At 64.1% G+C, this 454,635-nt stretch carries 422 protein-coding genes, 7 tRNA genes and 3 pseudogenes (2 of these 432 running past the window's edge); 203 read left to right on the top strand and 229 right to left on the bottom strand.

All coding sequences use genetic code 11. From position 1 onward, the window contains the following. The 4 genes from KUF59_RS21760 to KUF59_RS21775 form a co-directional block, all read right to left on the bottom strand. Nucleotides 1–864: the 5' portion of an aspartate-semialdehyde dehydrogenase gene (locus KUF59_RS21760; RefSeq protein ID WP_212459594.1), read on the bottom strand. It extends 162 nt beyond the left edge of the window; 864 of the gene's 1,026 nt are visible here — the first part of the coding sequence; the start codon lies at nt 862–864; its stop codon lies off the left edge, out of view. Nucleotides 865–1,091: 227 nt separating this feature from the next. Beyond that, nucleotides 1,092–1,700 (bottom strand): PepSY domain-containing protein, encoded by a 609-nt coding sequence (locus KUF59_RS21765; RefSeq protein WP_212459648.1) that lies wholly within the window; start codon nt 1,698–1,700, stop codon nt 1,092–1,094. A 282-nt stretch (nt 1,701–1,982) separates the two neighbouring features. Beyond that, the gene (locus KUF59_RS21770) at nt 1,983–2,726 is read right to left on the bottom strand and encodes a TetR/AcrR family transcriptional regulator (protein WP_212459595.1); all 744 of its coding nucleotides are present in this window, start codon (nt 2,724–2,726) and stop codon (nt 1,983–1,985) included. Nucleotides 2,727–2,854: 128 nt separating this feature from the next. Next, nucleotides 2,855–3,985: a patatin-like phospholipase family protein gene (locus tag KUF59_RS21775; RefSeq protein ID WP_249140442.1), complete on the bottom strand. Its 1,131-nt coding sequence runs from the start codon at nt 3,983–3,985 to the stop codon at nt 2,855–2,857. Between the two features lie 267 nt (nt 3,986–4,252). Here KUF59_RS21775 and tgt point away from each other — a divergent pair, with 267 nt between their 5' ends. Next, complete coding sequence (tgt, locus tag KUF59_RS21780) at nt 4,253–5,389, top strand: tRNA guanosine(34) transglycosylase Tgt (RefSeq protein ID WP_212459597.1); 1,137 nt, start codon at nt 4,253–4,255, stop codon at nt 5,387–5,389. 2 nt (nt 5,390–5,391) lie between these two features. Here tgt and KUF59_RS21785 read toward each other — a convergent pair whose 3' ends face one another. Further along, nucleotides 5,392–5,607 (bottom strand): hypothetical protein, encoded by a 216-nt coding sequence (locus KUF59_RS21785; RefSeq protein ID WP_212459598.1) that lies wholly within the window; start codon nt 5,605–5,607, stop codon nt 5,392–5,394. A 225-nt stretch (nt 5,608–5,832) separates the two neighbouring features. Between KUF59_RS21785 and cysK the strand changes: the two genes are divergently transcribed. Beyond that, nucleotides 5,833–6,810, top strand: coding sequence for a cysteine synthase A (gene cysK, locus KUF59_RS21790; RefSeq protein WP_212459599.1), 978 nt, complete (start codon nt 5,833–5,835; stop codon nt 6,808–6,810). 3 nt (nt 6,811–6,813) lie between these two features. Continuing rightward, nucleotides 6,814–7,053 carry a BrnA antitoxin family protein gene (locus KUF59_RS21795; RefSeq protein ID WP_212404061.1) on the top strand — a complete coding sequence of 80 codons (240 nt, stop codon included), beginning with the start codon at nt 6,814–6,816 and terminating at the stop codon, nt 7,051–7,053. Between the two features lie 72 nt (nt 7,054–7,125). Here KUF59_RS21795 and KUF59_RS21800 read toward each other — a convergent pair whose 3' ends face one another. Both KUF59_RS21800 and KUF59_RS21805 read right to left on the bottom strand, forming a co-directional pair. Then, nucleotides 7,126–8,553: a caspase family protein gene (locus KUF59_RS21800; protein ID WP_212459600.1), complete on the bottom strand. Its 1,428-nt coding sequence runs from the start codon at nt 8,551–8,553 to the stop codon at nt 7,126–7,128. A gap of 193 nt (nt 8,554–8,746) precedes the next feature. After that, nucleotides 8,747–9,622: a DMT family transporter gene (locus KUF59_RS21805; protein WP_212459601.1), complete on the bottom strand. Its 876-nt coding sequence runs from the start codon at nt 9,620–9,622 to the stop codon at nt 8,747–8,749. A 255-nt stretch (nt 9,623–9,877) separates the two neighbouring features. Here KUF59_RS21805 and KUF59_RS21810 point away from each other — a divergent pair, with 255 nt between their 5' ends. Next, nucleotides 9,878–10,276, top strand: coding sequence for a RidA family protein (locus KUF59_RS21810; RefSeq protein ID WP_212459602.1), 399 nt, complete (start codon nt 9,878–9,880; stop codon nt 10,274–10,276). A 34-nt stretch (nt 10,277–10,310) separates the two neighbouring features. Here KUF59_RS21810 and KUF59_RS44370 read toward each other — a convergent pair whose 3' ends face one another. The 3 genes from KUF59_RS44370 to KUF59_RS21825 form a co-directional block, all read right to left on the bottom strand. Further along, complete coding sequence (locus KUF59_RS44370) at nt 10,311–10,661, bottom strand: DUF6276 family protein (RefSeq protein WP_408918120.1); 351 nt, start codon at nt 10,659–10,661, stop codon at nt 10,311–10,313. Between the two features lie 159 nt (nt 10,662–10,820). Then, nucleotides 10,821–11,171 (bottom strand): hypothetical protein, encoded by a 351-nt coding sequence (locus tag KUF59_RS21820; protein ID WP_212459604.1) that lies wholly within the window; start codon nt 11,169–11,171, stop codon nt 10,821–10,823. A 168-nt stretch (nt 11,172–11,339) separates the two neighbouring features. Further along, entirely contained in the window at nt 11,340–11,933 is a 594-nt protein-coding gene (locus KUF59_RS21825; RefSeq protein ID WP_212459605.1) for a formyltransferase family protein, read from the bottom strand. Between the two features lie 168 nt (nt 11,934–12,101). Between KUF59_RS21825 and KUF59_RS21830 the strand changes: the two genes are divergently transcribed. After that, nucleotides 12,102–12,281, top strand: a complete 180-nt coding sequence (locus KUF59_RS21830; protein ID WP_212459606.1) for a hypothetical protein — start codon at nt 12,102–12,104, stop codon at nt 12,279–12,281. 284 nt (nt 12,282–12,565) lie between these two features. Continuing rightward, nucleotides 12,566–12,784: a hypothetical protein gene (locus tag KUF59_RS21835; protein WP_212459607.1), complete on the top strand. Its 219-nt coding sequence runs from the start codon at nt 12,566–12,568 to the stop codon at nt 12,782–12,784. Nucleotides 12,785–12,802: 18 nt separating this feature from the next. Here KUF59_RS21835 and KUF59_RS21840 read toward each other — a convergent pair whose 3' ends face one another. The 4 genes and pseudogenes from KUF59_RS21840 to KUF59_RS44075 all read right to left on the bottom strand — a co-directional run bounded on the left by KUF59_RS21840 (nt 12,803) and on the right by KUF59_RS44075 (nt 14,617). After that, nucleotides 12,803–13,267: a hypothetical protein gene (locus tag KUF59_RS21840; RefSeq protein WP_212459608.1), complete on the bottom strand. Its 465-nt coding sequence runs from the start codon at nt 13,265–13,267 to the stop codon at nt 12,803–12,805. Between the two features lie 208 nt (nt 13,268–13,475). Next, nucleotides 13,476–13,694 (bottom strand): hypothetical protein, encoded by a 219-nt coding sequence (locus KUF59_RS21845; protein WP_212459609.1) that lies wholly within the window; start codon nt 13,692–13,694, stop codon nt 13,476–13,478. Nucleotides 13,695–13,866: 172 nt separating this feature from the next. Further along, entirely contained in the window at nt 13,867–14,184 is a 318-nt protein-coding gene (locus KUF59_RS21850) for a hypothetical protein (RefSeq protein WP_212459610.1), read from the bottom strand. A 131-nt stretch (nt 14,185–14,315) separates the two neighbouring features. Beyond that, nucleotides 14,316–14,617 (bottom strand): annotated as a pseudogene (locus KUF59_RS44075) (hypothetical protein). Between the two features lie 185 nt (nt 14,618–14,802). Between KUF59_RS44075 and KUF59_RS21860 the strand changes: the two are divergent. Continuing rightward, nucleotides 14,803–15,192, top strand: a complete 390-nt coding sequence (locus tag KUF59_RS21860; RefSeq protein WP_212459611.1) for a hypothetical protein — start codon at nt 14,803–14,805, stop codon at nt 15,190–15,192. Between the two features lie 175 nt (nt 15,193–15,367). Here KUF59_RS21860 and KUF59_RS21865 read toward each other — a convergent pair whose 3' ends face one another. The 3 genes from KUF59_RS21865 to KUF59_RS21875 form a co-directional block, all read right to left on the bottom strand. Next, nucleotides 15,368–15,607 (bottom strand): hypothetical protein, encoded by a 240-nt coding sequence (locus KUF59_RS21865; protein ID WP_212459612.1) that lies wholly within the window; start codon nt 15,605–15,607, stop codon nt 15,368–15,370. Between the two features lie 293 nt (nt 15,608–15,900). After that, nucleotides 15,901–16,155 carry a hypothetical protein gene (locus KUF59_RS21870; protein ID WP_212459613.1) on the bottom strand — a complete coding sequence of 85 codons (255 nt, stop codon included), beginning with the start codon at nt 16,153–16,155 and terminating at the stop codon, nt 15,901–15,903. A gap of 181 nt (nt 16,156–16,336) precedes the next feature. Beyond that, nucleotides 16,337–16,600, bottom strand: coding sequence for a hypothetical protein (locus KUF59_RS21875; protein WP_212459614.1), 264 nt, complete (start codon nt 16,598–16,600; stop codon nt 16,337–16,339). Between the two features lie 255 nt (nt 16,601–16,855). On the opposite strand from KUF59_RS21875, the gene KUF59_RS21880 reads away from it, so the two are divergent. After that, complete coding sequence (locus KUF59_RS21880) at nt 16,856–17,545, top strand: hypothetical protein (protein ID WP_212459615.1); 690 nt, start codon at nt 16,856–16,858, stop codon at nt 17,543–17,545. A gap of 103 nt (nt 17,546–17,648) precedes the next feature. Here the strand turns inward: KUF59_RS21880 and KUF59_RS21885 are convergent, their stop codons facing one another. Further along, a complete protein-coding gene (locus KUF59_RS21885) occupies nt 17,649–17,924 on the bottom strand; it encodes a DUF3551 domain-containing protein (protein ID WP_212459616.1) in 276 nt (91 codons plus the stop codon). 345 nt (nt 17,925–18,269) lie between these two features. Between KUF59_RS21885 and KUF59_RS21890 the strand changes: the two genes are divergently transcribed. The 5 genes from KUF59_RS21890 (at nt 18,270) to KUF59_RS21910 (ending at nt 27,785) form a co-directional block, all read left to right on the top strand. Beyond that, complete coding sequence (locus KUF59_RS21890) at nt 18,270–20,123, top strand: caspase family protein (protein WP_212459617.1); 1,854 nt, start codon at nt 18,270–18,272, stop codon at nt 20,121–20,123. Nucleotides 20,124–20,144: 21 nt separating this feature from the next. Then, nucleotides 20,145–21,989, top strand: coding sequence for a caspase family protein (locus tag KUF59_RS21895; RefSeq protein ID WP_212459618.1), 1,845 nt, complete (start codon nt 20,145–20,147; stop codon nt 21,987–21,989). Between the two features lie 199 nt (nt 21,990–22,188). Next, nucleotides 22,189–24,033 (top strand): caspase family protein, encoded by a 1,845-nt coding sequence (locus KUF59_RS21900; RefSeq protein WP_212459619.1) that lies wholly within the window; start codon nt 22,189–22,191, stop codon nt 24,031–24,033. A gap of 13 nt (nt 24,034–24,046) precedes the next feature. Then, nucleotides 24,047–25,897 (top strand): caspase family protein, encoded by a 1,851-nt coding sequence (locus KUF59_RS21905; protein WP_212459620.1) that lies wholly within the window; start codon nt 24,047–24,049, stop codon nt 25,895–25,897. A 97-nt stretch (nt 25,898–25,994) separates the two neighbouring features. Further along, on the top strand, nt 25,995–27,785 hold the full coding sequence (locus tag KUF59_RS21910) for a caspase family protein (protein ID WP_258767167.1): 1,791 nt from the start codon (nt 25,995–25,997) through the stop codon (nt 27,783–27,785). A 378-nt stretch (nt 27,786–28,163) separates the two neighbouring features. Here the strand turns inward: KUF59_RS21910 and KUF59_RS21915 are convergent, their stop codons facing one another. The 5 genes from KUF59_RS21915 to KUF59_RS21930 all read right to left on the bottom strand — a co-directional run bounded on the left by KUF59_RS21915 (nt 28,164) and on the right by KUF59_RS21930 (nt 30,506). Next, nucleotides 28,164–28,367: a hypothetical protein gene (locus KUF59_RS21915; RefSeq protein ID WP_258767168.1), complete on the bottom strand. Its 204-nt coding sequence runs from the start codon at nt 28,365–28,367 to the stop codon at nt 28,164–28,166. A 296-nt stretch (nt 28,368–28,663) separates the two neighbouring features. Further along, entirely contained in the window at nt 28,664–28,981 is a 318-nt protein-coding gene (locus tag KUF59_RS44375) for a DUF6894 family protein (protein ID WP_408918026.1), read from the bottom strand. 103 nt (nt 28,982–29,084) lie between these two features. Further along, entirely contained in the window at nt 29,085–29,243 is a 159-nt protein-coding gene (locus KUF59_RS21920) for a hypothetical protein (protein ID WP_249140643.1), read from the bottom strand. Nucleotides 29,244–29,381: 138 nt separating this feature from the next. After that, entirely contained in the window at nt 29,382–29,540 is a 159-nt protein-coding gene (locus tag KUF59_RS21925) for a hypothetical protein (RefSeq protein WP_212461029.1), read from the bottom strand. A 753-nt stretch (nt 29,541–30,293) separates the two neighbouring features. Next, nucleotides 30,294–30,506, bottom strand: a complete 213-nt coding sequence (locus tag KUF59_RS21930) for a hypothetical protein (protein ID WP_212461030.1) — start codon at nt 30,504–30,506, stop codon at nt 30,294–30,296. Between the two features lie 1,503 nt (nt 30,507–32,009). On the opposite strand from KUF59_RS21930, the gene KUF59_RS21935 reads away from it, so the two are divergent. Next, nucleotides 32,010–32,249, top strand: a complete 240-nt coding sequence (locus KUF59_RS21935) for a hypothetical protein (RefSeq protein ID WP_212461031.1) — start codon at nt 32,010–32,012, stop codon at nt 32,247–32,249. Nucleotides 32,250–32,317: 68 nt separating this feature from the next. Here KUF59_RS21935 and KUF59_RS21940 read toward each other — a convergent pair whose 3' ends face one another. From KUF59_RS21940 to KUF59_RS21955, 4 genes are all read right to left on the bottom strand, one after another. Then, entirely contained in the window at nt 32,318–32,542 is a 225-nt protein-coding gene (locus tag KUF59_RS21940; RefSeq protein ID WP_212461032.1) for a PRC-barrel domain containing protein, read from the bottom strand. 756 nt (nt 32,543–33,298) lie between these two features. Continuing rightward, nucleotides 33,299–33,374: transfer RNA gene (locus KUF59_RS21945), tRNA-Lys, on the bottom strand. A gap of 363 nt (nt 33,375–33,737) precedes the next feature. Continuing rightward, nucleotides 33,738–36,413, bottom strand: coding sequence for a glycosyltransferase (locus KUF59_RS21950; protein ID WP_212461033.1), 2,676 nt, complete (start codon nt 36,411–36,413; stop codon nt 33,738–33,740). Nucleotides 36,414–36,655: 242 nt separating this feature from the next. Then, nucleotides 36,656–37,249 carry a beta-1-3, beta-1-6-glucan biosynthesis protein gene (locus KUF59_RS21955; protein ID WP_212461034.1) on the bottom strand — a complete coding sequence of 198 codons (594 nt, stop codon included), beginning with the start codon at nt 37,247–37,249 and terminating at the stop codon, nt 36,656–36,658. 307 nt (nt 37,250–37,556) lie between these two features. On the opposite strand from KUF59_RS21955, the gene KUF59_RS21960 reads away from it, so the two are divergent. Then, nucleotides 37,557–39,140 carry a glycoside hydrolase family 17 protein gene (locus KUF59_RS21960; RefSeq protein WP_249140622.1) on the top strand — a complete coding sequence of 528 codons (1,584 nt, stop codon included), beginning with the start codon at nt 37,557–37,559 and terminating at the stop codon, nt 39,138–39,140. Here KUF59_RS21960 and KUF59_RS21965 read toward each other — a convergent pair. Together KUF59_RS21965 and KUF59_RS21970 are read right to left on the bottom strand one after the other, a co-directional pair. Continuing rightward, on the bottom strand, nt 39,100–39,480 hold the full coding sequence (locus tag KUF59_RS21965; protein ID WP_212461035.1) for a hypothetical protein: 381 nt from the start codon (nt 39,478–39,480) through the stop codon (nt 39,100–39,102). The two genes, KUF59_RS21960 and KUF59_RS21965, sit on opposite strands and share 41 nt — an antisense overlap. Nucleotides 39,481–39,594: 114 nt before the next feature. Next, the gene (locus tag KUF59_RS21970) at nt 39,595–40,890 is read right to left on the bottom strand and encodes a hypothetical protein (RefSeq protein ID WP_212461036.1); all 1,296 of its coding nucleotides are present in this window, start codon (nt 40,888–40,890) and stop codon (nt 39,595–39,597) included. A gap of 194 nt (nt 40,891–41,084) precedes the next feature. Here KUF59_RS21970 and glmU point away from each other — a divergent pair, with 194 nt between their 5' ends. Further along, complete coding sequence (glmU, locus tag KUF59_RS21975) at nt 41,085–42,452, top strand: bifunctional UDP-N-acetylglucosamine diphosphorylase/glucosamine-1-phosphate N-acetyltransferase GlmU (RefSeq protein WP_212461037.1); 1,368 nt, start codon at nt 41,085–41,087, stop codon at nt 42,450–42,452. A gap of 6 nt (nt 42,453–42,458) precedes the next feature. On the opposite strand, the gene KUF59_RS21980 is transcribed toward glmU, so the two are convergent. Beyond that, complete coding sequence (locus KUF59_RS21980; protein WP_212461038.1) at nt 42,459–42,677, bottom strand: hypothetical protein; 219 nt, start codon at nt 42,675–42,677, stop codon at nt 42,459–42,461. Nucleotides 42,678–42,899: 222 nt separating this feature from the next. On the opposite strand from KUF59_RS21980, the gene glmS reads away from it, so the two are divergent. From glmS to KUF59_RS22005, 5 genes are all read left to right on the top strand, one after another. After that, on the top strand, nt 42,900–44,726 hold the full coding sequence (glmS, locus tag KUF59_RS21985; protein WP_212461039.1) for a glutamine--fructose-6-phosphate transaminase (isomerizing): 1,827 nt from the start codon (nt 42,900–42,902) through the stop codon (nt 44,724–44,726). Between the two features lie 89 nt (nt 44,727–44,815). Further along, a complete protein-coding gene (locus KUF59_RS21990; RefSeq protein WP_212461040.1) occupies nt 44,816–45,595 on the top strand; it encodes a DUF502 domain-containing protein in 780 nt (259 codons plus the stop codon). A gap of 104 nt (nt 45,596–45,699) precedes the next feature. Further along, nucleotides 45,700–46,554, top strand: a complete 855-nt coding sequence (locus KUF59_RS21995) for an NAD(P)-dependent oxidoreductase (RefSeq protein WP_212461041.1) — start codon at nt 45,700–45,702, stop codon at nt 46,552–46,554. Nucleotides 46,555–46,686: 132 nt separating this feature from the next. Continuing rightward, a complete protein-coding gene (locus KUF59_RS22000) occupies nt 46,687–46,950 on the top strand; it encodes a hypothetical protein (protein WP_212461042.1) in 264 nt (87 codons plus the stop codon). Nucleotides 46,951–47,055: 105 nt separating this feature from the next. Continuing rightward, nucleotides 47,056–47,226, top strand: a complete 171-nt coding sequence (locus KUF59_RS22005) for a hypothetical protein (RefSeq protein WP_212461043.1) — start codon at nt 47,056–47,058, stop codon at nt 47,224–47,226. Here KUF59_RS22005 and recG read toward each other — a convergent pair. After that, on the bottom strand, nt 47,223–49,331 hold the full coding sequence (recG, locus tag KUF59_RS22010; protein ID WP_212461044.1) for an ATP-dependent DNA helicase RecG: 2,109 nt from the start codon (nt 49,329–49,331) through the stop codon (nt 47,223–47,225). The genes KUF59_RS22005 and recG overlap by 4 nt on opposite strands. A gap of 204 nt (nt 49,332–49,535) precedes the next feature. On the opposite strand from recG, the gene KUF59_RS22015 reads away from it, so the two are divergent. The 3 genes from KUF59_RS22015 to KUF59_RS22025 all read left to right on the top strand — a co-directional run bounded on the left by KUF59_RS22015 (nt 49,536) and on the right by KUF59_RS22025 (nt 54,207). Then, nucleotides 49,536–49,826 (top strand): succinate dehydrogenase assembly factor 2, encoded by a 291-nt coding sequence (locus KUF59_RS22015; RefSeq protein WP_212461045.1) that lies wholly within the window; start codon nt 49,536–49,538, stop codon nt 49,824–49,826. Further along, nucleotides 49,823–53,341 carry a transcription-repair coupling factor gene (gene mfd / locus KUF59_RS22020; protein WP_212461046.1) on the top strand — a complete coding sequence of 1,173 codons (3,519 nt, stop codon included), beginning with the start codon at nt 49,823–49,825 and terminating at the stop codon, nt 53,339–53,341. Before KUF59_RS22015 ends, mfd begins: the two co-directional genes overlap by 4 nt. 359 nt (nt 53,342–53,700) lie before the next feature. Next, nucleotides 53,701–54,207 carry a hypothetical protein gene (locus tag KUF59_RS22025; RefSeq protein ID WP_212461047.1) on the top strand — a complete coding sequence of 169 codons (507 nt, stop codon included), beginning with the start codon at nt 53,701–53,703 and terminating at the stop codon, nt 54,205–54,207. Nucleotides 54,208–54,813: 606 nt separating this feature from the next. Here KUF59_RS22025 and KUF59_RS22030 read toward each other — a convergent pair. The 3 genes from KUF59_RS22030 to KUF59_RS22040 all read right to left on the bottom strand — a co-directional run bounded on the left by KUF59_RS22030 (nt 54,814) and on the right by KUF59_RS22040 (nt 59,426). Beyond that, nucleotides 54,814–56,043, bottom strand: a complete 1,230-nt coding sequence (locus KUF59_RS22030) for a GGDEF domain-containing protein (RefSeq protein ID WP_212461048.1) — start codon at nt 56,041–56,043, stop codon at nt 54,814–54,816. Between the two features lie 85 nt (nt 56,044–56,128). Next, a complete protein-coding gene (locus KUF59_RS22035; protein WP_212461049.1) occupies nt 56,129–57,628 on the bottom strand; it encodes a class I adenylate-forming enzyme family protein in 1,500 nt (499 codons plus the stop codon). Between the two features lie 4 nt (nt 57,629–57,632). Beyond that, nucleotides 57,633–59,426, bottom strand: a complete 1,794-nt coding sequence (locus tag KUF59_RS22040) for an extracellular solute-binding protein (RefSeq protein WP_249140635.1) — start codon at nt 59,424–59,426, stop codon at nt 57,633–57,635. A 308-nt stretch (nt 59,427–59,734) separates the two neighbouring features. On the opposite strand from KUF59_RS22040, the gene KUF59_RS22045 reads away from it, so the two are divergent. Then, nucleotides 59,735–60,574 (top strand): invasion associated locus B family protein, encoded by an 840-nt coding sequence (locus tag KUF59_RS22045; protein WP_212461050.1) that lies wholly within the window; start codon nt 59,735–59,737, stop codon nt 60,572–60,574. Between the two features lie 72 nt (nt 60,575–60,646). Here the strand turns inward: KUF59_RS22045 and hspQ are convergent, their stop codons facing one another. Then, nucleotides 60,647–60,979, bottom strand: a complete 333-nt coding sequence (gene hspQ, locus KUF59_RS22050; RefSeq protein WP_212400601.1) for a heat shock protein HspQ — start codon at nt 60,977–60,979, stop codon at nt 60,647–60,649. 106 nt (nt 60,980–61,085) lie between these two features. On the opposite strand from hspQ, the gene KUF59_RS22055 reads away from it, so the two are divergent. Next, the gene (locus tag KUF59_RS22055; protein WP_212461051.1) at nt 61,086–62,039 is read left to right on the top strand and encodes an AEC family transporter; all 954 of its coding nucleotides are present in this window, start codon (nt 61,086–61,088) and stop codon (nt 62,037–62,039) included. Between the two features lie 22 nt (nt 62,040–62,061). Here the strand turns inward: KUF59_RS22055 and KUF59_RS22060 are convergent, their stop codons facing one another. Next, on the bottom strand, nt 62,062–63,246 hold the full coding sequence (locus KUF59_RS22060; RefSeq protein WP_212461052.1) for a UbiH/UbiF family hydroxylase: 1,185 nt from the start codon (nt 63,244–63,246) through the stop codon (nt 62,062–62,064). Nucleotides 63,247–63,296: 50 nt separating this feature from the next. On the opposite strand from KUF59_RS22060, the pseudogene pcsA reads away from it, so the two are divergent. The 3 genes and pseudogenes from pcsA to KUF59_RS22075 all read left to right on the top strand — a co-directional run bounded on the left by pcsA (nt 63,297) and on the right by KUF59_RS22075 (nt 65,907). Then, nucleotides 63,297–64,105: pseudogene (pcsA, locus tag KUF59_RS22065) on the top strand (phosphatidylcholine synthase). After that, nucleotides 64,102–64,827: a TerC family protein gene (locus tag KUF59_RS22070; RefSeq protein ID WP_212461054.1), complete on the top strand. Its 726-nt coding sequence runs from the start codon at nt 64,102–64,104 to the stop codon at nt 64,825–64,827. The pseudogene pcsA and the gene KUF59_RS22070 overlap by 4 nt, the downstream one beginning before the upstream one ends. A gap of 105 nt (nt 64,828–64,932) precedes the next feature. Next, on the top strand, nt 64,933–65,907 hold the full coding sequence (locus tag KUF59_RS22075) for a quinone oxidoreductase family protein (RefSeq protein WP_212461055.1): 975 nt from the start codon (nt 64,933–64,935) through the stop codon (nt 65,905–65,907). 120 nt (nt 65,908–66,027) lie between these two features. Here the strand turns inward: KUF59_RS22075 and KUF59_RS22080 are convergent, their stop codons facing one another. Both KUF59_RS22080 and KUF59_RS22085 read right to left on the bottom strand, forming a co-directional pair. Continuing rightward, the gene (locus KUF59_RS22080) at nt 66,028–67,224 is read right to left on the bottom strand and encodes an acetylornithine transaminase (protein WP_212461056.1); all 1,197 of its coding nucleotides are present in this window, start codon (nt 67,222–67,224) and stop codon (nt 66,028–66,030) included. A 246-nt stretch (nt 67,225–67,470) separates the two neighbouring features. Beyond that, nucleotides 67,471–68,634: a tetratricopeptide repeat protein gene (locus KUF59_RS22085; RefSeq protein WP_212461057.1), complete on the bottom strand. Its 1,164-nt coding sequence runs from the start codon at nt 68,632–68,634 to the stop codon at nt 67,471–67,473. 127 nt (nt 68,635–68,761) lie between these two features. Here KUF59_RS22085 and KUF59_RS22090 point away from each other — a divergent pair, with 127 nt between their 5' ends. Further along, nucleotides 68,762–69,721: a hypothetical protein gene (locus KUF59_RS22090; protein ID WP_212461058.1), complete on the top strand. Its 960-nt coding sequence runs from the start codon at nt 68,762–68,764 to the stop codon at nt 69,719–69,721. A gap of 4 nt (nt 69,722–69,725) precedes the next feature. Here the strand turns inward: KUF59_RS22090 and rimO are convergent, their stop codons facing one another. Next, complete coding sequence (gene rimO, locus KUF59_RS22095) at nt 69,726–71,045, bottom strand: 30S ribosomal protein S12 methylthiotransferase RimO (RefSeq protein ID WP_212461059.1); 1,320 nt, start codon at nt 71,043–71,045, stop codon at nt 69,726–69,728. A gap of 277 nt (nt 71,046–71,322) precedes the next feature. Here rimO and KUF59_RS22100 point away from each other — a divergent pair, with 277 nt between their 5' ends. From KUF59_RS22100 to KUF59_RS22125, 6 genes are all read left to right on the top strand, one after another. Next, on the top strand, nt 71,323–71,886 hold the full coding sequence (locus tag KUF59_RS22100; protein ID WP_212461060.1) for a hypothetical protein: 564 nt from the start codon (nt 71,323–71,325) through the stop codon (nt 71,884–71,886). A 236-nt stretch (nt 71,887–72,122) separates the two neighbouring features. Beyond that, nucleotides 72,123–72,713, top strand: coding sequence for an ANTAR domain-containing response regulator (locus KUF59_RS22105; RefSeq protein ID WP_212461061.1), 591 nt, complete (start codon nt 72,123–72,125; stop codon nt 72,711–72,713). Continuing rightward, the gene (locus tag KUF59_RS22110; RefSeq protein ID WP_212461062.1) at nt 72,710–73,882 is read left to right on the top strand and encodes a CmpA/NrtA family ABC transporter substrate-binding protein; all 1,173 of its coding nucleotides are present in this window, start codon (nt 72,710–72,712) and stop codon (nt 73,880–73,882) included. The genes KUF59_RS22105 and KUF59_RS22110 overlap by 4 nt, the downstream gene beginning before the upstream one ends. A gap of 442 nt (nt 73,883–74,324) precedes the next feature. Next, nucleotides 74,325–76,115, top strand: coding sequence for a NirA family protein (locus KUF59_RS22115; protein WP_212461063.1), 1,791 nt, complete (start codon nt 74,325–74,327; stop codon nt 76,113–76,115). Next, nucleotides 76,112–77,722, top strand: coding sequence for a sulfite reductase subunit alpha (locus KUF59_RS22120; RefSeq protein WP_212461064.1), 1,611 nt, complete (start codon nt 76,112–76,114; stop codon nt 77,720–77,722). Before KUF59_RS22115 ends, KUF59_RS22120 begins: the two co-directional genes overlap by 4 nt. A 186-nt stretch (nt 77,723–77,908) precedes the next feature. Continuing rightward, nucleotides 77,909–78,061, top strand: coding sequence for a hypothetical protein (locus tag KUF59_RS22125; protein ID WP_212461065.1), 153 nt, complete (start codon nt 77,909–77,911; stop codon nt 78,059–78,061). A 99-nt stretch (nt 78,062–78,160) separates the two neighbouring features. Here the strand turns inward: KUF59_RS22125 and KUF59_RS22130 are convergent, their stop codons facing one another. Together KUF59_RS22130 and KUF59_RS22135 are read right to left on the bottom strand one after the other, a co-directional pair. After that, nucleotides 78,161–79,000 carry a class III extradiol dioxygenase family protein gene (locus KUF59_RS22130; RefSeq protein ID WP_212461066.1) on the bottom strand — a complete coding sequence of 280 codons (840 nt, stop codon included), beginning with the start codon at nt 78,998–79,000 and terminating at the stop codon, nt 78,161–78,163. Between the two features lie 2 nt (nt 79,001–79,002). Further along, on the bottom strand, nt 79,003–79,356 hold the full coding sequence (locus KUF59_RS22135; RefSeq protein ID WP_212461067.1) for a protocatechuate 4,5-dioxygenase subunit alpha: 354 nt from the start codon (nt 79,354–79,356) through the stop codon (nt 79,003–79,005). Nucleotides 79,357–79,477: 121 nt separating this feature from the next. Between KUF59_RS22135 and KUF59_RS22140 the strand changes: the two genes are divergently transcribed. Beyond that, entirely contained in the window at nt 79,478–80,446 is a 969-nt protein-coding gene (locus KUF59_RS22140) for a LysR family transcriptional regulator (protein WP_212461068.1), read from the top strand. Between the two features lie 2 nt (nt 80,447–80,448). Here the strand turns inward: KUF59_RS22140 and KUF59_RS22145 are convergent, their stop codons facing one another. The 12 genes from KUF59_RS22145 to pxpB all read right to left on the bottom strand — a co-directional run bounded on the left by KUF59_RS22145 (nt 80,449) and on the right by pxpB (nt 90,282). Next, entirely contained in the window at nt 80,449–81,408 is a 960-nt protein-coding gene (locus tag KUF59_RS22145; RefSeq protein ID WP_258767170.1) for a Gfo/Idh/MocA family oxidoreductase, read from the bottom strand. 1 nt (nt 81,409) lies between these two features. Next, complete coding sequence (locus KUF59_RS22150; protein ID WP_212461070.1) at nt 81,410–82,252, bottom strand: class III extradiol dioxygenase subunit beta; 843 nt, start codon at nt 82,250–82,252, stop codon at nt 81,410–81,412. After that, entirely contained in the window at nt 82,252–82,641 is a 390-nt protein-coding gene (gene ligA, locus KUF59_RS22155) for a protocatechuate 4,5-dioxygenase subunit alpha (RefSeq protein WP_212461071.1), read from the bottom strand. The genes KUF59_RS22150 and ligA overlap by 1 nt, the downstream gene beginning before the upstream one ends. A 16-nt stretch (nt 82,642–82,657) precedes the next feature. After that, nucleotides 82,658–83,590 (bottom strand): amidohydrolase family protein, encoded by a 933-nt coding sequence (locus KUF59_RS22160; protein ID WP_212461072.1) that lies wholly within the window; start codon nt 83,588–83,590, stop codon nt 82,658–82,660. A gap of 40 nt (nt 83,591–83,630) precedes the next feature. Next, nucleotides 83,631–84,320, bottom strand: coding sequence for a substrate-binding domain-containing protein (locus tag KUF59_RS22165; protein ID WP_212461073.1), 690 nt, complete (start codon nt 84,318–84,320; stop codon nt 83,631–83,633). 9 nt (nt 84,321–84,329) lie between these two features. Continuing rightward, on the bottom strand, nt 84,330–85,025 hold the full coding sequence (gene ligK / locus KUF59_RS22170) for a 4-carboxy-4-hydroxy-2-oxoadipate aldolase/oxaloacetate decarboxylase (protein ID WP_212461074.1): 696 nt from the start codon (nt 85,023–85,025) through the stop codon (nt 84,330–84,332). Nucleotides 85,026–85,039: 14 nt separating this feature from the next. Continuing rightward, nucleotides 85,040–86,068 (bottom strand): amidohydrolase family protein, encoded by a 1,029-nt coding sequence (locus tag KUF59_RS22175; protein WP_212461075.1) that lies wholly within the window; start codon nt 86,066–86,068, stop codon nt 85,040–85,042. 38 nt (nt 86,069–86,106) lie between these two features. Beyond that, nucleotides 86,107–86,841 (bottom strand): TetR/AcrR family transcriptional regulator, encoded by a 735-nt coding sequence (locus KUF59_RS22180; protein WP_212461076.1) that lies wholly within the window; start codon nt 86,839–86,841, stop codon nt 86,107–86,109. Between the two features lie 160 nt (nt 86,842–87,001). Further along, the gene (locus KUF59_RS22185) at nt 87,002–87,637 is read right to left on the bottom strand and encodes an HAD family hydrolase (protein ID WP_212461077.1); all 636 of its coding nucleotides are present in this window, start codon (nt 87,635–87,637) and stop codon (nt 87,002–87,004) included. Nucleotides 87,638–87,660: 23 nt separating this feature from the next. Continuing rightward, nucleotides 87,661–88,431: a LamB/YcsF family protein gene (locus KUF59_RS22190; protein ID WP_212461078.1), complete on the bottom strand. Its 771-nt coding sequence runs from the start codon at nt 88,429–88,431 to the stop codon at nt 87,661–87,663. An 85-nt stretch (nt 88,432–88,516) separates the two neighbouring features. After that, on the bottom strand, nt 88,517–89,554 hold the full coding sequence (locus KUF59_RS22195) for a 5-oxoprolinase subunit C family protein (protein ID WP_212461079.1): 1,038 nt from the start codon (nt 89,552–89,554) through the stop codon (nt 88,517–88,519). Then, the gene (gene pxpB, locus KUF59_RS22200) at nt 89,551–90,282 is read right to left on the bottom strand and encodes a 5-oxoprolinase subunit PxpB (protein WP_212461080.1); all 732 of its coding nucleotides are present in this window, start codon (nt 90,280–90,282) and stop codon (nt 89,551–89,553) included. Before pxpB ends, KUF59_RS22195 begins: the two co-directional genes overlap by 4 nt. A 240-nt stretch (nt 90,283–90,522) precedes the next feature. Here pxpB and KUF59_RS22205 point away from each other — a divergent pair, with 240 nt between their 5' ends. Both KUF59_RS22205 and KUF59_RS22210 read left to right on the top strand, forming a co-directional pair. Further along, the gene (locus KUF59_RS22205) at nt 90,523–91,221 is read left to right on the top strand and encodes a ribonuclease activity regulator RraA (protein WP_140982525.1); all 699 of its coding nucleotides are present in this window, start codon (nt 90,523–90,525) and stop codon (nt 91,219–91,221) included. Between the two features lie 18 nt (nt 91,222–91,239). After that, nucleotides 91,240–91,644 (top strand): (R)-mandelonitrile lyase, encoded by a 405-nt coding sequence (locus tag KUF59_RS22210; protein ID WP_212461081.1) that lies wholly within the window; start codon nt 91,240–91,242, stop codon nt 91,642–91,644. A 98-nt stretch (nt 91,645–91,742) separates the two neighbouring features. On the opposite strand, the gene KUF59_RS22215 is transcribed toward KUF59_RS22210, so the two are convergent. The 3 genes from KUF59_RS22215 to KUF59_RS22225 all read right to left on the bottom strand — a co-directional run bounded on the left by KUF59_RS22215 (nt 91,743) and on the right by KUF59_RS22225 (nt 94,067). Next, nucleotides 91,743–92,288, bottom strand: coding sequence for a hypothetical protein (locus KUF59_RS22215; protein WP_212461082.1), 546 nt, complete (start codon nt 92,286–92,288; stop codon nt 91,743–91,745). A 21-nt stretch (nt 92,289–92,309) separates the two neighbouring features. Then, the gene (locus tag KUF59_RS22220) at nt 92,310–93,470 is read right to left on the bottom strand and encodes a TAXI family TRAP transporter solute-binding subunit (protein ID WP_249140623.1); all 1,161 of its coding nucleotides are present in this window, start codon (nt 93,468–93,470) and stop codon (nt 92,310–92,312) included. A 240-nt stretch (nt 93,471–93,710) separates the two neighbouring features. Beyond that, nucleotides 93,711–94,067, bottom strand: coding sequence for a hypothetical protein (locus tag KUF59_RS22225; protein ID WP_212461083.1), 357 nt, complete (start codon nt 94,065–94,067; stop codon nt 93,711–93,713). Nucleotides 94,068–94,261: 194 nt separating this feature from the next. On the opposite strand from KUF59_RS22225, the gene KUF59_RS22230 reads away from it, so the two are divergent. Next, nucleotides 94,262–95,074, top strand: a complete 813-nt coding sequence (locus KUF59_RS22230) for a class I SAM-dependent methyltransferase (protein ID WP_212461084.1) — start codon at nt 94,262–94,264, stop codon at nt 95,072–95,074. Here KUF59_RS22230 and KUF59_RS22235 read toward each other — a convergent pair. Then, complete coding sequence (locus KUF59_RS22235) at nt 95,071–95,451, bottom strand: winged helix-turn-helix transcriptional regulator (RefSeq protein ID WP_212461085.1); 381 nt, start codon at nt 95,449–95,451, stop codon at nt 95,071–95,073. The genes KUF59_RS22230 and KUF59_RS22235 overlap by 4 nt on opposite strands. Nucleotides 95,452–95,646: 195 nt before the next feature. On the opposite strand from KUF59_RS22235, the gene KUF59_RS22240 reads away from it, so the two are divergent. Beyond that, entirely contained in the window at nt 95,647–96,768 is a 1,122-nt protein-coding gene (locus KUF59_RS22240; protein WP_212461086.1) for an L-dopachrome tautomerase-related protein, read from the top strand. Between the two features lie 111 nt (nt 96,769–96,879). Here the strand turns inward: KUF59_RS22240 and KUF59_RS22245 are convergent, their stop codons facing one another. Then, nucleotides 96,880–97,755: a DUF2147 domain-containing protein gene (locus tag KUF59_RS22245; protein WP_212461087.1), complete on the bottom strand. Its 876-nt coding sequence runs from the start codon at nt 97,753–97,755 to the stop codon at nt 96,880–96,882. Nucleotides 97,756–98,030: 275 nt separating this feature from the next. After that, nucleotides 98,031–98,816, bottom strand: a complete 786-nt coding sequence (locus KUF59_RS22250; RefSeq protein WP_212461088.1) for a transporter substrate-binding domain-containing protein — start codon at nt 98,814–98,816, stop codon at nt 98,031–98,033. Between the two features lie 101 nt (nt 98,817–98,917). Here KUF59_RS22250 and KUF59_RS22255 point away from each other — a divergent pair, with 101 nt between their 5' ends. Next, complete coding sequence (locus KUF59_RS22255; RefSeq protein ID WP_212461232.1) at nt 98,918–99,415, top strand: DUF1993 domain-containing protein; 498 nt, start codon at nt 98,918–98,920, stop codon at nt 99,413–99,415. On the opposite strand, the gene KUF59_RS22260 is transcribed toward KUF59_RS22255, so the two are convergent. The 6 genes from KUF59_RS22260 to KUF59_RS22285 all read right to left on the bottom strand — a co-directional run bounded on the left by KUF59_RS22260 (nt 99,412) and on the right by KUF59_RS22285 (nt 105,555). Further along, the gene (locus KUF59_RS22260) at nt 99,412–99,921 is read right to left on the bottom strand and encodes a hypothetical protein (RefSeq protein WP_212461089.1); all 510 of its coding nucleotides are present in this window, start codon (nt 99,919–99,921) and stop codon (nt 99,412–99,414) included. The two genes, KUF59_RS22255 and KUF59_RS22260, sit on opposite strands and share 4 nt — an antisense overlap. Before the next feature lie 179 nt (nt 99,922–100,100). Next, a complete protein-coding gene (locus KUF59_RS22265; RefSeq protein ID WP_212461090.1) occupies nt 100,101–101,090 on the bottom strand; it encodes a hydroxyacid dehydrogenase in 990 nt (329 codons plus the stop codon). Nucleotides 101,091–101,127: 37 nt separating this feature from the next. Then, entirely contained in the window at nt 101,128–102,228 is a 1,101-nt protein-coding gene (locus tag KUF59_RS22270; RefSeq protein ID WP_212461091.1) for an ABC transporter ATP-binding protein, read from the bottom strand. Between the two features lie 4 nt (nt 102,229–102,232). Next, nucleotides 102,233–103,144: a carbohydrate ABC transporter permease gene (locus KUF59_RS22275; protein ID WP_212461092.1), complete on the bottom strand. Its 912-nt coding sequence runs from the start codon at nt 103,142–103,144 to the stop codon at nt 102,233–102,235. Beyond that, entirely contained in the window at nt 103,144–104,082 is a 939-nt protein-coding gene (locus KUF59_RS22280) for a carbohydrate ABC transporter permease (RefSeq protein ID WP_212461093.1), read from the bottom strand. The genes KUF59_RS22275 and KUF59_RS22280 overlap by 1 nt, the downstream gene beginning before the upstream one ends. Nucleotides 104,083–104,214: 132 nt before the next feature. Then, nucleotides 104,215–105,555 (bottom strand): ABC transporter substrate-binding protein, encoded by a 1,341-nt coding sequence (locus KUF59_RS22285; protein WP_212461094.1) that lies wholly within the window; start codon nt 105,553–105,555, stop codon nt 104,215–104,217. Between the two features lie 487 nt (nt 105,556–106,042). Between KUF59_RS22285 and KUF59_RS22290 the strand changes: the two genes are divergently transcribed. The 5 genes from KUF59_RS22290 (at nt 106,043) to KUF59_RS22310 (ending at nt 112,341) form a co-directional block, all read left to right on the top strand. After that, entirely contained in the window at nt 106,043–106,849 is an 807-nt protein-coding gene (locus KUF59_RS22290) for a Spy/CpxP family protein refolding chaperone (protein WP_212461095.1), read from the top strand. Between the two features lie 110 nt (nt 106,850–106,959). After that, entirely contained in the window at nt 106,960–107,328 is a 369-nt protein-coding gene (locus KUF59_RS22295) for a response regulator (protein WP_212461096.1), read from the top strand. A 435-nt stretch (nt 107,329–107,763) separates the two neighbouring features. Beyond that, nucleotides 107,764–111,141 carry an autotransporter outer membrane beta-barrel domain-containing protein gene (locus KUF59_RS22300; RefSeq protein ID WP_212461097.1) on the top strand — a complete coding sequence of 1,126 codons (3,378 nt, stop codon included), beginning with the start codon at nt 107,764–107,766 and terminating at the stop codon, nt 111,139–111,141. Between the two features lie 122 nt (nt 111,142–111,263). Beyond that, entirely contained in the window at nt 111,264–111,509 is a 246-nt protein-coding gene (locus KUF59_RS22305) for a PilZ domain-containing protein (protein ID WP_212461098.1), read from the top strand. Nucleotides 111,510–111,609: 100 nt separating this feature from the next. Next, complete coding sequence (locus KUF59_RS22310) at nt 111,610–112,341, top strand: adenylate/guanylate cyclase domain-containing protein (RefSeq protein ID WP_249140625.1); 732 nt, start codon at nt 111,610–111,612, stop codon at nt 112,339–112,341. 161 nt (nt 112,342–112,502) lie between these two features. On the opposite strand, the gene KUF59_RS22315 is transcribed toward KUF59_RS22310, so the two are convergent. The 3 genes from KUF59_RS22315 to glk all read right to left on the bottom strand — a co-directional run bounded on the left by KUF59_RS22315 (nt 112,503) and on the right by glk (nt 114,138). Next, a complete protein-coding gene (locus tag KUF59_RS22315; protein ID WP_212461099.1) occupies nt 112,503–112,658 on the bottom strand; it encodes a hypothetical protein in 156 nt (51 codons plus the stop codon). A gap of 158 nt (nt 112,659–112,816) precedes the next feature. After that, nucleotides 112,817–113,020: a hypothetical protein gene (locus KUF59_RS22320; RefSeq protein ID WP_212461100.1), complete on the bottom strand. Its 204-nt coding sequence runs from the start codon at nt 113,018–113,020 to the stop codon at nt 112,817–112,819. Between the two features lie 143 nt (nt 113,021–113,163). Then, nucleotides 113,164–114,138, bottom strand: a complete 975-nt coding sequence (glk, locus tag KUF59_RS22325) for a glucokinase (RefSeq protein WP_212461101.1) — start codon at nt 114,136–114,138, stop codon at nt 113,164–113,166. A 321-nt stretch (nt 114,139–114,459) separates the two neighbouring features. Here glk and pncA point away from each other — a divergent pair, with 321 nt between their 5' ends. The 10 genes from pncA (at nt 114,460) to KUF59_RS22375 (ending at nt 125,544) form a co-directional block, all read left to right on the top strand. Beyond that, entirely contained in the window at nt 114,460–115,086 is a 627-nt protein-coding gene (gene pncA / locus KUF59_RS22330) for a bifunctional nicotinamidase/pyrazinamidase (protein ID WP_212461102.1), read from the top strand. Nucleotides 115,087–115,196: 110 nt separating this feature from the next. Next, on the top strand, nt 115,197–116,222 hold the full coding sequence (locus tag KUF59_RS22335; protein WP_212461234.1) for an alpha/beta fold hydrolase: 1,026 nt from the start codon (nt 115,197–115,199) through the stop codon (nt 116,220–116,222). A 196-nt stretch (nt 116,223–116,418) separates the two neighbouring features. After that, nucleotides 116,419–118,452: an NAD(+) synthase gene (locus tag KUF59_RS22340; RefSeq protein WP_212461103.1), complete on the top strand. Its 2,034-nt coding sequence runs from the start codon at nt 116,419–116,421 to the stop codon at nt 118,450–118,452. A 30-nt stretch (nt 118,453–118,482) separates the two neighbouring features. Next, complete coding sequence (locus KUF59_RS22345) at nt 118,483–118,866, top strand: GrlR family regulatory protein (protein WP_212461104.1); 384 nt, start codon at nt 118,483–118,485, stop codon at nt 118,864–118,866. A 430-nt stretch (nt 118,867–119,296) separates the two neighbouring features. Then, nucleotides 119,297–120,118, top strand: a complete 822-nt coding sequence (locus tag KUF59_RS22350) for a sugar phosphate isomerase/epimerase family protein (protein WP_212461105.1) — start codon at nt 119,297–119,299, stop codon at nt 120,116–120,118. Between the two features lie 31 nt (nt 120,119–120,149). Then, nucleotides 120,150–121,787 carry an ABC transporter substrate-binding protein gene (locus KUF59_RS22355; protein WP_212461106.1) on the top strand — a complete coding sequence of 546 codons (1,638 nt, stop codon included), beginning with the start codon at nt 120,150–120,152 and terminating at the stop codon, nt 121,785–121,787. Between the two features lie 4 nt (nt 121,788–121,791). Next, the gene (locus KUF59_RS22360; protein WP_212461107.1) at nt 121,792–122,775 is read left to right on the top strand and encodes an ABC transporter ATP-binding protein; all 984 of its coding nucleotides are present in this window, start codon (nt 121,792–121,794) and stop codon (nt 122,773–122,775) included. Then, nucleotides 122,772–123,761: an ABC transporter ATP-binding protein gene (locus tag KUF59_RS22365; protein ID WP_212461108.1), complete on the top strand. Its 990-nt coding sequence runs from the start codon at nt 122,772–122,774 to the stop codon at nt 123,759–123,761. Before KUF59_RS22360 ends, KUF59_RS22365 begins: the two co-directional genes overlap by 4 nt. Beyond that, the gene (locus KUF59_RS22370) at nt 123,761–124,690 is read left to right on the top strand and encodes an ABC transporter permease (protein ID WP_212461109.1); all 930 of its coding nucleotides are present in this window, start codon (nt 123,761–123,763) and stop codon (nt 124,688–124,690) included. Before KUF59_RS22365 ends, KUF59_RS22370 begins: the two co-directional genes overlap by 1 nt. Then, nucleotides 124,687–125,544 carry an ABC transporter permease gene (locus tag KUF59_RS22375; RefSeq protein WP_212461110.1) on the top strand — a complete coding sequence of 286 codons (858 nt, stop codon included), beginning with the start codon at nt 124,687–124,689 and terminating at the stop codon, nt 125,542–125,544. Before KUF59_RS22370 ends, KUF59_RS22375 begins: the two co-directional genes overlap by 4 nt. 20 nt (nt 125,545–125,564) lie before the next feature. On the opposite strand, the gene KUF59_RS22380 is transcribed toward KUF59_RS22375, so the two are convergent. Beyond that, entirely contained in the window at nt 125,565–126,986 is a 1,422-nt protein-coding gene (locus KUF59_RS22380) for a SagB/ThcOx family dehydrogenase (protein ID WP_212461235.1), read from the bottom strand. Nucleotides 126,987–127,034: 48 nt separating this feature from the next. Next, entirely contained in the window at nt 127,035–129,281 is a 2,247-nt protein-coding gene (locus tag KUF59_RS22385) for a TOMM precursor leader peptide-binding protein (protein WP_212461111.1), read from the bottom strand. A 749-nt stretch (nt 129,282–130,030) separates the two neighbouring features. Here KUF59_RS22385 and KUF59_RS22390 point away from each other — a divergent pair. From KUF59_RS22390 to KUF59_RS22405, 4 genes are all read left to right on the top strand, one after another. Next, a complete protein-coding gene (locus tag KUF59_RS22390; RefSeq protein ID WP_212461112.1) occupies nt 130,031–130,918 on the top strand; it encodes a VOC family protein in 888 nt (295 codons plus the stop codon). A 168-nt stretch (nt 130,919–131,086) separates the two neighbouring features. Beyond that, nucleotides 131,087–132,937 (top strand): dihydroxy-acid dehydratase, encoded by a 1,851-nt coding sequence (ilvD, locus tag KUF59_RS22395; RefSeq protein WP_212461113.1) that lies wholly within the window; start codon nt 131,087–131,089, stop codon nt 132,935–132,937. A gap of 425 nt (nt 132,938–133,362) precedes the next feature. Further along, entirely contained in the window at nt 133,363–133,683 is a 321-nt protein-coding gene (locus KUF59_RS22400; RefSeq protein WP_212400791.1) for a hypothetical protein, read from the top strand. A 293-nt stretch (nt 133,684–133,976) separates the two neighbouring features. Further along, nucleotides 133,977–134,066: transfer RNA gene (locus KUF59_RS22405), tRNA-Ser, on the top strand. A gap of 513 nt (nt 134,067–134,579) precedes the next feature. Here the strand turns inward: KUF59_RS22405 and KUF59_RS22410 are convergent. Both KUF59_RS22410 and KUF59_RS22415 read right to left on the bottom strand, forming a co-directional pair. Then, on the bottom strand, nt 134,580–134,873 hold the full coding sequence (locus KUF59_RS22410) for a hypothetical protein (protein ID WP_212461114.1): 294 nt from the start codon (nt 134,871–134,873) through the stop codon (nt 134,580–134,582). 125 nt (nt 134,874–134,998) lie between these two features. Next, nucleotides 134,999–136,828 (bottom strand): hypothetical protein, encoded by a 1,830-nt coding sequence (locus tag KUF59_RS22415; RefSeq protein ID WP_212461115.1) that lies wholly within the window; start codon nt 136,826–136,828, stop codon nt 134,999–135,001. A 577-nt stretch (nt 136,829–137,405) separates the two neighbouring features. Between KUF59_RS22415 and KUF59_RS22420 the strand changes: the two genes are divergently transcribed. The 9 genes from KUF59_RS22420 to KUF59_RS22460 all read left to right on the top strand — a co-directional run bounded on the left by KUF59_RS22420 (nt 137,406) and on the right by KUF59_RS22460 (nt 151,912). Beyond that, nucleotides 137,406–140,528 (top strand): efflux RND transporter permease subunit, encoded by a 3,123-nt coding sequence (locus KUF59_RS22420; protein ID WP_212461116.1) that lies wholly within the window; start codon nt 137,406–137,408, stop codon nt 140,526–140,528. Next, a complete protein-coding gene (locus KUF59_RS22425; protein WP_212461117.1) occupies nt 140,525–141,004 on the top strand; it encodes an efflux RND transporter periplasmic adaptor subunit in 480 nt (159 codons plus the stop codon). Before KUF59_RS22420 ends, KUF59_RS22425 begins: the two co-directional genes overlap by 4 nt. 46 nt (nt 141,005–141,050) lie before the next feature. Further along, on the top strand, nt 141,051–144,197 hold the full coding sequence (locus KUF59_RS22430) for an efflux RND transporter permease subunit (RefSeq protein WP_212461118.1): 3,147 nt from the start codon (nt 141,051–141,053) through the stop codon (nt 144,195–144,197). Next, on the top strand, nt 144,197–145,102 hold the full coding sequence (locus KUF59_RS22435) for a hypothetical protein (RefSeq protein ID WP_212461119.1): 906 nt from the start codon (nt 144,197–144,199) through the stop codon (nt 145,100–145,102). Before KUF59_RS22430 ends, KUF59_RS22435 begins: the two co-directional genes overlap by 1 nt. An 86-nt stretch (nt 145,103–145,188) precedes the next feature. After that, entirely contained in the window at nt 145,189–145,887 is a 699-nt protein-coding gene (locus KUF59_RS22440) for a hypothetical protein (protein ID WP_212461120.1), read from the top strand. Continuing rightward, the gene (locus tag KUF59_RS22445) at nt 145,884–147,086 is read left to right on the top strand and encodes a PepSY domain-containing protein (RefSeq protein WP_258767173.1); all 1,203 of its coding nucleotides are present in this window, start codon (nt 145,884–145,886) and stop codon (nt 147,084–147,086) included. The genes KUF59_RS22440 and KUF59_RS22445 overlap by 4 nt, the downstream gene beginning before the upstream one ends. A gap of 95 nt (nt 147,087–147,181) precedes the next feature. Then, a complete protein-coding gene (locus KUF59_RS22450; RefSeq protein WP_212461121.1) occupies nt 147,182–148,060 on the top strand; it encodes a hypothetical protein in 879 nt (292 codons plus the stop codon). Nucleotides 148,061–148,205: 145 nt separating this feature from the next. After that, nucleotides 148,206–149,942 carry a peptidoglycan-binding protein gene (locus tag KUF59_RS22455; RefSeq protein WP_212461122.1) on the top strand — a complete coding sequence of 579 codons (1,737 nt, stop codon included), beginning with the start codon at nt 148,206–148,208 and terminating at the stop codon, nt 149,940–149,942. Then, nucleotides 149,939–151,912 carry an ABC transporter ATP-binding protein/permease gene (locus KUF59_RS22460; protein WP_249140628.1) on the top strand — a complete coding sequence of 658 codons (1,974 nt, stop codon included), beginning with the start codon at nt 149,939–149,941 and terminating at the stop codon, nt 151,910–151,912. Before KUF59_RS22455 ends, KUF59_RS22460 begins: the two co-directional genes overlap by 4 nt. A gap of 367 nt (nt 151,913–152,279) precedes the next feature. Here KUF59_RS22460 and KUF59_RS22465 read toward each other — a convergent pair whose 3' ends face one another. Further along, nucleotides 152,280–153,413, bottom strand: coding sequence for a DegT/DnrJ/EryC1/StrS family aminotransferase (locus KUF59_RS22465; RefSeq protein ID WP_212461123.1), 1,134 nt, complete (start codon nt 153,411–153,413; stop codon nt 152,280–152,282). Nucleotides 153,414–153,739: 326 nt separating this feature from the next. On the opposite strand from KUF59_RS22465, the gene KUF59_RS22470 reads away from it, so the two are divergent. From KUF59_RS22470 to KUF59_RS22485, 4 genes are all read left to right on the top strand, one after another. Then, nucleotides 153,740–155,662 carry a glycosyltransferase family 4 protein gene (locus KUF59_RS22470; protein WP_212461124.1) on the top strand — a complete coding sequence of 641 codons (1,923 nt, stop codon included), beginning with the start codon at nt 153,740–153,742 and terminating at the stop codon, nt 155,660–155,662. Continuing rightward, a complete protein-coding gene (locus tag KUF59_RS22475; RefSeq protein WP_258767174.1) occupies nt 155,659–156,732 on the top strand; it encodes a polysaccharide deacetylase family protein in 1,074 nt (357 codons plus the stop codon). The genes KUF59_RS22470 and KUF59_RS22475 overlap by 4 nt, the downstream gene beginning before the upstream one ends. Then, entirely contained in the window at nt 156,729–157,691 is a 963-nt protein-coding gene (locus KUF59_RS22480; protein WP_212461126.1) for a hypothetical protein, read from the top strand. Before KUF59_RS22475 ends, KUF59_RS22480 begins: the two co-directional genes overlap by 4 nt. Nucleotides 157,692–158,095: 404 nt before the next feature. Further along, a complete protein-coding gene (locus tag KUF59_RS22485) occupies nt 158,096–158,326 on the top strand; it encodes a hypothetical protein (RefSeq protein WP_212461127.1) in 231 nt (76 codons plus the stop codon). A 757-nt stretch (nt 158,327–159,083) separates the two neighbouring features. Here the strand turns inward: KUF59_RS22485 and KUF59_RS22490 are convergent. Continuing rightward, complete coding sequence (locus KUF59_RS22490) at nt 159,084–159,314, bottom strand: hypothetical protein (RefSeq protein ID WP_212461128.1); 231 nt, start codon at nt 159,312–159,314, stop codon at nt 159,084–159,086. A gap of 168 nt (nt 159,315–159,482) precedes the next feature. Here KUF59_RS22490 and KUF59_RS22495 point away from each other — a divergent pair, with 168 nt between their 5' ends. Further along, a complete protein-coding gene (locus KUF59_RS22495; protein WP_212461129.1) occupies nt 159,483–159,800 on the top strand; it encodes a DUF1476 domain-containing protein in 318 nt (105 codons plus the stop codon). A gap of 18 nt (nt 159,801–159,818) precedes the next feature. Here the strand turns inward: KUF59_RS22495 and KUF59_RS22500 are convergent, their stop codons facing one another. After that, nucleotides 159,819–160,022 carry a hypothetical protein gene (locus KUF59_RS22500; protein ID WP_258767175.1) on the bottom strand — a complete coding sequence of 68 codons (204 nt, stop codon included), beginning with the start codon at nt 160,020–160,022 and terminating at the stop codon, nt 159,819–159,821. A gap of 179 nt (nt 160,023–160,201) precedes the next feature. Here KUF59_RS22500 and KUF59_RS22505 point away from each other — a divergent pair, with 179 nt between their 5' ends. The 3 genes from KUF59_RS22505 to KUF59_RS22515 all read left to right on the top strand — a co-directional run bounded on the left by KUF59_RS22505 (nt 160,202) and on the right by KUF59_RS22515 (nt 161,236). Continuing rightward, nucleotides 160,202–160,492 carry a cyclic nucleotide-binding domain-containing protein gene (locus tag KUF59_RS22505; protein ID WP_249140629.1) on the top strand — a complete coding sequence of 97 codons (291 nt, stop codon included), beginning with the start codon at nt 160,202–160,204 and terminating at the stop codon, nt 160,490–160,492. Nucleotides 160,493–160,496: 4 nt separating this feature from the next. Further along, nucleotides 160,497–160,931 carry a Crp/Fnr family transcriptional regulator gene (locus tag KUF59_RS22510; RefSeq protein ID WP_258767176.1) on the top strand — a complete coding sequence of 145 codons (435 nt, stop codon included), beginning with the start codon at nt 160,497–160,499 and terminating at the stop codon, nt 160,929–160,931. Nucleotides 160,932–161,035: 104 nt separating this feature from the next. Further along, nucleotides 161,036–161,236 carry a hypothetical protein gene (locus tag KUF59_RS22515; RefSeq protein WP_212461131.1) on the top strand — a complete coding sequence of 67 codons (201 nt, stop codon included), beginning with the start codon at nt 161,036–161,038 and terminating at the stop codon, nt 161,234–161,236. 23 nt (nt 161,237–161,259) lie between these two features. Here KUF59_RS22515 and KUF59_RS22520 read toward each other — a convergent pair whose 3' ends face one another. Next, nucleotides 161,260–161,841, bottom strand: coding sequence for a TIGR00645 family protein (locus KUF59_RS22520; RefSeq protein WP_212461132.1), 582 nt, complete (start codon nt 161,839–161,841; stop codon nt 161,260–161,262). A gap of 214 nt (nt 161,842–162,055) precedes the next feature. Here KUF59_RS22520 and KUF59_RS22525 point away from each other — a divergent pair, with 214 nt between their 5' ends. Then, nucleotides 162,056–162,301 carry a hypothetical protein gene (locus KUF59_RS22525; RefSeq protein ID WP_258767177.1) on the top strand — a complete coding sequence of 82 codons (246 nt, stop codon included), beginning with the start codon at nt 162,056–162,058 and terminating at the stop codon, nt 162,299–162,301. Nucleotides 162,302–162,304: 3 nt separating this feature from the next. Here KUF59_RS22525 and KUF59_RS22530 read toward each other — a convergent pair whose 3' ends face one another. Then, nucleotides 162,305–162,430: a hypothetical protein gene (locus KUF59_RS22530; RefSeq protein ID WP_258767178.1), complete on the bottom strand. Its 126-nt coding sequence runs from the start codon at nt 162,428–162,430 to the stop codon at nt 162,305–162,307. An 829-nt stretch (nt 162,431–163,259) separates the two neighbouring features. Between KUF59_RS22530 and KUF59_RS22535 the strand changes: the two genes are divergently transcribed. Beyond that, complete coding sequence (locus KUF59_RS22535) at nt 163,260–164,165, top strand: septal ring lytic transglycosylase RlpA family protein (RefSeq protein ID WP_258767180.1); 906 nt, start codon at nt 163,260–163,262, stop codon at nt 164,163–164,165. On the opposite strand, the gene KUF59_RS22540 is transcribed toward KUF59_RS22535, so the two are convergent. Next, nucleotides 164,159–165,115: an alpha/beta fold hydrolase gene (locus KUF59_RS22540; RefSeq protein WP_212461135.1), complete on the bottom strand. Its 957-nt coding sequence runs from the start codon at nt 165,113–165,115 to the stop codon at nt 164,159–164,161. The genes KUF59_RS22535 and KUF59_RS22540 overlap by 7 nt on opposite strands. A 154-nt stretch (nt 165,116–165,269) precedes the next feature. Between KUF59_RS22540 and KUF59_RS22545 the strand changes: the two genes are divergently transcribed. From KUF59_RS22545 to KUF59_RS22575, 7 genes are all read left to right on the top strand, one after another. Continuing rightward, on the top strand, nt 165,270–166,532 hold the full coding sequence (locus KUF59_RS22545) for a D-alanyl-D-alanine carboxypeptidase family protein (RefSeq protein WP_212461136.1): 1,263 nt from the start codon (nt 165,270–165,272) through the stop codon (nt 166,530–166,532). A gap of 2 nt (nt 166,533–166,534) precedes the next feature. Continuing rightward, nucleotides 166,535–167,221 carry a dTMP kinase gene (gene tmk, locus KUF59_RS22550; protein ID WP_212461137.1) on the top strand — a complete coding sequence of 229 codons (687 nt, stop codon included), beginning with the start codon at nt 166,535–166,537 and terminating at the stop codon, nt 167,219–167,221. After that, nucleotides 167,218–168,264 (top strand): DNA polymerase III subunit delta', encoded by a 1,047-nt coding sequence (locus KUF59_RS22555; protein WP_212461138.1) that lies wholly within the window; start codon nt 167,218–167,220, stop codon nt 168,262–168,264. The genes tmk and KUF59_RS22555 overlap by 4 nt, the downstream gene beginning before the upstream one ends. Nucleotides 168,265–168,409: 145 nt before the next feature. Continuing rightward, the gene (gene metG / locus KUF59_RS22560; RefSeq protein WP_212461139.1) at nt 168,410–170,392 is read left to right on the top strand and encodes a methionine--tRNA ligase; all 1,983 of its coding nucleotides are present in this window, start codon (nt 168,410–168,412) and stop codon (nt 170,390–170,392) included. Nucleotides 170,393–170,394: 2 nt separating this feature from the next. Next, nucleotides 170,395–171,177, top strand: a complete 783-nt coding sequence (locus tag KUF59_RS22565) for a TatD family hydrolase (protein WP_212461140.1) — start codon at nt 170,395–170,397, stop codon at nt 171,175–171,177. Beyond that, nucleotides 171,174–171,974 (top strand): MBL fold metallo-hydrolase, encoded by an 801-nt coding sequence (locus KUF59_RS22570; RefSeq protein ID WP_212461141.1) that lies wholly within the window; start codon nt 171,174–171,176, stop codon nt 171,972–171,974. Before KUF59_RS22565 ends, KUF59_RS22570 begins: the two co-directional genes overlap by 4 nt. 47 nt (nt 171,975–172,021) lie before the next feature. Continuing rightward, on the top strand, nt 172,022–173,002 hold the full coding sequence (locus KUF59_RS22575; RefSeq protein ID WP_212461142.1) for a DUF5672 family protein: 981 nt from the start codon (nt 172,022–172,024) through the stop codon (nt 173,000–173,002). Nucleotides 173,003–173,009: 7 nt separating this feature from the next. Here KUF59_RS22575 and KUF59_RS22580 read toward each other — a convergent pair whose 3' ends face one another. The 5 genes from KUF59_RS22580 to KUF59_RS22600 form a co-directional block, all read right to left on the bottom strand. Further along, nucleotides 173,010–174,341 carry an autotransporter outer membrane beta-barrel domain-containing protein gene (locus KUF59_RS22580; protein WP_212461143.1) on the bottom strand — a complete coding sequence of 444 codons (1,332 nt, stop codon included), beginning with the start codon at nt 174,339–174,341 and terminating at the stop codon, nt 173,010–173,012. 155 nt (nt 174,342–174,496) lie between these two features. Beyond that, nucleotides 174,497–176,146 (bottom strand): acyl-CoA synthetase, encoded by a 1,650-nt coding sequence (locus KUF59_RS22585; protein ID WP_212461144.1) that lies wholly within the window; start codon nt 176,144–176,146, stop codon nt 174,497–174,499. Nucleotides 176,147–176,166: 20 nt separating this feature from the next. Further along, nucleotides 176,167–178,056, bottom strand: a complete 1,890-nt coding sequence (locus tag KUF59_RS22590; RefSeq protein WP_212461145.1) for a TRAP transporter large permease — start codon at nt 178,054–178,056, stop codon at nt 176,167–176,169. A 15-nt stretch (nt 178,057–178,071) separates the two neighbouring features. Beyond that, nucleotides 178,072–179,091, bottom strand: a complete 1,020-nt coding sequence (locus KUF59_RS22595) for a TRAP transporter substrate-binding protein (RefSeq protein ID WP_212461146.1) — start codon at nt 179,089–179,091, stop codon at nt 178,072–178,074. Between the two features lie 418 nt (nt 179,092–179,509). Then, nucleotides 179,510–180,142, bottom strand: a complete 633-nt coding sequence (locus KUF59_RS22600) for a TetR/AcrR family transcriptional regulator (protein WP_212461147.1) — start codon at nt 180,140–180,142, stop codon at nt 179,510–179,512. Nucleotides 180,143–180,235: 93 nt separating this feature from the next. Between KUF59_RS22600 and KUF59_RS22605 the strand changes: the two genes are divergently transcribed. Continuing rightward, complete coding sequence (locus KUF59_RS22605) at nt 180,236–180,901, top strand: O-methyltransferase (protein ID WP_212461148.1); 666 nt, start codon at nt 180,236–180,238, stop codon at nt 180,899–180,901. Between the two features lie 35 nt (nt 180,902–180,936). Here KUF59_RS22605 and KUF59_RS22610 read toward each other — a convergent pair whose 3' ends face one another. Both KUF59_RS22610 and KUF59_RS22615 read right to left on the bottom strand, forming a co-directional pair. Beyond that, a complete protein-coding gene (locus KUF59_RS22610; RefSeq protein ID WP_212461149.1) occupies nt 180,937–182,277 on the bottom strand; it encodes a TAXI family TRAP transporter solute-binding subunit in 1,341 nt (446 codons plus the stop codon). Between the two features lie 152 nt (nt 182,278–182,429). Further along, complete coding sequence (locus KUF59_RS22615; protein WP_249140630.1) at nt 182,430–183,326, bottom strand: helix-turn-helix domain-containing protein; 897 nt, start codon at nt 183,324–183,326, stop codon at nt 182,430–182,432. A 210-nt stretch (nt 183,327–183,536) separates the two neighbouring features. On the opposite strand from KUF59_RS22615, the gene KUF59_RS22620 reads away from it, so the two are divergent. From KUF59_RS22620 to KUF59_RS22640, 5 genes are all read left to right on the top strand, one after another. Then, nucleotides 183,537–184,757, top strand: a complete 1,221-nt coding sequence (locus tag KUF59_RS22620; RefSeq protein WP_212461151.1) for an amino acid ABC transporter substrate-binding protein — start codon at nt 183,537–183,539, stop codon at nt 184,755–184,757. 71 nt (nt 184,758–184,828) lie between these two features. Further along, nucleotides 184,829–185,704: a branched-chain amino acid ABC transporter permease gene (locus KUF59_RS22625; protein ID WP_212461152.1), complete on the top strand. Its 876-nt coding sequence runs from the start codon at nt 184,829–184,831 to the stop codon at nt 185,702–185,704. Beyond that, nucleotides 185,704–187,380 carry a branched-chain amino acid ABC transporter ATP-binding protein/permease gene (locus tag KUF59_RS22630; RefSeq protein ID WP_212461238.1) on the top strand — a complete coding sequence of 559 codons (1,677 nt, stop codon included), beginning with the start codon at nt 185,704–185,706 and terminating at the stop codon, nt 187,378–187,380. Before KUF59_RS22625 ends, KUF59_RS22630 begins: the two co-directional genes overlap by 1 nt. Beyond that, nucleotides 187,373–188,110, top strand: a complete 738-nt coding sequence (locus tag KUF59_RS22635) for an ABC transporter ATP-binding protein (protein WP_212461153.1) — start codon at nt 187,373–187,375, stop codon at nt 188,108–188,110. Before KUF59_RS22630 ends, KUF59_RS22635 begins: the two co-directional genes overlap by 8 nt. 23 nt (nt 188,111–188,133) lie before the next feature. Continuing rightward, nucleotides 188,134–189,585, top strand: coding sequence for an aldehyde dehydrogenase (locus KUF59_RS22640; RefSeq protein ID WP_258767181.1), 1,452 nt, complete (start codon nt 188,134–188,136; stop codon nt 189,583–189,585). A 24-nt stretch (nt 189,586–189,609) separates the two neighbouring features. Here KUF59_RS22640 and KUF59_RS22645 read toward each other — a convergent pair whose 3' ends face one another. The 3 genes from KUF59_RS22645 to KUF59_RS22655 all read right to left on the bottom strand — a co-directional run bounded on the left by KUF59_RS22645 (nt 189,610) and on the right by KUF59_RS22655 (nt 191,163). Beyond that, nucleotides 189,610–190,437: a hypothetical protein gene (locus KUF59_RS22645; RefSeq protein WP_212461155.1), complete on the bottom strand. Its 828-nt coding sequence runs from the start codon at nt 190,435–190,437 to the stop codon at nt 189,610–189,612. A 178-nt stretch (nt 190,438–190,615) separates the two neighbouring features. Then, nucleotides 190,616–190,942 carry a GcrA family cell cycle regulator gene (locus tag KUF59_RS22650; RefSeq protein WP_212461156.1) on the bottom strand — a complete coding sequence of 109 codons (327 nt, stop codon included), beginning with the start codon at nt 190,940–190,942 and terminating at the stop codon, nt 190,616–190,618. A gap of 38 nt (nt 190,943–190,980) precedes the next feature. Then, the gene (locus tag KUF59_RS22655; protein ID WP_212461157.1) at nt 190,981–191,163 is read right to left on the bottom strand and encodes a hypothetical protein; all 183 of its coding nucleotides are present in this window, start codon (nt 191,161–191,163) and stop codon (nt 190,981–190,983) included. Between the two features lie 162 nt (nt 191,164–191,325). Here KUF59_RS22655 and KUF59_RS22660 point away from each other — a divergent pair, with 162 nt between their 5' ends. Continuing rightward, on the top strand, nt 191,326–191,649 hold the full coding sequence (locus tag KUF59_RS22660; RefSeq protein ID WP_212461158.1) for an antibiotic biosynthesis monooxygenase family protein: 324 nt from the start codon (nt 191,326–191,328) through the stop codon (nt 191,647–191,649). 104 nt (nt 191,650–191,753) lie between these two features. Here the strand turns inward: KUF59_RS22660 and KUF59_RS22665 are convergent, their stop codons facing one another. From KUF59_RS22665 to KUF59_RS22685, 5 genes are all read right to left on the bottom strand, one after another. Continuing rightward, the gene (locus tag KUF59_RS22665; RefSeq protein ID WP_212461159.1) at nt 191,754–193,049 is read right to left on the bottom strand and encodes a hypothetical protein; all 1,296 of its coding nucleotides are present in this window, start codon (nt 193,047–193,049) and stop codon (nt 191,754–191,756) included. 1 nt (nt 193,050) lies between these two features. Then, nucleotides 193,051–194,799 (bottom strand): gluzincin family metallopeptidase, encoded by a 1,749-nt coding sequence (locus KUF59_RS22670; protein WP_212461160.1) that lies wholly within the window; start codon nt 194,797–194,799, stop codon nt 193,051–193,053. A gap of 140 nt (nt 194,800–194,939) precedes the next feature. Continuing rightward, on the bottom strand, nt 194,940–196,382 hold the full coding sequence (locus KUF59_RS22675) for a DASS family sodium-coupled anion symporter (RefSeq protein ID WP_212461161.1): 1,443 nt from the start codon (nt 196,380–196,382) through the stop codon (nt 194,940–194,942). Between the two features lie 138 nt (nt 196,383–196,520). Beyond that, a complete protein-coding gene (locus KUF59_RS22680; RefSeq protein WP_212461162.1) occupies nt 196,521–197,327 on the bottom strand; it encodes an enoyl-CoA hydratase/isomerase family protein in 807 nt (268 codons plus the stop codon). Nucleotides 197,328–197,355: 28 nt separating this feature from the next. Then, on the bottom strand, nt 197,356–198,117 hold the full coding sequence (locus KUF59_RS22685) for a hypothetical protein (RefSeq protein ID WP_212461163.1): 762 nt from the start codon (nt 198,115–198,117) through the stop codon (nt 197,356–197,358). Between the two features lie 63 nt (nt 198,118–198,180). Here KUF59_RS22685 and nthA point away from each other — a divergent pair, with 63 nt between their 5' ends. From nthA to KUF59_RS22700, 3 genes are read left to right on the top strand one after another with little or no spacing between them, the layout of a single operon-like run. Next, nucleotides 198,181–198,807 (top strand): nitrile hydratase subunit alpha, encoded by a 627-nt coding sequence (gene nthA, locus KUF59_RS22690; protein WP_212461164.1) that lies wholly within the window; start codon nt 198,181–198,183, stop codon nt 198,805–198,807. After that, on the top strand, nt 198,804–199,463 hold the full coding sequence (nthB, locus tag KUF59_RS22695) for a nitrile hydratase subunit beta (protein WP_212461165.1): 660 nt from the start codon (nt 198,804–198,806) through the stop codon (nt 199,461–199,463). Before nthA ends, nthB begins: the two co-directional genes overlap by 4 nt. Further along, nucleotides 199,463–199,840, top strand: coding sequence for a nitrile hydratase accessory protein (locus tag KUF59_RS22700; protein WP_212461166.1), 378 nt, complete (start codon nt 199,463–199,465; stop codon nt 199,838–199,840). Before nthB ends, KUF59_RS22700 begins: the two co-directional genes overlap by 1 nt. A 101-nt stretch (nt 199,841–199,941) precedes the next feature. Here the strand turns inward: KUF59_RS22700 and queC are convergent, their stop codons facing one another. Next, entirely contained in the window at nt 199,942–200,655 is a 714-nt protein-coding gene (gene queC, locus KUF59_RS22705) for a 7-cyano-7-deazaguanine synthase QueC (RefSeq protein WP_212461167.1), read from the bottom strand. Nucleotides 200,656–200,783: 128 nt separating this feature from the next. Here queC and mazG point away from each other — a divergent pair, with 128 nt between their 5' ends. After that, nucleotides 200,784–201,635, top strand: a complete 852-nt coding sequence (gene mazG, locus KUF59_RS22710) for a nucleoside triphosphate pyrophosphohydrolase (RefSeq protein WP_212461168.1) — start codon at nt 200,784–200,786, stop codon at nt 201,633–201,635. Between the two features lie 160 nt (nt 201,636–201,795). Here mazG and hflX read toward each other — a convergent pair whose 3' ends face one another. The 4 genes from hflX to KUF59_RS22730 form a co-directional block, all read right to left on the bottom strand. After that, nucleotides 201,796–203,178 (bottom strand): GTPase HflX, encoded by a 1,383-nt coding sequence (gene hflX, locus KUF59_RS22715; protein ID WP_212461169.1) that lies wholly within the window; start codon nt 203,176–203,178, stop codon nt 201,796–201,798. Between the two features lie 11 nt (nt 203,179–203,189). After that, nucleotides 203,190–203,438: an RNA chaperone Hfq gene (hfq, locus tag KUF59_RS22720; RefSeq protein WP_007591126.1), complete on the bottom strand. Its 249-nt coding sequence runs from the start codon at nt 203,436–203,438 to the stop codon at nt 203,190–203,192. Between the two features lie 257 nt (nt 203,439–203,695). Then, complete coding sequence (gene ntrX, locus KUF59_RS22725; protein WP_212461170.1) at nt 203,696–205,066, bottom strand: nitrogen assimilation response regulator NtrX; 1,371 nt, start codon at nt 205,064–205,066, stop codon at nt 203,696–203,698. Nucleotides 205,067–205,083: 17 nt separating this feature from the next. Beyond that, nucleotides 205,084–207,444: a sensor histidine kinase gene (locus KUF59_RS22730; RefSeq protein ID WP_212461171.1), complete on the bottom strand. Its 2,361-nt coding sequence runs from the start codon at nt 207,442–207,444 to the stop codon at nt 205,084–205,086. A gap of 193 nt (nt 207,445–207,637) precedes the next feature. Here KUF59_RS22730 and KUF59_RS22735 point away from each other — a divergent pair, with 193 nt between their 5' ends. After that, nucleotides 207,638–210,196: a cation-translocating P-type ATPase gene (locus KUF59_RS22735; RefSeq protein ID WP_258767182.1), complete on the top strand. Its 2,559-nt coding sequence runs from the start codon at nt 207,638–207,640 to the stop codon at nt 210,194–210,196. A gap of 49 nt (nt 210,197–210,245) precedes the next feature. Further along, the gene (locus tag KUF59_RS22740; protein WP_212461243.1) at nt 210,246–210,392 is read left to right on the top strand and encodes a hypothetical protein; all 147 of its coding nucleotides are present in this window, start codon (nt 210,246–210,248) and stop codon (nt 210,390–210,392) included. Nucleotides 210,393–210,540: 148 nt separating this feature from the next. Here KUF59_RS22740 and ntrC read toward each other — a convergent pair whose 3' ends face one another. From ntrC to dusB, 3 genes are read right to left on the bottom strand one after another with little or no spacing between them, the layout of a single operon-like run. Then, entirely contained in the window at nt 210,541–211,983 is a 1,443-nt protein-coding gene (gene ntrC, locus KUF59_RS22745; protein ID WP_212461173.1) for a nitrogen regulation protein NR(I), read from the bottom strand. Nucleotides 211,984–211,992: 9 nt separating this feature from the next. Continuing rightward, nucleotides 211,993–213,171 carry a two-component system sensor histidine kinase NtrB gene (locus KUF59_RS22750; protein WP_212461174.1) on the bottom strand — a complete coding sequence of 393 codons (1,179 nt, stop codon included), beginning with the start codon at nt 213,169–213,171 and terminating at the stop codon, nt 211,993–211,995. Next, complete coding sequence (gene dusB, locus KUF59_RS22755; protein WP_249140640.1) at nt 213,168–214,121, bottom strand: tRNA dihydrouridine synthase DusB; 954 nt, start codon at nt 214,119–214,121, stop codon at nt 213,168–213,170. Before dusB ends, KUF59_RS22750 begins: the two co-directional genes overlap by 4 nt. A 321-nt stretch (nt 214,122–214,442) precedes the next feature. On the opposite strand from dusB, the gene KUF59_RS22760 reads away from it, so the two are divergent. From KUF59_RS22760 to KUF59_RS22795, 8 genes are all read left to right on the top strand, one after another. After that, the gene (locus tag KUF59_RS22760) at nt 214,443–215,624 is read left to right on the top strand and encodes a bifunctional 2-C-methyl-D-erythritol 4-phosphate cytidylyltransferase/2-C-methyl-D-erythritol 2,4-cyclodiphosphate synthase (RefSeq protein ID WP_212461176.1); all 1,182 of its coding nucleotides are present in this window, start codon (nt 214,443–214,445) and stop codon (nt 215,622–215,624) included. A gap of 3 nt (nt 215,625–215,627) precedes the next feature. Further along, nucleotides 215,628–216,230 carry a CinA family protein gene (locus KUF59_RS22765; protein ID WP_212461177.1) on the top strand — a complete coding sequence of 201 codons (603 nt, stop codon included), beginning with the start codon at nt 215,628–215,630 and terminating at the stop codon, nt 216,228–216,230. Between the two features lie 340 nt (nt 216,231–216,570). Continuing rightward, nucleotides 216,571–217,281, top strand: a complete 711-nt coding sequence (locus KUF59_RS22770) for a c-type cytochrome (protein WP_408918027.1) — start codon at nt 216,571–216,573, stop codon at nt 217,279–217,281. A gap of 11 nt (nt 217,282–217,292) precedes the next feature. After that, a complete protein-coding gene (locus tag KUF59_RS22775) occupies nt 217,293–218,573 on the top strand; it encodes a cytochrome c (RefSeq protein ID WP_258767183.1) in 1,281 nt (426 codons plus the stop codon). A gap of 9 nt (nt 218,574–218,582) precedes the next feature. Further along, entirely contained in the window at nt 218,583–218,759 is a 177-nt protein-coding gene (locus KUF59_RS22780; protein ID WP_212461180.1) for a hypothetical protein, read from the top strand. Continuing rightward, nucleotides 218,756–219,319 (top strand): cupredoxin domain-containing protein, encoded by a 564-nt coding sequence (locus tag KUF59_RS22785; RefSeq protein WP_212461181.1) that lies wholly within the window; start codon nt 218,756–218,758, stop codon nt 219,317–219,319. Before KUF59_RS22780 ends, KUF59_RS22785 begins: the two co-directional genes overlap by 4 nt. Continuing rightward, nucleotides 219,306–220,928: a b(o/a)3-type cytochrome-c oxidase subunit 1 gene (locus KUF59_RS22790; protein WP_212461182.1), complete on the top strand. Its 1,623-nt coding sequence runs from the start codon at nt 219,306–219,308 to the stop codon at nt 220,926–220,928. The genes KUF59_RS22785 and KUF59_RS22790 overlap by 14 nt, the downstream gene beginning before the upstream one ends. Beyond that, on the top strand, nt 220,928–221,740 hold the full coding sequence (locus KUF59_RS22795) for a c-type cytochrome (RefSeq protein WP_212461183.1): 813 nt from the start codon (nt 220,928–220,930) through the stop codon (nt 221,738–221,740). Before KUF59_RS22790 ends, KUF59_RS22795 begins: the two co-directional genes overlap by 1 nt. Here the strand turns inward: KUF59_RS22795 and KUF59_RS22800 are convergent, their stop codons facing one another. Both KUF59_RS22800 and lipA read right to left on the bottom strand, forming a co-directional pair. Continuing rightward, on the bottom strand, nt 221,741–222,211 hold the full coding sequence (locus KUF59_RS22800; protein WP_212461184.1) for a type II toxin-antitoxin system RatA family toxin: 471 nt from the start codon (nt 222,209–222,211) through the stop codon (nt 221,741–221,743). Between the two features lie 6 nt (nt 222,212–222,217). Next, entirely contained in the window at nt 222,218–223,174 is a 957-nt protein-coding gene (lipA, locus tag KUF59_RS22805) for a lipoyl synthase (RefSeq protein WP_212461185.1), read from the bottom strand. Between the two features lie 130 nt (nt 223,175–223,304). Here lipA and KUF59_RS22810 point away from each other — a divergent pair, with 130 nt between their 5' ends. Continuing rightward, nucleotides 223,305–223,907, top strand: coding sequence for a DNA-3-methyladenine glycosylase (locus KUF59_RS22810; RefSeq protein WP_212461186.1), 603 nt, complete (start codon nt 223,305–223,307; stop codon nt 223,905–223,907). Nucleotides 223,908–223,909: 2 nt separating this feature from the next. On the opposite strand, the gene KUF59_RS22815 is transcribed toward KUF59_RS22810, so the two are convergent. The 11 genes from KUF59_RS22815 to KUF59_RS22865 form a co-directional block, all read right to left on the bottom strand. Then, a complete protein-coding gene (locus KUF59_RS22815; RefSeq protein ID WP_212461187.1) occupies nt 223,910–226,777 on the bottom strand; it encodes a valine--tRNA ligase in 2,868 nt (955 codons plus the stop codon). A gap of 167 nt (nt 226,778–226,944) precedes the next feature. Beyond that, on the bottom strand, nt 226,945–227,721 hold the full coding sequence (locus KUF59_RS22820) for a PopZ family protein (protein WP_212461188.1): 777 nt from the start codon (nt 227,719–227,721) through the stop codon (nt 226,945–226,947). Between the two features lie 346 nt (nt 227,722–228,067). Further along, a complete protein-coding gene (locus KUF59_RS22825; protein ID WP_212461189.1) occupies nt 228,068–229,453 on the bottom strand; it encodes a TolC family outer membrane protein in 1,386 nt (461 codons plus the stop codon). A 201-nt stretch (nt 229,454–229,654) separates the two neighbouring features. Next, on the bottom strand, nt 229,655–230,320 hold the full coding sequence (locus tag KUF59_RS22830) for a protein-L-isoaspartate O-methyltransferase family protein (protein ID WP_212461190.1): 666 nt from the start codon (nt 230,318–230,320) through the stop codon (nt 229,655–229,657). Between the two features lie 115 nt (nt 230,321–230,435). Continuing rightward, complete coding sequence (locus KUF59_RS22835; protein WP_212461191.1) at nt 230,436–230,615, bottom strand: hypothetical protein; 180 nt, start codon at nt 230,613–230,615, stop codon at nt 230,436–230,438. Between the two features lie 163 nt (nt 230,616–230,778). Next, nucleotides 230,779–230,853 (bottom strand) — tRNA-Asn (locus KUF59_RS22840). A gap of 260 nt (nt 230,854–231,113) precedes the next feature. After that, complete coding sequence (locus KUF59_RS22845; protein ID WP_212461192.1) at nt 231,114–231,482, bottom strand: hypothetical protein; 369 nt, start codon at nt 231,480–231,482, stop codon at nt 231,114–231,116. 222 nt (nt 231,483–231,704) lie between these two features. Then, the gene (locus tag KUF59_RS22850; protein WP_212461193.1) at nt 231,705–233,402 is read right to left on the bottom strand and encodes a flotillin family protein; all 1,698 of its coding nucleotides are present in this window, start codon (nt 233,400–233,402) and stop codon (nt 231,705–231,707) included. Nucleotides 233,403–233,419: 17 nt separating this feature from the next. After that, nucleotides 233,420–234,079, bottom strand: a complete 660-nt coding sequence (locus KUF59_RS22855; RefSeq protein ID WP_212461194.1) for an OB-fold-containig protein — start codon at nt 234,077–234,079, stop codon at nt 233,420–233,422. Nucleotides 234,080–234,089: 10 nt separating this feature from the next. Next, nucleotides 234,090–235,253 (bottom strand): PspA/IM30 family protein, encoded by a 1,164-nt coding sequence (locus KUF59_RS22860; protein WP_212461195.1) that lies wholly within the window; start codon nt 235,251–235,253, stop codon nt 234,090–234,092. A 313-nt stretch (nt 235,254–235,566) separates the two neighbouring features. Beyond that, complete coding sequence (locus KUF59_RS22865) at nt 235,567–235,833, bottom strand: hypothetical protein (protein ID WP_212461196.1); 267 nt, start codon at nt 235,831–235,833, stop codon at nt 235,567–235,569. Between the two features lie 256 nt (nt 235,834–236,089). On the opposite strand from KUF59_RS22865, the gene KUF59_RS22870 reads away from it, so the two are divergent. Then, entirely contained in the window at nt 236,090–236,269 is a 180-nt protein-coding gene (locus KUF59_RS22870; RefSeq protein ID WP_212461197.1) for a hypothetical protein, read from the top strand. A 60-nt stretch (nt 236,270–236,329) separates the two neighbouring features. Here the strand turns inward: KUF59_RS22870 and KUF59_RS22875 are convergent, their stop codons facing one another. The 9 genes from KUF59_RS22875 to KUF59_RS22915 form a co-directional block, all read right to left on the bottom strand. Then, on the bottom strand, nt 236,330–236,482 hold the full coding sequence (locus tag KUF59_RS22875) for a hypothetical protein (RefSeq protein WP_212461198.1): 153 nt from the start codon (nt 236,480–236,482) through the stop codon (nt 236,330–236,332). A 256-nt stretch (nt 236,483–236,738) separates the two neighbouring features. Further along, nucleotides 236,739–236,812: transfer RNA gene (locus KUF59_RS22880), tRNA-Cys, on the bottom strand. A 407-nt stretch (nt 236,813–237,219) separates the two neighbouring features. Beyond that, complete coding sequence (locus KUF59_RS22885) at nt 237,220–237,987, bottom strand: ABC transporter ATP-binding protein (RefSeq protein WP_212461199.1); 768 nt, start codon at nt 237,985–237,987, stop codon at nt 237,220–237,222. Between the two features lie 10 nt (nt 237,988–237,997). Continuing rightward, nucleotides 237,998–238,807 carry an ABC transporter permease gene (locus KUF59_RS22890; RefSeq protein ID WP_249140632.1) on the bottom strand — a complete coding sequence of 270 codons (810 nt, stop codon included), beginning with the start codon at nt 238,805–238,807 and terminating at the stop codon, nt 237,998–238,000. Nucleotides 238,808–238,918: 111 nt separating this feature from the next. After that, entirely contained in the window at nt 238,919–239,674 is a 756-nt protein-coding gene (locus tag KUF59_RS22895) for a tRNA-uridine aminocarboxypropyltransferase (protein WP_212461201.1), read from the bottom strand. Nucleotides 239,675–239,716: 42 nt separating this feature from the next. Next, entirely contained in the window at nt 239,717–242,818 is a 3,102-nt protein-coding gene (locus tag KUF59_RS22900) for an efflux RND transporter permease subunit (protein ID WP_258767184.1), read from the bottom strand. Nucleotides 242,819–242,821: 3 nt separating this feature from the next. After that, on the bottom strand, nt 242,822–245,947 hold the full coding sequence (locus KUF59_RS22905; RefSeq protein WP_212461203.1) for an efflux RND transporter permease subunit: 3,126 nt from the start codon (nt 245,945–245,947) through the stop codon (nt 242,822–242,824). 30 nt (nt 245,948–245,977) lie between these two features. After that, on the bottom strand, nt 245,978–247,417 hold the full coding sequence (locus KUF59_RS22910; protein WP_258767185.1) for an efflux RND transporter periplasmic adaptor subunit: 1,440 nt from the start codon (nt 247,415–247,417) through the stop codon (nt 245,978–245,980). Continuing rightward, nucleotides 247,407–248,885 carry an efflux transporter outer membrane subunit gene (locus KUF59_RS22915; RefSeq protein ID WP_408918028.1) on the bottom strand — a complete coding sequence of 493 codons (1,479 nt, stop codon included), beginning with the start codon at nt 248,883–248,885 and terminating at the stop codon, nt 247,407–247,409. Before KUF59_RS22915 ends, KUF59_RS22910 begins: the two co-directional genes overlap by 11 nt. A 401-nt stretch (nt 248,886–249,286) precedes the next feature. Between KUF59_RS22915 and KUF59_RS22920 the strand changes: the two genes are divergently transcribed. From KUF59_RS22920 to KUF59_RS22935, 4 genes are all read left to right on the top strand, one after another. Next, a complete protein-coding gene (locus tag KUF59_RS22920) occupies nt 249,287–250,600 on the top strand; it encodes an NAD(P)/FAD-dependent oxidoreductase (RefSeq protein WP_212461205.1) in 1,314 nt (437 codons plus the stop codon). Between the two features lie 11 nt (nt 250,601–250,611). Continuing rightward, nucleotides 250,612–251,451 (top strand): DUF1365 domain-containing protein, encoded by an 840-nt coding sequence (locus KUF59_RS22925; protein WP_212461240.1) that lies wholly within the window; start codon nt 250,612–250,614, stop codon nt 251,449–251,451. A 93-nt stretch (nt 251,452–251,544) separates the two neighbouring features. Beyond that, on the top strand, nt 251,545–252,774 hold the full coding sequence (locus KUF59_RS22930) for an SAM-dependent methyltransferase (protein WP_212461206.1): 1,230 nt from the start codon (nt 251,545–251,547) through the stop codon (nt 252,772–252,774). Nucleotides 252,775–252,851: 77 nt separating this feature from the next. Then, entirely contained in the window at nt 252,852–253,886 is a 1,035-nt protein-coding gene (locus KUF59_RS22935; protein WP_212461207.1) for a cysteine synthase A, read from the top strand. A gap of 10 nt (nt 253,887–253,896) precedes the next feature. Here the strand turns inward: KUF59_RS22935 and KUF59_RS22940 are convergent, their stop codons facing one another. From KUF59_RS22940 to KUF59_RS22960, 5 genes are all read right to left on the bottom strand, one after another. Further along, nucleotides 253,897–254,430, bottom strand: a complete 534-nt coding sequence (locus tag KUF59_RS22940) for a DUF805 domain-containing protein (protein WP_212461208.1) — start codon at nt 254,428–254,430, stop codon at nt 253,897–253,899. 189 nt (nt 254,431–254,619) lie between these two features. Next, entirely contained in the window at nt 254,620–255,360 is a 741-nt protein-coding gene (locus KUF59_RS22945; protein WP_249140633.1) for an amino acid ABC transporter ATP-binding protein, read from the bottom strand. Nucleotides 255,361–255,368: 8 nt separating this feature from the next. Further along, entirely contained in the window at nt 255,369–256,880 is a 1,512-nt protein-coding gene (locus tag KUF59_RS22950; RefSeq protein WP_212461209.1) for an amino acid ABC transporter permease, read from the bottom strand. After that, the gene (locus KUF59_RS22955) at nt 256,877–258,082 is read right to left on the bottom strand and encodes an amino acid ABC transporter permease (protein WP_212461210.1); all 1,206 of its coding nucleotides are present in this window, start codon (nt 258,080–258,082) and stop codon (nt 256,877–256,879) included. The genes KUF59_RS22950 and KUF59_RS22955 overlap by 4 nt, the downstream gene beginning before the upstream one ends. A gap of 25 nt (nt 258,083–258,107) precedes the next feature. Next, the gene (locus KUF59_RS22960; RefSeq protein WP_212461211.1) at nt 258,108–259,124 is read right to left on the bottom strand and encodes an amino acid ABC transporter substrate-binding protein; all 1,017 of its coding nucleotides are present in this window, start codon (nt 259,122–259,124) and stop codon (nt 258,108–258,110) included. 393 nt (nt 259,125–259,517) lie between these two features. On the opposite strand from KUF59_RS22960, the gene metC reads away from it, so the two are divergent. Then, nucleotides 259,518–260,711, top strand: coding sequence for a cystathionine beta-lyase (gene metC / locus KUF59_RS22965; RefSeq protein ID WP_212461212.1), 1,194 nt, complete (start codon nt 259,518–259,520; stop codon nt 260,709–260,711). Nucleotides 260,712–260,843: 132 nt separating this feature from the next. Further along, on the top strand, nt 260,844–262,535 hold the full coding sequence (locus KUF59_RS22970; protein WP_212461213.1) for a Na/Pi cotransporter family protein: 1,692 nt from the start codon (nt 260,844–260,846) through the stop codon (nt 262,533–262,535). 15 nt (nt 262,536–262,550) lie between these two features. Here KUF59_RS22970 and KUF59_RS22975 read toward each other — a convergent pair whose 3' ends face one another. The 6 genes from KUF59_RS22975 to KUF59_RS23000 all read right to left on the bottom strand — a co-directional run bounded on the left by KUF59_RS22975 (nt 262,551) and on the right by KUF59_RS23000 (nt 273,731). Beyond that, entirely contained in the window at nt 262,551–262,889 is a 339-nt protein-coding gene (locus KUF59_RS22975; RefSeq protein WP_212461214.1) for a lipid-A-disaccharide synthase N-terminal domain-containing protein, read from the bottom strand. Beyond that, nucleotides 262,886–263,617, bottom strand: a complete 732-nt coding sequence (locus KUF59_RS22980; RefSeq protein ID WP_212461215.1) for a glycosyltransferase family 2 protein — start codon at nt 263,615–263,617, stop codon at nt 262,886–262,888. Before KUF59_RS22980 ends, KUF59_RS22975 begins: the two co-directional genes overlap by 4 nt. A gap of 63 nt (nt 263,618–263,680) precedes the next feature. Then, nucleotides 263,681–264,526 carry a phosphatase PAP2 family protein gene (locus tag KUF59_RS22985; protein ID WP_212461216.1) on the bottom strand — a complete coding sequence of 282 codons (846 nt, stop codon included), beginning with the start codon at nt 264,524–264,526 and terminating at the stop codon, nt 263,681–263,683. Beyond that, on the bottom strand, nt 264,527–266,269 hold the full coding sequence (locus KUF59_RS22990; RefSeq protein WP_212461217.1) for an ArnT family glycosyltransferase: 1,743 nt from the start codon (nt 266,267–266,269) through the stop codon (nt 264,527–264,529). It lies immediately after the preceding gene. Nucleotides 266,270–266,319: 50 nt separating this feature from the next. Beyond that, entirely contained in the window at nt 266,320–268,515 is a 2,196-nt protein-coding gene (pbpC, locus tag KUF59_RS22995) for a penicillin-binding protein 1C (protein ID WP_212461218.1), read from the bottom strand. A gap of 11 nt (nt 268,516–268,526) precedes the next feature. Next, a complete protein-coding gene (locus KUF59_RS23000; protein WP_258767186.1) occupies nt 268,527–273,731 on the bottom strand; it encodes an alpha-2-macroglobulin family protein in 5,205 nt (1,734 codons plus the stop codon). Nucleotides 273,732–274,138: 407 nt separating this feature from the next. On the opposite strand from KUF59_RS23000, the gene KUF59_RS23005 reads away from it, so the two are divergent. The 5 genes from KUF59_RS23005 (at nt 274,139) to KUF59_RS23025 (ending at nt 277,667) form a co-directional block, all read left to right on the top strand. Further along, a tRNA-Arg gene (locus KUF59_RS23005) sits at nt 274,139–274,215 on the top strand. A 170-nt stretch (nt 274,216–274,385) separates the two neighbouring features. Then, nucleotides 274,386–275,267 carry a helix-turn-helix domain-containing protein gene (locus tag KUF59_RS23010; protein WP_212461220.1) on the top strand — a complete coding sequence of 294 codons (882 nt, stop codon included), beginning with the start codon at nt 274,386–274,388 and terminating at the stop codon, nt 275,265–275,267. Nucleotides 275,268–275,425: 158 nt separating this feature from the next. Beyond that, nucleotides 275,426–275,806, top strand: a complete 381-nt coding sequence (locus KUF59_RS23015; RefSeq protein ID WP_212461221.1) for a nuclear transport factor 2 family protein — start codon at nt 275,426–275,428, stop codon at nt 275,804–275,806. Nucleotides 275,807–275,829: 23 nt separating this feature from the next. After that, entirely contained in the window at nt 275,830–276,480 is a 651-nt protein-coding gene (locus KUF59_RS23020) for a hydrolase (protein ID WP_212461222.1), read from the top strand. An 11-nt stretch (nt 276,481–276,491) separates the two neighbouring features. Further along, nucleotides 276,492–277,667 (top strand): amino acid ABC transporter substrate-binding protein, encoded by a 1,176-nt coding sequence (locus KUF59_RS23025; RefSeq protein WP_212461223.1) that lies wholly within the window; start codon nt 276,492–276,494, stop codon nt 277,665–277,667. Nucleotides 277,668–278,546: 879 nt separating this feature from the next. Here the strand turns inward: KUF59_RS23025 and KUF59_RS44380 are convergent. From KUF59_RS44380 to KUF59_RS23060, 8 genes are all read right to left on the bottom strand, one after another. Continuing rightward, nucleotides 278,547–278,750: a hypothetical protein gene (locus KUF59_RS44380; RefSeq protein WP_408918029.1), complete on the bottom strand. Its 204-nt coding sequence runs from the start codon at nt 278,748–278,750 to the stop codon at nt 278,547–278,549. Nucleotides 278,751–279,928: 1,178 nt separating this feature from the next. Next, complete coding sequence (locus tag KUF59_RS23030) at nt 279,929–280,093, bottom strand: hypothetical protein (RefSeq protein WP_212461225.1); 165 nt, start codon at nt 280,091–280,093, stop codon at nt 279,929–279,931. Between the two features lie 627 nt (nt 280,094–280,720). Next, complete coding sequence (locus KUF59_RS23035) at nt 280,721–281,029, bottom strand: hypothetical protein (RefSeq protein ID WP_212461226.1); 309 nt, start codon at nt 281,027–281,029, stop codon at nt 280,721–280,723. 196 nt (nt 281,030–281,225) lie between these two features. After that, nucleotides 281,226–281,405: a hypothetical protein gene (locus KUF59_RS23040; protein ID WP_212461227.1), complete on the bottom strand. Its 180-nt coding sequence runs from the start codon at nt 281,403–281,405 to the stop codon at nt 281,226–281,228. Beyond that, nucleotides 281,390–281,923 (bottom strand): methyltransferase family protein, encoded by a 534-nt coding sequence (locus tag KUF59_RS23045; RefSeq protein WP_212461242.1) that lies wholly within the window; start codon nt 281,921–281,923, stop codon nt 281,390–281,392. Before KUF59_RS23045 ends, KUF59_RS23040 begins: the two co-directional genes overlap by 16 nt. Nucleotides 281,924–282,126: 203 nt before the next feature. Next, nucleotides 282,127–282,378 carry a hypothetical protein gene (locus KUF59_RS23050; RefSeq protein WP_212461228.1) on the bottom strand — a complete coding sequence of 84 codons (252 nt, stop codon included), beginning with the start codon at nt 282,376–282,378 and terminating at the stop codon, nt 282,127–282,129. 835 nt (nt 282,379–283,213) lie between these two features. Further along, nucleotides 283,214–284,182, bottom strand: coding sequence for an IS110 family RNA-guided transposase (locus KUF59_RS23055; protein ID WP_212457421.1), 969 nt, complete (start codon nt 284,180–284,182; stop codon nt 283,214–283,216). A 367-nt stretch (nt 284,183–284,549) separates the two neighbouring features. Then, nucleotides 284,550–284,852, bottom strand: a complete 303-nt coding sequence (locus tag KUF59_RS23060; protein WP_212459935.1) for a hypothetical protein — start codon at nt 284,850–284,852, stop codon at nt 284,550–284,552. A gap of 228 nt (nt 284,853–285,080) precedes the next feature. Between KUF59_RS23060 and KUF59_RS44080 the strand changes: the two genes are divergently transcribed. Further along, complete coding sequence (locus KUF59_RS44080; protein WP_212459934.1) at nt 285,081–285,509, top strand: DUF3551 domain-containing protein; 429 nt, start codon at nt 285,081–285,083, stop codon at nt 285,507–285,509. Between the two features lie 137 nt (nt 285,510–285,646). Here the strand turns inward: KUF59_RS44080 and KUF59_RS23070 are convergent, their stop codons facing one another. After that, nucleotides 285,647–288,229, bottom strand: a complete 2,583-nt coding sequence (locus KUF59_RS23070) for a glycoside hydrolase family 3 protein (RefSeq protein WP_258767187.1) — start codon at nt 288,227–288,229, stop codon at nt 285,647–285,649. Between the two features lie 505 nt (nt 288,230–288,734). Between KUF59_RS23070 and KUF59_RS23075 the strand changes: the two genes are divergently transcribed. Together KUF59_RS23075 and KUF59_RS23080 are read left to right on the top strand one after the other, a co-directional pair. Then, the gene (locus tag KUF59_RS23075) at nt 288,735–288,977 is read left to right on the top strand and encodes a hypothetical protein (RefSeq protein ID WP_212459932.1); all 243 of its coding nucleotides are present in this window, start codon (nt 288,735–288,737) and stop codon (nt 288,975–288,977) included. A 181-nt stretch (nt 288,978–289,158) separates the two neighbouring features. Continuing rightward, on the top strand, nt 289,159–289,344 hold the full coding sequence (locus KUF59_RS23080; RefSeq protein ID WP_258767188.1) for a hypothetical protein: 186 nt from the start codon (nt 289,159–289,161) through the stop codon (nt 289,342–289,344). Nucleotides 289,345–289,610: 266 nt separating this feature from the next. On the opposite strand, the gene KUF59_RS23085 is transcribed toward KUF59_RS23080, so the two are convergent. The 4 genes from KUF59_RS23085 to KUF59_RS23100 form a co-directional block, all read right to left on the bottom strand. Then, nucleotides 289,611–290,396, bottom strand: coding sequence for a transglycosylase SLT domain-containing protein (locus KUF59_RS23085; RefSeq protein WP_249140482.1), 786 nt, complete (start codon nt 290,394–290,396; stop codon nt 289,611–289,613). A 132-nt stretch (nt 290,397–290,528) separates the two neighbouring features. Further along, a complete protein-coding gene (locus tag KUF59_RS23090; RefSeq protein WP_212459929.1) occupies nt 290,529–291,344 on the bottom strand; it encodes a hypothetical protein in 816 nt (271 codons plus the stop codon). A 173-nt stretch (nt 291,345–291,517) separates the two neighbouring features. Beyond that, nucleotides 291,518–291,757 carry a DUF2273 domain-containing protein gene (locus KUF59_RS23095; RefSeq protein ID WP_212459928.1) on the bottom strand — a complete coding sequence of 80 codons (240 nt, stop codon included), beginning with the start codon at nt 291,755–291,757 and terminating at the stop codon, nt 291,518–291,520. A 78-nt stretch (nt 291,758–291,835) separates the two neighbouring features. Continuing rightward, nucleotides 291,836–292,075, bottom strand: coding sequence for a hypothetical protein (locus KUF59_RS23100; RefSeq protein WP_212459927.1), 240 nt, complete (start codon nt 292,073–292,075; stop codon nt 291,836–291,838). A gap of 275 nt (nt 292,076–292,350) precedes the next feature. On the opposite strand from KUF59_RS23100, the gene KUF59_RS23105 reads away from it, so the two are divergent. Next, entirely contained in the window at nt 292,351–292,698 is a 348-nt protein-coding gene (locus KUF59_RS23105) for a DUF6481 family protein (protein ID WP_212459926.1), read from the top strand. A gap of 113 nt (nt 292,699–292,811) precedes the next feature. On the opposite strand, the gene KUF59_RS23110 is transcribed toward KUF59_RS23105, so the two are convergent. Continuing rightward, nucleotides 292,812–293,054 carry a pentapeptide MXKDX repeat protein gene (locus tag KUF59_RS23110; RefSeq protein ID WP_212459925.1) on the bottom strand — a complete coding sequence of 81 codons (243 nt, stop codon included), beginning with the start codon at nt 293,052–293,054 and terminating at the stop codon, nt 292,812–292,814. Between the two features lie 346 nt (nt 293,055–293,400). On the opposite strand from KUF59_RS23110, the gene KUF59_RS23115 reads away from it, so the two are divergent. From KUF59_RS23115 to KUF59_RS23125, 3 genes are read left to right on the top strand one after another with little or no spacing between them, the layout of a single operon-like run. Continuing rightward, the gene (locus KUF59_RS23115) at nt 293,401–294,423 is read left to right on the top strand and encodes a TRAP transporter substrate-binding protein (protein ID WP_212459924.1); all 1,023 of its coding nucleotides are present in this window, start codon (nt 293,401–293,403) and stop codon (nt 294,421–294,423) included. Next, nucleotides 294,420–294,974, top strand: coding sequence for a TRAP transporter small permease (locus tag KUF59_RS23120; RefSeq protein WP_212459923.1), 555 nt, complete (start codon nt 294,420–294,422; stop codon nt 294,972–294,974). Before KUF59_RS23115 ends, KUF59_RS23120 begins: the two co-directional genes overlap by 4 nt. Next, nucleotides 294,971–296,329 carry a TRAP transporter large permease gene (locus KUF59_RS23125; protein WP_212459922.1) on the top strand — a complete coding sequence of 453 codons (1,359 nt, stop codon included), beginning with the start codon at nt 294,971–294,973 and terminating at the stop codon, nt 296,327–296,329. Before KUF59_RS23120 ends, KUF59_RS23125 begins: the two co-directional genes overlap by 4 nt. 101 nt (nt 296,330–296,430) lie before the next feature. On the opposite strand, the gene KUF59_RS23130 is transcribed toward KUF59_RS23125, so the two are convergent. The 4 genes from KUF59_RS23130 to KUF59_RS23145 all read right to left on the bottom strand — a co-directional run bounded on the left by KUF59_RS23130 (nt 296,431) and on the right by KUF59_RS23145 (nt 302,190). After that, nucleotides 296,431–297,342, bottom strand: a complete 912-nt coding sequence (locus KUF59_RS23130) for a hydroxymethylglutaryl-CoA lyase (protein WP_283844308.1) — start codon at nt 297,340–297,342, stop codon at nt 296,431–296,433. Between the two features lie 7 nt (nt 297,343–297,349). Then, nucleotides 297,350–299,353: an acetyl-CoA carboxylase biotin carboxylase subunit gene (locus KUF59_RS23135; RefSeq protein ID WP_212459920.1), complete on the bottom strand. Its 2,004-nt coding sequence runs from the start codon at nt 299,351–299,353 to the stop codon at nt 297,350–297,352. Nucleotides 299,354–299,357: 4 nt separating this feature from the next. Beyond that, nucleotides 299,358–300,962: a carboxyl transferase domain-containing protein gene (locus KUF59_RS23140; protein WP_212459919.1), complete on the bottom strand. Its 1,605-nt coding sequence runs from the start codon at nt 300,960–300,962 to the stop codon at nt 299,358–299,360. A gap of 100 nt (nt 300,963–301,062) precedes the next feature. Continuing rightward, nucleotides 301,063–302,190 (bottom strand): isovaleryl-CoA dehydrogenase, encoded by a 1,128-nt coding sequence (locus KUF59_RS23145; protein WP_283844310.1) that lies wholly within the window; start codon nt 302,188–302,190, stop codon nt 301,063–301,065. A 148-nt stretch (nt 302,191–302,338) separates the two neighbouring features. Between KUF59_RS23145 and KUF59_RS23150 the strand changes: the two genes are divergently transcribed. The 5 genes from KUF59_RS23150 to KUF59_RS23170 all read left to right on the top strand — a co-directional run bounded on the left by KUF59_RS23150 (nt 302,339) and on the right by KUF59_RS23170 (nt 310,484). After that, a complete protein-coding gene (locus KUF59_RS23150; protein WP_212459917.1) occupies nt 302,339–303,367 on the top strand; it encodes an AraC family transcriptional regulator in 1,029 nt (342 codons plus the stop codon). A gap of 228 nt (nt 303,368–303,595) precedes the next feature. Continuing rightward, nucleotides 303,596–304,918: a TULIP family P47-like protein gene (locus KUF59_RS23155; protein WP_258767189.1), complete on the top strand. Its 1,323-nt coding sequence runs from the start codon at nt 303,596–303,598 to the stop codon at nt 304,916–304,918. A gap of 60 nt (nt 304,919–304,978) precedes the next feature. Further along, nucleotides 304,979–307,312 (top strand): TULIP family P47-like protein, encoded by a 2,334-nt coding sequence (locus KUF59_RS23160; RefSeq protein ID WP_258767190.1) that lies wholly within the window; start codon nt 304,979–304,981, stop codon nt 307,310–307,312. 31 nt (nt 307,313–307,343) lie between these two features. Further along, complete coding sequence (locus tag KUF59_RS23165; RefSeq protein WP_212459913.1) at nt 307,344–309,008, top strand: TULIP family P47-like protein; 1,665 nt, start codon at nt 307,344–307,346, stop codon at nt 309,006–309,008. Nucleotides 309,009–309,029: 21 nt separating this feature from the next. After that, nucleotides 309,030–310,484: a TULIP family P47-like protein gene (locus KUF59_RS23170; RefSeq protein WP_212459912.1), complete on the top strand. Its 1,455-nt coding sequence runs from the start codon at nt 309,030–309,032 to the stop codon at nt 310,482–310,484. A gap of 20 nt (nt 310,485–310,504) precedes the next feature. Here KUF59_RS23170 and KUF59_RS23175 read toward each other — a convergent pair whose 3' ends face one another. The 3 genes from KUF59_RS23175 to KUF59_RS23185 all read right to left on the bottom strand — a co-directional run bounded on the left by KUF59_RS23175 (nt 310,505) and on the right by KUF59_RS23185 (nt 312,065). After that, nucleotides 310,505–311,038: a hypothetical protein gene (locus KUF59_RS23175; protein ID WP_212459911.1), complete on the bottom strand. Its 534-nt coding sequence runs from the start codon at nt 311,036–311,038 to the stop codon at nt 310,505–310,507. A 99-nt stretch (nt 311,039–311,137) separates the two neighbouring features. After that, a complete protein-coding gene (locus KUF59_RS23180; RefSeq protein ID WP_212459910.1) occupies nt 311,138–311,647 on the bottom strand; it encodes an Lrp/AsnC family transcriptional regulator in 510 nt (169 codons plus the stop codon). Between the two features lie 112 nt (nt 311,648–311,759). Further along, on the bottom strand, nt 311,760–312,065 hold the full coding sequence (locus tag KUF59_RS23185) for an ETC complex I subunit (protein ID WP_212407828.1): 306 nt from the start codon (nt 312,063–312,065) through the stop codon (nt 311,760–311,762). A 272-nt stretch (nt 312,066–312,337) separates the two neighbouring features. Between KUF59_RS23185 and KUF59_RS23190 the strand changes: the two genes are divergently transcribed. Further along, on the top strand, nt 312,338–313,507 hold the full coding sequence (locus tag KUF59_RS23190) for an OpgC domain-containing protein (protein ID WP_212459909.1): 1,170 nt from the start codon (nt 312,338–312,340) through the stop codon (nt 313,505–313,507). Nucleotides 313,508–313,603: 96 nt separating this feature from the next. Here the strand turns inward: KUF59_RS23190 and KUF59_RS23195 are convergent, their stop codons facing one another. From KUF59_RS23195 to KUF59_RS23215, 5 genes are all read right to left on the bottom strand, one after another. After that, complete coding sequence (locus KUF59_RS23195; protein ID WP_212459908.1) at nt 313,604–313,798, bottom strand: hypothetical protein; 195 nt, start codon at nt 313,796–313,798, stop codon at nt 313,604–313,606. 690 nt (nt 313,799–314,488) lie between these two features. Beyond that, a tRNA-Pro gene (locus tag KUF59_RS23200) sits at nt 314,489–314,565 on the bottom strand. Nucleotides 314,566–314,638: 73 nt separating this feature from the next. Then, nucleotides 314,639–315,121, bottom strand: coding sequence for a DUF192 domain-containing protein (locus tag KUF59_RS23205; RefSeq protein WP_212459907.1), 483 nt, complete (start codon nt 315,119–315,121; stop codon nt 314,639–314,641). A gap of 141 nt (nt 315,122–315,262) precedes the next feature. After that, a complete protein-coding gene (locus KUF59_RS23210; protein ID WP_212459906.1) occupies nt 315,263–315,928 on the bottom strand; it encodes a cold-shock protein in 666 nt (221 codons plus the stop codon). Between the two features lie 195 nt (nt 315,929–316,123). Beyond that, the gene (locus KUF59_RS23215) at nt 316,124–316,885 is read right to left on the bottom strand and encodes an SIR2 family NAD-dependent protein deacylase (RefSeq protein WP_212459905.1); all 762 of its coding nucleotides are present in this window, start codon (nt 316,883–316,885) and stop codon (nt 316,124–316,126) included. 342 nt (nt 316,886–317,227) lie between these two features. On the opposite strand from KUF59_RS23215, the gene KUF59_RS23220 reads away from it, so the two are divergent. Further along, a complete protein-coding gene (locus KUF59_RS23220; protein WP_212459904.1) occupies nt 317,228–317,392 on the top strand; it encodes a hypothetical protein in 165 nt (54 codons plus the stop codon). Nucleotides 317,393–317,464: 72 nt separating this feature from the next. Here the strand turns inward: KUF59_RS23220 and KUF59_RS23225 are convergent, their stop codons facing one another. Beyond that, nucleotides 317,465–317,746: a hypothetical protein gene (locus tag KUF59_RS23225; RefSeq protein WP_212459903.1), complete on the bottom strand. Its 282-nt coding sequence runs from the start codon at nt 317,744–317,746 to the stop codon at nt 317,465–317,467. Nucleotides 317,747–318,024: 278 nt separating this feature from the next. On the opposite strand from KUF59_RS23225, the gene KUF59_RS23230 reads away from it, so the two are divergent. Together KUF59_RS23230 and KUF59_RS23235 are read left to right on the top strand one after the other, a co-directional pair. Next, nucleotides 318,025–318,255, top strand: a complete 231-nt coding sequence (locus KUF59_RS23230; RefSeq protein ID WP_212459902.1) for a hypothetical protein — start codon at nt 318,025–318,027, stop codon at nt 318,253–318,255. Nucleotides 318,256–318,329: 74 nt separating this feature from the next. Further along, nucleotides 318,330–318,452, top strand: coding sequence for a hypothetical protein (locus tag KUF59_RS23235; RefSeq protein ID WP_258767191.1), 123 nt, complete (start codon nt 318,330–318,332; stop codon nt 318,450–318,452). Between the two features lie 126 nt (nt 318,453–318,578). Here the strand turns inward: KUF59_RS23235 and KUF59_RS23240 are convergent, their stop codons facing one another. After that, nucleotides 318,579–318,776 carry a hypothetical protein gene (locus KUF59_RS23240; RefSeq protein WP_212459901.1) on the bottom strand — a complete coding sequence of 66 codons (198 nt, stop codon included), beginning with the start codon at nt 318,774–318,776 and terminating at the stop codon, nt 318,579–318,581. 394 nt (nt 318,777–319,170) lie between these two features. Then, nucleotides 319,171–319,308: a hypothetical protein gene (locus KUF59_RS23245; RefSeq protein WP_212459900.1), complete on the bottom strand. Its 138-nt coding sequence runs from the start codon at nt 319,306–319,308 to the stop codon at nt 319,171–319,173. Nucleotides 319,309–319,414: 106 nt separating this feature from the next. Here KUF59_RS23245 and KUF59_RS23250 point away from each other — a divergent pair, with 106 nt between their 5' ends. Then, nucleotides 319,415–319,558 carry a hypothetical protein gene (locus tag KUF59_RS23250; RefSeq protein WP_212459899.1) on the top strand — a complete coding sequence of 48 codons (144 nt, stop codon included), beginning with the start codon at nt 319,415–319,417 and terminating at the stop codon, nt 319,556–319,558. 244 nt (nt 319,559–319,802) lie between these two features. On the opposite strand, the gene KUF59_RS23255 is transcribed toward KUF59_RS23250, so the two are convergent. Next, entirely contained in the window at nt 319,803–320,030 is a 228-nt protein-coding gene (locus KUF59_RS23255) for a hypothetical protein (RefSeq protein WP_212459898.1), read from the bottom strand. A 337-nt stretch (nt 320,031–320,367) separates the two neighbouring features. Here KUF59_RS23255 and KUF59_RS23260 point away from each other — a divergent pair, with 337 nt between their 5' ends. Together KUF59_RS23260 and KUF59_RS23265 are read left to right on the top strand one after the other, a co-directional pair. After that, complete coding sequence (locus tag KUF59_RS23260) at nt 320,368–320,820, top strand: VOC family protein (protein ID WP_212403612.1); 453 nt, start codon at nt 320,368–320,370, stop codon at nt 320,818–320,820. A 379-nt stretch (nt 320,821–321,199) separates the two neighbouring features. Next, on the top strand, nt 321,200–321,847 hold the full coding sequence (locus tag KUF59_RS23265) for a glutathione S-transferase family protein (RefSeq protein WP_212459897.1): 648 nt from the start codon (nt 321,200–321,202) through the stop codon (nt 321,845–321,847). Nucleotides 321,848–321,980: 133 nt separating this feature from the next. Here KUF59_RS23265 and KUF59_RS23270 read toward each other — a convergent pair whose 3' ends face one another. From KUF59_RS23270 to KUF59_RS23280, 3 genes are read right to left on the bottom strand one after another with little or no spacing between them, the layout of a single operon-like run. After that, entirely contained in the window at nt 321,981–322,148 is a 168-nt protein-coding gene (locus KUF59_RS23270) for a hypothetical protein (RefSeq protein WP_212459896.1), read from the bottom strand. A 6-nt stretch (nt 322,149–322,154) separates the two neighbouring features. Further along, the gene (locus KUF59_RS23275; RefSeq protein ID WP_212459895.1) at nt 322,155–322,400 is read right to left on the bottom strand and encodes a hypothetical protein; all 246 of its coding nucleotides are present in this window, start codon (nt 322,398–322,400) and stop codon (nt 322,155–322,157) included. Between the two features lie 56 nt (nt 322,401–322,456). Beyond that, entirely contained in the window at nt 322,457–322,711 is a 255-nt protein-coding gene (locus tag KUF59_RS23280; RefSeq protein ID WP_212459894.1) for a PilZ domain-containing protein, read from the bottom strand. 208 nt (nt 322,712–322,919) lie between these two features. Between KUF59_RS23280 and KUF59_RS23285 the strand changes: the two genes are divergently transcribed. After that, nucleotides 322,920–322,994 (top strand) — tRNA-Glu (locus KUF59_RS23285). A 119-nt stretch (nt 322,995–323,113) separates the two neighbouring features. Here KUF59_RS23285 and KUF59_RS23290 read toward each other — a convergent pair. Together KUF59_RS23290 and KUF59_RS23295 are read right to left on the bottom strand one after the other, a co-directional pair. Beyond that, complete coding sequence (locus KUF59_RS23290; protein ID WP_258767192.1) at nt 323,114–324,301, bottom strand: 6-phosphofructokinase; 1,188 nt, start codon at nt 324,299–324,301, stop codon at nt 323,114–323,116. Between the two features lie 51 nt (nt 324,302–324,352). Then, the gene (locus tag KUF59_RS23295; RefSeq protein WP_212459892.1) at nt 324,353–325,498 is read right to left on the bottom strand and encodes a fructose-1,6-bisphosphatase; all 1,146 of its coding nucleotides are present in this window, start codon (nt 325,496–325,498) and stop codon (nt 324,353–324,355) included. A 400-nt stretch (nt 325,499–325,898) separates the two neighbouring features. On the opposite strand from KUF59_RS23295, the gene KUF59_RS23300 reads away from it, so the two are divergent. From KUF59_RS23300 to KUF59_RS23310, 3 genes are all read left to right on the top strand, one after another. After that, entirely contained in the window at nt 325,899–326,600 is a 702-nt protein-coding gene (locus KUF59_RS23300) for a hypothetical protein (protein ID WP_212459891.1), read from the top strand. A 147-nt stretch (nt 326,601–326,747) separates the two neighbouring features. Beyond that, entirely contained in the window at nt 326,748–327,110 is a 363-nt protein-coding gene (locus tag KUF59_RS23305) for a VanZ family protein (RefSeq protein WP_249140481.1), read from the top strand. A gap of 162 nt (nt 327,111–327,272) precedes the next feature. Next, the gene (locus tag KUF59_RS23310) at nt 327,273–327,452 is read left to right on the top strand and encodes a hypothetical protein (RefSeq protein ID WP_212459889.1); all 180 of its coding nucleotides are present in this window, start codon (nt 327,273–327,275) and stop codon (nt 327,450–327,452) included. A 177-nt stretch (nt 327,453–327,629) separates the two neighbouring features. On the opposite strand, the gene KUF59_RS23315 is transcribed toward KUF59_RS23310, so the two are convergent. Continuing rightward, entirely contained in the window at nt 327,630–327,866 is a 237-nt protein-coding gene (locus tag KUF59_RS23315; RefSeq protein ID WP_212459888.1) for a hypothetical protein, read from the bottom strand. A gap of 379 nt (nt 327,867–328,245) precedes the next feature. On the opposite strand from KUF59_RS23315, the gene KUF59_RS23320 reads away from it, so the two are divergent. Further along, complete coding sequence (locus tag KUF59_RS23320; RefSeq protein WP_212459887.1) at nt 328,246–328,389, top strand: hypothetical protein; 144 nt, start codon at nt 328,246–328,248, stop codon at nt 328,387–328,389. Nucleotides 328,390–328,541: 152 nt separating this feature from the next. Here the strand turns inward: KUF59_RS23320 and KUF59_RS23325 are convergent, their stop codons facing one another. Next, nucleotides 328,542–328,757 carry a hypothetical protein gene (locus tag KUF59_RS23325; RefSeq protein WP_212459886.1) on the bottom strand — a complete coding sequence of 72 codons (216 nt, stop codon included), beginning with the start codon at nt 328,755–328,757 and terminating at the stop codon, nt 328,542–328,544. A gap of 18 nt (nt 328,758–328,775) precedes the next feature. Continuing rightward, nucleotides 328,776–329,000, bottom strand: a complete 225-nt coding sequence (locus KUF59_RS23330) for a hypothetical protein (protein ID WP_408918121.1) — start codon at nt 328,998–329,000, stop codon at nt 328,776–328,778. An 870-nt stretch (nt 329,001–329,870) separates the two neighbouring features. Between KUF59_RS23330 and KUF59_RS23335 the strand changes: the two genes are divergently transcribed. The 8 genes from KUF59_RS23335 to KUF59_RS23370 all read left to right on the top strand — a co-directional run bounded on the left by KUF59_RS23335 (nt 329,871) and on the right by KUF59_RS23370 (nt 336,298). Then, nucleotides 329,871–330,500, top strand: coding sequence for a PilZ domain-containing protein (locus KUF59_RS23335; RefSeq protein ID WP_212459883.1), 630 nt, complete (start codon nt 329,871–329,873; stop codon nt 330,498–330,500). Between the two features lie 47 nt (nt 330,501–330,547). Further along, nucleotides 330,548–330,946 carry a hypothetical protein gene (locus tag KUF59_RS23340; protein WP_212459882.1) on the top strand — a complete coding sequence of 133 codons (399 nt, stop codon included), beginning with the start codon at nt 330,548–330,550 and terminating at the stop codon, nt 330,944–330,946. A 144-nt stretch (nt 330,947–331,090) separates the two neighbouring features. Beyond that, nucleotides 331,091–332,086, top strand: coding sequence for an acyl-CoA desaturase (locus KUF59_RS23345; protein WP_212459881.1), 996 nt, complete (start codon nt 331,091–331,093; stop codon nt 332,084–332,086). Nucleotides 332,087–332,207: 121 nt separating this feature from the next. Next, nucleotides 332,208–332,477, top strand: a complete 270-nt coding sequence (locus KUF59_RS23350; RefSeq protein WP_212459880.1) for a hypothetical protein — start codon at nt 332,208–332,210, stop codon at nt 332,475–332,477. Between the two features lie 463 nt (nt 332,478–332,940). After that, nucleotides 332,941–333,219 carry a hypothetical protein gene (locus tag KUF59_RS23355; RefSeq protein WP_258767193.1) on the top strand — a complete coding sequence of 93 codons (279 nt, stop codon included), beginning with the start codon at nt 332,941–332,943 and terminating at the stop codon, nt 333,217–333,219. A 78-nt stretch (nt 333,220–333,297) separates the two neighbouring features. Further along, nucleotides 333,298–334,335 carry a PrsW family glutamic-type intramembrane protease gene (locus KUF59_RS23360; RefSeq protein ID WP_212459954.1) on the top strand — a complete coding sequence of 346 codons (1,038 nt, stop codon included), beginning with the start codon at nt 333,298–333,300 and terminating at the stop codon, nt 334,333–334,335. A gap of 62 nt (nt 334,336–334,397) precedes the next feature. Then, nucleotides 334,398–334,976 (top strand): HdeD family acid-resistance protein, encoded by a 579-nt coding sequence (locus KUF59_RS23365; RefSeq protein ID WP_212459878.1) that lies wholly within the window; start codon nt 334,398–334,400, stop codon nt 334,974–334,976. Nucleotides 334,977–335,212: 236 nt separating this feature from the next. Next, nucleotides 335,213–336,298: a 3-deoxy-7-phosphoheptulonate synthase gene (locus tag KUF59_RS23370; RefSeq protein ID WP_212459877.1), complete on the top strand. Its 1,086-nt coding sequence runs from the start codon at nt 335,213–335,215 to the stop codon at nt 336,296–336,298. 189 nt (nt 336,299–336,487) lie between these two features. Here KUF59_RS23370 and KUF59_RS23375 read toward each other — a convergent pair whose 3' ends face one another. The 3 genes from KUF59_RS23375 to epmA are packed head-to-tail and all read right to left on the bottom strand — an operon-like array spanning nt 336,488 to nt 338,940. After that, nucleotides 336,488–336,739, bottom strand: a complete 252-nt coding sequence (locus KUF59_RS23375) for a hypothetical protein (RefSeq protein ID WP_212459876.1) — start codon at nt 336,737–336,739, stop codon at nt 336,488–336,490. A 45-nt stretch (nt 336,740–336,784) separates the two neighbouring features. Further along, on the bottom strand, nt 336,785–337,879 hold the full coding sequence (locus KUF59_RS23380; RefSeq protein ID WP_212459875.1) for a lysine-2,3-aminomutase-like protein: 1,095 nt from the start codon (nt 337,877–337,879) through the stop codon (nt 336,785–336,787). Further along, a complete protein-coding gene (epmA, locus tag KUF59_RS23385; protein ID WP_212459874.1) occupies nt 337,876–338,940 on the bottom strand; it encodes an EF-P lysine aminoacylase EpmA in 1,065 nt (354 codons plus the stop codon). The genes KUF59_RS23380 and epmA overlap by 4 nt, the downstream gene beginning before the upstream one ends. A 174-nt stretch (nt 338,941–339,114) precedes the next feature. Here epmA and efp point away from each other — a divergent pair, with 174 nt between their 5' ends. From efp to KUF59_RS23400, 3 genes are read left to right on the top strand one after another with little or no spacing between them, the layout of a single operon-like run. Beyond that, on the top strand, nt 339,115–339,681 hold the full coding sequence (efp, locus tag KUF59_RS23390; protein WP_212459873.1) for an elongation factor P: 567 nt from the start codon (nt 339,115–339,117) through the stop codon (nt 339,679–339,681). Between the two features lie 39 nt (nt 339,682–339,720). Then, entirely contained in the window at nt 339,721–341,322 is a 1,602-nt protein-coding gene (locus tag KUF59_RS23395; RefSeq protein WP_212459872.1) for a DUF4397 domain-containing protein, read from the top strand. Nucleotides 341,323–341,369: 47 nt separating this feature from the next. After that, on the top strand, nt 341,370–341,831 hold the full coding sequence (locus KUF59_RS23400) for an Imm26 family immunity protein (RefSeq protein WP_212459871.1): 462 nt from the start codon (nt 341,370–341,372) through the stop codon (nt 341,829–341,831). An 87-nt stretch (nt 341,832–341,918) separates the two neighbouring features. Here KUF59_RS23400 and KUF59_RS23405 read toward each other — a convergent pair whose 3' ends face one another. Both KUF59_RS23405 and KUF59_RS23410 read right to left on the bottom strand, forming a co-directional pair. Then, nucleotides 341,919–342,422, bottom strand: coding sequence for a cupin domain-containing protein (locus KUF59_RS23405; RefSeq protein WP_212459870.1), 504 nt, complete (start codon nt 342,420–342,422; stop codon nt 341,919–341,921). A 49-nt stretch (nt 342,423–342,471) separates the two neighbouring features. Then, on the bottom strand, nt 342,472–342,951 hold the full coding sequence (locus KUF59_RS23410; protein WP_212459869.1) for a carboxymuconolactone decarboxylase family protein: 480 nt from the start codon (nt 342,949–342,951) through the stop codon (nt 342,472–342,474). Between the two features lie 107 nt (nt 342,952–343,058). Here KUF59_RS23410 and KUF59_RS23415 point away from each other — a divergent pair, with 107 nt between their 5' ends. Further along, nucleotides 343,059–343,571 (top strand): MarR family winged helix-turn-helix transcriptional regulator, encoded by a 513-nt coding sequence (locus tag KUF59_RS23415; protein WP_249140480.1) that lies wholly within the window; start codon nt 343,059–343,061, stop codon nt 343,569–343,571. On the opposite strand, the gene KUF59_RS23420 is transcribed toward KUF59_RS23415, so the two are convergent. Continuing rightward, nucleotides 343,568–343,732, bottom strand: a complete 165-nt coding sequence (locus KUF59_RS23420; RefSeq protein ID WP_212459867.1) for a hypothetical protein — start codon at nt 343,730–343,732, stop codon at nt 343,568–343,570. The genes KUF59_RS23415 and KUF59_RS23420 overlap by 4 nt on opposite strands. A 126-nt stretch (nt 343,733–343,858) precedes the next feature. Between KUF59_RS23420 and KUF59_RS23425 the strand changes: the two genes are divergently transcribed. Next, entirely contained in the window at nt 343,859–345,088 is a 1,230-nt protein-coding gene (locus KUF59_RS23425) for a lytic murein transglycosylase (protein ID WP_212459866.1), read from the top strand. A gap of 15 nt (nt 345,089–345,103) precedes the next feature. Here KUF59_RS23425 and KUF59_RS23430 read toward each other — a convergent pair whose 3' ends face one another. The 3 genes from KUF59_RS23430 to recJ all read right to left on the bottom strand — a co-directional run bounded on the left by KUF59_RS23430 (nt 345,104) and on the right by recJ (nt 348,691). Further along, entirely contained in the window at nt 345,104–345,910 is an 807-nt protein-coding gene (locus KUF59_RS23430; RefSeq protein ID WP_212459865.1) for an aldolase, read from the bottom strand. Between the two features lie 103 nt (nt 345,911–346,013). Beyond that, nucleotides 346,014–346,823 (bottom strand): SDR family NAD(P)-dependent oxidoreductase, encoded by an 810-nt coding sequence (locus KUF59_RS23435; protein ID WP_212459864.1) that lies wholly within the window; start codon nt 346,821–346,823, stop codon nt 346,014–346,016. A gap of 26 nt (nt 346,824–346,849) precedes the next feature. After that, on the bottom strand, nt 346,850–348,691 hold the full coding sequence (gene recJ, locus KUF59_RS23440; protein WP_212459863.1) for a single-stranded-DNA-specific exonuclease RecJ: 1,842 nt from the start codon (nt 348,689–348,691) through the stop codon (nt 346,850–346,852). Nucleotides 348,692–348,968: 277 nt separating this feature from the next. Between recJ and KUF59_RS23445 the strand changes: the two genes are divergently transcribed. Continuing rightward, nucleotides 348,969–350,057, top strand: coding sequence for a methyl-accepting chemotaxis protein (locus KUF59_RS23445; RefSeq protein ID WP_212459862.1), 1,089 nt, complete (start codon nt 348,969–348,971; stop codon nt 350,055–350,057). Nucleotides 350,058–350,301: 244 nt separating this feature from the next. On the opposite strand, the gene KUF59_RS23450 is transcribed toward KUF59_RS23445, so the two are convergent. Continuing rightward, nucleotides 350,302–351,063, bottom strand: a complete 762-nt coding sequence (locus tag KUF59_RS23450) for an FCD domain-containing protein (RefSeq protein WP_212459861.1) — start codon at nt 351,061–351,063, stop codon at nt 350,302–350,304. 188 nt (nt 351,064–351,251) lie between these two features. On the opposite strand from KUF59_RS23450, the gene KUF59_RS23455 reads away from it, so the two are divergent. After that, nucleotides 351,252–352,907 carry an L-lactate permease gene (locus KUF59_RS23455; RefSeq protein WP_212459860.1) on the top strand — a complete coding sequence of 552 codons (1,656 nt, stop codon included), beginning with the start codon at nt 351,252–351,254 and terminating at the stop codon, nt 352,905–352,907. Between the two features lie 79 nt (nt 352,908–352,986). Then, the gene (locus tag KUF59_RS23460) at nt 352,987–354,141 is read left to right on the top strand and encodes an alpha-hydroxy acid oxidase (RefSeq protein ID WP_212459859.1); all 1,155 of its coding nucleotides are present in this window, start codon (nt 352,987–352,989) and stop codon (nt 354,139–354,141) included. A gap of 181 nt (nt 354,142–354,322) precedes the next feature. Here the strand turns inward: KUF59_RS23460 and KUF59_RS23465 are convergent, their stop codons facing one another. Genes KUF59_RS23465 through KUF59_RS23480 form a run of 4 tightly spaced genes read right to left on the bottom strand, consistent with a single transcriptional unit; the run spans nt 354,323 to nt 358,477 of the window. After that, a complete protein-coding gene (locus KUF59_RS23465) occupies nt 354,323–355,495 on the bottom strand; it encodes an MFS transporter (RefSeq protein WP_212459953.1) in 1,173 nt (390 codons plus the stop codon). A 28-nt stretch (nt 355,496–355,523) separates the two neighbouring features. Next, nucleotides 355,524–356,744 carry an MFS transporter gene (locus KUF59_RS23470; protein ID WP_212459858.1) on the bottom strand — a complete coding sequence of 407 codons (1,221 nt, stop codon included), beginning with the start codon at nt 356,742–356,744 and terminating at the stop codon, nt 355,524–355,526. Further along, nucleotides 356,741–358,111, bottom strand: a complete 1,371-nt coding sequence (locus tag KUF59_RS23475) for an NAD(P)-binding domain-containing protein (protein WP_212459857.1) — start codon at nt 358,109–358,111, stop codon at nt 356,741–356,743. The genes KUF59_RS23470 and KUF59_RS23475 overlap by 4 nt, the downstream gene beginning before the upstream one ends. Nucleotides 358,112–358,159: 48 nt before the next feature. Beyond that, the gene (locus tag KUF59_RS23480) at nt 358,160–358,477 is read right to left on the bottom strand and encodes an ArsR/SmtB family transcription factor (protein WP_212459856.1); all 318 of its coding nucleotides are present in this window, start codon (nt 358,475–358,477) and stop codon (nt 358,160–358,162) included. A gap of 135 nt (nt 358,478–358,612) precedes the next feature. On the opposite strand from KUF59_RS23480, the gene KUF59_RS23485 reads away from it, so the two are divergent. The 5 genes from KUF59_RS23485 to KUF59_RS23505 all read left to right on the top strand — a co-directional run bounded on the left by KUF59_RS23485 (nt 358,613) and on the right by KUF59_RS23505 (nt 360,939). Continuing rightward, nucleotides 358,613–358,975 (top strand): ArsR/SmtB family transcription factor, encoded by a 363-nt coding sequence (locus tag KUF59_RS23485; RefSeq protein ID WP_212459855.1) that lies wholly within the window; start codon nt 358,613–358,615, stop codon nt 358,973–358,975. Then, the gene (locus tag KUF59_RS23490) at nt 358,968–359,495 is read left to right on the top strand and encodes an arsenate reductase ArsC (protein WP_212459854.1); all 528 of its coding nucleotides are present in this window, start codon (nt 358,968–358,970) and stop codon (nt 359,493–359,495) included. Before KUF59_RS23485 ends, KUF59_RS23490 begins: the two co-directional genes overlap by 8 nt. Continuing rightward, complete coding sequence (locus tag KUF59_RS23495) at nt 359,495–360,193, top strand: aquaporin (RefSeq protein ID WP_212459853.1); 699 nt, start codon at nt 359,495–359,497, stop codon at nt 360,191–360,193. Before KUF59_RS23490 ends, KUF59_RS23495 begins: the two co-directional genes overlap by 1 nt. After that, the gene (gene arsC / locus KUF59_RS23500; protein WP_258770033.1) at nt 360,193–360,603 is read left to right on the top strand and encodes an arsenate reductase (glutaredoxin); all 411 of its coding nucleotides are present in this window, start codon (nt 360,193–360,195) and stop codon (nt 360,601–360,603) included. The genes KUF59_RS23495 and arsC overlap by 1 nt, the downstream gene beginning before the upstream one ends. Nucleotides 360,604–360,696: 93 nt before the next feature. Further along, nucleotides 360,697–360,939, top strand: a complete 243-nt coding sequence (locus tag KUF59_RS23505; RefSeq protein WP_212459852.1) for a hypothetical protein — start codon at nt 360,697–360,699, stop codon at nt 360,937–360,939. A gap of 88 nt (nt 360,940–361,027) precedes the next feature. Here KUF59_RS23505 and KUF59_RS23510 read toward each other — a convergent pair whose 3' ends face one another. From KUF59_RS23510 to KUF59_RS23545, 8 genes are all read right to left on the bottom strand, one after another. Then, nucleotides 361,028–362,614 (bottom strand): FAD-binding protein, encoded by a 1,587-nt coding sequence (locus KUF59_RS23510; protein ID WP_249140479.1) that lies wholly within the window; start codon nt 362,612–362,614, stop codon nt 361,028–361,030. Between the two features lie 6 nt (nt 362,615–362,620). Then, entirely contained in the window at nt 362,621–362,746 is a 126-nt protein-coding gene (locus KUF59_RS23515) for an FAD-binding protein (RefSeq protein WP_249140478.1), read from the bottom strand. Nucleotides 362,747–362,763: 17 nt separating this feature from the next. Beyond that, nucleotides 362,764–363,582: a sugar phosphate isomerase/epimerase family protein gene (locus KUF59_RS23520; RefSeq protein WP_212459851.1), complete on the bottom strand. Its 819-nt coding sequence runs from the start codon at nt 363,580–363,582 to the stop codon at nt 362,764–362,766. Then, nucleotides 363,582–364,238, bottom strand: a complete 657-nt coding sequence (locus KUF59_RS23525) for a hypothetical protein (protein ID WP_212459850.1) — start codon at nt 364,236–364,238, stop codon at nt 363,582–363,584. The genes KUF59_RS23520 and KUF59_RS23525 overlap by 1 nt, the downstream gene beginning before the upstream one ends. A gap of 96 nt (nt 364,239–364,334) precedes the next feature. Continuing rightward, a complete protein-coding gene (locus tag KUF59_RS23530) occupies nt 364,335–364,829 on the bottom strand; it encodes a type II 3-dehydroquinate dehydratase (protein ID WP_212459849.1) in 495 nt (164 codons plus the stop codon). Nucleotides 364,830–364,876: 47 nt separating this feature from the next. After that, complete coding sequence (locus KUF59_RS23535) at nt 364,877–366,157, bottom strand: TRAP transporter large permease (protein ID WP_258767194.1); 1,281 nt, start codon at nt 366,155–366,157, stop codon at nt 364,877–364,879. Between the two features lie 49 nt (nt 366,158–366,206). Further along, nucleotides 366,207–366,716: a TRAP transporter small permease gene (locus KUF59_RS23540; protein ID WP_212459847.1), complete on the bottom strand. Its 510-nt coding sequence runs from the start codon at nt 366,714–366,716 to the stop codon at nt 366,207–366,209. Nucleotides 366,717–366,803: 87 nt separating this feature from the next. After that, on the bottom strand, nt 366,804–367,820 hold the full coding sequence (locus tag KUF59_RS23545; protein WP_212459846.1) for a TRAP transporter substrate-binding protein: 1,017 nt from the start codon (nt 367,818–367,820) through the stop codon (nt 366,804–366,806). Nucleotides 367,821–368,044: 224 nt separating this feature from the next. Between KUF59_RS23545 and KUF59_RS23550 the strand changes: the two genes are divergently transcribed. Genes KUF59_RS23550 through KUF59_RS23560 form a run of 3 tightly spaced genes read left to right on the top strand, consistent with a single transcriptional unit; the run spans nt 368,045 to nt 370,799 of the window. Further along, entirely contained in the window at nt 368,045–368,704 is a 660-nt protein-coding gene (locus KUF59_RS23550) for a GntR family transcriptional regulator (protein WP_212459845.1), read from the top strand. Between the two features lie 26 nt (nt 368,705–368,730). After that, nucleotides 368,731–369,903, top strand: coding sequence for a M24 family metallopeptidase (locus KUF59_RS23555; protein WP_212459844.1), 1,173 nt, complete (start codon nt 368,731–368,733; stop codon nt 369,901–369,903). Further along, the gene (locus KUF59_RS23560; RefSeq protein ID WP_258767195.1) at nt 369,900–370,799 is read left to right on the top strand and encodes an SMP-30/gluconolactonase/LRE family protein; all 900 of its coding nucleotides are present in this window, start codon (nt 369,900–369,902) and stop codon (nt 370,797–370,799) included. The genes KUF59_RS23555 and KUF59_RS23560 overlap by 4 nt, the downstream gene beginning before the upstream one ends. 33 nt (nt 370,800–370,832) lie before the next feature. Here the strand turns inward: KUF59_RS23560 and KUF59_RS23565 are convergent, their stop codons facing one another. From KUF59_RS23565 to KUF59_RS23605, 9 genes are all read right to left on the bottom strand, one after another. Then, nucleotides 370,833–371,276, bottom strand: coding sequence for a c-type cytochrome (locus KUF59_RS23565; protein ID WP_212459842.1), 444 nt, complete (start codon nt 371,274–371,276; stop codon nt 370,833–370,835). A 68-nt stretch (nt 371,277–371,344) separates the two neighbouring features. Beyond that, nucleotides 371,345–371,476 carry a hypothetical protein gene (locus KUF59_RS23570; protein ID WP_258767196.1) on the bottom strand — a complete coding sequence of 44 codons (132 nt, stop codon included), beginning with the start codon at nt 371,474–371,476 and terminating at the stop codon, nt 371,345–371,347. A 164-nt stretch (nt 371,477–371,640) separates the two neighbouring features. Then, nucleotides 371,641–375,417 carry an autotransporter outer membrane beta-barrel domain-containing protein gene (locus KUF59_RS23575; RefSeq protein WP_212459841.1) on the bottom strand — a complete coding sequence of 1,259 codons (3,777 nt, stop codon included), beginning with the start codon at nt 375,415–375,417 and terminating at the stop codon, nt 371,641–371,643. A gap of 396 nt (nt 375,418–375,813) precedes the next feature. Then, a complete protein-coding gene (locus KUF59_RS23580; protein WP_212459840.1) occupies nt 375,814–377,391 on the bottom strand; it encodes a winged helix-turn-helix domain-containing tetratricopeptide repeat protein in 1,578 nt (525 codons plus the stop codon). A gap of 109 nt (nt 377,392–377,500) precedes the next feature. Next, nucleotides 377,501–378,220 carry a haloacid dehalogenase type II gene (locus KUF59_RS23585; protein ID WP_212459839.1) on the bottom strand — a complete coding sequence of 240 codons (720 nt, stop codon included), beginning with the start codon at nt 378,218–378,220 and terminating at the stop codon, nt 377,501–377,503. Between the two features lie 184 nt (nt 378,221–378,404). Then, a complete protein-coding gene (gene glpX / locus KUF59_RS23590) occupies nt 378,405–379,406 on the bottom strand; it encodes a class II fructose-bisphosphatase (protein WP_212459838.1) in 1,002 nt (333 codons plus the stop codon). A 143-nt stretch (nt 379,407–379,549) separates the two neighbouring features. Continuing rightward, nucleotides 379,550–380,866: a homoserine dehydrogenase gene (locus KUF59_RS23595; protein ID WP_212459837.1), complete on the bottom strand. Its 1,317-nt coding sequence runs from the start codon at nt 380,864–380,866 to the stop codon at nt 379,550–379,552. A 26-nt stretch (nt 380,867–380,892) separates the two neighbouring features. Continuing rightward, nucleotides 380,893–382,113, bottom strand: coding sequence for an LL-diaminopimelate aminotransferase (locus KUF59_RS23600; protein WP_212459836.1), 1,221 nt, complete (start codon nt 382,111–382,113; stop codon nt 380,893–380,895). 257 nt (nt 382,114–382,370) lie between these two features. Then, the gene (locus KUF59_RS23605; protein WP_408918122.1) at nt 382,371–382,649 is read right to left on the bottom strand and encodes a hypothetical protein; all 279 of its coding nucleotides are present in this window, start codon (nt 382,647–382,649) and stop codon (nt 382,371–382,373) included. Nucleotides 382,650–382,891: 242 nt separating this feature from the next. On the opposite strand from KUF59_RS23605, the gene KUF59_RS23610 reads away from it, so the two are divergent. From KUF59_RS23610 to KUF59_RS23625, 4 genes are all read left to right on the top strand, one after another. Further along, entirely contained in the window at nt 382,892–384,697 is a 1,806-nt protein-coding gene (locus KUF59_RS23610) for a PHA/PHB synthase family protein (RefSeq protein WP_212459835.1), read from the top strand. Between the two features lie 159 nt (nt 384,698–384,856). Next, nucleotides 384,857–385,255 (top strand): MAPEG family protein, encoded by a 399-nt coding sequence (locus KUF59_RS23615; RefSeq protein WP_212459834.1) that lies wholly within the window; start codon nt 384,857–384,859, stop codon nt 385,253–385,255. A 33-nt stretch (nt 385,256–385,288) separates the two neighbouring features. Beyond that, nucleotides 385,289–386,155 carry an ornithine carbamoyltransferase gene (locus KUF59_RS23620; RefSeq protein WP_212459833.1) on the top strand — a complete coding sequence of 289 codons (867 nt, stop codon included), beginning with the start codon at nt 385,289–385,291 and terminating at the stop codon, nt 386,153–386,155. A gap of 134 nt (nt 386,156–386,289) precedes the next feature. Further along, nucleotides 386,290–386,634, top strand: a complete 345-nt coding sequence (locus KUF59_RS23625) for a hypothetical protein (protein WP_212459832.1) — start codon at nt 386,290–386,292, stop codon at nt 386,632–386,634. Here KUF59_RS23625 and KUF59_RS23630 read toward each other — a convergent pair. Then, nucleotides 386,621–387,145: a hypothetical protein gene (locus KUF59_RS23630; protein ID WP_212459831.1), complete on the bottom strand. Its 525-nt coding sequence runs from the start codon at nt 387,143–387,145 to the stop codon at nt 386,621–386,623. The two genes, KUF59_RS23625 and KUF59_RS23630, sit on opposite strands and share 14 nt — an antisense overlap. 114 nt (nt 387,146–387,259) lie before the next feature. On the opposite strand from KUF59_RS23630, the gene KUF59_RS23635 reads away from it, so the two are divergent. Further along, the gene (locus KUF59_RS23635; RefSeq protein ID WP_258767198.1) at nt 387,260–388,219 is read left to right on the top strand and encodes a LysR family transcriptional regulator; all 960 of its coding nucleotides are present in this window, start codon (nt 387,260–387,262) and stop codon (nt 388,217–388,219) included. 70 nt (nt 388,220–388,289) lie between these two features. Here the strand turns inward: KUF59_RS23635 and argC are convergent, their stop codons facing one another. After that, on the bottom strand, nt 388,290–389,270 hold the full coding sequence (argC, locus tag KUF59_RS23640; RefSeq protein ID WP_212459829.1) for an N-acetyl-gamma-glutamyl-phosphate reductase: 981 nt from the start codon (nt 389,268–389,270) through the stop codon (nt 388,290–388,292). After that, the gene (locus KUF59_RS23645; protein WP_212459828.1) at nt 389,267–389,935 is read right to left on the bottom strand and encodes an FMN-binding negative transcriptional regulator; all 669 of its coding nucleotides are present in this window, start codon (nt 389,933–389,935) and stop codon (nt 389,267–389,269) included. The genes argC and KUF59_RS23645 overlap by 4 nt, the downstream gene beginning before the upstream one ends. Nucleotides 389,936–390,094: 159 nt before the next feature. Between KUF59_RS23645 and KUF59_RS23650 the strand changes: the two genes are divergently transcribed. Beyond that, nucleotides 390,095–390,259, top strand: a complete 165-nt coding sequence (locus KUF59_RS23650) for a hypothetical protein (protein ID WP_212459827.1) — start codon at nt 390,095–390,097, stop codon at nt 390,257–390,259. A gap of 70 nt (nt 390,260–390,329) precedes the next feature. Continuing rightward, nucleotides 390,330–391,325, top strand: coding sequence for an MBL fold metallo-hydrolase (locus KUF59_RS23655; RefSeq protein ID WP_212459826.1), 996 nt, complete (start codon nt 390,330–390,332; stop codon nt 391,323–391,325). Between the two features lie 39 nt (nt 391,326–391,364). Here KUF59_RS23655 and KUF59_RS23660 read toward each other — a convergent pair whose 3' ends face one another. Then, nucleotides 391,365–391,895: a DedA family protein gene (locus KUF59_RS23660; protein ID WP_212459825.1), complete on the bottom strand. Its 531-nt coding sequence runs from the start codon at nt 391,893–391,895 to the stop codon at nt 391,365–391,367. A 322-nt stretch (nt 391,896–392,217) separates the two neighbouring features. On the opposite strand from KUF59_RS23660, the gene parE reads away from it, so the two are divergent. The 9 genes from parE (at nt 392,218) to KUF59_RS23705 (ending at nt 402,006) form a co-directional block, all read left to right on the top strand. Further along, entirely contained in the window at nt 392,218–394,272 is a 2,055-nt protein-coding gene (gene parE / locus KUF59_RS23665; protein ID WP_212459824.1) for a DNA topoisomerase IV subunit B, read from the top strand. Nucleotides 394,273–394,437: 165 nt separating this feature from the next. Then, entirely contained in the window at nt 394,438–395,256 is an 819-nt protein-coding gene (locus KUF59_RS23670) for an outer membrane protein (protein WP_212459823.1), read from the top strand. A 489-nt stretch (nt 395,257–395,745) separates the two neighbouring features. Then, the gene (locus KUF59_RS23675) at nt 395,746–396,513 is read left to right on the top strand and encodes an outer membrane protein (RefSeq protein ID WP_212459822.1); all 768 of its coding nucleotides are present in this window, start codon (nt 395,746–395,748) and stop codon (nt 396,511–396,513) included. 287 nt (nt 396,514–396,800) lie between these two features. After that, complete coding sequence (locus KUF59_RS23680; protein WP_258767199.1) at nt 396,801–397,571, top strand: outer membrane protein; 771 nt, start codon at nt 396,801–396,803, stop codon at nt 397,569–397,571. Between the two features lie 283 nt (nt 397,572–397,854). Then, a complete protein-coding gene (locus KUF59_RS23685) occupies nt 397,855–398,625 on the top strand; it encodes an outer membrane protein (protein WP_212459820.1) in 771 nt (256 codons plus the stop codon). A gap of 252 nt (nt 398,626–398,877) precedes the next feature. Continuing rightward, the gene (locus tag KUF59_RS23690) at nt 398,878–399,636 is read left to right on the top strand and encodes an outer membrane protein (protein ID WP_212459819.1); all 759 of its coding nucleotides are present in this window, start codon (nt 398,878–398,880) and stop codon (nt 399,634–399,636) included. 281 nt (nt 399,637–399,917) lie between these two features. Next, entirely contained in the window at nt 399,918–400,103 is a 186-nt protein-coding gene (locus KUF59_RS23695) for a hypothetical protein (protein ID WP_140976478.1), read from the top strand. Between the two features lie 20 nt (nt 400,104–400,123). Beyond that, on the top strand, nt 400,124–400,894 hold the full coding sequence (locus KUF59_RS23700; RefSeq protein WP_212459818.1) for an SDR family NAD(P)-dependent oxidoreductase: 771 nt from the start codon (nt 400,124–400,126) through the stop codon (nt 400,892–400,894). A 374-nt stretch (nt 400,895–401,268) separates the two neighbouring features. Continuing rightward, nucleotides 401,269–402,006: an outer membrane protein gene (locus tag KUF59_RS23705; RefSeq protein ID WP_212459817.1), complete on the top strand. Its 738-nt coding sequence runs from the start codon at nt 401,269–401,271 to the stop codon at nt 402,004–402,006. A 111-nt stretch (nt 402,007–402,117) separates the two neighbouring features. On the opposite strand, the gene KUF59_RS23710 is transcribed toward KUF59_RS23705, so the two are convergent. The 3 genes from KUF59_RS23710 to KUF59_RS23720 all read right to left on the bottom strand — a co-directional run bounded on the left by KUF59_RS23710 (nt 402,118) and on the right by KUF59_RS23720 (nt 406,189). Next, a complete protein-coding gene (locus KUF59_RS23710) occupies nt 402,118–402,888 on the bottom strand; it encodes an outer membrane protein (protein WP_212459816.1) in 771 nt (256 codons plus the stop codon). A 191-nt stretch (nt 402,889–403,079) separates the two neighbouring features. Beyond that, nucleotides 403,080–404,339 carry an FAD-dependent oxidoreductase gene (locus KUF59_RS23715; protein WP_212459815.1) on the bottom strand — a complete coding sequence of 420 codons (1,260 nt, stop codon included), beginning with the start codon at nt 404,337–404,339 and terminating at the stop codon, nt 403,080–403,082. Nucleotides 404,340–404,623: 284 nt separating this feature from the next. Beyond that, nucleotides 404,624–406,189, bottom strand: coding sequence for a caspase family protein (locus tag KUF59_RS23720; RefSeq protein WP_408918030.1), 1,566 nt, complete (start codon nt 406,187–406,189; stop codon nt 404,624–404,626). Nucleotides 406,190–406,379: 190 nt separating this feature from the next. On the opposite strand from KUF59_RS23720, the gene KUF59_RS23725 reads away from it, so the two are divergent. The 3 genes from KUF59_RS23725 (at nt 406,380) to KUF59_RS23735 (ending at nt 410,593) form a co-directional block, all read left to right on the top strand. Beyond that, entirely contained in the window at nt 406,380–407,336 is a 957-nt protein-coding gene (locus KUF59_RS23725; RefSeq protein WP_212459814.1) for a helix-turn-helix transcriptional regulator, read from the top strand. Between the two features lie 375 nt (nt 407,337–407,711). After that, nucleotides 407,712–409,304 carry a DEAD/DEAH box helicase gene (locus KUF59_RS23730; RefSeq protein ID WP_212459813.1) on the top strand — a complete coding sequence of 531 codons (1,593 nt, stop codon included), beginning with the start codon at nt 407,712–407,714 and terminating at the stop codon, nt 409,302–409,304. A gap of 221 nt (nt 409,305–409,525) precedes the next feature. Then, nucleotides 409,526–410,593, top strand: a complete 1,068-nt coding sequence (locus KUF59_RS23735; RefSeq protein WP_212459812.1) for a GGDEF domain-containing protein — start codon at nt 409,526–409,528, stop codon at nt 410,591–410,593. Between the two features lie 132 nt (nt 410,594–410,725). Here the strand turns inward: KUF59_RS23735 and KUF59_RS23740 are convergent. The 9 genes and pseudogenes from KUF59_RS23740 to KUF59_RS23780 all read right to left on the bottom strand — a co-directional run. Then, nucleotides 410,726–411,151, bottom strand: a pseudogene (locus KUF59_RS23740) (TfoX/Sxy family protein); the annotation flags it as partial. A 177-nt stretch (nt 411,152–411,328) separates the two neighbouring features. After that, nucleotides 411,329–411,724, bottom strand: a complete 396-nt coding sequence (locus tag KUF59_RS23745) for a HesB/IscA family protein (protein WP_212459810.1) — start codon at nt 411,722–411,724, stop codon at nt 411,329–411,331. A gap of 72 nt (nt 411,725–411,796) precedes the next feature. Continuing rightward, nucleotides 411,797–412,168 carry an SUF system Fe-S cluster assembly protein gene (locus tag KUF59_RS23750; protein WP_212459809.1) on the bottom strand — a complete coding sequence of 124 codons (372 nt, stop codon included), beginning with the start codon at nt 412,166–412,168 and terminating at the stop codon, nt 411,797–411,799. Beyond that, nucleotides 412,165–413,412 (bottom strand): cysteine desulfurase, encoded by a 1,248-nt coding sequence (locus KUF59_RS23755; protein ID WP_212459808.1) that lies wholly within the window; start codon nt 413,410–413,412, stop codon nt 412,165–412,167. Before KUF59_RS23755 ends, KUF59_RS23750 begins: the two co-directional genes overlap by 4 nt. Further along, nucleotides 413,409–414,716, bottom strand: coding sequence for a Fe-S cluster assembly protein SufD (sufD, locus tag KUF59_RS23760; RefSeq protein WP_258767200.1), 1,308 nt, complete (start codon nt 414,714–414,716; stop codon nt 413,409–413,411). Before sufD ends, KUF59_RS23755 begins: the two co-directional genes overlap by 4 nt. Before the next feature lie 12 nt (nt 414,717–414,728). Next, a complete protein-coding gene (gene sufC, locus KUF59_RS23765) occupies nt 414,729–415,481 on the bottom strand; it encodes a Fe-S cluster assembly ATPase SufC (protein WP_212459806.1) in 753 nt (250 codons plus the stop codon). A 62-nt stretch (nt 415,482–415,543) separates the two neighbouring features. Then, nucleotides 415,544–417,040: a Fe-S cluster assembly protein SufB gene (gene sufB, locus KUF59_RS23770; protein WP_212459805.1), complete on the bottom strand. Its 1,497-nt coding sequence runs from the start codon at nt 417,038–417,040 to the stop codon at nt 415,544–415,546. Nucleotides 417,041–417,153: 113 nt separating this feature from the next. Beyond that, nucleotides 417,154–418,293: a cysteine desulfurase family protein gene (locus tag KUF59_RS23775; RefSeq protein WP_212459804.1), complete on the bottom strand. Its 1,140-nt coding sequence runs from the start codon at nt 418,291–418,293 to the stop codon at nt 417,154–417,156. Between the two features lie 51 nt (nt 418,294–418,344). After that, nucleotides 418,345–419,538, bottom strand: a complete 1,194-nt coding sequence (locus KUF59_RS23780; RefSeq protein WP_212459803.1) for an acyltransferase family protein — start codon at nt 419,536–419,538, stop codon at nt 418,345–418,347. Between the two features lie 44 nt (nt 419,539–419,582). On the opposite strand from KUF59_RS23780, the gene KUF59_RS23785 reads away from it, so the two are divergent. From KUF59_RS23785 to KUF59_RS23795, 3 genes are all read left to right on the top strand, one after another. Continuing rightward, nucleotides 419,583–420,539, top strand: a complete 957-nt coding sequence (locus KUF59_RS23785; RefSeq protein WP_212459949.1) for a LytTR family DNA-binding domain-containing protein — start codon at nt 419,583–419,585, stop codon at nt 420,537–420,539. A gap of 333 nt (nt 420,540–420,872) precedes the next feature. Continuing rightward, on the top strand, nt 420,873–421,520 hold the full coding sequence (locus tag KUF59_RS23790) for an alpha/beta hydrolase (protein WP_140976459.1): 648 nt from the start codon (nt 420,873–420,875) through the stop codon (nt 421,518–421,520). A gap of 9 nt (nt 421,521–421,529) precedes the next feature. Next, entirely contained in the window at nt 421,530–422,042 is a 513-nt protein-coding gene (locus KUF59_RS23795) for a DUF1697 domain-containing protein (protein WP_212459802.1), read from the top strand. Between the two features lie 102 nt (nt 422,043–422,144). Here KUF59_RS23795 and KUF59_RS23800 read toward each other — a convergent pair whose 3' ends face one another. Together KUF59_RS23800 and KUF59_RS23805 are read right to left on the bottom strand one after the other, a co-directional pair. Further along, complete coding sequence (locus KUF59_RS23800; protein WP_212459801.1) at nt 422,145–422,822, bottom strand: glutathione S-transferase family protein; 678 nt, start codon at nt 422,820–422,822, stop codon at nt 422,145–422,147. Nucleotides 422,823–422,927: 105 nt separating this feature from the next. After that, nucleotides 422,928–424,031 (bottom strand): anhydro-N-acetylmuramic acid kinase, encoded by a 1,104-nt coding sequence (locus KUF59_RS23805; RefSeq protein WP_212459800.1) that lies wholly within the window; start codon nt 424,029–424,031, stop codon nt 422,928–422,930. 161 nt (nt 424,032–424,192) lie between these two features. On the opposite strand from KUF59_RS23805, the gene tyrS reads away from it, so the two are divergent. From tyrS to KUF59_RS23820, 3 genes are all read left to right on the top strand, one after another. Continuing rightward, on the top strand, nt 424,193–425,446 hold the full coding sequence (gene tyrS, locus KUF59_RS23810) for a tyrosine--tRNA ligase (protein WP_212459799.1): 1,254 nt from the start codon (nt 424,193–424,195) through the stop codon (nt 425,444–425,446). Nucleotides 425,447–425,503: 57 nt separating this feature from the next. Next, the gene (locus KUF59_RS23815; protein ID WP_258767201.1) at nt 425,504–426,766 is read left to right on the top strand and encodes an MFS transporter; all 1,263 of its coding nucleotides are present in this window, start codon (nt 425,504–425,506) and stop codon (nt 426,764–426,766) included. 204 nt (nt 426,767–426,970) lie between these two features. Continuing rightward, the gene (locus tag KUF59_RS23820; protein ID WP_212459797.1) at nt 426,971–427,402 is read left to right on the top strand and encodes a DoxX family protein; all 432 of its coding nucleotides are present in this window, start codon (nt 426,971–426,973) and stop codon (nt 427,400–427,402) included. A gap of 251 nt (nt 427,403–427,653) precedes the next feature. Here KUF59_RS23820 and KUF59_RS23825 read toward each other — a convergent pair whose 3' ends face one another. Next, nucleotides 427,654–431,484 carry a YhdP family protein gene (locus KUF59_RS23825; RefSeq protein ID WP_212459796.1) on the bottom strand — a complete coding sequence of 1,277 codons (3,831 nt, stop codon included), beginning with the start codon at nt 431,482–431,484 and terminating at the stop codon, nt 427,654–427,656. 195 nt (nt 431,485–431,679) lie between these two features. Between KUF59_RS23825 and KUF59_RS23830 the strand changes: the two genes are divergently transcribed. Both KUF59_RS23830 and KUF59_RS23835 read left to right on the top strand, forming a co-directional pair. Next, a complete protein-coding gene (locus KUF59_RS23830; RefSeq protein WP_212459795.1) occupies nt 431,680–432,372 on the top strand; it encodes a peroxiredoxin in 693 nt (230 codons plus the stop codon). A 113-nt stretch (nt 432,373–432,485) separates the two neighbouring features. Continuing rightward, nucleotides 432,486–433,847, top strand: coding sequence for a M23 family metallopeptidase (locus KUF59_RS23835; RefSeq protein ID WP_212459794.1), 1,362 nt, complete (start codon nt 432,486–432,488; stop codon nt 433,845–433,847). Between the two features lie 13 nt (nt 433,848–433,860). On the opposite strand, the gene KUF59_RS23840 is transcribed toward KUF59_RS23835, so the two are convergent. Both KUF59_RS23840 and KUF59_RS23845 read right to left on the bottom strand, forming a co-directional pair. Further along, nucleotides 433,861–435,045 carry a DUF5666 domain-containing protein gene (locus KUF59_RS23840; protein WP_258767202.1) on the bottom strand — a complete coding sequence of 395 codons (1,185 nt, stop codon included), beginning with the start codon at nt 435,043–435,045 and terminating at the stop codon, nt 433,861–433,863. After that, nucleotides 435,042–435,923 carry a DUF6502 family protein gene (locus tag KUF59_RS23845; RefSeq protein ID WP_212459792.1) on the bottom strand — a complete coding sequence of 294 codons (882 nt, stop codon included), beginning with the start codon at nt 435,921–435,923 and terminating at the stop codon, nt 435,042–435,044. Before KUF59_RS23845 ends, KUF59_RS23840 begins: the two co-directional genes overlap by 4 nt. Nucleotides 435,924–436,050: 127 nt before the next feature. Here KUF59_RS23845 and KUF59_RS23850 point away from each other — a divergent pair, with 127 nt between their 5' ends. The 5 genes from KUF59_RS23850 (at nt 436,051) to KUF59_RS23870 (ending at nt 442,495) form a co-directional block, all read left to right on the top strand. Continuing rightward, nucleotides 436,051–436,206, top strand: a complete 156-nt coding sequence (locus KUF59_RS23850) for a hypothetical protein (protein ID WP_212459791.1) — start codon at nt 436,051–436,053, stop codon at nt 436,204–436,206. Between the two features lie 10 nt (nt 436,207–436,216). After that, nucleotides 436,217–438,139 carry a glycosyltransferase gene (locus KUF59_RS23855; protein WP_212459790.1) on the top strand — a complete coding sequence of 641 codons (1,923 nt, stop codon included), beginning with the start codon at nt 436,217–436,219 and terminating at the stop codon, nt 438,137–438,139. A gap of 3 nt (nt 438,140–438,142) precedes the next feature. Beyond that, entirely contained in the window at nt 438,143–438,883 is a 741-nt protein-coding gene (locus KUF59_RS23860) for an ABC transporter ATP-binding protein (RefSeq protein WP_212459789.1), read from the top strand. Then, nucleotides 438,880–440,259 (top strand): glycosyltransferase family 4 protein, encoded by a 1,380-nt coding sequence (locus KUF59_RS23865; protein WP_212459788.1) that lies wholly within the window; start codon nt 438,880–438,882, stop codon nt 440,257–440,259. The genes KUF59_RS23860 and KUF59_RS23865 overlap by 4 nt, the downstream gene beginning before the upstream one ends. Before the next feature lie 85 nt (nt 440,260–440,344). Then, the gene (locus KUF59_RS23870) at nt 440,345–442,495 is read left to right on the top strand and encodes a carbamoyltransferase C-terminal domain-containing protein (RefSeq protein ID WP_212459787.1); all 2,151 of its coding nucleotides are present in this window, start codon (nt 440,345–440,347) and stop codon (nt 442,493–442,495) included. 351 nt (nt 442,496–442,846) lie between these two features. Here the strand turns inward: KUF59_RS23870 and KUF59_RS23875 are convergent, their stop codons facing one another. The 5 genes from KUF59_RS23875 to KUF59_RS23895 all read right to left on the bottom strand — a co-directional run bounded on the left by KUF59_RS23875 (nt 442,847) and on the right by KUF59_RS23895 (nt 450,012). Then, nucleotides 442,847–443,752 (bottom strand): DMT family transporter, encoded by a 906-nt coding sequence (locus tag KUF59_RS23875; RefSeq protein ID WP_212459786.1) that lies wholly within the window; start codon nt 443,750–443,752, stop codon nt 442,847–442,849. Nucleotides 443,753–443,835: 83 nt separating this feature from the next. After that, nucleotides 443,836–444,708, bottom strand: coding sequence for an NAD(P)-dependent oxidoreductase (locus KUF59_RS23880; RefSeq protein ID WP_212459785.1), 873 nt, complete (start codon nt 444,706–444,708; stop codon nt 443,836–443,838). A 2-nt stretch (nt 444,709–444,710) separates the two neighbouring features. Beyond that, nucleotides 444,711–445,842 (bottom strand): peptide chain release factor 2 gene (prfB, locus tag KUF59_RS23885; RefSeq protein ID WP_212459784.1). Its coding sequence is split into 2 segments (ribosomal slippage): nt 444,711–445,772 and nt 445,774–445,842, totalling 1,131 coding nucleotides; the frame shifts between segments, so codons are not numbered across the junction. Between the two features lie 101 nt (nt 445,843–445,943). Next, on the bottom strand, nt 445,944–448,439 hold the full coding sequence (locus KUF59_RS23890) for a penicillin-binding protein 1A (protein WP_212459783.1): 2,496 nt from the start codon (nt 448,437–448,439) through the stop codon (nt 445,944–445,946). 268 nt (nt 448,440–448,707) lie between these two features. Beyond that, complete coding sequence (locus KUF59_RS23895; protein WP_212459782.1) at nt 448,708–450,012, bottom strand: N-acetylmuramoyl-L-alanine amidase; 1,305 nt, start codon at nt 450,010–450,012, stop codon at nt 448,708–448,710. Between the two features lie 721 nt (nt 450,013–450,733). Here KUF59_RS23895 and KUF59_RS23900 point away from each other — a divergent pair. Then, entirely contained in the window at nt 450,734–453,802 is a 3,069-nt protein-coding gene (locus tag KUF59_RS23900; RefSeq protein ID WP_212459781.1) for an Rne/Rng family ribonuclease, read from the top strand. 66 nt (nt 453,803–453,868) lie between these two features. Further along, nucleotides 453,869–454,635, top strand: partial view of an NAD(P)/FAD-dependent oxidoreductase gene (locus KUF59_RS23905; RefSeq protein WP_212459780.1) — the 5' portion only. Its footprint extends 466 nt past the window's final position; 767 of the gene's 1,233 nt are visible here — the first part of the coding sequence; its start codon is at nt 453,869–453,871; its stop codon lies beyond the right edge, outside the window.

Below are 454,635 nucleotides of genomic sequence, written 5' to 3' on the forward strand. Positions count from 1 at the left end.
GGCGTCGATCGGCATCGGAAAATAGTTTTTTGCGCGATCGTCGACGATCTTGACGCCGGGGGCCTGCGCCATGATCGACCGCACCTGGTCCTCGGTGATCGGCTTCTCGCATTCGAAGGTGATGGCCTCGCAATGCGCACGCAGCACGGGGACGCGGACGCAGGTCACGCCGACGGCGATCGTGTCGTCCTCAAAGATCTTGCGGGTTTCCTTGATGACCTTGGTCTCTTCGTCGTTGTAGCCGGTCTCGGGGTCAACAGCGGTGTTGTGGTTGAAGAGGTTGAAGGCGAAGGGATGCGGCATCACCTTCGGCGTATAGACCTGCCCGTTGAGGTTGGCGCGGGTGGATTCCACGAGCTCCTCCATGGCCGCGGCGCCGGCGCCGCTGGCGGCCTGGTAGGTCGCGATGATCACGCGCTTGATGCGGTTCTTCCTGTGGATCGGCCACAGCGGCACCAGCGCGGTGATCGCGGCGCAGTTCGGGTTGGCGATGATGCCCTTGTGGTCGCGGATGCGGTTCGCGTTGATCTCGGGGATCACCAGCGGCACGTTCGGATCCATGCGGAAGGCCGAGGAGTTGTCGACCACGACGGCGCCGGCCTTCACGGCAATCGGCGCGTACTTCTTCGAAATGCTGCCACCGGCGGAGAACAGCGCGATATCGACGCCGTCGAAGGAGCGCTCCGTGAGCTCTTCGATCACCACGGGCTGACCGCGGAAGGAGATCGTCTTGCCGGCGGAGCGGGCGCTGGCGAGCGCCTTCAGCTTGCCGACGCGGAAGCCGCGCTTGTCCATGGTGGCGATGAATTCGGCGCCGACGGCGCCGGTGACGCCGACAATCGCGACGACGGGATCGTTACTCACTTTGTCCTCCGTTTCCTGAGCTTGAGACAACAAAAAAGCCCCGGACCATCACGGTGCGGGGCTGCGGTAGAGTGGATTGCGTTAAGTCCGTGACTACGCGCGCACGCCTCCCCGGGCCCCAAAGGCCGTGGTGGTTTTCGTCGTGCGTTTCGTGGTCATGAACATGGCGGCGACTTATGCGTGAGAGTTTTGCCGCCGTCAACGGCTTTTCGCCACAATCCGGACGGTCACTTTCGCCCAGCGGCGCCCGGAGGCTCGAGAATGACTTCCTTCAGCTCGGAGCCGCTGATGACGACAATCGCAAAGTTCAGCCGGCCGCGTTCGCGGACGAGCCCGCCGCTGATCGCCTTGCCCGATGCCGCGTGTTCGGCCACCCGCACCGCATCCGAGAGCCGCTGCCGGACGGCCCGGAGTGCGGCGAGATTGCTGCGGTCGTCAGCGTCGAGCTCCTTCACGGGGAGGGCCGCCGGGCCACCCACGATCCTTCCGGTGGTGGCGTCGATGGCATGTTGCCAGACGCGGTCATTGTGCAGGGTTTTCACCCGGTACACTGGTGCGTGCGATGCGCCGTCGAAGCTGACATCGGCGGTCGTCGATCCCGCATGCAGCGCCTCAGCGATCGCCATCGCCTGGCTCAGCGAGATCGCGGAGCCGCGGAAAAGCTGGATCTCCCGATTGATCGCCTGCTGATCCGATAGGGCGCTATCGCCGGTGTCGTTGCGCTGGGAGGCCGGCGCATCCGTCGAGGCCGCGACAGCAAGGACCGGGGCGGGAAGGAGGACTGCGAGCAGCAGGGCGATCGCAAGCGACGGACTCCAGGATTTCGGTGTGCGCATCATGGCTGTCTCCATCCTGAACCTGTGTCTACCGGCGGATGGGCCGGATCGTCTTGTACAAAAGTGCGGCCGACCCTTTGGGCACACGGGTCGGCCGCGGAACACCGCAACGGAACCGTATCCCGTCGCGTCTTTCAGAGTCCTAAAGACGGTGCGAACCCGCTGGGGCTGGCGATAGCAGGCGCTGCATCGTCTCTATAATAAAACCATACCGTATCGTTTTATTTCGGTCAACGACGGATCGGCGCTGGACCGGGCGGGGGGCCTGGTCTCACGGAATTGTCAGCGGGGCGGGCGGCGGCGGGCCGGGCTCTTGGGCGCGGCGGTCTGGAGGCGGCTCGGCGGCCCGAGGGCACCGGCCAAAAACAGCCGGATCGCTGCGCGCATGCGCTTTTCGGCGGCCTTCAGCTCGAGCGCCATTCCGAAGGTTGCCATGCGGTGGGTGTGGCCGACGACGACGTCGAGAAAGACCTCGGCTGCAATCGTGGTGTCCTCGAGGTCGAGGGCGCCCTGCGTCACCAAATGATCGAAGAAGCGCGCGGTGGTGGCGACGGCCTTCTGCCAACCCTCTTCCTTGCCGAGCTTGGCGAACTCGGGAAAGTTGATCGATTGTGCCGTCAGCATGCGGCTGAAGGCCGCCGCATCCGGACCGCAGGTGAACAGCAGCATCTCGCGCCCGACGTCCACCAGCCGCTGCTCGGCCGAGACGTTCGCGGAGCTCGTGAGCTGTACTTCCGCAGCCTTGGCCAGCGGGGCAAGCCAGCGCTCGATCTCGCGCCTGAGCACCGCCGCGAACAGCCCGCGCTTGTCGCCATAGCGGGCGTAGACGGTGGGCTTGCTGACCCGGGCCGCTTCCGCGACCGCGTCGAGCGAGGTCGCCTCATAACCGCGCTCGAGGAATAGCTGGGTGGCCACCTCGATCAACCGTTGGTCGCGCTCGAGCGCGGCGCTTTTGGTCGGCCGGCCGCCGCGCGACTTCGGCACGTCGCGTCTTGCCGTTCTGGCCTTGGCCGCAGTCACTCCCATGCCCGTTGATTCCTGCGCGGTTGCGGACGGTCGCCATCGCTCTATAGCGTGCAGCGATCGGGGCGTCATCGCCAATCTGGACGAATTGCTCCTGTTTTCAACGGTCTAGAGCATGATACGGAAAAGCCTTACGGCAGCTCCGAGCTCCATGCGCGGCCGCTTGCAGCCTTTTCATATCCGTACTGATAGAGCGCGCGCATGTAGGCGGTGTCGAACCCTTGCGAGGCTGGCGAGGGGTATTCGCGCTCGATGTAGGAGAGGTGAAAGCCCAGCCGGTTGCGCTTGGCGAAATCATAGGTCGAGAAGATCACGGAGCGCGTCTGCGACTGGGTGATCGACGACAGGCTGCGCGAAGCGACGTTGATGGTGCCGTTGGGCACGAGCTCGAAGGTGCGTTCGATCTTCTTGTTGACGAGGATGTAGATGCTGAGGCGGCTGTTTTCGGGCAGGCGACCGTGGAACAGCAGCGCGTCCGGCAGCGTGAGCACCGGCGCGGTCACGCCGCCATCGACATGCATCTCCTGAAAGCGCCGGCCCTGGCCTTCGGCTTCGATCAGGATAGGAGGAAACACCAGCGGAATGCTGGCGGACGCTGCCATCACGTCGCGGAACAGATGCAGCGCCTCGGGCGAGCCGATCGCGGCGATCTTCCCCATGTCCCAGATGGCGGTCCGCTGGGTGTCGAGATCGGTGGTCACCACGAGCAGCCTTCGGCCCTTGGCATTTTCGCGCGCAACCTGGGCCAGGATTTCGGGGCCGACATAGCGGGCGACCAGCTCGCGCAGTCGCGTATTGCCGAACAGGCCGGACCCGAACAGCACGCGCATGATGCTGGGATCTTCGAGCAGGCTTTCGGCAACGCCGCTGGTGTAAACCTCCCTCAGCGTGTCGTCATATTGCGGCCCAAGAAACGCGAAGGGCGCGATCAGTCCGCCGGTGCTGACTCCGGAGACGATTGAAAAGGTCGGGCGGGTGCCGGAAGCGGTCCAGCCATTCAGCACGCCGACGCCATAGGCGCCATCGGCGCCGCCGCCCGAGAGCGCCAGATAGGTTCTAGTCGCCGAGACGTCGGTCTTCTCAAAACGAAAATTCGCGACGGGTTCGTCGGTGTAGCGCCTGAGGCCATCGAGGCTAAGCACGCGGGAGCTGCTGGCCTCAGCCGCCGTGTAGGGGGTGCGCGGCAGGGCCGTGCAGGCGGCCAGCGCCAGGCTGCATAGCAGCACGACCGGCCTGAGCAGGCGAACGCCCGCGCGTTTCATTCCACCGTAGAAAAGGGCGGTCGATACAGTCAAACTTGATGGGGAGGGCATTCGCCGTCAGTTACCGTTCACGCACATGCTGTCGCCGGCAGCATCGCTGCGGCGTCCCGTTCGGCCCCATCCATAAAACTATACGGTATCGTTTTATTTAACAAGGTGCCGGATGGGGCCGTGGCGAGGTCAATTGTGTCCCGGGTTGGGCAGGGGGCCCTGCGGCCGGGCACTGGGCGGTTGATTGGCACTTCCGGGCACGCAATAAGCAGCCGCATGAGTCTTCCCAATCATTTCGAACTGCTCGCAACCGATGGTCGGGCGCGGACCGGCCGCCTGACCACGCCGCATGGCACGGTGCGGACGCCCGCCTTCATGCCGGTCGGCACCGCCGGCGCCATGAAGGGCATGCATTGGCGCGAGGTGCGCGATGCCGGAGCCGACATCGTGCTCGGCAATACCTATCACCTGATGCTGCGGCCGGGCGCCGAGCGCATCGCGGCGCTGGGAGGCCTGCAAAAATTCACCACCTGGAATGGGCCGATGCTGACGGATTCTGGCGGCTTCCAGGTGATGTCGCTGTCGGACCTGCGCAAGGTGAGTGAGAACGCCGTGACGTTCCGCTCGCACATCGATGGCGCCAAGGTGGAGTTGTCGCCGGAACGCTCGATCGAGGTGCAGCGGCTCCTCGGCTCTGACATTGCGATGCAGATGGACGAATGCGTGCGGCTGCCTGCCGAGCGCGACGACATCGAGCGCGCGATGCGGCTGTCGCTGCGCTGGGCCGAGCGCTCGAAGCGCGCCTTCGAGAGCGCGCCCGACGGCTACATGCTGTTCGGCATCGTGCAGGGCGGTGACGTGCCGGAACTGCGTCATCAAAGCGCACAAGGCCTCGTCGAGATCGGCTTCCACGGTTACGCCATCGGCGGCCTCGCGGTCGGCGAGCCGCAGGCGGTGATGCTCGCGATGATCGAAGAGAGCGCGCCTTCGCTGCCGGCCGATCGTCCCCGCTATCTGATGGGCGTGGGCACGCCCGAGGACATCCTCGAGGCCGTGAAGCGCGGCGTCGACATGTTCGACTGCGTGATGCCGACCCGCAATGGTCGTCACGGCGTCGCCTTCACGCGCTTCGGCCAGGTGAATCTGCGCAACGCGCGCCACGCCGACGATCCGCGTCCGCTGGACGAGGAGAGCATGTGGCCGGCCGCGCGCAATTATGCGCGCGCCTACCTTCACCATCTCGTCAAGGCAGGCGAGACGCTCGGCGCCATGCTGCTGTCGGAAATCAATATCGCCTACTACCAGCACCTGATGCAGGGCATCAGGGACGCAGTCTCACACGGAACTTTCGAACAGTTTTATCAGCAGACGCGTGAAGACTGGGCGAGGGGCGACATCGCGCCCCGCGCGTGACGTCAGTTGCAAGTGAAGCGCTTGACCGAATGCTTGGTCACGAAGCCGTAGCCGCAGGTGTCGCAGGTCCAGAGATAGCTGATCATTTGGTCCGAGACATAGGCGGAGGCTTCGGCGGCGACCATGGAGTCGGCGCATACTGGACAGGTGGGCAACTCGCTGCAACGCGGATCGTGGTTACGCGCGACGGTCGTCAAGACTTCAGCAACTGCTGACATCTGGTGACCTCCCTGCTTTTTTCTAGACCTAAGTCTAACATAAGCAGAATCAGTTGACGAGGTCGCAACACAAATGCGTTGGTTTTCTGTTATGTACAACTCACGCGATTTTGCGATGCAGCGAATTTGGGCGCCGTCGCATTGTTGCTTGCGTGTCGTCACAAGCTGCCTCTAACTCACCAAGACCGCGAATAACGCGCCTATTGTCGCCACAGGGAGTTTCTCATGGACGCAACGTCCAACACGCGTGCAGCGCACCAACCCGGCCGCGGCCGGGTCTTTGACTCGATCGTCGACGCCTTCGGCGACACGCCGATCGTGCGGCTGCGCCGGTTACCGGGCATGCAGGGCGTGAACGCCACGATTTTAGCCAAGCTCGAATATTTCAATCCGGCCGCGAGCGTGAAGGACCGCATCGGCGCGGCCATGATCATCGCCATGGAGAAGGCCGGTCACATCAAGCCGGACACGGTGCTGATCGAGCCGACCTCCGGCAATACCGGCATCGCGCTCGCCTTCGTCGCGGCGTCGCGCGGCTATCGGCTGAAGCTGGTGATGCCGGAGTCGATGTCGATCGAGCGGCGCAAGATGCTGGCCTTCCTCGGCGCCGAGCTGGTGCTGACGCCGGCGGCCCAGGGCATGAAGGGCGCGATTGCAGCCGCCGAGGAGCTGCTGCGCACGACGCCAAACTCGGTCATGCCGCAGCAATTCAAGAACCTCGCCAATCCCGACGTTCATCGCCGGACCACGGCGGAAGAGATCTGGAACGACACCGGCGGCAACATCGACATCTTCGTGGCGGGTGTCGGCACGGGCGGCACGATCACCGGCGTCGGCCAGGTGCTGAAGCCGCGCAAGCCATCCTTGCGGGTCGTCGCCGTCGAGCCGGAAGAGAGCCCGGTGCTGTCAGGCGGTGCGCACACGCCGCACAAGATCCAGGGCATCGGCGCGGGCTTCGTGCCTGACATTCTCGACCGCTCCGTGATCGACGAGATTGTGAAGGTCAATTCGACGATCGCCATCGAGACCTCACGCGCACTGGCCCGGCATGAGGGCATTCCCGGCGGCATCTCCTCCGGTGCCGCGATCGCCGCGGCGCTTGCGATCGGCAAGCGGCCGGAATCTGCGGGAAAAACCATCCTGGCCGTGGTGCCGTCCTTCGCCGAGCGCTATCTTTCGACCGCTCTGTTTGAGGGAATCTAGGATATGGCGGATCAGCCGAGACGGCCGCGCACGCTGGGTGATGCGCGGTCGGAAGCCGAGGCGGCGTTCAAGAAGGTGACGGCCAAGGTCGCCCAGGCCCCGCCGAAGACGAACGCCGTTCCCGGCGTGAAGGAGCAGGTCACGCTGCGGATCGATCAGGACGTGCTGGAGCACTTCCAGTCCGGCGGTCCCGGCTGGCAGGACCGCATCAACGACGCCCTACGCAAGGCAGCCGGGAAGTAGGCACTTCCGTCAGAAAAAGAAAAAGCCCGGCAGCGAGCCGGGCTTTTGTTTTTGAATCGGGGCTGCGCCGGCTTAGCGGCGGAGCATGCCGCCCATCATGCCACCGACGACGCCGCCCACGAAGGCCGCGCCGGCGGCATCGCCGCCGCTGCTGCGCTGAGGCGCCGGAGCCGGAGCACTTTGTTGGGCGGGCGCGGTGTTGGTGGCGCGCCGGGCCGGCTTCGGGTTGTCGCCGCTCGCCGTCGCGGGCGCGGCAACGATCTCGGAGAGCATGGCCTTGTGCTGGAGCTTGTTGAGATAGCCCGTGGACGGGTAGCCGCGGGCGGCCTGCCAGCGCTTGATCACGGAGCGGGTCTCGTCAGTGAACTCGCCCGTCAGCTTGGTGTCGAAGCCGAGCCCGGTCAGGCGGCGTTGCACGTCGCGGCGCTTGCCCTTGTCGAGCCCGATCTGATCCTCGGTGACTTGGCTGGCCTCGTCGGTGAAGGTTGCGGGATCGACACCGGCGTTCAGGGTACGGGTCGTCGTCGACGGACCGCTCTTGATCGCCGCGAGCCGCGCCAACGCCAGAGACTTGAACTGGCCGTTGGGATAGGCGGAGATATAGGCGTTGAGTTCTTCCGCCTTGTTGGACTCCTTCACCGAGCGCCAGAACTCGAGTTCGGCCTCGGAACCGCCCGAGGCGACCGGTGCGGCGGTCGCCGTCGGCGCCGCGTTCGCCACCTGCGTTCCCTGCGCCGGGTTGAGATAGACGGCGCCGATCAGGTTGGTGTGGCCCCAGGGAAGCTGACCCTTGTGGGTTTCTTCGTTGACCTGGGCGCGGACCGACGTCATAGCCTGCTGGATTTCGATGCCGGGCTTGGTGATGTTGTCGATCAGCGCACGCGTGAACGGGCTGTTGTTGCCTTCCTGGCCGTCGAGCGCGGTCTGGCCCGGGCCGGTCGCGAAGGCGATCAGCGTGCCTTCGCCGGACTTCATCTCGGCCAATCCGCTTCCGACGTTGACGCTGCGGGTCGCCGAATTGGACTTGATCTTGGCGGCAAAGGGATTGTCGCGGCAGGCGTCGAGGAACACCAATTTCACCTTCGCGTCGCCCATGGTCTGGTCGAGCGTCAGGTCGATGTTGATGGCGGCGCCGAGCTTGACGTCCATCTCCGTTTTGATGTCGGCATCGACAGGCAGCAGATAGTTGGTGCCACCGACGGCGATACCGTGACCGGCATAATAGAACACCGCGACGTCGGTGCCTTGGGCCTTGCGGCCGAAATCCAGGAGCTTCTCGGTCATCTGGTCGCGGGTGAGGTTCGAGCCCTCGATCACCTCGAAGCCGACATTGCGCAACGTCGCTGCCATCGCCTTGGCGTCGATCGGCGGGTTCGGCAATTGCGCAACGTTCTTGTAGGCGCCATTGCCCACCACGAAGGCGACGCGTCGATCGGCATACGCGGCGTCCACGGTGGCCGCCATGCAGATCAGGGACAGGAGGAGGGTGAGATAGCGCATCTGAAATCCCCAACAGAATCGAATTCAAATCAGCAACAGGATTGGTTCGAACTTACACAAATCGCCGGTCTTCGCGCCAGCAATTCGCAGATCGCCCAACCCATTGCCAAGTGTGACGGATGGAACCCCCGTTCGAACGTGATCCAAATCACGGACGACTACTTTGATTGGTCGTTGGGAGTCGCCTAACGGTTCACCGCGCGGCCGTGGGAACCGGAGCCGCCGGCTTCAAATTCAGAAGATTCCCAAACAGGATCAGCGCGGCGCCGAATACCGTCCAGGCATCGAGCCGCTCCGAATACAGCAGCCAACCAGCAGTTGCGGTGAGGGGGACCCGGAGGAAGTCCATGGGCACCACGATGCTCGCGTCCGCATAGCGCATCGCGCTGGCGAGGCAGTAATGCGAGAACGTGCCGCAGATGGCGATCACGATGACCCAGCCCCAGGCATAGGTCGACGGCCAGGACCAGACGAACAGCGTCGGAACGAACCCCGCGATCGATTGCACCACCAGCATCCAGAACAGAATCGAGAGCGCCGTCTCGGTACGGGTGAGCGACTTCACCAGGACCATCGAGATCCCGAAGCCGATCGCCGCACCAAGGGCGATCAACTGGCCCGGATTGATCTCGCCGGTCGCGGGCCGCACGATCATGACGACGCCGATGAGGCCGAGCAGGATTGCTGAAATCCGCCACGACGTCATGCGCTCCGACAGGAAAGTGGCCGCAAGGATTGCGGTCCAGATCGGCATGGTGAATTCGATCGCCACCACCTGACCGATCGGAATCAGCGTCAGCGCGACGAACCAGCAGAGCTGCGCGCCGTAGTGGATCAGGTTGCGTCCGATGTGCTCGGGCAGGCGCGCGGTCTTGAGCACGGCGAATCCGCCGGCACGATGGATCATCGGATACAGCAGCACGAAGCCAAGCAGCGAGCGCATCTCCATGATCTGAAAAACGTTGAGCTCGCGCGTGGTCTCGCGACCGGCGATCGCCATGATCAGCATCAGCGACAGCCAGCCGGCCATCCAAAGTGCGGCCATCGGGATCGACGGAGATTTGCTCATCGGCAAAGAAGGTCAGCGGGGAGGAGACTTCGCGAAAGGAAGGCCGGTATCCGCGACATCGGCATCGTTTGCAACGGCCAAAACTGCGGATGCAGCGATGCACGGCTGCGTGGTAGAGCCTTTTCCGTTCCGATGAAATCGGAACGGGGCTCTAGATTCTCGTTTTGACGCGTTTTCTTTACGCGAACCGGTACCCACTTCGCTCGAAAACGCTCTAATGGGATGGCAAACAGCAGAAAACGGGAGAAACAGCTCATGCGTGTCCTGCAGCCGGCAGAATGGTCGAAACCGCGCGGCTTCTCTCATGGTGTCATGGTGGATGCCCCCGGGCGCTGGGTCGTGCTGGCGGGCCAGACCGGCGGCGATGAGAAAGGCGATTACGCAGCCGACCTCGCCGCGCAGGTCGCGACAGCGCTGAAGCGGATCATGAAGCTTCTGGCTGAGGCCAACGCCGGTCCGGAGCACATCGTCCGCCTGACCTGGTATCTGACCGACCGCAGTGAACATGAGGCGGCCGGCGCCGGCATCGGGGCCGCCTGGAAGGAGACGCTCGGGCGCAATTTTCCGCCGTCGACGCTGCTCTATATCGGCGGGCTGGTCGATACGCAGGCCAAGGTCGAGATCGAGGTCACGGCCTTCGTTCCCAACGGATAAAACAAGACGATCCGGCGCGAGCGCCGGATCGTCGTTAGGTCTGCGCTGTCGTTACTTCGACAGCGAGATGTTGGCGCCGCGGAACTGGCTGTCGGCCTTCAACGAGACCGTCTGCTTGTTGCCGCTCGTCCTCAGCGCGAGGTTGGCATTGAAGCCGGCCGTGCTGACCGCCAGATCGTAATTCCCGCCGCCGCCGCGGCCCTGCAACGCGCCGCTGATGTTGCGGCTGGTCTCGGTCCAGCTTCCGGAAATCGTGTTGCTGCCTTCCGCCCTGACGCTGGCGCCGAGGTTGAACTTGTAGGCATCGCTGGCACAGGTCAGCGACATCTCCATGGTCGGGCCAATGGGTGCGTATTTGGCGCGGCAGCGGATACGCTCGGTCGATCCGTCATCAAGGGTGACGGTGCCGCCGCCCTGCCACGACCCCGCCAAGGGCGCGAACGGGCCCGACTGCGCCTTGCCATCCGTTGCCGCAAAGGACGCTGCAAACAAAACGGCGGCCGCCATGAGCAGCCGCCGGTTGTTGGCGCTACGTCCAGTTAGCTTATTGGCGCGATGCTTCCCACCGCCCGCTGCACGGTATGCCTCCAGATGCTCCATTCCACTTTCCCGATCCGGCGTTGCCGCTGAGTTGACCGTTGGCATATGCACCATTGATCGAAACTCGCACAAGGCCCTCGCGGCCAATGGTCCCGGAAACGTTGGCTCCCGGCGCCGTGATCTTGCCGTCGGCGACAGTCAGCATCGAGCTCGCGGTCGCGTCGCAGCTTCCGGTCTTGGTCACGATGGTGACCTGCCAGTTGCCGTCATAGGGCCCTTGGGCGAACGCCGGCGCGGCGAGGGAGCTGGCGAAAAGCGAAGCCGCGGAAATCAACGCAATGCGATCAAAACGCATGAATTCTGTCCTTGGATATGTCTGAGATGGTGACGCTTATTCGGGGCAAATGTGACAGAAATTTGCTGCGCCGCCAAAACCAAATTTGTTCCTGTGGGAACAATGGTTTATTTGCGATCCTTGGAGCGGTTTTCAGGGCGATTCCGGGCCGAATCGCGCATTCCAGGGTTAATGCGCCGACAGGCTCGGCGCGGCGGTCGCGAATTCCTCGTCCTGGACCTTGGCTGGCAGCGCCTTGTGGACGATTGCGTAGTCGATGACCTCGGCGAGCAGCTTCAACCCGAGCGGGGCGAGGGCGCGCTCCCACAACTGCCTGGCCGTCTCGCCTTTTTTCACGAAACACCAATCCTGCGCGGCGATGGCGCCGGCATCCATGCGGTCGGCAAGGTGATAGATGGTGCCGCCGGCGATCGGATCGCCTTCCTTGATCGTCCATTCGACGGCCGCCATGCCGCGGTGGCGCGGCAGGAGCGAGGGATGATAGCCAATGCCGCCGTACCTTGCGACGGCAAGCGCCTCCCTCGATATCCGGGCATGGCTGTGCGCGGTGATGATCAGGTCGGAGTTGGGCGCGATTTCGGAGGCCACGACGAGTTTTGGCTTGGCCTGCACCACCACCTCGATGCCAACGGCGTGGGCCGTGGAGGCCAGACGGTCGTCGGCGTCGGCGACGACGACCCGCACGACCTCCACGCCGTGCTCCCGGAGCATGTTGAGGGTGGTCACGCCGAAATGGCGGGAGCCGACAAGGGTAATGCGCATGATTCTCTGATCCGTCTGGCGGGCTGACGTTCCCGATAACACGCCGGAGGACGCTGTCACCACCCGATGCCGGCTTGCCCCGGTTATCAACAGCGCGCGGCGCGCAGGGCTGATCGAACCGGCCGCGGATCACCTGCGTCCAACGGGCAACCAGCCGTGGGAGCTGCCATGTCGAAATGGCCGAAATTGATGCTGATGAGCGGGATCACGTCGGTGCTCCTGATCTACGAGATCACGAGCGCGACGGAGGCGCCCAGCCAGGCGCTCGCCATCCTGCAATATGCGCTGCTCGCCTGCGCGCTGATCGGGCTGGCCGGCGCCGTCGTGATGTACGCGCAGGAGAAGTGAGGCGGCGAAGGACAGAGCGCCATTGCGCGCGCGGCCATCAAATGTTTCCATGGCCGGACCAAGCGATCCCCTCGCGCACTATCGCTACACGGCCTATCGCCGGCTGCCGCGGACATATTTTTGCGTGAGCGAGTAGCGCCGCATCCGGTAACAAGTTCTCAACACGCATCGCGTATCGACGAATCCGTCGCGGATTTGTATTGCGTACCGTGACCTCGGAATTCGACCTGCCAGTGCCGAGCCGGCGGGTCTTCTGCTTGGGACCGAATTTTGGAAATGGCCTGATGCCGAGCGCGATTGAACAGATCGTCGATACTTATGTCCGATTGAAGAACCGTCGCGGCCTGGAAGAGCTGATGATGCACCGGCAGCGGCTTGCGGTCGATCTGAAGGGCCGCTCCGGCTACGATTTCAGCCTGCCGATCCGCCAGATCGAGGAGGAGATCGCGACCATCGAGGCCGGATTGGGCGCGTTGAGGTCGGCGCTATCGGCGGCGGCCTAGGCCGGTCTTCAAGAGCTCCTATTTCGGCAAGGCCCCCGACTCGAGGCGCCCGGGCGCCGGCGATGGATAAGGCTTGGTTGGATTTGCCGGCTTGACGAGCCAATAGGCCCGGCCGTTGGTGTTCGGATCGCTGTTGTCGCTGGTCGAGAAATAGACCGTCGTGCCGTTCTTCTGCCGATGCGAGAACAGGCCGCCACCAACCGCCACGATATCGTCAAGCTCCGCATGGGCCGGGCCAAGTCGCTTGCCGTTCTCGAACAGCTCGACCGGTGATCGCGCGCGGTCGGCGTCGGTGTCGGCGAGCTCGTCGAACAGCCCGAAGCGCTCGGTCCCAAAGGCGTGGCTCGACGGGCCGACGGAATGCGCGAAGGGGCGGTACAGCTGGATTTTCTCGCCGGGGACGTCAGGTCCAACCGTGAAGGCCGGGTCGGGGACGTGCGCGCCCCGGGCCCAATAGGCTAGAGCGACGTAAGCACAGACCACGATGAGGGCGAGGCCAGCCTTCCTGCGTCGACTCCAACCAGATCCAATGCTGTTGACGCGGGTAGGGGGCATTTACCGGGGAAATTGCAATGCAGGCCGTGCGAGTGTGAATATTTGTGTCAACTATCAGGGCCGCTCGGCCCTGGGCAACCAAAATCGAACGAATGGCTAGCGAAGGGACCGGGCAGTTTGTCGTGCCACGGAAGCTTCAGAGCACGATCGGATGGCGGTATTTGCGCGCCAGCTCCAGATCGACATAGCCGCTGGCGTCGATCCACTCATGGGGACAATAGGCGAGTGTATCCGCGTCGATGTCGAGGCCGTCGCGCGCGATGGCCTGGCGAGTGCCCATCCGACCGGTCGAGACTTTTTCGCCAAGTTGGGGATCGAAACATAAAGCGTCGAAGACCGCAGTATCGTTCGTCATTTCCGCAATCCAAGGAGTTGAAAATCATCGCGGGCGCAATGAGCGGATGGTATCGCGGGAACCCGGGAGTGCAAGCGGGATCGTTGCCGCAACTGCTCAGTGATGTAGACGCCTTGCACACGTGGTGATGGCGCGGGATGCAGGAAGCTGGCATCCCAGCAGCAAGCGGATGTCACTGCTGGGCGCGCGCGTCTGGCGCGGCATCCTTCCTGACGTTCTTGTTGCCGTCCTTGGCATCGCCGCTCTTGGGATCAAGGTTCTTCTTGGCGTCAAGGTTCTTGGGCCGTGCAGCTTCCTTCGCACGCTGGGCCATCCAGGCGTCGTATTCGGGTGTACCGCGGCGCGGGGGCGCATCGGCCGGCAGTCCGCCCATCCAATGCGGCATGTCGGCGAGGTGCGTGCCCACGCTTGCATTGACGCCGCCGGAGTGCGGGCTGCTCGCGCAGCCGGCGAGCGACAGGCAGATGAGGCAGAGGAACATCCGGGTCATGGCGAGCCGGTTAAGAGTCGATTGTGGCCCAAAGCGGAAGGATCCGGGCGCAAGGCCAGCCGCTCTCATGTCGAAATGAAGGCTTGCCGAACTGAACGCCTGTCGAAATGAAGGCTTGGCGAGTTCAGGGCTTAAGTCCTGCCGCCCTCGATCACCGTGAACAGCGGCTTGGCCTGGGTCGGCTCGACCAGGAGCTCTTCGACCAGTGCGCTCGCCGCCTCGACATATTTGCGCGTCGGCTTATCGAGCGGACGGGTGGCTTCATCCGCGAGCGCGACGCGCGCTGCCTCGACCAGCTTGCGCATCCGCACCGCCTGTGTTCGTCGCCCGCCGTCAGCGACGCGCGTGCGAGCGAACGCAGGACGAACAGTTCGCCCTCGAGCCTGAGCAGGCGATCGTTGAGCTTGGCGAGGACGGCGTTGAGGTCGGGCATGGTGACGTTGGGGAACAAAACCGATTGTTGCGATTTAACCGTCCAGAGGTGAATGATCCCCAAACGCCTGCGACGAAATGTGCGGCAGCCTTTGCGCCGCCAAATTGTCGGCGCACGGACGTCCGTGGGACCACAATCGGGTGCGGTGGGCCGAGATGCGGGGCGGGTGGCGAGCAAAAGCTGGTATGGCTGCCTTCGCCGTGGCGGCGTATGTCGCGGCCGCCGCTTATTTCCACGCCAGCTATGTCGATCCCCGGCCAAAGGGGCGCATCGTCGTTCAACTCCTGCCGCCGTTCCAGCACGAAGCCGGGCATGCCTTCAGCGGGCAGGGCCGGCCGGGCGAATATGCCGCCGTCACTCCGTTCGCCGACGAGCCGAGCGAAGAGGGGCCCAGCCGAACGGCGATCTACGAGGATGGACGGATGCTCGGCGGCGGCCACAGCACCTTCCGCGACATCCGGGATCTGGGACAAGGCCGCTTCCTGTATCTCAAGGGCCGCCCCGTCTACTTCTCGAGCACCGACAACAGCGACCCGAACACCAACGGGCGCAAATATTGGATCGCGGTCCCGTAAGCGCGGGCTCCGACCCGACCAAAGCATCGAAACAACCCCATGCACAGTAGCCGGCGGTCGCCGGCATAAATTTTCGTATTTTACGAAAATCACTTGACGCGTCGGGCAAATCGCCGGTATATTGGCATCATTGGGATTGCCGTCGGGCGCACCCTTTTGAAGTTCTCGCGCCCCGCTATTGCTTGGCAGCCTGCGTCTCCAGACATTGATTGAGATAGGCGGTGCGGTCCCTCGGCAGCACCTTGTCGGCATCCGCCTTCTTGGCGCACTCCGATTGGCGGATCTGCTCGGCGCGGCGCTTTTCGGCGGCCTCGCGAAATTCGGGAGCAACCTTGTCGGGATCGACCAGCTTCTGCGACCTTGCGGGAGCGACAGCAAGCAGCGCAACCGCTGCGAGGATAATGAACTGTTTCAAATGAGCCTCCGGAAAAGACCCATCCTAGCGCCGCCTTGGTGAATGCTCAAACCAGACGGGTGCCGAGGCCGTCGCAATGTACCCGGCTACCCCGGCGCGGTCCGGCTGCCCCCGAGCTCAGCCGGCGCCCGCTTTTTTTCGCCACGTGTGAACTGCTTCACAAACAGAACGAGGATCATCCGCTATGGATGACGCATTGCTTTATTTAGTCATACTTGAAAAACGCCCCCGGCGCGCAAGCGCTGGGGGTTTTCGCTTGGGTGTCGATCGCGCGCTCTCGTTCGTCGTCGCGGTCATTTCGTGTTGCGATACCCCATCGCCGGCTCGGGCGGCTTATTCCAGTGGAAGTCCGGCCGCACCTCGGCGCCGTGCTTGCCGCAGACGGTGCAAACGAAGCGCGGCTCGATGTCGGAGAGCCGCAAATCGTCCGCCCAGCGATCGGCGCTGAGTGCAACGCTATGGCTGCACCGGTAGTCGGCGCAATAGACCAGCACGCCGCGCACGCCGGCATCGCGCATGTCGCCGAAGGTGATCTTTTGGGGCCGCATGGCCCATCAAGGCGCGAGGTTTTCGCCTTCGCAAATTATCAATGGCTGGTGGCTCGGAACGCGCGCGAGACACTTGGCGTCGTGGGTGTGGACAAGTCGCCTGAATGGCGCGCGGTTTGCGCGGCGCACGGACTGTCCATAGGGACTTCCGTGCGCGCCGGCGGTTCAGCAGAAGGCGGCGCTATTTGCCGGGCGTCCACGTGTCGAAATTGCCGTCCTTCTTGCCGGTCTTTTTGGCCTGCGTGACCGAAACGCCGTCGCGGCAGGCGATGTATTGCGCGACCTGCGCATTCGTGCCGGCGCGCTTTGCGACCCACATGTCGCGTGTAAAGCCCGCCTTGGCCATGCAATCCAATGCGTGCGGAGTCGAATTCTTGCCCTGGGCAAGCGCTGCATCAGTCGTGAAGGCGAGAAACAGACAGGCTCCGATCAGTAGCTTCTTCATTCTCAATTCCCCCATTCAAGAAAACACCTCCAGATTGTGGAGGTGAGTGCAGATAGCCAGAACCTGGAAGCAAGCCAAGGGAAAGTTCTGATGGTGCCTTGCGGCGTGCGTCACCGTATTTTCCGGGGTTGAGCGCTAACCTGGAATTAATCTGAAAAGCTCATAATTTAGGGCAGTTGTAGATGAGTGCTGCGTAGAGGAGCCGTCGCGAGGACGTTCCGGCGATAGCCTCCTCTTGTTCGCTCATTGAGGTCAATGCAAATGACCACGACACCGGAAGTGCAGGGCCTGGTCGAACAACTCGACCCCGCAGCGCTCGCAGCCGCAGCTGCGGCACCTGAACCCGAAGCCCTTGAAGCCCCAGAAGCCGACTTCCCGATCAGGCAGTCCAGCCGGAAATCGGTTGTGGCGCTGGCGGTGTGCGCCCTCGCCATCAACGGCGCGGCGGCGATCTATACGTTGCCATCAGGTCTTCAGTTGCCGGACGTCGGCAGTGTGGTGGCGGAGCTGATTCAGCCGAAAGCGCCTGCGCCGAAACCGGATCCGGTGATCGCCGCCTTGAAGGATATCCAGTTGGCGCAGCAGGAACATGCTGCTTCGCTGAACGAGAGCAATCAATCATTGCAGCAACAGACGGCGCTGATGCAGCAGGATTCAATGGTGATCCTGTCCCTGCGCCAGAGCATCACGGACGAGCGGGTCGATGTGAAGAAGATATCTTCGCAGCTTTCCACGCTCATCGCGAAGATCGACGCGCTGCAAAATACAATGATGTCGGACATCACCTCCGCCATTCCAAAAGGGTACGCTCGTAGTCGACTATTCGTGCGCAAACGGATGGTTCGGGAATCGAAGCCTGTCGCGCCCGTTGGGCCCGTTGGGCCTGTTTCGGTGGGCGGAGCTCCGCTGACCGTTCCGGCTACGACGCCGGTCCCGGAAAGCTGAAGACACGTCAAGCGAAGCGCTTGGCGCTATGTCTGCGCTAATCTGGCCCGCCGGTTCACGTCGGCGGGCCTTACGCTTCGACGATACACCGGAGCGTCCATTGTCACTGCCTGCGGCGCGCCCGAGGCTGTTGGACACTCTGCTGCGGTACGGCCTGCTGTTGGAAGAGAAGGCGCCGGTTTTCCTTGCATATCACGTTCGACCGGCCGGACGCGGACCACAGGCATTGCTCTCTCGTCTGATAAGAGCAGTCGCCGGAAGCGCCGAGCTCCCCGCCATAGACGCACCAGGGGTAGTCATACGAAACGGGAGAAGTGGAGCCTGCATTGGCGGCCGTCCCGGCTGCCAGCAAGGCGAATATGACGAGTATTGTGCGCATATCCGTATGTCCTGTCGTAAGGTTAGGGCGAATACCCAGAGATCATCGCCCCCTGATCGACCATCCAGACTGTCATCGGATGACTCCGTCGGGCTTGCGCCTCGGCTGGATATCTGGGCTTGGCCCGACGTGGTTCAACGCCCTCATGATGCCCTTCCAACAAAGTCGTCGGGCCCACGGCGCTCTGCCACCAGGATCAGAGCCTCCATTGCCGCTTGCCGCTCCGGCCGCAGCTCGAACGGAGTCACACGCGGGCCAATCCCTTTCCGTGATCGACATCACATACCGTCCCCTTGCCTTTCGGCAGGCTGTGAATACGCTGCTCACATTTGATTTGGGGCTGTAATGGGCGCGCTTCGGTTTTTCTTGATCATTTTTGCTGTGTGGCTCGGATGCGGACCGGCAATGGCCGAGCGGCGCGTGGCGCTCGTCATTGGCAACTCGGCCTACAAGAGCGTGCCGCGGCTCGCGAACCCCGCGAACGACGCCACCCTGGTCGGCGGCATGTTCAAGAAAGCCGGGTTCGATGCCGTGGACATCAAGCTCGACCTCAACGCCTCGGAAATGCGGAAGGCGCTGCGCGAGTTTGGCGGCAGGACCAGGGATGCGGACGTCGCCGTGGTCTACTACGCTGGTCACGGCATCGAACTCGATGGCGTCAACTATTTGATCCCCACCGACGCGACGCTGGAGACGGATAGCGACGTTCTCGACGAGACGATTGCTCTGGACCGCGCGCTGTTCGCGGTCGAGCCCGCGAAGCAACTCCGCCTGATCATTCTCGATGCCTGCCGCGACAATCCGTTCGCCAAGACGATGAAGCGGACGATCGCTGCCCGCGCCATCGGGCGGGGTCTGGCCAAGGTCGAGCCGACCAGCCCGAACACGATGATTGCGTATGCTGCGAAGGCGGGTTCGACGGCCTCGGATGGCGACTCCAAGAACAGTCCGTTCGCGGCGGCGCTGGTCGAGCGCCTCCCGACCCCGGGGCTCGACCTGGGCAAGGCCTTCCGCTTCGTGCGCGACGATGTCCTGAAGACCACCGGCAACAAGCAGGAGCCGTTTGTCTACGGTTCGCTCGGCGGCGATGACGTGGCGCTGGTCCCGGCGAAGCCCGTCGCGAGCGGGCCACAGGCAAACCCCGACAGCGAAATCCGGCGCGACTACGAGCTGGCGCTCCAGCTTGGCACGCGTGAAGGATGGACGGCTTTCCTCAACCGTTTTCCGAGTGGCTTCTATACCGACCTCGCCAAGGGCCAGTTGAACAAGATCGCTGCCGAAGATGCCCGCACGGCCGCCGCAGACAAGGCACGGCAGGCCGAGGACGAGAGAACGAGGCTGGCAGCCGAACGAGCGAAGAAGGCCGAGCAGGACAAGGCCGCCGCCGCAGCCAGGGCCGCCGAGGACGCCCGGCTCGCGGCGGAAAAGGCCAAGCAGGCCGAAGAGGCGAAGGCAGCGGCAGCCGAACAGCGCCGGAAGGATGCGGAGGCTGCCGTGGCCAAGGCTCAGGCCGATAAGCAGGCCGCGGCCGAGAAGGTGCTCGCCGACAAGATCGCCAACGACAAGGCGGCTGCCGAGCTTGCCGCAAAGCAGGCGGCCGAGAAGGCGCAGCGTGACAGCGAGCAGAAGGTCGCGGCAGTTGCTCCAACGCAAACGTCGCCCAGCCTCTCGCCGCAGGAGACCGCCAAACTGGTGCAGTCAGAGCTCCGTCGCGTCGGATGTCTGACCGGTGCATCGGACGGCGACTGGAACGCCTCCGCGCAGCGCTCGCTGACGCTGTTCAACAAGCACGCCGGCACGAAGTTCGACATCAAGCTCGCAAGCTTCGACGCGCTCGACGCGATCAAGAGCAAGCAAGGCCGCGTCTGCCCGCTGGTCTGCGATCGCGGGTTCAGGGCGGATGGCGATGCCTGTGTGAAGATCACCTGTCGTGCGGGCTATCGCGTCAACGACGAAAATGAGTGCGAGAAAGTACAGGACAAGAAGCCGGTCGCAACGCGCGAGGATGCGAAGCCGCGCAACGACGAGCGGAAGAAGGGTGAGGCCGCGCCCGCGAAGCCGCAGGCCACCGGCCAGATGTATTGTAACAGTGCGGGGTGTCGGCCAGTGCGGCCGGGCTGTCGACTTGAAATCCTGAATGGGCAGGCAGGGTATTCGCGGGCCGGTGGCGGCACCGGTAACTTTGAAGTCTGCAACTGAGGGGCTAGGGGGCTACCGAATATGTTCCGAGTCCTAATTGCATTGTTTCTTGCAAGTTTCCTGACCTGCGGCGCGGCGCATGCCGAGAAGCGCGTGGCGCTGGTGATCGGCAATTCTGCCTACAAGAGCGCGCCCCGGCTCACCAACCCGGCGAACGACGCCACGTTGGTCGGGGGCATGTTCAAGAAGGCCGGGTTCGATGCTGTCGATATCAAGCTCGACCTCAATGTCGCTGACATGCGCAGGGCACTGCGTGACTTCGGCGACAAGACCAGGGATGCCGATGTTGCCGTGATCTATTATGCCGGTCACGGCATCGAACTCGATGGCACCAACTATCTGATCCCCACGGACGCAACGCTGGAGAGGGATAGCGACGTTCTCGACGAGACGATTGCCCTGGACCGCGCGCTGTTTGCGGTCGAGCCCGCAAAGCAGCTCCGCCTCATCATTCTCGATGCCTGCCGCGACAATCCGTTCGCCAAGACGATGAAGCGCACGATCGCCTCGCGCGCCATCGGGCGCGGCCTCGCCAAGATCGAGCCGACCAGCCCGAACACCATGATTGCTTTCGCGGCGAAGGCGGGCTCGACGGCCTCGGATGGCGACTCCAGAAACAGTCCGTTCGCGGCCGCTCTGGTCGAGCGCCTCCCGACGCCGGGGCTCGACCTGGGCAAGGCGTTCCGCTTCGTTCGTGACGACGTCCTGAAGACGACCGGCAACAAGCAGGAGCCCTATGTCTACGGCTCGCTCGGCGGCGACGACGTGCCGTTGGTTGCGGCGAAGCCGGTCGCGACCGGGCCGCAAGCCAGCCCTCAGGACGGGATCCGCCGGGACTATGAGCTGGCGCTCCAGGCGGGAAACCGCGACGCATGGGAAGCATTTTTGCAGGCCTATCCCGACGGGTTCTATGCGGGCCTGGCGCGGGCACAACTGAAGAACGTTGCCGCCGAAGAGGCCCGCGCGGGCGCAGCCGAGAAGGCGCGCCAGGCCGAGGAGGCCAAGGCGCGGCTCGCATCCGAGCGCGCTACCAAGGCCGAGCAGGACAGGGCGGCGGCCGCCGCCAAGGCCGCCGAAGATGCTCGCATTGCCGCCGAAAAGGCCAAGCAGGTCGAGGAAGCCAAGGCGCTAGCGGCCGAGCAGCGCCGGAAGGATGCCGAGGCCGCCGTGGCCAAGGCGCAGGCCGACAAGCAGGCCGCCGAGAAGGCGCTCGCCGACAAGCTCGCGAACGACAAGGCGGCTGCCGAGCTTGCCGCAAAGCAGGCGGCAGAAAAGGCTCAGCGGGACGGCGAGCAGAAGGTCGCAGCCGTGGCCCCAACTCAGACGTCGCCCAGCCTCTCGCCGCAGGAGACGGCAAAGCTGGTGCAGTCGGAGCTCCGTCGCGTGGGATGCCTGACGGGTGCATCGGACGGAGAATGGAACGCCGCCGCGCAGCGCTCGCTGACCCTGTTCAACAAACATGCCGGGATGAAGCTCGACACCAAACTGGCGAGCTTCGACGCCCTCGACGCGATCAAGAGCAAGCAGGGACGCGTCTGCCCGCTGGTCTGCGACCGCGGCTCCAGAGCTGATGGCGATAGCTGCGTGAAGATCACGTGCCGTGCCGGCTACCGCGTCAACGACGACAATGAATGCGAGAAGGTGCAGGACAAGAAACCCGTCGCGACTCGAGATGACGCCAAGCCGCGAGACGACGAGAGGAAGAAGAGCGAGGCGGCCCCCTCAAAGCCGCAGGCGTCTGGTCAAATGCTTTGTAACAATGCGGGCTGTCGGCCGGTAAGGCCCGGCTGTCGGGTTGTTAACCAGAGGTACGGAGCTGGGGGCCTGTACGCTCCGGGAGGGGCACAAACGGAAGTGTGTGACTGAGCCGCGAGGAGACGCAATCCGGCGCGGCTGCCTGCCTGCAGCTTTGCGCGCGCGATCGGCGAACGCCCGAGCAAAATCTCCTGCGCCGCCTGCCGGTCATCTTAAGGTTTCCTCCAGATTGTGACCGGTGTCACAGACCAGCGGGTTGCCTTCCGGAAGGCTCTCATTATTCTGATCACATTGTGATTTGTGGGCTGTAATGGGCGCGCTTCGTTTTCTCTTGATCGTTTTTGCTGTGTGGCTCGGATGCGGACCGGCAATGGCCGAGCGACGCGTCGCGCTCGTGATCGGCAATTCGGCCTACAAGAGCGTGGCTCGGCTCACCAACCCGGCGAACGACGCCACGTTGGTCGGGGGCATGTTCAAGAAGGCCGGGTTCGATGCTGTCGACATCAAGCTCGACCTCAATGTCGCTGACATGCGCAGGGCACTGCGTGACTTCGGCGACAAGACCAGGGATGCCGATGTTGCCGTGATCTATTATGCCGGTCACGGCATCGAACTCGATGGCACCAACTATCTGATCCCCACGGACGCAACGCTGGAGAGGGATAGCGACGTTCTCGACGAGACGATTGCCCTGGACCGCGCGCTGTTCGCGGTCGAACCCGCAAAGCAGCTCCGCCTCGTCATTCTCGATGCCTGCCGCGACAATCCGTTCGCCAAGACGATGAAGCGGACGATCGCTGCCCGCGCCATTGGACGCGGGCTCGCCAAGATCGAGCCGACCAGCCCGAACACCATGATTGCGTTTGCGGCGAAGGCTGGCTCGACCGCCTCGGATGGCGACTCCAAAAACAGTCCGTTCGCCGCAGCCCTGGTCGAGCGCCTCCCGACGCCGGGGCTCGACCTGGGCAAGGCGTTCCGCTTCGTCCGCGACGATGTCCTGAAGACGACCGGCAACAAGCAGGAGCCCTATGTCTATGGCTCGCTCGGCGGCGACGACGTGCCGCTGGTTGCGGCGAAGCCGGTTGCCACGGGGCCGCAAGCCAACCCTCAGGACGGGATCCGCCGCGACTATGAGCTGGCGCTCCAGGCGGGAAACCGCGACGCATGGGAAGCATTTTTGCAGGCCTACCCCGACGGGTTCTATGCGGGCCTCGCGCGGGCGCAACTGAAGAACGTTGCCGCCGAAGAGGCACGCGCGAGTGCAGCCGAGAAGGCGCGCCAGGCTGAGGAGGCCAAGGCGCGGCTTGCATCAGAGCGCGCCACCAAGGCCGAGCAGGACAAGGCCGCCGCCGTCGCCAAGGCCGCCGAGGATGCCCGGCTCGCGGCGGAGAAGGCGAAGCAAGTCGAGGAAGCCAAGGCGCTAGCGGCCGAGCAGCGCCGAAAGGATGTCGAGGCCGCCGTGGCCAAGGCGCAGGCCGACAAGCAGGCCGCCGAGAAAGCGCTCGCCGACAAGATCGCGAACGACAAGGCGGCATCCGAGCTGGCCGCAAAACAGGCGACTGAGAAGGCTCAGCGCGACGGCGAGCAGAAGGTCGCAGCAGTGGCCCCAACCCAATCGTCGCCCAGTCTGTCGCCGCAGGAGACCGCCAAACTGGTGCAGTCAGAACTCCGTCGCGTCGGATGCCTGACCGGTGCAGCGGACGGAGACTGGAACGCCGCCGCGCAGCGCTCGCTGACCCTGTTCAACAAACATGCCGGGATGAAGCTCGACACCAAACTGGCGAGCTTCGACGCCCTCGACGCGATCAAGAGCAAGCAGGGACGCGTCTGCCCGCTGGTCTGCGACCGCGGCTCCAGAGCTGACGGCGACACCTGCGTGAAGATCGCCTGTCGTGCGGGCTACCGCGTCAACGACGACAATGAATGCGAGAAGGTGCAGGACAAGAAACCCGTCGCGACTCGAGATGACGCCAAGCCACGAGACGACCAGAGGAAGAAGGTTGAGGCCACGCCCTCGAAGCCGCAGGCGACCGGGCAGTTGATTTGCAATAGCGCGGGCTGCCGTCCGGTAAAGCCCGGATGCCGTGTGGTGCCCTATCAACAGTTCAAACATGGGTCGGTGAGCTCCGGTCAACCCCAGGAGGAGTGCAATTGAGGACGAGGCTATGATGGGCGCGCTTCGTTTTTTCTTGATCGCTTTTGCCGTGTGGCTCGGATGCGGACCGGCGATGGCCGAGCGGCGCGTCGCGCTGGTGATCGGCAATTCCGCCTACAAGAGCGCGCCCCGGCTCACCAACCCGGTGAACGATGCCACTCTGGTCGGCGGCATGTTCAAGAAGGCGGGCTTTGACAATGTCGATGTCAGGCTTGATCTCAACGCCGCCGACATGCGCAGGTCGCTGCGCGAGTTCGCCGGCAGGACGCGCGATGCCGAGATTGCCGTCATCTACTATGCTGGGCACGGCATCGAGCTGGACGGGACGAACTATTTGATCCCCACCGATGCCGCGCTGGAAACGGACGGCGACGTGCTCGACGAGACCGTCGCGCTCGACCGCGCACTCTTTGCCGTGGAGCCAGCCAAGCAGCTTCGGCTCGTGATCCTTGACGCCTGCCGGGACAATCCGTTCGCCAAGACGATGAAGCGCACGGTCGCCTCGCGCGCCATCGGGCGCGGCCTCGCCAAGGTCGAGCCGACCAGCCCGAACACCATGATCGCCTACGCGGCGAAAGCGGGCTCGACGGCCTCGGATGGCGACTCCAAGAACAGCCCATTCGCGGCCGCCCTCGTCGAGCGCCTCCCGACGCCGGGGCTCGATCTGCGCAAGGCCTTTGGCTTTGTCCGCGACGACGTGCTCAAGACCACCGGCTACAAGCAGGAGCCCTATGTCTACGGTTCGCTCGGCGGCGACGACGTGGCGCTGGTCGCGGTGAAGCCGGTCGCGACCGGGCCGCAGGCAAACCCCGACAGCGAAATCCGGCGTGATTACGAACTGGCGCTGCAGCTCGGAACCCGCGATGGTTGGACTGCATTCCTCGGCCAGTATCCGGACGGCTTCTATGCCAACTTGGCCAAAGGCCAACTGAACAAGATCGCGGCCGAGGAGACACGCGCGGCCGCCGCGGACAAGGCCCGGCAGGCCGAAGAGGAGAAGGCGCGGCTTGCATCCGAACGCGCCAAGAAGGCCGAGCAGGACAAGGCCGCAGCCGCCGCCAAGGCCGCCGAGGACGCCCGGCTCGCGGCGGAGAAGGCCAAGCAGGCCGAAGAGGCGAAGGCAGCGGCAGCCGAACAGCGCAGGAAGGATGCCGAGGCCGCCGCAGCCAAGGTGCTGGCGGAAAAGCAAGCCGCAGAGAAGGCACTCGCCGACAAGATCGCGAGCGACAAGGCGGCTGCCGAGCTTGTCGCAAAGCAGGCGGCCGAGAAGGCCCAGCGCGACGGCGAGCAGAAGGTCGCAGCCGTTGCCCCGACCCAAACGTCGTCCAGCCTCTCGCCGCAGGAGACGGCGAAGCTGGTGCAATCGGAGCTGCGCCGCGTGGGCTGCCTCACCGGTGCGGCCGACGGCGACTGGAACGCGACGTCACAGCGGTCGCTGACGCTGTTCAACAAGCATGCGGGCATGAAGCTCGACACCAAGCTGGCGAGTTTTGATGCGCTCGATGCGATCAAGAGCAGGCAGGGACGGGTCTGCCCGCTGGTCTGCGACCACGGCTTCAGGGCTGATGGCGACGCCTGCGTCAAGATTGCCTGCCGCGCCGGATATCGCGTCAACGACGACAACGAGTGCGAGAAGATCCAGGAGAAGAAACCCGTCGCGACCCGCGAGGATGCCAAGCCGCGCGATGACGAAAGGAAGAAGGCTGAGAGCAAGCCTTCGAAGCCGCAGGCGACGGGCCAGATCTATTGCAGCAGTGCGGGCTGCCGTCCGGTTCGGCAGGGTTGTCGCCTCGATGTTGGAGTGGCCACCCCATATTCCAGGAGTGGCGGCACTGGCTCCGGTACGGTCGAGGTCTGCAACTGAGGACGAATGCCAGGTGAGGAAGAAGAGCTTTCGGTACATGCACGTGTTGCTGGCAGAGCACTCCGGAACTCTCGTCGTATTCTGGTTTGAGGCTGAGATGCGCGCGCTTCGTTTTTTCCTGATCGTTTTTGCCGTCTGGCTTGGATGCGGACCGGCCATGGCCGAACGGCGCGTGGCGCTGGTGATCGGCAATTCCGCCTACAAGAGCGTGGCCCGGCTCACCAACCCGGCGAACGATGCCACCCTGGTCGGCGGCATGTTCAAGAAGGCCGGTTTCGACAATGTCGATGTCAGGCTCGACCTCAACGCCGCCGACATGCGCAGGTCGTTGCGCGAGTTCGCGGGCCGGACCCGCGATGCGGAGGTTGCCGTCATCTACTATGCCGGGCACGGCATCGAGCTGGACGGCACCAACTACCTGATCCCCACCGATGCCGCGCTGGAAACGGACGGCGACGTGCTCGACGAGACCGTCGCGCTCGACCGCGCGCTCTTTGCAGTGGAGCCCGCAAAACAGCTTCGCCTCGTCATCCTGGATGCCTGCCGGGACAATCCGTTCGCCAAGACGATGAAGCGCACGATCGCGGCCCGCGCCATCGGGCGCGGTCTTGCCAAGGTCGAGCCGACCAGCCCGAACACGATGATCGCGTTTGCCGCAAAGGCGGGATCGACCGCGTCGGATGGCGACGCCAAAAACAGTCCGTTCGCGGCGGCGCTGGTCGAGCGCCTTCCGACGCCGGGGCTGGACCTCGGCAAGGCGTTCCGCTTCGTCCGCGACGATGTCCTGAAGACCACCGGCAACAAGCAGGAGCCCTATGTCTATGGCTCGCTGGGCGGCGACGACGTGGCGCTGGTGCCGGCGAAGCCGGTTGCGACCGGGCCGCAGGCAAGCCCTCAGGATGCCGTTCGCCGGGATTACGAGCTGGCGCTCCAGCTCGGAACCCGCGACGGTTGGACGGCCTTCCTCGGTCAGTATCCGGACGGCTTCTATGCCAACCTGGCCAAAGGCCAACTCAACAAGATCGCGGCCGAGGAGACCCGCGCCGTTGCCGCAGACAAGGCCCGGCAGGCCGAAGATGAGAAGGCGCGGCTTGCATCCGAACGCGCCAAGAAGGCCGAGCAGGACAAGGCCGCAGCCGCCGCCAAGGCCGCCGAGGATGCCCGGCTCGCGGCGGAGAAGGCCAAGCAGGTCGAGGAAGCCAAGGCGGCTGCCGCAGAACAGCGCAGGAAGGATGCCGAAGCCGCCGTGGCCAAGGCGCAAGCCGACAAGCAGGCCGCCGCCGAGCTGGCCGCAAAGCAGGCGGCGGAAAAGGCCCAGCGCGACGGCGAGCAGAAGGTCGCAGCCGTGGCCCCAACGCAATCGCCGTCCAGCCTCTCGCCGCAGGAGACGGCAAAGCTGGTGCAGTCAGAACTCCGTCGCGTCGGATGTCTGACTGGCGCATCGGACGGAGAATGGAACGCCTCCGCCCAGCGCTCGCTGACGCTGTTCAATAAACATGCCGGGACGAAGTTCGATACCAAGCTGGCCAGCTTCGACGCTCTCGACGCGATCAAGAGCAAGCAAGGACGCGTCTGCCCGCTGGTCTGCGACCGCGGGTTCAGGGCTGATGGCGATAGCTGCGTGAAGATCACCTGCCGCGCAGGCTATCGCGTCAATGACGACAATGAATGCGAGAAGATGCGGGAGGCGAAACCAGTCCCTACGCGCGACGACTCGGCCAAACGGGATACGGAGCGTAAGAAGGTTGAGACTGCTCCATCGAGACCGCAGTCGAGTGGACAATTTACTTGCAATTCGATGACCTGCCGCCCCGTCAAACCTGGGTGCAGATTGGTGAAGTTGAATACCCCTGGAGAGCCGGCCAATGGTTCGGAAGTGTGTAACTGAGGACAAAGCTTAGGCGCTTGACCGCCCGCAAGCGAGGGTGCCCGGGTTAGTTGGCCCGTGGTTCACGCTGGCGGGCCTAGCTGCAATCGTCGTGCGGCCTTTCCTCTAGCAGAGCAGCGCGCTTAAGACAGTCATTTGCCAGTTGTACCAGTCTGGCGCTCGTCTCAGGTCCCATTATCTCAGCGAGGCTTAGACAATGAGCGGCCTTTGCGCGGAGCGCGACGGCGCTTTCGTCGGCCGGATCGACCGGGTCGTCTGCCATCGTGTACTCCCGAGATGAGACGTTCACCGCGTCGGCGTCCGCCGCACGGGTTGAATGTCCGCAAGGGAGCAATAGAGCTGATGCTGCGTCGTTCCTAACCTGGCTTGCCCACGGGACTAGCTTGGTGGTTGTAGTCCGGGAGCGTTGAGCCATTCGCTCAATTGCGCACCAGTCTCGGTCAGCCGGGCCTTCCTGAGCGTTTCGTCCCGCAACTTGCCGGGAGGCAAAAGCTCTGCCTGTTCGCGCAGCCTGGCCACTTCGTCGGCAAGACGTTCTTCAAGAGACCTGGGTTGCTTGAAACGACGCCGGCGTTCGGCCATAGCGCTGCTCCCTGCTTGGATGGGGCGGGAGCGCTGTGATGGGGGCGATCTCATCACCGATAGGTGCCACGAGCCGGGCGGTGATGACGGCCAACGTTTGATGAATGGAACGGTTCCTCTGCGGCGGGACAGTCGCAGTCTGCTTTGAGGACAAGCCTAAAGCGCGATGGCTTTAGGTTGAATCGTCATCGCGCTTTAGGTCTTTGTTTGAGCATGATCTTTTCGGAAAACCGCTGCGCACTTTTCCGGATCATGCTTTAGGCGCGCGCCTGATCACGCAAGCGAGGGCGCCCGGGTTAGTTCAAGCAAGCACGGGCCGGCCAACTGCCGGTCACGGGTGTCGAAGACTGATCACGGATCCTCAAGTTTACGGCCCTGGTTCGCCCACCATCAGACGTAATGATCTCGACCGATGTGCACATGCTGAGGGCCAGACCGTCATCTGTCCGGATATTGACGCTGAGGCTCGGCGCACTCGATAGAGGTTGATTGCGGATAGCCTCAACCAAAGACCTCAGGGCCGCAAGGCGGGCCGCTTCGATGTCTGGCAGGTCGATGCCTCCATCGTCATATGTGATACCGGTCACGTCCTGATAGTCGAAGTAAAAGCGCATTCGGCCCAACAGCGGGGGGCGGGAGGTGTTCCTATTTGGCCCGCCCTAAAGCACCCGCCAACACTTTCTGTCGGCGCTTGGAGATGGGCACTGCAGCTTGCGTTCAATTATTACGCTTCGCCCGCCAGCCATATTCCTGGTGTGGAATCGTGGCGGTGATATCGACATCTCTGCCGGCCGTCAGACGCCAGGCCGCCACCCCGAAGCACAGGGTCAGGGTCAAGGCGATGGCAAGCAGAAGTATCGAGACGAAATGGCTCACGCGGGTACGCTCCACAATTTGAAACTACGAGGGGAGAGCGAACACGAGTTGCTGATTCGAAAAATGCAGGCGCGCTGACCTAGAGGCGGATTTCCCCATCAGTCATATGATCAGTCACTTGGTCAGTCACATGATCAGTCACTTGGGCGCGAAAGCGCTGACGAGCCCGATCGTGATCGGCACCAGCGCAACGACAGTCCACAGGGCGGGCGAGCTGGAGGACAGGCCGGCGACTAGTATCCAGACACCGAAGCCCACAATGGCTGCCGAGATCGCGTAGGCGATTGCTCTTTGCATCGGCCGATCCCCAAGCAACAAAGGATCGATTGACCTTTAGGACTCGCCGCGGGCGAGAACGTTCCTATTTGGTCAAAATCACCATGCGCGCTCAGATCAGCCGATCTCATCTTCCCAGACGTGTGTCCGGCACTGCTCGCACTGCAGAAGACGAACGTTCTTGCTCTCGTGCGGATCGAACAGCGACAGCACAAAGTGCAGAATCGACGAGCAAGACGGACAAGACGAGTGATCCGACCTGGTCGGTGGATTGCTGGTCGTGGCTGATCCCAATTTCGCTGCGGCTGCACGGTGAGTCATGATCGCCCCATCATTGGATTTGGCGAAAAGCCCGACGATCCCTTAACCCTCCTGAGGACCGCCGGGCGCTTCGCCAGTATCATTAGCTATCGAAACGCTGCAAAGTCTGAGTGGTTGGCGGCGGGACTGTCGGTCAGGTACCCGACACTCAATCCGCATGGGAAGGTTGCGAAAATTTTGGCTTGTCGGAACTGAAGCAGGATGACAGCCCCCAGTCTGCTTCAGTCAGGGTCTCGGCACGCGCGAGGCGCTCCCTTGATCTGGATCAAGGGTCCCTGCGGCTGAATATCTCAGCTTGATGCGGAGTGCACTGTCACCGAAATGACCCGCACCTCGTCGGGCCAGCGGTCGCTCTGCGAGGATGCGCACCGCCAGCGGCTTGCGACGCATGCTCGTCGGCTGCGACGGCAAGAAATGAAGCCCGTCGGCTCCCGGGTCGGCGGGCTTTTTTGGTTAGCTGTCTCGGCAGGAAATGCCGAAGTTGTCGCAGGTGATCGCAAAGGCTTCTCTCGCCTTGGCGTCCTCGAAGCAAAAGCGCGCGCCGATGTCGGCGCGGTCGGTATGCCACTCCACTTTATGTTCCTTGGCGATGCGTGAAGCTTCGCCGCGTAGCAGGTCCAGTTTTCTTCCCGCAGCGAAAACGATTAGACAATTTTCCTTTGGCATTATGCCCGTCCTCCAATGTCAATCCGGACGCAATAACCTGCCGCTGCTTTGCGGAAGGACAATATGAATTAAATCACAATTTATTCTGATTCTGTTAATGCCGTCGACATTAAAATGTTGCAGATAAGTGCGAATGGTTTATTGTGCAACCTATTTTAGAGTAATTAATTCGGAGCAACCAGTGCCAGCAGCCATTAAATCGATCGTTTCCGCTTATGTACGTTTGGAGAATCGGCGAGCCCTGGAGGATATGCGAGAGCTTCGGCGCCATTTGCTGGGAACACTAGAGGCCACATCCAGGATCGACCCGGCCCAATCTCGAGATTCTGTACTTGAGGACCTCCGAGTGATCGAGGATGGACTGCAGCAGCTCCCGGCGCCACCGGCAACGACACCTGAGAACGAGGGGCGTTGAACTCAGGCAGCATAACGTTTTCAGCGCGCAAAGTGGGATCGGGACAATTCAGCCACGAATCGGGCTTAGTCCGACTTTCGGCCAGACCTCACGGGCCAAGGGGGAATGGTCGGGCCCGACGCGCGTCGTCCGGACACGGTCTCGCGTTGGGCCTTTCCCATGGATTGCCGAGACGACCCCGTCCAATCTGCTTTCCGCGGTTGAATCTTCGCTTGGTCCATTCAGACCTTTGCTTTTGACCCGATCTCGACGGCGAAGCCCCAGCTATTTCTTCAGGATCAATCCCATCTCCCGCGCCACACGCTTTACCGATCCAGTGTGCCGGCCGAGGGCTGCCGCAATAGCCGACGCTCCGACGCGTCGACGTGCCATGGCCGAAAGCTTCTTTCGCTCGGCATCGGTCCATTCCTTCGGCTTCGATGATTTCATTTCCGAGATCATCGAGAAGGCCAGCCGGAATCGGTATTGGGAAATTTGCGGGTGGCGACTCCTGACGGATTGATGCTGGCCGGAGGCTGTATCCGATTTGCTCGCTGTACACGCGCTAATTGAGAATGTTCTATTCGCGCCGGCAGTCACAACTCGCGCGCGTATGCGGCATAGTCGCACCTAGGTTGCTTTTCTTTGTGCAACATCTGCGCAGGGTATCTAATGATGGTTGAACTCTAAAGGTTCAGCATTTGGGGTTTATGGTCATGCGCCACCCTTCGAGGCGACGACACCCCGAGAAACGCAAGCCACCCTTCAAGTGGGTCGTCGTGTATGGAGGCATGTCCGTTGAGTGCAGGGACGAGGCCGGCGCGAAGAAATTGGCGGCCAAGCTCCGCCGGAAAGGTTACCGGCTGGCGGCTCGAACGGCGGATGGCGTATCGCCCTCCTGGCGAATCGATCCCGAGGAGCTGGACGAGTGGCTGAGCCGGGAAACGAAAGCTCGTTGAAGGAGGCGGTCTGGCAGGCCGCCTGTGCCGGATAAGGCGGGGAGAGACAAGGCCGGCCGGTTCACGCTGGCGGGCCCCGACATCACCTTGGCTTTTGCCGATTCTGCAGATTCATTTGCAACAACCATTGCGTGGCCGGATTAGCCCCGCATGGCGGAGTCGTTTGGCACCGAGTTCACTATCGTGGAAGTGTCTGCACGGGATGGGTCTGCCGGAGAGCTCTGGATTGCGCTAGCTAAGCCAGCCGAGGCCCTGACATTGGTGCTCGCCGCAGCGCCGGAAGGTTGGAACGGCGAAGTTCTAGTGATCCCCATGACCGCAAAGCAGCAGGAATTGTTTGAAGCGCTTAACCTGAAGCCAGGCGATGTCTGCAGACTGACATCGCGCTAAGGCTGCCTCAGTTGGCGGACCTCCCGGATAGTTATGCACTCTTCTGCCGCGGCCTGACGCTGCCTGCGCTATCTGGTGAAACCGGGGTCTAGAAGCTTCACAGTCGAAATCGGCCACTTGCCGTCGTGGCCACCGATCGAGATCCGGAGCCCATGCACCTCGTCAAGGAAGACGTGATCAACCGTCCCCGCCTTACCGTCGGTCAGGATAACACCCTTGCCGATTAGCTCCCTCTCAGCAGCATGAAGTTCTCGAAGGATGTTCGTCGCTCGTTTGGTCCAGTCATCGGACATGGTCACACCATACCCGGCCGGCGATTGAGTGAAGATCAGTCAGAGCGGCAGATGCATTGAGGCTATCGCCGCTTTGCACGAGTCAGTGCGCCAACCGTCCCTGTCGAGCTCGACCCTGAAACCTTCCGGCAGCCGCGGCGTCCTCGCCTTCGGTCACGACTCGCAGCGCGGGTTACTTCGCTGGGTGCAAATCGCCTTGAAGCCAGCGGCCATTGGAGTGCGTGGGATCTTCATGCGCTGCAACGGTCGTAAATGCGTGATTGCAGACAGCGCATCGAAACATGTGCAAGTCCATGCTTGGGCTTTCCGGCTCGATGCTGACGAGCATCATCTGGGCCTTGCACCTCGGACAGAGGGGGCGCGCAAATGGAGCCGGTGGAATGGGCCGCGCTAATTTGGCGGCCCACCGTTGTTCGAATTTTCTTTCGAGGTCCGTAGGGATCGCGCTCATGATCCGCACTCCGGGGTTCGCGGTCCTGCCCCGGTGCTATCGCCTCAACGCTCGTCGCGCCCTAAAGGTCCAAACAGCACCAGCGGAACCATGCCCACCGGCTGAGGCGGTGAACACAGGGCCTGCCGGTTCACGCTAACAGAGCAGGCGACGTCGCCCGAGGAGCGCGCCGGCCTTGAGATCATGGCCGGCAACTACCGCGCGGCGTTGCTCGATCATCAGGCCCGCAATCGATTTGCCAACACAGTGCCCACACGAGGCTTTTTCAGATTGTTGGCTCTTTGGATTAAGTCTTTGATTTTGTTTGGTGAGCGCGCTGGGGCTCGAACCCAGGACCCCGTGATTAAAAGTCACGTGCTCTACCGGCTGAGCTACGCGCTCCCATGGTCAGGATGGCCTGCGAATAGATCGCCATCGCAACCGGGTTTTTCCAGAGCATGTCTTGCCGCCACGGTGACGTCGCGGGGAAAACGGAAGACCTTTTTCCGGATCATGCCTTCGGCCCGCGCTGTGTAGGGGCGCAGGCCGCCAAGGTCAATAGTGCAGGAGGTTGCCTGACACAGCAGCAGACCTGCGGATTTTCCTGCCGTCCCCGAGGCTTAGGGCGAAATTCTCAAGCATCCACCCCGCGAACCATCCACGGCCGTCAGCGCGATGAGATCGGGTTGAATCGTCATCGCGCTTAGCTCTTTGTTTGAGCATGATCTTTTCGGAAAACCGCTGCACACTTTTCCGGATCATGCTCTAGTTCGTCACCTCGCGACGCACCTCGCTGGCCACCGGCTGCGAGGAGCCGGCTGACGTCGGCAGTGCGACCGGGCGCAGCCCAATCAGCTCGGCGGAGCGGATCGCGCTGTCGCGCCAGAACTGGAACGAATTGATGCGGCTGAGCTCGAGGATCGCGATCGCCACCGCCGCGAGGAACGGCAGGCTCTGCAGCACCAGCACCGCGGCGTAGATGTAGATCTCGGTGATCTGCTTGTAGCTGTTGGTGGCGATCAGGACGCCGGCGCCGATCAGGAGGAGGGCCGCGATGACAGCCTCCCAGAACGCCTGGAACTCGATCGACATCCGCGACAGGCCGCCTTTCGAGGTGCGGGCGAAGGCGAGGTGCTCGGTGATCAGGCCCTGCGCCACCGCGCGCGACACCGTCCATTGCACGCTCATCGCCGCGATCATGGCGCCCAGCATCTGGCCGGGTTTTATCGCGACACGCAGGCGGTACATCGACAGGAAGTGCACGAGCGAGACGATGAAGGCGGCGATGATCGGCAGCGTCAGGATCTTGTCGGGGATGGCGATGTCGGCAAAGGCGACGATCGGCACCCAGATGAGGTTGAGCAGGGCCACGACCACGCCGAGGCTTTCGGCCCCGAGCCAGTTCAGCCAGCCCAGCGAATATTCGCGCTTCTGGTCCGGCGTCAGCCGGCTCGCGCCGGGCAGGAACCGCCGCCAGTGCTTCTTGACGATCTGGAAGCCGCCATAGGCCCAGCGATGGCGCTGCTTCTTGAAGGCCTCGTAGGTGTCGGGCAACAGACCCTGGCCGTAGCGACCGTTGGTGTAGTGGGTGACCCAGCCGAGTTCCTGGATCGCAAGGCCGAGATCGCTGTCCTCGCAGATGGTGTCGCTCGACCAGCCGCCGGCCATGTCCATCGCGGCGCGGCGGATCAGGCACATCGTGCCGTGCACGATGATGCCGTTGAACTCGTTGCGCTGGACCATGCCGATGTCGAAGAACCCTGCATATTCGCCGTTCATGATGTAGTGCATGATCGACAAATCGCCGTCGCGGTGCTCCTGCGGCGCCTGCACCAGGCCGACACGCGGATCGTTGAAGGCCGGCACGAGATCCCTGAGCCAGTCGGGCTCGACGACATAGTCGGCATCGAGGATGCCGATGATCTCGGCATCGACGGCGGTGCGGTCCATCGCGATGCGGAGCGCGCCGGCCTTAAAACCCTGGACCTTCTCGGCGTTGATGAACTTGAAGCGCTCGCCCAGCGCGCGGCAGTGATCCTGGATCGGCTGCCAGAAGGCGGGGTCGGGCGTGTTGTTGATGATGACGACGCATTCGTAGTTCGGGTAGTTGAGCCGCGCGAGCGCGTCGAGCGTCTGCTTGAGCATGTCGACCGGCTCGTAATAAGCGGGGATGTGGATCGACACTTTGGGGAAATAGGTCGGGCCCGCCTCGGTCGTCACCTCGGCGATCCTGGCCTTGGTCAGCAGGCGGCGCGGCGGCTTGCCGAAGGCGACCGCTGCGATCTCCTCGATCCGCGCCATCGCGATGAGGACGAGTGGAACGAGAAGGATCATGCCGAGCGTCAGCGCGAAGGCCGAGCCGAACACGAAGTAGTGCCCGTTCCAGAAGGCGAACACGGTCGCCACCCAGGCGCCGACACCGTTCGCGGTGGCAGCCAAGAGGAAGGTCTGCCGTGCGGTCGGTTGCGACAGCCGCAGGATCGGCAGCGACAGCAGGATGCCGACCAGCAGCGCAATGGTCGCGAGCTTCCAGTAGTCCGGATTCACCACCGGGCCGGTCCAGGCGAACTTCGGCTCACGCGCGGCGGTGTAGATGCCCCAATAGGGACCGACGCCGCCTTCGACGAATTTCCAGGGCTGATCGATGGCTTCGACGATGTTGAATTCCATGCCGATGGACTCGGCGCGGCTGACGAAGTTGCGCAGCGTCACCGCCTGCCGGAACGGCCCAGGAATCGCGTCCTTCAGATTATAGCCCGCCGAAGGCCAGCCGAACTCGGCGATCACGATGCGCTTGCCCGGGAAGGCGTCGCGCAGCTTCTGATAGATGATCATCGCCTGGTCGACGGCCTGCGTGTCGGAAAAGCCTTCCCAGTAGGGCAGGATGTGCGCGGCGATGAAGTCGACCGAGGAGGCGAGCTCGGGATGCTCGAGCCAGATGTTCCAGATCTCGCCGGTGCTCACGGGCACGTTGACCGAGGACTTGACCTTCTTGATCAGCTCGATGAGCTCGTCGACCTTCTGATCGCCGCGGTAGATCGTTTCGTTGCCGACGAAGATGCCGTTGACGTTGCTGTTGCGCTTGGCGAGCTCAATGGCGGCGTCCATTTCGCGCTTGTTGCGGTCGGGATCCTTGTTGATCCAGCCGGCAACCGTGACCTTCATGCCGAACTCGTTGGCGATGGCCGGCACCAGCTCATTGCCTTCGCCGGACGAATAGGCGCGGACGGCGCGCGTCGTCGTCGACAGCGTCTTCAAATCGGCGCGAATCTTCTGCGGATCGGTGGTGAGGTCGGTGACGTGGTGCGGTTCGAACGGCGTATAGGAAAGGCTCGGCAGGATGCCCTTGAACTCGGGGGCGGGGATCTTCTCCTGCAACAAACCCCAGATGCCCGCATGCAATGCGGATACGAACAAGACTACGGCGACGACGGCACGCATCGCGGGCTAAACCACTTGGGGCTGAGATGGCAGCGAAGCGGATCCGACCCCGAGATCCGACCGTGTCCGCGGCAAATGGAGCATAACTCTGCCACGCCTTTTAACAACTGTTATGACGCCAAGTCCTTCAAAGGGATGTCCTTTTAAAGGCACGCCGCTTTACGGCGTAGCGTCGCGGGCGCGAGCAGTGCCAACCGCGTCTATGGCCGATCGTTCCTGAACGGCAGGTGAAACAATCGCGGCTATTTCTGGGGCGCGGGCGCGGGGCTTGCCGCAGGCGCGGGGCTTGCCGCCGGCTGCGGTGACGTGCCGGTGGCGGGGGTAGCCGGCGGGGAGGCTGCGGCTGCCGCCTGGACCTGCGCCGCCGGGTTGATCCAGCAGGCATGGACGCGGCTCGTCAGCGTCTCCGGCACCTTGTTGTCGATCTGCGCGGCGAACCGGGTCAGGCAGCGGAACGTCGCCTGGATGTGGCCGCCGGGGCAGCCGAAGCGGTCATACAGGTCGAGATGGCGGAAGGCGGTGTCGAGATCATCCCGCCACAACAGCACCACCACGCGGCGGCCGATCCAGACGCATTCAGGGTTGCCGGCCGGGCCGTTGATGGCCTGGGCGGCTTCGGCAAACTCGTCGGTTCTGCGTTGGTTCTGGCTGGCTTCCTTGGCGGCGTCGGCCGGCGCGGTTGCAGCCGCCTTGCCCTGGTCCTGGGGTTTCAGATCGCCGCTCTGGGCGAGAGCGCTCTGGGTCAACGCGCTTCCGATGCCGAGCAGGACGACGAGGGAAGGGACGGCCAACTGCCGCAGGACCGCATTTCGTAACTCGAGCACCCGACGCCGCATAAATTCCCCGATTTTCTTAACTGACCGTCCGCGTGGAGACCGCTCGGACGCGAGGCTTGATGGCGTCCAAATGGGTCCCCAATGCGGCGGAAAAGACCCGCCGAGTCTGATGACGTGAATCTGGAATTTTGTCCAGCAAAGTCACCATCCTATGCCTCGGTCGAAGGGCCGCAGGCGATTGGAGCGGGATGGCGCGCGCAATTACCGCTGCGCCCCCTTGGCAGACGGCCCCCAAGCAGGTAATCGACGGACCCCTTTGCGGAGGACGGAACCGATTACTGTTCGTACGCCACTGGCGCTCCTGCTCATGTCGTTGGGTGCGATTGCTGCCGTGTGGTGGTGGCTGGCCACGCCGATCACGCTCGCGCGCGCGCCTATTGATCCGAGCGCGAAACTGCAATGCGTCTCCTACGCGCCGTTCCGCGGCGACCAGACGCCGCTCAACGAATGGACCCATATCGACGCCGAGCAGATCGAGCAGGATCTCCGCCAGCTCAAGGACATTTCCGAGTGCGTGCGGACTTACTCCATTGAAAATGGGCTCGACCAGGTGCCGGCGATCGCGGCCAAGGTCGGCGGGCTCAAGGTGATCCAGGGCATCTGGCTCTCGAGCAACCGCGTCAAGAATTTCTCGCAGGTTGCGACCGTCGTCCGGCTGACCAAGGAATTTCCCGCCGTCATCAGCTCCGTCGTGGTCGGCAATGAGGTGCTGCTGCGCGGCGAGATGACGACCGCAGACCTCGCGGCCATCATCCGCTCGGTGAAGGCGCAGGTCACGGTTCCCGTCACCTATGCCGACGTCTGGGAATACTGGCTCAAGAACCGCGAGATCTACGAGGCCGTCGATTTCGTCACGATCCATATCCTGCCCTATTGGGAGGACATGCCGATCCGCGCCAAGTTCGCGGCGAGCCACGTCAATTCGATCCGCCAGCAGATGGCGGTGGCGTTTCCCGGCAAGGAAATCTTGATCGGCGAGACCGGCTGGCCCAGCGAAGGGCGGATGCGCGAAGGTGCGCTGCCCTCGCGCACCAATCAGGCCCGCGTGGTCTCCGAGATCCTCGCGCTGGCCAAGGCGCAAGGTTTTCGCGTCAACCTGATCGAGGCCTATGACCAGCCGTGGAAGCGGCGGTTGGAGGGCACCGTCGGCGGCTATTGGGGCCTGCTCGATTCCATCCACCGTTCGCTCAAATATCCGCCGGGCGAGCCGATCAGCAATTTCCCGTTCTGGAAATCCTACATGGGCGCCGGCATGGGCCTGAGCGTGCTGGTGTTCGTCGTCGCCGGCCTGACGCTGCGCCGGCGGCCCTGGACGCCGCGCTTCTCGGCGTGGCTCGGCGTCGGCATTTCGGCGACTGCGGGCGGCATCCTGCTCGGGGTCGCCTTCGACAAGATGTATTACGAGAGCTACGGCTGGGGAGGCTGGCTGCAATGGGGCGCTTTGCTCGCAGCCGGCATCCTCTCGCCGATCTTCTGCTCGCAGGCGCTGGTGTCGGGGCGGGGACTGCCGACCTTCCTCGAACTGTTGGGCCCGCGCGACGGGCGCAAATGGTCGAAGCTTTCGGTCGCGCTCGGACTGACGCTGGCGGTCACCGCCGTGATCGCGTCCGAGACCGCGCTCGGCTTCGTGTTCGATCCGCGCTACCGCGACTTTCCCTTCGCCTCGCTGACGATGGCGGTGGTGCCGTTCGCGATGCTGCTGGTGAACCGTCCGCAAAGCGGCGTGCGTCCGATTGCGGAGGCAATCTTCGCAGGCCTTTTGGCGCTGTCGGCGATCTACGTGCTGCTCAATGAAGGCCGCGAGAACTGGCAGTCGCTGTGGACCTGCACGATCTATCTGGTGCTGGCGTTCACGCTGTGGCGGGCGCGGGCCGAGCAAATCCCAGAATGAGCAGCCCGATCGCGATCCCCGACAACACGATGTTGTAGAGGACGATGCCGAGGCCCGCGGCGATCACGCCGAGCGTTAACAGCACGATCGAGGGCCGCATCAGATTGAGCGTCGCGACCACGAGCGCGACGATGCCGAACACCGAGTTCTTGAACAGCGAGGTCGCGGTCGCGCGTGCCTTGCAGATCATGGTCTGAAGGCCGGCGTCGCAGGCGAGCGACACTTGCGAGAACTCGATCGCGAGGTAGCGCACATAGAGCGCATACCCGACGCTGACGAATCCGACGACGAGCAGGAACTGGACCTGGTAGGGCGTGAGGCGGAACGGCTTCTTCTTCATGGGGCCAATATGGTCGGGAAGGCGGGCTGTAGCAACCGCTGTGGCTGCGGCTTGTGAATTCGTCTCAGAACTGGGCGCTAACGATCTGAGGTAACGCGGCTTTTTGGCTTGGATTTAGCGTCGGCTGAAGAATGAGGACAGCGTCGAGGTCGTCTCCGGCTTGGCGGGCGCGGCCGCCGGTGGCGGCGGCGGTTCCTCGCGCTTGGAGCGCTTTGAGGAATAGCTCCGCCGGTGCGGCTTTTCGGGCTTCGCGGCTGACGCCGCCGGCGTCTCGGCTTGCGGGCTCGCGTCCTGAACCTTCTCCTGACCCTTGTCTTGCCCCTTTTCTTGCCCCTGCATCGACAGCCGCTGGCCGTCGAACACGGCAGTCTCGCAACTCCGGTCGGTCTCCGACAATGCGGCGCAGATCTTTGCGGCGGCTGCCGCGTTCACCAGCGGCCCCGCGCCGAGCCGAAGCTGCATGCCGAGCCCGGTCTTGCTCTCCTTGACCATGATGATCGGCCGAAGCTTTGCCAGATCCGGATTCGACTTGGTCAGGCCGCGCCACAGCGCGCGCAGGCCGGGCACCGAGTTCGCGCTGCCGAGATCGACCGCAAAGCGGGTCTGCTGAACCGTGATCGCCGGCGCTTCGCTCTCCGTGGCGGCCTCCGGCTCTGCGCTGGGCGGAGCCGCGGCCACGTCCGTCGGCTGCGACTGGTCCTTCGGCTTGGCCGACATCTCCGGCTGCATCAGTTTTGAGGCAGCAGGGTCCGGCGGCGCCATCATCGACTTGGCGGCAACGAGCGGAATGGCCGGTAGCTCGGACGCTGCCGGCATCGATGCGCTCGGGGCTGCGGTCTGCTGCGGGCTCGCATGCTCCTTCGCGGCTTCCTTGTTTGCTGCCTCCTTGTTTGCGGCTTCCTTGGCCGGCTTGTCGCTCGCCGGCGTCGAGGCGACGGGCGCGACCGCCGGCGCTGCGGCTTGCGGCGCGGGCGCTGACGACGGCTCGGGCTTCGTCGGCGCCGGCTGCGCCGGCGCCGCGGCTTGCTTTGCGATGGCGCCGGTCACGGAGTCGAGTCCCTGCTCGAGCACGGTGACGCGCGTGTAGAGGCGATCGCGGTCGGTGTTGAGTGTTTCGATGGCGGCCGTCAGTCGCCGCGCTTCGTTCTGGCTTTCCCTGGTCAGGACCGCAAGCCGCTCGGCCTGGCGCGCAAGATCGGCGGATGCGACCTGATCGCGCCGCCAGCCGAGCTGCGCCTGATTGGCCATCACGGCGACGACGATGGCGCCGACGGCGGCCACGCCCCACGAGCCCAGCCGCCACATCGTGCGGCGATCGAACTCGTTTTCCTCGGCCAGCAATCCGGACAGAATCCCGCCGGACTCCCTGGTGTCGAAGGCGCCGGCCAATGGGTCGGAATCCTTTGCCATTAACTGCGTGCCCAGCCCTGTCCAGCTTCCCCGAATCAATCAGGGAACATTAACAGGAAAAGCGTGTCGCACTTGAATTCCGGGCCTTTGCGGGGGTAGCAAAACGTCTCTATGACGGCGCCTAGCTGTCGCTCGCGACATCAGGATCGATTCGGCCGACACCAGGGATTGGCAGGAAACAGGCAAGGACCTTAATGACCGTTCGCTCAAGCCTCACGATCGTGCTCGCGGCCGGCGAAGGCACGCGCATGCGCTCAAGCCTGCCGAAAGTGATGCATCCGGTGGCGCAAGCGTCGCTTCTTGCGCATGTGCTCGGCGCAGCACCGAAGGGAACCGGCACCTCGCTCGCGGTCGTGATCGGACCGGATCACCAGGCGGTCGCTGATGAGGCGAAGCGCATCCGCTCCGACGCGCTGATCTTCGTGCAGCGCGAACGGCTCGGCACGGCGCACGCGGTGCTCGCGGCACGCGAGGCCATTGCGCAAGGGATGGACGACGTTCTGGTCGCGTTCGGCGACACGCCACTGATTACGCCCGAGACTTTCGAGCGGTTGCGCGCACCGTTGCGCAAGGGTGCCGCGCTCGCCGTGCTCGGCTTTCGCGCCGCCGATCCCACCGGCTACGGCCGGCTCGTGGTGGAAGGCGATCAGCTCGTTGCGATCCGCGAGCACGCCGATGCTTCGCCTGAGGAGCGCAAGATCACGCTGTGCAATGCCGGCGTGATGGCGATTGACGGACGTCGCGCGCTCGCCATCCTGGACAGAATAGGCAACGCGAATTCCAAGGGTGAATATTATCTGCCAGACGCGGTCGGCATTGCCCGCGCGCAAGGAGGAGAAGCCGTGGTGATCGAGACCAGCGAGGACGAGGTGCGCGGCATCAACACCAAGGCGCAGCTTGCTGAGGCAGAGGGCGTGATGCAGGCGCGGCTGCGCAAGGCTGCGATGGAGCAGGGCGTCACGCTGATCGCGCCGGAGACGGTCTATCTCGCCGCTGACACGATTTTCGGCAAGGACGTGACGATCGAGCCGTTCGTGGTGATCGGTCCCGGCGTCTCGATATCAGACGGCACCGTCATCCACTCCTTCTCGCACATCGTGCAAACCACGCTCGGCAAGAACGTGTCGATCGGTCCTTATGCGCGATTGCGGCCCGGCACCTCGCTCGGCGACGGCGCGCGCATCGGCAATTTCGTGGAGACCAAGGCCGCGACGCTGGAGGCCGGCGTCAAGGTCAACCATCTCTCCTACATCGGAGACGCGACCGTCGGGGCCAATTCCAACATCGGCGCCGGCACCATCACCTGCAACTATGACGGCTTCAAGAAGCACAAGACGGTGATCGGGACGGGCGCCTTCGTCGGCACCAATTCGTCGCTGGTGGCGCCGGTCAGAATAGGCAACGGCGCCTATATCGGCTCCGGCTCCGTCATCACCAAGGACGTGCCCGACGATGCGATGGCGCTGGAGCGCAATCAGCAGACCATCCGCGAAGGCGGCGCTGCGCGTTATCGCGAGATGAAGACAGGCGGCAAGAAAGTCGAAAAGAAGCCGGAGAAGTGAGGGGCGCTATTCGTCCTCGGCGAACTCCGAAAAGATCGCGCGCGTCAGGCGCCAGCCGCGCGGTTTTGCGCGCTTCACCGGCTCACCAGCCTGATGCTTGACGAAGACCGGCTTGCTTTCCTTGCCGCGCTGCGGCGGCGGCCAATGGGCCAGATGCGTGCCAGTGGTTTCGCTGGCTCGCAGATACGTCGACGAAAGACCTTTGCGGTCGGACGAGCCCTTCATGGCCTTGATCTCCCGGTCGTGAATCGTTGGGCAAATCTGTTGACAGAGAGTTAAAGTGCAGGGTTAAAGGCCCGCGAATCCAGGTCGCAGGTCTCAACCGTTGCAGCGCGATGCTGTCGCAATCCGCAATAATTATTGAGTATCTGGTTCCTTAGGAACTTCGCTAAAAACTGCACGCGTCGTTTTGATGATTTTTCGACGATTTGGGGGATATTGATCCGCATGTGCGGGATTGTCGGCATTCTCGGGCGCACGCCGGTTGCAGAGCAATTGGTGGATTCGCTCAAACGTCTCGAATATCGCGGCTACGACTCCGCGGGCGTCGCCACGCTCGAAGGTGATCGTCTCGAGCGCCGGCGCGCCGAGGGCAAGCTGAAGAACCTGGAGAAGCGACTCGACGCCGAGCCGCTTCAGGGCACGACCGGCATCGGCCACACCCGCTGGGCTACGCACGGCAAGCCGACCGAGCACAATGCACATCCGCACGCGACCGAGAACGTCGCGGTCGTGCACAACGGCATCATCGAGAATTTCCGCGAGCTGCGCGAGAAGCTCGAGAAGCAGGGCGCGAAGTTTTCCAGCGAGACCGACACCGAGGTCGTCGCGCATCTCGTCAATTCCTATCTGCTCAAGGGCCAGTCGCCGCAGGAGGCCGTGAAGGCTTCGCTGCCGCAACTGCGCGGCGCCTTTGCGCTCGGTTTCCTGTTCGCCGGCCATGGCGATCTCCTGATCGGCGCGCGAAAGGGCTCGCCCCTTGCGATCGGCTATGGCGACGGCGAGATGTATCTCGGCTCGGACGCGATTGCGCTCGCGCCGTTCACCGACACCATCAGCTATCTCGAGGACGGCGACTGGGTCGTGCTGTCACACGAGGTTGGCGTGATCCACGACGCCAGCGGCGCCGTGGTCAACCGCGAGGTGCTCAAGTCGGGCGCGTCGTCCTTCCTGGTCGACAAGGCCAACTACCGCCACTTCATGGCCAAGGAAATCCACGAGCAGCCGGAGGTCGTCGGGCATACGCTGGCGCGTTACGTCGACATGGCGTCCGAGCGCGTTGCGCTGCCGGTCAAGCTGCCGTTCGACTTCAACGACGTCCAGCGCATCACCATCACCGCCTGCGGCACCGCCAGCTATGCCGGCTACGTCGCAAAATACTGGTTCGAGCGCTTTGCGCGCGTGCCGGTCGAGGTCGATGTCGCCTCCGAGTTCCGCTACCGCGAGGCGCCCTTGCGCAAGGGCGACCTTGCGGTCTTCATCTCACAGTCCGGCGAGACCGCCGACACGCTCGCAGCCCTTCGTTACGCCAAGGAGCAGGGCGCGCACACCGTTGCGGTGGTCAACGTGCCGACCTCGACGATCGCGCGCGAGGCCGAGACCGTGCTGCAGACGCTCGCCGGGCCCGAGATCGGCGTCGCCTCGACAAAAGCCTTCACCTGCCAGTTGATGGTGCTCGCCGCGCTGGCGGTCGCCGCCGGCAAGGCGCGCGGCGAACTGTCCGACGCCGACGAGGCCAAGCTCGTCCAGGGCCTGGTCGAGATCCCGCGCCTGATCGCAGCGGCGCTGGTCGCCGAGCCGCAGATCGAAAAGCTCGCCCGCGACATCGCAAAATCCCGCGACGTGCTCTATCTCGGCCGCGGCACCAGCTTCCCGATCGCGCTGGAAGGCGCACTGAAGCTGAAGGAGATCTCCTACATCCACGCCGAGGGCTATGCCGCCGGCGAGCTCAAGCACGGCCCGATCGCGTTGATCGACGAGACCATGCCGGTCGTCGTCATCGCGCCCTACGACCGGGTGTTCGAAAAGACCGTCTCCAACATGCAGGAGGTGGCGGCCCGTGGCGGCAACATCATCCTGGTGACCGATGCCAAGGGGGCCGAGGAGGCGACGGTGGATTCACTCGTCACCATCGTGCTGCCGGACATGGGCTCGGCGTTCACGCCGATCGTCTATGCCATCCCCGTGCAATTGCTAGCCTATCATACGGCCGTCGTGATGGGGACCGACGTCGACCAGCCGCGCAACCTCGCCAAATCGGTGACCGTCGAATAGGCAGAAGGAGCACTCCATCGGTCGCATCGCGCCTTCAAAAATCTGCTAGAAGCACCTAGCTAGAGTGAAGCGACCGACTTGGAACCCGAATGACCGCCCGCGACGACGCGTCCCCGCCCGCGCCCCTGCCAGACTTGCCGCCGGAACCGCATACCGGCCTGATGGGCCGTTTCCGCAACTATTTTCTCACCGGCCTCATCGTCACCGGGCCGATCGCGATCACCCTTTATCTGGTCTGGTGGTTTGTCACCTGGGTCGACGGCGTGGTGCGCCCCTTCGTGCCGCTGGCCTACCGTCCCGAGACCTATCTGCCTTACGGCGTTCCCGGCTGGGGGCTGATCGTCGCATTTTTTACGCTGACGCTGGTCGGCTTCCTCGCGGCCAATTTGATCGGCCGGACGCTGGTCGATGTCGGTGAGACCTTCTTGGGCCGGATCCCGGCCGTGCGCGCCATCTACCGCGGTTTGAAGCAGGTGTTCGAGACGCTGTTCTCGGGCAAGGGCTCGAGCTTCCGGAAAGTGGGCCTGGTCGAGTTTCCCTCGCCGGGCATGTGGTCGATCGTCCTGATCTCGCAATCGCCGAGCGAGGACGTCGCGCGCAGCCTGCCCGGGCAGGAGGAGCATGTCTCGGTGTTCCTGCCGTGCTCGCCGAACCCGACGACCGGCTTCTTCTTCTACGTGCCCAGGAGCAAGATCATCGAGGTCGAGCTGAGCGCCGAGGATGCTGCGACGCTGATCATGTCGGCCGGCGTGGTGCAGCCGGGCTCGGCACCCGACCCCAAGAAGGCCGCCGCTCTCGCGGGCATGGCGAATGCGGCGCGCATCGCCAACGCCTCGAGGCTGGCACCCGAGCCTGCGAAGGTGGAGTAGGGCCATTCCGGTGCGGGATGGCCGCGTTCACGTAAGGCTGCGCGTCCTCTGCTATTCTCCGGTTGAACCGAGCGCATCGCTCGGAATTCGACTTGGAGTGCACGATGTCCCCAACCATTGCGATCCTGGCGCCTGGTGCCATGGGCAGTGCCGTCGCCCGCCGCCTGAGCGATCATGGCGCGCGCGTGCTGACCTCGCTGAGGGGCCGCAGCGAAGCGACGCTGAAGCGGGCCGCCGATGCCGGCATGGTCGGCGCCGAGGATGATGCGATCGCGGCGGCCGACATCATCCTCTCGATCGTGCCGCCGGGCGAGGCGGTGGCGCTCGCCGAGCGGCTCGCCGCACTGATCGTCAAGCGGGACAAGAAACCGGTCGTCGTCGACTGCAACGCCGTCAATGTCGACACCGTGCTCCGCATTGAGGAAATCATCGGCTCGGCCCAGGCGCCGTTCGTCGATGCCGGCATCATCGGCTTCCCGCCGCAGCGAGGGGGCAAGAGTCCGGCGTTCTATATGGCGGGCGAGCACGCCAAGGATGTCACCGTTCTCAGGGATCTCGGCCTCGATGTACGGATCGTCGAAGGCCCGGTCGGCGCTGCCTCTGCGCTCAAGATGGCCTACGCCGGCATCAACAAGGGACTGGCCGGCCTCGGCTCGGCGATGGTGCTCGCGGCGACGAAGGCGGGTGCTGCCGATGCCTTGCGCGCCGAACTCGCACTGAGCCAGCCTGCGATGCTGGCGAAGCTCGAGGTCGCGCTGCCGGACATGATTCCGAAGGCTTATCGCTGGGTCGCCGAGATGCGGGAGATATCGGGCTTCCTCGGGCCGGATCATCCGGCAAGCCAGATCTACGAGGGATTTGCGCGGTGGTTCGAGCATCTGGCCGAGGATGCGAAGGGCGAGGGCGCGGATACGGAGTTGCTCAGGGCGTTTGCAGCGAAGGGCGGGAAGAAGGGCTGAACGGTCCAGCCGCGCGCGGTCTCGTTGATCTATGTCATGATCTCTTCGTGAGGTGGGAGAGTTATCGCAGGCGCCGAACACAGAACGGCGGCCTGCCGGCCAGGCCGCGTCGTATCCGAGCGGAGGATATCGATGTGGGTCCTGATGTACGTCTTCTCCTACTCAATCAGTCCTGCCGCAACCAGCGACAAGGCGGATTGGCGGTTGCTCCCGCACGTCGTGTTTCAGGAGTTCTCGAACGAGGAGCGATGCAGGGCTGCGAAATCCGCGCTCGAGGGCAGCCTGAAGGATGCCGGCGCCAGGCTGAGAAGCGGGCTTGAAGACCTGAAGGCCATCGGCAAGGGCGATCCATCGCACGTCATCATTGCCTATAACGTCGAATGCCTGCCGAAATAGAGGCTGCGCGATCGCCGGGCCGCGCCTCGCCGTTGATCTAGATCAATGGCCGTCGCGTCTGCGCGGGAGGCAATCTCCCCTTACAACGAACCCGTGGGGGCAATCGTGATCAGGGGAATCCTCGCAGCCGCGATCGCCGTGACAGTGCTTTACATGGCCGACCAGGAGCTCGCAGACGGACACTATACCGGCTACGTCACGAAGGTCGTGACGAAGGTGAAGCAGGCGATCGGCATCCAGGAGAAGAGCGCCGTGCGCGGCGCAGAAAAGACCTAGCCCGCGCCGATCAGCGGGATCGCCTCATCCCGCTCATACAGATACAGCAGGCATCGCAGCGCTTCGCCGCGCTCGCCCTGCAGCTTGGGATTATCCTTCATGATCCGCAACGCTTCGTCGCGCGCCTGCGTGATCAACTGGCCGTGCACCTCGGAGCGCGCGATGCGGTAGCCGGGCAGGCCGCTCTGGCGCACGCCGAGCACGTCGCCTTCGCCGCGCAGCTTGAGGTCTTCCTCCGCAATGCGAAAACCGTCTGTGGTCTCGCGGATCACCTTGAGCCGTGCCTTCGACATCTCGCCGAGTGGTTCTGAGTAGAGCAGGAGGCAGGTCGAGGCCTCCGAGCCGCGGCCGATGCGGCCGCGCAACTGGTGGAGTTGCGCAAGGCCAAAACGTTCGGCGTTCTCGATCACCATGATGGTCGCGGCCGGCACGTCGACGCCGACCTCGACCACTGTGGTCGCGACCAGAAGCCCGATCTCGTGGGCGGCGAACTCTGCCATCACGCGGTCCTTCTCGGTACCCTTCATCTGGCCGTGGACGAGCCCGACGCGGTCGCCAAAGCGCTTTTGCAGGCTCTCGAAACGTTTTGTCGCGTTGGTGAGATGCTCGGTGCCCTCGGCCTCGGACTCCTCGACCAGCGGACAGATCCAGTAGACCAGCTTGCCCGACTGCAGGGCGCGGCCGACGCCCTCCATGACCTCCTCGATACGGCTCATCGGTACCGCACGTGTGTCGATCGGCTGGCGGCCGGCCGGTTTTTCGCGCAACTCGCTGACGTCCATGTCGCCGAAGTAAGTGAGGACCAGGGTGCGTGGGATAGGCGTGGCGCTGAGTACCAGCACGTCGACCGCTTCGCCCTTCGAGGTCAGCGCGAGACGTTCGCGCACGCCAAAGCGGTGCTGCTCGTCGACGACCGCGAGCGCGAGATCTTTGAAGATAACATCGTCCTGGATCAGCGCATGCGTGCCGACGAGGAGGTCAATCTCGCCCTCGGCGAGGCGGGCGAGGATGTCGCGGCGCTCCTTGCCCTTCTCGCGGCCGGTGAGGATCGCAACCCGCACGCCGGCGCGCTCGGCGAGCGGGGCGATGGTCTTGATGTGCTGGCGCGCCAGAATTTCGGTTGGCGCCATCAGCGCGGCCTGCTTGCCGACTTCGGCGACGGCGGCGGCCGCAAGCAACGCCACCACGGTCTTGCCGGAGCCGACGTCGCCTTGCAGCAGGCGCAGCATGCGCACGGGTTGCTTCAGATCATCGGCGATGGCGGCGGCGGCATTGCGCTGCGACGGCGTCAGGGCGTAGGGCAGGGCGTCGATGATCTTGTTGCGCAAATGGCCGTCGCCGGCATTGCGCACGCCGGCCGGACGACGCAATTGCGCGCGGATCAGGGCCAGCGCGAGCTGTCCTGCCAAAAGCTCGTCGAAGGCGAGGCGCGACCAGAACGGCTGGTCGGGCAGGATGTCCGTGAGCTCGGCCGGCTGGTGCACGCGATGCAAGGCTTCTGCGATTGGCGGGAAGTGGCAGCGGCGCAGCACCTCCGGGCTGATCCATTCCGGCAAAGCGGGCAGCTTTTGCAGCGCCTGCGCGATCGCCCGTCGCAGCGAGCCGAGCGCGAGCCCTTCGGTGAGCGGATAGACCGGATCGATGCCGGAGAGCTTTGCGATGGCCTCCTCATCCAGCACGCGGTCGGGATGCACGATCTGCGGGATGCCGTCATACATCTGCAACGTGCCGGAGACGTAGCGCTTCTCGCCCATCGGCAAGAGCTTCTCGACATAGCCGGGCTTTGCGCGGAAGAAGGTCAGCACGACGTCGCCGGTATCGTCGCTGGCATAGACGAGATACGGCGCGCGCGAATTGCGCGGCGGGGGCGGGCGGTGGCGGTCGATGGTGACTTCCAGCGTCACCACGGTGCCGGCAACGGCGTCGCGGATCTTTGGCCGCGCCCGGCGGTCGATGACCTGGCTCGGCAAGTGCAGCAGGAGATCGACCAGCCGTGGCGTCTCATCGCGGCTCAGCAGATAGCGCAGCAGCTTGTCCTGCTTCGGACCGACGCCGGGCAGGCTGGTCACGGCAGCAAACAGCGGATTGAGCAGGCTGGGGCGCATGGCGGAATCTTGGATCGTTTCTCCTCGTCATGCCCGGCTTTATGCCGGGCATCCACGTCTTTTTTCGTCCCAAGACGGGAGGCACGGCCATGACAAATTGGGGAGATGGCCCGACGCAACAAAGGGCTGACATCGGTCGTTCGAGTGGCTATATCACCCCCGCCCGGCACGTCCGGGCTTTTGGCGTTGGACGGATTTGCGAAAATGACGGGAACGACACGATCGAGCGGCGGCCTGGATGACCGCCGCAAGCGGCTTTTGTTCCGCTGCTGGCACCGCGGCACGCGCGAGATGGACCTCATCCTGGGCCGCTTTGCGGATGCGGAGATCGGCAATTTGTCCGAGGCTGAAATGGCCGAGCTGGAGCGCCTGATCGAGGTACCCGATCCCGATCTCTATGCCGCGATCACCGGCGACAAGGAGCTCCCGGCGGATGTGCCGGGCGCGCTGTTCGCGCGCATCAAGGCGTTTCCCGCGGCGGGCGACAATTCATGAAACCGCAATCGAAATCGCCGGCCGAGCTGCTTGCACCTGGCCGTGCGCTGACGCTCGCCAATGTCGCTGAAGGCGCGGAGGGGCTCGTCGTCTCCGATCTCGCGCGCGCCATCGCGGCGCGGCCGAAGAAGCCGGCGGTCAGCCTTGCGGTCGTCTGCCGCGATGGTCCGCGCATGCAGCAATTGGAACGCGCGCTGCAGTTCTTCGCGCCCGATCTGCCGGTGCTGCTGTTCCCGGCCTGGGACTGCCAGCCCTATGACCGCGTCTCGCCGCATGGCGGTATCCTCGCGCAGCGCCTGACCACGCTGGCGCGGCTCGCTTCGCTGACCGGCAGCGACAAGCCGCTGATCGTGCTGACCACCGTCAACGCCATGGTGCAGCGCGTGCCCTCGCGCGATCTGGTGGCGGCACAGGCGTTGTCGCTTGCGCCCGGCAATGTGGTGCCGATGGATACCATCGTCGCCTGGCTGGAGCATAACGGCTACAACCGCTCCTCCACGGTGCGCGAGCCCGGCGAATATGCCGTGCGCGGCGGCATCCTCGATCTCTTTCCGGCCGGCCTCGACCAGCCCGTGCGCTTCGACTTCTTCGGCGACAGCCTGGAGTCGATCCGCTCGTTCGACGCGGAGACGCAGCGCACGCTCCTGGACATGCGCTCGCTCGATCTGGTGCCGATCTCGGAATTCCAGCTCGTTACCGACACCATCCGTCGCTTCCGCATGGGCTATGTCGCCGAGTTCGGCGCGCCCGAGCGCGACGATGCGCTGTATGAAGCCGTCAGCGAAGGCCGCCGCCATCCCGGCATGGAGCACTGGCTGCCGCTGTTCCAGGAGCGGATGGACACGCTGTTCGACTATCTCCAGGGCGCGCCGATCGCGATCGAGCCGCAGGCCGAGGACGCCGTTCGCGAGCGCTTCAAGCAGATTCTCGACTACTACCAGGCGCGGCGCGACGCGCTGGAGCATCCGGCCGGCGGCGCCATCTACAAGCCGCTGCCGCCCGACCGGCTCTATCTGACCGAAGAGGAGTGGGGCAAGCGCATCGCCGACATGGCGCTGGCGCGGCTCACGCAATTCTCGGTGCCGGCTGATGGCGTCTCGATCGTCGATGCCGGCGCGCGCAAGGGGCGGGACTTTGCGCCTGAGCGCAACGACACCACCGTCAACGTCTTCGAAGCCGTGGTGTCGCATGTGCAGGCGCTGCACGCCGAGCGCAAGAAGGTGGTCGTGGCGCTGTGGACCGAGGGCTCGCGCGACCGCATGGCCTCGATGCTGCGTGACCACAAGCTGACGCACACGACCAGCGTCAATACCTGGCGGACGGTGCAGGCGACGCCCCGCAACGAGACCATGCTCGCCGTGCTCGGCTTAGAGGCCGGTTTTGAGACCGACGCCATCGCTGTTATCAGCGAGCAGGACATTTTGGGCGACCGCCTGGTGCGGCCGCGCAAGGCGAGCCGCAAGCTCGATAATTTTATCTCGGAGGTGACGAGCCTTGCCGCCGGCGATATCGTGGTCCACGTCGATCACGGCATCGGCCGCTTTATTGGCTTGCAGACGCTCGACGTCGCCGGCGCACCGCATGACTGTCTCGAACTGCATTATGCCGCCGAGACAAAGCTGTTCCTGCCGGTTGAGAACATCGAGCTGCTGTCGCGTTACGGATCCGACCAGACCACGGTCGAGCTCGATCGCCTCGGCGGCTCCGGCTGGCAGACGCGCAAGGCAAAACTGAAGAATCGCATCCGCGAGATCGCGGGCGAGCTGATCAAGATCGCCGCCGAGCGGATGCTGCATGAGGCGCCGAAACTGCCCGTGCAGCCCGGGCACTATGACGAGTTCTGCGCCCGCTTCCCTTATGACGAGACCGAGGACCAGCTCGGCGCGATCGAGTCCACGCTGAAGGACCTGGAGCGCGGCCGCCCGATGGACCGGCTGATCTGCGGCGACGTCGGCTTTGGCAAGACGGAGGTGGCGCTGCGCGCGGCGTTTGCGGTGGCGCTCGAGGGCAAGCAGGTGGCGGTCGTGGTGCCGACGACACTGCTGGCGCGCCAGCATTACCGGACCTTCACTGAACGCTTCCGCGGCTTCCCGGTGAACGTCGCGCAGGCCTCGCGCCTGGTCCCGACCAAGGAGCTGAACCAGGTCAAGAAGGGGCTGACCGACGGCTCCGTCGACATCGTCGTCGGCACCCATGCGCTGCTCGGCAAGGCGATCAAGTTCCGTGACCTCGGCCTGCTCATCGTCGACGAGGAGCAGCATTTTGGCGTCAGCCACAAGGAGCGGCTGAAGGCACTCCGCTCCGAGGTGCATGTGTTGACACTCTCGGCGACGCCGATCCCGCGCACGCTGCAACTGGCTCTGACCGGCGTCCGCGAACTCTCGATCATCGCCTCGCCCCCGGTGGATCGTCTTGCGGTCCGCACCTTCGTCGCCCCCCACGATCCCCTGATGATCCGCGAGGCGCTGCTGCGCGAGCGCTATCGCGGTGGTCAGGCGTTCTACGTCGTGCCGCGCATCGACGATCTCGCAGAGGTCAAGGACTTCCTCGACAAGAACGTGCCGGAGATGAAGGTCGCCGTCGCGCACGGGCAGATGCCGCCCGCCGTGATCGAGGACATCATGACGGCGTTCTACGACGGCAAGTTCGACATTTTGCTGTCGACCACGATCGTGGAATCCGGCCTCGATATTCCCAATGCCAACACGCTGATCGTGCATCGCGCCGACATGTTCGGCCTTGCCCAGCTCTACCAGCTCCGCGGTCGAGTCGGTCGCTCCAAGCTGCGCGCCTATGCGCTGTTCACGCTGCCGGCGCAGCAGAAGATCACGGCGCAGGCCGAACGTCGCCTTACCGTGCTGCAATCGCTGGAGACGCTGGGTGCGGGTTTTCAGCTCGCCTCGCACGACCTCGATATCCGCGGTGCCGGCAATCTGCTCGGCGAGGAGCAGTCAGGCCACATCAAGGAGGTCGGCTTCGAGCTCTATCAGTCGATGCTGGAGGAGGCGATCGTCAACCTCAAGGCCGGCGTGTCCGAGCCCGCGGCCGACCGCTGGTCGCCGCAGATCACCATCGGCATGCCCGTGCTGATCCCGGAAGACTACGTCGGCGATCTCTCGGTGCGGCTGTCGCTGTACCGGCGGCTGGCCGATCTCGACACCGAGGAGGCGATCGAGAATTTTGGCGCCGAGATGCGCGACCGTTTTGGCGTCTTGCCCGACGAGGTGCGCTATCTCTTCAAGGTCGCCGCGATCAAGGCGTTCTGCCGCAGCGCCAATGTCGAGAAGGTCGATGCCGGCCCGAAGGGCGCGGTCATCAGCTTCCGCGACAACTCGTTTGCCTATCCCGATCGGCTCGTGACCTTCATCCGCAGCCACGGCCAGGCCGCAAAAGTGCGGCCGGACATGAAAGTGGTGTTCTTCCAGGATTGGGAGACGCCGGAGGAGCGGCTTGCCGGCACGACCGAGATCCTGCGGCAGCTCGCGGGTCTCGCCACGAGCAAGAAGGCCGCGTGATTCCGACCAGGGGTGCACTCATGAGGCCGATGAGCCTAGGCAGAGTTGGCACGTCCGTTTTTCTCTTGAAAGCGGTCGTTGGTGAGGCACGAGGGCATATCGGCAAGGGCCAACAGTCCACGCTCTGAAGAGGAGCGCATCTCCTTTCCATCATCTACCCAGCTCAAGCGAAAAGATCAGGAACGCAATCGTATTGGTTGATCGCCGGCCGTCGCCATCTACCGATGCTACGCTTGAGTTTCAAAGAACCATGAAGCTGGACGATCACATTGGGCGGATTTTAGCCAAACCCCGGAAGCTTCTACGCAGATCTCATTGCAAGGACTGGGACAGCATTCACGTTGGTCCATGTTCGAGGGATGGGCCAGCAACCGTGCTGGAGGTTTTCCAAGAGCGACCCCAAGGCGAGTTGTCATTTTGTCGGCAATGCTATCGACGGAAAAAACGTTGCCATCGAACTAAAAGTGCGGCCGTCAGGAAGCTTGGGCATCTACTCAGGCGAACTGCGCGTCTCTCGCGATAAGGTCGGGCATGAGGAGTTTGGCTGGGTTCAATTGGATAGGGTTGTCGTGAACCTCGCACCGGAGATTGCTCCGCACGTGCTAGAAGCGGCGGCGAATGGCATGAGAGCCGCGCTCAGTGGATCGGCGTGGCAACTAACCCGGACAGGCGCCGATGGGATACGGAAGCATTTCGAGGCAAATGCTGAGACATTCGGAGCGGCTCGCGAGGTTACCGTGCTCGATAGCGCAACGGCCGTGTTTAGAGCGACGCAGGTCGTCAGCCCGTCAAGCTGGATGGACAGCCTAACCTACCTATTTCGAGTTCAGGACGCGCCTCTTCCGGTCGAATTTGTCAGAGAGTGATGGGCGAAACCCCAAAACCGCAAATTTGGGTCAAAACGCGAAAGCCTCAACGCGAGCAAATTCCGTCCGCTAAGCCCATTGAATGGACCTCAAAGGAGGCTTCAATGATCCTCCCCGTTGAAGAGATGCCCCAGATCACGAACAGGGCATCGCGGAGGGGCTGCCTCCCGTTGGCCATGATTTCGAGCGTATATTCGCCAAATCTGAGCGATGGCAGGGCAGTTGCAGTGACGGCTCAGTCCCACAAGACCGCAGAAGAGGAGTACGAGGAGCAGGTTCGCATCCTTGTCCGTATCGTTTCATCCTGCACTTTGGGGCTTTTCGCTTTCGCTGCGGGCTTGCTGATTGGGACCTTTCTGTTCTCGTGATCGAAGATGAATGGCCGGCCCTCCGGGCAGGTTCTATTTGATTTGGGCTTCACGAAAGTTACAAGTTTCGCTTTGCCATGGATTTCGCATACGCCGTTGGACGACAACGGCTTGATCCATGTCGTTAAGCGTCAGCTGGAACATGCCTCCTTCGGAGGGGGCGACAAGAGCAAAAGTCCCAGCCCGCAATGGCAAGACCGGTCCGCTTCCGAAAGCAGACATCAAACGTCTATAAGACCTACGACGCCGCGCGCGGAGCGTCGGCGTAGATGCGGGACAGCAGCGTCTTCGCGGTGTCCGACGGCGACAGCGAATCCACGCTGACCACGGGCTCGCTGCGCGGCTCGCGCTTGCCGTTGGAGGTGTGCCGCATCACCGCGGACAGGCGGCGCGCGATCATATGGGCGGTGCGGAAATCGGTTTCCGCAAATACCACGATCACCGAGCCGTCCTTTTGGGCGGCGCCAAAATCCATCTGGCGCATCAGGCGGCTGAGGATGCGCGCAGCGTCGAGCTGGGCGCGGGGATTGCGCGGGTCGAAGGCGAAACGCGCCACTGAAAGCCCGCCGCCGCGTGACAAGGTCTGCTCCACGGCCTTGGCGAAGTCGCGGCCAAACGCTTCCGGCGTCAGCAGGCCGCTGCGCGGATCGAGCCAGCCGCCGGCGTCGATCGAGCGCAGCGTGCGGCTCAGTTGCGCCTCGAAGGCATGCTGGCGGATCAGCGGCAGCGCGGCGGCGGCGATCTTGGCGGGCTCGCCGGCGATCAGCTCGAGATTTGGAAGATCGTGCTGGATCGAGAGCTGCTGCGCCGTGACGACCACGGGCAAATTGCGGAAGCGGGTGTCCTCGGCGAGCACCGTGATAAATGCGTCGGCCACCCGCGCGGAAAACCCTTCCGCAAGCACGACGCCGTCGATGTCGCGGGTGTTGAGATGTTTCGCGGCAGCCTCGATCGAGAGCGCACCGACCACGCCGGTGCGCTCGCCGAGCGCGACGGAGAGCGCTGGGTAAGCGGAGCCGCGGCCAATCAGCAGCACGGTCGCATCGCGCGCCGGATCGGTGTCGGGGAGCGAGATCGGCGTCGTCACCTCCGGCAGCCGGCGCAGCACGGTCGCATGCAGCGTGCGTACACGCATGGCGGCGCGCAGCCGTGCGACCAGGCGGTCGGAATTGGCGCCGCGCAAGGAGAACGGCAGCGCGTTGTGCGGAAGCGAGCCTTGCGCATCCACCGCGACGAAGGGAAGGTAGAGCTGCTGGTCGGCGATCGCCCTGGCGACACCGGCAAGATGCGCCTCGTGTCCGCCCGAGAGCGAGGCGAGGACGGCGGCAGGTTGCACCTGCGCCACAGCACTTGCGGCGTTTGCCCAATCGCTGTCGATGACGGGGAAGAGTCGGGCCTCGTCCAGCCCCGAGATATAGGTTGGCCGAGGGGTATTCGAGACGAAGAGGATCGGGCCCGCCTGGGACATCGCAAACTCGGATGACGCAATTAAACGAGCGGGAATCTAGTTCGGCCGCCTTAATGCCCGGTCAACGGGATGGACAAAAGTGCGCTCAGGCCGGTCCGGTGCGGTCGCGAAAGGCCTCGACCATCAGAGGGTTAAGGCCCAGTTCGCTGAGCGCTTCGCGGGCGCGGGCGTTGTCGTGGGCCCGTCCCGCCAGTCGGTGGCCGCTCAGGCGATCCGGTAGCGCCGTCAGCAGCGCCCCCTGGCCGAGCCGGCGCGCCCATTCCTGGAGGTCGTTGGACAGGAAGCGGTAGCCGCCGACAGCCATGATCCCGGACGGCGGCGCCGTGATGCAGATCGCCCCGCTCGGGCGGTCGATCCGCGCGGCAAAGCCGGTGTCGACATAGTCGCGCGCCGGCTGGGCCATCAGCGTGTCGTCGGCCGGCTGGGGCGGGGCATAGGCCGCGATAGGCACCATCGGTCCGCGCAGCCCGAGCGTGTTCCTCGGCGTCAGCAAGATCTCGCCGGCGATCGAGGAGCCGGATTGCTCCCGGACCGCGCCGCGCAGCCCGGGCATGACTGGTACCGGCACGCCGTCTTCGCCGCGGCGCACGCCGAACAGGCCGGCCTCGCCGAACAGATAGACGTCGGTGAGCGGGGCGTGCGGCGAGGTCCAGGCGTCGCTGGCGGCGACCTGCTCCGGCGCGCGCCACAGGCCGACGACGTTGCGTAGGCCGGGCATCCGCGCTGCCAGATCAGCCCCGAGCCGCAGCATGAGCTGGGCCGGCGCGATCAGCACCTCGCAGCCCTGTTCGTTGACCTGCTGCTCCAGCACCTCGTTGTCGAAGGGATGATGCAGCGCCAGCGTGCCGCCGGACAGGAGCCACACCGCGAGGGAAGCGGCGAGGCCGGCAAACGACATCGGCGTGAACGCCGCCATCACGGTTGCGCCCTGCGGAATGTCGGCCTCGAGCGAAATCGCGAGCCCGCCCGCTATCAAGCTGAAATGCGGCCGCGGCACCGGGCGAAACCCTTCCGCGGTGACGTCGAACGAGATAATCGCCGCCTTGCGACCGTCCTGGATCACGCTGCGCGTGGTGCCCGGCGGGCGCGCCAACACGTCGTCGAGCGAGGCCATGCCTTCCGGCAGCTCGCTGCCGAAGCCGAAGACGTGACGGATCGAGAAGGCCTCTGCCGCCGCGTGCATGGCGAGATCGGAATAGATGACGCCGTCGACCTTGCTCATGGTGACGATGGCGCGCGCCGCGGTGCGGTTCAGCGCCGCCGCTAGCTCGGCGTGCCGCCAAAGCAGGGGCAGCACGGCAACCACGAGGCCGGCGCGATGAGCGGCCAGCACCGTCAGCACGAATTCGATGGTGTTAGGCAGTTGGATCGCGATGACCGAATTGGCCGGCAGCCCCGATTCGACGAAATGCGCCGACAGCGTCTCGATGGCGCGATCGGCCTCCGCATAGGTCAGCCGCCGCGGGATATGCCCGGTCACGCGCATCTTGTTGATGGGATCGAGCAGCGCCGGTGCGTGCGGCTGCCGGGCCAGCGTGCGCTGGAACAGCGTGTCGAGCGTCGGCGATACGGCTGGCTGGTTCACGGCGTCACTTCGCTGGTTGCGGTCCTTGAGCGTCCACCCTGTGCCACCACGTCTCCGGCAGATAGCCAGACAGGGCGGTGGCCTTGGGCCGTTCTATCCGATTCCAGCGCGCGATCCATTGCTCCGATACGTTAAACAGGGGGATACCGTAGAACCCCGACATCAGGGCACGGTCGAGTGCCCGCACCGCCGACACGAAGGCAGGATGCTCGCGGGCATCGAGCAGGGCCGCGATCATGGCGTCGATCGCTGGATCCTTTGCGCCCATGTAGTTCCGCGTGCCCGGATTGTCGGCGGCCGCACTTCCCCAATAGAAGGACTGCTCGTTGCCCGGCGACAGCGACTGGTCCCATCGGTTCTGGATCATGTCGAACTCGTAGCCGAGCCGGCGCTGGTCGAACTGCACGGGATCGACGGCGCGGACCGTCGGCTCGATGCCGGCGCGCTTGAGATCGCGCACCAGGGCGAGCGCGATGCGCTCCTGGTCGCGCGTCGTCACCAGGATCTCGAAGGTGAAGGGCGCCCTGGTCGCGCGATTGCGCAGCACGGTGCCGTCGAGATCGTAGCCGGCCTCCGACAGGAGTTTGAGCGCCGCGCGCAGCGTGGTGCGATCGCGCCCCGAGCCGTCGGTCACGGGCAGGCGGTAGCTGCCGTCGAGAATGTCCGGCGGGATATGGGCGAGATACGGCTTGAGCAGCTCGCGTTCGATGGCGTCGGCAGGACGGCTATAGGCCGACAGTTCCGATCCGGCGAAGAAACTGGGCGTGCGCGCATAGAGCCCGAAGAAATAGCTGCGGTTGATGAGCTCGAAGTCGAACAGCAGCGTCAATGCCTGCCGCACGCGGATATCTGAAAAAATCGCCCGCCGCGTGTTGAACACCAGGAATTCCGACGGCCACGGCACGCTGGGCTTGATGGTGTCGCGGATCAGCTCGCCGCTCCTGGCGGCCGGGAAATCATAGCCGTCGTGCCAGCGCAGCGGCTCATGCTCGACGCGGAAATCGTAGAGGCCGCGCTTGAACGCTTCGAACTGGCCGTTGGCCTCGCGGTAATAGTCGAGCCTGACCTCGTCGAAATTGTAGAGGCCGCGATTGACCGGCAGGTCGCGGCCCCAATAGTCGGGATTGCGGGTCAGCGTCACGCTAGTGCCTGGCTTCACCGCAGTGACGCGATAGGGGCCCGAGCCGATCGGGCTGGTCATCGTCGTCTCCTCGAAGGTCGCGACGTCGACTGCGTGCCGCGGCAGCACCGGCATCAACCCCAGGATCAGCGGCAGCTCGCGATCGTTGGCACCGGTGAGATCGAAGCGGACGGTGAGGGGATCTGATGTCTCGGCCTTGACGACCTTGGCGTAATATTGCCGATGGTTGGGCCGGCCGTGGTCGCGCAACAATTCCCAGGAGAACAGGACGTCGTCGGCAAGCACCGGCTTACCGTCGGAGAAGCGCGCCCGCGGGTCGATGTGGAACGTCACATAGCTTCTGGCGTCGTCGGTCTCGACCGTCCGGGCGAGCAGGCCGTAGAGCGTGAAGGCCTCGTCATTGCCGCGCGCGAGCAGGCTCTCGACCACGTAGTTCCGCATTTGCTGGACCGCCAATCCCTTGACGATCAGCGGATTGAGGCTGTCGAACGTGCCGAGAATGCCCCAGACCAGCTTGCCGCCCTTCGGCGCGTCCGGATTGGCATAGGGCATGTGGGTGAAGTCGGCAGGCAGGGCCGGCTTGCCATGCATGGCGATGGCGTAGCTCTCTTCGGCGGCCACGGGACCTGGCGCCACGAGGCCGATGGCGAACGCCATGCCGACAAGAAAGCGGGCGCTCACGCGCGCAAACATGAACATCGGCATGGAGATTGATTCGGAAGGGCCGGCCACGGCTCAAATCCTAGCATAATGGCCCAGGCCGAAGCGCATCCGCATCTGCGTCAAAGATGCTTGTCGGCATTGATCTTTTCGTCCGCCACGTTAAGAAGGCGGGCAATCGCACAGGAGTTCCTGACCCGTCACTTAACCGCCTCAATTGACGGGGAGACAGCCGCGCCAAGGCGGCCTGGGTTCGGCGCTCCAGAGCGGTTCGGGCACTTCCCGTTCAGAAAGGGTTTTCCGCAATGAATTTCCGTATTTTGGCCGCGTCGGTTCGTCCGCGCGGGCGAGTTCTCGCCCTGTTGGCGGCTACAGCGTTGATCGCTCCCCTGGCCGCCGAAGCCCAGACGCCGGCGCCGGCCCCGGGTGCGCCGAAGGCGGCTCAGGCTCCCGCGCCCGCCGCGCCGAAGGCTGCTCCAAAGGCCGCCCCCAAGGCGCCCGCCGCTGCGCCGCAGACCCAGGGCCAGCAGCCCCCGGCCGCCGCCGGTCAGCCCCCCGCCGCTGGCGGTGCGCCCGCTGCCGACCAGCAGGTGCAGCTCATTTACGCGCCCTGGACCAAGTTCTGTCTCAAGGGCCAGGACGCCAACGCCAAGCAGGTCTGCTTCACCGGCAAGGACGGCCGCATCGAATCCGGCCAGCCGGTTATCGCCGCCGTCATCATCGAGCCGGAAGGCGAGCCCAAGAAGATTTTGCGCGTGACGCTGCCGCTCGGCATGCAACTCGTGCACGGTACCCGCATCATCGTCGACAACAACGCGCCGCTGCAGAGCCCCTACGTGATCTGCTTCGCCAACGGCTGTATGTCGGACTATGAGGCGACGCCCGAGCTCATCGCCAACATGAAGAAGGGTCAAAACCTCGTGGTGCAGGCGATCAACGCCAACGGCGCGCCGCTGACCCTGCCGCTGCCGCTGGCCGGAGAATTCCAGAAGGCCTATGACGGTCCGCCGACTGATCCGAAGGTGTTCGAGGAGACCCAGAAGAAGCTTCAGGAAGAGCTTCAGAAGAAGGCTGAAGAAGCGCGCAAGAAGCTCGAGCAGCAGGGCGGTGGAGCCCCCGGCGCCGCGCCGACCGGACAGAAGTAATTCTGCCGAAGAGAGAGACGCGAAAAAGGCGCCCGATCGGGCGCCTTTTTTTCGTACCGAGCGGATCGCGGGTTAGTTCAGCGACGGGTTGCGCGGGCGGTAGCCGCCGGCCTTGTCCTTGACGAAGATCTCGGCGACCTGCGAATGGCGGATCGGCTCGCCGGAATCGTCGGGCAGCAGGTTCTGCTCGGAGACGTAGGCGACGTATTCGGACTCCGCGTTTTCCGCCAGCAAATGGTAGAACGGCTGATCCTTGTGAGGGCGCACCTCCTCGGGGATCGACAGCCACCATTCCTCGGTGTTGTTGAATTCCGGATCGATGTCGAAGATCACGCCCCGGAACGAGAAGATCCGGTGGCGCACGACCTGTCCGATCTGGAATTTGGCGGTCCGCGCTTTAATCATGCTTCGTCGATAGACCAGGATTGTGGCCGATGCTAGTGCCCTTGCTTGGAATTAACCTGCGGAGGGCGGGCGGATAGCCCCAATTGCCTCAGAAACCGCTTTATAAATGGTCGATATCCTCAATCTGGCTCTACCTTATTTCGGCTTGATCTTCGTCGGGTTTGCCTGCGGCAAGGCCAAGTCCCTGCCGGAATCGGGCCTCGCCTGGATGAACTTCTTCCTGCTCTACGTGTCGTTGCCGGCGCTGCTCTTTGCGATCATGTCGAAGACGCCATTCGCGGACCTGAACAACCCGCCGTTCCTGGTCGCAACCACGCTATCGACCGTCGCCGCGTTCACCATCGCGCTCGTCGTCGGAAAGGTTTTGGGCCGGCTGTCGCTGCGCGAGGCGACGCTCGCAGGCCTCTCCGGCGGCTACGGCAATATCGGCTATATGGGCCCGGGGCTCGCGCTCGCGGTGCTCGGATCGAAGGCCGCGGCGCCCACCGCGCTGATCTTCTGCTGCGACAGCATCTTCCTGTTCACGATCGTGCCGCTCCTGATCGAGCTCTCCGACCGCGATCATCCCTCGATCGTGCACGCCTTCGGCGTCGTGGCAAAGCAGATCGTGCTCAACCCGCTGATCATGTCGGCCTGTTTTGGCGCGGCCGTCGCCGCGCTCCATATCGAGCTGCCGGTCGCGCTCGATCGCACCATCGCCTTCCTGCAAAATGCCGCGGCGCCGACCGCGCTGTTCGTGCTCGGTGTCACGGTGGCGCTGCGGCCGTTCGACCGCGTGCCCTGGGAAGTGCCCGGCGTGATCGCGGTGAAACTCCTCGTCCATCCACTCGCAGCGCTCTGCCTCATGCTCGCCTTCGGCCCGTTCGCGCAGCCATGGGCCGCGACCGCCGTGCTGATGGCCTCACTGCCGCCGGCGCTGAACGTGTTCGTCATCGCGCGTCAGAACGACGCCTGGATCGAATCCGCTTCGGTCGCGGTGCTGCTCGGGACCTTTGCCTCCGTGGTCACGCTGACCAGCGTGATGTGGCTGATCCAGACCGGCCGGTTGGCTTTTCCTTGAGAGGCGCTAACGCCGCCAAGTCTTAGCGCCGCCAGGTCGGTGCGAGCCCTTCGCGCATGGCGAGGCGCCGCAGCGGGCCGATCGCGCCGAGCAGGTGCATCCCGACCGCGCGCACCGGCTGCAGCGGCAGGAAATCGTTGAGCAGCGAGCGATTGGCCATGTCGATCACGAAGGTGCGGCTCACGATATCAGGCCGCCGCGCCCGGTCGTAGCGCCTCAACACCTCGGGTGTGCCGGGATCCTGCGCTGCCGTGATCGCGTCGCCGGCGAGGCGCGCGATATCGGCGGCGTCGCGCAGACCGAGATTGAGGCCCTGCGCGCCGATCGGAGGAACCACATGGGCGGCTTCGCCGATCAGTGCGATGCGGTCGCGCGCGAAAGCGTCGGGACGTTCGATCCCCAGCGGAAACAGATTGCGCCCCGGTTCCACGGTCATGCGGCCGAGGATGGAATGCGACTGCTTCTCGACCGCCGCGGAGAGTTCGTCATCGGTCAACGCGCGCAGCCGCTCGGCCTCCGCAGGTGCTGCGACCCACACGATGCTGGAGCGGTCGCCGGGCAGGGGCACGAATACGCAGGGACCGTGCGGCGTGTGGAACTCGGTCGACACATTCCGGTGCGGCCGTGAATGGCTGACATTGAATGTCAGTGCCGTCTGCTTGAGCTCGCGACGCGTCACGGCGATCCCGACCGCCTCGCGGCACAGCGAATGGCGGCCGTCGGCGCCGACCACGAGCCGCGCGCTGACGAATTGCCCCGCGGCCGTGCGGATCGCGACAGCGTCCGCTTCCGTGACGACGCCTTCCGCCTCGTCGTCGACGCGCGTCAGATTGGGCAATTCCGCCGCACGCTGCTCCAGCGCCAGCATCAGCGAGCGGTTGTCGATGTTGTAGCCGAACGCGTCGAGCCCGATCTCGTGGCAGGAGAACCGCACCTCCGGCGCGCGGATCAGGCGGCCCGTGTCGTCGACGAGCCGCATGGCCTCCAGTGCGGCCGCCTTGTCCCTGCAGTGCGGCCAGACGCCGAGCCCGTCCAAAAACTCGACGGAGCCGCCGAGCAGCGCCGTCGTGCGGTTGTCGGCATAGGGCAGGCGACGCGCCACCAAAGCGGTGCGCGCCCCGGCCTGTGCCAGCGCAATCGCAGCGGTCAGGCCCGCAGGCCCGCCGCCGATCACGGCCGTGTCATAAAGTGTCGATCCGTCTGCCATGATCGCACAATTGACATGCTCCACGGCAATTTCAAGCCCGCTCATTCTGCATGATTTTAAGGGAAATTGCGCGGCCGAACGCCGCAACCGCTTATGTGCAAATCGGTCTCGTTCTGATAGCACTGCGCAAGCCATGGATACCCAGCAGGACTCCCTCAAACCCAGGCCCGCGATCCGCGCGGCGGCCTTTTCTGTGCATGTCTTCACCGCGTTCGGCGGCGCCATCGCGCTGCTTGCGATGCTGGAGGCGGTGCGTGAGCACTGGGCGGCGATGTTTCAATGGCTGGGCATCGCGCTCATCATCGATGGGATCGACGGGCCCATCGCGCGCCGGCTGAACGTCAAGACCGTGCAGCCGAACTGGTCGGGCGACGTGCTCGACCTCGTCGTCGATTTCGTCACCTATGTGTTCGTGCCGGCCTATGCGATCGTCGCCAGCGGCATGCTGCTGCCGGTCGCAGCGCCCATCCTGGGCGTGGCCATCGTCGTGACCAGCGCGCTCTATTTCGCCGATCTGCGCATGAAGGCCGACGACAATCATTTCCGCGGCTTCCCGGCGCTGTGGAACGCCGCCGCATTCTATCTGTTCCTGCTGCACTGGCCGCCGCTGATGTCGACGCTGCTGATCGCCGCTTTGGTAGTGCTGACATTCGTGCCGTTCCACGTGCTGCACCCGGTGCGGGTGGTGCGGCTGCGCTGGCTGACGATGTCGCTGATCGTCGTCTGGGCTGTGCTTGCGCTCTACACGCTGAGGCTCGACTTCCAGGTCGGCATTGCCGTGAAGATCGCGCTCTGCGCGATCGCACTCTATGTCGTCGGCAGCGATGCCGTGATCAGGCTGGCAAGATCCTTCGCATGATGCAACTCATCACCAGCCCCGAAGCCTGGGCCGCTCTGTTGACCCTGACGTCGCTCGAGATCGTCCTAGGCATCGACAACGTCATCTTCATTTCCGTCATCGTCTCGCGCATTCCGGAGAAGCAGGCCAACCGCGCCCGCCAGATCGGGCTTGCGCTCGCGCTGGTGTTCCGCATCGCGCTCCTTAGTGCATTGGTCTGGCTGATCGGTCTGACCGAACCCGTCTTCACGTTCAAGAGCAATGAATATTCCTGGCGCGACATCATTCTCATCGGCGGCGGCCTGTTCCTGATCGCGAAGGCGACCCACGAAATCCATGGTGAGGTCGAGGCCGACGAAGGCGAGGGCGAAGGCGGCTCGGCCCAGAGCGCATTCTTCTGGGCGATCCTCCAGATCATCGTCATCGACATGGTGTTCTCGCTCGACTCGATCATCACCGCCATCGGCATGGCGCAGGATCTGGAGATCATGATCGCCGCTGTCGTGATCGCCTGTCTGGTGATGTACATTTCATCGGGACCGGTCTCGCGATTCGTCGCCGCACATCCGACCACCAAGATGCTGGCGCTTGCATTTCTGGTGCTGATCGGCGTCGCGCTGGTTGCAGATGGATTCAAGTTTCACATTCCGCGCGGCTACATCTACTTCGCAATTGCGTTCTCGGCGGCGGTCGAGTTCTTCAACGTGCTGGCAAGGCGCAATCGGAGGAAGGCGGCCAGATAGTTCGGCCCAGCGCGTTCCATCCTAGGTCGAGTTGACAAGCAAGGCGCGATGGCCTTCGTTTGTCGGCAGGAAGGACGAGGGCAAGACGAACGAGGAGGTCAGGTGATGACCAAAGCCGTCCGCGTGCACAAGGTCGGGGGTCCGGAGGCCCTCGTCTATGAGAGCGTCGACGTGCCCGAGCCTGGCCCCGGCGAGGTCCGCATCCGCCAGCACGCGGTCGGGCTGAACTTCATCGACGTCTATTTCCGTACCGGCCTCTACAAGGCGCCAGGGTTTCCGTTCATCGCCGGCAACGAGGCCGCCGGTGAGGTCGTCGCGGTCGGGCCGGGCGTCACGCATTTCCACCCCGGCGACCGCGTCGCCTATTATCACAATCTCGGCGCGTATACCGGCGAGCGCAACATTCCCTGGGAGAAGCTGGTCAAGCTGCCCGACCACATCACCTACGAGCAGGGCGCGGTGCTGATGCTCAAGGGTCTGACGGTCTGGTATCTCCTGCACAAGACCTTCAAGGTCGAGCCGCATCACCGCGTGCTGGTTCACGCGGCCGCCGGCGGCATCGGCTTGCTGGCCTGCCAATGGGCGCGGGCGCTGGGCGCCCATGTGATCGGTACCGTCGGCTCGCGCGCCAAGGCGGAGCTCGCGGAGGCCAATGGCTGCGATCACGTGATCCTCTACAACGAGGAAGATTTTGTCGCGCGCGTCAAGCAGATCAGCCGCAACGAGGGCTGTGACGTCGTCTATGACGGCGTCGGCAAGGCGACGTTCCCGGGCTCGCTGTCGTGCCTGAAGCCGCGCGGCATGTTCGTCTCCTTCGGCAACGCGTCGGGCCCGGTACCGCCGTTTGCGATTTCCGAGCTCAACAATCACGGCTCGCTGTTCGCGACGCGGCCAAAGCTCAACGACTATATCGGCAAGCGCTCGGAGCTGCTCGAAGGGGCCGATACGCTGTTTGCCGCCGTCATCAGCGGTAAGCTGCACGTGCCGATCAACCACGCCTACGCGCTGAAGGACGCCGCGAAGGCCCATATCGATCTCGAAAGCCGCAACACCACGGGCGCGTCGATTTTGAAGCCGTAGAGACTCATCTGACCGAAGTCGTCATGCCCGGGCTTGTCCCGGGCATCCACGTTCTTTGTGCCATGCCTCAAGGCGTGGATGGCCGGGACAAGCCCGGCCATGACGTAGAGTGCAGGGCGATCACGCCACGAGTCTCGCAGCACCTGCCTTGGTCAAGATCGCGTCCAGGCAATCGACCATCTCGCCGATCTCCACCCGCGTGACGTTGAGCGCGGGCATGAAGCGCAGCGCGTCGGGCTGCGGCGCGTTGAGCAGCACGCCGGCCTCGAACGCCTGGGCGACGATCGCCTGCGCGATCGGTAGCTTGAGGTCGAGCGCGAGCAGAAGGCCGCGGCCGCGCACTTCGCCGAGCCCGTGCCGCGCCGAGACCTTCTGCAACTCGCTCTCAAGCAACAGGCCGGTATCGGCGACGTTCTTCAAAAAGTCCGGCTTGCTCACCTCATCGAGCACGGCATCCCCCGCGGCACACATGATCGGATTGCCGTTGAACGTGCCGCCCTGGTCGCCATGCTCGAAACAGGCGGCCTTCTCGGTCGCCAGCAGAGCCGCGAGCGGCACGCCGCCGCCGATGCCCTTGCCGAGCGTCATGAGGTCGGGCGCGATGGCGGCATGCTCATAGTGGAAAAGCTTTCCGGTCCGGCCCATGCCGGTCTGGATTTCGTCGAAGATCAGGAGCAAGCCGTGCGCCTCGGTGAGCGCGCGCAGTTCTTGCAGGAATTGATCTGTCGCCGGCCACACACCGGATTCACCCTGGATCGGCTCCAGCATCACGGCGACCGTGTTGTCGGTGATCAGCTTCTCGACGGAAGCGATGTCGTTCAACACAGCCTTCTTGAAGCCCGAAACCTTCGGCTCGAACAGCGGCTCGAAGGCTTTCTTGCCCGACGCCGACATGGTCGCGAGCGTGCGGCCGTGAAAGCCGCCGGCGAACGTGATGATCTCGAACGCGCCGCCCTTGTGCAGGCTCCCGTATTTGCGCGCGAGCTTGATCGCGCCCTCATTGGCCTCGGCGCCTGAGTTGGCAAAGAACACCTGGTCGAAGCAGCTCTTCTCGACCAGGGACTGCGCCAGCTTGAGGCTCGGGCCGTTGTAGAAGGCAGGGCTCGGCGTCAGCAGCCGCTTGGCTTGTGCTGCGAGCGCGTCGGCGACGGCCGGCGGCGAATGGCCGAGGCAGTTCACTGCCCAGCCCTGCACGAAGTCGAGATAGCGCTTGCGGCTGTCGTCCCAGAGGTAGGAGCCCGCACCGCGGACGAACACGGCCTTGGGCCGCGCGGTGATGTCCATCAGCGCGGCATACGGATGGGTAGCGTTGGTCATGTCAGACTCCTCATGGGGGCGGGTGAAAAAGGCGCGCGAAAAGCAAGAAGGCCGCACTTTGCGGGTGCGGCCTTCTCGAAAACCTGGCTGAGCGAGTTAATCAGCGCTGGCGTCGGACATGGCGCAACCCATCATCGTCGCGGGTGCGACGACGGAAAGCTGCGCGGCGGTGGGTCCGAGTGAACATCATGGGGCGCGGCCATACAGCCGAATGCCGGGGCTTGTCAAGCGGGAGCTTTCGGCTCGCTACTTGACGCCGTAGCGGGCAAAATCGTCTGCGATGTCGGGCTTGATGGCTTTGGCGGCGGCCATGTCGCTCTCCGCGCCGGCCGTATCGCCCTTCTTCCGCTTGGCGAGCCCGCGGCCGTAGAGGGCGCTTTCGAGCTTCGGCTTGGTCGCGAGCGCTGCGTCATAGTCGCCAAGAGCCGCATCGAGATTGCCGAGCTTGAGATGGCACAGCGCGCGGCTGTCGAGCGTGTCGGGATCGTTGGGCTCCATCTTCAGCGACTGCTCGCAATCGGCCAGCGCGCCCTCGAGCTGGCCGAGGATCGCGCGCGTCATGCAGCGGGAGTTGAAGACGCCGGCATAGCTCGGATTGGCCTTGATCGAGCGATCGTAATCCTCCAGCGCGCGGACGTAGTCACGCTCGTCGAAATACATGTTGGCGCGGGCATAGGCGTCGCGATCATTGTTCGGGTTGAGCGCGATCGACTTTGCGAAATCGGCGAAGGCGCGCGTCCGATCGCCCTTGTCGCGGTAGACACGCGCGCGGTTGCCGTAGGCGGGGCCATAGGTGGGGTCGAGCTTGATCGAGGCGTCGAAATCGGCGAGCGCGCGATCGGCATCTTTGTGCTCGCGATAGGCGGTGCCACGGTTGTAATAGGCGAGCGCGAATTTCGGGTCGAGCCTGATGGCCTGGCTGTAATCGGCCATCGCGCGCTCGTAATCGTTCTTGCCGATGTAGGAATTGCCGCGGTTGTTGAAGTACTGCGCATCAGTGGGATCGAGCCGGATGGCACGGTCGTAGTCGGCGATGGCATGGTCGCGGTCGCCGAGATCGTCATAGGCGATGCCGCGGTTGTACCAGGCCAATGCGTCCTTCGGATTGAGGTCCAACGCGCGGCTGAGGTCGTCGATGGCGCGTTGAAGATTGCCCTTGCGCCGCCAGGCTTCGCCGCGATTGGTGAGGGCGAGCTGGGTGGAACTCCGCGACGGGTTCGACTGCAGCACGGCCGTGCAGCCCGCGATGCGCTGATCCTCGGTCACCCCTCTCGCGGCAAAACACCAGTCGCGCGCCTGGGAGGGCGACGTCTGCGCCGGCAGGCTGGTGCTGAGCAGAGGGAAGGTGAGCAGTCCGAAGACGATAGCCAAAGCGTTCAGGCGTCCGCGGGCCCTGAGATAGGTATGCATTGCTTGCGCGCCTCGCGCCGAACCGTTGTCGGCCTCGCGTGTTTGTACCGTCGAGGCGTGGATCGGTTCGAACCGGCAAGGCCCGTTGCGCGACCAAGACACGAGAGAATTTTCGGCAGGGGCGCCAGTGTCCGATCAACCCTATCACATCGATATCGACAGCATTCGCAGGGCGTTTCCGCCGGGCACCGAGGTGCCGCCGCTGCTGCTCGGCTTTGCCGGCTGGCTCGAGGGGCGTCCCTGGGGCAGCGTCGGCTGCTACGGCCTCATGGGACAATTTGCCGACGGCGCGCCGATCGTCGACGGTAGCCCGCTGCGCGACAAGTTCGCACTGTTCATGCGGTTGCCTGAAGGGTCTGAAGTCGGCGTCTGGTACGGCGCCGGCCCCGATCAGACCGATGCGCCGGTCGTGGTGCTGGGTTCAGAAGGGCAGTACGACATTCTCGCACCGTCGATCGCGGGCCTGCTTGCCAAGATCGCGTTGCAGAGGTTCGAGGACGTCTGGAGTGATTTTCTGCCGCACGAGGACGCAGACGACGCGACCGACGAATTGGCGAATTGGCTGAAGATCCGCCTCGGCACGGACGATCTCGAAGCCTTGATGCAGAGCGTGCCCGAAGCGCCCGACTTCCGCCGCTGGATGGAAAAATGGTGCCGCGACCGCGAGGACTACTGGTCAAACCATCCGATGATGGCCGAGCTCGGTTGGCGGCTGGCCGCGCATCTGCCCAAGGGCAAGAACCCCTGGGACAAGACGCATTTCGAAATCGCGATCGTAGGCAGCCAGTTTCAGGCGCGCGTGCTTCGCCGCGGCCGGCAGCCGGTCGAGGAGGCCGGCAAGATCGAGCCGCTGCTGCGCGAGTTGCGCGACGACATGCGCCGCGCCCAGCCGCATCTCGGACTCTGGTACTCGATGGCGTTCGGGCTCTACGCCGACGGCCGCGTCGTGCCGAGCTTCGACTACGACACCCGTCCCATGATCGGCGAGGCGCCGGCGGAGCTGTCCGAAGCGCGGGCCGATCTCGCCCGCGCGCCGCGACCGGAGCAATGGGTGCCGGCGTGGCTGGCGTCGGCACAAGCTGGATGAAAACTCAGAACCCCGCGACGCTGCCGTGCAGGTCGTAAGCGTCGGCGCGTTCGATCTTTGCGGTGACGATCTCGCCGACCCGCAGGGGACGCCGGCTTGAGAGATAGACGGCGCCGTCGATCTCCGGCGCGTCGGCTTTGGAGCGGCCTTTTGCAACGGTCGGGCCGACCTCGTCGATGATGATCTGCTGGCGGGTGCCGACCTTGCGCTTGAGCCGGCGCGCAGAGATCTTCTGCTGCCGCGCCATCAGCGCATTGTAACGCTCCTGCTTCACCTCATCGGGCACGGCGCCAGGAAGCGCGTTCGACGTGGCGCCGGCGACCGGCTCGTATTTGAAGCAACCGACGCGATCGATCTCGGCCTCGTCCAGCCAGTCCAGCAGATAGGCAAAATCTGAATCGGTCTCGCCGGGAAAGCCGACGATGAAGGTCGAGCGTAGTGCCAGATCCGGGCACTCCTCGCGCCAGCGCTTGATCCGCGCCAGCGTCTTGTCCTGCGCCGCCGGCCGCTTCATGGCCTTCAGCACCTCGGGGCTCGCATGCTGGAACGGGATGTCGAGATAGGGCAGCACCTTACCCTCGGTCATGAGTGCGATGACCTCGTCGACATGCGGGTAGGGGTAGACATATTGCAGGCGGACCCAGGCCCCGAACTCGCCGAGCTCCTTCGCCAGATCGAGGAATTTTGCGCGGACCTGGCGGTCCTTCCACGGGCTCTCGGCATATTTCACGTCGACGCCGTAGGCCGAGGTGTCCTGCGAGATGACCAGCAGCTCCTTGACGCCGGCGCCGACCAGGCGCTCGGCCTCGCGTAGCACGTCATTGGCCGGCCGCGACACCAGGTCGCCGCGCAGTTTTGGGATGATGCAGAAGCTGCAGCGGTTGTTGCAGCCTTCTGAGATCTTCAAATAGGCATAGTGGCGCGGCGTCAGCTTGATGCCCTGCGGCGGCACCAGGTCGAGATGCGGATTGTGCGCCGGCGGCAGCGCCCGGTGCACGGCGTCCAGCACCGACTCATATTGCTGCGGGCCCGTGATCGAGAGCACGCCGGGATAGGCCTGCTCGATCTGCTCGGGCTCGGCGCCCATGCAGCCGGTGACGATCACCTTGCCGTTCTCGGCCATGGCGTCGCCGATCGCCGAGAGCGATTCCTGCTTGGCGCTGTCGAGGAAGCCACAGGTGTTAACGATGACGATGTCGGCCCCGTCGTGCTTGCGGGCAAGCTCGTAGCCTTCGGCGCGCAGCCGTGTGATGATGCGCTCGGAGTCGACCAATGCCTTGGGACACCCGAGTGATGTGAATGAAATGCGGGGCGCTCTGTCCATGGTATCGCCTGGAGCCTAGATCTGAATTGTCCGGATTTAGCGATCCAACTAATTGAACCGATGGCGAAATTCAACAACTAACCTATGCGGTGCGATGCTAAAGCAGCACGCGCGCGCACATGACGTGATCGGCCGGTCGCAAGGGAGGTATGGACAGGCTCCTGATGTGGGAAGCCGGTTCCGATCGTGTGAGTGGAGGAGCCGAGATGAATTACTCCAATGTGCACGTTTTTTGACGTTATTCCGTCCTTGCTTGATTTCACGGAGCTAAACTGCGATGCGCCGCTTCATCTTCGGCATGGCTTTCGTTACCGCTGCCTGCGGCGCGATGTTTCCGGTGCGGGCTGAAGTCGACAAGATCATCCATGTCTGCGATCGGCAAGAACGAATGTGTCCGGAATTCAGGCCACGCGTGAAGGCACCCGATGGGTGGACGAGGGACGAGGCCGCGAGCCTCAAGTACGGCGCCTCGATGTTCGTGCCCAACGGGAAGAGTTTCGGCAAAGCCGAAGTGATCATCTATGCCGAAGGCCGCTACAACAAGGATCGGACCGAATTGGTTCAATGGGTCGCAACGAGCGATAGGGATTGGGCGACGACATCCGGCAAGAATGCCAAGATCACCACGCTTCCCTCGGTGAACCCCAAGGTCATTATCAACCGCTACGACAATCCGTCCCTGAAGGACCAGCCGATTGAAGTGATCGCGCATTACGCCGATCTCGACAAGGACGGCAATTCCTACGTCGTGCGGCTGGCGGTCTCCGGCCTCAACGAAATGGCGGTGCTGGCCGCCGTGCCACTTCTCGACAAAATGATCGCTGGCGCGAGGATTCCGTGAGAGCGTAAGCCCGGATGACAACTGCCGTCGGGCGGGACTAGGCGGCTTTGAAAGTTTACATTCGTTGTCTCAGGGGCATCCGAGCGAAACGAAGCTGACCTTGGGCGCAGCCGCCTCATTCATATGCAAATCTGCCTGATTGACCGCTTGCAGCTAGTCCCAATTGCTCACAATTACAACCCTTTGCATGGGCGCCGAGCGTGCTATGGATGCGTTTGCGGTGGTGGGTTGAAGCAATGAGCGCCGAACAGTCGCCTAAAATCGTGATTGTCGACGAAAGCCCGGTCCGGGCCGCAATCCTTGAGGAGGGCTTGCGCGAGGCCGGCTTCACACAGGTCGTGCATATCAGCGAGATGCAGAGCCTCTTGGCGCGCATCTACTCGGTCGACCCCGACATCATCCTGATCGACCTCGAAAACCCCAGCCGCGACGTGCTTGAAGCCATGTTCCAGGTCAGCCGCGCGGTGCGCCGTCCGATCGCGATGTTCGTCGACCAGAGCGATTCCGCCTCGATCCAGGCTTCCGTGGAGGCGGGGGTGTCCGCTTACATCGTGGACGGGTTGAAGAAGGAGCGGATCAAGCCGATCCTCGACCTCTGCGTGTCCCGGTTCAACGCCTTCGCGAAACTCCAGGAGGAACTGGAGCGGACCAAGTCGCAGCTCGAGGACCGCAAGGTGATCGAGCGGGCCAAGGGTATCCTGATGAAGATGAAGGGCCTCAACGAGGACGAGGCCTACGTGCTGCTGCGCTCCACGGCGATGCGCGAAAAGAAGAAAATCGGCGAGATCGCGCAGTCGATCATCACCGCATCGGAGATGCTGAAATGACTGGACCGCTGCGCATCGGCTTCATCCCGCTGGTGGACGCCGCCGCCCTGATCGTGGCCGTCGACAAGGGATTTACGAGCGCCGAGGGGCTCGACGTCACGCTGGTGCGCGAGGTCTCCTGGTCCAATGTGCGGGACAAACTCAACATCGGCCTGTTCGATGCTGCGCATCTGCTGGCCCCGGTCGCGATCGCGTCCTCGCTCGGGCTCGGCCACGTCAAGGTGCCGATCGCAGCCCCCTTCAATCTCGGCATCAACGGTAACGCGATTACGGTATCGCCGGCGCTCCATGCGGCTTTGATGGAGGAGATCGAAGGCGGCGATCGTTTCGATCCGATGGTCACCGCCAAGGCACTGGCGCGCGTCGTCACCAAGCGGAAGCGGGCGGGGGCCGAGCCATTGACCTTCGGCATGACCTTCCCGTTCTCGACCCACAATTACCAACTGCGGTTCTGGATGGCGGCCGCCGGCGTCGATCCCGACGAGGACGTGCGTCTGGTCGTGCTGCCGCCGCCCTACATGGTGGACAGCCTCGCTAGCGGCCATGTCGATGCGTTCTGCGTCGGCGCGCCCTGGAACTCCGTTGCCGTCGATCTCGGCATCGGCCACATCCTGCACTTCGTCTCCGACATCCTCGTTCGTGCGGCGGAGAAGGTGCTGGCGGTGCGCCAGATCTGGGCAGACAAGAATCCGGAGACCGTCGCGGCCCTCGTCCGTGCCGCGGTGAAAGCCGCCGAATTCATCGAGCAGCCGGAGAACCGGGCCGAGGCCGCGCGCATCCTGGCGCAGCCCGAGCGGATCGGCGTCGATGCCGAGGTGATCCAACGCACCCTCGACGGGCGGCTGAAGATCTCACCCGATGGCGCCCTGCGCGAAAGCGGCCGCTACCTCCTGGTCGGGCGCGAGGAGGCGGGCTGCCCCGATCCGGTTCAGGCCGCCTGGCTCTATGCGCAGATGGTCCGCTGGGGGCAGACCGCGCTGAGCCCGGAGGCCCTGAAGACCGCCATGGGCGTGTTCCGGCCCGATCTCTACGACGCGGCGGTAGGGCGGTCGGGCCAAAGCGGGCAGGCGGCCGGCGGCTCCTTCAGCGCCTTTACCGGGCCGGCCTTCAATCCCGCCGATGTCGCGGGCTATCTGGCCTCGTTCGAGGTGGCGCGCCGGGGCCGGTAGCTCTCCGCGAGGCTGACTAAAATCTGAGCAATCCGATTCGAAGCTCAATCTTTGGGCCGTTGCTGCCCTAAGCGGCATGAATTTTGATCCACTTCATGCGCTGCACACAAATCTAACGCGCTGATCATAAACGATTTATTCGTCTATGCTGCGTTGGCACACTCCTTGAATAGAGAAGGGACAGGCAGGCTGGCGCGGACGCCGGTGGCCGCATCCATGATGGATTTTCCGCAGCAACGAGGCTGATCGGATCGCATCGGACCCATTTTCGCGGGCGCCCGGCGATCGACGTCCGTTCACCTGTTGTCGCCGCCCTGCGCGGTAGCTGGAGCTTCGAAATGGATTACCAAAACCCCTCCCACGCTGCGGCTTCGACGGTCCGCCAGACGGGCCGCACGCGTCGACGGGCGGCGACCTCCAGCACGTTGCGGGTGTGCTGATCATGAAGATGGAAGCAAGTCCCGCAGCAGACTTCTCGGACGAGCAGAAGCGTTATCTCGAAGGGTTCATGTCCGGCATGCAGGTCGGCCGGGTCGGCCGTGCCTTTGCCGCCGGCGGGCCTGCCACTGCATCGTCCGAGCCGACGGGGCCCGACGCCATCCACCTCAAGGCGCAGGACAAGACCACCGCGGCGGGCAAGAAGCTCGTCGACCAGGAGAAGTTCAAGCGTGAGCTGCATCCCTTCGACGCCTATGAGCGGCTGAAGGACCAGGCGCACAACAACGCCGCGCCGTCGCCGGCCGACAATTTCCGCTGGCGCTATTACGGCATCTTCTGGGTGGCGCCGGCGCAGACCTCCTACATGGCGCGCCTGCGCATTCCCAACGGCATATTGAAGCACTGGCAGTTGTCGGGCCTCGCCGACATCGCGGAGACCTGCGGCGGCGGCTACACCCACGTTACGACGCGTGCCAACTTCCAGATCCGCGAGATCGAGCCGAAGAACGCGGTGGCGTTGATCGAAGGCGTGCAGGATATCGGCTTGTGCTCGCGCGGCTCCGGCGCCGACAACATCCGCAACGTCACGGGCACGCCGACGGCCGGCATCGACCCGCAGGAGCTCATCGACACGCGGCCTTACGCCCGCGAGTGGCACTATCACATCCTCAACGACCGCTCGCTCTACGGCCTGCCGCGCAAGTTCAACGTCGCCTTCGACGGCGCCGGCAAGATCGCAGCGCTCGAGGAGACCAATGACATCGCCTTCACCGCGTTCGAGGTGAAGGACGGTTTTGGCGTCGAGCCCGGCGTCTGGTTCCGCCTCGGCCTCGGCGGCATCACGGGGCACAGGGATTTTGCAAAATATTCCGGCATCGTTGTGCGGCCAGAGGATGCGACCCGGGTCGCTGACGCCATCGTGCGCGTCTTCATCGATCACGGCGATCGCACCAACCGCAACAAGGCGCGGCTGAAATACGTGCTCGATGCGATGGGGCACGATGGGTTTCTCAAGCTGGTTGAGGAGCGGCTCGCAAAGCCCTTTGCGCGCGTGCCGGAAGAGGCGCTGGCGCCGCGGCCGGCGTCCGACCGTCTCGCTCATATCGGCGTGCACAAGCAGAAGCAGGCCGGTCTCAACTGGATCGGCGTTTCGCTGCCGCTCGGCAAGCTCACCTGCGAGCAGATGCGAGGGCTCGCGAAGATCGCGCAGGACTTCGGCGACGGCGACATCCGCCTGACCGTCTGGCAGAACCTTCTGATCTCCGGCGTGCGCGACGAGAACGTGGCACTGGTGACCGCTGCGATCGAGCAGCTTGGGCTTGCGACCTCGGCCTCGAACGTCCGCGCCGGCTTGATCGCCTGCACCGGCAATGCCGGCTGCAAGTTCGCGGCGTCCGACACCAAGCTCCATGCGGCCGCGATCGGCGACTGGGTCGATGCGCGGATGACGGTCGACACCCCACTCAACATCCACCTGACCGGCTGCCATCACTCCTGTGCCCAGCACTACATTTCCGACATCGGCCTGATCGCGGCCAAGGTGCCCGGTGCGACCGAGGAAGACACGGTCGAGGGCTATCACCTCTTCACCGGTGGCGGCTTTGGTCCCGACGCCAACATCGGCCAGGAGGTCTATCGCGACCTGAAGGCCGAGGATGCGCCGCAGTTCGTCGAGAAGCTGCTCAAGGCCTATCTCGCCCACCGCGCCTCGCCCGAAGAGTCCTTCCTCGCCTTCTCCCGTCGCCACGAAGGCGAAGCCTTGCGCAAACTCGCTGAAGCGGAAGTCACAGCATGACCAAGATGACGCTGCCACCGAAGATCGAGATCATCCCGGCCAACGCGCCCTTCAGCGAAGGCCAGCGTCTCTGGCTGAACGGATTTCTCGTCGGCATGCTCGGCCTCGACGGCTCGACGCCGCTGTCGCCGGCCCAGAACGGCGCCATGCTCGCCGAAGTCGGCGACGGCGATGACGGCGAAGCGCCATGGCACGATCCGGCGATGGAGATGCCCGATCGCATGAAGCTCGCCGAGGGCCGGCCGCTCCGCCGCCGCATGATGGCGGCGATGGCGCAGCAGGATTGCGGCCAGTGCGGCTACAATTGCGCCGACTATTCCGACGCCATCGCCAACAAGAGCGAGGCGCGGCTCAATCTCTGCGCGCCCGGCGGCAAGGAAACCGCGCGGATGTTGAAGCAGCTCTATGAGGAGCTAGACAAGGCGCCCGCGGCCAAGCCGGCGGCAGGTGCCGCTGCGCCCGCAGCAGTTGCCGCGCCGGCCGTGAAGACCGAGCCGGGCCGCGCCCGCGAGACCCCGGCGGACGCCACGTTCCTGTCGCGCCGTCTTCTGAACAAGCAGGGATCGGAAAAGGAGACCTATCACATCGAGTTCGACCTCTCCGAGAGTGGACTCGACTATGTCGTCGGCGATAGCTTCGGCGTGTTCGCGCGCAACGACCTCGGCCTCGTCGATCAGATCATCGCACTGTTAGGTGCCTCCCACACCACCAAGGTCAACGGCAAGACGCTGCGCGAGGCGCTGACCGAGGACGTGTCGCTGTCGCCGGCGCCCGACAAGCTGTTCGAGCTGATCTCGTTCATCACCGGCGGCGCGCAGCGCGAGAAGGCGCGGGCGCTGGCGCAGGGCGAGGATCCCGATGGCGATGCCGCGACGCTCGACGTCATGGCGGCGCTGCAAAAATTCTATGGCATCCGTCCGCATCCGGAAGCGTTCGTGGAGGCGCTGGAGCCGCTCCAGCCCAGGCTCTACTCGATCTCGTCCTCGCACAATGCGACGCCGGGCAAGCTGTCGCTCACCGTCGATTCCGTGCGCTACGTCATCGGCAAACGGCAGCGCCTCGGCGTGGCCTCGACCTTCCTCGGCGAGCGCATCGCGGAAGGCGAGAAGCTGAAGGTCTACGTGCAGAAGGCCCATGGCTTCGGCCTGCCTGAGGATCCGAAGACGCCGGTCATCATGATCGGTCCGGGCACCGGCGTCGCGCCGTTCCGCGCTTTCCTGCTCGACCGCAAGGCGACCGGCGCGCCCGGCAAGAACTGGCTGTTCTTCGGCCATCAGCGCAGTGACTGCGATTTCTTCTATCGCGAGGAGCTCAATGCCCTGAAGACGTCAGGTCTCCTGACCCGTCTGTCGCTGGCCTGGTCGCGTGACGGAGAGAAGAAGTTTTATGTGCAGGACCGCATGCGCGAGCTCGGCCGCGAGCTCTGGACCTGGCTCGCCGAGGGCGCCCATATCTACATCTGCGGCGATGCCAAGCGCATGGCCAAGGACGTCGAACGTGCCATGGTCGATATCGTGGCGCAGTTCGGCGCGCGCTCGACCGACGAGGCGGTCGCCTTCGTGGCCGATCTCAAGAAAAAGGGCAGGTTCCAGGCGGACGTTTATTAAAGCCTTGGAATAGGTTCCAGTCGGTTCCAAATTGAGCGAATAAAATTCCCGGAACCCGGTTTCCGAAGAAACTTTCCTCTGCGATGGGAGTTCTGGACAGCGCCCCCATCGCTATTTCTGCGGGTGTCTTGCCTGCGTGCGCACTTGATCCTTCATATCCCGTCGATGGGGCGTTGGAGATCGACCATGCGCGAACTATCGGCGGAAGCCAGACTGCATCTTTATGCGCGTTCGCTCTCCCGGCGAACCGGGGCGAACCTGCATCTCGTTGCGTTCTACAGCGCCTTCGCGGTGATCGCCGCGATCGTATTCGGCACCTTGTCCGTGCGGCCCTTCTAAGCCCATTCCGTTCCGACGGAATCGGAACGGTTTTTTTGACGCGTTTTCGTTACGCGAACCGGCAATCACTTCGCTCGAAAACGCTATGCTTGCGGCGGTTCACGCCGCAGGCTCCAGCAGCATCATCCCGGTCGCCGTGTTCGAGATCGGGATGTGGTAGTTCGCATGCTGCTTGCGCACCTTCTCCGGCAGCATGCCGCGCGCCACCACCCAATTCAGCAATTCGACGCCTTGCGTGCCCGAGAGCTCAACCAGCTCGAGGGTCGAGTATTTGGTCGCCCATGCCGGGTTCGAGACCATGCTCTCCATGAACTGCAGATCGAACTCCTTGTTGATGAAGCCAGCGCGCTCGCCGTCGAGTTGGTGCGACAGCCCGCCGGTGCCCATCACCACCACGCGCTCGTCCTTCGGCCAGGACGCGATCGCGCGCGCCAGCGCCTTGCCGAGCTTGTAGCAGCGTGCGGCCGAGGGTAGCGGCGCCTGCACGGTGTTGACCACGACGGGGACGGTACGCACCGGCCATTTCTGGTCGGGCCAGCACAGCGCCATCGGCAGCGTGAAGGCATGGTCGACCGTCATCTCCTGGCAACTCACGATATCGAACTCTTCCGCGACGAGCTGCTCGATGAGATGCCACGACAATTCCGGATCGCCCTGGAACGGCTGCGTGGTGGGGATGCCCCAGCCTTCGTCGGCGTTGCGATATTCGCGTGCCGCGCCGATCGCGAAGGTTGGCATCTTGTCGAGGAAGAAATTGAGCCCGTGGTCGTTGTAGACGAGCACGACCACATCGGGCCTGACCTTGGCAAGCCAGTCGCGCACCGGCGGGAAGCCGTCGAAGAAGGGTTTCCAGTAGGGATCCTGCTGCAGGCCCTTGGCGATCGCGCCGCCGATGGAGGGGACATGCGAGGTGGTGATTGCGCCGACGATCTTGGCCATGATTACCTCGCTGCCGCCTGGAGTTTTGCCTTGAACTGATCCTTGGTCATGCCGGTCTGCTGGGCCCCGATGTCCTGCATGTCGAGGCCGAAAATGCCGGCAAACTTTGCGAGGTAGTAGGCGTTGCCGCCAGCCTCAATAAGCTGCAGCACGTTGCGGCTGCGGATCGCCTCGCGCTGCTGCGGGTTGAGGCCGAATTTGGCGCAATAGGCGTCTTCGTCGGCGACGAAGGCCTTGCGGTTGGCGGCGTCGTTGAACGAGTAGCACATCTTGTTCAGCGCATAGCCTTTGCGGGCCTGCTCGCCGTCGAAGATGGTGGTACCCGGCACCGGCTGCCGCGACTTGCCGTTGGGCATGGCGTTCTCCCTAAATTGGATGGACCGGCGCGATTTGTTCCAGATCAAGTCCGGCGCCGGCCGAGGGAGGCAATATCCAGCATGGCGCGCCAAGATAAACGCCGGGAAGCCGATCGCATTCATGAGCCAATTCGATCATTTGGACCTCGACGGCCACCTGCTGCGGCTGCTGCTGGCTGTCATCGAGGAGGGCTCGGTCACGCATGCCGCCCATCGCCTCGGCGTCACCCAGTCCGCCGTCAGCCATCTGCTCGACAAGCTGCGCGCGATCGTCGGCGATCCATTGTTCGTAAAGTCGGGGAGGGGCATCGTGCCGACCGTGCGCGCCCAGGCGCTTGCGGTTCAGGCACGAATGCTGCTCGACGAGCTCCGCAGTTTTTCGAGCGCGGTCGAGTTCGAGCCGGCAAAACTCTCGGCGCTGGTGACGATCGCCGCCAACGACCTGCAGCGCGACCTGCTGCTGCCGTCCTTCCTGCGCTATGTCCGCGCGCAGGCGCCGGGCCTGACGCTGCGGGTCATTCCGTCAGGCGCACCAACGGCGGAGCTGCTGCGCGGCGAGCATTGCCAGCTCGCCATCACGCCCCGGCCGCCCGATGCCTCGGACGTGCTCCAGAAGCGGCTGTTTGAGGACACCTACCGCGTGTTCTACGATGCGAGCCAGCGCAACGCGCCTGTCACGATCGAGGATTATCTCGCCGCCGAGCATGTCACCGTGCTGCACGAGCCGCACCGTCCGCTCGATATCGACGAAGTGCTGGCCGAGCGCGGCGTGCGGCGGCGCTTCGTCGCCCAGGTGCCGGGCTTTGCCGGTATCGGACCGTTTTTGCGCGGCAGCACCATGGTCGCGACGCTGCCGGGGCTGTTGCGCGCGCATATGCTGCGCGATTTTGCGGTCGCGCCCGTGCCCTTCGAATGTCCGAAAATGCCGATGTTCATGGTCTGGCATCTGCGCCACCAGGCCGATCCGATGCATCGCTGGCTGCGCCAGCAGCTCGAGATCGTGATTGCGCCGGCGCTCGCGACAAGGCCCGGAAAGGCGGATCGCGCCTTTCCGGGCCTCAATACGTCGCAGATGTCGAACGCGATATAGGCTTAACCAGCGAGCTGCCGATCGAGGTCGTGCAGCACCTGGTAACAGGGGAGCACTTGCGCGACGCTCGAATTCGGCTCGCGGCCCTCTTGGATCGCGGCGAAGAATTCGCGGTCCTGGAGCTCGATGCCGTTCATGGAGACGTCGACCTTGGAGACGTCGATCTTCTCTTCCTTGCCGTTCACGAGGTCGTCGTAGCGGGCGATATAGGTGCCGGTGTCCCCAATGTAGCGGAAGAAGGTTCCGAGCGGCCCGTCATTGTTGAAGGATAGGCTCAGCGTGCAGATCGCGCCGTTAGCCGCCTTGAGCTGGATCGACATGTCCATGGCGATGCCGAGCGCGGGATGGATCGGCCCCTGCACCGCATTTGCCTTCACGATCGGCGAGCGCGCCTGGTAGGCGAACAGGTCGACGGTGTGGGCGGCGTGATGCCAGAGCAGATGGTCGGTCCAGCTCCGCAGCTGTCCCAGCGCGTTCATATTGGTGCGGCGGAAGAAGTAGGTCTGCACGTCCATCTGCTGGATGTTGAACTCACCCGCCTCAATCTTCTTGCGCACCCATTGATGGCTCGGATTGAAGCGGCGGGTGTGGCCGCACATCGCGGTCAGCCCGGTCTTCTTCTGCAGGTCCACGACCGCCTGCGCATCGGCCAGCGAATCCGCCAGCGGAATCTCGACCTGCACATGCTTGCCGGCCTTCATGCAGTCGATCGCCTGCGCCGCATGCATCTGGGTCGGGGTGCAGAGGATGACGGCATCGACCTCCTTCAGCGCAAGGCTGTCGGCGAGTTCGGTCGAGACGTGCTTGATGCCGTATTTGTCGGCGATCTCCTTGGTCGGCTCGAGCCTGCGGCCGACCAGCGACACCACCTCGACGCCATCGATGTTCTTGATGCCGTCGAGATGCTTGATGCCGAACGCGCCGGCGCCGGCCAGCGCCACCTTGATCGTCTTGTTGGCCATATCAGTTGTTCTCCAGGATCAGATGCCCGACGGCCGTGTTGCTCGCCGGCACATGGTAGAAACGGTGAGCGACCGTCGGCTTGGCATCGCTCATGGCGCCGCGCGCGATCAGCCACATCACGAGCTCGATGCCCTCGGAGCCGGCTTCGCGCACATAGTCGAGATGGGGCTTCTTCGACAGCGCGTCGGGATCGTTGATGAGCTGGTCGAGGAAGGCGTTGTCCCATTCGCGGTTGATGAGACCGGCGCGCGGGCCCTGGAGCTGGTGGCTCATGCCGCCGGTGCCCCAGATATGCACGTTGAGCGGCTCCTCATAGGTTTCGATCGCCTTGCGGATCGCCTTGCCGAGCATGTAGCAGCGCCGCCCCGAGGGGACCGGATACTGCACGACGTTGACGGCGAACGGGACGATTGGGCAGGGCCAGGCCTGCGGCTGGCCGCACATCAGGCTGAGCGGCACGGTCATGCCGTGGTCGACGTCCATCTTGTTGACGATGGTGAGGTCGAAATCGTCCTGAATGACCGACTGCGCGATGTGCGCGGCAAGCTGCGGATGGCCGATCACCTTCGGCACCGGCCGCGGTCCCCAGCCTTCGTCGGCCGGCTGGTATTCGGCGGCCGTGCCGATCGCGAAGGTCGGGATCAGGTCCAGGCTGAACGCGGTCGCGTGGTCGTTATAGACCAGGAAGATCACGTCGGGCTTCTTGTCCTTCATCCATTGCTTGGAGAAGTCGTAGCCCTTGAACACCGGCTGCCAGTACGGCTCGCCGGTCTTGCCGAGATCGATCGCCGCTCCCACCGCCGGAATGTGCGAGGTGTAGACGCTTGCGCTGATGTGGGCCATTACTTCTTCTCCCCGGTGTAGCGATTACCCTCGATGGATCGGCCGCCCTTCACCATCATCTCGCGGTACTGTTCTTCGGTCATGCCGGTCATGCTGCCGGCCATCTGCTGAAAGCTCTTGCCGTCGGTCGCGCCGATCTTGGCAAGGAAGTAGATGTTGCCGCCGAGCGCGATGCAGCGGTTGAGGTCGCGATCGAGCACGGCCTGCTTCTGCTCCTCGCTCATCGGCCATTCGTCCAGATAAGCGCGCTCGTTCGCCTTGAAGCGCGTGCGGTTCTCCGCCTTCATCAGCGACATGCAGAACTGATTGAGGTGGTAGCCTTGGCGCGACATGTCGGCATCGAAGATGGTCGTGCCGGGAATGTCCTTGTAGGGTTTGTCGAGTGACATCGGATGATCTCCTCTTTCAGGATTCGTCTGGCCAGTACAACCGCATCGGATTGTCGACCAGGAGCTTGCGCTGCAGCTCGGGCGTGACGGCGATATGCGGGATGAAATCGACCAGAAGGCCGTCGTCCGGCATATGGCCCTTCAGATTGGGATGCGGCCAATCGGTACCCCAGAGCACGCGGTCGGGGAAGGTCTCGACGACACGGCGGGCGAACGGGATCACGTCTTTATAGGGATTCTGCTCGCCGTTGAGCGCCGGCGGCCCTGCGACCGAGAGCCGCTCCGGGCAGCTCACCTTCGACCACACGTTGGGATGTTCCCGCATGAACTTCAGGAACAGCTCGAACTCCGGACCGTCGATCGGCTTGGACACGTCCGGGCGGCCCATGTGATCTACCACGACCGTTGTCGGCAGGGTCGTGAAGAAATCCCAGAGCTCGGGCAGGTCCACGGCTTCGAAATAGATCACCACATGCCAGCCGAGCTTGCTGATCCGCGCTGCGATCTCGTTCAGCTCGTCCTTCGGCGTGAAGTCGACGAGGCGCTTGACGAAGTTGAAGCGGACGCCACGGACGCCGGCCGCGTGCATCGCCTGGAGCTCGGCGTCGCTGACGCTGCGCTTGACGGTCGCAACGCCACGCGCCTTGCCGCCGGAATGGACGAGCGCATCAACCATGGCGCGGTTGTCGGCGCCGTGGCAGGTGGCCTGGACCACGACGTTGCGGGCAAAGCCGAGATGATCGCGCAGCGCGTAGAGCTGCTGCCGCGAGGCATCGCACGGGGTATATTTGCGCTCCGGCGCGTAAGGGTATTCGCCGCCGGGGCCAAACACGTGGCAGTGCGCATCGACCGCGCCCGCCGGCACCTCAAAGCGCGGCTTCGAGGGCCCGGTGTACCAGTCAAGCCAACCCGGGGTTTTCTCGAACGGCCCGGTCACAGGTTTCGACATCAACGCTTCCTTCTAATGTTTCGCACAGCCTGCTGCCGGGTCACGCCGGCTCCATGCCCTGACGCCGCTTAGGCGCTTCCGCCTCGGCCGACGCCAGATAACTAATCAGCTCCCGCGCGCCGGCCTCGTTCGCAGCCTTCGCGCACACCGCGCAGGCAAACAGCGTGACCGACTGGACTTCCGGGGGCAGGGGACCCGCGATTTCGATTCCCGGCACGTCCAAAAACTCGCTCAATTGCTGAAAGCCGAGCTCGGCCTCGCCGCGCGCCACCAGCGTGCCGACTGGGATGCCGGGCGGCGCCTTGACCAGCCGCTCGGCGACGGCCTGATCGATGTTCCATTTCTTGAGCAGATTGAGGACGTGGTTGCCGCTCGGCCCCGTGGAGTAGCCGATCGAGCGTGCCGCCAGCACGGCGGTCTTGAGCGAAGCTTCGCTGGACAGGTCCGGACGCTCGGCCCTTGCGCGGATCGCGACCGCCATGGCCGATCTGGCAAACCCGACGCGGCTGCCTGCCTTCAGGAAGCCGTCCGCCTCGAGCTGCTTCATCGCGTCGTCGGCGAGCACGACGATGTCGAACGGCTCGCCGGCGCGCACGCGCTTGGCCGCATCGACGCCGCCGACGGATTCGATCGCAACCGAATGTCCCGTCTTCTTCTCATAGGCGCCGGTCAGCTCCGCCAGGATCTGACGGGTCGCCATCGAGGAGATGCCGGTTACGCGTGCGGCCATTGTCAGCTCTCAGTCGATATATTTCAGCCCGGCTTTCGCCAGCGGCTCGCGCATCTTGTACATGTCGAGCCCGAGTACGCCGTTCGCGAGCTTTTCGCGCTTGTCGGCCTCGTTGTTCTCGCGCGCTTCGGCCGCATCAGCCGCCTGCTGGGCGACAGCGGCGGGAACGACGACGATGCCGTCCATGTCGGCGACGATCACGTCGCCCGGATTGACGCGGGCGCCAGCGCAGATCACCGGGATGTTCACTGAGCCGAGCGTGGCCTTCACCGTGCCCCGCGCGCTGATCGCGCGAGAAAACACCGGGAACTTCATCTCGGTCAGATCCATGACGTCACGGACGCCGCCGTCGATGATTAGACCCTTGGCGCCGCGGGCGCGGAAGGAGGTTGCGAGCAAGTCGCCGAAGAAGCCGTCGGTGTTCTCGACCGTGCAGGCCGCGACCACGACGTCGCCGGGCTGGATCTGCTCGGCGGCGACATGCAGCATCCAGTTGTCGCCGGGCTGCAGCAGCACTGTGACGGCGGTGCCGCAGATCTGCGCGCCCGGATAGATCGGCCGCATGTAGGGCTGCATCAGCCCGACACGGCCCATCGCCTCGTGGATGGTCGCTACACCGAAGCGAGAAAGCTTTTCGACGGCGGCCTTGTCGGCCCGCGCGATGTTGCGCCGGACAATTCCGAGATCGTTCATCTGAGCGCTCATGTTACTTTCCCTTGTTACTTTCCTTGTGCCTTCAGCGCGGCGTCAAGGCGCGGGAACACGCGCCGAGCGTTGCCTTCATAGATCTTGTAGCGATCCTCTGCGGAGAGCGTCGTGGCGCCTTCGATGTAGCGCTTGGTGTCGTCGTAGTAGAAGCCGGTCTCGGGATCGATGCCGCGCACCGCGCCGATCATCTCACTGGCGAACAGCACGTTCTCGACCGGGATCACCTTGGTGAGCAGGTCGATGCCGGGCTGGTGATAGACGCAGGTGTCGAAGAAGATGTTGTTGAGGAGGTGGTCCTTGAGCAGGGGCTTCTTCATCTCCTGCGCCAGCCCGCGGAAGCGGCCCCAGTGATAGGGCACGGCGCCGCCGCCATGCGGGATCAGGAAGCGCAGTTTTGGAAAATCCTTGAACAGGTCGGAGGTCAGGCACTGCATGAAGGCCGTGGTGTCGGCGTTCAGATAATGTGAGCCGGTGGTATGGAAGCAGGCGTTGCAGCTCGTCGACACGTGGATCATCGCGGGGATGTCGAGCTCGACCATCTTCTCGTAGATCGGGTACCAGTGCCGGTCCGAGAGCGGCGGCGAGGTCCAGTGCCCGCCGGACGGGTCCGGATTGAGGTTGATGCCGACGAATCCGTACTCCTTGATGCACTTCTCGATCTCGGGAATGCAGGTCTTGGGATCGACGCCAGGCGACTGCGGCAGCATCGCCACGCCCATGAAGTTGTCCGGGAACAGCTTGCTGACGCGGAAGCAGAGCTCGTTGCAAATCGCGGCCCAGGTCGAGGACACCTCGAAGTCGCCGATGTGATGGGCCATGAAGCTCGCGCGCGGCGAGAAGACGGTGAGGTCGCTGCCGCGTTCCTTCATCAGCTTGAGCTGGTTGTTGACGATGGAGTCGCGCAGCTCGTCGTCAGAGATCTTCAGCTCGCTCGGCTTCGGCTTGACCGAGGGATCCTTGATGCCGGCGATCTGGCGGTTGCGCCACTCTTCGAGGGCCTTGGGTGCGGTCGTGTAATGGCCGTGGACGTCGATGATCACGTGACCTCTCCTTCAATATTTGATACGGCCGACCTCGATCAGCGCGGCGCGGGCCCGGCGTCGGCCGGCGCCCTGGCTGCCGGCGCAGACCGTGGTCGCGGTGCTGCGGGGCGGTCGAGCGCGGGAGCCTGCAGCGAGGCCACCGTGGACTGCACCAACTGCTCGATCGCATCCTCCGCGTCGGCGCCATTGGCTTCGCCGCGCGACAGGCGCGACACACGATCGGGCGTCACCAGCGTGTAGTAGAGCGCGCCGAGCAGAAAGTGGCTACGCCACACGATCTCGGTGCGCGGGATATGGGGCAGGCACGCGCAGATCGCGTCGATCAAGGCGTGGCTGGTGTCGTCAAACGTCTGGGCGATGATGCGGCGGGCGACGTCGTTGCTCTCGGCCGACATGATTGCGCGCAGCCGCGTGAAGCGGGCGCCGCCGCCGGCAAGGTCGCTGCCGGACGAAAAGGCGGGCAGCACATAGGCGCGCACGATCGCCTCCAGCCGGTCCTGCGGATCGCGGATGCGCTGGGCGGCCGCCAGCAGTTCGGAACGGCGCTGGTTCATGGGGCCGCAATGGCGCTGGTAGATTTCCAGCAGCAGCCCGTCCTTGGTTGCGAAATGGTAGGTGACGCTGCCCGGATTGGCGCCGGCAGCCTGGGCGATGTCGCGCACCGAGACGGCATTGAAGCCGTTGACCGAAAACAGCTCCTCCGCGGCAGCGAGAATGGCTTCCCGCATGTTCGGTTTGCGCGTTTCCTTCCTGGTGGGCTTCTGTACCATGTTCGTTGTACTATTGTACAAATAAGTCGGACAAGTCAACAATAGCTGTGAGCAGGGCTGGGATCGCGACAATGCAGGGCGCGGGTTGAGCTTCGTCGCCCATGTCCCGGCCAAGGCTGGAGAATTTCCGGCGGTGGGGACGTAACAACGGCAACGAAGCCTAGACGATGCCTTGCTGCCGGAGGGCCTGTCTGAGCGCCTCGGCCGTCGTGTGGTGATGCGCGAACAGGCCCGCTTCGCGAGCGCCGGCGACGTTCGCCGGGAGGTCGTCGACAAAGAGAACGGCTGATGGCGGGACCTGAAGCTGGGACAGGCAGGCGCGAAAGCAATCCGGATCCGGCTTTCCCACTTTGAACTGCGCGGATGCGAAGATCCTGTCGCCGAACAGCGGACGCAATTGCGGGAACAGAACGTCGATGTGATCGGCGACCAGCGTGGTGTTGTTGGTGAGAACGGCCACGTCGACCGATCTGCTGATCTCGCCGACGATATCGAGGACCGCAGTATCCGGAGTCATCGAATGACGCCGCGCCTCCAGCCATTCCCCAACCGACAGCGGATAGTTCAGCCGCTCGCCAAAACCACGCAGATAGTCGCAGGCGTCGAGCGAGCCGTCATCGCCCAAAAACTCGAAGCCGGAGCCCCAGATCGCCTCGTACACATGGTCGGTTGTGGAGCCTGCGAGCCGAGCCAGATGCGCCGCCCGCACGCCTCGGTCGTAACGGCAGAGCACGTTGTCCATGTCGAACAGGACAAGCTTGATCTGCCCGGCCGCTGCAAACCCCGCATCCGCCATCGACGCTCCCAAGATGTTGGTGGTCAGGCCGCGCGCTTGAACGGCGCGACCTGGATGCCGCTGGCCTTCAGCGCGTCGCGCAGTCCGCGCGCGATCTCGACCGCGCCGGGCGTGTCGCCGTGGATGCAGACCGTGTCGGTGCGCATCTTGATGACCTTGCCGGTCACCGAGACCACGGCGCCGTCCTGCACCATGCGCACCACGCGGTCGGCGATGGCCTTGGCGTCGTGCAGCACGGCGCCGGGCTTCTTGCGCGAGACCAGATTGCCGTCGTCCTCATAGGCGCGGTCGGCGAACACTTCGTGCACCATCGGCAAATTGGCGTCCTCGCCGGCCTTCACCAGCTTCGAGTTGGCGAGCACGACGAAGATCAGGCTGGGGTCGACCGCCCTAATGCCGGCAGCAATCGCTTTTGCCGTCATGTCGTCCTCGCAGGCGACGTTGGACAGCGCGCCATGCGCCTTCACATGCGTGACCTTGTGGCCTGCCGCGGTCGCAATCGCCTGCAGCGCGCCGATCTGGTAGGCGACGAGGTTCTCGATCTCGGAGGCTTTCAGGCCCAGGATCGGGTGGCGGCCAAAGCCGCGCAAATCCTGATAGCCGGGGTGGGCGCCGATGGCGACGCCGCGCGCCTTCGCAAGCTCCACCGTCCGCCGCATGATATCGGGGTCGCCGGCATGAAAACCGCAGGCGACGTTGACGGAGGTTGCAAGCTCGAGCATCGCCTCGTCATTGCCCATCTGCCAGGCGCCAAATCCTTCGCCGAGGTCGCAATTGAGGTCGATCGTCTTCATGGTGCTGTCCTCTGGTCTTTGGGCCGAGCATGATCCGGAAAAGCGTGCAGCGGTTTTCCGAAGAGATCATGCTCAAACAAGATTCTTAAGGCTCTGCGTGGCCGTGCCATGTCGCGGCATCGACGGCGTTGACCGCATGTCCCGCGACATTAGCATCCTGCAGGGCTTCGATGTTGAGCGCGACGGTGTCGGTCGATCGCAACCGATCCGGCAGGCTGTGCAGCAGCTTTGCGAATTTCCGCGCCTCGTCCTGCGCCTCGGCCATGCTGATGGCCTTGAAGCGAAACGGCGTCCCCGCCGAGGTCTGCGCGAAGCGGCCGAAATCGGACGTGACGACGGTTGCGATCTTCGGATAGCCGCCAGACGTGCCGCGATCCATCATCAGCACGATCGGCGCGCCGTTGCCGGGCAACTGGATGCTGCCGTTCACGGTGCCGTCGGAGACGATGTTGTGGCCGTGCAGGTGCTTGATGACGGGGCCTTCGAGCCGGTAGCCCATGCGATCCGACGTCGCCGAGATCTTCCAGTCGCTATTCAGGAACAGCGCCTTGTTGGCCTCGTCGAACTCGTCGTCCTGCGGGCCGAGCACGACGCGGATCGGTCCGTGTGCTGCCTTCGGCAGTTCGATGCGACGCTCAGGCGCGCCGCTCGCGGCATCGACGGAAAATTCGTCGCCGGCCTGGAGCGGGCGCGGGTAGGGGCTGCCGAGCCCGGCGCGGGCGTTCACCGCGAGGCTGCCGAACACCGCCTCGCCCTTGATGGCGCCTTCGATCGCGAGATAGCTGAAGGCGCCGCCGCGGGCAAAGCCGAGCGTCAGCGTCTCGCCGTCCTTCAGCGTCACCGAGCTTTCGAGTGCGACCGACCGTCCACCGACGTCGGCGTTGCGCGGCGCGCCTGATATCGCGACACGCACGGCACCATCGCGCGCCGTGAAGGAGGCGCCGAACGGACCGATCTCGATGCCGGCGGCGAATAGCTCGTTGCCGACCAGGCAATTGGCCGCCGCCAGCGCCAGCCGATCCATCGCACCGCTCGGCGTCAGCCCGTAGCGCTGCGAGCCCGGCCGGCCGCCGTCCTGGACGGAGCTGGCGGGCCCGATGCTGACGACCAGGAGCCGGCTCATGAGGCGACCTGCTCGGCGATGATCTCGCCGGCCTCGGCGGCCCGGTCCTGCTCCGCAAAAGTCTTGTGGTCGACGGCGAAAAACGTCACGCGATCACCGGGTTCGGTCAGGAAGATTGGATTCCGGTGGAGCTGATAGGTGCGGACCGCCGTGCGGCCGAGCAGATGCCAGCCGCTGGGGCCGGCAAGGCACTGGATGCCGGTCTGGATGCCGCCGATCGCGATGGTGCCGGCCGGCGTCAAGAGCCGTGGATTCTGCCGGCGCGACATCTGGAGGGATTTTTCGAGGCCGCTGAGATAGGACCAGCCGGGGGTGAAGCCGATCATGGCGACCCGGTAGTCGCCCGCGACGTGACGGGCCACGATGTCGTCGGGCGTGGTGCCGAGCGCCTTGGCAACGTCCTCGAGATCGACGCCGTGCTCCCCGCCATAGGCGACCGGAACGCGCCAGCGCCGCGTTTTCGCGGTCGGCGGCGCCGGCTGGCCCGCGAGCGCGAGCAGCCTTTCGCCCAGCGCCTCATAGCCGATCTTGCCGGGGTCGTAGTGCACGAGTAGGGAGCGATAGGTGGGCACGGACTCGGTGACGCCATCGATGGCGGCGTCCGTGAGCGCGCGGTCCAGCGCCAGCACCGACTGGTTGGCATCGTCGTCGATGCTGCGGCTGTACTCGACCGTGATGGCACTGTCGCCACTTGGCAGAAGGCGGGGCGGTGAAAACGTCGCGGCCATGGCCTGTCGAAATCCGCCTCTTAGAATTGCGGGTCAAGTCCCGCGTTCCACGCGAACGCCCTTTGCTTCGCGTAAATGCGTCGGCAAGTCCAATAAATTAATCCAGGGCTACGCGATAAAGCCTTGTTATCGCACCGCATAACTGCCTTGCAGCACCTCAGTTTTGGCCCTTGACGGCAAGCGCGCGCCTCGCAAGATGCGCGCTTCTTCCAACCGCCCATCCGGAGCTCGTCGCTTTCCATGTCGCTGTCCCCCGAAGCCCGAAAGACCCTCGCTGGCATCACGACCGCCACCATCACCACGGTCCTGCTCAAGAAGGGCCTGCGTAACGTCTGGATGCGCGGCGCGCGCCCGCTGAAGCCGGGCCTGCCGCGGCTGGTGGGGCCGGCCTTCACACTGCGCTTCGTGCCGGCGCGCGAGGATCTGGCGACGCCGGAATCCTGGTCGTCGCCGATCTCGACCCGCACCGCGATCGAGGCGATGCCCGAGGGTTGCATCGCCGTCGTCGACGCCATGGGGATCACCGATGCCGGCATTTTTGGCGACATCCTCTGTGCGCGCATGGTCAAGCGCGGCGTGACCGCGCTCGTCACCGACGGTGTGGTGCGCGATCTCGAGGGCGTGCTCGGCACCAATCTTCCGGTGTGGTGCGACGGCTATGCGGCGCCGCCGTCGGTTGCGGGCCTGACCTTCGTCGGCTGGGGCGAGCCGATCGGCTGTGGCGGCGTTGCGGTGTTTCCGAACGACATCGTCGTGGCCGACCAGGACGGCTGCGTGCTGATCCCGCAGGCGATGCTCGATCACGTGCTCAATGAAGGCGTCGAGCAGGAGCGGATGGAAGCCTGGATCGTCAACGAGGTGAACAACGGCGCGGTGCTGCCCGGCCTCTATCCCATGAACGCCGAGACCAAGGCGCGCTACGCCGCCAGCAAGAAGTAACAGGAAGCGAGGACCCCTATGGAGATCACCGTCGCAGGCACGCGGCCGACCCGCCGCGCGCCCAAGGAAAATTTTACGGGCACCGTGTTGCAGGATCCCGTGATCATGGCGCCTGCGCCGGCACGGCTCAACTGCTCGCGCGTCTCGTTCGAGCCGGGTGCGCGCACCAACTGGCATCACCATCCGCTCGGCCAGACGCTCTACGTGATCTCCGGCGTTGGCCGCGTCCAGGCCAAGGGCGGGCCGGTGAGGGAGATCCGTCCTGGCGACACCGTCTGGATTCCGCCGGGCGAAGTGCACTGGCACGGCGCCACGCCGAACAACGGCATGTGCCACATCGCCATGCAGGAAGCGCTCGACGGCGTCTATTCCACCTGGCTGGAGCCGGTGACTGACGCGGAATATTCCGCGCCGGTCGGCTAACTCTCGCGCCGCGGATGCAACGCAGCGCGCTTGGCCATGCGAAGCATCGTCCATTGCGGCGCGATGGCGATCCGGAGGATTGCTCAGGCTGACGTGCGTCATTTCGCGACGCGCGCTTCCGCCCACTTGCTGACGTGCCAGATCATGATGTGGTAGTGCGGCAAGTCCACTCCGGGGTGACCCGGGTTGAAGTAGATGCTGACGTGGTCAACCTTTCCAACGAAGCCCGGCGCCTCCAATGAATTGTGATTGTCGATCTCCTTGGTCGGCACCATATACAGGGTTGCCACCAGGCGATCCCTGCGATCGAAGCACAGGAATGGCCCTAGCGGCAGAGTTTCCGGCTTCACAAGAAGGACGCCCAGGCCGGGAAAGAACTTAGGGAAGTTCACGAGATCGCTGACCCGCTCGTAGCCCTTTTTCTCGGCAACCTTCCGTTGGTTCGGCGCTGGGCGAACGACGCGGCGCTTTCTGTGGGGTTTGCCGTCTGCGCGAGTTACTGCTTTGGTTTTCTCAATGTTGTGTGGAGCGGGCGCCTGCGGAGCCGGACGTTCGACCGGAAAAAGCTGAGCGACAGGCTGTTTCACGTCCGCGGTCAACGCAAGCAACGCAGCCAAGGCTGCGGTCACCAGTGAATTGCGCATCAAGACCTCCCAGTACCTGGGTCATCGGCCCTGCTGACGTTGTTGCCAGCGCATAAAGTCCTGGAACAATTGTTCGCGGTCCGGCGGATTGCTGATCGGCTTTTGCTCGAGGAAACGACCGAACGCCCTGCGAAGCGCGGCTTCTCCGCCGGATTGCTGCTGGAGCCAGCGCTCCGCAGGTTGAAATCGCCGCCAACCAGGAAGCAGCGCGGCCAGGTTCACCTCTCGCCACTTGGGGTGATGACCGTCGCCGAGAAATTCAGGAAATCGCGAGAACAGTGTCTGCACGAACAGTTCCAGAAGCGGAAACCGTTCGCTGCGGATCGGCCAGTTGTAAGCGAAAAGCGCGCATTTGATCGCGATGGTGTCGACGGTATCAGAGACTCCGATGATCTCCGGGTAGTCTTCGTGGCGGAGAGCCGATGGCAGATAATCATGCTGCAGCATCGCTTTCGAATAGGGGATGGACAGAAAGTGAAGGTCGTCGCCTTGCGCGTAGCGGGCCAGGAAGCTGACCGGCTTGCCTGACACCACCAAGGCGGCGGAGATTTGCCCCTTCCGCATTCCCTCCAGTGCTGCGTCCAGAGCCAGGTTCGACTCGCTGACCTTCACCTCCAGATTGTTGAGCACCTCGCGGCCGAGGACAGCGCCAGCACTGCCTTCTTCGCCGAGATTGACCTGCTTACCTGCAAGATCCGACAAGCTCTGGATCTCGGCGCGTGCGAGGAGGTGGAACTCCTCGACAAACAGCGGGGTAATGTAGACAAGCTTGTTGCCGAGATCTCCGAGGGTTCCTCTCTCGCGGAGACGATCGGCCAGCACGACGGGAGCGATCGCCATGTCGGCACCTGCCAGGCGGAGTATGTCGATAATGTTGCGACTGCCACCATTTCCCACCATTGGCAGCACCCGCAATGCGACCTCGCCGTGAGGACCGCTCTCTTGGCCGGTGGCCAGCGTCGTCGCAATGTCCTGAGCTATGGCGAACTCCGTGCTGTGCGCCGAGCCGGTTACAAATCCCGTCGTGTGCGGGTCAGACCTTGCAGCATCTTTCCGTGGTGCATTCTCCTTCCGCGGAGACACCTTCGCCACTTCGTTGGGGGAAACGGATGGTCGGGTTTGCGCGAGGGATGTCTGGACCTGTCCGCCGGGCCAGGTCGCTGCAATCAATGCGGTGAACAAACCGGCCCGCACAGCTCCGCAGACCCTCATTGTTCAAACCTGTTTGCGGCTTCGGCGCCCGCTTGGCGCCGTCTTATCCAGCAACTCGGCCCATCCGTCGCGTGGCAGGCCTGAATGAATTTGCTTCGGTTTCCAAACGCACCGGTCGGAGCGACGTTCCCTGGGATGTCTCTGCACCATCGGTGAGTCGCGATTTGCCAACCGTGCGTCGGGCACGCGTCGCCATGCCCGTTGCCTTGCCTAGAGTTTTTCCGCGGTCCACGTGCCCGAGCACATGGCGCCTTTCCAGGTGCCCGAGCCCGACGTGCCCGTGAGGCGGCCGAAGCCGATGGCGCGTTTGATGCCGCTGCTCAAGGTGACGTTGATGTTGCCGGCGTCCGCGACGCGGCCGGAGGCCGAGACGGCGGCGCCGTTGGAGGCGACCTGACCGTTGCTGATGCCGATCGAGACGGTGGCGCCGTTGCCGCAGGCTTCGCTCGACGACGCGATCCGGACATTCCAGGCGCCGTCGAAGCTGGTGGTCGCAGCGCGCGCCTGCACGACCGGCACGGCGATGACGAAAAGGCTGATCAAAAGTCCTTTGCGAAAATAATTCATGGCTCGCCCCTGTGGGTTGAACGTGCGGGGAACCTGCCATGGTGTCTGATTGGGCCGATGTGAGGACTGTCACGCCGGTTCCACCGATGTGACGTCACGCACGCTGGGGCGCCTGCTGTGCAGCGCAAGGTGACAAGGCGCCGCCGTCGTGCCCTGCTGCCGGCACCGAAAGGTTGTTCGCAGAGGGCGAAACGATGCCTGAATCCGACAAGGTGTTCGCCGGCTCGGTCCCGGAAAACTACGACCGCTATATGGTCCCGCTGATTTTCCAGAGCTATGCCGACGACATGGCGCGTCGCGTCGCCTCGCGCGCGCCGAAGACCGTGCTGGAAACGGCGGCGGGAAGCGGCGCGGTCACGCGCGCCGTCGCAGCCGTTCTTTCGCCGGATGCGACATACGCGGTGACCGATCTCAACCAGCCGATGCTCGACCATGCAAAGCTTCGGCAGGGCACTGACGCGCGCCTGAGCTGGCGCCAGGCCGACGCGCTGTCGCTGCCGTTCCCGGATGGCTCATTCGACGTCGTGTGCTGCCAGTTCGGCGCGATGTTCTTCCCGGATCGCATCAAAGGCTATCAGGAGGCGCGGCGCGTGCTGAGGCCGCAAGGCGCGTTCATCTTCAACGTCTGGGACCGGATCGAGGACAACGTCATTGCCGCAGACGTCACCGATGCAATGGCCGAGTTCTTTCCGGACGATCCGCCGCGCTTCCTCGCGCGCACGCCGCATGGCTATCACGACACCGCCCAGATCCGCCGTGACGTGCTGGATGCAGGATTCTTGGGCGTGACGATTGAAACACGGTCCGGTCAAAATCAGGCCATCTCCGCGCAGCTTGCCGCGATCAGCTACTGTCAGGGCACGCCGCTGCGCAACGAAATCGAGGCGAGACGTCCCGACGCGCTGGAGGCTGCCACCGCCCACGCGGCAAAGGTGATCGCCGCGCGGCATGGTGAGGGACTGATCTCCGCAAAGATCCAGGCCCATGTGATCGAGGCGCTCGTCTAGGCCGAGCGGCGGCGCTCCGTCAGCGGTACGACAGAGCTGTCGCGCGTCGAAAGATACTGTTTGCCCCACGTCCACAGCATGCGAATGACGGGCTCGAGCGAACGTCCGAGCGCCGTCAACGAATATTCGACGCGTAGCGGGACTTCGGCATAGATCTGGCGGTGGATGAGGCCGGCAGCCTCCAATTCACGGAGCTGTCGCGTCAGCATGCGCTGTGTGATGCGCGACAGTCGGCGCTTGAGCTCGTTGAAGCGAACGGTGTCGTCGAGCAAGTGATAGAGGATCACGCCCTTCCATTTGCCGTCGATCAGATCGAGGGTTGCCTCTACCGGACACCCGGCCGCACAATCATAGGTGCTGCCTGCGAGCTTCTTCATAGTTCACTCCGTGATACCAGGAGACGAAACTGTGCGTAATTGTCAGCTCCCAAATTAGCGCGCAACGTGCCGCTCGCAAAGGCCGATAACGGCCGCAGATGCCAAACCTTTGCAGGGGTGCAGCGAGCCTTTAGCTGGCGCAGACCGGCGGGGCGCGCATGAAAATCCTATTGAGGAAAACAAGGAGCGAGCAACGTGAGACAAGGGATTCGATTGGCCGCTTTGGCCGCAGCGGTCGTGCTGGCTGGAGCCGCACGCGCCGAGAACGGAAAGGTCGAGGCGGAGGTTTTCGCCAAATTGCCCCAGTCCGTCGGCAACATCGCATTCACGCCGGACAACCAGCTGATCTTCAGTCATCATCCATTCTTCAGCCCCGACATTCGCGTGGCCCGACTGACGTCGCCGACGACCTTCGAGCCGTTTCCAAACGCGCAATGGAATACGCCGCGAAAGGGTACCGATCAGTATCTCGACAATGTGCTCGGCCTGCGCTCCGACGAGAGCGGCGTCGTCTGGATCATCGACATGGGCTTCCGCACGCAGATCACGCCGAAGCTCGTCGGGTGGAATACACGCACGAACAGGCTGGAACGCATCTACTACATGCCGGAGCCGATCACGGTGAAGGGATCGCAGCCGCAGGACATCGTGATCGATCAGAAGAACCGGAAATTCTACATCGCCGACGAACATATCGGCCCCGGCGGTGACGGCTCCCATGCGGCGATCATCGTCATCGACATGGATAGCGGCGTCGCGCGGCGGGTGCTGGACGGCGATCGATCGACCGTACCGGAAAATGTGCCGATCACCGTCGATGGCAACGATCTGACCGTGCCCGGCAAGGATGGCAAGCCTGCGATCATCAAGGTGGGCTGCGACGGCATCACGATGGACGTCAGGTCCGAATGGGTTTATTTCGCGCCCCTCAGCGGCCGGTCAGTCTACCGCATCAGGGTCGGCGACCTGAACGATGAGAAGCTCAGCCCGGAGCAGCTCAGCGGCAAGGTCGAACGCTACTCGGACAAGCCGAACAATGGCGGCCTGTCGATCGACTATGCCGGCAATCTCTACCTGACCGCGGTCGAAACAAAGTCGATCGGCATTGTCGGCGCGGACCGCAAGTATCGCACCTATCTCAGCGATCCCGACATGGTATGGCCTGATGGGATCACGGCCTCGCCTGACGGCTACATGTACGTTTCGGCGTCCCAGGTATCGGCCGCAGCCATGTTCCACGGCGGGAAGGCGGAGAACAAGACGCCGTATCTCATCTATCGCTTCAAGCCGGTGGCGACAGGCTACATCTCGCGTTGATGGCGCCCCGCTTAGGGGCCCGGCGACGGATTGGCGGGGGATGGGAGCTATCAACAGAAGAGCTCGGCATCAAAGATGCCGAGCTCTTCTTCGTTCGTCGATCCGGAAGTTTCAGTTCACGCGCGTCCAGGTCTGGCCGCCGCAGAACATGCCGCCGAAGGCGCAGCCCTGCACGCGAAGCCGGTCAGTGCCGCGCATCGCGATCGTCGAATCATAGGTTGAGCCGGAATTCGGATCGAGGATGCGGCCGGTCCATTTCTGGTCCTTGGTCGGCTTCATGTTGATCAGCACCTGCTCGCCATTGAGGTTCGACTTGGCATCGACCGAATAGCCACAGAGATTGTTGCCGCATTGCTCGATGCGGACCTTGCCTTCCTTCTCCTCGGTCAGCCAGATGCCCAACGGCGAATTGAGGTCACGCGTCGGCGCGGGCGCTGCGGCAGGTGCAGGCGCTGCGGCCGCCGGTGCCGGTGCGGGCGCCGCAGGCGGAGCCGGGGGCACGGGCGGTGCAGCCGCCACCGTGGGAGCCGCCGGCGGCGGTGTCACGGCCGGGGCAGCCTGCTGCTCGGCGGGAGCTGCCGCCGGGAGCTGAGGAAGCGGCGGCAGGACGGCGGTTTCGGCCGGCGCGTTGTTCGCCGTGGTGGTCGGCGCAGGAGCGGGTGGGGCGGGCGGAACCGGGGGCGGCGCGACTGCGGGGGCCGTGGCCTGGTCGGCCACGGGCGGCGCCGGGACAGGTGCGGGCGCGGGGCTTGCCGGCTGCTGAGGATCGGTCTTGGCCTGTTGCTTCGGCGCGGCGTTCGGGTCGGTCTTGGTGTCGCTCTTGGCCTTCTTCGACTTCTCGCGAGTATTGTCATAGACGCCGGGGATCGACACCGTGCCGCGGTCGGGGTCGATGCGAATGGTGCGGCCACCATATTCGATGGTGTATTGTGCCTGAGCAGCCGTGCTCGCCAAAAGAAAAGCAGCCAACGCCAACAGCTTCTTCATTTCCGTCTCCTGAGGTGGTCCCTGCATCGACGCTTACGCTTCGGCCCCGTTGCGTAGCGTGATCTAGATCACTTTCAAGCTATGAGTCGTCCTCCAGTCGCTTCTGGTTCAATGCCATGCAAGTCGGTCCAGAGTTTGACCGACTCGCCGAACGCATCACGGTGTCGCGCAGGACCTGGAGCCTCTTCCGTTCCGATGGAATCGGAACGGGGCTCCAGATTTTTCTTTCGACGTGTTTTCTTGACGCGCCGGTAGCCACTTCGCTCGAAAACGCTTTAGTCGAACCAGGCGGCGTAGATCTTCCCAAAACTGCCGTCCTCCATGGAGACATGGAGCCATTGGTCGACGAAGGCTTTCAACGCGACATCGCGCTGCAGCCAATAGGCCTTCTCCGAAAAGTCGAACGGCTTGTCCGGATGCACCGCGCAGAGCACGCCCGGATGCTGCTTCTGCTGGAAGCGGGTCTCGGAGGCGTCCGTCATCATCAGGTCGGCATTGCCCTTGGCGATCTCGTCGAAGATCACGGTGTTGTCCGGGAAGACGTTGATCTCGGCATCTTTGATATTGGCGCGGGCAAAGCGCTCGTTGGTGCCACCGGGATTGACGATGACACGCGTGCCCTTCTTGTCGATGTCGGCGAGCGTCTGGTACTTGCCGACGTCGGCGCAGCGCGCGATCGGCGTCTTGCCCTCGCGCATGATGGGCGTGGAGAACAGGCCCTTCTTCTGGCGGTCGAAGGTGATCGAGACGCCGCCCATGGCGATGTCGAACTGATCGGCCTCAAAATCCTTCATCAGCTTCGGCCAGGCGGTCTGCACGTACTCGACCTTGACGCCGAGCGCCTTGCCGAGCGCTTCCGCCATGTCGACGTCAAAACCGGTGAATTTTTGCGTCGTCTTGTCGAGAGAGGTGAAGGGCTTGTAGTCGCCGGTCATGCCGACACGCAAGGTACCGCGCTTGACGATGTCGTCGAGGCGCGAGCCGGGTGCGCTCTGTTGCGCATGCACCGCCGAGCACATCAGGAAAGCCGCGACCAGGCCTGCAAACATTCGAACGATCATGTCTTTTCCACCCCTGTCTGAACTGTCATCTTGTTCTTGGGCTGCGGATTTAGACCAGTTGTCCGCTTCAGGCGAGAAGGAATTGGAGATTGACGATATCGATCCACGAGGCGTCGGCCGGCCTATTCGTGCCGTTCCTGCGCAATCTGTCCGGGCTGCTTGACCAGGCCAAAGCTTACGCCGAAGCGCGCAAGATCGATCCGGCCGTGCTGCTCGGTCTGCGGCTCTATCCGAATATGTACGATCTGGGGCAACAGGTCGGCGAGGCTATCAGGCACGCGGTGGTCGGCTCGGCCCTGCTGGCCGGGCGCGAGCCGCTCGCCTTCTCCGATTCGAAGCCTGATCTGGCTGAATTGAAGTCGCGCATCGCCGCGGCGATCGCATTCATCGAAGGCCTGCCGCGCGCGGAGATCGATGCAGCCGCCGACAAGGACGTCGCATTCCGCTTGAAGAGCGGGATGGAGCTGCCGTTCACCGGGCGGACGCTGCTTCTGACCTTCAGCGTCCCGCAATTCTTCTTTCACCTCACGACGGCGTACGACATCCTGCGCCACGCAGGCGTCGATCTCGTGAAGCGCGACTTTCTCGGGCGGCGCTAAGCTTCGCCCTTGCGGACGAAGTCGGCGAGCGCGCCGCGGCCCGAGATTTCACTGCGCAGCACCTCAAAGCGATGATGCGCATCGGCCTCGCGCTCGTCGACCAGCCTGACGGCGGCTTCGCTCGACAAGGGACCGCTGACGACCGGTGTGGAATATTCGCCGATGGTCTCGTGCACGTAGAACTGGCCGTCGTCGCCGCGCTGCACGGTCCATTTGAAGCGTAGCGCCGCCATCGGTCCGGGGCCGACCTTGCTGTAGCCGTCGGCATCCGGCTGCTCGGGCGCGAGCGGCTGCTCGTTGACCAGGATGCGCTCGTCGTCGATCAGCGGCTGTTCGTCGAATGACTGCTCCGGCTCGTCGAATGAGGGGAGCGGAGGCGGCACGGGATCGGCGAGGATGGCTTCCACGTCGATCGTGGGCTCCTCGGCCTCGCGCGCCGGCTCAGGACGTTCGAGAATGCTGGCGATCGTCGCCAGCGCGTGATCGGTCGGGTCGATATCTGGCAAGGGTCCATCCTCCGCGGGCCCGCGGCGGCAAATCTGTCCCACTGCCGTCGCGGTTCCCCTACATTACGCGCTGCCGATTAAGGCTGAGTTTGGGCTCGATTTGCACCAAAATGGGACGGTTCCTGTCCTTACCGAGGCGCGCCGGCCGGATATGCCGCCCGCAACCTCCGGCGCGGCGATCAGCCCAGCACGTCCTGGTTGATCACGTTGATTCGGATCGGATCGCCGTCCAGCACGCTCAAAATATTGCGCGCGGTCTGCTCGCTCATGCGATCGACGGCCTCGACGGTGACGCCAGCCACATGCGGCGCGGTGATCACGTTGGGCAGCGCGAACAGGGCGTGTCCGACCGGCGGCGGCTCCTGCTCGAACACGTCGAGGCCGGCACCGGCGATCTTGCCGGACGACAGCGCCGCGTGCAGGGCCTTCTCGTCGACGATGCCGCCGCGCGCGGTGTTGATGAGATAGGCGGTCGGCTTCATCGCTCCGATCCGCGCGGCATTGAACAGGCTGACGGTCTCCGGCGTCTTCGGGCAGTGAATGGTGACGAAGTCGGCGCGCGGCAGCGCCGCGTCAAGATCGCTGGCCACCTCGCAGCCGGCGCCCCTGATGTCATCAGCGCTCTTGTAGGGATCGAACACCAGCACGTTCATTTCCATCGCCAGGCAGCGCTTGGCGGTGCGCGAGCCGATGCGGCCGAAGCCGATGATCAGCACCGTCTTGCCGTAGAGGTCGAAGGGCAGCATGCCGAGCCGGTCGGCCCATTTGCCGTCGGTGACGCAGGCATGCATCTCCTGGGCGCGCTTGGCGAGCACGAGCATCATGAACAGCGCCTGCTCGGCGACCGAGGGCGAATTCGCGGTGCCCGCGACCAGCAGCGGCACCTTGCGGCGGGACAGCGCCGGCACGTCGACCGCGTCGTAACCGACGCCGATCCGCGTCACCACTTTCATGTCCTTCGAGGCTTCGAGCTCGGGCTCGCCGAACCTGGTGGCGCCGAGGGCCACGCCATGCACCGGCGCGTGCTCCCTAAGCATAGTCTGGAAATCCGGCGTCGAGATCAGATTGGGGAATTCGACGAGCTCGATATCGTCCCGCTGGGTGAGGAGGGCGCGTGCGCCCCGCGACAAAGTCTGCGTGACAAAAATCTTCTTCTTGTTGGTCGCCATAATCCCCCGCCAAAGTCCTGCGTTTCTTGTCCGGCCGTCACAACACGATGCCGGTCGCCTCGTTTAGCAGGTGCATATTGTTGAGGTCCATCGCCAAACGCATGGGTGCCCCGTCCCTGGCGCCGGCATTGGGGTTGACCCGGCCGCAGACCGGCGCGCCGTCGAGCCCGAAGTAGACCAGCGTCTCCATGCCCATCGGCTCGGTGACGTCGAGCACGGTGTCGAACATCTCGACGCCGGGCTCCAGATGCGCGTGCGACTCGGTGATGTGCTCGGGTCGGATGCCGAGCAGCAGCTTGTCGGTGCGGGGCAGAGCGTTGTAGCGGGCCGCGCGCGACGGCGGCAGCGCGAAGGCGATGCGGTCGTTGAGGCGCAGATTGAGCTTGCCGCCGTTGTCCTCGAGCCGGCACGGGATGAAGTTCATCGCCGGCGAGCCGATGAAGCCCGCGACGAAGCGCGTCGCCGGCTTGTGATAGAGCTCATTGGGAGTTCCGATCTGCTCGATGCGGCCCTTGTTCATGACGACCACGCGGTCCGCCAGCGTCATCGCCTCGACCTGGTCGTGGGTGACGTAGACCGTCGTGGTGCGCACCTTCTGGTGCACCTTCTTGATCTCGATCCGCATCTGCACGCGCAGTTTTGCGTCGAGATTGGACAGGGGCTCGTCGAACAGGAAGACTTTTGGGTTGCGCACGATGGCGCGGCCCATCGCCACGCGCTGCCGCTGGCCGCCGGAGAGTTGCTTCGGCTTCCGGTCGATCAGATCGGTGATGTCGAGCAGGCGCGCGGCCTCCGTCACCCGTGCCTTGATCTCGGCCTTCGGATAGTGTTTCAGCCGCAGGCCGAACGACATGTTCTCGGCGACCGTCATGTGCGGGTAGAGCGCGTAGTTCTGGAACACCATCGCGATGTCGCGATCCTTGGGCGGTACATCGTTGACGACGTCGCCGCCGATCATGATGTCGCCGTCGCTGATGTCCTCGAGCCCTGCGATCATGCGCAGCGTAGTCGACTTGCCGCAGCCGGACGGGCCGACCAGCACGATGAACTCATGATCTGCGATGTCGAGATCGATGCCGCGTACCGCCTCGACGTCGTCGTAACGCTTGATCACCTTGCGTAGCGTAACGTCAGCCATGAGTTCAACCCTTTGTCGCGCCGGCGGTCAGGCCGGCAATGTAGTAGTCCATCAGGAAGGCGTAGATGATCAGCGGCGGGGCGGCGCCGAGCAGGGCGCCGGTCATGATCTGCCCCCAGTTGAAGATGTCGCCCTTGATCAACGTGGTGGTGATGCCGACCGGAAGCACAAGCTGGTCGACGGACGTCGTGAACACCAGCGGATAGAGGAACTGCGCCCAGGATACAGTGAAGGCGAAGATGGTCGCAGCTATCAGGCCGGGCAGCGCGACGGGAATGAAGATCCGCGTCAACGTCTGAAGCCAGGATGCGCCGTCGATGATGGCGGCCTCGTCGAGCTCCTTGGGGATCGAGGCAAAGTAGCCGATCATGATCCAGGTGCAGAACGGCACCGTCAGCGTCGGATAGATGAACAGCAGCACGTACCATCTGTTGAGAAGGGGTATCCCCGTCCACTCCTGAACGACGGCAAAGACCTTGAAGAGCGGGATGAACAGCAGGCTGTCCGGGACCAAATAAGTCAGGAAGACGCCGGTCGCCAGCGTCGCCGAGCCCCAGAACTTCATGCGCGCCAGCGCAAATGCTGCGGGTATGCTGATCGCCATGGTGACGATCACCACGACGATCGACACCATGGCCGAATTCCAGAAGAAGCGGAGGAACTGGTTGGAGGTCAGCAACTCGACGTAGTTTGCGAGAGTCGGATGGAAAATCCACCAGGGGTTGGTGGCTGCAGAGATTTCTGCGCTGGTCTTCAACGAGGTGATCAGCATGTAGAGCGGCGGCGTCAGCGAGAAGATCGCAAACAGCACCAGGAAGAAATAGGACCAGCGCAGCGCCCAGGCGCGGTCGCGGCTCATGCTGCCGTATTTGACCTTGCGTCGGGGACCGGCCTTGTCGATTGAGACGGTGCTCATCAGGCTTCATTCCCGCGTTTGGAGACGTCGCGCAGGATGAAGATGGCCGCGACGGCGAGGATCGGAACCATGAACAGTGAGACGCTCGCCCCTAACGGAATGTCGCTGCTCTCGATGCCGACCCGGAATGCGTAGGTTGCAAAGATCTGGGTCTGGTCGAGCGGCCCACCCGAGGTGAGGATGCGCACGATGTCGAAATTGGCGAAGGTCACGATCAGCGAGAACAGCGTGGTGATGGCGATGATATTGCGCATCATCGGCAGGGTGACGTACCAGATCTTCTGCCACCAATTGGCGCCGTCGATGGCTGCGGCTTCATAGAGCTGGTCCGGCACGGATTTCAGCGCCGCCAGATACATGATCATGAAGAACGGCGCGCCGTACCAGACATTGACGAGAATGACGGAGAAGCGCGCCCAAAAGGTATCGCCGAGCCAGTTGACGGGACCGATACCGAAGAAGGAGAGCGTGTAGTTGAACGCGCTGTAGGAAGGATCGAACAGCCACAGCCAGGCCAGTGTGCTCATCGCCGGCGGAATCACCCAGGGCACCAGCAGCATGCCGCGCCACTTGCGCTGGCCCTTGGCCGGGATGTTGTGGACGAAATGCGCGACGATGAATCCCATCAGCGCCTTGAAGAATACGGCGGTGATCGCGAAGATGCAGGACTGCTTCACCACCATCCAGAACGTTTCGCGCTTGAATAGGAAGGTGAAATTGCCGAAGCCGACGAACTTCTGCATCGACTTGTTCAGCGTCGCCAGATGAGCCGAATAGAAGGCCGGGTAGAGCACGAGCAACGCGATCAACAGGATCAGCGGCAGCGTCAGGAAAAACGCCACAGTCGATTTTCGTCTCAACGCATTGTGCAGGCTCGCGCCTTTGCGGGCGCTCGCTGTGCGAGCGGTGCGACCGCGCTGAACGACGACATCGGCCATGTCCGAACCTTCCTTGCAGAATGTCTGCTCGCGAAGCCGGCTGCATCAGTCGGCTTCATCGGATCATCATCGAACGGCAGATTGCCCTGGCGGCTCACGGTGGAGCCGTGAACCGCCGTGGTTCTCCCCGGTTTAGGTTCGCATGAAACCTTCGCACTCGCCCTCGGCCCAGGCGAGCGTGGTCTCCATCTTCTCTCCCTGTGCAAAGCGCAGCGCCATCTTGGTGAGGATCGCCTGTGCATAGATCTGTTGGGCGATCTTTGGTGGGGCAGGAGAGGCTGCAATCGATAGCATCTGATGATTGTAGGGATTGGGATAGTGATAGAGCGTTCCCTTCGGCGGCCCTTCCTCCGCCCATGTCTTCAACGTTGTCATGTTCGCATAAGCGGGCAAGTCGTAGCCGCCGCTAGCAGAGACGAACTTCTCGATCGACGACGCCTGCGACAGATGGGCGAGCAGGCTCTTGGCCGCTTCCTTGTTCTTGGAGAAGCTCCAGAGGCCCCAGTAGTAGGGCAGATAAGGCGCAAAGCGACCCTTCGGGCCCGCCGGGAAGCCGTGCGTCCAGCATTGCTCGGCAACCTGCGGCGCGTCGCGCCTGGCAACCGCCCAGGCGCTTGGCGGGTTCATGATCAGGGCACCGCGGCCGGCGAACAACCATTTGTTGTTCGAGGCGTCATCCCAGGACGGCGCGTCGGGCGGAAGGAAGGCGATCAGCTTCTTGTAGTATTCGAGCGCCTGACGGACCTGATCGGTCTTCACCGTGGGCTCTCCCTTGGTGTTGACGAGTTCGGCGCCGAACGACTGGAAGATCGCGCCGGCCGTATCGACACTGTCGGTGGTTTCGCCAAGGCCGATGCCGAACGGGAAGCCTCCCTTATGACAGGCTTCCGCGGCCTTCAGGAAGGTATCCATTGTCCAGTTGTCGGCTTTGGGCGGCGCGCCCGCGGGGTACATTTCCTGGACGTCGATGCCCGCGTACTTCTTCATCAGATCGATGCGCGTGCAGGGTCCCTTGATCTGGCTTCCCGGCGTCGCGGGGACCGCAAGCCATTTGCCGGCCGCCTGTCCGAGATATTTCACGGTGCCGTTCACTTCACCGTTCTGCTTGATCGCCGGCTCCACGACGTCGTTCACCGGCTCGAGCTGTTCGGCGTAAGCGTGCGGCCACCAGGTGTACATCTGAAGAATATCGTGACCGGACTTCGCCTGCGCTTCGGCTGCAACGGTCAACTCGATCTTCTTGTTGTTGCTGGTGATGTAGTCGATGGAAACTTCGACCTTTTCCTTTGCCGCCCACTCGTTGACGAGAGCGGTGGAGGTCTTGTTGGCGTCGGGCACCCAATGATCCCAGAAGCCGATCGAGAGCTTGCCGGCGGCGTAGGCCCCGCGCACATAGGGCGCGGTGATCAGGGCCGCGGAGGACATCGCAGTTGCGGCAACAAATTGTCGTCGCGTCAGTTTCTTGCGTGACATCTCGTTTCCTCGCTCTGTTGTTTATTGTTTTGGTCTTCTCTTGGTGCCGTCCTTGGTGCTTGTTTTTCGTGCCGGTTCTTGTTTTTTCGTGCCATCGCCTCGCGCGGCCGGTCACGTGAGGCGCGGAGAATTGGTAGCGCGATCAGAGCAGAATTGATCGCGTCTGTCGAGAAATCCAAATCGTGCGCATCTAGAACTAACGTTGCGTGCGAGCACGCACCAACATCGGTGGTGGCGGTGAACCGAAGCGCATCCTTTTGCGACGCACACAGTGGGTGCGACAGCCGGGCCGACGATCCCTACGCAATTACGCCGCAGTTTCGAATAAGCCTTCATAACCGCTTCGCGCGAAACGCTTTTCAGGCGTGGACAGGTTCGGGCGTGTTTCGACACGTGCCTAGACCTGGCCGCGGCGGCAACGTTAGAGTTCCAACCGGGCAGACTCCTGCCAGCAGAGATTCCAATAAGACCGACGATGGAGACCAGAATGATCAACCCGACGCAGCCCACGCGGCTTCGCCTGCGAAAATGGTTCGCGCTCGGGTCAACGCTGGCGCTGTTGTTGGGCGCCGCCGCCGTTGCCAACGCGCAAGGCCTGGTCAAGGGCGTGCAGGACGGCGCAGCCGCCGGCAACAAGGCGGCCGGTCCGGTCGGTGGCGTGCTCGGCGGTGCGATCGGCGGCGTGGTCGGCGTGTTCACCGGCGTGCTCGGGGTCAACAACAACCAGGCGCCGGCCGGTAAGGACGCCAAGGATTCCAGCAAGGATGCCAAGGACTCGAGCAAGGGCGGCAAGAACGCGGACGCCAAAGGTGCCAAGGATAGTGCGAAGGATGGTACGAAGGAGGGCGCCAAGGACAAGTCGGGCAAGGGCACCAAGACTGCCAGGGCCGGCAAGGACAAGGACGTCACCGTCCTGACCCAGAACGGCGCGCCCCAGGTCACGGCCGAGCAGCTTGTCGCCAACAGCGACGCCTATATCGAGCGCATCAAGACCGAGCTGAACCTCACCTCCGACCAGGAGAAGCACTGGTACGGCTTCTCCAGCGCCATGCACTACCTCGGCCATAATGGTGCAGAGCGTCTCAACCTGCGGGTGGCGCGCGCCAAGCGCGATCCGCCCGACGACATCATCGAGCAGATGCGCAACGAGGCGCAGTTCCTGATCGACCGCGCCGCCGATCAGCGCAACGTCGCCGACGCCGCCGAACCGCTGTTTTCGAGCCTGGACGACAAGCAGAAGCAGGTCTTCATCCAGGAGATGGTGCGGCTCAGCCACGAGCGCGGGCTGGATTGATCAACTTGAATCGGATCTGGCGCGCCTGAATTAACGGCGCGTGCCACGAATTCGTGAATCCTCACGCAATCCCGCTTATGATTAGCTTCGTTTGATGTTGCGGGGCTGACATGGCTGGCGGACTCTCCGTTTTCCTGGTCGAAGACGAGGCGTTGATCCGGATGATGATCGCCGACATGGTGGAGGAGCTTGGCCACCGTGTCGTCGCGGAGGCGGATAATGTCCGGGACGCCAGCGCCTTCGCCATGACCGCGCAGTACGATTTCGCCATCCTCGACATCAATCTCATGGGCGTCTACGTCGACCCGGTCGCCGATCTGATCGAGCGGCGCCGCAAGCCATTCCTGTTCGCGACGGGTTACGGGCCGGAATTGCTGCCGTCATTGCTCAGGCGCAGACCAATCCTGCGCAAGCCGATCTCGATCGACCAGCTCAAGACCATGATCGACTCGCTGTTTCCCGAAGGGGTGCCGCACTGACCCCGCCTGATCTGCGCGGGCCGCGAATAGCCGGGCCACCTTGCCCTGGGGTAGGTGGAAGGCGCGGCGCCCGGCTATCCTGCCGCAGCGGCGCGGCCCGCTCAATTCGTCACGGGAACTTGAAGAAAAACGGACCGGATCGCGCCTGACTTATGGCCGACTCGCGGCCTTGTCGGGAACCCGAGGTGATACGACGGCGGCTTGCGAATGAGTGTCTTCGCCGGCCCTGGCTGCCGGCGCGCGCGCATTCTGAGGTGCTCGCAAATTATGCAACTCCGTGTTGCGCGCTCGCCACACACCGTTTCAAAAACCATGGGTGCGAGGTTTGCAACGAAGGTCCGTGATGGCCCCCCAGCGGCGAAGCAGTTACGCATTTACCGGCTGCAACGAATCGCAATGAAATGAAGCGCAACGCGTTGCGCCGTGGAATCTGGAATGGCTGGGGCAGGCGGCTCGCGACCCGCACGGCGTGCGTTGTCGATCACGACTTTGCTGGCGGTGACGGCGCTCCTGACCGGCGCAGTGCAGGCGCAGGATGCGACCTGGCAGACCAATCCGGGCTCAGGCAATTACAATGCCTCCGCCAACTGGAGCCCGGCAACCGTGCCGACCGGCACCGCCTTCTTCGGGACATCAAATACGACAGCGCTGTCGATCTCGTCTCCAAGCACGGTCGGCGGCTGGACCTTCAATGCCGGGGCCTCGAACTACACCTTTACGATCTCGAACGCCGTTGATTTTGCCTTCACCGGTGCCGGCATCGTGGTCAACGGCGGCAGCGTCAGCATCACCAGCGGCGGCCTTGCCTTCCACAACAGCAGCACCGCCGGAAGCGCCAGCATCACCAACAATTTTGTTCTGCAATTTCTCGACAGCAGCACCGCCGGTACGTCCGCCATCACCAACAATGGCATCGCGACTTTCGACAACACCAGCAGCGCCGGCAGCGCCACCGTCACCACGAACGCCGGCGGCGGAACCTTCATCCGCAGTTCAGCGAACGGGGGAACCGCGCGTTTCATTCTGAACGGCACCGGCTATCTCGACATCTCGCAAATCACCACCGGCAGCACCACTGTCGGCTCGATCGAAGGCGATGGCGCCGTCCGGCTGGGCTCGAAGAACCTCACGGTTGGCGGCAACAATCTCTCGACGACATTTTCGGGCGTCATCCAGGACGGCGGCACGGGAGGCGGCACGGGCGCCTCGCTGACCAAGACCGGCACCGGCACGCTCACCTTGTCGAGCGCCAACAGCTACACCGGCGGAACGACCGTCACCGGCGGCCTCATCAACTTCAACGCGGCCAGCAATTTCGGCTCGGGTCTGATCACGCTCAATGGCGGCGGCCTGCAATGGGCCGCGGGCACGACGACCGACATTTCGTCCAAACTGGCGGCCATCGGCGCCGGCGGTGCCACGTTCGACACGAATGCCAACGTGATCAACTTCGCCACCGCGCTGTCCGGCACCGGCGGCCTGACCGTGACCGGCGCCGGTACGCTGACGCTGTCGGGCGTCAACACCTACGCCGGCGCAACCACGGTCAACCACGGCGTCTTGGGCGTGAACGGCACGCTGGCTTCGCCCACGATCAATATCGCCAACAACACCTCCGGCATGATCTACCTGAACGCCAGCACGGCCGGCAGCGCCAGCATCACCAACGACGGGAATCTGGTGTTCGCCAATACCAGCACGGCCGGCACTGCCACGATCACCAACAACTACAATCTGCAATTCGGAGACTTCGCCACGGCCGGCAGCGCTGTGATCACCAACAACGGCGTCCTCATGGAGTTCGTCGACCACAGCACGGCGGGCAGCGCCACCATCACCAACAACACGTTTCTGAACTTCTTCAGCAACGCCACGGCCGGCAACGCGGCCATCACCAACGGTGCTGCAGCCGGTACCGATTTCAGCACGACGTCCGGTCTCAATAACGACAACAAGATCAGCGCAGGCTCGATCGCCGGAGGCGGCACCTTCGCCCTAGGCCAGAACGAGCTCACGGTCGGCAGCAACAATCTCTCGACAACCGTCACCGGCAGCATCATCGACGGCGGCCTCGGGGGCGGCACGGGCGCCTCGCTGATCAAGGTCGGCACCGGCAAGCTGACGCTGGAGGGCAACAACACCTATACCGGCGCCACCACGGTCGATGGCGGCATCCTGGCGGTCAACGGCTCGATCGCATCCTCGGTCCTGACCACGGTCAATGCCGGCGGCACACTCGGCGGCAATGGCTTCGTCGGCAACACTTTGATCAATGGCGGCGCGCTGGCGCCCGGCAATTCGATCGGGCTCCTGACGGTGCAGGGCAGCCTGACCTTCACGGCGGCCTCGAGCTACATGGTGGAGGTCTCGCCGGCGACTGCCGACCGCACCAATGTCACGGGCACGGCGACGCTCGGCAACGCCACGGTGAATGCGACGTTTGCGCCCGGCACCTATGTGGCCAAGCAGTACACCATCGTGCACGCGAACAGCATCAACGGATCGTTCTCGTCTCTGGTCAACACCAATCTGCCGTCGGGCTTCGCACCGAGCCTGAGCTACGACACCCAGAACGCCTATCTCAACCTCGTGCTCTCCTTCACGCCGCCGTCCGGCAACCTCAACATCAACCAGCAGAACGTCGCCAACGCGCTCATCAACTTCTTCAACAGCAACGGCACGATTCCGATCGTGTTCGGCAGCCTTACGCCGGCCGGCCTGACGCAGATCTCGGGCGAAGTTGGCAGCGCGCCGCAGCAGGCGACGTTCAACGCCATGAACCAGTTCATGGGCCTGATGACTGATCCGTTCATCTCCGGCCGCGGCGATCCCGTCAGTGCCGGCGGCTCGCCGAACGCATACACGGATGAGAGCATGGCTTATGCCGCGACGGGCAGGGGCCGCGGCAAGAGCGAGCGCGATGCCTATGCGGCCGTCTACACCAAGGCGCCGGTTGCGCCGTCGTTCGAGCAGCGCTGGAGCATTTGGGCCGCGGGCTTCGGCGGCTCGCAAAATACGGATGGCAACGCCATCGTCGGATCCAACAACACGACCAGCAGCCTTTATGCCACGGCAGTCGGTGCCGATTATCGCGTCTCGCGCGATACGCTCGTTGGCTTCGCGCTCGCCGGCGGCGGCACCAATTTCACCGTCGCAAACGCGCTCGGCGGTGGCCGCTCGGACCTGTTCCAGGCCGGCGCCTTTTTCCGTCACATCGTCGGACCCGCCTACGTCACCGGCGCACTCGCCTATGGCTGGCAGGACGTCGTCACCGACCGCACGGTGACGGTCGCCGCCATCGATCGCCTGCGCGCCGAGTTCAACGCCAATGCCTGGTCCGGGCGGCTCGAGGGCGGCTATCGTTTCGTTGCGCAGGGCATCGGCCTGACGCCCTATGCCGCCGCGCAAGTGGCCGCCTTCGATCTGCCTGCTTATGCCGAGCAGGCGATCGTCGGCAGCAACCAGTTTGCGCTGGCCTACAACGCCAGGAGCGTCACCGACACCCGCACTGAGCTTGGCCTTCGCACCGACAAATCCTTCGCCCAGGCCGACGGCATCGTCACGCTGCGCGGCCGCATGGCCTGGGCGCACGATTTCAATCCGGATCGTGCCATCGGGGCCACGTTCCAGACGCTGCCCGGCGCGAGCTTCGTCGTGAACGGCGCCGCCATGGCCGCGGATTCCGCGCTGGTGACCGGCGCCGTCGAGAAGAAGTGGCTCAGTGGCTGGTCAGCCGCCGGAACATTTGAAGGTGAGTTTTCGAGCGTCACGCGCTCCTACGCCGGCAAGGGCGTCGTCCGCTACGCCTGGTGAGCTACCGCCGCTGCAGTGCAAAGCGCGCCGCATTGCACAATGGATTGCCCCGGCGCAACCCGGGCGCATGCAATTCGTTTAGGCATTCTGACTATCGTTCGAGCGAACAAGGCAGAATGCGGATGGACGACAAGCGAAAGCACCCGCGCGTCGAAATCGAAGAGCTGGCCTATGTGTCATCAGGCGGCTCGGTGATGAGCTGCGTGGTTCGCAACATCTCGGCCGCGGGCGCGGCGATCGACGTCGATAACCCCGCCTTTGTCCCGCAACGTTTCCGACTGGTCCTGGCGAAGGATTCGACCGTTCACGACTGCCGGGTGATCTGGATCCAGAAGAACCGGATCGGCCTCGCTTTCATCGACGGGTAGGACGGGCGCTGACTCCCGGATGGGACGAATTTCCTGCGCCGCCGACGCCGATAGTGCTAGCTTGTCGATTATCGGGATTGGATTGGCCAAGGCACTCGTCATGACTCCGGAGCCTGCCACGATCTGCCTGGGCTGCTGGCAGAACATGCATCTGCCGGTCCCCCTGCGTGGGCCATTGTCGGCGCCGTTTCGCCTGTTCGGCATCAGGCCGAGCCGGATGAACCCGAATACCTGCACCATCTGCGAGATGGCGTTTTCGCGGGTGATGAAGGCCCGCGCCGTCACCATCGACGCGTCAATCATGTTTGCGGACTTGCGCGGTTACACGGCGTTGACCCAGACGCTTGCGCAGGCCGAGCTGACCTCGCTTCTCGATGCCTTCTACGACGACTGCGCGGCGGCGATCTGGCGCTATGACGGCCTCTTGAACAAGACGATCGGCGATGCCGTGTTTGCGATCTTCAATTTTCCGGTGCGGCAGCCCGATCACGCGGTGCAGGCGCTGCTTGCCGCCCGCGACATCCAGGCGCGCTTCAGCCGCAGGCGCGAGGAGCTCGCCCGCGCCATCGGCGCCGGCGGCCACGAACTCGGCATCGGGATCGGCGTTGACAGCGGAGAAACCAATTTTGGCGAATTCGGCCAAACCCATCGCGACCTGACCGCGGTTGGGACCGTGGTGAACCGCGCGGCGCGCGCGCAGGCCGCGGCCGGACCCGGCGAGATCATGGTCACGCAGACGGTGAAGGACCGGACCGGCGACATGGTCGGGGGGAGCGGCCGCGAGCACATGCTGAAGGGCTTTCAGCAACCGGTAACCCTGTTTGCGGGGTAACGTATGATCCGGACCCGAAGGGCCGCGTTTGCGCTAAGTGCGCAGCGGTTTTCCCTCGCGAAAAACGCGGAATGCGTTTGCGCGGAGATCATGCGCCTTCAGAGCCACAAACACGAACGGCCGCCCGAGGGCGGCCATTCGATGGATGTGCTGGAATGCCTTTAGGCGAGGAAGGCGCTCAGATCGACGCCGGCAGCCATCGCGCCGAAAGACGCAACCAGACCGACGCAGCAGAACAGCAGCAGCGTCTTGAACGACTGGTCAATGGTGCGGGATTCAACGGCGGCCGGAATCGCGGCGAGAGAAATCATGCTCATGTCAGTACCCCCCTTTGTTGCCCCTGAATTGCATCAGGTGAGGGAACTCTTAGAGCAAAAAGTTTGACGCGAGCTTGCCAGGGATCCTTAACGGAATCGCAATCGGCGCGTGGACTCGCGGGCGTACCGCGGCACCATCAGCAAGATCGAGGCTGCGCTCAGCTGCGTGTATTTCGCAGCACCTTGGCGATGGTCTGGGCCGTCATCGCGGCACGGTCGGAAGCCCGCTGTGCGGCCAGCCGATCCTTGGCCTTTTCGGCGATCAGGAGCTCGATCAAGGCCATTCGCTTGTCGTCATCGTCAGCTTCGCTCAGAAGCTGGTGATAGCGATGATAGTCAAATCCGATATCTGGCTTACGCATGCAACGCCCCCGCACGCACTCCACGACTGGAGAATTGTTCCTCAACCCGTGGCGGTCGGCAAGATGGAACTCGCGCTTAGGGATGCAATCGCCCCAATGAGTTGTGAATTGCGCGGCCGCGCGGTGTCGCTGCAACCGGCCACTCACGCCGTATGGTGATCGGAAAAGGCCTTCAGGCCCTCAAAACTCGCATCGGGCTTCGTCACCAGGCTGGTCGGGATGTTGCGAAGGTAGCCCTCAAAATTTCCCTTGGCTTCGAATCGCTTGCGGAAGTCGGAGGCGGCGAGGAATTTTGGAAAGCGCGGCACGATTCCGCCGGCGATATAGACGCCGCCGCGGGCGCAAAAGGTCAGAGCCAGATTGCCGGCGACGGACCCGAGCAGGCCGCAAAACATCTCGAGCGCGGCGTGGCTGAGCTTGCAACTGCCATCGAGCGCGGCGGTCGTGATGCCGGCGGCGTCGCGCTTCGGGGCGGGAATCCCTTCGACCTCCGCAAGCGCCTCGTACAGGTTCTGCAAGCCGGCGCCCGACAGCGCGCCCCTTTCGATGCAGACGAAGCCAAGGCGCTTCCGCATGCGGTCAACCACATGCTCCTCGCGCTCCGTTTCCGGAGGAAGGGTGGCATGGCCGGCTTCCGTGATCACGGCGATACGGGCGCCGTTGCGCTCGACGAGGCAGGAGGCGCCAAAGCCCGTTCCCGGGCCAAGCACCAGCATCGGCGCGCCCGAAACCCCGGCCTTGCCGCCGAGCGGGAGCAGGTCGGCCGGCTGCAGCGCCGGCAGTGACCAGGCCAGCACCTCGAAATCGTTGAGGACATGGACCGTGTCGAAGGCGAAGGCCGGCCGCAGCTCGGCACCGTCGATGATCCAGGGGCTGTTGGTCATGACGCAGCGATTGTTCTCGACCGGTCCGGCTACCGCGAGGACGGCCGTCGTGACCGGCGCGGACAGGACGCTCCGGGAGAGGACGTCCGCAATCGCATCCTTGACGGTCGGAAAGTCCGCGACCCTGACGTAGGTGACGGCGCCGACGGCCCCGTCCTCGACCAGCGCAAAGCGCGCATTGGTTCCGCCGATGTCGGCGAGCAAGGCGTATCCTCTCGTCCTGCTGTCACTCATTCCCGCACAGAATCCCTTGCGTCTGCCTCACCGCCATCCAGTCCGCATAGCATCGGCGGGATGCCTTGTGAATCCACTTGGGAATCCGCCGACCCCGAGGACAACGCCGATCGGGCCGAACCGTTGCGCCGGCCGTTCCCGGCCGCGCGCCCATTGCCTATTGATGCAGCACAAGGACACATGCGGGCCGGATCGGCCAGCGTTGCCGGGGAGGCGGTTGCGAAGCGGCGCGGGAAGATCGACATTGCAAGTCTCAGGCTTTGCCAAAGAGGGGCAAGGATAGAGGGCCAAAGATAGAGGGTCACGGATAGAGGGTCACGGATGAAGATTTCCGGCCAGGACGTTTTGCTCGCGATCGACGTCCAGAACGACTTTTGCACCGGCGGCGCCCTGGCCGTCCCCGGCGGCGAGAAGGTGGTGCCCGCCATCAACCGGATCGCACAGGGATTTGCCAATGTGGTGCTGACGCAGGACTGGCACCCCCGCGATCACGTGTCCTTTGCCGCCAACCACGCCGCGAGGCAGCCATTCGAGACCGTCGAGCTGGATTACGGCACTCAGGTGCTGTGGCCGACGCATTGCGTGCAGGGATCGGCCGGGGCCGAATTCCATCGTGATCTCGACATCGTCGGGCCGAGCCTGGTGGTGCGCAAGGGATTTCGCCGCGGCATCGATTCCTATTCGGCGTTCTACGAGAACGACCGCAAGACGCCGACCGGGCTGCTCGGATATTTGCGCGAGCGCGAGCTGAAGACGGTGTTCGTCGCCGGCCTCGCGCTCGATTTCTGCGTCCGCTATTCGGCGGAGGACGCCCGTAAGGCCGGACTCGAGGTCGTCGTCATCGAGGATGCCTGCCGCGGCATTGATCTCGACGGCTCGGTCGCGGCGACCCATCGCAGCTTCAAGGCGCTTGGCATTGCCGTCGTCGGCTTTGAAGCGCTGTTGTGAAACGTTTGAGGCAAGGTTTGGCAGGACACACCGACAATCCGACGCCGCCGACGGGATCGGGCGGCACCGACGATCCGCTGCTGTGGCCGTTCGAGGCGGCCAGGCTCGCGATGGATTCCTGGCTGTGGTGGCTCGATCGCGGCGCCTCGGAGCAGCGCGAGTCAGAGCTCGCCTGGACCACGGCTAACACCGTCGCGCTGGAACTGCCGACCATGCGGCTGCGCGATTGCTCGACGCGCCGATCGGGCCCGCCCGTCCTGATTTGCGCGCCCTATGCGCTGCACCGGGCCCTGATCGCCGATTTTGCGCCCGGCCACAGCGTCGTGCAGTCGCTGCAGGGCGCCGGCGTCGATCGCGTCTATCTCACCGACTGGCGCTCCGCATCGCCGGAGATGCGCTATCTCTCGATCGACAGCTATCTCGGCGATCTCAACGTCGCGATCGACGAGATCGGTGCGCCCGTCGATCTCGTTGGGCTGTGCCAGGGCGGCTGGCTGTCGCTGCTCTACGCGGCGCGCTTTCCGGCAAAGGTGCGCCGGCTGGTTCTGGCCGGCGCGCCCGTCGACCTCTCGATCGACTCGTCGTTGTCCAGACTCGCGCGCAACGCGCCGGAGGTCGTGTACGACCAGCTCGTGGCGCGCGGCGGCGGCAATGTCAGCGGCGAGGAGATGCTGCAATTTTGGTCGCGCAAGTTGAGCCCGCACGACATCGAGGTGGCGTTGCAATGGAGCCTGTCGGACACAGGCGGGCCGGAACTGCTGGCGCGTTTCGACCAGTGGAACGCAGAGACGATGAACCTGCCGGGCACCTACTATCTCCAGATCGTGAACTGGATCTTTCGCGAGAACCGGATCGCAGCCGGCGAATTCACCGCACTCGGAAGAAAGGTCGATCTGAAGGACGTGAAAGCGCCGATCTTCCTCCTCGCGGGCCTCGACGACGAGGTGGTGCCGGCGGTCCAGGCGCTGGCGACCGCTCACCTCGTGGGCACGCCGTCCGCCTTGATCGCTGCGGCATCCGAGCCCAGCGATCATCTTGGCCTGTTCATGGGCGCGAAGACGCACGCCCACGCATGGCCGCGGATTGCGGAATGGCTGCAAGCCGAGCTGCCAGGTGTGCTCGCGCGCCGTGCCTGAAATCCTGCCCGTCCCGAAAAAAAGGCCGCCGGACTTTCGGTCGCTGCGGCCGGAACAGAGTAGGGAGGATGTTTAGCAAATTCATTATGCATGAGCGCGAATAGGGTGCCTTGATCCACGTCAATCGGCTAAGAATGGATCGCAACGGGAACCGGCTGAAGCCGGTCCTAACGTCGAATAAAAGGCCCTGGGTTTGATGAGCTTCCACTCGATCTACCGCCATGGATTTGCGCGCGTTGCGGCCTGCGTGACCACTTCGCACGTCGCCGACCCCTCGGCCAATGCACAGGCCGTGCTGACGGCGGCAAGCGCCTGCCACGATCAGTCGGTGGCGGTCGCGGTCTTCCCCGAATTGTGCCTGTCGGGCTACGCGATCGAAGACCTCGTCAAGCAGGACCCGCTGCTCGATGCCGTGGAGCGGGGGCTCGCCGCGATCGTCGAGGCCTCGAGCGCGCTGATGACAGTGCTGATCGTCGGTGCGCCGCTGCGCTTCGGCGCCCGCATCTACAATTGCGCCGCTGTCATCCATCGCGGCCGCGTTCTCGGCGTCGTGCCCAAAACGTACTTGCCGACCTATCGCGAATTCTACGAGGGGCGCCACTTTGCCTCGGGCGCCGGGGTCACCGGCGAGACGATCGCGATCGGCGCGCTCCACGCACCGTTCGGAACGGACCTGCTGTTCGAGGCCGAGGATGTCGCGGGCCTCACGATCGGCGTCGAGATCTGCGAGGACATGTGGATCCCGGTCACGCCGGCCTCCGAGCTCGCGCTCGCCGGTGCGAGCGTGCTGATCAATCTCTCGGGAAGTCCGATCACGATCGGCCGCGCCCGCTCGCGCGCGCTGCTCTGCCAGTCGACGTCGGCGCGGTGCCTGGCGGCCTATGTCTATTCGGCCGCAGGCGCTGGCGAGTCCACGACCGATCTCGCCTGGGACGGCCAGACCTCGATCTACGAGAACGGCGCGCTGCTGGCCGAAGGCGAACGTTTCAGGCAGGGCGGGCAGATGTCGCTCGCCGATATCGATCTCGATTTGTTGCGGCAGGAGCGCGCCTTGATGGGCACGTTCGACGACAATCGCCGCCAGCGTGAGCCGATGTTCCGCAAGGTGACGTTCGCGCTGAAGCCGCCGATCGCCGACATCGGATTTTTACGCAAGGTCGAGCGCTTTCCCTTCGTGCCGAGCGACGAGAGCCTGCTGGAGCAGGATTGCTACGAGGCCTACAACATCCAGGTTGCCGGGCTCGTGCAGCGCATGCGCGCAACCGGGGTCAAGCGGGTCGTGATCGGCGTATCGGGCGGACTCGATTCCACCCACGCCTTGATCGTTGCCGCCAAGGCGGTCGACCTGCTCGGTCTGCCTCGCAGCAACATCCTCGCCTACACCATGCCGGGCTTTGCCACCGGCAGCGAAAGCAAGACCTATGCGCTCGCCCTGATGAAGTCGCTTGAGACGACCTGGCAAGAGCTCGATATTCGCACCACCGCGACCCAGATGCTGAGGGATATCGGTCATCCCTTCGGCAAGGGTGAGGCGGTCTACGACATCACCTTCGAGAACGTTCAGGCGGGCCTGCGCACCGACTATCTGTTCCGGCTCGCCAATCATCACGGCGGCATCGTCATCGGCACCGGCGATCTCTCGGAACTCGCGCTGGGCTGGTGCACTTACGGTGTCGGCGACCAGATGGCGCATTACAACGTCAATGCCGGGGTGCCAAAAACTCTGATCCAGCATCTGATCCGCTGGGTGATCGCCTCAAGGCAGTTCGGCGACGACGTCAACCGGACCCTCGGATCGATCCTGGTCGCCGAGATCTCGCCCGAGCTCGTCCCGGTCAAGTCGGGCGAGAAGCCGCAAAGCACGGAGGCCGCGATCGGGCCCTATGAGCTGCAGGACTTCAACCTGTTCTACACGCTGCGCTATGGGATGCGTCCGTCCAAGATCGCCTTCATGGCGCTGCATGCCTGGCGCGACGTCGCCGCGGGCGAATGGCCGCCGGCATTTCCGAGCGACCGGCGCCGGGCCTATGCGCTCGCCGACATCCGGCACTGGCTCGAAGTGTTTTTGCGCCGCTTCTTTGCCTTCAGCCAGTTCAAGCGCTCGGCGATGCCGAACGGCCCAAAAGTTTCATCGGGCGGTTCGCTGTCGCCGCGCGGCGACTGGCGTGCGCCGTCGGATGCGAGCGCGGCCGCCTGGCTCGAGGATCTCGAACGCAACGTGCCGAAATGAGCGAGCCGAACTGGTGAGGGAGGTGGGCTGATGTCGGCCGGGGACGGGCCGAGAGCTGACGACGAGAACAAGGTCGTCAACGGCCTCTACATCTTCGAGATCGAGATGCGCGAGGGCAAGCGCGGTCAGGCCAAGGGGGTGGTCGTGCTGTCCGACGGCCGGATCATGGGCGGCGACAGCTTTTTCTACTACACCGGCCACTACACGTTCCGGAACGGCAAGTGGCGCGGCGAGATGACGGTCAATCAGCACACCGAAGCCGTCGGCAAGACCCTCGCATTCGGGGGCAGGGAGGTGACCTGCGGTTTCTCCGGCGACTATTCGGCAGGTGGTGCGGAGGTCGACGGCATGGCCCTGGTTGGCAAGACCAGCGTGACGTTCACGGCAAAACTGACGCTGAAGGATCCGATTTAGCTTCAAGGTAGGTTCAAAACGACTTCGCGCCGCGCGGCTCAGCCAGCCGGCGGCGCGATGTCGCTTGCGTCTAGAAAAAGTGCGAGGTCCGGAGTGCCTAGGAGTCCGGACCTCGCGACTTTACCCCCGCCCCATATTGCCCCAGCCCACTATTCCCAGCCCCATGAGATCCCCCGAACCCATGATGCGCGATCAGAAGGTGATGCCTTGAAGCGCCGCCGATCGATGCGCGGGAGATACGCGATCTCAGATAGGAATTCTATCCGCGACACTACGGAGATACGAAGTTTGCAATCGGCGTCGTGCCCAATGATGCGGCATCTTCGGATGTCCACATCTCCTTCCGCGACGCGAACCTGAGTTTCACCGGCCTGTCACTGAACTGCGTTAGCGCTGCCCTTGTCACGCGATGGCCAAGGGAGAAAAGAACATGTCGGCTGCGCTGCCCGTGCTGGGCGCTGCTCTGTCCATCAGATCGATCCCCGCGCATCGCGACTGGCTGCTGGAACGCCAGCGCGATCTCGAGATTCAGGATTTTTTCCGCGCCGACCTGCTCGACAGCGACTGGCGCAGCATCGCAAGCGAGATCAAGCAGTTGCTAAGCGGTCATACGGGCCGGCTCGGCATCCATGGTCCGTTCTGGGGCTTCAAGATCGACAGCCACGATCCTATGATCCGGCAGGCGGTCACAAAGCGGCTGCTGCAGGGGTTGGACGCCGCCGAGTTCCTCGGCGCCACCCAGATGGTGATCCATTCGCCGTTCACGACCTGGGATCACAACAATCTCGATCTCTATCCCGACAACCGCAGCAATCTGGTCGAGCGGGTGAGGGCGACGCTGGCCGAGGTGATCGCGCGTGCCGAAAAGATCGGGTGCGAGATCGTCATCGAGAACATCGAGGACAAGGATCCTCGCGATCGCGTGCGGCTCGCGAAATCGCTGGAAAGCGCCAAGGTCCGCGTCTCGCTGGACACCGGCCACGCCAACTACGCGCATGTTTCCACCGGCGCGCCGCCGGTCGACTACTACGTCGACGCCGCTGGTGACATGCTGACCCATGTCCACTTGCAAGACACTGACGGCTTTGCCGACCGCCACTGGGCGCCGGGCGAGGGCAACATCCCCTGGGGCGCCGTGTTCCGCGCACTCGGCCGGCTGAACTCGAGTCCGCGGCTGATCCTCGAGCTGCGCAACCATGACAACGTTCGTGCCGGCGCGGCGCATCTGAAGTCGCTTGGCCTCGCCGAATAAGCGCCCAAAAACTCAAACTGGGATCATTGCCATGAACAAGCTTGACCGCCGCACCATCCTCAAGGCCAGTGCAGCCGGCGCCGGCCTGCTCGCGCTGCCGCGCTTTGCGATCGCGCAGGGCGACAACCGTCCGTCGGTCACCATCGCCGTCCAGAAGGTGACGAACTCCAACGTGCTGGATGTGCTGCGCGAGCAGTCCAATGTCGGCGAGCGCGTGTTCTTCTCCTCGATCTGGGAAGGCCTGATCTCCAAGAATTTCCGCGGCAACCTCGAAGCCGTGCCCGGACTTGCCACCGAATGGCGCCGCATCGACGACCAGACCGTCGAGGTAAAGCTCCGCCAGGGCGTCAAATTCCACAATGGCGACGAGATGACGTCGGAAGACGTCGTCTTCACCTTCAGCCGCGAGCGCATGTTCGGCGAGACCGAGGCCAAGAGCCGCACCACCATCAAGGCGTTCGAGAAGATCCCGACGCCGCGCCCGAGCAAGGAGCTACCGCCGGACGTGCCTGCCGTGGCGCGCCGCATCTGGCCGGATCTCGTCCGCGTCGAGGCCGTCGACAAGTACACGGTGCGCTTCTACAACGCGACGCCAGACGTCACGATCGAGGGGCGCCTGTCGCGCTACGGTTCCGACATCATGAACCGCCGCGCCTGGGAAGAGGCCGCGAGCTATCTCGACTGGGCACGCAAGCCGATCACCACCGGTCCCTACAGGATCGTCGAGCTCAAGCCGGATGTGTCGCTGACGCTCGAGGCACACGACGAATATTGGGGCGGTCGTCCGCCGCTCAAGCGCATCCGCTTCCTCGAAGTGCCCGAAGTGGCGAGCCGCATCAACGGGCTGCTGTCGGGCGAGTACCAGTTCGCCTGCGATATCCCGCCGGACCAGATCGCCGGCATCGAGAAGAATGCGGCGTTCGAAGTGCAGGGCGGCACCATCCTCAATCACCGCCTCACCGTGTTCGACAAGAACCACGCCGTGCTCGCCAATCCGCTGGTGCGGCGCGCCTTCACGCATGCGATCGACCGCCAGGCGATCGTCGACAGCCTGTGGGCCGGCCGCACCCGCGTGCCGAAGGGGCTGCAATGGGAGTTTTACGGCGACATGTTCCAGTCCGACTGGAGCGTGCCGGCCTTCGATCCAAAGCTCGCGCAGGACCTGCTCAAGCAGGCAGGCTACAAGGGCGATCCGATTCCCTATCGCCTGCTCAACAACTACTACACCAACCAGGTCGCGACCGCGCAGATCCTGGTCGAGATGTGGAAGTCGGTCGGCCTGAACGTGCAGATCGAGACCAAGGAGAACTGGTCGCAGATCATGGAGCGCGCCCCGAGCCGCGCCGTGCGCGACTGGTCGAACTCGGCCGCCTTCAACGACCCCGTCTCCTCGCTGGTCGCCCAGCACGGACCGAACGGCCAGCAGCAGCAGATCGGCGAGTGGACCAACGCCGAGCTGAACACGCTTTCCGAATTCCTCGAAACCTCGACCGACCGAGACGCGCGCAAGAAGGCGTTCCGGCGCATGCTCGAGATCGCCGAGCGCGAGGATCCCGCCTACACCGTGCTGCACCAGAACGCGACCTTCACGGCGAAGCCGAAGTCGATCAAGTGGAAGGCCTCGCCGGCCTTCGCGATGGACTTCCGCGCCGGCAACTTTGAGGTCTGATCCGGTGTCGCCGCTGGTCAGCATCGAGGGGCTCACCGTCGCCTTTGGCGGCGTGTCCGTGCTGCACGGCGTCGATCTCGCCGTGCAGAAGGGCGAGGCCGTCGGCCTCGTCGGCGAATCCGGCTCCGGCAAGTCGGTGACCTGGCTTGCCGCGCTCGGCCTGCTGCCGCGCCACGCGCGGGTTGCGGGCTCGGTGCGCCTTGACGGCCGCGAGATTCTGGGCGCGCCGCAGGCGCTGCTCGATCAGGTACGGGGCGGGCGGGTCGCCATGATCTTTCAGGATCCGGCGAGCGCGCTCAATCCGGTGCTGACCATTCGCAGGCAGCTCTGCGAAGCCCTGGCGCTGCATTGTGGTCTCTCCGGCGAAGCCGTGAAGGCCGAAGCGCGCCGGTTGCTCGATCTCGTCGGCATTCCCGACGCGGACCGCCGCCTCTCGGCATATCCGCATGAATTCTCCGGCGGGCAGGTCCAGCGCATCATGATCGCGATGGCCTTGGCCGGAAACCCTGATTTGCTGGTCGCGGACGAGCCGACCACCGCGCTCGATGCTACCATCCAGGCCCAGATCCTCGAGTTGCTGTCGTTAGTTCGCCGCGAGATGGGCATGGCGATGGTGCTGATCAGCCACGACCTCGGCGTGGTCGCGGAAAATTGCGACCGCGTCGCCGTGATGTATGCCGGCCGGATCGTCGAACAGGCGCCATCGGCGCATCTCTTCGCCGATCCCTGGCATCCCTATGCGCAGGGCCTGATCGGCGCGCTGCCGCCGCTCGACGGTCCGCGCCGCCGGCTCACTGCCATTCCGGGCACGGTGCCCGATCCCCAGAAAATGCCAAACGGTTGCGCCTTCGCACCGCGTTGTGGCCTGGTCGAGCAGGCATGTCTGCGCGCAGCACCGCGCCTCGCGCCGCTTGGCGATGGACGGACGGTCGCCTGCGTCAACGCCGAGGCGTCACGCAAGGCGCTGCTCGGGATTGCCGCTGAATGAGCGCACTCGTCGAAGTGTCCGCGATTGCGCGGACCTACACCATGCGCGCCGGGTTGTTCGGCCGCACGGTGGACGTCCATGCCGTCGACGGTGTGTCGCTCACGATCCGCAAGGGCGAGACACTCGGCCTGGTCGGCGAGTCCGGATCGGGCAAATCGACCACCGGCCGCATCGTGCTCGGGCTCGAGCCGCCCGATCGCGGTGAGGTGCGTTTTGACGGTGCCCCGATCGCGGGGGCGGGGACGCCGCAATGGCGTGCACAGCGCGCACGCATGCAGATGATTTTTCAGGACCCGCTTGGCGCACTTGATCGTCGGCTGCCGGTCGCCGAGCAAATTCGCGAGCCGCTCGACATTCACGGCATCGCGACGCCCACCGAGCGCGAGGCGCGTGTCAAAGAACTGCTACGCTCCGTCGAACTGACCGAGCAGCATGGCGCCCGCTACCCCGGCGCGCTCTCGGGCGGCCAGCGCCAGCGCGCCGTGCTGGCGCGGGCGCTTGCGACGCGCCCCGAATTTTTGGTGTGCGACGAACCCGTCAGCGCGCTCGACGTCTCGATCCAGGCGCAGGTGGTCAATCTGCTCGCCGATCTGCAGGCCCAGCTTGCGCTGACCATGCTGTTCATCAGCCACGATCTGCGGGTCGTGCGCCAGATCAGCAATTCCGTCGCCGTGATGTATCTCGGCCGCATCGTCGAATATGGCAGCGCCGACGATCTGTTCGCGCGGCCAGAGCATCCCTACACGCAAGCACTGGTCTCAGCCTCGCCGGCGCCGGGCCGCCGCAGCGCCGGCCGGATTGTGCTCGCCGGTGATCCGCCCAACCCGGCCGCGCGCCCCGCAGGCTGCGCCTTCCATCCGCGATGCCCGCGCGCCGTCGCGCGCTGCAAGACCGAGGTGCCTCAGCTTGCGTCGATCTCCGGCGACCGGCAGGTGGCCTGCCATCTCGTCGCGGGACCGCAAGCGCAGAGCCGGGACGCGGCGTGATGATCCGCTTCTTTGCGATCCGCATTTTCCGCGCGCTGTTGACGATCGTCCTCGTCGTCACCTTCGCCTTCGTCGTGTTGCGGCTATCAGGCGATCCCGCGCTGATGATCATGGGACCGGAGGCGCCGCCGGAGGTCATCGCAGCCTTCCGCAAAGCCTGGGGTCTCGATGCCCCCATCTGGATGCAGTACGTCGACTATTTCGGCGCCATCGCCAAGGGCGAGCTCGGCCGCTCCATGCGCGACGGACGACCCGCGATCGCGCTGGTGCTGGAGCGGATTCCCGCAACCCTGATGCTGACGCTGCCGGCTCTGTTCTTCAAGGTCGGCGTCGGCATCCCCGCCGGAATCTACGCCGCTCTGCATCGTGGTTCGGCGATCGACCGCGTGGTAATGATCACGGCGGTCGCAGGTTTTACCGTGCCGAGTTTTGTGCTCGCGCTCGTCCTGGTGCTGGTCTTCGCGGTGCAACTGGGCTGGTTGCCGTCGGGCGGGCAGGAGAGCTGGCGACATGCCATTCTGCCGGTGGCAACGCTCGGCCTTGGCGGCGCCGCGGTGCTGGCGCGGTTCACGCGCAGCGCGATGCTGGAGGTGCTCGGCCAGCCCTATATCCGCACCGCCTCGGCCAAGGGCGTGCCCTGGCGCCTGGTCGTGACCTCGCACGCGCTGCCGAACGCGGCCATCCCGACCGTGACGATCCTGGGCTTCATGGTGGGGACGCTGATCGCGGGCGCAGTCGTCGTCGAAAGCGTGTTTGCCTGGCCGGGGGTAGGGCGGCTCCTCGTCGTTGCCGTCGCCAATCGCGACCTCGCCGTCGTGCAGTGCATCCTCCTGCTCGTGGCCATGACCATGGTGACGTCCAATCTGATCGTCGACTTCCTCTACGGGTTCCTCGACCCGCGCCTGCGCGCCAAAGGGGCGCACGCATGACCGACGCGACGCTCAAGGACGCGGCCGTCGGCCGGCGCCTTAGTCTGCCAAGGATTCCGGTGTCCGTCGCGATCGCGGCCGGCTGGATCATTGCCATGCTGCTGGTTGCCATCCTCGCCGAGAAGATCGCGCCCTATGGCTTCACCCAGCTCGATCTGCGCAATCGAGCCGCGCCGGGCAATGTCGCGCACTGGCTCGGCACCGACGAACTCGGCCGCGATGTGCTGTCCCGGCTGCTCGTATCCATCCGCATCTCGCTGCTGATCGCCTTCGGCGCCACTGCGATCTCGGCGGTCGTCGGCACGCTGCTCGGCTTCCTCGCCGCGCATTTCCGCGGGATCGTCGAGCAGTTCGTGCTGATGCTTGCGGACTTCCAGGCCAGCATGCCGTTCCTGATCCTGGCGCTGGCGGTGCTCGCCTTCTTCGGCAATTCGCTGACGCTGCTCGTCGGCCTCATGGGCCTGTTCGGCTGGGAACGCTACGCCCGCATTGCGCGAGGGTTGGCGATCTCGGCCAACGCGCAAGGGTACGCGGCCGCTGTCCGGCAGCTCGGCGCGATGCCGTCGCGGATCTATCTCAGGCACATCCTGCCCAACATCGCCTCGACCCTGATCGTCTCGACGACGCTGGTCTTTCCGGAGGTGATCTTGCTCGAATCCGGCCTGTCCTTCCTTGGCCTCGGGGTGCAGCCGCCGATGACCAGCCTCGGCAACATGGTCGGCTACGGTCGCGAATATTTGACGCGGGCGCCCTGGATCATGCTGGCGCCGGCCACCACGATCGTAGTGACGACGCTGTCGGTCTCCGTGATCGGTGATTGGCTCCGCGACCGGCTCGATCCGACGCTGCAATAGCTCCGCGCCAGGATTGGCGCCTAGCTTGAGACTAACGGCGTCCTGCCGCGCCCGAGCGCGAATTGACCGACCGGGCCCTCAACATGGAATTCCAGCTCCGTTATTTTTGCGAACAGATCGATGTTGGTGGTCCCGATCGCGCAGCCACCGAGGCCCATATCGGTTGCCGCCAGGTAGAACGTCTGGAGGAGGGTGCCGACGTCCTTCAGGATCAATGAATAGGCGATGGCGCTGTACTTCCAGGAGATCCGGCCAAAGCGCGCGGCGATCGTGATCAGGATCTGCGGCTGGCCGGGCGCGTCCATGGCGAACTGGGCCGCCATCGCCTGGGCCTGAAGCTGTTCTGGGGAAGCGTTGATCGCGACAAGCGCGTGGCTCCCGGCATCGTAATGGTAGAGCCCGCGCGCAAGCCCCTCGCAGTTGATGACGGTCAGGTACAATTCCAGCTCATAGGCACTGCCAGCCGACGGATACGGCCTTGTGCTGTAGGCGACCTCCGGCGCTCCGTCGACATGCGGGTCGCTCTTCCATTCGGACAGCACGCGCGCGGTGGTCTCGAGAAACTGTGCGAGCTCGCCGAGCGTGATGGGATTATGATCGTCGAAATCCCGGGTCGAATGGCGCTCGCGCAACAACGTTGCGAACGGGCAGTTTGGCTCCGGGCCGGAGAATTTGCGCAGGTCGATCCTGCGGCCGGGCCAGGATGGACGCACCGCCGGGAGCGGCGGAACGACGCCAGCATAGGTGTAGGCGGCGCCGACCGGATTGGCCTGCCGACCCTCCGTGCTGCGGGTGTGAAACACGAGATCATGGAAATCCCAGAGCACGAGATGGCCGTCGCCTTCATCGAGCCGCAGGCCGTGTCCGTCTTTCGCGTCGAGCTTGAGCAGGATCCGGCAGTCCAGCAGCAGTTCAAGCAGATGGAGCATGGAGGAGGCCGCCCGATCGAGCGTGCTGATCTTTCGCGGCTGCGACAGTGCGGCAAGGGTCGCAGCGATGGCGGGATCGCCGATCCGGAACAGCGCACCGGCGCGCGGCGATTCCAGCACCATCTCGCTGCCGCGCCGGCGCAGATAGGCAAAGCGCGATAGGACGACAAGATCCCGGTTGCCGAGTTTTGCGCGTTGCGGCCAGTAATCCGCAAGCTGCGGCTCGATGACGACGAGATCCTGCCGGCCACGCGGGGCGGAGAGGCGGTATTCGAGCAGCCCATGCCGGGCCAACCGACGCACCAGAGCATCGACCTCTCGGGCGAGGACGCTCCTGCCCGCAAAGGATTCGAGCGGAAGACCTGTGACCAAGTCCTGCGCGCGGTTTAATGCGGGTTCGCTGAAGCGGCCGAGATTGACGGAATAGTCACCCAGGGACGCTGCAATGCTCCCGTCCGATTGCAGCTGAAGCGAGAAGCCGTGGCTCAAGCGGGCGGCTATGGCCGGCGCGATCTTCCGGGTCGGCTTTTTCTGGGGAGCGCGCACCAAGGAGCAGCCCCGTCAGGTGTGTGGGAGGAACGTTGTCAGCTCGCTTTCCAGCCGCGGCCGCTCCAACAGTCCGAGCTTCAACGGCACGTCGTAGAGGCGGCCGGGCGCGAAGCGGCGATAGAAATGACGCAAGCCTGGAACGACCACCCTGACGACGGGTACCTCGACATCGGGGCGCGTCTGATCGAGCACGAGGAAATCATAACCTGCGCGTGCCGCGATCTCGACGCAGGCGATGACCTGGTCGCGCGTATTGTCGTGAAGCTCCAGGCTCGGCGCCGGGGGGACGATCGGGCGATCGCTGGGTGTCAGGAACGGATAGTCTTCCAGGCGCAGCGGCGTGACGCCGTCCAGTGTCGGCTTCTCGCCGCTCTGGCCGCCCATCATGCCGACGGACATGAACTGGGTCAGCTCGGTGAGGGCGCGCAGCAGGGCTATGCGGCGGTCGAAATGCGCGCCGGAGCCGAACTCGATATTCTCGTGTCCATTCTGCATCCAGTGCATGATTGCCACGTAAGTCGGAATGCCGAGATCACTGGTGATGTCGAGCACCCACAGCTTGCGCCCGGCTTCCGCAAATTGGGCCTGGAGGTCCTGTACATAGAAATCGTCGAACTGCTCGAGATCAACTTCGGCGCGCTGCACCCGGTTGTACCACCATATCGCGTAGGCATCGCGCTCGACCAGTTCGAGAAACCCCTGGACGATGGCCTCATCGCGGGTGTTGCCGGCCGCACAGCCGTTGGAATCCGTATGAAAGCCGCCATAGAAAAAGTACAGCAGACCAGTCGGCAAATATCTGAAGCATTTGTCGCGCAGTGAAGTGACCGGCGACCACTCGGTCTTGGTGGAGGGATCGAAGGGCTCGGGAACCGGATGGGAATCGTCCGGCTCCTGGAGAAACCTGGTCTTGAACTGCGTCTCGCTGAAGAGCTGGACATCGTTGGGAAGCAGCGCCTCGCCCGGCGCGAAATCGGCAAAACGCCGCATCATCCTGATCTCGTCGCCCTGGAAGATGCCTGAATAGCGTTCGATCGACTCCATCAGCGCGCTAGCCTCGCCCTGTTCGGCGGTCGAGCCCTTGCCAAAGCTGCCGCCGCTCAATCCCGACCTGAGCTGGTCGATGCTGCGGGCCGGTGCGGAAAAATTGTGCTGGGCGAAATAATTGGTATTCATCGGCAGATCGGCGTCGATCCGTTCAAGCCTGGTCACCACGCCTGTCAGCGGGCTCACATGCTTGCGGAAGCGTGACACCGTGGCCCGCGATGTCACGGTGCGATATCCACCGCTGGTCATGACGAGCCTCTTGCCCTCGGCGATCTCGACCAGGGCTGGAGATCGACGCGGATTGCTCAGCTTCTTGCTGCCGCAGGTTGGACATTGCGGGCGTCGCGCGACGTAGTGCTTGGCGATGGTGGCACCGGTCAGATCGAAGCTTGCGATGTGATCGCGCAAATCGGTGCGAAAACCCGAGGCGATCGCCTTGGCGATCTCGACGGCTGCGAAATGGATGCCGGTCCGTCCGACACTCTCGCGGACAAGCGGCGATAGCGCGACCGCACGCGCCGGTCCCCGATCAAGAAACCCCTTGATCTCCCGGTTGCGGATCATGCGATCGAACAGGCAGGTCCAGCAGGCGCTCTCGCCCGGTTTGAACACGGGCCCGACTAGCGGAAATGCGCCGGACGGCTGTACCAGCAGCCAGCGCGACTTGCCGGTCACGCGTTCCTCGTTCAGTTCAGCGAGCCGCCGGTCAAGATAATCGTTCGCCAGCGTGATCGTGAGCTTCGGCGAGCGTTTGGCGATTTGAACGCCGAGCTTGCTCAGCGCCGCGGTCAGCTCCTTGGCACCTTTGACGTCAATCGACTCGACCCGGACGGAGCAATCGCGAAGATTTTGTTCCGCGACCTCCAAAGACAGGCCGAGGCTTGCCCAGAACCCGCCGACGGCCTCGTCGAATGCTTGCGGGGTTTGCGCAACGACATACCGGCGATCGAGCAGTCGCGTGATCGCTTCCTCGATCTTGTCGGCCGGGAAGCGCTTCGAAAGCTGGCGAACGATCTCCGGCCTGGCCTTGCCCTGCTGTCCGATCGCGGTGGCCAGGGCGCAGTAGAGTTCGCCGTGCAGGAAGAACTTGCGATCCTCGGAATAGAGGCAAACCGCACCGGGAGGCAGTGCGTAGGCGGTGAAGTTCGGTGCAAATCGCAGAAAATCCTTGCGGATCTGCCGTACAACTCGGGTCTTGCGGTTGCCAGTCATCGAGTCAGCACGCTGATCCTGCTACTCAAGCAATTGGCCGGACCTTGTTTCAAGGCCGGCCAATGACTCATTTACTGTGAACACACGCCAAGGCCTAGCACCAGCGGCAGCGGCCCCATGATGCGCAGCAGCCTGCGCATGTGACGACGGCACATGATGCGCAACCTACCACACCAACGGCACAGCCGGCGCATCGGCAACCGACGCCGCATCGGCAGCCCCGGCATCCCCGACAGCCGCCGCATCCGCGACAACCGCCGCATCCGCGCCAGGCTACCTGCACGCGGCCACTCAAATCTTCCTTGTCGAAGAGATGGAACGTGGCGAGGCTGACATCTGCCATTTCCTCTTCGCCGAGCATGATGGCCTGACCTGGTCCGAAGTTCGGCACATGTTGTGTGTCAGGTGTCGGCGCGACCGACGCTGACGCGCCGCCCGCCAGCGAAAACGTCAACCCTGCGGCTCCTAGTGCCGGCATGGTGACCTTTGTGACTCGCTTCTTCTTTTTTGAAGATTGCTTCGCCTGCCGCATGGTCGACCTCCGAGCATTGCAAGAAGCATCCCAGCCGCGGTAAGTCTACGCCTTGAAAATAGGGCAAGCAAGAATCGCGCGCACAAAAACATGGCGCTGCACGTTCAGGATGTATTCATCTTCATGAACGCGATCGGCACGTCCCGTTGACAGAGCGCATCGCCTTCTACGCACTGCGCGCGTCCAGCCTGGTGCAGTGCCGCAATCGCACCGAAGCTTGAACGGAGAGATCGGCGTGGCAGATCAACCGGGGGGGTTCGCTTGGTTTGAGCTCCTGACCACGGATGTCGCGGCGGCGGGCGCATTTTATCGCAAGACCATCGGCTGGCGTTTGAAGGATGAGACCACTCCTGAGCTGGCTTACACGGTGCTTCGTAGCGGCGGCACGCCGGTTGGCGGATTGATGGATCTCCCGGAGGAGGGGCGGCGATTGGGGGCAACACCGAGATGGATCGGTTATGTCGCCGTCGTCGACCTCGAGGGGACTGCCGCGCAGGTCAGGCATCTCGGAGGCACGATCTTTGTGCCGCCGACCGACACCAATATTGGCCGAATAGCAGTCGTCGCTGATCCCCAGAAAGCGACGTTCGGGCTGATCGAGGAACCCGGATATGGCCGATGGAAACCCGGCCGGATCGACGAGCCGGGGCGCGTTGGCTGGCACGAACTGTTGGCCGCCGACCGAACCGTGATCTTCGATTTCTACAGAGAGCTGTTTGGTTGGCAGAAGGTCGATGCTCAGACCGATCCGGCGGACCTGTATCAATTGTTTTCGGCCGGTGGGCAGACGGTCGGCGGCATGCTCACAAAATTTCCGAGCGTCGCGCAGCCGAGCTGGCTGCATTACTTCAACGTCGACGACATCGGCGCTGCCACGAAGCACATAAGTGCTGGTGGAGGCCGGATCCTCCAGGGTCCGATCGAACTACCCGATGGCTGCTGGATCGCGCGATGCCTCGATCCCCAGGGCGCGCTGTTTGCACTGCAGGGTGGGCGAGGTCAGACAAGCATTGAGCCATCCTCGGCCTCGGAAGTCGGATGGTCCGCCAAATGGGGCGGCATGGCCTCGCATGGGCGAATGGTGCTGCCCAAGCCGAAACGATAGCTGGAGTGTCAGTTTACCCGCGCCGGGAGCAGGGGACCCCTGCGAATGCGGCCGTTTGACCCATTTTCGCCAAGTTCCCGTTGCGCTGGCGGGACCCCTGCGGTATCCGGCCGGAAAGGTCCGGGCGGAAATAACCCCGCCCCTTCAAGCACAAGGACGGAAACCGCCATGCCAGCCTATCGCTCCCGCACCACCACCCACGGCCGCAACATGGCGGGCGCGCGCGGCCTCTGGCGCGCGACGGGCATGAAGGACGGCGATTTCGGCAAGCCGATCATCGCGGTCGTCAACTCCTTCACCCAGTTCGTCCCCGGCCACGTCCATCTGAAGGACCTCGGCCAGCTCGTGGCCCGCGAGATCGAGCAGGCTGGCGGCGTGGCCAAGGAGTTCAACACGATCGCGGTCGACGACGGCATCGCCATGGGCCATGACGGCATGCTCTACAGCCTGCCGTCGCGCGAATTGATCGCCGACAGCGTCGAGTACATGGCGAACGCCCATTGCGCCGACGGCCTCGTCTGCATCTCCAATTGCGACAAGATCACGCCCGGCATGCTGATGGCGGCGCTGCGGCTCAACATCCCCGCCGTGTTCGTCTCGGGCGGTCCGATGGAGGCCGGCAAGGTCAAGCTGCACGGCAAGACCCACGCGGTCGACCTGATCGACGCGATGGTCGCGGCCGCCGATTCCAAGGTGAGCGACGAGGACGTCAAGGTGATCGAGCGTTCGGCGTGCCCGACCTGTGGCTCCTGCTCGGGCATGTTCACGGCCAATTCGATGAATTGCCTCACCGAGGCGCTCGGCCTTGCGCTGCCCGGCAACGGCTCGGTCGTGGCAACCCACGCCGACCGCAAGCGCCTGTTCGTCGAGGCCGGCCACACCATCGTCGACATCGTGCGCCGCTACTACGAGCAGGACGATGCCTCGGTGCTGCCGCGCAACATCGCGAATTTCAAGGCGTTCGAGAACGCGATGACGCTGGATATCGCGATGGGCGGCTCGACCAACACGGTGCTGCATCTGCTTGCGGCCGCTCATGAAGGGCAGGTCGAATTCACCATGCGCGACATCGATCGCCTGTCACGACGCGTGCCTGTGCTCTGCAAGGTCGCGCCGTCGGTCGCCGACGTCCATGTCGAGGACGTGCACCGCGCCGGCGGCATCATGGGCATTTTGGGTGAGCTCGATCGCGCTGGCTTGATCGATACCTCGGTCTCGACCGTGCACGCACCGACGATGAAGGACGCGCTGGAGCGCTGGGACGTCAAGCGCTCGAAGAGCGAGGCCGTGCGCACCTTCTATCGCGCCTCTCCCGGCGGCATCCCGACGCAGGTCGCCTTTAGCCAGGAGCGCCGCTACGACGAGCTCGACACCGATCGCGAGAAGGGCGTCGTGCGCGATCTCGAACACGCCTTCAGCAAGGACGGCGGACTTGCCGTGCTCTACGGCAACCTCGCGCAGGACGGCTGTATCGTGAAGACCGCCGGCGTCGATGCCTCGATCCTGAAATTCTCCGGCTCCGCGCGCGTATTCGAGAGCCAGGACGCCGCCGTCGAGGGCATTTTGGGCGGCAAGGTCACAGCCGGCGAGATCGTCGTCATCATCTATGAAGGCCCGCGCGGCGGCCCAGGCATGCAGGAGATGCTGTATCCGACGAGCTATCTGAAATCGATGGGCCTCGGCAAAGCCTGCGCGCTCGTCACCGACGGCCGCTTCTCCGGCGGCTCCTCGGGCCTGTCGATCGGCCACCTGTCGCCGGAAGCCGCCGAGGGCGGCAATATCGGCCTCGTGCGCACTGGCGACCGCATCGCGATCGACATCCCGAACCGCAGCATCAGCCTCGAGGTCTCCGACGAGGAACTGGCAAAGCGCCGCGCCGCGGAAGAGGCGAAGGGCGATGCCGCCTGGCAGCCCGCCAACCGCAAGCGCAACGTTTCGACCGCGCTGCAGGCCTATGCCGCGCTCACCACCAGCGCCGCGCGCGGCGCGGTGCGCGAGGTGAAGCGGCGGACGAACTGAACTGAGCAGTGCGAGCAGGGCGATTGCATTCGACTCTCTCGCGCTTGTTCGCGGAGGCTTCCGAATCGTCATGGCCGGGCATAGCCGTCCGAACGACGGCGTCGCTTCCGCTCGCCTATGTTCCGGCCATCCACGATCTCTCCTACAGCACGAAGAACGTGGATGCCCGGGACAAGCCCGGGCATGACGAGCTTGGGGTGCGGGTCTGCAACTGACTCTCGATGGTCAACAAATCCTTACATACGAGCTGACATTACGCGGTCGCGTTAAGGATGCCGCAACGAACTTCCTCGCGTCTTGATTTCGCGACGTATACTGCGCCCGGCCGACCTTCGGATCCAAAAATCATTTCGGGCAACTGGGGCACCATCAACATGTCTCGTACGATCGCTATTGCTTTCACCACGGCGCTCGCCGCGCTCTCCATGACCTCTGCGGCGTCCGCTTGCTACAACTGCTACCAGCCGGCGCCGTGCGTGACCTGCTACCAGCAGCAATACGTGCCGCCGCAGTACCGCACCGTCGATGAGACCGTCATGGTGTCGCCGGGCTCGGTGGTCGCGCATCGCACGCCGGCGCAGTACCGCACCGTGATGGTGCCGCAGACCGTGATGGTCGCGCCCGAGGGCGTGCAGTACGAGCGCATCCCGCCGCAATACGCCACCCGCCAGCGCGTCGAGATGGTCTCGCCGGGCTATTCCTATTACCAGCCGGTCGCCCCGCGCTGCGCGAGCTGCGGCTATTGAGATTGAGCATGATCCGGAAAAGTGTGTAGCGGTTTTCCGAAAGATCATGCTCCGATAAAGAGGATAAAACGAGGCCCGGAACGGAGGCGAATCCAACCGGGCCTCGTCACCAGCGGCACCCTGGGAGGCGCCGCCGATTCAGGTATTGCGAAAGCAAGAGCCGGGCAACCTAAGCCGGTGACCTGACGCGGGCCTGACAAATCAAACAAAACAACACGCAAGCCGCCTGAGCGCGGGCAAGTTCGCGTTGCCTTCGCAGGCCGCCTGCGTTAAGCGACTGGGATTCCGGCAACGGAAGGGTGGCCGAGTGGTTTAAGGCACCGGTCTTGAAAACCGGCGTGCCCGCAAGGGTACCGTGGGTTCGAATCCCACCCCTTCCGCCAGGACATTGTTCTCCTCTGTTCGCAGTCGTTCGGACTCCACAGCATAATCAGTGGCTTGCGTCGAAGAGCTGTACTTCGCAGTTCGCCACCGCTCCTCCAAACCGGGATAGCCAAGACATTGGACTGTCAGCAATTTCCGACAGTCCGCCTGAGGTTCGCGTGAACAGCTACGGTTGCGAGCTACGAATCGACCCGCCCAAACTTGGGACTACGTCCGACCTGAAGAGCAGGGCAGGGCAATTCGCAATCCGTCAAAATCGCCCTAGTGACTGAACACCTGCGATAACGTCCGATTAAGGTGTGGCCTCCCTTGGGCCAATTCCAGACATCGCGCCAAATCAGGTCTCGGCAAGTCGATCCTGCACTCAACGCTCTTGAGCGCACTTACGACGCGTCACGACGATATGAATCGCATAGCGAGCCGTGCGGGGGAGCGATCTGACGAACATTCGCGGAGACGCGGGGCTGGGAATTTGAGCTTGCTTGCGCTGAGAGCGGCCCTTTGCTTCCTGGCTACCAGCCGCGAATGATGAACCTTGGTCCGCCGTATCGGCGATCGTAGTAGCCGGGACCAGCGTAGTAGTTGTAGCCCCGGCCGGGGAAGTAGCTGGGGTCGTAGAAATAGCGCAGCACGTAGCGCGGTCCCCGGGTCCGCCAGCAGCGTCCATAATACTCGTTGCAGACCAGGCCGACCTGGTCGACGTTGGAAACTTCGGCGGAGCCGATCGTCGTCGCGCTGAGGGGGGCGGCGGAAGCGGCAGACGCGAGCAGCGCGGCACCGAATGCGCCCGGCGCGATGGCCTTCATGGAGTTATCCCTTCAGTTGGGCGAGTGGCGTTCGGGACTCAACCCTGGCCGCGAGCATCGAACTACTCGACGGATGGTGTTCGACTGTCTCTCGACGAAGACGCATGGCTTCTGGGAGCGGCGGATCAAAAGTTGAGCTGGAGCAGTCCGAACGCACCATGCGCGAGCTTACCCGTGCCGCCGACGTTCGTTGAATAGTCCCAGTTGGCGGAATATTCGACGGCGATTTTCAGCCCGTCCATCACCCACTCGCCGGCGGTGAGGAACAGCCGGTGTTGCGGGACGAATCCGATTCGAGTCGGCACGCCGTTTTGCAGAATCAACACGCCAGCCATGTCCTTGCTGCCGGAATATCCCAACGAGATGAAATCACCCTGCGCGCCAATCTCCGTCACCCATGGATTCCAATCGAACTGGTAGGCAACCGAAGCCTGCCATGTCATTGGCGTCATGTTCCTCGGAATGCCGAGCCCATCGATGAACTGAGCTGACCGAAGAGCGGCGTTCACCTCGCCAACAACCGCGAACGGGCCAAAACTGGTTTTGACGCTCGCGGCCACTCCGGGAACGCGTCCGATCTCCGGCAGGAATGGCAGGTAGGACGCATGCAGGAATCTGCTTTCGAACACGGAGGTGTCATAGTCGACATGGAAATCAAGGGTCCACGGACAGATCAGCGACGTCTTCAACTGCTCATATGGCAAGCCGCAATGGCCGCTCGTGCGGAAACCAAGTGTAGCGTTGTAATCGTCAATTTTGGTGCGGCCGGGTATGATGCTGTCGCTGCCCCTGTACGTCATGACCGAGCCATAGAAGGGTGCCGGCTCGAGCGGGGGGGTCACCGGTAGCGGCTTGAACGGCCGCTGAGGAGGCGGGGTGTAGCCCATCCAGCGCGCGATCTGCTGAACTGCCGGTGCGACCACCAGCGGATTGACCTTGGGAACGACCACAGGCGCGGGCAGCGGTCGCAGAGGAGGGGTCGGCCAGGCGAATTCCAAACCTCCTGCCGTCTGGCGGTTTTCAAACACCTCGGTCGTCAGAGGGGTGCCGATCGAGAGGGTATCCAGACGTGCGACGCCGGTTGACGTACCGAAATGCAGCGTCTCGACCCCGAAGCGGGCAGCTATCGGGAATTGCATCAAGTCGCCGACCAGAATGTGAGTCCGATCAAGCGTGAAGCGATCAACGCCGGTGCCGGGGACGTTAGGCACGACGGGTTGGTTCCCGGTCGGAAATATCGCGCCGGTGCCGCTGTCGAAATGAAGTACCAATGCGCCAGTCAGCCAGTCGCTCAGCTTGATATCGAAGTCGAGTTCGGCTGTGCCCAACTGCAGGTTTTCCTGGGTGGGGCCGTTGAAATTGTTTGTGCGCGAGGCAATCCCTTCGACGACCCCGCTAAGGGAGAGGTAGTTGTTGATCTTCGGTCCCGTCTTGTTGAGCGTATCTGCGATAATCTGTCGTGTCGCATTCTCCTGTGCGCCCCAGGCGATCTCCAGGTCGTTCACGCGTGCTGCGAGCGGCCTTTTTGCTCCTGCTTCGGTCAAATCCGGAGCGGGCAGGGCGGCGGCTGATGCCTCGGCGGGCCGCGCTGGCTTCACCTCAGTTGCGGCAGGCGCCGTTGCTGTTGCGCCGGGTATCGCGCGCTCACGCGGCGCGCTGCGCTTTGGCGTTGCCGCTCCTTCCAGCGCACTGAGACGCTCGGACAGCTTTCGATTCTCCGTCTTCAACTCCCCAAGCATCCGTCGGAGAACTGCGATCTCCTCGCTCTCCGCAGCGGCTGCATAAGAAGGGACAAGCAGGGCAAGGCTGAAGAATACTGGCGCTCCGCCAACGATCAACCGACACATGACGTAGGGCCGCCGACCGTCCATCGTCGACTCGACCGCTCTGATTGCTTTCACCTGCCGTTGCCGTCCGGATCCAGCAACGAACTCATCTCGTTTGCCAGAGTTCATGCGCGGTCTCCCCTCGCTACTGGGCCAACTCGCTCACAACCATTTCGTGCATACAGAGAAACATGCATAGTCAACGTTTCATCCGTCAAGTCGACAACAGACAACAGAAGAAGTCGTTAACGGAAGGGCGTCGATGGCGCTGAGACAACACTAATCACTCTGGCGGGCAGTTACCCGCGTGCGAGCGAATTGGTCTGGCAAGTGCCGTCAAATCCATCTCATCAGGAGATTTGCAACGTGGAGTAGTCGGATGATGCGAGGGACGTAACCCAATTTGGTAATGCCCCCTAACCGAATGGGTAGCATTGCTTGCCCCAGTTGGCCGAACCTGCCCAAAAGTATGTGCGTCAAAATGTCTCGCAGGGTTTAGTCAAGCAAAGGCCGTAATATACGACCCCTTCAGTGCACGCGCAAAAATTTTGCGGATAGCGCCAGACAAGCTGCGGTTCGCGGCATTCCCAAGGGGAAGATGATCGCGGTTCCCTGCGAACGAGATGGAAACCAGAGCACCTAGTAGTTCAGCAGACGTTTGCAATCGGAGTTTGATTACAATCGGAGGTAAAAAGAGGGGGCGAGAATGTTGTGGCTCATTTCCTCTAGCGCGCGTTTGCGTACTCTTGTTGTGGCTGTCGCTGCTGGCCTGCTGATCTTCGGCGCCATCGGCATCAGGGACAAGCCGTTGGATGTTGTCCCCGAACTTGCGCTCCCCTCGCTCACTGTGAAGACGGAATCGCTTGGTCTCTCTAGCGCCGAGGTTGAATCGCTGATCACAGTGCCGCTGGAAGCGGATCTGCTTAACGGCGTCCCTTGGCTTCAGCTCATCCAATCGGAATCGATGGCGGGACTCTCGACAATCGAAATGATCTTCGCGCCCGGCACCGATCTGATGAAGGCGCGCCAGATGGTGCAGGAACGACTGACGCAGGCGCACGCCCTGCCGAACGTCTCCAGCCCGCCGGTCATGCTGCAGCCGGTGTCCTCAACCAGCCGAGTGATGAATATCGGCCTGAGCTCGAAATCCGTCTCGCTGATCGACATGTCCATTCAGGCGCGCTGGAACATCGCTCCGCGGCTCGCCGGCGTTCCTGGAGTCGCGAACGTTTCGATCTGGGGGCAGCGCGAGCGGCAGGTGCAGGTGCTTGTAGATGGCCGAAACCTGCTGAAGAAGGGTGTCAAGCTGGAGCAGGTGATCAAGACCACTGGTGAGGCGGTGTGGTCGTCGCCGCTGACCTACCTGAACTCATCCACGCCGGGCACTGGCGGCTTCATCGAAACACCGAACCAGCGGCTCAGCATTCGCCACCAGCTGCCGATCTCCACCGTAGGCACCTTCGCCAAGGTGCCGTTGAGCGGCACGACGGTGCGCGTTGGCGACGTTGCCCTTCTTGCTGAAGGGCATCAGGCGCTGATCGGCGATGCCATCGTCGGCGAAGGGCCGGGCCTAATGCTGGCCATCGAGAAGTTCCCCGGTTTCAACACCTCGGACGTGACGCGCGGCGTCGAGCGCGCACTCGACGAACTGAAGCCAGGGCTCCCCGGCATCGAGATCAACACGGCGATCTATCATCCCGCGAGCTTCATCGAACGTGCGACGCGTAACCTGAGCACCGCCGCAACTATGTCGGTCGTTTTGGTCGTGGTCGTGCTTGGCCTCCTGATTAGCAGCTGGAGGGCGGCCGCTATCGCGCTGGCCGCCATTTCGTTGTCGTTCGTTTCGGCCGTGCTGCTGCTGCAGGCCGCGGGGATTTCGCTCAGCATGATGGTTATCGGCGGGCTCTTGATGGCTTCCGGCGTGGTGGTCCATGACGGCATTCTCGACGCAGACAATCTGCTGCGCCGGCTACGGGCACCTCGCGACGGACAATCGAGGTTCCTCGTCCTCGCCCGAGCGATGCTCGAAACGCGTCGGCCGATGGTCTATGCGTCATTGATCGTCGTGCTCGCGTTGCTTCCCGTCTTGTTCATGCAGAGCCGGTCGGCGGCATTCTTTGCGCCGATGGCGTGGGCCCATATCGCCGCCGTGTCCGTCTCGATGTTAGTGGCGCTGATCCTGACCCCTGCGCTGGCCGCGCTGCTTCTCGTCAATGTCGAACAGAATGCGAGGGGTGATAGGCCGATCGAACGATGGGCCGGAATTCTTGATCGGGTGGGCGACCCCGTCACCCGCTGGCCGATCGCCAGCATCGGCGTCGCCGTTGCGGCAGCGATCGCTTGCGTTGCGATCGTGACCCCTCTGGAACGCAACATGGTGCCAAGCTTCAAGGAGACTGATCTTCTTATCGAGTGGCAGGGGCCGCCTGGCACCTCGCTCCAAGCGATGATGCGCTCGACCGAGGGCTTGATCCAGGACCTCAAGCAGATCCCGGGCGTGCAGAATGCGCACGCCAATCTCGGACGCGCGCTGCTTTGCAATTGCGAGCACGCAACCGACGTGAATACGGGGCAAGTGTGGGTCAACATCGATCCCAAGGCGCACTATGAAACCGTGGTCGATGCCGTGGAAGCCGCCGTCACCGCCTATCCCGGAATGCGCGGGCAGGTCGGGACATACCTGTCGACCAGGCTGCGTGAGGCGCTCACCGGCGATCCGGATTCCATCACCGTGCGCGTGTATGGCAAGAGCCTCGATGTCATTCGCATCAAGGCCGAAGAGATCCGCGCGGCCATTGCGAAGATCCAAGGCATCGAAAACGCCCGAGTCGAACTGCAGGTCGAGGAACCCGCGATCGAGGTCAAGGTCGATGTCGACCGAGCGGCTGATTTCGGCTTGAAGCCTGGTGACGTCCGCAGGGCGACATCCGCGCTGGTCGGTGGCATCACCGTCGGTGCGCTGTTCGAGGAACAGAAGGTTTTCGACGTTGTCGTCTGGGGGCGCCCGGAACTGCGCGACAACATCGAAGACATCCGGAATCTGATGATCATCAGTGAGAACGGGTCTCAGGCTCGCCTTGCCCAGGTGGCCGACGTCCGGGTTACGCCAGCGACCAGCATTATCCGCCGCCAGGGAGCCTCGCGCCGCATCGACGTGCTGGCAAAAGTGGATGAGCGGGCCCTCGGCGAGGTGGCAGAGGACGTCGCCAGGACAGTCAAGCAGGTTGCTTTCCCGTTCGAACATCGGGCCGAGGTGCTGGGCGAATACAAGGAACAGGGTGCCACCCTGCGGTCGATATACGCTTACGTAGTGGCGGCGGCGGTCGTGATGTTCCTGCTCATGCAGGCGGTGCTCCGTAGCTGGAAACTCACTGCATTGTCGCTGCTTGGTGTCCCGATCGCGGTGCTGGGTGGCCTGGCGGTGATCCCGGTTACCGAGGAGGGTACCCTCTCGCTCGGCTCGCTGATGGGCCTGGCGGCGGTGCTTGCGTTGACGGTCCGACAGGGTGTCGGTCTCGTCGCCCATTTTCAGCATCTGCAATTGAACGAGGGTGAGCCGTTCGGTGCGGCGCTGGTGCGTCGAGGAGTTCGGGAGCAGTTCCCGAGCATCGTGACATCATCGATCGCGACGCTCGCTCTAATGCTTCCGTTCGCAGTCATGGGCGACGTCGCGGGACTTGAGATTGCCCACCCACTCGCGGTCGTCGTCTTGGGTGGGGTTGTCACCGCGACGCTTGGAACGTTGCTGATGCTTCCAGCGCTCTACGTGCGGTTTGCAGCCGGCTGGATTAACGACCGCATCGATCTTGAGATGGAGACCGCGTCATGATCACCGAGCGGCTCCTTTCAATTGCGATCAGGAAGGATAAACGTGTCATGGCCCACTTAGGTATATTGGCGGCGGCGATGTCTGCCGCAGTCCTCGCGACGTGCTGTGTCTCAGCTCTGGCCGCGGAAACGACGGGCAACGCGCCTGCGCGAGTGGAAGTCACGGCCGACGCTAAGATCAAGAAGATAACGCTAACGCCGAAGGCGGCGCAACGACTCGGTATTCTGATCGACGAGGTGCGCGCGGACCCGTCGGGGCGGCTCATCGTCCCCTATGCATCGGTTCTCTACGACCTCTCGGGAAAGACGTGGGTCTATATCAGCGCCGAGCCGCTCACCTTCGTGCGCGGACCGGTCGAGATCGACACGATCAAGGGCGACAATGTGTACCTGAGCGACGGGCCGCCGGTCGGCACGAAAGTGCTCGCCGCAGGGGTACCGCAAGTGTTCGGGACAGAGGTGAAGGTAGGTCATTAGGTTGGTTGTCTCCATGACGGCTAAGGCCTGAGGGGGATGTCTTGCGATGATGAAGCTGGTCATAGCATCGAGTCTGCGCTTTCGTTATTTGGTCCTCGCCCTCGGCGTGGTGCTGACTTGGTTTGGCCTGGTGCGCCTTAAGGACGTGCCGGTAGATGTGTTTCCGGAATTTGCGCCGCCGCGCGTCGAGATCCAGACAATCTGCCTTGGGCTCTCATCCGCCGAAGTCGAGCAACTTGTCACCGTGCCGCTGGAAAACGCGCTGAACGGCGTTCCGGACATTGATGTGATGCGTTCAAAGTCGGTGGGGCAGTTGTCGTCGATCCTCCTGATCTTCAAATCCGGCGTCGACGGCATCCGGGCACGTCAACTCGTCAGCGAGCGCATGGCGCTCGCGTCCAAGACCCTGCCGACGTGGGCGGCGCCGCCCTTCATGATGCCGCCATTGTCCTCGACGAGTCGGATTATGAAGATCGGCATCACCTCGCAAGACAAGTCCGTTATGGACCTGTCGATGCTGGCCTATTGGACCATCCGGCAGCGGCTGCTCGGCGTTCCCGGGGTTGCGAACGTCGCGATCTGGGGCGAGCAGCTCAAGATGCTCCAGGTCATGGTGGACCCGAACAAGATGGCGGCGGCGGATGTCACGCTCGACCAGGTGCAGGAGGCGGTTTCCGATGCCCTTGACGTCGGTCTCTTGCGTTATTCCCGCGGCGCGCATATCGGCACCGGCGGCTTCGTCGAAACACCCAATCAGCGCTTTCAACTGATCTTTGCCGCGTCCGGCGTGACACCCGAGACACTCTCCAAGGTGCCGGTGACGACCAAGGACGGCAAGCCGCTGTTGCTGAATGAGGTGGCAAACCTTGTCTATGCACCGCAGGGCATGATCGGTGATGCCGTCATCAACGATGGCCCGGGGCTGATGCTCATCGTCGAAAAATTCCCCTGGGGAAACACGCTTGCGGTTACCCGCGGGGTGGAGGATGCGCTGGAGAAAATGAAGCCGGGTCTTCCGGGGGTTGAGATCGATACGACAATCTTTCGACCGGCAACCTTCGTCGAGGACTCCATCGACAATCTGTCACGGGCATTGTTGCTGAGCTGCCTGCTGGTTACGGGAATTATCGTCATCTTCCTCTACGAGTGGCGCACCGCGATCGTCTGCATCGTCGCCATTCCGCTGTCGCTGCTCGCAGCCGCCCTGGTCCTGTTCATGTCGGGCGCGACCGTCAACACAATGACGCTGGCCGGCTTCGTGATCGCGTTGGGAATCGTCGTCGATGACGCGATCCTCGATGTCGAGAACATCATGCGACGCCTGCGTCTCGCGCGGCAGGCGGGCGATGTGCGGAGCACGGCGCGCATTATTCTGGACGCTTCCCTCGAGGTGCGCGCGCCGATCGTCTCTGCGACCCTCATCGTGGTCGCGGCCGTGGTGCCAGTATTGTTCATGCAGGGTCTGACAGGGTCGTTTTTCAAGCCTTTGATTGGAGCCTATGTGCTCGCGATCGCGGCTTCGCTCATCGTGGCGATGACGGTGACGCCGGCGCTTTGCCTGATCCTGCTGGACAACGCGCGGCTCGAGGGGCGCGAATCGCCGCTCGTCGTCTGGCTGCGGCGCCACTACCCGCCGTTGCTCGAGCGTGTCACCCGAACGCCGCGTCCGGCCTTCATCACCGTCGGCGCCGTGACACTGGCGGGGATCGTCGTCTGGCCGTTGCTCGGGCACTCACTGCTGCCGTCGTTCAAGGAACGCGATTTTCTGATGCACTGGGTCACCTCGCCCGATACTTCGCTGCCTGAGATGTTGCGCATCACGACCCGGGCAAGCAAGGAGCTGCGCGCCATTCCCGGGGTACGCAATTTCGGCGCACATATCGGTCAGGCGTTCGCTGCCGACGAGGTCGTCGGCGTCAACTTCGGAGAGAACTGGATCAGCATCGGCAAGGATGCCGACTACGACAAGACGCATGCCAGGATCGACGAAATGGTGGAGGGTTATCCGGGCCTCTACCGCGATGTGCAGACCTATCTGAAGGAGCGCATTCGCGAGGTTCTGACCGGCGCCGGGGAGGCGATCGTCGTCCGCATCTTCGGCCCGGATCTCGACGTCCTCAGGAACAAGGCGGAGGAGGTCCGCGCGGCACTCGCCGATGTTCCCAACCTCGTCAACCTGCACAAGGAGCTGATCGTCGAGGTGCCGCACATTCAGGTCACGCTGAAATTGGAAGAGGCTCAACGTTACGGCCTGAAGCCGGGCGATGCCCGCCGCGCCTCTGCGACCCTGATGGCCGGAGAGGAGGTCGGCGACATCTTCCTCGAGGGACGCACCTATGACGTCCAGGTATGGACCCCGCCGGAATTCCGCCGCAGCCTCGACTCTGTGCGCGGGATGCAGATCGACACGCCGACGGGCCAGCGCGTGCGGCTGGAGCAGGTGGCCGACGTCAGCATTCAGCCGACGCCAAACATTATTAGGCGCGAGGCGAGCTCTCGCCGGATTGACGTGGAGGCGAATGTCCGGGGCCGCGATCTCGCCGCGGTCGCCCAGGATGTCCAGGCGCGGCTGGACAGGCTGTCGTTCCCGCTCGGCTACTACGCGGTGCTGCAGGGCGAATATCAGGAACTTCGAGCCGCTCGCGCACGGCTAGAAATGCTTGGCGTGCTGGCGCTCGCGGTCATATTCGTGCTTCTGCAACAGACGTTTGGCAGCTGGCGGCTGGCAACGCTCAGCTTCCTCACGCTTCCTTCAGCGCTGGTGGGCGGTGTCCTGGCGGCGTGGCTAGCAGGCGGAATCGTTTCCCTCGGCTCGTTGATCGGCTTCCTGACCGTGCTCGGTATTGCGGCACGCAACGGGATCATCATGATCAACCACTTCCAGCACCTTGAACGCTACGAGGGCGCAGTGTTCGGCATGGAGCTTGTGCTTCGCGGGGCAAACGAGCGGTTGCGCCCGATCCTGATGACGACTGGAGCCGCCGGGCTCGCCATTCTGCCGCTGATCATTTTCGGCAACTTGCCCGGCCATGAGATCGAGTATCCGATGGCCGTGGTCATCATGGGCGGGCTCGTGACATCGACGCTGCTCAATCTGTTCATCTTGCCTGCGCTCTATCTCCGTTTCGGCCGTGGCACAGTTGAGCCGGCGATCAATCTAACGGGTCCGGAACCGGTACAGGGGAGAGCCTGATGGCCGAGCACGGGACCAGATTGCGTCGGGAGACCTTGGCCGTCGTTATGGCTCTTGCATGTCTCACGCTTTCCCACAGCGGTGTCACGGCACAGAAGGGCGGTGCCCCCGAGGTCAAATTGGAGGCCTTCGATCGCAATAATTTCGAGAACTCGACCAAGATCGACAACAAATGGTTCCCGCTGCAGCCGGGGATGCAGATGATCTATGAGGGGTTCACGCGAGAGGAAAAGACGCGCGTTCCTCATCGCGTGGTGCAGACAGTGACGGACCTCACCAAGCTCGTCAACGGTGTGCGGGCCGTCGTTGTATGGGATGTCGACTACAAGGACGGCGAGATCCAGGAATCGGAGATTGTTTTCTTCGCGCAGGACAAGGATGGAAACGTCTGGCAACTGGGAGAGCTAGTCGAAGTCTACGAGGAAGGGGATTTCGTCGGCGCCCACGCCTGGATCGCCGGCCTGGAAGGTGCGAGTGCCGGAATCATGATGAAGGCTGACCCGCAGCCCGGGACGCCCAGTTATTCTCAAGGCTACGCGCCGCCCCCGATCAACTGGTCGGACCGCGCCAAGGTAGACCAGGTGGGTCAGAAAACCTGTGTCCCGGTCGGCTGCTACAAGGACGTCCTGGTGATCGCGGAGAGCAGCACGAAGGAAGGGCCTGACGCCCAGCAGCTCAAATACTACGCACCTGGGGTCGGCTACATCCGCGTTGGCTGGAAGGGCAAGCGGGAGAAATTGCGCGAAACCCTGGAGCTCCGCGAGGTCGTCAAGCTCACCCCTGATGTGCAGGCAAAGGCGCGCGCCGAGACCCTGGCAATTGAGAAGCGCGCTTATCTCTACGGTCGCACGCCGCCCGCTGAACTGGCGCAAGGCGAACGAGCACGGGAGGCCAATGAACGATGAGCCAACGGTCCATTAGTGTCGGCTCCTCACGACCTGTCGCCGTGCGACGGGTCCAGAAGCCGTAGGAGTGCATCAGGGAGGGCGACGTGATCACCAAGCACTGCCACAATGGCTGGTTCGCCGCCGCCGCGGCGCTGTCGGTCATCGCCTTCCCGATGAAGACGCTCGCGGCCGAGAATGGCAAGTTCGAACAGCTCTCCGTCTATCTCGAACGCAACATTCAAGACAAAGACGCGGAGATGAAGTTCGAGGTGACAGGCGCAAGTGACGGGTTCACCGCGCTGACGGTTTCAGGGCCCGGCGAGCGAAAGGTCGTCGACGTCAGGACTCCCGACTCGAAACTGGGAATTCGCAAGCTGACGATCGAGTCGCCGGAACCGGCTGATGACCGCATCGTCAAGGCCGACTTCCCGGCGGGCGCGTACCGTTTCGAGGGAAACACGAGCAAGGGCGCGCGTCTGCGCGGTGAGGCACAGCTGAGCCACACTTTTCCCGAGCCGGCCGCGTTCGAATTTCCAAAGGCTGGCCAAAAGGACATTCCCGCCGGCGACCTGACCTTGCGCTGGTCCGTGCCGAAGGGGATCGAGTCCTGCGTCATCGTTATTGAGCAACCCGGCTCGCCCTATGAAATTCGGGCACTGGTGCCGGCGTCGACAAGAACCTTCACGGTACCCAAGGGATTCTTGCGTGCGGGCCAAGCGTACACACTCGCGATCGGTACGGTCGCGAAAGACGGCAATCGCTCCTTCATCGAAACCGACTTCACTACGGCGAGGGGGCGATGATTGCATTCGACTCGTCATCATCAGATCGGCCCGAGACGAACCGGCGATATCTTGAGGCCAGCTTCCGCAACCCCGGGCGGCGGCCGGACCTGCCGCCCGTACCTGAGGGCATCGTGATGGTGGACATAAAGATGAAGCCAGTGGACCGGTGGTCTTGCCTATTCGTCCGTTTGCGTGCCGCGCTCGCCACAGCCGTCGTGCTGTCGGCGGTCGGATTTGTGCCAGGCGGCGCCGGGCATGCGGCCGAGATCAAGGATGCGCCGCGCTGGACCAAGGGCAGCGACTTCTCTTCGCTGAAGGATTGGAGCCTGAAAGCCGAGCAGATTGTCCCGCACGGGGTCAATCCGCTGTATTACCCGATTACGCCGGGCCACAAGCATGCGCTCGAGCGGCCCGATCACCCGGACGGCAAGTATCGCAAGGAGACCGTGGTCCTGAACACCACGGAGGATTTTGACATTCGTGGCATTGGCAAGTTCAAGACGTCAGTCGTGCAGGATGAGGAATATCTCGACGGCGTCCTCACCCAGCGCACGCTCAATTGGCTCGCCCTCGACAAGGCCACCAACAATGTTCATTCGTTCGGCGAAGTGAGTTGGAAAATCACGGACGGCAAACCGAGCTTCACGGGCACATGGCGTGCCGGCGACCCCGACGGCGACGGCGTCGCTGAACCGGGTTTGTTGATGCCCGGCACCTTCAAGGTCGGCGAGCGCTACATCTTCGCCGGCAGTCGGAGCACGGCCTATGGCGGCGCCGAGAACATGGAAGACGGCCTTCAAATCACTGTCCCTGCAGGGACGTTCAAAGGCTGCGTTCGGGTTCGCGAGCAGGGCCTGATCGACCTGAAGGACATCAGCGACAAGGTCTGGTGCCCGGAGGTCGGCATCGTGAGCGACACTTCCGACGGCAAGCTTGTCATTTCCAACGCGCTTCCCTCGAGCAATCAGGCCTCCAACGTCTCAAGTATCGGCAAGCTGCGCGACAGGCCCGGGAAGCAGAAGGCAGCCGCGGCGACGAAGATTACGGCCGAAGAGGCCAAGAAGATTGCGCTGCAGCGCGTGTCCGGAAAAGTCACCGACGTCACAATCGAGAGGAAGAAGGGCAAGAACGTCTATGTGGTTGAGATCCAGACGGGCAGCAGCGAGGTAGACGTCCTCGTCGACACTGAGACGGGAAAGATCCTTGGAACGGAATGACATGGAGACAAGTCCGCGCCGATGGTGACAGCACAAGATCGGTCGTGCCGACTGAACGGCATGCGAGTCCGGTACCTACTCTGTTGGAGAGCACCATGAAGGAGATCATTTTCGCAAGCCCGCTCGCCGTCCTCCTTACGCTATCCACGGCCGCCGCGCAGACGCAGGCGCCAAAGGGCCTTGGCACCGAGGAATTCGGCATGTCGCCACGCGAGCTCGTTCAGGCAATCGAAAAGACCGAGCAACTGATCGCACGCTGCATGACCGAGCAAGGCTTCCAGTACGTGGCGGCCGACCACAACACCGTGCGGGCGGGTATGTCGGCGGACAAGATTCTGCCAGGCCTCAGCGAGGAGGAGTTTGTAAACCGCTATGGTTTTGGCATATCGACCTTCTATACGGGTCTGCCGCCTCAGCTATCGACCGGCTATAGTCCCGCCCGCGTCGGCCTCGGCGAGCGCAATGTACAGATTTTCCGCTCGCTTTCCCCGGCCGATCAGGTCGCCTACAACCGCGCGCTGCTGGGTGAGGAGGATTTGAACTCCACCTTCGCGGTCGCGCTGGAGAACGAAGATCTGTCGCGCACCGGTGGCTGCACGCGCAAGGCGGTGGCAGAGATGTTCAAGCCCGACCAGCTCAAGGCCAGCCATTACAATCCGCAGGACGCGCTGATCAACAAGGACCCGCGCATGAAGGCCGCGCTTTCGTTTTGGCAGCGCGAGATGAAGAAGGCCGGATACGAGTATGGTCACCCGGACGAGATCGAACCCGACCTGCGGAACCGACTGAACGCTCTGACCGAGGGTGGCAAGCTGTTGGTTGCCAAGATGTCGACGGACCAGAAGACCGCTCTGCGAAAACTGCAGGATTTCGAACGCGGGGTGGCGGTCAAGAGCTTCAAGATGTCGGAGGAGGTGTTGAAGCCGATCGAGGAACGAATCCAGGAGGAGATGTTTTCCCGGAAGGTGCAATGAGATCGATTGCTACATCAATTTGCTGGTCTTTCCCGGACTGGCGGCTGCAGGTAATCTCCCGTCGTGGTCGGTCATCGCGGCGGGGGACGACGCAGTGCTCTAGCGAGCATGGTTCGTGCGATGCCAGTGTCGGGGAGGATTGGGCATGGTCGCGAGCCGGGTGAATGTTCTCTGGGGCATCCTGGGCCTTGTTGGCGGCATGGCACTTGGTGCCTGGTACATGGGTTCCAGGATCCAGTCGCCGGCAGAGGTTGCGGCTCGCACCGCGCCGCCCGAGCCCTCCGCGATCCTCGTGCCCGTGGAGTCGCGTTTGCTGAGTTCAGACGTTGTCACCCGGGGTACGGTCCGCTTCGGGCTTCCGCAGCCGATTTCGATCGCGCCTTCCACCGTCAAGGGTGGTGCGGGATTGATCTCGTCGCTGCCGCGGCCAAACACGCAGTTCAAGGAAGGCGACGTGATCATGTCCGCGTCTGGCCGTCCAGTCTTCGTCCTGCGTGGCGCGGCTCCGGCCTTCCGCGACATGTCGCCGGGAACGAGCGGGGGCGACGTGCAGCAGTTCGAGGAGGCGTTGGCCCGACTCGGCTTCGATCCGGGACCAGTTGACGGCAATTACGATCAAAAGACGTCCCTTGCGGTTGAGCGCATGTATCAAAGGGCAGGGTGGGACGCGTTCGGACCAACGCGCGATCAGCGCGCCGCCGTGGCCGCGCTTGAGCGAGACTGGTCGGATGCCTCGCGAAGCCGGCTTGCTGCCGAGAGCGCGCGCGACACGGCCGTCAAAGCGGTCGCCGCTGCGCGCGCGATTGCGGATCAGAACATTCGCCAGGCCACGATCGACAGCGCGGCGCGCTTTGGGACCGGCCGGAAGCTGGCGGACGCACGAACCGGCAAGTCCCTCCTGGTGGAAACTGAGCGTGCCAAGGGCACATATTCCGCCGCCATGGCCGACGCCGATGTCAAGACGCAGATGGCCGACCGCGCTCTGGTCGTTCTTGATCCGCGCCAGACCGAGATGACCAAGGCAGCCGCCGAGGCCAAGTTGAGAGTGGCGCGCAGCGCGCAGCGCAAGGCGCGGCTGGAGGCAGAGCTTGCGATCGACAGTGCGACGCGCGAAGCCAGTCTGGCCGACGAACGGATTAAGGCCGCCGAGGGCGCCGTGCAGGCGGCGCGCCTCGAAGGCGAGCGCAGCGTGCGAGCGGCGCAAGAGCAGCAAACGCTGGCCGAATTTGACGTCAAGGTCGCAGCCGAGCGATACGAGCGGCTGGACCGCGAGCTCGCGGCGGCGCGGGCGAAGCTCGGCGTCCAGGTGCCGGCGGACGAGGTGGTGTTCATTCCGTCGCTGCCGATCCGCGTCCACGAGGTGACCGCCTCCGTTGCCGGCAACGCGTCCGGGCCGGTGATGAGTGTGACGGACAACGAACTCAGCATCGACTCGCAACTGCCCATCGAAGCCGCACCACTGGTGAAGCCCGGAATGAAGGTCGCCGTTGACGAGCAGGCGCTTGGCATCAAGGCGAACGGTGTCGTTGACACGGTGGCGAATACGCCCGGCACGCGCGGCGTGGATGGCTACCACTTCTATCTCGGGGTCAAGGTGGAGAGCACGCCGGTAGCCTTGGCGGGTTTCTCCGTTCGCCTCTCAATTCCGATCGAAACCACCAAGGGCGCGGTCATCGCGGTGCCGACGAGTGCGGTGTCGCTTGCCGCCGACGGAACATCGCGCGTGCTGATTGATCGCGGCGGCCACCAGGAATACGTCACTGTGCAACCAGGACTTTCCACGGGTGGTTATGTCGAGGTCAACGCGCCCGATGGGCGGCTCGCCCCAGGTCAGATGGTGGTGGTGGGCTACAAGACGGCGGAGCCAACGACGATGAAATGACGTTCACCGCAACCATACGCCGAGCCTCGCCGATCGAAACGGTTTCCACCGATCCCGATCATGTGCTCGACCTGCGTAAGGTGTGCAAGCAATTCGGGACCGATCCGATCGTCAACGCGTTGGTCGATGTCGATCTCGTGGTGCGGCGCGGAGAGTGGCTGTCGATTACCGGCCCGTCAGGCTCGGGGAAATCGACACTGTTGAATATGCTGGGCTGCCTCGACCGGCCAACCAGCGGAGAGTTCCTTCTTGACGGTATCGAGACGACGAAGCTGAGCGAGAACAAGCGGGCCGGACTGCGCAGCCGGCGCATAGGGTTCATCTTCCAGTCGTTTCATCTCCTGCCGTATCGGACCGTCCTCGAGAACGTCATGCTGGCGGAAGTCTACCGCCGGCACGCCGGACAAGGGCGGCGCGAGCGGGCGATGGCGGAAATTCGCCGCGTCGGCCTCGCTCATCGGGCGGATTTCCTGCCTTCCAAATTGTCGGGCGGCGAACGGCAACGGGTAGCGATCGCCCGGGCCCTGATGGGCTCGCCGAGTTTGCTGCTGTGTGACGAGCCGACCGGCAATCTAGATTCCAAGAACACCGAATCGATCCTCGACTTCCTGACCGAGTTGAACAAGGAAGGAATGACGATCGTCGTCGTCACGCACGACGAAAACGTGGCGCGCCGCAGCTCGCGGCGAGTCAACATGAAGGACGGTCAACTCCTTGGTGGAGGCGAGCCGTCAACATCATCTCCATCCAAGCCGCGCATTGCGGCGTCGGGAATCACGACGCGGGACCTCATCGCGGAAGCAATCGCTGGTGCGATCGCGCGGCCGGCCCGCATGGCCCTAACTGTGCTTGGCATCGTGATCGGCATGTCGGCGCTCGTCGCGACCGTCGGCCTCACGCGAACCGCAGGCAACCGCATCATCAGCCAGTTCGATCAACTCGCCGCCACCGAACTCTTCATTTCGGCACGGCCAGGCGGCGCCACCGGCACGATTGATCCGCGTGCCATTCCGTGGGACGCGCCGGAGCGACTCGCCCGGCTGAACGGTGTGGTGGCCGCAGGTCTGCTGAGCGACGTCAATGTCCACGACATGCTCGTCAGCGCCTCGCCCGTGATCGATCCGGTCAATCAGACGGCAATCAGGCTGGCGGTGCGGGCGGCCTCGCCCGATCTGCTTCGCGCCGTGCGCGGCGAGCTCGCCTCGGGACGGTTTCTGGACGATGGGCATTCTGTCCGCGCCGACCGCGTCGCGGTCCTCGGCCCCGATGCCGCGCGCCGCCTGGGCATCGGTGGGGTCGAGCGGCTGCCCGCGATCTATGTCGGCGATGAACTCTACCTCGTGATAGGTGTCCTCCGCGATGTGGTGAGAAAGCCCGAACTGCTCGGCTCGGTCATCATTCCCGAGGGCACTGCGCGACGGTATTTCAGCCTCTTCGGGCCCGGCCTCGTTGTCGTAGAGACGAAGATTGGTGCAGCGTCCCTGATCGCACTTCAGGCGCGGCCGGCGCTGCGGCCGGATGATCCGCGCGCCCTTCGCGTGCAATTGCCTCAGGAGCCGCGACGCGTGCGCGATGACGTGCAAACCGACCTCAATGTCATGTTCCTGCTTTTGGGTGGCCTCTCGCTCGTGGTGGGCGCGCTCGGGATTGCCAATATTACACTGGTGGGCGTGATGGAGCGGACGGCGGAGATCGGATTGCGCCGCGCCATTGGTGCGACGCGCCGGCATATCGCGGCACAGTTCCTTGTTGAGAGCGCGTCCATGGGGATTGTGGGAGGACTGCTTGGATCCAGCATCGGCGTTATGATCGTCGTTGGCGTCTCAGCGTACCAGGTCTGGACACCGGTGCTCGATCCGCTCGCTCCTTTGCTGGCGCCTGTTGTCGGCGGCGTGATCGGTCTTCTGTCCGGAGTATATCCCGCCTCGCGCGCGGCTGCGCTGGAGCCGGCCGAAGCGCTCCGGGTCTAGTTCAGACATCCAGGAGGAGTTTGGCGCGGCCCGGTCCGAGTTTGCAGCCCGCTCGAAGACGCCGAACGCGCAGGAGAAGTCATTGATGGAGGTGCGCGGATTGCACCCGGTTCGCCATCTCGGAGGGAAAGTTAGCGATTGATCCGACCGACGACATCACGCCGACAAAGGGCGGCATGAAGAGCAGTGGCCACATGGACGTGGGAGCCGCAGATGGCGCTGTATCGCGGAGTAGTAGCTCAGACCGTAGGTTTTTTGGCGGGAGAAAACGAAAACCCCAAGAACATCAAGAGAGTTGACCGGACACCCCTTCCGCCAGGACATTGTTCCCCGTTATCGGAGGGGAAAATAGCACGGTAAGACAGTTCTATGCGGAGAGACGGGTCTCTTCATCGATCGCCGTCTGGAGCGCGCGGCAGACGCGGTCGACGGCCTGCTCGGGCATGTTGGTGTGGAAGGGGAGGGCCAACGTGCTGGCAGAAACGCGTTCGGTGACGGGAAACTGGCCGCGCTTGTAGCCGTAACGTTCGACGAAGAACGGCTGAAGGTGGATTGGCGGGAAATAGTGTCGGGTCGGGATGCCCATCTCGCCCATCCGCGCCGCGATATTGTCCCGGGACATCCCGGACTCCAGCCGCACGATGTAGACGAACCAGCTCATTCGTGTGGCGCCGGCGGTCGGAGTGAGCACTCTGACGCCGGCGATGTGCGCCAGGCGTTCGCCGTACGTCTCGGCAACCCGGGCGCGCCGGGCCAGCAGATCCTCGATTCGCGAGATCTGCGAAAGGCCGAGCGCCGCGCTCATTTCGTTGAGGCGGTAGTTGAAGCCGAGATGATGATGCTCAAGCCATTCGTTGCCCGCGCGTCCATGGTTGCGCAAAGCGCGCAACTCGCGATCCCAATTCGGATCGTCGGTGACGATGATGCCGCCTTCGCCTGTCGTCATCTGCTTGTTCGGGTAGAAGGCGAAGACGGCCGCCTTCCCGAATGTGCCGACCTTCCGTCCCGCGAATTCGGCGCCGATCGCCTCGCAGGCGTCTTCGACCACGGTCAGTCCACGCCGATCGGCCGTCCGGCAAATCCTGTCCATCCGCGCCGACCGGCCGAAAACGTGAACCGGCAACAGAGCAGTCGTGCGATCGGTCAGCGCGGCCTCGACCGCGTCGGGATCGATGTTGAAACTATCCTCGTCGATGTCGACGAAGACGGGGCGCCCCCGCTCATAAAGGATACAATTGGCCGATGCGATGAAGCTGTAGGGCGAGGTGATGACTTCCGCACCGTCCTCCGCCTTTGCCGCGCGCATGCACAGATGCAGGCCGGCCGTCCCGCTGGCGACCGCGATCGCATAGCGCGTGCCGACATAATTGCGTACGGCTTCCTCGAACTCATCGATACAGGGGCCGATGCTCAGCCGTCCGCTGCGCAGAACGCGTGTCACGGCCTCGATGTCGCGCTCGGTGATATCCGGCTGCGACATCGGGATGTGAAACTCGCTCATCGCAGCCTCCGCGCCGGCGTGCCGGCCACCATCGTTCCGGCGCCGGCCGCCCTCAATCGTCTCATTACCGGTCAACGGCAGAGCGCTCCATGCTCTCGAACGGAACCCGCCATGATCCGCGGCAGTCGGAGAGTCGATGAACGCTATAGGGCCCCCAAGGCCGCTTGGATAGTGGCATCAACCTCTGCGTCGGCAAGGACGAGGGGGCGGGAATCCAAGCGAAGCCCGCTCCATCGGCGAAGGAAATCAACGCCTGCTGATGAAAGGAGCACGCCGAAAGCTCATCAGAGACTTTCAATCGGCAAAATCGTGTATGAACGGGTCGCATGATCGCCAATTCTGACAAATCCAGCGAAATCGATCCGCTTTCGGCCCAGAACGACAAGATATTACCGTCGGCGGCGGCCGAGCCTCTAAGGCGCGAATTCGAGACAATGCCCGGTCGTGGTGGGCTCAAAGTCTGCCATCTCGTCTCCTCCACCAACGGCGCGCGCTGGGCGGTCGAGCAACTCACCTGGTTGCGTGACCGCTATGGGCATGATGTCACAGCGGTCGTCAGCGGGCCGCAAGGGTCCTTGATCGAGATGCTCAGGGATGCCGGCATTCGGATCCACGTCGAGGAAGGCTTCGGCGTATATGACAGCGTCGCCTCCGTGCTACGGCTGCCCTTGACGGTCTGGCGGCTTGCACGCTGGCTGAGGCGCGAGCGGTTCGACGTCGTGCAATCGCACCTGTTTTTCGCGATGATCGCGACACGGTTCGCCGCCTGGTTTGCCGATGTCCCGGTGCGGCTCGCGATGTACGCCTCACCCTTTCACCTGGAGGTGCCGCGGACGCTGTGGATGGATCGACTGGCCTGGTGGATGGATACTCGCCTCATCGCATCCTGCCAGTACACCGAAGATATCTTTGCCCGTCTCGGCGTCGCTTCTCGGCGTCGCGCGCTGATCTACTACGGTGCGGACAATGACCAGTATGATCCGGAGCGGACGCGGCCGGTCGATCTGCGCGCCGAATATGGCTGGCCATCATCGACGAACGTCGTTGTGAAGGTCGCCTATTTCTATGCGAGGCTCTCCGACAACGATTGGGTGCCCGCGGTCATCCGCGGCAAGAGCCCGAAGGGATTCGACGACCTCATTGCCGCCACGCCGCGCATCCTTGCGGAATTCCCCGATACCAGGGTCGTTCTGGTCGGGAACGGCTGGGGCGAGGGCGGCACCGCCTACATGCAGGAGATGCGGCAACTGGTCGACGAACTCGGTCTTTCCGAGAAGATCGTGTTTGCCGGCTTCCGTCGTGACACGGCCGGCATCCTGCGCGGCGCTGACGTGGCGGTGCAGGCATCCCTCTACGAAAACATTGGAGGCGTCATCGAGTCGCTGATGGTCACGTGCCCCACGGTTGCGACTTCGGTGTGCGGCATGGTCGATTGTGTGATCGACGGAGAGACCGGCATTCAGGTGCGGCCATCCGATCCGGCCGATCTCGCGCGCGGCATCAAGGTCATGCTCGCCGATCGGGTCCGCGCCCGCGCATTGGCCGCAAACGGACACCGTCTCATGCAGGAGCGGTTCAGCCTTGCGCGCACCTGCAAGGATCTCGATCAGCTGTATCGCTCCGAGCGATCGGCCACGCGCCGTCGTTTCTATAATCCGCTCGTGAGCGTGGGGCGTTGCCTTGTCGGCATTCCCGTTCTCGCCTGGTTCGTGGGGCGCGTCGCCTACCGGGACTTCTATTTGCCGTCGCACTGGCCGAGCCATCGCAATCGGCTGCAGCAGGCGCTTGACATGTCCCTCGGTCTCAAGACCAACTGGCGCCCGTTAGCCGGACCGCCATTATTCGTGCCGCTGCGCGTTCGGTTGGCGAAATTCATGCCGCTGCGCATCCGGCTGGCGAATCGCCGCGTCACGGCACGTCTGTACCTGGCGCGCTGGCGCCTCGAATGGCCGATGTATGTCCGCATGTACAGGCAGCGCCTCGTTGCCGCGATCCTGGCCGTCGTCGCCCCGATCCGAGGACGCCTGATCACCGCCTGCTTTCGGTTGACGCGCTGGCGGCTCGAGGCGCCGATGTATACGCGCATGTACCGGCACCAGCTCGCGTCGTGGCTCGGCAGCCGCGCTCCCGGTTGGGGCGTGCTGCGGCGCCTCGCCGGATTGAAGCGGAGGTTGCTGCCAAAACCTCTCCTGGAGACAGCGTCATATGCGCCCGCGGTCGAACCGGCTGTTCGCGACGAGGTCAAATGATGCTCGGCCCGGTGAGACATCTCCTGCGTCCGGCGACGCAGCCAGCTTTCAAGCCCGGTGCGCAACACGGCGTTCCGTCTGCGCGGGCCGCTGCGCCGGAACTGGCGGGCATTCCCCGGGGTTGGCTCCCGCCGGGCAAGAAGGCAGCCGTCGTGTTCACGATCGACGATGTCCATCCGGGCACGTCTCGCGACAGCTACGAAGCAGGCGGCGATCTCGGGCATGGTCAGCTTCGCTTTCTGCTTCGCCTGCTTGCCACCCATTCCAGGCTCCGCGCCACGCTGTTCGTGACGGCAGATTGGCGCGCAAAGCTGCCCTCGGTATCGCGGCCTCGCATCATGAATGTTCCGGGACTGCGGCGCCTGTGGTGCGAATGGAATACGCTGCCCGCGGGCACAATGCGCATCGACAGATTTCCGCGTTTCGTCGAATTCCTGAAGGGCCTGTCAGGGGTCGAGATCGGCCTGCACGGATTGACTGACAATCGGCGGCGCCATCCGACCCACCTCGAATATCTCGATGCGAGTGAAGCGGATTGTCGCCGCAGTCTGGCACAAATTTTCGAGATCTTTCACGGCGCGGGTCTGCCGTTCGTGCCGGGAATGTCGCCGCCGGGTTGGCATGTCGGCCCCGAGCTTGCGACGGCCATGCGGGAGGCGGGACTGACCTTCGTCGGCTCCTCGCGCGATCTCGTGAGTCCCGTGCATCGGGGAGCGATCAGCAACATGAGCGGCCTCACCGGCACGTCGTTGATCGAGCCGCAATGGGTGTACGGCGGCCTCTTGAACTTCACGACGAACTACCAGGCGACCTCGACGATCGACCGGGCCAAGGCCATCGTGGACAATGGCGGCCTGCTCGCGATCAAGGCCCATGTCATCAAGAAGGCCGGAAGCCACGTTGCACTCGACGGGCTCGACGAGGAATATTGCGATCATCTGCACGTCTTGTTCGATTACCTGGAGACCGTCGGGGCCGATCTGTGGTGGACCAGCATGGGCGAGATCGCGGCGCGCTGCGTTGCCGCGCAAGAGGCTGAGGTCCCGGCCCGCGAGGCGAATGATCCGTGAAGATCAGCATCAACCCGGCCGGCTTTGAAGCCGAACATCTGTCCGCGTTGAACCGGTCGTTCGGCAACTGGGGCGAGGCGGGTCGCCTGCGCTGGTGCTTCGCAAGAACGTCCTCGCCGCTCCCGGCCGATGTCGTCGTCGCCGAACTGAACGGGACTGCGATCGCCGGGACGGGCATTTCCTATCGGCGGCTGATGACGTCCAGCGGCCGGACAATGCTGGCCGGCATTTTCACGGCGGCGTGGTCGTTTCCGATCAAGTCCGCCCGCGGCGCCTACATGCACGTGATGGCGGAAGCCACGCGTCGGATCGCTGAACGCGGCGGTGCCGTCGCGCTGGGGTTCATGCCGCAGAACAAGTCGAGCGGTCATCAGCTCCTGCGCGCGGGCGCGATGGCCGCCACGACGGCCTACGTCTCGATGTCGGGGCGGTCGCATGGGGAGAGGTCGAGCGGATTGAAGCCTTGCCTGCTGACGAGCGCGCTCGTCGAAGAGCTGTTCCGTCGCGCCAACAAGCGCGCGGAAGGGGGCCTGAAATTCGTCTATTCCGACATCGACGAGTTCGTCGACCAGTTTCTCGAGCGGCACCATCCGGTTCAGGTGTTCGTCGATGCAACGGATGGCTACTTCATCTTCGAGCGCTTGCCGCAGGCGATGAACCTGCTTGCGGCTCTGCCGGCCGATCGTGCTGCGCACCCATGGCGGCAGCACTTCGCGGAGGCGGCCCAGCTGGCGACCTCGCAGAAGTGCGGGCTTCTTGCCTATGCTTCGAACGAAGTCGTCGTATCCGAAGCTGTTGCGGCCGGTCTGGTGACGAAGCCCGGCTTCATGACCGTGACCATCGCGAACCCTTTGGCCCTGTCGGCCGCCTTGACCGCTCCTGCGGACGAGGACGCTGCCGCGAGCGCTTGTCTTGCGATGTTGAGGGTCCTTCACGTCGAGAACGGAGACCGGATGTAGGACGTTTCGGACCTTGTTCTTGATGCAAAGAGGCCGCCTGGAAGGCGGCCTCAGTCTTGGAAGCGCTGATCTAATTGCGTGTTGAAATAAGACCGCAGCCAACCCTAAAGCTGCGACCAGCCCCGGGTTCAACAATCGATCGGAAATGAAACGTTCTGCCCGGCGTTTGAAGGCTACCGAGGCCAGCCGGCGTCGGTCTTAACAAATGTCAATCCAATCAAAAAAAATCGACCAGCATTGCGCGCCCTGCGTGTTCAATAGTGAACTTAACGTACTGAGCACCTGATCTAGGCTGACCCGGCTTGGTTTACCCAAATACGCCAGGCAAACTGACGGCCCCGGCATAGGGGTGTGCTGGGGCCGTTTCCTTCCGCCATCGTGCGGGATGTGATGGGCGGTTGGCCATGTTTAACGACGCACTCTTTGATGAGTTGAGACAGCTGGAGCGCGATGTCGTCGATGCTGAGCGGCGGCTGGCCGAGCAGGAGGCGCTGATCGTTGACCTGAAACGGCAACATCAAGATGCCAGCCGCGCCCAAGTCGAACTGGAAATCGCCGAGCTGGAAATCATGCGCGAGAGCCAGCGGCAGCGTCAGCAAGACCGACAGCGGCTCCTGTCGCTGCTGCAACGCTAGAGGCCCGGCGTTGGAGCGGCTCCTGGCCTCGGCACCTGTCAGCAGTCGCACAAAAGTGCCGCCCTCGTGCGCTTCAGACCAGCCGCGTTCTTGCGCTTAGGCGGGGCGGGGCCGAACACTGGAACGAATACTCCCGGCGCTCTGGCGAGCTCATTTGGCACACGACCGGGAACGAGGGGGAGCGACTGCCGTTCCGCCAATCTGGGGCTTGGCTCCAGAGTGTCTGCACTTGCGGTCCCGGCGCCCGGCTGGGACCGCCTTTTTTTTGAGTCGAGCGAGAACGAAGGTCTGAGAGATTGCAGGCTAGACTTGATCAGGACCCGACCATGGACAGCGCCGAAGACGGCCCCAGCGGTGGGATTCGCTGGGGCCGTCCGGCTCCAACAGTCGTGCTTCGGTCCCGCATTTTGGAGATAAGTCCCGAAGCGCTCGGACAACATGCTTGTCTGTCGCGCGTTCCTTTTCGAGCCGCGACTATTCCTCGCTTTGCTCGCGGTCGTTTCGACAGGCCTCAACTTCCGGGCGACCGATCGCGCTTTCGAACACGGCGAGCTGAAGCTGGCGCCGCTCATGTCCGAATTGATCCTGCAGAAAACGACGATGCTCTGGAAGGTTTGCTTCGATCGCAAGTTGGGCGCGGGCGAACGGCGATTTGCCCGACGCGTCAAGCGCGATTCGTAAAATCCTAAGGCGCCGCGCCGACCGTCACGGCTACTTTGCATGGGGTTGTTTTCGACGTTTGGTTCGGCGCGGTCCCCTAGGGCCGGCTCACAGCCCTGCCGCCGCCCCATGAGGGCCTCAGCGCCTGCACGAGAGCGGCAAGCGCACCGGGCTGCGCAGCCGATCGGGCCTCGAGCGCTTCGGCCGCCATGCGGCAATCATTGGCGACCTTCAACAGCCCGATCCGGGCAAGGTCGAAGGTTTCGAGCACCGCCTGTTCCAGGCACACACGTTCAAGTCGGCGGAACTCCCTCAACTCTCTGTCCATGCGCGCTCTCCCCGAGGATGCACAAAGCAGGCGCGATTCTTCTTAACGAATGGTAAACTGCGGTCCGAGCCGACGTCCCGGAGCAAGCGGGCCTTTCGCGACAGGGCGGCTCCGGTTAGGATTTCGGCGCGTCTGGCAGCATCGTCTCTTCGGAATGGAGCTCGACCAATGACGACATTCGACAAGCGCGAGCAGGGGTTTGAAGCTAAATTCGCCCATGACGAAGAGCTGATGTTCAAGGTCATGGCGCGGTCGACCAAGCTGCTCGGGATGTGGGCGGCGGCCCAGCTCGGGCTCGGCGGAGGCGCGGCAGCGAACTACGCGACGGAGCTGGTGACGACCAATCTGGAGAGCCAGACCAGCGACGACATCGTCCGCAAGGTGGCCGCCGACCTCGCCGGCAAGGACGTGCCCGCCGAAGAGGTCGCGCGGAAGCTGCAGGAGTTTCAGCACCAGGCGCTGCAGCAGCTCGAGGCGAACGGGTAGGGGCTTTTGGCCGGTCCGTCAGTGATCGCGGCTTGGATTGCCGCGTGGACTTCCCTTTGGCGGATCGTGCGGGGCCTGCAGCCCGGCTTCGTCCTCGCGGTGGTCATCACGCTCGACGGCGCGCTGCAGCGCCTGTCCCTCGGCGACCAATTCGGCGTCGCCCACCATGTTTCCGATGATCCGCTTGGTGCGTCCTTCGACCTTCTCGTGAAATCGGGTCATCTGGCTCTCCCTTGCATGGGGGCAGGCGAGACCTTCCGTGCCCGGTGAATGCCGCGCTGATCGCTTCGTTCCGTCAGCGCGAAAACCATGCGGCGAACTGAGGAAGTTGCGCACTCCTGGAACAGGCGCCGAACGCAGAGGTTCGACTCCCGGCAGCAAAATCGACAGGAGAGGGCTGCTTGGACCTGGTAGCGATATCGGAAACGCTGGTTCGGCGGATGAGCGCGATCTCCGGGTTGACCGAAGAGGAACTCGCAGCGATTAGCGACCTGCCCATCACGGTCAGGAGATTTCCTCCCGATCACTCGATCGTGCGCGACGGCGACCGTCCGAGCGACTGCTGCTTGATTGCGAGCGGTTTCGGTGTGCGATCGAAGACGACGGCGAGCGGACAGCGGCAGATCCTGTCCATCCATATACCTGGGGAAATCCCTGACCTGCAGAGTCTGCATCTTCACGTCATGGAATGATCTCGTGACGTTGACCGAGTGTGTTCTGGGCTTCATCAGCCACACCGCTTTGCACAGCCTGAATCGCAGGCACCCCAAAATCGGCGAGCTGTTCTGGCGGGACTCGCTGATCGATGCCGCCATGTTCCGCGAGTGGATCGTGAACCTCGGCCAGCGGCCGGCGCCGAGCCGGCTTGCGCATGTCATGGCTGAGCTGCGTCAGCGGCTCAAGATCATTGGCCTGACCGATGGCCAAAGCTTTGAGATGCCGCTGACGCAGGAGCAAATCGGCGATGCACTCGGCATTACCCCGATCCACGCCAACCGCGTCATCAAGCAGCTCCGCGCCGAAAGCATCGTCGACATCAACCGCGGGCGGGTGACGATTCTTGACGACACCAAACTCCTGGAATTGGCCGATTTCGACGATCGTTACCTGCACCAGTCGCCCGATCTCTGAGCCGAACGCGATCCCGCACGGGATCGACTGCAAGTTCACATTAGTTAAGGACGGAAGCGCCGGTTCCACGCCACCATCGACACCTCAAACCGGGAGGCGTCGAGATGGCCAAGAGAAGTCGCAAGAAACAGAGCCTGTCGTTCGACGAACGCCTGCAACGCGCGGCCGATGAGGCTCGCGAAGCCGCCCGCAAGCTGCCGATCGGCCGCGAGCGCGATGCCCTCCTGAAGAAGGCCAAGCAAACCGAAACCGCGGCTCGCATCAATCTCTGGCTGACGTCTGCGGGCCTGCAATCGCCGAAATGACCCGTCGGCTGCCGGACCTCTCGCTATTCTGCGTGGTGGCGCGTTTCGCGGTCGCTCAGCCGGTCGACATAGGCGATGCCGATCGCCGAAACGATGAAGGTGATGTGGATGATCACCTGCCACATCACGCCCTGTTCGGTGTAGCCGGCGCGGCCCGAGCCGAGATTGCCGGCCTCGATGAAGGTGCGCAGCAGCGCGATCGAGGAGATGCCGATGATCGCCATCGCGAGCTTGATCTTGAGCACGCTCGCATTGACGTGGCCGAGCCATTCCGGCTCGTCGGGATGGCCCTGCAGGTCGAGGCGGGAGACGAAGGTCTCGTAGCCGCCGACGATCACCATCACGAGCAGGTTGGAGATCATCACGACGTCGATGAGCGCCAGTACGCTCATCATGATCTGCTGCTCGCTGAAATCGAGCGCGTGCCAGGAGAGGTGCCAGAGTTCCTTGACGAACAGCGCGATGTAGACGCATTGCGCGACAATCAGGCCGAGATAGAGCGGAAGCTGGAGCCAGCGCGAGCCGAAGATGATCATCGGCAGCGCGCGCAGGCGCCGGGAGGGAAGAAAGCGGGACGGGGGCGTCGTTTCGGGCTCAGCCGACATGCGGGCGATTTTCCACTCTTGGGTGTGACTCTTGGGTTTGACCTGGTTCCCATCTAGCCCGACAACATGGCTGACGAAAGACATGCCTCGCCTTATTGCCGCGCCTTGGCGTCGCGGCCGATGGCGCGGCATAGTGCCATCTTGGCGGGCGGAGCCTCTGTCGGAGGCAGGCAAGGATTGGGGCGAGATGCGGATCTTTTGGCTCGCGGGCACGATGATGGCCCTGCTGCTCGGCCTTGGCGTCGCAGACCTTGCCGCGCTGCCGCTGACGCCGTTTCGCTACGAGGAACAGGCGCAGCGCTATTGTCCGGGCGACAAGGTGGTGTGGCTGGATTTCAGGAAGGGCGTCTATTACCGGAAAGGCCAGAAGCTCTACGCCCAAGGATTCGACGGCAGCTTCGTTTGTCTGAACGAAGCCAAAAGCAGCGGCTTCCGCCGCTCGCTGCTGGGCGTGCGCTGAGCGCTATTTCGCGGTCGGCAGCTTCACCGGCACGTGCGGCGAGGTCGAGACCACTCGCGGACTTCCGTCGGGATAGGTGCGGCCCTTGATCAGCGATTCCAGGACCAGGAAGAATTTTTCGGCCAACATCTGCGTCACCCTCGTCGGTGAATGCCTCTTCGAATAAGTCGAGGCACGAGAGCGGGACATTCAATCAACTAAACGGGAGAAGGGCGGATACCGCCCAGTTATTCTCGCTGCAACGCAACAGCCGAATCCAAGACCTTGAAAGCGGGCATTCAGGCGAACGCCAGGACCACCAGGCTGGAGCAAAGCAGCACCAGGCCGCTTGCGGTCAATGCCAGAAAGCTGTCGGACACCAGGTCATGATTGCGCATAGGACACCTGTCGCTCTCGTCTTCAATGCTCGATCGGATTGATTAAAGTTTTCCGAACTTGCTCAATTGAAAGAGGTGATGCGTGTCGTCCCGCGCGAGGGCTTCAGGCTCTCGTGCGGTATCCTTCAAAGGCATGAGCCAGGAAGATCCCCGCGCTTACCAGGCCCATCAGTGCTGAAACCGTCTCGATCATCCCAATACTTTCGCAAACCACGTTGCGCCCCTGCACGGGCGAGAAAACGCGGACAACCTTGCACAGTCAAAAGGATTCCAGTGGCTTCCCTGACAATCGGGGTGGAGTGATGTTTTGGCGCAACAGCTTGTGCGAGACCGGGACAACAATTGCGGCGGCAACGGCCGGCTCCTCCGTAGATCAGCGGGGAGGCTGCGAAGGACTGGTTTACCATCTTGGCGCGATCGCGCCGCGCTCCCCATTTCCGCCGTGTTCGGGTTGCGATATCGTCGCCATTCCGAGCGGTGGTGGGCCGCTTCGGGCGATAACCGGCAGAAGGCCTTAATTGGGCACGCGTCCGGTGGAATGGTATTTGGGGCGAATGGGGATCCGACGGTCAGATTCGGTAATGCGGGCCGCGCGTGGCGTTGCGGCGGCCGCAACCTGTCTCGCGCTCGCCAATTGCGCGTCGTCCGGCAAGTTCGCAAGCCGCGTCGATCCGAAATATGGCGTCTCGTCGAGCCCCCGGGTGGTTGCCTGGGGCGACCCCGTGCCGAAGGGCGGCGGCACCTATCGCGTCGGCAAGCCCTATGTGGTGGCCGGCAAGACCTATGTTCCGGAGGAAGACTCTAACTACCGTGCCGAGGGCATGGCCTCCTGGTATGGCGACGACTTCCATGGCCGCCTGACCGCCAATGGCGAAGTCTTCGATATGACGTCGCTGACCGCGGCGCATCCGACCCTGCCGATGCCGTCCTACGCCCGGGTCACCAACCTCTCGAACGGCAAGTCGCTGGTCGTCCGCGTCAATGACCGCGGCCCCTACCACGCCAACCGCCTCATCGACGTCTCGAACAAGGCGGCTGAACTCCTTGAATTCAAAGGCAATGGCGTCGCGAAGGTCCGGGTCGAATATGTCGGCCGCGCACCGCTGGAGGGCTCCGACGACCGCCAGTTGATGGCGACCCTGCGCACCGGCGTTCCGGCACCGACACCCTCCATGGTCCGCGTTGCTTCGGCAAAACCGTTCGTTCCGGAGCTGGCCTCCTCGCGCGGGGCGATCCGAGGCGAGGTTCCGATGCCGGAGGGCCGTCCCTACAACCTCGGCAACACCTCGGCCGACGTCGCCTCGATCAACGCGACCTCGGAAATGTCGGCCTCGAGCCGCAGCCGGGGACGGGCGCTCCAGAATGCGCGCGCGGTGTCCTATGATCAGGACGGCCGCTACACCGCCGAAACCGGTCCCGCATCCGCCTATGTCTCCAGCGGCGCGGCGGAGGCCGCCGGCATCCTGAGCGGCCGCGGGCTCTACTGACCCGACGCCTCCTTTAGGAACTTCACCAGCGCGCTGTTGACCTCGTCGGGTTGCTCCTGCTGCACCCAATGGCCGGCGCCCTCGATGATCAGTTTGCGCGTGAGATTCGGCAGCACGAGCTCGAGCTTGTTGACGAGCTTCGATCCGATCAGGCCCGTGACCACGGCATCCTTCGACCCCGCGATGAACAGCGACGGCTGATGGATCTGCGCGTCCTGCCAGGGTGCGGTCAGCTCCCAGTTGCGATCGAGATTGCGGTACCAGTTCAGGCCGCCGCGGAAGCCGGACTTGCGATAGATCTCGGTGAAGTAGGCAAGGTCCGACTCGGATAGCCAGGCCGGAAGCGGCTCGGTGTTGGTCGCGTGGCCGAGGAATCCCTTTCCCTCTTGCACGAACATGGCGCCATCAGGATCGGCAAGGCCGCGCCCGCCGAGCACGGTACGCATGGTACGGGCGACGTCGCGCTCGAGCTCGGCCTCGGCCACGCCCGGCGTCTGAAAATACTGCCAGTAGAAATTGGTGATGCCGTTCTGGCGCAGGAGGTCGAGCGGTCTGCCGCGTCCGCGCAGCGGCGGCGGCACGCTCAAGCCCGCCACGGCCGTGAAGATGTCGGGGCGGAACAGGGCGGCGTGCCAGGCAACCGGCGCGCCCCAGTCGTGGCCGACGACCATGGCCTTGGTCTCGCCGAGCGCCTGCACCAGGCCGACGACGTCGCCGACGGTGTCGAAGATGGAATAGGCCGAAACGTCCGATGGCGACGCGCTCTGGCCGAAGCCCCGCATGTCGGGCGCGACGACGTGGAAGCCTGCCGCCGCGATCGCGGGAATCTGGTGGCGCCAGGAGTAGGACAGTTCCGGCCAGCCATGGCAGAGAACGACAAGTGGCCCCTGGCCTTCCTCCCGGACGAAGAAATCGATCCCGTTGGCCGTGATCATGCGCGAGGAGGACATCGCTTTTCCGCCTTGTTTCAGGGGTTTGGTCTGATTTCGTGACGTGTCACGATAGGGACCTCGACCGGGCCGCGCAATCTCCGGGTGATGACGCGGCTCCGCGTGTTGTTTGCCCCGGTTCCAACTGTTAGAACGCCGCTCTCAGGGCTTCGCCATGGCATTTCGCGCTCTTCAAATCCGCCGACCGGGACAGGCCGCCCGGTGGCTCGCGCGCGGGCTCGTCGCAGCCGCCGTCACCGCGAGCCTCGGCTGGGGCGGGATGCTGTACGCCGCCAATCAGAGCGTGCAGGGGGCAGTCAAGAAGGAAGACGCCGGTTTCGACGGCGACGCCCCGAACGCGATCCTGATCGAGGCCACGAGCGGCAGCGTGCTGTTCGAGAAGAACGCCGACGAGCTGCGCGCACCCTCCAGCATGATGAAGATGATGACCGCCGAAGTCGTCTTCAACGCCATCAAGAAAGGCGACATCAAGCTCACAGACGAATACCGGATCAGCGAGAACGCCTGGCGTCGTGGTGGCGCGCCCTCCGGCGGCTCGACCATGTTTGCCGCCATCAACAGCAAGGTGTCGGTCGACGATCTCCTGCATGGCGCGATCATCCAGAGCGGCAATGACGCCTGTATCGCGCTTGCCGAGGGATTGGCCGGCAATGAGCGCATTTTTGCCACCGATTTCATGACCAAGCGCGCCCGCGAGCTTGGGCTTGCGAAGTCGACCTTTGGCAATTCGAACGGGCTGCCCGATCCCGCCAACAAGATGACGGTGCGCGAGATTGGCATGCTCGCGCGTCACATCATCCTGTCCTATCCGGACTTCTACAAACTGTTCGGGGAGAAGGAATTCACCTGGAACAAGATCCGGCAGCCGAACCGCAATCCGCTGCTCAACGCGCTCGAAGGCGCCGATGGCCTGAAGACCGGCTACACCAAGGAAGGTGGCTACGGCATGGCCGGCTCGGCCGTGCAGAACGGCACGCGGCTCATCGTCGTCATCAACGGCATGGAGGACGCAGAGGATCGCGCCACCGAGGCCAAGAAGATGCTGGAATGGGGTTTTCGCAATTTCGAGACGCGCACCTTGATCGCGGCCGAGCAGCAGGTCGGCTACGCAAAGGTGTTCGGCGGCGAGAGCCGTTCCGTGAAGCTCGTGGCCAAGACGCCGGTCAAGGTCATGGTGCACAAGAACGGCAGCGACAAGCTCATTGCACGCATCGTCTATAGCGGGCCGGTGCGGGCGCCGATCGAGGCGGGGCAAAAGGTGGGCGTGGTGCGGGTCTGGCGCAGCGGCAGTATCGCGGTGGAGACGCCGGTGTATGCCGCTGAAGCCGTCGGCACCGGCTCGACCGTGCGCCGGGCGATCGACGGGGCGAGCGAGCTCGTGATCGGCATGTTCCGCGCGGGCGCCGAGAAGCTCTGACCATGAGTGAGATTGCCGTGAAGCCGCCGTCCGGGCGCGGACGATTCATCACCTTTGAAGGCGGCGAGGGGTCGGGCAAATCGACCCAGATCAAAAAGCTCGCCGACCGGCTCAATGCGACCAAGCTCCGGACCATCGTGACGCGCGAGCCGGGCGGCTCACCGGGCGCCGAAATCATGCGGCACCTCGTGCTGTCGGGCATGGGCAAGCTGCTCGGGCCCGACGCCGAGACGCTGCTGTTTGCGGCTGCGCGCGACGACCATGTCCGCACCGTGATCCAGCCTGCGCTCAACCAGGGTACCTGGGTGCTGTGCGACCGCTTCTCCGATTCCACGCGCGCCTATCAGGGCAGCCTCGGCAGCGTGCCGGCCGGGATCATCAACGCCATGCAGCGGGTGACGATCGGCGATCTCAAGCCGGACCTCACCATCATCCTGGACCTGCCGGTCGAGATCGGCCTGCAGCGCGCCGCCACGCGCCGCGGCGGTGCGACGCCTGACCGGTTCGAGGGCGAGAATTTGCAGTTCCACCGCAATCTGCGCGAGGCCTATCGCAAGATCGCGGCGGACGATCCCGAACGTTGCGTGCTGATTGATGCCAATGCCGACCCCGATACGGTCGCAGGCCGCGTCTGGACCGCGCTGCGCGATCGCGTCCTCGCCAGAACAAATTCGGCAGCGCCCGCATGAGCCCACGCAAGAGCGAAAGCGAGGCCGTCGTTCCACATCCGCGCGAGACCAGCCGTCTGTTTGGTCATCGCGAGGCCGAGTCGGTGCTGCTCGAGGCCTACCGCAGCGGACGTATTCCGCATGCCTGGCTGATCGGTGGACCGCTAGGCATCGGCAAGGCGACGCTGGCCTACCGGATGGCGCGCTTCGTGCTCGTCCACGGCGAGCCGCACGCGCCATCGGTGCAACGCGCCGAAAGCCTGGACGTCGATCCCAACGACGCCGTCGCGCGCCAGATCGCCGCCAGCTCGCATGGCGGGCTGCTGACGCTGGAGCGCACGGCCAACGACCGCGGCGTTATGCGCACGGTGATCACCGTCGACGAGACGCGGGAGACCATTTCATTCTTCGGCTCGACGGCGGCAGCCGAAGGCTGGCGCGTCTGCATCGTCGATACCGTCGACGAACTCAATCCGAATGCGGCGAACGCGCTTTTGAAGATTCTGGAGGAGCCGCCGCAGCGATCGCTGTTCCTGCTGGTCAGCCACGCGCCGGCCCGCGTGCTGGCCACGATCCAGTCGCGCTGCCGCAAGCTGCGGCTGCGGCCGCTGTCGACCGACGACGTGATCCGGGCTGCCGCCAGCGCGGGCGATCTCGACGCCGGCGATCCGGCGTTGCGCGAGGTGGCCTCCTCGGCCGAGGGCAGCGTGGCGCGCGCGCTGACGCTGCTCGGCGGCGAAGCGCTGAAACTTCAGCAGCGCACGGCGGCGATGCTCGCAATGCTGCCGCAGGTCGATCCGCGCGAGTTGCATACGCTCGGGGATTCGCTGCCGATCAGCGACCGGGTGGCGCTCGCGGCCTTCATCGACGGCATCGATCGCTGGATCGCCGAGCGCCTGCATGCCGACGAAGCGAGTGCCAACCAGAACCTGCCGCGCCTTGCACGGCTGGCGGAGGTATGGGAAAAGATAGTCCGCGCCGCGCGCGACACCGAAACCTACAATCTGGAGCGGAAGCCGCTGGTTTTTTCGGTGTTCGGCTGGCTTGCGGACGCAACGCGCTAGAGCGTTTTCCAGCGAAGTGGACACCGGTTCGCGTCAAGAAAACGCGTCAAAACAAGAATCTAGAGCTTCCGTTCCGATTCTAGCGGAACGGAAAAAGCTCTAGGCGCTTTGGTTTCCAAATTTTCGAACTGTGAAGGAATTCGTGGTGGCCACGCGAGCTAAGAAAACTGTCAAACGCAAGAGCGGCAAGGCGTCAGCCAAGAAGACGACCAAGAAGGCTGCGAAGGCCCGCGCGCGCACGGCTGCGAAAAAAACCAAAAAGTCCGCCGCCAAGAAGGCGAAGAAGACCAAGGCGCGTGTCACCAAGAAGGGGCGCAAGGCCAGCAAGACGACAGCGAAGAAGCAGGTCGTAGCCAAGAAAGCAGCCAAGAAAAAAGCTGCGAGCGAGAAAACGGCCAAGAAGGCTAAGCGGCCCGCCAAGGTGGTTGCCAAGAAGCCGAGGGTGAGCGCGCCCATGGTCGCACCGACGCCGGCTCCGGTCGCTGTTCCAGCACCTGCGAAGCCGAAGGCGCCCCGCTCGCCCGTGAAGAAGGTGGCCGCCGCTCCGCAAGCCGTGGCTCCCAAGGCGGCGCCCGCGCGCGGCAATGCGTTCTACATCACGACCGCGATCGCCTATCCCAACGGCCATCCGCATATCGGTCACGCCTATGAAGCGATCGCAACCGACGTACTGGCGCGTTTTGCGCGGCTCGACGGCAAGGACGTGTTTTTCCTCACCGGCACCGATGAGCACGGCCTTAAGATGGTCCAGACCGCTCAGAATGAAGGGTTGACGGCCTCGGCGCTCGCTGCCCGCAATGCCGGTCGTTTCAAGGAGATGGACGAGCGGCTCAACGTGTCGTTCGACCGCTTCATCCGCACCACCGAAGAGCAACACCATCGCTCCAGCCAGGAAATCTGGCGGCGCATGGAGGCGAATGGTGACATCTACAGCGACACCTATGCCGGCTGGTACTCGGTGCGCGACGAAGCCTATTACGCCGAGGACGAAACGCGTCTCAACGACGACGGTGTGCGGCTCGGACCGCAGGGCACGCCGGTCGAGTGGGTCGAGGAGAAGAGCTATTTCTTCCGCCTGTCGGCGTATGCCGACAGGCTGCTCAAGCTGTACGCGGAGCATCCCGATTTCATCGGCCCGGACTCGCGCAAGAACGAGGTGGTGAGCTTCGTCAAGGGCGGCCTGCGTGACCTCTCGATATCGCGCACCACCTTCGACTGGGGCGTCAAGGTGCCCGGTGACGAAGAGCACGTGATGTATGTCTGGGTCGACGCACTCACCAACTATATCACCGGCGTCGGCTTCCCCGACGAGGGCAACGGCAATTGGCGCTACTGGCCGGCCGACGTACATATCATCGGCAAGGACATCATCCGCTTCCACGCGGTGTACTGGCCGGCGTTCCTGATGTCCGCCGGCATTCCGTTGCCGAAGCGGGTCTATGCGCACGGCTTCCTGTTCAACAGGGGCGAGAAGATGTCGAAGTCGGTCGGCAATGTCGTCGACCCCTTCAATCTCGCCGACCAGTACGGCGTCGACCAGATGCGCTATTTCTTCCTGCGCGAGGTGCCGTTCGGGCAGGACGGCAATTACAACCATGAGGCCATCGTCGCGCGCATCAACGCCGACCTCGCCAACGACCTCGGCAATCTCGCGCAACGTTCGCTGTCGATGATCGCAAAGCAGCTCAGCGGCGTGTTGCCCGAGCCCGGCGACTACAGCGACAACGACAAGGCGATTCTGGCCCAGGCCGACGGTATGGTCGGACTTGCGCGCGAGGCCATGGCGACCCAGCAGATCCATCAATGGCTGAACGCGGTCTGGGCCATCGTCGCCGAGGCCAACCGCTATTTTGCCGGTGAGGCGCCCTGGGCGCTCGCCAAGACCGATCCCGTCAGGCAGAAGACGGTGCTCTACGTCACCGCCGAAGTCGTGCGCCAGATCGCGATCCTGGCCCAGCCCGCGATGCCCGCGGCATCGAGCAAGCTGCTCGACAGCCTCGGCGTCCCCGAAGGCGAGCGCGACTTTGCGATGCTCGGTGGTGCGAAGCGGATTGCGCCCGGCACCACCTTACCTGCGCCGACACCGGCGTTCCCGCGCTATATCGAGCCGGCGCCTGAGGCGTCCTGACGATGTTGGTCGACAGCCACTGCCATCTGGATTTTCCGGACTTTTCGGATGATCTCGACGGGATCGTGTCGCGCGCGGCCGCGGCCGGGGTCGGCCGCATGGTCACGATCTCGACGCGAGTGCGCAAGCTCGACCAGCTTCTCGCCATCGCCGCCCGTTACGATAACGTCTATTGCTCCGTCGGCACCCATCCGCACAATGCCGACGAGGAAGACGGCATTTCGCCGGATGAGCTGATTGCGCTGACGAATCATCCCAAGGTCGTCGCGCTCGGCGAAGCCGGCCTCGATTATTTCTACGACAACGGCTCACCGGAGGCACAGGCGAGGGGCTTTCGCGCGCATATCGCGGCCGCACGCGCGACAGGCTTGCCGCTCGTGATCCATACGCGCGATGCGGACGAGGACTGCGCGCGCATTCTCGAGGAAGAGGCGGCCAACGGATCGTTTCGCGCCGTGCTGCATTGTTACACGGGCGGGCGCGAGCTGGCGATGAAGGCGATTTCGCTGGGTCTTTACATCGGCTTCACGGGCATCTTGACCTTCAAGAAGTCGGAGACTCTGCGCACGCTTGCGGCCGAGCTGCCGGCCGATCGCATTCTGGTGGAGACGGACTCGCCTTACCTTGCGCCGGGCAAATTCCGCGGCAAGCGCAACGAGCCCGCCTATGTGGTTGAGGTCGCCAAGGTGTTGGCGGAAACGCGGGGCGTGTCGCTCGAGGAGGTCTCGCGCCAGACGACCGAGAACTTCTTCCGCCTGTTCTCCAAGGTGGGAGCTTCCGCATGACGCTGACATTGACGATCCTGGGCTGCGGCTCCTCCGCCGGCGTGCCGCGCCCGGCGCTCGGCTGGGGCGCCTGCGACCCCAACAATCCCAAGAACCGCCGCCGTCGCTGCTCGCTACTGGTCGAACAGACCTCCAATCACGGCACCACGCGCATCGTGATCGACACCTCGCCGGACTTGCGCGAGCAGTTGATCTCCACCAATGTCGATCACATCGACGCGGTGTTCTTGACCCACGAGCATGCCGACCAGACCCACGGCATGGACGATCTGCGCTCCGTCGTGCTGCACATGCGCCGGCGCATTCCGACCTATTTCAACCAGTCGACCGCGAAGGATATCATGGCGCGGTTCTCCTATTGCTTCATCTCGCCGGAAGGCAGCGACTATCCGCCGATCCTCGACCGGCATTCGATCGAGGCCGGCCACAGCCAGGCGATCAGGGGCAAGGGCGGGGAAGTGACGATGACAGCCTTCCTGGTGCAGCACGGCAATATCCCCGCGCTCGGCTACCGGATCGGAAACGCCGCGTACACGCCAGATCTCAACGACATCCCGCGCGAAAGCTGGGGGGCGCTGGAAGGCCTCGACGTCTGGATCGTGGACGGCCTGCGTTACACCGGCCACCCCAGCCATTTCAGCATCAATGACGCGCTGTCCTGGATCGAGCGCTTCAAGCCCAAGCGGGCCGTCATCACCAATATGACCGCCGACGTCGACTATGAAGTGCTGCGGCAAAGCCTGCCTGCGGGCGTCGTACCGGCCTATGACGACATGCGGATTGACGTCTCAGCCTGATCGCGTCCTGTGGAACCCGCGAAGCATTCTGTTAAGCTGTCCTGGCAATGCAGCCCGCCGGTCCCGCAACGACCTCCAAGCTCGATCTAACCGACGTCACGATCTGCGCCATCGATTCCGTCAACGTCGCGGCCACCGCGGCCGCGCTCGACCGGTCGATCAGATCGTGTGCTTTCGGCGATGCCATCCTGTTCTCGCATGAACAGTTGGAGGGACCGTTCCGATGCGTCAGGATTGATCCGGTTGGCTCGACGGCCGCGTATTCGGAATTCCTCTACAAGCACATGCCGCGCCTGATCGAGACGCCGTTCGTGCTGGTCGTGCAGTGGGACGGCTACGTGGTCGATCCAGCCGCGTGGAAACAGGACTTCCGCCGCTACGATTATATCGGTGCGCCCTGGCCCTTCGTCAGCGACGGCTTCTCGGTCGGCAATGGCGGCTTCTCGTTGCAGTCGCAAAAACTCCTGCGAGCGATGCTGGACGACAGGTTCCTGCTGCGTTTGGACGTGAATTCCGACTGGCAGGTCTGTCGCGCGTTTCGCTCGCAGCTCGAAAGCGAATTCGGGCTGCGTTTTGCCCCGCAAGCCGTCGCGGAGACGTTCTCCTACGAGACTTTGTCCGTTCAGGAATTCACCGGTGCGCGGCCGCCGACTTTTGGCTTCCACGGCATCGGCAACATGTGGCGCTATGTCGATGACGCCGAGATGATCGCAATGACGCGTCGACTATCGCCCCATGTGTTTGCTTCGCCCCAATATGCCAACCTGCTGGTGACGTACTTCCTGCTCGGCAGGTACAAGACCTTCGCTGCGCTTTATGCGAGGCTCAAGGCCCATCGCGCCGTTGACACTGCCGCGCTGATCCGGAAAGTGGTCGGCGAAGCCAACCATGATGTTGCCGCGCTGTTCGCCGGCCTCGGCGACCGGCTGATCGCGCGACAGGAACGCGCCTGGATGCTCGCCTGGGACCTCAGGCGCGCCAGGCGCGGCGCACTGGATCGCCTGGCCGGCGTTGGCGCATCAGCTTAGGCGATTGCTACCAGGCATAGTGCATCACGGCCCGGCCGGTATAGGACCGCACGGCTTGCGAGAACTCGCCGTCCGCGGTTGCCGCCGCGCTCCAGCCATTTTGCAGCTTCAGCTCGAGCGCGGCACCGACCAGCGCGGAGTCCGTCGCGAGGGCCGCTCCGCTCGCAACGAAGCCAAGGCCGGGCAGGGCCTGGAAAGCCGCGGGAACGGCGCGCGCGGCGCTGAAATCGTGCGCCCAGGCCAACCGGCCGCGCAAGTTCAGCGTCCCGCTCTGAAGCGCGAATGATCCGTTCGTGCGCAGGCCGAGCTCGCTGCGGCTGTCGGTGACGTGGTCCGCGCCGAAGGCGGCTGCGAACGCGTTGGCCGCAAACGACGGCTGCCCCGCATTCGCAGGCAGGCTGAAGGTGGTGGATTGGCCCGCCGCATAGGCCGTGATGCCGAGCCACGGCGTCGTGACATGGTAGCCGCCCTCGACGCGGCCCGAATAGGCGTTGGCGTCGGCCGCGGCGTTCAGCGCGGCGGCTCCCATCCGGTCGCTGCTGATCGCCTGCCAGCCATAAGCCAAGGCTCCAACAACGTAGGCTTGGCCGGCCGTATGCCGGACGAACGCGCCGCTTTGGAACAGATCGGACCGGCCGCTGGAAAAGTTGCCGGTGAAGTTGGTGCCGCCGCCGGCCATGGCAAAACCCATCGTGGTTTGCGAGGAGAGGGCATAGTCCGCCCCGACCACGGTCCCAAAGTTCCGGCTTGCCGAGCCCGTGTTGCTGACGGAAGTTCGCGAGCCGCCGAATGCGGAGGCCCAAACGTTCCATTGCGCGGCGACCGAAGGGGCAGGCGAGGCGTCGAACCTGCGGCCATCGACAGCGGGATCGAGCAGGGTCTGCGTGAACTGCGTCATGGCAAGGAAGGTGGCTTGCGCCGTCTCGGCCTGCGACAGCGCGACAGGGCCGCCGGGCGGCGCCGTGCCGATGTTCACGGCTACGGCGGCCGGCGCCGGTGTCGCGGCCGCAGCAGTTGGGGCAGTCGTGACATTCATCTGGCCAGTCGTGGCCGTGTCAGAGGGCGTCGAACCGTTGGCGTTCGTGGCTGCCGGGCTGGTGCCGGACGTGGTTGGCTGCACCGCGCCGGCGGCATTGCCGTTGGACTGACCGGCCGGATCGGAATTCTGCGCGAGCGGCGGACGGATCTGCGCAGCCGTCACCGCCTGCGCGTTGGCGATTGCGGGCAGCCCACCGACCAGCAATGGCAGCAGCGCCAGGCGCGCCCACGCGCCTGCGCTCAAGACACACACCGCATGAAGCGCCCCAACAGCGCCGGTCGCCTGGGTCGCGCGCTGCACAGCGCGTCATCCAGAATCGGCGAATCCGGCCTGGAGCGACGGTAGGCCTGCCGCCGTCTTTTTCAAATCCTTTCCGGGCATTTCTGATCCCGGCTTCGATACGGATTGACACATGGCGCACCGCGCAGCCGCGAATCGTCCGCGGCCGTTTCCGCTCAGGCCGAAATCGCCTTCGCCGATTCCACCTGGTTGCGCAGCAAGAATTTCTGGATCTTTCCGGTCGACGTCTTAGGGATCGGTCCGAACACGACGGCCTTCGGCGTCTTGAAGCCGGACATATGGCTGCGGCAGAAGGCGATGATCTCGGCATCCGTCGCGCTCGCGCCGTCCTTCAGCTCCACGAAGGCGCAGGGCACCTCGCCCCATTTCGGATCGGGCTTTGCAACCACGGCTGCGAACAGCACGGCCGGGTGTTTGTAGAGGATGTCCTCGACCTCGACGGAGGAGATGTTCTCGCCGCCGGAGATGATGATGTCCTTGGAGCGGTCCTTGATGATGACATAGCCATGCTCGTCGAGCACGCCGAGATCGCCGGTGTGAAACCAGCCGCCTTCAAAGGTTTCCTTGGTGGCCTTGTCGTTCTTCAGATAGCCCTTCATCACGATGTTGCCGCGGAACATGACCTCGCCGATGGTCTCGCCGTCGCGCGGCACTTCCTGCATGGTCTGCGGATTGAGGACGGTGACGGCTTCTTCCAGAGGGTAGGGCACGCCCTGCCGGCGTTTCATCTGGGCGCGCTGATCGGCGGGCAATTCATCCCAACCCGGCTGCTCGGCGCAGACGGAGGCGGGACCATAGACTTCGGTCAGGCCATAGACGTGGGTCAGCTTGATGCCGATGCTCTCGGCGCCTTCGAGCACGGCAACCGGCGGCGCGGCACCCGCGATCAGGCCGACCACGCGGCGCGCCGCGCTGCCTTTCGGTGCGTCGGGCGCGTTGATCAGCGTGTTGTAGACGATCGGCGCGCCGCACATGTGGGTGACGCCGTGTTGCCTGATCAGCTCAAAAATCCTGGTCGGCTCGACCTTGCGCAGGCAGACATTGATGCCGGCGGACGCCGCGATGGTCCAGGGAAAGCACCAGCCGTTGCAGTGGAACATCGGCAGCGTCCAGAGATAGACCGGATGCTGGCCGAGATTGCCGGCGAGGATGTTGCTGACGGCATTGAGATAGGCGCCGCGATGATGCGTGACGACGCCCTTGGGATTGCCCGTCGTGCCCGAGGTGTAGCTCAGCGCGATCGCGTCCCATTCGTCTCTAAGGGGGACGGCGTTGAAGCCCGGATCACCTTGCGCGACCGCCGCCTCATATTCGATCTCGCCGATGCGGCTGCCGCCCTTGAAGGACGCGTCGTCGACATCGATCACGAAGGGTTTTGGACCCGTCATCTGGGCCAGTGTATCCGCGATGACGCCTGCAAACTCAGGATCGACCAAAATGATCTTTGCGCCACCATGGTCGAGCTGGAACGCGATCGAAGGCGCATCGAGGCGGATGTTGAGCGCGTTGAGCACCGCGCCCGCCATCGGCACGGCAAAATGCGCCTCGTTCATCGCCGGAATGTTCGGCAACATCGCCGCGACGGTGTCGCCGACGCCGATGCCCTTGCCTGCGAGATATGAGGCAAAGCGCCGGCAGCGCTCATAGGTCTGGCGCCAGGTGTAGCTGCGGCCCTCATAGACAGTGCTGACGTGGTCGGGATAGACGGCGGCGCTGCGCGCGAGGAAGGAGAGCGGCGTCAGTGGCACGTAGTTGGCGGGCGTCTTGTCCAGGCCGATATTGTACTGGTTCTGCCTTTCGCTCATCGACACCCTCCCTCAAATCTTCAAAGGAACCCGATCGAGATCCACGGAAATATCGCGACGATGATCAAGCCTGCGAGCAACGCCAGCAGATAGCCCCAGATTGGCCGGATACCTTCAGCCGGGTCAACGCGCCCGATGGCGCAGGCGGCATAATAGCCCACGCCGAAGGGCGGCGCGAATAGCCCGATCCCCATCGCCAGGATGATGACCATGGCGTAGTGAACCTCGTGCACGCCGACGGCGCGCGCGATCGGAAACAGCAGCGGCCCGAACAGCACGATCGCCGGAATGCCCTCCAGCACGCTGCCGAGGATGGTGAAGGCGACGATCGAGACCGCAATGAAAGAGGCCGAGCCGCCCGGCAGTCCCGTCATCGCGGCCGCCAGCGAGCGCGAGAAACCGGATTGCGTCAGGCCCCAGGCCATCCCGGTGGCCGTGCCGATGATCAGCAGAATAGCGCCCGAAAGCGCTGCGGTCTCCACCAGCATCGGAAACAGCCGCCGCCAGTCGAAGCGGCGGTAGATCAGGAGCCCGACGAGGGCGCCATAGACGATGCCGATGGTGGACACTTCCGTCGCGGTGGCGATGCCCTCCACGACCGCGTAGCGGATCACGAACGGCAGCGCGAGCGCGGGCAGGGCGATGACAAAGGTCTTGCCGATCTCGCCGGCGCTGGCGCGGCGGACATGGCTCATGTCCTCGTGGCGGTAGCGCCACCACACCAGCATGCAGAGCGTGATCGCCAGCACCACGCCGGGCAACAGGCCGCCGGTGAACAAAGCGGCGATCGAGACGCCGGTCACCGAGCCGATGGTGATCAGCACCAGGCTCGGCGGAATGGTTTCGGTTTGGGCACCAGTCGCCGCAAGAAGCGCGACGAGATCGCCGGGGCGGGCGCCGCGCTGCTTCATCTCGGGAAACAGCACCGGTGCCACCGCCGCCATGTCGGCCGCCTTGGCGCCGGAGATGCCGGAGACGAGATACATGGCGCCGACAAGCACATAGTGCAGGCCGCCACGGACATGGCCGAGCAGGCTCGCGAGAAACGCCACCATGGCCCGCGCCATGCCGGTCATCTCGATCAAGAGCCCGAGGAACACGAACAGCGGCACCGAGAGCAGGATGAGGTGGCTCATGCCCTCGTCCATCCGCCCGACCAGCACCATGACCGGCGTATGGGTGGTCAGCGCCAGATAGCCGAAGATCGCCAGCCCGAACCCGAACGCAATGGGAACGCCGGCGAACACGCAGAAGCCGGCGACGCCGACGAAGAAGATGACGAGGTTGAGATTGCCGAGCGGACGCAGATAAGGCTGCGCCAGCCAGAACAAACCGATGACGGCGGCCACCGAAACCACGGCAATCAGCGCCAGCCGGTAATCGCCCGAGCGCAACAGCCTGAGGAATGCAAATAGCGCCATCAGGCAGATGCCGACCGGCAGCGCCGCGGCGCGCCAGATGTTCGATATCTGCAGCGCCGGGGTCGTGATGTAGCTTTCCTCGTAGGCGTATTCGTAGGACGGCCAGACGATCAGCGCCAGGAACGCCAGCGCGGCGCAGGTCGCAATCAGATCGAGATAGGCCCGCATCGCAGGCTTTGCGCTCGCGACGATAGCGGTCATGCGCATGTGCTCGGAGCGGCGGAAAGCCACGGCCGCGCCCAGCATCGCCAGCCACAGGAACAGGATGGAAGCGAGCTCGTCCGACCAGATCAGCGGCCGATGCAGGCCATAGCGCGCGACCACGCCGGCAAACAGGATGACGATCTCGGCGACCACCAAAATGGCCGCCGGGATTTCGACGATGAGACCAAAAATCCGTTCCAGCGACGCCAGCAACGAAGGTCGGCGAGGGGACTGAACAGTCGCCTCGCCCGCCACTTCGGTTACCTGCACCTCGATATGAGCCATGACGGCCCCAACGCGCTACGACAGCTTGCCGACGGCCTTTTCCAGGAGGTCCCAGGCCTGATCGCCGTACTTGCCCTTCCACTCGGCGTAGAAGCCGGCCGTGCGCAGCTTGTCGCGGAACGGCCCGGTGTTGGGCTGGTTGAAGGTCAGGCCCTTGCCGGCCAGCTCCTGCTGCAGATTGGCATTCAGCTTGGCGGTGTCGGCGCGTTCGTTAACGGCGGCGGCGTTGATGTGCTTGGCGACGACCTTGCGGACGTCCTCGGGCAATTTTTCCCACGCGCGGCGGTTCGCCAGGAACCAGAAACCGTCCCACATGTGGTTGGTCAGCGAGCAGTACTTTTGCACCTCATAGAGCTTCGCGGTCGAGATGATCGCCAGCGGGTTTTCCTGGCCTTCGACGATCTTGGTCTGGAGCGCGGAATAGACCTCGCTGAAATTGATCGAGGCGGGCGCTGCATCGAACGCCTTGAACATCGAGGTCCACAGCGGCGACACCGGCACGCGGATCTTGAAGCCCTTCAGGTCCTCGGGGCCGTTGATCGGCTTGCTCGAGGATGTGGTCTGGCGAAAGCCGTTGTCCCAGATCTTGTCCATGACCTCGAGGCCGGCCTTCTTGATCTCGCCGCGCACGTAGGCGCCGAGGTCGCCGTCCATAGCCTTCCAGACCGTGTCGTAGTCCGGGAATGCGAAGCCGATGCCGTTGATCGACGCGGCCGGCACCAGGGTCGCCAGGATCAGGCCTGAGAGCGTGAAAAACTCGACGCCGCCGGAGCGGATCTGGCTCAGCATGTCGGTGTCGGAGCCGAGCTGGTTGTTCGGGAAGATCTGAAGGTCGAACTTGCCGTTGGTCTCGCTCTTGATCGCCGCCGCCATCTCCTTGGCGCGGACGTTCAGCGGATGGGTGTCGGGCAGGTTGTTGGCATATTTGTAGGTGAACTCGGCGCTCTGGGCGCGGGCGACGTGAGGCGCGCCCAGACCGCCCAGAACGGCTGATGCCGCAGAGGCCTTCAGAAGCGTACGACGGGAAAAGCTCATTGGGGTTTGCTCCCTCTAAGGATTGTTGTTCTTGTGAGATGCAAACCTATCCGAACGTCAGGTCATCTGCGATCTCGCGAAGCCACGCTTATTGCAGCCGAACCGGGCTGCCGCAATATCGGCTTTCGCGGGGATACGGTGAGAGATCGGGGCTCACACCAAAGCTCGAAACAACCCCATGCACAGTAGCCGTCAACGGCCGGGACGAAGCTCGATGGCCGTGGCAAATCCAAGCCCGGAGCGAAGGCACTGTGGCAGGAGTTTCGTCTAAATATTTGATCCAATTCGACATATAAATATTCCATAATATACCTTATGCGAATTCGCTATATGGGTTTGGGCAAAGCCGGGCCACGCGCAGCGACCGTCCTGATCTCCGCCAATTTGCCCCCAGCCGCCCGGCTCTCGCACCTCCGTCTCAGCGCCGATCCAGCTCTCTGAGGTAGGCGCAGAACATGTCGGCCATGGCGTCGGCGTAGGCCTTGATCTCTGCCGGCGTGCGCGGGGATTCGGAGAAGCCTTTGCCGACTTCGGCGAGGGTCGTCTTGATGAGGTCAGCCGCGAGCGCGCGGGTCGCCGCCGGGGTCTTGGGCAGCGCGTCCTGCATGAAGGCGTGGACGATCCGGTCCCCTGACGCCCTGGCCTGCCGGGCCTCGGGCGCGTCGCGATAAAGCGGCGCCGCGTCGTCGAGCGCCACGCGCATGGAGGCCTCATCGCATTCCGACCGGATGAAGGCATGGACCAGGGTTCTGAGCCGCTCCAGCGGCGGCTGGCTGATATTCTCGAGGATGCCGCGGAGCATCTCCGTCGTCTGGCGCCATTCGTCGCTCTGGAGGCGGAACAGGATCGCCGCCTTGTTGGGAAAGTACTGGTACAGCGATCCGACGCTGACGCCGGCCTTCTCAGCCACCCGGGCCGTCGTGAAGCGCTGCGCGCCTTCCTTGGCCAAAACCTGAATAGCGGCTTCCAGGATGGTGGCAACCAGCTCGGTCGAGCGGGCCTGCTTTGGTTGTTTTCGCGAAGATATCTGGGCTTTTCGGCGCGGCGGCATGGGCGGTCCGGAATGCGATTAGCGAATGCGACGAATTATTCGTATTTCTGGGGCAGGCGCAAGGACGCGCTTTTCACAGACTGGAGACTTGCAATGACCACCCTCACCGGCGCCCGGTTGGCGCCCCTGCTCGACCGCCTGTTCACTGACGCCGCCGCATCGTCGGACGAACTGAATAACCTGCTGGCCGACGTGCCTGACGACGAGCAGGTGCGGCTGATGCGGAGCAAGACCGACTACATCGACCTCTACGGTCGCCTGAAGGCGTTTCCGCTGCCGGTATCGCGCGAGACCGGCGCGCTTCTGTACATGCTGGCGCGAAGCTCCGGCGCGCGGTCGATCGTCGAGTTCGGAACCTCGTTCGGGATCTCGACGCTGCACCTTGCGGGGGCGTTGCGCGACAATGGCGGCGGACGGCTGATTGGCAGCGAGTTCGAGCCGTCCAAGGTCGCGCGGGCGCGCGCGAACCTGGAGGCCGGCGGGCTCAGCGATCTCGTGGAGATCCGCGAAGGCGACGCGCTGACGACGCTGCGCACTGACCTGCCCGGGACGATCGACCTCGTCCTCCTGGACGGCGCCAAGGCGCTCTATCCGGACGTTCTGCGGCTGGTGGAGAGCCGTCTCAGACCGGGCGCGCTCGTCGTCGCCGACAATGCCGATGACAGTCCCGAGTACCTCGCCTATGTCCGCTCGGCCGCGAACGGCTACATGTCCGTACCGTTTGCCGAAGACGTCGAATTGTCGATGCGGACGTGCTGATGGCTCAGCGCAGCGCCCTGCCCTGATTTGCGTATTCAGCGCTCCCCGGAGGTTGGTGCGGCGAGCGCGGCCTTGCGATCATGGATCAGGTTCTCCAGGCGATGGGCGGCAACGTTCAGTGTGGCCGCGTCGAGCGTGGATTCATCTTCGTCCGCTCGGGCACGCTGCGCGGACAAGACTTCGTCGATCTGATCAGCGATCTGCAGCAATTCCGCTTCATTTTCCGCGTGCCGTATTCTTCGTCCTAGCGCATAGAGTGAATCCAGCGCCGGTTCCCTTGGCTTCAATTCGCCAGTTCGCAGAAACTTCCAGGCCGCCGCAAGGACTGTGGCAAGGGCGCCAAGCGCCATTGGCGCCAGAAAAATGGCGTTACTCCATTTGTCCAGGAAGGATACTTGGCTGCCGTTGTAGAACTCCGCGGCGCCCGGATGCACCGGGAGATAGGCGCCGGCGTCGGTATCGGGCGCCTTGAACTGCGCCAGCACCGGAAACTCGGCGAGGACGTCCCTGCGCGCGCTCGTAATGGCTTGCGTGAAGCCGGCGATCATATCGTTGTCCAGGCTCTTCATGCCGACGATGTAGAAGGAAACCTTTAGCGTGGTGACGTCATCCGCGGGAACGGGAGGCGATCCGCGCAGCGTTCCCTTCGGAATGTCGAAGCTCTCGTAGGCCCGCTCCGTCTCGGCAATGGCGCCGGCGTTCTCGATCGGAATCAGCACCGGCGCGCTCTTTGGATTCTGCGGGAATAGACCTCGCACCAGCGACACGTATTTTTCGCTCAAGGGCACCACGAAGAGGACGGCGCGGATCTCCTTGGCGTCGAGCGCGCGGCGGACCTGGTCGAGGGCAATACTCTTGAAAGCAGTGTTGGCGCGGTTAAGGTCATATGCCTTGGTCAATGCGCTGACGATCTTCTGATTGGTCTCGCCTGCGACCACGCCCACCGTCGTGCGCTTCAAGCCCGCCAGGTCCGTGATTGCCGATCCCGGTGGTGCAACCAGCAGCGCGACGGCCTCAGTCAGCACGACGATGGCTTGCGCCTGGGAAAGGTCGCCGACATCTCCGCGGACGACAGCAAGGTCCGTTTTGCCGGAGGAGAACGCTTCTGCTGATTCAATTGCGCCTGACGTTTCCACCACCTTCAGCCGGACCGGGGCGTTGCTGACGACGAGCCTGCTCGCGAGTGCCGATACGATTCTGGGAGCGTCGCCATCCAGCGATCCGACCGCGATCGACAGCGTCACAGGCCGGACGTACCAGCTGTACGCGAACAGGCTTGCGCCTCCGGCCAGCATTGCCAATGTCAGTACGACGATGATGCGAAGCCAGCTCGGCAGCCTGGCGCTATCAATGCGAAGTCTCGACAGGTCATCCATGGCGCCTGTTGCCTTTCGCCGAACGGGAGACCTATGCAGTTTCCCGTGCCGATTGCTCGCATCCTTCAGTCCGCGGGGCCCTTGATCCAGATCAACGCGCGCATGTCCCAAGATAACCACGTCACCGTTGCGGGCAGCAGCAACGGCCGGACCTACGGCCAGTCGGCGAAGTTGAGCATCGGTCGCGACCGCCCGCTCCTTTCCCGTGCGGCGACGCGCTTGCGCCAGGCGCCCGGCGCCTCGCCGGTGTGCTTGCGGAAGAAGCGGCTGAAATAGGCGGTGTCCTTGAAGCCGAGCGCGAAGGCAATCTGCTTCACCGTTGCCGTGCCCGCCTCCAGCCGCGTCGCGGCCTCCTTGACCACGCGCTGCTGGATCAGCGCGATCGGCGAGCGCTTCAGCTCGCGGCTGCACAGCGCATGCAGGCGGTCCGGCGTCATCCCAAGCAGGCCGGCGTAGTCGGCCACCCGCAATTGCTGGTGATAGCGCTCCTCGAGCAGGCGCCGGAAGCGGCTGAGGATCTCGGCGCTGCTGCCCTCCTCCTCCGGCTCGCTGTCGGCGGCGAACAGACGCCAGAAGCGCAGCACGCAGAGCGTCAACTCGGCCGACATGATCGAGGCCGCGCCGTTGCGCGCCGGCGCCGCGATCTCGCTGGCAATGGCCGCAATCGAACGCGACACCGCGGTGACGAGGTCGGGCTCGACCGGGAGCGCGAGGATGCCGCGCGCGCCGTCGAGGGCCAGATAGGCCGGCTCGGCCGAAGGCGGTAGATAGCGATGCCACGCGCCCGGCCGCAGGCGGAGCAGCGCGGCTGGCGAACCCGCCGCCAGGTCCAGATGCGCGGCACATTCCGGCGGTAGCCAGACGAGCGCTGGACCCGACAGGGCGACGGTCTCGCCCTCGCCCGAGACCTCTGCGGCGCCGCCACGATGCAGGCAGAGCAGGTGGATGAAGGGACGCGCCGCCTTTGAAGCCAGCGACCAGCGTCGCGCCTCGTAGTGTGATGTGATGATTTCGGCACCAATCGCGGCGGGCCCGCCGGTCGGGGCCATAACCGGGATCCGGCCCGCCCCCGCGACCCCTCGACGCACTCGGCCCGGTTCGCCGGAATCGTCCAACCAATCGCCAGAATTGTCCATTGCGCGAGCAAAGCCGAGGGTGCTTGCTGGGTCAAGTCCCGACCGCGGCAGTGCGTGAAGCTGCTCAAAGAAGCCGGGACCGGACAGGAAACGGCCTGCGTTCAATTCGGAGGGAGGATCGACATGATTTCGGCGAACCGTCGAACGTTGCTGCGCATCACGAGTCTTGCGGCTGCAGCCGCTGCACTCGGGAGCTTCACATCCGCGGCCGAGGCACAGGAGAAGATCCGCATCGGCTACTCGATTTCGAAGACCGGCCCCTATGCCGGCGGCGCCAGCATCACCACGCTGCCCAATTACGAATTGTGGGTGAAGGACGTGAATGCGGCTGGCGGCATCAAGGTCGGCGACAAGAAGCTGCCCATCGAGGTCGTCGAATATGACGACCGCAGCAGCTCCGAAGAGGCGGTGAAGGCGATCGAGCGCCTCGCCAACCAGGACAAGGTCGATTTCATCCTCTCGCCCTGGAGCACCGGTCTCAACCTGGCCGTCGGCCCGACCCTGAACCGGCTCGGCTACCCTCACCTCGCCGTCACCTCCGTCACCGACAAGGCGCCGGAGCTGGCAAAACGCTGGTCGAACGCGACGTTCTGGCTCGGCACGTCAGCGCAGATCTCTGAAGGGCTCGCTGAGCTCTTGGGCAAGCTCAAGAGCGAGGGCAAGATCGGCTCCAACATCGCCATGGTGAGCGTTGCCGACCAGTTCGGCATCGAGTTGTCGGCTGCCGGCCGCGAGGCCTTCAAGAAGGCGGGCTTCACGCTCGCCTATGACAAGACCTATCCGATGGGGTCGCAGGACCTGCAGCCGCTGCTGAAGGACGCGATCGCCGCGAATCCGGATGCGTTCATCGCCTTCAGCTATCCGCCTGACACGATTGCGCTCACCGAGCAGGCACAGCTCCTCAAGTTCAATCCGAAGGTCTTCTATGTCGGCGTCGGCACTGCGTTTCCGCTCTACAAGGGCAAGTTCGCCGCCAACAGCGACGGCGTGATGGGGATCGGCGGCTGGAACGCGGACTCAGCCCAGCTGAAGGACTATCTCGCGCGCCACAAGGCGGCGACCGGCAAGGAGCCGGATCGCTGGGCGAGCTCGATCACCTATGCGAGCCTCCAGGTGCTCCAGCAGGCGATCGAGAAGGTCGGCAAGCTCGACCGCGCGGCGGTGGCGGCAGAAATCCGCTCCGGCACGTTCGACACCGTCATCGGCAAGGTGAAGCTGAAGGACGGGCTGCTCCAGGAAGTCTGGAGCGTCGGCCAGTGGCAGAACGGCGAGTTCTATGCGCTTGCGCCGACGTCGCTGCCGGGGGCGCGCGCGCCCGTCGTGCCGAAGCCGCAGTGGCAGTGACGGCCTAAGCCGGCGCGCAAGCTCGTTCTCGTGAACGGCTGCGCGCCGTCTGGTCAGTGGGACATCGCCTGATGCTGCTGCTCGATATTGTCCTGCCGGGCCTCGTGCTGGGGGGCATGTATGCCCTGATCGCCCTTGGGCTGACGCTGCAATACGGCGTCGCGCGGATCATGAACCTGTCCTATGGCGAGTCCCTCGTTGCGGCTGCCTTTGGCGCGTTGTCGCTCTACACCGGGCTCGGCTTGAGCCCGCTGATGGCGTTGTTGCTCGCCGTACCCGGGGCGATCCTGATCAACTGGCTGCTCTACCGCTTCCTGCTCGAGCGGCTGATGCGGCGCGGCAAGGATCGGGGCGCGCAGGAGATCGACAGCATCCTCGTCACCTTCGGTGTGCTGTTCGTGATCCAGGGGATTATGCTGATCGCCTTCGGTGGCCAGTATTACAGCTACTCCTATCTCTCCGTTCCCGTCGTGGTGCTGGGCTCGACGCTGGCCGTCAATCGGTTGGTTGCGCTGCTGTTCGCGGCCGAAATCGGCATCGCCGTCTATCTGGCGCTGACGCGCACCCGCGTCGGCACCGCCGTCCGCGCCATCGCGGTCGATGCCAATGCCGCGCGTCTGGTCGGCATCGACGTTGCGGCGATGTCAGGCCTGACCTTTGCCTTTGGCGGCGGCCTCGTGGCCATCGGCGGCGTGCTCATCAGCATGTTCCTCACCTTCAACGCCTCGATGGGCGTGATCTTCACCATGAAGGCGCTCGTGGTCGTGATCATGGGCGGGGTCGGCAACGTCCTGGGCGCACTCGTCGCTGGCTTGTTACTCGGCGTGGTCGAGACCGCGGTCGCGCGGCTCGTCGATCCCGGCCTGACGCTGGCGGCCACCTACGCGCTGTTCCTGGGCGTGCTGCTCATCAGGCCGACCGGCCTGTTCGGAAGGGCCGCCTCGTGATGTCGGGTGCGACCAGGACGGCTTTATGGTGCGCGGGGCTGCTGCTCGCCGCGGTCGTCGTCGCCTACCCCTATTACGCCAACGGCTATTATCTCGCGCTCGGCATCAGCATCCTCTACTTCACGATCCTGGCTACGGCCTGGGCGATGTTCTCCGGTCCGACCCGCTACATCTCGCTTGCGACCGTCGCCTTCTTCGGCATCGGCGCCTACACCGCAGCGGCGTTCGGCGAGACCTGGCCCTGGCCCGCCGTGCTGCTCGCAGCCGCCGCCATCGGCGCAGTCGTTGCCGCAATCACCGGCCTGTCGACGCTGCGGCTATCAGGCATCTACTTCGTGATCTTTTCCTTTGGCCTTGCCGAACTGATCCGCCAGCTCGTGATCTGGTACGAGGTCAACATCCACAAATCGGTCGGCCGCTACCTCTTCAGCGCGGTGACGCAGGACGTTCTCTACTGGCAGCTCCTCGGCCTGACCGCCCTGCTGTTCCTGACCGGTTTCCTGCTCGGCCGCTCGCGCTACGGCCTGGCGCTCCGCGCGATCGGCGCCGACGAGACCGCCGCCAGCCATTCCGGCATCGACGCGACGCGCGTCAAGCTCGCGGTGTTCGTCATCAGCGCCGTCTTCATGTCGGTGACGGGCGCGGTGATGGCGCCGCGCTGGACCTATATCGACCCGTCGATTGCGTTCAATCCGATGATCTCGTTCCAGGTCGTCATCATGGCGCTTTTGGGCGGCGCCGGCTCGCTGTTCGGCCCCGTGCTCGGCGTCGTCCCGCTGGTGCTTCTGTTCGAGGTCTTGACCGCGACGCTGCCGAACCATTTCAGCATCGTGCTCGGCGCCATCTTCGTGATCATCGTCATGCTGCTGCCGCGCGGCGTGATCGGGCTGATCGGACCGACGAGGCGCAAGGCTCCGGTCAGCGAAATCGCCACGAACGCGCCAGCGAGGGACCAGAGCGGACCGCTGCTGCGGGTCGACGACGTCGGCAAGTCGTTTGGCGGCCTGCGCGCGGTCGATCAGGTCAGCTTCGAGGTTACGCGCGGCCAGATCGTCGGGATCATCGGCCCGAACGGCTCCGGCAAGACGACGCTGCTCAACGTGCTCTCCGGCGCGCTGGTGCCGTCGTCGGGCAAGGTTCGGCTCGGCGGCACCATGATCGGCGGGCTCAAGCCGCATTTGATCGCGCGTCTCGGCATCGCCCGCACCTTCCAATTGGTGCGCGTGATGGCGGACCTGACGGTTGCGGAGAACGTCGCGGCTGCGGCGCTGTTCAGGGGCGCCGCCACCAGCGGCGGAGAGACGACCGGCGAGCTGCTCGACCTCGTCGGGCTCGGCAAGATGCAGGACACGCCGGCCGGAGACCTCACCTATATCGACCAGAAGCGCCTGGAGCTTGCGCGCGCGCTGGCGCTCAGCCCCCAACTCGTGCTGCTCGACGAATGGCTCGCCGGCCTCAACCCCAGCGAACTCGAAACCGGCATTGCCCTGATCGCAAAGCTGCGCGACCGCGGCGTGACCATCATCATGGTCGAGCACGTCATGGACGCGATCCGCGCGCTATGCGGGCATTGCATCGTGATGAATGCCGGCAGCGTGATCGCGCGCGGCGCGCCGGATGCGGTGCTGTCCGATCCCACCGTCATCACGGCCTATCTGGGAGAGGCCGATGCTTGAGATCGCCGCCCTCTCCCATTTCTACGGCAAGCACCAGGCGTTGGCCGATGTCGCGCTCGACATCAACAGAGGCGAGATCGTTGCAATCCTCGGCGCCAATGGCGCGGGCAAGTCCACATTGCTCAAGGCCATCGCCGGCCTCATCAGGCCCGCGCCGGGCGCGACGCTGCGGTTCGAGGGCGCAGATATCGCCGCGGTGCCGGCCCACATGATCGTCGAGCGCGGCATCGCGCTGGTGCCGGAGGGGCGCGGCATCTTTGGCGAGCTGACCGTCGCTGAAAATCTCCAGCTCGGGGCCTACCCTGCCCGTGCGCGCGCCGGCGAGGCGGAGCGTCTTGCAAAGGTGCTGGCCTTGTTTCCCCGCCTGACCGAACGGATGACGCAGGCGGTCAGAACCATGAGTGGCGGCGAGCAGCAGATGGTCGCGATCGGCCGCGCGCTGATGTCCAACCCCACGCTCCTGCTGCTCGACGAGCCCTCGCTCGGCCTCTCGCCCCTGCTCAGCCGCGAAGTGTTCCGGGCGCTGGCGCAGATCCGCGAGAGCGGCGTCAGCGTGCTGCTGGTCGAGCAGAACGCCCGCGCCAGCCTCGACATTGCCGACCGCGTCTACCTCATCGAATCCGGCCGGAACGCAGGCCTCGGCTCGGCCAGTGAGATGAAGAACAACCCCGATATCCAGCGCGCCTATCTCGGCAAGGCACGCGCGCCGTCCAGTCCATCGCAGCCATAACCGTAAAGCCCAGGGAGAGCCCCATGAACGCAATCGATCTTCTCATCGGCGGCAAGGATCAGTCGGCCAGCAACCAGCGCACGTTCCAGCGTCACAATCCGATCAGCGGTGAGATCGCCAGCATCGTGGCGGCGGCCTCGATCGACGACGCGATGCGCGCGGCTGACGCAGCTGCCGCTGCCTTCCCGGCCTGGTCGCAGCTCGGCCCCTCCGAGCGCCGCAAGCGTCTCAGCGCGGCGGCCGATGTCCTTGCCAGGCGCGCCCCGGAGTTCACGGCAATGATGGTCGCCGAGACCGGCGCGACCGCGGGCTGGGCCGGCTTCAACGTGCATCTGGCTGAGGGCTTGCTGCGTGATGCCGCCGCCATGACGACGCAGATCTCTGGCGAGGTCATCCCGACCGACAAGCCCGACAATCTTGCAATGGCGTTCCGGCAGCCGGTCGGCGTCGTGCTGGGAATCGCACCGTGGAATGCGCCGGTGATCTTGGGTGTACGGTCCGTCGCCATGCCGCTCGCCTGCGGCAACACCGTGGTGCTGAAGGCCTCGGAAATGAGCCCGGGCGTGCATCGGCTGATCGGGAGCTGCTTGGCCGAGGCGGGCCTCGGCGACGGCGTCGTCAATGTCGTCACCAATGCGCCCGAGGATGCGCAGGCCGTGGTCGAGGCGTTGATCGCCCACCCGGCGGTGCGGCGCGTGAACTTTACCGGCTCGACCCGGGTCGGCCGCCTGATCGCGCTCGCTTGCGCAAAGCATCTGAAGCGAGCGCTGCTCGAGCTCGGCGGCAAGGCGCCGCTGGTCATCCTCGACGATGCCGATCTCGATGCGGCCGTGAATGCCGCCGCGTTCGGCGCCTTCATGAACCAGGGCCAGATCTGCATGTCCACCGAGCGGATCGTCGTCGACGATGCGGTTGCCGACGCCTTCATCGAAAAGTTCGCGGCGAAAGCGAAGAGCCTGCCCTTCGGTGATCCCCGCAAGGGCAATGTCGTGCTGGGCTCGCTGGTCTCAGGCGCGGCCTGCGACCGGGTCGGCGGCCTGATCGACGATGCCGTCGCCAAGGGCGCGGTGCTCGCCGCCGGCGGCAAGGGCACCGGCACGATCATGCCCGCCACGATCGTCGACCACGTGACGCCGGCCATGCGCATCTATGGCGAGGAGAGTTTTGGCCCCGTCGTTACCGTGGTCCGGGTCAGCGGCGTCGATGAGGCCGTCCGGGTGGCCAACGACACCGAATACGGTCTCTCAGCCGCCGTGTTCGGGCGCGACATCGCCCGCGCGCTCGGCGTTGCCAAACGGATCGAGTCCGGCATCTGCCACGTCAATGCGCCGACCGTGCATGACGAGCCTCAGGTGCCGTTCGGCGGCACCAAGGCGTCAGGCTATGGCCGCTTCGGCGGCAGGGCCGCGCTCGACGAGTTCACCGAGCTGCGCTGGATCACGGTGCAGACTGGGCCGCGGCATTATCCGTTCTGATGGCGCCGCGCCCGCGCTGGCGGTTTAACGCAGCGGCAACAGGTCGAGCTGGCTTTGTGCCTTCTTGACGGCTGCCGCAAACCAGCGCTGCTGCGGCGCCTCCTTGGCAAAGCACTTTGTGTGCGCGGCCATCGCCTCGTCTTCGTGCTTGAGATCGCCGCGCGGGTCCTTCTTGTTGATGGGCTTTGCCATCATCTGCTTCCAGACCTTTTCGCAAGCCGGGATTAGCCCCGTCTTCAGGGCTTCGCGGACGTCGACATAAAAGACCTTCTCGCCCTGGATCACAACCACGCCAATTTCGCCCGGCGTACCCTTCAGATCGCCATTGCCGCGCACGCCCAGTACCGCAACGGCGGCGGTAGCCCCGGCGGGCTTCGTGATCGGCAGGTCGGCATATTTGGCAAAGGCGGCGTCCTGGATCGCCCAATAGTAGAATTCGCTGGACCTGAGCGCCGCGTCGATCGCCTGTTGCAGGCCATCCTCGCGACGCGTGCGCAACCACTGCTTGAGCAGCGTGGTCGTCGTCACCACGACGTGGGTCTTGTCGCCTTCCGACGTGAAGGCGAGCCCGTCGAGATGGCCAAAGCCCGAGTCGCGCTTGTCGAGCGTATCGACGTTGGACGTGCCATCTTTCGGCATCCCCTTGATCGTCACTGGCCCGGTCACGGCACGCAAGGCGGTTGCGAGCTGTTCGAGCGCTGCCGTGTGCTGCTTGGAGCTCTCCTCATCGGTCTCGGACTTCGAGAATTTGGCGATGTAGCGGTCGCGCATGTCGAGATAGTGCTGCTCGGGCGAGGCCGCGTTGGCCTTGGCAGTGAAGGCGAGCAGAAAGAGGACGGCGAACCATTTCATGGCAATCTTCCGCGCGAAGGGGCGAGCTCACAGGACTTTGTGCGCGGGTTTTGCCGGAAGGTTCATGTCGGCGGGCTGTTCGCGTGGCAGTCCCCTCCCCGACCGCCCCCGATCCCGCGCTTGGCGCCGAGTTGATCGTCTACGACGCGCTGAACGCAGCAACGGTGTCGGGGAGCCCTTAGCCCGTATTCCTGACCGCCTCAGCCAACATTGCGTAAAGCTGGCGCTTGCTGAGTTCTTTGGGCTGCCGCTTCTCAAGCGGTTTCGACACCTTCTTTCCTACCGGGCGGGCGCAAGCGGCGGACAACGCCGGCCTTCGCTTTGGTACCGGCCTTATCCTGGGTTTTGCAGTTGATGGCGTGTGACCACGCTTCAGGCCCAAACGCGTCAGCCTCCCGCAAACTGCGTTACGACTACACCCCAGACGGCGCGCGATCTGCGAGGCGCTGTGTCCTAAGACCCAGAGTTCTTTCAGCAGCGCGACGTCTCTGTCATCCCAGCTCATGGCGACATTATAACGCCGGCTCCCGATTGCTGGCTAGTCTAGTCCTCATCTGGCTCGCGCACGACCGGCGATTCTTCCTCCTCCTCTTCTTCGTCCTCTTCGTCCTCGTCGTCTTCTTCCTCCTCATCAGGATCTCGAGGCGGCATCGTGTTGCCCATGATGACCAAGGCACCACAGTCGATCGAGCCGGCGGCATGTCCTTCGAAGATGCGTTGCTTCATGTTGTTGCTCCTCCAAATACTCGTGTCGGATGCCTGATCACGGATGACGTGATGAGCGAATTGAACCGTTACCATCCTCAGGAGTTCAATTTCATGGAATGAAGCTCGTTGGAGGCGGGCTTCCTGAGGGAACTCGAGGCCATCTACGATGGGAGTGGCTCCATGACCCACATACGAGCGGGTAATACGATAGTCACGCAGATCACTGTGATCGAGGCGGAGCCGGAAAAGCAGAACGAGGCGCTCTCGCTGATGGCCGATCGAGCACGATTCATGGCTCGCCAGCCGGGTTTCGTCTCAATCAGCCTGCATCGAAGTCTCGATGGGCGGCGCATCGTCAACTACATCCAATGGCAAAACCGCGAACTGTTGAAGTCTGCTCACCAATCGCCGGACTTTCGCAAGGAGTGGGCCAGGTTTGACGACTTGACCGATCAAATCGATCCACACCTCTATGAGGTCGTCGAAGTCTTGGACGCCGACTGAGTTTTCGCATTTGGTTCAGATCCTGCACCGATGCCCTGCAGGGCCTGCAGCGCGGCATAGGGGAGACAGCACGATTTGGCGGCCTGCCTCCCGCCCGGCCCGGCTCAGAGCTGCACGAGCGTGTCCCTGAACAAGTCGCTATTGGGCAGCTTGTTGGTCGACAAAAGGTCCGATTGGCTCTTGAGCTCGGTGACCAGCTTGCCGCGCGGCACTTCGTGCTCCTCGTGGAAGACGCCCTCCAGCGTCGACATCAGGGTTTTCAGCCGCCCCTGCCCTGAAGCCGCCGATTTCTTCTTGAAGAGACTCCAAAGTTTCTTCGGCGTCGCGTTCCAGCTTCCGTGATGCCCGACCTTGTAGAGATCGACGCTCTGCAGCAGCGCCTTGTATTTGTCGTTGGTGCCGTCGAGGGCATAGAGCCAGTTCTCGAGCTGAGCGTCGCCGGGGAACAGGAACTTCTTAGCTCCGGCTTCGAACACCAGGATGACGCTGGTGTTGTTCATGACCTTGTCGAGCATGGTGACGATCGAGAGCAGTTGCTCGGCCTGCGCCTGGCGGGCGTGATAGATCAGCCACCGCGCCTCGACCGGATAGTTCGGCCCCGCACTTGCAACATGACGCGGAAACAGCACCTTGCTCTTGCCTTTGGATGTCGCCAACGAACTGCCCGCGCGCATGGCGCGGGCCTGAAAATTCCAATACTGGTCCGAGGTCTTGGCGTAGGATTTGATCTTGTCGCTCTGCGCGACGGTGGGAGGTCCGAGGACGTGGACCTTGACGCCGGGCAATAGGGAGTCGAGGCCCGATTTCGTACCCGAGAACACGTAGACCGGATCCTCCTGTCCCATCGTCATCAGGTTCTTCACGGCGTCGAGATTCTTGACGTTGTCTTCGCCGATTAAGGTGAGCCGGTCCCTCGCCTCCCGCGGCAGCCCGCCGCGCTGTGCTGCCTCCACGACATGCGCGGCGATCTCGTGAATATCCGACAAGGCCGCAACGCGCTTATCCGCCCCGTCGCCAAAGCGCTTCAAGGCCGGCTTGTTCGCCGTCTCCGCCAATCCCGGCTCCTCGGTCCAGGGCTGGACCACGACCTTCGGCTTCATGGCGCGGATGACGTCACCGGTGCCCTTGCCGTTGCTGCTGCGTTGAAACCCCGAGATATGGTCCTGGTGCCGGTGGGTCGCGACCACCGCGAACGGATCGTCGCCGACGGTGGCTTTGATGTCATTGGCGATCCGAAGCATGTGGCCCTTCGGAGCACCCGGGGGCAAGGCCTTGGTGCCGAAGTCGATCAGCACATGCCGCTTCTTGCTGCCGTCGTAGGTAAAGCTCAGCAGGAAGCAGTCGCCGAAGCCGACCTGGTAGGTCCGGATGTTCAGGCTGTTCGGAGCCGATGCTGCCATGTCACTCACTCCGCTCCGCTCTCGCCATGCGCGCGCGGTGGAGGCGCGCAAGACGCAACCCGTCCTGCTGGTCGCCATCGAGAGCGCCGCTTTCCCAAAGATATTTCAATCGCGCCGTCTGGCGCTTGGCGTCCTCGATGCGGTTTGCGATCTTGTATTTGAGCTGGCCGTACTCGTTGAAGATCAGCGCCCCGCCGCCAAAGATGCGGATGCGCATCGTCGGCGGAAGATCGGGCGGCGGCGTGATCTTCAGGGCCGCCTTGAGCTCCTTCGCCTGCAAGGTCATGATCTGCACGTACTCGGCAACGGTCTCGCGCAGCGTAAAACCGTCCGGCCCGATCCGGATGCTCGGACGCACCGACTGGACTTCGACATAACCCCTGTCGTCGATGTCGAGCGCCTTGCGGTTCTCCCAGATGAAGCGGAAGACCTCCTCCTTGTCACGGAGCATGGAATCGAAGTGGGTCCGCGCGTAGACGAGCTCGCGGCCGTCGAACTGCTTCCAGAGGCCGTCGACGTCGGCACCGGTCGCGTGCCTGATGTCGAAATTGTTGAAGTGCCTCAGCAACGCGGCGCGATAGCGGTATTTGTCGTCGGGCACCACCTCCCGGTCGACGGTGAGCAGCGCCGACAAATAGTCCGCAAATGTGATGTCGGTCGGCGGACAATAGTCGAGGGCGCGAATGGACATGGTCAGAAGATGGCCGGCGGCGCGCGCCCCCTCCTCCACCACCAGGCTGCGGTCCCGCTTGCCCGGCGAGACGAAACCGATCTTGGCGAGGCGCGACATCCAGATTTCGAGGAAAGCGTTCATCATCGCGGCAACCAGCAGCTCGCCGCGATCGTGCTCCTCGCTGAACTCCGGCATCGACATGTAGGGACGGCCGGCCCTGAGCTTCACCGATCGCCGCAGCGCGCTTTCACGTCCTTTCGACAGGCCCACCCCCATCTCCTCGGCGAGACCGAGCAGGACGGACTGCTTCAGTGCATCGGCAGTGAGATGCGCCTTGGAGATCATCCGTCCGCGCGGCGTGCTGCGATCCAGCAATTGCCCGACGAGATCGGGAAGCGAAAAGATCGACAGCAGCGCGATGATGTCGGCAAACCCTTCGTGGAAGGCCGCCTGATCGGGCGAGGACGGCTCCAGATATCGGGAGCGGATTCCGTCGAGGATCGCATGCGTGGTCTCATGGGCAACGATATCGTGCGAAAGGCAGGTAAAGATCGGCCGGTTCGACGGCCCCGTGAAATAGCCGAAGAAGATGCCGCGATGCTCGCGGGAATAGAACGCGTTGGCATCGGCGAAGGCGTGCGGGGCGACGTGGATCTGATGGCCCTGGCTGCCCCAGGGCACCCGGCGTCCCAGGGCGAATTCGAACTGCGCGAGCGTTCGCATCACGATGGCATAGACGTTCTGGGCGTGAAACGTGGGGTCGGACACGAGCTTGTGGTCGTACCGCTTCGGGCGCTTGCGCGGCGTACCGTCTGCCTTCTTCAAGGCGAACGCATCCTCGTACTGCCCGTTCTTGGCGCGCTTGAGCACGGCCGGTCTGTAAAGCGTGCTGGTCGCCGTGTCGAAATCGATGACGTTGACGCGGTAGCCCCGCGGTCCGGCCAGGAGCTCCTCGGCGGGCACGTCGACCTCGGACATGAGGATCTTGCCGCCGATCCTGACCGACGGGTCCTGCGCGATGATCGTCAGCTTTTGCGTATTGACCAGGCTGTGTCGCGAACCACGCGTGTTGCGCATGCTTCCCCCTGAGAGGTCATGGGGAAGGCGCATCCGCTTCCGAGCGGACAAATGACCGCTACCCTCGCCCTGCCCGAGCTTGGATGAACTCAGGCAGGACGGCAACTAGGACTAGAAGCCGCACCCGGCTCCGCCGGCGCTCAGCGCCACATCAGCCAGGGCAGCACGATGAACAGCAGTCCGGCGAAGTAAATCAGCCCGAACAGCAGCCCGAAGCCCCAAAACTGTCCTTTACCGATGTAGCCGCTGCCGAAATACATCGGCGCGGGTCCAGTGGCGTAGGGCGAGATCACGCCCATCAGGCCCAGCGAATACATGCACAGGAGCGCCAGCGTTGCGACCGGCATGTCGGGAATGCCCGATCCCACCGCGAGCACGACCGGCAGCACGGCCGCCGCATGCGAGGTGATGCTGGAGAAGAAGTAGTGGATCCAGAAGAACAGCGCGACCAGCAGCACCATCACAGTCGGCGGCGACAGCCCGATCAGGGGTTTTGCGTATTCGTTCGCCACCCATTTGATGAAGCCGATCTCGTTCAGGCCCGAGGCGAGCGTGAGCAGCGAGGTGAAGTAGAAGAACACCTCCCAGGCGCTCTTTTCACTGACGATGTCGTGGAAGGTGATGACCCCGGTGACCAGCATCAGCGAGATCACGATGAACACGACCATCGTGGCGTTGATGAAGTTGGAGCCGAGGAACGGCACGCGAATGTCCGGCGACGAGCCGGTGATCCACAGGAACATCGCGAGCAGGATCAAGGCGAACATGATCCACTCGTTGCGCGACATCGGCCCCATTGCCGCGAGCTCCTTGCTCGCCCATTCGGAGATCTCCGGGCTTCGCTTCACCTCGGGCCGGCACACGACGTAGCTGATGAGGGGAACGAGGATCATGAGCAAAATGCCGAGCGGCGCAAAACCGATGAACCACTGCGCCCAGCTCACGTCAATGCCGACCGTCTTCTTGGCGATCGCAAGCGCGGCGGCATTGGGCGCAAGTGCGGTGAAGAACAGCGAGCTCGTGACCGCGGTCGCGGCAAAGGCGGTCCACATCACATAGGTGCCGATCTTGCCGGCGGTCGGACCGGGCTCGGAGCCGTAGATGCGGGGAATGTTGGAGATGATGGGATAGACAATGCCGCCGCTGCGCGCCGTGTTCGAGGGCGTTGCGGGTGCGAGCAGGAAGTCGGACATCGCGACCGCATAGCCGAGGCCGAGCGTGTTGGTTCCGAGGCTGCGCACCAGCAGCAGCGCGATGCGCCGGCCGAGCTGGCTCTTGCGATAACCGATCGAGAACACGAAGGCGCCGACGATGAGCCACACCGTGCTTTCGGAAAAGCCTGCCAGCATCCAGCGCAGCGATTTGCCGGGGTCGGACTCGATGTAGCCGCCGACGCCGGCGACCGTCAGCCCGATCAGGCCGACCGCGCCGACCGGCATGGATTCAAGGATGAGCCCAGTGATGACGGCGGCGAAGATCGCAAAATAGTGCCACTGGTTGGCGTTGAGCCCCGGAGGCACTGGCCACAGATAGATCGCGAGCCAGACCACGAGCGGCGCGAACAACTTCCAACGAAACGTCATGGGCACTCCCCCCTCAACAGACAGCTTGCCGGTTCGTTGACCGGCCGCTGCCGCCTCAAGCGTATACGACACAGTCTGGGGTGCGACACAATGGCCAGGGACCGCGGCCGCCGGATTTCCTTGTGCGATGCAAAAGACCTATCGTCCCCTGAACCGCGGCTTGCGGCGGCCCAAAAACGCCTCCACGCCCTCCTTGTGGTCCTCGCTGAGGCTCGCCAGCGCGAACTGGTCGAGGTCCATGTGGCTGGCGAGATCGTCGAGGGCATGTGCGAGGCGGTTGACAGTGAGCTTTGTCATGGCGACTGAGAGTGGCGGTTGGCTTGCCACTTTCCACGCAAGGTCCATGGCGGCGTCAAAGGCCTTGCCGGGATCGACGACGTGCTCGACCAGCCCCCATTCATAGGCCTCGTCCGCCGTGATGCGCTGGTCGGCGAGGATCACGGCCTGCTTGGTGCGGGCAGGTCCAATCAGATGCAGCAGGCGCGGGATGCTCTGCCAGCTCATGTTCATGCCGAGCCCGATCTCGGGCACGCGCAGATGCGCATCGCTCCCCATGACACGGAAGTCCAATGCGACTGCCAATGCCACGCCGCCGCCGACGCAAAAGCCCTCGATGGCGGCAATCGTGACCTGCTCCATCTCCTGCCAGGCGTGGGTGAGGCGCGGCCCGAGCTTGAGGTGCCGGCGCAAGCTCCCGAGGTCCATCGTCTTGCGCGAGCGCCCCTCGGCATCCTTCAGGTCGAAGCCGGCGCTGAACGCATCATTGCTGCCGGTCAGCACCACAACGGAGGTTGCGGCATCATCCTCAAAACTGCGGGCGGCCGCGGTAAGCTGGCGCAATGCCTCCGGCGACAGCGCGTTGATGCCGTCGCCGCGGTCGAACCGCACCACGGCGATCCGCCCCTCGGGTCCGAGGCCCTTCTCGATTGTCACGTACTCCACCACCGCAACCTCCCTGTTCTTGTTCTTGCCGTTACAGATGGCCGGTACGGCGATGCTCGGGCTGCGCGCCTTCCACCGGAAAGCGGATCGTAGTGCCGAGCGTGATCCAGTTGGCGTTCTCGCCGGTGATGTTGCGGCCGTAGATCACGTCGACGGAAAAGATCTCGTTCGGCCGGTAGCGCACGCCGGTCTGGAATCGCGGCTGCACGACGCTTGGCGTATCCGATGCCCCGGCCTGCCCGAACGCCTCGATCGTCCATTGCAGGGTGTCGGTGAACTTCCAGTCAAAGCCGATGCCGTAGGTCAAATAGTGACGGTCGACCGTCCGGTCCCATAGCCAGCCGCCGTTGAGATTGATGCGCATCGTCTCGGACAGCCGGTAGGTCGCCGGGATGACGGCGAATGCGGACAGGTTTTCGCCGGTCGCCGCATCGAAGGAGCCGCCGGCATAGGCCGAGAAACCCCAACGGCCGATGCCGGTCGGCACGAAGTTCGTCTTGGCCTTGGGGCTGAGCGTCGTGCTCCACTCGCCGTCGCTGCGCGCGCGATTGGTGTTGAGGCTCAACTCGATCGGCGTGAAGGGATTGACGACGCAGGACGGATTGGCGACCGCCGAAAAGTCCGTGTTGGTGGCCACCGACATCCAGCTTTCGACTTTGCAGGAGCCGACCTCGGAAATGTCGGCCGCGTCGACCGCATAGGCGCCATTCGCGGCGTACGCATCCGGTGCGGCGAGCGCGGCAAATAGCGCGATTGCGAAAGCAATTCCGGTTCGTTTTTCGGCCCATCCCATGGCGGGATGTTAGCAGAGTCTTCGCCTCGACAACGCCCGGATTCTGGGACTAATCTTCGGGCCATGAGTGAGCATCATCACCACCACGATCACGATCATTCCGAACTCTCGGAGACCGAGCTGCGCGTGCGCGCGCTCGAGACGATTTTGACTGAAAAAGGCTATGTCGAGCCGGCCGCGCTCGATGCCATCATCCAGGCCTATGAGACCAAGATCGGCCCCCACAACGGCGCGCGCGTCGTCGCCAAGGCCTGGGTCGATCCGGCGTTCAAAAAAGCGCTGCTGGAGGATGGCTCGAAGGCCATCGGCACGCTCGGCCATGTCAGCCGCGTCGGCGACCATCTCGTCGTGGTTGAGAACACGGCACAGCGGCACAACATGGTCGTGTGCACGCTTTGCTCCTGCTACCCCTGGGAGATGCTTGGGCTGCCGCCGGTCTGGTACAAGGCCTCGCCCTACCGCTCGCGCGCGGTGAAGGATCCACGTGGCGTGCTCGCCGATTTCGACGTCACGCTGCCGAAGGACATGGAAATCCGCGTCTGGGATTCGACTGCCGAGACGCGCTTCCTGGTGCTGCCGATGCGGCCCGACGGCACGGAAGGCTGGAGCGAGGAGCAACTCGCCGAGCTCGTCACGCGCGATTCCATGATCGGTACCGGCTTTCCCAAGACGCCCGGAGCGCCTTCATGAACGGCGTGCACGACATGGGCGGCATGGACGGGTTCGGCAAGGTCGAGCCCGAACCAAACGAGCCGATGTTCCACGCGGACTGGGAGTCGCGCGTGCTGGCGATGGTGCGCGCGATGGGTGCGGCCGGCGCCTTCAACATCGACACCTCTCGGTTCTATCGCGAGACGCTGCCGCCGCACGTGTATCTCTCGAGCTCCTACTACAAGAAGTGGTTCCTCGGTCTCGAGGAGATGCTGATCGAGAAGGGCTACCTCACCCGCGAGGAGGTCGCCGCAGGGCACGCTATGCAGCCCGCAAAGGCGCTCAAGCACGGCAAGTTCGACCTCGCCAATATCGAGCGCGTGATGGTGCGCGGCAAGTTCGCCCGCCCTGCCCCGGCACCCGCCAAATTCAACATCGGCGACAAGGTGCGCGCGAAGAACATCCATCCCACGACGCACACGCGCCTCCCGCGCTATGTGCGCGGACATGTCGGCGTCGTCGAGCTCAACCACGGCTGTCACGTGTTTCCGGATTCGGCGGCGATGGAGCTCGGCGAGAATCCGCAATGGCTCTACACGGTCGTGTTCGAGGGCAGCGATCTCTGGGGCGCGGATGGTGATCCGACATTGAAGGTCTCGATCGACGCGTTCGAGCCCTATCTGGACCCGGCGTGATGAGCAGCAATGCTGCTGCCGCTGCGACGGAGGCCATCCCGAGCATTCCGCGCGATGATGAGGGCCCGGTCTTCCGTGCGCCCTGGGAGGCCCATGCCTTTGCGATGGCGCTGACACTGCACGACCGCGGCGTGTTCACCTGGCCCGAATGGGCCGCAGCGCTCGCCGACGAGATCAAGCGCGCGCAGGCCGCAGGCGACCCTGATACGGGCGAGACCTACTATCTGCACTGGCTCGCCACGCTGGAAGGCCTCGTCGCCAGCAAGGGCGTTGCATCGACGGAAACCCTGCATCGCTACCGCGACGCCTGGGACCACGCCGCCGACCGCACGCCGCACGGCAAGCCGATCGAGCTGCAGGCTGAAGACTTCCGCTAGCAACCCTGTCATTGCGAGCGAAGCGAAGCAATCCAGAGTCTGTCCGCGGCGGCAATCTGGATTGCTTCGCTTCGCTCGCAATGACAGTAGAGGAAGCGGCGCTATTTCCCCGCCACGTACTCCCGCCATCCCTTCGCCCGCAGGCTGCACGCGGGGCACTCGCCGCAACCAAAGCCCCAATCATGCTGCGCACCGCGTTCGCCGAGATAGCAGGTGTGCGACTGCTCGCGGATGAGATCGACGAGCCCTGCTCCGCCAAGGTCGCGCGCAAGCTTCCAGGTCGCGGCCTTGTCGATCCACATCAACGGCGTATGCAGCTCGAATTTTCGCGCCATGCCGAGTGACAACGCGGCCTGCATGGCGCGGATGGTGTCGTCGCGACAGTCAGGATAGCCGGAATAATCCGTCTCGCACATGCCGCCGACGATGTCGGAGATGCCGCGCCGGTAGGCCAGCGCCGCGGCGAAGGTCAGGAACACGAGATTGCGGCCGGGCACAAAGGTGTTGGGCAGACCGTCGGCGCCCATGGCGATCTCGACATCGCGGGTCAGCGCGGTATCGGAGACGGCAGCCAATGTCGGGATGGACAACGTGTGGCTCTCGCCGAGCCGCGTAGCCCAATCCGCATTCAGCGCCCTGATCCCCGCGAACAGCCGCGCGCGGCAGTCGAGCTCGATAGCGTGGCGCTGGCCGTAGTCGAAGCCGAGCGTTTCAACGTGCGCAAAGCGGCTCAAGGCCCAGGCAAGGCAGGTGGTGGAGTCCTGCCCGCCGGAAAACAGCACCAAGGCGGTGTCTGATGACAATGATTTGCTCATGGTGCCGCGCTTTAGCATCGCCCGCGATGGCCGCCAATCGGTGGAAATCGAAGGGTTCCGGCGTGGGAGGCTGGGAACGGCAGGCCGCTTGCGGCATAAGGTGCGGCAGACAGGAGAATTGGCCCGCAATGACCCCTTCCCGCGACGTTTCCCGCCTGATCGAGATCATGGCGGCACTGCGCACGCCGGTGACCGGCTGCCCCTGGGACCTCGAGCAAAGTTTTGCGACGATCGCGCCTTATACCATCGAGGAGGCTTATGAAGTCGCCGATGCGATCACGCGCGGCGATTTCGACGACCTCCGCGAGGAGCTGGGCGATCTCCTGCTCCAGGTCGTCTATCACGCGCAGATGGCCGAAGAGCAAAATGCCTTCGCCTTCGGCGACGTCGTCGAGGCGATCACGAAGAAGATGATCCGCCGCCATCCGCACGTCTTTGCCGACAAGGACGGCAACATCAAGCCCGCGGGCGTCAAGAGCGCGTGGGAGCGCATCAAGGCCGAGGAGAAGGCCGAACGCGCCGCACGGCGTCCGCCGGACGAGGCGAACCACAAATCGCTTCTGGCGAGCGTCAAGGCTGGCCTTCCGGCGCTCACCCGCGCGATGGAGCTGCAGCGCAAGGCTTCCACCGTCGGCTTCGACTGGAACGACCCGCGCGCAGTGCTCAAAAAAATCCGCGAGGAAGCCGACGAGATCGAAGCCGCGCTCGACCGTAACGACAAGCAGGAGCTGGCCGAGGAAACCGGCGACCTTCTGTTTGCGCTCGTCAACCTCGCCCGCCACGTCGATGCCGACCCGGAGTCCGCCTTGCGGGCGACCAACGCAAAGTTCGAGCGGCGCTTTGCGTATATCGAGCGCGCGCTTGAGGCCAAGGGGCGGACGCTGGAGCAAGCGTCGCTGGAGGAAATGGACGGGCTTTGGAACGCGGCGAAGGGCGAGGAGAAGCCGACGTCAGAGATGCGCAAGGAAGCGCGCCGCTAGTTCAGTGTCGTCCCGGCGCAGGCCGGGACCCATACCGCGGAATCTATCAATTGCGGGTGGTAACAGTACCGAACGACTAATCTTCGCCAAACCACTCCCTGTGGTTATGGGTCCCGGATCTGCGCGCGCTTGAGGCGCGCTTGTCCGGGACGACAGTGGTCTATGCGGACAGACGCGGCACGGCGTCAAACCGGTTCACCACGATGTCCCGTTTGGTCTCGTCGACCCGCACGGTCATATCGAAGCGGCCGTCGTGCAGCTGCTTTGCCAGCACCTCCGAATTGCGGTGCAGCCAGGAGATGCCGGCGCCGTCGGCGGCGTCGATCGACAGGTCGAGTGTGGTGCGCTTGGCGGCGAGGCGTTCCTCGATCGCGCTGAGCAGCGCGTCGATCCCCTCGCCCGACACGGCTGAGACCAGCATTGCGGGATGATCGGCGGGCCTGCGCGCAGCGATGTTCTGCAACTCGTCGCGCTGTTCGGCGTCAAAACGATCGATCTTGTTCCAGACCTCGATGATGCGGCCGCTGTCATCAGGGTTGATGCCGAGCTGGCGCAAGACCGCATCGACGTCGCTCTGCTGCGCCTCGGCGTCTTCATGCGCGATGTCGCGGACATGGAGGATGACGTCGGCCTCGAGCACCTCCTCCAGCGTGGCGCGGAAGGCGGCGACGAGCTGCGTCGGCAGGTTGGAGATGAAGCCGACGGTGTCCGACAGCATCGCCTTGCCGCCATGCGGCAGGTTGAGCGCGCGCAAGGTCGGATCGAGCGTCGCAAACAGCATGTCGGCGGCCTGCACGTCGGCGCGGGTCAGGCGGTTGAACAGCGTCGACTTGCCGGCATTGGTGTAGCCGACCAGCGCGACGACGCGATACGGCACGCGCTGGCGGCCAGCGCGATGCAGACGGCGCGTGGCCTGCACCTTCCTGAGTTCGCCCTCGAGCTTGGTGATACGCTCCTGGATCAGCCGCCGGTCGGCCTCGATTTGCGTCTCGCCGGGACCGCCCATGAAACCGAAACCACCACGCTGGCGTTCGAGGTGGGTCCAGGACCGCACCAGGCGCGAGCGCTGGTAGTTGAGATGCGCGAGCTCGACCTGGAGCGCGCCTTCCTTGGTCTTGGCGCGGCGGCCGAAGATTTCCAGGATCAGCCCGGTGCGATCGAGCACCTTGGCGTGCCATTCCTTCTCGAGATTGCGCTGCTGGATCGGCGACAACGCGCAATCCATCACGACGAGCTCGACGTCGAGGGTCTTGATGAGGGTGGCGATCTCCTCGACCTTGCCCTTGCCGAGATAGGTCGCGGGGCGGATCTGGCTGATCGGCGCGATCAGGCTGTCGGCGATGACGAGGTCGATGGCGCGCGCAAGGCCCGCGGCCTCTTCCAGCCGCGCGTCGGCGTCGCGCACGACATGAGCTTCCGATTGCGCGTCGGCCCCGCCAGCGCGCATTCGCAAATAGGGGCCGATGACGATCACCCGCCCCGTCTGCCCTGCCCCTGCCGACCGCGGACGGTCGGCACCCCCGTCAAAGTTCCGGGGTTCCAATCAGATCACTCTCAAGCCGGCTGGTCCTCGCCGCCTTCGAATAGCTGGATCGGAGCGCCGGGCATGATGGTCGAGATCGCATGCTTGTAGACAAGCTGCGAATGACCGTCGCGCCGAAGCAGCAAGCAGAAATTGTCGAACCAGGTCACAATTCCCTGCAGCTTCACTCCGTTGACCAGAAAGATCGTCAGTGGCGTCTTGGTTTTGCGAACGTGATTTAGGAAGGTGTCTTGTAGGTTTTGTGCGCGGTCTGCCGCCATTGTTGTTATCTCGCTTTGAGTTTCTTTTTTTATTTGGACTTTCGTCCGGACCGGTTGTGCCCCTCTTGTGTGGGCCTTCCCGGCTGCCTTCCCTCATGAGATCCCCCTCCGGAGGGTCGGCGGCTCGATTAGAGGACAGGAGGAGATATTAGGCAAGCCGCTTGAGGCGGCAGCCCTCCCCCTGATCCTCCGGAAAACTACGGAATTCGATGATTTTCCTCTGATAATGTAAATCTGTGGCCGCGATGACGCGGCCCTCAACCGACGCCCAGCGCCTTCAACTTCCGGTGCAGCGCGCTCCGCTCCATGCCGACGAACTCCGCCGTGCGCGAAATATTGCCGGAAAAGCGACTGATCTGGGCGATCAGGTAATCGCGCTCGAACACCTCGCGCGCCTCCCGAAGCGGCAGGCCCATGATGTGCTCGCCATTGTTGCTGGTCGGCATCGCCGGCACCATCGAGCCGACGTCCTGCGGCAGCATGTCGGCGGTGATGATCACCTCAGGGCCGCCGGCCGCAAGAATCATGACCCTCTCAACGTTGTTGCGGAGCTGGCGTACGTTACCCGGCCAGACATGCGATTGCAGCACCGCCATCGCGTCCTGGCCGATCTGGCGCTTGGGCAGGCCGCTGCCGGCTGAAATCTGCTCCATGAAATAGTCGATCAATTCCGGAATGTCCTCGCGACGCTCCGACAGGGCGGGCACGCGGATCGGAACTACCGACAGGCGATGGTAGAGATCCTCGCGGAAATGACCGGCCGCGATCTCCTCTTCGAGGTTGCGCGCGGTGGACGAGATGATGCGCACGTCGACCTGCACTTTGGCGGTGCCGCCGACGCGCTGGAACGATTGCTCGACCAGCACGCGCAAAATCTTGTTCTGGGTCTCGCGCGGCATGTCCGCGATCTCGTCGATGAACAGCGTGCCGCCATGGGCCTCTTCCAGCGCGCCGGGCTTGCGCGGCTGCTCGCCATTGGACTGCTCGACGCCGAACAGCTCGTGCTCCATGCGCTCCGGCGTGATCGCCGCGGCGTTGATCACCACGAACGGCCCATCGGCGCGGCCCGAAGCCGCATGCAGCGTGCGCGCGGTCAATTCCTTGCCGGCGCCCGCGGGCCCGACGATCAGGATGCGGCTGTTGGCTTTGGCGGCGCGCTCGATGGTCTGGCGGAGCTGGTTCATGCTGGGCGAGCGGCCCATCAGGCTGCTCGCGGTCGGCGCGAGCTGCTTAAGCTCCTTCACCTCGCGCTTCAGGCGCGAGTTCTCGAGCGCCCGCGTCGCCACCAAGATCAAGCGGTCGGCCTTGAACGGCTTTTCGATGAAGTCATAGGCGCCGCGCTTGATCGCGGCGACCGCGGTCTCGATGTTGCCGTGGCCGGAGATCATGACGACCGGCAGGTCGACATTATCCTTCTTTACCTGCTCCAGCAGTTGCAGGCCGTCGAGTTTCGATCCCTGCAGCCAGATGTCGAGGAACACCAGATGCGGCCGGCGGTTGGCGATCTCGGCGAGCGCCGAGTCGCTGTCGCGCGCGGTCCTGGTGACAAATCCCTCGTCTTCGAGAATGCCCGCAACGAGGTCCCGAATATCGGCCTCATCATCGACAATCAGAATTTCACTTGCCATGGGTCGTGCCCGCCTTGTCAGTTGCCTGTTGAGGCTTCGATTCTTGCCGCATCATTAGTCTTTTCTGCCGGCTCCTTGGTTTCGGCGGCCGGCTGTTTTGTTTCCTGTTCCTTGGTGTCGGAATTCTGGTCCTTGACTTCGACCTTCGAGGGGTGGCCGGAGATCGCGAACCGCATCCGCATCCAGGCACCGCGCTGCCCCTCCCGGAAATCGGAGGCGTCCTTCAACTCGATTCGCCCGCCATGGTCTTCGAGCACGCGACCGACGATCGCAAGCCCGAGGCCGGTGCCCTTGGCGCGCGTCGTGACGTAGGGCTCGAGCAGCCGCGACCGCGCCGTCTTGGGCAGGCCGATGCCGTTGTCGATGACGTCGATCAGGACATCCTCACCCTCGCGCGAAACCACGACGTCAATGCGGCCCTTTCCATGATCCTTGCCGAGTTCTTCCGGCGGAACCTGCTCGATCGCCTCGGTGGCATTCTTGACGATGTTGGTGACGGCCTGGGAGATCAGCCGGCGGTCGAACTGCGCCCGGAGCGGATCCTCCTTGAACACGGTCTCGATATCGAGCTCGGGATGGGCGACCTTCATCAGGAACACCGCCTGCCGCACGGTGTCGGCGACGTCCTCGCCTTCCATGACCGGCTTCGGCATCCGCGCAAAGCGCGAGAACTCGTCGACCATGCGCCTGATGTCGTCGACCTGGCGCACGATGGTGTCGGTGCACTGGTCGAAGATCGACTTGTCCTTCTCTTCCGTGATGGTCTTGCCGAACTTGCGGCGGATGCGCTCGGCCGAGAGCTGGATCGGCGTCAGCGGATTCTTGATCTCGTGCGCGATGCGCCGCGCCACGTCGCCCCAGGCCGAGGTGCGCTGCGCCGAGACGAGCTGGGTGATGTCGTCGAGCGTGATGATGTAGCTGTCGCGCGGCTGGCTGGTCTTTTCCGCGCTGACGCGGACCGACAAATTGCGCTCTTGGCCGTCGCGCGTGATCGTGATCTCGCCCTGCACCAGGCGCTGGGTCCCTTCCCGCGCCGTCTTCATCATGTCGTCGAGTTCGGGCAGCACGTCCGACAGGGGATGGCCGAGCGTCTCGGACTCGGCGTGCCCGATCAGCTTCTCGGCGGAGCGGTTGAGAATGCCGACGCTGCCGGAGGAATCGACGCCGATGATGCCGGCGGAGGCCGAGGACAGCACTGCCTCGATGAATCGGCGGCGGCTGTCGATCAACTCGCTGGCATTGACGAGCTCGTCGCGCTGGCTGCGCAACTCCTGCGTCATCTTGTTGAAGGTCTCGCCCAGTTGCGCGAGGTCGCCTTCGGACTTGTGCACGGGCACCTGGACGTGGAGGTCCCCGGTCGAAACCGTGTGCGCCGCATTCATCAGGAGCCGTATCGGCGCCACCAGCCAGTTGGCGAAGTTCAATCCGATCAGCACCGATGCCATCAGGATGGTGAGCGCGATCACCGCAAACATCAGCGCAAAGGCGACCTGGATGCCGAGCCGGCGCGATTCAATCTGGGCGTATTCGGCGACGCTCAGCTCAGTCTGCTTGAGCTGGGCGACGACCCGGGGGTCAAGGAGCCGCGCGACGTAAAGGAAGGTGTCGTTGAAGGCCCGCAGGCGGACCACGGAGGCGACGTAGCTCTCAGGGAAGACCGAGATTCGTGGCTCGGTGTCATTGACGTCAGCGAGAAGGGCGGGCGGCGGCGGTTCGTAGTTCAGACGAACACCGGTCTCGGCGTTTGCGATGACGGTGCCGTCCTTGTCCATCAGCACCGCAATGGGCAGGTTGTGCGCCGCGGCGCTTGCCGTCAGGACCTGCATGAACGACATGCGATCCTGATCGTAGAGTGGCCTCGCATAGGCGAGCTCTTTGGCCATCGCCAGGATGTCGCCGTTGATCAGCTGCGCGTGATCCTGCATGTAGGCGCGCGCGATGATCAGGGAGTTTTGGATGACCTCTTTGGTCGGCCCGGAGAACAACCGGTCGAGACCGCGCTCGATGGTGACGTTGGCGACCACGGCCACCAGCACCGCCGGCAGCACCGCGATGATCGAGAACAGGCCGACGATCTGGACGTGCAGGCGCGCCGCCGCCCGGCCCCTCCGCCGGGCCTGGATCACATGCCAGACCTCGCGAACGATGATCCCGACCAGCAGCAGGATGGTGCCGGCGTTGATCAGCAGGAACGAGGAGACCACCTCCCGGGTCGGCTCGATCCGGGTCAGGCCGGTCAGGACGACGAAGGTCAGGAAGGCCGACAGCAGCGCCAGGCCCACCGCAAACGGCGCCAGCCAGCGGCGCAGCGACCCGCGCTGCGGCTCGTCGGCAGGGGACGTATCGAAAGATGCGGCCGATGTCTCTGCGCTGGTCATTCTGGCAATGGTGATGATGAAAAACTGGGCCCGCCCCCGGCGGGCACTGATGCATTCATATCACATTGTTGCCGGAATGTGACTATTCCGCGGCGGCCCGGCTGACGCATCCACAGGACTGGCCCGGTTGACGCAGGTCAACAGGTCGGAAGCTACGGGGACTATTAAGAAAAAAACCTCTCAGTCCCGCCTTATGAAAGTTCCCTCAAGCACTCCGGCCCTGACGGGCCTGACCGACCAGGAAGCCCAGGCCCGGCTCAAGGCCGAGGGTACCAACGAGCTGCCCCGGCACGACCGGCGGACACCGCTGCGTATCGTGCTGGAAGTCCTGCGCGAGCCGATGCTGGCGCTGCTGCTGGGCGCCGGGTTCATCTACCTCCTGCTCGGCGATCTCAAGGAAGCGCTGATCCTGCTGGCCTTCGGCGCCATGTCGGTCGTCATCACCGTGATTCAGGAGACCCGCACCGAGCGTGTGCTGGAGGCGCTGCGCGACCTGACCAGTCCGCGGGCGCTGGTGATCCGCGCCGGCGAGCGCCGGCGCATCGCGGGGCGCGACGTCGTCCGCGGCGACCTGATCGTCCTGGCCGAAGGCGACCGCGTCCCCGCGGACGCATTGCTTCTCGATGCCCAGGACCTCGAGATCGACGAGTCGTTGCTGACGGGCGAATCCGTGCCCGTGCGCAAACGGGCCGTCGACGAGACGACGGCGGACGATCCGCATGCCGGCGGCGACGACCGGCCTTTCGTCTATTCGGGTTCGCTGGTGGTCCGCGGCGCCGGCATCGCGGAGGTGATCGCGACCGGGCCACACAGCGAAATCGGCAAGATAGGTCAGTCGCTGCAAGGCCTCGATGCCGAGCCGCCGCGGCTGCAGCGTCAGACCGCCGCCCTCGTCCGCCTCTGCGCGCTCGGCGGTGCTGCCGTCAGCGTGCTGGCGGTCCTGCTCTACGGGACGCTGCGCGGCGGCTGGCTCGACGCGCTGCTCGCCGGCATCGCCATCGGCATGTCGATGCTGCCGGAAGAATTTCCGGTCGTGCTCACCGTCTTCATGGCGATGGGCGCCTGGCGCATCTCCAAGGCGCGCGTGCTGACGCGCCGCGCCGCATCAATCGAAACGCTGGGCTCGGCGACCGTGCTGTGCACCGACAAGACAGGTACGCTCACCGAAAACCGGATGACGGTCGCGGAACTGCGGACATCGGACGGAGCCGCACTGCGCAGCGCCGACACCACATACGGCGGAACTGCGGCCGCCTTCCGCGACATCGCCGTGCACGGCGTGCTGGCGAGCGCGGCAGAACCGTTCGATCCGATGGAGAAGGCATTTCATGCCTTAGCGCGCGAGATGCCTGATGCGCGCGACCGCCTGCCCGATTCGAGCTGGCGCCTCGTACGGGGCTACGGCTTGCGACCCGACCTTCTGGCGATGACGCAGGTCTGGCAAAGGCCTGATGCCGCCGGGCTCGTGGTGGCGAGCAAGGGCGCGCCTGAAGCCATCGCCCTGCTCTGCCGGCTTTCCGAGCCAGAGCTGATCGCCTTGCGCCGGACGGTCGATACGATGGCTGCGAGCGGCCTGCGCGTGCTGGGCGTGGCCGGAGCGGTCCACAGCGATGGCCCGCTTCCGCACGCCCAGACGGGATTTGCCTTCCGCTTCCTCGGACTCGTCGGTCTTGCCGATCCGCTGCGCCACAGCGTGCCCGCGGCGATCGCCGACTGCCGTTCGGCCGGTATCCGCGTGATCATGATCACGGGCGATTATCCGGCAACGGCGCAGGCGATCGCGCGGGCTGCCGGGCTCGACATGTCCGGCGTGCTGACGGGCGACGACTTGCGGAAAATCGACGATGCCGCGCTGGCGGAAGCGGTCAAAACCGTGAACGTGTTCGCGCGCATTGTGCCGGAGCAGAAGCTACGCATCGTGCAAGCGCTGAAGGCCAACGGCGAGATCGTCGCCATGACCGGCGATGGGGTCAATGACGCGCCATCCCTGAAAGCGGCGCATATCGGCGTTGCCATGGGCGGTCGCGGCACCGACGTGGCGCGCGAGGCCTCTTCGATCGTGCTGCTCGACGATGATTTCGGCTCTGTTGTCACCGCGGTCAGGCTCGGCCGGCGCATCTACGACAATCTGCGCAAAGCCATGGGATTCATCTTCGCCGTGCACGTGCCGATCGCCGGCATGGCGCTCATGCCGCTGGTTCTCGGCCTGCCGATCTTCTTCAGCCCGGTCCACATCGCATTCCTCGAGATGGTGATCGACCCGGTCTGCTCGCTGGTGTTCGAGGCGGAGACCGACGAGCGTGACGTCATGAGCCGGCCGCCGCGCGCGCCCGATGCGCCGCTGTTCTCATGGCCGCTGATCGGCTGGAGCGTGCTCCAGGGCGCGACTGCCTTCGGCGTCATCGCGCTGATCTACATCGCCGCGCTGTGGCGCGGCCTGCCTGAGGACGAGGCTCGTGCGCTGGGTTTCTTCTCGCTCGTCCTGACGATCGTCAGCCTCGTACTCGTCAACCGCTCCTTCAGCGCCTCGCTGGTTTCGGCGTTCCGTCGGCGGAACGTGACGCTGGTCTGGATCCTGCTCGTGATCGCCTTGGTGCTCGCGAGCATCATGCTGTGGCCAGCGGCGGCCAGCCTGTTCCGGTTCGGGCCGCTGCATGGCGACGATCTGCTCGTCACGGTTGCCGCGGCCGCCGCCGTTCTGCTCGGCCTCGAAGCGCTGAAACCGATCTGGCGCGCGCGCCTCAGTCGCTAGTCCCCGCAGGTTACGGGGAACGGATGTCGGGTGTCCTGGATTGACCGGGATGGACAGAGTCTTTCTCGCGATGATGGTCTGGGCCCTTCTGCTGCTGATCGTGGCATCGGACCTTTTGGTCAACGGACCCGGGCTCCAGCAGCCGCCGTCGAACGTCGCATTCGTGGTGCCGGCATCAAGCCGGCTGGTCCGATAAGCGGTCTCCGCGCGCGACCGCGGAACATTTCGCGCTGGTTCCGACTTGTGCAATCCGCGCCGACTATTCAGGTGGGCGCGATCCGGACAGGCTCAGCTCCGCTTTGGTAGGGGGAGCTGAGCCACCGCCCAAGGAACTAGCAAGTGGACTACCCCCCGCTGCGATAGACCTGAATGTCGAGATCCCGGATCTTCTTCCGCAGCGTGTTGCGATTGAGGCCGAGCAGATCGGCGGCGCGGATCTGGTTGCCGCGGGTCGCGGCAAGCGCCGCCGTCAGCAAGGGAATCTCGATCTCCTTGAGGATGCGGTGATAGAGGCCGGGCGGCGGCATGCCGTTCGGAAAGCCCTGGAAGTGCGAGGACAGATAGGCCTCCACCGCGCCGCCGAGATTGTCGACGCCCTGCTGAACGGCAGCACCCGGGCTCACCGAGGGCGGTGCGAGCTCGCCGTCGATAACGGACGAGGTGATCACGTCCTGCGGATAGAGCGCCGCGAGACGTCGCGCGAGGTTTTCCAGCTCACGCACATTGCCCGGCCAGCGGTGCTGCTTCAGCCGCTCCAGCGCCAGCGCATCGAGCTTCTTCGGCGGCAGGCCGTCCTTCTCGGCCAGCGAGAAGAAGTGACGGACGAGATCCGGCAGATCCTCGATGCGTTCGCGCAAGGGGGGCAGCCGTAGCGGCACGACGTTGAGGCGGAAGAACAAATCTTCGCGGAACAGGCCCTGCTGGATCAGGACACGCAGGTCCTTGTTGGAGGCCGCTACGATCCGCACGTCGGTCTTGATCGGGGTGCGGCCGCCGACGGTGGTGTATTCGCCCTGCTGGAGCACGCGCAACAGGCGGGTCTGCGCCTCCATCGGCATGTCGCCGATTTCGTCGAGGAACAGCGTGCCGCCCTCGGCCTGCTCGAAGCGGCCGGACGCGCGGGTGTTGGCGCCGGTGAACGCGCCGCGCTCATGGCCGAACAGCTCCGACTCGATGAGGTCGCGCGGGATCGCCGCCATGTTGACGGCGACGAACGGGCCGTTGCGGCGCTTGCCATAGTCGTGCAGCGCGCGCGCCACCAGCTCCTTGCCGGTTCCGGACTCGCCCGTGATCATCACGGTGAGGTCGGTCTGCATGAGGCGCGCCAGCACGCGGTAGATTTCCTGCATCGCCGGCGAGCGGCCGACCAGCGGGATCGCCTCCATCTCGGCTTCATCGTCCGCCGAGGTGGTCCGCTCCTTCGGCTCGGCAAGCGCACGGCCGACGATTGCGATCAGCTCCTTCAGGTCGAAGGGCTTTGGCAAATACTCGTAAGCACCGCGCTCGGAGGCGCGGATCGCCGTCATGAAGGTGTTTTGCGCGCTCATGACGATGACGGGCAAATTCGGCCGCATCTTCTTGATGCGGGGCAACAGGTCGAAGGCGTTTTCATCCGGCATCACCACGTCGGTGATGACGAGATCGCCCTCCCCCTGGCTGACCCAGCGCCACAGCGTGGCGGCGTTGCCAGTCAACCTCACCTCGTATCCGGCCCGGGAAAGTGCCTGATTGAGAACCGTGCGAATGGCGGTATCGTCATCCGCGACTAGAATGCTACCTGCGGGCATCGTCATTCCTCATTTTGCCCCCTGTGGAGCAGGCGACGATTTCCCGGCAGAATCGTCACGGCTGCTGTGATCGGCGTGTTTGATCGACGTCGAGTACATCGGCATCAGCACGCGAAAGGTGGTTTTGCGCGGCTGAGACTCGCATTCGATGATGCCCCCGTGATCGCCGACGATTTTTGCGACCAACGCCAGGCCGAGACCGCTGCCGGTCTGCTTGGTGGTCACGAAGGGATCGAACAGGTTTGGCAAAAGGTCCTCCGGCACGCCCGGTCCGTTGTCCTTGACGCAGAACTCGAGCGGCAGGGATACCCGGGATTTTTGACCGGGGACTGACAGGCGCACGCCGGGGCGGAATGCGGTGGTGAGCTGGATCTCGGCGTCGGTGCCGAGATCGACCACGGCTTCGGCGGCGTTCTTCACGAGATTGAGGAACACCTGGATGAGCTGGTCCTGGTTCGCCAGCACCGGCGGCAGCGAGGGATCGTAATCCTCGATGAAGCGGATGTTGCGGGCAAAGCCGGACTGCGCGAGCCGCTTCACATGGTCGAGCACGGAATGGATGTTGACGGGGCCGCGCGCCACCGGGCGGTCGTCGCCGAACACCTCCATGCGGTCGACCAGCGTGACGATGCGGTCGGCCTCGTCGCAGATCAGCCGCGTCAGCATGCGGTCCTCGGAGGACGCCTGCTGCTCCAGCAGTTGTGCCGCGCCGCGGATGCCGGAAAGCGGGTTCTTGATCTCGTGCGCCAGCATCGCGGCAAGCGCGATCACCGAGCGTGCGGCGCTGCGATGGGTGAGCTGCCGGTCCATCTTGTCGGCGATGGTCCGCTCCTGGAGCATCACCACGATGTGGCCGGGCCGCTCGGTCAGCGGCGCGACGTGGAGATCGACCTGGCGGTCGCCGCCCATGCGCGGCGTACCCAAATCAACCTTGTATTCGTTGACCGGCGAATTCGACGAACGGACCTGGTCGATCAGCGCCAGCAGGGGGCTGCCGAACGGCACCAGTTCCTTCAGCGACTGTCGCTTCAGGAATTGCGTCGAGATCTCGAAGAAGGCTTCGGTTGCGATGTTGGCGGCGACGATCTTGCCATCGGGCCCGATCATGAGGACGGGATTGGGCAGCGCGTCCAGGATCGCATCGCTGTCGGACGAAAGCGGCCGACGATGTTCAGCGGCTGAGCTCATGCAGCAGCGCTCCATGCGAAGTCGTCGAAGGCATCTTGGAGGGAGCGGTGCACGGCGCGCGGATCCTCCGACGTGAGGATGCTCTGGCGCCAGGCTTTCAGCTTCTCGGCCGGCGCGCGGCTGAAATCGGCAGCGACGTCGAGCGCCCAGCCGAGATGTTTTCGCGCATGGCGCAGACCGATGCGCAGGCCGTAGAGATCGCAGACGCCTTCGTAGAGCGTGCGGACATAATGGAGCTGCTCGCCGAGCGTTGGCGCGGCCTCTGCCGCCCCGCCCTGCAGGCGCCGGCCGATCTGGCCGGGCAGCCAGGGCTGGCCGTAAGCGCCGCGCCCGATCATCACGGCGTCGGCGCCGGACGCTTCGAGCGCCTCCAGGGCCTTGTCGTAGGACGTGATGTCGCCATTGACGACGAGCGGCAGGGTGGTTGCCTCACGCACCGCGCGGATGGCGTCCCAATCCGCCTCGCCCTTGTAGAACTGGCAGCGGGTGCGGCCATGGACGGTGACGAGCTGCACGCCGGCCGCTTCCGCCCGCCGCGCCAGCTCCGGCGCATTGCGAGTGCGATCGTCCCAGCCGAGCCGCATCTTCAAGGTGACCGGCACCTGCACGGCGGCAATGGTCGCATCGATCAGGCTGACGGCATGGTCGAGGTCGCGCATCAGCGCGGAGCCGGACTGGCCACCAGTGACGTGGCGGGCCGGGCAGCCCATGTTGATGTCGATGACGTCGGCGCCGGCGCCTTCCGCGATCCGGGCGCCCTCCGCCATCCAGTGCGCCTCGCAGCCGGCAAGCTGCACCACATGCGGACCGAGCCCGGTCGCCTCGCAGCGCAAACGCGACATCCAATGGCCGTTGGCGAGCTCGTCGCTGGCGGTCATTTCTGACACAACCAGGCCCGCCCCGAGCTCCGCAGCCAGGCGACGGAAGGGTGAATCGGTCACCCCCGACATTGGCGCCAGGAAAACCGGATTGGCGACATCAATATCGCCTATTTTCAACGGCTTAGCGCCTGAGGTTGCCGAACCGGTCACGGACGTTCCGTTCACAAGACGGCGCCTCATCGCGCCTGCCATGACCTATCTTGCGCACAATTCTTGTGCAGTCAAGCGTCATGCCTACAGTTTAGACAGTTCTATAAATCTTGCAAGTGCAGTGCAACAAAATGCGTTGGCCTGCAATCGGGGAAACCCTCTGGTCTTGCGCGCCTACCGTGCTAGAGGCATGCCACAAATCATTCCTGTCCCAGACAATCACCATCAATTGAGTTTGTAATGGCGAAATCAGAGCGGACCGCAGCGGTCCTCGTCGCAGCCGGGCGCGGCTTGCGCGCCGGTGCTGGCGGCCCGAAGCAATATCGCTCGATCGGCGGCCTGCCCGTGATCTATCGCGCCATGGAATCGTTCAGCCGCCACGCCGACGTGTTCGCGGTGCAGCCTGTGGTCAATCCCGACGACGGCGCGATGTTCACCGCCGCCGTCTCGGGCCTGCGCCACGAGCCGCCAACCAGCGGCGGCGCGACCCGGCAGGCCTCGGTGCTCGCGGGCCTCGAGGCGCTCGCCAAGCACAATCCGGACATCGTGCTGATCCATGACGCGGCGCGTCCGTTCGTCTCGCAGGCCCTGATCTCGCGCGCGATCGAGGCCGCCAGCCGCACCGGCGCCGCGATCCCGGCCGTTCCAGTCACCGACACCATCAAGTTGACCGGTGACGGCGGCAATGTCGAGGGAACGCCGGACCGCGCGCGGTTGCGAATCGCACAGACGCCGCAATCCTTTCGTTTCGACGTCATCCTCGAGGCGCATCGTCGCGCGGCCAAGGAAGGACGCAGCGATTTCACTGACGATGCGGCGATTGCCGAATGGGCGGGATTGACGGTGGCGACCTTTGAAGGCGATGTTGCGAACATGAAGCTCACCACACCCGAAGACTTCGTGCGCGAGGAAGCGCGCCTTGCGGCTCAGCTCGGCGACATCAGGACCGGGACCGGCTACGACGTGCACGCCTTCGGCGAGGGCGACCACGTCATGATCTGCGGCGTACGCGTGCCGCATACGAAGGGGTTCCTCGCTCACTCCGACGGCGACGTCGGCCTGCACGCGCTGGTCGACGCCATTCTCGGCGCGCTGGCCGACGGCGATATCGGTTCGCACTTCCCGCCGAGCGATCCGAAGTGGAAGGGTGCCTCCTCCGACCAGTTCTTGAAATACGCCATCGAGCGCGTCGCGCAGCGCGGCGGCCGCGTCGCCAATCTCGAGGTGACGATGATCTGCGAGCGGCCGAAGATCGGCCCCTTGCGCGACACCATGCGCGCGCGCATCGCCGAAATCTCCGGCGTCGACATTTCGCGTGTTGCCGTCAAGGCGACGACCAGCGAACGGCTCGGCTTCACCGGCCGCGAGGAAGGCATCGCGGCGACCGCGAGCGCCACCATCCGCCTGCCCTGGAGCCTGTAGGCAATGGGCGGCAGCGACGCACGCGCCCTCTCCCGCTCGCTGCTCGACCTGTGCCGGATGCGCAAGCTGACGATTGCGACGGCGGAATCCTGCACCGGAGGCTTGGTCGCCGGCGCGCTCACCGACATCCCCGGCTCGTCCGACGTGATCGACCGCGGCTTTGTCACCTATTCCAATGACGCCAAGCGCGCGATGCTTGGGGTCGAGGCGAGCACGCTTCTCAATTTCGGCGCCGTCAGCAAGGAAACCGCGACCGCAATGGCGGTCGGCGCGCTGGAACGTGCCGGCGTCGACCTGGCCGTGGCCATCACCGGCATTGCCGGTCCAGGCGGCGCCACGCCGGGCAAGCCGGTCGGGCTCGTGCACTTTGCCGTCGCGGCGCGCGACGGCCGCATCGTCCATCGCGAGCATCGCTTTGGCGCGATCGGCCGCAGCGCGGTGCGCGCCCGCTCCGTGGTCGAGGCGCTCCGCATGTTGATGGATCTCGCCCGTGGGCCGCAGGCGGCGACAAAACCGCGCCGCGAAGCCGCCAGCCGCCTGCGCCCGCGCGTCACCCGCTCGCCGCGACGCCACGTCGTGAAGCGGCGCCGGCCGCCGCGGGGCTGAGCTCCAACTACCCAGGATCTGGATAGCTCTCCTATGGGTCGCGCCTCGCGGCCAAGGTCGCATGCCAATTCAGCCGAGCAGGAAATATCTAGGGGGCGCCGCCATACAAGCCAAGGCGGCGGCATTAGCCTACCTCACCTGCGGTTCACCTCTTCGAATTTTCGACGCACACCCCTTTGGCGCACTTGCTGCGCACATTCAGTCAAATCCTATCGAAACCAAACGACGTGAGCGCGATTGAACAACCTGCGACGCTTGCGCGGACATGTATTGCCGCAATAATGCTGATCTAGGTTGTGGGCGGGAATCAACCCGACGCGGCATTCGGGAGGGCGTCAGAGTGCTCGCTCGTTACTGGGTACCGGCGGCTGTTGCCGCACTTCACTTGACCGCCTCCAATGTTGCGGCTGCGCAGGATCTCAACCAGGCGCCGGATACGATGGCGGCGCGTGTCGAGGCGTGCACGCCCTGCCACGGCAACAAGGGCGAAGGCACCAACGACGTCTATTTCCCGCGCCTTGCCGGCAAGCCGTCCGGCTACCTCTACAACCAGCTCCTCGCATTCCGGAACGGCCGGCGAAAATATCCGCCGATGAACTATCTGCTGGAATTCCTGCCCGATCCGTATCTCCAGGCGATGGCCGATTATTTCGCGGAGCAGCGTCCGCCGCTTCCGCCACCCGGGGCGACCGACGCCAGCCAGCAGACGCTTCAGCATGGGCAGAGTCTGGTGACGCGGGGCGATCCCGTGCGCCAGATCCCGGCCTGCGGGAGCTGCCATGGGCCGGCGCTCACAGGCATGGAACCCGGCATCCCGGGCCTGCTCGGATTGCGCCCGAACTACATCAGCGCACAATTAGGTGGTTGGCGCTATGGCACCCGGACTGCGAAGTCACCGGATTGCATGCAGATGGTGGCTGCCCGGCTGACAGAGGAGGACGTCACCGCCGTCGCAGCCTATCTGGCGACGCGACCGGCGCCAGTCAATTCGGCTCCGGCTCCGAAGGGCACTTACGTGCTGCCCTTCGCGTGCGGCAGCGAACCCGATTGAGGAGCAGGCTCATGGACTTGCGATTAAGCCTCGCTGCGCTTCTCCTGTTCGTCTCGGTCACGACGCAGCACGCGCAAGCCCAGGAAAAGGCGAGTGAGAAGGCGAGTGAGAAGGCCGGTGCCAGCCGCAGCGAAATCGTTGTCCGTGGAGAGTATCTGGCCCGTGCCGGTGACTGCATCGCCTGCCACACCGCGCCGGAAGGCCGCCTGTTCGCCGGCGGCCGCGCCATGCCGACCCCGTTCGGCACGCTCTACACCTCAAACATCACGCCAGATCGGGAGACCGGAATCGGCAAATGGACCGCGGAGGACTTTTACAAGACGATGCACAACGGCCGCTTCCCGGATGGCGGACTGATCTATCCGGCGATGCCGTTCGCCTCCTACACCAAGGTCACGCGCGCCGACAGCGACGCGATCTTCGCCTATCTGCGCTCGATCCCGCCGGTCAGCCAGAAAAACCGGCCGCACGATCTGCGCTTTCCCTATGACAACCGGCAGCTCATCCTGGGCTGGCGCACGCTGTTTTTCACCGAGGGCGAGTACAAGCCCAATCCGGACAAATCGGTCGAATGGAATCGCGGCGCCTACCTCGTCGAGGGCCTCGGCCATTGCGGCATGTGCCATTCGCCGATCAACGCGCTCGGCGGCACGTCGCAATCGGACGCTTTCAAGGGCGGCCTGATCCCGATGCAGAACTGGTACGCGCCCTCCCTCACCTCCAATCGCGAGGCCGGCCTTGGCGACTGGAGCATCAAGGACATCACCGATCTGCTCCAGACCGGCGTCTCCATGCGCGGCGTGGTCTACGGCCCGATGGCCGAGGTCGTGCACAACAGCCTGCAATATCTGTCCGACGAAGACACCAAGGCGATGGCGGTCTACCTGAAGAGCATTTCGGAGCCCACGCCTCCGCCGCCGCCGAGCTCAACCCTGCCGACGACCGAGGGCAGCCTGCTGATCAGCCTCGGCAAGACCGTCTATGACGCGCGCTGCGCGAGCTGTCACGGCGCGCAGGGTGAAGGCAAGCCGCCGCACTGGCCGCCGCTCGCCAACAACCAGTCGATCGAGATGCAGTCAGCGGTCAATCCGATCCGGATGGTGCTCAACGGCGGCTACCCGCCGGGGACAAAAGGCAATCCGATGCCCTACGGCATGCCGCCCTTTGCCGGGTTGCTGTCGGACAACGAGGTCGCGGCCGTCGTCTCCTACATTCGCACGGCGTGGGGCAATCGCGGCACGCCGGTCTCGGGCCGCGAGGCCAACGAGCTGCGTTCCGCACCGCTGAATTGAGGGCTGCCAATGATCAACTCCGATCCTCCGACGAGTGCCGCATCGGCCGACCGGGCGGTTGACGAGATCGTCGCCCAAGGCCCGAGCGGCGCGCTGGCACTGGCGGGCATTGCGACGGCATGCGTCGTTGCGATGTGGTTCGCCTTCTATCTGTTCGTCTTCCTCCCGCGCGGGTCGCTGCAATGACAGCAGAAGACAGCCATCACGGCGCCGACATCGCGGCGCGGGTCGAGCGGCGCTGGGCAACTGTCGCCGTCATCATCATCGTGATGATGGCCGTGCTGGCGGCGTTCGCCGGAATCCATCGCGCGACCATGCCGCAGCCGCGCGTCGAGACCACCGATCCCTCGCGGCTGCACCTGTCGGGCGAGTTCGTCGAGAGCAATCTCGGCAGCGTGCTGGAGGCCAACGGCGCTGTCACCGTACGCGCGATCGGCCAGCAATATTCCTTCACGCCGGCCTGCATCGTGGTGCCTTCAGACACGCCGATCACGTTGCGCGCCACCAGCGCCGACGTCGTGCATGGCATCCTGATCCAGGGCACCAACGTCAACACCATGTTGGTGCCGGGCTATATCTCAGAACAGCTCATGCGTTTTACGAGGACCGGCGACTATCTGATGCCCTGCCAGGAGTTTTGCAGTTTTGGCCACGAGGGCATGTGGGGCAAGGTCAGGGTGATCGACAAGGCCGAATTCGCAAACCGCGCGAAGGCGGGCGGGAGGTTGAGCTGTGTTGGTCAATAGGAAGCTCATCCTCGCGCATTTCTGGCTGGCCTTTGCAGCGTTCGGCGTCGCGCTCGCGCTCGGCGCCTGGCAGATGTTCATTCGCAGCCCGCTCGGCGTCTGGCTCGCCAATCCCGAGCTGTACTACCGTTCGCTGACCGCCCACGGCACGGTGATGGGTTATGTCTTCCCGACCCTGGTGGCGATGGGCTTCGGCTATGCCATCAGCGAGTCCGCCCTTCAACAACGCCTCGTCGGCGCCCGCTGGGCCTGGACGGGCTTCTGGATGATCGTGGTCGGCGCCGTCATGGCGATGATCCCGGTCGCGCTCGGCCGCGCCTCCGTGCTCTACACCTTCTACCCGCCGCTGATCGGCAATGTCTTCTACTATATCGGCGTCGTGCTGGTCGTGGTCGGCTCGTGGATCTGGGTCGCGCTGATGTCGATCAATCTGCGCGTCTGGAAGAAGGCGAACCCGGGCGCGCCGGTGCCGCTCGCGATGTTCGCCAATGTCGCCGGCTCCTATCTCTGGGCCTGGACGGCGGTGGGTGCGGCGCTCGAACTGCTCTTGCAGATCATTCCCGTTTCCGTCGGCCTGAAGGCCACGATCGATGCCGGCCTGGCGCGCGTGTTCTTCTCCTGGACGCTGCACGCCATCGTCTATTTCTGGCTGATGCCGACCTACATCGCCTATTACACCATCGTGCCGCGGGCGATCGGCGGCCGGATCTACAGCGACACCATGGCGCGGATCTCGTTCATCCTTTTCCTGGTGGTCGCGATGCCGATCGGCATGCACCACACCTTTGCCGATCCGCAGGTCGGCGCCGGATTCAAGTTCATCCATTCGGCCTTCACGGCGCTGGTCGCACTGCCGACGCTGCTCACGGTGTTCACGATCTGCGCTTCCGTCGAGATCGCGGCGCGCCTGCGCGGCGGCCGTGGCCTGTTCGGCTGGATCACGGCGCTGCCGTGGGACAATCCGATGCTGCTGGCGCTCGCCTTTTCCTTCGTCATGCTCGGTTTTGGCGGCGCCGGCGGGCTCATCAACATGAGCTATCAACTCGATGCTTCCATCCACAACACGCAGTGGATCACCGGTCATTTCCACCTGATCTTCGGCGGCGCGATCGTGATCATGTACTTTGCGATCGCCTATGATTTGTGGCCGCATCTGACGGGCCGCGCGCTTGCCGACCTCGGCATGGTCCGCACGCAGCTCTGGCTGTGGTTCATCGGCATGATGGTCACGACCTTCCCGTGGCACTGGGTCGGCATTTTGGGCATGCCGCGCCGCATGGCCTATTTCGATTTCGGCGATCCCGCCATTGCGCCGCAGGCGCTCTCGGTCACGTTCTCGGCCATCGGAGGCTTCATTCTCCTCACCTCGGGCATTCTGTTCCTGGTCATCCTGGCACGCGGCATGCGGTCGCCTGTCACCGATGCGGGCGACTACCAGTTCAGCCTTGCCGTCCATCAGCCCGCCACTATGCCGATCGCGCTCAATAGCCACGCGCTGTGGGTCGCGCTGATGATCGGACTGACCATCACCAATTACGGCTATCCGATCATGACGCTGGCCCTCACGGAGGGGACCTCGGTGCCCGCAGTTTATGTGGGAGCACAGTGATGAGTGCACACGAGCTGTTCTCGTTCCGCAATCCGCATTTCAAGGCCGGTGTCGGCATCACGGTGGCGCTGTTCATCCTGACCGCACTCGTTGGCTTCATCGTGCTGCCTTTCGCCCAGCCGTGGATCGAGTTTTCGAGCGTCTGGGAGGCGATTTGCAGCGCTGCAGGCGTGCCCCAGCGCGCGGCGACGACGGCGCCCGCCTCCACCCATCGTCTGTCCAACGTGGTCCTCACCTCCTCCACGCTGACGCGGCCGAGCCAGGAATCGATCGGTCGTGGCGCGACGCTGGCGCAGCGCTGCGCCATCTGCCACGGCCCGACCGGCATCAGCCGCGCCGACTCGCCCAATCTCGCCGGCCAGTATGCCGCCGTGATCTACAAGCAGCTCCTGGACTTCCGCTCGGGTGCACGCACCAACGCGGTGATGTCGCCGTTCGCTGTCAACCTGACCGATCAGGAGATCGCCGACATCTCCGCCTACTACGCCTATCTGCCGCGGCTGCCGGCCTATCATCCGACGCCGCAATTGCCCAAGCCGAACATCGTGATCTACGGCGCGCCGATCCGCGGCATCGCTCCCTGCGGCTCCTGCCATGGCAGCCTCGACAACAAGACCGGCAGCCCGTGGCTCGAGGGGCAGTCGGAGGTCTATCTGAAGGCCCAGCTCATCGCCTTCGCCACGGGTGAGCGGCGCAACGACATCAGCCAGCAGATGCGCAACATCGCGCGCGCGATGACGCCGCAGGAGATCGATGCGGCTGCTGCATATTATGCCTCGCAGCCGCCTGACATTGTGAAGGCGGTGGACTGATCAGGACGGCGCGAGCTTCGGCCGGCCGTAAATGACGTCGGCCCGTTTCTCGAAGGCAGCCGAGAAGCGCGCGAAGGCGGCGTCGAACATCGAGCCCATCAGCATCGCGAGCATGCGGCTCTTGAACTCGTAGGACAGGAAGAAGCCGACGTCGCAGGCGGCTTCGCCCTTGGGCTCGAACGTCCAGCGGTTTTCCAGATTGCTGAAGGGGCCCCGCAGATATTCCACGAGGATCTTCAGGTTGGCGCGGTCGAGGGTGACGCGGCTGGTGAAGGATTCCTTGACCAGCTTGAACGACACCGTCATGTCGGCGACCAGCACCTCGGTGCCGTCGGGTTTTGCCATGCGCTGGCGAACCTTCAAGGCGCTGCACAGCGGCACGAACTCGGGATAACGCTCGACGTCGGCGACCAGATCGAACATCTCGGGCGCGCTGTGATTGACGCGGTGCTTGCTGGAAACTCGGTGCATGTGCGTTCAGCGGGCGTGAGCTGCCCGCGCCGCCTTCAGTCGCGCGAAATCATCGCCGGCATGATGCGACGAACGGGTCAAGGGGCTCGCCGACACCATCAGAAAACCCTTGGTGTAGGCCACCTTCTCGTAGGAGCCGAACTCATCCGGCGGCACATAGCGCATCACCGCATGGTGCTTGCGGGTCGGTTGCAGGTACTGACCAATGGTGAGGAAGTCGACGTCGGCCGAGCGCAGATCGTCCATGACCTGGAGCACCTCGTGGCGCTCTTCGCCGAGGCCGACCATGATGCCCGACTTGGTGAAGATCGTGGGATCGATCTCCTTCACCCGCTGCAACAGCCGGATGGAATGGAAGTAGCGGGCGCCGGGGCGAACCGTCAGGTAACGCGAGGGCACGGTCTCCAGATTGTGGTTGAAGACGTCGGGCTTGGCCTTGGCCACGACCTCGAGCGCTCCGTCCTTGCGCAAAAAGTCCGGCGTCAGGATCTCGATGGTGGTCGAGGGCGTCCGTTCGCGGATGGCGCGAATGGTTTTGGCAAAATGCTCGGCGCCGCCATCGGCAAGGTCGTCGCGATCGACGGAGGTGATGACAACATGGGCAAGGCCCAGCTTGGCCGTGGCCTCGGCGACGTGCTCCGGTTCGCTCATGTCGAGCGCGTTCGGCAGGCCGGTCTTGACGTTGCAGAAGGCGCAGGCACGGGTGCAGGTGTCACCCATGATCATGAAGGTCGCGTGCTTCTTGTCCCAGCACTCGCCGATATTCGGGCAGCCCGCTTCCTCGCACACCGTGTGCAGCCCATTGGCGCGCACGATGTTGCGGGTGTCGGCATAGCCGCGGGTGTTCGGCGCGCGCACGCGGATCCAGTCCGGCTTTGCGGGCGAGACGGCATCGGGCCGGTTCGCCTTTTCCGGGTGGCGCGGGCGCGGCGGGTTCGAAATGGTGTCGACGATAACGACCATGGGGTATCCGGTCTGTTCAGGTCCTACCTAGTCGGTCTCGCCACAAGCCGCAACCCGGCTCGCCCCGGCTCGGGGAACATGGCAGATATGGGCAATATCCTGCTCAGTTCTCAGGCGATTCTCACCTCGAATGGCTCCAAAATCGAACCCCTCCACACCGCGTCTGGGCAAGACCCTGAAGCGCGCCTTCTTTGCGCGCAACGTGCATGAGGTCGCCCCCGACCTGATCGGCGCGACCATGCTGGTGGACGGCGTTGGCGGGATCATCGTCGAGGTCGAGGCCTATCATCATACCGAGCCGGCGGCGCACTCCTACAATGGCCCGACGCCCCGGAACCAGGTGATGTTCGGCCCGCCCGGCTTTGCCTATGTCTACCGCTCCTATGGCATCCATTGGTGCGTGAATTTCGTCTGCGAGGAAGAAGGCTCGGCGAGCGCAGTCCTGATCCGCGCGCTGGAGCCGACGCACGGGATATCAGCCATGCGCCGCCGCCGTCATCTCGACGATGTGCACGCGCTCTGCTCCGGCCCGGGCAAGCTGACGGAGGCGCTCGGCATCACGATCGCGCATAACGCGCTGCCGCTCGACCGGCCGCCGATCGCGCTCCATGCGCGCACCGCCGAGGTGGAGGTCGCAGCCGGCATCCGCATCGGCATCACCAAGGCGGTCGAGCTGCCCTGGCGCTACGGTGTGAAGGGTTCGAAATTCCTCAGCAAGCCCTTCCCCAAATAGCGCTAGGACGCCTGCTTCAGCCGTTCCATCGCCTCCAGCAGCTTGGCCTTGCGCGCCAGCGCTGCCTCGCGCTTCTCACGCTCCTCCTCGACGACCTCTTCGGCCGCATTGGCCACGAACTTCTCGTTCGCCAGCTTGGATTCGGCGCGCTTGATGTCGGCGTCGGCCTTCGCGATCTCCTTGTCAAGACGCGTGCGTTCGGCGCCCACGTCGATCACGCCCTTGAGCGGCAACGCGGCCACTTCGCCGCGCACCAGGAGCTGCACGGCGCCGTCGGGCGCGCGGTCGGCGAAGGAAATGTCCGATAGCCGCGACATGCGCTTGATGACGTCGATCCAGCGCGGCGCGCGTTCCCTGGTCTCGGCCGAGGCGCCGGCCAGCACAAGCGCCGTCAGCGTCGCCGGCGGGATGTTCATCTCGGCGCGCACCGACCGGATCGCGGTGACGAGGTCGATCACCCAGCCGATCTCGGCTTCGGCCGCCGGGTCTGTGAAGTCGGCATGGTCGAAGACCGGCAGGATCACCGGTGTCATGAACGTATCGGCCGGCATCGACGCGGCCAGGATCGCGAGCTGCTCGGAAGAAAGCTCCGGCTTGAGCGGCCATGGCGCCAGAGCCAAAAGGCCCTCGCGCTTCGCAGTCACTTCCCACAGCTCCTCGGTGATGAAGGGCATGAACGGGTGCAACAGCTTCAAGATCTCGTCGCGCGCCCAGGCGACCATGGCGCGGGTCTCGGCCTTGGCCGGTCCGTCCTCGCCGAGCAGCACGGGCTTTGCGAGCTCGACATACCAATCGCAATAAACGTTCCAGACGAAGCGGTAGATCGCGCCGGCCGCATCGTTGAAGCGGTAGGCTTCGATCGCCTCCGTCACCTCGCGCGTGGTGTGCGCGGTCTCGTGCGCGATCCAGCGGTTCAGCGTCGCCTTGGCCTTCGCCGGCTCGAAACCGTCGGGCACCGCGCAGTTGTTCATCTCCGCGAAACGGCATGCGTTCCAGAGTTTTGTCGCGAAGTTGCGGTAGCCTTCGACGCGGCTGGTGGCGAGCTTGATGTCGCGTCCCTGGGCTGCCATCGCCGCCAGCGTGAAGCGCAACGCGTCGGCGCCGTATTCGTCGATCAGGTGCAAGGGATCGATGACGTTGCCCTTCGACTTCGACATCTTGGCGCCCTTCTCGTCGCGGACGAGGGCGTGGATGTAGATGGTCGAGAACGGGATCTCCTTCATGAAGTGCAGACCCATCATCATCATCCGGGCGACCCAGAAGAAGATGATGTCGAAACCGGTGACCAGCGCATTGGTCGGATAATAGCGCTTCACCTCCGGCGTATCGTCGGGCCAGCCGAGCGTCGAGAACGGCCACAGCGCGGAGGAGAACCAGGTGTCGAGCACGTCCTCGTCGCGGGTGATGAAGCCCTCACGCTTGTCGCGGTCGAGCGCCATCTCGCGCCCCTGCTCCTCGCTGATGACTTCCTGCTCGACGTAATAGCCGAGCGCGTGGCTGACGGCCTCCTCCTCGGTCTCGGCGACGAACACCTTGCCGTCGGGGCCGTACCAGGCCGGGATCTGGTGTCCCCACCAGAGCTGGCGCGAGATGCACCAGGGCTGGATGTTCTCCATCCACTCGAAATAGGTCTTTTCCCAATTCTTCGGGACGAAGACGGTCTCGCCAGAGCGCACTGCCGCGATCGCGGGCTTGGCCAGCGTCTTGGCGTCGACGTACCACTGGTCGGTCAGGTACGGCTCGATCACGCTGTTCGAGCGATCGCCGTGCGGCACCATATGGGTGTGCGGCTCGATCCGCTCGATGAAGCCAAAGCTCTCCAGGCGCTCGACGATGCGTTTTCGCGCGGCAAAGCGATCGACGGCGTGGAATTCCTCGGCGAACTGCGAGGCGCCCTCGGGCAGGTCGCGCAGGTAATCCTCGTTGCCGACGAGGTCGAGGCAGCCTTCCTTGTCCAGCACGCTGATCTGGCGCAGGCCGTGGCGCTTGCCGACCTCGAAATCGTTGAAGTCGTGCGCCGGCGTCACCTTCACCGCACCGGAGCCCTTCTCGGGATCGGAATATTCGTCGGCGACGATCGCAACCTTGCGGCCGACCAGCGGCAGGATCACATGCTTGCCGACGAGCTTGTGATAGCGCTCGTCGTCCGGATGCACGGCAACGCCGGTGTCGCCCAGCATGGTCTCGGGCCGCGTCGTGGCGACGACGATGAAGGTCGAGGGATCGTCGGGGCTGAAATTCTTGCCTTCGATCGGATAGCGCAGATACCAGAGGCTGCCCTTGACCTCGACCTGCTGCACTTCGAGATCGGAGATCGCGGTGAGCAGCTTGGTGTCCCAGTTCACCAGCCGCTTGTCCTTGTAGATCAGGCCGTCGCGGTGCAGCTCGACGAACACCTTGATGACGGCCTTCGACAGGCCCTCGTCCATGGTGAAGCGCTCGCGCGACCAGTCGCAGGAGGCGCCGAGCCGCTTGAGCTGGTTGATGATGGTGTCGCCGCTCTCGGCCTTCCACTCCCAGACCCGCTCCAGAAACTTCTCGCGGCCCATCTCGCGGCGCCCAGGCTGCTGGCGCTCCATCAACTGGCGCTCGACCACCATCTGGGTGGCGATGCCGGCGTGGTCGGTCCCGGGCTGCCACAGCACGTCGCGGCCGCGCATCCGCTCGAACCGGCACAGGATGTCCTGCAGCGTGTTGTTGAGCGCGTGGCCCATGTGCAGCGAGCCCGTCACGTTCGGCGGCGGGATCACGATGGTGAAGGGGCTGGCGTCCCGCCGGTCGGGACGGCCGGCCTTGAACGCAAGGCTGTCCTCCCAGACGACGGACATGCGGGTTTCGATATCGGCGGGCTGGTAGTTTTTCTCGATCATGGGCAGCTAAAAAGCCTTGCGCGGGGCTCAAGTCAACCAGCCACAGGTCAGGCGACCTGGTCAGGGGCGGCGGCAAAACGTCAATGGGTCAAACGGGATCGGTGAGGTCCTGCCCGCCGGACGGGACGCAAGAGCACGGCCTTGTGAGGGCTGTCGAGCCGGCGGGATTACCGGCCGCGGGAAACCCGCTCGATCTCCGCCTTCACGATGCGTTCGACCAGGCCCGGCAAATTGTCGTCCAGCCAGGATTTCAGCATCGGCCGCAGCATTTCCTTGACCAGATCCTCCAGCGTCCGCGCGTTGTTGCTGAGGACGGTGTGGGCGAGCGTGTTGAAGGCGGATTCGACCGCCGAAACCGTCGTTTGCGCCAGGATCGGCTGCTGGGGCGGCAGCGGCGGCGCATCCCAATCGACCTGCGAAAACGAGGGCGGCGGCGGTGCAGGCCGGGGCGGTGGTGCCGCAGCCGCCTCCGCGAATTCGAGATCATCCTTCGGCTCGACCTTGCGGAAGCTCGGCGGTGGCGGTGCCGGCGTCTCGACCGCCATCTCGTCGGTCAGTTCGAGCACATCGGGCTCGGCCGGTTCGGGTTCGGGCTCCGGCTCGGGGGCGCGCACCTCCGGCGCCGTCGTCGCGTCGTCGAGGCCGGCGAGCAGCGCGTCGATGTCGTCCTGGCTGTTGCTCGCGGCAGCTTCCGGCGCGGGTGCAGGCGCAGGTTTTGCAGCCGGCGGTGGCGCGGGTTTTTCGGCGGCGGGTTTTGGCGCGATCTTGGACGGCGGAATGTCGTTCATCGCCACAGGCCTTGGCGCCGGCGCGGCGGCGGCTGGCTTCTCCGGCTTTGCGGCTTCGGCTGCCGGCGGCTTGGCCTCATCGTCGGCAATGATGCGCCGGATCGAGGCCAGAATCTCCTCCATGGAGGGTTCTGTGACCTTTGCAGGCTGCGTCATCTCCGACTCCACATCATCAACGCCCTCGCACGCGTTGTTTTAACACCAAGCACGACAGGAATGGCCGGTTCCGGACCGGCGGCCCGGCATTTTCATCGCAACAGCCTGACTTGTCCCCAAGTCCTAGTCCGAGTCCTAGTCCGAGTCCTGACCAAGCCGAGGCATTTGCGACTCATCGCGTGCGGCGCGCCCTGCCCCGCGGTCCTACGCAAACAACATGACGTGCAGCGCGAATCGCCCCGTTCCTCGCGGAAAGGCTATGTCAGGGCCTTTGACGAATGCAAGCAAACAGCCGGCTTCGCGTGTTTGCGAAGCCGGCTGGCTGTTCAAGCGTTGGCGTGGACGATCAGCGTCCGTCGGGCGTACGCACGCCGACCCAGCTATCGCGGACCTGATGGTAGTGCACGCTCGCATCGTAGGTGACGGTCGACAGACCGAGCACCTGCGGCGACAGGCGGCCGACGGCGCTCAATACGGAGTAGGACGCAACGACGCGATCGTGTTGCGCGGTCACCAGGGCGACGCGCGCATTGACCAGCGCCTGCTGCGCGTTGAGGACGTCGAGCGTCGTGCGCTGTCCGGCCTTGGCCTCTTCACGGACACCGTTCAGCGCGATCTCGGACGCTGTGACCTGCGCCTGCGCGGACTGCACCTGCGCCTTGCCGGCCTGCAATTGCCCCCACGCCTGCACGACCGTGGCACGGGCCTGGTCGCGCGTCGTCTCGAGGTTGAGGCGCTGCTGCGCCAGGTTTTCCTTGGACTGCCGGATCAGCGCGTATTCGGCACCGCCCTGAAAGATCGGCACGGAGGCCGTCGCGATGGCAGACGCGGTATTCGTTCGATAGATATTCAGGGTCTGCTGATAGGACGTACTGACACCAGCCTGCACCGTGACCGTCGGCAGCAATGCGCCCTCGTTGACCTTGACCTGGAGATAGTTGACGTCAATGCCGTACATGCTGGCCGTGACGTTGGGGTTCTCGATGAGCGCGAGCTCGACAGCGGAGGTAAGCGTCGACGGCAGGAAACGATCGACCGGCGAACCCGGCGCGAGATTGACCGGGTCGTTGCCGATGATGCGGCGGAAGTTCGCGCGCGTGGTGGTGAGATTCGATTCGGCGGTCAACGCTTGCGTCTTGCCGGCCGCCAACTGCGCCTCGGACTGGGCGACGTCGGTGCGAGTCACCTCGCCGACATTGAAGCGATCGCGGGTCTGCTTCAGCGTCTGCTCGAGCACGCGCACGTTGCTCTTCTGGACTTCGAGCGTCGCCGAGTCGCGCAGATAGTCCATGTAGGTCGTGGCGGCCTGAAGCAGCACGCTCTGATCCAAGCTGCGCAGCGCCTCGCGGGCGCCGGAGACCTGGCTCTCGGCGGCACGCGTCCTGTTGGCGGTCTGGTTGCCGTTGTAGAGCGTCTGGTTGACGGTCAGGCTGGCGCTGTTGGGCTGAAGGGTACCGTTGACAATCGCGCCCCTCTGCAGCGCCTGGATATCCTGATACTGATACCCGGTGCTGAGGGACAGATTGACCTTCGGGCGATAGCCCGACAAAGCCTGCGGAACGTTCTCGTCGGTGGAACGCACCTGCGCGCGCTGCGCGTTGAGCTGCGGATTGTTTTGATAGGCACGTACCAGCGCAGCCTCGATGGTGTCGGCCAGCGCTGGCGTCGGCCCCGCCAGCGTCATGAGCAGGACCGAAACCGCAGCTCCGGTGAAGAGCTTCACCCCATGCATCCGTTATTTCCGTTCATTCTTCTGCCGGCTCGTGCCCGCGAGCCGGGTACCATGTTCGACTGGAGTCGTTGCCCCTGCGCAGCATAGGCCGCCATCAAGCGCGACGGAACTACCCGCCGGTTGTTGGAGGTGGAAACTCTTCACGTGCAGCATCCCTGCCACACTTCTGATTCAGAACGGGATTTTAACGGCTTGAAGCCGTCAAAAGACGAACTCGGCGGCCCGTTCCAGGCCAGGCAGGACGGGCGCCGCAGCGTCGAAAAGCGTCCGATGGCCGAATTCGCCATGGAACCGGGTCACGATCATGGCCCGTTGCGGCCGGGATTCGGCGCTCACGCCAACCAGCCGGCCGCCTTCGGCGAGTTGTTCCAGCAGCGCCTTCGGCGTGATTTCGGTGGCCCCGTTGAGGACGATGATGTCATAGGGCGCACCGGCCGGGTCGCCCTCGGCGCAGGCGGCGGCTTTACAGGTCACATTCCCCAAGCCGAGCGCTGCGAGCGTCTCCCCGGCTTTTGCCGCCAGCGCCGAATCGGTCTCGGTCGCGGTTACCGCTGCGGCAAGCTTGGCTGCGAGCGCGGCCACGTAGCCGGTCGCACATCCAACCACCAGGACGCGGTCGCCCGCGCCGATCTCGGCCGCGTGCAACAGCTTGGCGGTCAGGGCCGGCTTGATCAGGTATCGCTTGGCGGCGCCGCTATCGGCGACGTCGAGGTCGAGGTCGAGATAGGCCAGCGCCTGCCGGCTCGCCGGCACGAAGGCCTCGCGCGGCACGGCGAGCATCGCGTCGAGGATTCTGCGATCGGTGACGTCGCTGGTGCGCACCTGGCCATCGACCATTTTCTGGCGCGCGGTCGAAAAACCGGACATTTACGGACCCTGGAATGCGGACGCTGCCGCGGAAAACGTTACGGCATCTTTGGAACATGGCCCGCAAAAACGCAACATGGCGATTGGGCTGTCAGCGCAGGGTTCCGCTAATCGCCTACTCGATTGCGACCGCCAGCCGTCCGATCAGCGCGGCCACCTCGTCGAGGCGGGTCCAATCGTGTCTCTCGATGGCGCGTGCGAGCCGTGCGACGCACTCGTCGTCGGTGAGATCAGGAATGTCGGCAGGCTGGATCGAGGGGGCGAGCTTCGAACGATCGTCAGCGACGTCTAGCATCAGAATCAGCTCCGCGTTGACCGGCGGACGGAACCTCGATTTGAATTGAGTCGATTTGGCGTCTGCTGCGTGGCGGCTGCGGGGAGTTGCCACACGTCCACGTGAGGCAGCTCGACCGTCGACTCAGAAGTCGATCGCAATTCATTGATAGAATTGAGAAAACTGGCTCCCCGGGCTGGATTCGAACCAGCGACCATCCGATTAACAGTCGGATGCTCTACCGCTGAGCTACCGAGGAAAAGGGCGAACCGACGTTCGCGCGCGGCTGCGTATAACAAAGCCTCTTGCGCTTGCAAAGGACGAATTCGTCATATCCTCGCCATCGGAAGGATGGGACTGGAGCCCCTCCTCTCCGCCGGCCGCCAGAGCATGATCCGGAAAAGTGCGCAGCGGTTTTCCCTCGCGACAAACGCGGAACGCGTTTGCGCGGAGATCATGCTCAAACCAGGACCCAAAGCGCGATGACGATTCGACCTAACGCCATCGCGCTTTGGCGCGTTATTCCGCCACGAACGAGGTGGTCTTGGTGCCGTGGTCGTAGCGCAGCCTCAGCGCCGTGAACTTGCAGAGGTTGACGTTCTTCCAGAGCACGGATTCGTTGTAGTCCTGCCAGTCGACACGGATGTTCCAGACGCAGCCATCGTCATCGTCGTCGAACTCGACGTAGGTCGAGGCCGTGTTCTGCAGGACCTTTTCGAGCTCGTTATCCCATTCGTCCAGACCGTCGTCCGGCGCATTGAAGCCCAGGAACTTGATGGCGTAGCCGGTCTCGTTGACGACCGTGACGTTGCGGGCATCGGCGGCGATGGACGGCGCAGCAAACATCGCAAGACCCACTGCGACCAAGGCAGAGTAGAGATATTTCATGAGGGAGCCCCATTCAAAAATGAATATCCGGCACCAAGATCACCATCGGGGGGAGCGGATTTCCCGCACAACCGAAGGCGGTGCCTTGAGGATACGTCCGGACGGCGATTGAAAGGTTCAGCCGAACCGCACTTGTTTCCGAACATGTACGCCGCTTGCGCGGCGTACCGTTCGTCTTATCGAGTCCTCAATTGATCTCGCAATGAACGGGCATTCACACGCCTACTCTGCGGCGTCTGTTTTTGCTGTCGCCGGCGCGCTCGCAGCAACGGCCGAGCCGTTCGGCTTGCCGGTGACCGCACCGACCAGCGCCTTCACCGGATCCTCGCCCGGCGCAAAACCGCTCTGACGCAGGATCTCGTCGATCATCGGACGCAGCGCGTGCACCTTGAGGAGCTCGCCGGCAAGCCCCTCGCCGAACCCGACATTGCCGCCGCCCGCACCGTTGCCGCCGAAGGCACCGCCGGTGTGGAGAATGCGCACGTCCTTGAGGTTCGCGATCGGCTTGACCATCTCGGCCAGCGCCGACGGCATCGTCTCGATCCGCTTCTTGGCGATCTCGAAATCGATCACGTTGCTGCCGAGCTTGTTCTGCGCCTCGTTCTTCATGGTGATAACGGCGGCCTCGGCCTCGCCGATGTTCTTGACGCCGACGGCCTTGATCTTGTTGGCCTCGGCTTCGGCCGTCGCCAGCGTCTTGACGGCCTCGGCGCGATCGAGCGACGCCTTCTTCTCGGCCTCGGCAGCGACGATCAGCTCGGTCGATTTCCGCTCCGCCTCGGTTCGCGCGGCCAGAACCTGGGTGAGACGGGAGCGGTCTGCGACCTCGACGGCGCGCGCGGTGACGACCTTTTCCTCGGCCGAGACGGCGATCGCTTCGGCCGTCTTGGCTTCGGCGACGGCTTCCGACGTCTGCTTGCTCTTGGAGGCGATCTGGATCTCGTTCTCCTGGGTGGCGATCTGGATCTCGCGCTGCGCGTCGGTCTTGCGCTTGTTGATGGCGAGATCGGATTCGATCACCGCCGTCTCCTTGACCTGCTTGGCGCCCGCCTCCTTCTCTGCGACCGCGCGGTCGGTATCGATGCGCGCGTTCTCCTCGGTCAGGCGCGCCGTTTGCGTGGCGGTCGCGACTTCCGCGCGCGTGCTCGCGGTCTTGTTGGCGATGTCGCGCTCCTGCGAGAGCTCGGCCTCCTTCTTGGTGCGTTCGATGGCCAGGGTCTGCTGCCGCGCCTCGAGGTCCTTTTGCGCGATCGCTACCTCATTATCGCGGACGATCGAGTTGCGGTCGCGGCGGCGGGTCTCGGTGACCGTCTTCAACTGGGTCAGACCTTCGGCGTCGAAGAAGTTCTCGGGATTGAAGAATTTGACGTCGGTCTGGTCGAGTTTTGTGAGCGACACGGATTCAAGCTCGAGACCGTTGGATTTCACGTCGGACTCGACGGTCGCTTGCACGTGCTTGACGAAATCGCTGCGCTTTTCCTGCAGCTCCAAAATGGACATGGTCGCTGCCACCGAACGCAGGCCGTCGACGAACTTTGCTTCGACCTGGTTGCGCAGGGCTTCGGCATCATTGGTCAGCGCGCCCAGCGTCTGGCTCGCCAGCGCGATGCTCTCATCGTCAGGACGAACGCGGACATAGAACTCGGCGACGATATCGACGCGCAGCCGGTCCTTGGTGATGAGCGACTCCCGCTCCTTGCGCTCGACCGTGAGCCGCAGCGTCTTCAGATTGACGCTGGCATAGGAGTGGAAGATCGGCAGGATCATCGCGCCGCCGTCGAGCACGACCTTCTTGCCGCCGAGCCCGGTGCGGACGAAGGCCTCATCCCGCGTGGCGCGTTTGTAGAGGATAGTGAAGACGATGCCGAGAACGACGATCAGCGCGACGCCGATCATGGCCGGAACTGCGATGTCGAACATGAAGATCTCCGATTGATTCAATCCTTGAGTGCAGGTTTGGGCGGCTTGAGTTCATCGCTGGCAGCGACCGCGACGAAACGCGTGCCGATGCGGTCGACCAGCAGGACAATGGTTCCCTGCGCCAGCGGAGCCGACGACGGGGCTGCGACCGCCCAGACGAAATGCCGGTTGCCGTGGACGTCGGCGACGCTGACCCGGCCCGGCGGGCCCTGATCGAGCGGGCCGATCACGACCTCGCCGACGCGGCCGACGAGATCGCCGAGCCCGACCGCGTAGCTTTCGTCCTTGGGAATGATCCTGGCGATGAAGCCACTGGAGATCCGCACCAGCGGGATGGAGGCGGCCAGCGCCCCGAGCGAGGCGATGGTCACCGGCAAGGGCCCGGCAACCATCCGCGCGAGATCCTGGATCAGGAAGCCCGTGATCGAGAAGGCGCCGAGCAGCAGCAGGATGAAGATCAGCAGCGGCACGCCGCCGAGATTGATCCAGGAGATGGCGTTGACCACGCCGCTATCGCTGGGGTGGCTGAAATCGACGGCGATCCCTAGCATTTCGCTTATCGACGCGCCCACCAGCATCGCGACCACCTCGACGGAGCCGACGATGACGATCATGGCCGCCGCAATCGCGAACGGCCTGACCTCCGGCGCCATTACATGTTCGAGCAAAGCGCTCATGACTATTGACTCAGGAGCGCGACTTCAACCGCGCGAGCCTCGCCGCAATCTCCTTGTCGCGATGCAACGCGCTGAGCTCATCGATATCGCTCGAAAACGGAATCGCTGAAGGCACGCCGGTCGCCCGTGCCACGGCCCGCCCGGCACGCAAGGCCTTTGCGGCCGCAGCACTGCCGCCCTGCTTCCGGGTCGAACTTGTGGACTGGACGTTGGCCGCCGCCTCGCTTTGCTCCAGATCGGCGCGCCGCTGCTCGGCGTCCTGCAACGCGGACATCACCGCGCGCAGCGAGGTGACGCAATTCTCGATCTTCTCGTTGTTCTCGTCGATCGCGCGCGTCAGCACCTCGAATTGCGCCTCGAGGTCCATCTGCCGCGCGATGCCGGCGCGAGCGAGATCGTCACGGCTGTCGTCGACCGCGCCCTGGATCTTGGCGTTGAGGTCCGCCGTCTCGCGCTCGATCTCGCTGCGCCGCGCGTTAAGCCGATATTCCTCGGCACGTGCGGCGCCCAGCGCTTCGCGCGCTTCCGCTTCCGCGCGCTCGATCTCGCGAATGGCCTGGCTCACGACCTTCAGCTTGTTCTTGCCTTCCGCCTGCTCGATCGCGTCATACGCGATGCCGGCGATCAGGCGCCCGACCCGGGACAGGAAGTTCTCGGGGGCGGCAGCGATGGTATCCATGGCGTTCTCCTCCTCTGGCAAAATGTTCGGCGTGACGCCGTAGTGAATCTCAAAGCCGTCGTCGGTGCGGATCAGGCGGGCGGGCACGCTCTGCCCCCAGCCTTCGGCATAGCCGGCGTAGTCGAAGGGCACGCTGAAGCGTCCCTCTACGGTCGCGATCGATATGGTGGCCGGGCCCTTGATCTTGGCGAGCTTGTCGTCGAGCGGCAGACGCTTGCCGCTGGAAGCGCGGTACTCGGCGCGGTCGCGCAGGCCCAGCGTCACCAGGCGGGACGGCAGCGCGGTCTCTTTTCGGATCGCGTCATAGGCATGGGCGTGCAGCAGCACGACGTTGGAGCCCACATTGTGGGTGCGGCCCACCTCGTCGAGGATCTCCATCATGCGGTCATAGGCCCTGAAGGTCGCCTCGATCGCGGCTGTGACGGCCGGGTCAGGAGCGAGCCTGTAGCGAAGCGCAGACGGGGCATTTCGGGGCGACGGGCTCATGGAAAGCACTAAAGCACCATTTTGGTGCTTTAGGAAGGGAATGATCAATCACGTTCCGCTGATCCCTGTGCACTCTATCGATTAGTCGCGGCAGCTCAGACCGCGTTCAAGATGGGCCGGTCACCTCTAGATCACCGGCTTTCAAGACTTCTTGCACGCGCGGGTTGCAATATTCATCAAATCGCGAGCTGTCGTCGCGGCTCAGCGGCGGATTCCCCGGGCCGCTCCACAGCTTATCCGCAGCATATCCACAGGCCTGCCCTGACGGATTTGCGAGATGTCACCTGCAGCTTGCTGCGCACTCGCCCACAGGCCGTCCGGTTCAGCCGCCGGCCTGGTCGAACACGGCGCGGCAGGCGTCGCTGAGGCTGGTCCGGTTGCGCCTGAGGCAGGCGGTGATGGCGCGGACGTTGGGGATTTCGCCGGCGCAGAGACGGTAGACGTCGGGGCTGCAGGCGCGGCGCTGTTCGGGCGTCCCTTGCTGGGCGCCGGCCGAAACCGAGGCGAATAGCGTGAGGAAGAGGCCAACCGTCGAGGCCCGACGGGCCCGGCTCTTGACGCCTGCAAACCGTAGGAACCGCGCCTTCATGACTCCGCCTCCTGTGTTGCGCCCGTGCCTGGATGGGCCGGTGTCGCGGGGGAGCTTGCGAGAAATAAATCGCGGAGAATGTGATCTCTTTCACACTGGAGTCGGCCCGGGCCCGCCTACCCTGCGCCCCGGGGATTTTATGAAATCGCTAACCAGTCGGGCCCGCATCGTCGGATGCGTAAAATTCGATCGATCGGCTCAACTGGACAACAAGCCGGTTTTGCGAAGTTGCGTCGTCCCGAGTGGGGAGGATGCGATGAGCGAAGCCGAATTCGATTTGCTGCTGGATGCCGTGCGGGCCGCCGTTGAGCCCGTACCGGAGGAGGAATTCGTGCCCCGCTCTTGGAAGTTCAATGCGACGCTCAAGGCCGCCAACGACAATGACGGAGCCTGGCCGCTTCTGCCGTTCCCCGAGGGCTGGTACGCCGTCTGCTGAGACAACCGCTTTTCACCCAGCGATGCTGCCGCCGGTTTGATCAGGCGGCCGAACCCGACATCAAGCTTCGACACCTTGCGATTCGTCCGGCTTCTGCGGCTCCCTGACGGGATCTGCGGGCGGGAATATGCTGTCGTAGATCGCGCGTGCCTCGCGAATGAGACGCGCCCGCTCCAGCTCGGATTTTGGAACAAATCGGACGATGTCGCCCACGTGCTCTCCAGCCTGTTGGGAATTGCATCGGTTCGCGATGCGAACTCCATGCCAAGGCATCCGACTCCCACGGGTCCGGCAAGCCCGGACGAAACCGGCGCAAACAGGCAAATCGTGATGCTGAATCCGTGAAGCCTCCGTGAGGTCCCGCATCCGGGCGTTCACGGGTGCAGCCGGCGCCGATCGGCTGCCGGTCGCGGGGCCCCCGGCGGGCCGCGTCAAAATCAAATTGGAGTGGAAATTCAGAAGCTTGCGATGGAGGCCACGACCAGAATTGAACTGGTGTACACGGTTTTGCAGACCGTTGCGTAACCACTCCGCCACGTGGCCCCAACGAGGGCGGATCAATATAGGGGATCAAGGGCTTAAGCAACCGCCTTCGTCTGCGATTTCCGCAACGATGTCGCCCTCAAGCGAGCGCGCACGCGGCTCACCTTGCACGCTTGGTGCTGTCTTCGCGCGGGCCGCTCGTGCAGAGCGGTTATCCGATCACCTCAACAAGCTTGATGCTTGCGCAGATGATCATTCCCCACAGCGCTAAATTGATCTCGATCGCGGCGAGCATGGGCGTTCTTCCCCAGTGGCACCACTTCTGACTGTAGTGCTCACGTTCTGCAATTCAGCAGTTCCGCAAATGTTTCCCGGAAAATCCAGCAATTTTTCGGCAGGATTGTGCCGGTTGCGTCATAAGTCAACGCAACCTCTTGTTGACACTCGCGAATCCGGACTGGAACCGCTCAGGTCCCTGCCCCGCCGGTGCCAGCGAGATATCTGTCGATGATTTCATCGACGGTTCCCGTCGTGACGATTCGTCCCTGCTGCAACAGAACCGCGCGATTGCAGGTGTTCTTGAGCAGATCGATGTCGTGCGAGGCGAGCACGAGAATGCCGGCGCGCGCGACGATGTCATCGAGACGCTGCCGCGCCTTGCGGCGGAACTGCTGGTCGCCGACGCCGATCCACTCGTCGAGCAGCACGATCTCGCCTTCAACGGCGGTCGCAACCGCAAAGATCAGACGCAGCAGCATGCCGCTGGAATAGGTGCGCAGCGGCAGGTCGAGCTTGTCGCCGAGCTCGGTGAAATCGGCGATCTCCGCACGGCGCGCCTCGATCTCGGCGCGGCGCGCGCCGACCACGAGCCCGCGCCGCATGATGTTCTCGTATCCGGTGGCTTCCTCGTCGAACCCCGCGGCGAGATCGAACAGCGACAGGCAGCGGCCTGATACGTCCGCGCTGCCCGACGTCGGATGGTAGATGCCGGCGAGCACGCGCAGCAGCGTGGTCTTGCCGGCGCCATTGGCGCCGACCAGCGCGACACGATCGCCGGCGCGAATGTCGAGCGAGACGTCGTTCAGCGCGCTGACGATATGCGTCGGCGCCTGCGGACGCGCCTTGAACGGCGTCACGGCGCGCATGAAACGGCGGCGCAGCGAACGCTCGCGGAACGACAGGATCGGAAACTCGACCGAGACCTTCTGAAGCAGGATATGGGCAGATGCACTCATCGCGTCGTGCTCAAAGCCAATACGCCACGCGGCTGCGATATTTTGCGTAGCAGCCGAGCGCGAGGAGTGCGGAGCCCACGGCGTAGGCGAGCCCAAGCAGCCATTGATCGACATCGACCGGCTGCGACAGCAGGGGTTTGCGCACGAGCTCGAGCAGCGTCGTGAACGGGTTCGCCGCGATCAGCCATTGGAACGCGGTGCCGCGCACGGCGTCGGCGGTCCAGATGATCGGTGTGAGGAAGAAGATGAACTGCAATCCGCTTGTTATCGCCGAGCCGATGTCGCGGTAGCGTGCGCAGAGCATGCCAAGCGCCGTCGCGCCGCCGAACAGCGCGACCAGCAGGATCAGGAATCCCGGGATCGCGAGCACCATGGTCGGGTGCAGTGGCCACGGCATCACCAGATAGAGCACGATAACGAGCAGCAGATGGTGCAGGAAGATGATGACGTTACGCGCCAGCATCTGCAGCACATGGACGATCAGCGGTGCAGGCACCGCCTTGATGAGATGGCCCGAGAGCACGAAGACGTTGGAGCCCTCCTGCAGCGTGCTCGCCATCAGCGTCCAGACGATCAGGCCGACCGCAAAGGACGGCAGGAAGCTCGAGACGTCCTGCTTGAACAGTGCCGCATAGACCGTGCCGACGCTGCCGATCGTGGCCGCAAGCGTCAGCGTGATCCAGAGCGGACCGATCACGGTGCGACGGTAGCGCAGCGAAATGTCCATCAGGGCCAGCGTGCCCCAACGATCGAACTGCGCGCCCTGCGCGAGGAGCTCCTGGGCCGCGGCCTTGGTCGGGCTGTCCGTAGATTTCGTCAACTGGCTGTCCATCCGGGCAATGACCTTGGAGGCGGCCGTGCCGCACGGTCTGTAACTGCCCCCTCCCCGGCGGGCAAGTGCCGCACCGGGCTTGCGCAAACTCTGGAACCTTTACACGGACTTGCGACGCCGCTGCGGCCGGCGGCGGCCCTTGGATGCCCTCTTGGACGCAGGTATTGGCGCAAGCTCCGGCATGCTCGCCTGCACCTCGCGGTACCGTGTTAACAGCCGTTCAAAACTCGCATGAAGCGTGGCGGCGATGTCAGGACGCTTTTCCAGGCTCGCAACCATCATCGCGGCAGCCTCGATGGTCGAGAGCCCGTCGCGACGCGGCTCGCGGCGCAGCCGTCCGTAACGCGATGGCTGCGCGGGATTGAGGATGACGCGCTGGCACTTCAGCATCCAGGCATTGCGCCACCACAGCGCCTTGGCCTGGCTCCAGGTGCCGTCGAGCAGCACCACACCCTCGATGCGGTTCAAGATCGCGCGCTGATTGTCGGCCACCTCGCCCTTGCGGGTCAGCGCGACGATGTCGCTGTCGGTATCCAGATCAGCCGCGCGCGCCGAGCCGAGATAGAGCACTGCCCAGCGCGAAGGGTCTGCGACGGGTTTGCCCAGCGCCTTCGCAAGGCTCGGCCAGGACAGCCCGACGCGAACCGTGGCGTTGGCAAAATGCTGCGCCGTCAGCCGCGCAGTGCCGAGCGCCCTGTCCTGTTCCTGCGGATGTTGCAGGATCAGGAGCGCAATGCGGTTCTCGAGCGGCTCGACGCTGTCGCAGATGCACAGCGGCATCGGCTTGAGGCAATGCGGGCACTCGGGGATCGGCTCCGGCGGCGCGGCGGCCACGGCGTCTGACGTATCTGACATCCGGCCGCTATACGCTGGCGGCGCGGCGACAACAACCCGCGATTACTCCGCCGGGGCCTCGACCGCCCGCGACCCGGAGCGCCGGCGCAACCGGTCGATCAGGAGATAGATCACCGGCGTCGTGTACAGCGTCAGGATCTGTGAGACGAACAGGCCGCCGATGATGGTGATCCCCAGCGGACGGCGCAGCTCCGTGCCCGGTCCCGTCGCGACCACCAGCGGAATGCCGGCGAACAGCGCCGCCATGGTCGTCATCAGGATCGGCCGGAAGCGTGCCCGGCACGCCTCGAAGATCGCGTCTGCCGAGGACAGGCCGCGCTGGCGCTCGGCGTCGAGCGCGAAGTCGACCATCATGATGCCGTTCTTCTTGACGATGCCGATCAAGAGGATGATGCCGACAAAGGCGATCACCGTGAGCGGCGTGTTGGTGATCTGGAGCGCGAGCAGCGCGCCGAGCCCCGCCGACGGCAGCGTCGAGATGATCGTCAGGGGATGCGCCAGACTCTCGTAGAGCACGCCGAGCACGATATACATCGCGACCAGCGCACCGAGGATCAAAAGCGGCTGCCGGCCGCTGGTCTTGGCGAAATCGCCGGCATTGCCGTCAAAGCTGCCGCGGATGCCCTCGGGCATGTGCAGCTCCTCGACCGCGCGCTGGATGTTGGCGGTCGCGACCTGGAGCGGCACGTCCGGCAGCAGGTTGAACGACACGGTGGTCGAGGGGAACGATTGCGAGTGGAATACCGCGAGCGCTGCAAGCCCGCGCTGGGCGCGCACCACGGCCGACAGCGGCACCTGCACGTCGTTGGCGCCTGCGACGTAGACACGGTCGAGATTGGTCGGATCGACCTGGAATTTGGGATCGGTCTCCAGCACGATCATGTACTGATTGCGCTGGGTGTAGATGATCGATATCTGCCGCTGCGAGAACGCGTTGTTGAGCGCGTTGTCGATGTCCTGGACACGCACGCCGAGCCGTGAGGCCGCCTGGCGGTCGATGGTGAGATTGAGCTGCAGCCCGCCAGGATCGCGGTCGGCGGAGATGTCGGTGATGCCCTCCACCGTCTCCATCCGCTTTGAGACGATCGGCGCCCATTTCTGCAGGAGGTCGAGATCGGTGCTCGACAGCGTGTACTGGTAGTCGGAATCGCTCTGCCGCCCGCCGGCGCGGACGTCTTGCGCTGCGAACATGAAAAGGCGAATTCCGGCGACGCGATAGAGATTGCGGCGCAGGCGGTCGATCACGAGCTGGGTCGAAATATATTCCCGCTCCTCCGGCGGCTTCAGGCTGATGAACATGGTGCCGCGGTTGGAGGTCGCTCCGCCCGGCCCGCCGCCGCCGAGCACTGAGCCGATGCCGGCAACCGCCGGATCAGCCATCACGATGTCGGCGAGCTGCTGCTGCAGGCCGAGCATGGACTGGAACGAGATGTCGGCCGAGGCGCGGGTCGCGCCGATGATGAAGCCGGAATCGTCGGTTGGGAAATAGCCTTTTGGGGTCTTGACGTAGAGCGTGACCGTCAGGGCGATGGTGGCGAAGAATACGATCAGGGTCAGCAGCGGAAATTCCAGCGCTGTGCGCAGCGTACGCGTATAGAAATTGACGATCCGCCTCAGCGATCCCTCGATCACACGGTCGAACAGCGTGGCAGTTTCGGACGTCGTCTGCTTGATGTAATGCGCGCAGATCATCGGCGTGACCGTCAGCGAGACCAGCGTCGAGACCAGGATCGCAAAGGTCAGGGTCAGCGAGAACTCGCGCAACAGGCGGCCGACGATGCCGTCCATGAAGATCAGCGGCGTGAAAGCCGCGATCAGCGACAGCGAGATCGACACGACGGTGAAACCGATCTGCTTGGCGCCCTCCTGTGCCGCCCGAAGCGGCCGCATGCCGTGCTCGAGATTGCGGTACATGTTCTCGATCATGACGATGGCGTCGTCGACCACGAAGCCGACGGAGATCGCGAGCGCCATCAGCGACAGATTATCGATGGAGAATCCGGCGACCCACATGCCGGCGCAGGTGCCGGCGAGCACCAGCGGCACCGAGATTCCGGCGGCAATCGTCGGCGTGATCCTGCGCAGGAACACGAACACCACGACCATGACGAGCACGGCGGTCGCGAGCAGCGTCCATTGCATATCCAGCACGCTGGCGCGGATCGTGCCGGTGCGGTCGACCAGCGTGGAAATCTCGACGCCGGCCGGAATCCACTGCTTCAGTTCGGGGATCAGCGCCTTGACCCGGTCCACGGTCTCGATGACGTTGGCATCGCCCTGCTTGGTGATCTGGAGGATCACCGCCGGCTGCTTGTTGAACCAGGCAAAGGAGCGCGCGTTGCGGACGGAGTCCTCGATGTCGGCAACATCGGACAGCCGAACGAAATTGCCGTTCGAGCTCTTGATCAGGATGTCCTTGAACTCCTGCGCCGTGCGCATCTGCCGGTTCAGCCCGAGCGTTTCGCTCTGTCGCTCGCCATTGAAGATGCCGACCGGGCCGAGCGGATTGGCGTTGATGATGGCCGTGCGCACGTCGTCGGTGGCAATCCCCGCATTGGCCAGCGCCACCGGGTTGAGCGCGACGCGCACCGCCGGCTGGTCGGCGCCGGAGACCGTCACGTCGCCCACGCCCGGCACCTGCGAAATGCGCTGCGCCAGCACGGTATCGGCGACATCGTAGATCGCGCTGGACGAGATGGTCTTCGAGGTCAACGCCAGCACATAGACCGGCGCGCCGGCAGTATTGGCCTTGCGGAAGCGCGGCAGCGCCGGCAGATCGCTCGGCAGGTCCGAGAGCGAGGCGTTGATCGCCGCCTGCACGTCGCGCGCGGCCCGGTCGATGTTGCGGCCGATGTCGAACTGGAGCTGGATGACGGCCGTGCCGAGCGTGCTCGTCGAGGTGATCTGGTTGAGGCCGGCGATCTCGCCGAGCCTCCTTTCAAGCGGCGCCGCGACGGTCGCCGCCATCACGGACGGGTCCGCGCCGGGACGCGTCGCCGAGACGAAGATCGAGGGAAAGTCGACGTTCGGAACGGAAGCGACCGGCAGGAAGCGGTAGGCCACGATGCCCAGCAAAAACAGTCCGATCGACAGCAGCGTGGTCGCAACGGGCCTGCGGATGAAGGGCTCGGAGATCGAGACCATCGCTCACATCCCCTCGGTCGCCCCGGCCGCCGGCGGGGTGTCGGGCTCCGGCGGCGGCAGCGCGGTTTCCAGGCGCCGGTTGATGCGGTCGAGCGCGAGATAGATCACCGGCGTGGTGTACAGCGTCAGCAACTGGCTGAGCAGCAGGCCACCGATGATGGAGATGCCGAGCGGAAAGCGCATCTCCGAGCCGGTGCCGCTCTCGATCGCGAGCGGCAGCGCGCCGAACAACGCGGCCAGCGTCGTCATCATGATCGGGCGGAAGCGCAAGAGACAAGCCTGCACGATCGCTTCGGTCGCCGGCAGCCCCTGCCCGCGCTCGGCCTCGAGCGCGAAGTCGATCATCATGATCGCGTTCTTCTTGACGATGCCCATCAACAGGATGATGCCGATCAGGCCGATTACGGAAAGATCCTGCCCGAACAGCACCAGCGCCAAAATGGCGCCGACGCCGGCCGAGGGCAGCGTCGAGAGGATGGTGATCGGGTGGATGTAGCTCTCATAGAGCACGCCGAGCACGATATAGATGGTGATCACGGCGGCGAGCAGCAGCCAGGGCTGTCCCGCCAGCGACTTCGCGAATTCCGCGGCATCGCCGGCGTAGACGCCGACGATGCTGCCGGGCATACCGATATTGGTCTCGATCGTCTTCAGCGCCGCGACCGCGTCGCCGAGCGCAGCACCTGGCGCGAGGTTGAAGCTGAGCGAGACCGAGGGGAATTGCGCCTGGTGCGAGATCGCCAGTGGCGCCGTGGTGCGCGTCAGGGTTCCGACCGCCGACAGCGGCACCTGCGCGCCGGCCGCGCCCGGCAGATAGAGTTTTGACAGGATCGACGGGTCGCGCTGATACATCGGCAAGGCTTCCAGCACCACGCGATACTGGTTGGCTTGCCCGTAGATGGTCGATATCTGCCGCTGCGCGAAGGCGTCGTTGAGCGTGTCGGTGATGCCTTGCAGGCTGACGCCGAGCTGGCCGGCGCGGGTGCGGTCGACGTCGATCTGCGCCCGCAGTCCGCCCTCCTGCGCCTCCGACGAGACGTCGCGGAACAAGGGATCGCGCCGCATTTCGGCAACCAGTTTACGCGACCACTCTGCGACCAGCGTCGTGTCCGTGCCGGTCAGCGTGTACTGGTAGAGCGAGCGGCTCGACTGGGTCGATATCTGCACGTCCTGTACCGGCTGGAAGTACACGGTCATGCCGGGAATGCCGGCGACGTGCTGCTTCAATCGATCAACCACCACGCTGACGTCGTCCTTGCGCTCGCCGCGCGGCTTCAGCGTCATCACGAGCTTGCCGACATTCGTGGTCGGATTGACGGAGCCCGCGCCGATCACCGAGACGACACCGACAACGTCAGGATCGGCCTTGATGGCGTCAGCGGCCTCCGTCTGCCGCTTCTGCATCTCGGCAAAGGACACGTCGGGGCCGGCTTCGGTCACGGCCGTGATCGAGGCCGTATCCTGAAGCGGCAAAAAGCCCTTCGGCGCGATGACGTAGAGGACGAGCGTGGCGGCGAGCGTGGCAAAGGTCACAATCAGCGTCGCGCGCTGGTGCTCCAGCACCCACAGCAGCGTACGGTGATAGAAACCGACCATCCAGTCGATGAAGCGATTGACCGCTGCCAGCCCAGGCACGGTCCATTCCTCATGCGCGTGCTTGAGCAGCCGCGAGCACATCATCGGCGTCAGCGTCAGCGAGACCACGGCCGAGGTCACGACCGCGATCGTCAGCGTCAGCGCGAACTCGCGGAACATACGGCCCACCAGGCCGGACATGAACAGAAGCGGGATGAAGACGGCGATCAGCGACACCGTCAGCGAGATCACGGTGAAGCCGATCTCGCTGGCGCCGCGCAGCGAAGCCTGCATCGCATTCTCGCCGTTCTCCATGTGGCGAACGATGTTCTCGATCATCACGATGGCGTCGTCGACCACGAAGCCCGTGCCGATCGTCAGCGCCATCAGCGACAGATTGTCGAGGCTGAAGCCGGCGAAATACATGATGCCGAAGCTCGTGATCAGCGACAGCGGCAGCGCGACGCCCGCGATCAGCGTGGCGCGCAGCGAGCGCAGGAACAGGAGCACCACCAGCGTCACCAGCACGACGCTGAGCACCAGCGTGAACTGCACGTCATGCACGGAGGCGCGGATCGTGACGGTGCGGTCGGAGACCACGGTCAGGTTGACGCCGGCCGGAATGGCGCGCTGGACCTTTGGGATCTCCTCGCGGATCTGCTTGACGACGTCGATCACGTTGGCGCCGGGTTGGCGCTGGATGTCGATGATCACCGCCGGCGTGCCCTGGTACCAGCCGCCGGTGCGGTCGTTCTCCAGTCCGTCGACGATCTGGGCGACGTCGCCGATCGTGACGGGATTGCCGTTGCGGTAGGCAATGATGATGGGCCGGTAGGCGTCCGCCGCGGCGATCTGATCGTTGGCGGCGATGGTGTAGGATTGCTGCGCGCCGTGCAGCGCGCCCTTCGGGCCGGACACGTTGGCGCCGGCGATCGCATTGCGCAGATCCTCCATGGCGATGCCATAGGCCGCAAGCCGCGCCAGATCGGCCTGGACACGCACGGCTGGCTTCAGCCCACCCAGCACCGAGACGCGGCCGACGCCGGAGAGCTGCGCCAGCCGCTGCGCCAAAATCGTGTCGGCGATGTCGCTCATGACCCGCAGCGAGATGGTCTCCGATCGCAGCGCCAGCGTCAGCACCGGCGCGTCCGCGGGGTTCACCTTCGCGTAGGTCGGCGGGTAAGGCAGCGTCCGGGGCAGGACGCCCGCGGCCGCGTTGATTGCGGCCTGCACGTCCTGCGTCGCGCCGTCGATGTCGCGGTTGAGGTCGAACTGCAGCGATATCTGGCTGACGCCGAACGAGCTCGTCGAATTCATCGAGGTCAGCGACGGGATCTGCCCGAGCTGCCGCTCCAGGGGCGCTGTGATCAGCGAGGCAATCACGTCGGGGCTCGCGCCCGGCAATTGCGTCGTCACCTGCACGGTCGGGAAGTCGACCTGCGGCAGCGCCGAGACCGGCAGTGCGAAGTAGCCGAGCGCGCCGCCGATCAACAGCGCAATGCCCAGCAGCGAAGTCGCGATCGGCCGACGGATGAATGGTTCGGAGACGCTCATGAGGCGGCCGTCAGCTGGGCGCTATCGGGGTCATGGCTGCTTTGCTCCACTGCCCGATGGTTGAGCCCCTTGTGCAGGTCCGGTCTGGCCTTTCTGGTCGCCCTCGACGTTCATTTTCTTGGCGCGGCGTTCGCCGTCCTTGCCTTGATTGTCTTTGCCTTGGCTGTCCTTGGCCTCACCGTCCTTCTGCCCATCCTTCTGACCATCTTTGGCCTGACCGCCCTTGGCGTCCGGCGCGCGGGTGCGCTTGCGCGGGGCGAGATCGGCTGACGGGGTCTGCTCGGCCCGGCCCACGATGACCTTCGAGCCGTCGGAGAGATTGGCGAAGCCGGTCGTCACGACGCGGTCGGTCGGCGACAGGCCGCTGGCGATGACGGCGTCGTGCTCGTTCTGCTGCGTGACGGTCACGGGCTTGGCCGAGACGACGTCGCCCTCGCCGATCACGTAGCTGAAGGTGCCGATCGGACCGCGCTGGACCGCCGATGTCGGCACCACCAGCGCCTTGGACAAGGTCTCGACCTTGAGACGGACGTTGACGAACTGGCCGGGCCAGAGCTGGTAGTTGGCGTTGGGGAATTCCGCCTTCAGCTTCAGCGTGCCCGTGGTCGGATCGACCTGGTTGTCGATGCCGGTCAGCTTGCCGGTGTCGATCACGGTGACACCGTCATTGCCGAACACGTCCACCGGAAGTGTGCCTTTGGATGCCGCGGCATTGACGCGCATGATCTGCTGCTGCGGCAGGCTGAACCAGACTGCGATCGGCTGCAATTGCGTGATGACCACCAGACCCGTGGTGTCGGAGGCGTGGATGATGTTGCCCTGGTCGACCTGGCGCAGACCGGCGCGGCCCGACAGCGGCGCCACGATCTTGGTGTAGCCCAGCGTCGCCGCCGCGTTGTCGATAGCGGCCTGATCCGCCTTGATCAGCGCCTCGGTCTGCGCAACCAGCGCGCGCTGGGTGTCGGCCTGCTGCTTGGAGCCGGCATTGGAGGCCGCGAGTTGCTCATAGCGGGCGAGATCGAGCTTCTGGTTGGCAAGCTGCGCCTGGTCCTGCGCCTTCTTGGCAACTGCCTGGTCGTACTGCGCCTGGTAGATCGCGGGATCGATTTCGCCGAGCACGTCGCCCTTCTTGACGTCCTGGCCTTCGGTGAAATTCACGGCGATCAGCTTGCCGTCGACCTGCGAGCGCACGGTCACGGTATTCAGCGCACGAATAGAACCCACGCCGTCGAGATAGACCGGCACGTCCTGGATGCGGGGCATCGCCGCCAGCACCGGCACGGGGAGATCGCGCGGCCCGTTGCGATCGTTGGTCGGCTTGCGCTGGTACGCGTACCAGCCGGCGTAACCGAGCCCGCCGAGGATCAGGAGCGTGACCAGCGTCGACCAGAACCGTCGGCGGCCGCGGGAGGGCTTGCGCGTCGCGCCCGCGTCCTTCGCGCCTTCCTTGGTGTCGGGCTTAAAGAGCATTGACCGGTTTCTCCATCCTCGGCTCCCAGCCTCCGCCCAAGGCCTGGTACAGGCTGACGATCGCGAGCAGCCGCGCGAGCTGCGCCTGCCAAAGGGCATCCTCCGCCTGAAACAGTGTCTGTTGTGTGTTGAGCACGGTCACGATGTCGGCAGTGCCGGCGCGCAACTGCTGCTCGGCAAGGTCGAAGGCGCGCTGCGACGCCGCCACCACCTGGCGCTGGAGCTGGAGCTTGATCGTGGTCTGCTTGATCGAATAGAGCGCATTGTCCACGTCGGCAAAGGACTGCACGATCGTCTTGCGATAGGTCTGGAGCAGCTCGTCCTGGCGGGCCTTGGTAAACTCGAAATTGCCGAGGATCTTGCCGCCGTCGAAGATCGGCTGCGTGGCGCTGCCGACAAGCTGGAAGAAGGCCGCGTGCGGCTGGAACAGCGAGACCAGCGCCGAGCTCTGGTAGCCGCCATTGCCGGTCAGCTGGATGCTGGGAAAGAACTGGGCGCGGGCGTTGCCGATATTGGCGGTGGCCGACGCAAGCTGCGCTTCCTGCCGGCGGATGTCAGGCCGCTGCGTCAGCAATTCCGACGGCAGGCCCGGCGTGACCCGTGGGATCGCGATCGCGTTCAGCGTCCCGCCGCGAACCCGCACGCTCTCGGGCGGGCGCGACACCAGCACGGCGAGCGCGTTGACGTTCTGGTCGAGCGTCTGCCGCAGCGGCGGCACCAGCGCCTTCTGGTTGGCGAGCACGCTCTCCTGCTGGGCGACGTCGAGATCCGTGCCGGTGCCGGCCTGACGCCGTTGCTTGATGGCATCGAGGATGCGCTGGGCGCTGGCGATGTTGCGCTGGGCGGTGCGTAAGCGGTCCTGCGAGGCGAGCACCTGGAAATAGGCGTTGGCGACGCTCGACAGCGCCGTCAGCGCGACGACGTCGCGATCGAAGCGGTTGGCGGTGGCCGTCTCTTCCGCGGCCTGCAGCGCGTCGCGGTTCTGGCCCCAGAAATCGAGCTGGTAGCTCGCGCTCAGGGAGGCCGAATAGTTGACGACCTCGCGGCCGCCATTGGTGAGGCCGGAGGCGCTGGAGCCCGACGTGCGCGAATAGGTCTCATTTCCTCCGCCCGACAGGCTCGGCAACAGTGCAGCACCCGCCTGCCGCGCCTGGGCATCGGCCTCGCGCATGCGGGCCACGGCCGCCGCGATGTCCAGGTTGACGGTCTGCGCCTCCTCCATGAGCTGGGTCAGCTCGGGCGAGCGGAAGCCGCGCCACCAGTCGAGCGCCGGCGGCGCGTCGGGCTTGCCGGCATATTTGTACTGGGTGGGGACGTCCAATGCCGGATCCGGCAGGTCCTGGGTCAGCACGCAGCCGGCCGAGCTCAACGCCAGACAGATCGCGCCGAGCCACCCAGCCGCGCGCAGCGAGGGGAGAGCCGAACCGAAGAGCCGCCGCAGGGCGACCGCCGGGAAGCTGTGTGTCACATCCGCCCCCTGCCGGGCAGCCCAATCCGCAGCCGCGCGTCCGGGCGAACCGATTCGCGGCGGGGCAATATATGGGCCTTCTGCGCGTCGTTCACAGCGGTGATGCCTTCCTGAAACCTGTCGCCATACTAGCCGGGCGCATCAGGGGCGGACAGTCCCGCTGCCCTCGCCATCCACCGCGAAGCGGTCACCGAGCGAATCGCAAAAATGCAAGTTAGGCCCATGTAACGGGGCTTTCTTGCATTCTGCGGCCGTCGGCAAGCATCGGCAAGCTTACGAACATTTCATGTGATCCCAGCGCCACACCGGGACGACAGAGGTCTCCGTCCGGCCCCAGCGGCTGAAACCCTCGCGCGCGGCGCGCCGTAGCTTGCCTGACACCAAGGCAGGGGCTTTACGGAATGCGCATCGCGGTCATCGGGACGGGTATCGCCGGCAACGCGGCGGCCTGGACGCTCTCACGACGTTACCCGGTGACGGTCTATGACCGCGAGCTGCGCGCCGGCGGCCACAGCCACACCGTCACCATCGACTATGACGGCACGCCGATCGCGGTCGACACCGGCTTCATCGTCTACAACGAGCTCAACTATCCCGAGCTCACGGCCATGTACGCCCATCTCGGTGTCGAGACGGTGGAGAGCTGCATGAGCTTCGCCGTCTCGGTCGACGGCGGACGCTTCGAATGGCGCGGTGGCGGCCGCAATTGGCGGGAGACGGCAGCCGGCCTGTTCGCCCAGCGCAGCAATTTGTACTCGCCATCCTATCTCGGGATGCTGCAGGACATCCTGACATTCAACCGGCAAAGCGTGTCTGACCACGAGGCGGGCCGCCTCGCCGGCCTGACGCTCGGCGACTATTTTGCACAGCGGCGGTTCTCCAGGCGGCTGTTGACCGACTATCTGGCGCCGATGGGGGCCGCGATCTGGTCGGCGCCCGCAGCCGACATGCTGAAGTTCCCCGCCGAGAACTTTGTCGCCTTCTTTAGCAATCATCGCCTGCTGCATTACGACCGGCCGGTCTGGCGCACGGTCAAGGGCGGCAGCCAGCGCTATGTCGAGAAGCTCACGGCCTCGTTTAAAGACCGCATCCGGCTCGGCTGCGCGGTGACGTCGATCGAGCGCACGGCGCATGGCATCGTCGTGCACGACAGCATCGGCCATCACGACTGCTTCGACCACGTAGTCATCGCCGCGCACAGCGATCAGGCGCTGGCGATGCTGTCGGACGCTGATCATCACGAGCGCGACATTCTTGGCGCGATCGGCTATGCGCCGAACAGGGTCTATCTGCATCGCGACACCAGGCTGATGCCAAAACGCCGGCGCGCCTGGGCGTCCTGGAATTTCCTGCGCTGGCAGCGCGAGGGCACGGTCGAGAACGATGTCGCCGTGACCTATTGGATGAACCGGCTCCAAGGCATCGACCATGACAAGCCGCTGTTCGTCAGCCTCAACCCACCCTTTGCGCCGGCGCCCGAGCTCACCTTCGGCAAGTTCATCTGCGAGCATCCGCAGTATAATGCCGCCGCCTTTTCCGCCCAGAAGCGGCTGTCGGAAATCCAGGGCCGGCGGCACACCTGGTTCTGCGGCGCATGGACCGGTTACGGTTTTCACGAGGACGGCCTGCGTTCGGGCCTTGCGGTCGCCGAGGCGCTTGGCGCGGTCGCGCCGTGGCGCGAGGTGCCGGCTGAGCTGGCCGAGGCCGCGGAGTAACGCAGATGGCAATGACGACCGCCCTGCCCCCACACCGCGATGCCGCCGCCCTCTACTTCGGCGACGTTATGCACGCGCGGCTGAAGCCGATGGGCCATCGCTTCAGCTATCGCGTCATGAGCCTGCTGATCGATCTCGACCGGCTCGACGAGGCTAACAGGCAATCGCGCCTGTTCGGCGTCAACCGCACCGCGCTGTACAGCTTCCATGAGGCCGATCATGGCGAGCGCGACGGCTCCTCCTTGCGGGCCTATGCCGCGCGCTGTGCCGCCAGGCACGATATCGACCTCAGCGGCGGGCGCGTCGAACTGCTCTGCTATCCCCGCCTGTTCGGCTACACCTTCAATCCGTTGTCGGTCTATTTCTGCTATCGCCGTTCGGGCGAGCTTGCGCTCGTCATCTACGAGGTGCGCAACACCTTTGGCGACGTGCACCCTTACGTCCTGCCGGTGAGGCCGGGCGAATTGAACGCGGCGGGCCTGCGGCAAAGCCAGGACAAGCTGTTCTACGTCTCGCCCTTCGTCGCGATGGCGGCGATGCGCTATCACTTCCGCGTCCTGCCGCCGTCGGAGATCGTCCGCCTGCGTATCCTCGAGACCGACCGCGAGGGGCCACTACTCGCCGCAACCTTCAGTGGTCACCGCAACGCACTCACTTCCCCTGCGTTACTGCGATCGCTCCTCGCATTGCCACTTCTGCCATTCAAGATCATCGCCGCGATCCACTGGGAGGCGCTGCGGCTCTGGCTGAAGGGCGCGCGGTTGATACCACGCCCCGATGTCGCAGCGTCGCATGCCGATCAAACCGACTTGGCGGCCGACAGACGGCGCGCTTATACTGTCCGCCGCTGACCGCCTGCGTGGGCGCGCTCGGGTCCAGCGACAGTGGGAAGAGCGCAACTGGCTTGCGGTCGGACGGAACCTGATCAGGTGATGGGTCCGCCGATGCCGAACGCGATCTCAGTCACGCCGGAAAATGTGGAGACAGTGCTTGCCGACCTGCCGCGCCTGGTTCGCCTGGCGCTGGCGTTCGGCTCCCGATTGAAGCGCGGCACGCTCGACGTGCTTCTGCCCGACGGCCGTGTGATCCGCATGGGCGGCGTTGAGCCGGGACCGAAGGGCGTGATGCGGGTGCACGATTACGCCTTCGCATCCCGGCTCCTCAGCGGCGGCGATATCGGCGTCGCCGAAGCCTATCTGAACGGCGACTGGGACACGCCCGATCTCACGCAATTCCTCTACCTCTTCTGCATCAATCACGACGTCTTCCAGACCATGCTGAACGACAAGCCGCTGATGCGCTTCGTGCAGCTCGTGCGCCACTGGTTCAACCGCAACACGAGGCGCCAGGCGCGCCGCAACATCGAAGCGCACTACGATATCGGCAACGCCTTCTATTCGGCCTGGCTCGACCCGAGCATGACCTACTCCTCGGCCCTGTTCGAGGAGCACACGACCGATCTCACCGCGGCGCAAACCAACAAATATCGCCGCCTCGCGGAGGCGATCGATCTCCAGCCCGGACAAAAACTGCTCGAGATCGGATGCGGCTGGGGTGGCTTTGCCGAATACGCCGCGAAAGCTTACGGTGCCCGCGTCGTCGGTCTCACCATCTCCTCCGAGCAGCGCGACTTCGCGCAGAAGCGCATCCACGACGCCGGGCTTTCGGAGAAGGTCGAGATCCGACTCAGGGATTATCGCGACGAGCGCGACGAGTACGACCGCATTGCCTCGATCGAGATGATCGAAGCCGTGGGCGAGCAGTTTTGGCCAAGGTACTTTGCACAATTGCGTGACCGGTTGCTGCCGGGCGGGCTCGCCGGCATTCAGGCCATCACCATCCAGGACACGCTTTTCCAGAGCTACCGGCGCGAGGTCGACTTCATCCAGCGCTACGTATTCCCCGGCGGCATGCTGCCCTCGCCCGCAGTGCTCAAGTCGCTCGGCGACACCTTTGGTGTCCCTGTCATCCGGGAGCGCATCTTCGGGCAAGATTATGCCAAGACCCTCGCGACCTGGCGAAACAACTTCCGCTCCGCCTGGCCCAACCTCGTGCCGCTCGGCTTCGACGATCGGTTCCGGCGGCTCTGGGAATACTACCTCGCCTATTGCGAAGCCGGCTTCCTCTCCGGGAATATCGACGTCAGACAGGTCGTCTTCGCAAAGCAGCGTTGACCGGGGCCGCTTGTGCCGTACGGCGTGCTCCTTTAGGGTCGCCGGCAACATGAGGAAACGGCGGGCAAGCCCCTGACATGACCATCAAAAACGACGTCGTCGAATCGATCGGCAATACCCCGCTGATCAAGCTGAAGCGCGCCTCCGAGCTGACCGGCTGCACCATTCTCGGCAAGGCCGAATTCATGAACCCCGGCCAGTCCGTGAAGGATCGCGCCGGCAAATGGATGATTTTGGAGGCCGAGAAGCGCGGCGAGCTGAAGCCGGGCGGACTCGTCGTGGAAGCGACCGCCGGCAATACCGGCATCGGGCTCGCGGTCGTCGCCAGCGCCCGCGGCTACCGCACGCTGATCGTGATCCCGGAAACGCAGAGCCAGGAAAAGAAGGATATGCTGCGGCTGTGCGGCGCAGAACTCCTGGAGTCGCCGGCGCTGCCCTATGCCAATCCGAACAACTACCAGCATGTCGGCCGCCGCCTCGCCGACCAGCTCCGCAAGACCGAGCCGAACGGCGTTCTGTTCGCCGACCAGTGGAACAATCTCGACAATCCCAAGGCGCACTACGATTCCACTGGACCGGAAATCTGGCAGCAGACCAATGGCAAGGTGGACGGATTTATCTGCTCGGTCGGCACCGGCGGCACGCTGGCCGGCATCAGCCGGTACCTGAAGGAAAAGAACAAGGACATCGTCACCGCCTGCGCCGATCCGCACGGCTTTGGGATGTACAACCTGTTCAAGACTGGCGAGGCAAAATCGACGCCGGGCGATTCGATCACCGAAGGCATCGGGCTCGGACGCAAGACACCGGTCGTCGAGACCGCGAACGTGGATGACGCGTTCCTGATCTCCGATGAGGAAGCCGTCACGATCATCTACGAATTGCTGCAGCACGAGGGCCTGTGCCTGGGCGGCTCGACCGGCATCAACATCGCCGGCGCCATCCAGCTCGCCAAGCAGCTCGGCCCCGGCAAGACCATCGTCACGATCCTCTGCGACGGCGGCGGCCGCTATCAGTCAAAGCTGTTCAATCCGGAGTTCATGCGCTCGAAAAACCTGCCGGTGCCGGACTGGCTGGAGGCGCGCTCGAAGATCGCGTTGCCGTTGGTGTAGCGCTTCGGGATTAGCTGCGTCCGCCCGACGAGATCCGTGAGAAGCGGTCGGTCGCGGCCGACGGCCTGACGGTGTCACCACCCCAGCGGCCGGACGATGTGTCGGGTGCGCTGCCGGCATCGTCGGCGTAGCCACTCGGCCAGAAATACAGGATCAGCATCAGCACGAGATTGACCAGCCCGCCGATCACCGTGCTCTGATGCTCCTCGCCGACCGCCAGTGCGGGAAACTTTGTGGCCAGCAGCCGGTCCACGAACATGAAGGCGATCCAGAGCGGGACCACGCAGACCGGATCCCATCCGATGTCCCGGATGCGCATCGATTGAATGGTGAAGCTTGCCGCGGCGAACAGCACGATGGCGACGATGGTGACCGGGGTCTGCAGCAGCTCTTCCGGCCGCATCTTCGTCGGCATGGCGTGCCTCAGAGCGAACATCGCGATGAAGAAGCAGATCCCGGTCATCACGATCGCCAGGACGATCGTGGCGAGAAAGAACTGCAATCGCCCCATGCGGGCGTTGAGGCCGAACAGGAAACCGAGCATTGGCGCACCCCTCTCGGGGGCACATGCGCAGCAATTGCTTTCGGACCGATGAACCGGCAGGCAGGCGCCCGCCGGCACGATGTCCGGCCGGTTACGAAGATCTCGACAATTTGACGCTTTCAGAGCGTTTTCCCGCGAAGTGGATACCGGTTCGCGGCAAGAAAACGCGTCAAGACAAGAGGCCCGCGATCAGCGCAGGATCTGGCTCAAGAACAATTTCGTGCGGCTATGCTGGGGGCTCGCGAAGAATTCGTGCGGCGTGTTGGCTTCGATGATCTGGCCGGCGTCCATGAACACGACGCGGTTGGCGACTTCGCGCGCAAAGCCCATTTCATGGGTTACGACCAGCATGGTCATGCCTTCCCGGGCGAGGTCCACCATGGTGTCCAGCACTTCCTTGACCATTTCAGGGTCGAGCGCCGAGGTCGGCTCGTCGAACAGCATGACCTTGGGATTCATGGTGAGCGCGCGCGCGATCGCGACGCGCTGCTGCTGACCGCCGGACATCTGGCCCGGAAACTTGTTGGCCTGGTGCGGGATCTTGACCCGCTCCAGAAACTTCATCGCGGTGGCCTCTGCGTCCTTCTTCGGGATGTTGCGCACCCAGATCGGCGCCAGCGTGCAATTGTCCAGCACCGTCAGATGCGGGAACAGATTGAAACTCTGGAACACCATGCCGACCTCGCGCCGGACGGCGTCGATGTGCTTCAGGTTCGGCCCGAGTTCGATGCCGTCGACGACGATCTCGCCCTCCTGGAATTCCTCCAGCGCATTGATGCAGCGGATCAGCGTCGACTTGCCCGAGCCGGACGGACCGCAGATCACGATGCGCTCGCCCTTCTCGACTTCCAGGTCGATGTCGCGCAGCACGTGAAAATCGCCGTACCATTTGTTGAGGCCGGAAATATTGACGATCGGGTTGGCGGACATGGTTAACCTCAGTTGCGGCGATGGGCGTTGAGACGCTTCTCGACGAAAAGCGAGTAGCGCGACATTCCAAAGCAGAAGACGAAATAGATGATCCCGACGAAAGCAAAACCGGTGAACAGGGTCGAGGGCGCCGACCATTTGGGATCCGCAAACGACGCCCGCAGCGAGCCCAGCAGGTCGAACAGCGCCACGATCGAGACCAGCGAGGTGTCCTTGAACAGCGAGATGAAACTATTGACGAGGTTTGGAATGACGTGGCGTAGCGCCTGAGGCAGCACGATCAGCGAGGTCGTCTTCCACCAGGACAGCCCGAGCGCCGCGGCGGCTTCGCCCTGCCCGCGCGGAATCGCGGCCAGACCGCCGCGAATGTTTTCGGCCTGATAGGCGCCGGTAAACAGCGCGATGCCGATCAGGGCGCGCACGAGGCCGTCGACTGAAAAATTGCCCGGCAGGAATAAGGGCAGCATGTAGGTGCCGAAGAACAGCACAGTGATCAACGGCACGCCGCGCCAGAACTCGATGTAGGCGATCGAGAATATCCGGATCAGCGGAATGGTTGACCGGCGCCCGAGCGCCAGCGCGACACCGATCGGCATGGACGTGACGATACCCGTCACGGCGACCACCAGCGTCACCAGCAGGCCGCCCCACAGGCTGGTCTGGACGATCGGAAGGCCACCGCGATCGAGCCCCATCAGCTTGATGACGCCGGCGATGGCGATGAAAGTCGCAACGCTCGTTGCGAGCGCGCGCCATCCGCTGCGCACGCCGCCGCCGAGGATGAAGGCGAGCAGCGAGACCACGATGGCGGTGATGGCGAAATCGGCCCAGACCGACTGTCCCGTTGCCTGCAAGAGGTCGCGCAGCCAGGTCAGCGGAAAGATCAGCCAGTAGATCGCCGTGCCGATCAACACGATGAGCTGGCCGACGATCCAGAGCAGCGGTCCGATCGCCGAGCTCTTACTGAGGTTAAGCAATGCCTGCCCGGCGCCGGTGATGCTTTCGTCGAACAATTGCAACAGGCCCGCGGTCCAGCTCAGGCCGAAGCCGGTGATGCCGCCGCCGCACAACAGGAAGAACGCGACCACCGGAAAGGCGAAGAAGAACAGGCCGGCGTTCAATCCCTTTGCCGGCAGGCGCGGAATGAGAAGGGGCAGCAGCAATATGGCCGCGAGGAAGAAGGTCAGATTGACCCGCCAGCGCTCGGCTTCGGGATAGAAGCCGTACATCAGCTGCGGGAATTTCGCCTGGATGTAGGGCCAGCAGGCGCCGGCCGCGTTCTCCCCGATGCACGCCGTGCGATCCGTGCCGGTCCAGACCGCGTCGACCAGCAGGAACCTGACCGACGGAACGATGGTGAACCAGAGCAGCAGGGCGCCGACGATGGTCAGGAGAATGTTGGTCGGCGAATTGAACAGGCGGGTGCGCAGCAAGCCGACAAAGCCTGTCGTCTTGACCGGCGCTGGACGCTCGCCGACGAGGTCCTGACGGACGAAGGATGACGCGGTGATGTCGGTCATGCGCCCAAGCTCCGGCTGATGCGCCAACCGTAGACGCTCATGATCGCGCTGGTGACGAGCGAGATCAGGAGATAGACGCCCATCGTCATGGCGATGATCTCGATCGCCTGTCCCGTCTGGCTCAGCGACGTGCCGGCAAACACCGACACCAGGTCGGGATAGCCGATCGCGACCGCGAGCGAGGAGTTCTTGGTGAGGTTGAGATACTGGTTGGTCAGCGGCGGCACGATGACGCGCATCGCCTGCGGCACGACGATCAGGCGGAGCGTGGTGCCGCGGCTGAGGCCGAGCGAGGCGCCGGCCTCCATCTGTCCCTTGTGCACGGAGAGGATGCCGGCGCGCACGATCTCGGCGATGAAGGCAGCCGTATAGGTCGACAGCGCCAGCGTCAGCGCGACGAATTCCGGGATGATGCGCGAGCCGCCGGCAAAGTTGAAGCCCTTGAGCTGCGGCACCTCGAAGACGAAGGGCACACCGAACGCCAGCATCGCTGCAATCGGCAGCCCGAACAGCAGGCCCAGCACGTAGGGCCAGATCCGGATCACCTGCCCGCGCTGGAACAGCGCCCGCCGCGAATAGCTGCGTAGCGCAAGCGATCCGACGATGCCGAGCGCCAGCATGACCAGGAACGGCGTCAGGCCGGGCTCGCCAATTGGCGAGGGAACGACCAGTCCGCGATTGCTGACGAAGGCGAGGCCGAACAGCGAGAAGCTCTGGCGCGGATTGGGCAACACCCCAAGCACGGCCAGGTACCAGAACAGGATCTGGAACAGCAGCGGCAGGTTGCGGATGATCTCGACATAGATCTCGCCGACGCGGGACAGCAGCCAGTTGGGCGAGAGCCGACATAACGCGATGACGAAGCCGAGCACCGTGGCGAACACGATGCCGATCACCGAGACCACGATCGTGTTGAGGAGCCCGACCACGAACACGCGCAGGAACGTGTCCGAGCCGGTATAGGGGATCAGGGTCTGATTGACGTCGAAGCCCGCGTTGTTTCTCAGGAAGCCAAAGCCCGCGGCGATGTGCTGGTTCTCGAGGTTGGCGCGGGCATTGGAGACGATCTCATAGGCAATCCAGCCCAGGATCGCCGCGAAGGCGAACTGGACGGCGACGCCGTTCCAGCCAGCCTTCCCGCCCAAGAGGCGCCTGATCCTCAGCGCGATCTGGGGCGGCGGTTTGCGGGCTTCGGTGCTCATCGCCGCGAGCCGTGGTCGCGGGCGATCAGCGGATCGGCGGCGCGTACTGAAGACCGCCCTTGTTCCAGAGGCTGTTGAGACCGCGGGCGATGCCTAGCGGCGAGCCGGTGCCGACGTTCTTGTCGAAGACCTCGCCGTAATTGCCGACGTGCTTCACGATCCGCACCACCCAATCCTTGGTCAGGCCGAGCTGCTCGCCGAAATTGCCGTCGGTGCCGAGAACGCGTTTCAGCTCCGGATTGTCCGACTTCGCCTTCTCGTCGATGTTCTTGGCGTTGAGGCCGAGCTCCTCGGCGGTGACCATCGCGAACAGCGTCCATTTCACGATGTCGAACCACTGGTCGTCGCCATGGCGCACCATCGGTCCGAGCGGCTCCTTCGAGATGATCTCCGGCAGCACGACGTGATCGGCGGGATTGGCGAGCTTCAGACGATTGGCGTAGAGGCCGGACTGGTCCGTGGTGAACACGTCGCAACGTCCGGATTCATAGGCCTTGACCGTTTCGTCGTTGGTGCCGAACGCGATCACCTCGTACTTCATGTTGTTGGCCCGGAAGTAGTCGGCGAGATTCTGCTCCGTGGTGGTTCCGGTCTGGACACAGACCGAGGCGCTATTGAGCTCCAGCGCCGAGTTCACCTTCAGCGACTTCTTCACCATGAAGCCCTGCCCGTCGTAATAGGTCACGCCGGTGAAGTTGGCGCCGAGCGAGGTGTCGCGCGAAATGGTCCAGGTGGTGTTGCGCGAGAGCAGGTCGATCTCGCCGGACTGAAGCGCGGTGAAGCGGTCCTTGGCCGACGTCGGCACGTACTTGACCTTGGTCGGATCGTTGAAGATCGCAGCCGCGATCGCGCGGCAGACGTCGACGTCGAGACCGGTCCAGTTGCCCTTGTCGTCCGGTGACGAGAAGCCCGGCAGGCCCTGGCTGACGCCGCAGGACAGCGAGCCCCGGTCCTTGATCGTCTTGAGCGTCTGGGCATTGGCGGCCTGCGCGGACAGGCCGGCGGCGAAGGCAAGGGTGAGAACCAGGGTTACGCGTTTCATGGCTGGGCCTTTCAAAGGTCGCTTCAGGGTCTTCGTCTCGCAGGCGTCTCTGCCGGCAGCGTCCCCTGCAAGATCCGTGCAGGACATGGCCCTGCAGGACATCCTTGCCGAACGCGGCGACCATGCTGGTGGGCCAAACCCTGAAATCCCCGCCGCCAAGCGTCTTGCCCTTCAGGCTCTTACGCTTGGTTCAGTCAGGCGATGGATCGAAGATCGCGGCAGGCCCCTCAACATGCGGCGACAGAATAGCACCCCCGCATCACAGAACGACTGGCGAGCCGGGTCAAGGGGTTGACGGGACTCTTCTGTGTTCTGTTATTAACGGTCGCGGCCCCTCCGCCGCCCGCGGGACGCCTCGGGCCTCCCGGAAAAGCACCCTTAGAAAGCACCCGCATGGATTCCTCGCACGGCGCTCAGCCCATTCCGCAACACCCTGAAACCCGGCTGGTGACGTCCGGCCGCGACACCAAGGCGCAGAAGGGCTTTGTCAATCCGCCCGTGTTTCACGGGTCGACCGTGCTCTATCCGACCGCCGAGGACCTGCACGCCCATCGCGGCGAGTTCCAGTACGGCCGCCACGGCACGCCGACCACCCGCGCGCTCCAGGACACGCTGATGGCGCTGGAAGGCCCGCAATGCGCCGGCGTCGGCCTTGTGCCCTCGGGTCTCGCTGCGATCTCGACCACCCTCCTCGCGGTGCTTGGGGCGGGCGACCATCTCCTGGTCTGCGATAATGTCTACCGGCCCTCGCGCAATTTCTGTAACGGCCTGCTCTCCCGCTTCGGCGTCGAGACCACCTATTTCGATCCGCTGATCGGCGCCGGCATCGAAAAGCTGTTCAAGCCTAACACCCGCGCCGTGCTGGTGGAGGCGCCGGGCTCGCAGTCCTTCGAGATGCCCGACATCCGCGCCATCGCCGAGGTCGCGCATGCGCGCGGCGCGCTCGTCATCGACGACAACACCTGGGCAACCCCGCTCTATCACCGCTCGCTCGAGCAGGGCGTCGACATCTCGATGCAGGCCGCTACCAAATATATCGGCGGCCACTCCGACATCATGTTCGGCACGATCTCGGCCAACGCCAAGGCCTGGCCATTGCTCGCCGAGACCATCCGCCTGCTCGGCGTTTGCGCCGGACCCGACGACGTCTTCCTCGCACTGCGTGGCATGCGCACGCTCGCGGTGCGGCTCGCCCAGCACCATCGTTCGGGACTGGAGATGGCGCGCTGGCTCGCTGCCAGGCCCGAGGTCGCGCGCGTGCTGCATCCGGCGCTCGAGACCGATCCGGGGCACGCGATCTGGAAGCGCGACTTCACCGGTGCCTCGGGTCTCTTCAGCATAGTGCTGAAGCCCGCACCGCAGAAGGCCGTCGACGCGATGCTCGATACCCTCAAGCTGTTCGGCATGGGCTTTTCCTGGGGCGGCTTCGAGAGCCTGGTGATTCCCTTCGACTGCGACCTCTACCGCACCGCGACGAAGTGGTCACCCGGCGGCCCGACGCTGCGATTCCATATCGGGCTCGAAAATGTCGAGGACCTCAAGGCCGATCTCGACCGCGGCTTTGTTGCCTTGAACGCGGCAATTTGAGCCTTCGCACTGGGCATTGCGCCCAGCGACTGGGCCGCAGCAAAGGTTAATGCAACTACGTTCCCATAAAAGGATTGATCCCCGGGCATTTGGGGGTAGCCTGATCCTTCGACTCTATTCCGGACGCGGAGCATGGGAAGTTTGGTACTGCTCGACCTGATGGGCGGCGTTGCGCTGCTGCTGTGGGGCCTGCACATGGTCCACAGCGGGATTTTGCGCGCCTTCGGTCCGGACCTGCGCCGCCTCCTCGGGAAAGCGCTGAGCAACCGCTTCAGCGCCTTTGCCGCCGGGCTCGGCCTTACCGCCCTGCTCCAGAGCAGTACGGCGACCGCTCTGATCACCAGTTCTTTTGCGGCCGAAGGACTCGTCAGCCTGGTCGCAGCGCTCGCCATCATGCTCGGGGCCAATGTCGGCACCACGCTGATCGTGCAGGTGCTGTCGTTCAACATTGCAGCCGTCGCGCCGGTCCTGTTCGTGATCGGGCTCGTGGCATTCCGCTCCGGCCCGCGCTCGCGCATCAAGGATATCGGCCGCGTCGCGATCGGGCTCGGCCTGATGCTGCTGTCGCTGCACATTTTGCTCGATACGCTGGCGCCGGCCGAGAATGCGCCGGGCGTGCGCGTCTTCATGTCGGCGATCACAGGCGATCCCATCCTCTGCATCGTCATCGCGGCCGTGGTCACCTGGGCCGTGCATTCCAGCGTCGCCAGCGTGCTGCTGATCATGTCGCTGGCCTTCTCCCAGTTCATCTCACCGCAGGCCGCGCTTGCGCTTGTCCTCGGCGCCAATCTCGGCAGCGCCATCAACCCCGTCTTCGAGGGCGCGCGGCGCGAGGATCCCACGAGCTACCGCCTGCCGGTCGGCAACCTCATCAATCGCGTCATCGGCATCGCGCTGGTGCTGCCGTTCCTGAACCCGATCGCCGATCTGCTCCAGGCCTGGCAGCCCGACGCGGCCAGGATGACCGCGGCGTTTCATATTGCGTTCAACGTCGCGACGGCCGCGCTGTTCATCGGACTGCTCGACGTCATGGCCCGGTTCCTGACCTGGTTGCTGCCCGAGCGCGTCCAGGAGGCCGACGCGTCGCGGCCACGCTACCTCGACGAAAGTGCGCTGGAGACGCCGTCGTTGGCGCTTGCCGACGCCGCGCGCGAGGTGCTGCGGATGGGCGACCTGGTCGAGGTCATGCTGCGCAAGGTGATGGCGGCAATGATGACCGACGACCGCGCGCTGGTCGATCAGGTCTCCAAGACCGACAACATCGTCGACAGCCTGGACGAGGCGATCAAGCTCTACGTTACCAAGCTGACGCGCGGCAGCCTCGACGAGACTGAGGGACGGCGAGCGATGGAAATCGTCTCCTTCGCCATCAATCTCGAGCATATCGGCGACATCATCGACAAGAATTTGAGCGAGCTCGCCACCAAGAAGATCAAGCGCCGCTTCCAGTTCTCGCCCGAGGGTGCCGAGGAGCTCGCTTCCTTCCACAAGAAGACGATGGAATCGCTGCGCATCGCCTTCGGAGTGTTCATGTCTGGAGACGCCAACGAGGCGCGCAAGCTGCTGGTTGAGAAGGCCTCGCTGCGCAATACCGAGCTTGCCGCGATCGAGCGCCATCTCGACCGCCTGCGCGAGGGACGCCCGGAAACCATCGAGACCACCTCGCTGCATCTCGACGTGCTGCGCGACCTGCGCCGCATCCACTCGCACATCTGCTCGGTGGCCTATCCGGTGCTGGACGCCGCCGGCCAGCCCTATCGTCGGAACGAGGCGGAGGCAGCCGCCCTGCCCGCCGCCGGCGCAGCCTCGGCGCTGCCGCGCTGAGGGCGGGCCCCCGGATCACCGATCCAGCGTCTGCGAGGCGCGACCGCGATTCTTCACGATCAGCATGATGTTGCGGATGTAGATGATCGTCGCCAGCGCCTGGCCGAGGATGATGACCGGCTCGCGCTTGACGACGCCGTAGACCAGCGTCATCAACCCGCCGCCCATCGAGCAGAACCAGAACGCCATCGGCACCACGCTGTTGCCGGCCCGTTCGCTCGCGATCCACTGCACCAGGAAGCGCGCCGTGAAGAACAGTTGGGCGACCAGGCCGAACGCCAGCCAGAAATCGAATTTGGCGACGAAGACGTCGTAGAGATAATTGCTCAGCGCCTGACCGTATTGAATGATCATGCTTTCACCTCGGACACTTCAGGGGTCGGCTTCTTGCGGCGGATCAGCCACCACACGCCGGCGAGATCCATGATCCCGATCCAGAGCCGGTCGAAGAAGCCGTAATTGGACACGCCGGAGCGGCGCGGCCGGTCGATCACGTCGACATAGGCGATCTCGAAGCCCTCGCGGCGCATCAGCGCCGGCAGAAAGCGATGCAGCCCGTCGAAATAGGGCAGCATCAGGAATACGTCGCGGCGGAATGCCTTCAGCCCGCAACCGGTGTCGCGGGTGCCGTCCTTTAGGATCGCGTTGCGTACGCCGTTGGCGATGCGCGACTGCAGCTTCTTGAAGCCGGTGTCCTTGCGGCCGACGCGCTGGCCCGCGGCGAGCCCGACGCTGTCAGCCTTTTCGACCGCTGCGATCAGGTCGGGCAGAAAGGCCGGATTGTTCTGGCCGTCACCGTCGAGCGTCGCCACGATCGCCCCGCGTGCGGCCCGCACACCGCTGCGCACCGCCGCCGACTGGCCACCCGATCTGGCGTGGCGGAGCTGACGCAGATTGCTGCGCTGTTGCATCAGGGCGCCGAGGCGTTCGCCGGTCGCATCCGTCGAGCCGTCATTGACGTAGATGATCTCATAGTCCCAGCGGCCGTCGAGCGCGGCCGTAATCTCCTCGATCAGGGGCGCGATGTTGTCGGCCTCGTTGCGCACGGGGACGACGATGGAAACCGCTGGGGACGACGACAATGGTGTGCTCGTGGTTGGAATGGGCCCGCGGGAGGAACCGGTCCGGACGGCAGGCAGCCGCTTTTATGGGGCGGATGACCCGTGGGCAACCCTTTTGAAGCGGCCGAAAGCCGGCCCCGGAAGGGCGAAAATCGTGCCGTCGCTGCGGATGGCGAAGCCGAGGCGGCGTGCGGCAAACCAGTAGCGAACCGCCATGGCGCCGACGATGCCGACCAGCGCGCCGCCCATGACGTCGCTCGGATGATGGGCAAGCAGCACCAGCCGCGTCAGCGCGATCACGATGGCGTAAGTGAACATGAACACGCGCAGACGCGGCCACAGCGCGCCAACCGCGAAGGCCAGCGCGAACGCCGTGAGCGCATGTCCCGACGGCAGGCTGAAATGCGCTTCCGTGCCCTGGAACGGAATGAAGTTGTACGGATTGGCCGTGCCGCCGACGAAAGGCCGGCCGCGGCCGATGGTAAACTTCAGCACCTCGCCGATCAGCACCGAGGTCAGCACCGACAGGAACAGGAACTGGAGGCGCGTGCCGAAGCCGAGCCACAGCGCACGCGACGTGCCGTGCTTGCTGGCCGCGACCAGCGCCACGATCACCAGCGCCGCGGCCAGCGCCCACAGCACATAGGCGTCCTTGCCGAAGTCGGTGAGGATGCGGATCGGCCACAGGCCGGGCGTGCCCCGCGCCGGCATCAGCTCGATCTCGGTCTTGTCGAGCAAAAGCATCAGCACGATGATCATGGTTGCACCCGCCGCGCTGAGATAGAGCCAGTGCCGCGCCATTTTGCGTGCGGCCTCGGCCCGGCGCGAATGCGACGGCGCGCGCACGAGCTGCGCCAGCGAACGCCCGGAGACCGTGAGCAGCTGCATCGGGTAATTTTGGCGATGCGGGATCTCGGCCGGCGCTGACATTTATTCGGTGCCCTCGGAGCGGTAGATCGCGATCGAGATCGCGCGCCCTTGCGAGAAATTGTAGCCGTCGATCCGCGCGCCGACCTTGTAGTGCAGCCCGATCGCCTCTGCGCGCTGCACGAAGCTGCGTTCGGAACGCTGCTCGATCAGCGCGTAGCGGCAGCTTCCCTGCTTGAGGAAGTCGGCCGCGCCCGAGCCGTCGGTCAGCAGCGTCGACGTCCCCGTCATGAAGACGAGACTCGGCTCGTGATAGCCGGCGGATGCGGCCCTTGGCCCGACACAGGTCACGTTACGCAGCGCCCGTGCAATCTCAGCACTCGGGAACAACGGCGTCAGCGACGGCAGCACCACGCCGTAGATGGCGAAGGCGAGCATCAGTGCGGCGACCACCGCGTTGAGCAGCGAGCGCTCGGCGCGGTTGTTGTCGTAGAGCCACCAGGCGAACAGACCGAAGATGAGCGCCGCAGCGATGAACGGCCATGCCGCGAATGCCGGCTGCCGCGTCAGCATGACGGCGCCGACCACCGCGATGATCGAGCCGAACACGGGGATCAGGAACCACCATGCGGCGCCGCGCATCAGCCAGGAGCGCGACAGCACGCGCCGCTCCACCGCGCCGGCGGTGAGGATGGCGATCGCAGGGTACAGCGGCAGCACGTAGTGCGGCAGCTTGGTCAGGACAGCCTCGAACACGATCCAGGATGGGACCAGCCAGGCCAGAAGATATTGCGCGCCGGGCTCGCGCCGTGCGCGCCAGACCGCCGGCGCCGCCATCGCCGCAAGCGGCGCGCCGGGCCAGAACGTGATCCAGAACAGCAGCAGATAAACGCCGGGCGGTGCGCCATGGGATTCCTGGGCGCCGAGCTTGCTCAGCATGTCGCCGCCGACGGAATCCTGGAAGAACGCCTCGCCCGCGCGCCAGAAGATTGCGATGAACCAGGGCAGCACCAGCACCAGCGTCCACATCAGGCCCCAGAGCGGACGCAGCCGCCAGAGCCAGGAGGCATCGCGGTCCTGGATCGCCAGCGCGATGATGGTGAGGCCTGCGAACATCAGGATCAGAGGGCCCTTGAGCAAGATGCCGGCGGCGATCGCGGTCCAGAAGATCGCAGGATACGTCCATGGCGGATGCGCTTCGTCCTCGCCGCGCTGCCAGGAGAGATAGATCCGCGCCATCGCGCCCATGGCCGAGACCACGGTGAGGAGCAGCATCGCGTCGGTCTTGGCGAGCCGCGCCTCGACGCCGAGCAGGACCGAGGCGGACATCATCAGCGCGGCCAGGATCGCGGCGCGGCGCGTGACGAAGCCGAGCGCGGCCCAATAGGTCATCAGTACGGCGCCGATCGCGCCGAACAACGACGGCAGGCGATAGACCCAGATGCGGAGCTGCGCCCGCGGCAAACCCAGCGCGGTCGCTGTGTCGACGGCGGCCGATTGCAGCCAGTAGATCCCGACCGGCTTCTTGTAGCGGACGTCCTCCTGGAAGCGGATGTCGACATAGTCGCGGCTCTCGACCATCTGCTTGGTGGCCTGGGCGAAGCGCGCCTCGTCGCGGTCGATGGGCGGAATCGTGAAGAAGCCGGGCAGGAAGATCAGCAGCGCGCAGACCAGCAGGAAGCCCACCGCGCGGCCGTTGCTGGCGGTGACGATATCGATCAGGCCGACGAGCCGACTGCCCGGATTGACGGGGGTTTTCGGCTCGCGCGGGTCTCCAAAACGGGGGCGGGCATGGGTCTCGACCATTGGTTCCGCATACGCTGAAACCGCCGACCCGACAACCGCTTAGGGACGGGTCATTGAATTCGAATGACAACTGTGTCCGCGGCGCCCGTGGCGTCGATTACGGTGAGGCGCGCAAAGCCCGGACCGGGTGGATCGATCAACCGCTGGCGCCGGCTGTCGATTTCGCCTGATGCCGTGCCGTTGACCAGAATCGTCATCGGCAAGACCCCGCCGGCGACCTTGACGGGCATGGCGGCGGCATCAAGCCCGCCCGAGCGATCGACGTCGATCCGGGAACCGTTGAGCGGGAACTGGATGTGCGGCGCCTGCTCGCCGCCGGCCCGGACGAGTTCCCCAACCGGGCGGAACCGCTTCAACGGCAATGGCAGCTTGGTGTTGCTTGCCACCAGCGTGCCCTTGGGAGGTTTTGGCAGCGCCGCCGGCAGCTTGCCGGAGCGGGCGAAGGCGTCGAACAGGATGGGCGCGGCCGCGGTCCGGCCGATCAGGCCGGGAACCGGCGCCCCGTCGGGCCGCCCGACCCAGACCCCGATGGTCACGCGGCCGTCGAAGCCGACCGACCAGGCGTCGCGATAGCCGTAGGAGGTGCCGGTCTTGAAGGCGATGCGGTTGTGGGCGGCGTTCTCCGGTGGCGGCGTGCCGAGCAGCACGTTACCGACCTGCCAGGCCGCGACCTGGTCGAGCAGCCGCATCGGCTCGCGGTCGTCCTTGCCGGTGATGACCTCGCGCAGCGGCTTGGTGGTTCCGAGCCGCGCAAAACCCGCATAGAGCTGGGCGAGATCCTGCAGCGTGACGCCGACGCCGCCGAGGCCCATGGCGAGGCCAGGCGCCTCGTCCTTCGGCAGCACCAGATTGCCGCCCGCCTGCCGCAGCCTTGAGGCCAGCCGGCTCGAGCCGACGCGGTCGAGCAGCACGATCGCCGGCACGTTGAGCGACAATTGCAGCGCCTTGCGCACGGGCACCGTGCCCTGGAACGTCATGTCGAAATTTTCCGGCGCATAGGAGCCGAAGCGCACCGGGCGATCGTCGATCAGGCTCTCGGGATGGACAAAACCATCCTCGAAGGCGAGCCCATAGATGAACGGTTTGAGTGTCGAGCCCGGCGAGCGCAGCGCGCGGGTCATGTCGACCTGCCCTGCCCGCGTCTCGTCGAAATAGTCGGCCGATCCGACGCGCGCCAGCACGTCGCCGCTCTCATTGTCGACGACGATGATGCCGATGGAGATATTTGGCCCCAGCGCAAGAGCGCGATCATGCGCGAGCGGCTCCAGCACCTTCTGCAAGTTCGCGTCGAGCGTCAGCTTGATGATCGGCGTGTCCTTGATCGTATTGAGCGCCGCGTCCGATGCATGCGGCGCCAGGATCGGCATCGGCCTGCGCAGCGTCGGCACCGGCACCGCCTTGGCCTGCTTCGCGTCGTCAGCGCTGATCTGGTGCTCTTCCACCATGCGATCGAGCACGCGGTCGCGGGCTTTTCGAGCGGCATCCGGAAAACGGTCGAGCCGCCGCGTCTCCGGCGATTGCGGCAGCGCCACCAGGAGCGCAGCCTCGGCGAGCGACAGCCGCTTCGGCTCCTTGCCGAGATAGGCGATGGATGCGGCGCGGATGCCTTCGAGATTGCCGCCATAGGGGGCGAGCGCGAGGTAGAGATCGAGGATCTGGTCCTTGGTCAGGATACGCTCGAGCTCGATCGCGCGCACCATCTGCCGCAGCTTTGCATGGAGCGAGCGCTGCCGCCGCGGCTCCATCAGCCGCGCGAGCTGCATGGTGATGGTCGAGCCGCCCGAAACGATGTGGCCGCGCGTGCCGAACTGGAGTGCGGCACGCCCCATCGCCAGCGGATCGACGCCACGATGCGAAGTGAAGCGCTGGTCCTCATAGGCGAACAGCAGTTTTAGATAGGTCGGATCGACGGCGGTCCTGGCATCGACCGGCAGCCGCCAGCGTCCGTCAGTCATCGCATAGGCGCGGAGCAGCTTTCCGTTGCGATCCACGATCGTGGTCGAGACCTGGCGAGCCTCGTCAAGCGGCAGCGGGCCGAGCGAGACGACCCAGCCGACGAAGGTGCAGATGGCGAGGATGAAGGCGAAGGCAAGCGCGGAGAGGATGCGGTGGGCGTGCCGGCTTCCTCCACGGCTGTCATTCCGGGATGGTCCGAAGGAGCAGACCCGGAATCTCGAGATTCCGGGTTCGGCTCTTCGAGCCGCCCCGGAATGACGAGTTACCTCCGATGTCCGATCGTCGCTCATCTCACCATCACTCACTTCGCCGCCCGCACCTCGACAGTGCCCGTGCCGGTGCGGCCGTAGCGCGAGGGGTTGTACATGTCCTCGACATAGGCCTGCGGCAGCACGTATTTGCCGGGCGAGACCGCGCGCACGACATAGGCGACGGTGAACACGGCGTCCGAATCCGAGGCCCGGTCGATCGCCGCGGTGAAGCGGTCGTCGCGGAACTCGGTATCCTCGGGCTCCTCGCCGTTCTCGATCCAGTCGAGCGTGCCGCTGTCGCCTGACGACACCAGTTTTGGATTGTCGATCTCCAGACCAGCCGGCAGATAGTCTGACACCATGATGTGCCCGTATTCCGGCTTGGCTTCGGTGATCTTCAGCACCACGGCAAAGCGCTGGTTCTGCTTCACCTGTTTGATATCGGCAGGCTTGCCGTCGAGCGTAAAATAGCTGCGCTCGATCTTGAAGCCGGCGGAGGCCGCAGGCTCCGGGGTCACCGGCGAGCCCGACACCGAGACCACCGCCTGCACCGGCGCGTCGCCGGTGTTGGTGATTTTTAGCGGCTTGCCCTCCAGCGTCGCGGACTTGTAGCTGCGATAGAGCGCGGTCTTGACCGGTTGGCCGTCGACCTCGATCGACAGGTTCTCCTTGGCAAGCGCACGCGCCGCCAGCACCAGCCACGCATTCTCCTGCGTCGAGGTGTAGGGAGTCAGTCCGCGCGCGGTCTCGACACGGGTCACGGCCTGCGTCAGCGTCGCCTTCGGCGCATTGCCTTCGCTCGCGAGCGAGACCAGCGCTGCGGCGTCGCGAAGCTGCGAGCCGTAATCGGTGCGGCCGAACTCCAGCGCCGGTTTTGGCGCGAGCGAGTCGAGCGCGGCACCATAGACCCGCTCGGCGCGATTGCGGTCACCGACCAGCGCCAGCGCCGCCGCCAATTGCGATTTTGCAATCGGCGTTGCGAGATTGCCGAGCTTGGTGTCGGCGAGATAGCGGAGATCGCCGATCGGCGCTGCGCCATTGCGGGCGAGCACATAGAGGCCGTAGGCGAGATCGCGCCCGCCGTCCTTCTCCGGCTCGTTGGCGTTCACCACCGAGTTCCTGATGCGGTCGAGCGCGTTCTTGAACAGAACATCCGGCACCACAAAGCCCTTTTCACGGGCGCGGGTGAGGAAGTCCGTCACATAGGCATCTAACCAGGCGTCCTCGCCGCCCGCCGACCACAGGCCGAACGAGCCGTTCGAACCCTGGCGCGCCAGCAGCCGCTCGATCGCGTCACGGATGCGCTGGTCCACCTCGGTGTCCATCGCGAGATGCGCACCGGCAGCTAATTCGTTGACATAGAGCAGCGGCATGGCACGGCTCGTGATCTGCTCCGAGCAGCCATAGGGATAGCGATCGAGTGCCTTCAAAATCGTCGCGGCATCGAGCGCTGTCGAGAGTGACGCCGAGACCGAGACGCTGCCGGTGCCCGGCACGAGATCGGAGAACATGTCCGAGGTCAGCGTCAGGCTCTCGCCCTTCGCCAGCGTCCGGATCGAGCGCCGTGCCAGCACTTGGGTCGCTGCCTTGACGTCGAGCGCGTAGTGGCGCGCCAGCGCAAGGCCGTTCGGCCCGGTGATATCGACGTCGAGGGTCGCCTGCCCTGCGGCCGTCGCATCGAGCGCGAGCGAGAACGAGTTGCGCTGCTTGGCGGCGAGCTTGACGGTTGTCGCGGGATTACCGGTCATCTTCACCGGACCACCCGTCTTGACGTTGATCTTGTAGTCGCCGGCCTGTCCCTCGACATTGTCGATCTCGAGATTGACCGTGCCGTGGTCGCCATTGAGCAGGAAACGCGGCAGGGTCGCGGTCAGCACCACGGGATCGCGGATCACGACGTCGGTGTTGGCGCGGCCGAGTTTCGTCGCCGTCCATGCCACCGCCATCACGCGCGCGGTGCCCGCGAATTCCGGAATGTCGAATGAGACTTCCGCAGTGCCGTCGGCTCCGACCGTCACGATGCCCGAATAGAGCGCGAGCGGCTTTTGCGCGGGCGGCGAGCCCTGGAGCTCGGCAGCCCCGGCGTCACCGCCGGACTTGATCTGCCCGCGCGTGCCCTGCATGCCGTCGATCAACTGCCCATAGAGATCGCGGATCTCCGAGGTCATGCGACGCTGGCCGAGGTAGTAATCATCAGGCGCCGGCGGCTTGTAGTTGGTGAGGTTGAGGATGCCGACATCGACGGCCGCGACGACGATCTTCGCGTCCTCGCCCGGATTGAGCCCGTCGAGTTTGACCGGGATCTTCAGCATCGCGTTCGGGCGGATCAGCGCCGGCGGCGTCAGCTTCATCGCAAGCGTCCGCGTCTGCTTGTCGATGCCGAACCATTTTAGCCCGATCGCGCGGCCGGGCATGCGCTGGGCTGCGGCATCGAGCGGACGGCGCAAGGTCGCCACCACATAGGCGCCGGTGCCCCAGTCCTTACCGACGGTGAACTTGACCTGCGCGGTGCCCTCCTTGACGTCGACGGTCTGCGTGGTCAGCAGCCGATCGCCGAGCACGTTGATGGTGAGCTTGCCGGCACTGCGCGCATTGACCGACACCGTCATGGTGTCGCCGGAGGCGTATTGCGGCTTGTCGATCGAGGTCTCCAGCAAATCAGGCGTGTCGGCGGAGCCGTCAGAATACCAGCCGACGTCGAACTGCACGGAGGTGACGGGCCCATCGGTGTCATTCGACTTCACGTCGAGCCGGTAGCGGCCGGGACGCGGGTTGAGCGAAATCCGCGTCGGCTTGTCCGCGGCCACGATGAGATCGCCATCGGCGACGCGTGCGGTCGATTTGACCGGCTCGTACTCCCAGTAATTGTTCTGGCGATACCACTGGTAGCGCGACTCGACCTTCAACAGCTCGTAGCGCAACCCGTCGCGCGGCAACGTCTTGCCCTCGGGCGAGACGAACACGACCTCGAACTCGGCCTTGTCGCCTTCGGCCACGCTCTTGTCGCCGAACAACGGCTTGACGCCGAGCATCGCGGCGGCAGGCGCCACCGGCAGCACGAGCTTGCGCTCGACGGCACGTCCGCCCGTCTCCGCCATGCGGACAAAAATCTGCGCCTCCTGCGGCCGCGTCGAGGTCGGCTGCTTGTCCAGTGTCACCGGGAAGGTCGCAACGCCATTGGCATCGGATTCCGGCAGGCTCTCGAGCGGCGTGCGCTCGTTGGAGGTGGTCTCCTCGTCCGCGACGCCGAACTGGTAGCCGGCAAAGCCGGGACGTTCGGATGCAGGCGCAACCAGCATGTCGCCTTCGAGCTGGAGCCCCGAGGCGGGCGCGCCATAGAGGAAATGGCCATCGACCTTCAGTTCCACCGGAGCTTGAGCCTTGATCAGCTTCTCCTTGGAACTCAAATCGAATTCGATGCGATCCGGCACGTAGTCTTCGACCATGAAGGTGGTCTCGCCGACCGACGAGCCCTTCGGATCGGTGAAGGCGCGCACCCGCCACGTCCCGGTCGGGACGGCCGAGTTGAGCGGCACGGCCAGCGAGCGGCCGCCGGCGCCCTGGTCGTTAAGCACGGCGCGGCGGAATTCGACGCCGTCGGGACGCTCGATCACCAGCGTCAGCGGGCCGCCGGTGACGGCATTGCCCTGCCCGTCGCGGAGCAGCGCGGTGAGATAGACGGTTTCGCTGGAGCGGTAGACGCCGCGCTCGGCGTAGACGAAGGCGTCGGCGCCGGCCGGCACCACGCGGCCCGCGACGCCGCGATCGCTGAGGTCGAAGGCCGCGGTTTTCAGGCTGAGGAAGGCGTAGTCCGCCTTATCGCCCGTAACGGTCAGCATCGCCGGCGACAGACCACCCTCGCCGCGCGCGAGCCCCGCCTCGAACAGCACATGGCCACTCTCGTCGGTCTTGCGGGTGGCGAGGATCTCGTTGTTGCGGGCAACCAGCCGCACCTCGGCCTTCCCGACCGGATCGGTCGAAGCCAGCGAATTGATGAAGACGTGGATGCCGTCATTACCCGAATAGGCTGACACCCCGAGATCGGAAACGATGAACCATTGGGTCGCGAGCTGATATTCGTCGTCCGAGCCCGGCCCCTTGGCCGCCGCGGTCATCACATAGACGCCGGGCAGGAGATCGCCCAGCGCCTGGTCGACCGGGAATGCCGTGGTGACGTCCTGGTTCAGCGTCATCGCGGTGGCGAGCTCGCCCGACCACACCTTCACGCCGCGCTCGTCGCCGAGATCGCTGAGCTGGTACTTCGTCAGCGTCTTCTGGAAATCGCTGTCCACGACCGTGTTGATCAGGTTGCGATCGCCGATCCTGAAAACGCTGATATTGACCGAGGGCGTGTTGACGCTGACCACGGGAATACCGCGCTGGCCGGTCTTCGGCAGCACATAGGCGCGACTCGTGAAGCGCACGAACGGCTTGCGGTCGCGCACATAGATGTTGAACTCGGCCGATTTCGGCAGCCCCTCCTTCACCGTCGACGGCAGGCCGGCGCGCAAATTGATGTTGTAGCGCTCGCCATGCCTGAGCCCGTCGACGCAGAGCTGCTTGCCCTCCGCCGTCAGCGCCGGCTTGTCCTGACCCGCCAGCGCCAGGAACGGCGCGAAATCGGTACGCTTGGCTAGTTCCTCCGAGAACTGGAAACAGGCGCGCGGGCTCGCCGAGTCGGAATCGACGGTATAGTCGAGCAGGCGGAAACCGTGCTCGTCGCGCAGCTTCTCATATTGGCCGCGGACCTCGGCGACCTCGCGCATGTCGAGCGACATCCGCATGGTGTCGAGCGCCGGCCGCCACAGCTTTCGCTCGGCGAGCGCCTTGCCCAGCACCGCCAGCGCATCGGCCTCCCCGCCCGGATTTCCGGCGCGCTGATAGGCGATGTAGGCCGCGGTCGAGGCCCGCTCCAAAAGGAAGGTCTGCTCGCTCGAGCTCTTTGGCCCGATCTGGAAAATGGTACGGGCAAGGCGCAGCCAGTTGCCGGCATCATCGGGATTGGTGGCGGCGATCTGGCCGAGGATCGACAGGCCGCCGCGGAAATCGTTGCGCTTGAAGGCGGCGTCGGCGTCGGAGCGCAGCGTCGCGTTGGTCTTGACGACCGCCCCCGCCTCGCTCTTGATCTGCGCCTCGAGCTTGATCGCGGAATCGGCGAGATCGTCGCGTTTGAAGGCCTTGTCTGCGGCTGAAGCCGTCGCGAGGCCAAGCAGAAGCGTTGCGCAGACAGCAGCGGCGCGAACCAAACTGATCATGATGGGACTCCCGGACGATCGCGGACGAACGCCGCGTCGGCAATGATGAAATGCGCGAAAAGGTGACAGACTCAAGGCGATGGAACCACAGTAGCAGAACGTCGCATGCGCCATGGCAAGCAGGCCCAGAGGTGACCGATCAGGATGTGACCCGCGCGCACCGTCCCTAAAGGCGCAGCCACACCAAAACCAGCCGTCCGGCGGCAATGTCCCGATCGCTGGTCAACGCTCCCGGCGATGTGAACCATCGTCCAGGTCGCTGCCGCGGAGCCGGCACCCTGACACTCCACCGTCCAGGTTTGTCGCTGGCTTGAGGAAAACGGTTCGGTCCGGACTTGGCGAACGTGCGGATTTTTCATATGTGGCGTGCTAGAAGCCCTCGAGGCCCTCGTCCGAGGCCCCTTCACGGTCCCGTAGCTCAACTGGATAGAGTAGCGGATTTCTACTCCGCGGGTTGCAGGTTCGAGTCCTGCCGGGATCGCCATTTCTCCCACCATCACTGCGCCATCGATACCCGATAACACGTTGATTTCTTTCTATTCCCTTAGCCCCTGCAGCGGCTCTAGGGTGCGGACGAGCTTTGCGCACGGACATGTCACTCAATGACCGAACGGACACCGTGCTAGGGTGCCTGCTCCGAAAACCGGAGTCCCCTTGCTGACGCGCGTCGATCCGTTGCTGCCACTCCCCGAGAATGTGCTGAGCCTGTCGACGGCGCGGCGCGAATGGAATGGCGTGCGCGTTGATGTCAGCGAATTCCATTGCGCGGGCCGGGTGTCTCACCAACTTCGCCACCAGAGCGAAACCCGCCTCAACGTTCTTCTGGAAGAGATTGGAAGCCCCTGCGAGCCCCGTCTGCGCGAGGACCAGCCTTGCCCGATTGGTTATATGCCGCGGCACATGCACTTCGCGCCTGCCGGCATGGAAATTTGGGGCTTCAGCGCCGATACGCGATTCGCGCGGGACGCCACCCTGATCTTTGATCTCGCGGTGCTGAGCGAGCGGCTGGCTACCGGCTTCAACGCCGATGCGATCACTAAGCCACGGCTGCGTTTTGCCGACGACCGGATCTGGACTCTGGTCAGGCTGCTCTCCGACACGATGAACGATCCCGATCCCTCGACGCAGCTCTATGGCGACGGGCTGACTGCCGCGATCGCGGCACGGCTCTTCGCCGAGCCACCGGAGCCTGCCACCGACGGCAAGGGGCTGGCACCCTGGCAACTGCGGCGTATCGTGGAATATCTCGATGCACGTTTGCCCGAGCGCGTTGAGCTCGCGCACCTGGCGGCGCAGGTGGGTCTTTCGCAGGCTCACTTTAGCCGCGCGTTCAAGGCCTCTACGGGAATGGCGCCCTATCGCTGGCAGCTCGACGCACGCATCCGCCGCGCGCAGGCTCTCCTGATCGACAGCCACGCCTCGCTCAACGAGGTGGCCGAGGCGACCGGCTTTGCCGATGCGGTCCATTTCGGGCGGACGTTCCGCAAGCTCACCGGAGCGACGCCGGCGGCCTGGCGACGCGACCGCAAGAACTGATCATCCAGCAGCAGTTTCAGACTGCAATTCGCAGAATCGAACAGTGTCTTCCGCAGGACGGGAAGCCAGTATCGCCGCGACCGGATCGGCGAGCGAGATCGTAGCAGCCCGTTGACGAGACGCGCCCTCCCGGAACTCCTCAACCCGGAAGGCGGAAGATGAGCAAAACATCCATCGACTATGACGGCCTCATGCAGGCGAACCTCGCGCGCGTGTTCGGCGAGCGCGACGCCTCCCGCCGGATCAAAGCCATTGCAGAACTCTATGCCGACGATGCGGCACTGTACGAACCACCGGATGCCTCGGCGACCGGCCATGCCGCCATCAATCAGGCGGTGGAAGCGCTCCTGGCGAACCTGCCGCCCAACTTCGTCTTCACCGCGATCGGTCCCGCCGTCGGCCATCACGGTCTCGGACGGCTACGCTGGCGATCCGGCCCACCGGACGGTCCCGCGGCCGTGACCGGCACCGATGTCGCCCGGGTTGAAGCCGGCAAAATCAAGACCCTCCACGTCTTTCTCGACCCCATCGCTGCCTGAGCAGCCATATCCAAGGACCAATCATGCCCGCCAAGACCGGCCTCGACGCCCTGCTCCGCCCTGAAGACAGCATTCTCGTCCTGATCGACCATCAGCCCTACCAGTTCACCAATCTGAACAGCCATGAGCCCGCGACGATCATCAACAACGTCATCGGCCTCGCCAAGACTGCAAAAGTCTTCAACGTGCCGACGATCCTGACCACGGTGATCGAGGAGCGCGGCGGCTATCTGATCAAGGGGCTTCAGGATGTCTTCCCGGAGCAGAGGCCGATCGACCGCACCTTCATCAACACCTGGGAGGATCCGAATGTCGTCGACATCGTGAAGACGAGCGGGCGCAAGCAGCTCGTTCTGGCTGCGCTCTACACCGAGATCTGCCTTGCCATGCCGGCAATCCAGGCGCTCGGCGAAGGATACGACGTCTTCATCGTCACCGATGCGTCAGGCGGCGTCTCGTTGGAAGCCCATGACATGGCGGTGCGCCGCATGGTCGCTGCCGGCGCGGTGCCGATCACCTGGCTTGCCGTGCTGGGCGAATGGCAGCGTGACTGGGCGCGCGAGAAAACCGCGGTCGGCGTCTCGGCCGTCGTCCTCGAGCATGGCGGTGCCAGCGGGGCCGCCCTGGCCTGGGAACTGCAGCTTCTGGCCGGACGCGCCAAGGCAGGAGCCTGAAGGCGCGCGACATGCCTATTGCACCGACGCCGATCCGCATAGGGTACTGCCTTTCACTGACCGGTCCGGTCGCGGACAACAGTCGTTCGGCCCGGCTCGCCCACGATATCTGGCGAGAACACGTCAACAACCGGGGTGGCCTGCTCGGCCGCCCTGTCGAACTCGTCTGCTACGACGACCATGCGGATGCTTCGCGCGTCCCCGGCCTCTACAAGCGCTTGATGGACGAAGACAAGGTCGATCTCGTCATCGGCGGTTACGGCACCAACACCATACTGCCAGCGATGCCGCTGATCATGGAACGGCAGCGCTTCTTCGTCGGGCTGATGGGCCTTGGCGTCAACAACGCGCTCGCCTATCCGAACTACTTCGCCATGATACCAACCGGGCCAGATCCGAACGCAGCGCTGACCGAGGGATTTTTCGAGCTTGCTGCCGCGCAGACGCCTCGGCCCCTGACCGTGGCGTTGGTCTCGGCGGATGCGGAATTCTCTCGCAACCCCATTCTCGGCGCAAAAGCCAATGCCGCGAAGTACGGTCTTCGCATTGTCCACGAAGCCACCTATCCGCTGACGACGAAGAATTTCAAACCTGTTATCGACGCTGTGGCCGAGAGCAACTGCGACTTGCTGTTTCTGTGCTCCTATCTAGACGACTCGATCGGCCTCGTGCGAGCGATCCACGCACATCCATTCCGCCCGAAGATGGTCGGCGCCGGGATGATCGGCCCTCAGAACACCGCCGTCAAAACCACGCTCGGTCCGCTGCTCAACGGCTTTGTAAATTACGAATATTGGCAGCCGGCCCCGAAGATGATGTTCCCCGGGGTGCAGCAATTCCTGAATACCTATCAGGAACGAGCCAGCGCTGAGCATGTCGACCTCTTGGGCCATTACATGGCCCCACTTGCCTATGCCCAGTTGCAGGTTGTTGCTCAGGCTGTCGAAGCGACTGGCGGTTTCCACGACGCCGGACTCGCGGCATACGCACGGAGCGCGACCTTTGACACCGTCATGGGCGCGATTAGTTTTGGTGCAAACGGCGAATGGGCAGAGCCACGCGTCTTACAAGTTCAATTCCAGGGAATATCCGGTCACGGAATTGAACAGTTCCGGAATGGGTCGCGGCAAATCGTGGTTTCGCCGTCGAACTATGCCTCCGGAAGGCTCCGATTTCCGTCGAGGTGAATTTTGTTACCGCAGAGCGCTGGCGGATTGGCGAGCGAACAAGATTCTCGTCCGTCAGCGCCATCCGCAGCTCGTGCAGACGTTGCTTGGCGGTGATGCCCACTTCGCGCGGCTTGGGATTACGGTGACAGCACTGTCACCGTAACGCGGACTGGTCGCGCTCGTCCCTCGTGGGAGAAAGCCAGAAGATCATTTCTTCTCGGGGAATTCCCTCGTGAAGCTCGCCGAGCCGAGATTCGCATTGCCAGGCCCGAATGCGGTGACGGTGACTTGATAGGAGTGGCTGCCGCTCGGCGGACTTGGCGGCGAGTAGCTATTTAGGGCACCGCAAGCGATCGTTGACTGGCCCTTGTAGGGCACCGTTCCCCCACCGTGATTGTAACTGGGGACCTGAAGATCAACCATGTGGAATTGGAGTGTTGCCGTCCCTTTTGGCACACCACTCAACGCGAATACGGGAGAGCTGAGGCCACACCACCGAAAGCTCATCGAGAATGCCGATGCATTCGCTGTGCTCAAAGCCAGGATAGCGGCAGCATAAACGCAAAGTCGGATTTTTGGCATTGTCCCTCCCTGGAATTCGCGAGCATCAAAGTTGATTCGGTTCGCCTCCGCAATTGAGGTCCCGCGCTCGTTGGCTCTCCACAAAGATTCCGTCGGTGTCGCCAGATGCGGGCTCACCCGTGATGGTTGACCTTCCATATACCGGCGAATTCGCGAACAAGATTCTTGCCCCTCAGCGCCATCCGCAGCTCGTACAGACGTTGCTTGGCGGTGATGCCCACTTCGGCGTGCGAGATCGTTCCAGGCTTCCACCGTAGCCCGGCCTGCACGTCGCAAGTGCCTGCCCTTTCCGATTGATAATTTTGAATGCTCGTATCAGCGGTGCCGCAGACCGCCGTGCACATTCGGAGAGTGGGCCGTGATCAGGTTTTTGTGCTTCCGTGCCGCCGCTTCGGCCTCGCGAGCAAGTCGTTCAGCCTTTAACCTCTCGCGGTTTGCATGAAACGCCGCTTGGATGCGTTCATACACGACACCAACAGCTCGTCCGGCGAGCCGAGCGACAATGCGCAATAGCGCCATGCACGTCGCAATCTGTCACCGCAACTGCAGACCACCGGGTCGGAACGGCTAGGCCGTTCTACGTCCCGCCTTGGAGTGAAGCTCGATGCTCATTGCTGGTCGTCGCCGTTCAAGGTTTCGGAGCCGCCGCTTGCATCTCGTGTCCTGGGCTGAATCCCGATGCGCCCGGCTGCCCGGAGGGCGGGCTTGAAGGTGCAGCCTGCATCTGATGCCCTGGGCTGAAGCCCGACGCCCCCGGATGCCCGGAGGGCGGGCTTGAAGATGCAGCTTGCATCTGATGCCCCGGGCTGAAGCCGGATGCCCCGCGATGCCCGGAGGGCGGGCTTGAAGATGCCGCTTGCATCTGGTGCCCTGGGCTGAAGCCGGATGCGCCGGGATGCCCGGTATGGCTTGATGAACCACGATGCCCGGTATGCGAGTGCGGGCTTGAAAACACCGCTGAAAACGCCGCCTGTATCGCGTGTCCTAGGCCGTGTCCCAGGCTGAGGCTTGATGCGCCGTGATGGGCTCCATGAGAGTGCGGGCTCGAAAACGCTGATTGCATCGCGTGCCCCGGAGCCGATGCCGAACTGCCGTGGCCGATACCACCTGCGCCGCCATGTCCCGCACCCACTCCGCCGCCGTGTCCACCAGATGCACCAACGCCGGCTCCTACCCCGCCACCTCCTCCAACTCCCCCTCCGGCACCCCCGCCACCGCCTCCTCCGCCACCCCCACCGCCTCCACCAGCGAGCAGCGGTCCAGACGTTGCGATCAACAATGCCGGTATGGCGGTTACTGCGAGAAGCTTGGCTACCTTCGTCACGATGATCTCCTCTTCGCCTTCAATTCCGCGGCTAACCCCAGGCAACACTACGGGGCTCGACGGTGGTTGAAAGTCGAGCGCTCGACCGAATGTTCCGCACAAAACGTGTTCGAATAAGGCGAACAGACGCGCTCGCCATCTTTTGCGCGGACTGTCACCAGAACGGCACATCTTCCACCCCGTTCACGCGTGCTCGTGGCGTTGCTCTCCTGTGGCGAGCAGTCCGCACAGGCCGCAGCAAGTGGGCGAGAGGTGCTCGCAGGTGCCGCGTGATCGTGAGAGGCGGGTGGTCTGTTTTTGTGAGGATTACGGTGACAGTGCGTTCAATCACACTGAACGTGGTCTAACGAGCTGAATGGAAGCGGCTGGCAAATCAGCGATTGAATGCACTGTCACCGTAACTCGGCCGAGCTTGTTCAAGCCGCCTTTCAAGTTCTTTCTTTTCGGCAACAATCCTCGCGGCGAGAGCTTTGTCGATCTCCGTATGGAGAGCCCACAACTCCTCGATGGACATCGCCTCAAAACGATCCCGGTCCATGACCTCTCGCGACTACCCGGACGCCTAAAACGGTCTCGGCACTTAGCGGCGGGTGGACCGGTGCCGAGACCGCAAGGTTCGCTTGACGCTAGGGCTCTGGCGCCAAGTCCCCTCAGCATATGCATTATTTGACAGCGCCTCCATTTAATTCATTTAAATTGGTTAATTTTGTTAATTTGGCAAACGAGCCAAAATCCCTATTTCCCCGCACGCGTACGACGTATGAGACGGCCGTGGCGGCCCCGCCGATTTGATAGCGCGCACGTTTGAATCCACGCCTCGCAAGCGAGGCCATTCTCCAATGCATCGAAGGGAAGCCCGCCATTCCCGGCGGGCTCAAGTGCAGGGAGGAAGCGCCATGAGAGACGCATCTGAAGCCTACGGCGATTCCCGCCGATGCCGTGTATCGTGATTGACACAGTGGATGACAAAACCAAAATTATGCGCACCAAATGAGCAAGGGCTGGGGGCGGCCTTTCGAAGATCCGATTGACGTGGGGGATTACAGTGACAGTGCATTCAATCGCATTGAACGTGGTCTATCGTGGTCGTCGTGCTAATCGGTCGAGCGTTCGGGCTGCTCTGAGGAGGCCCGCCAGCGTGAACCGGCGGGCGCGGGAGCGCTCCTCAAAGTTCAATCTCGGTCGCCAAATTCGAACGCACGAGGGTGGTCAAGCCCGCCTTCAATCTCTTCGCTTGCCAGGTTTGGAACGCTGGATCGGCATTAAGTTTTTCAACTGTCGCGCCGTAAGCTGAGAACGTTTCGAAATTTACTGAGAAAACGAAATTTCCGAATTCGCCGACCGCGACGGACCAGAACCTTGGTTTGCCACCGTGCTTGCGCCAAAGCCCGGCGCTCTCCTTAGCCAGTTCGAGTATTCCCGCGAAGTCGGCACCTGGATTTGGTTTGACTACATATTGAACAACTACTGCCATGCTACCCTCCAATTGAAATTACAAAGGTCGCGCGTGCGAGGTTTTGCTACTTTGTCCCGAACGAATTGACCTAGATCAAGTGGAGCTTGCGCGATGTGCCCGTCAGGCCCTCTAACGAAAAGGCCTGTGGGTGGCATGGCACCTGAGGCCGGAGGCCCGCCAGCGTGAACCGGAAAAACGGTGACAGTGCACTCAATCACGCGGGCCGCTTTCGAGGACCGCACGACGCGCGGCGAAGGCTGATCAGTTGAGTGCGCTGTCGCCGTAATTCCGCGGCCTGCACGTCGTGCCTGCTCGCGGCGCCGTTGAAGCGTCCGAGACCGGTCGCGAGCAGCGGCTCGCGCAACCGCGGGCCACCGATCATTTCGACCGCCATGGGGTCATCCGCGGTATCCAGCGCGGGACGGCGGCGCGGAACGCCTCGTACTCACCCCCAAACGTCTGCTCGAGCGAGGGTTCTTCGATCGCCACGACCCAGCCGTGGAAGAAGAGCCAGAGCAGCGCGCCGTAGACGATGAGGCGCCAATCGCCCATCAGCATCGCTTGCCCCAGGATGATGGCAACGACCGCGACGTATATTGGATTACGCAAATAGCGGTAGAGACCGGTCACCACGAGATTTCGGGGCGGCGCGATGGGCGCGGGGGTGCCGAGACCCTGCAGCGCGAAACGTGCAAATGCGTCAACGAGCCCAGGCACGCCTGCGAGAATCATTATCGCGCCGATGCCGCGCGTCAGCTCCAGACCAAGGAACGGCGGCCGGAGTTGCCAACCCGTGATCGACCATGGAACGAGCCCCGCCAGCGTAAATGGGGCGACCACGAAGAAAACCGCCGAGCCCAGGACGGCAATGGTTCGTTGCACGGCGGTTCCCGACACTCGCTGCGAGCTCATTCCAACCTCCCCTTCACTGGCGCATTCGCGAACTAGCTTCTTGTCCATCAGCGCCATTCGCAGCTCGTGCAGACGTTGCTTGCAGACGTCGCTTGGCGGTGATGCCCACTTCGCGTGCGAGATCGTTCCAGGCTTCCACCATCAGCCCGGCTTGCTCGTCGCAAGCGCCTGCCCTGTCCGATTGATAATTCTGAATGCGTGTATCAGCGGTGCCGCAGACCGCCGTGCACGTTCGGAGAATGGGCCGTGATCAGGTTTTTGTGCTTTCGGGCCGCCGCTTCGGCCTCGCGAGCAAGTCGTTCAGCCTTTAACCTTTCGCGATTTGCATGAAACGCCGCTTGGATGCGCTCATACTCGGACATCGCTACTTTGGCATCGGTTTCCTTGAAGACCCTTTGCGCCTCACGTTGGGCGGCAGTGGGCGGCTTCCATCCGTAATCCCTATAAACGGTCATTCCCTCCTCCTTCGGTGATCGCCGTGGGAGCTCGTTGGGTCCGACCGTCAAAGTCTCTTCCTGTTTTTCAGCTACCGCAATCGAATATTTGCCTTCCCGCGCCGGCCGTAGATCCGCCCCGGCTGGCTCATCCTTCAATGGGATTCCGGTCCATCACTTGACTACGAGGCTTGACTACGAGGCTTGACTACGAGGCTTGACTACGAGCCCTGGCGCCGCCAGCGCGACTGGGCGGCATGGAAGGACCGAATGCACGAACTGGCACTGCCACCGCCCACGCAGCGGCCCTGGGATTGGGGACTACAGTGAAAGCTGCTTGCTCCTGCGTGGTTCTGCGCGCACCCAGACCGGCACGCTCCTTGCCTATTGGAATGTCCGAGCAAGGAGGCGTGCACCGATGGAACGACGAAGTCCTATTTTCAGGCGCCCGAAGCCCACTTTGGCACATGTCACTCGTGAGCTGACGAGATTGCTGGACGCGATCGAGGAACTTGAGGACCTGAGAGAGAAGGTCCGACTGGCCGAAGCGGCCGCCCGAGTGTTGCACTGAAGCTCACGGCTGATTTGCTTAAAAATCCAGCCCTCTCGAGGCGCTTCGGCGCGCGTTCGCCTCCAGGACTACGGTGACAGTGCGTAGCAACCATTAAATGGCGGCTGTGCTTTACGCCGTTTAGTCGTCGGCGTCTTCATGATGACGCCGTGCTCGCGTCCGTCAAGGCGTGGCCTGGCGGCAGATCGCGTGAAGTTGGGGCAAACGACGGCCATCCTTGACGGACGCTGCGCGCGACGTCGTGAGGGGCCGTAGGTCGGGACGAAGAAACGCGTCCCGGTCGAACTAAGAAACAGAGAATGATCCCGCCGGCGGTTCGCCGCACCATGGCGTGCCGCGAGCTACCACCGTGTTGGCGAAGATGAGCATCTTCCTGGCGCAGGCAACGAGCGCGCGCTTGTGTTCCTTTCCGGCTGCGGTCAGCCTCCGGTAGAGCTGGATGAGCTGCGGATTCCATCGAAACGATGCAGCCAGTGAAGCGGTATAAAGAGCGCGACGCAGCCGCTTTCGTCCGCCCTCGATATGCCGAACACCGACCTGGTCGCCGCTGTCGTCGTCATAGGGCGCAAGGCCGGCGAGAGCGACAGCTTGCTCCCGCGTGATCCGGCCGATCTCAGGCAGACGCACCAGGATGGCAACGGCGGTCGGCAGCCCGATGCCGGCGACGCTGTTGATCAGCGCGAGCCTCCTGGCAAGGTCGGGATGCTTGCAGATCGAGGCGACCAGAGCCTTGAGTGCGGCCTTCTCACGTTGCTCCAGGCGAGCGATATCCTCGTGCCAGAGCTGGTTAATCCTCACATTGCGGCAGCTCTCGATCCTGTTCTTGAGGCGCGCGATATCCTCGCCGATCTGATCGATCATGGTCAGTTGCTCGGCGAACGGCAGCAACCGAGGATCGGGAGCGGCATGGATCTTCCGCACCGCTGCGGTGCAGGCTGCGATAAGAGCGGCATCGATCTTATCGTTCTTGGCCCGCTGCAAGTGGAATTTGGCATAAGCCCGGACCTGGGCCGGCTGGAACACCACAACCACAAACCGCTTGCGCCGCAGTTCGGCGACGACCGGCTGTTCGTAACCGCCGCTCGCCTCGATGCCAATGCGTTTGACGCGATGCTGTCGCAGCCACGCCGACAAAGCCTCGTGACCTTCCGACGTGTTCTCCACCTGCAGCGGCTCGCGGCGGCCTTCGATCGCCACATCAAGCTTCCGTTTGCCGGTATCGATACCGGCACAGATCGTGATATGCTTGACCATCTTCGTCGATCCCTCCCTTGTTATGCGAACCTAAAGTTCGTTCAACCATTCGGGTCCCGATGAAGTGCCGGTCGCGATCTCGCTACGTCAGACAGCCCTCAAGGCTTCGATGGGTACCGATCCGATCGAACGGCGGCCCAGCTCGGGCGGCCACCCGGGCTGGGCCATTCCTCACGGAACGGCTCAATATAAGCGATCGGGCTAATACAAGGATGGGTAGAGCTCTTGCGAAACCCATCAAGCCACCCACCTCGAACATGGTCCCGGCCGACATGCGCGCGCAAGTGTAGTCATGACGGCGGTCACTTGACCGACGCAATACGGGCGATGGGTTTCGCAAGAGCTCTACCCATCCTGCGTGCTGCAACTAAGCTGCAACCCGCTGTTCGACCGGGGCCGTCAGGTATTTGAGCACTTCTGCATGCTCCAGGTCGGGAACCGCGATGGCCGTATGACTGTACATCGCATGGGTCCGTGATTTTGCGATCTTGTCCAGGATTTCGCTGCCTTTGACGACGTGGAGGCCCATACCCTCCTGGGAGGGGAAGATCGCCAACACCACGTCATAAGCCGCAACGACGGCTCTCAGCGCTCCAGCCTTGTCTTCGGCGACGTCGACAAAAACGCGAACATCCGCTGCGAGTTCGCGCAGCTCGTCAAAATCCAGCACTGTGGGATACTCCAACGCAACGATACCAAGGGGAGATTGGAGGCGTTGGGTTACTGAAGTCTCAACAGCGCATGCCGAGCCACAAGTTTCACGATGAGGTGACTCGTCAGGATTAGGGGGATTACGGCCGCTCGCGCGGCGCATGAACCTATTCCGCGCACATTGACCTGGATCAACACTGCCTGCGGTCTGAGTGCGCCGGTGTTGGCCAAGTTGGAGGAGGTTCCAATGCGCGCATTGGCTTTGACGATTTTGACGGTGAGCATTGCCCTGACCGCGGGGCATGCCCGGGCTCAAACATATGACCCGGCTTATCCCGTTTGCCTGGCCGTCGTCTCTTTCGGAACCACCCCTTATTATCGATGCAGCTTCACGACGATGGCCCAATGCAGGGCGTCGGCCAACGGTCAGTCGTGCGTCCTCAACCCGTATTACGCGGGTGCGAAGGGCAAAGGAAACAATCAACGTTATCGTGGCCAGGCCGGATTAGGATGGCCCGCGCCCGCTGAGACCAGATCGTACGCGGCACCAAGGCCGTCGGCCCGCAACCGGACCTCACCGTGCAATCAAGGAAGAGAAGCGTACTATGGAGCTTGCCAGGGTTACGCGCCGGGCGAGAAAGAAGAATTTCTCCGAAGTGTGAGACGCTACATGTGACGGGCGATCCTAAAGCATGATCCGGAAAAATGCGCAGCGGTTTTCCCTCGCGACAAACGCGGAACGCGTTTGCGCGGAGATCATGCTCAAACAAAGACCTAAAGCGCGATGACGATTCGACCTAATGCCATCGCGCTTTAAGGCGCTTTTGCTTCCACCTCGAGGCTCAGGGGACGATCGGCGGAGGAAGCGCCGATCGATATTTTGTAGAGTCCCTTGTCGACGACCCAGGCATTGCGCCGCTCGCTGAAGTTCGAGAACGCACGCTGGTCGAGGATGAAGCTGACGGCTTTGGTTTCTCCGGGCGCAAGCTCGACCTTGTCGAAGGCCCGCAGCAGGGCCGCCGGCTCGCCCGACTCCTCGGGATAGCTGATGTAGAGTTGCGGAACGGCGGCGCCCTTGATGGTGCCGGTATTCGTCACCTTGACGCTGACCGTGACTGCGGTGCGTCCCTTGAAGGTCGCATCTTGTCCGGGATCGCCGATCGTAAAGGCGGTACGATCCACTCCGATGTCGGTGAAGGCGAACGTCGAATAGGACAGCCCGTAGCCGAACGGAAACAGCGGTTGCGGCGCGTTGCCGCCGTTGAAGTAGCGATATCCGCTTCGAAGGCCCTCGCGATACAGCGTTACCCGATCGACGCCGGGAAACTGGGCCTGGTCCGCGGTCGGCAAATCGTCGTCCCTGCGCGGAAATGTGATCGGCAGCCGGCCGCTCGGATTGACGTCGCCGAACAGCACCGCAGCCAAGGCCGCCGCACCTCTTGTGCCGCCATACCAAGCCTCCACCACCGCAGGCGCGCGATCCAGCCACGGCATGGTGACCGCACTTCCCGTTGCGAGCACCACGATCGTGCGCGGATTGGCGCGAAGCACGGCCTCGATCAGGCGGTCCTGGTCGTTCGGAAGGCTGAGCGTGGGGCGATCGAGCTCTTCCGACTCCAGATCCCGGGCCACGACGATAGCGATGTCTGCCGCCGACGCGGCACGGACGGCATCGGCGATCTCAGCATCGATCGATGGCGCTGGCGGACGCCAGCCGAGCTTGAGATTGCCCTCGCCTTCAAAATGAACCTCGATGTCATGCAGTCCGGCACCCAGATCGAGGCCGGCCTCGGCGACGGCCTGTTCCTTGGTCTTGGACAGGAGGCGCAGCCCATCGATCGAGAGCGTCACAGCCGCGTCCGCCAGCGCGTCGAATTGATAGCGCCCGGCCACATCGGCCAGCAGTTTTGCGCGCCAGACCGCCGAGGCCGTGCCTTTCGGCGCGGGCTGTGAGGTGGTGACGGTCGAGGAGAACTGGCTGCCCTGGCTCACGCAAAGGCAGCTATCCACGCGAAATTCGATCGCCTTGCCCTCGCGGTCGTAGTAGGTGGCTCGCGCGCCGCTGGCCGCGTTGTCCGGCGTGCGTAGCGCGCCGGAGGGCAGTTGTGGCAGACCTCGCGCGGCCGAAATGCCATAGATCGGATCGACGCCGGCCTTGAAGACGATGTCAGCATCGGGGACCCGCGCCTTGATGGCATCGAGAAAAGTCATTTTTCCCGCGGGCGACGGATTGGTCGGCCCCCCATGGATGCGCAGGTCCGCCGCAGCCGCGCCGATCACCGCGATCGCGCGCGACGACGGTTTTAGCGGCAGGATACCGCCGTCATTTTTCAGCAGCACGATCGATTGCGTCGCGATGGCCTCGGCCTGTTGCCCGCTGTCGGCGAGATCGGCGCCGACGCGCTGCGGCGGATCGTCGAAGATTCCATATTTGATCATCGATGCGAGGATCCGAACCACGGCCGCATCGACGTCTTTTTCCGGAAAGTCCCCCTTGGTCACGGCCGCGATCAGATCCTTGCCGTAATATTTTTCGGATCGAAACTCCTGGTCGACCCCGAGCGAGAGCGAGCGCAGCGAATGTTCGGCGCCGGCATCGGTGCGCACGATCCCGCCAAACCCCAGCCGTTTGCGAAGCACGTCCTGGAGCAGGTTTTCGTCATTGCAGGCATGCACGCCGTTGATCCTGGTGTAAGCGCACATCACCATGGCGACGTCGGCATCCTGGACTGCGTCCTGAAATGGAAAGAGATGAAGTTCCTCGAGCACCTTGCGCGACAGTTGTGCATCCGTGCTGCGGCGGTCCTTCTCGACGGTGTTGACGGCAAAGTGCTTGGCGTCCGCCATGACAGCGTTCTTCTGCACGCCGAGCACGTATTGCGTGCCAATGGCGCTCGTCAGCCACGGATCCTCACCGAACGTCTCATGGGCGCGACCGTGCCGTGGGTCGCGCTGGACGTCGATATTGGGGCCATGGATGACGCCATATCCGAGCGCCCTGGTTTCACGCCCCAGCAGCCGTCCATACGATCGCGCGGCCTCGCGCGAGAACGTGGCGCCAAGTGCGACGGAGGCAGGCAACTGCGTAACGTCATTGCTGCCTTGCCAAATTCCGGCCGGCGAATCGCCCTGCACCATGTCGGGGATGCCGAGGCGCGCGTTGCCCCTGACATAGACCTGCCATTTCTGGCCGCCGATGTCGCGCGTGCCGTAGCCGTAGAGCAGCGCGGATTTCTCCTCCAGCGTCATCTGCTTCACGGCCAATTGCGCCCGCTCGCCCGCGGCCCGGCTGCGATCGAGCCAAGGCCGGTCGTCGGCGCTTGCTGTACCGGCGGCACAGTTCAAGCCGAGTACCAGCCATGCCGCTGCGGCTGCGAGCGAACTCTCCAAGTTCATATGCGATAGCCCTGCACGGCTGCGGCCCACCTCATTCGATCACCCCGTCGGCGCGCGCGAGCAAAGCCGGCGGCAGCGTGACGCCGATGGCATTCACGGTCCGGACATTGGCGGTCAGCAGAAGACTGCTCGGAAACCCGATACCAGCCACTGGGTGATCGAAAGCCGCACGCCACCGCGACCGACGCGCCGATGAATTCCCGTCGTCGCATGCGCCGTGGGGCATGGCATTCCAACGGATGATTTGATGATGGCATCATGCCACCGATTTGCCCGACGTGTCAAATGGATTTCGTAAAATACGAATTCCATCATGCCGCCCCCCGGCTACTGTGCATGGGGTTGTTTCGATGTTTTGGTTGTCCGGTCACGAGAGCCCGCCGGTCGGACCCAATCTCATTCCGCATTGGCTCAGAGAATTCGGGCATCCGCCACGCCAGCGTTCATTGCCATTCATTTCCGGAAGGAGGATGCTGTCGGCCGGGCGGACACGAGGGAGAGCGGCATGAGCAAGGCAGGTCTCGACAATCGCCACCGCAATCACGACGGCGAAATCAGCCACAAGCACGGAGACACCCTGCTCGGCACGCTGCGCAAGATTTACGGACCGGGTTTTGCCGCCGGCTATCCCGCGACCCAGAAGCTGAGCGAGGTTCTGCTCCAGTTGAACGAGACGTCGCTGAGCCAGCTCCGCCGCGACCATGACACCGGCCATCTCGGGCACAAGATCCAAAAGGCATCGAAGTAGCCCGGACGGGCCGAGTTTTTTGCATCAAGGTCCACTGGCCGGCCCGATCGCGCTGCGCCGATGCCTCTGCGACGCGCAAGTCTTTCAATTCCCAAATGTGAACTGCGTCACACACGGTAACGCTACGACCGGCTACACAGGGCTGTCCCGGATATTTACGGGAGTGCAGGACGACAACCAGATGGCCTTCTCAGCCATGACACCGGAAGCCGAAGCTGCAGTACCCCAGGCAGAGGCAAAAGCGCGCGGGCGGCTGCCCGACCTGTTAGGGGTTGGCTATCTCGTCGTCATGGCCGTGGCGATGGCAGGCTGGATGTGGATCCTGGTCTGGCTCGCCTACTCGGCCTTCACCTGGCTGCTGTCCTAGACGCTGGGGTCCTAGAACAAGAGCGGAATCGTCTGGATCGTCTTGATCGCCCCGCACACGATCATGACCCATAGCGCCAGGCTGATCTGGATGGCGTGCAGCATGTCCCGTTTCCCCGCGAATCATTTCGTCGATTTTTTCTTTAATCAAGACCGCGAAGTCGCTTCGAACGCCAGACAAAATTTAGGGCACTTGTTGTGCGGCGCGATTGGTGCACGGTTCCCGGAATTCAACCGGAGTGGTCGAGGCGGCTCGGCGGAGAACGCCTACCGTGAGGCCACGCGCCGCCATTTCGCTTCGAGCCGCGCCCTGACCGCGCGAATGCGCGCTTCGTGCGCGGTCCAGAACGCGCGACTCGCGGCGGGCGTCCCGCGCTTGTAGATCGCATAGACGTCGGTCGGCCTGGCCGGCGGCCTCAGTGCCTGCGATTTGGCCGGCCGGGCTGGGCTTGCGGGCTTCGGTTCAGGTTCGACTGGATCGGTTGCGAGCGCGGTGACGGCCGATGCCCCGGGCGCTGCGAACGGCGAATTCATCGCAACCAGGCGGTTGCGCGCCCGGTTGCAGTAGATGGTGGCGCGCGGCGTCATGGTTTCCTCGCCATGGCCGGCGCGGTATTTCATCAGCGCGCGGCAGAGGTCGCCCTGCGCCAGCCGCCAGGCTTTTGCGAGATAGGTCACGCCGTAATGGATGTTGATCTCGGGCTTGGCGAGCTCTTCCGTCGTTCCCTTGAAGCCGAGCATCTCCGCCGTCTCGGGCTTGACCTGCATCAGGCCGATCTCGCCGACGCGGCCGATGACGGTGGAGTCGTAGCGACTCTCGACGAAGACCACGGCCTCGGCGATGTCGACGGGCAATTTGGTCTTTGCGGCTTCCTTCTCGAGCAACACGCGGACGGCGGCACGCGCTGGAAAGGGCTCGCTCTCGCCGGCCTCGGGCACGGCCAGATCACTCGCGCTGTCCGCCACGCTGCCGGCGCGAAGCGGAGCGAGGCTCAGCGCCAGGACGGCCGCGATCGTCAGCGGCGCAACCGGTCCGGTCCATGACGAACGCATACGCATGCTCGCTTGATAGACGCGGCGAGTTAACAACGCTTGTCGCGCTCGGGGATGGGAGCCCAAAAACAAATGAGGCAGGCCCTGCCCGCCTCATTCTCAACCGAACGCGATGACGCTCAGCAGTTGGGCTCAGTAACAGGCTCTGGGATCGGCCTGCACGTACTGCCCGTTCGGATAACGGTAGTAGCAGACGCCCTGCGCCCAGTAGTAGCCGGGTTGCGAGGCGGCGGTCGCACCCGCAATGGCGCCGGTGGCGCCACCGAGGACGGCACCTGCGGCAGCGCCCGTGGCATTGCCCGAGATCAGGCCGCCGAGCACGCCGCCGACGATGGCGCCGCCAAGCGCGCTCGCGCCGGGATCGGCCGGTGGCGGGGGCGGCGGCGGAGCATAGGCCGGGGGCGGCGGCGCATAGGCGGCCACCGGTACGTCGTCATAGTAATCGTCGGAGATGTAGGCAGGCGGACCGGCCATCCGCTGCGGATAATAGTACCAGACGCCGCCGACGTCCCACCACCAGCCATTGCGGCCGTTGCGCGTTTCATGGCGCCAGCGCCCGCCTTCCCAGGCGCCGTGACCGCGATAGGCATGGCCGCCATAAACGCGTTCCGGTGCCGGCCCGCGGGCGACGTAGCGACCCTGCGCCGGCCCACCCTGTGGACCGGCATGGACGTGGCCGCCGCCCGGACCTGCTCCCGGACCTGCCCCTGGACTTGCTCCCGGATTTGGCGCGGGCCGGGCCGCCTGCTGCGGCGGAGGCCCCTTGCGGGTGTTTTGCGGCGGGCCGCCTTGCGGGCCTGCGCTGTGGGCCGGACCTTGGGCGGGACCTTGGGCCGGACCGGCCGCGGCGGGTCCCCTGCCCGATTCCTGGGCCTGCGCCGCGAATGCGGCCAGCGAGATGGCCGAAACCAAGGGAATGATGATCTTGACGCGGCTGGACGCGCGCATGGTGGACTTACCCCTTCAACGTGACGGATGCCGTGGTCCGGGCGCAGTGGCGGATGGCTGAGCGCCCGGTCGATGCCGGCGTGGCAAAGCTGACCTGCTTCGTCAGCCATGTCCCGTTACAAATGCCAGAGATCACGGCAATTTTTCGTCCGCACCGGGCGCGGCAAGGACCGCTAGCGGGCCGGCTCGATCACATTGCAGTTGGTCCGCCCCGACATCAGGCAGTCCTGCATCTTGCTGGCGGCCGTGAGATCGCGGGCAAGCCAGAGGCCAATCCCCAGAATGACCGCCGCAATGATCAATCCGGCGATCGCGCCATTACGGTTCCCACCGGAGGGCGCCGGCCTGATCTCGGAATCGGGCTTTGGGTGAGGCTTGGAGTGGGATTTGGGGTCGGGTTCGGGCTTGGGCATGCTCAGGCCGCCAGATCGCGTCGCAGGCGGCGGCTTTACCACCTCTGCGGCCTGGCGTCACACGCTACAAATCAAGTCTCACACCTTGGGCCCGCGCAGGGCCACCTTGCCCGTGGTCTCCGCAGCCGGGACGGCCTGCCGCTGGCCCCGGAGTGCACAGGTCGTGATCAGGAAGGCGGTCTGGCTGCACTGCCATTCGCTGCCCAGTACGGCATTCTCGATTGGCTTGGGACGCGCCAAAGTGAGCGCAACGCCGGCAAGCGCGACGGCCGCAAACGCGATTGCGAGGGCTTTCAGGCTTAGCCGAAAGAAGGTCATAGCCGCAGCTCCGTGTCGTTCGGGTGCGGACAATAGGCGCCGCTCCCATGCTCCCTTGTGAGGGAAATCACAATTCGGCAGTTTTTCGGGGCTACAAAACATCGCAGAAGAAGCCTGCGATTTTTCGTCTGCCTGATCGGCTGCGATTATGGGTGGCATCGGGACGCGCGGGGATGTACACGCATGACCGTCACGCGAGGAACGCGCGGTTTGCGCGCCGCGCGTTACCACAAGCGGTGATGTAAGATTGAAAGCGAGGAAGACAAGGCCGTTCGATGAGTGGATTCAGGGAACCCGGCTTCGCAGACCGGCAAAAAGCAGCGCAAGACGCCCGCAAAAATCTTTTGAACAAGTTCAAGTCCCAACCGGGGCACGACGATCCGGCGGTCGCCGCACGACGCGCCGAGCGCGAGGCACTTGCCGCCAAGCGCGCCGAAACCAAGGCTACGCGCGAGGCTGAAAAGGCCGAGCAAAAGCGCCGCGAGGAAGAAGTTGCAGCAGCCGAAGCTGCAAGGATCGCGCGCGAGCAGGAGGAAGCCACCGCAAAGGCCGCCGCCCTCGAGGCCGAGCAGAAGGCCAAGCGCGATGCGCGCTATGCCGCCCGCAAGGCCAAGAGAAAGTAGTCCGAAAAGTAGCCTGCAGGCGCGCGACGTCAGCGCTTCACATCATCGTGTATGGCCGGGACGTCCAGCGTGACGCGCTGTTGCCCCGGCCAAGAAAAACGCGACGGCGAAGATCAGTTCTTCTTCATCATGCCGTCGTCTTTCTTCATGCCGTCCTTCGACATGGTGTCCTTCTTCATCATGCCATCGTCCTTGGTCATGGCATCCTTCTTCATGCCGTCCTTGGACATCGTGTCCTTCTTCATGCCGTCGTCCTTCATCATCTTATCCTGGGCGAACGCAGCGGGCGCAAGCGCAAGGCTGAGCGACAAAGCGGCAGCGGAGACGCCGAGCGCGATACGGGTACGGATGGTCATGATCAATCTTCCCTCTTGGGTTGTTGGTGCCAGCGACGGTTGCCGCTACATCATGCTCGACGGATTGCAGGGCGCGCTTGTTACACGGGGCGGCTGAAATTTTTCGCGTCCAGCCGGAAGTGCGCCCGTTTTCGTTTCAGACACAATTTCGCCCGCGTGAGCCGCGTTAAGTGCCGCCGCCAGATCGAAGGGCGAGTGTGCGGCGCAGCAAGGGCCGCGACTTGCCGCCGCATTCGGTCTCGAACTATCAGATTAGAGAATATCGGGTGCAAGACCGGCTAGGATGGGCCCGAACGCCGGCCAGAGAACCCGTTCCGTCAACAAGAACCGTTCAAGGGGAATATCCATGCTCACGCGACGTCACCTTCTCGCGACAGCCGTCGCCGCGCCCGCCGTGCTTCGCTTCGGCACCGGTACAGCGCATGCCGCCACCACACTGAAGATCTCGCACCAATTCCCGGGCGGCACCATCGACAAGGGCGATTTCCGCGACCGCCTCTGCCGCATGTTCGCCGCCGAGATCGCCAAGCGCTCCGGCGGCGACCTAGCTGCCGAGATCTATCCGAATTCCTCGCTGATCAAGACCAACGCGCAGTTCTCCGCGATGCGCAAGGGCGCGCTCGACATCAGCCTCTATCCGATGCCGTATGCCGGCGGCGAATTGCCGGAGACCAATATCGGGCTGATGCCCGGATTGGTCACGACCTACGACCAGGGTCTGCGCTGGAAGAAGGAGCCGGTCGGCAAGGCGCTGACCGACTTCCTCGCCGACAAGGGCATCATCCTGCTCACCTGGGTCTGGCAGGCCGGCGGTGTCGCCAGCCGCTCCAAGCCGATCGTCGCGCCCGAGGATGCCAAGGGCATGAAGGTGCGCGGCGGCTCGCGCGAGATGGACATGGTGCTGCAGACCGCCGGCGCCTCGGTGCTCTCGGTGCCCTCGAACGAAATCTACGCGGCGATGCAGACCGGCGCGTGCGATGCCGGCATCACCTCTTCCACCAGCCTGATCTCGTTCCGGCTCGAGGAGGTCTCGAAGTCGCTGACGTCGGGCGCGGGCGCGTCCTACTGGTTCATGCTCGAGCCTTTGATGATGTCGAAGGCGATCTTCGACAAGCTGCCGAAGAACCACCAGGACATCCTCGTCAAGGTGGGCGCGGAGCTCGAGGCCTTCGGCCGCAAGGGCGCGCAGGACGACGACGTCGAGGTCGCCAAGGTCTATGAGAAGGCCGGCGCCAAGGTCAGCAATCTCAACGCAGCGACCGTCGGCAAGTGGCGCGACATCGCTCGCGACACCGCGTGGAAGGACTACGGCGCGAAGACGGCGACCTCGGCCAACCTCCTGAAGCTCGCCTCCGACGTCTCGGCATGAGCCACGGTCCGCTTCCGGATCGTGACGACGCGACTGACGTCGCCGCGGGCAAAGGCCTTGCGGCGACGGTCGATCGCGGTCTCGCCATCTGCAACAGCATCATCATCGTGTTCGCCGCAATCGCGCTGGTCGCGGCCTGCGCCATCCTGAGCTACAGTGTGCTGAGCCGCGCGCTGTTCAAGGCCGCAAACTACTGGCAGGACGAAGCCGCGGTGTTCCTGCTGGTCGGCGCGACCTTCATGACGGCGAGCTATGTGCAGCAGCATCGCGGCCATATCGGCATTGAGGCCTTCGTCGGACTGTTGTCGCCGCTCGCGAACCGCGTCCGGCTCTGGCTGGTCGATCTCGCGACGCTGCTGTTCTGCGGCTTCTTTACCTGGAAATCCTGGACGCTCGCTCACGAGGCCTACGTCGACGGCCAGGTCTCCAATTCGATGTGGTCACCGCCGCTCGCCATTCCCTACGTGCTGATGGCGATCGGCATGAGCCTACTTTGTATTCAGATCCTGGTGCAGCTCGCCCTGCCCTTCACCGGAGCCCAGCGGCGATGAGCGTGTTCGGCATTGGACTGGCCTATGGCATCGCGACTCTGGTCGTGATGTTTTCGGGGATGCCGATCGCATTCGCGCTCGGCGCGGTGGCGCTGGTGTTCATGGGCATCTACATGCCCGCGGCTTCGCTCGATACGGTCACGCAAAACGTTTACGAGGAGATGGCCTCGATCACATTGCTGTCGATCCCGCTCTTCATCCTGAAGGGCGCGGCGATCGGCAAGTCGCGCGCCGGCCAGGACCTTTATTTGGCCTTGCATGCGTGGCTGCACCGCGTGCCCGGCGGCCTCGGCGTCGCCAATGTTTTCGCCTGCGCGCTGTTCGCGGCGATGGCCGGCTCCTCGCCCGCGACCTGCTCGGCGATCGGCTCGGCCGGCATCCCCGAGATGCGCAAGCGCGGCTATTCCGGCGGCTTTGCGGCCGGCATCATCGCCGCAGGCGGCACGCTCGGCATTTTGCTGCCCCCCTCGATCACCATGATCCTGTTCGCGGTCGCCGCCGAAAAATCGCTGGGACGCCTGTTTCTCGCCGGCATCGGCCCCGGACTGCTGCTGGTCACGCTGTTCGGCGTCTATGCCGTGATCCGCTTCCGCCAGGAATACGCGGCGGCCGAAGCGGCCTACCAGAAAAGCGGCACGGAGGCTGCGATCCTGGCGCGCGACGAGTACACCCTCGCCGAGCGCTTCAGCATGCTGCCCCGCGTGATTCCCTTCGTGCTGCTGCTCACCGGCGTCATGATCGCGCTCTATGGCGGCTACGCGACCCCGTCGGAAACGGCGGGCCTCGGGGGACTACTCGCGCTCGGCTTGATCGCGCTGATCTATGGTGTCTGGCGGCCGAGCGACCTCGGGCCGATCATGAAGTCGACGATCCGCGAGTCCACCATGCTGATGATGATCATCGGCATGTCGCTGCTCTATTCCTACGTGATGAGCTACCTGCACATCTCGCAGTCGGCGGCTGAATCCATCGTCGCGATGCACCTGCCGCGCTGGGGCCTGTTGTTCGCGATCCTCGCCATGGTGGTCGTGCTCGGCTTCTTCCTGCCTCCGGTCTCGATCATCCTGATGACCGCGCCGATCATCCTGCCGCCGCTCCGCGCCGCCAATTTCGACATCATCTGGTTCGGCGTGGTCATGACCATCGTGATGGAGATGGGGCTGATCCATCCGCCTGTCGGGCTCAACATCTTCGTCATCCGCAATGTCGCGCCGGACATCCCCCTGAGCGAAGTGATCTGGGGCACCCTGCCCTTCGTCCTGCTGATGATGGCAGCCGTGCTGCTGCTGTGCTTCGTGCCGGGGATCTCGACCTGGTTGCCGGACCTCGTGATGGGGCCGGACGGGAGCCACTAGCTGCAATCGCAACTGCCGTAGGGTGGGTTAGCGAAGCGTAACCCGCCTCTTCTGTTTCCGCTGAAAGAAAAGAGGTGGGTTACGCCTTCGGCTAACCCACCCTACGAAGCTGTCCGCTTTTTCTTTGCGTTCAGCGCGGATGCGACGCGGCTCACCGGCGGCTTGCCTAGCACACCGCTCATCTCGTTGGTCGCCGCGAGCAGCTTCTCCATGTCGATCCCGGTTTTGATCCCCATGCCCTCAAGCATGTAGACGACGTCCTCGGTCGCGACGTTACCCGTTGCGCCAGGCGCGTAGGGACAGCCACCCAGCCCGCCGGCGGCGGCGTCGATCACGCGGACGCCCTCCTCCATGCCTGCATAGAGGTTTGCGAGCGCCTGGCCGTAGGTGTCGTGGAAGTGCATCGCGAGCTTGGCCACCGGAATGTGCGTGGCCACTGCGCGAAGCATCTCCTTGGCCTTGACGGGCGTGCCGACACCGATGGTGTCGCCGAGCGAGATTTCGTAGCAGCCGAGGTCCCACAAGGCCTTTGCAAGGTCGGCCACCGCCTTCGACTTGATCTCGCCATCGAACGGGCAGCCCAGGACGCAGGAGATATAGCCGCGCACCTTGACGCCGTCGGCCCTGGCGCGCGCCAGCACCGGCTTGAACCGCTCGATCGACTCCGCGACCGAGCAATTGATGTTGGCGCGCGAAAACCCCTCGGAGGCAGCCGCGAACACCGAGACCACCTGTGCGCCCGCCGCGCGCGCGGCGTCATAACCCTTTTCGTTCGGTACCAGTACGTGGAATTCCGCGCCCTTGACGTGGCCTATTCCGCGCAACACCTGATCCGAGCTCGCCATCTGCGGAATCGCCTTCGGCGAGACGAAGGCGCCGACCTCGACCGTGCGGAGACCGGCCGCAACAAGCGCCTCGACAAAAGCGATACGCGCCTCGACGCTGACCGGCGTCTTCTCGTTCTGCAGGCCGTCGCGCGGCCCCATTTCGATGATGCGGACCTGGTCACTCATGGTCATCTCACTCGCCTGATGGTTCGACCTCGGCAAGCTCGACGCCCTCCTGCACGATGTCGCCGACCTTGCACTTGATGGCCTTCAAGATGCCGGCAAACGGCGCGCGCAGCGTCTGTTCCATCTTCATGACTTCCAGCGTCAGGATGGCGGCGCCCTTTTCGAGGGTCGCGCCCTCCTCCGCCAGCACGGCAACCACCGTCCCCGGCAGGGGCGCTGCGATCTTGTCCTCGCCGGCATGCTCCTCGGTCTCGCCGCCGAACGGATCGACCCAATGCAGGTCGAACCGGCCGTTGCGGGTGCGCAGGTACAGCTCATGGCCGTCGATCACGGCAGCAACCTGCGATTTGACCCCGTCAAGAGTCAGATCAAACCCGCCTTCACGCGGCGCGATCCCAAAGGCAAGCTCGCGCTCGCCAATCACCAGCGTCAAGGGACCGCTGCCATAGTTGAGCGCGATCTTCTGCTCGGGCCCGTGCCCGACACGGAAGGAGAAGCTGCGCTGCCGCCGGCCGACGGGCATCCAGCCATAAGTCTGCCACGGCGAATGTGCCTCGGCCGATACCACCCTGCGCTCGTCATTGACGATCGCCGCCACCGCTGTGCACAGTTCCAGCTCACCGGGCGCAGCGCCCGCCGCCGTGAGGCCCGCCAGCTCCCGCTCGATGAAGCCCGTGTCGATCGCGTTTGCCCGCACCTTTTGATGCGAGATCAACGCCGACAGGAAGGGAATGTTGGTCACGATTCCGCGGACGTCTGACACCTCGAGCCCGCGGTTCAGCCGCTCGATCGCCGCATCGCGCGTCGGCGCCCAGGCGATCATTTTTGCGAGCATCGCGTCGTAATATGGCGAGACCGCATCGCCCTCGCGATAGCCGGCGTCGATGCGCAATCCGCCGGTTTCCTGCGGCAGGCGCCAGGTCGAGATCTTGCCGACCGACGGCATGAAGTTCTTGGTCGGGTTTTCGGCGTAGACGCGGGCCTCAATAGCGTGGCCGTTGAGGCGGATTTCGTCCTGCCTGAGCGGCAGCTCTTCGCCAAAGGCGACGCGCAATTGCCATTCGACGAGGTCGACACCCGTGATCAGCTCGGTCACGGGATGTTCGACTTGAAGGCGCGTGTTCATCTCGATGAAGAACACGTCCTTGCCGTCGGATACGAACTCGATGGTGCCGGCACCGACATAGCCGACCGCACCTGCCGCCTTGCGCGCAGCCGCGCAAACTGTCTCGCGCTGAGCGCCATTGAGCGTCGGCGACGGCGCTTCCTCGATCACCTTCTGATGCCGGCGCTGCAACGTGCATTCGCGCTCGAACAGCGACAGCAAATTGCCGTGGCTGTCGCCGATCACCTGCACCTCGATATGGCGGGGATTGTCGACATACTTCTCGATCAGCATGGTGTCGTCGCCGAACGCGGCCTTGGCCTCACGCTTGGCGCTGACGATGGCGGGCCCAAGCTCGGCCGCCGAGCGGACGATGCGCATGCCGCGGCCGCCGCCACCGGCAGAGGCCTTCACGAGCACGGGGAAGCCGATCTTCTCGGCCGACTTCGACAGCGTCGCCTCGTCCTGGGCTTCGCCGTGATAGCCCGGCACCAGCGGGACGCCCGCCTTCTCCATCAGAGCTTTGGAGCCGGACTTCGAGCCCATCGCCGTCATCATCTCGGCGGTCGGACCGACGAAGACGAGGCCAGCATTGAGGCAGGCCTGCGCGAACTCGGCATTTTCGGACAGAAAGCCGTAGCCGGGATGCACCGCCTCGGCGCCGGTTTTCCGCGCGGCCTCGATCAGCCGCTCGACGTTGAGATAGCTGTCGCGCGCCCGTGCCGGACCGAGCAGCACGGCTTCATCGGCCATCGCAACGTGCATCGCATCGCGATCGGCTTCGGAATAGACGGCCACGGTACGCAGGCCCATGTCGCGGGCGGTGCGGATGACGCGGCAGGCGATCTCGCCGCGGTTGGCGATCAGCAGCGTGCGAAAGCGCCGGTAGAGTCTTGAGCGGTCCATCGCGTCACATCCTGAACAGGCCAAACTTGGTGGGTTCAATCGGGGCGTTGGCGGCCGCCGACAGGCCGAGCCCGAGCACGAGGCGGGTGTCGGCGGGGTCGATCACGCCGTCATCCCAGAGCCGCGCGGTCGCGTAATACGGATGCCCCTGGCTTTCATACTGGTTGCGGATCGGGCTGCGGAATTTTTCTTCCTCTTCCTTCGACCAGCTATCGCCCTTGGCCTCGATATTGTCGCGCCGGACCTGGCTCAGCACCATCGAGGCCTGCTCGCCGCCCATCACGGAGATGCGCGCGTTGGGCCACATCCAGAGGAAGCGCGGTGAGTAGGCGCGCCCGCACATGCCGTAATTGCCGGCGCCATAGGAGCCACCGATCACGACCGTGAACTTTGGTACCGAGGCGGTCGCAACCGCCGTCACCAGCTTGGCGCCGTCACGCGCGATGCCGCCGGCCTCGTATTTCTTGCCGACCATGAAGCCCGTGATGTTCTGCAGGAACACCAGCGGGATGCCGCGCTGGCAGCATAGCTCGATGAAATGCGCGCCCTTCAGCGAACTCTCGCTGAACAGAATGCCGTTGTTGGCGATGATGCCGACCGGATAGCCCCAGATATGGGCAAAGCCGCAGACCAGCGTCGTGCCATAGAGCTTCTTGAACTCGTCGAACTCGGAGCCATCGACGATGCGCGCAACGATGTCGCGCACGTCAAAGGGTTTTCGTCCGTCCACGGGCACGACGCCGTAGATCTCCTCCGCCGCAAACAGCGGGTCGCGCGGCGGGTGCATGTTGAGGTTCGGCCGCGTCGGCGGCTTCAAGGTGCCGACGATGCGCCGGGCGATGCCGATCGCATGCGCGTCGTTCTGTGCGTAATGGTCGGTGACGCCGGACTGCCGCGAATGCACGTCGGCGCCGCCCAGCTCCTCCGCGCTGACGACCTCGCCGGTCGCGGCCTTCACCAGCGGCGGACCGCCGAGGAAGATGGTCCCCTGATTGCGCACGATGATGCTCTCGTCCGACATCGCCGGCACATAGGCGCCACCGGCTGTGCAGGAGCCCATGACGATGGCGATCTGCGGAATCCCCTGCGAAGACATCTGCGCCTGATTGTAGAAGATGCGGCCAAAATGCCGCTCGTCCGGAAAGATCTCATCCTGCATCGGCAGGAAAGCGCCGCCGGAATCGACCATGTAGACGCAAGGCAGATTGTTCTGCCGCGCCACGTCCTGTGCGCGCAGATGCTTCTTCACGGTCATCGGGTAGTAGGTGCCGCCCTTGATGGTGGCGTCGTTGGCGACGATGACGCATTCGCGGCCCGAGATGCGCCCGACGCCGGTGACCACGCTCGCCGAATGCACGTCGCCGCCATAAAGGCCATAAGCAGCAAGCGGCGATAGCTCCAGAAACGAGGTGCCGGGATCGACCAGGAGATCGACCCGCTCGCGCGCCAGCATCTTGCCGCGCGAGGTGTGGCGGTTGCGCGAGGCCTCGCCGCCGCCGCCGGCGACCTGGCTGAGTTTTTCGCGCAGATCGGCGACGAGCGCGCGCATGGCTTCCGCATTGCGCGCAAAATCCTGGGACGACGGATCGATACTGGAATGGAGCAGCATGTTTCCCGCGCTTCTCTCGACTTGGTGGGGATGCGGTTGAGGGATTGAAGTGCCGCGAAAGGCTTAAGCATTTCCGCGGCAATTCCAATTGCGCTGGGGCTTACGCCGTCTCCGCCATCAGCTCGCGGCCGATCAGCATGCGCCGCACCTCCGAGGTGCCCGCGCCGATCTCGTAGAGTTTGGCGTCGCACCACAGACGCCCGGTCGGAAACTCGCTGGTGTAGCCGACGCCGCCGAGCGCCTGGATCGCCTCGCCCGCCATCCACGTCGCCTTCTCGGCCGAATAGAGGATCGCGGCCGCTGCGTCCTTGCGCAGCGTCCTTGCATGGCCGCCACGGTCGCAAGCGCGTCCGACGGCGTAGACATAGGCGCGCGTGGCCTGCCAGGTCGAATACATGTCGGCGAGTTTGCCCTGCATGAGCTGGAAGTCGCCGATCGGCTGACCGAACTGCTTGCGCTCGTGCATGTAGGGCACCACCACGTCCATGCAGGCGGCCATGATGCCGAGCGGACCGCCGGACAGCACGGCGCGCTCATAGTCGAGGCCGGACATCAAAACCTTGACGCCTTCGCCGACATTGCCCAGCACGTTCTCTGCCGGCACCTCGCACTCGTCGAAGAACAAGGGATAGGTGTTGGAGCCGCGCATGCCGAGCTTGTCGAGATGCTGGCCGTGGGTGAACCCCCTGAAACCTTTCTCGATCAGGAAGGCGGTCATACCGCGCGGACCGGCCTCCGGATCAGTCTTGGCATAGACCACGAGCACGTCCGCATCGCCGCCATTGGTGATCCACATCTTGGAGCCGTTGAGCACGTAGCGGTCGCCGCGCTTGTCTGCGCGCAGCTTCATCGAGACGACGTCGGAGCCCGCACCGGGCTCGGACATCGCAAGCGCGCCGACATATTCGCCGGAGATCAGTTTTGGCAGATAGCGCTTGCGCTGCGCATCATTGCCGTTGCGGCGGATCTGGTTGACGCAGAGATTGGAATGGGCACCGTAGGACAGGCCGATCGCGGCCGAGCCGCGCGAAATCTCCTCCAGCGCCACGATATGGGCAAGATAGCCCATGTTGGAGCCGCCATACTCCTCCGGCGCGGTCATGCCGAGCAGCCCGAGGTCGCCGAACCGTTTCCAGAGGTCGGCCGGGAACAGATTGGCCTTCTCGACCTCGGCGGCGCGCGGCGCAACCTCGGCCTCCACGAAGGCGCGCACGGTGTCGCGCAGCATCGCGATGTCTTCGCCCAGATCGAAGTCGATGCTCGGGATGTTCAAGGGCTGCTCCTCCGTTTTTTATCTCCCGCCGACCCTAGTCTTAGCCCGGTATCCTGTCTGTCGAAAAGGTTGCATTTTCCGCCATACTTGGCGAAGGTTCCGCATGCCCTTCCAGGCCTCCGCAGCAACGCCCCGCCGCGCCGTCACGCCCGCCGCCTTCGTCCGGGGCGTGGTTGCGGCCTACGCCAAATATGGCGGTGACCCCACCGAGGCTCTGGCCAGGGGCCAGGTGCCGGATGCCCTCCTGACATCGGCGGACGCCCGGGTCACGGCGGCGCAGTTCGAGGCCCTGGCGGGCCACGCCATGCGCGAGCTCGACGACGAGGCGCTCGGCTGGTTCTCGCGGCGATTGCCCTGGGGCAGCTACGGCATGCTGTGCCGCGCCTCGATCACCGCGCCCAATCTCGAGGTCGCGCTCAAGCGCTGGTGCCGGCATCACCGCTATCTCACCGAGGACGTGCTGTTCCAACTCACGATCGGCGACGAGGCCGCAATCATCTCGATCCGTGAGCAGTGCGACCTCGGCCCTCTGCGCGAGTTCTGCCTGGTCACCCTGCTCCGCTATGTCCTCGGCTTCTCCTGCTGGGCCGTCGATTCCGCGATTGCGCTTCGGTCGGCGGAATTCCCGTTTCGCCAACCGGGGCATGTTTCGGTCTATCCGACCATCTTCTGCAGGGACGTGCGGTTCGACGCGGCGCGCGCAACCATCACCTTCGACAAACGCTATCTCGCGCTCCCGCTCAAACGCAGCGCCGACGACCTCGACGAGATGTTGAAGGGCGCCCTGCGCCTCACCGTACTGCCCTACCGGCGCGACCGTCTGCTGGTCGAGCGCGTCAGGCGCGTGTTGCGCAATGCGCGCGGACGCATTCTCGGTGCGGAGGATGTCGCGGCCGAACTCGCGCTGTCGACCCGCACCATGCACCGCCGCCTGCGCGAAGAGTCCACCTCCCTGCGCGCGCTGAAGGAAGAGACAAAGCTCGAGCTCGCCAAGTCGGAGCTGATGCGCGGCCGCGCGCCGATCAAGCGCATCGCCGAACTCGCGGGCTTCCGCAACGAAAAGAGTTTTTCGCGCGCCTTCCGCAACTGGACCGGGACATCGCCGCGAGACTTTCGCGGGAAAAATCGGTAATGCGATCAGCCCATCGCATCCAAGATTTTATTTTTCAGGAAGATCGTCGCGTCGTCGATGCCATCTGCCTCAGTGCCGTGGCTCTTTTCCTTTTCGAAACAACAGCGTTGCTCAGTTTGTCGCAACGGATCGCGCGTGCCCCCTGGCCCTCACGCGCGTCTGCCGCGCAACCTTGACGGGTTCCCTTTTGCCGATAAGCTGCGCGCTTTATTTGAAAGCTTTTCAGTCATGGATTTGTACGGCTGGGATTTTGCCTGCGCGTGCTCGTCTGACGCGCTGAACAAGCTGTTTGCCCTCCAGTTCAAGGCCACGCCCGCGTCACTCAATTTCGACGACGGAGCCGGCACCACCATCAACGCGCAGTTCGACGCCTGGCGTATCGTCTCCGGCGGATCCGACAAGAAGCTTCATATCGAGCTCCCCGTGAAGACCGGTACGGTTGCCACACCGCTCGCGTCCGCTGCAATTGATGGCGTGGTCATCGTTGCCGAAATCGAGCTGGCGTTCGTCCTCAACAGTTCGACGAAGACCAGCGACCTGAAGTTCAGCTTCACGTCGGTCACCTCGCAGCTGAACGATCCGAAGGCCGGCAGCATCCTGATCGTCACGGCTGATAGGGACAAGCTCCTCGCCAAGCTTCCGAGCGGCGGCGCCTTGGCGATGACACTGCATGACAATGTCCCGCTCTGCCTGATCGCGAACAACGCCAAGCTGTCCTACGTCTTCACCTCGCTCAACCTGACGCCGACCGGGGGCGGGGCCTGGTTCAAGCCGCAGAACACGACGTACATTTACGTTCAGGGCGGTACGGGATCGTCAAGCTATCTCGCGCTGCTGGGCATGATCTCCAATGCCGACACCAGCAAGCTGCCTCGCGCCATCGATCCCTCGCTCTGCGACGGCAAGAACGACGTCTGCATCGCCTTCGCCGGAGGTGTATTTCTCGAGCATGTCGTCAAGCCAAAACTGCCCGCTTGCTACGTCGGAGCAACCGCTTCGAACTTCGTCATGGTGGACATCCCGAATGTCGGCCCCATCATCGTCAATTCCGGACCGCTGACCTGCCCTCCGCTGCGCAGCGGCCTGATCGACTACACGCCGGTGCTGTCGTCCCTCGGTATCGGGATCGCCGGCGCGAACATGATGTGCTCCGGTCTCGGCGCCTTCGCCATCACCGGGCTCAAGGACTCCTCGGTGTCGTTCACCGAGACCGTCAAGTTGAAGTCCAGTTTCGACAGCGCATCCGGCAAGCTGACAATGTCGGAGGACGGCACGCCAACCTCGGACTACACCACGCATGTCCCGTGGTGGATCTACGTCGTCGCCGCACCGACCCTGCTCTTCGTGGGGCCGCTGGTGCTGATCATCGTCGACGTCGTCATCGCCTCGGTTTGCGCCGCCGTCGCCAATGCCGTCTCCAACAACACCGGCAAGCTCGATCTGAGCAACTGGTCGGCCAACGTCATCGAGTTTCCCGGCGCCAAGACCTGGGCCGTCAAGGACGCCGGGCTTTCCTCGTCTTTTTATCTGCGAAGTATGATCACGACCTAGTCCGCAACCGCGGCGGGCGGCGAACGACTTTCAACGGTTTTACGAAAACAGGAGCGTCACGTGGCGAACACACCTGCAACCATTTCCTTGGAAGGCTGGGATACGGCCAACGTGGCCAGCTTCGATGTGATCAACGCCGCGATCAAGAGCCAGGGCAAGACGCCCATAACGTTCTCCTTCGTCTCAGGCGATCCCAATTCGCAGCCGTCGGTCAGCGGCAACTGGGATGCGTGGAGCCTCGATGTCGGCGGCTCCGGACAGACCATCCAGGTGAAATGCCCGGTCAAGAACGGGTCGGCGATCTTCGCGAGCCCGATGAACACCATGCCGGGCCTCAACGGCAGCTCCGCGGGAGCGTCGCTGACGCTCGATCCCACGCGCCTCATAGTGACCAACTCAGCCACCGCGGGCGCAGTCCAGAGCATTCTCGGCGACGTCGGTCGTGCCAGCGGCAAATACTATTTCGAGGTTACGGTCGGGAAAGCGTCGGCCGGCGGCGAGATCATCGGATTTGCACCGTCGGGTGCAGCGGGGCAGGCCTTTGCTGCCGCAACGCCCGGGGCTTACGGCTATCGCAGCGACGGACAGGCGATCTCGGGCGGCGCGCCGATGGCCTTTCCTGGCGGTGCTGCGAAGACCTGGACAGCGGGAGATACGGTCGGCGTCGCCATCGACCTCGGCGCCGGCAAGATCTGGTTTCGCGCTCCGGATGGCAAATGGCAGGGCGCTGCCGGCGCCGATCCCGTGACGGGTACGAGTCCCGCGTTCACTTACACGCCGAGCGCAACGACGCTGATGTATCCGGCCGTCGCGCTGGGGGCCGGAGGCTCGCTGACGGCCAATTTCGGCCAGATGGTTCTGAAGAACCCGCCCCCCGGAGGTTTCACAATCATCGGTTCGGTGTTCACAGTCCTGCCGCTGGACGGTTTTATCGTCAAGGCTCAGATCTCGCTCACGGACGTCCGGGTCACCGGCAGCAAGACGGCGCTGATGGCGGATTCGACGAGTACGCCTGCAAGTCCGGCCGTCATGATGATCGGCCTCGTGCCGCCGACGACCAGCACGGCAACCCCGCAGCAGATCAAGCAGGCACAACTCACCTTCGACAACGTGCTGAACAACGACATCGCAAGCTTTAAGAACGTCTTCCACACCTTCGATGCCAATTCGGCGCTCGCGAAAGGCAAGCTTGCCTGGCTCAATCCCACGGACACGCAGTACGCCGTCGCGGATGCGGCGAGCACGCCGAGCACGGCGACGAGCGTCTTCGCCCTGCTCTCCATGACGGAGAATCGCGACGACTCGACGCTCACACCCCAGATCGCCCCCGCGATCCTCGACTACAAACCGACCCTACCAAACCCAAACATGCCAATCACGGCAAACTCGGTATTCGCACTGAGCGCGGAGCGGTTCACGGCGAAGATTCTGCTCGGCGTCGCGACCGCCACGCTGGTCGGCTCGACTGCAAGTGATTTCGCCTACGACAGCACGGGGCTGGTCATCAGCAATGTGAACGATCTCCCATGGCGCGAGATCAATCTCGACGACGGCTCCAAAGTGACGCCCATGGTTCCGGCGGGCGGATTCAAGATTCGAACTTTCGATCGCTACATCGAACTCGAGTTCAAGGGAGCGCATTTCGACGTCCCCGGTTGGCCGTGGCCCGGCCACAAGATCGCGACGCTCGAGTTCAAGCAGCAGGTCTTTCTCAAGCTCGCAGAGGGAACCGACGCGCAAGGCAGAACCATCCATTATTTGCTCGCCCGGAACGTCGATCCGGACAGCACCAACGCCCAGGCGATCGCCGACGACCTGCCAACCATCATCGATCCCGTCGTGAACGTCGGTTTCGACCAGACAGCAATCAATTTTCAGACTGCGATGGAGGCTGTAGCCATCGTGTTGTCAGTCCTGACCATCGGCTTGGCCGGATTTTCCGTAGCGCGCTGGGTCATCCGTAGTCAGCAATTGCAGCAGGCCGCCGCGAACGCCGTTCAAGTCGGAAACGGTGCAATTCAACTGCAGGCTTTCCCGATTTACGGACAAACCAGCTTGGCTCAGGCCGCCGCTGTCGCAGCCCCGGCCGCTGTACAAGGTGGCGGCGCCGTGGTCGCTGGCGGTGTCCTTTTCGTGACCAAGGTCGCGATCGGAACGACGGTCGCTACCGTGTTTGCAGGTCTCGTAACCGCTGCCTTCTGGACCATCTGGGGCGTTTCAACAGCCAAGGATCTGGCCGATGGCATCACCGCCAACCTTCCGGCCGACTTCACCGTCGAGGCGCTCCTGACCGAAGCCTTCCAGGCCTACGACTGGACCGGGACCGCGAACAATTGGAAGGTCGTCGACGCCCGGCTGGCGAAGAGCCTGCTGATCTACGGTGAACTCACCTGACATTCGTCCAAACGGAGAATTGGAGTTTGCCATGGGACAGGAAATCGACCTCCAGGGGTGGGACACGGCGAACGTCGTGACGCCGGATGTCCTCAATGCAGCCATTGCCGCGCAGAAGACGTCCCCCCCGACATTCGACCTGACCGAGGGGACCAACGCCATCAATGGCACCTGGGGCCCTTGGCAGCTGACGCTGGGCCGCTCGGGCTCGCTGCTCGAGTTCGCCTGTCCGATCGTCAAGGGCACCGGGATCGACAACAACGGCAAGTCGCACGACCTTGCCGGCGCCACGGTCAATATCGAGATCGCGCTCCAGGCCATCAATGATACCGCGAGCGCCTTCGCCGACAAGACGGCCGACAAGGCCACGATGCCGAAGCAGGCCAAGGTGCTGCTGGTCGACCCAACCAGCACACCGACGTCTCCGGCCGTGACCGTCATCTCCATCGTGCCGCAGTCGCTGCGCAACGATTTCTTCTTCATCTTCGGAGACTGGTTCAACGCCAACATCGCTGCATTCAAGCACATCTTCCACGCCATGATGCTGAGCGAGACGGCAGCGAAGGGCGACTTCCAGTGGCTCAAGCCGACAGATTATTCCTATGCGATGGCCGTGAGCACAAACAAGAAACTCGGCGCGTTCGCGGCCCTGTGTGCGACCGATGGTGATCCCATCAGCCTGCTCTCGCAGCAGATCGACGTCAACGTCGTCGCGAACCTTCCGGCCAGCAGCAACGCGGTGCTCGCCATCAGCGGCGAAAAGCTGATCGAGCATGTGCTCAAGCCCGGCGCGAAGGCGGTGCTGCAAGGCTCCAAGCTTGCCGACTTCGACATCATCGGCAACGGCCTCGTCGTCACCAACAACAAGGATCTCATCTGGCAGGATGTGAAGCTGGATGACGGCACGATCGTCCAGCCGCTGATCCCGAAGGGTAACTTCCGGATGCGCGTCGTCGAAGACCAGATCGAGTTGGAATTCACCGGCATGACCTTCAAGCATCCGCTGATGGTCGGCAACGACCTCGTTACCATCGGCTTTACTCAATATTACACGCTCAACCTCGGGAGAGACTCCAAAGGCAACCAGGTCCTGACGCCGAATTTCCCGACCATAACGACCTCGACCGGCGTCGTCACGGCGCAGATCGTCGACAAGCCGACTATCAGCGTGACGCCGGACCAGTCGGCCCAGGATTTCGATCGCGCCATGCTCATCGTCACCATCGCGTTTTCGATCCTTCCAGCTGCCAGGGGGCTCTACAAAGCGGGCCAAGGCATATGGAAGCTCGGTTCGGCGATCGCCGCGAAAGTCGCGCAAACCGCGGGAACGGGCGCCGAGCTTGCTCTCTCAACGGACGAAGCCGCGCAAATGTCGAGCCTGGCCATCTCCGGATCGGACAATCTGGCGGCGGCCGCCGCGATGTCTGCCAACCTGCCCGCGGATGCGAGGCTTGCCACCCTCGTCAACAGGTTGACGTTCGGAAGCGGGATCATCTCGGTAATCTCCGGGATCGCGATGGGCATCAACAAGCTCGACCAGAATGGGGACTGGAAGCTGGACGACGTGCCGGCGATTGATCAATTCATGGCCAACGTGCTCGGCGCCTCGAAATGGCCGGGGGCGGACAACTGGACGCTGAACGGCGTCGAACTGGCCCAAAGCCTCCTGCTCTACGGCAGGCTCGACGTGAAATAGCATCCCGGTCGGGAGGACGACATGAACGCTGCCGCGCAGGCCACGACGACGCCGACCTTCGGCTGGGACACCGTGTTCGCGATCCCGGTCGAACGGGTCAACAAGGCGATTGCGTCGAACAAGGCCTCGCCGACCAAGCTCGACTACAAGAGCACGGCCGCCAGCGCCTTCCACATGCAGGCCGATTTTGGCGACTGGCAGGTCATCCCGGAGGGGGACGGCCCCATCGTGCGCATGGCGCTGCCGATGAAGAATCTGACCGGCAGTTATGTCGACACCAAGGGACAGAGCCACAGCTTCACCTGTGCCGAGCTCGTCGGCGTGATCGAGGTGAAGCTGAATTTCCTGCCGCACGACGGCATCACGCCGCTCTATGACGCCGACGGCAAGCCGCTCCCACCGCCGCCGACCGGTACCACGCGGCAACTCCTGCTCACACGCATCGTGAGCAACGATCCGAGCGATCCGGTCGTTACTTTCGTCACGATGACCTTCACCAAGCCGCTCTCGTTGATCGCAACGAAGACCAGCATCGAAGCGGCCTTTCTGGAATGGTGCGGGGACAATCTCCAGGATTTCGCGCACGTCTTCGCGGTCGTCGACCTCAACGACAAGATGGCAACGGGCAAGTGGGCCTTCTGCAAGCCGCACGTGACGAACTACGCCGTCGTCGACAAGATCGACAAGAGCTCGGCCTATCTCGGCATTCTCTGCATGACGTCCAGCGATCCGGTCCCCGCCCAGCAGCAGATCAGCGCGTTCGTGATACCGGACAAATGCTCCGCCTCGTTCCTTATCAGCTCCCGCCGCATGCTCGAGGACATCGCCAAGCCGTCGATGACGAGCGTGTGGCCGAAACTCGATCCGAACGATCTGGAGGTCGATTCATCGGGCCAGGTGCTCTCGCTCAAATCCGGCGTGTCCGTGACGCTTCCGGACATCGCCACCAAGCAGGGCGACACCTACACGCCAGAGATGACGAGCTTCTCTCTGGAAATCATGGGGGACGAGATGAAGATCGACACCCACATCGAAGTCGAGGTGTCGCTTGGAATCTACGCGACCTGCACCTCGACCTACTACTACAAGATCAGCCTGGGCACGAACGGCAATAACGAGCCGGCGCTGGTCTATACGCAATCGCGACCGCCGGTGAAGACGCAGGGGTCGCGCGCGAGTCCGGGAATCGTGATCCTTCAGACCATCCTGACGATCATCGCGATCGTGCTCGCCATCCTGATGCTGGCTGTCGACCCCGCGATTTCGCTGGTCATCAGCGTCGTCCTCGTCGGCATCGCGGTCGGCCAATACGAGATCAAGAACATCCAGATATCCAAAAGCGGTGATGCACCGGGCCTCGGCGATCTCCGTGACAATTTCACCGCTCCGATCGTTTGGACCGACACCAAGGACTTTACACTGAAGAGCGTGGGAATGAGCGAGTCCCTGCGGCTCGGGGGCGAATGGAATAACTGACGGCGACCAACGCCGCGAGACTACTGCTTCGAAGCAGTCCAGCGTCCCGTGCAGCCGTCGGATCGCGTGAACGAACCGGAGCCGCTGCGGCCGGAGAAGCGGCCGGAGCTGTGCCAGCTTATGCCCCCTCCCGAGCCGCCGCTCGTTGTCGCGCCGCTCGGGCTGACCTGGCCGGAGCTCAATTCGCCGCTGATGCGGCCACTTGATATCACGAACGTTTCCCTGCTGGTGCCGCAAGGCGTGCCCGTTGCAACCGCGACCCACGTGCCGTCGAAACTACCGCCGCCACCCTCGCTGCCACCCTTAACTTCACCCTTGCCTTCCCCCTTGCGCGACGCCCGCAGTTGGTCCGCCTCCGGCTTGCTCGTTCGCGCCGGCTTGGCCGGCTCAACCGTCCGCGGCGGCTCCCGCGAGCCGGACAGGGTCTTGTCGCTGTTGCCGATGCTGCCACCCGCGCTGCCCGACTGGGCACGCGCGTTATCCGGCAAGGTGATGAGGGCAAGCGCGGCAGAAAGGAGTGCAGCTTTGACGGCATGCCCGACGGTGCATCGCATATCAAATCACTCCCAATGACGGGCATCGCAGTTCGCGATGAAATATGCGGATAGAGTTGCCGGTCCCGTTTTGGGCGTCAAGCCGACGTTGGACCACGCCTAGCCAGCGCCCTGCCCGACCCGCATTCCAGCCGACGGGATCTCCTGCACCGGCAACGGCACGTCCTTTGCGACTCCCAGCACCGGGAAGCTGCGCACGTTCTTCACGTTCGGCAGCGCCGCGAAATGCAGGAGCTGCTGGCGCATGCTCTCCACACTCGGCGCCACGCATTTGAGGAGATAGTCGGTATCACCCGAGATGCGCCAGCACTGCTGGATGCGGGGCACGGTCGCAATCGAGGTTTCGAAGGCTTCCAGCACGGGCTGGGCCTGACTGCCGAGCTGGATGGCGACGAAGGACACGACCTCGTAGCCGAGGAGCCGCTCGTCGATGACGGCGCGAACCGCCTTGACCACGCCGCGCCTGAACAGGGATTTCAGCCGCCGCACGCAATTGGGCGCGGAGACGCCGACGCGCAGCGCCAGCTCGTTGTTGCGGACGCGGCCGTCCGCCTGGAGCTCGGACAATATCCTCAGATCGACGCTATCGAGCTGGTCGCGCTCGGCCATGGCCACCTCGTCACGGTCCCGTCATGCCTGGGACAGCGAAGCATGCGGCGGAATCACTGCCAAGGCCCGGCAGGGCCTATCGCAGGTGCGTCCAAGCCCATCCGTACGTGAGTTAGTGCGTCCAGGGCTCGCCGCGGCGGAAGGAGAAATTGTCGGCATAGGCGACGGGACGGCGGACCGACTCCTGAGGCTCGATCACCTGGTAGGCAATACCCTTCCGCTCGCAATAGGCGACCGCTTCGTCCTTGCTGTGGAAGCGCAGCGTGATCTGCTGCTTCATGTCGCCGGACGAGGTCCAGCCCATCAGCGGCTCGACCGCACGCGGCTGCTCCGGCTCGTAATCGAGCTGCCATTCCCGGGTTTTGGACTTCCCCGATTGCATCGCGTTCTTGGCGGGCTTGAAAATGCGCGCGGTCATTGGATGGCCGGATCCTTTAAGATTGTTTGCCTAAACCTGTGCGTCACCGAGGCAGTTGGTGGAAAGCGCCGGGATAGTATAGAGACACCTTTCGGGAATTTGATCGGTGATTCCGCGATCCCTTGGGTTACGTTGCCGATGGGTATAGTCATTATGCCGCGCCGTGACAATCTCATGCCCCGCCTTCCCCAGGCTGGGAGCCTGCATCCCAGGCCACGGCCGATCCACCGACGCTCGTGTTCTCCGGTCTCCTCTTCGAAAGCTCCCGTCGAATGACCTTCCTGAACATCAACGCAACGCTCCCCGAAAAAGGCCGCGACCTCAGGCTCGACCTGTTTCGTGGCATCGCGAACTGGGCGATCTTCCTCGACCACATCCCCGACAATGTCGTGAACTGGATCACGACGCGCAACTACGGCTTTTCCGACGCCGCCGACCTGTTCGTCTTCATCTCCGGCTACACCGCCTCCTTCGTCTATGCGCGGATGATGCTGGAGCGCGGCTTCGTCGTCGGCGCCACACGGCTGACCAAGCGGGTCTGGCAGCTCTACGTCGCCCACATCATCCTGTTCGTGATCTACATCGCATCGATCAGCTATCTGGCGCTGCGCTTCGGCGATTCCGAGATGATCAACGAGTTCAACGTCGCCGGCCTCGTCGACAACGCCACGGAGACGCTGCGGCAGGGCCTGTTCCTGCGCTTCAAGCCGCTCAATCTCGACGTGCTGCCGCTCTACATCGTGCTGATGGGACTGTTTCCGCCGGTGCTGTGGTTCATGCTCCGCAAGCCGGACGTGACGATGGTGCTGTCCATCGTGCTGTGGCTCGCTGCGCGGCAGTTCGGCTGGAACCTGACGGCCTATCCTGCCGGACAGTGGTACTTCAACCCCTATTGCTGGCAGGTGCTGTTCGTGTTCGGCGCCTGGTGTGCGATGGGCGGCGCGCGGCGTTCGGGGGCGCTGATCAACTCGCCGATCACGCTGTGGTTCTGTCTCGGCTATCTCCTGTTCGCGCTGATCATGACCATGGCCGGCCGCTTCCCCACCTTCGGCGGCATGTTCCCGCAATGGCTGTTCTCGGCCTTCAACCCGAACGACAAGACCAACCTCGCCCCCTACCGCTTCCTCCACTTCGTCGTGATCGTGATCCTGGTGATCCGCTTCGTGCCGAAGGACTGGCCAGGCCTGGAGTGGAAAGTGTTCGATCCCGTGATCGTTTGCGGACAGCAGTCGCTTGCCGTGTTCTGCGTCGGCGTGTTCCTGTCCTTCGTCGGCCATTTCGAATTGTCGCTGAGCTCGGGCTCACTGATGGCGCAGATCCTCATCAGCATCGCCGGCATCGCGATCATGACGACGGTCGCCTATTACATCTCTTGGTCGAAGCGGCAGGACAAACCGCTGAAGCCGCCCGCGAAGGCTCCGGCGGCCCCGGCAGCCGGGTAAGGGATCGCGGATATCTCCTGTTCAAGCGGGTGCGGCGGTTGCCGGTGCACCCGTTCGCTTTTTAGGACTGTTCTCGCAAAAAATGCGCGAGGCCGATCAGGCCGCCTCGCCGTCGCTGTATTCGACGAACTTCTTGTAGATCCAGTTGCGGCCGTCATGACGGCGCCAGACCCTGCCGTACACCAATTGCCCGTTGATCGACCGCCGCGGCACGATCACGGTCCATAAATGCCAAATCTCCGCCCAACTGGCGCGCGGATTGAGGTTTCGGATAGAGCGATCGAAAGCCATGGTGCGTCACTCGCAACAAACGAAGCACCGCGGCGAATGTGATCTTGTGTGAGCCTCGTCGTTGGGCAGAGCGCCGCGTGTCGTGTCGATCTGATAACAATCGCCAGGTCGACCGCAACAACGGCCCGCGCTTAACCTAACCGATCAACCTTACTTGTGATCGAGATTTCCGCCGCACCTGTTGAAGCGAGCGCGCGTCTCTTCTAAAATGCGTGCACGATTTGAGTAAGCGCGCATCGCGTCACGTTTTCGAACTGAAATTGAATTTTGCAAAGACGTACTGTCCGGGTTGAAACACCCATGAAATTGCAATGTACATATTTGCGCTTGGCCGTTGTTTCGCCGCCGCGCACAGCGCCTGCGAAGCCGGATGCTCCGAAACCTGTAACAGCCGCCAACGACAACCATATCGCTTGGCCGCTGTTTCCGTTTCCGGACGGCTGGTACGCCTCGGGCTAAGACGCATCAAAATGCGCGACGCCGCCGAGCGGAGTATCTTCGCTTGGCGGCGTCGGTTTATATGCTGGGCCCTGAAATCCCCCAGCACACATGAGTCTGCCGGCCGGACCAAAGGTTCGATGAAGCTTTGGTAATCTCGCGCGGCACGCGATGAAGACCGCTCGCAGCCGCGCGAAAAATCACGCTTAAGGCGAGCGACGCAAGCAGCGTATATTTGTGGTTGGGTTGGGTTGGTCGGGGCAGCTGGATTCGAACCAACGACCTGCAGTACCCAAAACTGCCGCGCTACCAGGCTGCGCTATACCCCGAATGTCCAAGAGGCCCCGTCGATACACGCTTCACGGGCCGCCAGCAAGGCAGCAATCGACGCCGAATTGGCCTCTATTTGCCGCCGAATAGCGGGTGCGCCACGCGGTCGCCGGGCCGGATGCCATATTTCTGCGCCGTCCCGCCCGGCACCTCCAGCACGGCCTTGGCCAGTCCTCCGGACGGAATGATCTTGGTCGACATCGGCTCGGTGTTTTCGGCAATCCGCAGGATCCGCCCGTCGGCGCGGATGAAGATCATGTCGAGCGGGATGTAGGTGTTTTTCATCCACATCGTCACTTCCTGCTCGGGTGAGAAGTCGAACAGCATGCCCTTCCCGTCCGCGAGCTCCTTCCGGTACATCAGGCCGGTCTGCTTCTCCTCCTCGGTGGTCGCCATCTCCACGGCGAACACTTGCACGCCGCTCTTGGTGACGATTTCGAGGGGCTGGAAATTGGCTGCCTGCACCGCGCCCGCGACGGCAAAGGCCGCAGCGACGAGGACAGCAGCAAACCATCCCCGGGCAAGGGACCAGGCGGGATTTCGGGCAGGACTCATGGGACGGTACTCATCGCCAGCGGCGTAACGGGATTGGAACTCATCCTAACCCGGCGATCATGGCAAATGCCAGACGGCCGGAACGGCCGTCTGGGGGTATGAGCGCTCACGATTGCTGGAGGTTCTGGCGCAGTCGATCCGTCAGTGGGACGACAGCCCCGGCGATCCCGTCTCGGGATGGATCTCGGCCGCCATCATGCCCTTGGAGCCCGGCCCAAAGCGGACCAGCACATATTGGCCGGGCCGCAGTTCGGTCATACCGAAGCGGCGCAGCGTCTCCATGTGCACGAAAATGTCCGGCGTGCCCTCCCCGCAGGTCAGGAAGCCGAAGCCACGCAGCCGGTTGAACCACTTGACCTGGGCCCGCTCGAGCCCCGAGGTCGGCGTCACCGTGACATGGGTGCGCGGCGGCAGCATCTGCGCCGGGTGGATCGCGGTGGACTCGTCCATCGAGACCACGCGGAAGGCCTGGTAGCCCTTGGCGCGCTGCACGCACTCGACGACGATCCGGGCCCCCTCATAGGCGGTCTGGAAGCCGTCGCGCCTGAGCACAGTAACGTGCAGGAGCACGTCGGCCCAGCCATTGTCGGGAACGATGAAGCCGTACCCCTTCGAGGCATCGAACCATTTGATGACGCCGGTTACCTCGACGAGGTTGGCGCTGGCTTCACCAAGACCCGTGAAGGGGTTGAGCGCCGGATCGCGCCCGGCATTTCCGAGCTCACCCGGGGCAAGGCGCCCGGGGCCAGTACCCCCAGGCGCGGGAACTCCGACCTTCTTGGACTCAAATCCGTCCGACGACCCCATAACCCCGGACCCCACACATCCATCGCAAGCCGTCGCTGTGACGGTGCCGAATCACGCGTCCGATCGAGAACTTCTCACCGCGACGCCACACGAATCTCTTAATCAAAAGATAACACTCCCGGTTGCGGCGCATAGACAAAAAAGAGATTCGCCGGAACCTATGAACAGCTTGCACAGCCGCGAATCAAACTCACGTCAGTTGCCTACGAAAGGACCAAGCGTCTCGCCTATATCGTGACGGATCACGAGGTCGGCGATGTCGTCCTGGTCGGTCGGCTCGCGATTGATGATCACGAGCCGCGCCCCGCAATTCTTGGCCATCATCGGAAAACCTGCCGCCGGCCACACCACCAGCGAGGAACCGATAGCGATGAAGAGGTCGCAAGCTTGCGACAGCTCTGTGGCGCGCTGCATCGCATCCTCCGGCATCGCCTGGCCGAACGACACGGTCGCCGTCTTCACCGGCTCGGCGCATTCCGTGCAGTCGGGCGCGGTGCCGTCTTCGTCGAAGCGCCGTTTCACCCAGTCGAGCCGGTAGGTCGCGCCGCAGCCGATGCAGCGCGCGTAAGTGGTATTGCCGTGGAGTTCGATGACGTGGTCGGCCGCAAAGCCTGAATTTTGATGCAGATTGTCGATGTTCTGGGTGATGACGGCGGGCACCTTGCCGGCGCGGTAGAGCGAGGCCAGCGCGCGGTGCCCGCGGCCGGGCTTGGCCGCGGCAAAGGTCTCCTCCATCGCGAAGCGCCGCCGCCAGGCCTCGTCGCGCGCGTCCTGACTCGCGACAAATTCGTCGAACGGGATCGGGCGGTTACGCGTCCACACCCCGCCCGGCGAACGGAAGTCGGGAATGCCGCATTCGGTCGAGATGCCGGCACCAGTGAAGGGAACGATAGTCTTCGCCGCTGCGATCATGTCGCCAAGTCGCTCAACGCCGCTGCGAAGATCCGATGCAATCATGGCCACGCCACCCCTGTCGACGATGCCATCTATAACACGTCCGGTATCGGATGCGGCCAGCTGCGCCTGGTTGGCTGATTTGGTGGTGGTGATTTGCGGTCCGGCTAGCGGCAAGACGTATGAGCGACAAGTATGTTGCCACTCTTTTCCACCGTGATTGCGAAGCGTGACTGGGAAATTTTTTCCGCCCTTCGCAGATCACAATCCTGCGCTGCATCGTCCCCATTGACGCCCCAATCGAAGTCACCAATGGATGTCGCAAGATTCGACTCGACGCGCTGCTTCGGCGACGCGGGGGGAGTCGGTGGTAAAGGGCCGGTAGTCGTAAAGAAAGGGATGGGCATGACCGAAGAAGAACAGCGCAAAGCACGCGAGCGAGACGAAATCGCCGCACGTGTCGCAGCCTTCCGTGCCACGCAGGAAAAGTTCAAGCGCGAGCGCGAAGAGTACTTCGTGTCCACGCTGGAGAATGCCCGCAAGGTGGATCGGCCATCGCTTTGGCCGTGATCGCCTCATGCGATCGAACAAGCAAAAGCCCGGAGCAACGCTCCGGGCTTTCGTTTTGTGGGCGACTATCCGCTACCAGTGTCGATAGTAATGATGCCGGTAGTAGCGCGGGCCGCCGTAATAAGCGTACGGACCCGGGCCGTAATAGGCAGGCCCGTAGTAGCTCGGGCCGTAATAGTAACCCGGTCCGTAGTAGGGCTGCGATGCCGCGATCGCGCCCGCGGTGATCGCGCCGGCCGCGAGGCCGAACGCAAGGCCCGGTCCGATGCCGCGGCCGCCCGCCTGCGCCGGCGGAGCAAGCGCGGTGGCACTCACCGCGACAACGGTGCCCAGAACCGCCAATGTCTTTCTCATCGCAATCCTCCATCGCTGATTGCCGGGTCAACGTTCGCCAGCCGCGATGGTTCGCCGCGGGAACCGCGACGATTTTCTGAAAAATCATTCCGATGACAGGGAACGAAGGGGTCCGTGCCCGGTTGGCATCACAAGTGCGGGAGCCTCCGTCATCCGGTCGAGGCGACAGCATGAGACCCCGTCAGCACCGCAAATGGTGCTGGCGGGGTTTTCAATTTCATGACGCGGCGGCAGCAGCCGGCGCGTGCTGCCAATGGGGAGGGATTTGGAGAGGTCCGATGCCGATTTCCGCATTGCTGGCGCGCATCCGCAAGCTCATCCCCACCCGGAATGACGATCACTACGAGGAAATCGTCCGCGGTTTCAGCCTCGGCACGTTGCATCCGCCCCAGGGACCGATGAGCGATCGGGAACTCGCCCGCGCCATCGCCGATTTCCTGAAAGACGCGCCCTCGGCGGAATCGGTCGGCAATTTCGGCCGGCGGCTCGACCCCTCGTCCCGTCTTTGAGAAGGCGCACCTAAGCGGGAACCAGAATGCAACTTCTGCGTTAGTTCCCTTCTTCCCGGAAGTAGGGGCGTGCCATGCCCGTCTGGCTGGAAATGTTGCTCAATGTCGGCGGCCTCGCCGGCTTCCTGGCGCTCGCCGCGCGCAGCAGCGCGCGCGACCGGTCGACCGACGATCGCGTGAGCAGCAACAAACCCTAAAGCATGATCCGGAACAGTGCGCAGCGGTTTTCCCTCGCGACAAATGCGGAACGCGTTTGCGCGGAGATCATGCTCAAACAAGGAGCTAAAGCGCGATGACAATTTTCAACCTCAAACCAACGCGTTTTAGTGCGCGCGCGGCGCCTGTCCTGCGGTACGGACGAGCTTGTCGGCCTTCACCAGGACGCGCGTCTCCTCCACCTGCGGCCGCAGCGAGAAACTGATTAGAACGAAAGCCAGGCAGAACAGCATGCCGACGAGCGCGACGCGCTGGTAGGTCCGTCGATCGGCCTGATAAAATGATGGTGCTGAAAACGGTGTCATGATTGTTGTTATTTGTGTTGGCCCTGTACGCCACGCACACCTATCGCAACCCGCCGCAACTGCAACGCGATCCGGCTTTTAACCTAACCGAGTAGGATTACCCGGGTTCGCGAAAGTATTGGTTAGGCTTTGCCACGCCCCCCGCGAACGCGAACTCCTCGAGAATCGGGCAAAGGTCGCTGTACCTCAGGCACCGGCACCAGCGGCCCGCTTGGCCGTTGCGCGAGACCAATGCGCCTGCTGCCGTCGAGGTCGAATAATGTTCTGCGTCTGACTCCATTTCGTTCTCAAAGAACGAATCGGAATCTTGGAAATCAGCACGAAGCGAATCTTAACAAATCACGCATCCGCTCCGATCTGAACGCGCTTTCATTCGACGTGCAGCGTGCGGGGCTCACGCCGCCCGTTTCGACGTACCTCGCTCGCCAAACATCTCGAGAATCTGAATGCGTATCTCTTCAGCGGCCGGTCCTTCGACCTTCCGCAGACGATTCCAAAGCCGGATCAGTTCGCGCTGTTTCTCGACGTCCATGAGCCATCCTCCCTGGGATTGCCCATTAGAACAAACGAAGAACGAAAATGCAAGTGTTGTGAGAATGAATACCCGTCTGTATGTGCAAACGAAGCAGGATTTGGGAATGGCCTATTTCATTTATGCCCGCGACGGCGCGGGGCTGGTAGTCCTCAGAAGGGAAACGCGGGAGGCGGCCGAGAAGAAGGCCGCTGAGCTGCGTGAAGCCGGCTGGTTCGAAGTTTCGATCGTCGAGCAGAAGCCCAAATAAGTCCCGCTCCCCGCGGAACGATATCGGCCGACCCACGTTGAAGTAGAAATAGCGACATGAGTGGTGCCGACCCCCCAGCCCCGGTCGGCTTTGAAGAACCCCGCGCCCTGCTGCGTGGGGTTTTTCTTTGTCACGATATCTGCCGATCCGCTAAAGGCCAATCCAGGCAAATGGCACGCGGCCTACTCTTCGCTGGACGCGCCTGACAGCGCAGCAGCCACGATTTCAATAGAACGGCGATCACTCATTGCGCCCCTCCATTTTGGTTTTCATTTTTGCAACGATGATAAATCTGGCCTCCAACCTCGATGGTGTCCGTCGATAGAGACTTGAGCGTAAGCGTGTCCTTCGTGCGCCCGTCATCTGCGAAGCTGAACCCGGAAGCCCTCAGCGACCCATCCTTTAGTTTGGCCAGGCGCTTGACGTCGAAGCCGTGTTCGTAAAACAAGACGGCTTGCGGCTCGATCGTCATCCCCAGCTCGCTCGCCTGTGCACGACAGGCAGAGGGGTCAGATGCCCACGCTCCCAACATCTCTTTCGGAAGTGAGGCCGCTTCGACTGAGCGAACAGAGACAATCAAAAAGACGAAAGCGAATAATCTCATCATAGCCGAACTATAGCCCAAATCTCCGCTTCGGACTTCCGAAGATACTCAGGCAATTTTGGGGATGTCTCATGAATTCTGCCGTGCAGCTCGCCTGACTCTTTTCGCGCGCAAACCCCTGCCCCCTGATGAAATTTGCTGCTATTTCTTGCCCCTGGACCACCTCAACCAAAACCATCCCACAAAACAACAGGGAGCCCCGACCATGCGTTACCTCCACACCATGCTGCGCGTGCGCAACCTCGATGTCGCGCTGAAATTCTATCAGGATGCGCTGGGGCTGAAGGAGGTGCGGCGGATCGAGAACGACAAGGGCCGCTTCACACTGGTCTTCCTGTGCTCCGCGGACGACCTCGACGCCCTGAAGAACCAGCCGAAGACACGCGGCGCGCCGCTGGTCGAGCTCACCTACAATTGGGACGAGGAGAAGTACGGCGAGGACCGCTTCTTCGGCCATCTCGCCTACGAGGTCGACGACATCTACGCGACCTGCGAGAAGTTGATGAAGGCCGGCGTCACCATCAACCGTCCGCCGCGCGACGGCAACATGGCGTTCGTCCGCTCGCCCGACCTGCACTCGATCGAGCTGTTGCAGAAGGGCGATCCGAAGCCGCCGCAGGAACCGTGGCTCTCGATGCCCAACACCGGCCACTGGTAGGGCTTGTGCGCGAGGCAGTCGAGCGGAACAGCTATTCGCTGTTCCGCATCGCGCTCTCGCTCGGCGACACACCGAAACCCTGATCCACGCGGCCCAGCGCTCAGGAACAAGCCACTTTCACCAGCGTTCACCCCTCGCAAGCAATTGGAGGAGGAAACGATGGGACGCGGAATTCTGCTGTGGTTGCTCGGCGTACCTATCCCGGTGATCATTTTGCTGTGGCTGTTCCTGGGCCACTGATCAAACCGCAAGGTTTTACCGACATAAAAAAGCTCCGCCGGCGGCGGAGCTTTCTGCATGAGGGGCATCAGCGCAATCGCGTCGCACTTCGCACCGATTTCCGCTATCACCGCCGAAACATGACGGCGGGAGGGATCACGTGCCGGACGACGAGCAGCCGCAACTGACGATCTGGGGACGCGCCAATTCGGTCAACGTGCAGAAGGTGCTGTGGTGCCTCACCGAGCTCGACCTGCCCTTCACGCGCATCGACGCCGGCATGCAGTATGGCCGCACGCGCGAGGCGGACTACCTCGCGATGAATCCGAACGCGCGGATCCCGACGCTGGTCGAGGGCGATTTCGTGCTGTGGGAATCCAATTCCATCATGCGCTATCTCTGCCTCGCCCATGGCCGCGGCACGCCGATCTATCCGTCCGCGCCGAAGCAACGCGCCGCCGTCGACCGCTGGCTCGACTGGACGCTGTCGACGCTGCAGCCGGTCGATCGCCCCGTGTTCTGGGGATTGGTGCGCACGCCGCCCGAGCAGCGCGACATGGTGCAGCTCCAAAAGGATACCGACACGGCAGCCGAGATCTGGCAAGTGCTCGATCGCCAGCTTGCAACCCACCGTTATGTCGAAGGCGACGACTTCACCATCGCCGACATCGCGCTGGGCGCCTATGCGCGCCGTTGGCTCGGCGTTGAAGGCATCGTCCGCCCCACCTTGTCCCATCTCGACCGCTGGTTCGCGCAGTTCGCCGGCCGCCCGGGATTTGCGACCTACGTCGCGCCGCCGATGTCCTAGAGCATGATCCGGAAAAGTGTGCAGCGGTTTTCCCTCGCGACAAACGCGGAATGTGTTTGCGCGGAGATCATGCTCAAACAAAAGAGCTTAGGCGCGGTGACGATTCAACCTGAAGCGATCGCGCCTTAGCGGCTCAGTGCCAACCACGCTCGGCCAGCACGATCCAGGCGACCAGCGCGAGCGTGACAGCGGCAGCGATAAGTCGCCTCGTCCAGCTCATGCCGCGGCCGACCCACCATAGCAATGCACAATAGGTGAGGAAGGGAATGACGATGTCGGGCTGGAGCAGGTTGCTCGGCATTCGAGGCTAGCGCCGGATGGAGGTGCCGACCCCGACGTCGATGGAGCCGCCGACCTTCACGCAGCTCCCGGTGCTCTCGACCCTGACGAAGCCCGGACCATAGGCGCTGCAAGGATTGCTGCCGCTCGTGCCTTTGAGCGGCAAGATCTTGGTCGTCGACGGCGAGGCGACGGGCGCCGTCCGCGGCAATGTTTCGGCGTGAGCCGACGCGATGGCGAATAATCCGATGAGGATGACGAGAGGTGCGCGCATCCGGCCTTGTAGCGTGCCTGCCCGCCGGTTTCCATCCGGCGCGGCCTGCGCGGATGTCAGATGAATTTGATCCCGGCCGACTTGCCGCGCCGCCACACCACCTGGCAGCGCTGGCCGGTGCGCGCATCGCGCGAAAATGCCATCCTGATCACGCCGGGCAACTGGCTCGCATCCTCGTCAAGCGTGATGCGCGCGCCGGACTTGGAGATGTCCTGCACCAGGCAGTGCCGCGCGGCAAAGCCACCCTCGAGCGTAATCCAGGCATGCTGGGACAGGAGCTTGCGCGCGTCCCGCTTCTTGGTCAGAGCCATCGGTTGAAAAATCTCCTGCTCCAGCGCTACCGCAGGGAACCCTAACAAACCGTTGAATTTGCCTCCGAACTTTCCCGGGGACGGGGCTGCCCACAGCCGCAAAACTCCGTTCCCGAACGGCTTGCCCCCTCGCCCAAAGGCCACTATACGTTCGGCCGCTGCTGGCCCCCGGGCACGACTCGATTGGGCCACGGCACGGCGCAGTTTAGCTCCCTTCGTCTATCGGTTAGGACGCCACCCTTTCACGGTGGAGAGAGCGGTTCGATTCCGCTAGGGAGCGCCAAAATTCCCAAGACATCTTTGATTTGGTTTCGCTTTTCGGCGATCTGGCAACCTTGGGTCCGACGGGACTATCGTCCCGGCAGATTTACCCGGGATGCCGCGTTTTGGGCCAATGGACGCTCAAGACGCGCGGTTGAGGAAGATCGGCAGCCCCCGCTTGTTGGAATAGAGAGGACGGTAGCGCTCCGTGTTGTATGTGCTGGCGACGTCCAATACGCGCGGCCCGAGCCTGGCGTCGGGGATGGGCACCAGGTCGTAACGTCCCTCGACCAGCGCCGACATGAGGCCGGTCTTGCCTTCCAGAATCGCATCGTAGGCCATGTTACCGAAAGTCAGGGCGACGAGCTTGTCGATGAAGTCAGGATCGCCCGATCGCAGATCGTAGGTGAGATCAGAGACGATAGTCTCCTCGCCGGCGCGCTGCTTGATCTCTTCGGCAAGCGCTTCGGCAACGCTCGTCCTTTTGCGGTGACCGTAGGCGTCAGGCTCGCCGTATTCCTGCATCTTGTAGCCCTCCCACTCGGCGCCTTCGCTGAGCACGATCAGCGCGTAGTTGCTTGGGTTGGCGCGCTTTTCCTCACGCAGCAACTCGATCAGCTTATCAAGATTGACTTTGTACTCCGGTATCACGCATCGGATCGAGGTTGCGTATGCAGTATAGAGTGCCGTAAATCCGGCATCGCGGCCAAAGATGCGGAAAATTCCAACTCGCTCGTGTGAGCCGACAGTGGTGCGCTGCCGCTGGATGGCGTCGCTGGCGCGGGTGATCGCGGTCGAGAAGCCGATGCAGTACTCGGTGTTGCGGACATCGTTGTCCATCGTCTTCGGGATGGCGATGATCTTGACGCCGAGTCCACTGAGCTTGTCCGCATAGCTGAGCGTGTCGTCGCCGCCGATGGCGATCAGGTGATCGATGCCGAGGCCGGAGAGGTTCGCCAGTACCTGGCCGGTGAGGTCCCAGGTCTTGGTTGAGATACCGCCCTTGGCACTCTCCGAGACTGGCAGGTCTTGGCCGACGAGATGATCGGGCAGCTTTTTCATTTTTGAAGGATTGGTGCGGCTCGAGTGCAGCACGGTCCCGCCGCGCCGGTCGATGATGCGCGTATTTTCGCGATTGAGTGGGATGAGGTAGTGGGATTTGCTGGCGGGGTCGTCGAGGTTCAGATGCGTGAGGGCCTCCCAACCGCGGCGGAGCCCGACGACTTCGATGTCGTCCTCGCTGCCGCGATAAGTCACGGTCTTGATGATTGCATTGAGGCCGGGGACGTCGCCGCCGCCGGTGAGAATGCCGATGCGTTTTCTCGCCACGCCCACCTCCTGGTACTCGCATGTCGCAATAGCGCCCGTGACGCACGCTCTCTATTCGGCCGCTTCAGGCTTGCGCTCCTCTCGCAACCGAAAGCGCTTCAGCAGAGCGGACACGGTGTCGCGGAAACCGCCATACTCCAGTTCGGAATAGGGCAGCATCGCGGCGCCCGACCAGCCTTGGCTGCGCATCTCGATCGCCTTGCGTTGTGCGCACCGGCGCACCTCGTCCCACGCCAGGTTGTCGAAAAAATCGGTATAGGACTCGGCAAAGCGGCCGTCCTTGTCAATCGAAAAGCCGGCGCAGGAAACGATCGGCAGGCAGTACATGCCCGTCACCGGTGTATTGAGCGGCACCGGCATCAGCGGCATCACGTGCGAGCCGCGTGCATCGCCACCGACGAAGTGCGCCTTGGCAAAGGGCGAGACGATTTCCTCGGGCGCGGGGAAAATTCCCTGGTTCCTGATGATCGCGACCGGATCATCCTTGCCGGTGTACTTGCCTGCGATCGCGTGAAGACGCTGCGCCGACACGGCGGCGGCAACCTCGCCATGTGTTTGCGAAACGATGCGATCAATGCCAAAGCGCTCGTTGTCGCGGAGCAGCGCGGCGATGTGGTAGTTGTCCGCCGGCGCGTCGAGTTCGATCACGCTGTCGCCGGCCGTGTTGTCCATGTCAATGATATGGAAACGGAATCCCTTGATCATCGGGGGCAGCATCAGCCCGGCGCAATACATGGGATCGGCGAAAGCAAGGTAGAGCGGCAGGTTGTAAGCGCCGGGGCCGCATTTGTCGGCGGCGAACACCATGAAGGACTCCGCTGGTCTCGGAGCCGAGAGGTTGTGGTCGAAGCTTAGTTCGGCGACGCCCGGACCGGCACCGCGAATGTTTCCGGAGGGTGCGTCTGCGAGCAGATCCTGGCCGGCACCGTAGAGACCGGACGTCTTCGCAACCGAAGTCGCCGCGAGAAACGTCTTCCAGGCGAATTGATGGACCTCGGGGCTGCCTTCGCCCCTTGTGTGCGTCATGATGATCGCGATGTCGTCGCCGGTGTGGCAGATGAAGCCGTCGATCAAAAGACCAGTGGCGATCGCCTTCCCGACTTCGATGTCGACAGCCGCCATCATGCGTGAAGACGGTTTTGTATGCCCTCCAACGGAGCCAACGTCAGCCTTGATGACCGAAAGAGTGAGTTTCATGAGCGTTTCTCCCCGCGCAAGCACAGCGCCTCGGCCTCGACGCTCGCTGCGCCAGGGCGACGGCGCTGCTCATACGCGGCAAGAACCTCTGATGTTGCGATAGGTTCCAGCCTTGGGTTGATAGCTCTCCGCAACTGAGTGAGCGACCCCTGCCCCTTTGCTGCAGCCATAATGCGCAAAGTTGCCTTTAGAAGAGTGGCAAACCCGTTGAGTTCATTGGCATATCGCCCTTCGCTAGGGGGGCGCCACAACTCTCCAGGACATGGTCGATCCGGCTTCCGCTTTCGTCCGTATTCGGGGCGGAGGCGCTGATGCACGTCCATAGCCACGCCATGAACCTGCCGGCCTCGTCGCCGCGACCAATGATGCGCGCGGTCGCGGTGGCCGCCTGGAGGGACATATGGAGCAAGGCGGGTTCAATACGGAAGGCAGGGCCGACACGCCCGCACCCGCACCGACCCCGCCCACCTGGCTGCGTCAGGCCACGCAAATTGCACCGGACCGGCGCCGCTGGATGCTGGAGCACATGGCGCGGCACAAATTCGTCGCCGTACGACCGGCCCGTGGCACCGCCGAGTCATCGGATCCGCCGCGCGCCATCGTGTTCCTCGCGAAATTCATCCTCTACATGGTGTTCTTCGGCTTCATCGGAGCATTGGCCTCGTCGTTGTTTCCGATCTGCCTTGGCCTGCTCCTGTTCTTCACGGCGGATGACTTTATCGAATGGGTGCTTGAGACGACGGGCATCCGCCTCGTTCCCCACGCGCCCGGCCCGGATTTCATCAGGTTCTTCGTGTTTACCTTCGGATGGGGCCTTCTGCTCGGATCCTGGCGCGACTCCGCGCCTGCCTGGCTATTGCCGTGGCTACCGCCGAGCGCGCCCTGGCCGTTCGTCGCGCGCGCGGCTCTGCTGATCGCGGCAGCAGCAGCCGTTGCAGCTGCGATCGCTGGGTTTGTGGCTCCGCGCTCACGAGATGGATCCGCGGATGATGGCCTGGGGCGGATAACGGCAAAATTCCTGATTGGCCTTGGCGTGTTGGCATTGCTTGCGGGCCTCGATTATTCCACGTCGATGGTCTCGGCCTGGCTCGAAGGTCACTAGATCGCCCACCGGCAGGCCGACGCGCCCTGCAAGCCCTCCTGCCGCGGGATGTCGCGGCGAGCGGGCTTTAACGATACTTGCCGCTTTCGGGGGCGCCGGTCTGCTCACTCGGCTATTGCTCGCGGGATGAACCGAAAGATCGCGCTCATGGCGGCCGGCGCGTGCCTTGGCCTGATCATCTACGCCACGCTGTCTCCGATGGCGGGACGACCGGTGTTCATCAGCCACCACGAACCATTGCTGGTCGCCGCCATCGAGCGTCTCTGCGCCTATGGCCTCCTCGGCGTCCTCGTCGCGATAGTCCTTCCGGATCGCCTTCGCCTGGCCTGCGTGCTCATGGTGGGCGCCGCCTTCCTCCTGGAGTTTCTCCAGGCCTTGCAGCCCGACCGCGATCCATACCTGCCGCATGCCCTGCAAAAGGCCATCGGCGGCCTTGCCGGCATCCTGCTGGCTCAGATGATCGTCGCGTTCAGGCGGAAACGATCGCAAGCCGCTGACAGCAGCTCCTAGCCTCCCGCGACCCAGCAAATCATGCAGCGCGGCGGACCAACATTTGTTGGCGCCCTCCGGCTCGTGACGTGCTAGGCAGGTCTCGGCGTCGAAATCGGGAAAATTTGGCAATCCGGCGCCGAGAGATGTGGATCTCTCGCCCAAGAAGAACCGGGGCGCTCAATGAAAGACATGAAGGCTCAACTCGAGAAGTTGCGCGCGGACGCCGCCGAATGCGCATTGATCCGTGATCTGGCGACCGACACCAGGAAACGCGAACTGTTCGCCAAACTTGCCGCACATCTGGAAGTCCTGGCGTCCGAGGTGGAGCGTGCCCTCGGCGCGGAGCGGAATACCACCTGATCGGCCTTGTTCGAAAATAGGAACAAATGGCAACGCAAGTCGGTTTCTCTGCTGCCGGCTCCCGCCGATGCCGGCCGGAACGGCCCCGGCCCCAACCTGCGACATCCCCAGCCGAGCCGGGGCCGTCTCCTGTCAGACGACACGCCACGAATTGCGCTACGGGCGAGGGACGACCCTCTATTGCTGCGAGCTGGCCTGACCAGCTTCCTCCCCGCCCGCGGAGAGAGCGTCCAGTCCGGCCTCGATGATCGCGATGTCCTGATCGACCTGCGCGATCGACGACCGGCAATCGAGGCCCTTCATCGCCTTGAGATCCACGGCAAGACGCCGGCGGTGCATTCTGAGGTTCTCGAGCGACTGACGATCCTTCAGACGCGTGAATCCTTCCACGATCAATTCCATTGCACTGGACACAACAGCACCTCTGACAATAACTCGAAACGCAATGGCCCCAGCGTAGGACGATGTTCGCGCCCGTCAACCATCTCCGACCGCTTACCTTAACGCTGCACGTCGCAAGCCCCGCTATTTCGCGACACGGCGTGTGCACTTGTGAACATACGGGAGAACAAAGACCGTCTAAGAGACGGATGCCGGGACAGCGAGGCGTTTCATTCCTTAGTCAATTTTGAACCCGGATGGCCGCTGGTATCGAAGCCAGCGGCCCTTTTCGTGCAGACAGCGCGTGCGCACGAAGTGGAGCTCGCGCTTAGGAACGATCGATCGCAGCCCCCATCGTCAGAGGTCAGGCGCCGCGGCGAAGCGGTGCACTTTCACGGAGGGAAGGACGGGCTTGGAGATCGTCTTTTTCATCGGTGCTTTCGTTCTGCTCACCGCGCTCATCTATGGCGTTCTCAGCCATCGCTATCGCAACCGCGTCGCCGATCGCATCGGCGAGGAAGTAACGCGCGAGAGATATCGCCGCAACGAAACCTGACTGTTACGGATCGGCGCCTCGGCTTTTGGCCGAACAGGAACGCCTCGTACCTGCGCTCTTCAGCCAGCGACGGGATAAAAACGCCGCCTGCATCATCGCAGGCGACGCTGTTTCGATTGGTATGCTTGCCGACAGGCGTTGCGCGCCGTAGCTCAGGAAATCTCCCGGGGAAGCCTCCCGTCGGGGCGCGGATCACAGACCTCGTCCAACCGCTCGACGTGATAGCCCGCCGGCAGCAGCCGACCGCCCTCCTCGTCCGCGACCGGAACGTCCGTGACCAAGCCCTCGATCAGAGCGGCCTCCCAAACTTCCTTTTCGGTCGCGAACGGACTCCCGATCTGCCGCTGACCTTCGAACAGGGCGTACATTCAAGCTTCTCCCTTACGCTAGCGCTTGGCGGGCGGGCCGCTCTTGTTGCCGGGCAGCCCCTTCACGTTTGAAGAATCCTGCTGTTCGACCGACGGATTCTTCGAGCTCGAGCCGACCGTTCCCCGTTGCGCGGGAGGTCCATTCTTGTTGCCGGGGGCACCGGCAATTCCCGTTCCCGAGTTCGGTGCACTCGGGGCCGTCGCCGCGCCCGTCGTCGTGGTGGAGTTGGTTTGACCGGGGATATGAGTTGCGGAGCCCTGCTTCTCCTGTTCGCTCACGAAGCCGGACGCTCCGGAGTTGTGCGTCTTCACGCCCTTGTCCGCTTCATGCTGAAGGGTTTCATTCGAGCTTTGCTGCGCCGATGCCGGCACAATCAATGTGGCGAGTGCAATGGGTACAGTCAGGATCAACATTCGCATCGATTTCCTTCTGAGGTTGATCCCCACCAACGCCCAACGATGCCGACATTTCCTCGCGATAGTATTCTTTGTTTCGCATGCCGCGGGACACGGAAACGCTGTTCCCGCTCTCGAACCCGCGATGCGCCACTGAAATCAGCAGCGCCTTTATCTAACTAGGCGCTTTGTCGGCAACGTATCCGCCGCGATATCGACGGTGGGCCGGTCGCGCGCGCCGCGGCAGCCTTGGCAGCTTCTCGATTTTCGCCAACTGCCCTGACGCCGAAATGATCGCCATCTCCTGGAAGCCGCATCCGCCGCAAACGAAGGTGACCTCGTTCGGGGTCGCCCATGCGGATTTCCGAATCTTGGCCGCCATCGGCCAGGCGCCGCATTCAGGGCATGAAATCAGGAAACGACCAGGGTCAAGCATACCCATCGAGATCTCTCCACGATCTGCCCATGTGTCGAAATGCTCAAACCGTGCAGATAGTTCCGGGACAGGCCGTTGCGACTCGTGGTTCGCTTCCGCCGTAGCGAAAGCCGGCATCGCGACGCGCACCGCACAAAGTCGTGAGGGTTCCAAATTCCGATATCGTACGGCCGCCGCGTTAACTCGAAATTCACAACCGATCATGTGCGACGGTATCAATTGCTTTAGACATTATCGGCTAGAGACGCGCACGGAAACGATCCGACACACGATTGGCCCTCATGTCCGTCAACGACTTCCTCCGGCAGCGTGCACTGGAATTGACCGTTGGCGGCAGCTACTCGCTGCATCGCTGGTACGACTGCGAGGGCCGTTTGCGCACATTCGCCTGCCGCACCAAACGCGTCTCTCCGTTCCGCATGATCGTCGATGTCCCCGTGGTCGGAAAGGTCGGCGAGCGCGTGACCTCCTACTTCCAGGACTTTGGCGAGTTCGAATGCACGATCAGCGAGACGCTGAAATCGGGCTTCCTGATGGAGCTCGAGATGACACGTGCGCGGCGCGCCTGGATGTCGGAGAAGCTCACCTGGCTCGAGAAGAAACAGAAGGACGCCAGCATCGAGGAATTGAGGCACGACGCGCGGTTCGTGCCGAAGGTCGCACACACGCTGCTGACCCTGGCCGACGGCGACACGCATCCCTGCCTCATCATCGACATGTCGACCGCGGGTGTGGCCGTGTCGGCGGAATACGATCCGGAGATCGGCACCCCGCTCGCCGTCGGCGCCTGCGTCGGCCGCGTGATCCGGAAATTCGCCCACGGCTTTGCGGTCAAGTTTGCCGAGAAGCAGAATCGTGACATCCTCGAACGCTTGATCGTTCGCTCTAGCCCTTTGCTACAGACCGCGTGACGGCTAAAACCGCTTTCCTTGTCTCCAGATTTCCAGAGCCCCCAATAGTGAACCGCGCTATTTCTGCAGCCGTCGCCGCGCTATTACTCGCGACAGCCAACACGGCCCAGGCCGACGCCATGTTTCGCACGGCTCCGTCCGGCAAGACGACCCGAATGATCACCTACAAAGCCTGGAAGCGCAGCGACTGCAGCGCAGATATCGGCGTGGTCAAGGTCGTGAGCAAACCAGCGCATGGCACTCTAACGCCGCGCCCCGGTGTCGCTGCCACGATCGGGAAAAACCGGGTCGGTCGCGATAATTCATGCATGGGACGTCCGATCACAGGGTTTCAGGTCGACTACAGGTCAAACCCGGGCTATCGCGGAACCGACACCTTTGTCATTGAAACCACGTTTGGAAAGCGATCGATGGTCGTGGATACCTTCACGGTGACCGTCGAGTAGAGCCCGCTGCGCACACTGCTCTGCGCGACAATCTCGCAGCCGCCCCCTTAACTTTGCCCGAACTGGCCTCTTGGAACGCCCCCGACGGGCGCTATAAGGTGCATCGTCGTGCCTCCGCAATCGCTGCGGGATCGGGAGTTTGGAATGTCCGTCGCAGATGCCGAGTTCGCTCCCGACGGGTCGCCGTCGATCCGGCCGCAACTTCCACCCGGGGTGATTGTCGGCGGACCAGCCGTACAGGCAAAACTCCGCGAGACGTATCTGCTGCTCGGCATCCTCTATGCCGGGACGGTCGCCGCCCTGATCTGGGCCGTCGTGCAGGGCATCGGCTGGATCGAGCTCTCCGTGTTCGCCGGCATGTTCGCGCTGACCACCTTCGGGATCGGCGCCGGCATGCACCGGCTACTGGTGCACCGGAGTTTTCGCTGCGGGCCCGTGATGCGCGTGTTCTTCTGCGCGATCGCACAGATGGCCGTGCAGGGCTCGATCCTGAAATGGGTCGGCAATCACCGGCGCCATCACCTCTATGCCGATGACGCCGGCGATCCCCACAGCCCGCATTATGACGGTTTTGGCGCCCCCTATGTCAGCGCGCTCAAGGGCATGCTGCATGCGCACGGCGGCTGGGCGTTCGACCAGGCCACCACCGACAACGAACATTATGCCAAGGACATCCTCGCCGATCCCATCGCGATGTTCTTCGTCCGCACGCGCTGGTTCTGGTACGGCATGTCCGGCGTGTTCATTCCCGGCGCGATCGGCTATGCGCTCGGCGGCGTGCACGCCATGATCGGCTGTGTGCTGTTTTCAGGCCTGTTCCGCTGCTACGCGCTGATCCTCGTCTCCTCGCTCACCGGATCGGTCTGCCACAGCTACGGTTACCGCCGCTATGAGGTCGAGGACGCCTCGACCAACGAGCTCGTCACCACGATCATCACGTTCGGCGAGGGCCTGCACAACAATCATCACCGCTTCCCCCGCGACGCCTACATCTCGCATGCCTGGTACGAGTTCGATCTCAACGGCCTGATCATCCTCGGCATGGAGAAGCTCGGGCTCGTGCACGACGTCTTCCATGCCTCGAGCCGCCATTTGGCCGACGCTGCCCCCGAGCCACAGACGACCCCCACGGCAGGCTAGCGACGCCATCGAGACGGCCTGGACCGCCATCTCTTGGCCCAAATTGCGGAGCCAGATTTAGTCGACCGTGCCTTCTGCGCGGGCCTCGCTGTCATTGTTCGCGTGCGATCGGAGACTGGGGATGGCTGTCAACAAGATCACCTGGGACAGGGTTGGTCGGGTCACCGAGCCCGGCCGCTACATGTACACGTTCGGCTGGCTGACGATCACCGACGGCGACCTCGAGATCTGGAAGCAATATCCAAGCGCCGCCTTCACGCTGCTCGGGCATACCGCGACGGGCGATGTGATCGGCGATGAATTCCATCTCGGCGCCTTCGATATTTCGCCCGACGCTCAATTGCATTCCTTCACCGCATACAGCGATGCGGATGCGATCGATCTGCATTAACCCGCGATAAATAGCCCTCCTCCTAGCGTCGCCCCCGACTGAGCATCCCCGAGGTGCAACGCGGCGCCACCGCGACGGGATCGGCCTCGTCCCAACTTCTCGCAGCGGCGCAGTCGCTCTCCACCGATTCGAGCCGGCTTCAGCAGGAGGTCGGACACGTCCTCGATAGCGTGCGCGCCGCATAAGGAGCGGCTGCGCAGCGACGGCGCGCACCAGTGGCACTGCGGGTTAGTTCGATCCCCGGTGGCCTGGCCGGCACAATGAAAAACGCTCCGTGAGGAGCGATTCCCGATGGCGAACACCGGCCTGCCCACCCGCGACCTCGTTTTCGGTTATGGACTTGCGGCGGGAATACGTGCATCGTGAAACGAAGAAACCTTCATATTCCCTTGATTTAGCTTGCTAATCGCGACCTGCCGCACGCGGCCGCGATTGTTGCCGTGAACTTCGAACAGGATCGTTCATGCGATTGATTGCACTCATGCTTTTCGTTGCAGCCTCGAGTAGCGCCGCCTCTGCCCAGACCCAGGACTGCCGCGCGATCACCGACCCCACCGCCCAGCTCGCCTGCTACAACAATGAGGCGCCGCCGGCACAGGCTGCGAAGCGTCAGAGGCCGGCACCAGCGCCGCAGAAGCCGAAGGTCGATTCCGAGAAATACTCCGAGAAGTCCTTGGAGTCGCTCGATACCGAGGATGCCGTGATGCGGGCGCGCATCAACGGCATCTGCCGCGGCTGCTGATGCCAAGGCCGTGACACGACAGATCGTCGCATCGAGGCGAGTGGATAAGCCGACCAAGGGAACCTATTCTCTGCCGTGATGCACCTCCTCGAAGCCCTCCCCACCGTCATCGGAACCGCAGCCATCGCGCCGGCGCTGCTGTTGCTTTGGCTCGTGATCGCGGCCGAGGAACGTCCCGGACCGCCTGCCCAGGTCTGGACTGCCTTTCTGCTCGGCGCAGCCAGCATCTCCGTGCTGGGTCTCGCCCGCGCACCCTTCGCCAAGATGGTCGCAGCACCCGACAATCCCTGGACCGCGCTTGCCATGCATTCGGTCTTCGGCGTCGCGCTGCCGGAGGAAGCGGTGAAGGTGCTCGCCATCGTGCTGATCTCCTCGACCAAGCGGCGGACCTTCGCCAATCCCATGGATACCGTGGTCTATGGCGCCGCCGTCGGTCTCGGCTTCGCGGCCTATGAGAACCTCGCCTACCTCGTACAGCATGCCGACATGTGGCGCTCGCTCGCCGCCTTGCGCAGCGTGCTGACCGTGCCCTTCCATGGTGCGCTCGGCATCATCGCCGGCGCCTACCTCACGATCGCCCGCGCCGGCACGGCGCTGGGGGCCAACCGTCACAATCGCGATTGGGCGCGCCTGTCCAGCCGGCTGCTGATCCTGGCAGGCCCGGTCTCGCTGCATTCGGCCTTCGATTTTCCATTGCTCACACTGCAGCGGATGCCGGATCTCGATCCCACGGTGCGGATGTGGCTCGGCGCGACGAGCCTGCTGATCGGCTTCAGCTCGATCGGTTTTGCCATCCGCCTGGTGCGGCGCGTCGCGCGCCATCACGCGCCGCGCACCGACGTCGCGCGCGAGCGGCTGAGCCAGCTCCGCCGCATGTGGGCGCTGCTGCTCGCCGGCGGCGGCGTCGGCTTCGTCGGACTCGCTTTCGTGCTGACTTCGATCCATCACTGGATCGTCAATCCCGAGCGCAACGTCACGCTGGTGCTGATCCCGATCGGCCTCACCTCGATCCTGCTCGGCATCGCCCTCTTGGTTGTCACAACGGCGATCTATGTTCTCGGCCGCAACCGCATCCGCACGACGGCGGAAGGTTTTTCATCGGCACCAGGCGGCTAGCGACAGCAGCTCGCGCCCACTACATTGACGGTGCGTGTTGGTACCGCTGTCAGGAGACCTCCATGACGTCACCCGAGAATTTCTCTCCTCTGCAATCCGCCATGAACCGTGCGGTGAAGCAGAATTGGAAGGCCTTTCTGGTCGAAGGTATCCTGCTCGCTATTCTCGGTATCGCTGCGCTGATTGTGCCGCCGCTCGCGAGCCTCGCCGTCACGATCTTCCTCGGCTGGATGTTTTTGATCAGCGGCATTGGCGGCCTGATCGTCACCTATTGGGCGCGCAGCATGCCCGGCTTCTGGTGGTCGCTGATCTCTGCGGCACTCGCCGTGTTCGCCGGCATGATCCTGCTGGCACGCCCCGCGCAGGCCGTGCTGACGCTGACGATCGTGCTCGGCGCCTATTTCCTCGCAGAAGGCGTTGCCACGATCATGTACGCGCTGTCGCATCGCCGCGAACTGACCAGCCGCGCGTCCTGGCTGGTGATCTCAGGCATCGTCGACATCGTGATCTCGTTCCTCGTCATCACGGGGCTGCCGAGCTCGGCCGAATGGGCGATCGGTGTCCTCGTCGGTATCAACCTCCTGTTCGGCGGCTCCACGCTGATCGGGATTGCGATGGCGGCGCGAAATAGCAACACTTGAACCCTCGCGTTGTCACCCTCACCGATTTGGGGGTGACAAGGCCAAAACCCTGCGCTATAGAGCCCGCCAATGATCAACCTCGTCACCAGCTATTTTTGGTACTTTAGCTACGACAGCTCGCTGGCGGCAGGAGGATCGCGCTCAATCTGAAAAATTGCAGCAAACAGTCCGAAACAGCCGCCAGACCTGGCGGCTTTTTTATTGGCCGGCAGGTTCTCAAAAGACAGGAGCCCGCCGTGCTGAGCACGACCGACGATCTTCGCATCCGCGAACTGAAAGAGCTTGTTACGCCTGAAGAGGTGATGCGGGAAATCCCGCGTACCCTCACCGCCACGCGCGTGGTGATGGCGGCACGCAACGCCATCCACGCCATCCTCAACGGCCAGGACGACCGGCTGCTGGTCGTGGTCGGCCCCTGCTCGGTGCATGATCCCAAGGCCGCCATCGATTACGCCGAGCGGCTCGCAAGCCTGCGCGAGGATCTCGCCGACGAGCTCGAGATCGTGATGCGGGTCTATTTCGAGAAGCCGCGCACGACCGTCGGCTGGAAGGGCCTCATCAACGACCCCGATCTCGATGGTAGCTTCGACATCAACAAGGGCCTGCGGCTCGCGCGCAACGTGCTGTCAGCCGTCAACAATCTCGGCCTGCCAGCCGGCACCGAGTTCCTGGATATGACGACGCCGCAATATATCGCCGACCTCGTCTCTTGGGCCGCGATCGGCGCGCGCACCACCGAGAGCCAGATCCATCGCGAACTGGCGTCGGGGTTATCCTGCCCGGTCGGCTTCAAGAACGGCACCGACGGCAATGTTCGCATTGCAGCCGATGCGGTGAAGTCGGCCTCGCATCCGCATCACTTCATGGCGGTGACCAAGCGCGGGCGTTCGGCGATCGCCTCCACCGCAGGCAATGAGGACTGCCACATCATCCTGCGCGGCGGCAGCAAGCCGAACTACGACGCTGCAAGCGTCGCTGCCGCCTGTGCTGATCTGGCGAAGGCGAACGTCGGCCAGCGGCTGATGGTGGATGCAAGCCACGCCAATTCCAGCAAGAAGCCGGAAAACCAGCCCAAGGTCACGGCCGACATCGCCGGCCAGATCGCCGGCGGTGAGCAGCGCATCATGGGTGTGATGATCGAGAGCAATCTCGTGGCGGGCCGCCAGGATGTCGTGCCGGGCACGGCGCTGACCTACGGCCAGAGCATCACCGATGGCTGCATCGACTGGGCGACCACAGCAACAGTGCTGAAGGAGCTTGCGGAAGCCGTGCGGGCAAGGCGGCAAGCGCAACGCACAGGCCTGCACGAACGTTCGGCCTAGAGCATGATCCGGAAAAGTGCGAAGCGGTTTTCCCTCGCGACAAACGCGGAACGCGTTTGCGCGAAGATCATGCTCAGACAATAACCTAAAGCGCGATGATGATTCATCCCGACCTCATCGCGCTTTAGGCGGACTGATGGCGGGTGGGGCGAGCTGTCGCGCCCTGCCCGCTAAATCAAGTGAGCGGCTTCAGCAGCCGCGGCAGATGCTCTTGATCTTCTTGTCGAGCGCCATGTTCTCCTTGCTCAGGGGATCATTGGGATCGCTCAGGTTCTTCTCGCTCGGCACGTCGGAGGCGCGCGGCTGGCGATGACCGACCGGTGCCGGCGGCACCGAGCCCGCGGACTGCCCCGATGTCGCTCCCTTGCTGCCGCCGGTCTGCGCGACGGCAACCCCGCCGAACATCACCAGGAGCGACAGCGTCATAACGATTTTTTTCATTCTGCTCCTCCATTCCGCGGGCTGACGCTGTCCTTCATCGCGCCCTCACGTCTCAGGCGGATAGAGATGAACGTCGCCGCAATAGTCGACGATACGATAGCGCGTTTCCATCTCCCGTTCACGGTCGCCGGGTGCGGTATTTTGCACCGCCGCGACGTAGTTCGGGCCCACCGGCGACTTTCCGGCGCCGCCGGGAATGTCGATGACATAGTCGGGCTGGCACAGTCCCGAGACGCGTCCGCGCAACTGACGCATCAAATCCTGTCCCACGGCGAGCGTCGTACGCAGATGCGCAGTGCCGGGCGCGAGATCGCCGTGATGCAAATAATATGGCTTGATGCGGCATTCGACGAAAGCACGCATCAAATTCGACAGCGCCGCGATGTCGTCATTGACACCGCGGAGCAGCACGGACTGGCTCACCATGGGAATGCCGGCGTCCACAAGGCGCCCGCATGCGGCGCGGGCGGTTTCCGTCAGTTCCCTTGCGTGGTTGGCATGCAGTGCGACCCAGGTCGTCGCACCCTTCACCTTCAGCGCCGCGACCATTTCATCGCTGACCCGCGCGGGCTCGGCCACGGGCACGCGGGTGTGCAGGCGGATGATCTTGACGTGATCGATTGCGGCAAGATCGGCCATGATCTCGCTCAGCCGACGCGGCGACAGCATCAGCGGATCGCCGCCGGTCAGGATGACCTCCCAGATCTCGCTGCGCGCACGGATGTAGTCGATCGCGGCACGGTAGGCCTCGTCCGACAGCGCATTCTCCTTGCCGGGCCCGACCATCTCGCGACGGAAGCAGAAGCGGCAATAGACTGCGCAGACATGAACGAGCTTGAACAGCACGCGGTCCGGATAGCGGTGCACGATGCCCGGCACCGGCGAATGCGGGTGATCGCCGATCGGGTCCGCACTCTCGCCCGGCTGAACCTCGAGTTCCGCTGCCGTCGGAACGAACTGACGCGCGATGGGGTCATTCGCATCCGACGTGTCGATGAGCTCGACGAGCGCGGGCGTGATCGCGACCGCATAGCGCGATGCGACCCGCTCGAGCGCGGCCAGTTCCGATGCCGGCGCAAGTCGCTGCGCCACCAGTTCGGCCGGCTCGCGCAAGGTGCGTGCAAGATTACTTTTCGTCATGTCTCACTTAAGGTTTCATCTGCAGGCGGCGTCCATACTACCTGATCGATCCTGGATGCACCGCTCGCCAGCATCACCAGCCGGTCGAAGCCGAGCGCGACGCCGCTGGCTTCGGGCATTTCGCCGACCGCGGCCAAGAAGTCTTCGTCGAGCGGATAGGCCTCGCCGTAGCGGCGCTGCTTTTCCTCCATCGCTGCGGCGAAACGACGGCGCTGTTCCGGCGCGTCCGTCAGCTCGCCAAAGCCGTTGGCGAGCTCGACGCCGCAGGCATAGACCTCGAACCGCTCGGCGACGCGGGGATCGTCGGCCTTGACCCGCGCCAGCGCCGCCTCTGGAGATGGGTATTCGAACAGAATGGTCAAACGCCCCTGACCGAGCCTGGGTTCGACGTGCTCGACCAGCACCTTGCTGAAGATGTCCGACCAGGTGTCGTCGTCGACCACGCGCACCTTCCCGGCAGCCGCGGCTGCCAGCGCCGCGCGGTCACCCGTGCCGCCATCAATGGTCGCAAGAAGGTCAATGCCGGCAAATTGCTCGAAGGCATAGGCGACCGTGAGCAGCTCCGGCTCGGCAAAGGGGTCGGCGGTGCGGCCCCGGAACGAGAACTGGCCGATCCCGGTCGCCTGCGCGGCATGGGCGATCACGACGATGCAGTCGGCCATGATGGCATCGTAAAGGGCTCCCGCCCGGTACCATTCCAGCATGGTGAATTCGGGCAAATGCAGGTCGCCGCGCTCCCGGTCGCGAAACACCCGCGCCAGCTCGAAGATCCTCGGCTCGCCGGCGGCCAGCAGCTTCTTGCAGGCGAATTCCGGGGATGTCCGCAAATATCGCGTGGCACGGCTGCCGTCGGCCCGCAAAAGCTCGGTCCGCGGGGCGTGCAGATGGGTCTCGTTGCCCGGGGAGACCTGGAGGACCGAGGTTTCGACCTCGACGAACCCCTGCTCGGCGAAAAAGGCCCTGACCGCAGCCGTAATGGCGCCCCGCGCCTGGAGGAACGGCCGCCGGTCGAGATGCCGGCCGGGCGACCAGAACGGCGAAATCGGCTTGTCCCCAGCCATCAACCGACCACCCCGGCACCGTGCAAAACGCTGGCATCGACCGGCAAAATCAGTATGTTGCGGCCCGAAGCGGCCGCCAGGGCCCCAACCGGGGCCCGAGACCGGTCCCGAAGTCCCCCATCAACACGACCGTGTCCTGGCCGGAGCCGGGTCAGGCAAGCAGGAAATACACCTTTGAGAGTCATCGCCAGTTCTATTCGCAAGGGCAACGTGATCGAGCAAGACGGCAAGCTTTATGTCGTCGTGAGCGCCGAGAACATCCATCCCGGCAAGGGCACCCCGGTCAGCCAGATCGAAATGCGCCGAATCAGCGACGGGGTAAAGATCTCCGAGCGCTACAAGACCACCGACCAGGTCGAAAAGGCCACGATCGAAGAGCGTAACTACACCTACCTTTATGAAGATGGTGATGGCTTTCACTTCATGAACCCGGAGACCTATGACCAGGTCCAAGTGTCCAAGGACGTGGTCGGCGACGCCGCGGCGTATCTCCAAGAGAGCATGACGGTCAAGCTTTCGACGCACGACGTCAACGTGGTGTCGCTCGCACTGCCGCAGCGCGTGACGCTGGAAGTGGTCGAGACCGAGCCGGTGACCAAGGGCCAGACCGCCTCGTCGTCCTACAAGCCCGCGGTGCTTTCCAACGGCGTGCGCACCACCGTTCCGCCGCACATCTCGGTCGGCACCCGCATCGTGGTGATGACCGAAGACGGCTCTTACTCGGAGCGCGCCAAGGACTGAGATGGGCTGAGCGATCGGGGCACGCCGGGGGGCGGGAGAGTGAACAGGAAGGCCAACCGCTTCGTCTGGCGCGCGCTGGCCTTGCTTTCGCTTCTCGCAGGCTATCCCGTCGCTGCCGACGAGTTCCGCTCGCCCTCGCTCACCGCGCCCCGCATCGAATGGCGCGCGGCGATCGACCAGTTGCGCACGGAGATCAATGCGCGTCCGTCGATTGCGGGCGATTTCGTCTTTGTGCCGCGTCGAACGGTCTCCCGCTTTGATCCGCGAGCGATGCCGGCGCTGCTCCAGCTCAACGGCATCACCTCACAGTTCTTCAGGGGGATCGCGCGCAGCGCCGTTCCGGTGCTGCTGCCGTTCGACACGGCGGCCTATCTGGATGCGCAGCGCAGCGGCGTGCCGTCGAGTGTGTCGATTGTCCGTTACCAGGCCGACTTCAACCCGGTCGATATGTTCGATGCGGGACCGGCCGGCTATAGCGCGGCCTTCTCGCTCGAACCCGGTGCCGGCGATGGCATGCCCTCGCGCGTTTTCGCAAGACCGGTCGAGGTGCAGATCACGGGCTCGGCCCTGATCTACGACATTGCCGATCCCACGGGGGGCAAGGGCGAGCCGGTCAAGGCGTTCAGCGCCCAATATCCTGACATCCGCAGGTTCATCCGCGAAGGCTATGTACGCTACGCCTTCACGCGGTTCGGCGTTGCCTATGTGGTGTCGATCCAGTGCCTCGACAGCGTCGCCAAGCCGCGGCGGCTCGCCTGCAAGGAGGCCTATCCGGTCGCCGAGCGGTTCCTGAAGGCGCTGCGCGTTGCCGGCGGATCGCGGATGCGGCCGCTGATGGATGTTACCTCCGATGCAATGGATCGGCCGCCGGCGCGATCGGCCGAATTCACCTACCGTCCCAGCGGCGACATCATCCCGAATTCCGGCTATCGCAAGCAGAACGGCCACTCCGACGTTATGGCCTATTCACAGATCCGCTTTCCGCTGGAGAAGTTTCCGGCCATCGTCCGATCGCAGTCCTACGCCAGGCGCGACAAGTCGGAGGCGCCGACGCGCGGCTACGTCTGGCGCGACAATTTCTGCGAGTCCCGCAGCTTCGAGGTCTGGCAATGCGGCGGCGGCTACGGCCACCAGGGTGAGGACATCGTCGCCGGCGAATGCCCGCCCGGCAGCGAGGGCAGCGAACGCTGCGATCCCAAGCAGCAGGGCGTGGTCGCCGTGCGCGACGCCACCGTGATCCGCGGCTCAAAGGACCAGGCCGCGACATTGCAGGTCAACAGCCGCACCGAGCACATCCGTTTCCGCTACATGCACATGAACCCGTCGGCGATGAATGCCGACGGTCTCGTTAACGGCCGCCTCGTGGCCGAGGGCGAGCGGATCGGAGTTGTTTCCAACTATCTGGATCACCCCGCCGGCACATCACGCCACCTGCACTTCGACGTGCAAGTGTTCACCCGCGACGGCTGGATCTGGGTCAGCCCCTACGTCACGCTGATCTCAGCCTATGAGCGCTTGATCCGCGCCCGCGGCCGCGAGACCGGCCCGGAGATCGCCGGCACGCCGCAGCCGATGGCCCACGCGCTGCCCGAGGACGTCGTCAAGCCGGACCAGCGCGAAGGCAGCAGCGAGGAGAATTGAAGCCTGCTGTATCGTCATCCCCGCAACGGAGCAGAGAGACGTTGAGAATGAAGCTACCCTATGAAGAGGGCTCGGTGTTCCTGGTGCCGGTCCGCCCCAACGGCTTCCTTCGAGGTGTTGTTACACGATCGACGAGTCGCGGTAGAGTTCTTGTAGGATATTTCTTTGGCCCCCGCGTTGACGAGCAGCGCCTTGCTACAGTCAACGACCTTGACCCTCAAGGCGCACTCGCAAGAATCCGCTTTGGCGATCTCGGTTTGATAAACGGCGAATGGCCAATACTAGGCAAAGTGGAGCGTTGGGATCGCACGGAATGGCCAACGCCCGACTTTGTCAGGCGAGATCCCATCTCGAATAAGGCTTGGCTAATCCGATATTCAGACGCGGATCCGCTGCGCAGCACTTCTGAGCGGCTTCCGAACTACGATGACTTCAATGTATTAGGCCATGACGGCCTCTACGGCGCAGGAGCTGCAGAGGCATTCCTCTCGAAACTACTCGCTTCATGATTTGGCGCTGACCGATGCGAATGGCGGGTCAGCGTAGCGTAACCCGCCATTCGGTCACTCGAGACGCGGCGGATTACGGATGCCCCCTTACTCCAAAAACGTCGTGAGCTGCGCACCCTCGTCGGCCACGAATACCGCGATCAACTCCGCGGGCTCCGTCGCGCTCGCGTTTGCCGACACCACATGCGTCGAGCCCGGCGGTTCGAAGAAGGACTGGCCGACCTTGAATGTCTCGACCGGGCCGCCGCCGAGCTGGGAACGGATCTCGCCCTTGGTGATGTAGGCAGTCACCGACCCCGCATGCTTGTGCGGTCGCGTAAATCCGCCCGGACCGTAAGTCACCCGCACGATGGTGACGCGCTTGCCCGCCACGTTGGGCAGCGCATAGGAGCCGATCGGTTCGACCTTGTCCAATGGCGAACCTTCCGCAGCCGACGCGCAGACCGGCGCCATCGCGGCGGAAATTGCGTCCATAGTCACTGGCAGTGCCCTGCCAATGGCCAGCGCGCACGCCAGCCCTCCCACCACGGCAAGGGCATACGCCTGCGGTCGGGGTCTTGATGTAACGGAGAATGCAGAAACCGAAGTCATCCTGAAGTCCTCCCGGAGATGATGATGTCCTGACGGTGTGTGCGCTGGCCTATGATGCCGCCGCGTTGGCGGCCGCCGGCCGCTTTGCTGGAGTCCACCGGAACGCAGCGCCAAAGCGGTTCCAGACGTTGATCGAAGCGACGGCCGAGGTCAGATAAGTCAGCTCCTTCTCGGAGAATTCGCGGGACACCTCCGCATAGACCTCGTCGCTGACCCCGTCGGGCAGATGCGTCAGCGCCTCGGTCCAGGCCAATGCTGCCCGCTCGCGCGCGGAAAAGATCGGCGCCTCCCGCCAGACCGCCACGAGATTGAGCTTGTCGACGGGCACACCGATGCGCTCGGAAAGCAGGACATGGTGCTGGACGCAGAAGGCACAGCCATTGATCTGCGACGCCCGCAGCTTGATGAGCTCCAGAAGCTGCTTGTCGAGGCCTGCCTTGGTTGCAAGCTGGCCGAGCGTAAGCACCAATTCATAGACGTCGGGGGCCATCGCCTTGAAGTCTTCGTATTCGCTGCGGGCGTGTGACATGGCCTTCACCTCGTGTTATTGTAAGAGCACTGATATCGTATAAGAGCTCTGATATGTCGCGCAAGGCTGAAGGCGTCGCAAGGCCACGACCGCACCGGAAGGCTGCAATGCAGAAGACGACGGCCCGAGCCGCGCGAGGCGACGGCGGAACCGCGGGCCTTGCCGCGCGTCCGCCCGCGGCGGGCGAAGGCAAGCGCGGCGAAAAAGGCTATCTCGGTTATCTCCTGCGTCAGGCGCAGGCCGCGGTGCGCCTCAGCATGGACCGCACGCTCACTGAGCTCGGCGTCACGCCGCCGCAATTCGCCGTACTGACGATGCTCAAGGCCTATCCCGGGCTATCGGGCGCCGACGTCGCCCGCCTCACCTTCCTGACGCCGCAGACCGTCGGCGTGATCATCCGCAACCTCGAGCGCGACGGTGCGATCCGCAAGGCACGCCATCCCGTCCACGGCCGCATCCTGCAATGGTCGCTGACGCCGCACGGCGCGACGCTGCTTCGGGGCTGCAGGCAACGGGTTTTGGACGTCGAAACACGCCTCAGCGCGGGGCTCGACGGCAAGACCGAAGCCGCGATCCGCCGCTGGCTCGCAAGGATCGCTACGGAGATGCAGGAGGGCTAGTCGCCGCCGCCCCAGTCGATATCGGGGAGGTCGAAATCGCCGCCCGTGCCGCGTCTGTCGCCATTGCCGAAGTTTTCCGCGAGGATCGCCACGACGACGACGATCAACCCGGCCGCGAAAGGCCAGGGATTGCTGCGGATCAGGTCCAGAAGCTCCTGCATGGCCGCGATTCTAGGCCTGGACGTGCAAAAGTTCCGTAAATCGAAGGGCCAAAAGTCGCGGATCGGTGTTTAGGTTTGACCAAGCCGGCGCCTGCGCGCGGGGCGGCTTCAGGCTAGGATATCCGCATGAAACAGCCTGATTCCTCGTTACGCCCGACCCGCCGCGCCCTGCTTCAATCCACCCTCGGTGCAGCCGCCCTGCTCGCCTCGCCAACACATGTGCTTGCCGCGCCACCCGGTTTCGACGAGTGGCGCGAAGCCTTTCGCGCCCGCGCGATGGCCAAGGGCATCTCGGCTGCGACCTGGCAACGCGCGATGGCGCGGGTCGAACCCGACATGAGCGTGTTCAAGCAGATCCGCAACCAGCCGGAATTCAACGAGCAGGTCTGGCAGTACATCAACCGCCGCGTCTCCGACTGGCGCATCATCAATGGCAAGATCGCGCTCAAGAACAACGAGCAATTGTTTGCGCGCATCGAGAAGGATTTTGGCGTCGAGCGCGGCACGCTGCTGGCGCTGTGGGGCGTGGAATCAGCCTATGGCGACCCGCTGGTGCAGCAGAACCACATGAAGCCGATCTTCCCTTCGCTTGCGGCGCTGGCCTGGAACGAGCCGCGCCGAAAGGCCTATTGGGAGACCGAGCTGATCAACGCCCTGAAGATCGTCGACAAGGGCTGGAGCACGCCGGAGGAGATGCGCGGCTCCTGGGCCGGCGCGATGGGCCATTCGCAATGGATGCCGGAAGTCTGGCTCAATGTCGGCATCGACTATGACGGCGACGGCAAGGTCTCGCCGTTCGGCCGGCCCGACGATGCGCTTGGGGCGACGGCAAAGTACCTGGTCAATCGCGGCAAATGGCACCGCGGCGAGCATTGGGGTTATGAGGTGCGCGCGAGCGGCAATATGAGCGGCAGCCGCACCTATGCGGCGTGGCAAGCGGCCGGCGTCACGCGCGCGGACGGCCAGCCGTTTCCGCAGCCGAATGCCTCAGCGCAGATGTGGGCGCCAGTTGCAGGCGGGCCGACGTTCCTGCTGGGGCCGAACTTCTATTCGGTGAAGAGCTACAATCCTTCGATGAACTATGCGCTCGCGATCTGCCATCTCGGCGACCGCTGCCTGGGCGCGCCGCCCTTCATCCAGCCCTTCCCCGGCTCCGAACGCGCGCTGACGCTCGCCGAGGTGCAGGAGATGCAGACGCGCCTGACCAAGGCCGGCTTCGACACCGGCGGCACCGACGGCCGCGTCGGCAACGACACGATGAAGGCGATCAAGGATTTTCAGCAGAAGGCCGGCATTGCGCCCGCGGACGGCTATGGCGGCTTGAAGGTGCTGGCAAAGCTGCGTCAGGGCGGATAGCGCGCGCTTTCCGTCTCAGTGCCGGTACTGCGGCTCTTCCGCATCGAGCTGGCGGCGGATTGCGGCGAGATGCAACCGTGCGGATTCGGAATCGCCCTCGCGCATCTGCCGGTAGGTCGCTTCCGCAATCGCGGGATCGACGGGCAACACCTTGCGTCCCGTCGACATCGCCAAGACCTGCACCTCGGCGGCGCGTTCGAGATAGTAGAGATCGTCCCAGGCCTCCGCGATGGTCGGCGCCAGCACCATCACGCCGTGATGCTTCATGAAGACGATGTCGGCATCGCCGACGGCAGATGCGATGCGGGCGCCTTCGCGGTTGTCGAGCGCCAGGCCGTTGTAGTCGCGGTCTACGGCCGTACGGCCATAGAATTTGAGCGCGGTCTGGCCGGCCCAGATCAAGGGATCCCCCTCGGTCATCGACAATGCCGTGGCATTGGGCATGTGGGTGTGGAAGGCAACCTTGGCGCGCGGCAGGCGCTTGTGAATTTCGGCGTGGATGTAGAACGCGGTCGCCTCGGGCACGCCCTCGCCATCGAGCACATGGCCGTGGAAGTCGCAAATCAGAAGCTTTGACGCGGTGAGTTCGCGAAAGGCGTAGCCATAGGGATTGACGAGGAAGAGGTCGTCGTGGCCCGGCACCACGGCCGAAAAATGATTGCAGATGCCTTCTTCAAAGCCGTTGCGCGCTGCCATCCGGAAACAGGCAGCGAGATCTTCGCGCGCGGTGCGGATCGCGTCGGTGGCGAGATCGGGGCGGTTCGACCCTGCCGATGTCGATGCGGACGCAGATGATGTGGCGTGAGACAGGCTGTGCGCCATGGCAAAGAACCTCTTGAGCTGATGGCACGCGTTGTACAGGGGCGTCGCATGCGCGTCAGCCCCTGCGACCGCCACCCTGCCCTTCGCGCCGTGCGGCCCTAAATCACGCCCGCCGCGGCACCGCACCCGCGTTCATGCCGCCGTCGATCACGAGCTCCGTGCCGGTGACGTAGCGCGAGGCATCGGACGCCAGATACAGCACGCCGCTCGCGATCTCCGCGGCCCGCCCGGCGCGGCCGAGCGGCGTTGCCATTTTCGCGCGCTCCTCGGGATCGATCGGCGCGTTCTGGCCGGCGCCGGCCGCGCCTGTCGGGATCTTGCCCCAGATCGGGGTGTCGATGATGCCGGGATGCACGGAGTTGACGCGGATGCCGTCGCCGACCGCCGCACATTCCATCGCGATGGACTTCGCGAACAGCCGCACGCCGCCTTTGGTCGCGGAGTAGCCGGCAAGTCCTGCCGCGCCGCGCAGGCCCGCGAGCGAGGACATCATGATGATGGAACCGCCGCCGTGCTTGCGCATCAGCGGCAGGCTGTATTTGACGGAGAGGAACACGCCGTCGAGGTTAATCGCGTTCTGCTTGCGCCAGTCGGCGAGCGTCATGTCTGTTATCGAGGGCACGGCAATGCCGATGCCGGCATTCGACACCAGCACGTCGAGCCTGCCGTACCGCTTGGCGATCTCGGCCGCGACCTCCGCCCAGCGCTCCTCGCTGGTGACGTCCTGCTCCAGGAAGATCGCCTTGCCGCCGGCCTTGGTCAGGCGCGCCACGACGTCTGGGCCGCGGAGCTCGTCAACGTCCGTCGCGATGACGGTCGCGCCCTCCTTCGCCAGCAATTCGACGACGGCTTCGCCGATGCCCGAGGCACCGCCGGTCACGAGCGCGACCTTGCCTTCAACCTGCCCTGTCATTTCAACTCCCTTTGTTATTGTTCTGTCTATCTGATGACCGATGGCCCCTGATCCGGCAATGCGACATCGATGACGCGCAATTGCACGCGCTCCACGCCCTGATAACGGTCGACCGACAACGAGCCCGCCACATGCAGGGCCTGGCCGCGGTTGGCGACCAGCGCGTTGCCGAGTTTTTGGCCGATCGATCGGAACGCGATGCCATTGACGATGGCGCCGTCGCCGGACTTGAAGCGCAGGCGCAGATGCGCCTGACCGACCTCGTCGGCATAGACGAGCTGATGCGACGGCAGCGCCAGCACCGGCTCCGGATTGCCGCTGCCGAAGGGACCGGCGCGGTTGAGCGTGGTCGCAAGCTCCGGCGTCACCGCGCGCGCGGCGACCGCGCCGTCGATGAAGAGCTCGTTGACGTGGCGCGCTTCGCTGACGTCGCGGGCGAGCGCGTCTTCGAGATAGGCGCGGAATTCGGCGAGTTTTTCCTTCCGCAGCGTCACGCCGGCCGCCATCGCGTGGCCGCCGCCCTTGAGCAGAATGCCATCGGCAACCGCCTGCCGCACCGCCTTGCCGAGATCGACGCCGGCAATCGAGCGGCCGGAGCCGGTGCCGATGCCGCCGGGCTCGAGCGCAATGGCAAAGGCAGGCCGTGAAAACTTCTCCTTCAGCCTGGATGCAACGAGTCCGACCACGCCGGGATGCCAGCCTTCCGAGGCCGTGACGATGACGCCGAGCTTGTCTTCAAAGCCGATCGAGGCCAGCGCCTCGGCTTCGGCCTGGGCTTCGGCGGCCTGCTCGATGACGCGGCGTTCGCCGTTGAGGCGGTCGAGCTCGGCGGCAATGCGCGCGGCTTCCACCGGGTCGCCTTCGAGCAGCAGCCGAACGCCGAGATCGGCGCGGCCGATGCGTCCGCCCGCATTGATCCGCGGCCCCAGCATGAAGCCGAGATGCCAGGCTTCCGGCGGGCCGTTGAGCCGCGCCACGTCCATCAGCGCGGTGTGGCCGACATGATCGCGCCGGCGCATCGCGATCAGCCCCTTGGCGACGAAGGCGCGGTTGAGCCCGATCAGCGGTGCTACGTCGGCAACGGTGCCCAGGGCCACGTGATGCAGCATGCCGAGCAGATCGGGCTCGGGCATTTCGCGGCTCCAGAAGCCGCGCTGGCGCAGTTCGCGGTTGACGGCGACCAGCGTCACCAGCACGAGGCCGACGGCCGCGAGATGGCCGAGGCCGGAGATGTCGTCGAGCCGGTTCGGGTTGACCAGTGCGTCAACCTCAGGAAGCTCCGTGCCGGCTTGATGATGGTCGATCACGACCACCGACATGCCGAGCCGCCGCGCCTCGGCGAGCGGCTCGATGCTGGTGGTGCCGCAATCGACGGTGACGAGCAGCGTCGCGCCCTTCCCGGCCAGCGCGCGCACCGCCTCGGTGTTGGGGCCATAACCCTCAAAAATCCGGTCGGGAATGTGGATCAGCGGATCGAGCCCGCAATGGCGCAAATGCCAGGCGAGCAGCGCGGCCGAGGTGGCGCCGTCGACGTCATAGTCGCCAAAGATCGCGACTTTTTCGCCGCGCGCGGCTGCGTCCGCGATGCGCTTCGCGGCCGCCTCCATCTGCGTCACCGTAAACGGGTCCGGCAGCAGTTTGCGGATGGTCGGATCGAGAAAATCCTCGACCGCGTCGATCTCGACGCCGCGGCCCGCCAAGACCCGCGCCAGGAGCTCCGGCAGTTGATGCCGTTGCACGATGGCGAGCGCCTTGGCCGCCCCGCGCGCGTCCAGCCGGTCGCGCCAGAGCTTTCCCGTCAGGGACTGCGCAACGCCGAGAAACGCCGGGGGCGTTTCGACGGGCAAGGCTATAACGGGCGGGGTCATGTTCGATTCGCTGGGTTTAACTCGCTCGTGCCAAGGGTACGCGGCGCGCGGTCGCTACGAGCCGGATTCGGCGGGAATGCTGCGCTGTTTGCAATGTCAGCGTCGAACAAAACGGTGGATTGCCGATTTCGTGTGCGCGCTGACTACCATTTGAGCAGCGCGCATGACAGCAAATTAAGTGAGCGTTAGGCGGAATCCTCGAAAAAGACCTGTATTCGATCTGTAATTTTTGGTTCCGCGTCATTGCAGATCAGACCTCATTGCAAGGGAATCCCCGATGTCTGCTGCGCTGGGTCTGAAGGCCAGGCCGATTGCGAACGGAACTACCAATCCCGATGCCGAAGACGATTCCGATATCTCCGCACTGATCAACCGGCTGACCGCCGAGGTCAACCAGATCGCGGTCGACAAGACCAAGTCGATCCAGCAGATCACCAATCAGATGAAGATGCTGGCGCTGAACGCGCTGATCGAAAGTTCGCGTGCCGGCGCGCAAGGCGCGGGCTTTGCGGTGGTGGCGCAGGAGGTGCGCGGCGTCGGCCAGCAGGTCGAGACCATCGCGCGCGAGCTGGAATCACAACTGACCAAGCGCACCGGCGATCTCGTCGCCTCGATCGAGCGGATGAGCCAGCGCTCGCGCGGCGAGCGCATGGTCGACATGTCGCTCAACGCCATCGAGCTGATCGACCGCAACCTCTATGAGCGCACCTGCGACGTGCGCTGGTGGGCGACGGATTCCGCAGTGGTCGATTGCGCCGCCGCCCCGAGCGCGGCCGCCGTCACGCACGCTTCGGAGCGACTTGCCGTCATCCTCGGCGCCTACACCGTCTATCTCGATCTCTGGCTCTGCGACCTCGAAGGCAATGTGATCGCCAACGGCCGCGCGGACCGGTTTCGCGTGGTCGGCCAGAACGTCGCCAACACAAAATGGTTTCGCGAGGCGAAGACGCTGCGCTCCGGCGACGACTATGTCGCCGGCGACGTCGAAAACCAGCCGCTGCTCGGCAATGCGCAGGTCGCGACCTATTGCGCCAGCGTGCGCGCCGGCGGCCAGGCTCACGGCGCGCCGATCGGCGTGCTTGCGATCCACTTCGACTGGGAGCCGCAGGCCCGCGCCATCGTCCAGGGCGTGCGCGTCGGCGACAGCGACAAGGCGCGCGTGTTGCTGGTCGACTCCCATTTTCGCGTGATCGCCGCCTCCGACGGCCAGGGCATCCTCAGCGAGCGCCTGACGCTGTCGGCGAACGGCCAGCGCTCGGGCTTCTACCACGACCGCACCGGCGCCCTCGTCGCCTTCCACGCCACCCCCGGCTACGAGACGTATCGGGGCCTGGGCTGGTACGGCGTGATCGTCTGCGGGGCCTGAGGCCGCCTTCCTCACCCAAAGCATCGAAACAACCCCATGCACAGTAGCCAGAGGTTGCCGGCGTATCGCCTGACCGAATTTCGGAAAAACAGTTGACACGTCGGGCAAATCGGGAGTAATGTGCAATCGTGGCGTGGCTTGGAAGCGCGCCTTTGCCCGTCCCGGCAACGAGCGCCTGACGGCAGCATAGGCTCATGCCTGCGGCCGAGTGCTGTCCGGACGGCACACGCCGTGGATCACGGCATCATTTCCCGGCGAGGAGATCGCTGCGGTTCACCCGGCTGAGCGACGTCTCCAACCGCAGGCCATCACGGCGGATTTCCTCGACGGTTTCGAACGTGAAGCGGATGTGCTCCGCCGCGGCGGCTTCGGCTTCCTTTGCCTTGCCGGCGATTACCGCTTGCGCGAGAGCCAGATGCTGCTCAAGCAGGTGGTCCCGCACGCCCTCGCGCAGATAAAGCTGTGCCCGGCCGTAGAAGATGTTGTTGCGCAAGAGGTCTGCGAGCGCGCGCATGACGTGCAGCAGGACCACGTTGTGGCTTGCTTCGTAGATCAGTAGATGGAGATCGACGTCTGCATCGCCCTCCTGTGTCGGGTCCTCCAGCCGATGCGCCTTCTTCATCCGTTCCACGCATTGCCGGATCGCCTGACGATCGACATCGGTCGCACGCATTGCCGCAAACCGCGCGGCGTGGGCCTCCTGGATACGCCGGAATTCGAAATAGTCCGCGGTGACCCGGGGCTTGTCCTGCAACAGCGTGGCGAGAGGCCTGAACAGCGGCGAAAGGAATTGTGCGACGAAGGTGCCTGAGCGGTCGCTCACCAGCAAGCCGCGGCTTTCGAGTATCTCGAGCGCTTCGCGCAGCGACGGACGCGAAATTTCGAGCTTCTCGGCAAGCTCACGTTCGGGCGCGAGGCGCTCGCCCGGCCGCAATACGCCTTCCAGGATGAGCTTTTCGATGTGCTCTGCCATGGCTTCCGAAATTTTCGGCGTTCGCACGACCATCGCCCTATCCATTTGGCAGACCGGAAGAATATGACGCAACGACATACCTCGGTCAAGGTTTCGAACAGTTTCCAGCCACGGTCAATTATATTTCCTAATTGACATCTTGGTAAATTATTTTTACCAGACCTCGAAATTCAAGATCGCGGTCAAGCGACGAGCTCCATTGGAAACATGAGGAGGCCTTCGTGGCGTGGACCCAGATTTACGACCCCTTCAACAATCCCTGGCTTTCGACGGCGGCAGCCGCGCTGCCCGTCATCGTGCTCTTGGGCGCAATCGCGATTTTCGAGATCAAGGCACATTGGGCTGCGATCCTGGGATTGGCTGCAGCGTTGGCCGTCGCGATCTTCGGTTTCGGAATGCCCGTTGCGATGGCCGGCATGTCCGCCGCCTACGGCGCCGCGTTCGGCTTGCTTCCGATCGGCTGGCTGGTGCTCAACATCATCTTTCTCTATCAGCTCACCAACGAAAAAGGCGAGTTCGAGGTCTTGCAGCGCTCGATCAGCAGCCTTAGCGACGACAGACGGCTGCAGTTGCTCTTCATCGCATTTTCCCTTGGCGCCTTCTTCGAAGGCGCCGCCGGCTTCGGCACGCCGGTCGCGGTGACGGCTGCCATGCTGATCGGCCTCGGTTTCTCGCCGCTCGCAGCTTCCGGCCTGTCGCTGATCGCCAACACTGCACCCGTTGCATACGGCGCATTGGGAACGCCGGTGATTGCACTTGCCGCCGTCACGGGCCTCGATCTGCAGGCGCTCTCCGGCATGATCGGACGGCAACTACCGTTCTTCTCCCTGCTCGTCCCGTTCTGGCTGATCTGGGCCTTCGTCGGCTTCCGCAAGATGGCGGAGATCTGGCCTGCTATCGCCGTTGCCGGCGTGTCGTTCGCCATTCCGCAATATCTCGTATCCAACTTCCACGGGCCGTGGCTGGTCGACGTCATCGCAGCGATCACGTCGATGACGTGCCTGTGGGCGTTCCTGCGGGTCTGGCGGCCGAAACACGTCCTGAAAGAGATGCCGGAGGGATTTGGCAGGGCGCAGGCGGACGAGGCGCATGAGCATGAGGTCGACCAGACCTCCAAGGCAGCGATTGCCCGGGCCTGGATGCCCTGGATCATCCTCTCCGTGTTCGTGTTCGCCTGGGGTACGCCCCAGGTGAAGGCCTGGCTCGACGGCATCTGGATCGGCCGTTTCCCGGTCGAAGGGCTTCACAATCTTGTTCTCAAGGCTCCACCTGTCGTGGCCAAGCTATCCCCGGAGTCCGCGGTTTACGCGTTCAACATCCTGTCGGCGGCGGGCACGGGCATCTTCCTCTCGGCGCTGCTGTCGGGACTCCTGCTCGGCTATACCCCGCTGGGTCTGGTCAGAGTCTTCGGCAGGACGCTGGCCCTCGTGCGCTATTCGCTGCTGACGATCGCCTGCATGCTGGCGCTGGGCTTCGTCACCAAATACTCGGGCACCGACGCGACGCTCGGTCTTGCCTTGGCGAAAACGGGGATGTTCTACCCGTTCTTCGGCGCCATGATCGGGTGGCTCGGCGTCGCACTCACCGGCTCCGACACCTCCTCCAACGTGCTGTTCGGAGGCTTGCAAAAGATCAGCGCCGAGCAGCTCGGCCTGAATCCGGTGCTGATGGCCGCCGCCAACAGCTCCGGCGGCGTGATGGGCAAGATGATCGATGCCCAGAGCATCGTCGTCGCCTCGACCGCCACCAAATGGTACGGCCACGAGGGCACTATCCTGCGCTTCGTGTTCTTTCACAGCCTTGCGCTGGCCGCCCTTGTCGGCCTGCTGGTGCTCGGTCAGGCTTATCTCTGGCCGCTCACGCTCCTGGTTCACTGACGCGCTACGGCGGGAGGCGCTGAGTCTCCCGCCTCTCGTTGGCCGCTCCGCAATCGGACAAGAGTAAGGAGGATGGATAATGCGCCTCAACCAGTGTCACAATTTCCACGATTTCCGGCGGCTCGCGCGCCGGCGTCTGCCGGGGCCGATCTTCGACTACATCGATGGCGGGGCGGACGACGAAACCAGCCAGCGCCGCAACAGCCGGAGCTTCGAGGATTGCGACCTCGTTCCGAACGTCTTGCGCGGCGTGCGCGACGTCGACCTGTCGGTGACGGTCATGGGTCAGAAGCTTGCGACGCCGTTCTACTGTTCGCCAACTGCGTTGCAGCGGCTGTTCCATCACCAGGGTGAGCGTGCCGTCGCGGCGGCCGCCGCCAAGATCGGGACGATGTTCGGCGTCTCCTCGCTCGGCACCGTCAGCATCGAGGAGTTGCGCAAGGCGCACGACGTACCGCAGGTCTATCAGTTCTATTTCCACCGCGACCGCGGTCTCAACCGTGCCATGATGCAACGGGCCCGGGACGCGGGCGTTGAGGTCATGATGCTCACGGTGGACAGCATCACCGGCGGAAACCGCGAGCGCGATCTGCGCACGGGGTTCAGCATTCCCTTCCGCCTGACCCTCGCTGGCATGCTGCAATTCGCGATCAAGCCGATGTGGGGACTCCAGTACGCAACACACGCGCGCTTCAGGTTGCCGCAACTGGAGGATCATGTCGACATGAGCGGCGGCGCCATGTCGATCGGACGCTATTTTACGGACATGCTCGACCCTTCCATGGACTGGGGCGATGTTGCTGAAATGGTGCGGAACTGGAACGGGCCGTTCTGCCTCAAGGGCGTCATGTCCGTCGAGGACGCGCGACGCGCGATCGACATCGGCTGCAAGGGCATCATTCTGTCCAACCATGGCGGCCGGCAGCTCGACGGATCGCGCGCGGCTTTCGATCAGCTCGCCGAGATCGTCGACGCCGTAGGCGACCGGATCGATGTGATGATGGATGGCGGTGTGCAGCGTGGAACGCACATCCTCAAAGCACTCTCGCTCGGCGCCAAAGCCGTCGGCCTGGGCCGCTACTACCTCTACCCGCTCGCAGCCGCAGGCCAGGCCGGCGTCGAGCGTGCACTCGGCTTGCTCCGCGCGGAACTCGAGCGCGACATGAAGCTGATGGGGTGCACCTCAGTGGCACAGCTCTCGCGAGCCAATTTGCGTTTCAGGTCGACGAGCTAAGGCCTCCGAGCAAGCCTCAGCCGTTGCCCCGCTTCCAAAACCAGCGCGCGAGTGGGAGGGCAAGGCCAGCCCCGACGAGCCGGGCCGCCATGAACCCGGCAAGCCCGGCCGACACCACTGGAAAATCAGCACGACGGGCAAATCGGGGTAATATGCGATCGTCGGGAGGCCAGCTCCAACGCTACGCCCCCCTCGACTGGTTCGTTCTCGCCCACAGCAGCGCGAACGGACCCAGCATTATCCCGGCGGCGAGAACCGTGAACACCAGCAGCCAGCCGCTCGCGCTCTGCGATCCGCCGGCAATGTCGAGTGCCACGCCCGTCCCCCAGGCCCCGAGTGCCGACAGGCCGAAACCCACCGTGGAATGCAAGGCGAGAGTTGCGCCACGGTGTTCGGGCACGGCCGCGGCCGACATGCCGGCGGTCAGCGCGCCTGAATCAGCCGGCACGGTCAGGCCATAGAGGACCATCAGCAGCGCCAGCACCCATGCGGGGGCCGTCGCGTTGAGGCCGATGACCAGTGCCACGCAAGCCGAAGCAATCATCACAACCGTGATCGCCCGATGGCGGCCGAACTTCAGCGCCGCCTCGTTGCCGAGGATGCTGGCCGGCATCGAGATGACCGCGAAGCAGAAGCTCATCACGACCGGGGTCAACCAGGACGGCGCGCCTTGATGTGCGACAACGAACGTCCAGAACCCGACCAACCAGGTGCGGATGCCGTACAGTTCGAAGCAGTGAGCGCCATAACCCAGGATGTAACCAAGGGCCTCGCGATTGGCGAAGACGGGTCCGAAGTTCAGCAGACGAGCCGCTTTCGCAGCGGGCCTGCGACCCTCGATCAGAAGACACGCCACCACCATCGCAACGGGACCAAGGCCGGTCACGAGGAAGGCAGACCGCCATCCCCAACGATCAGCGACAATTTGCGCCACCAGAAACGAGATGCCGACGCCGACCGAGAAGCTCGACGTGTAGAGAGTGACCGCCCGTGAGGTGTCGCCAGCAGGCAGCCGATCCGTCAACGCCTTCAGGCCCGGCATGTAGGCGCCGGCAAATCCGAGGCCAGCAAGGGACCAGATCACCGTGCCCGACCAGAACCCTTGCGCGAAGATGCCGAAGGCAGCCGTGGCGAGCCCACTGACGATCGAGCCCCAGAGCAGAACGAGCCGCGCATCGATCCGATCGGTCAACGTCGTCAATACCGGAACTGCGAGCATGTAGCCGAACGCATAGCCGCTCGCCATCAAGCCGCCTTCGGCGGCGGAGAGCCCCCACGCCGGCATAAGATGCTGCGCCAGGTTTGCGGACAGCGTGACATGTGGCAGCAGATTTCCAACCTGCCCGATGCACATCACCGCGATCAGGGACCGTCCGCTCAAGCTATGAATTTCGTCCTCCCACCTGGAGCTGCCTTGATGGCGACGGGTTCGCGCGAAGGAGCAGAAGCGCGAAGAATGCGGAGACCGAGGTGAGCGCGCAGATCCACAGCGCACCGCGCCCGATGTGCTCGACCATCAACCCCAGCACCAGCGGTGCGGCGGCGCCGGTCAGCCGAGACGGAAGCGAAATCATGCCGACACGCTTGCCGAATCCCACCGGTCCAAACAACACCAATGGCAGCGTGCCACGCGCGATCGTGATGATCCCGTTGCCGGCTCCGTAGAGAGCGGCGAAAACCGGCGCAAAGAATGAACCTCCTGCGATCAACGTGACAACACCGATCGGATTCATGAGCATGGCGAGCCTCGCCGACAACAGCGGATGGAACCGGGCGAGAAAGCCCGCTTCGAGGAGACGCGCACCGACCTGGGCAGGGCCGACCAACGTTCCCGCGAGCAGGGCTTGCGCCGGCGTGGCTCCAAACGCGACCAGCATCGACGGCAGAATGGCCGAAACGCCGGAGCTGACGAAGCTTGCTGCCGCAAACATGTAGGCCAGCACGCCCATCGCAAACGTCTCGCTCTGGCCCGCGGGATGCGGGCTCGCTCCGGAAGTCGGTTGGGAGACCTGATCGAGTGGCGTAGCCCGCGGCAGCAAAAGATTGAGCGGCAAAGCGAGGCAGACGTGGATGACCGCCCATATCTGGCAGGCCGCCCGCCAGCCGTATTCGGCGTCGAGCCAGGTCGTGAGCGGCCAGCCAACGGTGCTCGCAAAGCCAGCGATCAAGGTGATGCCGGTGATCGACCTTCGAGCGCCGGTGCCGTAGATGCGCGCGAGCGTTGCAAATGCCGCCTCGTAAAGACCCAGACCCATGCCGATCCCGAGCAGCATCCACGAGGCAATCAGCAACGCTGCGCCATGGGCTCCGGATAGCAGCAGCAAACCTGCGGCAAAGACAGCGTTCGAGCTTACGAGCAGGCTACGCCCGCCGAACTGGTCGATCGCATGACCGACACGCGGGCCGAGGACACCGGAAAGGATGAGCGCACCCGAGAGCGCCCCGAACACGTAAGTCGGCGCAAGATCAAGATCCCGCGCGATCGGAGCAGCGAGGACTGCCGGAAGATAATAGCTCGACGCCCACGCAATGGTTTGCGTGGTGCCGAGCGCGACTACAACGGCGAGCGGGCCTTCAGCTTGGCCCGCGAGGACTTGCTTCATGAACAACCGCACCCCGAAGCGCCTGCCTTCTTCGCCGTTTCATCGGCAGCACAGCATGCCGATGTATCTTCCTTCGCCGGCCCGCCGCAACACCCCGATGCAACGGCGGCGGACTCGAGGCCACCACGCGTACAGACACCGGTCTCCGGCAGCACAAGTTCCACTCTCGCCGCGGCCTTCTTGTCACCGGCGATATCGGCGGCGATCGAGCGGACCTGTTCATAGCCCGTCATCATGAGGAAGGTCGGGGCGCGACCATACGACTTCATTCCGGCCAGATAGAAGCCCGGCTCGTCATGTGCGAGCTCGCGAGCGCCGTGCGGGCGCACCGTCCCGCAGCTATGCTCGTTGGGATCGATGAGCGGTGCGAGGGCGACCGGCGCCTCGATGGCCGGATCAAGCCGCAGACGCAGTTCCGACAGGAATGAAAAGTCGGGACGGAAGCCCGTTGACACGGTCAATTCATCCGCGATCACGCTTCGCGCACCGGAGCAGGCGCCGGCTGCGATCCGGAGGCGCCCATCGGATTCCGACAGGTGCGTGACGCCGAATTCGGTCTCTACCCGGATCTTCCCAGCGGAAACGAGGGCAGCGAAGGCGGCACCGAGTTCGCCGCGTGCGGCAAGCTTGTCATTGCGACCGCCACCGAAGGCCTTCGCGGGATCGGCGCCGCGCAACAGCCAGACGGGCTGCGTCGCTGGCACCTCGTCGGCGAGATGCACGAGATCGATCAGCGTGCCTACGGCGGAGTGGCCAGCGCCGAGGACGGCAATGGTCTTGCCGGCATATCTGGCACGATCGGCTCCCCGCACATCCGGCATGCCGTACGCGATGCGGTGGGCTTGCTCAGGCTCGCCGATCGCCGGCAAGCCGTTGCGGCCGGCCGGATTGGGGGAGAACCAGGTGCCGGAAACATCGATGACGGCCTCAGCGCGCAGCACCTCAGGGCCTTTGCCGTTCTGATAGCGGATTTCGAAGGGCGCTTGCTCTCGTCCCTTCGTCTTCGCCTTGTCGAAGCCCACACGGCTGATCGCCGTGACGCGACTGGAAGTCCGAATTGCCTCGCGCAATGGCGTTCGCGTCGCGAGCGGCTCGAGGTAGCGGTCGATCAGTTCGGAGCTGGTCGGATAGGACTTTGGCTCCGGCGAGTTCCATCCCGTCGGCGCCAGCAGGCGCGCAGCGGCCTTGTCGACGTTGTACTCCCACGGCGAGAAGAGCTGGACGTGCTGCCACTGGCGCACCGCGTGTCCGGCTTCGGGCCCGGCCTCCAGCACGATGGGCGACATTCCGCGTTCGAGCACGTGCGCCGCCGCTGCGAGGCCGACGGGGCCCGCCCCAATGATAGCGACCGTCTTTGCATCGTTCACTTCGAATCTCCCATCTTTCTGGAATAATCGAATAAGACTGCAAAAAAATCAGGCCGCCGTTCGGGCGTCCTTGCATCCCGCCTCGTCGGCGCAGCATTCCGCTGTCAGGAACTGGAGCAGACCCCGCATCGCATCGTAGTTCGCATGGCAGACTAGGGTCGTCGATTCCCTGACCTGACTGACAAGTCCGACGGAGACCAAAGCTTTGATGTGGTGCGAGAGTGTCGACGCTGGGACCTTCAGCTTCTCCTGCAGACGGCCGACGGGCATGCCTGAGTGCCCTGCCCGAACCAAGGCCCTATAGATCTGGAGCCGTGTCCGATTGCCCAAGGCTTCCAGGCCTGCTGCTGCGTCATCAATCTTCATGCTCACACGATGTGCCGAGCCACTCTCGTTGTCAACTGTATTTCTAGAATGTTCGAAATATGTATTTGGACCAGAAGGCTGGTGCTTGGAAATTCCGGATTGACGCACTCCTATTAATTCCATAAGTCTGGATATATGGAAACTGAAGAGGCCGTTCTGGCCCTCTCTGCCCTGTCTCAGTCGACCCGACTGGAGGCCTTCCGGACGCTGGTCAAGCATGAGCCTGACGGCCTTGCAGCGGGCGACCTCGCTCGCCTGTTGGCAGTCCCGCAGAACACGCTGTCGGCGCATCTGTCGATCCTGACTCGTGCGCGCCTTGTGACATCCGAACGGCGCAGCCGCTCGATCGTCTACCGCGCCAATCTCACTGAGATTCGAGATGTCGCAGTTTTCCTGCTTCGGGATTGCTGTGGCGGGAGGCCGGAAGTTTGCGAGCCGGTCGTTCAAACCCTGCAATCCTGCTGCTCCCCAAAGCGAAAGGAACGAAGCGGTGCCTGACCACGTCTACAATGTTCTGTTCCTGTGCACCGGCAATTCGGCGCGCTCGATCCTCGCTGAGTCGATTCTTCGCAAGGACGGCGCCGGGCGCTTTCAGTCCTTCTCAGCCGGCAGCACCCCGAAAGGCGCGGTCCACCCGCTGGCACTGCGCACGCTGGAAAGCATGGACTATCCCGCTGACGGGATGCGATCGAAGAGCTGGCTTGAGTTCGCGGTCCCCGATGCGCCGGTGATGGATTTCGTCTTCACGGTTTGCGACAATGCGGCCGGCGAGGCCTGCCCGATCCGGCCGGGACAGCCGATGACTGCGCACTGGGGTATCGAGGATCCTGCCTCAGCAGAAGGCACCGATCTGGAGAAGCAGGCGGCGTTCGTCACGGCGTTCCGCTATCTCAAGAATCGGATCGATACCTTCGTCAACCTCCCGCTCAGGAGCATCGACAAGCTCTCGCTCGGCACCAAGCTGCGCGAGATCGGCCGCTCTGACGGTGCAACACGTTCAGAGCCGAAGGCCGGCTGATGGAAACGTTCGACCTTTCGCGACGCCTGGCCGCCGAAGCCCTCGGTACAGCTATTCTCGTAGCTACCGTTGTCGGTTCTGGCATCATGGCGGAAACACTGACCAAGGACGTCGCCCTTGCGCTTCTCTGCAACACCTTGCCAACCGGAGCCATCCTCGTCGTCCTGATCACCGTACTTGGTCCGATCTCCGGCGCCCATTTCAATCCGGCTGTCACGCTGGTCTTCACCGGCAAGCGCGAGCTGCCGGTGAATGAGGCCCTGCTCTACATCATCGCCCAGATCGTCGGCGGCGCCATCGGGACGATGGTGGCCCACCTGATGTTCGCGCTCCCCCTGGTTGACCTGTCGATCAAGGTTCGGACCGGCGGAGCGCAATGGTTTGCGGAAGCCGTGGCTGCCTTCGGATTGGTCGCCACGATCCTTGCCGGCATCCGCTTCCAGCGCGGGGCCGTCCCTTGGCTGGTAGGCCTCTACATCACGGCCGCGTATTGGTTCACCGCATCGACGTCATTTGCCAATCCGGCGGTCGCAATTGCGCGTTCCCTGACGAACACCTTTTCCGGCATTCGCCCGACCGACCTTCCGGGATTCATTCTCGCCGAACTCTTCGGAGCAATCGCCGGCATGCTGCTGATGAACTGGCTTCTCGGGCGCGCCGATGTGCGCGGCCCCGTTGCCATTACGGAGACCCGATGATGAGCGTCACGATCTATCACAATCCGGACTGCGGTACCTCGCGCAACACGCTGGCGATGATCCGGCAGAGCGGCGTCGAGCCTGTCGTCGTTGAATACCTCAAGACGCCGCCATCGCGCGAGAAGCTCAGAGAGCTGATCGCTGCAATGGGAATCCCGGCCCGCGCTCTGCTGCGCGAGAAAGGAACGCCGTATAAAGAGCTCGGATTGGGTGATCTCAAGTGGACCGACGACGAACTGCTCGATTTCATGATGGCGCATCCCATCCTCATCAATCGCCCGATCGTGGTTACGCCAAAGGGCGTGCGATTGTGCCGGCCCTCGGAAGACGTGATCGACCTCCTGGATGATCCCGTCGGCCGTTTCGTCAAGGAAGACGGCGAAGTCGTCGAAGCCCGCCATGAAACCTGAACTCCTGTTCAGCAAAGTTTCCTCGAGGTTCCTGCAACACCCGGTACCCCCAGTCGTTAGTCCCTCTGCGCAAACGATGCACAGGAGGAACAGATGAAGAAGCTCACTTACGCTCTTGCAGCGGCAGCGACGCTTGCAATCGGTGCCCCGACCATCGCGAATGCGGGCGGTTTCGGCGTCTATGTCGGCGGCGACTCCGGCTATTACGGGGACCGCTACTACAATGGTCCGCGGGCACGATTCTACGGTCACGACCGCGGCTGGCACAACGGCTGGTACCATCGTGATTACGACCGCGGCGTCGTGATCCGCCGTTATCATCACTGGGATGACTAACGCAGCCCGCTAAAGTCGGCAGGAAAGGCCTCGCCTCGGCGAGGCCTTTCCGCGACGCCATCTGCATAAAGCCGATCACATCGCCGAACTACCCGAGATGCCTGCGTAACATTCCCGCAGCATCCATCGCGGCACACCATCCGAACACGATGGCAGGGCCGATCATCGTCCCCGGCCCCGGATAGGTGCCGCGAAAGATCGAGGATGCATCGGTCCCGGCGGCGTAGAGGCCGGGGATGACTGTCCCGCTGCCGGTCAGAACACGCGCGGCTGAATCCGTATGCAGGCCGGCACTGCTCGCGAGATCGGACGGCCAGACTGCGACCGCGTAATACGGTCCTGGTCCGATCCGGCGCAGGCACGGGTTGGGCCTGCTCAGGGGGTCGCCGTTGAAGCGGTTCAACGCACTCGACCCGCGGCCGAAGTCTTCGTCCACGCCGGTTTCGGCATAGCGGTTGTATCGCGCGATGGTCTGGGCAAGCCCATCCCCGTCAACGCCGATCTTTGCGGCCAGGGCCTCGATGGTCTCGCCCTCGATCAGATATTTGGCCTTTAGGAAGCGGTCGAGATATCTGGTGCCGGGATGGACCAGGCCGATGCCGAAATCCCTGATGAAGCTGCGATCGCAGATCAGGAAAGCCGGCACACCTGACGCGGTGGACGCGTTCGAGCGGAGCATCGCGGCCACGAAGTCGTGGTAGGAGTCGGCTTCATTGACGAAACGACGGCCCGATGTGTTGACGGCAAGCAGTCCCGGCTTGGCGCGATCGAGCATGATGTGGGGGAAGACTGACACATGGCCGTCGTCTTGCGTCATGACCGAAACAGGCATCCACAGGCCCGGGCTTTCGAGGTCGCGCGCGATGACGGCATTGACGCGCTCGGCCGCCAAAATGCCGTCGCCGGTGTTGGACGAAGGCGTCATTGAGTAGCGGCGCACGCCTTCCGGAAACAACCGTTCGCGCAGTTCGCGGCTCCAGCCGATACCGCCCGTCGCCAGCACCACGCCCTTGCGGGCGCGGACCGTCAACTCTCCGGCCGGAGTCGAGAGGACGGCGCCGACGACGGCGTCACCCCTGTAGACAAGCTCGCTGAGCCCTGTCTCGTAGCGCAGGTCGACGCCGGCACGGCGGATATCGGCAAACAACCTGGCGACCAGCGCGTTGCCCATGATCAGGCGTGTTCCCCGCTTGTAGCTGGTACGATCGAGCGCATGCCGGGCGAGAATGCCAACGACATGTCTGAGGTGCGCCCAACTGCGGAACGGAGCCACCAGTGCCGGAATATCGGTCTTTCCGACCATCATGCCGCCGAGAACCAAAAACTCCCGACGCGGCGGCCTGATGCGCGCAAAGTCGGCGCCGAGCTTACGGCCGTCGTAGGGAATGGCGCCGAGGGCACGACCGCCGATCGCAGCGCCCGGCAGGTTCTTGTAGTCAGGGTGCACGGGTGGCGCAGCGAACTGCACGCTCGTCTTCTGTTCGAGATAGTCGAGCACGATGGGGCCGGCCTTGAGGAACGTCTCCAGGCGCTCGTCCGTCGCATGCGCGCCGAGTAGTGCCGCGAGATAGGTCCGGGCCGCTTCGAGCGTATCAGGCGTGCCTGCGCGCTGGCTTTGACGGCTTCCCGGAATCCAGACAGTCCCGGCGGAGGTCGCGGTGGTGCCACCCACCATGTCAGACTATTCGCAAAGGATGACCTGGAGCCCCTCAAGGGCGCCGACCAGCGCGGCGGTCATGCCGGCCGCACCGGCGCCGAAAACCAGGAGATCGGTCTCGACATCCGAGGCACGATCGACTTGCGGCATCGCGAGCCCCCTTCCGCTCACACCGGGTTGCGCGCCCTCGCGACGACGGCTTTCGCCGCCTGCAGCGCGCGGCGCGCTCGCGTCTCGCTGTCAACGGTTTTCGCCAGCTGAACGGTCGGAACCTCGATGCTGACCGTCAGATCGTCGGGCATCGCCCTCGCGAGCCCAACGAGATCGATGCCGCCCTCGCCCGGAAACATCCGCTCCTCGCGCGCGGCATGGATGAGCTGCTCCGTCGTCGCCGGGCGCTCGGCCGGGCCGTCGCAGATCTGCCAGTAGTGAAGGCGTTTTGCCTGGATGGTGCCGATATCCGCGAGCGAGCTTCGCGACCGGTCGAAATGCAGCGCGTCGACCAGAATGCCGGCAGCGGGATGATCGACCTCGCCGACGATGCGCATCGCCGTCTTCAGGTCCGGGACGCTGGTCCAGGGCATGAATTCGAGGTCGGACGTCAGTCCATATTTTGCGGCCGCCTCGCAAAATTGCCGGTAGCGATCGGAGAACCGCGCCAGGTCCGGATCGTAGGCTGCGACGAGAATGTGTTTTGCGCCAAGCCGCGCGCCTGCTTCGAAGAAGGGCGTGAACGACCCGATGTCCGTGTCGGGCCGGAACGCAACGACTTCGAGATCGGCGACCGTCACACCCGTCGCCTGCATTCGTCGCAGCGTCTCCCGGAACAGCGGCTCATCATCCATCAGGCGATAGGCAATCCCATCAGGCGTTGCCGGCAACAGCCTGAGCCCGACCATTTCGTAGCCACAGCGCGCCGCGACCTCGATCATCTCGGGCGGCGCGAGCTCCAGCACGGTCAATGCGGCGAGCGAGAAATTTGCCATCAGCTGAAATCCGCGAGGCGGGCGTCGAGCGAAAACATGCTCTGATAGACCTCAGGCTCGCTCGCCCGGTCCAGAACGTCAGGCACAATCTCGGCCGCCTTCCGCAAGGCCGCCTGCAGCGACGCCGTGTCCAGCGCCTCGATCAACAGGAGCCCTGCGAAAAACCCCTCGTTCTTCCGCATGCCTTTCTCTGTTGAGGGTACCGAGGTCCGCGCTTCATCGGTCGCGCCGATCTGCACGGCGGCAACCCCGTCGCAGGCGACGAGCGCTTCGGCCAATCCCTGGGGATCAACCGGCAACTGCTCGATCCGTAGCGCCATGATCGTGGCGCCCTCGCCGTGCCCCGCGCGCGCGCGCATGATGCCCCCGCCCCGCCTGAAATTGCCGAGCTTTGGCATGATGCGCTGCGACCACGCCGTCGGCGCGTTGAGACGCGCCAGATAGGCCTCGCCGTCGAGCACCTCGGGCGTTTCCAGCTCGTACAGGATGAAGAAGCGGTTGATGTCGTCCCTCACAGCGCGGAAGACACGCGATGCCAGGAAGCCCTTGGTGGTCACGCGCTCGGTCGTGTGCTCGCGCGTCAGCCAGTGCCGGTAATCGACGAGGTCGCTCGTCTCGACGTCGCTCCAGATGGCGAGAAAGCCCGCTCCGCGCATCCCGCCCCCCGTTCTTTGTTTGAGCATGATCTCCGCGCAAACGCGTTCCGCGTTTGTCGCGAGAGAAAACCGCTGCGCACTTTTCCGGATCATGCTCTACGCCTTGCCGCCGGCGGCGATCCCGTGCAGGGCCGCCGGAATCGTTGCAGGCAATTGTCCGAGCCGCTGCACCGCCGCCAGGATCGCGGCGAGATAGCCGTAGGGACCGAGACCGCAAATGACTGAGGTGCAGGCGCTCGACGTGATCGAGTGACGATGCAGCTCGTCCCGCGCGTGGATGTTCGAGATGTGTACCTCGATCTTCACACCCTCAAAAATCTTCAGCGCATCGATCAGCGCGATCGAGGTGAAGGAATAGGCCGCGGGGTTCATGATGATCGCATCCGCCTTGCCATGGGCTGATTGAATGAGGTTGACGAGCTCGCCCTCCATGTTCGACTGGTGGAACGAGATCGACACACCGAGATGATCGGCAAGCGCCTGGCAGCTCGCCTCGATCTCCCCGAGCGTCGTCGAGCCGTAGATGTGCGGTTCCCTGATGCCGAGGAAATTGAGGTTGGGTCCATTGAGGATCATGATCCTTGCGGCCATTTCGCCCTTTCCTTCTCATTTTTTCGACGCGATACCAGGCGAGAGGATTAACCGCCGAACCACTTTGCCGGAATCGTCACCAGCCCCGAGAACAGCACCATCGCGAACAGCACGATAAGCTGCGCGATCATGAAGGGCCAGACGCCCTTGATGATGTCCTCCATGCTGATCCTGGACACGCCGCACACGACGTTGAGCACGATGCCGACCGGTGGCGTGATCAGGCCGATGGAATTGTTGATGATGAAGAGGACGCCGAAATAGACGGGGTCGATGTGCGCCGCCTTGATGATCGGCATCAGGATCGGCGTCAGGATCAGGATCGTCGGCGTCATGTCGAGTGCCGTTCCCACGATCACCACCACGACCATGATCGCCAGCATCAGCATGGTGTTGTTGCCCATGAAGGGTTTCAGGAGATCGACGACCTGGGCGGAGATTTCGGACACCGTGATGAGCCAGGACGACACCAGCGCCGCGGCGACCAGGAACATCACCACACTCGTCGTCACGGCCGAGGACACCAGGACCGCGTAGAGCTCCGACCATTTCAGCTCGCGATAGATACAGGTCGCGACGAACAGCGAGTAGACGGCGACAACCACGCCAGCCTCGGTCGGCGTGAAGATGCCAAAGCGCAGACCCACGATGATGATCCCGGGCAGCATCAGCGCCCAGAAACCGTCGATGATGGCGTGCACGACTTCACGCAGCGAGGCCCTCGGCGGCGGCGACAGGTTTTCCTTGCGCACGACCCAGTACCAGGCCGCGCAGAGGCCCAATCCGAGCAGCAGGCCGGGCACGATGCCGGCGAGAAACAGTTTTGAGATCGACACGTTGGCGGCGACGCCAAAGATCACGAATCCGATGCTGGGCGGGATGACGGGACCGATGACGCCGCCGGCGGCGACGAGGCCGGCCGCGTAGGTCTTCTTGTGTCCCGCCGCCACCATCATCGGCACCAGCAGCGCCGCGAGCGCAGCCGCATCGGCCGCGGCCGATCCCGAGAGCGACGAGAGGATGCAGGCCGCAAGAATGGTCACGTAGCCGAGGCCGCCGCGGAAATGGCCGACCGCAACCAGGGCGACATTGACGATGCGCTTGGCGAGCCCGCCCTTGTTCATGATCTCGCCGGCGAGCATGAAGAAGGGAATGGCCATCAGCGGAAAGCTGTCGGCGCCGTTGATGACGTTCTGTGCCACGATCTGGGAATCGAACATGTCGATCGTGCTCATCAGGGCCACGCCGCAGATGAGGAGCGCAAACGCAATCGGCATGCCCAAGGCCATGGCGCCGAGCAACGAGACGGTGAAGACGGCGATCGTCATGGCTTGATCCGGCTGACGCGAAGGGAATGAAGGGGCACGACGGAAGACATCACTGCTCCTCCGATTCCCGGACGGCGACCATGTCCTCCTCGCTCGCCCGCCCGCTGACCACGCGGTACAAGTCGTAGGCCAGGATGACCGCGGCAGACACGCCAAAAATCACGCCGACCGCGTAGAAGATGGCCATCGAAAGACCGGTGGCCGGCGCGCGATCATCGAGGTTGATGATGGTCTGGCGCCAGCTCCCTGACAGCAGCAGCCAGTCGGCAAACAGCATCAGGCAGTAATTGAGGACAAAGCAGACGCGCTTGCCGGTGGCCGACAGTTTTCGGATCAGGGTGTCGACGCCGAGATGGGCGTGCTCGCGCAGCGCGACGATCGCGCCGAGAAACGTCAGCCAGACCAGCAGCCAGCGCGACAGCTCCTCGGAGATCGCGATGCCCGAGTTGAAGCCGTAACGCAGGACCACGTTGCCGAAGACCAGCACCACCATGACCACGAGACAGGCGGCAATGACGCCCTTGAGGAGCGTGCAATAGAGATCGAGAAATCGCGCCATGTGAGCCGTCCAGGCAAATGAGGGGCGAGAGCCGGCCCAAGGACCCGCGATGGGCCGGCTCCGCCGTCTGCGTAACGAAGAAGTCGACTACTTCACGTCCTTGCGGATGCGCTCGATCTCGTCGTTGAAGATCTTCACTGTCTCCGGCCGAAGATTGGCCGAGATCTTGTCGACGACCGGCTGCGCCGTCTTGCGCATGCGGTCGGTCTCCTCAGGGGCGATCGTGTTGAACTGCATGCCCTTGGCCTGCAATTCCGCGAGCGCCTTTTCGGTCTGGATGCGCGTCTGGTCCTTCTGGTAGCCACGGCTTTCCTCATAGGCCTCGCGCATCAGCCGCTGCTCGGTCGGCGACAGCTTGTCCCAGAACGCCTTGCTCACCAGGATGATGTTGAGCGTGAAGGTGTGGTTGGTGGCAGAGACGTATTTCTGCACCTCGTAAAACTTGTTGGAGAGAATGACCGTGTAGGGATTTTCCTGCCCATCGACGGTGCGCGTCTCCAGCGCCGAATAGAGCTCGCCGAACGCCATCGGGACCGGATTGGCCTTAAAGGCACCAAAAGTTTCTAAATAGACCGGGTTCGGGATCACGCGCAGCTTGAGGCCGCTGAAATCCTCGAGTTTTGTGATGGGACGGGTGCTGTTGGTGACGTTGCGGAAGCCCAGGCCCCAATAGCCGAGCGCGACCAGCCCCTTCGAGGGCAGGGTATCGATCATCGCCTTGCCATAGGCGCCCGTGCCCAGCGCGTCGGCCTGCTCGACGGTGTTGAAGAGGAACGGAAAGTCGATCAGCCCGAATTCGGGCACGACGGTCGCGAGCGACGTGGTCGAGGCCGACAGCATTTCCTGGGTGCCGCCGCGCAGCGCCGATTGCTGCTGCAGCTCGTTGCCGAGTTGCGAGGCCGCGAACTCGCGGACCTTCATCTTGCCATCGCTCTTGGCCAGCAGGATCTCGGCGAATTTCTTCACGCCCATGCTCACGGGGTGATCGGTGTTGTTCAGGTGGCCCCACCTGATCGTCCGCTCCTGAACCTCCTGAGCGGATGCGCCGACCGTCAGCGCCACACAGACCGCCGTCGCAGACAGCGCCCGTACCAACAAGCTCATCGTTTTACCTCCCTGTTCGATCGGGCACGAACGGCGGCTTAAGCCATTATTTTCTGCACCCTCAGCTTAACCAAAAATCATACATATATTTCAGAGTCAAATGATGATATCTTTTTCATCTGATGTTTTTCAATACATAGGACGAGTGTATCTGCTATATGCTGGCAACATTGATGGTTCGGCCGGGGGCGCCGGGCCGACCAAGAAGGCGGGATCGGAAAAGCATGACGTCACTGGAGGGACGGCCCCTGTCGGCGGGCGACAGCGGCTATCAGCGCATCAGGTCCGACATCATTTTTGGCGTGCTCACGCCGTCGGTGCGGCTCAAGCTCGATGCGATGAAGGAGGACTACGGCGTCAGCATCTCGACGCTGCGCGAGATCCTCAACCGGCTGGCGTCGGAAGGTTTTGTGGTCGCGGAAGGCCAGCGCGGTTTTGAGGTGGCGCCGGTCTCGATCCAGAACCTGCGCGAGCTCGCGGACTTGCGCATCCTGCTCGAGCATCATGCGATGACCGAGTCGTTCCGCGCCGGCGACGTGGAATGGGAAGGCCGCGTGGTGTCGGCGCATCACAAGCTGGCGGCGACCGAGCGCACCATCCGCACCGACGGCGACGACCCCGAGCTGCGCAAGCGCTATGACGGCGAATTCCACCAGGCGCTGATCTCGAGCTGCGGCTCGCGCGAGCTGATGCACGCCCATGCGGTCGTGTTCGACAAATATTTTCGCTATGCGCTGCGCTATCGGGGCACGGAGACGGTGAACCAGCACAAGGCGCTCCTGGACTGCGCGCTGACGCGGGACATCACGCGCGCCAAAGCCGTGCTCACCGAGCACATTAATGGCTGCGTCGCCTACGCCCTCTCCTCCTGGAACGAAGGCTGATCGCTTGCGATCGCCCGGAACTACAGATGCAGCCCGAGACTCCCTTCTCCGCCGCGAGGCTTGACGCCCTGCTCGATGCGTCAGGCATCGACGTCCTCCTCGTCACCTCAAAACACAACATCCAGTACCTGCTCGGCGGCTACTATCACTTCCAGTTCGATTACATGGAGGCGATCGGCATCAGCCGGTACCTGCCCGTCTTCGTCTATGTGAAGGGCGCGCTGGATAAATCCACCTATATCGCCAACCGCAACGAGCGCGACAGCGTCCAGAACAGGATCGACGCAGGCCATTGGATGCCGCCGGTCGTGTTCGGATCGTCAACCACCGTCGAGGCGATGACGCTTGCAGTGAAGCACGTGAAGGGTGTTGCGATATCTGCGCTTCGTGTCGGGGTGGAGATGTCGTTCCTGCCGGCGGATGCGGCCGAGGTGCTGCGGAGGGAGCTCGGCCACTGCCGGCTCGTCGAGGCGATGCGTCCCCTTGAAAAGTTGCGTGCAGTCAAGACTGCGGCTGAGCTCGACATTCTCCGCGAGGCGTCCGAGCGCGTCGTCGCCTCCATGATGGATACGGTCAAGCGCACCCGTCCCGGACAGAGCAAGCGCGAGATCATCGATCATCTGCGGCGGGCAGAATTGTCCCGCGACATGGTCTTCGAATACGCGCTGGTGACATTGGGGACGAGCCTCAATCGCGCGCCCTCCGAACAACGTCTTCAACCCGGCGACATTATCTCGCTGGATTCGGGCGGCAATTACCGGGGCTATATCGGCGATCTCTGCCGGATGGCCGTGCACGGGGCGCCGGACGGCGAACTCGTCGATCTGCTCGCCGAGATCGACGTGGTCCAGCAGGCAGCCCGAATGCCGATCCGGGCCGGGCTCATTGGCAGCGATATCTACGCCGCCGCCAGCGACGCCCTCGCGCGAACCCCGAACGGCAAGCAGATGCACTTCGTCGCCCATGGCATGGGCATCGTCAGCCATGAAGCGCCGCGCCTGACAGCGACCGGCCCCGTTCCCTACCCCGCCGACGACGCCAACGCGCCGCTGGAGGCCGGCACGGTCATCTCGATCGAAACCACACTGGCCCACGGGCGGCGCGGTTTCATCAAGCTCGAGGATACCATTGCCGTCACCTCGAATGGCTACGAGGCATTCGGCGACGGCGCGCGCGGCTGGAACCGGATTCCGGGATGACTCTAAATTCGATCCCCGCGCACAAGGTCGAAACCGCGGTCGCCGCGTCCGACATCCTCGGCGAGACGCCGTTGTGGTGCGACCGATCCCGAAAACTGTGGTGGGTCGATATCGACGGGCGCCTTCATCAGTCCTTCGATCCGGCGACGGGTGAGCATCAAGTCCGGCCTTACGATTGCCAATTCCTCGGCAGCCAGGCTCTGACGGCGGATGGCGCCCATCTCCTCGCGCGGGATTTATCTCTCCACCATCGCTCAGCCGACGGCTATCTCTCACGTCAAGTTTGTGAAGTCGAAAGCGGCCTGGACAACCACCTCAATGACGGACGCGTGGACGCGCGCGGCCGCCTGTGGATCGGCACCATGGACAACCAGCTCCATCGACCGAACGGGTCGCTCTATCGCGTGACTGGCGATGGTGAGGTGACGCCCGTGTTCAGCGACGTCATCGTGACCAACGGAATTGCGTTCTCGCCCGACAACCGCACGCTCTATTTCACCGACACGCGGCGATACTGCACCTGGCAGTTCGATTTCGATCTCGATGACGGCGCGATCCGCAACAGACGGCTGTTTGCGGACTATCGGTCCACGCAGGAGCGACCGGACGGCGCCTGCGTCGACAACATAGGCGGACTATGGACGGCGTTCTTCTCTCACGGTCGCGTGGTGCGCTATCGGCCCGACGGCCGGATTGACACGGTCATTCCGTTGCCCGTGACCAATCCGACCTGCGCATGCTTCGGAGGCGACGACCTGAAGACGCTGTTCGTGACCACGGCCAGAAAGTTTCTAACTCCCGAGCAGCTCAGCATCGAACCTCAGGCAGGCCATGTGCTCGCCGTTCACGGGATCGCGCAGGGTCTTCCCGAACACCGCTTCGCCAATCCGGGCTGAGAATCCGCCAATCGCCAGCTCCGTATCGAAGTATCACGGGTCCTGATGGCTGATGGCCCAGACGTAGGCCGCGACGGCATCGACATCCTCCGGCTTCAGGTCGCCATCCATTCCGGGGGCCACCGCCATGTTGTGCAGGATCGTGCGCTTCAGCTCTCTGACGCTGCCGTCGCTCCAGACGAACATGCCGGCCGTCAGGTCGTTGCCGTTTGGCGTGCCCTTTCCATCGATGCCGTGACAGACACTGCACTGCCCGTTGGCGGCCTCGCCGTGAAACACACGATCGCCATGCACGACGTGGTCCCTGGTATAGCCCGATGGCACTGGAAGCGTGGTCGCTGGAGGTCGTATCTGCTCTCTGTAGATGCTGAGCGGCGGCGTAACGAGCCTCAACTCGTCCGCCTGCGCTCTTGGCGCGCTGAGCACGGCGAGAAACATCGCGCACGCCGCCATAGGCACCGTGGATCGCGTTGCCATGATTGCCTCCCGATCTTGGTCGCGCCCCGCCGCGAAGCGCCGACGGCAACGCACTGGCTGAAGGGGTGTTACTCCAGAATGATCACGGTTGGCTCGCCGGACTTGCGCCTCGGCAAATGCGGCTCGGGCGAGTTCATGATCAGTTCCAACACACTCAGAAACGTATCGAGGATCAGTGCGGGCAAATAGAACATGGCCATTTTGCACCTCAGACTTTCATTATGACGCCCCCGCCGATCACGTCACGTCCGACAACACGCAACGCCGCCTCCGGCATTTTTGCGAACGCGGAGGCGACGGGATCATATTCAGGCCAGGAAGCGCGGCCGGGTAAATGGGACCAAGGTAGGAGGCGTGTCACATTTCAAAACTTCCAGTTGAACTCCGCCTTCACGCCATTGTCGTTCACGCGCTTGGCAAACTGCCCCGAGTAGCTGACGCCGAAGGTGGCGTTGCGGGTCAGCGCAAGGTCGAAGCCGGCTTCGACGGCGGCGGCGTCGCGCGCGATCGTCAGGCCGGCCACGGTGAAGACGTTGCTCCCGGCGAAACTCATGGCGGTCGCCGGCGTCACATCGCCATAGGCGTGGCGCCAGCCGAGCATCCCTGTCCAGCGCGCATCCAGGCCGCCGAGCTCGAAGCCGACCGCGCCGCGCAAGCCGAGCGTGGAGAAGCCGACGCTGCTGCTCGCTGCGGCTCCCGTCAGCGCGGCGATGCCGCCGGCCTCGGTGAAGGCCTTGCTGCGCGTATCGACATAGGCGAGCGCCGCGAACGGCTCCAGCGCCGCCCTCCTCGACAGATCGATCCGGTAGCCGAGTTCGCCGAACGCCTGCGCCGTGGCCGCCCCGTAGCCCGCGGAGAGATGGTCGGTGAAGCCGGGGATCGCGACCGACCGGCTGGCGCCGATGTGGTGCCAGCTATAGGCCGCGCCGCTGCGGAAACCGATCGCTCCCCACTGCGCGCCGGCAAAGCCGCCGACATGATAGCTGTCGACCGACGCGCGCGATGCGTCGCTCGCGCTGCTCAGGTTCGCATGCGTGTAGCCGCTCAAGGCGCCGACGCGCCAATCGTCACCGATGCGGGAATCGATGCCGGAGAAGAAGCCGCCGGTGTTGTGCGACAGCGCCGCCGCATTGCCGTCGCTGCCGGCCTGCCCCCAAGAGCCGATCACGCGGCCCCACACCGCAAACGCGGCATCGGGCTTCACCGTCGCCGGATCAGCCGCATAGGCCATCGCCGACCGGCCGCCGGCCCCAACCGCGCTGAAGGCCTCGCGCAGCCGATCGATCGCGGCAGCGCGCACGAAGCGGCTGTCCTCGACGAGAACGCCCAGCGTCGAAGGATGAATCTCGCCGGAGAGCTGATCGAAGGCCGTGCGCGCCTGCGCGGCATTGAGCGTGACCACCGCATTCCAGAGCGTGTTGCCGTAGCCGAACGGATCGACCGCTCCGCCGGTTGCAGCCTGGTTGCGCGTCCCACCGACGCTGGCAAAGCTCGCCACATTGCGTGTCATGGTCAGGTAGACGTCATTGGCGTCGTAACTCAGCGACGGCGTCAGGAACGCCGCATCCGACGTCACGCCGGCAAAGGTGCCGGTGACGCCGCTGGCCGAGGTGAGGATCGTATATTTGGTGCTGGGCGCATAGCTGCCGGCCTGCACCTGGGCCTGCACCGTGCCGCCGTTGATCGTGGTCGTGGTGCCGACGACCAGCCTGTCGGAATTGCCCTTGGCATCGAGCTGCACCTGGTAGAACGAGCCGCTTGCGAAGCTGGCATCATTGGCAACGGTGAGCGTGCCGATCGAATTGCCGGGGGCGACGATACCGCCCTTCGTCACGTCGAGCGTGCCGATCGTGCCAGTGCCGCCGAGCGTTCCGCCATTATGAACGCCAACATTGCCGTTCGCCAGCCAACCGTTGATCGAGAGAATGCCACCCGCAACGCCCACGAAGCCCGTGAAGCCGCCGGAGTTCCCGGTCAGGATGGTGTGGCCGGCAAAATTGTCGACGTTGCCGTTGCCGGAGATCGGCACGGAGAACGTATAGGCGGTGCTGGTGTGGTTGAAGATGAGACCGCCGGTGCCGTCGCCGAACTGGACGCCGCTGGCCGTCAACGTACCGGGCGCCGTCGCCGGCGTGCCGCCGGTCAGCGAACCAATGTAGAGGTGGCCGTTCGAACCCGATTGCTCCGCGATAACTACCTTGCCTGCCGCATTCACGGCGCCGCCGTTGTTGATGGTGAGGACGCTGTCGTTGTTTTTCCCGATGATCAGCGAAGTGCCGCCGATGGTCGAAGAGACATTCAGCGCCGACCCGGCCCCGCTCACCGCCGCGGAGCCCAGTTCGCCATATTGGACGTTGACCGCGCCGCCATTGACGACGTTGAGAACGGCCTTCGCGCCGGCGGGTTTGTTGGACCCGACGTAGATTTGATCGGCTTCTACAACCGAGCCGGCGCCGTCGACGGTCAGCGTGGCGGTCCCGGTATTCATACCGACGCCAAGGCTGTGGCCGGCGACCAGCTTGCCGCCGGCGCTGACGTCGACCGTCGCGTCCCCGCCGATGCCGATGTTGAAGTCGACGGAGTTGCCGATGCTGACGTATTGCGACCCCGCGCCCTTGATTGAGAGACTGCCGCTGCCGCCCGCCTTGAAGCCGATATTGGTATTGCCTGCCTCGGTCACGACACCACCGTTCGAGACCGTAATGGCGCCGGCTCCAAAGCTGCCGTCATAGAGATTGCCGCTCAGATCGAGGCGCGAGCCGCTTCCATCGACCGTGACCGTGCCGCTGCTGCCGGCGGCCGAGCCGACGGCGGCGAATCCACCTGTGACCTTCCCGCCGGCAAGGACGTTCAGGAAACCGGTGCCCGCCTTTCCGACCGTAACGGCACCGACCGTTGTGTTCGTGCCTGCCCCGGTGACTGTGAACGTCCCCGAACTGTCGGCCCCGACGCCCATTGTCAGGCTCCCGGTGATCGTTGCCCCGGACTGGACGGTGAGCGTGCCCTGGCTGTTGGCCTGGGAGCCCACGTAGATATTGTCGGCAGTCAGGGACGCAGAATTGCTGAGGGTGGCAAAACCCTTTCCGGCGTAGCCGACATGAAGGCCGCCGCCACTGCCGGCGACCGAATTGATCGCAAGCGTTGTGCCGCTGCCCGACAGGTCCAGCGTACCGCTTGCGTTAACGGTGTTGCCCAGTGTCACGTTGCCGCTGACCACGCCGCTCGCGCCGGACTGGAGATTCAAGGTGCCGGTGCCCCCCTGATCGCCAATGAAGACGTTGCCGGTGCCTCCCGAGCCGACCTGGACCTTTGAGCCGGCTCCGGTGATGGTGACAGTGCCGCTTGCGCCGCTCGCGTAACCGAGGCCGAGGTAAAGGCCTGCGCCGAGCGTTCCCCCATTGGTGACCGTGACCGTGCCTTTCCCGGACGAGCCGACGGTGACGGCGTTTGCGGAAAACCACGAGTTGGCACCATCGACCGTGACGATGCCGGTGCCGCCGCTCGCAGCGCCGACCACCGCGGCATTGCCGCCGAGCGCCTTGCCGCCGTTGGTGATGTTGATCGTGCCCGTGCCGCTATTGCCAACGGTCAGGGTGCCGTTGACCTGGAGCTTGGAATTCGTCCCGTCGATGGTCGCAAGACCGGTGGATCCACCCTGGGTGCCGATGACAACGTTCGTGCCGCTCACCCAGGAACCGTTCGAGAGATCGAGCGTTCCGTTGCCGGACTTGCCGACCTCCAGCAGGGACGCGCCCTGCAACACCCAACTGGCCGTACTTCGCATTGTGACCACGCCGGTGCTGCCCGCCGCGTCGCCGATGCTGCTGCTGCCCCAGCTGGTCAACTGCAGGCCGTTGCCAATATAGAGCGAGCCGCTGCCGGCGGTGCCGACGAACAGGGATCCAGTGGTCCCCGCCATGCCGGTCACAAGCATCGCGGGGGCGTTCGTCGTGTTGATGGTCACCGTGTCGGCCATGCCTGGCACTGCGATGCCGGTCCAGTTGACGGGTGACTGCCAATCCGTCGTGCTACCGATCCAGCTCACATTGCCGGCAAACGAAGATGAGGCGCTCGCAACTGCAACCAGCGCGGTGGAGCCGAGGAGCGCGGCCAGACGGCGAGACGAACGGGACTCGAGCATGAAAATTCCTAAGCAGAGGACGGCATTCTCCTCGTGCGACAGTCCGCGCCTCGCGAGCGAGGAACTGCATCGCGGCTCCTACTGGTGCCCGGTGCTGGCTGTTGCCGAGTTGCGATCAGCTAGCGCGCGGCGGTCCGATCGTCTTGGTCTGGACAGCACTGCTTTTGAATTCTGACGGAATGCCAATAACTTCCGTGCCGACGAGGCTTTGCTGCAACAGCGCGGATGCGCGCGTCGCGGCATCTTCTTGGACAGGGCGCGACCCGATTTGACCTTTACCGCACTCGCCATTCACGTGGCCGCGTTGCGTACTCTGTCGGGCGCGCGACGAAGGCGGTCCTCAGCCCGTTCTTCGGCCGCGCCGACGGCGCGCACCGACACGCCCGGTCGCGGACATCACCCCTCCGGCACACCAGCAAGGCGCAAGCCTTCGGCGACGCGCTCTCGCCTGGCGAGGTAGATTGGGTCATCGCTTTGTGGATTGAGACGGTAACGCCGAACGGTGAAGGTCGGATCGAGCACAAGTCCGGCCTTGGTGGCGGCCCTCGCCTCGTCAAGCGAACCGAGCCGCGCGAGTGCCGCGCCGAGCGCGAAATGCGCGAGGGGATAGTTCCGGTTGGCCTCGACGCTGCGCCGGAACCAGACGACGGCTGCAGCATCTGCCATGACCTGTAGTCTTGCGAAGCCAACCATCATGAGCCAATCGAAGGCGAACATATCGCGCGGCGAAAGGCGAAACGCCACATCCATATGCGCGTCGATCTCGGACCCGCGCCCCATGTAGAACTTACCCATCCCGATCTGCGCATGCGCCTCGGCCAGATTGCGATCCAGCTCCAGCGCCCTCTCGCACTCGGCAATGCCTTGGGCGCCGCGATTCGAAGCCATCAGCACAGTGCCCATGTAGAGATGGGCCATCGCATGGTTCGGAGCGACAGACAGCACCTTCATCAGCGTCGCCTCGGCAGTCGCAACAAGCGCGGCCTTGTCATCACTCATGTGCGCAACGCCGACCAGCAGATCCACAACGGCGGTCCAGATCATCGCCTCGAGGTTGTCCGGATCGAGGGCAAGCGCCTGCTCGAAAAGCCCGCGAGCCTTTACCGCATGTTCAGGCGTCCAACCCTTGTACAACGTGGTCTTGCCCTGGAAATACAGGTCCATCGAACTGGGGTGCGGAGATCGTTCCGATCGCCTTGCCTCCTGCTCAGTGAGCTCGGCCTGCAAGGCATTGGCGAGCCTCGATACGATCTCGTCCTGCATGTCGAAGAGATCGGCGATCGTCTTGTCGAAACGATCTGCCCACAGGTGCGCGCCGGTTTCCGCATCCACAAGCTGAACGTTCACCCGAAGGCGGCTTCCGCTTCGTTGAACCGATCCTTCGAGCACATATCGCACACCCAGCTCTTGTCCGATCTGCTTGAGCTTCGTCGGCTTTCCCTTGTAGGTGAAGGCGGTGTGCCGGCCGATCACGAACGAGCCCCGAATGCGTGACAGGTCCGTGGTCAGGCTCTCGGTTATGCCGTCGGCGAAGTAGTCCTGCGCGGGATCGCCGCTGAGGTTGGAGAAGGGCAGCACAACGATGGACAGATGCGGCGGTGAAGCCGAGGCGGGCGCGTCGCGGCCAGCCGCGCTCCCGACACCGGCGGGAGCTGCCCGACCCGGCGCTTCCCGCACCGAACCGACGAAGCGAAAACCCTTGCGCGGCAGCGTCTTGATCAGGCGCTGCTCTTCGCCGCAATCGCCAATGACGGTCCGAGCCGCATTCAGGCGGGTCGTCACCGCTGCATCGGACACGATGCGTCCGTTCCAGACCGACTCCACCAGATTGTCCTTGCTGACGACGCGGTCCCGGTTTCGGATCAGATAGTCGAGCAGGTCGAACACCTGGGGAGCCGTCGGGATCAGTTCGGGCCCGCGCCGCAGCTCGCGCTGATCAGTGTCGAATGAGTAGTCCTCGAAGAAATAGCGCAAGGTCCACTCCTCCGGTTATCTCCCCGACTGTCTCAAGCCTCGACGCTACCGTGAGAAATATGGCCCCGGTTGGAGAAATGTAAGCCGGCTACGTCTCCTGCAGCGCAGCCTAGCACCCCATCCGGTCGGCAATGCCGCCGAAATCCCTGGCGACGATGTCCCAGCTGCCGGTGGCTTCGAAGTCCACCTTCTGCAGCGGACCGTACTCGGTCGGACGCGCGACGAAGGCGGTCTTGAGACCGTTCTTCTGTGCGGCGGCGAGATCGTTGTTGTGGGCGGCGACCATCATGACCTCCTCGGGCTTCAAGCCCAGGAGGCGCGCGGCGCCGAGATAGGTTTCGGCGTCGGGCTTGTAGTGCTCGAACAATTCCGCGGACATCACGAGATCCCACGGCAGCCCCGCGAACTTCGCCATGTTGGTGAGGAGTGCGACGTTGCCGTTCGAGAGCGGCGAGATCACGAATTTGGTCTTCAGCCGCGTCAGGCCGGCGACGCTGTCGGGCCAGGGATGCAGGCGGTGCCAGCCTTTTGTGAGGTGATCGAGGTCGGCCTCGGTGAGGCCCTTGATCGCAAACTTTTCGACAAGCTTGTCCAGCGAGCGGCGGTGCAGGACGTCGAGCATGACGTAGCCGCGCTCGGGATGCTTTCGTACGTTGTCCATCGAGGCGACGTACATGCCGCGCCAGCCGTCGACCAGCGCGGTCCAGTCGGCAGTGATGCCGCGGCCCTTCCCCCACCACATGAAGTCGGTGATCAGGCTGGTGCGCCAGTCCACGACGGTGCCGAACACGTCGAACACCAGCGCCTTCACGGAGGACAGGTCGGACATGTGCGCATTCTCGTATTTTTATCGTTGTCATTCCGGGGCGCGACGAAGTCGCGAACTATGGTGCGCAATTGCGCACCAGAGAATCTCGCGCAACAACTTCTGGATTCCGGGTTCTCCGGGCCGCGCTTTGCGCGGTCCCGTCGCCCCCATTGCGCACTTGCGCAATGGGGAATGACGCTTCGCGTCAACCCAGGTAGAACTTCTCGAGCTGCCGGTGCTCGGCCTTGATGTAGCGCACCGTGCCGGTGACGGAGCGCATCACCACCGTCTCGGTCTCGATCACGCCATCCTTGCGGAACTTGACGCCCGAGAGCAGCGAGCCCGTGGTGACGCCGGTGGCAGCGAACAGGCAGTCGCCCTTGGCCATGTCCTCGATGCCGTAGATCATCTTGGGATCGTTGACGCCCATCTTGGCGGCGCGCTCGCGCTTCTCGTCGGAATCCAGGATCAGGCGGCACTGCATCTGGCCGCCGATGCAGCGCAGCGCGACCGCAGCCAGTACGCCCTCGGGCGCACCGCCGGTGCCGAGATACATGTCGACGCCGGTGTTGTCGGGGTCGGCGCAGTGGATCACGCCGGCGACGTCGCCGTCGGTGATGAGACGTACCGCGGCGCCGGTCGAGCGCACGCTCGAGATGATGTCGGCATGGCGCGGACGGTCGAGCACGAGGACCGTGATCGCCTCGGGGGCGACGCCCTTGGCTTTCGCAAGGCGGTGCACATTGTCGGCGGGTGTGGCGTCCAGCTCGACCACGCCCTTGGCGTAGCCCGGACCGATCGCGAGCTTCTGCATGTAGACGTCGGGGGCGTGCAGCAGCGTGCCGCCGTCGGCCATCGCCATGGTGGCGATCGCGCCCGGCATGTTCTTGGCGCAGAGCGTGGTGCCTTCCAGGGGATCGACGGCGATATCGACCTGCGGGCCGGCGTTCATGCCGACCTTTTCGCCGATGAAGAGCATCGGCGCCTCGTCGCGCTCGCCCTCGCCGATCACGATCGTGCCCTCGATCGGCAGCTTGTTGAGCTCGCGCCGCATCGCATCCACCGCGGCCTGGTCGGCCGCCTTCTCGTTGCCGTGCCCGCGCAATCGCGCCGACGACACCGCCGCCCGCTCCGTCACGCGCACGATCTCCAGCGTGAGAATACGCTCGAGCAACGCGTGCGGCGGGACTGAAATATGGGTCGACATTTGGCTTACTCCTTCAAAACAGCTCAGCGCTTCAATTCGCGTCACGCGCGTTCGTTCGAACGGCACTTCAGTTTGAGCATGATCTCATCGGAAAACCGCTTCACACTTTGCGCTAGCGCGGCCCTCCGGGTGCGGATCATGCTCTAGTTTTTCTCGATCCTGATCACCTGCGGCCGACCGCTGATCACCTTGTCCTTCTGCACGGCGGCAAGCGCACGGCGGACGGCGTCCTCATGGGTCGCATAGGTAATCAGAATGACGGGCACGGGAGAAGTTTTGCCATCGGCCGCCGCACTGCCTCCATTGGGATGGCGCTGCACGATGGATTCGATCGAAATCTTCTGCTCGGCGAGCCGGGTCGCGATCGCAGCCGCGGTGCCCGGGAAATCGCGTGCCAAGAGGCGGATGTAGTAGCCGCCCTCATGCCGCTCCATCGGCGCCTTCTTGGTGTCGCGGAGCTGCGCCACGGGCCGGCCGAACGGCTTTGCGCGGATGCCGCGCGCGACGTCGGCGATGTCGGCCAGCACTGCTGACGCGGTCGCAGCACCGCCGGCGCCGGGACCGACCAGCGTGATCGGAGGGATGCCCTCGCCGTCGATCGTGACCGCATTGGTAACGCCCATCACCTGCGCGATCGAGGAGGATTTTGGAACCATGGTCGGATGCACGCGCTGCTCGATGCCCTTGGCGGTGCGCACGGCAACGCCGAGCAGCTTGAGGCGGTAGCCGAGATCGTCGGCGGCGCGCAAATCTTCCGGCGCGATGGAGGAGATACCTTCGACATACACGGCGCTTTGAGCAACTTTCGTGCCGAAGGCGAGGCTCGCCAGAATCGCGAGCTTCTGTGCGGTGTCATGGCCGTCGACGTCGAAGGACGGATTGGCCTCGGCATAGCCGAGCCGTTGCGCATCTTTCAGACATTCGGCAAACGACAGGCCCTCCTGCTCCATCCGCGTCAGGATGTAGTTACAGGTGCCGTTGAGGATGCCGTAGACGCGGTTGATGCCGGTGGCAGCTAAGCCCTCGCGCAGCGTCTTGATGACGGGGATCGCGGCACCGACCGCTGCCTCGAAGTTCAGCGCGCCGCCGTGGTTTTCGGCAGCCTTGGCGAGCTTCAGCCCGTGCTTGGCGAGCAGCGCCTTGTTGGCGGTGACGACCGACTTGCCCGACTTGAGCGCCGCCTCGACCGCGGACAGCGCGGGATCGCCGGAGCCGCCCATCAGCTCGACGAAGCAGTCGATGCCGCCGTGCGTGGCCAGCGCGAGCGGATCCTTGACCCATTCGACTCCGCGCAGATCGACGCTGCGCTTCTTGGCCTTGGAGCGCGCGGTGACGGCAACGACGCGGATGCCGCGGCCGCTGCGGCCCGAGAGCACGCGGGCCTGGGATTCAATGAGACGGACAACTTCGGCGCCAACGGTGCCGAGCCCCGCGATACCCACTTTCAGGGGTGCGACCATAACTAACGAAAACCTGCCGGAAAGAATTAACGCCGATTGGCGAGCGGAACGACGTTGTGCAACGTTTCGATGCCGCTTTCAAGGAAGCGACGCACGCCGCGCGCGGCCTGCCGGATACGCTGCTCGTTTTCTACCATGGCGATGCGGACATATCCTTCACCATGCTCACCGAAGCCGACGCCGGGCGACACCACCACGCCTGATTTCTCCACCATCAGGGTGGCGAATTCCATGCTGCCGACGCTGCGGAACGCCTCCGGCAGCGGCGCCCAGGCGAACATCGAGGCCTCCGGCGGCGGGATCTCCCAGCCGGCGCGGCCGAACGATTCCACCAGCGCCTCGCGCCGCTTGCGATAGGTGTCGCGCATCTCCTTGATGCAATCGTCGGGGCCGTTCAGCGCCGCGGTTGCCGCGACCTGGATCGGCGTGAACGCGCCGTAGTCGAGATAGGATTTGACGCGCGCCAAGGCTGCGATCACGCGCTCATTGCCGACCGCAAAGCCCATGCGCCAGCCGGCCATCGAATAGGTCTTCGACATCGAGGTGAACTCGACGGTGACGTCGATCGCGCCGGGCACCTGCAGTACGGAGGGCGGCGGGTTGTTCTCGTCGAAATAGACTTCGGCATAAGCAAGATCCGACAGGATCAGGATCTCGTGCTTCTTCGCGAAAGCCACGAGGTCCTTGTAGAAATCCAGGCTCGCGACATAGGCGGTGGGGTTCGAGGGATAGCAGACCACGAGTGCCAGCGGCTTCGGGATCGAATGCACGATCGCCCGCTCCACCGCCTCGAAGAATTGCGGCGTCGGTTCCGACGGCACCGAGCGGATCACCCCGCCCGCCATCAAAAAGCCGAAGGCGTGAATCGGATAGCTCGGATTCGGACAGAGGATCACGTCGCCCGGCGCGGTGATTGCCTGCGCCACGTTGGCAAAGCCTTCCTTGGAGCCCAGCGTCGCGACGATCTGGGTGTCGGGATTGAGCTTCACCCCGAAGCGGCGAGCGTAGTAGGCGGCCTGGGCCTTGCGCAGGCCGTTGATGCCGCGGGACGCCGAGTAGCGGTCGGTGCGCGGCTTGCCCAGGGTCTCCTTCAACTTCTCCAGCACGTGCGGCGGAGCCGGCAGATCCGGATTGCCCATGCCGAGGTCGATGATGTCGGCGCCGGCGTTCCGCGCGGCCGCCTTGGCCCGGTTGACCTGTTCGAACACGTAAGGCGGCAGACGGCGGATGCGGTAAAATTCTTCCATGGGTCCAGACTTCGGTTCGTGAGCTCCGAACAACCGGCTGGGGCAGAATCGGAGGCCGCATGACCGGCCTTCCAAGGGGCTGTCGTCGTCACCACAAATCAACTCAAAATCAAATACTTAGAGTTGAATTGGGAGAGACTCGATGAATTCCCCTGCCCTGACTTTCGGCTGAATTGATGTGTTGTAGCACGGACGGGCTGGCACGCCAGCCGTTACCTTGCCTGAGATTATTTGGCCTGAGATCATTTGGCCTGAGATTATTTGGCGTCCTTGCCGGCCGTGGCCTGGCGGGCACGCGCGGCCGTCAGTTCGGCCTCGATCTTGGCGCGCTGCTCGGGTGTGATCGCTGCGGCCTCGTCGCGGGCCGGAGGGAGATCATGGACCGGCAGGTAGGTGCCGACTTCCCGCGGGCGCGGCTGGGCATCCGCCGGCGTCAGATCGGCGATCTGGCTCGAACAGCCCGCAAGCCCAAACGACGCCGTTAGCAGCGCGCCGAGCGCAAGCCGCCTCCATCGCCGGTCCACCCGCGCCAACACTTGGAACGCCACCACTTGGGAAATCCCCTACTCCCAGCCCCAGGCCAGACTGAGCTTACTCGCCGCGCGGATCATTGTCGCCCCCAATGACCTGCGCCCGATCAACGAAGCCCGTCGTTGCGGCTTCAATGTGACAGAACCAAGAAACTTTGTCGCACTGCAACACATCTTGGAGAGCAATTAACCCCGAACATGCGAGCTTCGCGGTGACGAACGCGGAATGAATCTGTAGTGTTTTCTCCATGAGTACCGTCACGACCGACAAGCCGACCGAGACCAAATTCGATGCCGAAGCCTTCGCGATGAATGTCGCGCGGGCCATGGAGAACGGGGGCAAGGCGCTCGCCGCCATGCTGCAGCCGCGCGACGGCGCCACCGTGCAGGACCGGCCGCCGCCCGAGCTGACCGAGATGGTCAAGACCTTCACCGCGGTCGCCGAATACTGGCTGTCGGATAACGCGCGCAGCTCCGAGCTGCAGACGAGGCTCGCCAAGGACTATCTCGACCTCTGGGGCACCGCCGCGCGGCGCATGGCCGGCGAGCAGGTCGCACCCGCGATCGATGCATCTCCGCGCGACAAGCGCTTCGCCGACCCGGAGTGGAAGTCGAACCAGTTCTTCGACTTCATGAAGCAGCTCTATCTGATCACGACCAAGCGCGCCCATGAACTGGTGCAGGACGCCGATGGCCTCGATCCGCACACCCGCCGCAAGGCGGAGTTTTATATGCAGCAGGTCACCAACGCGCTGTCGCCGTCGAACTTCGTGCTGACCAATCCGGAAGTGCTGCGCGAGACGGTCGCGACATCGGGCGACAATCTGGCGCGCGGCCTGAAGATGCTCGCCGAGGACATCGCGGCCGGCAAGGGCACGCTGAAGATCCGCCAGTCCAACCCGGACAATCTCGAGCTCGGCGTCAACATGGCGACGACACCGGGCAAGGTGATCTTCCAGAACGAGATGATGCAGCTCATCCAGTACTCGCCGACCACGGAGAAGGTGCTGCGCACCCCGCTCCTGATCGTGCCGCCCTGGATCAACAAGTTCTACATCCTCGATCTCAAGCCGGAAAAATCCTACATCAAATGGTGCGTCGACCAAGGCATCACGGTGTTCGTGATCTCCTGGGTCAATCCCGACAAGCAGCTCGGCAACAAGAGCTGGGAAGACTACATGAAGGAAGGCCCGCTCACGGCGATGGACGTGATCGAGAAGGCCACCGGCGAGCTGAAGGTGCACACCGCCGGCTATTGCGTCGGCGGCACCATGCTCGCGACCACGCTGGCCTGGCTTGCCGAGAAGCGCCGCCAGCGCGTGATGTCGGCGACGTTCTTTGCCGCCCAGGTCGACTTCACCCATGCCGGCGACTTGCTGGTGTTCGTCGACGAGAACCAGATCTCGGCGCTCGAGCGCGACATGAAGGCCGCCGGCGTGCTGGAAGGCTCCAAGATGGCGATGGCCTTCAACATGCTGCGCTCCAACGATTTGATCTGGTCCTACGTCATCAGCAACTACCTCAAGGGCCAGCAGCCCAGCGCATTCGACCTGTTGCACTGGAATTCGGACGCCACGCGCATGAGCGCGTCGAACCACTCCTACTACTTACGCAACTGCTATCTGGAGAACCGCCTTTCCACCGGCACGATGGTGCTCGACAACACGCTGCTCGATCTCTCCAAGGTCAAGGTGCCCGTCTACAACCTGGCGACCCGCGAGGACCACATCGCGCCGGCGGAGTCAGTGCTCTACGGCTCGCAGTTCTTCGGCGGCCCCGTGAAATACGTGCTGTCGGGCTCAGGCCACATCGCCGGCGTCGTCAACCCGCCGGCCTCGAACAAGTACCAGTACTGGACCAACGACGACATCAGGGATGTGACCGTGGCCCAGTGGATGAAAGGCGCGCAGGAGCACAAAGGCTCGTGGTGGCCGGACTGGCGCGAGTGGCTCAGCAGCATCAATTCCGAGGAGGTGCCCGCGCGCACCGTCGGCAGCGAGGCCCTGCCCCCGATCGAGGACGCGCCCGGCAGCTACGTCCGCGTTCGCGCATAGCGCGAGGACGCGCGTCTCTGTATAACTAAGGCGCGATGAGATCAGGACGAATCGTCATCGCGCCTTAGCTTTTTGTCTGAGCATGATCTTTTCGGAAAACCGCTATGCACTTTTCCGGATCATGCTTTAGCCGACCGAGATGAATCGAGGGGAAACGGTATGACGCGCGAATTGTTCTGGCTGACGCTGACGGTGATTTTGACCGGCATCCTCTGGATTCCCTACATCATCAACCGCGCTCAGGTCCGCGGCCTCTCCGGCGCCATGGCGAACCCCTCGCGCAACGACAAGCCGCATGCCGACTGGGCCAACCGCCTGATGTTCGCGCATGACAACGCGGTCGAGAACCTCGTGATCTTTGCGCCGCTGGTGCTGATCCTCAATTCGATCGACTATTCGACCAAATGGACCGTGCTCGCCTGCGCCGTGTATTTCTGGTCGCGGGTCGCACATCTGATCGTCTACGCAATCGGGATCCCGGTGTTCCGCACGCTGGCCTTCACCGTCGGCTTCATCGCCCAGGCCGTGCTGGCACTGGCGATCTTCAAGGTGGTTTGAGCGCGCGTCCCGGAGGCGCGCCAACACGAAGCGATGCATAGCGAATCCAGCCGCGACTTCCTCCAGTTCCACGACTTGGGCGCGGACACCATCCTATCCATCATCGAGCGCGCGCAAGTCCTCGCGGCGGCGTGGGATGACCGTGTCATGCCGCCGAGCCTGGCCGGCAAGCGCGTGGCGCTCATCGTCGACGACGGCGGATGGCGGAATACGACGGCCTTCGATCTCGGCATCCAGGCGATGGGGGGCATCTGCGTACGCTCGCCGGTGAGGTTCAATGCCGCCGAGACAACGGCCGATCTGGCGAGATATCTCGACAACTGGTTCGACGTCCTGGTCGTACGAACCAGAGAGTTGTCGGCGCTGCGCGAGCTCGCATCAAGCGCCGTCGCGCCGGTCGTCAACGCGAGAACGCGATCCAACCATCCTTGCGAAACGCTCGGCGATCTCGCCCATGTCTGGAGCAAGAGGACCAGGCTCGATGGCCTGAAGATCGTCGGCGTGTCCCCCTCCGCGAATATCCTCCGATCGTGGGTCGAGGCCTCGATCGCGCTGCCGCTCCAGGTGACGCAGGTCTATCCGAAAGACTGGCATATCAAGGACATCGCGAGCGCGAACTTCATCGCCAGCACCAACCTAGACGCCCTGTTCGATGCGGACGTGATCATCACGGATTGCTGGCCTGACGGCGCACACGCGGATCAGCTCTTGAACTATCAGGTGTCCGCATCGCTGCTGGAGCGATGCCGCCCGGACGTCATGTTCCTGCCTTGCCCGCCCGTGACGCGAGGCCAAGAGGTCAGCGAAGACGCGATGTCACATCCCGCTTGTCAGAGCCCGGCTGCAAAAGCCTATCTTCTGCACGCACAGAACGCCCTGCTCGAATGGATCGCCGCATAGCCCTGGCGAGATTGCCGCGGCGCCGACCGTTCGCGATCTTCAAGGTGGTTTGAGGCATCCGAAAAGGAGCTGCAGGCTCCTGCAATCCGAGGTACCATCGCACGGGTTGAGGCAACCGAAGCGAAGGATTGCTGATGCGGACCCTTTTGCCAGCCGTCGCAATGCTCGCGCTCGCCGGATTTGGCGGCGAGGCGCAAGCGCAATGCCCCGAACTGACCCGCCTGCGCAGCGAGGCCGTCGAGGCCACAAAGCCGATGAATCGTGGATTGATGCCGGGTCGTTGCGATGCCTACATTCGCGCATCGCTCGCCTGGAGCGCCGTGGTCGACTACGCGAGCGACCATCGGGACGTCTGCGATATTTCCGACCGCTCGCTCGGCGAGTTCGAGAGATATCGCCGCGACGCCGTGACGGCGCGCAACAACGTCTGCGCCGGCCGCCCGATTCGGCCGTTTCCGGCAGAGATCATTTTGCGCTGAGCGACGGCACGGCGGCGACGGCCGCCGTCCGCTCCTGCGGACGCACCATCAGGTAGAGCGCGGCGACGTGCGTGATCATCAACAGCGGGACGTAAATGATCGGGATCGCATATGCGGCGCCCAAATCTCCGGCGTGGGCCGGGAGGCCGAGTTGGATCGCGTGATAGTAGTCGACGATAATGTCGATTGCTCCGACGAGATTGAAGGCGACAACGAGCAGCCGGAAGAGCTGACGTACTCTCACGGCCAGGAGCGCCAGCATGGCGAGAACTCCGGTCGCGAGATCGGCATAGGCCGCGAAGGTCGCGAACTCCTCCGGCAGATTGCCGACGACGCCCGGAAGGATGAACACGAGTCCGAAGAAGCGGAAGCTGTGCAAGGTCGCGATCGCGCGCTGCGCTTCGACCCACTCGATCGACGTCAGTCGAGGCCAGACATAGACGGCGAAGCAAAGCAGCCAGGCGACATAGCCCAAGACGAGTTGGATGCGGAAAAGCGTTTCCGTTGACATGTGGTGTCCCTGTCGGAAGCAGATGAGTGCGGTGTCGAACACCGCGGCGGTCCCTCGTTTGAGAGACTATGACCGCTTCCTGCGAGCGACTATCCGCGATAATGTCGATGGGCCATGAAGCAAAACTTCACAGTTCGACGCGGCGCGCTCGACGGGGTGGAGGCATTCCTCAGGGTTGCCCAGCACAGGAGCTTCCGCCGGGCAGCCGCCGAGCTCAGGGGGACTCCATCTGCGGTCAGCCAGGCCATCCACGCGCTTGAGGCGCGCGTCGGCGCGGCGCTGTTTATTCGCACGACGCGCAGCGTCGGCTTGTCCGAAGCCGGCGAACGTTTCCTGTCGCGGGCAAAGCCCGCCTTCGAAGAGCTCGTTGCCGCAAGCGAAGCTGCGCGCGAGCTGGGACAGCGGCCGGTCGGATTGCTGCGCCTCGCCGTCCCTCGTGCGGTCGTCCCGCTGATCCTGGAGCCGGTGATCGCCTCATTCTGCCAGGCCTATCCCGAGATTGAAGTGGAGATTGCCGCGAGCGAGGAAATGGTGGATCTGGCTGCGGGCGGCTTCGATGCCGGCATCCGCCTCGGCCAGTTCATCGCGCCCGACATGGCGGCCGTGCGGCTGACGGCGCCCTTCCCGCTCATCGTCGTCGGGAGCCCCGCCTATTTGCGCGGGCGGAAGCGGCCGGCGGACATCGAGGATCTGCGTGATCACGCCTGCCTGCGGGTGCGTCGCTCAAACGGATCAATCGCGCCGTGGCCCTTTGTGGATGGCAACAAAACGCTCGAAGCCATCGTTTCAGGGCCGCTCATCGCGCACGATTACTCCACGCTACTCGGAGCGGCGATCCAGGGGGTGGGCCTGGCGCAGGTGCCAGCTCCGCTCGCCAGGGCGCCGATTGCCGACGGGCGATTACTTGCACTTTTGACGCCTTTTGCGGTCACGAGTCCTGGGGTCTTTCTCTATCATCCGGGAAAACGCCAAGTCTTGCCCAGGCTCCGGGCCTTCATTGAGCACGTCAAATACCGGAGCGCCCAAAAACCGCGCGCAGCGACGAACTCTCTTGCGCGCAAGAAAGCGGGCTGACGATCGCCATCGAATTGCGAGACCTGGATGGCCGGTACAAGCCGGCCATCCAGGCGCATCGTTTCCTCGCCTACCCCTCCGGCAGCCCCAGCATCAACTGCATGTTCTGCACGGCGGCGCCCGAGGCGCCCTTGCCGAGATTGTCCAGCCGCGCGACCAGCACCGCCTGGTGGTACTTGTCGCTGGCGAAGACGTAGAGCTCCAGCATGTTGGTCTCGTTGAGGGCCTCCGGCTCGAGCCGGCCGGTCTTGGTCGCCTCGTTCTGCAGCGGCATCACCGAGACGAACTTTGAGCCGGCGTAACGCCTGGCGAGCGCGGCGTGCAGATCAGCACCGCTCGGCTTGCCCGGCAGCGTGTCGAGCTGCAACGGCACCGAGACCAGCATGCCCTGCCGGTAGTTGCCGACGGAGGGAATGAAGATCGGCCGCCGCGACAGCTTCGAATAGAGCTGCATCTCCGGCAGATGCTTGTGCTCGAAGCCGAGACCGTAGAGCTCGAACGACGGCGCGCTGCCGTCCTCGAAGCTTGCGATCATCGACTTGCCGCCGCCCGAATAGCCGCTCACCGCGTTGACGGTGACGGGATAGTCCGGCGGCAGCAGGCCGGCATCGACGATCGGCCGCAGCAGCGCGATCGCGCCGGTCGGATAGCAGCCGGGATTGGAGACCTTCTTCGCGGCCCTGATCTTGTCGGCCTGGTCGGGCGCGAGCTCGGCGAAACCATAGGCCCAGTCCGGCGCGACCCGGTAGGCCGTCGAGGCGTCGAGCACCTTCGGCCCCGACGCGCCCATGCTGTCGATCAGCGCGACCGTTTCCTTGGCGGCATCGTCAGGCAGGCAGAGAATGACGAGATCCGTCTCCTCCATCAGCGCCTTCTTGGCCGCGGGGTCCTTGCGCTTGTCGTCGGGAATCGTCTTGACGACGACGTCGTTCGACAGCCGCAGCCGCTCGTTGATGCCGAGCCCGGTGGTGCCGGAGCCGCCATCGACGAACACGGCGGGTTTGGTGGCAGCACCCGCGGTCGGCGCCTGCTTGGTGTCGGTGAGGCTCATGGTACGCTCCTTTCGAGCTTGTTGGTTTCGCCTGCAAACGCGTCGGGCCGCGCCTGCCGCATCAGGTCCGCAATCGCTTGCGAGCCGGGATCAGTCTGCGAGTCGAGCGCGACCGCAACGGCCGCATAGTCAGCTTCGGACTTGTGCTGGTTGAGCTTGAAGCTGCCCTCGACCTCTTCGACCGTCATCACCAGACCCACGATCGCCTTCTTCATCGCTTCGAGCCGTCCTGCCGTCATCTTGCCTGACGTCCACGGCTTCTTCGGCAACAACCAGTCCTCGAACTTGGCGCTGAGCGTATCGACCTGCACCGCCAGCTCAGCGTCCGACAGAGCGCGCACCGGCCCTGTCAGATGCACCGACTGGTAGAGCCAGGTCGGCACCTGGTCCGGCGAGACGTACCAATCCGGCGATACATAGGCATCCGGACCGTTGATCGCGAACAGCCAGGACGCCTGCCCGTCCGCCAGCTTTACCAGCGGATTGTGACGGGCAACATGAAAGGCGGCCTGCGGCGTGCCGTCGGCGGCGTAGGTCAGATAGAATGGCAGCGCAGATGCGACGGGCTTCTTGCCGTCAAAGGCGCAGACGGTGCCAAAACCGCGCGCGTCCGCAAATCTGAGGCTTGCGGCGCGGTCCTGCTTGAAAAAGGGCGGTGTGTACATCTCGAACTCCTGGCTGGGCCTCCTAAGGGGGCCGCCGGATCAGATCGCACTGACAGGAGAAAGAATGCCGCGGATCGGGTCCAGCGGCAAAGACGATGATCTCAAACGCGATCGACCGCCCAAACCGCAGAGCTGCGGCGGCGGCGACGGGCGAACAAAATGGTCGCGGCGTTGATCATGGCGCGCGGCTATAAGGCCGGCGGGTTCCCCGGTCAAGCCCAAATTGCTGCGACACAACAGCAGCGTGCCATCAGCAAGATGCGCGCTAAATTGGAAGTTGTAGCGGAATTTCCTTTCGCAAAGGGGGTTCCGGAGTACGACTGACGTCGCCAGACTCCGCCAGTCCGTGCCATCAGCGCAACGAAGCCCCAGGATACCAGATCAGGACCCTGCCATGACCAAGATTACCCGTCGTGCCACGCTAGCCGGCGCCGCCGCCTCGGCGCTGCTGCCCTTCGTGAAGACGCCGCCCGCCTACGCCGCGGCGCCGCTGGCCGAGAAGCAGAATGCGAGCTTCTACCGCTACAATGTCGGCACCCACCAGGTCACCGTGGTCTGCGACGGCGTGTCCACCGTCAACCTCGCGGACAATTACGCGGCCGGCGCCACCAAGGACGAGATCAACAAGGTCTTTGCCGAGCACCATCTGCCGACCGACAAGGTGACCCACACCTTCAATCCGGTCGTCGTCAACACCGGGCCAAAACTCGTCGTGATCGACACCGGGCTCGGGCCCGACCAGTTCGCGCAGACCAAGGGCAAGGTCGGGCAGTTCCACAACAACCTCGCCGCCGCCAGCATCGATCGCGCGGCGGTGGACACCGTCATCATCTCCCACTTCCACGGCGATCACATCAACGGCCTGCTCGCCGCCGAGAACAAGCCGGCCTTCGCCAATGCCGAGATCCTGGTGCCGGCGGTGGAGTGGAAGTTCTGGATGGACGACGGCGAGATGAGCAAGGGAATGGGCAATCCCATCCTCGAAAACAACTTCAAGAACATCCGCCGCGTGTTCGACGCGCTCGGCCGCAAGGTGACGCAATACGAATCCGGCAAGGAGGTCGCACCAGGCATTACTGCGGTCGCGAGCCCCGGGCACACGCCGGGCCACAGCTCCTTCGTCGTCGCGTCGGGATCGGAGAAGGTGCTGGTGCAGGTCGACATCACCGCGGGTGCCGCGTTCCTGTTCGTCAAGCATCCCGAGTGGAATATCGCCTCCGACGTCGACAAGCCGCTGGCGCAGGCGACGCGGCGCAAGTTGTACGACATGGCCATTGCCGAGAAGATGCCCATCCAGGCCTTCCACGCCGCTTTCCCCGGCCTGGTCCGCGTCGAGAAGGATGGCGCCGGCTATCGCTGGATCCCGTCGATCTGGAACGCCTCGCTCTAAGGCATTCCCGTGTGCTGACCGGGCGGCTCGCCTGCCCGGTCAGATCACGCGCCAGATCCATTCCATGATTTTTGCCATGACGTCGCCGAACAGAAGCAGCACCGCCGACCACACCAGCGCCGAGATGAAATTGGCGGCCTGAAAGCTCCAATACGGCATTTCGAAAATGCCGGCGGCGAGCGGGACCGAGGCGCGCAAGGGTCCGAAGAAGCGGCCGATGAAGATGCTTGGCACACCCCAGCTCTTCACGAAGGCTTCGCCGCGCGGCAGGAGGTCCGGATAGCGCGACAAAGGCCACATCTGCGCGACGTGCTCCTTGTAGCGGAAACCGAACCAGTAGGAGACCCAGTCGCCGAGCGCAGCGCCGAGGCCACCGGCGATCCAGACCGGATAGAAGCTGATGCCGCTGACGCCGATCAGGGCACCGATTGCGACCAGCGCGCCCCAGGCCGGGATGACGAGCGAGATGAAGGCGAGCGATTCACCGAACGCCAGCAGGAACACGATCGGTGCGGCCCAGGCTTGATGCTCGCGCACGAATTCAGCCAGTGCGTGCGCATACTGCTCCATCTCTAAAAATGCCTTCCCCGCCCCGCCGTGTGTCCAGACCGCGGTCCTGCCGCGTATGCCCAGCCTGTCTTGGTCAATCGAACAAAACTCGTAAGCCACTGCCTTGCGTGACTTCAAGTCACAAAGGCCGGTTAAGGGCGGCTTCGCCTCGGCCAACGCGTCACATTGCCGGGATTTCGGGCTGCTCCGGCGTAAATTCGCCGGGATTGGCTCGCAACGACGCCGATCTCCGGCCCGCCACGGTCACCTTTTCAGCCTATCCATGGCATAGTCGGCCTAACCGATTCGCCGTCGCGGCGCCGCTCCAGCTACATCAAGACAAATGTCCAAGCCATTGAAAAAGCCTTCGAAATCAAAAGACACCGACCTCTTCGAGGGCACCGAGCCGAAATCGCGCGCGCCCCTCAAGGTGGCCTCCCGCGGAACCGGCGGCGAAGCCGACTACACCGCGGCCGACATCGAGGTGCTCGAGGGCCTGGAGCCGGTCCGGCGCCGGCCCGGCATGTATATCGGCGGCACCGACGAGAAGGCGCTGCATCACCTCTTCGCCGAAGTGATCGACAACTCGATGGACGAGGCCTTGGCGGGGCACGCGACCTTCATCGGGGTCGAGCTGAGCGCAGACGGATTTTTGACCGTCACTGACAACGGACGCGGCATTCCGGTCGACCCACATCCAAAGTTCCCGAAGAAGTCGGCGCTCGAAGTCATCATGTGCACGCTGCATTCGGGCGGCAAGTTCGACAGCAAGGTCTACGAGACTTCGGGCGGTCTGCACGGCGTCGGCATTTCCGTCGTGAACGCACTGTCCTCGCTCCTCGAGGTCGAGGTCGCGCGCAGCCAAAAACTCTATCGCATGACGTTCGAGCGCGGCCATCCCAAGGGCAAGCTCGAGGACCTCGGCAAGATCAACAACCGCCGCGGCACGCGCGTGCGCTTCAAGCCTGACACCGACATCTTTGGCGCCAAGGCCGCGTTCAAGCCGCAGCGCCTGTTCAAGATGACGCGCTCCAAGGCCTATCTGTTCGGCGGCGTCGAGATCCGCTGGAATTGCGCGCCCGAGCTTCTCAAGGGCGTCGAGGACGTGCCGGCGGAAGCGACGTTCCATTTCCCCGGCGGTCTGAAGGATTATCTGGCCGCCGCGATTCACGCCGACACGCTGGTGCATCCCGACATCTTCTCCGGCAAGTCGGGTCGCAACGGCGCGCACGGCGCCTGCGAATGGGCGGTGGCATGGACTGCCGATGCCGACGGTTTCCTCTCCTCCTACACCAACACGGTGCCGACGCCGGACGGCGGTACCCACGAATCCGGCCTGCGCAGCGCGCTGTTGCGCGGCCTGAAGGATCACGCCGAGCGCGTCGGCCAGGGCAAGCGCGCGGCCTCCGTCACGTCTGAAGACGTCATGGTGGGCGCGGCCGTGATGCTCTCGGTGTTCGTGCGCGAGCCGGAATTCCAGGGCCAGACCAAGGACCGCCTCGCCACCGCGGAGGCCCAGCGCATCGTCGAACAGGCGATGAAGGATCCGTTCGACCATTGGCTGTCGGGCAATCCGAACCAGGCCAACAGGCTGCTCGATTTCGTGATCGACCGCGCCGAAGAGCGCTTGCGCCGGCGCCAGGAAAAGGAGACCGCGCGCAAGACTGCCGGCAAGAAGCTGCGCCTGCCCGGCAAGCTCGCCGACTGCACCGATGCCGGCACTGAAGGCTCCGAGCTCTTCATCGTCGAGGGCGACTCGGCCGGCGGCAGCGCCAAGCAGGCGCGCGACCGCAAGACCCAGGCCGTGCTGCCCTTGCGCGGCAAGATTCTCAACGTCGCATCCGCCGGCAAGGACAAGCTGACGGCGAATGCACAGCTCAGCGATCTCGTGCAGGCGATCGGCTCCGGCACACTCGCGCAATATCGCGAAGAGGATTTGCGCTATCAGCGCATCATCATCATGACCGACGCCGACGTCGACGGCGCGCACATCGCTTCGCTCCTCATCACCTTCTTCTACCGGCAGATGCCGCGGCTGATCGACGAGGGCCACCTCTTCCTCGCGGTGCCGCCGCTCTACAAGCTGACCCACGGCTCCAAATCGGTCTACGCCCGCGACGACGCGCACAAGGAGGCGCTGCTCAGGAGCGAGTTCAACGCCAACGCCAAGGTCGAGGTGAACCGCTTCAAAGGCCTCGGCGAGATGATGCCGGCGCAACTGAAGGAAACCACCATGGACCCGAGCAAGCGGACGCTGCTCAAGGTGGTCCTGCTGGCCGACGACCGCGACACCACGGCCGATTCGGTGGAACGCTTGATGGGGACCAAAGCGGAGGCACGTTTTGCCTTCATCACGGACAAGGCCGAGTTCGCCAGCGAAGACTTGCTCGACGTCTGAAGCAGGACGGTGGCGCCGCAGGCGCACCTCCGGTTCCGCACTGTATCCGCAGTGTCACAGACTTTTTCTCAGATACCATTTAGTTCCCGCCTTGGAACGGCATCTGCTCGATGCGCAACGGCGCACCGTGCGGATCCAACGATCATTCCCAAGGCGGAGTTATAGATGAAGAAGTTGATATTCGTGTTGGTCGCCGCAGCATATGCGGGTTCGGCCACGGCGGCAGATCTCGGCGCCCGCAGCTATACCAAGGCGCCCGTGGTCGAGCAGGTCTCGTCCTGGACCGGGTTCTATCTCGGCGGCGAAGCCGGCGGTCGCTGGTCGGACTCGACCTGGACGACCTACGCGTTGCAGGATCCAATCGCACCCGGATCGAACTTCCGTCTGCCGCAGGGCAATCCCGCGAGCTTCGACAGCACCAGTGCGCGGATCGGCGGCTATGCCGGTTACAACTGGCAGTTCGCGACGTCGTGGGTCGCCGGCCTCGAGGGCGACATCGCCTGGGGTGACGGCAAGAAGACGCTTGCGGGCATTCCCGGCACCTGGGCTCCGGCCGCGACGGCCGCGACGATCGCTCTCGACGGATCGAGCGTCAAACTCGGCTGGGATGCTGCGATTCGCGGCAAGCTCGGTATTCTCGTCTCGCCCAACGTCCTGCTGTTCGGCACCGGCGGCGTTGCCTGGCAGGACGTCTCGATCAATGCGAACTGTCAGCCGGGCGGCGGCTGGAGTTGCGGCGCCGTCCGCAACACCACGTTCAACACCGTGAAGACCGGATGGACCGCCGGCGCCGGCGTCGAAGCAAAGATCTGGGGCAATTGGCTCGCCCGCGGCGAGTATCGCTACGCTGACTTTGGCCGTACCGACTACCTGTTCTTCCCCAGCACGTCCGACGGCGTGTGGATGCACCACGACCTCAAGACCCACACCGTGTCGGTTGGCCTCGCCTATCAGTTCGGTGGCCCGGTGGTGGCAAGATACTGAGCAGAACGGAACGATTACCCTCGTCCAAAAGCCCCGGCATCGTCCGGGGCTTTTTTTCTGATCGAGGACTGCGCTCGGTAAAAGGTCCTCGGCTCCCGGGCCAGGAACGGGAAAGCACGCGCCGGTCCCCTTCCCTGCACGTTCGATTCGGGCGGCGGCACCCCACAATCAAGGCACGTTTCGCCCTCATGTCGGACAAGGGCCGAGCTCGCGAGCGAGGAATTGCTCGACGTGTGAAGTAGGATGGCGGCGCGGGATACCGTGTCCGACGCTGCGCAATCTTCCTAATTGATTGACATTACAGCGAAATATAGCACAACCTCACCTGCACGTAAGAGGTGTGTCCTCCGTACAACTGCGGATGGTTTTCCGCTCACTGTGCCCGCCAGGCAACAGCATTTTGGCCGGAACTGTTTATGATCCAATCATCGGTTGAACGGAATCGGTGCGCTCGCGCCTACTAAAACGAACCAGGTTGGGGATTTTAATATGAAAAACGTTTTGCTCGCTCTGACCGCGGTTGCGGCAATGACCGGATCGGCTTTTGCCGCTGATATGGCCCCGCGCACCTACGCGAAGGCTCCGGTTGCGGCACCCGTGGTGACCAACTGGACCGGCTGCTACCTCGGTGCCGGCGGCGGCGCCGCGATGACCAACAATGACAACAACCTCTATGACCCCGTCACCGGACTTGCTTTCACGGGCAATCAGACCAACGGTGCACGCGGCTGGTTCGGCACCGTCCAGGCAGGCTGCGACTACCAGTTCGGAAACTGGGTGGTCGGCGCCTTCGGTGACTACGACTTCATGGACGTGCGCGGTGACGTGTCCCTCTTCCCGGGCACCTCGGGTCAGCAGAAGCAGGATTGGCAGTGGGCCGTGGGTGGCCGCGTCGGCTACCTCATTGTGCCGCAGCTCCTGACCTACGTCTCGGGCGGCTACACCCAGGCACATTGGCAGTCGACGACCTTGAACGCCTTCGGCTTCGGTCCGGTCCTGACTTCGCCTGGCTTCACCAAGAGCGGCTGGTTCATCGGCACCGGTGACGAATATGCCCTGACTACCTTCCTGCCCGGCCTGTTCTGGAAGACCGAGTATCGCTACTCGGAGTTCGATCGTCAGAACGGCCCGATCAACGACTTTGCCACCGGCCTCCCGTTTGGTGCCAACTCGACCCAGAAGCTCCGCGAGCACAGCGTGCGCAGCGAGCTGGTCTACCGCTTCAACTGGGGTGGTGCGGTCGTCGCGAAGTACTGATCCGACCTCGATCTCAGACTAACGGAAAGCCCCGGCATCGTCCGGGGCTTTTTCGTTTCGCGGCGGCACCTGTCTCCAATATGTAAGTCACTCGCCGAACCTCCCGGCGGCGGGATTCCGAGTGGGCTGCTCTGGCGCGCGCGTCCGATCGCGTCGCAGACCAGGCACAATGTCGCAGGCTGTGTCCGATCGGTTACAGCAATTTTCCTGGAACCAGCTAAGTGTTGCAATATCGACGGAACGGATTGGGCGCGCGCGCTCGTTCAACGGATCAAGGTTGCTTTGAAATGAACAAGATCGTGCTGGCTCTGACCGCCGTTGCGGCAATGACCGGATCGGCTTTTGCCGCCGATATGGCCCCGCGGACCTACGCCAAGGCTCCCCCCGTTGCGGCGCCGGTGGCGAACTGGACCGGCTGCTACGTCGGCGCCGGCGGCGGCGGCGCGATGACCAACAACGACGGCATCATTGTCAGTACCGTAACCGGCCTTCCCCTTACCAATAATGTGACAACCGGCGCGCGTGGCTGGTTCGGCACGGTTCAGGTGGGTTGCGACTACCAGTTCCAGAACTGGGTGGTGGGCGCTTTCGGCGACTATGATTTCATGGACGTGAGGGGCGACACCGGCGTTTTCCCTGCCTTCACCGGACAGCAGAAGCAGGATTATCAGTGGGCGGTGGGTGCCCGTGTCGGCTACCTCGTGCTGCCTCAGTTGCTGACCTATGTCTCGGCCGGTTATACCCAGGGCCATTGGAAGTCGACGAATTTGAGCCCCTTCGGTGCTGCGACCCCGTTTGCGACGATGTCCGGATTCACCAAGGGTGGCTGGTTCGTCGGCACCGGCGACGAGTACGCCCTGACCACCTTCCTGCCGGGCCTGTTCTGGAAGACCGAGTATCGCTACTCGGAATTCGACAACGCAAACGCCGGTCTCAACGACTTTGCCACGGGTCTCCCGCTTCCCGGCTTCGCGACCAACAAAGTACGCGAGCACAGCGTGCGCAGCGAACTCGTCTACCGCTTCAACTGGGGCGCTCCGCTGGTCGCGAAGTACTGATCCGACCTCGATCTCAGACTAACGGAAAGCCCCGGCATCGTCCGGGGCTTTTTCGTTTCGCAGCGGCACCTGTCTCCAATGCGCAGCCGCTCACCGAAGCTCGTGATTCGGGTGGGCTTCGCCTCTGGCGTGTGCGTCCGGTCGCGTCGTCACAGACCGCTACGATGCGGCAGACTGTGTCCGACCGGCTACAGCAATTCTCGTGGAACCGACTAGGTGTTGCCATGTCGACGAACGGATTGAGCGCGCGCGCTCGTACAGCAGATCAAGGTTGGCTTTTGAAATGAAGAAGATTGTGCTCGCTCTGACCGCTGTTGCGGCGATGACCGGATCGGCTCTTGCCGCTGACATGGCCCCGCGGACCTACGCCAAGGCTCCCCCGGTTGCGGCTCCGGTCGCGAACTGGACCGGCTGCTATGTCGGCGCCGGTGGCGGCGGTGCAATGACCAACAACGATGGCCTCCTTGTCGACAGCGTAACCGGCCTTCCCCTTACCAATAATGTAACGAGCGGCGCGCGTGGCTGGTTCGGCACCGTTCAGCTGGGTTGCGACTACCAGTTCCAGAACTGGGTGGTGGGCGCTTTCGGCGACTATGACTTCATGGACGTGCGGGGCGACACGGGCGTTTTCCCTGTCGCCACCGGGCTGCAGAAGCAGGATTATCAGTGGGCGGTGGGTGCCCGTGTCGGTTACCTCGTCCTGCCTCAGTTGCTGACCTACATCTCGGGCGGTTATACGCAGAGCCACTGGAAGTCGACTAATTTGAGTTTCTTCGGTGGTGCGACCCCGTTTGCGACGATGTCCGGGTTCACCAAGGGCGGCTGGTTCGTCGGCACCGGCGACGAGTACGCTCTGACCAGCTTCCTCCCCGGATTGTTCTGGAAGACGGAGTATCGCTATTCGGAATTCGATCGAGCAGACGCCCAACTCTTCGACTTTGCCACCGGTCTCCCGGCCCCCGGCTTCGCGACCAACAAGGTGCGTGAGCACAGCGTGCGCAGCGAGCTCGTCTACCGCTTCAACTGGGGCGCTCCGCTGGTCGCAAAGTACTGATCCGACCTCGATCTCAGACATTCGGAAAGCCCCGGCATCGCCCGGGGCTTTTTCGTTGGGTGGCATTCGTTCTCGCCGCTGGTGACGGACGCGGCTGACGCCCACGTCCCGCGCTGTCGCCTCACGCCATACGCCACCTCGACGCCTGTGCCCGAACCGCAACATCATTTGCGAGGGAACCGCTTATAAGAAAGTTATCGGTTGATTCGTTCGACGCACTCGCGTCCCGCAGCCAAGGTTGGGAATTTCAAAATGAAGAAATTCGTGCTTGCTCTTACGGTGATCGCGGCAATGACGGGCGCAGCCTCGGCGGCTGACCTAGGAGCGCGGCCCTACACCAAAGCTCCGGTGACCGCTCCGGTCGCCAACTGGACCGGCTGCTATCTCGGCGCCGGCGGCGGCGGCGCGATGACCAACAACGACAACAACATCTACGATCCGGTGACGGGTACCGCCTTCACCTCGAACCAGACGAACGGTGCACGTGGCTGGTTCGGTACCGTGCAGGGTGGTTGCGACTACCAGTTTCAGAACTGGGTGGTTGGCGGCTTCGCTGACTACGATTTCATGGACGTCCGCGGCGACACCAATATGGGCACGTTCGCCACCGGCCAAATGAAGCAGGATTGGCAGTGGGCGGTGGGCGCTCGCGTCGGCTACTTGGTTCTACCTCAGTTGCTGACCTATGTTTCGGGTGGCTACACACAGGCGCACTGGAAGGACACAACCTTGAGCTTCACCGGGCTTCCGCAGTTTACCTCGCCCGGCTTCACCAAGGGCGGCTGGTTCATCGGAACCGGCGACGAATACGCTCTGACCGGCTTCCTGCCTGGCCTATTCTGGAAGACCGAGTATCGCTACTCGGAATTCGATCGGCAGAATAGTCCCATAAACGATTTCGCGACTGGTGCCCTCCTCGTCAACTCGACCCAGAAGTTCCGCGAGCACAGCGTGCGCAGCGAGCTGGTGTACCGCTTCAACTGGGGTGCTCCGCTGGTCGCGAAGTATTGATCCGACCTCGATACGAGATATCAAAAGCCCCGGCATCGCCCGGGGCTTTTCCGTTCTGGAGACTCAGTTGCGCACGCTGTCCTTCAGCGCCTGATCGGCCTTGCGGAGCTACCACCGCAACGACATGGACCACTCCCGCCACCGGGCCTTCCGGGCCGCGCCGGCCATTGTATCCGCACCAGTGCTACGGCTAGTCTGCGCTCCAGTTTTCGCGGGCACGGCAGGCCATGAAAGGAGTGGCGATGCCGCGCCGCGACAGAACAGACCATTGGGAGAGACACATGCGCAGATTTCTGCTGATCGCAGGCCTGTTCGCGCTCGCCATAGGCCTGCTCTGGATCGGACAAGGCACGGGCACTTTTCCCTGGCCCCGATCGAGCTTCATGATCGCGCAACTGCAATGGGCCGGCTATGGCGCCGCCATGGCCGGCTTCGGACTGGTGCTGATCTGGCAAGCAACAACGTAAAAACAAAAAGGAATGACAGCATGACATCAGGTGCGTTCGATCTCCGCGGCAAGGTCGCGATCGTCACCGGCGGCAATGGCGGCATCGGGCTCGGCATGGCGCACGGGCTTGCCGACGCCGGCGCCGACATCGCCGTGGTCGGGCGCAACGAAGCCAAATCCGCCGCGGCCGTGGCCGACCTCAGGCAGCGGGGCGTGAAGGCGATTGCGGTGACAACCGACGTCACCGACAAGGCCGCGGTCGCCGCGATGGTGGATCGCGTGGTGAAGGACCTCGGCCGCATCGACATCCTCGTCAACAACGCCGGCATGAGCATCCGCAAGCCGCCGCACGAGCTCGAACTCGACGAATGGAATAAGGTGATCGACACCAATCTCACCAGCGCCTTCGTATGTTCGAAGCTGGCCTACCCGGCGCTGAAAGCGTCGGGCAACGGCAAGGTGATCAATATCGGCTCGATGATGTCGATCTTCGGTGCGAGCTTTGCCACGGCCTATGCGGCGAGCAAGGGCGGCATCGTGCAGTACACGCGTGCCTGCGCCAATGCCTGGGCGCCCGACAACATCCAGGTCAACGCCATCCTGCCGGGCTGGATCGACACCGACCTCACCCGTGGTGCACGCCAGCAGGTCACAGGGCTGCACGAGCGCGTGCTCGCCCGCACGCCTGCAGGCCGCTGGGGCCATATCGACGATTTCGCCGGCATCGCCGTCTTCCTCGCCTCGCCCGCCTCCAACTTCGTCACGGGCACCGCGATTCCCGTCGACGGCGGGTTCTCGGTGATGGCGTAGACGCACGCGCGCTCATGAAGAACGCTCCGGCATCTGCCGGGGCTTTTGGCTTCTCGTGCCTAACTAAGGCGCGATGATTGCTCTCCAACATGTGTGTCGATCACCGGTCGCCGATACCTCCCGCGCAGCAAGACATGGTTGGGCGCACCTGTTTGTCGCCAAACGCTTGATCGATTGGCGTTGGGGGCACTGGAGGGTGCCTTGTCGGCAACACCTGTCGCGCAATGATCCCATGAGTTCGCTGCAGACCAATCGAAGTTCGTCACAGGACAAGATGGCCAGACGCGCCGAGATTATTCCCGATCCTGCGCCGAACACGCCGGCCGCACGTTCTGGGATGCGACGCCACTCGCGTGAAGGGCTTGGAGATTGGAATGAAGAAATACCTGTTTGCACTCACCGCAGTGGCCGCAATGACCGGCTCCGCATCGGCGGCTGATCTAGGGGCACGGCCCTACACCAAGGCTCCGGTTGCTGCCGCCCCGGTCGCCAACTGGACCGGCTGCTATGTCGCCGGCGGCGGCGGCGGCGCCTACACCAGAAACGATCACAACGAGTACAACACCACGACTGGTGTTTCGCTGCTTGGAAATTCGACGGCTGGCGCGAGCGGCTGGTTCGCCACAGTGGGCGCCGGCTGCGACTATCAGGTCAACAATTTCGTCGTCGGCCTGTTCGGCGACTACGATGTCATGGACGTGTCCGGCGACACCACGGCGGTTGGTTTCCTCACGGGAACGCGGAAGCAGGATTCGCAATGGGCGGTCGGTGGTCGCGTCGGCTATCTGGTTCTGCCCCAGCTGCTTACCTATTTCTCCGGTGGCTACACGCAGGCCCATTGGAAGTCGACAGACTACAACGCCTTCCTGGGCGCGCCTTTCTCGACTAGCGGCTTCACCAGGGGTGGCTGGTTCATTGGCTCCGGTGACGAATATGCCCTGAGCTTCATTCCCGGCATGTTCTGGAAGACCGAGTATCGCTATTCGGAGTTCGACCGCGCGGACGTCGACATCGTTTCTACCATTCCGACCGGCCTCGCCCAGACCAACAAGTTTCGTGAGCACAGCGTGCGCAGCGAGCTGGTCTACCGCTTCAATTGGGGCGGACGGTAGCCGCGACGTACTGATCACAAGCTTTTCAAAAAAGAAGCCCCGGCCAAGCCGGGGCTTTTGAATTTGGGCAGTGATCGTCTTTTGTAGCTGCTTGGTCGTTCGTTGACACACTCAGTAACGCGCGACGACGGGCGAGCCGAACTTGTAGCTCGCGCGGACCACAGCCCACTGAATGTCGCGGGGCTTTGCGTCGAACGCGTAGGTACCTGCCGCCGTGCCGGCGAGCTGGTAGGTCTGGTTGACGAAAGCGGCGTAGTTGTACTCGACGCCGACGATCCAGTTAGGGGTGATGCCGTATTCCCAGCCGGCACCGACGGTCCAGCCGTTGGCCCAGTGCGTCTGACCGCCATTGCCGGTCACCGGAACATTGTCGACGACCGAGAGGCGATTGTTCGCGCCGGCATAGCCGCCCTTGGCGTAGAACAGGTTGTTGTTCACGGCGAAGCCGGCGCGACCGACGATCGTCGCCAGCACGTTGGTGCGCCAGCTGAACACGTCGTCACCGGCACCGAATGCCGTGTTCACCACCGTGCCCTTGTTGTCGAGCCCCGAGATCGTCCCTTCGAGGCCGAACACGAAGTTGTTGGCCTGCCAGTTGTAGCCGATCTGCGCGCCACCCATGATGCCGGAGCCGCGCTGACGATAGCCCTGGCCGGGCGCGAGATCGCCGAACAGCGTCGTGTTGGCGCTGTTGATCCACTGCTGATTGGTCCAGGCGCCGCCGATATGGCCGCCGACATAGAAGCCCGTCCAGTTGAACAGCGGCTCGGCATAAGCCGGCGCCTTCACATAAGGCCGCGCCGCGAGATCGGCGGCGGAAGCAGCGCCCGCCGTAACGAGAGCGGTCGTGCAGGCGAAGGCAGCAATCAACTTGGAACGCATAGTACACCCCGTTTCTTTGATGGGCGCACGCTCACAGACAGTTCTTACTAAAATTGGAATCAAGAAAGTTAAGCCGCGGGATCGACGGCAAGCGCGCTTCGAATCCGTTCGCGCTGTTGCTCGCAAGCAACGTTCAGCGCGAACTTAACGCGCCGTTATCCCTACCGAATTGCTGCGTTTACGTCGCCGTATTACGAAGCCTTGGCGACCGGCGAATGCACGTGCTCCGGCCGCACGCCGAGCGCAATGAAGCGCGCAGGGATTCCCTGCAGCCAGGGCAGCGCGGTGATCAGGCGCACGATCAGCGGCACCTTGAGCGGTTCGTTGCCGTGCCTGAGCGCGCCGCTGATGATGTTGTTCTGTACGACCATTTGCATGCGCTGCGTCATCTTCACCGGAAATTCGCGGCGGCGCCGCACGGCATCGAGCTCGTCTTCGGATGGACAGCCGTTCCGGATCTTGTCGCTGAGCAAATTGGCGGTCGCGACCGCATCCTGCACGGCGAGATTGACGCCGACACCGCCGACCGGCGACATCGCGTGCGCGGCATCGCCGATGCACAAGAGCCCCGGCCGCGTCCAACGCTTCAGGCGATTGATCGCAACGGTCAGCAGCTTGACGTCGTCCCAGCTCTTGACGTCAGTGATCCCGGATTTGAGGATCGGCGCCATGCGGACGACGTCGTCGAGCAAGGATTGAAGCCCCCTCGCCTTCAAGGTCTCGTATTGCCCCTTGGCGATGACATAGGCGCATTGCCAGTAATCGCCGCGATCGAAGGTGATCATCATCTTGCCCGGCTCGACGCGGGCGAACACGTTCTCGGTCTCGTCGCCCTTGCGCGCGGCGCGAAACCACAGCACGTCCATCGGCGCACCGATCTCCTCGACCTCAAGGCCGGCCCGCGCGCGCACCGTCGAGTGACGGCCGTCGCAGGCGATGGTGAGATCGGCTTCGATGTCGATGGGCCCGTCCGGCGTGTTGGCTCGCACGCCGGCAATCGTATCGCCGCGGCGGAGCAGGTCGACGGCCTCCGTGCTCATCATGACCTTGAGCGAGGGAAAACGCTGGCCCTGTTCGCGCAGGAAATTCAAAAAGTCCCATTGCGGCATGAAGGCGATGAACGGGTACTTTGTGTCGAGCCGGGCGAGATCGGCGATCCGCACCGGCGTCCCGCCGAACATGCCGTCCATCTTCTGCAGGCGCTGATGCGGCAGCTTGAGGAAGCCGTCGATCAGGCCGAGCTCGTCCATCACCTGAAGCGTCGAGGGATGCACGGTATCGCCGCGAAAGTCGCGGAAGAAGTCGGCGTGCTTCTCCAGCACCACGACGTCGATGCCGGCGCGTCCGAGGAGATAGCCGAGCATCATGCCGGCCGGCCCGCCGCCGACGATGCAGCAACGGACTTTTACGGAGCGTGTGGCGGGTTGTTGCTCTGACCTGGTTGCATCCATGATCCGGTTTCACTGGCACTTCGATCCGCAACAGGATTGTAGCGCCGGCTCGCGTTACGCATAGGCCGAATTTGACAAAGCTCAGCGCTTCTCCAGCCTCGGGTGCAACTGCCTGCCCCGTCATCCTGAGGTGCCGGAGCGTAGCGGAGGCCTCGAAGGATGCGCGGCCCGGCTGCAGCCCGGCCGTTCATCCTTCGAGGCTCGCCCTGCGGTGCACTTGCACCGCAGAACTCGCACCTCAGGATGACGGGTCGAGCGGAGCGTCGACCGCGGCTGAAAGACAATCAATTATTGCTGCGGTTGGCCGTGCGAAAGCTCTTGATCTCGGACACGCTGCCGTCGCGATAGGTCAACTCGACCGAGATGAATTGCGTGGATGGCGCGAGCTTCTGGTAGAGCGCGGCGTTGTAGGGGATCGCGCTCGGGTCGCGCATGTCGCAGGGCGGCATGGTGAGGACCTGATTGGGGACCGCGCTGTCGATGCCGATCTTCACCTCGCGGATCGCGCAGCGATACGACACCAGATGGGTGTAGTAGACCAGGAGCCCGTTGAACTGGCGGAACGACAGCCAGCTGTTGGCGGTCATGTCGAGGATTTTGCGCTGGTCGCGGACGAGCGCAGCCTCGGGGTCGAACTTGATCGGGAACGGCCCCTGCATGTCGCCGGAGGCGTCGACATAGCGCACCTGGATCGTTGCGGCCTGCGCGTCGGAGGGCAGCTCGATCGAGGGATTGGGCATCCGCTTGCGCGTGCGCGAGTCCAGCGTGTCGAGGAAACCGGTCTCGCGGAAGTCGCCGCTCTCGCCGATGCGCCAGGAAATGCCGAGCGTCGGATCGGCGATCGAGAACACCACGGTCCAGCCGCCATTGTGGCGCGAGAACATCGCGATCGGCGCGTTGAGGGATTCTTCCTTCGGTGGCTTCAGCGGCGCAACCGGCGGCAGTGCGGCGACCTTCATCGGCGCATCGGCCGGCCGTGCGTTGGCATTCGGTACGGACGTGTCCGATGCCATCTTGTCTGGCGCAGGCTTGTCTGACCCAGGCTTGGCCGTACCGCTCAGGAAGACGTCGTCGACCATCTGGTCGAAATAGACCGGCACCTGCTTGTGCCTCACGGTGTCGGCCAGCTCGCTCACCGTCCTGCGGGTGTGCTGCGCCACCTGCACGAGGTTGACGCCGGGCTGCAGCAGCTCCTTGGCGAAGGTGCGCGTGAACACCGAATTGGGATTGGCGTCGTCGTTCGACAGGCGATCGAGTGCAGTCTGGCGGGGACCTGCCGAGAAGACCGAGAACACGCCTTCGGGCAGTTGCACCATCGGCGCAAGTCCGCCGCCGCCGGCGACCGCGCGCGTGCCGGTGCGCTCGAACGGATTGTTGCGGCAGGCGTCGAACACCAGGATCGAGGTTCGCGCCTTCTTGTTCTGGAGGCGCTCGACGATACGGTCGGCCAGAATGGAGGAGTCGCGCACCAGCTCCTCCTGGCCCTCGGTCGCCGCCGGCACGTCCGTCGGCAGCAGATAGTTCTGGCCCGCGATCTCAAAACCGTGGCCGGCGTAGAAAAAGAACGCGGTGTCGCCGGGCTCGATCGCCTTGTCGAAGGCGAGCAGCGTCTCGGAGAATTGCAGGCGGTTCTGGTTCTCCGCCACCATCACGGTGAAGCCGAGCTGGCGCAGCGTGTCGCCCATGGTGCGGGCGTCGTTCACGGCCTTCAGCAGCTTTGGGACATTCCTGTACTCGTTGTTGCCGACGACCAGCGCGACGCGCTTTGCGGCCTCCGCGGGAACCGCTGATGCCAGCAGGCCGGCTGCAACGCCAAGTGACGCCAAGATTCTGGAAAGCCGATGCATCATGGAAGATATCCCGCCGCAGGAGGGTTTTGCGGTCCTGCCGCCGCTGATGAATAGTCGGTTGAGCCATATCGGGGGTTCAAAAGCCACCCCGGCGTCCCTTTCGGGGGCGCCTTGCCGCATCTTGTTAACTGGCGGGTTCGGCCGGAATCTGCTCTGTGTTTGACACGATAGCTGTTCATCGAGGTTCTCTGTGTATTCCTGGTGTACCGACGAGGTCGAGCCGCAAGACCGCTTCGACTATTGGCGCGAGGTGCGCTCCAAGGGGCTGTTCGGGGTCACGGCCGAACTGGAGCGCGAGCAGCGGGCGGACTTCTTCGGCGAGTTCTCGCTGCGCCGGGTTGGCGAGGCCGGTCTCGTCGAATTGCGGGCATCACCTTACCGCGTCGAGCGGAGCGAGGCGGATATCGCTGACGCGCCGGGCGACAGCATCTGCATCTATCAGCAGCTCGGCGGCGGCGGCTGGTTCGGCGGCCTGCCCGGCGATGATTTTGCCATCGCCAGCGGCTGCTTTGCCACGAGCCACACCGACCTGCCCTATCGCACGGCCCCGCTGGGCAATGCCGGCTTCCACCTGCGCATCCTGAAGATTCCCGCCGCGCACGTCCCTGCACCGGCAAGGCAGCTCCGTAGCCTCCCGGCGAAGACGTTCACGGACGGCACGCTGGCGCCGTTGCTGACATCCTGCTTCACAGATCTCGTCGAGGGCACCGGCACTGAGGATCACGCCGCGCCGCGAGTGCAGGCCCTGGCCCAACTGGCACTGATCGAGCGCGGCATCGTCAACCAAAACAGCCGCCGCGGACAATTCGCGCTGCGGATCGGCCGCCTGTCGCTGGCGCGGCGGCTGATCGCGCGGCATCTGCCCAACCCGGAACTGTCTCCTGCCATGGTGGCGGGCCTGCTCGGCGTCTCCGTCCGCCACATGCACATGCTGTTCGAGATGGCGGACCGGACCTTCTCCCAGACCGTGACCGAGGCCCGCCTGAAGCACAGCCGGCGCCTGCTGATCGAGGCGCCGGAGCGGCTGATTGCCGATATCGCCTTTGCCAGCGGCTTCGAGAGCCTGGCGACGTTCTACCGTGCCTTCAACTCGGCTTTCGGCATGGCGCCGGGCGATTTCCGGAACCAGCTGGCGGTGTCCGGCTAGGGCTTTCCGATCCGATTTCATCGGATCGGAAAGCCCTAGATTCATGTTTTGACGCGTTTTCTTAGGCGAACCGACACCACTTCGCCGGAAAACGCTTTGGGGCCTTTCCAGGCCCGAAAAGCCCTGCGTCGCCCGCAATTTGAGCAAAAACCTTAGGGTTTTTAGGGTCTTCCCGCGCCCGCTCCATTGACTTTGGCCGATTCCGCCCTATGTTCCGGGGCGACGCAGCTCGGTATCGAAGAGCGATTCCTGAGCTTGGCGCTTTGTTCGCGTAAGTCAGCACCCCCAGCTTCTTTGAGAGCCCGCCGTTTCGGGGTGACACGCGACAGCCTTTATTACCCTCGATTCCGAACGGCGGTTTCGACCAGAGGCTCAATGTCCTTTTCCAATCTCGGACTATCCGAAAAAGTCCTCGCCGCAGTGGCGGCCACCGGTTACACCAATCCCACCCCCATCCAGGAACAGGCGATTCCTCACGTTCTTGCCCGCAAGGACGTCCTCGGCATCGCCCAGACCGGCACCGGCAAGACCGCGGCCTTCGTGCTGCCGATGCTCACCATTCTCGAAAAGGGTCGCGCCCGGGCGCGCATGCCGCGCACGCTGATCCTCGAGCCGACCCGCGAGCTCGCAGCCCAGGTCAAAGAGAATTTTGACCGCTACGGCGCCGGCCAGAAACTCAACGTCGCCCTCCTGATCGGCGGCGTCTCGTTCGGCGACCAGGACGCCAAGCTGACACGCGGCGTCGACGTGCTGATCGCCACCCCGGGCCGCCTGCTCGACCATACCGAGCGCGGCGGCCTCCTGCTCACCGGCGTCGAACTGCTCGTCATCGACGAAGCCGACCGCATGCTGGACATGGGCTTCATCCCCGACATCGAGCGCATCTGCAAGCTCGTCCCGTTCACGCGGCAGACCCTGTTTTTCACCGCGACCATGCCGCCGGAAATCCGGCGCATCACCGAGGCCTTCCTGCACAATCCGCAAAAGGTCGAGGTCTCCAAACCCGCCACGACCGCCGTGACCGTCACGCAAGCCCAGGTGCCGGCGGGACGCGAAGCGCACGAGAAGCGCGAATTGCTCCGCCGCCTGCTGCGCGAGGCCAAGGATCTCAAGAACGCGATCATCTTCTGCAATCGCAAGCGCGAAGTCGCCATCGTTCACAAATCGCTCCAGAAGCACGGTTTCAGCGTCGGCGCATTGCATGGCGACATGGATCAGCCGGCACGCATGGCGGCGCTGGATCAGTTCCGCAAGGGCGAGCTGCCGCTGCTGGTCGCCTCCGACGTCGCAGCGCGCGGCCTCGACATTCCCGAGGTCAGCCACGTCTTCAATTTCGACGTCCCCCACCATGCCGACGATTACGTTCACCGCATCGGCCGTACCGGGCGCGCGGGCCGCACCGGCACCGCGATCTCGATCGTGACGCCGCTCGACCAGAAGTCGATGGCCGCGATCGAAAAGCTGATCGGTCAGAACATTCCCCGCGCCGAGGGCGATTTCGACGTCCACAGCGAAGCCGGCGAGCAGACCGAGCGTCCGCGCGAAGCGCGCGGCGGCCGGGAACGCTCCCGCGGCGGTCGCGGCAGGTCGCAGCGTGGACATGATCGTGAACGCAGCCAAGAATCGCGTGAGCAATCGCGTGAGCGTGGTCATGAGCCGCGCGAACGCACGCGCGAGCCGCGTGAGCAGCGCAGCCACGAACCGCGTGAACAGCGTGGCCAGGAGGCACGCGAGCGCAATCATGAGCCGCGTGAACGTAACCACGAGCCGCGCGAGCGCAACCACGAGCCCCGGCAAGCGTCCGGTGGACGCAGGGGTTCGCGTCCGCAGGCCGATACGTCGGGCGTGCCGTCGATCGGTCGTCCCGAACCGCGCCGCTCGCAGCGCCCGGTCGATACCGAGCCCGGCGATCACTCGCATCTTCCGGCGTTTCTGCTGCGGCCCGTTCGTACGCCCGCAGGGGCCTAAGGCGCGCAAGGGCGCCTTAGCCTTTTGTTTGAGCATGATCTCCGCGCAAACGCGTTCGGCGTTTGTCGCGAGGGAAAACCGCTGCACAGTTTTCCGGATCATGCTTTGTGAACGGCCGCGGCCCGTATATTTACTGGTCGTTCACAAACGTCCTTTAGCCTGACGCCATAATTTAAGCATTGCAGCGGTCGGGTGAAACTGACCGCCGTGGGGAATGTTCAGTGGTCAAGGCGCTCGAAGAACACGAACGCACGATGGCGTTTGCCGAAGTGGCACTTGGCCAGATTCGCTCGCTCCGGCAGACTGCAATCCCCCGCAACTACGAGATCTGGTACGTCTACGCGACCGGATACAATGCCCCCCTCAACAAGATCATCAACGAGACGCTGGCGCGCAACGGCAAGCTGACCGAAGCCGATCTCGAGCAGATCTACGAGACCTATCTCTCCCACATCAAGACCACCGATCGCATCGACAAGGTCGGCGCGCGCGTCATCGGCGAGATCGACGACGTGATGAAGCTGCTCGGCGATGCGCTCGGCATGTCCGCGGTCTACGATGCCAGCCTGTCGGGCGCGACGCAAAAACTGTCCTCGGCCAAGGGCGCCGAGCAGGTCAAGGCGATCGTGGAGACGCTGATCAAGTCGACGCGCGAGATGCGCGAGACCAACAAGGCGCTGGAAGACCGCCTGACGCTGTCGAAGAGCGAGATCAGCAATCTCCAGCAGAGCCTCGAGGCGATCCGCGCCGAGAGCCTGACCGACCCGCTGACGGGCCTCGGCAATCGCAAATATTTCGATCGCATGATCGGCATGGCCGTGCAGAACGCGCTCGCCGGCGGCGAGCCGCTGTCGCTGCTGCTGTTCGACATCGACCATTTCAAGTCGTTCAATGATTCCTACGGCCATCTCACCGGCGACCAGGTGCTGCGGCTGGTCGGCCTGTCGCTGAAGCAGACGATCAAGGGCCAGGACATCACCGCACGCTACGGCGGCGAGGAGTTCGCGGTGGTGCTGCCCAACACCGCGCTGCGCCAGGCGCTCACGGTTGCCGATCACATCCGCCGCGCCGTCATGGCGAAGGAATTGAAGAAGAAGTCGACCGGCGAGATCCTTGGCCGCGTCACCATTTCGGTCGGCGTCTCCATGCTCAAGGAGGGCGACGACACCTATTCGCTGATCGAACGCGCCGATGCCTGCCTCTACGCCGCCAAGCGCAACGGCCGCAACCGCGTGATCTGCGAAGTCGATCCGGAATACGTCGCCGAGACACGCAGCCAGGTGGCGTGACGTCTCCTCAGCTGCCGTAGGGTGGGCAAAGCTCCCGGCATCGCTCGAAGAGCGAGACGGAAGCGTGCCCACCGCATCTGCGGCACGTGGAGAGATGGTGGGCACGCAATGCCTTCGCTCTTCGAGCGATGGCTTCGCTTTGCCCACCCTACGTACCGCCTTCTTAGCTGACCGCTTCTTGGCGGCTTGCTTCTTCGAGACGACCTTCTACGCCTTCTTTGTTTTCTTCGGCCGCTTCTTCACCTTGGCACGCTGGGCCGCGGCGAGTGCTGCCCTCGCCCACTCCGCAAGCTCCTCGGAATCGTCGAACAGGCGCGCCGGCAACTGCCAGTAGGAATTGACCGTCACCGTCTTGGCGCGGGTCTGGTACTGGAAAGGTTTTGAGCCCTCGGCCTCGAAGCTGGGGATGGTCACCTCATCGGCGCGGAGATAGAGGCCGGCACGAAGCGAAAGCGCAAAGTTGGTACCGTCGGCGGAGATGCCGTAGCCGGAAAACATCTTTCGGATGGTGACGGGGCCGAAATCGGCGAACAGGTCGATCAGGAATTCGCGGTCCATGGCCACAACTGTCTCCCCATCGTCGTCCTGGCGAAAGCCAGGACCCATTACCACAGGGAGGAGTTTTGCGAAGACTGACCGTTGGACTACAGCGCACGGTACTGACATCTCCCGCCATCGAGAGATCACGCGGTATGGGTCCTGGCCTTCGCCAGGACGACAGCGGAGTAAGACGAACTAACCGTCGACCTTGGCTGGCTTCAATTCCACGGACTCGCCGCAGCCGCAGGCGGAGATCTGGTTGGGGTTGTTGAAGACGAACTGCGCCGACATCTTGTCGACCTTGTAGTCCATCTCGGTGCCGAGCAGGAACAGCACAGCCTTGGGATCGACCAGGATCTTGACGCCCTTGTCCTCGACGACCTCGTCGGTCGGGCGGATGTCGTGGGCATATTCGACCGTGTAGGACTGGCCCGCGCAGCCGCCGTTCTTCACGCCGACACGAAGGCCGACGATCTCGGAATCGGCGCGCTTGGTGAGCTCGCTGATGCGCTGGGCCGCGGCGTCAGTCAGCCGCATGACCTGCGGGCGCGGCCGCTTCGGCTTGACGGGAGCTGATGTTACCTGGGTCATCTTATCTATGTGGTCCGTTCGGATGTGAATTCAATCCAGCAAGTTCAGTACCAACGCCCGTCTCACCCACACTCACCACATGTTGAGCACGAGGCGGGCCTCGTCGCTCATCCGCTCCGGCGTCCAGGCGGGTTCCCAGATCACCTTGACGTCGACTACGCCGACGCCGGGAACGCTGGCGACCGCATTCTCGACCATGGTGGGCAATTCGCCGGCAGCCGGGCAGTTCGGCGTCGTCAGCGTCATCAACACGTCGACGGAGCGGTCGTCCTTGATCTCGACCTTGTAGATCAGACCGAGCTCGTAGATGTCGGCCGGGATTTCGGGATCGAACACGGTCTTGAGCCCCGCGATGATCTCGCGCGACAGCCGCTCGGTTTCCTCCGGCGGCAGCGCCGAATGCGTTTCCATCGGATTGGCTTTGACTTCGGCCGTATCGGTCATGCGAACAGATCCCGCGCCTTCAGCAGCGCCTGTACCAGATGGTCGACTTCTTCCCGCGTATTATACATGCCGAAGGACGCCCGGCACGTTGCGGTGACGTTGAACCGCTCTAAAAGCGGCATCACGCAATGCGTTCCGGCGCGCACCGCGATGCCCTGGCGGTCGATCACCGTGGCGACGTCGTGGGCGTGCGCGCCCTTCAGCTCGAAGGAGATCACCGGGCCCTTGCCGCGCGCGGTGCCGATCAGCCGCAGCGAGTTGATCTCGCGCAGGCGATCCTGGGCATAGGTCAGGAGATCGTGCTCGTGCGCGGCGATGCGCTCCTTGCCGATCGAATTGACGTAGTCGATGGCGGCGCCCAGGCCCACCGCCTCGACGATCGCGGGCGTGCCGGCCTCGAACTTGTGCGGGGGGTCTCCATAGGTGACGACGTCACGCGAGACCTCGCGGATCATCTCGCCGCCGCCATTATAGGGACGCATCGCGACGAGGTGGTCGTACTTGGCATAGAGCACGCCGATGCCGGTCGGCCCGTACAGCTTGTGGCCGGTGAAGACGTAGAAATCGGCGTCGATGTCCTGCACGTCGATATTGAGGTGCACGGCGCCCTGGCTGCCGTCGACCAGAACAGGAATGCCGCGGGCGTGGGCGATCTTCACGACGTCCTTCACGGGCACGATGGTGCCGAGCGCGTTCGACATCTGCGTGATCGCGACCAGCTTGGTCTTCGGGCTCAGGAGCTTCTCGAACTCGTCGATCAGGAAATTGCCTTCGTCGTCGACCGGCGCCCACTTGATTACCGCGCCATGACGCTCCCTGAGGAAATGCCAGGGCACGATGTTGGAGTGGTGCTCCATGATCGAGATGACGATCTCGTCGCCCGTCTTGATGTTGGGCTCGCCCCAGGACGACGCCACGAGGTTGATCGCCTCGGTCGCGTTGCGGGTGAAGATGATCTCCTCGGTGCGGCGCGCGTTGAGGAACTGCGCCACCTTGGCGCGGCCGCCCTCATAGGCTTCGGTCGCGGCATTGGCGAGGTAATGCAGGCCGCGATGCACGTTGGCGTATTCGCTCGTATAGGCCTGCGTCATGCGGTCGAGCACGGCTGACGGTTTTTGTGCTGACGCCGCGTTGTCGAGATAGACCAGCGGCTTGCCATAGACCTGCATGGCGAGTGCCGGAAAGTCCTGGCGCACCCGGGCGACGTCGTAGGACCCGTTGAGGACGGCGGGATGCGTGCTCATGACCGTCGCTCCAGCCAGCGTTCGGCCACGCCGACCACATGCGCACGCAGATCGTCATCGGCGATCTGCTCGATCGCCTCGCCGACGAAGGCCTGGATCAGGAGCGCCTGGGCGTCCTTCTCGGGCAGGCCGCGGGCGCGCAGGTAGAACAGCAGCGTGTCGTCGAGCGCGCCGGCGGTGGCGCCGTGGCCGCAGGAAACGTCGTCGGCGAAGATCTCGAGCTCGGGCTTGTTGTCGGCCTCGGCTTCATCCGAGAGCAAGAGCGCCCGGGTCATCATCTTGCCGTCGGTCTTCTGCGCGTCGGGACGCACGATGATGCGGCCCTGGAACACCGAATGCGCGCGATCGTCGATCACGGCACGGAAGATCTCGCGACTGGTGCAATTGGGAACGGCATGGTCGACGACCAGAGTCAGGTCGCCATGCTCTGTCTTCTTCAGGAGGTTCACGCCGTTGATGGAGAGGTCACTGCCTTCGCCAGCGAACGTAATGAAGCCCTGTAGGCGGCTCACCGCGCCGCCAGTCGTCATGTTGAAGAAGTTCACCTTGGTGTTGGCGCCAACGGTGACGAATTGCGAGGTGATGTTCACGGCGTCAGGCGCATCATCCATCAGGCGGATATGCGCGACGTCTGCGTCGTCGCCGATCGAGACGATGACGGCATCGTTGACCAGGTAGGCCTTCGCCCCGGCCGAAACAAAACTCTCGATAATGGTGGCGCGGGCGCCCTTCCCGATCCGCACCTGCGAGCGGGTGAACGCCGAGGCCGAAGCCGCGGTCGCGACATGGATGATCTGGACCGGCGCGGACAGTTGCGCCCCGCCGGCGATCTCAAGCACGACACCGTCGGTCGCCATCGCCGCGTTCAGCGAGATCACCGCATCGGTCGAGTCAGTCGCAAGAATATCGCCGGCATCCTTCTCCAGCGTTTCGCGCAGCGTCTTGAGGTTGACCCCGGCGACGATCGCCTTGACGTCGGACAGATCGGCCGCGAAGACGCCATCGACCAGCACCAGCCGGCAGGCGCCTGCTATCGCGTGAGCCTTCACCGCGTCGGCAGCCTTCGACAGCGCCGAGGCATCGGGCGCTGCCGCCAGCGGCAGCACCTCGCCGACCAGCGCGCGCAGATCGGTGTATTTCCACTCCTCGATCCGGCGGTGCGGCAGGCCGAGACGCTCATAGGTCTCAAAGGCCTGGCGGCGCGCCGCAGATATCGCAGGCGAACCCGGCAGCCGGCCTTCAGCGCTGGCGAAGAGATCGCTCACCGCGCGGCTGCTCCCGGTCTTGGCCAAAGCAACGTTCATCCCTCAAATCCCTTACGCGGCGTCCTCGAACTGGGTGTAGCCGGACGCTTCCAGCTCCAGCGCCAGATCCTTGCCGCCGCTCTTCACCACGCGCCCCCTGGACATCACGTGCACGAAGTCGGGCACGATGTAGTTGAGCAGGCGCTGATAGTGGGTGATGACGACCATCGCGCGCCCCGGCGAGCGCAGCGCGTTGACGCCGTCGGCGGCAATGCGCAGCGCGTCGATGTCGAGGCCGGAATCCATCTCGTCGAGGATGCAGAGGCTCGGTTCGAACAGTGCCATCTGCAGCACCTCGTTGCGCTTCTTCTCGCCGCCGGAGAAGCCGACATTGACGCCGCGCTTGAGCATGTCCTGCGGGATGTTCAGCGATTTGGCGACCTCGCGGACCTTCTTGAGAAAGTCCGGCGTCGAATATTCACTCTCGCCGCGCGCCTTGCGCTGCGCATTCAGCGCGGTGCGCAGGAAGGTCATGGTGGCAACGCCGGGAATTTCCACCGGGTACTGGAACGCCAGGAACACGCCCTTGGCGGCGCGCTCGTCCGGGTCCATCTCCAGGAGGTCTTCACCCCTAAACAGGATCTGGCCGTCGGTGACCTCATAGCCGGGCTTGCCGGCGATGACATGCGACAGCGTCGACTTGCCGGAGCCGTTCGGCCCCATGATCGCGTGCACCTCGCCCTCGTTCACGGTCAGCGTCAGCCCGTGGAGAATCTCGCGCTCCTCGACACGGACTTTCAGGTCTTTCACTTCAAGCAATGGCATTTTGGTTCCAGTCTATTCAAATGATGCATGGAGCGCCGAAGCGCGCCGCGAGGGCCGGTGGACTAACCGACCGACCCTTCAAGCGAGATCGAGATCAGCTTCTGCGCTTCCACCGCGAACTCCATCGGGAGCTGCTGGAGCACGTCCTTCACAAAGCCGTTGACGACGAGGCCGACGGCTTCTTCCTGGCTGAGGCCACGCTGGATGCAGTAGAACAGCACGTCCTCGGAGATCTTTGAGGTCGTCGCCTCGTGCTCGAACGTCGCCGAGGAGTTCTTGGCTTCGATGTAGGGCACGGTGTGCGCGCCGCATTTGTCGCCGATCAACAGGGAATCGCAGGCGGTGAAGTTGCGCGCGCCGGTCGCTTTCCGGTGCGCGGTGACGAGACCGCGATAGGTGTTCTGCGATTTTCCGGCGGCGATACCCTTGGAGATGATCCGGCTCGTCGTGTTCTTGCCAAGATGGATCATCTTGGTGCCGCTATCGACCTGCTGAAAACCGTTCGAGATCGCGATCGAGTAGAACTCGCCGCGCGAGTTGTCGCCGCGCAGAATGCAGCTCGGATACTTCCAGGTGATCGCTGAACCCGTTTCAACCTGGGTCCATGAGATTTTCGAGTTGGCGCCGCGGCAGTCGCCACGCTTGGTGACGAAATTGTAGATGCCGCCCTTGCCTTCCGAATTGCCGGGGTACCAGTTCTGCACCGTCGAATATTTGATCTCGGCGTCGTCATGCGCGACGAGCTCGACGACGGCCGCGTGCAACTGGTTCTCGTCGCGCTGCGGCGCGGTGCAGCCTTCGAGATAGGAGACGTAGGAGCCCTTGTCGGCGATGATCAGCGTGCGCTCGAACTGGCCGGTGTTGCGCTCGTTGATGCGGAAATAGGTCGACAACTCCATCGGGCAGCGCACGCCCGGCGGCACGTAGACGAACGAGCCGTCGGAGAACACCGCCGAGTTCAGCGTCGCATAGAAATTGTCGGAGGTCGGCACCACGGAGCCGAGATACTTCTGCACCAGCTCGGGATGCTCGCGGATCGCCTCCGAGATCGGCATGAAGATCACGCCAGCCTTCTTCAGCTCGGCCTTGAACGTGGTCGCAACCGAGACCGAGTCGAAGACCGCATCGACCGCGATCTTGCGCTGGGCCGGCGACTGCTCGCCCACCTTCGGCTCGACGCCTTCGAGCATCGCGACTTCGCGCAGGGGAATGCCGAGCTTCTCGTAGGTCTTGAGAATTTCGGGATCGATCTCGTCGAGCGAGGTGACGGACTTCTTCGGCTTCGGCGCCGCGTAATAATAGAGGTCCTGGAAGTCGATCTTGGGATAGTCGACGCGCGCCCAGGTCGGCTCCGTCATGGTCAGCCAACGGCGATAGGCCTCAAGCCGCCACTGGAGCATCCAGGCGGGTTCGTTCTTCTTCTGCGAGATGAATTTTACGATCTCTTCCGACAGCCCCTTGGGGGCTTTTTCGGAGTCGATCAGGGTCTCAAACCCATAACGATACTGGTCGACGTCGATGCGCTTCACGCGCTCGACCGTCTCTTGTACGGCTGGCATCCATTCCTCCGCTCGCGGTTTCAAGGACCGCGGTGGATCAAACTCGAACGACTTCTACGATGTTTTCTCGCGCAAAGCACGCCCTTAGAACCGTTCTGGCCGTGTTTCGTCGCTCAACCCTTAAGTAGGGTATTACCAAGCTTTCGCCAAGCCTCCAGGGCCCGATTGATGTCCGCCTCCTGCGTGGACCAGCCCAGACTGAGGCGCACCGCTCCCTGCGCCGCCTGGGGGTCGAGCCCCATGGCCGAAAGCACATGAGATGGTTGGACTTTTCCGGAGGAACAGGCCGACCCGGAGGACACCGCAATTCCTTCCAGATCGAAGCCGATGACAGCGGTTTCCGCCTTCAATCCGGGCGCGGTGAACAGAGTGGTATTTGGCAACCGTTGCACGGCATCCGAAAACACCGTTATCCCCTTAGTTTCGCGCAAGCCGTTTTCCAAGCGAATCCGGAGGCTTGCGAGCCTGTTCGCATCCTCCGCCAAAGCCTCAATGCCGACGCGAACCGCCGCGCCGAATCCCGCAATGCCCGCGACATTCTCGGTTCCAGCACGACGGCCGAGTTCCTGGCCGCCGCCCCTGAGCTGCGGCTCCAGCCCCGCAACACCCTCCGCGAAGACCAGCGCGCCAATCCCCTTGGGACCGCCGATCTTGTGCGCAGAGAAGGTCGCAAGATCGGCGCCTACCGCCTTGATATCGAATGGAATTTTTCCAAGTGCCTGGATCGCGTCGACGTGCAGCAGGCCGCCCGCCTCATGGACAATCGCGGCTGCTTCAGAAACCGGTTGAAGCGCCCCGGTCTCGTTGTTGGCCGCCATGACCGACACCAGCGCCGGCGGCCCAGAGCCGAGCAGCATCCTCAAATGGTGGAGGTCGACGACCCCGGCGGGCGTCACCTTGATCTGGCTGACAGCAGCCGTGGAGAATCGGCCCCCCGCGAGCACAGAGGCGTGCTCGATGGCCGACACCAACAACCGCTCCACCGGACCAGCGGCGGCGCTCCGCAAGCCCGGCGACAGCGCCAGCGCATTGGCCTCGGTTCCAGCCGAGGTGAAAATGACGTTGCGTGGCAAGGCGCCGACTGCGCCTGCCAGGACCGCCCGCGCCGCCTCGACCAGCCGCCGCGCCTCCCGGCCCTCGGCATGGACCGAGGAAGGATTACCGACCAGCTCATAGGCCGCAACCATCGCCATCAGCGCCTCGGGGCGCAGCGGCGTGGTCGCATTCCAGTCGAGATAGACGCGATTGGGCATGCCGCCCTCTTAGCACCTTTTGCCATCAGGCCAATCGCAAGGCGGCCCGCTTCAGGCCGGCTGCTGCTGCGCCATTCCGGCCGAGCGGCGCGGCTCCAACCGCAGTCCAAACAGCGGCCGCAGCCAGGCGATCCGCCGCACGACCTCATAGGTGACCACACAGGAGAGCGCGGTGCCACCGATCACAATGGAGGCCTCGCTTGCAGCCGACAGATCGCTGCCCCGGAGCGCGTGTGCGATCACGATGATCGCGGTCTGATGCACGATGTAATAGGGAAAGATCGCGTCGGTCAGGTAGCGGCGCACGGGTCCATCGGCCGTGAAGTGCCGCCGCGCAAAGCCGAGCACCGCGGCCATGGCGAGCCATTGATAACAACCATAGACCAAACTCGCGAACCATCTCAGCGCCGGCGACGGTGCAAACAGACCGGCGCGAACCAGAATAAACATTACGAACAGCATTGCTGCGGCGGCCAGCGCGGTCCAGCGTTGACGCTCGATGTCGCGCCAGATGCCGTCCTCCCTTGCCAGCAGGAATCCGACCAGAAACGCCGTCGCAAAGTCCGCATGGTTGTACCAATCGCCGAACAGCGCATGCGTCGATGGGAAGGCCGGGAACAGGAACAACCGCCAGGCCGCGAACAACAGGCACGGCAGGATCAGAACCCCAGGTCCCGTGAGTAGCGCGCCAAGCCGCAAACCCAGCCGATCGGCCAGCACCGGCCACAGCCAGAGCACGCCGACCAGCGCTGTCGTGTAGACCCACAGATAGACCACGAACCAGAGATGGTTCCAGGTCGGCAGCACGATGCACGGGTTCGGGCAGAATTGCGAGCCGAACGCCAAATAGTGCTTGATGTAAAAGTCCGTGAACCCTTGGGGATAGCCGAGCGCTTCGACGATCTGCAGATAGGACTGCGGCGGCACGATCACGAGCATGCCGAAGACCAGGGGGATCAGGAGCCGCGCCGAGCGCGAGCGCACGAAGGCGGCGAGGTCGTACTTACGCAGCATGAAGCGGGTGGCGACGCCCGAAACCAGGAACAACAGCGACAGCCGCCAGGGATTGAGGACCAGCATCAAGGGCTCGAGCCAGGTCAGGCGGTGCACGCTCTTGATGTGAAATCCCCAGGACACGTAGAGCATGCCGACGTGGTAGAAGATCAGCAGCCCGAAGGCTAAAATCCTCACCCAGTCGAGATCGATGCGCCGTTCCGAGGCCGGGAGTTGCTGCGGTGTTGACATGGTTTTCTGCTCCTTGACGGGACGCCAAGCACGGTTCTTTGGCCATGGCTGACACCGAAAATGCCCCACAAACCGAGCGCGTCGAGCCGGTTTGGGACCAGGACCGGGAGCGAGGGGATGAGCCGCCGCGCCTGGGGACCAGCCCTGGGACGAGCGGCGGACTTTTGGGGACCAGTGGCGACTGGACGATTTTCGGCGCGATCGCGGCTGTCGCGCTGGCAATCGGAATCGTGAATGCACTCTCCGGCGCTCAGGACGCCGCCTGGCGCGGCGACAGTTCCGACATCGGCCGGCGGCTGTTCTGGGAGGCGTCGAGCATCGCCGTCATCCTGCTGCTGCTGCCGATCCTGGTGCTCGCCATCAGGCGCATGCGCCGCGCACCCAGCCTCGTCCTGCGGGCCGGGATTGGCGTGGCCGCCCTGCTCGGCTTCTCGGCCCTCCACATCACCGGCATGGTCTGGATCCGGAAGCTCGTGCTCTGGCTCGCCGGGGGCGCCTACGACTTCCGTTTCTCGCTTGCGACGGTTCTGTACGAGTTTCGCAAGGATGCCGTGGCCGTCCTCCTGATCGGCGGCACGCTTTGGCTGCTCGAAAGCCGGCGTGAACTGAAGAGGGCTGCAATAGTCACCCCCTCCGCGACGGCCGGGCCGTCTCCGCTTCCCGACCTGATCTGGCTCCGGGACGGCGCAAGCCGCATTCGCGTCGCACCGCGCGACATCCTGTGGGTCGCCTCCGCCGGCAATTACATCGAATACCGCCTCACCGACGGCACCCAGCACCTCATCCGCGGGACGCTGGCGACGGCTGAAGCCGAGCTGGCCCGCTTCCACATTGTTCGCGTTCACCGGACCAAACTTGCCAATCTCGATCGCGTGGCGGGCGTGGACCTCAACCCGTCAGGCGATTTCGAGCTCACCTTCGACAACGGGCAGACACTGGGAGGCAGCCGGCGCTACCGGTCCTCGGTGACCGCGTTCGGGGATCGCACGACATCAGCGTGAATCGGGCCGGCGCCTTGGCATCTCCGCTAAATCATCGTGATTTCAATCGGTTGCGCGCACTGCCGGGCCCGACGAACCTGCCGTCGTTCGGATTGCGACGCGATGGTGACGGGCTAACCTCTTGAACTCATTGGGCGATGTTCAAGATGCTTGCTTTTTGACCCTCGCCTCATGTTAGAACGCGCGCGTCAGTTCACCGCGCGCTCTCAGCGCATCACCGCGAGGCGCGCCCTCTCCCCCTTCATTCGCTTCATCGGCACGCGAGCCGACGAGGCCCGAACAATCGATTGATTACCGAGGATCATCTTCAAGGGATCAATCCAGAGACCATCCATGCCTGAAGTCATTTTTGCCGGCCCTGCTGGCCGTCTCGAAGGTCGCTACCACCCGGCCAAGCAGAAGAACGCGCCGATCGCGATGATCCTGCATCCGCATCCGCAGTTTCACGGCACGATGAATCATCAGATCGTGTACCAGTGCTACTACGCCTTTGCGCATCGCGGCTTCTCGGTGCTGCGCTTCAATTTCCGTGGCGTCGGCCGCAGCCAGGGTTCGTTCGATCACGGCACCGGCGAATTGTCCGATGCGGCCGCAGCACTCGACTGGGCGCAGACCATCAATCCCGAGGCGCGCGCGTGCTGGGTCGCCGGCTTCTCCTTCGGCGCCTGGATCGGCATGCAGCTTCTGATGCGCCGTCCCGAGGTCGAAGGCTTTATCTCGATCGCGCCGCCGGCGAACCTCTACGACTTCTCGTTCCTTGCGCCCTGCCCGTCCTCTGGGCTCATCGTACATGGCGAGAAGGACGCGGTGGTGCCCCCGAAGGACGTCAACACGCTGGTCGAGAAGTTGAAGACGCAGAAGGGCATCGTGATCGACCAGCAGGTCATCCCCGGCGCCAACCACTTCTTCGATAGCAAGCTCGAGCCGCTGATGGAGACCATCACGGCCTATCTCGACATGCGCCTCGCCAACGTGCGGTAAGGGCCGCTCATGGGCGCGTTCGTAGCCTTGCTGCGAGCCGTCAATGTCGGAGGCACCGGCAAACTGCCGATGACCGAGTTGAAGGCGATGTGCGAAGAGCTCGGCTTTGCCGCCGTGCGCACCTACATCGCCAGCGGCAATGTGGTCTTCACCAGCCGCAAGTCCGAAGCCGCCATCAAGACCGCGCTGGAGAAGCGCCTGCACGCTTATGCCGGCGCGCCGGTCGGCGTGCTCGTGCGCAGCGCTGCCGAAATGGCAAAGGTGCTCGCCGACAATCCGTTCCCGAAAGCCGCGCCCAACCGCACGGTGGCGATCTTCCTCGACAAGGCGCCGCCGGCGGACACGCTTACAGGTCTGCGCGGCCAGAAGGACGAGGAAGTACGTCTCGGCCGTCGCGAGATCTACGTCCACTACGGCGACGGCATGGGCACGTCAAAGCTCGTGATACCAGCGGCCAAGTCCGGCACTGCACGCAACATGAACACGATCGCGACGCTCGCAAAGATGGCGGCCGAGCTGTGAGGCTTCAGATTTCGTAGGGTGGGCAAAGCGAAGCCGTAGCTCGAAGAGCGAAGGCGCTGCGTGCCCACCATCTCTCCGCGACTACAGCAGACGCCAACTCTGTCATGCCGCGAGCTTCAACAGATGCGCGTCGTGGCGCACGAGGAACGCGCGCAGCAATTGCGGATAGTCGGCGCCGACGGCCGTCTTCACGCTCGGGCGCTTCGCAAGCTCGGCCCGCCATGCCCTCACCTTCGACAGGTCGCGGAAGATGCCGAGCTCGGTCACTTCGTCAAACACATCGAAATAGCGGAAGATAGGCGCGAAGACGGCGTCGACCAGGCTGAACGATTGGCCGGCGAAGAACGGGCCCGCACCGAGGGCGGCCTCGACACGCGTGAACTTGGCGATAATCGCCTGCCGCTTGCTCTCGAAGGTGGCAGCGTCGGTCGTGGTTTCCAGGCCCCAGAGATCGCCGAGGATCGCCGAGCCGAACTCCATCCAGGCGCGGTGCTCGGCGCGCTTCAGTGGGTCGTTGGGATGCAGCTTCACGCCGCCTTGCGTCTCCTCGATGTACTCGCAGATCACGTTGCTCTCGAACAGCGCGACCTCGCCCTGCTCCGTCGTCACGACAAGCACCGGCACCTTGCCGAGCGGCGAGATTTTCAGGAACCAGTCCGGCTTGTTGGCGAGATCGATATCGATCCGCTCGAACGGCACGCCCTTCTCGGTCAACGCGATCACTGCGCGCTGCACATAGGGGCAAAGCTTGTGACTGATCAGTTTGAGCGACGCGGCCATGGCTGGGATCCCGACAGGTTAGATGCAACTGCATCAATATAGATGCATCTGCATGAAGCCGTCAAGATCGATGCATCTGCATCAACCAGCCGTGATCGGGGTTTTTCAAGGCCGAGCGATCACCCCGCCGGTCATGGGCATCGGCACCCCCGTGGTTGCCGGATAGGACAGCGGCAGCCCCTTCAGGCCGCGGGCGGCCAGGAAGCCGAACGCCTGGGCTTCGAGGGCATCGGACGACCAGCCCAGCGTGTCCGCCGCCTCCACCGAGGCCGGAGACACCCGCTCGCGCAGCATCCGGAGCATGGTGAGGTTGCGGGCGCCGCCGCCGCAGACGATCCAGCTCCGTGGCCGCTTTGGCAGCAGCGAGATGACGCGGGCGATCGCGGCGGCCGTGCAGGCGGTCAGGGTCGCAGCGCCGTCGGCGGGCGCGACGTCGCCGAGCTTGAGCGCGGCAAAATCATTGCGGTCGAGCGATTTCGGCGGCGGCAGCGCGAAGAACGGCAGCGCCAGCGCACGGGCGACCCAGGCCTCGTTGACCTTGCCGAGCGCTGCAAACTTGCCCTCGCTGTCGAACGCCTGGTTCATGGTCCGAAACATGAAGTCGTCGAGCAGCGCGTTGCCGGGCCCAGTATCGCAGGCGATCAGCGCGTCATTGCCATCGATATAGGTGATGTTGGAGACGCCGCCGATGTTGACGACGACGATCGGGCCGTCCCGATCCAACGATTGCGCCAGCGCGCGATGATAGACCGGCACGAAGGGCGCTCCCTGCCCGCCGGCCTCGACGTCGGCGGCGCGGAAATCGTGCATCACGGGAATATGGATCAGTTTTGCCAGCGCCGGGGCGTCGCCGATCTGCACCGTCAGGCGCCGTTCGGGGCGGTGCAGCACGGTCTGGCCGTGAAAGCCGACGATGTCGATCTCCTCCGGCACCATCCGGTTCTGCGCGGTGAAGGCGGCGACCGCCTCGGCATGGGCGAGCGTCACGGCGCGTTCGGCCTCGGCCAATATCCCCGGCCTGGCGTCGCGTTGCGGCAAATGGACGGCCTCGGTCAGCGCCTGGCGCAGCAGATTGCGTTCGGCATGGGTGTAGGGTCGGTAGCCGGATGGCCCGAACGCCTTCACCTGCTTTCCATCGGTTTCGATCAGTGCAACGTCGACCCCGTCAAGCGAGGTCCCGCTCATCAGACCGAGCGCAGTCAACATCATCTTAGGTAAGCCTCGACGTCTCCCTACCCCGACGCCTGGCTTGTATCAAACAAGCACATCTTATAATGCCACAGCGCGCCTCGCGGCGGCAGCCCGATCCGCATGGGTTCCGCAACTTGCCGCAATTACCGTAAAATAAGAATGATCAGGCCAGCCGACAGATGAGTGCATTTAAATCTGATTTCCTCAATATCTTGAGGGAACGGGGGTTCATCCACCAATGTTCCGATTTTGAGGGCCTGGACGCGCTCGCGGCCCAGGGCCAGGCGACGGCCTATGTCGGCTACGACTGTACCGCCCCCTCGCTGCATATCGGCAATTACCTGACCATGATGATGCTGCACTGGCTGCAGCAGAGCGGCAACAAGCCGATCACGCTGATGGGCGGCGGCACGACGATGGTCGGCGATCCCTCCGGCAAGGACGAGACGCGCGCGATCCGCACCGTCGCCGAGATCGAGGCCAACAAGGCCTCGATCCGCGGCGTGTTCTCGAAGGTGCTGCGCTATGGCGACGGGCACTCCGACGCCGTCATGCTCGACAATGCGGAATGGCTGACCAAGCTCAACTGGATCGAAATGCTGCGCGACATCGGCAAGCATTTTTCGGTCAACCGCATGCTGACGATGGACTCCGTGCGCCTGCGCCTCGAGCGCGAGCAGGAGATGAGCTTCATCGAGTTCAACTACATGATCTGCCAGGCCTACGACTACGTCGAGCTGTCGCGCCGCGTCGGCTGCCGCTTGCAGATGGGCGGCTCCGACCAGTGGGGCAACATCATCATGGGCGTCGATCTCGGCCGCCGCATGGGGACGCCGCAGCTTTTTGCGCTGACCACGCCGCTGCTCACGACGGCCTCGGGCGCCAAGATGGGCAAGACGGCGCAGGGCGCGGTCTGGCTGAATTCCGACCAGTTCTCGCCCTATGACTTCTGGCAGTACTGGCGCAACACCGAGGATGCCGACGTCGGCAAGTTCCTGAAGCTGTTCACGACGCTGCCGATCAGCGAGATCGCAAAGCTCGAGGCGCTCGCTGGCTCGGAGATCAACGAGGCCAAGAAGGTGCTGGCGACGGAAGCAACCGCGCTGCTGCACGGCCGCGACGCCGCGAACGAAGCCGCGGAAACCGCGCGGCGGACCTTTGAGGAAGGCGCGCTGGCCGAGAGCCTGCCGACGGTCGAAATTCCGCGTGGCGAACTCGACGCCGGCGTCGGCGTACTCAACGCCTTCGTCAAGGCCGGACTCGTCGCCTCGAACGGCGAGGCACGGCGCCAGATCAAGGGCGGCGGCCTGCGCGTGAATGACGTGTCCGTCACCGACGAGAAGATGACGCTGACGCCGGCAATGCTCACGCCGGAAGGCCTGATAAAACTCTCGCTCGGCAAGAAGCGGCACGTCCTCCTCAAGCCTGCATAGGCGTATTCGCTTTTCACTGCTTGCCAGGGCTCGCGGAAGCGCGCTCCCTGACGGGCAATGGACCAGAACACGCCCAAGGAAAGCGTCAAGGAAAACGTCAAGGAAGCAAGAGCGCGCGAGCCGGTGCGCGTGGCCCTCGTCGTGCTCGCGCTCTGCTTCACGCTGTCGTTGCTCGGCCGCGGGCTCGGCGATAGCTTTACCGTGTTCCTGAAGCCGATCTCGGAAAGTTTTGGCTGGGATCGCGCGCAGATCGTCTCGGTCTATTCGCTGACCTGGCTCGCAAGCGGCCTCACCGCGCCGTTCGTCGGACGCCTGTTCGATCACTCCGGACCGCGCTCAGTCTACGCGCTTGGGCTGTTGCTGCTCGGCGCCGCCTTCCTGATCGCGGCGCACGCACAGCATCTCTGGCAGCTCCAGCTCTCGATCGGCCTTTGCGTCGGCATCGGCGTCGCCTTCATCGGCATCGTGCCGAACTCGATCCTGCTCGGCCGCTGGTTCGGCCCACGCCTACCGACCGCGATGTCGGTGGTCTATTCGGCGATGGGTGGCGGCGTGCTCGCGCTGTTGCCGGTCTCGCAGATCCTGATCGACCATGTCGGCTGGCGCAGCACCTACCAGATCTTCGGCTTCGCCGCGCTCGGCCTGCTCTTCCCGCTGCTCTTGCTGCCGTGGCGGATGTTCGCGTCGGGCTCGCCGCATATCGTGAAGAAGACCGGTCCCGATGTCGTCGACGACGGCTGGACGCTCGCCCGCGCAACGCGCCATCACGCGTTCTGGGCACTGTTCTCGACCTTCTTCTTCACCGCCGTCGGCATGTACGCGATCGCCGCCCAGATCGTCGCCTATCTGATCGATGCGGGCTTTCCGCCGTTGCAGGCCGCGACCGCCTGGGGCTTTTCCGGCGTGGTGCTGGTGTTCGGCATGTTAGGGGTGTCCGCGCTCGACGGCGTGATCGGTCGCCGGCCGTCGGTGCTGCTCAGCTACGCGATCTCGATCCTCGGCATCTTCCTGCTCTGGCTGCTGCAATATGGGCCGAACACGATTCTGCTCACCGGCTTCGTCGTTTGCTTCGGCAGCATGATGGGCTCGCGAGGGCCTTTGATCTCCGCAACCGCGATGAAGATCTTCAGGGGTAAGCGGGTCGGCACGATCTACGGAACCATTTCGATCGGCAGCGGTTTGGGTTCGGCGTTCGGCTCATGGGCCGGCGGCCTGATCCATGACGCGACGGGCGGCTACAATCTGCTGCTCGCCTTCGCACTTGCGAGCGTCGTGCTCGGCATGATCCCGTTCCTGGTCGTGCCCGCGTTGCGGCGCTAGGTGTACTGGAGGTTACCTGCAACCCTGGCCGTAACCCGGAAAATTACGGAGACGAAATCTGCGACCAGCGAGGCCTAACGCCGAAGCTGCAGTGTTTTGCCCTACATGACGAAAAAGTCAGCGCGAAATCACAACGTGCGACTTGCAGGGTGGAACCGAATGCGATTCAAGTCGCAACGGGAATTGGATGGAAGGGCGCTAATCATGATCTCTCTCTCTCGCTTTCAGCCGGCTCTGTTGAGCCTGTTTCGCTTCATCACGGGTCTGCTGCTGCTCCAGTACGGCATCGCAAAAATCTTCAAGTTTCCTGTGGTCCCCTACTTCGCCGACATTCCGCCGCTGATCTGGACGGCGGGCGCACTCGAGCTCGTGCTCGGCGCCGCACTGATGATCGGCCTGTTCACGCGGATCTCGGCCTTCGTGCTGTCAGGCGAAATGGCGTTCGCCTACTTCATGGGCCACATGTTCAAGAGCGGCTCGCCGGTGTTCTTGCCGCTGCTAAACGGCGGCACCGCGGCGATCCTGTTCTGCTTCGCCTGTCTCTATCTCTCGGCAGCCGGCGGTGGCCCGATCAGCGTCGATGCGTTGGTCCGCAAGGAAAGCGGCGAGCCGAGCGGCGCCCTGGCAGGACGCTAAATCTGCGCAAACGACTTGAGACGGCGCCGGCGCACTGCGCTGGCGCCGTTTTATTTTGTTCCCAGCACGTTCCAGATCACGGCCAGTGCTGCGGCCAGCAGCACGGCCATGATGATGCGGTGAACGAAGCGGTTCATTGCGGGCCTACCCACGCGAGCTCATGGTCGAAAGCCTCGAGCCGATCTTCTTGGGCTGACTCTTTTACGATCTGAACGGACGCAGGCAGGCGCGTAGCGCCCGGCCGCCTCACGCTATCGCCGCGCCGCATTGCAGCCGATCGAGAGCGACCGCGGCGATCCCGCATCGCCCGACTGCGTCGCCAACTCGTCGATCGGCGAGTTCTGCTTGCCGGTGTTGAATTCGAAGATCTTGCGGAACAGGCCCGGCGCCATCGCCGAGATCGGATTGACACGCATCACGGGCGCGGCCGGCGTGCCGACGACCTCATAGGTCACGCCGATCAAGCCCTCCTTGTCGCCGCCGCCGAGGAAGATGCCGAACAACGGAATCTGGCCAAAGATATTGTTCACCCCGTACATCGGCACGAAGGTGCCGCTCATGCAGACCTGGTTGCCGGGATAGTCGATCGCGCCCTCGATGGTGGCGCCGATCATCGGTCCTTTGACCACGCCGTCGCGGATCGTGAGCGCGCCGTTGTGCCGGGTGAACTCCGCGCGCAATGCCGAGAACGCCACGCCGTTCTGCGCGCCGTTGGGGCCACCCGCTGCAACGCGATCGAGCTGGTCCATTCCCCTCACAGAGAAATCGCGCACATTGATCAGGCCTTCCCTGGCCGTCGGCTCCGACGTCGGCGGCTCCATCGCCACCACCATCTGGCCGCCGTAAACTTTGTTGGTGGTGTCGGTGAAGCGCAGCAAAGCGCCCGCGTCGTTGGTCTGGAGATAGATCACCTCGCGGCTGCCCTGCGCGCGCCCACCGCGCAAGTCGGCCGTGACAGGCGTGTTGCTGCCGACCTTGCCGCTCAGCGAGAACGCCTTGATGGCGCCGTTGCGACGCGACATCTTTGCGTCGACGCTGCGCATCGTCTCGCCGTTGGAGCCGGCGACCGTGCCGAGCTTGACGTCGATATCGAAGTCGACGTTCTTGAGCTTGCTCTTGCCGTCGTCCTTGGTCGTGCCTGAGATCGCCGACTTCAGGAAGCCGCGACCGTCGAACACCTCGCCGCGCATCGTACCCTTGACCACGCCGTCGGCACCGCGCTCGACGCGCAGCGAGGCCTTGTCGCCGTCGGACGGCGAATAGACCGGAAAATTCGCGTTCATGAGGTCGCCGTTCTGATCGATTTCGAGCGCCCCGCGGATCGAGACGCCGGCACCGTCGACGACGATGTCCTCCAGCCGCGTCGATTGCGCCGTCGGCACCACCTTGAAGCTGGCCTTGCCGGACTTGCCCGGCAGCTTGACCCAGCCCGGCAGGATGTTGTCGAGCTTGAGCGAGGTCAGGTCGGCTTCGATGCCGAGGCGCGTGGTCTGCTCGGGACCGCCGGCGATCTTGCCGGAGAGCTTGACCGGGATCGAACCGCTGACGGCGGGGCCCAGATCGAAGCCGAGACGGGCGCGGCTCGCATCGTCGAGCGTGGTTTGCAATTTGACGTCGGCATCACCCTCGGCCGGCTTGCGGTAATCGAGGGAGGCGGCCTGGCCGTTGATCTTGACGTCGCCCTTGACCTGATAGCCCTGGTTGTTGGCGACGATCTTGAGCGTGTTGGCCTCTAACTTCTGGTTCATCACCAGCTTGTCGGCGGCAAAGCCGTTGAGGTCGGCGGTGACGGCGTAGACGGTGTCAGCCTTGGTCAGCTCGCCCTTGACCGGCAGGGCAAGCGAGATGGTCGCGTTGAACGTTCCCTTGCTGGTGTTGGGATCGACGAAGGTCGCGGACAGATCGCTCAGCCGGTCATTGGCGAGCATTTCGGCGGCCGCCGGCACCGGTCCCTCGACGCGGAACCTGCTGCGCGACGGCGACGGTTTTGGCACCATGTCTGGCACCTCGAAGGTGAAATCGGAGATCGTCACCTTGCGCCCTGCCGGCGTGTCGGCGATCCCCTGCCCGATATTGACGGTGGCGGTGCGCCCCGTGACGCGCGCCCGCAAGTCGGCATCATGCACCGACGGCATGCCGTCGACGGGGCGGACGGCAACGCCGTTGGCGACGATGTTGACGGAGAGCCCGTCGTCGGGGATCGGCGGCCCCTTGCGGGAGAGGTTGCGCACCGGCGAATTGACGGCGACCTCGATGCGCTGGAGCGAGCCGCGCTCGATCCGCTCGATCACCCACTCACGAAGCTCGGGGACGACAAGCGTCGGCCACATCCGCTTCATGGCGGACGCCGACATCGGCGTGCCCGCAAAGCCCAGCGTCAATTGCGGCTCGTTGGCATAGTCGACCGTGGCGGTGCCGGCGACGCCGATCTCGCCATTGCTGATATTGGCCTGCGTCAGCAGCACGCGCTTGTGGTCGGTGTCGAAACGGAAGCCGATCGCGATGCGGTTGAACACCAGCGGCGGCTCGTTGTCGATGCCGGCGAGCAGGATCGAACCGCCGCTGAAACCGAGCTGCCAGTCCGTGGTGTTGCCATTGGGCGGCTCGAGATGCGCCAGCAGCGTGACGCGATTGGCGCCCGCGATGACCTTGAACGGTGCGACCAGCACCCGCCGCCCGGAATCCCACTCGACATTGATCTCGGCCGAGTCGATCCCCATCGGATAGTCGGGTGTGTCGGTGTCGATGATGTTGCCGGCGCCGGCGACGATCTTGCCGCGGAAATAGGTCGGCAGGCCGTCGCGTCCGAGCTCGCCCTTGAGCTCGCCGGTGAGCGGCAGGTCGGCATTGTAGGTCAGGTCTTTCGGACGGAGCGCCAGAAGGATGTTCGCCGTCGAAACCTTGTCGGCGCGGATGTCGACCGAGCGCACGCCGTTCTCGGCAGGCCCGACCGTGACGCGCAGCGACCATGGCTTGGCACCCTCTTCGCCAAGGCTCAGGGCCACGCCGCCCTTGCTGGGTCGGCGCAGACTGAGGCTGATGTTCTCGAAGGTCCATTTGCCGCCGCGCTGCTGATCGTCGACGATCAGATTGCCGTTCTTCAGGCCGATCTCGTTGAGGTTCTGGCCGTCGAGGCCGGTCATGCTCAGGCTGTCGAGCCAGTCGAGGCTCGCCAGCAGCCCGCTCTGCGCGCTGGCCGTCGGTGACGCCGCAGGCGTTCCGGTCGCCACATTGGGAGCATTCGGCGCAGTCGCGGTCGGCGGCATGCCCGGACCAGAGCGCGGGAATGTCGGCGGCAGGCCGGCTTCCTTCTTCGAGGCAACGCCCGTTGCGAGCGGTTTTGCGGTGTCGCCGGCTGATACGGTGACCGTGCCATCGGGCAGAATGCGGATGGCCAGCTCGGCATCGACGAGATTGAGGCTTTCGGCACGCAACCGCCCCATCAGGAGCGCGGTGCCCGATAGCTTCACCTCGGCCTTCGGCGCAACCGCCACGATGGCGTGGTCGCGGTCGCGCACGATGATGTCGCGGATGCGTACGGCGATGCGGATGCGGCCGGCGCGTTCGATCTGTGTGCCGCCGACCTCGACCGTGTTGCCGTGGCCGATGTTCTCCTCGATCGCCTCGGCAAGCCAGGGTGTTGCGATGTCGAGATTGATCGGACCTGCGCCGAGCCGCCACCACAGCGCGCCGAAGCAGCCGACGAAGATGACGACGACCATCGCAACGCCGATGGCGAGGCGCTTGACCCACCGATCGGCCGCCAGCCAGCGCCGCAGGGTCCCAAAACCGTCGCCCAGGCGATGAACCCGCGAACTGGAACGGGACAGCAGCCGGCGCGCCCGACGGCCCGCCGCCTCCTCCTGATCCGGATCCCAATCGGGCTCATCCCACTCCGGGGGAGCCTGTTGCGCGGTGCGCCGATCGTAGTCCCGGTCATACTCCGATCCATGATCGGATCCCTGGGGCGACGTATTCCTAGCCATTGCCTCTCGATACAGGCGCCCATCGTACGATTGACCGCCACCAGGGCCACAGCCGTCAACAGGGATCGAGCGCCCCTGCACCGGCACCGCAGCCATTCCGTGAATGTTCCTGCTGTTCGTCATTTCGCCCCGGGCGCGCGTTCAACGAGCAGTGGGGTGGTGCGTGGAATTCCTTGTAACCATACGCCGGCGTCGCCAGACTTGCCCAGCCGAGGGCCCGAATCCGGCGACCCGGACGGAAGCTGCAATAGCGTTCTGGTTGACCCGCCGAAAGCGTCGAAAGGAAGGCGTATGTCCAAGAAATCGCAAAAGAAAACGTCCAAGACGGCCTCCGGCAGCCCAACGCCAAGGAAATCGACAGCCAAAACGACGGCACAGTCCAAAACAAAGTCCGCAAAAACCCAGCGGGCGCCGGCCGGCACATCACGCAAGACCACAGCCAAGGCAGCATCGCATAACGCCGCATCGAAACGGTTAAAATCTTCCGAATCCGCGCCATCTGCTCAAACGAACGCAAAAGCGGCGCTGTCCGAGGGTCAGAAGGCCCCTGCCTTCCGCCTGCCCCGCGACGGCGGCGACGTCGCCACGCTGTCGGACTATGCCGGCAAAAAGCTCGTGCTGTTCTTCTATCCCCGTGCCGACACGCCGGGCTGCACAAGGGAAGCGATCGACTTCACGCGTCTCAAGGACGCGTTCGCCGCGGCCGGTACCGCCGTGCTCGGCATCTCCGCCGACCCGCCCAAGGCCCAGGAGAAATTTCGCGACAAGCATAAGCTCGGCGTCCCCCTGATCTCGGACGAGCGGCATGAGATGCTGGAGGCTTATGGCGCCTGGGGCGAAAAATCCATGTATGGCAAGACTTTCCAAGGGATTCTTCGCACCACGGTCCTGGTCGGTGCTGACGGCAGGGTCGCCAAAATATGGCGCCATGTGCGGGTCGATGGTCACGCGGACGCGGTGTTAGCAGTCGCAACAAACCTTTAACCAGTCCGACGAATTCGAGCGTTCCCGTTTCCGGAAAATTAACCATGACCGCCCCAGATTGCTGCGGCAATTGAGGCCGTACGGAGTCCTTTCCGACCGGCGCGGGAGTGCCGATGTCGAAAAGTTCTGCTCAATATTCGCAGTCCCCCCAACATCACCCGCATGACCACGGTCGGCCCTTCAACCGCCGGCCGGTGAGCGCCGCAGCCGCGATTCCCGCGCCTGCCGAGAGTGACGGCTACACGATCGTCCATGCCGGCAAGCAGGTGCGCTTCGCCCCCGTCGTGTTCTGGATCGTGGTGGGCACCGTCGTGCTGCTCGGCCTGTGGTCGGCGGCGACCGCCACCTATTTCGCCTTCCGCGACGACGTCCTGACCCGGCTGATCGCCCGCCAGGCCGAGATGCAATACGCCTATGAGGATCGCATCGCCGAGCTCAGGGCCAAGGTCGACCGCACCACCAGCCGCCAACTGCTCGACCAGGAGCAGTTCGACCAGAAGCTCGACCAGATCATGAAGCGCCAGACGGCGCTGGAGTCCCGTGCAACGGCGCTCGGCGCCATGCCCGACGTGACCGGATCGATCCCGCGTGCGACGCCGCCGCGCGGCTCGGACGCGGGGACGTCGTCGCAAGGCACGCCAAAACCGTCGCCGATCAGTGACACCGTGATCTTCGTGGCGCCGCCGGATCGCGAGGCGCGGCTCGAATCGCGCACGCCGGCCGCGGCGAGCCCGCAGCCGAACCAGTTCGCCAAGGTTCAGGGTTTTGACAATGTCCTGGTGCGGCTGACGACCTCGCTCGACAATGTCGAGCGGCGCCAGATCGCCGCGCTCAGCGCCGTCGAGGACGGCATGGAATCGCGGGTGCGCCGCATGCGCGGCGTGGTCAGCGATCTCGGCCTCAACCTCGCGGATCTCGAAGCTGCCGTGCCGCGCAGCGCGATGGGCGGCCCGTTCGTCCCCGTCAAGCTGCCGGCAAATGCCGGGCCGTTCGAAAAACAGCTCAATCGCATCAACCTCACGCGCGCCGAGCTGGATCGTTTGAACCGCACGCTGGCGTTGGTGCCCTATCGCAAGCCTGTTATCGGCGAGGTCGAGTTCACCTCTGGCTTCGGCGTGCGCAGCGATCCCTTCCTCGGAAGGCCCGCGATGCACACCGGTCTCGACTTCCGCGCCGCGACCGGTGATCCCGTTCGCGTCACCGCCTATGGCAAGGTCGTCTCATCGGGATGGTCGGGCGGTTACGGCCGCATGGTCGAGGTCGACCACGGCAATGGTCTCTCGACGCGCTACGGCCACCTCTCCGAAATCCACGTCAAGGTCGGCGAGATCGTGAAGATCGGCCAGGTCATCGGCGCGGTCGGCTCGACCGGCCGCTCCACGGGTCCGCATCTGCACTACGAAACCCGTATCGATGGCGATGCCGTCGATCCGCAGAAGTTTTTGCGCGCCGGCGTACGGCTCAGCGCGGGCTAAGCCCGTCGCGCGATCAGCGCCGCCCGCCGCCGCTCATCCCGCCACCGGGCCCACCGAATCCACCGCCACCGGGTCCGCCCATGCCGCCACCGGGTCCGAAGGGACCGCCGGCGCCGCCGCCCGGCGGCTCCATCCCGCCGCCGGGAGTGGGACCGGATGGGCCGCCAGATGGCGGGCTTCCGCCGGGAACAGTGCCTCCCGGTCCACCCGGGCTTCCTCCGGGCGTTCCTCTTGGACCGGGATTGGTGATCGACGAGCCGGGTGAGCGGCCGGGGCTTTGCAGCGACGATCCCGGGTATCGATCCACCGATTGCACCGACTCCACCCGCAAGCCGTGCGACGGGTCGAGCACGCCGTTCACCACCACACGCGCCTCGCCCGCGGCAGGCGCAAAGCGTGACACGTCACGCGCGACGATGCCGGAGCCGAACTGGAGATTGGCGCCGACACGCTGCACATAGGCTTCGACGGACAGCCGGGTCGCACCAGTGAGATCGGAGAAGTCGTCGACCCTCGCGCGCGAGACCTGCAAGGTGGTCCCCTGCATCACGCTGCCTTCGACCTGCGCACGCTTGCCGACCAGTGCGGGATCGGCACCGCTGAGCTTCAACCCGCCGATATGCAGCCCCTCGGTGCCGCGCTCGACGAGGCCAGCCACGCGCGCGATGCTGCCGGACCGCTGCTCGACATGGCTCGCCACGATCGCGCCGTCGCTGCGGCGCAGCCCGAACACCGCAACATGCGTGCCCGCGCGCCGCCAGCTTTCAGTGCCGCTCGACAGCACCTTCTGGCCGAGCACCGTCATCTCGCCGCCCTTCACGGCTTCGATGGGTCCGGCGACTTCGCTCGCAATTCCGATGCTGCGGGTTGCCAGCGTGCCATCGGCCTGACGAATCGCGACCACGCGCGCGAGCTGGCCGATCCGGAGCGCCTTGGTGTTGGCAGGCTCGCCGTCGATCCGCACCGGAACATCGTTCGCATAGGCGATCCGCTCGCCGTTGACGTAGATGCTGCCAAAGCGCTGGATGATGCCGACGATACCGGTGCCGCCGATGCCCTGATCGTTGCCGCGCGTGATGCCGGTGCCGCCAATGCCCTGGTCGGTGCCGCGCTTTGTCTGTGCCCAGGCTACGGCCGTTCCGGCCAGCCAGAAGCCGGTCAGCAACAGACGGCGCGAGATGAGCGGCGGCTTGCTCATGATTGACCGCCCTCTCCGCTGCCCTCAGGCGTCTCGGCGTCGCCTTCACTGTAGACATAGATGCCAAAATTCCAGCGGGCATCGCCACCCTTGTCCTTGGCGAGCGCGCGGTTGGCTTCGCGGTTGGCGGTCTTGAGCGCTTCCATCGCGAGTTCGCGCGAGCGGGCCTCCAGCCGTTTCGCCAGCTTTGGCGACAAGCCGTTGTAGTGAACCGCGCGCTCGAGGAATCGCGGTGCTGGGCCCGACACGTTCTGCGCCGCCGCCGCGATATGGTCGTGCAGGTTGCGGCCGAGATAGTGCCACTTGCTGTCGTCCTCGCCGCGCGGGACGAAGGCGGCCTCGACCAGCTCGATCTCGTCGTCGCCGTTGATCCTGACCAGTTCGCGATCCAGCCATTCGTCGAGCACGGCGCGCGGACGCACGTCCTTGGTGACGGAGGCGACGAGCTGCTCGAACGATGGCGCGTCGCCCTCGGCGGTGCGCGGCAATGGCAGCGGCTCGCCCTTGGCGTCGGTGAATTCGGGCGCCGCCAGCCAGCGTGCGATCACCGCACTCGTGAGCGATAGCGTTGCGGGTGTCTCATGCACCGGCGCGCCGGCACCGCGCAGCCGCGCCACCTCCTTGCGATGGATGCCGGTGAGCAGGCTGACGCGGCTGTCGGTCTGCTCCTTGCCCTCGAGCGCGAAGTCGTGTTCGGCGACGTTGACGAACAGCTCGCGCAGGAGCTGTGTCAGCGCCGGAAACGTCATGCCGCTGCGGATGCACAGCCGCACCAGCGGGCGCAGCAGGCGCGCCAGCGGCGCGTGCAGCTTTGCTGCGGCGTTCGGCTCTGACGATGCCGATTTGTTCGCCGCTTTGGACCCGGGTTTGGCGCTCATGGCGAAACTGTAGCGATGCCTCGCGTGGGACACAATCCCACTTTTTTGGTTTGTTCCGTTGACGTGGTAAATTTTCCCACATATACGAGACGCCACTGAGGGCGCGACTTGAAGGGGATTCGACCCAATGCGTGACCGCCTGGTCTGCAATTCCAGTTTCCAAAATGCCGCCGGCGCGTTCTGCGCGCGCGACGCATTCCCGATGCTGCCGGCGCTGCTGCGCGGCGTGATCTTCATCTCGGCGCTGGCGAGCCCGTTCGTCGCCGCGCTCCTGGCCGGCTGAGGGCGCGATCATGATTCCAGTCAGCGATTCGGCGCGCAGCCCGTCGGTGCTTCACATCTTCAAGGTCTATTATCCCGACCTGTTCGGCGGCACCCTGTCTGTCATCCGCGACATCTGCGCCAGCCTGAAGGATGTCTTCAGCTCGGCCGTGCTGGTTGCTTCCAACGCTGCGGAGCGGCGCGACATCGTCGTCAACGACGTGCCGGTCGAGCGTGTCCGCTCGTTCGGCAACATCCTCTCGCTGCCGGCAGCCCCGACCTATCCCTGGCGGCTGTGGCGGAAGATTCCGAAGCACGATCTGCTCGCGCTGCACGCCCCCTTCCCCCTCGCCGACCTCGTCTTCGCATTCGGGCTTGGCCGCGGCCGGCCGCTGGTCGTGCACTGGCATGCCGACATCGTCACCCATGCCGGCCTGCGCTGGTTCATCGAGCCCCTGATGCGCCGGACGCTGCGGCGCGCGGAAGCGATCATCGTCTCCGACAAGGTACTGATCGACAACACGCCGTTGCTGCGGGAATTCGTCGACAAGTGCCGCGTCGTACGCTTCGGCATCGACGTTGCAAAATACGATTGGCCGCGGCTCACGCCCGACCACGTCAACGATCGTGGACGCCTCGTGCTCGCCTGCGGACGGCTGGTTCCCTACAAGGGTTTTGACGTCCTGATCCGCGCTGCCGCCGGCCACGACTTCGAGGTCTGGATCGTCGGCGAAGGTGCCGAGCGCGAGCGACTGGAGCAGTTGATCGCGGAACTCGGCGTCGCCGATCGCGTCCGCCTGCTCGGCTCGGTGCCCGATAGCGAGCGCATCAAGCTGATGTGCATCGCCGACGTCTTCGCGATGCCGTCGGTGACCAGCGCCGAGACGTTTGGCCTCGTCCAGTTGGAGGCGATGGCGGCAGGCCGGCCCGTCGTGAACACTGCGCTCGACACGGCGGTGCCGCACGTCGCCCGCCACGGCCTCGAAGCGATCACGGTGCCGCCGGGTGATGCCGAAAAACTCGGCGAAGCCATCGAGACGCTGATCAGGGATCCCGACCGCCGTCGCCGCATGGGGCTCGCCGCACGGACCCGGGCCGCCACCAAATATTCGGAGGCAGGATTCAAGGACGGCATCGAGCAGGTCTATCGCCAGGCATTGGCGGCCAAGGCCGCGAGCGCGGCGACTGACGCCGCGGCCGCGACCGGCTGGATCGACGCGGTGAGGATCGCCGGCGCGCTGGCCTGGTCTGACATGCGCCACCGCTATGTGCGCTCGCTGCTCGGGCCGTTCTGGATGTCGTTGCAGATGGCGATCGTGGTCGGCGTGCTGGGCTCGGTGATCGGCCAGATGTCGAACGGCGGCGTACTGTCGCGGCTGCCGATGCTGGCGCTGTCGATGACGGCCTGGACCTTCCTCAACAGCGTCGTGCTCGACGCGACCACCGCGCTGCAAAACTCCGGAAGCCTGATCCGCGACCGCGCTCTGCCGCCGGTCATCTTCCTCCTGCAATGCACCTTCCGCCAGGCGCTGTTCGCGCTTCACAATGCCTGTGTGCCGTTGCTGCTCTGGCTGGTGCTGACGCGGCACGAGACGGGCGGCGCGGTCGCGGCACTGCCAGGACTCGCCTTGTTCGTCGCCTGCACCTTTGCGCTCAGCCTGGTGCTCGGCGCCCTGGCGACGCGATTTCGCGACCTCAAGCCGATCATCGAATCCACGCTGACACTGGCCTTCCTCGCCTCGCCCGTCATCTGGTCGACGGACATGATCAACCACCGCTCGACCGTGATGCAGCTCAATCCGCTGACGCATCTGTTCGCGGTCTGGCGCGAGCCGCTGGCGGGCGGCCATGTCGATACCGTCAGCATCGTCTACGTGCTTTCGGCACTAGCCGTACTGACGCTCGCAAGCGTCCTGACGCTCACGCATTTGCGCAAAGCGGCGTTCTGGATCTGACCCATGGCCTCGATCAGCCTGCGCAACGCCTGTCTCGACTATCCGCTCTACGGCGCCTACGACTTCTCGCTCAAGCGCCGCGTGCTCGGCCGCCTGATCCGCGAGCAGGACGAGATGCGTACCATCCGCGCCGTCGACGATGTCTCGATCGAGGCGGCGGCCGGCGCGCGCATCGGCCTCGCCGGCCCCAACGGTTCCGGCAAGTCGACGCTGCTGCGGCTGATTGCCGGTGTCTATCCGGCCTCCAGCGGCCAGGTCGAGATATCAGGCAGCGTGATGCCGCTGCTCGGGCTGAATGCCGGCGTCAATCTCGACTTCGTGGCCGAGGACAATATCGCGCTTCTCCTGCGCATCAGCGGCCGCAAGCCGACGCGCGCCATCATCGATGACATCTGGGCCTTCACCGAGCTCGAGGAGCGGATGCAGCGCCTGCCGCTGCGCATGTTCTCCTCGGGCATGCTGATGCGGGTCCTGTTCGCGACTGCCACCGCCTTTCCCGCCGATATCCTCCTGCTCGACGAATGGCTGAGCGTGGTCGACGAGAATTTTTCGGCCAAGGCCGAGACCCGCCTCCTCAAGATGGTGTCGCAGGCCGCGATCGTGATCATCGCCTCGCACGACCAGCCGCTGCTGCGGCGGACCTGCAACCGGATCATCAACCTCGATCACGGGCGCATCGCCTCGACCGCGCTGGTCGAGCAGCCCGTGATCCATCCCTTCGAGTTCCGCGAGAAACGCGCATGAAGAAGAACATTCTTGTCGTATCCGAAGCGCTTGGCGAACCCAACCACAAGCGCGGCATCTTCCACTTCACGCGCGAGCTGATCCGTTCGCTCGCCGCCGAAGGCCATGAGCTGACGCTGCTGGTCGAGACCACGCGCCGCTACCGGCAGATGCGCCGGCGCGAGCGCCGCACCCGGCTGTTCCCGGAGCAGTCGCACAACATCGAGCTCCTGGCGTTGTACCGCTTTCTCGACGAAGTCGACATGAACGAGCCGATCACGAAGAGCCCGCTGCGGCGCACGATCGACTGGTTCAGGCACCGGCTCTCGCTGTCGACGTCGTTCGAATTCGCGGCCTGCTTTCTGCGCGCGCTGGGCCTGCTCGGTCTGCGCGCCAACCTGCTCGAAAACAAGACCGCGGCGCTGGAATACATCCCGCCGGATCTGCGTCACCTCGAACTCTTCAGCGACTTCCATCTGGAGTCCGGATTCTACAGCTATCAGGACACCTCGGCGCTGTTGATGTTGCCTCCGCCGCGGATCGACGCGCGCGACTACGACGTCATTCTCGTGGATACCCCGACACGGGTGGCGATCAAGCGCAAGCCGGGCGCCAAGGTCATCTGCGTCGTCCACGATCTGTTGCCGCTCACCGACCTGAAGCTGAGCGACGTCGCGACGCGGCTGTTCCTGTCGCGGCTCCTGACCAGCCTGCGCCAGGCCGACGAACTCGCCTTCGTTTCGAACTACAGCAGGATGCGGTTCAGGGAACTGTTGCCGCAATTTGCTCACCTGCCGACGCGCGTCGTGTACCCACGTACGCGCTTCGACGCTCCGGACGTCCTGCAACTGCCAGCCCCTGCAGGGCGTCCGGGGCGGCCGAGCTTCGTCGTCATCGTCTCCAACGAGCCGCGCAAGAACCTCGCGGCCGCCATCCGCGCCTTCCGCACCATGCCGCAGGCCGACCTCGTCGTGATCGGCTATGCCGGCCTCGCGCACCGCATGAAGAACCTGCCACCCAACATCCGCTTCGCGGGCTATGTCGACGAGCACGAAAAGGCGACGCTGATTGCGGAGGCCCATGGCCTGATCATGCCAAGCTTTGCCGAAGGTTTTGGCGTGCCGATCATCGAGGCGCTCGCGGCCAACACGCCGGTCCTGTGCTCGGACATTCCCGTGTTCCGCGAGGTCGCGGGCGAGCTCGCGGACTATTTCGATCCGTTCTCGACGGAGTCGATCTGCGCCTCCGTGACGCGGGTACTGACCCGGCAGGAGGAATGCCGACGCAAGATCAGGGACCGGCGCGGCGAGCTCGCCGAACGCTTCGGCTACCAGACCCAGGCGCGCGACTTCCTCGGCCATTTTGCTCCGGTCGAGCGCATGCAGGCCGCGCAATAGGCCGCACTCGCACGCCCGCATCGGCATTGTTGTCCGCGCCCAAGTGTGATTGATGCTCGGATGAACACGCCGGGGCACTTTTGCATTGGAACTGACAAAACGAATTGGACCGCGACATCCGAGGCTCGGCGCGGCCGGATTCCGCCTTGCGAAGTGGCTCGCCACAAAAGCCTTTGCGCGCGCGGGTTTTCACCAGATCGGCTCGACCTTCGCACAGAAGCGGTTGGCGCTGGCGCGCGAAAAGCTCGCGCGTGGCGAGACGCTCTACCTCGCGGGCCTCGGTGCACCCGGCACGCATAATTCCGGCGTGGCGCTGGTCGAAGTGAGCGCGGCGACGGGGCCGCGCCTCATCCTCAACAACGAGGAAGAGCGCTTTTCCGGCAACAAGCACACCACCGAATATCCGGCGCAGTCGATCGACGCCATGGTGGCGGCATTGCGCGGCATGGGCCGCGACGTCGGTGACATCTTTGCCTGGCTGACATCCTGGGACTATCCGACGCTATCAGGCACGCTGGCGCGCTCGCTGCTCGAGGAAGCCCCGCAAAGCCTGCGGCTGGCGCGCAACACGGAAGCCGCAGGCTTTGACGGCCGCCGCCTCGACCAGATGACGCGCACGCCAAAAATCCTGGCGCGCCAGCTCGGGCTCGGCGCACGCGTGCCGCTGATCACGATGCCGCATCACGACAACCACGCCTGGTTCTCCTATGCCGCCTCGCCCTTTGCCGATGGCGATGAGAAGGTCGCGATCGCCGTGCTCGACGGCACCGGCGATCTCGGCTCGATCTCGCTCTATGTCGTCGAGAACGGCGAGATGAAGCGTCTCTATTGCAACGAGAGCATGTTCGACTCGCTCGGCGCCTTCTACAGCGTGATCTCCTCGACGCAAGGCGGCTGGACCTGGCTGTCGAGCGAAGGACGCTACATGGGGGCCGCCGCCTGGGGCGACATGGATCGCGCCAGCAATCCTTACTATGCGCGGCTCAAACAGGTCCTGCATTTCGGCGAAGGCGGCGCGGTGCAGATCAACCGCGCCATGGCGAACTGGTACTGCGATCCCTTCGACCATCCCTACAAGCAGCCGCTGATCGACATTTTGGGCAAACCGCTGCGCCCCGATCAGCTCTGGAATCCCGACGCGGTCTTGCGCGTCGAGGACATCCAGCACCGGCCCGATACGCAGGACCGCCTCGACAAGGCCGCCGCGACGCAGCTCGTGTTCGAGGACGCCATGATCCATGTCGTGGATCATCTGTTGCGTACGACCGGCACCAACCGCGTCGTGCTGACCGGCGGCGTCGCGCTCAATGCCGTCGGCAACATGCGGCTGCTTGAACATTTTGATGAGGCCTGGTTCGGCAAGGCGCTGGGGCAGAAAGCGCGCCTGCACCTCTGGGTGCCGCCGGTCCCCGGCGATCCCGGCGTTACCATCGGCGCCGCCTGGCTGTTCGCGCAGATGGCAGGCAGCCGCCGCGGCCCGCCAATGCGCCACGCCTTCTATTGCGGCCTGCCGCCGGCACGTAGCGACATCGAGACGGCGCTCGCGACCGACGATGTCGCCTCACAACGCCTCGGCGATATCTCCACACCAGAGGGCCGCGACGCTATCGCCGATCTCATGGCGTCCATCGTGGCGCAGTCCGGCGTCATCGCGCTCTACCAGGGCGCCGCCGAAACCGGCCCGCGCGCGCTCGGCCACCGCTCGATCTTTGCCAACCCCAGCGACGCCGGCGCGCGCGAAAACCTCAACGCGCGCGTGAAATATCGCGAGGCCATCCGGCCGCTCGCACCAATGGCGACGCTGGAAGCGGCGCAGCGATATTTCGTGCTGGAGGACGGCGCTTCGGACGCCGGCTACAACGCCTACAATTACATGGTGCTGACCGCGCATGCGAAGCCGGGAGCGCACGACAAGATCCCGGCCGTCATCCATGCCGATGGCACCGGCCGTATCCAGATCGTCGGCCCCGACGACGATCCCCTCACCTACGCCTACCTGAAGGCACTCGGTCGCCGCATCGGCGTCGAGATGTCGGTCAACACCTCCTTCAACGTCGCCGGTCCCATCGCGCAGACGCCGCAACAGGCGGTCGACACGCTGCGCCGGTCAAAAGGGCTCGATGCCGTGATCCTCGTCGCCGACGACGGCAGTGTCTACGCGGCCTGGCACGGCGGCGAGCGTGACAGCGGGCGATTCAAGGGGTGGCTCACCGAATGGCAGGCGGCGCACCGATGAGCGACCTGCCCGTGGTGTATGTTTTCCGACACGCGAATTTTTCGCCCACGGCTGACACTGCTGTGTGTGCGGCACCGCTTGACCTTGTCGTCTCCGTGTACGGAGGCGGAGGTATCCACGATTCCGAAGGACTAAGCGCTGCCTTCGGCGGCGCCGCCCTGTTTCGCGACGAAGACACCGGGACGTGCCTCCTCGGCGTTTGGGGCAAACGGAACGCTGCGCGCTTTCGAACGGGCCTACGCGCACACCGAGAGCTACGTATCGTCTATGACGCACCTCGAGCGCGTCTGGTTTGGTATGGGATCAAGAATCTCTGACCCCCGTGATCTTCATCGCCAGCCCGCGGCTGATCTATCGCCGCAACCACGTCAACACCCGCCCGTCGATCACGAGCAGCGCGCTGGCGATGACGACTGCGCCGACGATCTCGCGCGCCGAGATCGGCTCACCCAGCACGAGACAGCCGAGCAGGATCGCGGTGACGGGAATGAGCAGCGTCACCAGCATGACGTTGGTCGCGCCGGAGCGCCGCAGGATCTGGAAGAAGACGAGATAGGCCAGCGCGGTCGACAGGCCGGCCAGGCCGAGCACCGCGAGCCATGTGGTCGGCCCCGGCATCGGCAGGCGCCACGGTTGCTCGATCGCGCCGGCGACGATCGCCATCATCACGGTCGAGGCCATCAACTGAAACGTCGCCGTGCTGAGCGGCGGCGAGTTTTGCAGCAACCGCCGCGCCACCAGCGCCGCAAAGCCGTAGCTCAGCGCGCCGCCGAGGCAGAGCAGGATGCCGAGCCCCTGCCCGTTCATCGACGCGACATCCAGGCCTCTGAGGATGATCACGCCAATCAGTCCGATGACCACACCGGCGACGCGCCGTCCCTGCAACGCTTCTTCGCCCGCCGCCGCCATCACGATCACCGTGAACAAGGGCGTGGTGGCGTTCAGGATCGACGCCAACCCGCTCGGAATGAGCGTCTGTCCCAGCACGATCAGCGAAAACGGCACGACATTGTTGAGCAGCGCCATCGCTGCGAATGGCTTCCAGCCCGCGATGCCCTTGGGAAAGCCCACCTTCTGAAGCCGGAGCAGCGGCAGCAGGATCGCCGCACCGATCGCCACGCGCAGGAATACAAGGGTCAGGGGCGGCAATCCCCTGAGTGCCGCGCCATTGAAGAAGAACGAGCCACCCCACAGAACGGAGAGGAAGCCAAGCAACAGCCAGTCGCGCGCGTCCATCCTGTTGTCTTTGGGAAGCATGGCGTCTCGCTGCTGTCGTCAGACAGCCGCCTAGCGCGAAGCTGTGGGAATAGCCACCCGATTTCCGGAAACGTCTGTGCAGCCTATTTCGGCCGCGAGACGAGCTCAATCATGCGGCCTTCGTCCTCATCGGGCATTGCCGCCTTCGCTTGCGCGTAGGCCTCGACCGCAGCGCGGGCAACCAGCGGTTTGCCGGCGAGCAGGCTTTCGGCGAGCTTCACCGCATAGGCGGCATCCTTGTGCCGCAGCGCCGCCGTGAAGGTCGCGCCGGCAAAGTCGCGCGCGACCATGCGTTTTGAGTGACGCAGCACCTGCGGGCTTGCGGCGACGCCACCCTGGATCGCTTCCAGCACGAGCTTCATGTCGAGCCCGGCCTGCTCGGCAATCGCAAGCCCCTCGGCGAGGCCCGCGATCTGGATCGCGCCCATGAGGTTGTTGATGAGCTTGTAGACCGTGCCGGAGCCGACCGCGCCGAAATGGCGGATGGTCGAGCCGATCGGCTCGAGATAGGGCCGCGCGCGTTCGAGATCGGCGGCGTCGGCGCCGACCAGCAGCGTCAGCTTTCCCGCCGCCGCGGCATCCGGCAATCCCGTCACGGGGCAATCGATGTAGATGAGACCACGCGCGTTCAGCTCGCGGCCGAGCTCGCGTGCGTGATCGTAGGAGACGGTGGAGCACTCGATCGCGATGGTGCCGGCCTTCGCGGTCTTCGCCGCGCCTGACGGCCCGAGCCAGACCGCGCGCGAGGCCTCGTCGTCGGCGACCATGGTGACGACGGCGTCGGCGTCGATCGCGGCGTCCTCGGGCGAGGTCGCCCAACGCGCGCCGCGCGCAATCAAATCCTCCGCCTTCGCCTTGCTGCGATTCCAGATCGCAACGGTGTGGCCGGCATCGAGATAACGGCCGGCCATGCCATGGCCCATCCGTCCAAGCCCGATGAAGGCAACGCGCGCCATGATTAGTCCACGTCCTCGATGTCGGCACCGGCGGTGCCAAAAGCGCGCTGCGCCAGCGTTGCCGCCATGAACTCGTCGAGATCGCCGCCGAGGACGCCCGAGGTATCGGAGGTCTGCACCCCCGTGCGAAGGTCCTTCACCATCTGGTAGGGCTGCAGCACGTAGGAGCGGATCTGATGGCCCCAGCCGATATCGGTCTTGGCGGCCTGGTCGGCAGCGGCCTTCTCCTCGCGCTTCTTCAGCTCGATCTCATAGAGCCGCGCGCGCAACATGTCCCAGGCCTGCGCCCGGTTCTTGTGCTGGGAGCGGCCGGCCTGGCAGACCACCGCAACTCCGGTCGGGATATGAGTGAGACGTACCGCCGACTCGGTCTTGTTGACGTGCTGGCCGCCGGCGCCGCCCGAGCGCATGGTGTCGGTGCGGACGTCGGATTCCTTGATGTCGATCTTGATGCTGTCGTCGATGACGGGGAAGACCTGCACGCTCGAGAACGAGGTGTGGCGCCGCGCATTGGAGTCGAACGGCGAGATGCGCACCAGGCGATGCACACCGGCTTCGGTCTTCAGCCAGCCATAGGCGTTGTGACCGGAGATCTGGATGGTTGCCGATTTGATGCCGGCCTCTTCGCCTTCGGACTCTTCGAGGTATTCGACCTTGAAGCCGTGCGTCTCGGCCCAGCGCGTGTACATGCGCAAGAGCATCTGTGCCCAGTCCTGGCTCTCGGTGCCGCCGGCGCCGGCATGAACTTCGAGATAGGAATCGAAACGGTCGGCCTCGCCCGAGAGCAGCGCTTCGAGCTCGCGCCGCGCGACCTCCTTCTTGAGGTTCTTCAGCGCGGTCTCGGCCTCAGTGACGACGCCCTCGTCGCCCTCGGCCTCGCCGAGTTCGATCATGCCGATATTGTCCTCGAGCTCCTGCTCGACCTTGCCGATGCCGCCAAGCGAATCCTCCAGCGAGGTTCGCTCCTGCATCAGCTTCTGGGCCTTCTGGGGATCGTTCCAGAGGTTGGGATCTTCTGCGAGCTTGTTCAGCTCAGCGAGGCGCGCCGTCGATTTCTCGACGTCAAAGATGCCTCCTCAGCAGCCCGACTGACTGCTTGATCTCTTCTACCAACCGTTCGATTTCGGCGCGCATATCGTTCTCTGATCTCGCGGATTCCCGCGTTCGATTGAGATGGGGATGTAACGGCGGTCGCGCCAAAGCGCAACCGGCCGTGTCACGTCAGACTGTCGGCGTCAGTACAATCCGCCGGTGCCGGGACGCATGAAGAAGCCGGAATCCGGCGGGGCCTGCTGCGGCGGCCGTCCGTCGGCGTCGGCCACGCCAATGACCGAGTAGTTGTCCGGCGGCGCCGTGCCGGGCTTGAACGCTTCGAGGATGGTGCCGCCGGTCTCGCCGGGACCGGCGCGCATGCCGGTCTTGGAAACGACGCGGATCAGCTTGATGCCGGCCGGCACCTTGAACGGAACAGCCTGCTTGTCGGCGAGCGCGAGCTTCAGGAAGTCGCGCACGATGGGCGCCGCGAGATGGCCACCGGTCGCGGCATTGCCCCGTCCCAGCGGACGCGGCTTGTCAAAACCCATATAGACGCCAACCGCGATGTCGGGCGAGTAGCCGACGAACCAGGCATCCTTGGCCTCGTTGGTGGTGCCGGTCTTGCCGGCGATGGGCTTGCCGACTTCCTTGATAACGGTGGCCGTACCCGCCTGGACCACGCCTTCCAGCAGCTCGGTGATCTGATAGGCGGTCATGGCGTCGAGCACCTGCTCGCGCCGGTCGATCAGTTGCGGCTCGGCCTGGTTCTTCCAGCCACCCGGCGCGTCGCAGCCACGGCATTCGCGCTGGTCGTGCTTGAAGATGGTGTGACCGTAGCGGTCCTGGATGCGGTCGATCAGCGTCGGCTTCACGCGGCGACCGCCATTGGCGATCATCGAATAGGCCGTGACCATCCGCATTACCGTGGTCTCACCGGCGCCTAGAGAATAGGACAGGTAGTTGGGCAGCTCGTCATAGACGCCGAAGCGCCTGGCATATTCGCCGATCAGGGGCATGCCGATGTCCTGGGCGAGCCGCACTGTCACCGTGTTGCGCGATAGCCGCAGCGCATTACGCAAGGTCATCGGACCATTGTACTTGCCGGCATCGAAGTTTTCCGGCCGCCAGACGCCGGCGCCCTGCCCCTGGTCGATTTCGATCGGCGCGTCGACCACGACGGTCGACGGCGTGTAGCCGTTGTCGAGCGCCGCCGAATAGACGATCGGCTTGAACGACGATCCGGGCTGACGATAGGCTTGGGTGGCGCGGTTGAACTGGCTCTGGTCGAAGGAGAAGCCGCCGACCATGGCAAGCACGCGGCCGGTCCAGGGGTCCATCACCACCATCGCGCCGGACACTTCGGGAATCTGGCGCAGACGGTACTGGCCTTCGACCGGATTGCCGTCCTTGTAGAGCGGATCGGCGTAGATCACGTCACCGGCCTGGAGCACCTGAGCAACCGACGATGGCTGCCGGCCCTTTGCGTTGCCCGCGGTCGATCGCGCCCATTTCACGCCGTCGATGGAGATCAGCCCGGTCTCGCGCTGCTTGCTGACCGCGCCGCCGAGTTCGCGGCCCGGCTGGAAGCCGATACGCGCCGACTGGTCGCTGGTCTCGAGCACGACCGCCATCCGCCACGGCGAGATGTCGGAGAGCGATTTGACGTCGGCGAGCTTCACGCCCCAGTCGCCGGAGATGTCGAGCTTGCTGACGGCGCCGCGATAGCCCTGCTGCTCGTCGTAATTGACGAGGCCGGTCACCATGGTCTTGCGCGCCATCACCTGGATCTTCGGATCGAGCGTGGTGCGGACCGACAGGCCGCCCTCATAAAGCTTCTTCTCGCCATAGCGCTCGAAGATGTCGCGGCGGACTTCTTCCGCGAAATATTCACCGGCGAAGGTGTGGGCGCCATTGCCGCGGCCGGCGACGACGAGCTGTTCCTTGCGCGCCTTGTCGGCGTCGGCCTGCTTGATCCAGCCGTTCTCGACCAGGCGGTCGATCACGTAGTTGCGGCGCTCGATGGCACGGTCGCGGTTGCGGACCGGATGCAGCGTCGCCGGCATCTTCGGCAGCGACGCCAGATAGGCGGCCTCCGAGATGGTGAGCTCGTTCACCGACTTGTCGAAATAAACCAGCGATGCAGCCGCGATGCCGTAGGCGCCGAGGCCGAGATAGATCTCGTTCAGATACAGCTCGAGGATCTTGTCCTTGGAATAGGTGCGCTCGATGCGCATCGCCAGCAAGGCTTCCTTGATCTTGCGGGCGAACGAGACCTCGTTGGTCAGGAGGAAGTTCTTGGCAACCTGCTGGGTGATGGTCGACGCACCCTGCGGACGGCGGTTGGAGCCGTAGTTCTGAATATAGGCGACGCCGGCGCGCGCCATGCCGGTGTAGTCGATGCCGCCGTGCTCGTAGAAGTTCTTGTCTTCGGCTGCGAGGAAGGCATTGATCACGAGTTTTGGCACGGCCTGGATCGGCAGATAGAGCCGCCGCTCCTTGGCGTATTCGCCGACCAGCGAACCATCGACCGCGTGCACGCGGGTCATCACGGGCGGCTCGTAATCCTGAAGCTGAGAGTAGTCCGGCAAGTCCTTGGAGAAATGCCAGATCAGGCCTGCAACGGCGCCGACACCGACCAGGAAGACGACTGTTCCCGCGGCAAAGAGGAAACCGAAAAACCGCACCAGCAAGCGCATTATCTGTCTATCCGTCCCAACCCTTGAATAACCTTTGGCGCCGGCAAAAGGCGCTTTCCTCAAGAAGCCAAGCCTTCTTCCTGAACAAGCCTTCTTCCTCAAGAAACCAAGTTTTCGGCCTACAAGCCTACGTCATAAGCATAACTGGGCGCCGAGCCCTAACACGCTTGCGCGGGGATCTCACCGATTCCGGGTCCCCTCATCCCGTTTTTATAAGGCGCCCGCTGTGGCCAAACTAGGGCTTTGGGCGGGTCGCCAAGCTCCCTTTTCAGTTGCCGGGACCGACCGTGGCCAGCCGCTTGGCCAGAAACGCGTCGATCGCCTGCGCCATCGAGGCGACCGTCTTGGAGCGCCAGCTCTCCGAGACGAGATGCTCCAGATCGCTCTTGTTCGAGACGTAGCCGAGTTCCACCAGAACGGACGGCACATCGGGCGCCTTCAGCACCCGAAAACCGGCCGACTTGAGGGGATGCTTGTGCATCCGCACGGTGGTCTTCATCTCGCCCATCAAAAGGCGGGCAAAGCGGTTTGAAAAGGTGCGGGTTTCCCGCTGCGCCAGGTCGATCAGGATATCGGCGACCTCGACAGGCTCATCCGTGAGGTTGACGCCGCCGATCGCGTCCGCCCGGTTCTCAGCGTCCGCCAGCCGCTCGGCCTCGGCGTCGGACGCCTTGTCCGATAGCGTGTAGATCGTGGCGCCCTGGGCATCGCCTTCCGAGCGCCGCAGGGCGTCGGCGTGGATCGAGACGAACAGCGCGGCATTGAGACCGCGAGCGACCTTCACCCGGTCGTTCAGCGGGATGAAGGTGTCGTCGTCGCGGGTCATCACGACCTTGTACTTGCCGTTCTTCTCCAGCCGGTCCCGCAGTGCCAGGCCAAAGGCGAGCACCAGATTCTTCTCGCTCTCGCCGCTCGACTGCGTGCCGTTATCCAGACCACCATGGCCGGGATCGATGACCACCACGGGCCGCGAGTCAGCCGGCGCTGCAGGCTTCTGTTGTTGGGAGGGCTCGGGTTTTGCCGCCACCGCAGCCGGCGGCGCGTCCGTGGTCGCGGGCCGCAAGGCCGCGCGGCCTTCGGGGGCCAGCGACTGGGCGAAGGCGGCGCGATCCACCTCTTCGAGTTCCAGTACCAGCCGCGCCGGCTGCCCGTTGGCCGCTTCGAGCACATAGGACTTGGCGATCTTCGAGGGCCCGGTCAGGTCCACCACGATTCGCGAGCCGCCGGGCATCACCAGACCGTAGCGGAATGCCTTCACCAGGCCCCGCCCGCTGGCACCGACCCCGGTGGGGAGCTGGAAGTTGATCTGGGGAATGTCGACCACCACCCGGTAGGGATCCCCTAGTGTGAAGGCACGGAAGGTGATGGTCTGGTCGAGATCGAGGATGAAGCGGGTCTGCTTGGCATCGCCGGCCAGCCTGGCACCCGTGGCGACCGGGAAATTCGACGCCGCAACAGCAGCTTGCGGCGCGCTTTCGGCGGCATTCAGCGAGCTCGAATCGGCGCACGGCAATACCGCGGCGCTCAGCAGCGCGCACCCCAGCAAAAGACGTTGATTTGCGCGGCTCGCCACCGATTCCGTGCCTCCGAGCAGCCCTTTTATCGCAATAGAACCACAGGGTTAACCCGTCCTTAACAATCGACCACCAAATCTCGGCGAGTGTGACCGCCAAGCGACGCTCCCTTGCACGAAGGTCGCATTCCACGTATGTACGAGGTGCTGACGGCCAATATTTCCGGTTGTGTCGCAATCAGCCTCCCGGTGCAGCGCCGGAGCTCTCAAGGTTTGAGAATTCCAGCGTTTTCCGTCTTCCTTCAAGGCCAGCGCGGCGCGCGGCAGCGAGGATTGGATGGGTTCCAGCGTCGGCGGCGACGGTCCCAGGTTACCACTCAAGGTCCGGGGACGGTTTTGACAGGCGGCGCAGCCCCTAACCCCCAGTCCCGAGCTTGGGGCCGGTTTGTTGATCCTCAGGCGAGCGCTCTGGCGCCACAGCTTGGTGCCGCACTTGGCCAGCAGCGACTAATTAAGGGGCGGCTCCCTCGCCGCCCAAGTTTTCATACGGGCCGACGCTTGATGCGCCAGACTGTGCCGACGAAATCTGAAGGACAATTCGCGACGCTGCGGAGCGACATCTCCACGCGTCGTATTGCGCCTTCGGCTTCACGTTCGGAGCGGCGCGAGCGAGGGCGTTTTGGCCTTCCCCTCACCCCCGAATCAGGTGGACCGTCGCGTCACCCGGCGGCGCGATACGCGCCCACGGTGAACCGCGCCCGCCGCCGCCAAGAGTCAAGACATGCCCAACAAGATGTTGATCGATGCCACCCACCCGGAAGAGACCCGGGTCGTCGTGGTCCGCGGCAATCGCGTCGAAGAGTTTGATTTCGAGACCGCGCAACGCAAGCAACTGCGCGGCAATATCTACCTCGCCAAGGTCACACGGGTCGAACCGTCCCTCCAGGCCGCCTTCGTCGAGTATGGCGGCAATCGCCACGGCTTCCTCGCCTTCAGCGAAATCCATCCCGACTACTACCAGATCCCGGTCGCCGACCGGCAGGCGCTGATCGAGGCCGAAGAGCAGGCCCATCGCGAGGCCGAGGAGGAGAACGAGAACCGGTCCCACAACCGTCGCCGCTCGCGTCACCGCAACGCGCGCCGCCGCGGCCACGGCGATCGCGTCCGCAGCGACATCGTCGAAGGGCTCGAGGCCGGCGCTGATCCTGCCGCACAGCCGGTCGAAGGCGAATTGCCGGCGGACACCGCTGTCCAGGACGGTGCGCATCAGCACGCCGATGCCGAGCATCACGAATTCGCGGCCCATGATCACGACGACCATGGCCCCGATCATCACGAACATGATCATGATCATGATCATCACGACCATCACGAGGACCACGACCACGCCGTCGAGCCGCAGGCGGCCGAGGCCGTTTCGGTTGCGGAAACCGAGCCCGCGCCCCAGCGCACGGAGGACGCCGCGAGCGAGGTAGCTGCCGCTCAGCCGCAGGACACCGCCTCGGAAGCGTCCGCGGACGAGGCACACGCCGACGCGCTGGCCGAAGCCGTCACCGCTGCTGTCGAGCCGACAGATGCCGTCTACGCCGCCGACCACGACGGCGAAGCCCCGCAATTGGAATCGACCGAAGCCGAGACGGAAGCGGACGGCGAGGACGATGACGACGGCGAAGAGGCCGAAGAGGAAGAAGTCGTCGAGTCAGTCGGCGGCGACGACGTGCTCGAGGAGGTGCCGGAGCGCACCTTCCGGCCGCGCCGCCAGTACAAGATCCAGGAAGTCATCAAGCGCCGCCAGGTGATGCTGGTGCAGGTCGTCAAGGAAGAGCGTGGCAACAAGGGCGCGGCGCTCACGACCTATCTGTCGCTCGCCGGCCGCTACGCCGTCTTGATGCCCAACACCGCGCGCGGCGGCGGCATCAGCCGCAAGATCACGTCAGCCCAGGACCGTTCGCGGCTGAAGGAAGTGGTGCAGGATCTCGACGTGCCCGAGGGCATGGGCATCATCCTGCGCACGGCCGGCGCCTCCCGCACCAAGCCGGAGATCAAGCGCGACTTCGAATATCTGATCCGGATGTGGGAGACGGTGCGCGACCTGACGCTGAAGTCGCAGGCCCCGACCCTCGTCTACGAGGAAGGCTCGCTGATCAAACGCTCGCTGCGCGACCTCTACAACAAGGAGATCGACGAGATTCAGGTGGCGGGCGAAGCCGGCTACCGCGAAGCGCGCGACTTCATGAAGATGCTGATGCCCGCCAATGTCAGCGCGGTGAGGCAGTATCGCGACGGCCAGCCGCTGTTCTCGCGGATGGGCGTCGAAAGCCAGCTCGATGCGATGTTCTCGCCGACCGTGCAATTGCGCTCCGGCGGCTATGTCGTGATCAACCAGACCGAGGCGCTGGTCTCGATCGACGTCAACTCCGGACGCTCGACGCGCGAGCACCATATCGAGGACACTGCGCTCAAGACCAATCTGGAGGCCGCCGAAGAGGTCGCCCGCCAGCTCCGCCTGCGCGACCTCGCCGGCCTCATCGTCATCGACTTCATCGACATGGACGAGAAGCGCAACAACCGTGCGGTCGAGCGCAAGCTGTCCGACTGCCTGCGGCAGGACCGCGCCCGCATTCAGGTCGGCCGCATCTCGCATTTCGGCCTCTTGGAGATGTCGCGCCAGCGCATCCGCGCCAGCGTGCTGGAATCGTCGACCGATCCCTGCCCGCATTGCGGCGGCACCGGCCATGTCCGCTCCGTCTCCTCGGTGGCGCTGCAGCTCCTGCGCGGCCTGGAAGAGATCTTGATGAAGGGCGCGACGCACAATCTCGTCGTCCGCACCCGCACCGACGTCGCGCTGTACGTGCTGAACCACAAGCGCGGCCATCTGCGTGACCTCGAGAACAGCTTCAAGGTCACGCTATCCATCATCGCCGATCCCAGCGTCAGCGGACCGCAGGCCTACCTTATCGACCGCGGCGAGCAGGTCCACACGCTGGAAGCCGCCAAGGCGCTGCTGGCGGCGCAGGCGGCTGCGAGCCCGCCGCCCTTGCCCGAAGAGGCCTATGACGACGAGGAGTTCGATTCCGAACTCGAATCCGAGGTCGAGTCCGATGAGACCGAAGGTCTCGCCGACGAGCAGGCCGCGGGCGAAGCGGCCCCCGAGCAGGATGGTCAGCGCCGCAAGCGCCGTCGCCGCCGTCGCGGCCGCGGTGGTCCGCGTGATGGCGAGCTGCGCGAGGATGCGGTCCCCGCGGTTCCCGAGGCGGCCTTGTCCGCGGCTGAAACCGACGAGGACGGCGAGTCCGAGCAGGACGGCGAGGAATCCGAGGACCAGGCCAATCTCGCGCGCGGCGAGCAGCAGGGCGGTGGCGAACGCCGTCGCCGGCGTGGACGCCGGGGCGGACGCCGCCGGCGCGGCGGACCGGATGAAGGGCTTGCCGGCTCGATCTCCGACGAGTTGACCGCCAATGCACCGCCCGAGGCGACCGACGCGGTTGCGGATTTCGACGGTTTTGAGCCGCAGGCTTCGCCTTCGATTGCGCAGACCGAGACGATCGCCGAGGTGACCGTTCAACCGCCGCCCGTTGAGCCGGAGCCGGCCCCGTCCGAACCGGTCGCGGAGGCCGCGACGGAAGAAGCTTCGTCCGAGAATGACAAGGCTGCCCGTCGCCGGTCCACGGTGCGCGAGAAGGTGAGCTTCATGACGAGCAGCCAGGCCGAGCCCGGCGCGCCCGTCACGCAGGCACCGACGCAGGTCGAGCCGCCTGTCGCCCCTGCCCCGGCCGTGGAGACTCCCGAACCGCCGGCGCAGCCGCGTCGCGCCGGCTGGTGGTCGCGCCGCTTCGGCGGCGGCGAATAGGCCAAGCAAGCAATGCCAAACCGCCCGGCCCCGCCGGGCGGTTTTTGATTTGGAAGGTCGTCGGCAATGAAGAGCGTCATCGTCCTCGGCGGCGGCATGGTGGGGGTATCAGCGGCGCTGCACCTTCAACGCAGCGGCTGGTCGGTCACGCTGGTCGACCGCAAGGAGCCCGGCCAGGAAACCAGCTACGGCAATGCCGGCATCGTCCAGAGCGAAGCGGTCCGTCCCTATCCGATGCCGCGCGATCTCGGCACGCTGTTACGCATCGCGATGGGCCGCACCAATGACGTGCGTTATCGTCTCGCCTCGCTCTCCCAGCATATCGAACCCTTGCTGCGCTATTGGTGGCACTCCGCGCCGCAGCGCCATCGCGAAGCCACCGCCGCCTGGGCGCGGCTGATTGCCTACGCCACGCCCGAGCACGACGTGCTGATCCGCGAGGCGCATGCCGACAATCTCGTCCGCCGCGCCGGCTATCGCCTGCTGCATCGCGATCCCGCGGCGTTCGAGCTTGCGATCAAGGCCGCGGAGGAGAACCAGCGCGACTACGGCGTCCAATTCCGCGTGCTTGATGGCCGCGAGCTCGCCAAGGCCGAACCGCTGCTGCGCGACGACCTGCCCGGTGCCATCCACTGGCTCGAGCCATGGACGGTGTCGGATCCCGGCGGCCTGGTCGCGGCCTATGCGCGCCTGTTCCAGCGTCTCGGCGGCAAGCTATTACGCGGCGACGCGCAGACGCTGAGCCAGACGTCGTCAGGCTGGTCGGTCGACACGGATGAAGGGCCGATCGACGCGGAAGCCGCCGTGGTTTCGCTCGGCCCCTGGTCGCCCGA

It is taken from the genome of Bradyrhizobium arachidis, from assembly GCF_024758505.1.
Classification (GTDB): domain Bacteria; phylum Pseudomonadota; class Alphaproteobacteria; order Rhizobiales; family Xanthobacteraceae; genus Bradyrhizobium; species Bradyrhizobium manausense_C.

Excerpts from the sequence above, each read along its gene's own strand:
- KUF59_RS22515 (WP_212461131.1), top strand. The coding sequence starts at position 161,036 with ATGGCCAAGAGAAGTCGCAAGAAACAGAGCCTGTCGTTCGACGAACGC.
- KUF59_RS23545 (WP_212459846.1), bottom strand. The coding sequence starts at position 367,820 with ATGAGCTTGTTGGTACGGGCGCTGTCTGCGACGGCGGTCTGTGTGGCG.
- dusB (WP_249140640.1), bottom strand. The coding sequence starts at position 214,121 with ATGTCGGGGGTGACCGATTCACCCTTCCGTCGCCTGGCTGCGGAGCTC.
- KUF59_RS23400 (WP_212459871.1), top strand. The coding sequence starts at position 341,370 with ATGAAGCTACCCTATGAAGAGGGCTCGGTGTTCCTGGTGCCGGTCCGC.
- glmU (WP_212461037.1), top strand. The coding sequence starts at position 41,085 with ATGACCGTTCGCTCAAGCCTCACGATCGTGCTCGCGGCCGGCGAAGGC.
- KUF59_RS23300 (WP_212459891.1), top strand. The coding sequence starts at position 325,899 with ATGGAGCAAGGCGGGTTCAATACGGAAGGCAGGGCCGACACGCCCGCA.
- KUF59_RS22040 (WP_249140635.1), bottom strand. The coding sequence starts at position 59,426 with ATGGCGTTCGCCATCGGCCTCGTGGCGCCAGGTCCCGTGGCCGCCGAA.
- KUF59_RS23615 (WP_212459834.1), top strand. The coding sequence starts at position 384,857 with ATGACGCGCGAATTGTTCTGGCTGACGCTGACGGTGATTTTGACCGGC.
- KUF59_RS23190 (WP_212459909.1), top strand. The coding sequence starts at position 312,338 with ATGACCTTCCTGAACATCAACGCAACGCTCCCCGAAAAAGGCCGCGAC.
- KUF59_RS22015 (WP_212461045.1), top strand. The coding sequence starts at position 49,536 with ATGACGGGAACGACACGATCGAGCGGCGGCCTGGATGACCGCCGCAAG.
- KUF59_RS23310 (WP_212459889.1), top strand. The coding sequence starts at position 327,273 with ATGAAAGACATGAAGGCTCAACTCGAGAAGTTGCGCGCGGACGCCGCC.
- KUF59_RS23050 (WP_212461228.1), bottom strand. The coding sequence starts at position 282,378 with ATGACCGTTTATAGGGATTACGGATGGAAGCCGCCCACTGCCGCCCAA.
- KUF59_RS22935 (WP_212461207.1), top strand. The coding sequence starts at position 252,852 with ATGACCATCAAAAACGACGTCGTCGAATCGATCGGCAATACCCCGCTG.
- KUF59_RS22925 (WP_212461240.1), top strand. The coding sequence starts at position 250,612 with ATGACGACCGCCCTGCCCCCACACCGCGATGCCGCCGCCCTCTACTTC.
- ligK (WP_212461074.1), bottom strand. The coding sequence starts at position 85,025 with ATGAGCGCTCAGATGAACGATCTCGGAATTGTCCGGCGCAACATCGCG.
- KUF59_RS22335 (WP_212461234.1), top strand. The coding sequence starts at position 115,197 with ATGGATTCCTGGCTGTGGTGGCTCGATCGCGGCGCCTCGGAGCAGCGC.
- KUF59_RS21995 (WP_212461041.1), top strand. The coding sequence starts at position 45,700 with ATGTCCCCAACCATTGCGATCCTGGCGCCTGGTGCCATGGGCAGTGCC.
- arsC (WP_258770033.1), top strand. The coding sequence starts at position 360,193 with ATGAGCGTCACGATCTATCACAATCCGGACTGCGGTACCTCGCGCAAC.
- KUF59_RS23815 (WP_258767201.1), top strand. The coding sequence starts at position 425,504 with ATGGACCAGAACACGCCCAAGGAAAGCGTCAAGGAAAACGTCAAGGAA.
- KUF59_RS23090 (WP_212459929.1), bottom strand. The coding sequence starts at position 291,344 with ATGCGCGCGTCCAGCCGCGTCAAGATCATCATTCCCTTGGTTTCGGCC.
- KUF59_RS23185 (WP_212407828.1), bottom strand. The coding sequence starts at position 312,065 with ATGACCGCGCGCATTTTCAAGCCCGCCAAGAACGCGATGCAATCGGGG.
- KUF59_RS23040 (WP_212461227.1), bottom strand. The coding sequence starts at position 281,405 with ATGGCGGTCGAAATGATCGGTGGCCCGCGGTTGCGCGAGCCGCTGCTC.
- KUF59_RS23215 (WP_212459905.1), bottom strand. The coding sequence starts at position 316,885 with ATGATTGCATCGGATCTTCGCAGCGGCGTTGAGCGACTTGGCGACATG.
- KUF59_RS21835 (WP_212459607.1), top strand. The coding sequence starts at position 12,566 with ATGCCGAGCGCGATTGAACAGATCGTCGATACTTATGTCCGATTGAAG.
- KUF59_RS22585 (WP_212461144.1), bottom strand. The coding sequence starts at position 176,146 with ATGAGCGAAAGGCAGAACCAGTACAATATCGGCCTGGACAAGACGCCC.
- KUF59_RS21910 (WP_258767167.1), top strand. The coding sequence starts at position 25,995 with ATGCGCGCGCTTCGTTTTTTCCTGATCGTTTTTGCCGTCTGGCTTGGA.
- KUF59_RS23270 (WP_212459896.1), bottom strand. The coding sequence starts at position 322,148 with ATGCCGAGCAACCTGCTCCAGCCCGACATCGTCATTCCCTTCCTCACC.
- KUF59_RS23550 (WP_212459845.1), top strand. The coding sequence starts at position 368,045 with ATGACGTCACTGGAGGGACGGCCCCTGTCGGCGGGCGACAGCGGCTAT.
- KUF59_RS22000 (WP_212461042.1), top strand. The coding sequence starts at position 46,687 with ATGTGGGTCCTGATGTACGTCTTCTCCTACTCAATCAGTCCTGCCGCA.
- KUF59_RS23465 (WP_212459953.1), bottom strand. The coding sequence starts at position 355,495 with ATGTGCATCGGGCAGGTTGGAAATCTGCTGCCACATGTCACGCTGTCC.
- KUF59_RS22955 (WP_212461210.1), bottom strand. The coding sequence starts at position 258,082 with ATGAGCACCGAAGCCCGCAAACCGCCGCCCCAGATCGCGCTGAGGATC.
- KUF59_RS22490 (WP_212461128.1), bottom strand. The coding sequence starts at position 159,314 with ATGGACAGAGAGTTGAGGGAGTTCCGCCGACTTGAACGTGTGTGCCTG.
- KUF59_RS23830 (WP_212459795.1), top strand. The coding sequence starts at position 431,680 with ATGTCCAAGAAATCGCAAAAGAAAACGTCCAAGACGGCCTCCGGCAGC.
- KUF59_RS44380 (WP_408918029.1), bottom strand. The coding sequence starts at position 278,750 with ATGGCGCTATTGCGCATTGTCGCTCGGCTCGCCGGACGAGCTGTTGGT.
- KUF59_RS22355 (WP_212461106.1), top strand. The coding sequence starts at position 120,150 with ATGAACAAGCTTGACCGCCGCACCATCCTCAAGGCCAGTGCAGCCGGC.
- KUF59_RS44375 (WP_408918026.1), bottom strand. The coding sequence starts at position 28,981 with ATGCGCTTTTACTTCGACTATCAGGACGTGACCGGTATCACATATGAC.
- KUF59_RS22045 (WP_212461050.1), top strand. The coding sequence starts at position 59,735 with ATGAATTTCCGTATTTTGGCCGCGTCGGTTCGTCCGCGCGGGCGAGTT.
- KUF59_RS21800 (WP_212459600.1), bottom strand. The coding sequence starts at position 8,553 with ATGCGCTATCTCACCCTCCTCCTGTCCCTGATCTGCATGGCGGCCACC.
- KUF59_RS22845 (WP_212461192.1), bottom strand. The coding sequence starts at position 231,482 with ATGAAATATCTCTACTCTGCCTTGGTCGCAGTGGGTCTTGCGATGTTT.
- KUF59_RS22765 (WP_212461177.1), top strand. The coding sequence starts at position 215,628 with ATGGGCGGCAGCGACGCACGCGCCCTCTCCCGCTCGCTGCTCGACCTG.
- KUF59_RS23120 (WP_212459923.1), top strand. The coding sequence starts at position 294,420 with ATGAGCCACGGTCCGCTTCCGGATCGTGACGACGCGACTGACGTCGCC.
- KUF59_RS22630 (WP_212461238.1), top strand. The coding sequence starts at position 185,704 with ATGTCGGGTGCGACCAGGACGGCTTTATGGTGCGCGGGGCTGCTGCTC.
- KUF59_RS23260 (WP_212403612.1), top strand. The coding sequence starts at position 320,368 with ATGCGTTACCTCCACACCATGCTGCGCGTGCGCAACCTCGATGTCGCG.
- KUF59_RS23675 (WP_212459822.1), top strand. The coding sequence starts at position 395,746 with ATGAAAAACGTTTTGCTCGCTCTGACCGCGGTTGCGGCAATGACCGGA.
- KUF59_RS23275 (WP_212459895.1), bottom strand. The coding sequence starts at position 322,400 with ATGCGCGCACCTCTCGTCATCCTCATCGGATTATTCGCCATCGCGTCG.
- rimO (WP_212461059.1), bottom strand. The coding sequence starts at position 71,045 with ATGGACAGAGCGCCCCGCATTTCATTCACATCACTCGGGTGTCCCAAG.
- KUF59_RS22075 (WP_212461055.1), top strand. The coding sequence starts at position 64,933 with ATGACCAAAGCCGTCCGCGTGCACAAGGTCGGGGGTCCGGAGGCCCTC.
- KUF59_RS23565 (WP_212459842.1), bottom strand. The coding sequence starts at position 371,276 with ATGGCAACGCGATCCACGGTGCCTATGGCGGCGTGCGCGATGTTTCTC.
- KUF59_RS21900 (WP_212459619.1), top strand. The coding sequence starts at position 22,189 with ATGGGCGCGCTTCGTTTTCTCTTGATCGTTTTTGCTGTGTGGCTCGGA.
- KUF59_RS22810 (WP_212461186.1), top strand. The coding sequence starts at position 223,305 with ATGGCTCCAAAATCGAACCCCTCCACACCGCGTCTGGGCAAGACCCTG.
- KUF59_RS23095 (WP_212459928.1), bottom strand. The coding sequence starts at position 291,757 with ATGCCCAAGCCCGAACCCGACCCCAAATCCCACTCCAAGCCTCACCCA.
- sufD (WP_258767200.1), bottom strand. The coding sequence starts at position 414,716 with ATGAACGTTGCTTTGGCCAAGACCGGGAGCAGCCGCGCGGTGAGCGAT.
- KUF59_RS23720 (WP_408918030.1), bottom strand. The coding sequence starts at position 406,189 with ATGATGCATCGGCTTTCCAGAATCTTGGCGTCACTTGGCGTTGCAGCC.
- KUF59_RS23750 (WP_212459809.1), bottom strand. The coding sequence starts at position 412,168 with ATGACCGATACGGCCGAAGTCAAAGCCAATCCGATGGAAACGCATTCG.
- KUF59_RS23610 (WP_212459835.1), top strand. The coding sequence starts at position 382,892 with ATGAGTACCGTCACGACCGACAAGCCGACCGAGACCAAATTCGATGCC.
- KUF59_RS21860 (WP_212459611.1), top strand. The coding sequence starts at position 14,803 with ATGGCTGCCTTCGCCGTGGCGGCGTATGTCGCGGCCGCCGCTTATTTC.
- KUF59_RS23230 (WP_212459902.1), top strand. The coding sequence starts at position 318,025 with ATGCCGATTTCCGCATTGCTGGCGCGCATCCGCAAGCTCATCCCCACC.
- KUF59_RS22345 (WP_212461104.1), top strand. The coding sequence starts at position 118,483 with ATGTCGGCCGGGGACGGGCCGAGAGCTGACGACGAGAACAAGGTCGTC.
- KUF59_RS23025 (WP_212461223.1), top strand. The coding sequence starts at position 276,492 with ATGCCTATTGCACCGACGCCGATCCGCATAGGGTACTGCCTTTCACTG.
- KUF59_RS22885 (WP_212461199.1), bottom strand. The coding sequence starts at position 237,987 with ATGAGTGCATCTGCCCATATCCTGCTTCAGAAGGTCTCGGTCGAGTTT.
- recG (WP_212461044.1), bottom strand. The coding sequence starts at position 49,331 with ATGCGCCCCAGCCTGCTCAATCCGCTGTTTGCTGCCGTGACCAGCCTG.
- KUF59_RS22865 (WP_212461196.1), bottom strand. The coding sequence starts at position 235,833 with ATGAAGGCGCGGTTCCTACGGTTTGCAGGCGTCAAGAGCCGGGCCCGT.
- glmS (WP_212461039.1), top strand. The coding sequence starts at position 42,900 with ATGTGCGGGATTGTCGGCATTCTCGGGCGCACGCCGGTTGCAGAGCAA.
- KUF59_RS22385 (WP_212461111.1), bottom strand. The coding sequence starts at position 129,281 with ATGACTGGCAACCGCAAGACCCGAGTTGTACGGCAGATCCGCAAGGAT.
- KUF59_RS23775 (WP_212459804.1), bottom strand. The coding sequence starts at position 418,293 with ATGCCCAATCGCGTCTATCTCGACTGGAATGCGACCACGCCGCTGCGC.
- KUF59_RS23825 (WP_212459796.1), bottom strand. The coding sequence starts at position 431,484 with ATGGCTGCGGTGCCGGTGCAGGGGCGCTCGATCCCTGTTGACGGCTGT.
- epmA (WP_212459874.1), bottom strand. The coding sequence starts at position 338,940 with ATGGCTGGGGACAAGCCGATTTCGCCGTTCTGGTCGCCCGGCCGGCAT.
- mfd (WP_212461046.1), top strand. The coding sequence starts at position 49,823 with ATGAAACCGCAATCGAAATCGCCGGCCGAGCTGCTTGCACCTGGCCGT.
- KUF59_RS22125 (WP_212461065.1), top strand. The coding sequence starts at position 77,909 with ATGCGCGAACTATCGGCGGAAGCCAGACTGCATCTTTATGCGCGTTCG.
- KUF59_RS23450 (WP_212459861.1), bottom strand. The coding sequence starts at position 351,063 with ATGGTCGTGCGAACGCCGAAAATTTCGGAAGCCATGGCAGAGCACATC.
- KUF59_RS22500 (WP_258767175.1), bottom strand. The coding sequence starts at position 160,022 with ATGACCCGATTTCACGAGAAGGTCGAAGGACGCACCAAGCGGATCATC.
- KUF59_RS22425 (WP_212461117.1), top strand. The coding sequence starts at position 140,525 with ATGATCACCGAGCGGCTCCTTTCAATTGCGATCAGGAAGGATAAACGT.
- KUF59_RS22640 (WP_258767181.1), top strand. The coding sequence starts at position 188,134 with ATGAACGCAATCGATCTTCTCATCGGCGGCAAGGATCAGTCGGCCAGC.
- KUF59_RS22595 (WP_212461146.1), bottom strand. The coding sequence starts at position 179,091 with ATGAGCTTTTCCCGTCGTACGCTTCTGAAGGCCTCTGCGGCATCAGCC.
- KUF59_RS23875 (WP_212459786.1), bottom strand. The coding sequence starts at position 443,752 with ATGCTTCCCAAAGACAACAGGATGGACGCGCGCGACTGGCTGTTGCTT.
- KUF59_RS22670 (WP_212461160.1), bottom strand. The coding sequence starts at position 194,799 with ATGCGCAACACGCGTGGTTCGCGACACAGCCTGGTCAATACGCAAAAG.
- KUF59_RS22455 (WP_212461122.1), top strand. The coding sequence starts at position 148,206 with ATGGTCGCGAGCCGGGTGAATGTTCTCTGGGGCATCCTGGGCCTTGTT.
- KUF59_RS23715 (WP_212459815.1), bottom strand. The coding sequence starts at position 404,339 with ATGGATGCAACCAGGTCAGAGCAACAACCCGCCACACGCTCCGTAAAA.
- KUF59_RS22370 (WP_212461109.1), top strand. The coding sequence starts at position 123,761 with ATGATCCGCTTCTTTGCGATCCGCATTTTCCGCGCGCTGTTGACGATC.
- KUF59_RS23350 (WP_212459880.1), top strand. The coding sequence starts at position 332,208 with ATGGCTGTCAACAAGATCACCTGGGACAGGGTTGGTCGGGTCACCGAG.
- KUF59_RS22625 (WP_212461152.1), top strand. The coding sequence starts at position 184,829 with ATGCTGCTGCTCGATATTGTCCTGCCGGGCCTCGTGCTGGGGGGCATG.
- KUF59_RS22485 (WP_212461127.1), top strand. The coding sequence starts at position 158,096 with ATGTTTAACGACGCACTCTTTGATGAGTTGAGACAGCTGGAGCGCGAT.
- KUF59_RS21895 (WP_212459618.1), top strand. The coding sequence starts at position 20,145 with ATGTTCCGAGTCCTAATTGCATTGTTTCTTGCAAGTTTCCTGACCTGC.
- KUF59_RS21935 (WP_212461031.1), top strand. The coding sequence starts at position 32,010 with ATGGCGGAGTCGTTTGGCACCGAGTTCACTATCGTGGAAGTGTCTGCA.
- KUF59_RS21795 (WP_212404061.1), top strand. The coding sequence starts at position 6,814 with ATGGCGGATCAGCCGAGACGGCCGCGCACGCTGGGTGATGCGCGGTCG.
- KUF59_RS23075 (WP_212459932.1), top strand. The coding sequence starts at position 288,735 with ATGAGCAAGGCAGGTCTCGACAATCGCCACCGCAATCACGACGGCGAA.
- KUF59_RS23525 (WP_212459850.1), bottom strand. The coding sequence starts at position 364,238 with ATGCGCGGAGCGGGCTTTCTCGCCATCTGGAGCGACGTCGAGACGAGC.
- KUF59_RS23585 (WP_212459839.1), bottom strand. The coding sequence starts at position 378,220 with ATGTCCGACCTGTCCTCCGTGAAGGCGCTGGTGTTCGACGTGTTCGGC.
- KUF59_RS22960 (WP_212461211.1), bottom strand. The coding sequence starts at position 259,124 with ATGAAACGCGTAACCCTGGTTCTCACCCTTGCCTTCGCCGCCGGCCTG.
- KUF59_RS23420 (WP_212459867.1), bottom strand. The coding sequence starts at position 343,732 with ATGCAGGAGCTTCTGGACCTGATCCGCAGCAATCCCTGGCCTTTCGCG.
- KUF59_RS23335 (WP_212459883.1), top strand. The coding sequence starts at position 329,871 with ATGTCCGTCAACGACTTCCTCCGGCAGCGTGCACTGGAATTGACCGTT.
- KUF59_RS22985 (WP_212461216.1), bottom strand. The coding sequence starts at position 264,526 with ATGTCAGCGCCGGCCGAGATCCCGCATCGCCAAAATTACCCGATGCAG.
- KUF59_RS22685 (WP_212461163.1), bottom strand. The coding sequence starts at position 198,117 with ATGGGATGGGCCGAAAAACGAACCGGAATTGCTTTCGCAATCGCGCTA.
- KUF59_RS23115 (WP_212459924.1), top strand. The coding sequence starts at position 293,401 with ATGCTCACGCGACGTCACCTTCTCGCGACAGCCGTCGCCGCGCCCGCC.
- KUF59_RS23560 (WP_258767195.1), top strand. The coding sequence starts at position 369,900 with ATGACTCTAAATTCGATCCCCGCGCACAAGGTCGAAACCGCGGTCGCC.
- KUF59_RS22055 (WP_212461051.1), top strand. The coding sequence starts at position 61,086 with ATGGTCGATATCCTCAATCTGGCTCTACCTTATTTCGGCTTGATCTTC.
- KUF59_RS23595 (WP_212459837.1), bottom strand. The coding sequence starts at position 380,866 with ATGGTCGCACCCCTGAAAGTGGGTATCGCGGGGCTCGGCACCGTTGGC.
- KUF59_RS23155 (WP_258767189.1), top strand. The coding sequence starts at position 303,596 with ATGGATTTGTACGGCTGGGATTTTGCCTGCGCGTGCTCGTCTGACGCG.
- KUF59_RS22575 (WP_212461142.1), top strand. The coding sequence starts at position 172,022 with ATGCAGCCCGCCGGTCCCGCAACGACCTCCAAGCTCGATCTAACCGAC.
- KUF59_RS22270 (WP_212461091.1), bottom strand. The coding sequence starts at position 102,228 with ATGGCTGACGTTACGCTACGCAAGGTGATCAAGCGTTACGACGACGTC.
- KUF59_RS23710 (WP_212459816.1), bottom strand. The coding sequence starts at position 402,888 with ATGCGTTCCAAGTTGATTGCTGCCTTCGCCTGCACGACCGCTCTCGTT.
- cysK (WP_212459599.1), top strand. The coding sequence starts at position 5,833 with ATGGACGCAACGTCCAACACGCGTGCAGCGCACCAACCCGGCCGCGGC.
- glk (WP_212461101.1), bottom strand. The coding sequence starts at position 114,138 with ATGAGTGACAGCAGGACGAGAGGATACGCCTTGCTCGCCGACATCGGC.
- KUF59_RS22150 (WP_212461070.1), bottom strand. The coding sequence starts at position 82,252 with ATGGCCCACATCAGCGCAAGCGTCTACACCTCGCACATTCCGGCGGTG.
- KUF59_RS21825 (WP_212459605.1), bottom strand. The coding sequence starts at position 11,933 with ATGCGCATTACCCTTGTCGGCTCCCGCCATTTCGGCGTGACCACCCTC.
- KUF59_RS22250 (WP_212461088.1), bottom strand. The coding sequence starts at position 98,816 with ATGATCGTTCGAATGTTTGCAGGCCTGGTCGCGGCTTTCCTGATGTGC.
- KUF59_RS23650 (WP_212459827.1), top strand. The coding sequence starts at position 390,095 with ATGGTCGCGGCGTTGATCATGGCGCGCGGCTATAAGGCCGGCGGGTTC.
- KUF59_RS22205 (WP_140982525.1), top strand. The coding sequence starts at position 90,523 with ATGTCGCTGTCCCCCGAAGCCCGAAAGACCCTCGCTGGCATCACGACC.
- KUF59_RS23805 (WP_212459800.1), bottom strand. The coding sequence starts at position 424,031 with ATGATGTTGACTGCGCTCGGTCTGATGAGCGGGACCTCGCTTGACGGG.
- KUF59_RS21990 (WP_212461040.1), top strand. The coding sequence starts at position 44,816 with ATGACCGCCCGCGACGACGCGTCCCCGCCCGCGCCCCTGCCAGACTTG.
- KUF59_RS21905 (WP_212459620.1), top strand. The coding sequence starts at position 24,047 with ATGGGCGCGCTTCGTTTTTTCTTGATCGCTTTTGCCGTGTGGCTCGGA.
- KUF59_RS23435 (WP_212459864.1), bottom strand. The coding sequence starts at position 346,823 with ATGACAGGGCAGGTTGAAGGCAAGGTCGCGCTCGTGACCGGCGGTGCC.
- KUF59_RS21870 (WP_212459613.1), bottom strand. The coding sequence starts at position 16,155 with ATGCGGCCCCAAAAGATCACCTTCGGCGACATGCGCGATGCCGGCGTG.
- KUF59_RS22230 (WP_212461084.1), top strand. The coding sequence starts at position 94,262 with ATGCCTGAATCCGACAAGGTGTTCGCCGGCTCGGTCCCGGAAAACTAC.
- KUF59_RS21950 (WP_212461033.1), bottom strand. The coding sequence starts at position 36,413 with ATGCGTGCCGTCGTCGCCGTAGTCTTGTTCGTATCCGCATTGCATGCG.
- KUF59_RS22060 (WP_212461052.1), bottom strand. The coding sequence starts at position 63,246 with ATGGCAGACGGATCGACACTTTATGACACGGCCGTGATCGGCGGCGGG.
- KUF59_RS23195 (WP_212459908.1), bottom strand. The coding sequence starts at position 313,798 with ATGGCTTTCGATCGCTCTATCCGAAACCTCAATCCGCGCGCCAGTTGG.
- metC (WP_212461212.1), top strand. The coding sequence starts at position 259,518 with ATGGATTCCTCGCACGGCGCTCAGCCCATTCCGCAACACCCTGAAACC.
- KUF59_RS22520 (WP_212461132.1), bottom strand. The coding sequence starts at position 161,841 with ATGTCGGCTGAGCCCGAAACGACGCCCCCGTCCCGCTTTCTTCCCTCC.
- KUF59_RS23755 (WP_212459808.1), bottom strand. The coding sequence starts at position 413,412 with ATGAGCACGCATCCCGCCGTCCTCAACGGGTCCTACGACGTCGCCCGG.
- KUF59_RS21940 (WP_212461032.1), bottom strand. The coding sequence starts at position 32,542 with ATGTCCGATGACTGGACCAAACGAGCGACGAACATCCTTCGAGAACTT.
- KUF59_RS22830 (WP_212461190.1), bottom strand. The coding sequence starts at position 230,320 with ATGTCCGGTTTTTCGACCGCGCGCCAGAAAATGGTCGATGGCCAGGTG.
- KUF59_RS23800 (WP_212459801.1), bottom strand. The coding sequence starts at position 422,822 with ATGGCCGCGTCGCTCAAACTGATCAGTCACAAGCTTTGCCCCTATGTG.
- KUF59_RS22275 (WP_212461092.1), bottom strand. The coding sequence starts at position 103,144 with ATGAGCACCGTCTCAATCGACAAGGCCGGTCCCCGACGCAAGGTCAAA.
- KUF59_RS23150 (WP_212459917.1), top strand. The coding sequence starts at position 302,339 with ATGCCCTTCCAGGCCTCCGCAGCAACGCCCCGCCGCGCCGTCACGCCC.
- KUF59_RS23690 (WP_212459819.1), top strand. The coding sequence starts at position 398,878 with ATGAAGAAATTCGTGCTTGCTCTTACGGTGATCGCGGCAATGACGGGC.
- KUF59_RS22080 (WP_212461056.1), bottom strand. The coding sequence starts at position 67,224 with ATGACCAACGCTACCCATCCGTATGCCGCGCTGATGGACATCACCGCG.
- KUF59_RS23855 (WP_212459790.1), top strand. The coding sequence starts at position 436,217 with ATGATTCCAGTCAGCGATTCGGCGCGCAGCCCGTCGGTGCTTCACATC.
- parE (WP_212459824.1), top strand. The coding sequence starts at position 392,218 with ATGTCCAAGCCATTGAAAAAGCCTTCGAAATCAAAAGACACCGACCTC.
- KUF59_RS22030 (WP_212461048.1), bottom strand. The coding sequence starts at position 56,043 with ATGTCCCAGGCGGGCCCGATCCTCTTCGTCTCGAATACCCCTCGGCCA.
- KUF59_RS22990 (WP_212461217.1), bottom strand. The coding sequence starts at position 266,269 with ATGGTCGAGACCCATGCCCGCCCCCGTTTTGGAGACCCGCGCGAGCCG.
- KUF59_RS23055 (WP_212457421.1), bottom strand. The coding sequence starts at position 284,182 with ATGGTCAAGCATATCACGATCTGTGCCGGTATCGATACCGGCAAACGG.
- KUF59_RS21955 (WP_212461034.1), bottom strand. The coding sequence starts at position 37,249 with ATGCGGCGTCGGGTGCTCGAGTTACGAAATGCGGTCCTGCGGCAGTTG.
- KUF59_RS23255 (WP_212459898.1), bottom strand. The coding sequence starts at position 320,030 with ATGACGATCGAGCCGCAAGCCGTCTTGTTTTACGAACACGGCTTCGAC.
- KUF59_RS21820 (WP_212459604.1), bottom strand. The coding sequence starts at position 11,171 with ATGCGTTTTGATCGCATTGCGTTGATTTCCGCGGCTTCGCTTTTCGCC.
- KUF59_RS21845 (WP_212459609.1), bottom strand. The coding sequence starts at position 13,694 with ATGACGAACGATACTGCGGTCTTCGACGCTTTATGTTTCGATCCCCAA.
- KUF59_RS22905 (WP_212461203.1), bottom strand. The coding sequence starts at position 245,947 with ATGAGCGTCTCCGAACCATTCATCCGTCGGCCGATCGCGACTTCGCTG.
- KUF59_RS23100 (WP_212459927.1), bottom strand. The coding sequence starts at position 292,075 with ATGACCTTCTTTCGGCTAAGCCTGAAAGCCCTCGCAATCGCGTTTGCG.
- KUF59_RS22945 (WP_249140633.1), bottom strand. The coding sequence starts at position 255,360 with ATGTCCGCCAACCCGATCGTCAATATTTCCGGCCTCAACAAATGGTAC.
- KUF59_RS23795 (WP_212459802.1), top strand. The coding sequence starts at position 421,530 with ATGGGCGCGTTCGTAGCCTTGCTGCGAGCCGTCAATGTCGGAGGCACC.
- KUF59_RS22800 (WP_212461184.1), bottom strand. The coding sequence starts at position 222,211 with ATGCACCGAGTTTCCAGCAAGCACCGCGTCAATCACAGCGCGCCCGAG.
- KUF59_RS22450 (WP_212461121.1), top strand. The coding sequence starts at position 147,182 with ATGAAGGAGATCATTTTCGCAAGCCCGCTCGCCGTCCTCCTTACGCTA.
- KUF59_RS23445 (WP_212459862.1), top strand. The coding sequence starts at position 348,969 with ATGTCTGCTGCGCTGGGTCTGAAGGCCAGGCCGATTGCGAACGGAACT.
- KUF59_RS23745 (WP_212459810.1), bottom strand. The coding sequence starts at position 411,724 with ATGACCCAGGTAACATCAGCTCCCGTCAAGCCGAAGCGGCCGCGCCCG.
- KUF59_RS22110 (WP_212461062.1), top strand. The coding sequence starts at position 72,710 with ATGACTGGACCGCTGCGCATCGGCTTCATCCCGCTGGTGGACGCCGCC.
- KUF59_RS22295 (WP_212461096.1), top strand. The coding sequence starts at position 106,960 with ATGGCTGGCGGACTCTCCGTTTTCCTGGTCGAAGACGAGGCGTTGATC.
- KUF59_RS22420 (WP_212461116.1), top strand. The coding sequence starts at position 137,406 with ATGTTGTGGCTCATTTCCTCTAGCGCGCGTTTGCGTACTCTTGTTGTG.
- KUF59_RS21890 (WP_212459617.1), top strand. The coding sequence starts at position 18,270 with ATGGGCGCGCTTCGGTTTTTCTTGATCATTTTTGCTGTGTGGCTCGGA.
- KUF59_RS22760 (WP_212461176.1), top strand. The coding sequence starts at position 214,443 with ATGGCGAAATCAGAGCGGACCGCAGCGGTCCTCGTCGCAGCCGGGCGC.
- KUF59_RS22445 (WP_258767173.1), top strand. The coding sequence starts at position 145,884 with ATGATTGCATTCGACTCGTCATCATCAGATCGGCCCGAGACGAACCGG.
- tyrS (WP_212459799.1), top strand. The coding sequence starts at position 424,193 with ATGAGTGCATTTAAATCTGATTTCCTCAATATCTTGAGGGAACGGGGG.
- KUF59_RS22460 (WP_249140628.1), top strand. The coding sequence starts at position 149,939 with ATGACGTTCACCGCAACCATACGCCGAGCCTCGCCGATCGAAACGGTT.
- KUF59_RS21785 (WP_212459598.1), bottom strand. The coding sequence starts at position 5,607 with ATGTCAGCAGTTGCTGAAGTCTTGACGACCGTCGCGCGTAACCACGAT.
- hspQ (WP_212400601.1), bottom strand. The coding sequence starts at position 60,979 with ATGATTAAAGCGCGGACCGCCAAATTCCAGATCGGACAGGTCGTGCGC.
- KUF59_RS22975 (WP_212461214.1), bottom strand. The coding sequence starts at position 262,889 with ATGATCATTCAATACGGTCAGGCGCTGAGCAATTATCTCTACGACGTC.
- KUF59_RS22070 (WP_212461054.1), top strand. The coding sequence starts at position 64,102 with ATGATGCAACTCATCACCAGCCCCGAAGCCTGGGCCGCTCTGTTGACC.
- KUF59_RS22300 (WP_212461097.1), top strand. The coding sequence starts at position 107,764 with ATGGCTGGGGCAGGCGGCTCGCGACCCGCACGGCGTGCGTTGTCGATC.
- KUF59_RS23165 (WP_212459913.1), top strand. The coding sequence starts at position 307,344 with ATGGGACAGGAAATCGACCTCCAGGGGTGGGACACGGCGAACGTCGTG.
- KUF59_RS23210 (WP_212459906.1), bottom strand. The coding sequence starts at position 315,928 with ATGGGGTCGTCGGACGGATTTGAGTCCAAGAAGGTCGGAGTTCCCGCG.
- KUF59_RS22350 (WP_212461105.1), top strand. The coding sequence starts at position 119,297 with ATGTCGGCTGCGCTGCCCGTGCTGGGCGCTGCTCTGTCCATCAGATCG.
- KUF59_RS22305 (WP_212461098.1), top strand. The coding sequence starts at position 111,264 with ATGGACGACAAGCGAAAGCACCCGCGCGTCGAAATCGAAGAGCTGGCC.
- KUF59_RS23700 (WP_212459818.1), top strand. The coding sequence starts at position 400,124 with ATGACATCAGGTGCGTTCGATCTCCGCGGCAAGGTCGCGATCGTCACC.
- recJ (WP_212459863.1), bottom strand. The coding sequence starts at position 348,691 with ATGACCCCGCCCGTTATAGCCTTGCCCGTCGAAACGCCCCCGGCGTTT.
- KUF59_RS22475 (WP_258767174.1), top strand. The coding sequence starts at position 155,659 with ATGATGCTCGGCCCGGTGAGACATCTCCTGCGTCCGGCGACGCAGCCA.
- KUF59_RS23495 (WP_212459853.1), top strand. The coding sequence starts at position 359,495 with ATGGAAACGTTCGACCTTTCGCGACGCCTGGCCGCCGAAGCCCTCGGT.
- KUF59_RS22085 (WP_212461057.1), bottom strand. The coding sequence starts at position 68,634 with ATGCATACCTATCTCAGGGCCCGCGGACGCCTGAACGCTTTGGCTATC.
- KUF59_RS23345 (WP_212459881.1), top strand. The coding sequence starts at position 331,091 with ATGTCCGTCGCAGATGCCGAGTTCGCTCCCGACGGGTCGCCGTCGATC.
- KUF59_RS23425 (WP_212459866.1), top strand. The coding sequence starts at position 343,859 with ATGAAACAGCCTGATTCCTCGTTACGCCCGACCCGCCGCGCCCTGCTT.
- KUF59_RS22780 (WP_212461180.1), top strand. The coding sequence starts at position 218,583 with ATGATCAACTCCGATCCTCCGACGAGTGCCGCATCGGCCGACCGGGCG.
- KUF59_RS23575 (WP_212459841.1), bottom strand. The coding sequence starts at position 375,417 with ATGCTCGAGTCCCGTTCGTCTCGCCGTCTGGCCGCGCTCCTCGGCTCC.
- KUF59_RS23680 (WP_258767199.1), top strand. The coding sequence starts at position 396,801 with ATGAACAAGATCGTGCTGGCTCTGACCGCCGTTGCGGCAATGACCGGA.
- KUF59_RS22750 (WP_212461174.1), bottom strand. The coding sequence starts at position 213,171 with ATGAGCTCAGCCGCTGAACATCGTCGGCCGCTTTCGTCCGACAGCGAT.
- KUF59_RS23130 (WP_283844308.1), bottom strand. The coding sequence starts at position 297,342 with ATGAGTGACCAGGTCCGCATCATCGAAATGGGGCCGCGCGACGGCCTG.
- KUF59_RS23220 (WP_212459904.1), top strand. The coding sequence starts at position 317,228 with ATGACCGAAGAAGAACAGCGCAAAGCACGCGAGCGAGACGAAATCGCC.
- KUF59_RS23835 (WP_212459794.1), top strand. The coding sequence starts at position 432,486 with ATGTCGAAAAGTTCTGCTCAATATTCGCAGTCCCCCCAACATCACCCG.
- KUF59_RS23375 (WP_212459876.1), bottom strand. The coding sequence starts at position 336,739 with ATGAAAAAAATCGTTATGACGCTGTCGCTCCTGGTGATGTTCGGCGGG.
- KUF59_RS22910 (WP_258767185.1), bottom strand. The coding sequence starts at position 247,417 with ATGCTCTTTAAGCCCGACACCAAGGAAGGCGCGAAGGACGCGGGCGCG.
- sufC (WP_212459806.1), bottom strand. The coding sequence starts at position 415,481 with ATGCCATTGCTTGAAGTGAAAGACCTGAAAGTCCGTGTCGAGGAGCGC.
- KUF59_RS22135 (WP_212461067.1), bottom strand. The coding sequence starts at position 79,356 with ATGCCCAACGGCAAGTCGCGGCAGCCGGTGCCGGGTACCACCATCTTC.
- KUF59_RS23480 (WP_212459856.1), bottom strand. The coding sequence starts at position 358,477 with ATGAAGATTGATGACGCAGCAGCAGGCCTGGAAGCCTTGGGCAATCGG.
- KUF59_RS21965 (WP_212461035.1), bottom strand. The coding sequence starts at position 39,480 with ATGAAGAAGAAGCCGTTCCGCCTCACGCCCTACCAGGTCCAGTTCCTG.
- KUF59_RS22285 (WP_212461094.1), bottom strand. The coding sequence starts at position 105,555 with ATGTCACGCAAGAAACTGACGCGACGACAATTTGTTGCCGCAACTGCG.
- KUF59_RS23655 (WP_212459826.1), top strand. The coding sequence starts at position 390,330 with ATGACCAAGATTACCCGTCGTGCCACGCTAGCCGGCGCCGCCGCCTCG.
- KUF59_RS23360 (WP_212459954.1), top strand. The coding sequence starts at position 333,298 with ATGCACCTCCTCGAAGCCCTCCCCACCGTCATCGGAACCGCAGCCATC.
- KUF59_RS21970 (WP_212461036.1), bottom strand. The coding sequence starts at position 40,890 with ATGGCAAAGGATTCCGACCCATTGGCCGGCGCCTTCGACACCAGGGAG.
- KUF59_RS23045 (WP_212461242.1), bottom strand. The coding sequence starts at position 281,923 with ATGAGCTCGCAGCGAGTGTCGGGAACCGCCGTGCAACGAACCATTGCC.
- glpX (WP_212459838.1), bottom strand. The coding sequence starts at position 379,406 with ATGTCGACCCATATTTCAGTCCCGCCGCACGCGTTGCTCGAGCGTATT.
- KUF59_RS23235 (WP_258767191.1), top strand. The coding sequence starts at position 318,330 with ATGCCCGTCTGGCTGGAAATGTTGCTCAATGTCGGCGGCCTCGCCGGC.
- KUF59_RS23890 (WP_212459783.1), bottom strand. The coding sequence starts at position 448,439 with ATGCGCTTGCTGGTGCGGTTTTTCGGTTTCCTCTTTGCCGCGGGAACA.
- KUF59_RS22530 (WP_258767178.1), bottom strand. The coding sequence starts at position 162,430 with ATGTTGGCCGAAAAATTCTTCCTGGTCCTGGAATCGCTGATCAAGGGC.
- KUF59_RS23530 (WP_212459849.1), bottom strand. The coding sequence starts at position 364,829 with ATGGCCGCAAGGATCATGATCCTCAATGGACCCAACCTCAATTTCCTC.
- KUF59_RS22775 (WP_258767183.1), top strand. The coding sequence starts at position 217,293 with ATGGACTTGCGATTAAGCCTCGCTGCGCTTCTCCTGTTCGTCTCGGTC.
- KUF59_RS23110 (WP_212459925.1), bottom strand. The coding sequence starts at position 293,054 with ATGACCATCCGTACCCGTATCGCGCTCGGCGTCTCCGCTGCCGCTTTG.
- KUF59_RS22785 (WP_212461181.1), top strand. The coding sequence starts at position 218,756 with ATGACAGCAGAAGACAGCCATCACGGCGCCGACATCGCGGCGCGGGTC.
- KUF59_RS22815 (WP_212461187.1), bottom strand. The coding sequence starts at position 226,777 with ATGATCGAGAAAAACTACCAGCCCGCCGATATCGAAACCCGCATGTCC.
- KUF59_RS22145 (WP_258767170.1), bottom strand. The coding sequence starts at position 81,408 with ATGGCCAACAAGACGATCAAGGTGGCGCTGGCCGGCGCCGGCGCGTTC.
- KUF59_RS21915 (WP_258767168.1), bottom strand. The coding sequence starts at position 28,367 with ATGGCCGAACGCCGGCGTCGTTTCAAGCAACCCAGGTCTCTTGAAGAA.
- KUF59_RS22265 (WP_212461090.1), bottom strand. The coding sequence starts at position 101,090 with ATGGCGACCAACAAGAAGAAGATTTTTGTCACGCAGACTTTGTCGCGG.
- KUF59_RS23645 (WP_212459828.1), bottom strand. The coding sequence starts at position 389,935 with ATGTACACACCGCCCTTTTTCAAGCAGGACCGCGCCGCAAGCCTCAGA.
- KUF59_RS23600 (WP_212459836.1), bottom strand. The coding sequence starts at position 382,113 with ATGGAAGAATTTTACCGCATCCGCCGTCTGCCGCCTTACGTGTTCGAA.
- KUF59_RS22535 (WP_258767180.1), top strand. The coding sequence starts at position 163,260 with ATGCGGGCCGCGCGTGGCGTTGCGGCGGCCGCAACCTGTCTCGCGCTC.
- KUF59_RS21775 (WP_249140442.1), bottom strand. The coding sequence starts at position 3,985 with ATGAAACGCGCGGGCGTTCGCCTGCTCAGGCCGGTCGTGCTGCTATGC.
- KUF59_RS22185 (WP_212461077.1), bottom strand. The coding sequence starts at position 87,637 with ATGGCGGATGCGGGGTTTGCAGCGGCCGGGCAGATCAAGCTTGTCCTG.
- KUF59_RS23085 (WP_249140482.1), bottom strand. The coding sequence starts at position 290,396 with ATGCGTTCGTCATGGACCGGACCGGTTGCGCCGCTGACGATCGCGGCC.
- KUF59_RS22245 (WP_212461087.1), bottom strand. The coding sequence starts at position 97,755 with ATGAAGAAGCTGTTGGCGTTGGCTGCTTTTCTTTTGGCGAGCACGGCT.
- KUF59_RS22700 (WP_212461166.1), top strand. The coding sequence starts at position 199,463 with ATGAGCAGCAATGCTGCTGCCGCTGCGACGGAGGCCATCCCGAGCATT.
- KUF59_RS22555 (WP_212461138.1), top strand. The coding sequence starts at position 167,218 with ATGAGCCCACGCAAGAGCGAAAGCGAGGCCGTCGTTCCACATCCGCGC.
- KUF59_RS23620 (WP_212459833.1), top strand. The coding sequence starts at position 385,289 with ATGCATAGCGAATCCAGCCGCGACTTCCTCCAGTTCCACGACTTGGGC.
- KUF59_RS23540 (WP_212459847.1), bottom strand. The coding sequence starts at position 366,716 with ATGGCGCGATTTCTCGATCTCTATTGCACGCTCCTCAAGGGCGTCATT.
- KUF59_RS23030 (WP_212461225.1), bottom strand. The coding sequence starts at position 280,093 with ATGGACCGGGATCGTTTTGAGGCGATGTCCATCGAGGAGTTGTGGGCT.
- KUF59_RS21885 (WP_212459616.1), bottom strand. The coding sequence starts at position 17,924 with ATGCGCACAATACTCGTCATATTCGCCTTGCTGGCAGCCGGGACGGCC.
- KUF59_RS22615 (WP_249140630.1), bottom strand. The coding sequence starts at position 183,326 with ATGGCCCCGACCGGCGGGCCCGCCGCGATTGGTGCCGAAATCATCACA.
- KUF59_RS22820 (WP_212461188.1), bottom strand. The coding sequence starts at position 227,721 with ATGACGCAGCCTGCAAAGGTCACAGAACCCTCCATGGAGGAGATTCTG.
- KUF59_RS23630 (WP_212459831.1), bottom strand. The coding sequence starts at position 387,145 with ATGTCAACGGAAACGCTTTTCCGCATCCAACTCGTCTTGGGCTATGTC.
- KUF59_RS23365 (WP_212459878.1), top strand. The coding sequence starts at position 334,398 with ATGACGTCACCCGAGAATTTCTCTCCTCTGCAATCCGCCATGAACCGT.
- KUF59_RS22115 (WP_212461063.1), top strand. The coding sequence starts at position 74,325 with ATGAAGATGGAAGCAAGTCCCGCAGCAGACTTCTCGGACGAGCAGAAG.
- KUF59_RS22140 (WP_212461068.1), top strand. The coding sequence starts at position 79,478 with ATGAGCCAATTCGATCATTTGGACCTCGACGGCCACCTGCTGCGGCTG.
- KUF59_RS22620 (WP_212461151.1), top strand. The coding sequence starts at position 183,537 with ATGATTTCGGCGAACCGTCGAACGTTGCTGCGCATCACGAGTCTTGCG.
- nthB (WP_212461165.1), top strand. The coding sequence starts at position 198,804 with ATGAACGGCGTGCACGACATGGGCGGCATGGACGGGTTCGGCAAGGTC.
- argC (WP_212459829.1), bottom strand. The coding sequence starts at position 389,270 with ATGAGCCTCACCGACACCAAGCAGGCGCCGACCGCGGGTGCTGCCACC.
- KUF59_RS22970 (WP_212461213.1), top strand. The coding sequence starts at position 260,844 with ATGGGAAGTTTGGTACTGCTCGACCTGATGGGCGGCGTTGCGCTGCTG.
- KUF59_RS23730 (WP_212459813.1), top strand. The coding sequence starts at position 407,712 with ATGTCCTTTTCCAATCTCGGACTATCCGAAAAAGTCCTCGCCGCAGTG.
- KUF59_RS23135 (WP_212459920.1), bottom strand. The coding sequence starts at position 299,353 with ATGGACCGCTCAAGACTCTACCGGCGCTTTCGCACGCTGCTGATCGCC.
- KUF59_RS23510 (WP_249140479.1), bottom strand. The coding sequence starts at position 362,614 with ATGGTGGGTGGCACCACCGCGACCTCCGCCGGGACTGTCTGGATTCCG.
- KUF59_RS22410 (WP_212461114.1), bottom strand. The coding sequence starts at position 134,873 with ATGAAGGCCATCGCGCCGGGCGCATTCGGTGCCGCGCTGCTCGCGTCT.
- KUF59_RS22825 (WP_212461189.1), bottom strand. The coding sequence starts at position 229,453 with ATGCATGGGGTGAAGCTCTTCACCGGAGCTGCGGTTTCGGTCCTGCTC.
- KUF59_RS23015 (WP_212461221.1), top strand. The coding sequence starts at position 275,426 with ATGAGCAAAACATCCATCGACTATGACGGCCTCATGCAGGCGAACCTC.
- KUF59_RS23860 (WP_212459789.1), top strand. The coding sequence starts at position 438,143 with ATGGCCTCGATCAGCCTGCGCAACGCCTGTCTCGACTATCCGCTCTAC.
- KUF59_RS23405 (WP_212459870.1), bottom strand. The coding sequence starts at position 342,422 with ATGACTTCGGTTTCTGCATTCTCCGTTACATCAAGACCCCGACCGCAG.
- KUF59_RS23325 (WP_212459886.1), bottom strand. The coding sequence starts at position 328,757 with ATGTACGCCCTGTTCGAAGGTCAGCGGCAGATCGGGAGTCCGTTCGCG.
- ntrX (WP_212461170.1), bottom strand. The coding sequence starts at position 205,066 with ATGGCAAGTGAAATTCTGATTGTCGATGATGAGGCCGATATTCGGGAC.
- KUF59_RS21930 (WP_212461030.1), bottom strand. The coding sequence starts at position 30,506 with ATGCCAAAGGAAAATTGTCTAATCGTTTTCGCTGCGGGAAGAAAACTG.
- KUF59_RS22290 (WP_212461095.1), top strand. The coding sequence starts at position 106,043 with ATGATCAACCCGACGCAGCCCACGCGGCTTCGCCTGCGAAAATGGTTC.
- KUF59_RS22950 (WP_212461209.1), bottom strand. The coding sequence starts at position 256,880 with ATGACCGACATCACCGCGTCATCCTTCGTCCGTCAGGACCTCGTCGGC.
- ilvD (WP_212461113.1), top strand. The coding sequence starts at position 131,087 with ATGCCAGCCTATCGCTCCCGCACCACCACCCACGGCCGCAACATGGCG.
- KUF59_RS21880 (WP_212459615.1), top strand. The coding sequence starts at position 16,856 with ATGCAAATGACCACGACACCGGAAGTGCAGGGCCTGGTCGAACAACTC.
- KUF59_RS22660 (WP_212461158.1), top strand. The coding sequence starts at position 191,326 with ATGACCCACATACGAGCGGGTAATACGATAGTCACGCAGATCACTGTG.
- KUF59_RS22730 (WP_212461171.1), bottom strand. The coding sequence starts at position 207,444 with ATGACCAGCGCAGAGACATCGGCCGCATCTTTCGATACGTCCCCTGCC.
- KUF59_RS22280 (WP_212461093.1), bottom strand. The coding sequence starts at position 104,082 with ATGGCCGATGTCGTCGTTCAGCGCGGTCGCACCGCTCGCACAGCGAGC.
- KUF59_RS23845 (WP_212459792.1), bottom strand. The coding sequence starts at position 435,923 with ATGAGCGCCAAACCCGGGTCCAAAGCGGCGAACAAATCGGCATCGTCA.
- KUF59_RS23295 (WP_212459892.1), bottom strand. The coding sequence starts at position 325,498 with ATGAAACTCACTCTTTCGGTCATCAAGGCTGACGTTGGCTCCGTTGGA.
- KUF59_RS23280 (WP_212459894.1), bottom strand. The coding sequence starts at position 322,711 with ATGGCTCTGACCAAGAAGCGGGACGCGCGCAAGCTCCTGTCCCAGCAT.
- KUF59_RS23125 (WP_212459922.1), top strand. The coding sequence starts at position 294,971 with ATGAGCGTGTTCGGCATTGGACTGGCCTATGGCATCGCGACTCTGGTC.
- KUF59_RS21850 (WP_212459610.1), bottom strand. The coding sequence starts at position 14,184 with ATGACCCGGATGTTCCTCTGCCTCATCTGCCTGTCGCTCGCCGGCTGC.
- sufB (WP_212459805.1), bottom strand. The coding sequence starts at position 417,040 with ATGCCAGCCGTACAAGAGACGGTCGAGCGCGTGAAGCGCATCGACGTC.
- KUF59_RS23780 (WP_212459803.1), bottom strand. The coding sequence starts at position 419,538 with ATGTCAACACCGCAGCAACTCCCGGCCTCGGAACGGCGCATCGATCTC.
- KUF59_RS22675 (WP_212461161.1), bottom strand. The coding sequence starts at position 196,382 with ATGACGTTTCGTTGGAAGTTGTTCGCGCCGCTCGTGGTCTGGCTCGCG.
- KUF59_RS22465 (WP_212461123.1), bottom strand. The coding sequence starts at position 153,413 with ATGAGCGAGTTTCACATCCCGATGTCGCAGCCGGATATCACCGAGCGC.
- KUF59_RS23865 (WP_212459788.1), top strand. The coding sequence starts at position 438,880 with ATGAAGAAGAACATTCTTGTCGTATCCGAAGCGCTTGGCGAACCCAAC.
- KUF59_RS23240 (WP_212459901.1), bottom strand. The coding sequence starts at position 318,776 with ATGACACCGTTTTCAGCACCATCATTTTATCAGGCCGATCGACGGACC.
- KUF59_RS23900 (WP_212459781.1), top strand. The coding sequence starts at position 450,734 with ATGCCCAACAAGATGTTGATCGATGCCACCCACCCGGAAGAGACCCGG.
- KUF59_RS23670 (WP_212459823.1), top strand. The coding sequence starts at position 394,438 with ATGAAGAAGTTGATATTCGTGTTGGTCGCCGCAGCATATGCGGGTTCG.
- ligA (WP_212461071.1), bottom strand. The coding sequence starts at position 82,641 with ATGTCACTCGACAAACCCTACAAGGACATTCCCGGCACGACCATCTTC.
- KUF59_RS44080 (WP_212459934.1), top strand. The coding sequence starts at position 285,081 with ATGCGCGCATTGGCTTTGACGATTTTGACGGTGAGCATTGCCCTGACC.
- KUF59_RS22195 (WP_212461079.1), bottom strand. The coding sequence starts at position 89,554 with ATGAGCCGGCTCCTGGTCGTCAGCATCGGGCCCGCCAGCTCCGTCCAG.
- ntrC (WP_212461173.1), bottom strand. The coding sequence starts at position 211,983 with ATGCCCGCAGGTAGCATTCTAGTCGCGGATGACGATACCGCCATTCGC.
- KUF59_RS22605 (WP_212461148.1), top strand. The coding sequence starts at position 180,236 with ATGACCACCCTCACCGGCGCCCGGTTGGCGCCCCTGCTCGACCGCCTG.
- KUF59_RS23660 (WP_212459825.1), bottom strand. The coding sequence starts at position 391,895 with ATGGAGCAGTATGCGCACGCACTGGCTGAATTCGTGCGCGAGCATCAA.
- KUF59_RS22120 (WP_212461064.1), top strand. The coding sequence starts at position 76,112 with ATGACCAAGATGACGCTGCCACCGAAGATCGAGATCATCCCGGCCAAC.
- KUF59_RS23705 (WP_212459817.1), top strand. The coding sequence starts at position 401,269 with ATGAAGAAATACCTGTTTGCACTCACCGCAGTGGCCGCAATGACCGGC.
- KUF59_RS23520 (WP_212459851.1), bottom strand. The coding sequence starts at position 363,582 with ATGGCAAATTTCTCGCTCGCCGCATTGACCGTGCTGGAGCTCGCGCCG.
- KUF59_RS22855 (WP_212461194.1), bottom strand. The coding sequence starts at position 234,079 with ATGAGCGCTTTGCTCGAACATGTAATGGCGCCGGAGGTCAGGCCGTTC.
- KUF59_RS23035 (WP_212461226.1), bottom strand. The coding sequence starts at position 281,029 with ATGGCAGTAGTTGTTCAATATGTAGTCAAACCAAATCCAGGTGCCGAC.
- KUF59_RS23020 (WP_212461222.1), top strand. The coding sequence starts at position 275,830 with ATGCCCGCCAAGACCGGCCTCGACGCCCTGCTCCGCCCTGAAGACAGC.
- KUF59_RS23460 (WP_212459859.1), top strand. The coding sequence starts at position 352,987 with ATGCGCCTCAACCAGTGTCACAATTTCCACGATTTCCGGCGGCTCGCG.
- hfq (WP_007591126.1), bottom strand. The coding sequence starts at position 203,438 with ATGGCGGCAGACCGCGCACAAAACCTACAAGACACCTTCCTAAATCAC.
- KUF59_RS22315 (WP_212461099.1), bottom strand. The coding sequence starts at position 112,658 with ATGAGCATGATTTCTCTCGCCGCGATTCCGGCCGCCGTTGAATCCCGC.
- KUF59_RS23140 (WP_212459919.1), bottom strand. The coding sequence starts at position 300,962 with ATGCTGCTCCATTCCAGTATCGATCCGTCGTCCCAGGATTTTGCGCGC.
- KUF59_RS22835 (WP_212461191.1), bottom strand. The coding sequence starts at position 230,615 with ATGCTAGACGTCGCTGACGATCGTTCGAAGCTCGCCCCCTCGATCCAG.
- KUF59_RS21770 (WP_212459595.1), bottom strand. The coding sequence starts at position 2,726 with ATGGGAGTGACTGCGGCCAAGGCCAGAACGGCAAGACGCGACGTGCCG.
- KUF59_RS22165 (WP_212461073.1), bottom strand. The coding sequence starts at position 84,320 with ATGGCCGCACGCGTAACCGGCATCTCCTCGATGGCGACCCGTCAGATC.
- KUF59_RS22920 (WP_212461205.1), top strand. The coding sequence starts at position 249,287 with ATGCGCATCGCGGTCATCGGGACGGGTATCGCCGGCAACGCGGCGGCC.
- KUF59_RS21875 (WP_212459614.1), bottom strand. The coding sequence starts at position 16,600 with ATGAAGAAGCTACTGATCGGAGCCTGTCTGTTTCTCGCCTTCACGACT.
- KUF59_RS22235 (WP_212461085.1), bottom strand. The coding sequence starts at position 95,451 with ATGAAGAAGCTCGCAGGCAGCACCTATGATTGTGCGGCCGGGTGTCCG.
- KUF59_RS22655 (WP_212461157.1), bottom strand. The coding sequence starts at position 191,163 with ATGAAGCAACGCATCTTCGAAGGACATGCCGCCGGCTCGATCGACTGT.
- KUF59_RS21925 (WP_212461029.1), bottom strand. The coding sequence starts at position 29,540 with ATGCAAAGAGCAATCGCCTACGCGATCTCGGCAGCCATTGTGGGCTTC.
- KUF59_RS22645 (WP_212461155.1), bottom strand. The coding sequence starts at position 190,437 with ATGAAATGGTTCGCCGTCCTCTTTCTGCTCGCCTTCACTGCCAAGGCC.
- KUF59_RS23410 (WP_212459869.1), bottom strand. The coding sequence starts at position 342,951 with ATGTCACACGCCCGCAGCGAATACGAAGACTTCAAGGCGATGGCCCCC.
- KUF59_RS23820 (WP_212459797.1), top strand. The coding sequence starts at position 426,971 with ATGATCTCTCTCTCTCGCTTTCAGCCGGCTCTGTTGAGCCTGTTTCGC.
- KUF59_RS22320 (WP_212461100.1), bottom strand. The coding sequence starts at position 113,020 with ATGCGTAAGCCAGATATCGGATTTGACTATCATCGCTATCACCAGCTT.
- KUF59_RS23170 (WP_212459912.1), top strand. The coding sequence starts at position 309,030 with ATGAACGCTGCCGCGCAGGCCACGACGACGCCGACCTTCGGCTGGGAC.
- KUF59_RS22545 (WP_212461136.1), top strand. The coding sequence starts at position 165,270 with ATGGCATTTCGCGCTCTTCAAATCCGCCGACCGGGACAGGCCGCCCGG.
- KUF59_RS22570 (WP_212461141.1), top strand. The coding sequence starts at position 171,174 with ATGACGCTGACATTGACGATCCTGGGCTGCGGCTCCTCCGCCGGCGTG.
- KUF59_RS22740 (WP_212461243.1), top strand. The coding sequence starts at position 210,246 with ATGGACAGAGTCTTTCTCGCGATGATGGTCTGGGCCCTTCTGCTGCTG.
- KUF59_RS22600 (WP_212461147.1), bottom strand. The coding sequence starts at position 180,142 with ATGCCGCCGCGCCGAAAAGCCCAGATATCTTCGCGAAAACAACCAAAG.
- KUF59_RS23685 (WP_212459820.1), top strand. The coding sequence starts at position 397,855 with ATGAAGAAGATTGTGCTCGCTCTGACCGCTGTTGCGGCGATGACCGGA.
- KUF59_RS23355 (WP_258767193.1), top strand. The coding sequence starts at position 332,941 with ATGCGATTGATTGCACTCATGCTTTTCGTTGCAGCCTCGAGTAGCGCC.
- pxpB (WP_212461080.1), bottom strand. The coding sequence starts at position 90,282 with ATGGCCGCGACGTTTTCACCGCCCCGCCTTCTGCCAAGTGGCGACAGT.
- KUF59_RS22190 (WP_212461078.1), bottom strand. The coding sequence starts at position 88,431 with ATGAAGACGATCGACCTCAATTGCGACCTCGGCGAAGGATTTGGCGCC.
- KUF59_RS21765 (WP_212459648.1), bottom strand. The coding sequence starts at position 1,700 with ATGCGCACACCGAAATCCTGGAGTCCGTCGCTTGCGATCGCCCTGCTG.
- KUF59_RS22665 (WP_212461159.1), bottom strand. The coding sequence starts at position 193,049 with ATGGCAGCATCGGCTCCGAACAGCCTGAACATCCGGACCTACCAGGTC.
- KUF59_RS22415 (WP_212461115.1), bottom strand. The coding sequence starts at position 136,828 with ATGAACTCTGGCAAACGAGATGAGTTCGTTGCTGGATCCGGACGGCAA.
- KUF59_RS23415 (WP_249140480.1), top strand. The coding sequence starts at position 343,059 with ATGCAGAAGACGACGGCCCGAGCCGCGCGAGGCGACGGCGGAACCGCG.
- KUF59_RS23305 (WP_249140481.1), top strand. The coding sequence starts at position 326,748 with ATGGCGGCCGGCGCGTGCCTTGGCCTGATCATCTACGCCACGCTGTCT.
- KUF59_RS22180 (WP_212461076.1), bottom strand. The coding sequence starts at position 86,841 with ATGGTACAGAAGCCCACCAGGAAGGAAACGCGCAAACCGAACATGCGG.
- queC (WP_212461167.1), bottom strand. The coding sequence starts at position 200,655 with ATGAGCAAATCATTGTCATCAGACACCGCCTTGGTGCTGTTTTCCGGC.
- tgt (WP_212459597.1), top strand. The coding sequence starts at position 4,253 with ATGAGTCTTCCCAATCATTTCGAACTGCTCGCAACCGATGGTCGGGCG.
- KUF59_RS22375 (WP_212461110.1), top strand. The coding sequence starts at position 124,687 with ATGACCGACGCGACGCTCAAGGACGCGGCCGTCGGCCGGCGCCTTAGT.
- mazG (WP_212461168.1), top strand. The coding sequence starts at position 200,784 with ATGACCCCTTCCCGCGACGTTTCCCGCCTGATCGAGATCATGGCGGCA.
- KUF59_RS22590 (WP_212461145.1), bottom strand. The coding sequence starts at position 178,056 with ATGGCTCATATCGAGGTGCAGGTAACCGAAGTGGCGGGCGAGGCGACT.
- KUF59_RS22310 (WP_249140625.1), top strand. The coding sequence starts at position 111,610 with ATGACTCCGGAGCCTGCCACGATCTGCCTGGGCTGCTGGCAGAACATG.
- KUF59_RS23430 (WP_212459865.1), bottom strand. The coding sequence starts at position 345,910 with ATGGCGCACAGCCTGTCTCACGCCACATCATCTGCGTCCGCATCGACA.
- KUF59_RS21960 (WP_249140622.1), top strand. The coding sequence starts at position 37,557 with ATGTCGTTGGGTGCGATTGCTGCCGTGTGGTGGTGGCTGGCCACGCCG.
- KUF59_RS22900 (WP_258767184.1), bottom strand. The coding sequence starts at position 242,818 with ATGGTCTCGATCTCCGAGCCCTTCATCCGCAGGCCCGTTGCGACCACG.
- KUF59_RS22470 (WP_212461124.1), top strand. The coding sequence starts at position 153,740 with ATGATCGCCAATTCTGACAAATCCAGCGAAATCGATCCGCTTTCGGCC.
- KUF59_RS22025 (WP_212461047.1), top strand. The coding sequence starts at position 53,701 with ATGGGCCAGCAACCGTGCTGGAGGTTTTCCAAGAGCGACCCCAAGGCG.
- KUF59_RS22210 (WP_212461081.1), top strand. The coding sequence starts at position 91,240 with ATGGAGATCACCGTCGCAGGCACGCGGCCGACCCGCCGCGCGCCCAAG.
- KUF59_RS22105 (WP_212461061.1), top strand. The coding sequence starts at position 72,123 with ATGAGCGCCGAACAGTCGCCTAAAATCGTGATTGTCGACGAAAGCCCG.
- KUF59_RS22870 (WP_212461197.1), top strand. The coding sequence starts at position 236,090 with ATGAGCGAAGCCGAATTCGATTTGCTGCTGGATGCCGTGCGGGCCGCC.
- tmk (WP_212461137.1), top strand. The coding sequence starts at position 166,535 with ATGAGTGAGATTGCCGTGAAGCCGCCGTCCGGGCGCGGACGATTCATC.
- KUF59_RS21810 (WP_212459602.1), top strand. The coding sequence starts at position 9,878 with ATGCGTGTCCTGCAGCCGGCAGAATGGTCGAAACCGCGCGGCTTCTCT.
- KUF59_RS23105 (WP_212459926.1), top strand. The coding sequence starts at position 292,351 with ATGAGTGGATTCAGGGAACCCGGCTTCGCAGACCGGCAAAAAGCAGCG.
- KUF59_RS23515 (WP_249140478.1), bottom strand. The coding sequence starts at position 362,746 with ATGCCGCAAGTCGATCGTGCCTCGGATGTCGAGACCGATCTCCTGGTT.
- KUF59_RS22435 (WP_212461119.1), top strand. The coding sequence starts at position 144,197 with ATGGCCGAGCACGGGACCAGATTGCGTCGGGAGACCTTGGCCGTCGTT.
- KUF59_RS22930 (WP_212461206.1), top strand. The coding sequence starts at position 251,545 with ATGCCGAACGCGATCTCAGTCACGCCGGAAAATGTGGAGACAGTGCTT.
- KUF59_RS23570 (WP_258767196.1), bottom strand. The coding sequence starts at position 371,476 with ATGGCCATGTTCTATTTGCCCGCACTGATCCTCGATACGTTTCTGAGT.
- KUF59_RS23695 (WP_140976478.1), top strand. The coding sequence starts at position 399,918 with ATGCGCAGATTTCTGCTGATCGCAGGCCTGTTCGCGCTCGCCATAGGC.
- KUF59_RS23840 (WP_258767202.1), bottom strand. The coding sequence starts at position 435,045 with ATGAGCAAGCCGCCGCTCATCTCGCGCCGTCTGTTGCTGACCGGCTTC.
- KUF59_RS23245 (WP_212459900.1), bottom strand. The coding sequence starts at position 319,308 with ATGGACGTCGAGAAACAGCGCGAACTGATCCGGCTTTGGAATCGTCTG.
- KUF59_RS22430 (WP_212461118.1), top strand. The coding sequence starts at position 141,051 with ATGATGAAGCTGGTCATAGCATCGAGTCTGCGCTTTCGTTATTTGGTC.
- KUF59_RS22215 (WP_212461082.1), bottom strand. The coding sequence starts at position 92,288 with ATGCGCAATTCACTGGTGACCGCAGCCTTGGCTGCGTTGCTTGCGTTG.
- KUF59_RS21830 (WP_212459606.1), top strand. The coding sequence starts at position 12,102 with ATGTCGAAATGGCCGAAATTGATGCTGATGAGCGGGATCACGTCGGTG.
- KUF59_RS23555 (WP_212459844.1), top strand. The coding sequence starts at position 368,731 with ATGCAGCCCGAGACTCCCTTCTCCGCCGCGAGGCTTGACGCCCTGCTC.
- KUF59_RS23535 (WP_258767194.1), bottom strand. The coding sequence starts at position 366,157 with ATGACGATCGCCGTCTTCACCGTCTCGTTGCTCGGCGCCATGGCCTTG.
- KUF59_RS23470 (WP_212459858.1), bottom strand. The coding sequence starts at position 356,744 with ATGAAGCAAGTCCTCGCGGGCCAAGCTGAAGGCCCGCTCGCCGTTGTA.
- KUF59_RS23080 (WP_258767188.1), top strand. The coding sequence starts at position 289,159 with ATGGCCTTCTCAGCCATGACACCGGAAGCCGAAGCTGCAGTACCCCAG.
- KUF59_RS22130 (WP_212461066.1), bottom strand. The coding sequence starts at position 79,000 with ATGGCCAAGATCGTCGGCGCAATCACCACCTCGCATGTCCCCTCCATC.
- KUF59_RS22340 (WP_212461103.1), top strand. The coding sequence starts at position 116,419 with ATGAGCTTCCACTCGATCTACCGCCATGGATTTGCGCGCGTTGCGGCC.
- KUF59_RS22365 (WP_212461108.1), top strand. The coding sequence starts at position 122,772 with ATGAGCGCACTCGTCGAAGTGTCCGCGATTGCGCGGACCTACACCATG.
- KUF59_RS23225 (WP_212459903.1), bottom strand. The coding sequence starts at position 317,746 with ATGAGAAAGACATTGGCGGTTCTGGGCACCGTTGTCGCGGTGAGTGCC.
- KUF59_RS22495 (WP_212461129.1), top strand. The coding sequence starts at position 159,483 with ATGACGACATTCGACAAGCGCGAGCAGGGGTTTGAAGCTAAATTCGCC.
- KUF59_RS22650 (WP_212461156.1), bottom strand. The coding sequence starts at position 190,942 with ATGAGCTGGGATGACAGAGACGTCGCGCTGCTGAAAGAACTCTGGGTC.
- KUF59_RS23635 (WP_258767198.1), top strand. The coding sequence starts at position 387,260 with ATGAAGCAAAACTTCACAGTTCGACGCGGCGCGCTCGACGGGGTGGAG.
- KUF59_RS23485 (WP_212459855.1), top strand. The coding sequence starts at position 358,613 with ATGGAAACTGAAGAGGCCGTTCTGGCCCTCTCTGCCCTGTCTCAGTCG.
- KUF59_RS23380 (WP_212459875.1), bottom strand. The coding sequence starts at position 337,879 with ATGACGAAAAGTAATCTTGCACGCACCTTGCGCGAGCCGGCCGAACTG.
- KUF59_RS22540 (WP_212461135.1), bottom strand. The coding sequence starts at position 165,115 with ATGTCCTCCTCGCGCATGATCACGGCCAACGGGATCGATTTCTTCGTC.
- KUF59_RS22940 (WP_212461208.1), bottom strand. The coding sequence starts at position 254,430 with ATGCTCGGTTTCCTGTTCGGCCTCAACGCCCGCATGGGGCGATTGCAG.
- KUF59_RS23205 (WP_212459907.1), bottom strand. The coding sequence starts at position 315,121 with ATGAGTCCTGCCCGAAATCCCGCCTGGTCCCTTGCCCGGGGATGGTTT.
- KUF59_RS23785 (WP_212459949.1), top strand. The coding sequence starts at position 419,583 with ATGGCTGACACCGAAAATGCCCCACAAACCGAGCGCGTCGAGCCGGTT.
- KUF59_RS22525 (WP_258767177.1), top strand. The coding sequence starts at position 162,056 with ATGATGGCCCTGCTGCTCGGCCTTGGCGTCGCAGACCTTGCCGCGCTG.
- KUF59_RS23790 (WP_140976459.1), top strand. The coding sequence starts at position 420,873 with ATGCCTGAAGTCATTTTTGCCGGCCCTGCTGGCCGTCTCGAAGGTCGC.
- KUF59_RS23000 (WP_258767186.1), bottom strand. The coding sequence starts at position 273,731 with ATGATCAGTTTGGTTCGCGCCGCTGCTGTCTGCGCAACGCTTCTGCTT.
- KUF59_RS22895 (WP_212461201.1), bottom strand. The coding sequence starts at position 239,674 with ATGTCAGATACGTCAGACGCCGTGGCCGCCGCGCCGCCGGAGCCGATC.
- KUF59_RS23505 (WP_212459852.1), top strand. The coding sequence starts at position 360,697 with ATGAAGAAGCTCACTTACGCTCTTGCAGCGGCAGCGACGCTTGCAATC.
- KUF59_RS22225 (WP_212461083.1), bottom strand. The coding sequence starts at position 94,067 with ATGAATTATTTTCGCAAAGGACTTTTGATCAGCCTTTTCGTCATCGCC.
- KUF59_RS22795 (WP_212461183.1), top strand. The coding sequence starts at position 220,928 with ATGAGTGCACACGAGCTGTTCTCGTTCCGCAATCCGCATTTCAAGGCC.
- KUF59_RS23175 (WP_212459911.1), bottom strand. The coding sequence starts at position 311,038 with ATGCGATGCACCGTCGGGCATGCCGTCAAAGCTGCACTCCTTTCTGCC.
- nthA (WP_212461164.1), top strand. The coding sequence starts at position 198,181 with ATGAGTGAGCATCATCACCACCACGATCACGATCATTCCGAACTCTCG.
- KUF59_RS23880 (WP_212459785.1), bottom strand. The coding sequence starts at position 444,708 with ATGGCGCGCGTTGCCTTCATCGGGCTTGGACGGATGGGCCATGGCATG.
- KUF59_RS22610 (WP_212461149.1), bottom strand. The coding sequence starts at position 182,277 with ATGGATGACCTGTCGAGACTTCGCATTGATAGCGCCAGGCTGCCGAGC.
- KUF59_RS22635 (WP_212461153.1), top strand. The coding sequence starts at position 187,373 with ATGCTTGAGATCGCCGCCCTCTCCCATTTCTACGGCAAGCACCAGGCG.
- KUF59_RS22735 (WP_258767182.1), top strand. The coding sequence starts at position 207,638 with ATGAAAGTTCCCTCAAGCACTCCGGCCCTGACGGGCCTGACCGACCAG.
- KUF59_RS23250 (WP_212459899.1), top strand. The coding sequence starts at position 319,415 with ATGGCCTATTTCATTTATGCCCGCGACGGCGCGGGGCTGGTAGTCCTC.
- KUF59_RS23850 (WP_212459791.1), top strand. The coding sequence starts at position 436,051 with ATGCGTGACCGCCTGGTCTGCAATTCCAGTTTCCAAAATGCCGCCGGC.
- pncA (WP_212461102.1), top strand. The coding sequence starts at position 114,460 with ATGAAGATTTCCGGCCAGGACGTTTTGCTCGCGATCGACGTCCAGAAC.
- pbpC (WP_212461218.1), bottom strand. The coding sequence starts at position 268,515 with ATGAGCGACGATCGGACATCGGAGGTAACTCGTCATTCCGGGGCGGCT.
- KUF59_RS23070 (WP_258767187.1), bottom strand. The coding sequence starts at position 288,229 with ATGAACTTGGAGAGTTCGCTCGCAGCCGCAGCGGCATGGCTGGTACTC.
- KUF59_RS22100 (WP_212461060.1), top strand. The coding sequence starts at position 71,323 with ATGCGCCGCTTCATCTTCGGCATGGCTTTCGTTACCGCTGCCTGCGGC.
- KUF59_RS22400 (WP_212400791.1), top strand. The coding sequence starts at position 133,363 with ATGACCTCTGCGGCGTCCGCTTGCTACAACTGCTACCAGCCGGCGCCG.
- KUF59_RS22850 (WP_212461193.1), bottom strand. The coding sequence starts at position 233,402 with ATGTTCGACATCGCAGTTCCGGCCATGATCGGCGTCGCGCTGATCGTC.
- KUF59_RS21805 (WP_212459601.1), bottom strand. The coding sequence starts at position 9,622 with ATGAGCAAATCTCCGTCGATCCCGATGGCCGCACTTTGGATGGCCGGC.
- lipA (WP_212461185.1), bottom strand. The coding sequence starts at position 223,174 with ATGGTCGTTATCGTCGACACCATTTCGAACCCGCCGCGCCCGCGCCAC.
- KUF59_RS22565 (WP_212461140.1), top strand. The coding sequence starts at position 170,395 with ATGTTGGTCGACAGCCACTGCCATCTGGATTTTCCGGACTTTTCGGAT.
- KUF59_RS23180 (WP_212459910.1), bottom strand. The coding sequence starts at position 311,647 with ATGGCCGAGCGCGACCAGCTCGATAGCGTCGATCTGAGGATATTGTCC.
- KUF59_RS21980 (WP_212461038.1), bottom strand. The coding sequence starts at position 42,677 with ATGAAGGGCTCGTCCGACCGCAAAGGTCTTTCGTCGACGTATCTGCGA.
- KUF59_RS23625 (WP_212459832.1), top strand. The coding sequence starts at position 386,290 with ATGCGGACCCTTTTGCCAGCCGTCGCAATGCTCGCGCTCGCCGGATTT.
- KUF59_RS22160 (WP_212461072.1), bottom strand. The coding sequence starts at position 83,590 with ATGTCGAAACCTGTGACCGGGCCGTTCGAGAAAACCCCGGGTTGGCTT.
- KUF59_RS23145 (WP_283844310.1), bottom strand. The coding sequence starts at position 302,190 with ATGCTGCGCGACACCGTGCGCGCCTTCGTGGAGGCCGAGGTTGCGCCG.